Annotated in this window: 432 protein-coding genes, 8 tRNA genes, 1 other RNA gene, 4 pseudogenes, 3 riboswitches and 1 other annotated feature (2 of these 449 running past the window's edge); of the genes and pseudogenes, 162 read left to right on the top strand and 283 right to left on the bottom strand. The window is 65.7% G+C overall.

The genetic code is table 11. The features are described 5' to 3' along the window. The 30 genes from BKA03_RS07510 to aroC all read right to left on the bottom strand — a co-directional run. Positions 1–353, bottom strand: partial view of a helix-turn-helix transcriptional regulator gene (locus tag BKA03_RS07510; RefSeq protein WP_179397797.1) — the 5' end (the start) only. It extends 565 nt beyond the left edge of the window; 353 of the gene's 918 nt are visible here — the first part of the coding sequence; the start codon lies at positions 351–353; its stop codon lies off the left edge, out of view. Further along, a complete protein-coding gene (locus BKA03_RS07505; protein ID WP_179397796.1) occupies positions 346–1,374 on the bottom strand; it encodes a helix-turn-helix transcriptional regulator in 1,029 nt (342 codons plus the stop codon). Before BKA03_RS07505 ends, BKA03_RS07510 begins: the two co-directional genes overlap by 8 nt. Next, positions 1,375–2,217: an ATP phosphoribosyltransferase gene (gene hisG, locus BKA03_RS07500; protein ID WP_179397795.1), complete on the bottom strand. Its 843-nt coding sequence runs from the start codon at positions 2,215–2,217 to the stop codon at positions 1,375–1,377. A gap of 9 nt (positions 2,218–2,226) precedes the next feature. Continuing rightward, on the bottom strand, positions 2,227–2,490 hold the full coding sequence (locus BKA03_RS07495) for a phosphoribosyl-ATP diphosphatase (RefSeq protein ID WP_179397794.1): 264 nt from the start codon (positions 2,488–2,490) through the stop codon (positions 2,227–2,229). A 52-nt stretch (positions 2,491–2,542) separates the two neighbouring features. Then, positions 2,543–3,022, bottom strand: a complete 480-nt coding sequence (gene ribH, locus BKA03_RS07490) for a 6,7-dimethyl-8-ribityllumazine synthase (RefSeq protein ID WP_179397793.1) — start codon at positions 3,020–3,022, stop codon at positions 2,543–2,545. Continuing rightward, positions 3,019–4,260: a 3,4-dihydroxy-2-butanone-4-phosphate synthase gene (ribB, locus tag BKA03_RS07485; protein ID WP_179397792.1), complete on the bottom strand. Its 1,242-nt coding sequence runs from the start codon at positions 4,258–4,260 to the stop codon at positions 3,019–3,021. The genes ribH and ribB overlap by 4 nt, the downstream gene beginning before the upstream one ends. After that, positions 4,257–4,850, bottom strand: a complete 594-nt coding sequence (locus tag BKA03_RS07480; protein ID WP_179397791.1) for a riboflavin synthase — start codon at positions 4,848–4,850, stop codon at positions 4,257–4,259. The genes ribB and BKA03_RS07480 overlap by 4 nt, the downstream gene beginning before the upstream one ends. 2 nt (positions 4,851–4,852) lie before the next feature. After that, positions 4,853–5,869: a bifunctional diaminohydroxyphosphoribosylaminopyrimidine deaminase/5-amino-6-(5-phosphoribosylamino)uracil reductase RibD gene (gene ribD / locus BKA03_RS07475; protein ID WP_179397790.1), complete on the bottom strand. Its 1,017-nt coding sequence runs from the start codon at positions 5,867–5,869 to the stop codon at positions 4,853–4,855. Positions 5,870–5,872: 3 nt separating this feature from the next. After that, complete coding sequence (rpe, locus tag BKA03_RS07470; protein ID WP_179397789.1) at positions 5,873–6,523, bottom strand: ribulose-phosphate 3-epimerase; 651 nt, start codon at positions 6,521–6,523, stop codon at positions 5,873–5,875. 9 nt (positions 6,524–6,532) lie between these two features. Further along, entirely contained in the window at positions 6,533–7,888 is a 1,356-nt protein-coding gene (locus tag BKA03_RS07465; RefSeq protein WP_179397788.1) for an RsmB/NOP family class I SAM-dependent RNA methyltransferase, read from the bottom strand. After that, the gene (gene fmt, locus BKA03_RS07460) at positions 7,885–8,817 is read right to left on the bottom strand and encodes a methionyl-tRNA formyltransferase (protein WP_179397787.1); all 933 of its coding nucleotides are present in this window, start codon (positions 8,815–8,817) and stop codon (positions 7,885–7,887) included. The genes BKA03_RS07465 and fmt overlap by 4 nt, the downstream gene beginning before the upstream one ends. 84 nt (positions 8,818–8,901) lie before the next feature. Then, positions 8,902–10,800, bottom strand: coding sequence for a primosomal protein N' family DNA-binding protein (locus BKA03_RS07455; RefSeq protein ID WP_179397786.1), 1,899 nt, complete (start codon positions 10,798–10,800; stop codon positions 8,902–8,904). Further along, a complete protein-coding gene (gene metK, locus BKA03_RS07450; RefSeq protein ID WP_218855997.1) occupies positions 10,800–11,963 on the bottom strand; it encodes a methionine adenosyltransferase in 1,164 nt (387 codons plus the stop codon). The genes BKA03_RS07455 and metK overlap by 1 nt, the downstream gene beginning before the upstream one ends. Positions 11,964–12,019: 56 nt before the next feature. Continuing rightward, the gene (gene coaBC, locus BKA03_RS07445; protein WP_506256171.1) at positions 12,020–13,381 is read right to left on the bottom strand and encodes a bifunctional phosphopantothenoylcysteine decarboxylase/phosphopantothenate--cysteine ligase CoaBC; all 1,362 of its coding nucleotides are present in this window, start codon (positions 13,379–13,381) and stop codon (positions 12,020–12,022) included. Then, positions 13,275–13,541 (bottom strand): DNA-directed RNA polymerase subunit omega, encoded by a 267-nt coding sequence (gene rpoZ / locus BKA03_RS07440; RefSeq protein ID WP_179397784.1) that lies wholly within the window; start codon positions 13,539–13,541, stop codon positions 13,275–13,277. Before rpoZ ends, coaBC begins: the two co-directional genes overlap by 107 nt. A 49-nt stretch (positions 13,542–13,590) precedes the next feature. Further along, positions 13,591–14,145, bottom strand: coding sequence for a guanylate kinase (gene gmk / locus BKA03_RS07435; protein WP_179397783.1), 555 nt, complete (start codon positions 14,143–14,145; stop codon positions 13,591–13,593). Next, on the bottom strand, positions 14,142–14,456 hold the full coding sequence (mihF, locus tag BKA03_RS07430) for an integration host factor, actinobacterial type (protein ID WP_179397782.1): 315 nt from the start codon (positions 14,454–14,456) through the stop codon (positions 14,142–14,144). Before mihF ends, gmk begins: the two co-directional genes overlap by 4 nt. Positions 14,457–14,489: 33 nt before the next feature. After that, positions 14,490–15,344, bottom strand: coding sequence for an orotidine-5'-phosphate decarboxylase (pyrF, locus tag BKA03_RS07425; RefSeq protein WP_218855996.1), 855 nt, complete (start codon positions 15,342–15,344; stop codon positions 14,490–14,492). A 47-nt stretch (positions 15,345–15,391) separates the two neighbouring features. Next, positions 15,392–18,712: a carbamoyl-phosphate synthase large subunit gene (gene carB / locus BKA03_RS07420; RefSeq protein ID WP_179397780.1), complete on the bottom strand. Its 3,321-nt coding sequence runs from the start codon at positions 18,710–18,712 to the stop codon at positions 15,392–15,394. Beyond that, entirely contained in the window at positions 18,713–19,840 is a 1,128-nt protein-coding gene (carA, locus tag BKA03_RS07415) for a glutamine-hydrolyzing carbamoyl-phosphate synthase small subunit (RefSeq protein ID WP_179397779.1), read from the bottom strand. Next, positions 19,837–21,132, bottom strand: coding sequence for a dihydroorotase (locus tag BKA03_RS07410; protein ID WP_179397778.1), 1,296 nt, complete (start codon positions 21,130–21,132; stop codon positions 19,837–19,839). Before BKA03_RS07410 ends, carA begins: the two co-directional genes overlap by 4 nt. Next, positions 21,129–22,097 carry an aspartate carbamoyltransferase catalytic subunit gene (locus BKA03_RS07405; RefSeq protein ID WP_179397777.1) on the bottom strand — a complete coding sequence of 323 codons (969 nt, stop codon included), beginning with the start codon at positions 22,095–22,097 and terminating at the stop codon, positions 21,129–21,131. Before BKA03_RS07405 ends, BKA03_RS07410 begins: the two co-directional genes overlap by 4 nt. Then, entirely contained in the window at positions 22,094–22,663 is a 570-nt protein-coding gene (pyrR, locus tag BKA03_RS07400) for a bifunctional pyr operon transcriptional regulator/uracil phosphoribosyltransferase PyrR (RefSeq protein WP_373366730.1), read from the bottom strand. The genes BKA03_RS07405 and pyrR overlap by 4 nt, the downstream gene beginning before the upstream one ends. A 122-nt stretch (positions 22,664–22,785) precedes the next feature. Continuing rightward, positions 22,786–23,208, bottom strand: coding sequence for a transcription antitermination factor NusB (nusB, locus tag BKA03_RS07395; protein WP_179397776.1), 423 nt, complete (start codon positions 23,206–23,208; stop codon positions 22,786–22,788). 144 nt (positions 23,209–23,352) lie between these two features. Further along, positions 23,353–25,083, bottom strand: coding sequence for a hypothetical protein (locus BKA03_RS07390; protein ID WP_179397775.1), 1,731 nt, complete (start codon positions 25,081–25,083; stop codon positions 23,353–23,355). Between the two features lie 61 nt (positions 25,084–25,144). Further along, positions 25,145–25,708 (bottom strand): elongation factor P, encoded by a 564-nt coding sequence (gene efp / locus BKA03_RS07385; RefSeq protein ID WP_179397774.1) that lies wholly within the window; start codon positions 25,706–25,708, stop codon positions 25,145–25,147. A 39-nt stretch (positions 25,709–25,747) separates the two neighbouring features. After that, positions 25,748–26,191 carry a type II 3-dehydroquinate dehydratase gene (gene aroQ / locus BKA03_RS07380; protein WP_179397773.1) on the bottom strand — a complete coding sequence of 148 codons (444 nt, stop codon included), beginning with the start codon at positions 26,189–26,191 and terminating at the stop codon, positions 25,748–25,750. 48 nt (positions 26,192–26,239) lie between these two features. Beyond that, positions 26,240–27,370: a 3-dehydroquinate synthase gene (aroB, locus tag BKA03_RS07375; protein ID WP_179397772.1), complete on the bottom strand. Its 1,131-nt coding sequence runs from the start codon at positions 27,368–27,370 to the stop codon at positions 26,240–26,242. Beyond that, positions 27,367–27,909, bottom strand: a complete 543-nt coding sequence (locus BKA03_RS07370) for a shikimate kinase (protein WP_179397771.1) — start codon at positions 27,907–27,909, stop codon at positions 27,367–27,369. Before BKA03_RS07370 ends, aroB begins: the two co-directional genes overlap by 4 nt. Beyond that, positions 27,909–29,093 (bottom strand): chorismate synthase, encoded by a 1,185-nt coding sequence (gene aroC / locus BKA03_RS07365; protein WP_179397770.1) that lies wholly within the window; start codon positions 29,091–29,093, stop codon positions 27,909–27,911. The genes BKA03_RS07370 and aroC overlap by 1 nt, the downstream gene beginning before the upstream one ends. A 475-nt stretch (positions 29,094–29,568) precedes the next feature. On the opposite strand from aroC, the gene BKA03_RS07360 reads away from it, so the two are divergent. Next, the gene (locus tag BKA03_RS07360) at positions 29,569–29,880 is read left to right on the top strand and encodes a hypothetical protein (RefSeq protein WP_179397769.1); all 312 of its coding nucleotides are present in this window, start codon (positions 29,569–29,571) and stop codon (positions 29,878–29,880) included. Between the two features lie 183 nt (positions 29,881–30,063). Here BKA03_RS07360 and BKA03_RS07355 read toward each other — a convergent pair whose 3' ends face one another. The 16 genes from BKA03_RS07355 to BKA03_RS07280 all read right to left on the bottom strand — a co-directional run bounded on the left by BKA03_RS07355 (position 30,064) and on the right by BKA03_RS07280 (position 49,152). Continuing rightward, positions 30,064–30,744 (bottom strand): PilN domain-containing protein, encoded by a 681-nt coding sequence (locus tag BKA03_RS07355; protein ID WP_179397768.1) that lies wholly within the window; start codon positions 30,742–30,744, stop codon positions 30,064–30,066. After that, positions 30,741–31,787: a type IV pilus assembly protein PilM gene (gene pilM / locus BKA03_RS07350; RefSeq protein ID WP_179397767.1), complete on the bottom strand. Its 1,047-nt coding sequence runs from the start codon at positions 31,785–31,787 to the stop codon at positions 30,741–30,743. Before pilM ends, BKA03_RS07355 begins: the two co-directional genes overlap by 4 nt. A gap of 94 nt (positions 31,788–31,881) precedes the next feature. Then, on the bottom strand, positions 31,882–32,655 hold the full coding sequence (locus BKA03_RS07345; RefSeq protein ID WP_179398144.1) for a prepilin peptidase: 774 nt from the start codon (positions 32,653–32,655) through the stop codon (positions 31,882–31,884). A gap of 14 nt (positions 32,656–32,669) precedes the next feature. Next, positions 32,670–34,271 (bottom strand): hypothetical protein, encoded by a 1,602-nt coding sequence (locus BKA03_RS07340; protein ID WP_179397766.1) that lies wholly within the window; start codon positions 34,269–34,271, stop codon positions 32,670–32,672. Further along, positions 34,268–34,903 (bottom strand): PilW family protein, encoded by a 636-nt coding sequence (locus BKA03_RS07335; protein ID WP_179397765.1) that lies wholly within the window; start codon positions 34,901–34,903, stop codon positions 34,268–34,270. Before BKA03_RS07335 ends, BKA03_RS07340 begins: the two co-directional genes overlap by 4 nt. Positions 34,904–34,911: 8 nt before the next feature. Next, positions 34,912–36,810 (bottom strand): type IV pilus modification PilV family protein, encoded by a 1,899-nt coding sequence (locus tag BKA03_RS07330; protein WP_179397764.1) that lies wholly within the window; start codon positions 36,808–36,810, stop codon positions 34,912–34,914. Between the two features lie 107 nt (positions 36,811–36,917). Beyond that, positions 36,918–37,307: a type II secretion system protein gene (locus BKA03_RS15550; RefSeq protein ID WP_179397763.1), complete on the bottom strand. Its 390-nt coding sequence runs from the start codon at positions 37,305–37,307 to the stop codon at positions 36,918–36,920. Positions 37,308–37,400: 93 nt separating this feature from the next. Beyond that, entirely contained in the window at positions 37,401–38,627 is a 1,227-nt protein-coding gene (locus tag BKA03_RS07320; protein ID WP_179397762.1) for a type II secretion system F family protein, read from the bottom strand. A 2-nt stretch (positions 38,628–38,629) separates the two neighbouring features. Continuing rightward, positions 38,630–39,757, bottom strand: coding sequence for a type IV pilus twitching motility protein PilT (locus BKA03_RS07315; RefSeq protein ID WP_306457094.1), 1,128 nt, complete (start codon positions 39,755–39,757; stop codon positions 38,630–38,632). A gap of 277 nt (positions 39,758–40,034) precedes the next feature. After that, positions 40,035–41,699 (bottom strand): GspE/PulE family protein, encoded by a 1,665-nt coding sequence (locus BKA03_RS07310; protein ID WP_179397761.1) that lies wholly within the window; start codon positions 41,697–41,699, stop codon positions 40,035–40,037. A 78-nt stretch (positions 41,700–41,777) separates the two neighbouring features. Further along, positions 41,778–42,620: a shikimate dehydrogenase gene (locus BKA03_RS07305; RefSeq protein WP_179397760.1), complete on the bottom strand. Its 843-nt coding sequence runs from the start codon at positions 42,618–42,620 to the stop codon at positions 41,778–41,780. Beyond that, positions 42,620–43,750 carry an endolytic transglycosylase MltG gene (gene mltG, locus BKA03_RS07300; RefSeq protein ID WP_179397759.1) on the bottom strand — a complete coding sequence of 377 codons (1,131 nt, stop codon included), beginning with the start codon at positions 43,748–43,750 and terminating at the stop codon, positions 42,620–42,622. The genes BKA03_RS07305 and mltG overlap by 1 nt, the downstream gene beginning before the upstream one ends. Continuing rightward, complete coding sequence (ruvX, locus tag BKA03_RS07295) at positions 43,743–44,210, bottom strand: Holliday junction resolvase RuvX (protein WP_179397758.1); 468 nt, start codon at positions 44,208–44,210, stop codon at positions 43,743–43,745. Before ruvX ends, mltG begins: the two co-directional genes overlap by 8 nt. 43 nt (positions 44,211–44,253) lie before the next feature. Beyond that, complete coding sequence (gene alaS / locus BKA03_RS07290; protein WP_179397757.1) at positions 44,254–46,923, bottom strand: alanine--tRNA ligase; 2,670 nt, start codon at positions 46,921–46,923, stop codon at positions 44,254–44,256. A 120-nt stretch (positions 46,924–47,043) separates the two neighbouring features. Continuing rightward, the gene (rpsD, locus tag BKA03_RS07285; protein WP_179397756.1) at positions 47,044–47,670 is read right to left on the bottom strand and encodes a 30S ribosomal protein S4; all 627 of its coding nucleotides are present in this window, start codon (positions 47,668–47,670) and stop codon (positions 47,044–47,046) included. Positions 47,671–47,820: 150 nt separating this feature from the next. Continuing rightward, positions 47,821–49,152 carry a replication-associated recombination protein A gene (locus tag BKA03_RS07280; protein ID WP_179397755.1) on the bottom strand — a complete coding sequence of 444 codons (1,332 nt, stop codon included), beginning with the start codon at positions 49,150–49,152 and terminating at the stop codon, positions 47,821–47,823. A gap of 94 nt (positions 49,153–49,246) precedes the next feature. Here BKA03_RS07280 and BKA03_RS07275 point away from each other — a divergent pair, with 94 nt between their 5' ends. Then, positions 49,247–51,481, top strand: coding sequence for an MMPL family transporter (locus BKA03_RS07275; RefSeq protein ID WP_179397754.1), 2,235 nt, complete (start codon positions 49,247–49,249; stop codon positions 51,479–51,481). Between the two features lie 468 nt (positions 51,482–51,949). On the opposite strand, the gene BKA03_RS07270 is transcribed toward BKA03_RS07275, so the two are convergent. Next, positions 51,950–53,989 carry a putative bifunctional diguanylate cyclase/phosphodiesterase gene (locus BKA03_RS07270; RefSeq protein ID WP_179397753.1) on the bottom strand — a complete coding sequence of 680 codons (2,040 nt, stop codon included), beginning with the start codon at positions 53,987–53,989 and terminating at the stop codon, positions 51,950–51,952. A gap of 84 nt (positions 53,990–54,073) precedes the next feature. On the opposite strand from BKA03_RS07270, the gene BKA03_RS15260 reads away from it, so the two are divergent. The 4 genes and pseudogenes from BKA03_RS15260 to BKA03_RS07255 form a co-directional block, all read left to right on the top strand. After that, positions 54,074–54,202, top strand: coding sequence for a hypothetical protein (locus BKA03_RS15260; protein WP_257020112.1), 129 nt, complete (start codon positions 54,074–54,076; stop codon positions 54,200–54,202). A gap of 343 nt (positions 54,203–54,545) precedes the next feature. Next, a complete protein-coding gene (locus tag BKA03_RS07265) occupies positions 54,546–54,782 on the top strand; it encodes a hypothetical protein (RefSeq protein ID WP_179397752.1) in 237 nt (78 codons plus the stop codon). Positions 54,783–55,033: 251 nt separating this feature from the next. Next, positions 55,034–55,225 carry a hypothetical protein gene (locus BKA03_RS07260; protein WP_179397751.1) on the top strand — a complete coding sequence of 64 codons (192 nt, stop codon included), beginning with the start codon at positions 55,034–55,036 and terminating at the stop codon, positions 55,223–55,225. A gap of 27 nt (positions 55,226–55,252) precedes the next feature. Further along, positions 55,253–55,492, top strand: a pseudogene (locus BKA03_RS07255) (integrase core domain-containing protein); the annotation flags it as partial. Between the two features lie 309 nt (positions 55,493–55,801). On the opposite strand, the gene aspS reads toward BKA03_RS07255, so the two are convergent. Next, complete coding sequence (aspS, locus tag BKA03_RS07250) at positions 55,802–57,571, bottom strand: aspartate--tRNA ligase (protein WP_179397749.1); 1,770 nt, start codon at positions 57,569–57,571, stop codon at positions 55,802–55,804. Between the two features lie 90 nt (positions 57,572–57,661). Beyond that, positions 57,662–59,008 carry a histidine--tRNA ligase gene (gene hisS, locus BKA03_RS07245; RefSeq protein WP_179397748.1) on the bottom strand — a complete coding sequence of 449 codons (1,347 nt, stop codon included), beginning with the start codon at positions 59,006–59,008 and terminating at the stop codon, positions 57,662–57,664. Between the two features lie 199 nt (positions 59,009–59,207). Here hisS and BKA03_RS07240 point away from each other — a divergent pair, with 199 nt between their 5' ends. Then, entirely contained in the window at positions 59,208–60,560 is a 1,353-nt protein-coding gene (locus tag BKA03_RS07240; protein ID WP_179397747.1) for a DUF349 domain-containing protein, read from the top strand. 79 nt (positions 60,561–60,639) lie between these two features. Beyond that, on the top strand, positions 60,640–61,200 hold the full coding sequence (locus BKA03_RS07235; RefSeq protein ID WP_179397746.1) for a hypothetical protein: 561 nt from the start codon (positions 60,640–60,642) through the stop codon (positions 61,198–61,200). Here BKA03_RS07235 and BKA03_RS07230 read toward each other — a convergent pair. The 27 genes from BKA03_RS07230 to BKA03_RS07100 all read right to left on the bottom strand — a co-directional run bounded on the left by BKA03_RS07230 (position 61,197) and on the right by BKA03_RS07100 (position 86,864). Next, positions 61,197–63,452 carry a RelA/SpoT family protein gene (locus BKA03_RS07230; protein ID WP_308477952.1) on the bottom strand — a complete coding sequence of 752 codons (2,256 nt, stop codon included), beginning with the start codon at positions 63,450–63,452 and terminating at the stop codon, positions 61,197–61,199. The genes BKA03_RS07235 and BKA03_RS07230 overlap by 4 nt on opposite strands. 32 nt (positions 63,453–63,484) lie before the next feature. Continuing rightward, positions 63,485–64,564, bottom strand: a complete 1,080-nt coding sequence (secF, locus tag BKA03_RS07225) for a protein translocase subunit SecF (protein WP_179397745.1) — start codon at positions 64,562–64,564, stop codon at positions 63,485–63,487. 2 nt (positions 64,565–64,566) lie between these two features. Then, positions 64,567–66,462, bottom strand: coding sequence for a protein translocase subunit SecD (gene secD / locus BKA03_RS07220; RefSeq protein WP_308477951.1), 1,896 nt, complete (start codon positions 66,460–66,462; stop codon positions 64,567–64,569). A gap of 113 nt (positions 66,463–66,575) precedes the next feature. Continuing rightward, on the bottom strand, positions 66,576–67,637 hold the full coding sequence (gene ruvB, locus BKA03_RS07215) for a Holliday junction branch migration DNA helicase RuvB (RefSeq protein ID WP_218856117.1): 1,062 nt from the start codon (positions 67,635–67,637) through the stop codon (positions 66,576–66,578). Between the two features lie 16 nt (positions 67,638–67,653). Continuing rightward, positions 67,654–68,250, bottom strand: coding sequence for a Holliday junction branch migration protein RuvA (gene ruvA, locus BKA03_RS07210; protein ID WP_179397743.1), 597 nt, complete (start codon positions 68,248–68,250; stop codon positions 67,654–67,656). A 49-nt stretch (positions 68,251–68,299) separates the two neighbouring features. Continuing rightward, a complete protein-coding gene (gene ruvC, locus BKA03_RS07205) occupies positions 68,300–68,857 on the bottom strand; it encodes a crossover junction endodeoxyribonuclease RuvC (RefSeq protein WP_179397742.1) in 558 nt (185 codons plus the stop codon). 9 nt (positions 68,858–68,866) lie between these two features. Beyond that, positions 68,867–69,619 (bottom strand): YebC/PmpR family DNA-binding transcriptional regulator, encoded by a 753-nt coding sequence (locus BKA03_RS07200; protein WP_179397741.1) that lies wholly within the window; start codon positions 69,617–69,619, stop codon positions 68,867–68,869. A gap of 304 nt (positions 69,620–69,923) precedes the next feature. Beyond that, positions 69,924–70,505, bottom strand: coding sequence for a pyridoxal 5'-phosphate synthase glutaminase subunit PdxT (gene pdxT, locus BKA03_RS07195; RefSeq protein WP_179397740.1), 582 nt, complete (start codon positions 70,503–70,505; stop codon positions 69,924–69,926). Beyond that, on the bottom strand, positions 70,502–71,086 hold the full coding sequence (locus BKA03_RS07190; protein WP_179397739.1) for an NUDIX hydrolase: 585 nt from the start codon (positions 71,084–71,086) through the stop codon (positions 70,502–70,504). The genes pdxT and BKA03_RS07190 overlap by 4 nt, the downstream gene beginning before the upstream one ends. Continuing rightward, the gene (pdxS, locus tag BKA03_RS07185) at positions 71,076–71,984 is read right to left on the bottom strand and encodes a pyridoxal 5'-phosphate synthase lyase subunit PdxS (RefSeq protein WP_179397738.1); all 909 of its coding nucleotides are present in this window, start codon (positions 71,982–71,984) and stop codon (positions 71,076–71,078) included. The genes BKA03_RS07190 and pdxS overlap by 11 nt, the downstream gene beginning before the upstream one ends. Continuing rightward, on the bottom strand, positions 71,981–73,132 hold the full coding sequence (locus tag BKA03_RS07180; RefSeq protein WP_179397737.1) for a glycosyltransferase family 4 protein: 1,152 nt from the start codon (positions 73,130–73,132) through the stop codon (positions 71,981–71,983). Before BKA03_RS07180 ends, pdxS begins: the two co-directional genes overlap by 4 nt. Next, positions 73,132–74,022: a phosphatidylinositol mannoside acyltransferase gene (locus BKA03_RS07175; RefSeq protein ID WP_179397736.1), complete on the bottom strand. Its 891-nt coding sequence runs from the start codon at positions 74,020–74,022 to the stop codon at positions 73,132–73,134. The genes BKA03_RS07180 and BKA03_RS07175 overlap by 1 nt, the downstream gene beginning before the upstream one ends. A 7-nt stretch (positions 74,023–74,029) precedes the next feature. Beyond that, complete coding sequence (pgsA, locus tag BKA03_RS07170) at positions 74,030–74,674, bottom strand: phosphatidylinositol phosphate synthase (RefSeq protein ID WP_179397735.1); 645 nt, start codon at positions 74,672–74,674, stop codon at positions 74,030–74,032. Between the two features lie 23 nt (positions 74,675–74,697). After that, positions 74,698–75,243, bottom strand: a complete 546-nt coding sequence (locus BKA03_RS07165; RefSeq protein WP_179397734.1) for an HIT family protein — start codon at positions 75,241–75,243, stop codon at positions 74,698–74,700. Next, a complete protein-coding gene (gene thrS / locus BKA03_RS07160) occupies positions 75,243–77,240 on the bottom strand; it encodes a threonine--tRNA ligase (protein ID WP_179397733.1) in 1,998 nt (665 codons plus the stop codon). The genes BKA03_RS07165 and thrS overlap by 1 nt, the downstream gene beginning before the upstream one ends. Positions 77,241–77,357: 117 nt before the next feature. Continuing rightward, positions 77,358–77,837 (bottom strand): hypothetical protein, encoded by a 480-nt coding sequence (locus BKA03_RS07155; RefSeq protein WP_179397732.1) that lies wholly within the window; start codon positions 77,835–77,837, stop codon positions 77,358–77,360. Positions 77,838–77,945: 108 nt separating this feature from the next. Further along, positions 77,946–78,548: a DUF1684 domain-containing protein gene (locus BKA03_RS07150; protein ID WP_257020111.1), complete on the bottom strand. Its 603-nt coding sequence runs from the start codon at positions 78,546–78,548 to the stop codon at positions 77,946–77,948. Between the two features lie 71 nt (positions 78,549–78,619). Further along, positions 78,620–80,116 (bottom strand): permease, encoded by a 1,497-nt coding sequence (locus BKA03_RS07145; RefSeq protein ID WP_179397731.1) that lies wholly within the window; start codon positions 80,114–80,116, stop codon positions 78,620–78,622. A 339-nt stretch (positions 80,117–80,455) separates the two neighbouring features. Further along, a complete protein-coding gene (locus BKA03_RS07140; protein ID WP_179397730.1) occupies positions 80,456–80,629 on the bottom strand; it encodes a YHS domain-containing protein in 174 nt (57 codons plus the stop codon). Positions 80,630–81,054: 425 nt separating this feature from the next. Continuing rightward, positions 81,055–81,714: a thioredoxin-like domain-containing protein gene (locus BKA03_RS07135; protein WP_179397729.1), complete on the bottom strand. Its 660-nt coding sequence runs from the start codon at positions 81,712–81,714 to the stop codon at positions 81,055–81,057. Between the two features lie 79 nt (positions 81,715–81,793). Continuing rightward, entirely contained in the window at positions 81,794–82,381 is a 588-nt protein-coding gene (locus tag BKA03_RS07130) for a sulfocyanin-like copper-binding protein (protein WP_308477950.1), read from the bottom strand. Beyond that, a complete protein-coding gene (locus BKA03_RS07125) occupies positions 82,378–82,674 on the bottom strand; it encodes an SHOCT domain-containing protein (protein WP_179397728.1) in 297 nt (98 codons plus the stop codon). Before BKA03_RS07125 ends, BKA03_RS07130 begins: the two co-directional genes overlap by 4 nt. A gap of 110 nt (positions 82,675–82,784) precedes the next feature. Then, positions 82,785–83,918 carry a sensor histidine kinase gene (locus tag BKA03_RS07120; RefSeq protein ID WP_179397727.1) on the bottom strand — a complete coding sequence of 378 codons (1,134 nt, stop codon included), beginning with the start codon at positions 83,916–83,918 and terminating at the stop codon, positions 82,785–82,787. 8 nt (positions 83,919–83,926) lie between these two features. Next, positions 83,927–84,682: a response regulator transcription factor gene (locus BKA03_RS07115; protein ID WP_062076315.1), complete on the bottom strand. Its 756-nt coding sequence runs from the start codon at positions 84,680–84,682 to the stop codon at positions 83,927–83,929. A gap of 87 nt (positions 84,683–84,769) precedes the next feature. Beyond that, positions 84,770–84,844 (bottom strand) — tRNA-Val (locus BKA03_RS07110). Between the two features lie 41 nt (positions 84,845–84,885). Next, positions 84,886–85,767 (bottom strand): aminotransferase class IV, encoded by an 882-nt coding sequence (locus BKA03_RS07105; protein ID WP_062076314.1) that lies wholly within the window; start codon positions 85,765–85,767, stop codon positions 84,886–84,888. Next, on the bottom strand, positions 85,764–86,864 hold the full coding sequence (locus tag BKA03_RS07100) for a chorismate-binding protein (protein WP_062076316.1): 1,101 nt from the start codon (positions 86,862–86,864) through the stop codon (positions 85,764–85,766). The genes BKA03_RS07105 and BKA03_RS07100 overlap by 4 nt, the downstream gene beginning before the upstream one ends. 110 nt (positions 86,865–86,974) lie before the next feature. Here BKA03_RS07100 and BKA03_RS07095 point away from each other — a divergent pair. The 3 genes from BKA03_RS07095 (at position 86,975) to BKA03_RS07085 (ending at position 87,256) form a co-directional block, all read left to right on the top strand. After that, positions 86,975–87,047 (top strand) — tRNA-Gly (locus BKA03_RS07095). Positions 87,048–87,085: 38 nt separating this feature from the next. Beyond that, a tRNA-Cys gene (locus BKA03_RS07090) sits at positions 87,086–87,156 on the top strand. Positions 87,157–87,184: 28 nt separating this feature from the next. Further along, positions 87,185–87,256: transfer RNA gene (locus BKA03_RS07085), tRNA-Val, on the top strand. A gap of 138 nt (positions 87,257–87,394) precedes the next feature. Here the strand turns inward: BKA03_RS07085 and BKA03_RS07080 are convergent. After that, positions 87,395–87,859: a GNAT family N-acetyltransferase gene (locus BKA03_RS07080; protein WP_062076313.1), complete on the bottom strand. Its 465-nt coding sequence runs from the start codon at positions 87,857–87,859 to the stop codon at positions 87,395–87,397. A gap of 139 nt (positions 87,860–87,998) precedes the next feature. Between BKA03_RS07080 and BKA03_RS07075 the strand changes: the two are divergent. Continuing rightward, positions 87,999–88,988, top strand: a pseudogene (locus tag BKA03_RS07075) (IS30 family transposase). Here BKA03_RS07075 and BKA03_RS07070 read toward each other — a convergent pair. Continuing rightward, a protein-coding gene (locus tag BKA03_RS07070) for an IS3 family transposase (RefSeq protein WP_179397706.1) occupies positions 88,985–90,249 on the bottom strand; the annotation gives its coding sequence in 2 pieces (ribosomal slippage) (positions 88,985–89,964 and positions 89,964–90,249; 1,266 coding nt in all). The pseudogene BKA03_RS07075 and the gene BKA03_RS07070 overlap by 4 nt on opposite strands. After that, positions 89,837–89,968 (bottom strand) — a sequence feature (AL1L pseudoknot). It overlaps the preceding gene by 132 nt. Before the next feature lie 693 nt (positions 90,250–90,942). Here BKA03_RS07070 and BKA03_RS07065 point away from each other — a divergent pair. Both BKA03_RS07065 and BKA03_RS15835 read left to right on the top strand, forming a co-directional pair. Next, on the top strand, positions 90,943–91,464 hold the full coding sequence (locus tag BKA03_RS07065; RefSeq protein WP_062075100.1) for a hypothetical protein: 522 nt from the start codon (positions 90,943–90,945) through the stop codon (positions 91,462–91,464). A gap of 878 nt (positions 91,465–92,342) precedes the next feature. Beyond that, positions 92,343–92,582 (top strand): helix-turn-helix domain-containing protein, encoded by a 240-nt coding sequence (locus BKA03_RS15835; RefSeq protein WP_373366729.1) that lies wholly within the window; start codon positions 92,343–92,345, stop codon positions 92,580–92,582. A 61-nt stretch (positions 92,583–92,643) separates the two neighbouring features. Here BKA03_RS15835 and BKA03_RS07055 read toward each other — a convergent pair whose 3' ends face one another. The 5 genes from BKA03_RS07055 to BKA03_RS07035 form a co-directional block, all read right to left on the bottom strand. Next, positions 92,644–92,973 carry a hypothetical protein gene (locus BKA03_RS07055; RefSeq protein ID WP_062075098.1) on the bottom strand — a complete coding sequence of 110 codons (330 nt, stop codon included), beginning with the start codon at positions 92,971–92,973 and terminating at the stop codon, positions 92,644–92,646. 75 nt (positions 92,974–93,048) lie between these two features. Continuing rightward, entirely contained in the window at positions 93,049–93,699 is a 651-nt protein-coding gene (locus BKA03_RS07050; RefSeq protein ID WP_062075097.1) for a cysteine hydrolase family protein, read from the bottom strand. 19 nt (positions 93,700–93,718) lie between these two features. Then, on the bottom strand, positions 93,719–94,771 hold the full coding sequence (locus BKA03_RS07045) for an ABC transporter substrate-binding protein (RefSeq protein ID WP_062075096.1): 1,053 nt from the start codon (positions 94,769–94,771) through the stop codon (positions 93,719–93,721). A gap of 51 nt (positions 94,772–94,822) precedes the next feature. Continuing rightward, a complete protein-coding gene (locus tag BKA03_RS07040; RefSeq protein WP_062075095.1) occupies positions 94,823–95,707 on the bottom strand; it encodes an ABC transporter permease in 885 nt (294 codons plus the stop codon). Beyond that, positions 95,704–96,525, bottom strand: coding sequence for an ABC transporter ATP-binding protein (locus BKA03_RS07035; RefSeq protein WP_062075094.1), 822 nt, complete (start codon positions 96,523–96,525; stop codon positions 95,704–95,706). Before BKA03_RS07035 ends, BKA03_RS07040 begins: the two co-directional genes overlap by 4 nt. A 154-nt stretch (positions 96,526–96,679) precedes the next feature. On the opposite strand from BKA03_RS07035, the gene BKA03_RS07030 reads away from it, so the two are divergent. From BKA03_RS07030 to BKA03_RS07010, 5 genes are all read left to right on the top strand, one after another. After that, positions 96,680–97,315, top strand: coding sequence for a CGNR zinc finger domain-containing protein (locus BKA03_RS07030; RefSeq protein ID WP_062075093.1), 636 nt, complete (start codon positions 96,680–96,682; stop codon positions 97,313–97,315). Between the two features lie 118 nt (positions 97,316–97,433). After that, positions 97,434–99,137: an asparaginase domain-containing protein gene (locus BKA03_RS07025; RefSeq protein ID WP_062075115.1), complete on the top strand. Its 1,704-nt coding sequence runs from the start codon at positions 97,434–97,436 to the stop codon at positions 99,135–99,137. A 33-nt stretch (positions 99,138–99,170) separates the two neighbouring features. Beyond that, a complete protein-coding gene (locus BKA03_RS07020; RefSeq protein ID WP_083971548.1) occupies positions 99,171–100,637 on the top strand; it encodes a DHA2 family efflux MFS transporter permease subunit in 1,467 nt (488 codons plus the stop codon). A 21-nt stretch (positions 100,638–100,658) separates the two neighbouring features. Beyond that, positions 100,659–100,892 (top strand): transposase, encoded by a 234-nt coding sequence (locus BKA03_RS07015; RefSeq protein WP_179397726.1) that lies wholly within the window; start codon positions 100,659–100,661, stop codon positions 100,890–100,892. Continuing rightward, positions 100,889–101,296, top strand: coding sequence for a transposase (locus tag BKA03_RS07010; protein ID WP_193745843.1), 408 nt, complete (start codon positions 100,889–100,891; stop codon positions 101,294–101,296). The genes BKA03_RS07015 and BKA03_RS07010 overlap by 4 nt, the downstream gene beginning before the upstream one ends. A gap of 66 nt (positions 101,297–101,362) precedes the next feature. Here BKA03_RS07010 and BKA03_RS15710 read toward each other — a convergent pair whose 3' ends face one another. Together BKA03_RS15710 and BKA03_RS07000 are read right to left on the bottom strand one after the other, a co-directional pair. Beyond that, the gene (locus tag BKA03_RS15710; RefSeq protein WP_152649537.1) at positions 101,363–102,913 is read right to left on the bottom strand and encodes a GGDEF domain-containing protein; all 1,551 of its coding nucleotides are present in this window, start codon (positions 102,911–102,913) and stop codon (positions 101,363–101,365) included. Between the two features lie 116 nt (positions 102,914–103,029). Next, entirely contained in the window at positions 103,030–104,028 is a 999-nt protein-coding gene (locus BKA03_RS07000) for a tocopherol cyclase family protein (RefSeq protein ID WP_062075088.1), read from the bottom strand. An 89-nt stretch (positions 104,029–104,117) separates the two neighbouring features. On the opposite strand from BKA03_RS07000, the gene BKA03_RS06995 reads away from it, so the two are divergent. Continuing rightward, positions 104,118–104,582 carry a cupin domain-containing protein gene (locus BKA03_RS06995; RefSeq protein WP_062075087.1) on the top strand — a complete coding sequence of 155 codons (465 nt, stop codon included), beginning with the start codon at positions 104,118–104,120 and terminating at the stop codon, positions 104,580–104,582. Positions 104,583–104,685: 103 nt separating this feature from the next. On the opposite strand, the gene BKA03_RS06990 is transcribed toward BKA03_RS06995, so the two are convergent. The 7 genes from BKA03_RS06990 to BKA03_RS06960 form a co-directional block, all read right to left on the bottom strand. Continuing rightward, complete coding sequence (locus BKA03_RS06990) at positions 104,686–105,372, bottom strand: hypothetical protein (RefSeq protein ID WP_152649536.1); 687 nt, start codon at positions 105,370–105,372, stop codon at positions 104,686–104,688. Positions 105,373–105,508: 136 nt separating this feature from the next. Continuing rightward, a complete protein-coding gene (locus BKA03_RS06985; protein ID WP_062075085.1) occupies positions 105,509–106,207 on the bottom strand; it encodes a hypothetical protein in 699 nt (232 codons plus the stop codon). A 251-nt stretch (positions 106,208–106,458) separates the two neighbouring features. After that, on the bottom strand, positions 106,459–107,214 hold the full coding sequence (locus BKA03_RS06980) for a phosphatase PAP2 family protein (RefSeq protein WP_062075084.1): 756 nt from the start codon (positions 107,212–107,214) through the stop codon (positions 106,459–106,461). Between the two features lie 135 nt (positions 107,215–107,349). Beyond that, positions 107,350–108,294, bottom strand: coding sequence for an aldo/keto reductase (locus BKA03_RS06975; RefSeq protein WP_062075083.1), 945 nt, complete (start codon positions 108,292–108,294; stop codon positions 107,350–107,352). Between the two features lie 157 nt (positions 108,295–108,451). Next, positions 108,452–109,288, bottom strand: coding sequence for a ZIP family metal transporter (locus BKA03_RS06970; RefSeq protein ID WP_062075082.1), 837 nt, complete (start codon positions 109,286–109,288; stop codon positions 108,452–108,454). Between the two features lie 48 nt (positions 109,289–109,336). After that, positions 109,337–110,911 carry a Na+/H+ antiporter gene (locus BKA03_RS06965; protein ID WP_062075081.1) on the bottom strand — a complete coding sequence of 525 codons (1,575 nt, stop codon included), beginning with the start codon at positions 110,909–110,911 and terminating at the stop codon, positions 109,337–109,339. 60 nt (positions 110,912–110,971) lie between these two features. Next, complete coding sequence (locus BKA03_RS06960) at positions 110,972–112,324, bottom strand: PAS domain-containing protein (protein ID WP_062075080.1); 1,353 nt, start codon at positions 112,322–112,324, stop codon at positions 110,972–110,974. A gap of 232 nt (positions 112,325–112,556) precedes the next feature. On the opposite strand from BKA03_RS06960, the gene treY reads away from it, so the two are divergent. From treY to BKA03_RS06945, 3 genes are read left to right on the top strand one after another with little or no spacing between them, the layout of a single operon-like run. Further along, on the top strand, positions 112,557–115,073 hold the full coding sequence (gene treY / locus BKA03_RS06955) for a malto-oligosyltrehalose synthase (protein WP_062075079.1): 2,517 nt from the start codon (positions 112,557–112,559) through the stop codon (positions 115,071–115,073). Continuing rightward, on the top strand, positions 115,073–116,884 hold the full coding sequence (gene treZ / locus BKA03_RS06950) for a malto-oligosyltrehalose trehalohydrolase (protein ID WP_062075078.1): 1,812 nt from the start codon (positions 115,073–115,075) through the stop codon (positions 116,882–116,884). Before treY ends, treZ begins: the two co-directional genes overlap by 1 nt. Next, complete coding sequence (locus tag BKA03_RS06945) at positions 116,884–117,753, top strand: polyphosphate kinase 2 family protein (RefSeq protein WP_062075077.1); 870 nt, start codon at positions 116,884–116,886, stop codon at positions 117,751–117,753. The genes treZ and BKA03_RS06945 overlap by 1 nt, the downstream gene beginning before the upstream one ends. 24 nt (positions 117,754–117,777) lie before the next feature. Here the strand turns inward: BKA03_RS06945 and BKA03_RS06940 are convergent, their stop codons facing one another. From BKA03_RS06940 to gnd, 3 genes are all read right to left on the bottom strand, one after another. Continuing rightward, a complete protein-coding gene (locus tag BKA03_RS06940) occupies positions 117,778–118,281 on the bottom strand; it encodes a hypothetical protein (RefSeq protein WP_152649535.1) in 504 nt (167 codons plus the stop codon). Positions 118,282–118,453: 172 nt separating this feature from the next. Continuing rightward, positions 118,454–119,410, bottom strand: a complete 957-nt coding sequence (zapE, locus tag BKA03_RS06935; protein ID WP_062075113.1) for a cell division protein ZapE — start codon at positions 119,408–119,410, stop codon at positions 118,454–118,456. A 63-nt stretch (positions 119,411–119,473) separates the two neighbouring features. Next, positions 119,474–120,907 carry an NADP-dependent phosphogluconate dehydrogenase gene (gene gnd, locus BKA03_RS06930; RefSeq protein ID WP_062075075.1) on the bottom strand — a complete coding sequence of 478 codons (1,434 nt, stop codon included), beginning with the start codon at positions 120,905–120,907 and terminating at the stop codon, positions 119,474–119,476. 118 nt (positions 120,908–121,025) lie between these two features. Between gnd and BKA03_RS06925 the strand changes: the two genes are divergently transcribed. Together BKA03_RS06925 and BKA03_RS06920 are read left to right on the top strand one after the other, a co-directional pair. Continuing rightward, the gene (locus BKA03_RS06925) at positions 121,026–121,580 is read left to right on the top strand and encodes a DUF3000 domain-containing protein (RefSeq protein WP_062075074.1); all 555 of its coding nucleotides are present in this window, start codon (positions 121,026–121,028) and stop codon (positions 121,578–121,580) included. Then, entirely contained in the window at positions 121,577–122,980 is a 1,404-nt protein-coding gene (locus BKA03_RS06920) for an HRDC domain-containing protein (protein WP_238579414.1), read from the top strand. Before BKA03_RS06925 ends, BKA03_RS06920 begins: the two co-directional genes overlap by 4 nt. Positions 122,981–123,046: 66 nt before the next feature. Here BKA03_RS06920 and dxs read toward each other — a convergent pair whose 3' ends face one another. The 4 genes from dxs to BKA03_RS06900 form a co-directional block, all read right to left on the bottom strand. Further along, positions 123,047–124,903, bottom strand: a complete 1,857-nt coding sequence (dxs, locus tag BKA03_RS06915) for a 1-deoxy-D-xylulose-5-phosphate synthase (RefSeq protein WP_238579413.1) — start codon at positions 124,901–124,903, stop codon at positions 123,047–123,049. Between the two features lie 78 nt (positions 124,904–124,981). Then, positions 124,982–127,699, bottom strand: coding sequence for an aconitate hydratase AcnA (gene acnA / locus BKA03_RS06910; RefSeq protein WP_152649534.1), 2,718 nt, complete (start codon positions 127,697–127,699; stop codon positions 124,982–124,984). Between the two features lie 55 nt (positions 127,700–127,754). Further along, positions 127,755–128,942 carry a class I SAM-dependent RNA methyltransferase gene (locus BKA03_RS06905; protein ID WP_062075072.1) on the bottom strand — a complete coding sequence of 396 codons (1,188 nt, stop codon included), beginning with the start codon at positions 128,940–128,942 and terminating at the stop codon, positions 127,755–127,757. Next, positions 128,939–130,837, bottom strand: coding sequence for an APC family permease (locus BKA03_RS06900; protein ID WP_062075071.1), 1,899 nt, complete (start codon positions 130,835–130,837; stop codon positions 128,939–128,941). The genes BKA03_RS06905 and BKA03_RS06900 overlap by 4 nt, the downstream gene beginning before the upstream one ends. Before the next feature lie 40 nt (positions 130,838–130,877). Here BKA03_RS06900 and BKA03_RS06895 point away from each other — a divergent pair, with 40 nt between their 5' ends. Then, complete coding sequence (locus BKA03_RS06895; protein ID WP_062075070.1) at positions 130,878–131,543, top strand: potassium channel family protein; 666 nt, start codon at positions 130,878–130,880, stop codon at positions 131,541–131,543. Further along, a complete protein-coding gene (locus BKA03_RS06890) occupies positions 131,540–132,214 on the top strand; it encodes a potassium channel family protein (RefSeq protein WP_062075069.1) in 675 nt (224 codons plus the stop codon). Before BKA03_RS06895 ends, BKA03_RS06890 begins: the two co-directional genes overlap by 4 nt. Here the strand turns inward: BKA03_RS06890 and BKA03_RS06885 are convergent. The 5 genes from BKA03_RS06885 to BKA03_RS06865 form a co-directional block, all read right to left on the bottom strand. Beyond that, a complete protein-coding gene (locus BKA03_RS06885) occupies positions 132,144–132,821 on the bottom strand; it encodes a DUF3159 domain-containing protein (protein WP_062075068.1) in 678 nt (225 codons plus the stop codon). The genes BKA03_RS06890 and BKA03_RS06885 overlap by 71 nt on opposite strands. Beyond that, on the bottom strand, positions 132,818–133,120 hold the full coding sequence (locus BKA03_RS06880; protein WP_062075067.1) for a single stranded DNA-binding domain-containing protein: 303 nt from the start codon (positions 133,118–133,120) through the stop codon (positions 132,818–132,820). The genes BKA03_RS06885 and BKA03_RS06880 overlap by 4 nt, the downstream gene beginning before the upstream one ends. After that, positions 133,117–133,560: a dUTP diphosphatase gene (dut, locus tag BKA03_RS06875; RefSeq protein ID WP_062075066.1), complete on the bottom strand. Its 444-nt coding sequence runs from the start codon at positions 133,558–133,560 to the stop codon at positions 133,117–133,119. Before dut ends, BKA03_RS06880 begins: the two co-directional genes overlap by 4 nt. Positions 133,561–133,598: 38 nt before the next feature. Then, the gene (locus BKA03_RS06870) at positions 133,599–133,898 is read right to left on the bottom strand and encodes a DUF4193 domain-containing protein (protein ID WP_062075065.1); all 300 of its coding nucleotides are present in this window, start codon (positions 133,896–133,898) and stop codon (positions 133,599–133,601) included. 105 nt (positions 133,899–134,003) lie between these two features. Next, positions 134,004–134,828 carry an inositol monophosphatase family protein gene (locus BKA03_RS06865; RefSeq protein ID WP_152649533.1) on the bottom strand — a complete coding sequence of 275 codons (825 nt, stop codon included), beginning with the start codon at positions 134,826–134,828 and terminating at the stop codon, positions 134,004–134,006. Here BKA03_RS06865 and sepH point away from each other — a divergent pair. Continuing rightward, a complete protein-coding gene (gene sepH / locus BKA03_RS06860) occupies positions 134,827–135,969 on the top strand; it encodes a septation protein SepH (RefSeq protein ID WP_179397725.1) in 1,143 nt (380 codons plus the stop codon). The genes BKA03_RS06865 and sepH overlap by 2 nt on opposite strands. Positions 135,970–136,010: 41 nt before the next feature. Here sepH and BKA03_RS06855 read toward each other — a convergent pair whose 3' ends face one another. Continuing rightward, on the bottom strand, positions 136,011–137,177 hold the full coding sequence (locus BKA03_RS06855; RefSeq protein ID WP_238579412.1) for an alkaline phosphatase family protein: 1,167 nt from the start codon (positions 137,175–137,177) through the stop codon (positions 136,011–136,013). Between the two features lie 2 nt (positions 137,178–137,179). Beyond that, entirely contained in the window at positions 137,180–137,740 is a 561-nt protein-coding gene (locus BKA03_RS06850) for a DUF5998 family protein (RefSeq protein ID WP_062075061.1), read from the bottom strand. A gap of 100 nt (positions 137,741–137,840) precedes the next feature. On the opposite strand from BKA03_RS06850, the gene BKA03_RS06845 reads away from it, so the two are divergent. Next, the gene (locus BKA03_RS06845; protein ID WP_062075060.1) at positions 137,841–140,303 is read left to right on the top strand and encodes a DNA gyrase/topoisomerase IV subunit A; all 2,463 of its coding nucleotides are present in this window, start codon (positions 137,841–137,843) and stop codon (positions 140,301–140,303) included. A gap of 30 nt (positions 140,304–140,333) precedes the next feature. On the opposite strand, the gene BKA03_RS06840 is transcribed toward BKA03_RS06845, so the two are convergent. The 7 genes from BKA03_RS06840 to BKA03_RS06810 form a co-directional block, all read right to left on the bottom strand. Next, complete coding sequence (locus BKA03_RS06840) at positions 140,334–141,602, bottom strand: threonine/serine exporter family protein (RefSeq protein WP_062075059.1); 1,269 nt, start codon at positions 141,600–141,602, stop codon at positions 140,334–140,336. A 98-nt stretch (positions 141,603–141,700) separates the two neighbouring features. After that, positions 141,701–142,054, bottom strand: coding sequence for a hypothetical protein (locus BKA03_RS06835; RefSeq protein ID WP_062075058.1), 354 nt, complete (start codon positions 142,052–142,054; stop codon positions 141,701–141,703). 35 nt (positions 142,055–142,089) lie between these two features. Continuing rightward, the gene (locus BKA03_RS06830) at positions 142,090–142,521 is read right to left on the bottom strand and encodes a hypothetical protein (RefSeq protein ID WP_062075057.1); all 432 of its coding nucleotides are present in this window, start codon (positions 142,519–142,521) and stop codon (positions 142,090–142,092) included. Beyond that, positions 142,518–144,614: a DNA gyrase/topoisomerase IV subunit B gene (locus BKA03_RS06825; RefSeq protein ID WP_062075056.1), complete on the bottom strand. Its 2,097-nt coding sequence runs from the start codon at positions 144,612–144,614 to the stop codon at positions 142,518–142,520. Before BKA03_RS06825 ends, BKA03_RS06830 begins: the two co-directional genes overlap by 4 nt. A 9-nt stretch (positions 144,615–144,623) precedes the next feature. After that, entirely contained in the window at positions 144,624–145,166 is a 543-nt protein-coding gene (locus BKA03_RS06820) for a GNAT family N-acetyltransferase (RefSeq protein WP_062075055.1), read from the bottom strand. Between the two features lie 6 nt (positions 145,167–145,172). Beyond that, the gene (locus tag BKA03_RS06815; RefSeq protein ID WP_062075054.1) at positions 145,173–145,667 is read right to left on the bottom strand and encodes a GNAT family N-acetyltransferase; all 495 of its coding nucleotides are present in this window, start codon (positions 145,665–145,667) and stop codon (positions 145,173–145,175) included. Between the two features lie 3 nt (positions 145,668–145,670). Then, positions 145,671–146,018 (bottom strand): hypothetical protein, encoded by a 348-nt coding sequence (locus tag BKA03_RS06810; protein ID WP_062075053.1) that lies wholly within the window; start codon positions 146,016–146,018, stop codon positions 145,671–145,673. Between the two features lie 84 nt (positions 146,019–146,102). On the opposite strand from BKA03_RS06810, the gene BKA03_RS06805 reads away from it, so the two are divergent. Further along, entirely contained in the window at positions 146,103–147,083 is a 981-nt protein-coding gene (locus BKA03_RS06805) for a DMT family transporter (RefSeq protein ID WP_062075052.1), read from the top strand. Between the two features lie 29 nt (positions 147,084–147,112). On the opposite strand, the gene ilvD is transcribed toward BKA03_RS06805, so the two are convergent. Together ilvD and BKA03_RS06795 are read right to left on the bottom strand one after the other, a co-directional pair. Beyond that, positions 147,113–148,972 (bottom strand): dihydroxy-acid dehydratase, encoded by a 1,860-nt coding sequence (ilvD, locus tag BKA03_RS06800; protein ID WP_062075051.1) that lies wholly within the window; start codon positions 148,970–148,972, stop codon positions 147,113–147,115. A 95-nt stretch (positions 148,973–149,067) separates the two neighbouring features. Further along, complete coding sequence (locus BKA03_RS06795; protein ID WP_062075050.1) at positions 149,068–149,406, bottom strand: hypothetical protein; 339 nt, start codon at positions 149,404–149,406, stop codon at positions 149,068–149,070. Positions 149,407–149,633: 227 nt separating this feature from the next. On the opposite strand from BKA03_RS06795, the gene BKA03_RS06790 reads away from it, so the two are divergent. Beyond that, on the top strand, positions 149,634–149,906 hold the full coding sequence (locus tag BKA03_RS06790) for a helix-turn-helix domain-containing protein (protein WP_062075049.1): 273 nt from the start codon (positions 149,634–149,636) through the stop codon (positions 149,904–149,906). Positions 149,907–149,994: 88 nt separating this feature from the next. Here the strand turns inward: BKA03_RS06790 and BKA03_RS06785 are convergent, their stop codons facing one another. From BKA03_RS06785 to BKA03_RS06735, 11 genes are all read right to left on the bottom strand, one after another. Further along, entirely contained in the window at positions 149,995–150,270 is a 276-nt protein-coding gene (locus tag BKA03_RS06785; protein ID WP_062075048.1) for a hypothetical protein, read from the bottom strand. A 111-nt stretch (positions 150,271–150,381) separates the two neighbouring features. Next, positions 150,382–152,325, bottom strand: coding sequence for a phage tail tape measure protein (locus BKA03_RS06780; RefSeq protein WP_062075047.1), 1,944 nt, complete (start codon positions 152,323–152,325; stop codon positions 150,382–150,384). Positions 152,326–152,715: 390 nt separating this feature from the next. Continuing rightward, positions 152,716–154,065 (bottom strand): phage major capsid protein, encoded by a 1,350-nt coding sequence (locus BKA03_RS06775; RefSeq protein WP_062075046.1) that lies wholly within the window; start codon positions 154,063–154,065, stop codon positions 152,716–152,718. Between the two features lie 536 nt (positions 154,066–154,601). Next, the gene (locus tag BKA03_RS06770; RefSeq protein WP_062075045.1) at positions 154,602–154,838 is read right to left on the bottom strand and encodes a hypothetical protein; all 237 of its coding nucleotides are present in this window, start codon (positions 154,836–154,838) and stop codon (positions 154,602–154,604) included. Further along, entirely contained in the window at positions 154,835–155,146 is a 312-nt protein-coding gene (locus BKA03_RS15705) for a WhiB family transcriptional regulator (protein WP_062075044.1), read from the bottom strand. The genes BKA03_RS06770 and BKA03_RS15705 overlap by 4 nt, the downstream gene beginning before the upstream one ends. Then, positions 155,143–156,084: a helix-turn-helix domain-containing protein gene (locus BKA03_RS06760; RefSeq protein WP_152649530.1), complete on the bottom strand. Its 942-nt coding sequence runs from the start codon at positions 156,082–156,084 to the stop codon at positions 155,143–155,145. Before BKA03_RS06760 ends, BKA03_RS15705 begins: the two co-directional genes overlap by 4 nt. 351 nt (positions 156,085–156,435) lie before the next feature. Next, positions 156,436–156,726 carry a hypothetical protein gene (locus BKA03_RS06755; protein ID WP_062075042.1) on the bottom strand — a complete coding sequence of 97 codons (291 nt, stop codon included), beginning with the start codon at positions 156,724–156,726 and terminating at the stop codon, positions 156,436–156,438. A 191-nt stretch (positions 156,727–156,917) separates the two neighbouring features. Next, positions 156,918–157,304 (bottom strand): hypothetical protein, encoded by a 387-nt coding sequence (locus tag BKA03_RS06750; RefSeq protein WP_062075041.1) that lies wholly within the window; start codon positions 157,302–157,304, stop codon positions 156,918–156,920. Beyond that, on the bottom strand, positions 157,301–158,197 hold the full coding sequence (locus tag BKA03_RS06745) for a tyrosine-type recombinase/integrase (RefSeq protein WP_083971531.1): 897 nt from the start codon (positions 158,195–158,197) through the stop codon (positions 157,301–157,303). The genes BKA03_RS06750 and BKA03_RS06745 overlap by 4 nt, the downstream gene beginning before the upstream one ends. Before the next feature lie 115 nt (positions 158,198–158,312). Then, positions 158,313–159,581: an RNA polymerase sigma factor gene (locus BKA03_RS06740; RefSeq protein ID WP_238579411.1), complete on the bottom strand. Its 1,269-nt coding sequence runs from the start codon at positions 159,579–159,581 to the stop codon at positions 158,313–158,315. Positions 159,582–159,729: 148 nt separating this feature from the next. After that, complete coding sequence (locus BKA03_RS06735) at positions 159,730–160,851, bottom strand: DUF4192 domain-containing protein (RefSeq protein WP_062075040.1); 1,122 nt, start codon at positions 160,849–160,851, stop codon at positions 159,730–159,732. A gap of 108 nt (positions 160,852–160,959) precedes the next feature. Between BKA03_RS06735 and BKA03_RS06730 the strand changes: the two genes are divergently transcribed. Continuing rightward, positions 160,960–162,018 (top strand): polyprenyl synthetase family protein, encoded by a 1,059-nt coding sequence (locus BKA03_RS06730; protein ID WP_083971526.1) that lies wholly within the window; start codon positions 160,960–160,962, stop codon positions 162,016–162,018. Between the two features lie 45 nt (positions 162,019–162,063). On the opposite strand, the gene BKA03_RS06725 is transcribed toward BKA03_RS06730, so the two are convergent. After that, a complete protein-coding gene (locus BKA03_RS06725; protein ID WP_238579410.1) occupies positions 162,064–162,405 on the bottom strand; it encodes an Rv2175c family DNA-binding protein in 342 nt (113 codons plus the stop codon). Positions 162,406–162,535: 130 nt separating this feature from the next. Between BKA03_RS06725 and BKA03_RS06720 the strand changes: the two genes are divergently transcribed. Both BKA03_RS06720 and pknB read left to right on the top strand, forming a co-directional pair. Further along, positions 162,536–163,825 carry a lytic transglycosylase domain-containing protein gene (locus tag BKA03_RS06720; RefSeq protein WP_062075037.1) on the top strand — a complete coding sequence of 430 codons (1,290 nt, stop codon included), beginning with the start codon at positions 162,536–162,538 and terminating at the stop codon, positions 163,823–163,825. Positions 163,826–163,881: 56 nt separating this feature from the next. After that, entirely contained in the window at positions 163,882–165,864 is a 1,983-nt protein-coding gene (gene pknB, locus BKA03_RS06715) for a Stk1 family PASTA domain-containing Ser/Thr kinase (RefSeq protein WP_062075036.1), read from the top strand. 3 nt (positions 165,865–165,867) lie between these two features. Here the strand turns inward: pknB and BKA03_RS06710 are convergent, their stop codons facing one another. From BKA03_RS06710 to BKA03_RS06690, 5 genes are all read right to left on the bottom strand, one after another. Next, positions 165,868–167,904, bottom strand: coding sequence for a putative bifunctional diguanylate cyclase/phosphodiesterase (locus BKA03_RS06710; RefSeq protein WP_062075035.1), 2,037 nt, complete (start codon positions 167,902–167,904; stop codon positions 165,868–165,870). A 140-nt stretch (positions 167,905–168,044) separates the two neighbouring features. Next, positions 168,045–169,430 (bottom strand): class II 3-deoxy-7-phosphoheptulonate synthase, encoded by a 1,386-nt coding sequence (locus tag BKA03_RS06705; protein ID WP_062075034.1) that lies wholly within the window; start codon positions 169,428–169,430, stop codon positions 168,045–168,047. After that, complete coding sequence (locus BKA03_RS06700) at positions 169,427–170,626, bottom strand: pyrophosphate--fructose-6-phosphate 1-phosphotransferase (RefSeq protein ID WP_062075033.1); 1,200 nt, start codon at positions 170,624–170,626, stop codon at positions 169,427–169,429. The genes BKA03_RS06705 and BKA03_RS06700 overlap by 4 nt, the downstream gene beginning before the upstream one ends. Before the next feature lie 87 nt (positions 170,627–170,713). Beyond that, the gene (locus BKA03_RS06695; RefSeq protein WP_062075032.1) at positions 170,714–171,427 is read right to left on the bottom strand and encodes a lysophospholipid acyltransferase family protein; all 714 of its coding nucleotides are present in this window, start codon (positions 171,425–171,427) and stop codon (positions 170,714–170,716) included. Between the two features lie 32 nt (positions 171,428–171,459). Then, a complete protein-coding gene (locus tag BKA03_RS06690) occupies positions 171,460–172,425 on the bottom strand; it encodes an ROK family glucokinase (RefSeq protein ID WP_062075031.1) in 966 nt (321 codons plus the stop codon). A gap of 83 nt (positions 172,426–172,508) precedes the next feature. Here BKA03_RS06690 and BKA03_RS06685 point away from each other — a divergent pair, with 83 nt between their 5' ends. Next, entirely contained in the window at positions 172,509–174,311 is a 1,803-nt protein-coding gene (locus BKA03_RS06685; RefSeq protein ID WP_238579409.1) for an AMP-dependent synthetase/ligase, read from the top strand. A 40-nt stretch (positions 174,312–174,351) separates the two neighbouring features. On the opposite strand, the gene BKA03_RS06680 is transcribed toward BKA03_RS06685, so the two are convergent. Continuing rightward, positions 174,352–174,546: a hypothetical protein gene (locus tag BKA03_RS06680; RefSeq protein WP_062075029.1), complete on the bottom strand. Its 195-nt coding sequence runs from the start codon at positions 174,544–174,546 to the stop codon at positions 174,352–174,354. Positions 174,547–174,627: 81 nt separating this feature from the next. On the opposite strand from BKA03_RS06680, the gene BKA03_RS06675 reads away from it, so the two are divergent. Continuing rightward, positions 174,628–176,355 carry a DEDD exonuclease domain-containing protein gene (locus tag BKA03_RS06675; RefSeq protein ID WP_062075028.1) on the top strand — a complete coding sequence of 576 codons (1,728 nt, stop codon included), beginning with the start codon at positions 174,628–174,630 and terminating at the stop codon, positions 176,353–176,355. 56 nt (positions 176,356–176,411) lie between these two features. On the opposite strand, the gene trpD is transcribed toward BKA03_RS06675, so the two are convergent. Both trpD and BKA03_RS06665 read right to left on the bottom strand, forming a co-directional pair. Continuing rightward, positions 176,412–177,452, bottom strand: coding sequence for an anthranilate phosphoribosyltransferase (trpD, locus tag BKA03_RS06670; RefSeq protein ID WP_062075027.1), 1,041 nt, complete (start codon positions 177,450–177,452; stop codon positions 176,412–176,414). Between the two features lie 48 nt (positions 177,453–177,500). Further along, the gene (locus tag BKA03_RS06665) at positions 177,501–177,953 is read right to left on the bottom strand and encodes a hypothetical protein (RefSeq protein ID WP_218855992.1); all 453 of its coding nucleotides are present in this window, start codon (positions 177,951–177,953) and stop codon (positions 177,501–177,503) included. A 111-nt stretch (positions 177,954–178,064) separates the two neighbouring features. On the opposite strand from BKA03_RS06665, the gene ctaE reads away from it, so the two are divergent. From ctaE to BKA03_RS06625, 8 genes are all read left to right on the top strand, one after another. Beyond that, complete coding sequence (gene ctaE / locus BKA03_RS06660) at positions 178,065–178,697, top strand: aa3-type cytochrome oxidase subunit III (RefSeq protein ID WP_083971523.1); 633 nt, start codon at positions 178,065–178,067, stop codon at positions 178,695–178,697. Positions 178,698–178,705: 8 nt separating this feature from the next. Then, positions 178,706–179,491, top strand: a complete 786-nt coding sequence (qcrC, locus tag BKA03_RS06655; protein WP_062075026.1) for a cytochrome bc1 complex diheme cytochrome c subunit — start codon at positions 178,706–178,708, stop codon at positions 179,489–179,491. Further along, on the top strand, positions 179,488–180,528 hold the full coding sequence (gene qcrA, locus BKA03_RS06650) for a cytochrome bc1 complex Rieske iron-sulfur subunit (RefSeq protein ID WP_062075025.1): 1,041 nt from the start codon (positions 179,488–179,490) through the stop codon (positions 180,526–180,528). Before qcrC ends, qcrA begins: the two co-directional genes overlap by 4 nt. Before the next feature lie 44 nt (positions 180,529–180,572). Continuing rightward, positions 180,573–182,240 (top strand): cytochrome bc1 complex cytochrome b subunit, encoded by a 1,668-nt coding sequence (gene qcrB, locus BKA03_RS06645; RefSeq protein WP_062075107.1) that lies wholly within the window; start codon positions 180,573–180,575, stop codon positions 182,238–182,240. Between the two features lie 147 nt (positions 182,241–182,387). Continuing rightward, positions 182,388–183,005, top strand: coding sequence for a superoxide dismutase (locus BKA03_RS15830; protein ID WP_062075024.1), 618 nt, complete (start codon positions 182,388–182,390; stop codon positions 183,003–183,005). Positions 183,006–183,682: 677 nt separating this feature from the next. Beyond that, positions 183,683–184,087 (top strand): hypothetical protein, encoded by a 405-nt coding sequence (locus BKA03_RS06635; protein WP_062075023.1) that lies wholly within the window; start codon positions 183,683–183,685, stop codon positions 184,085–184,087. A 372-nt stretch (positions 184,088–184,459) separates the two neighbouring features. Further along, entirely contained in the window at positions 184,460–184,684 is a 225-nt protein-coding gene (locus BKA03_RS06630) for a hypothetical protein (protein WP_062075022.1), read from the top strand. A 512-nt stretch (positions 184,685–185,196) separates the two neighbouring features. Next, the gene (locus BKA03_RS06625; protein ID WP_152649528.1) at positions 185,197–185,538 is read left to right on the top strand and encodes a hypothetical protein; all 342 of its coding nucleotides are present in this window, start codon (positions 185,197–185,199) and stop codon (positions 185,536–185,538) included. 133 nt (positions 185,539–185,671) lie between these two features. Here the strand turns inward: BKA03_RS06625 and BKA03_RS06620 are convergent, their stop codons facing one another. Continuing rightward, on the bottom strand, positions 185,672–186,097 hold the full coding sequence (locus tag BKA03_RS06620; protein ID WP_062075020.1) for a pyridoxamine 5'-phosphate oxidase family protein: 426 nt from the start codon (positions 186,095–186,097) through the stop codon (positions 185,672–185,674). 128 nt (positions 186,098–186,225) lie between these two features. On the opposite strand from BKA03_RS06620, the gene BKA03_RS06615 reads away from it, so the two are divergent. Then, positions 186,226–188,595, top strand: coding sequence for an ATP-binding cassette domain-containing protein (locus BKA03_RS06615; RefSeq protein WP_062075019.1), 2,370 nt, complete (start codon positions 186,226–186,228; stop codon positions 188,593–188,595). Between the two features lie 11 nt (positions 188,596–188,606). Here the strand turns inward: BKA03_RS06615 and BKA03_RS06610 are convergent, their stop codons facing one another. The 4 genes from BKA03_RS06610 to BKA03_RS06595 form a co-directional block, all read right to left on the bottom strand. Then, entirely contained in the window at positions 188,607–189,029 is a 423-nt protein-coding gene (locus BKA03_RS06610) for a hypothetical protein (protein ID WP_062075018.1), read from the bottom strand. Between the two features lie 113 nt (positions 189,030–189,142). Further along, entirely contained in the window at positions 189,143–189,904 is a 762-nt protein-coding gene (locus tag BKA03_RS06605) for a hypothetical protein (RefSeq protein ID WP_062075017.1), read from the bottom strand. Beyond that, the gene (locus tag BKA03_RS06600; RefSeq protein ID WP_062075016.1) at positions 189,901–190,449 is read right to left on the bottom strand and encodes a sigma-70 family RNA polymerase sigma factor; all 549 of its coding nucleotides are present in this window, start codon (positions 190,447–190,449) and stop codon (positions 189,901–189,903) included. Before BKA03_RS06600 ends, BKA03_RS06605 begins: the two co-directional genes overlap by 4 nt. Before the next feature lie 55 nt (positions 190,450–190,504). Further along, positions 190,505–191,044, bottom strand: coding sequence for a GNAT family N-acetyltransferase (locus BKA03_RS06595; protein ID WP_152649527.1), 540 nt, complete (start codon positions 191,042–191,044; stop codon positions 190,505–190,507). A 187-nt stretch (positions 191,045–191,231) separates the two neighbouring features. Between BKA03_RS06595 and BKA03_RS06590 the strand changes: the two genes are divergently transcribed. Next, positions 191,232–191,690 (top strand): hypothetical protein, encoded by a 459-nt coding sequence (locus tag BKA03_RS06590; RefSeq protein ID WP_062075015.1) that lies wholly within the window; start codon positions 191,232–191,234, stop codon positions 191,688–191,690. Between the two features lie 51 nt (positions 191,691–191,741). Then, positions 191,742–192,725: a quinone oxidoreductase family protein gene (locus BKA03_RS06585; protein WP_062075014.1), complete on the top strand. Its 984-nt coding sequence runs from the start codon at positions 191,742–191,744 to the stop codon at positions 192,723–192,725. A gap of 93 nt (positions 192,726–192,818) precedes the next feature. Here BKA03_RS06585 and BKA03_RS06580 read toward each other — a convergent pair whose 3' ends face one another. From BKA03_RS06580 to ctaC, 3 genes are read right to left on the bottom strand one after another with little or no spacing between them, the layout of a single operon-like run. Further along, positions 192,819–193,220: a cytochrome c oxidase subunit 4 gene (locus BKA03_RS06580; protein WP_062075013.1), complete on the bottom strand. Its 402-nt coding sequence runs from the start codon at positions 193,218–193,220 to the stop codon at positions 192,819–192,821. A gap of 15 nt (positions 193,221–193,235) precedes the next feature. Further along, positions 193,236–194,921 (bottom strand): aa3-type cytochrome oxidase subunit I, encoded by a 1,686-nt coding sequence (gene ctaD, locus BKA03_RS06575; protein ID WP_062075012.1) that lies wholly within the window; start codon positions 194,919–194,921, stop codon positions 193,236–193,238. Between the two features lie 3 nt (positions 194,922–194,924). Then, on the bottom strand, positions 194,925–195,788 hold the full coding sequence (gene ctaC / locus BKA03_RS06570) for an aa3-type cytochrome oxidase subunit II (RefSeq protein ID WP_083971513.1): 864 nt from the start codon (positions 195,786–195,788) through the stop codon (positions 194,925–194,927). Positions 195,789–195,820: 32 nt separating this feature from the next. Here ctaC and BKA03_RS06565 point away from each other — a divergent pair, with 32 nt between their 5' ends. Together BKA03_RS06565 and BKA03_RS15000 are read left to right on the top strand one after the other, a co-directional pair. Further along, positions 195,821–196,954: a cysteine desulfurase family protein gene (locus BKA03_RS06565; RefSeq protein ID WP_062075011.1), complete on the top strand. Its 1,134-nt coding sequence runs from the start codon at positions 195,821–195,823 to the stop codon at positions 196,952–196,954. Continuing rightward, entirely contained in the window at positions 196,951–197,220 is a 270-nt protein-coding gene (locus BKA03_RS15000; RefSeq protein WP_062075010.1) for a sulfurtransferase TusA family protein, read from the top strand. The genes BKA03_RS06565 and BKA03_RS15000 overlap by 4 nt, the downstream gene beginning before the upstream one ends. Positions 197,221–197,238: 18 nt before the next feature. Here the strand turns inward: BKA03_RS15000 and erpA are convergent, their stop codons facing one another. After that, positions 197,239–197,592 carry an iron-sulfur cluster insertion protein ErpA gene (gene erpA, locus BKA03_RS06555; RefSeq protein ID WP_062075009.1) on the bottom strand — a complete coding sequence of 118 codons (354 nt, stop codon included), beginning with the start codon at positions 197,590–197,592 and terminating at the stop codon, positions 197,239–197,241. A 120-nt stretch (positions 197,593–197,712) separates the two neighbouring features. Beyond that, entirely contained in the window at positions 197,713–198,681 is a 969-nt protein-coding gene (locus BKA03_RS06550) for a glycerate kinase (protein ID WP_062075008.1), read from the bottom strand. 73 nt (positions 198,682–198,754) lie between these two features. On the opposite strand from BKA03_RS06550, the gene nadA reads away from it, so the two are divergent. From nadA to amrS, 6 genes are all read left to right on the top strand, one after another. Next, positions 198,755–199,960, top strand: a complete 1,206-nt coding sequence (gene nadA, locus BKA03_RS06545) for a quinolinate synthase NadA (RefSeq protein ID WP_062075007.1) — start codon at positions 198,755–198,757, stop codon at positions 199,958–199,960. A 33-nt stretch (positions 199,961–199,993) separates the two neighbouring features. Further along, the gene (locus BKA03_RS06540) at positions 199,994–200,560 is read left to right on the top strand and encodes a DUF3043 domain-containing protein (protein ID WP_062075006.1); all 567 of its coding nucleotides are present in this window, start codon (positions 199,994–199,996) and stop codon (positions 200,558–200,560) included. An 89-nt stretch (positions 200,561–200,649) separates the two neighbouring features. Then, entirely contained in the window at positions 200,650–201,666 is a 1,017-nt protein-coding gene (locus BKA03_RS06535; RefSeq protein ID WP_062075005.1) for an aldo/keto reductase family protein, read from the top strand. A 258-nt stretch (positions 201,667–201,924) separates the two neighbouring features. Then, positions 201,925–202,734: an AmmeMemoRadiSam system protein B gene (amrB, locus tag BKA03_RS06530; RefSeq protein ID WP_062075004.1), complete on the top strand. Its 810-nt coding sequence runs from the start codon at positions 201,925–201,927 to the stop codon at positions 202,732–202,734. Next, positions 202,727–203,341, top strand: a complete 615-nt coding sequence (amrA, locus tag BKA03_RS06525; protein WP_238579408.1) for an AmmeMemoRadiSam system protein A — start codon at positions 202,727–202,729, stop codon at positions 203,339–203,341. The genes amrB and amrA overlap by 8 nt, the downstream gene beginning before the upstream one ends. Before the next feature lie 5 nt (positions 203,342–203,346). After that, entirely contained in the window at positions 203,347–204,471 is a 1,125-nt protein-coding gene (amrS, locus tag BKA03_RS06520) for an AmmeMemoRadiSam system radical SAM enzyme (protein WP_083971510.1), read from the top strand. A 6-nt stretch (positions 204,472–204,477) separates the two neighbouring features. Here the strand turns inward: amrS and BKA03_RS06515 are convergent, their stop codons facing one another. Together BKA03_RS06515 and BKA03_RS06510 are read right to left on the bottom strand one after the other, a co-directional pair. After that, positions 204,478–205,380 carry a LysR family transcriptional regulator gene (locus tag BKA03_RS06515; protein WP_062075003.1) on the bottom strand — a complete coding sequence of 301 codons (903 nt, stop codon included), beginning with the start codon at positions 205,378–205,380 and terminating at the stop codon, positions 204,478–204,480. A gap of 83 nt (positions 205,381–205,463) precedes the next feature. After that, positions 205,464–206,480, bottom strand: a complete 1,017-nt coding sequence (locus tag BKA03_RS06510) for a quinone-dependent dihydroorotate dehydrogenase (protein ID WP_083971507.1) — start codon at positions 206,478–206,480, stop codon at positions 205,464–205,466. Between the two features lie 31 nt (positions 206,481–206,511). On the opposite strand from BKA03_RS06510, the gene BKA03_RS06505 reads away from it, so the two are divergent. Further along, positions 206,512–207,966 carry a leucyl aminopeptidase gene (locus tag BKA03_RS06505; RefSeq protein WP_062075002.1) on the top strand — a complete coding sequence of 485 codons (1,455 nt, stop codon included), beginning with the start codon at positions 206,512–206,514 and terminating at the stop codon, positions 207,964–207,966. Here the strand turns inward: BKA03_RS06505 and BKA03_RS06500 are convergent. Beyond that, a complete protein-coding gene (locus BKA03_RS06500; protein ID WP_062075001.1) occupies positions 207,963–208,298 on the bottom strand; it encodes a hypothetical protein in 336 nt (111 codons plus the stop codon). The genes BKA03_RS06505 and BKA03_RS06500 overlap by 4 nt on opposite strands. Positions 208,299–208,394: 96 nt before the next feature. Here BKA03_RS06500 and lpdA point away from each other — a divergent pair, with 96 nt between their 5' ends. From lpdA to BKA03_RS06485, 3 genes are read left to right on the top strand one after another with little or no spacing between them, the layout of a single operon-like run. Further along, the gene (gene lpdA, locus BKA03_RS06495; protein WP_062075000.1) at positions 208,395–209,780 is read left to right on the top strand and encodes a dihydrolipoyl dehydrogenase; all 1,386 of its coding nucleotides are present in this window, start codon (positions 208,395–208,397) and stop codon (positions 209,778–209,780) included. A gap of 20 nt (positions 209,781–209,800) precedes the next feature. Further along, on the top strand, positions 209,801–211,645 hold the full coding sequence (gene sucB / locus BKA03_RS06490; protein WP_062074999.1) for a 2-oxoglutarate dehydrogenase, E2 component, dihydrolipoamide succinyltransferase: 1,845 nt from the start codon (positions 209,801–209,803) through the stop codon (positions 211,643–211,645). A 9-nt stretch (positions 211,646–211,654) separates the two neighbouring features. Then, on the top strand, positions 211,655–212,536 hold the full coding sequence (locus BKA03_RS06485) for a TIGR01777 family oxidoreductase (RefSeq protein ID WP_179397723.1): 882 nt from the start codon (positions 211,655–211,657) through the stop codon (positions 212,534–212,536). Here the strand turns inward: BKA03_RS06485 and BKA03_RS06480 are convergent. After that, positions 212,533–213,960: a serine/threonine-protein kinase gene (locus tag BKA03_RS06480; RefSeq protein ID WP_152649526.1), complete on the bottom strand. Its 1,428-nt coding sequence runs from the start codon at positions 213,958–213,960 to the stop codon at positions 212,533–212,535. The two genes, BKA03_RS06485 and BKA03_RS06480, sit on opposite strands and share 4 nt — an antisense overlap. 116 nt (positions 213,961–214,076) lie before the next feature. Then, the gene (locus tag BKA03_RS06475) at positions 214,077–216,251 is read right to left on the bottom strand and encodes an MMPL family transporter (protein ID WP_062074996.1); all 2,175 of its coding nucleotides are present in this window, start codon (positions 216,249–216,251) and stop codon (positions 214,077–214,079) included. Between the two features lie 52 nt (positions 216,252–216,303). Here BKA03_RS06475 and lipB point away from each other — a divergent pair, with 52 nt between their 5' ends. From lipB to BKA03_RS06460, 3 genes are read left to right on the top strand one after another with little or no spacing between them, the layout of a single operon-like run. Beyond that, entirely contained in the window at positions 216,304–217,044 is a 741-nt protein-coding gene (gene lipB, locus BKA03_RS06470) for a lipoyl(octanoyl) transferase LipB (RefSeq protein ID WP_062074995.1), read from the top strand. Further along, positions 217,041–218,042: a lipoyl synthase gene (gene lipA / locus BKA03_RS06465; protein WP_062074994.1), complete on the top strand. Its 1,002-nt coding sequence runs from the start codon at positions 217,041–217,043 to the stop codon at positions 218,040–218,042. The genes lipB and lipA overlap by 4 nt, the downstream gene beginning before the upstream one ends. A gap of 60 nt (positions 218,043–218,102) precedes the next feature. After that, a complete protein-coding gene (locus BKA03_RS06460) occupies positions 218,103–218,828 on the top strand; it encodes a DUF4191 family protein (protein ID WP_062074993.1) in 726 nt (241 codons plus the stop codon). Here BKA03_RS06460 and BKA03_RS06455 read toward each other — a convergent pair whose 3' ends face one another. Further along, entirely contained in the window at positions 218,829–219,518 is a 690-nt protein-coding gene (locus tag BKA03_RS06455; protein WP_062074992.1) for an HAD-IA family hydrolase, read from the bottom strand. A gap of 168 nt (positions 219,519–219,686) precedes the next feature. On the opposite strand from BKA03_RS06455, the gene glnA reads away from it, so the two are divergent. From glnA to BKA03_RS06435, 4 genes are all read left to right on the top strand, one after another. Then, positions 219,687–221,120, top strand: coding sequence for a type I glutamate--ammonia ligase (gene glnA / locus BKA03_RS06450; protein ID WP_062074991.1), 1,434 nt, complete (start codon positions 219,687–219,689; stop codon positions 221,118–221,120). A gap of 242 nt (positions 221,121–221,362) precedes the next feature. Beyond that, complete coding sequence (locus BKA03_RS06445; RefSeq protein ID WP_062074990.1) at positions 221,363–222,400, top strand: LacI family DNA-binding transcriptional regulator; 1,038 nt, start codon at positions 221,363–221,365, stop codon at positions 222,398–222,400. 95 nt (positions 222,401–222,495) lie between these two features. Then, positions 222,496–223,155: a DUF998 domain-containing protein gene (locus tag BKA03_RS06440; protein ID WP_062074989.1), complete on the top strand. Its 660-nt coding sequence runs from the start codon at positions 222,496–222,498 to the stop codon at positions 223,153–223,155. Between the two features lie 172 nt (positions 223,156–223,327). Then, positions 223,328–224,971, top strand: a complete 1,644-nt coding sequence (locus BKA03_RS06435; RefSeq protein WP_062074988.1) for a glycoside hydrolase family 13 protein — start codon at positions 223,328–223,330, stop codon at positions 224,969–224,971. A gap of 53 nt (positions 224,972–225,024) precedes the next feature. Here BKA03_RS06435 and BKA03_RS06430 read toward each other — a convergent pair whose 3' ends face one another. Genes BKA03_RS06430 through BKA03_RS06420 form a run of 3 tightly spaced genes read right to left on the bottom strand, consistent with a single transcriptional unit; the run spans position 225,025 to position 230,275 of the window. Continuing rightward, positions 225,025–225,900, bottom strand: coding sequence for a hypothetical protein (locus BKA03_RS06430; protein ID WP_062074987.1), 876 nt, complete (start codon positions 225,898–225,900; stop codon positions 225,025–225,027). Next, the gene (locus tag BKA03_RS06425; RefSeq protein WP_274518620.1) at positions 225,897–228,899 is read right to left on the bottom strand and encodes a bifunctional [glutamine synthetase] adenylyltransferase/[glutamine synthetase]-adenylyl-L-tyrosine phosphorylase; all 3,003 of its coding nucleotides are present in this window, start codon (positions 228,897–228,899) and stop codon (positions 225,897–225,899) included. Before BKA03_RS06425 ends, BKA03_RS06430 begins: the two co-directional genes overlap by 4 nt. 41 nt (positions 228,900–228,940) lie before the next feature. Further along, positions 228,941–230,275: a glutamine synthetase family protein gene (locus BKA03_RS06420; RefSeq protein WP_062074985.1), complete on the bottom strand. Its 1,335-nt coding sequence runs from the start codon at positions 230,273–230,275 to the stop codon at positions 228,941–228,943. Between the two features lie 74 nt (positions 230,276–230,349). On the opposite strand from BKA03_RS06420, the gene BKA03_RS06415 reads away from it, so the two are divergent. The 3 genes from BKA03_RS06415 (at position 230,350) to BKA03_RS06405 (ending at position 233,894) form a co-directional block, all read left to right on the top strand. Continuing rightward, entirely contained in the window at positions 230,350–231,996 is a 1,647-nt protein-coding gene (locus tag BKA03_RS06415; RefSeq protein WP_062074984.1) for an NAD+ synthase, read from the top strand. Positions 231,997–232,223: 227 nt separating this feature from the next. Further along, positions 232,224–233,033, top strand: coding sequence for a 3-methyl-2-oxobutanoate hydroxymethyltransferase (panB, locus tag BKA03_RS06410; protein ID WP_062074983.1), 810 nt, complete (start codon positions 232,224–232,226; stop codon positions 233,031–233,033). Between the two features lie 15 nt (positions 233,034–233,048). Beyond that, positions 233,049–233,894: an NAD-dependent epimerase/dehydratase family protein gene (locus BKA03_RS06405; RefSeq protein ID WP_062075102.1), complete on the top strand. Its 846-nt coding sequence runs from the start codon at positions 233,049–233,051 to the stop codon at positions 233,892–233,894. An 11-nt stretch (positions 233,895–233,905) separates the two neighbouring features. Here BKA03_RS06405 and BKA03_RS06400 read toward each other — a convergent pair whose 3' ends face one another. Beyond that, complete coding sequence (locus tag BKA03_RS06400; protein ID WP_062074982.1) at positions 233,906–234,103, bottom strand: hypothetical protein; 198 nt, start codon at positions 234,101–234,103, stop codon at positions 233,906–233,908. Positions 234,104–234,135: 32 nt separating this feature from the next. Here BKA03_RS06400 and map point away from each other — a divergent pair, with 32 nt between their 5' ends. The 4 genes from map to BKA03_RS06380 all read left to right on the top strand — a co-directional run bounded on the left by map (position 234,136) and on the right by BKA03_RS06380 (position 238,800). Next, positions 234,136–235,017: a type I methionyl aminopeptidase gene (map, locus tag BKA03_RS06395; protein WP_062074981.1), complete on the top strand. Its 882-nt coding sequence runs from the start codon at positions 234,136–234,138 to the stop codon at positions 235,015–235,017. Further along, positions 235,014–235,832, top strand: coding sequence for a polyphosphate--glucose phosphotransferase (ppgK, locus tag BKA03_RS06390; protein ID WP_062074980.1), 819 nt, complete (start codon positions 235,014–235,016; stop codon positions 235,830–235,832). The genes map and ppgK overlap by 4 nt, the downstream gene beginning before the upstream one ends. 103 nt (positions 235,833–235,935) lie before the next feature. After that, on the top strand, positions 235,936–237,750 hold the full coding sequence (locus tag BKA03_RS06385) for an AMP-dependent synthetase/ligase (RefSeq protein ID WP_062074979.1): 1,815 nt from the start codon (positions 235,936–235,938) through the stop codon (positions 237,748–237,750). Between the two features lie 111 nt (positions 237,751–237,861). Beyond that, positions 237,862–238,800, top strand: a complete 939-nt coding sequence (locus BKA03_RS06380) for a ribose-phosphate diphosphokinase (RefSeq protein ID WP_062074978.1) — start codon at positions 237,862–237,864, stop codon at positions 238,798–238,800. Between the two features lie 26 nt (positions 238,801–238,826). Here BKA03_RS06380 and BKA03_RS06375 read toward each other — a convergent pair whose 3' ends face one another. The 6 genes from BKA03_RS06375 to BKA03_RS06350 all read right to left on the bottom strand — a co-directional run bounded on the left by BKA03_RS06375 (position 238,827) and on the right by BKA03_RS06350 (position 246,264). Continuing rightward, a complete protein-coding gene (locus BKA03_RS06375; RefSeq protein ID WP_083971501.1) occupies positions 238,827–239,447 on the bottom strand; it encodes a PadR family transcriptional regulator in 621 nt (206 codons plus the stop codon). A gap of 210 nt (positions 239,448–239,657) precedes the next feature. Continuing rightward, positions 239,658–241,727, bottom strand: coding sequence for a glycoside hydrolase family 31 protein (locus BKA03_RS06370; protein ID WP_062074976.1), 2,070 nt, complete (start codon positions 241,725–241,727; stop codon positions 239,658–239,660). Positions 241,728–241,765: 38 nt separating this feature from the next. After that, positions 241,766–242,575: a carbohydrate ABC transporter permease gene (locus BKA03_RS06365; protein ID WP_062074975.1), complete on the bottom strand. Its 810-nt coding sequence runs from the start codon at positions 242,573–242,575 to the stop codon at positions 241,766–241,768. Position 242,576: 1 nt separating this feature from the next. Then, complete coding sequence (locus BKA03_RS06360; RefSeq protein ID WP_062074974.1) at positions 242,577–243,542, bottom strand: carbohydrate ABC transporter permease; 966 nt, start codon at positions 243,540–243,542, stop codon at positions 242,577–242,579. 91 nt (positions 243,543–243,633) lie between these two features. Next, positions 243,634–244,902, bottom strand: coding sequence for a sugar ABC transporter substrate-binding protein (locus BKA03_RS06355; RefSeq protein ID WP_062074973.1), 1,269 nt, complete (start codon positions 244,900–244,902; stop codon positions 243,634–243,636). 357 nt (positions 244,903–245,259) lie between these two features. Next, complete coding sequence (locus BKA03_RS06350) at positions 245,260–246,264, bottom strand: LacI family DNA-binding transcriptional regulator (RefSeq protein WP_062074972.1); 1,005 nt, start codon at positions 246,262–246,264, stop codon at positions 245,260–245,262. A 197-nt stretch (positions 246,265–246,461) separates the two neighbouring features. Between BKA03_RS06350 and BKA03_RS06345 the strand changes: the two genes are divergently transcribed. The 5 genes from BKA03_RS06345 to BKA03_RS06325 all read left to right on the top strand — a co-directional run bounded on the left by BKA03_RS06345 (position 246,462) and on the right by BKA03_RS06325 (position 250,641). Then, positions 246,462–248,936 carry a glycogen/starch/alpha-glucan phosphorylase gene (locus BKA03_RS06345; protein ID WP_062074971.1) on the top strand — a complete coding sequence of 825 codons (2,475 nt, stop codon included), beginning with the start codon at positions 246,462–246,464 and terminating at the stop codon, positions 248,934–248,936. Between the two features lie 22 nt (positions 248,937–248,958). Continuing rightward, the gene (locus tag BKA03_RS06340; protein ID WP_062074970.1) at positions 248,959–249,834 is read left to right on the top strand and encodes an oxygenase MpaB family protein; all 876 of its coding nucleotides are present in this window, start codon (positions 248,959–248,961) and stop codon (positions 249,832–249,834) included. 92 nt (positions 249,835–249,926) lie between these two features. Then, complete coding sequence (locus tag BKA03_RS06335; RefSeq protein WP_179397721.1) at positions 249,927–250,133, top strand: hypothetical protein; 207 nt, start codon at positions 249,927–249,929, stop codon at positions 250,131–250,133. Beyond that, a complete protein-coding gene (locus BKA03_RS15825; protein ID WP_179397720.1) occupies positions 250,073–250,363 on the top strand; it encodes a GNAT family N-acetyltransferase in 291 nt (96 codons plus the stop codon). The genes BKA03_RS06335 and BKA03_RS15825 overlap by 61 nt, the downstream gene beginning before the upstream one ends. Before the next feature lie 110 nt (positions 250,364–250,473). After that, positions 250,474–250,641 carry a hypothetical protein gene (locus BKA03_RS06325; RefSeq protein ID WP_193745840.1) on the top strand — a complete coding sequence of 56 codons (168 nt, stop codon included), beginning with the start codon at positions 250,474–250,476 and terminating at the stop codon, positions 250,639–250,641. On the opposite strand, the gene BKA03_RS06320 is transcribed toward BKA03_RS06325, so the two are convergent. Next, on the bottom strand, positions 250,638–252,020 hold the full coding sequence (locus BKA03_RS06320; protein ID WP_179397718.1) for an O-antigen ligase family protein: 1,383 nt from the start codon (positions 252,018–252,020) through the stop codon (positions 250,638–250,640). The genes BKA03_RS06325 and BKA03_RS06320 overlap by 4 nt on opposite strands. 280 nt (positions 252,021–252,300) lie before the next feature. Continuing rightward, positions 252,301–253,254 carry an LCP family protein gene (locus BKA03_RS06315; protein WP_062074968.1) on the bottom strand — a complete coding sequence of 318 codons (954 nt, stop codon included), beginning with the start codon at positions 253,252–253,254 and terminating at the stop codon, positions 252,301–252,303. An 824-nt stretch (positions 253,255–254,078) separates the two neighbouring features. On the opposite strand from BKA03_RS06315, the gene BKA03_RS06310 reads away from it, so the two are divergent. Further along, positions 254,079–255,047 carry an aldo/keto reductase gene (locus BKA03_RS06310; protein ID WP_062074966.1) on the top strand — a complete coding sequence of 323 codons (969 nt, stop codon included), beginning with the start codon at positions 254,079–254,081 and terminating at the stop codon, positions 255,045–255,047. A 32-nt stretch (positions 255,048–255,079) separates the two neighbouring features. Continuing rightward, positions 255,080–255,934: a formate/nitrite transporter family protein gene (locus tag BKA03_RS06305; protein WP_062074965.1), complete on the top strand. Its 855-nt coding sequence runs from the start codon at positions 255,080–255,082 to the stop codon at positions 255,932–255,934. Positions 255,935–256,040: 106 nt separating this feature from the next. Here BKA03_RS06305 and BKA03_RS06300 read toward each other — a convergent pair whose 3' ends face one another. From BKA03_RS06300 to BKA03_RS06290, 3 genes are all read right to left on the bottom strand, one after another. Further along, positions 256,041–256,799, bottom strand: a complete 759-nt coding sequence (locus BKA03_RS06300) for an SDR family NAD(P)-dependent oxidoreductase (protein WP_062074964.1) — start codon at positions 256,797–256,799, stop codon at positions 256,041–256,043. Between the two features lie 131 nt (positions 256,800–256,930). Next, positions 256,931–258,373: a Re/Si-specific NAD(P)(+) transhydrogenase subunit beta gene (gene pntB, locus BKA03_RS06295; protein WP_083971553.1), complete on the bottom strand. Its 1,443-nt coding sequence runs from the start codon at positions 258,371–258,373 to the stop codon at positions 256,931–256,933. Between the two features lie 5 nt (positions 258,374–258,378). Beyond that, the gene (locus tag BKA03_RS06290) at positions 258,379–259,935 is read right to left on the bottom strand and encodes a Re/Si-specific NAD(P)(+) transhydrogenase subunit alpha (protein ID WP_062074963.1); all 1,557 of its coding nucleotides are present in this window, start codon (positions 259,933–259,935) and stop codon (positions 258,379–258,381) included. 242 nt (positions 259,936–260,177) lie between these two features. Here BKA03_RS06290 and BKA03_RS06285 point away from each other — a divergent pair, with 242 nt between their 5' ends. Then, positions 260,178–260,399, top strand: a complete 222-nt coding sequence (locus tag BKA03_RS06285; protein WP_062074962.1) for a hypothetical protein — start codon at positions 260,178–260,180, stop codon at positions 260,397–260,399. Positions 260,400–260,468: 69 nt separating this feature from the next. Here BKA03_RS06285 and BKA03_RS06280 read toward each other — a convergent pair whose 3' ends face one another. Beyond that, positions 260,469–262,070 carry a GGDEF domain-containing protein gene (locus BKA03_RS06280; RefSeq protein WP_062074961.1) on the bottom strand — a complete coding sequence of 534 codons (1,602 nt, stop codon included), beginning with the start codon at positions 262,068–262,070 and terminating at the stop codon, positions 260,469–260,471. A 448-nt stretch (positions 262,071–262,518) separates the two neighbouring features. Between BKA03_RS06280 and BKA03_RS06275 the strand changes: the two genes are divergently transcribed. From BKA03_RS06275 to BKA03_RS06265, 3 genes are all read left to right on the top strand, one after another. Next, positions 262,519–263,256, top strand: coding sequence for a tetratricopeptide repeat-containing protein (locus BKA03_RS06275; protein WP_062074960.1), 738 nt, complete (start codon positions 262,519–262,521; stop codon positions 263,254–263,256). 11 nt (positions 263,257–263,267) lie between these two features. Next, complete coding sequence (locus tag BKA03_RS06270; RefSeq protein WP_193745842.1) at positions 263,268–263,726, top strand: GGDEF domain-containing protein; 459 nt, start codon at positions 263,268–263,270, stop codon at positions 263,724–263,726. 626 nt (positions 263,727–264,352) lie between these two features. Next, complete coding sequence (locus BKA03_RS06265) at positions 264,353–266,497, top strand: DEAD/DEAH box helicase (protein ID WP_062074958.1); 2,145 nt, start codon at positions 264,353–264,355, stop codon at positions 266,495–266,497. A gap of 16 nt (positions 266,498–266,513) precedes the next feature. On the opposite strand, the gene BKA03_RS06260 is transcribed toward BKA03_RS06265, so the two are convergent. Continuing rightward, a complete protein-coding gene (locus BKA03_RS06260) occupies positions 266,514–267,821 on the bottom strand; it encodes a S1C family serine protease (protein WP_062074957.1) in 1,308 nt (435 codons plus the stop codon). Positions 267,822–269,222: 1,401 nt separating this feature from the next. Between BKA03_RS06260 and BKA03_RS06255 the strand changes: the two genes are divergently transcribed. From BKA03_RS06255 to BKA03_RS06220, 8 genes and pseudogenes are all read left to right on the top strand, one after another. Continuing rightward, a complete protein-coding gene (locus BKA03_RS06255) occupies positions 269,223–269,546 on the top strand; it encodes a BRCT domain-containing protein (protein WP_152649523.1) in 324 nt (107 codons plus the stop codon). A gap of 322 nt (positions 269,547–269,868) precedes the next feature. After that, entirely contained in the window at positions 269,869–272,274 is a 2,406-nt protein-coding gene (locus BKA03_RS06250; RefSeq protein WP_062074954.1) for a sensor domain-containing protein, read from the top strand. 186 nt (positions 272,275–272,460) lie between these two features. Beyond that, complete coding sequence (locus BKA03_RS06245; RefSeq protein ID WP_152649522.1) at positions 272,461–272,883, top strand: HTH domain-containing protein; 423 nt, start codon at positions 272,461–272,463, stop codon at positions 272,881–272,883. Positions 272,884–273,432: 549 nt separating this feature from the next. Next, positions 273,433–273,681: a hypothetical protein gene (locus BKA03_RS06240; RefSeq protein ID WP_062074952.1), complete on the top strand. Its 249-nt coding sequence runs from the start codon at positions 273,433–273,435 to the stop codon at positions 273,679–273,681. A 488-nt stretch (positions 273,682–274,169) separates the two neighbouring features. Next, the gene (locus BKA03_RS14995; RefSeq protein ID WP_218855990.1) at positions 274,170–274,478 is read left to right on the top strand and encodes a transposase; all 309 of its coding nucleotides are present in this window, start codon (positions 274,170–274,172) and stop codon (positions 274,476–274,478) included. A gap of 822 nt (positions 274,479–275,300) precedes the next feature. Next, positions 275,301–276,506, top strand: a complete 1,206-nt coding sequence (locus BKA03_RS06230; RefSeq protein WP_179398136.1) for an IS30 family transposase — start codon at positions 275,301–275,303, stop codon at positions 276,504–276,506. A 38-nt stretch (positions 276,507–276,544) separates the two neighbouring features. Further along, positions 276,545–277,003: pseudogene (locus tag BKA03_RS06225) on the top strand (transposase); the annotation flags it as partial. 197 nt (positions 277,004–277,200) lie between these two features. After that, entirely contained in the window at positions 277,201–279,123 is a 1,923-nt protein-coding gene (locus BKA03_RS06220; RefSeq protein WP_179397717.1) for a putative Ig domain-containing protein, read from the top strand. Positions 279,124–279,918: 795 nt separating this feature from the next. On the opposite strand, the gene BKA03_RS06215 is transcribed toward BKA03_RS06220, so the two are convergent. Then, the gene (locus BKA03_RS06215; protein ID WP_062075390.1) at positions 279,919–280,497 is read right to left on the bottom strand and encodes a recombinase family protein; all 579 of its coding nucleotides are present in this window, start codon (positions 280,495–280,497) and stop codon (positions 279,919–279,921) included. 298 nt (positions 280,498–280,795) lie between these two features. On the opposite strand from BKA03_RS06215, the gene BKA03_RS06210 reads away from it, so the two are divergent. Continuing rightward, on the top strand, positions 280,796–281,191 hold the full coding sequence (locus BKA03_RS06210) for a hypothetical protein (protein ID WP_062075375.1): 396 nt from the start codon (positions 280,796–280,798) through the stop codon (positions 281,189–281,191). An 89-nt stretch (positions 281,192–281,280) separates the two neighbouring features. Here BKA03_RS06210 and BKA03_RS06205 read toward each other — a convergent pair whose 3' ends face one another. Further along, on the bottom strand, positions 281,281–282,249 hold the full coding sequence (locus BKA03_RS06205; protein WP_062075374.1) for a nucleotidyl transferase AbiEii/AbiGii toxin family protein: 969 nt from the start codon (positions 282,247–282,249) through the stop codon (positions 281,281–281,283). Further along, complete coding sequence (locus BKA03_RS06200; RefSeq protein WP_152649564.1) at positions 282,246–282,941, bottom strand: hypothetical protein; 696 nt, start codon at positions 282,939–282,941, stop codon at positions 282,246–282,248. Before BKA03_RS06200 ends, BKA03_RS06205 begins: the two co-directional genes overlap by 4 nt. A 430-nt stretch (positions 282,942–283,371) precedes the next feature. Here BKA03_RS06200 and BKA03_RS06195 point away from each other — a divergent pair, with 430 nt between their 5' ends. Further along, positions 283,372–284,613, top strand: a complete 1,242-nt coding sequence (locus tag BKA03_RS06195; protein ID WP_238579432.1) for an IS481 family transposase — start codon at positions 283,372–283,374, stop codon at positions 284,611–284,613. A gap of 369 nt (positions 284,614–284,982) precedes the next feature. Here BKA03_RS06195 and BKA03_RS06190 read toward each other — a convergent pair whose 3' ends face one another. Continuing rightward, entirely contained in the window at positions 284,983–285,360 is a 378-nt protein-coding gene (locus BKA03_RS06190; protein WP_152649563.1) for a hypothetical protein, read from the bottom strand. Positions 285,361–285,877: 517 nt separating this feature from the next. Here BKA03_RS06190 and BKA03_RS15820 point away from each other — a divergent pair. Next, positions 285,878–286,618, top strand: a complete 741-nt coding sequence (locus BKA03_RS15820; protein WP_083971685.1) for a tyrosine-type recombinase/integrase — start codon at positions 285,878–285,880, stop codon at positions 286,616–286,618. Positions 286,619–286,694: 76 nt separating this feature from the next. Here the strand turns inward: BKA03_RS15820 and rnpB are convergent. Then, positions 286,695–287,060, bottom strand: an RNA gene (rnpB, locus tag BKA03_RS06180) — RNase P RNA component class A. A 56-nt stretch (positions 287,061–287,116) separates the two neighbouring features. Here rnpB and BKA03_RS06175 point away from each other — a divergent pair. After that, the gene (locus BKA03_RS06175) at positions 287,117–287,890 is read left to right on the top strand and encodes a YaaA family protein (RefSeq protein WP_062075369.1); all 774 of its coding nucleotides are present in this window, start codon (positions 287,117–287,119) and stop codon (positions 287,888–287,890) included. On the opposite strand, the gene BKA03_RS06170 is transcribed toward BKA03_RS06175, so the two are convergent. The 7 genes from BKA03_RS06170 to BKA03_RS15545 all read right to left on the bottom strand — a co-directional run bounded on the left by BKA03_RS06170 (position 287,887) and on the right by BKA03_RS15545 (position 291,830). Continuing rightward, entirely contained in the window at positions 287,887–288,417 is a 531-nt protein-coding gene (locus BKA03_RS06170; RefSeq protein ID WP_062075368.1) for a hypothetical protein, read from the bottom strand. The two genes, BKA03_RS06175 and BKA03_RS06170, sit on opposite strands and share 4 nt — an antisense overlap. A gap of 23 nt (positions 288,418–288,440) precedes the next feature. Next, a complete protein-coding gene (locus tag BKA03_RS06165; RefSeq protein WP_062075367.1) occupies positions 288,441–289,226 on the bottom strand; it encodes a histidine phosphatase family protein in 786 nt (261 codons plus the stop codon). Continuing rightward, complete coding sequence (locus BKA03_RS06160; protein ID WP_062075366.1) at positions 289,190–289,927, bottom strand: zinc ribbon domain-containing protein; 738 nt, start codon at positions 289,925–289,927, stop codon at positions 289,190–289,192. The genes BKA03_RS06165 and BKA03_RS06160 overlap by 37 nt, the downstream gene beginning before the upstream one ends. Before the next feature lie 9 nt (positions 289,928–289,936). Continuing rightward, the gene (locus BKA03_RS06155) at positions 289,937–290,758 is read right to left on the bottom strand and encodes a Nif3-like dinuclear metal center hexameric protein (protein ID WP_062075365.1); all 822 of its coding nucleotides are present in this window, start codon (positions 290,756–290,758) and stop codon (positions 289,937–289,939) included. 51 nt (positions 290,759–290,809) lie between these two features. Further along, a tRNA-Val gene (locus tag BKA03_RS06150) sits at positions 290,810–290,883 on the bottom strand. A 63-nt stretch (positions 290,884–290,946) separates the two neighbouring features. Next, positions 290,947–291,405 carry a redoxin domain-containing protein gene (locus BKA03_RS06145; protein WP_062075364.1) on the bottom strand — a complete coding sequence of 153 codons (459 nt, stop codon included), beginning with the start codon at positions 291,403–291,405 and terminating at the stop codon, positions 290,947–290,949. Continuing rightward, entirely contained in the window at positions 291,402–291,830 is a 429-nt protein-coding gene (locus tag BKA03_RS15545) for a DUF3052 domain-containing protein (protein ID WP_083971680.1), read from the bottom strand. The genes BKA03_RS06145 and BKA03_RS15545 overlap by 4 nt, the downstream gene beginning before the upstream one ends. A 212-nt stretch (positions 291,831–292,042) precedes the next feature. Here BKA03_RS15545 and aceE point away from each other — a divergent pair, with 212 nt between their 5' ends. Next, positions 292,043–294,799 (top strand): pyruvate dehydrogenase (acetyl-transferring), homodimeric type, encoded by a 2,757-nt coding sequence (gene aceE, locus BKA03_RS06135; RefSeq protein ID WP_083971678.1) that lies wholly within the window; start codon positions 292,043–292,045, stop codon positions 294,797–294,799. 34 nt (positions 294,800–294,833) lie between these two features. Here the strand turns inward: aceE and BKA03_RS06130 are convergent, their stop codons facing one another. After that, complete coding sequence (locus BKA03_RS06130; RefSeq protein ID WP_062075363.1) at positions 294,834–296,003, bottom strand: hypothetical protein; 1,170 nt, start codon at positions 296,001–296,003, stop codon at positions 294,834–294,836. Positions 296,004–296,220: 217 nt separating this feature from the next. Between BKA03_RS06130 and BKA03_RS06125 the strand changes: the two genes are divergently transcribed. The 5 genes from BKA03_RS06125 to BKA03_RS06105 all read left to right on the top strand — a co-directional run bounded on the left by BKA03_RS06125 (position 296,221) and on the right by BKA03_RS06105 (position 300,995). Further along, positions 296,221–297,393: a PucR family transcriptional regulator gene (locus BKA03_RS06125; protein WP_062075362.1), complete on the top strand. Its 1,173-nt coding sequence runs from the start codon at positions 296,221–296,223 to the stop codon at positions 297,391–297,393. 77 nt (positions 297,394–297,470) lie between these two features. Continuing rightward, complete coding sequence (locus BKA03_RS06120; protein WP_062075361.1) at positions 297,471–298,382, top strand: ACP S-malonyltransferase; 912 nt, start codon at positions 297,471–297,473, stop codon at positions 298,380–298,382. After that, positions 298,379–299,377, top strand: coding sequence for a beta-ketoacyl-ACP synthase III (locus BKA03_RS06115; RefSeq protein ID WP_062075360.1), 999 nt, complete (start codon positions 298,379–298,381; stop codon positions 299,375–299,377). The genes BKA03_RS06120 and BKA03_RS06115 overlap by 4 nt, the downstream gene beginning before the upstream one ends. 88 nt (positions 299,378–299,465) lie before the next feature. Next, entirely contained in the window at positions 299,466–299,714 is a 249-nt protein-coding gene (locus BKA03_RS06110) for an acyl carrier protein (protein WP_062075359.1), read from the top strand. A gap of 45 nt (positions 299,715–299,759) precedes the next feature. Next, on the top strand, positions 299,760–300,995 hold the full coding sequence (locus BKA03_RS06105; RefSeq protein ID WP_062075358.1) for a beta-ketoacyl-[acyl-carrier-protein] synthase family protein: 1,236 nt from the start codon (positions 299,760–299,762) through the stop codon (positions 300,993–300,995). A gap of 221 nt (positions 300,996–301,216) precedes the next feature. On the opposite strand, the gene BKA03_RS06100 is transcribed toward BKA03_RS06105, so the two are convergent. Then, positions 301,217–301,582, bottom strand: a complete 366-nt coding sequence (locus tag BKA03_RS06100) for a nuclear transport factor 2 family protein (protein ID WP_062075357.1) — start codon at positions 301,580–301,582, stop codon at positions 301,217–301,219. A 2-nt stretch (positions 301,583–301,584) separates the two neighbouring features. Then, positions 301,585–302,082 (bottom strand): DUF3145 domain-containing protein, encoded by a 498-nt coding sequence (locus BKA03_RS06095; protein ID WP_062075356.1) that lies wholly within the window; start codon positions 302,080–302,082, stop codon positions 301,585–301,587. Between the two features lie 207 nt (positions 302,083–302,289). On the opposite strand from BKA03_RS06095, the gene BKA03_RS06090 reads away from it, so the two are divergent. Beyond that, positions 302,290–302,976, top strand: coding sequence for an NAD(P)H-hydrate epimerase (locus tag BKA03_RS06090; RefSeq protein WP_062075355.1), 687 nt, complete (start codon positions 302,290–302,292; stop codon positions 302,974–302,976). Positions 302,977–303,002: 26 nt separating this feature from the next. Here the strand turns inward: BKA03_RS06090 and def are convergent, their stop codons facing one another. Next, the gene (def, locus tag BKA03_RS06085; RefSeq protein ID WP_062075354.1) at positions 303,003–303,497 is read right to left on the bottom strand and encodes a peptide deformylase; all 495 of its coding nucleotides are present in this window, start codon (positions 303,495–303,497) and stop codon (positions 303,003–303,005) included. A gap of 80 nt (positions 303,498–303,577) precedes the next feature. On the opposite strand from def, the gene BKA03_RS06080 reads away from it, so the two are divergent. Further along, on the top strand, positions 303,578–304,426 hold the full coding sequence (locus BKA03_RS06080; RefSeq protein WP_062075353.1) for an NAD(P)H-hydrate dehydratase: 849 nt from the start codon (positions 303,578–303,580) through the stop codon (positions 304,424–304,426). A 54-nt stretch (positions 304,427–304,480) separates the two neighbouring features. Here BKA03_RS06080 and BKA03_RS06075 read toward each other — a convergent pair whose 3' ends face one another. Beyond that, positions 304,481–304,774 (bottom strand): DUF1905 domain-containing protein, encoded by a 294-nt coding sequence (locus BKA03_RS06075; RefSeq protein ID WP_062075352.1) that lies wholly within the window; start codon positions 304,772–304,774, stop codon positions 304,481–304,483. A gap of 85 nt (positions 304,775–304,859) precedes the next feature. Then, positions 304,860–304,968, top strand: a riboswitch (TPP riboswitch). On the opposite strand from BKA03_RS06075, the gene BKA03_RS06070 reads away from it, so the two are divergent. Further along, positions 304,962–306,284, top strand: a complete 1,323-nt coding sequence (locus BKA03_RS06070; RefSeq protein WP_062075351.1) for an MFS transporter — start codon at positions 304,962–304,964, stop codon at positions 306,282–306,284. (Overlaps the previous riboswitch by 7 nt.) Here BKA03_RS06070 and BKA03_RS15815 read toward each other — a convergent pair. From BKA03_RS15815 to thiC, 4 genes are all read right to left on the bottom strand, one after another. Next, complete coding sequence (locus BKA03_RS15815) at positions 306,281–306,616, bottom strand: bifunctional hydroxymethylpyrimidine kinase/phosphomethylpyrimidine kinase (RefSeq protein ID WP_179397716.1); 336 nt, start codon at positions 306,614–306,616, stop codon at positions 306,281–306,283. The two genes, BKA03_RS06070 and BKA03_RS15815, sit on opposite strands and share 4 nt — an antisense overlap. Before the next feature lie 118 nt (positions 306,617–306,734). Beyond that, positions 306,735–307,391, bottom strand: a complete 657-nt coding sequence (gene thiE / locus BKA03_RS06060) for a thiamine phosphate synthase (RefSeq protein WP_062075349.1) — start codon at positions 307,389–307,391, stop codon at positions 306,735–306,737. After that, positions 307,388–308,191 carry a hydroxyethylthiazole kinase gene (thiM, locus tag BKA03_RS06055; protein WP_062075348.1) on the bottom strand — a complete coding sequence of 268 codons (804 nt, stop codon included), beginning with the start codon at positions 308,189–308,191 and terminating at the stop codon, positions 307,388–307,390. The genes thiE and thiM overlap by 4 nt, the downstream gene beginning before the upstream one ends. Positions 308,192–308,200: 9 nt before the next feature. Beyond that, positions 308,201–309,934, bottom strand: coding sequence for a phosphomethylpyrimidine synthase ThiC (thiC, locus tag BKA03_RS06050; protein ID WP_062075347.1), 1,734 nt, complete (start codon positions 309,932–309,934; stop codon positions 308,201–308,203). Continuing rightward, positions 309,932–310,039: riboswitch (TPP riboswitch) on the bottom strand. Its footprint overlaps the gene before it by 3 nt. Positions 310,040–310,081: 42 nt before the next feature. Here thiC and BKA03_RS06045 point away from each other — a divergent pair. From BKA03_RS06045 to BKA03_RS06030, 4 genes are all read left to right on the top strand, one after another. Further along, positions 310,082–310,348 carry a site-specific integrase gene (locus tag BKA03_RS06045; RefSeq protein ID WP_062075346.1) on the top strand — a complete coding sequence of 89 codons (267 nt, stop codon included), beginning with the start codon at positions 310,082–310,084 and terminating at the stop codon, positions 310,346–310,348. A gap of 62 nt (positions 310,349–310,410) precedes the next feature. Then, complete coding sequence (istA, locus tag BKA03_RS06040; protein ID WP_062075345.1) at positions 310,411–311,673, top strand: IS21 family transposase; 1,263 nt, start codon at positions 310,411–310,413, stop codon at positions 311,671–311,673. Next, positions 311,670–312,443 (top strand): IS21-like element helper ATPase IstB, encoded by a 774-nt coding sequence (istB, locus tag BKA03_RS06035; RefSeq protein WP_062075344.1) that lies wholly within the window; start codon positions 311,670–311,672, stop codon positions 312,441–312,443. The genes istA and istB overlap by 4 nt, the downstream gene beginning before the upstream one ends. A gap of 37 nt (positions 312,444–312,480) precedes the next feature. After that, entirely contained in the window at positions 312,481–313,077 is a 597-nt protein-coding gene (locus tag BKA03_RS06030; RefSeq protein WP_179397715.1) for a site-specific integrase, read from the top strand. A gap of 6 nt (positions 313,078–313,083) precedes the next feature. On the opposite strand, the gene BKA03_RS06025 is transcribed toward BKA03_RS06030, so the two are convergent. The 5 genes from BKA03_RS06025 to BKA03_RS06005 all read right to left on the bottom strand — a co-directional run bounded on the left by BKA03_RS06025 (position 313,084) and on the right by BKA03_RS06005 (position 316,775). Beyond that, the gene (locus BKA03_RS06025) at positions 313,084–313,875 is read right to left on the bottom strand and encodes a hypothetical protein (RefSeq protein ID WP_062075342.1); all 792 of its coding nucleotides are present in this window, start codon (positions 313,873–313,875) and stop codon (positions 313,084–313,086) included. Positions 313,876–314,138: 263 nt separating this feature from the next. Further along, entirely contained in the window at positions 314,139–314,714 is a 576-nt protein-coding gene (locus tag BKA03_RS06020) for a Swt1 family HEPN domain-containing protein (RefSeq protein ID WP_062075341.1), read from the bottom strand. 2 nt (positions 314,715–314,716) lie between these two features. Continuing rightward, entirely contained in the window at positions 314,717–315,352 is a 636-nt protein-coding gene (locus tag BKA03_RS06015; protein WP_062075340.1) for a DUF5343 domain-containing protein, read from the bottom strand. A gap of 90 nt (positions 315,353–315,442) precedes the next feature. Further along, positions 315,443–315,516 (bottom strand) — tRNA-Ile (locus BKA03_RS06010). A gap of 14 nt (positions 315,517–315,530) precedes the next feature. Beyond that, on the bottom strand, positions 315,531–316,775 hold the full coding sequence (locus tag BKA03_RS06005) for an ammonium transporter (protein WP_083971665.1): 1,245 nt from the start codon (positions 316,773–316,775) through the stop codon (positions 315,531–315,533). Positions 316,776–316,877: 102 nt separating this feature from the next. On the opposite strand from BKA03_RS06005, the gene BKA03_RS06000 reads away from it, so the two are divergent. After that, positions 316,878–316,950, top strand: a tRNA-Asn gene (locus BKA03_RS06000). Between the two features lie 57 nt (positions 316,951–317,007). Here BKA03_RS06000 and dnaG read toward each other — a convergent pair. Next, the gene (gene dnaG, locus BKA03_RS05995) at positions 317,008–318,906 is read right to left on the bottom strand and encodes a DNA primase (protein ID WP_062075339.1); all 1,899 of its coding nucleotides are present in this window, start codon (positions 318,904–318,906) and stop codon (positions 317,008–317,010) included. An 85-nt stretch (positions 318,907–318,991) separates the two neighbouring features. Between dnaG and BKA03_RS05990 the strand changes: the two genes are divergently transcribed. Genes BKA03_RS05990 through BKA03_RS05980 form a run of 3 tightly spaced genes read left to right on the top strand, consistent with a single transcriptional unit; the run spans position 318,992 to position 320,282 of the window. Further along, positions 318,992–319,438: a DUF6941 family protein gene (locus tag BKA03_RS05990; protein ID WP_062075338.1), complete on the top strand. Its 447-nt coding sequence runs from the start codon at positions 318,992–318,994 to the stop codon at positions 319,436–319,438. A gap of 2 nt (positions 319,439–319,440) precedes the next feature. Next, positions 319,441–319,869, top strand: coding sequence for a hypothetical protein (locus BKA03_RS05985; RefSeq protein WP_062075337.1), 429 nt, complete (start codon positions 319,441–319,443; stop codon positions 319,867–319,869). Continuing rightward, the gene (locus tag BKA03_RS05980; RefSeq protein ID WP_238579430.1) at positions 319,866–320,282 is read left to right on the top strand and encodes a hypothetical protein; all 417 of its coding nucleotides are present in this window, start codon (positions 319,866–319,868) and stop codon (positions 320,280–320,282) included. The genes BKA03_RS05985 and BKA03_RS05980 overlap by 4 nt, the downstream gene beginning before the upstream one ends. Positions 320,283–320,428: 146 nt before the next feature. Here the strand turns inward: BKA03_RS05980 and BKA03_RS05975 are convergent, their stop codons facing one another. From BKA03_RS05975 to BKA03_RS05960, 4 genes are read right to left on the bottom strand one after another with little or no spacing between them, the layout of a single operon-like run. Continuing rightward, complete coding sequence (locus BKA03_RS05975) at positions 320,429–321,715, bottom strand: deoxyguanosinetriphosphate triphosphohydrolase (RefSeq protein ID WP_062075336.1); 1,287 nt, start codon at positions 321,713–321,715, stop codon at positions 320,429–320,431. A gap of 56 nt (positions 321,716–321,771) precedes the next feature. Continuing rightward, positions 321,772–322,956, bottom strand: a complete 1,185-nt coding sequence (gene dusB, locus BKA03_RS05970) for a tRNA dihydrouridine synthase DusB (protein ID WP_062075335.1) — start codon at positions 322,954–322,956, stop codon at positions 321,772–321,774. Positions 322,957–322,967: 11 nt separating this feature from the next. Further along, positions 322,968–324,146 carry a YibE/F family protein gene (locus BKA03_RS05965; protein ID WP_062075334.1) on the bottom strand — a complete coding sequence of 393 codons (1,179 nt, stop codon included), beginning with the start codon at positions 324,144–324,146 and terminating at the stop codon, positions 322,968–322,970. A 10-nt stretch (positions 324,147–324,156) separates the two neighbouring features. Further along, complete coding sequence (locus BKA03_RS05960) at positions 324,157–325,536, bottom strand: glycine--tRNA ligase (RefSeq protein ID WP_062075333.1); 1,380 nt, start codon at positions 325,534–325,536, stop codon at positions 324,157–324,159. 132 nt (positions 325,537–325,668) lie between these two features. On the opposite strand from BKA03_RS05960, the gene BKA03_RS05955 reads away from it, so the two are divergent. The 5 genes from BKA03_RS05955 to BKA03_RS05935 are packed head-to-tail and all read left to right on the top strand — an operon-like array spanning position 325,669 to position 329,120. Further along, on the top strand, positions 325,669–326,568 hold the full coding sequence (locus tag BKA03_RS05955; protein WP_062075332.1) for a metal ABC transporter substrate-binding protein: 900 nt from the start codon (positions 325,669–325,671) through the stop codon (positions 326,566–326,568). Further along, positions 326,555–327,358: a metal ABC transporter ATP-binding protein gene (locus BKA03_RS05950; RefSeq protein WP_238579429.1), complete on the top strand. Its 804-nt coding sequence runs from the start codon at positions 326,555–326,557 to the stop codon at positions 327,356–327,358. Before BKA03_RS05955 ends, BKA03_RS05950 begins: the two co-directional genes overlap by 14 nt. Then, the gene (locus BKA03_RS05945) at positions 327,355–328,197 is read left to right on the top strand and encodes a metal ABC transporter permease (RefSeq protein ID WP_062075330.1); all 843 of its coding nucleotides are present in this window, start codon (positions 327,355–327,357) and stop codon (positions 328,195–328,197) included. Before BKA03_RS05950 ends, BKA03_RS05945 begins: the two co-directional genes overlap by 4 nt. 20 nt (positions 328,198–328,217) lie before the next feature. Then, positions 328,218–328,601, top strand: a complete 384-nt coding sequence (locus tag BKA03_RS05940) for a Fur family transcriptional regulator (protein ID WP_062075329.1) — start codon at positions 328,218–328,220, stop codon at positions 328,599–328,601. After that, positions 328,602–329,120: an SNARE-associated domain-containing protein gene (locus BKA03_RS05935; RefSeq protein WP_062075328.1), complete on the top strand. Its 519-nt coding sequence runs from the start codon at positions 328,602–328,604 to the stop codon at positions 329,118–329,120. On the opposite strand, the gene BKA03_RS05930 is transcribed toward BKA03_RS05935, so the two are convergent. The 18 genes from BKA03_RS05930 to hrcA all read right to left on the bottom strand — a co-directional run bounded on the left by BKA03_RS05930 (position 329,071) and on the right by hrcA (position 348,092). Further along, a complete protein-coding gene (locus tag BKA03_RS05930) occupies positions 329,071–329,793 on the bottom strand; it encodes an isoprenyl transferase (protein WP_062075327.1) in 723 nt (240 codons plus the stop codon). The two genes, BKA03_RS05935 and BKA03_RS05930, sit on opposite strands and share 50 nt — an antisense overlap. 63 nt (positions 329,794–329,856) lie before the next feature. Beyond that, a complete protein-coding gene (locus BKA03_RS05925; RefSeq protein ID WP_062075326.1) occupies positions 329,857–330,714 on the bottom strand; it encodes a MurR/RpiR family transcriptional regulator in 858 nt (285 codons plus the stop codon). Continuing rightward, the gene (phnE, locus tag BKA03_RS05920; protein ID WP_062075325.1) at positions 330,692–331,522 is read right to left on the bottom strand and encodes a phosphonate ABC transporter, permease protein PhnE; all 831 of its coding nucleotides are present in this window, start codon (positions 331,520–331,522) and stop codon (positions 330,692–330,694) included. The genes BKA03_RS05925 and phnE (BKA03_RS05920) overlap by 23 nt, the downstream gene beginning before the upstream one ends. Beyond that, positions 331,519–332,322, bottom strand: a complete 804-nt coding sequence (phnE, locus tag BKA03_RS05915; RefSeq protein ID WP_062075324.1) for a phosphonate ABC transporter, permease protein PhnE — start codon at positions 332,320–332,322, stop codon at positions 331,519–331,521. Before phnE (BKA03_RS05915) ends, phnE (BKA03_RS05920) begins: the two co-directional genes overlap by 4 nt. Further along, entirely contained in the window at positions 332,322–333,149 is an 828-nt protein-coding gene (gene phnC / locus BKA03_RS05910; RefSeq protein WP_062075323.1) for a phosphonate ABC transporter ATP-binding protein, read from the bottom strand. Before phnC ends, phnE (BKA03_RS05915) begins: the two co-directional genes overlap by 1 nt. A gap of 11 nt (positions 333,150–333,160) precedes the next feature. Then, a complete protein-coding gene (locus tag BKA03_RS05905; protein WP_062075322.1) occupies positions 333,161–334,195 on the bottom strand; it encodes a phosphate/phosphite/phosphonate ABC transporter substrate-binding protein in 1,035 nt (344 codons plus the stop codon). A gap of 1 nt (position 334,196) precedes the next feature. Beyond that, entirely contained in the window at positions 334,197–334,907 is a 711-nt protein-coding gene (locus BKA03_RS05900; protein ID WP_062075321.1) for an HAD family hydrolase, read from the bottom strand. 145 nt (positions 334,908–335,052) lie between these two features. Then, positions 335,053–335,799 (bottom strand): DNA repair protein RecO, encoded by a 747-nt coding sequence (recO, locus tag BKA03_RS05895; RefSeq protein WP_062075320.1) that lies wholly within the window; start codon positions 335,797–335,799, stop codon positions 335,053–335,055. A 50-nt stretch (positions 335,800–335,849) separates the two neighbouring features. Beyond that, a complete protein-coding gene (locus BKA03_RS05890) occupies positions 335,850–336,263 on the bottom strand; it encodes a GNAT family acetyltransferase (RefSeq protein ID WP_202965743.1) in 414 nt (137 codons plus the stop codon). A gap of 81 nt (positions 336,264–336,344) precedes the next feature. Beyond that, positions 336,345–338,087, bottom strand: a complete 1,743-nt coding sequence (gene leuA / locus BKA03_RS05885) for a 2-isopropylmalate synthase (protein WP_062075319.1) — start codon at positions 338,085–338,087, stop codon at positions 336,345–336,347. 152 nt (positions 338,088–338,239) lie between these two features. Continuing rightward, the gene (locus BKA03_RS05880; RefSeq protein ID WP_062075318.1) at positions 338,240–341,734 is read right to left on the bottom strand and encodes a 1,3-beta-D-glucan phosphorylase, GH149 family; all 3,495 of its coding nucleotides are present in this window, start codon (positions 341,732–341,734) and stop codon (positions 338,240–338,242) included. A gap of 103 nt (positions 341,735–341,837) precedes the next feature. Next, complete coding sequence (era, locus tag BKA03_RS05875) at positions 341,838–342,743, bottom strand: GTPase Era (protein ID WP_062075317.1); 906 nt, start codon at positions 342,741–342,743, stop codon at positions 341,838–341,840. Next, positions 342,736–344,064, bottom strand: a complete 1,329-nt coding sequence (locus BKA03_RS05870; RefSeq protein WP_062075316.1) for a hemolysin family protein — start codon at positions 344,062–344,064, stop codon at positions 342,736–342,738. Before BKA03_RS05870 ends, era begins: the two co-directional genes overlap by 8 nt. Beyond that, positions 344,061–344,513, bottom strand: coding sequence for an rRNA maturation RNase YbeY (gene ybeY / locus BKA03_RS05865; protein ID WP_062075315.1), 453 nt, complete (start codon positions 344,511–344,513; stop codon positions 344,061–344,063). Before ybeY ends, BKA03_RS05870 begins: the two co-directional genes overlap by 4 nt. Beyond that, entirely contained in the window at positions 344,510–345,559 is a 1,050-nt protein-coding gene (locus tag BKA03_RS05860; RefSeq protein WP_202965742.1) for a PhoH family protein, read from the bottom strand. Before BKA03_RS05860 ends, ybeY begins: the two co-directional genes overlap by 4 nt. Further along, positions 345,544–345,882: a histidine triad nucleotide-binding protein gene (locus tag BKA03_RS05855; RefSeq protein ID WP_062075314.1), complete on the bottom strand. Its 339-nt coding sequence runs from the start codon at positions 345,880–345,882 to the stop codon at positions 345,544–345,546. The genes BKA03_RS05860 and BKA03_RS05855 overlap by 16 nt, the downstream gene beginning before the upstream one ends. Before the next feature lie 81 nt (positions 345,883–345,963). Further along, entirely contained in the window at positions 345,964–347,088 is a 1,125-nt protein-coding gene (dnaJ, locus tag BKA03_RS05850; protein ID WP_062075313.1) for a molecular chaperone DnaJ, read from the bottom strand. Beyond that, on the bottom strand, positions 347,085–348,092 hold the full coding sequence (gene hrcA / locus BKA03_RS05845) for a heat-inducible transcriptional repressor HrcA (protein ID WP_062075312.1): 1,008 nt from the start codon (positions 348,090–348,092) through the stop codon (positions 347,085–347,087). The genes dnaJ and hrcA overlap by 4 nt, the downstream gene beginning before the upstream one ends. 105 nt (positions 348,093–348,197) lie before the next feature. Between hrcA and BKA03_RS05840 the strand changes: the two genes are divergently transcribed. The 3 genes from BKA03_RS05840 to BKA03_RS05830 all read left to right on the top strand — a co-directional run bounded on the left by BKA03_RS05840 (position 348,198) and on the right by BKA03_RS05830 (position 349,445). Beyond that, positions 348,198–348,554 (top strand): magnetosome magnetite crystal formation protein family, encoded by a 357-nt coding sequence (locus BKA03_RS05840; RefSeq protein WP_062075311.1) that lies wholly within the window; start codon positions 348,198–348,200, stop codon positions 348,552–348,554. Next, entirely contained in the window at positions 348,547–348,915 is a 369-nt protein-coding gene (locus BKA03_RS05835) for a DUF4870 domain-containing protein (RefSeq protein WP_062075310.1), read from the top strand. The genes BKA03_RS05840 and BKA03_RS05835 overlap by 8 nt, the downstream gene beginning before the upstream one ends. A gap of 89 nt (positions 348,916–349,004) precedes the next feature. After that, a complete protein-coding gene (locus tag BKA03_RS05830) occupies positions 349,005–349,445 on the top strand; it encodes a DUF4870 domain-containing protein (protein WP_062075309.1) in 441 nt (146 codons plus the stop codon). 35 nt (positions 349,446–349,480) lie between these two features. Here BKA03_RS05830 and hemW read toward each other — a convergent pair whose 3' ends face one another. Both hemW and lepA read right to left on the bottom strand, forming a co-directional pair. Then, positions 349,481–350,698 carry a radical SAM family heme chaperone HemW gene (hemW, locus tag BKA03_RS05825; protein ID WP_062075308.1) on the bottom strand — a complete coding sequence of 406 codons (1,218 nt, stop codon included), beginning with the start codon at positions 350,696–350,698 and terminating at the stop codon, positions 349,481–349,483. After that, the gene (gene lepA / locus BKA03_RS05820) at positions 350,698–352,548 is read right to left on the bottom strand and encodes a translation elongation factor 4 (RefSeq protein ID WP_062075307.1); all 1,851 of its coding nucleotides are present in this window, start codon (positions 352,546–352,548) and stop codon (positions 350,698–350,700) included. Before lepA ends, hemW begins: the two co-directional genes overlap by 1 nt. Before the next feature lie 133 nt (positions 352,549–352,681). Between lepA and BKA03_RS05815 the strand changes: the two genes are divergently transcribed. The 3 genes from BKA03_RS05815 (at position 352,682) to rpsT (ending at position 355,419) form a co-directional block, all read left to right on the top strand. Continuing rightward, on the top strand, positions 352,682–354,436 hold the full coding sequence (locus tag BKA03_RS05815) for a putative bifunctional diguanylate cyclase/phosphodiesterase (RefSeq protein WP_152649559.1): 1,755 nt from the start codon (positions 352,682–352,684) through the stop codon (positions 354,434–354,436). Between the two features lie 81 nt (positions 354,437–354,517). Next, positions 354,518–355,078 carry a type II toxin-antitoxin system PemK/MazF family toxin gene (locus tag BKA03_RS05810; protein ID WP_062075384.1) on the top strand — a complete coding sequence of 187 codons (561 nt, stop codon included), beginning with the start codon at positions 354,518–354,520 and terminating at the stop codon, positions 355,076–355,078. 80 nt (positions 355,079–355,158) lie between these two features. Beyond that, a complete protein-coding gene (rpsT, locus tag BKA03_RS05805) occupies positions 355,159–355,419 on the top strand; it encodes a 30S ribosomal protein S20 (protein WP_062075305.1) in 261 nt (86 codons plus the stop codon). A 108-nt stretch (positions 355,420–355,527) separates the two neighbouring features. On the opposite strand, the gene holA is transcribed toward rpsT, so the two are convergent. From holA to BKA03_RS05765, 8 genes are all read right to left on the bottom strand, one after another. Further along, positions 355,528–356,532, bottom strand: a complete 1,005-nt coding sequence (gene holA / locus BKA03_RS05800) for a DNA polymerase III subunit delta (RefSeq protein WP_062075304.1) — start codon at positions 356,530–356,532, stop codon at positions 355,528–355,530. 5 nt (positions 356,533–356,537) lie between these two features. Continuing rightward, positions 356,538–358,892 (bottom strand): ComEC/Rec2 family competence protein, encoded by a 2,355-nt coding sequence (locus BKA03_RS05795; protein ID WP_062075303.1) that lies wholly within the window; start codon positions 358,890–358,892, stop codon positions 356,538–356,540. Further along, the gene (locus tag BKA03_RS05790) at positions 358,889–359,647 is read right to left on the bottom strand and encodes a ComEA family DNA-binding protein (RefSeq protein ID WP_062075302.1); all 759 of its coding nucleotides are present in this window, start codon (positions 359,645–359,647) and stop codon (positions 358,889–358,891) included. The genes BKA03_RS05795 and BKA03_RS05790 overlap by 4 nt, the downstream gene beginning before the upstream one ends. An 87-nt stretch (positions 359,648–359,734) precedes the next feature. Further along, the gene (locus tag BKA03_RS05785) at positions 359,735–360,607 is read right to left on the bottom strand and encodes a DegV family protein (RefSeq protein WP_083971663.1); all 873 of its coding nucleotides are present in this window, start codon (positions 360,605–360,607) and stop codon (positions 359,735–359,737) included. Positions 360,608–360,615: 8 nt separating this feature from the next. Continuing rightward, complete coding sequence (gene leuS, locus BKA03_RS05780) at positions 360,616–363,126, bottom strand: leucine--tRNA ligase (RefSeq protein WP_062075300.1); 2,511 nt, start codon at positions 363,124–363,126, stop codon at positions 360,616–360,618. 32 nt (positions 363,127–363,158) lie between these two features. After that, positions 363,159–363,995: a transglutaminase family protein gene (locus BKA03_RS05775; protein ID WP_062075299.1), complete on the bottom strand. Its 837-nt coding sequence runs from the start codon at positions 363,993–363,995 to the stop codon at positions 363,159–363,161. Then, complete coding sequence (locus BKA03_RS05770; RefSeq protein ID WP_062075298.1) at positions 363,992–364,915, bottom strand: alpha-E domain-containing protein; 924 nt, start codon at positions 364,913–364,915, stop codon at positions 363,992–363,994. Before BKA03_RS05770 ends, BKA03_RS05775 begins: the two co-directional genes overlap by 4 nt. After that, positions 364,909–366,537 (bottom strand): circularly permuted type 2 ATP-grasp protein, encoded by a 1,629-nt coding sequence (locus tag BKA03_RS05765; RefSeq protein WP_083971661.1) that lies wholly within the window; start codon positions 366,535–366,537, stop codon positions 364,909–364,911. Before BKA03_RS05765 ends, BKA03_RS05770 begins: the two co-directional genes overlap by 7 nt. A gap of 104 nt (positions 366,538–366,641) precedes the next feature. On the opposite strand from BKA03_RS05765, the gene BKA03_RS05760 reads away from it, so the two are divergent. The 6 genes from BKA03_RS05760 to BKA03_RS05735 are packed head-to-tail and all read left to right on the top strand — an operon-like array spanning position 366,642 to position 371,813. Beyond that, the gene (locus BKA03_RS05760; RefSeq protein WP_062075296.1) at positions 366,642–367,142 is read left to right on the top strand and encodes a PH domain-containing protein; all 501 of its coding nucleotides are present in this window, start codon (positions 366,642–366,644) and stop codon (positions 367,140–367,142) included. Between the two features lie 46 nt (positions 367,143–367,188). Then, a complete protein-coding gene (locus BKA03_RS05755; RefSeq protein WP_062075295.1) occupies positions 367,189–368,775 on the top strand; it encodes a helicase HerA-like domain-containing protein in 1,587 nt (528 codons plus the stop codon). A 39-nt stretch (positions 368,776–368,814) separates the two neighbouring features. Beyond that, positions 368,815–369,219 carry a TOBE domain-containing protein gene (locus BKA03_RS05750; protein ID WP_062075294.1) on the top strand — a complete coding sequence of 135 codons (405 nt, stop codon included), beginning with the start codon at positions 368,815–368,817 and terminating at the stop codon, positions 369,217–369,219. After that, positions 369,216–369,992, top strand: coding sequence for a molybdate ABC transporter substrate-binding protein (gene modA, locus BKA03_RS05745; RefSeq protein ID WP_062075293.1), 777 nt, complete (start codon positions 369,216–369,218; stop codon positions 369,990–369,992). Before BKA03_RS05750 ends, modA begins: the two co-directional genes overlap by 4 nt. A 4-nt stretch (positions 369,993–369,996) precedes the next feature. After that, positions 369,997–370,776 (top strand): ABC transporter permease, encoded by a 780-nt coding sequence (locus BKA03_RS05740; RefSeq protein WP_062075292.1) that lies wholly within the window; start codon positions 369,997–369,999, stop codon positions 370,774–370,776. Next, positions 370,773–371,813 carry a sulfate/molybdate ABC transporter ATP-binding protein gene (locus BKA03_RS05735; protein ID WP_062075291.1) on the top strand — a complete coding sequence of 347 codons (1,041 nt, stop codon included), beginning with the start codon at positions 370,773–370,775 and terminating at the stop codon, positions 371,811–371,813. Before BKA03_RS05740 ends, BKA03_RS05735 begins: the two co-directional genes overlap by 4 nt. Before the next feature lie 86 nt (positions 371,814–371,899). Here the strand turns inward: BKA03_RS05735 and BKA03_RS05730 are convergent, their stop codons facing one another. The 5 genes from BKA03_RS05730 to BKA03_RS05710 form a co-directional block, all read right to left on the bottom strand. After that, positions 371,900–374,695, bottom strand: coding sequence for a vitamin B12-dependent ribonucleotide reductase (locus BKA03_RS05730; RefSeq protein ID WP_062075290.1), 2,796 nt, complete (start codon positions 374,693–374,695; stop codon positions 371,900–371,902). Between the two features lie 131 nt (positions 374,696–374,826). Continuing rightward, positions 374,827–375,633, bottom strand: a complete 807-nt coding sequence (locus BKA03_RS05725) for an ECF transporter S component (protein ID WP_062075289.1) — start codon at positions 375,631–375,633, stop codon at positions 374,827–374,829. Then, positions 375,630–377,318 (bottom strand): ABC transporter ATP-binding protein, encoded by a 1,689-nt coding sequence (locus tag BKA03_RS05720; protein WP_202965741.1) that lies wholly within the window; start codon positions 377,316–377,318, stop codon positions 375,630–375,632. Before BKA03_RS05720 ends, BKA03_RS05725 begins: the two co-directional genes overlap by 4 nt. Continuing rightward, positions 377,315–378,352 carry an energy-coupling factor transporter transmembrane component T gene (locus BKA03_RS05715; protein WP_062075288.1) on the bottom strand — a complete coding sequence of 346 codons (1,038 nt, stop codon included), beginning with the start codon at positions 378,350–378,352 and terminating at the stop codon, positions 377,315–377,317. Before BKA03_RS05715 ends, BKA03_RS05720 begins: the two co-directional genes overlap by 4 nt. 5 nt (positions 378,353–378,357) lie before the next feature. Beyond that, positions 378,358–379,068 (bottom strand): hypothetical protein, encoded by a 711-nt coding sequence (locus tag BKA03_RS05710; RefSeq protein WP_062075287.1) that lies wholly within the window; start codon positions 379,066–379,068, stop codon positions 378,358–378,360. A gap of 139 nt (positions 379,069–379,207) precedes the next feature. Beyond that, a riboswitch (cobalamin riboswitch) is annotated at positions 379,208–379,279 on the bottom strand. Between the two features lie 78 nt (positions 379,280–379,357). Here BKA03_RS05710 and BKA03_RS05705 point away from each other — a divergent pair. Then, on the top strand, positions 379,358–379,909 hold the full coding sequence (locus BKA03_RS05705; RefSeq protein ID WP_062075286.1) for a cob(I)yrinic acid a,c-diamide adenosyltransferase: 552 nt from the start codon (positions 379,358–379,360) through the stop codon (positions 379,907–379,909). A gap of 5 nt (positions 379,910–379,914) precedes the next feature. On the opposite strand, the gene BKA03_RS05700 is transcribed toward BKA03_RS05705, so the two are convergent. Next, the gene (locus BKA03_RS05700; protein ID WP_062075285.1) at positions 379,915–380,187 is read right to left on the bottom strand and encodes an MFS transporter; all 273 of its coding nucleotides are present in this window, start codon (positions 380,185–380,187) and stop codon (positions 379,915–379,917) included. 2 nt (positions 380,188–380,189) lie between these two features. Here BKA03_RS05700 and BKA03_RS15810 point away from each other — a divergent pair, with 2 nt between their 5' ends. Next, positions 380,190–380,423 (top strand): helicase HerA-like domain-containing protein, encoded by a 234-nt coding sequence (locus tag BKA03_RS15810; RefSeq protein ID WP_062075284.1) that lies wholly within the window; start codon positions 380,190–380,192, stop codon positions 380,421–380,423. Positions 380,424–380,667: 244 nt separating this feature from the next. Here BKA03_RS15810 and BKA03_RS05690 read toward each other — a convergent pair whose 3' ends face one another. Beyond that, positions 380,668–381,882: a hypothetical protein gene (locus BKA03_RS05690; protein ID WP_062075283.1), complete on the bottom strand. Its 1,215-nt coding sequence runs from the start codon at positions 381,880–381,882 to the stop codon at positions 380,668–380,670. A gap of 82 nt (positions 381,883–381,964) precedes the next feature. Continuing rightward, positions 381,965–382,297 carry a DUF2249 domain-containing protein gene (locus tag BKA03_RS05685; RefSeq protein ID WP_083971658.1) on the bottom strand — a complete coding sequence of 111 codons (333 nt, stop codon included), beginning with the start codon at positions 382,295–382,297 and terminating at the stop codon, positions 381,965–381,967. Positions 382,298–382,354: 57 nt separating this feature from the next. Between BKA03_RS05685 and BKA03_RS05680 the strand changes: the two genes are divergently transcribed. After that, on the top strand, positions 382,355–383,023 hold the full coding sequence (locus tag BKA03_RS05680; RefSeq protein WP_062075282.1) for a helix-turn-helix transcriptional regulator: 669 nt from the start codon (positions 382,355–382,357) through the stop codon (positions 383,021–383,023). A gap of 87 nt (positions 383,024–383,110) precedes the next feature. Here the strand turns inward: BKA03_RS05680 and BKA03_RS05675 are convergent, their stop codons facing one another. Genes BKA03_RS05675 through BKA03_RS05645 form a run of 7 tightly spaced genes read right to left on the bottom strand, consistent with a single transcriptional unit; the run spans position 383,111 to position 389,855 of the window. Further along, the gene (locus BKA03_RS05675; RefSeq protein ID WP_062075281.1) at positions 383,111–383,815 is read right to left on the bottom strand and encodes a sirohydrochlorin chelatase; all 705 of its coding nucleotides are present in this window, start codon (positions 383,813–383,815) and stop codon (positions 383,111–383,113) included. A 9-nt stretch (positions 383,816–383,824) separates the two neighbouring features. Continuing rightward, a complete protein-coding gene (gene cobA / locus BKA03_RS05670; protein ID WP_062075280.1) occupies positions 383,825–385,039 on the bottom strand; it encodes a uroporphyrinogen-III C-methyltransferase in 1,215 nt (404 codons plus the stop codon). A 49-nt stretch (positions 385,040–385,088) separates the two neighbouring features. Then, positions 385,089–386,417, bottom strand: coding sequence for a glutamate-1-semialdehyde 2,1-aminomutase (locus tag BKA03_RS05665; protein ID WP_062075381.1), 1,329 nt, complete (start codon positions 386,415–386,417; stop codon positions 385,089–385,091). Positions 386,418–386,461: 44 nt separating this feature from the next. After that, positions 386,462–387,445 carry a porphobilinogen synthase gene (hemB, locus tag BKA03_RS05660; RefSeq protein WP_062075279.1) on the bottom strand — a complete coding sequence of 328 codons (984 nt, stop codon included), beginning with the start codon at positions 387,443–387,445 and terminating at the stop codon, positions 386,462–386,464. Continuing rightward, positions 387,442–388,284, bottom strand: a complete 843-nt coding sequence (locus tag BKA03_RS05655; protein WP_062075278.1) for a uroporphyrinogen-III synthase — start codon at positions 388,282–388,284, stop codon at positions 387,442–387,444. Before BKA03_RS05655 ends, hemB begins: the two co-directional genes overlap by 4 nt. Continuing rightward, positions 388,281–389,198 carry a hydroxymethylbilane synthase gene (gene hemC / locus BKA03_RS05650; RefSeq protein WP_062075277.1) on the bottom strand — a complete coding sequence of 306 codons (918 nt, stop codon included), beginning with the start codon at positions 389,196–389,198 and terminating at the stop codon, positions 388,281–388,283. The genes BKA03_RS05655 and hemC overlap by 4 nt, the downstream gene beginning before the upstream one ends. A 42-nt stretch (positions 389,199–389,240) precedes the next feature. Continuing rightward, complete coding sequence (locus tag BKA03_RS05645) at positions 389,241–389,855, bottom strand: copper resistance CopC family protein (protein WP_062075276.1); 615 nt, start codon at positions 389,853–389,855, stop codon at positions 389,241–389,243. A 92-nt stretch (positions 389,856–389,947) separates the two neighbouring features. Between BKA03_RS05645 and BKA03_RS05640 the strand changes: the two genes are divergently transcribed. From BKA03_RS05640 to BKA03_RS05630, 3 genes are read left to right on the top strand one after another with little or no spacing between them, the layout of a single operon-like run. After that, the gene (locus BKA03_RS05640; protein WP_083971655.1) at positions 389,948–391,273 is read left to right on the top strand and encodes a glycosyltransferase family 4 protein; all 1,326 of its coding nucleotides are present in this window, start codon (positions 389,948–389,950) and stop codon (positions 391,271–391,273) included. Then, positions 391,273–392,409, top strand: a complete 1,137-nt coding sequence (locus BKA03_RS05635) for a glycosyltransferase (RefSeq protein ID WP_062075275.1) — start codon at positions 391,273–391,275, stop codon at positions 392,407–392,409. Before BKA03_RS05640 ends, BKA03_RS05635 begins: the two co-directional genes overlap by 1 nt. Positions 392,410–392,420: 11 nt before the next feature. After that, positions 392,421–393,224: an SGNH/GDSL hydrolase family protein gene (locus BKA03_RS05630; RefSeq protein WP_062075274.1), complete on the top strand. Its 804-nt coding sequence runs from the start codon at positions 392,421–392,423 to the stop codon at positions 393,222–393,224. 73 nt (positions 393,225–393,297) lie between these two features. Here BKA03_RS05630 and BKA03_RS05625 read toward each other — a convergent pair whose 3' ends face one another. Continuing rightward, on the bottom strand, positions 393,298–393,900 hold the full coding sequence (locus BKA03_RS05625) for a hypothetical protein (RefSeq protein WP_062075273.1): 603 nt from the start codon (positions 393,898–393,900) through the stop codon (positions 393,298–393,300). Positions 393,901–394,086: 186 nt separating this feature from the next. Then, complete coding sequence (locus BKA03_RS05620; protein WP_062075272.1) at positions 394,087–394,695, bottom strand: TetR/AcrR family transcriptional regulator; 609 nt, start codon at positions 394,693–394,695, stop codon at positions 394,087–394,089. An 82-nt stretch (positions 394,696–394,777) separates the two neighbouring features. On the opposite strand from BKA03_RS05620, the gene BKA03_RS05615 reads away from it, so the two are divergent. From BKA03_RS05615 to BKA03_RS05605, 3 genes are all read left to right on the top strand, one after another. Continuing rightward, the gene (locus BKA03_RS05615) at positions 394,778–397,021 is read left to right on the top strand and encodes a glycoside hydrolase family 3 N-terminal domain-containing protein (protein ID WP_062075271.1); all 2,244 of its coding nucleotides are present in this window, start codon (positions 394,778–394,780) and stop codon (positions 397,019–397,021) included. Beyond that, positions 397,018–398,259 (top strand): MFS transporter, encoded by a 1,242-nt coding sequence (locus BKA03_RS05610; RefSeq protein WP_062075270.1) that lies wholly within the window; start codon positions 397,018–397,020, stop codon positions 398,257–398,259. Before BKA03_RS05615 ends, BKA03_RS05610 begins: the two co-directional genes overlap by 4 nt. Before the next feature lie 108 nt (positions 398,260–398,367). Next, entirely contained in the window at positions 398,368–399,132 is a 765-nt protein-coding gene (locus tag BKA03_RS05605; RefSeq protein WP_062075269.1) for a fructosamine kinase family protein, read from the top strand. A 39-nt stretch (positions 399,133–399,171) separates the two neighbouring features. On the opposite strand, the gene BKA03_RS05600 is transcribed toward BKA03_RS05605, so the two are convergent. Then, on the bottom strand, positions 399,172–399,810 hold the full coding sequence (locus BKA03_RS05600; protein WP_062075268.1) for an MBL fold metallo-hydrolase: 639 nt from the start codon (positions 399,808–399,810) through the stop codon (positions 399,172–399,174). 155 nt (positions 399,811–399,965) lie between these two features. On the opposite strand from BKA03_RS05600, the gene BKA03_RS05595 reads away from it, so the two are divergent. From BKA03_RS05595 to BKA03_RS05575, 5 genes are read left to right on the top strand one after another with little or no spacing between them, the layout of a single operon-like run. Beyond that, a complete protein-coding gene (locus BKA03_RS05595; protein WP_062075267.1) occupies positions 399,966–401,156 on the top strand; it encodes an LLM class flavin-dependent oxidoreductase in 1,191 nt (396 codons plus the stop codon). Next, positions 401,153–401,707 (top strand): MarR family winged helix-turn-helix transcriptional regulator, encoded by a 555-nt coding sequence (locus BKA03_RS05590; protein WP_083971652.1) that lies wholly within the window; start codon positions 401,153–401,155, stop codon positions 401,705–401,707. Before BKA03_RS05595 ends, BKA03_RS05590 begins: the two co-directional genes overlap by 4 nt. Further along, positions 401,704–402,381, top strand: a complete 678-nt coding sequence (locus BKA03_RS05585) for a CE1759 family FMN reductase (protein WP_062075266.1) — start codon at positions 401,704–401,706, stop codon at positions 402,379–402,381. Before BKA03_RS05590 ends, BKA03_RS05585 begins: the two co-directional genes overlap by 4 nt. Positions 402,382–402,398: 17 nt before the next feature. Beyond that, positions 402,399–402,752, top strand: a complete 354-nt coding sequence (locus tag BKA03_RS05580) for a GNAT family N-acetyltransferase (RefSeq protein WP_062075265.1) — start codon at positions 402,399–402,401, stop codon at positions 402,750–402,752. Further along, complete coding sequence (locus BKA03_RS05575; RefSeq protein WP_062075264.1) at positions 402,716–403,750, top strand: pirin family protein; 1,035 nt, start codon at positions 402,716–402,718, stop codon at positions 403,748–403,750. Before BKA03_RS05580 ends, BKA03_RS05575 begins: the two co-directional genes overlap by 37 nt. A 99-nt stretch (positions 403,751–403,849) precedes the next feature. On the opposite strand, the gene BKA03_RS05570 is transcribed toward BKA03_RS05575, so the two are convergent. After that, positions 403,850–404,473, bottom strand: coding sequence for an NADPH-dependent F420 reductase (locus BKA03_RS05570; protein WP_062075263.1), 624 nt, complete (start codon positions 404,471–404,473; stop codon positions 403,850–403,852). An 80-nt stretch (positions 404,474–404,553) separates the two neighbouring features. Between BKA03_RS05570 and BKA03_RS05565 the strand changes: the two genes are divergently transcribed. The 4 genes from BKA03_RS05565 (at position 404,554) to BKA03_RS05550 (ending at position 406,933) form a co-directional block, all read left to right on the top strand. Beyond that, on the top strand, positions 404,554–405,075 hold the full coding sequence (locus tag BKA03_RS05565) for a MarR family winged helix-turn-helix transcriptional regulator (protein ID WP_238579428.1): 522 nt from the start codon (positions 404,554–404,556) through the stop codon (positions 405,073–405,075). 9 nt (positions 405,076–405,084) lie between these two features. Then, positions 405,085–406,008: an aldose 1-epimerase family protein gene (locus BKA03_RS05560; protein WP_062075262.1), complete on the top strand. Its 924-nt coding sequence runs from the start codon at positions 405,085–405,087 to the stop codon at positions 406,006–406,008. A 158-nt stretch (positions 406,009–406,166) separates the two neighbouring features. Then, a complete protein-coding gene (locus tag BKA03_RS05555; RefSeq protein WP_062075261.1) occupies positions 406,167–406,526 on the top strand; it encodes a PadR family transcriptional regulator in 360 nt (119 codons plus the stop codon). Continuing rightward, on the top strand, positions 406,523–406,933 hold the full coding sequence (locus BKA03_RS05550) for a hypothetical protein (RefSeq protein ID WP_062075260.1): 411 nt from the start codon (positions 406,523–406,525) through the stop codon (positions 406,931–406,933). The genes BKA03_RS05555 and BKA03_RS05550 overlap by 4 nt, the downstream gene beginning before the upstream one ends. A gap of 62 nt (positions 406,934–406,995) precedes the next feature. Here the strand turns inward: BKA03_RS05550 and BKA03_RS05545 are convergent, their stop codons facing one another. Beyond that, positions 406,996–407,670: a DUF6226 family protein gene (locus BKA03_RS05545; RefSeq protein WP_062075259.1), complete on the bottom strand. Its 675-nt coding sequence runs from the start codon at positions 407,668–407,670 to the stop codon at positions 406,996–406,998. 86 nt (positions 407,671–407,756) lie between these two features. Here BKA03_RS05545 and BKA03_RS05540 point away from each other — a divergent pair, with 86 nt between their 5' ends. After that, the gene (locus BKA03_RS05540; protein WP_152649558.1) at positions 407,757–409,034 is read left to right on the top strand and encodes an MFS transporter; all 1,278 of its coding nucleotides are present in this window, start codon (positions 407,757–407,759) and stop codon (positions 409,032–409,034) included. 692 nt (positions 409,035–409,726) lie between these two features. Here BKA03_RS05540 and BKA03_RS05535 read toward each other — a convergent pair. Both BKA03_RS05535 and BKA03_RS05530 read right to left on the bottom strand, forming a co-directional pair. Beyond that, entirely contained in the window at positions 409,727–411,448 is a 1,722-nt protein-coding gene (locus BKA03_RS05535) for an alpha-glucosidase (protein ID WP_062075257.1), read from the bottom strand. Between the two features lie 40 nt (positions 411,449–411,488). Next, positions 411,489–413,645, bottom strand: coding sequence for a glycoside hydrolase family 3 protein (locus BKA03_RS05530; RefSeq protein WP_083971649.1), 2,157 nt, complete (start codon positions 413,643–413,645; stop codon positions 411,489–411,491). Positions 413,646–413,744: 99 nt separating this feature from the next. Here BKA03_RS05530 and BKA03_RS05525 point away from each other — a divergent pair, with 99 nt between their 5' ends. Next, positions 413,745–414,443, top strand: a complete 699-nt coding sequence (locus tag BKA03_RS05525; protein ID WP_083971688.1) for a TetR/AcrR family transcriptional regulator — start codon at positions 413,745–413,747, stop codon at positions 414,441–414,443. A 45-nt stretch (positions 414,444–414,488) separates the two neighbouring features. After that, positions 414,489–415,247 (top strand): peroxiredoxin, encoded by a 759-nt coding sequence (locus BKA03_RS05520; protein WP_218855987.1) that lies wholly within the window; start codon positions 414,489–414,491, stop codon positions 415,245–415,247. 102 nt (positions 415,248–415,349) lie between these two features. Here BKA03_RS05520 and BKA03_RS05515 read toward each other — a convergent pair whose 3' ends face one another. Next, a complete protein-coding gene (locus BKA03_RS05515) occupies positions 415,350–416,933 on the bottom strand; it encodes an aldehyde dehydrogenase family protein (RefSeq protein ID WP_062075255.1) in 1,584 nt (527 codons plus the stop codon). A 397-nt stretch (positions 416,934–417,330) separates the two neighbouring features. Between BKA03_RS05515 and BKA03_RS05510 the strand changes: the two genes are divergently transcribed. From BKA03_RS05510 to BKA03_RS05500, 3 genes are all read left to right on the top strand, one after another. After that, complete coding sequence (locus BKA03_RS05510) at positions 417,331–418,017, top strand: TetR/AcrR family transcriptional regulator (RefSeq protein ID WP_062075254.1); 687 nt, start codon at positions 417,331–417,333, stop codon at positions 418,015–418,017. Between the two features lie 72 nt (positions 418,018–418,089). Next, positions 418,090–418,998: an ABC transporter ATP-binding protein gene (locus BKA03_RS05505; protein WP_062075377.1), complete on the top strand. Its 909-nt coding sequence runs from the start codon at positions 418,090–418,092 to the stop codon at positions 418,996–418,998. Beyond that, positions 418,995–420,647 (top strand): ABC transporter permease, encoded by a 1,653-nt coding sequence (locus BKA03_RS05500; protein ID WP_062075253.1) that lies wholly within the window; start codon positions 418,995–418,997, stop codon positions 420,645–420,647. The genes BKA03_RS05505 and BKA03_RS05500 overlap by 4 nt, the downstream gene beginning before the upstream one ends. A 47-nt stretch (positions 420,648–420,694) precedes the next feature. On the opposite strand, the gene BKA03_RS05495 is transcribed toward BKA03_RS05500, so the two are convergent. The 9 genes from BKA03_RS05495 to BKA03_RS05455 all read right to left on the bottom strand — a co-directional run bounded on the left by BKA03_RS05495 (position 420,695) and on the right by BKA03_RS05455 (position 429,917). Continuing rightward, positions 420,695–421,456 (bottom strand): SGNH/GDSL hydrolase family protein, encoded by a 762-nt coding sequence (locus BKA03_RS05495; RefSeq protein WP_238579426.1) that lies wholly within the window; start codon positions 421,454–421,456, stop codon positions 420,695–420,697. A 48-nt stretch (positions 421,457–421,504) separates the two neighbouring features. Continuing rightward, positions 421,505–423,031, bottom strand: a complete 1,527-nt coding sequence (locus BKA03_RS05490; protein WP_179397713.1) for an HNH endonuclease — start codon at positions 423,029–423,031, stop codon at positions 421,505–421,507. A 267-nt stretch (positions 423,032–423,298) separates the two neighbouring features. Further along, positions 423,299–423,892, bottom strand: a complete 594-nt coding sequence (locus BKA03_RS05485) for a GNAT family N-acetyltransferase (protein ID WP_083971995.1) — start codon at positions 423,890–423,892, stop codon at positions 423,299–423,301. Positions 423,893–424,001: 109 nt separating this feature from the next. Then, entirely contained in the window at positions 424,002–425,414 is a 1,413-nt protein-coding gene (locus BKA03_RS05480; protein ID WP_062075948.1) for a dihydrolipoyl dehydrogenase family protein, read from the bottom strand. Positions 425,415–425,537: 123 nt separating this feature from the next. Next, entirely contained in the window at positions 425,538–426,755 is a 1,218-nt protein-coding gene (locus BKA03_RS05475; RefSeq protein ID WP_062075947.1) for an SLAC1 family transporter, read from the bottom strand. 7 nt (positions 426,756–426,762) lie between these two features. Next, positions 426,763–427,116, bottom strand: coding sequence for an ArsR/SmtB family transcription factor (locus BKA03_RS05470; protein WP_062075946.1), 354 nt, complete (start codon positions 427,114–427,116; stop codon positions 426,763–426,765). 118 nt (positions 427,117–427,234) lie between these two features. Beyond that, entirely contained in the window at positions 427,235–428,026 is a 792-nt protein-coding gene (locus BKA03_RS05465; RefSeq protein ID WP_062075945.1) for an SDR family NAD(P)-dependent oxidoreductase, read from the bottom strand. Further along, positions 428,023–429,012, bottom strand: coding sequence for an NADP-dependent oxidoreductase (locus BKA03_RS05460; RefSeq protein WP_238579467.1), 990 nt, complete (start codon positions 429,010–429,012; stop codon positions 428,023–428,025). The genes BKA03_RS05465 and BKA03_RS05460 overlap by 4 nt, the downstream gene beginning before the upstream one ends. Next, entirely contained in the window at positions 429,012–429,917 is a 906-nt protein-coding gene (locus tag BKA03_RS05455) for an alpha/beta hydrolase (protein WP_062075963.1), read from the bottom strand. The genes BKA03_RS05460 and BKA03_RS05455 overlap by 1 nt, the downstream gene beginning before the upstream one ends. A gap of 147 nt (positions 429,918–430,064) precedes the next feature. On the opposite strand from BKA03_RS05455, the gene BKA03_RS05450 reads away from it, so the two are divergent. Together BKA03_RS05450 and BKA03_RS05445 are read left to right on the top strand one after the other, a co-directional pair. Next, complete coding sequence (locus tag BKA03_RS05450) at positions 430,065–430,523, top strand: MarR family winged helix-turn-helix transcriptional regulator (protein WP_062075962.1); 459 nt, start codon at positions 430,065–430,067, stop codon at positions 430,521–430,523. Continuing rightward, on the top strand, positions 430,523–431,815 hold the full coding sequence (locus tag BKA03_RS05445) for a BaiN/RdsA family NAD(P)/FAD-dependent oxidoreductase (RefSeq protein ID WP_062075944.1): 1,293 nt from the start codon (positions 430,523–430,525) through the stop codon (positions 431,813–431,815). The genes BKA03_RS05450 and BKA03_RS05445 overlap by 1 nt, the downstream gene beginning before the upstream one ends. 66 nt (positions 431,816–431,881) lie before the next feature. Here the strand turns inward: BKA03_RS05445 and BKA03_RS05440 are convergent, their stop codons facing one another. The 4 genes from BKA03_RS05440 to BKA03_RS05420 form a co-directional block, all read right to left on the bottom strand. Continuing rightward, complete coding sequence (locus BKA03_RS05440; protein WP_179397712.1) at positions 431,882–434,059, bottom strand: acyltransferase family protein; 2,178 nt, start codon at positions 434,057–434,059, stop codon at positions 431,882–431,884. A 376-nt stretch (positions 434,060–434,435) separates the two neighbouring features. Then, entirely contained in the window at positions 434,436–435,695 is a 1,260-nt protein-coding gene (locus tag BKA03_RS05430; RefSeq protein WP_062075942.1) for a type II toxin-antitoxin system HipA family toxin, read from the bottom strand. After that, positions 435,692–436,036, bottom strand: a complete 345-nt coding sequence (locus tag BKA03_RS05425) for a helix-turn-helix domain-containing protein (RefSeq protein WP_083971984.1) — start codon at positions 436,034–436,036, stop codon at positions 435,692–435,694. Before BKA03_RS05425 ends, BKA03_RS05430 begins: the two co-directional genes overlap by 4 nt. A 152-nt stretch (positions 436,037–436,188) precedes the next feature. After that, positions 436,189–437,106, bottom strand: coding sequence for a DMT family transporter (locus BKA03_RS05420; RefSeq protein WP_062075941.1), 918 nt, complete (start codon positions 437,104–437,106; stop codon positions 436,189–436,191). A gap of 233 nt (positions 437,107–437,339) precedes the next feature. Here BKA03_RS05420 and BKA03_RS05415 point away from each other — a divergent pair, with 233 nt between their 5' ends. Beyond that, positions 437,340–437,642, top strand: coding sequence for a hypothetical protein (locus tag BKA03_RS05415; protein WP_238579466.1), 303 nt, complete (start codon positions 437,340–437,342; stop codon positions 437,640–437,642). 141 nt (positions 437,643–437,783) lie between these two features. On the opposite strand, the gene BKA03_RS05410 is transcribed toward BKA03_RS05415, so the two are convergent. Then, the gene (locus tag BKA03_RS05410; RefSeq protein WP_062075940.1) at positions 437,784–441,527 is read right to left on the bottom strand and encodes a YobI family P-loop NTPase; all 3,744 of its coding nucleotides are present in this window, start codon (positions 441,525–441,527) and stop codon (positions 437,784–437,786) included. Between the two features lie 72 nt (positions 441,528–441,599). After that, positions 441,600–441,794 (bottom strand): hypothetical protein, encoded by a 195-nt coding sequence (locus BKA03_RS05405; RefSeq protein WP_062075939.1) that lies wholly within the window; start codon positions 441,792–441,794, stop codon positions 441,600–441,602. Between the two features lie 457 nt (positions 441,795–442,251). Here BKA03_RS05405 and BKA03_RS05400 point away from each other — a divergent pair, with 457 nt between their 5' ends. Beyond that, positions 442,252–442,536: a DUF3892 domain-containing protein gene (locus tag BKA03_RS05400; RefSeq protein ID WP_062075938.1), complete on the top strand. Its 285-nt coding sequence runs from the start codon at positions 442,252–442,254 to the stop codon at positions 442,534–442,536. A gap of 251 nt (positions 442,537–442,787) precedes the next feature. Here BKA03_RS05400 and BKA03_RS05395 read toward each other — a convergent pair. From BKA03_RS05395 to BKA03_RS05350, 10 genes are all read right to left on the bottom strand, one after another. Continuing rightward, positions 442,788–442,860: transfer RNA gene (locus tag BKA03_RS05395), tRNA-Ala, on the bottom strand. A gap of 94 nt (positions 442,861–442,954) precedes the next feature. Continuing rightward, positions 442,955–443,737 (bottom strand): SDR family oxidoreductase, encoded by a 783-nt coding sequence (locus BKA03_RS05390; protein ID WP_238579465.1) that lies wholly within the window; start codon positions 443,735–443,737, stop codon positions 442,955–442,957. Between the two features lie 46 nt (positions 443,738–443,783). Next, on the bottom strand, positions 443,784–445,337 hold the full coding sequence (locus tag BKA03_RS05385; RefSeq protein WP_062075936.1) for a succinic semialdehyde dehydrogenase: 1,554 nt from the start codon (positions 445,335–445,337) through the stop codon (positions 443,784–443,786). Positions 445,338–445,385: 48 nt separating this feature from the next. Next, a complete protein-coding gene (locus tag BKA03_RS05380; protein ID WP_062075935.1) occupies positions 445,386–445,997 on the bottom strand; it encodes a histidine phosphatase family protein in 612 nt (203 codons plus the stop codon). After that, positions 445,994–446,647, bottom strand: coding sequence for a histidine phosphatase family protein (locus BKA03_RS05375; RefSeq protein WP_083971979.1), 654 nt, complete (start codon positions 446,645–446,647; stop codon positions 445,994–445,996). The genes BKA03_RS05380 and BKA03_RS05375 overlap by 4 nt, the downstream gene beginning before the upstream one ends. Before the next feature lie 13 nt (positions 446,648–446,660). After that, complete coding sequence (gene rsfS / locus BKA03_RS05370) at positions 446,661–447,023, bottom strand: ribosome silencing factor (RefSeq protein ID WP_062075933.1); 363 nt, start codon at positions 447,021–447,023, stop codon at positions 446,661–446,663. Beyond that, the gene (locus tag BKA03_RS05365; protein ID WP_062075932.1) at positions 447,020–448,909 is read right to left on the bottom strand and encodes a hypothetical protein; all 1,890 of its coding nucleotides are present in this window, start codon (positions 448,907–448,909) and stop codon (positions 447,020–447,022) included. Before BKA03_RS05365 ends, rsfS begins: the two co-directional genes overlap by 4 nt. Beyond that, positions 448,902–449,492 carry a nicotinate-nucleotide adenylyltransferase gene (gene nadD / locus BKA03_RS05360; protein ID WP_083971977.1) on the bottom strand — a complete coding sequence of 197 codons (591 nt, stop codon included), beginning with the start codon at positions 449,490–449,492 and terminating at the stop codon, positions 448,902–448,904. Before nadD ends, BKA03_RS05365 begins: the two co-directional genes overlap by 8 nt. Further along, positions 449,485–449,640 carry a hypothetical protein gene (locus BKA03_RS05355; RefSeq protein ID WP_179397711.1) on the bottom strand — a complete coding sequence of 52 codons (156 nt, stop codon included), beginning with the start codon at positions 449,638–449,640 and terminating at the stop codon, positions 449,485–449,487. The genes nadD and BKA03_RS05355 overlap by 8 nt, the downstream gene beginning before the upstream one ends. Positions 449,641–449,706: 66 nt before the next feature. Continuing rightward, a complete protein-coding gene (locus BKA03_RS05350; protein ID WP_062075931.1) occupies positions 449,707–450,990 on the bottom strand; it encodes a glutamate-5-semialdehyde dehydrogenase in 1,284 nt (427 codons plus the stop codon). Between the two features lie 70 nt (positions 450,991–451,060). Between BKA03_RS05350 and BKA03_RS05345 the strand changes: the two genes are divergently transcribed. Further along, a complete protein-coding gene (locus BKA03_RS05345; protein WP_062075930.1) occupies positions 451,061–451,678 on the top strand; it encodes an alpha/beta hydrolase in 618 nt (205 codons plus the stop codon). Between the two features lie 14 nt (positions 451,679–451,692). Here BKA03_RS05345 and BKA03_RS05340 read toward each other — a convergent pair whose 3' ends face one another. From BKA03_RS05340 to BKA03_RS05330, 3 genes are read right to left on the bottom strand one after another with little or no spacing between them, the layout of a single operon-like run. Beyond that, entirely contained in the window at positions 451,693–452,376 is a 684-nt protein-coding gene (locus BKA03_RS05340) for an ABC transporter permease (protein WP_062075929.1), read from the bottom strand. Further along, the gene (locus BKA03_RS05335) at positions 452,373–453,197 is read right to left on the bottom strand and encodes an ATP-binding cassette domain-containing protein (RefSeq protein WP_062075928.1); all 825 of its coding nucleotides are present in this window, start codon (positions 453,195–453,197) and stop codon (positions 452,373–452,375) included. Before BKA03_RS05335 ends, BKA03_RS05340 begins: the two co-directional genes overlap by 4 nt. Then, positions 453,194–453,553, bottom strand: a complete 360-nt coding sequence (locus tag BKA03_RS05330) for a PadR family transcriptional regulator (protein WP_062075927.1) — start codon at positions 453,551–453,553, stop codon at positions 453,194–453,196. The genes BKA03_RS05335 and BKA03_RS05330 overlap by 4 nt, the downstream gene beginning before the upstream one ends. 124 nt (positions 453,554–453,677) lie before the next feature. On the opposite strand from BKA03_RS05330, the gene BKA03_RS05325 reads away from it, so the two are divergent. After that, on the top strand, positions 453,678–454,427 hold the full coding sequence (locus BKA03_RS05325; RefSeq protein ID WP_062075926.1) for a hypothetical protein: 750 nt from the start codon (positions 453,678–453,680) through the stop codon (positions 454,425–454,427). After that, positions 454,424–454,912 carry a hypothetical protein gene (locus tag BKA03_RS05320; RefSeq protein WP_152649620.1) on the top strand — a complete coding sequence of 163 codons (489 nt, stop codon included), beginning with the start codon at positions 454,424–454,426 and terminating at the stop codon, positions 454,910–454,912. The genes BKA03_RS05325 and BKA03_RS05320 overlap by 4 nt, the downstream gene beginning before the upstream one ends. On the opposite strand, the gene proB is transcribed toward BKA03_RS05320, so the two are convergent. The 5 genes and pseudogenes from proB to BKA03_RS05295 form a co-directional block, all read right to left on the bottom strand. Continuing rightward, a complete protein-coding gene (gene proB / locus BKA03_RS05315) occupies positions 454,856–455,971 on the bottom strand; it encodes a glutamate 5-kinase (protein WP_238579464.1) in 1,116 nt (371 codons plus the stop codon). The two genes, BKA03_RS05320 and proB, sit on opposite strands and share 57 nt — an antisense overlap. 30 nt (positions 455,972–456,001) lie before the next feature. Continuing rightward, positions 456,002–457,543 carry a GTPase ObgE gene (gene obgE, locus BKA03_RS05310; RefSeq protein ID WP_062075924.1) on the bottom strand — a complete coding sequence of 514 codons (1,542 nt, stop codon included), beginning with the start codon at positions 457,541–457,543 and terminating at the stop codon, positions 456,002–456,004. Positions 457,544–457,651: 108 nt separating this feature from the next. Continuing rightward, complete coding sequence (gene rpmA / locus BKA03_RS05305) at positions 457,652–457,903, bottom strand: 50S ribosomal protein L27 (RefSeq protein WP_062075923.1); 252 nt, start codon at positions 457,901–457,903, stop codon at positions 457,652–457,654. Between the two features lie 14 nt (positions 457,904–457,917). Further along, positions 457,918–458,226 (bottom strand): 50S ribosomal protein L21, encoded by a 309-nt coding sequence (gene rplU / locus BKA03_RS05300; RefSeq protein WP_062075922.1) that lies wholly within the window; start codon positions 458,224–458,226, stop codon positions 457,918–457,920. A gap of 138 nt (positions 458,227–458,364) precedes the next feature. Further along, positions 458,365–460,560 (bottom strand): annotated as a pseudogene (locus BKA03_RS05295) (Rne/Rng family ribonuclease); the annotation flags it as partial. A gap of 516 nt (positions 460,561–461,076) precedes the next feature. Here BKA03_RS05295 and BKA03_RS05290 point away from each other — a divergent pair. Then, positions 461,077–461,373, top strand: the 5' portion of a protein-coding gene (locus BKA03_RS05290; RefSeq protein ID WP_062075920.1) for a cytochrome ubiquinol oxidase subunit I. The gene runs 1,176 nt beyond the window's last position; 297 of the gene's 1,473 nt are visible here — the first part of the coding sequence; its start codon is at positions 461,077–461,079; its stop codon lies beyond the right edge, outside the window.

Here is a 461,373-nt window from a genome sequence, read left to right as displayed (position 1 = left end):
TTGGCCAGCGCGGAGTGGGCGGCCTCGGGAGCCGCGCCCCCAGATACTGCGGCGGATAGTGCCCCGATGAGCGCCACCGCCTCGCGCGGCGACAAGCGCACTTGGCCGACGCCTTGAGAGTTGGTCAGCCTGATGAGACCCTCATCGAACGCCCAGGGATCGAAATCGATCAGGTCCTGCGGGCCGTGTCCCGGCACGCCCGATACCCATAGGAGTTCGATGTCGCGCTTGATCTGGGCTTCGCTCACGTCGAATTGCGATGCAAGGGTCGCCAAGGTTGCCTCGCCTTGGCGCTCCAAATACGTCACCAGACCAAGGAGCCTGGTCACGTGCGGAGCGGTGCGCTCAGCCACGGTCGCTCTCCCCCGGTGGTGATTCCCGCGGCGTTGACTCCCGTGGTGTTGACTCCGCGATGGCGAGGGCGCTTGCGGCGTATCGTCGCACATCCTCGGCAATGTCCTCGGGGCCGATGATCTTCGCCATTCCTCCCAGGCCGAGGACCTCATCCCTGAGCGCGTCGGCGTAGCGGTAGGTGACCTCGACCAGGTCCCAGTCGCCGTCAACCCCAATGACCGTTCCCCGTTGACGCAAGGCGTGACCGGTTTCGGGTCTCAAACCCACCGTGGCGTTCCGAAGCGCTTGACTCGCGCCCCAGTCGAAGCCCGGTAGTGGGCGCGGGATCTCATACGCGCCATCGGGGCCCACCGCGCGCATCGTGCCGTGGATCCTGCTCAGGCGAAACGTGCGCGGCTCTGCCCTGTCCCTGTCAAGGCCGTAGAGGTACTCCGCGCTGCCCCTGAGGAGCACCTGCCACGGCTCCACGGTGCGCGTAACCGTCCCCGAACCCTCCGAGGTGTATTCAAACTGCACCACCATCCGGCGCGCACGTGCATCGACAACGATGGCGGTGGCATCGCTCGCGGCGCTCGTCCTGGCACCGAGTGTCAGGGGTGTGCGCGGAACCGATTGGGTCGCCGACGCGATCTTCGTGAGCCCTTGGTGGGCATCCGCACCGAGCATTGCGCCTTGCCAGTACTCGGCCGCGAGGGCAAGCGCGGCCGCCTCGGCTGGAGAAAAGTCGATGGCAGGCATCGCCGCGTCGGAGGCGTCGATCTTGTAGCCGATCTCGTCGCCATGAGTCGGATCGACCACCGTCTGCAGTGGCACACCCATGCGCCGCAATTCGTCCTTGTCGCGCTCAAACATGCGTTCAAAGGCGGCATCCTTGCGCCTCGCCTCTTCGGAACCCAGGGCCGACTCCGTCGGTTCGTAGCCGACCACGGAGCTCCGGATCTGAGCCCTCGTCATCCGCACACGAGCGTGCGTCAAGGCGATGATGAGGTTGAGGAGGCGCTCCGCGGGATCGGTGGCCATTTAGACCCTGACGGCGAGCAGTTCCGTGGTGAGGATGGCCCTCGCACCGGCGGCGTAGAGCGCATCCATGACGTGGTTCATTTCAATCCGCGGCACCATGACCCGCACCGCGTGCCAGTCCGAACCATGCAAGGGCGTCACCGTGGGAGCCTCGAAGCCTGGCGTAATGGCGATGGCATCCTCGAGGAACGCGCTTGGCACGTCGTAGTCCACGAGCACGTATTGGCGGGCCATGAGTACGCCCCGCAATCTGGCCGTGAGCACGGCGACCGTTGACTCCTCCACGGAGTCGGACCGAATGAGAATCGCTTCCGATACGAGCAACGGCTCGCCAAAGACCTCGAGGCCGGCGGCCTTCAAAGTGGTACCGGTCGACACGACGTCGGCGACCGCGTCGGCCACGCCAAGACGCACGGACGATTCGACTGCGCCATCAAGGCGCACCACGTCGGCCTCGATCCCGAAGGACCTCAAGTGAGTATCGACCAGGTGCGAGTAGGACGTCGCGACACGCTTTCCTGCGAGTTGCTCGATGCTCGAGATCTCGCCAGGTGCCGCCGCGTAGCGGAACGTCGAGGCGCCGAAGCCAAGCTCGAGTTGTTCGGTCGCGGCCGCGCCCGAGTCGAGCAGGAGGTCGCGCCCCGTGATTCCCGCGTGCACCGTGCCCGCACCCACGTAGACGGCGACGTCCCGAGGCCTCAGGAAGAAGAATTCGACCTCGTTGCGTGTGTCGACGAGCACGAGTTCGCGCGGGTCCCGGCGTTGCTTGTAGCCGGCCTCGCGGAGCAGTTCAACGGCGGGGTCTGACAATGAACCCTTGTTCGGGACGGCGATGCGTAGCACGGTAAACCCCTAGAGATACTTCTCGACGTCGGCCAGCGAGAGGCCCTTGGCAATCATCATGACCTGCGCGTGATAGAGCAGCTGAGAGATCTCCTCGGCCGCCTCCTCATCGGTCTCGTACTCGGCAGCCATCCACGCCTCGGCAGCCTCCTCAACAAGTTTCTTGCCGATGGCATGGACCCCCTTGTCGAGCAGGGTCACCGTTCCCGAACCTTCGGGGCGGGCGGCGGCGCGTTCAGACAGTTTCTGGAAAAGCTCGTTGAAGGAAGTCACGCGGCAAGCCTAGTAGCGCAGTGCGGTCGGAGGCGACGGCACGCGCCTGGTGTCAGCCCAGCTGGCTCGTGATGTCGCGCATGAGTGCGGATGTGGCGAGTGCGGCCTCAACCGCCTCGGCACCCTTGTCTTCTGAAGACCCCGGCAGTCCCGCCCTGTCGAGCGCCTGCTGTTCCGTGTCCGTGGTGAGAATTCCGAAGCCGACCGCGACGGCATGGCAGCGGGCCACATCGGTCAAGCCTCGAGTCACCGCATCACACACGTATTCGAAGTGCGGGGTGCCGCCCCTGACGACCACTCCGAGGCACACAATGGCCTCCGCACCACTGCGCGCGAGCCTCTCGGCCACCACGGGGAGTTCGAAGGCTCCGGGCACGCGCCAGACCCTTGCCGTGGCGCCTGCGCGTTCCACCGCGGCAAGGGCGCCCGCCACTAGGCCGTCCATGATGGTGGTGTGCCATTGCGACGCGACGACGTCCACAATGGCGCCCTTCGCGTCAATTGAAAGGCTTGGCGCGCCCTGACCACTCATGCAGAGTCCTCTTGTAGGTGTCCCATGCGCTCCACTTTAGTGCGCCGGTAGGCCTCGTTTTCGGGGTGGTGGCCCACGTGCAGGCCGATGCGCTCGACCACCGTGATTCCGGAAGCGCGCATGCCCTCGACTTTGGCAGGGTTGTTGGTTAGGAGGCGGATATTCGTCAGACCGAGGTCCTCCAGAATCGCGGCCGCGGCGCCATACTCCCTGCGATCCACGGGAAGTCCGAGTTCGACGTTTGCGTCGACGGTGTCCATCCCCTGGTCTTGAAGCGCATATGCCCGCACCTTGGCGGTGATGCCGATGCCACGGCCCTCGTGGCCGGTGAGGTACACGACCGCCCCGCCCTCGGCCTGGACGCGCTCGAGGGACGCATCAAGCTGCGGGCCACATTCGCATCGGATTGAGCCAAAGGCGTCGCCCGTGAGGCATTCCGAATGCACCCGGACGATTGGCACCACGCCCTCAGGAGCATCCTTGACCAGAGCGAGATGCTCCGCGCCGGTTCTTGCGTCGCGGTATGCCCTGATGGTGAACTCGCCGTGCACGGTGGGAAGGCGGGCCTCGCCCTGAAGAAGCACACGGTGCGGCTGCGGCTCCACGGCGACGGGAAGATCCTTCTTTGCGCGCCTGTAGGCGATGAGGTCGGCGATGGTCATGAGGGTGAGACCCTCCTTTGTGGCAAGGGCGGTAGCACTCCCCTGGCGCATCATGGTGCCGTCGTCGTTGACGAGTTCCGCGATGACTGCAACGGGCTCAAGCCCGGCGAGTCTGCAGAGATCGACGGCGGCCTCGGTGTGCCCGGGTCGGTGCAGGACACCCCCTGCAACAGCGCGCAATGGCAGAACATGCCCTGGCCGAATGAAATCTTCGGGCGAGGCATCGGCCCTCGCTAATCGCTGAATCGTCGCGTGCCTGTCGGCCGCAGAAATCCCCGTCGTCACGCCCGATGCGGCGTCGACCGACACCGTGTATGCCGTGCGGCGCGGGTCTTGGCTATTGGGGACCATGAGCGGCAGGTTGAGGGCGTCGGCCTTCAGACCCGTCATCGGCGCACAGAGGTAGCCGCTTGATTTCCTGATGCCCCACGCGACCCACTCCTGCGTGACGCGTTCCGCGGCCATGATGAAGTCGGCCTCGTCTTCGCGTTCGTGAGAATCGCACACGAGGACTGGTTTGCCAAGAGCGAGATCCGCGAGGGCCTGCTCGACCAGCGAGAAGGGGTCGCGGCTCACGAAGACAGTCCCATCATGCGCTCGACGTACTTGGCGATGATGTCGACCTCGACGTTTACCTCGTTGCCCACGACGAGTTCGCCCAGCGTTGTTTCCGTCAACGTGGTCGGAATCAGGGAGACCGTCACCGTGTCGTCGACGAGCCCGGCCACCGTGAGCGACACCCCGTTAAGCGAAATCGATCCCTTCAGAACCACGTACCGAAGCAACTCCCGCGGAACAGTGAAGGTGAGGTCGTCCCACTCCGGCTGGGAATCGCGAGCGACTAGCGTGGCTACCCCGTCGACGTGGCCCTGCATGATGTGACCGCCAAGCCGGCCGTCGGCGCGGGTGGCGCGCTCGAGATTCACCCGAATGCCAGGAGCCAACTCGCCCATCGTCGTGGTCTCTTCCGTGATGCGCATCACGTCGAAGGCCCACCCGCCTTGTTCGTGCGCTGCCACCGTCAGGCACACTCCGTTGACCGCGATCGACTCGCCGTGGACGATGTCCGTCCCCAGCTGGGGCGCCGTCAGCACGAAACGCGAGGAAGCTCCGTGATCTTCAACGGTCGCAACGGTACCAATGGCCTCAACGATGCCGGTAAACATGACTATCCCTTCGGAAGGTGAGCCGTGACCAGGCAATCTACACCGAGGGTCTGCAGCGAGGTGTCCTGCCCTCTCAACGCGTCGGCCATGGTGCGGATTCCCAGATCGGCGACGGCCTGAGTGCCCGTGCCAAGCAGAACGGGTGCGACATAGACGTTGAGTTCGTCGACGAGACCTGCGACGAGGAATGCCGTGTGAATCGCCGCGCCGCCCTCCACAATCACCGTACGCACCTCACGCTCCCAAAGGGTCGCGAGGGCGGCCTCGGGGTCATGAGTACCGAGCGCCACCGCGTTCTCATCTCGCCAGACGCGGGCTCCCGCCGTGGACCGCGTGCCCATGATGGCGCGCAACGGTTGATGGGGTTCGAGAACCGACTCGGGGCGCGCGGACAGTTCGGGGTCGTCGACTAGGACGGTGCCCGTGCCCACGAGTATGGCGTCGACCCGCACCCGCAGTTGGTGCACGTGCTCGCGAGCCTCCCGCCCCGTAATCCAGAAGCTGGTTCCGTCTGAGGCGGAGATCTTGCCGTCGAGCGTCTGCGCCCACTTTGCGATGACGTATGGCCTACCCTGCCGCATCGCGATCAGCCACTTGCGATTCACCGCCTCTGCCTGAGCGTGAGGCGCGTGAACGACGTCGACGCCCCGCGCCGCCATGTACTGCGCGCCACCGACGGCGCGCGGGTCGGGGTCCGCGACCGCGTAGACGACGCGAGCGATCCCTGCGTCGACGAGCGCTTGCGAGCACGGGCCCGTCCGGCCCGTGTGGTTGCATGGCTCGAGGCTCACGTACGCCGTCGCGCCGTCCACGTTCATGCCGGACGTCAACGCTCGGGCGAGAGCCGCCGCCTCCGCGTGCGGAGTGCCTGCGCCACGATGAAAGCCCTCTGCAAGCACGCGGCCCGAAGGATCGGTGATGACCGCTCCCACCCTGGGATTGGGCCCAAACTCCGGACCCAATGCGGCAAGGGCAACCGCCCTGTCGAGCGCTGCCTTCTGGTCGAGCGTCTCCTCCACGTTCTACCTGGCCGCTACGCGCAGGTTGGCGATCGCCGCAGCACGGTCCAGATGGCCGAAGACGGACGATCCGGCGACCAGAGTGTCCGCGCCTGCCGCGACTGCCTCTGGCGCGGTCTCCACGCTGATGCCCCCATCGACCTCGAGCCAGATGTCGGTGCCCGCGTCGGCCGCCGCCTTCCGTAACGCACCCAACTTCGGCAGCATCTCCCGCATGAACTCCTGGCCTCCGAAGCCTGGCTCGACAGTCATCACCAGCACCATGTCGACCTCGGTAAGGAGATCAAACACCGCCTCCGCTGGCGTTCCTGGCTTGATCGCCACGGCCGCGCGGGATCCGGTGGAGCGGATGTCCCTCGCCACCTGTAGCGGATTGTTCGCGGCCTCAAAGTGATACGTGCACGATGCCGCGCCGACTTCAGCGTACTTGGCCGCCCAGCGGTCGGGGTCGGCAATCATCAGGTGGACATCGAGGGGAACCGGCGAGATTTGGGCCAGGCGCTCAACGACGGGAAGTCCGATCGTGAGGTTCGGCACGAAGTGATTGTCCATGACGTCGACATGGATGAAGTCTGCGCTCGCGACCTCGAAAATCTCGCTCTCAAGCCTCCCGAAGTCGGCCGAAAGAATGGACGGCGCAATACGAATGCTCATGCTGCCAACCTAGCGCCCGTCTGGCGCCGTGAGGAGCGCCAAGTACATCGAATCGGTGCCGTGAGCGTGGGTCCACAATTGCACGTCGGGACCCTGCCCCCAAGCCTCGAGCCCCGTGCCAGTCACATCAGCCAGGGCGGCACGAGCGTCGAGCTGTTCAAGGCCGCTCGCCTCGACGATCTCCCTAGTCTCCGCGAGCACAGGCGAACACGTGACGTAAGCAATGACGCCACCGGGAGCGAGCCGCGTGGCGGAGTGGGCAAGGATGCGCGTTTGCAGGTCCGTGAGTTCACGGAGGTCTTCCGGCGAACGCCTCCACCGCGCCTCCGGGCGACGCCGCAGCGCCCCGAGACCGGTACAAGGAGCGTCCACCAGGATCCTGTCAAAGGGTCCCCCGTTCCACTCGGTCGCGTCGCCCACGTGGACGTCGACCACCCCTCGTGGCAGGGAACGCACGTTGTCACGCACGAGGGTCGCGCGGTGTGGGTGAAGTTCGAGGGCAGCGAGGGTGGCCCCCCTTTCGGCGGCGAGCGCTCCGAGTAGGGCCGTCTTACCACCGGGACCCGCACAGGCGTCGAGCCAGCGCTCCTGTGCGCTCGCTGGCCGCGCTGCCGCCGATGCGAGGGCCGCGGCGACCAGTTGTGAACCCTCGTCCTGGACGCCAGCAGCGCCGTCGCGCACCGCCGCCACCTTTCCGGGTGAACCTGCCTTGAGAACGACTCCGTAAGGCGAGTATTCGGTGGCCGTCCCCCCGGATTGCGAGGCGAGCGCGTCCCGATCGATCAGTCCGGGGCGCGACGCGAGCGTCACGGCCGCAGCGTCGTTGTGCGAGTCGAGCAGGGCCTCGAGTTCGCCCGACCGGCCCCGTGCGGCAAGCGATGCCTCAAGTTCGGCGACGATCCACTCGGGGTGCGAGGTGCGAATCGACAGATCGGTAATTCCGTTGCCAGGCGCGACGGCCGAGACCCACTCCTCGCGAGTGCGTTCCGTGATGCGCCGCATCACGGCGTTGACGAGGCCACTCGCGCGGGCCGCTCCCCCGTGCTTCGCAAGGTCAACGGATTCCGACACGGTCGCATGCGGAGGCGTGCTCATGTCGAGTGCCTGGTGGGCGCCGATCCACAGGACGGCCCTCACGGTCGCCTCGAGCGAGGAGGGTTCACGCCCCGACGCGACGGAAATGACCTCGTCGTAGAACCCGCTCATTCGCAAAGAACCGTACGCAAGCTCGGTGGCGAAGGCCGCGTCACGCTGTGACAGGCCCGCCTCACGGACGATCGTCGACATCGCGATGTTCGCGTAGGCATCGTCCTCCACCACCGCGAGCACGCACGCGAGTGCTGCCTTCCTTGCCGAGGTGCTCATGCCTCACCCAACAGCGCGCCGTCGGCCCAGCGCGCACCCCGCCACCAGTCGCGCGCATCCATGACCTTCTTGCCCGCCGGCTGTATCCAGCTGAGCGTCACGGGCTTGCCGCCGGTGCCTATCACGATGCCCTCTTCGGTCGCTCTCATCAGTCCAGGCGTCGTCGCCGGGCCGTCCACTGGCACGACTGGACCGATCTTGGCGGTGGAACCGTCCGGAAGCGTCGTCCAGGCTCCCGGCGCCGGAGTACAGGCGCGGATGGCCCTATCGATCACGTGAGCGGGCAGGTCCCAGCGCACCAGTGCGTCGTCGCGGGACAGCTTGGCCGCGTGGCTCACGCCGTCCTCCGATTGCGGCTGCGGCATGGCAAAGCCACCGCCGAGCGCCTCGATCGAATCCACAAGCAAGGACGCCCCCACCTTCGCGAGGCGTCCGAGGAGGTCCCCGGCCGTGTCTGCCGGCTTGATTCTCTCGGTCACTTGACCGATGACGGGGCCCGTGTCGAGCCCCTCCTCAATGAGAAACGTCGACGCGCCGGTGAGGTCATCTCCCGCTTGAAGCGCACGCTGGACCGGGGCGGCCCCGCGCCATGCCGGAAGCAGCGAGAAGTGGAGGTTGACCCACCCGTGCGCGGTCGCGGCGATGAGCGACGGCCGCAGGATCTGTCCGTACGCGACGACGCCAGCGGCATCGGCGTGAATCCCACGCACCCGCTCCACGAAGTCGGGCGCGGACGCCTTCGCGGGCGTCTCGACGGTCAGCCCGTGGTCGAGCGCGTATTGCTTCACGACGCTGGGGTGGAGCCCAGAACCCCTTCTGCCCTTCGCATCGGGCTGGGTCAACACGAGCGCTATCTCGTGACCCGCGTCGATCAGTGCGGCGAGCGCCGGGATGGCGACCTCGGGGGTGCCGGCGAAGATGAGGCGCATGTGCTCCATGGTAGGCGGCACGGGGGTGCCGAAAAGTCGCGGCGCCGGGGCGCCGCCGTGCTAGTCCCGACTTTGGCGCGGGCCCTAGGCGCTCGGCGTCGCGTCGACCTTCACATAGAGTGGGCTGGCGGAACGCAATGACCGCGCGATGACCACGGCTCGTACCGCACTCACGATTCCTTGCATCGCGCCCCGTGACGAAACGATCCACGCACCCTGCGAGTCACGCGAGATGCTCATTTCGGCGCTTTCGATCGCGCGGACGGCCTCATCGATCGCGTCGGACGATCCGTCGAGCCTCAGGGCCCTGCGGTGGGGCGGCAGCCCTAGGCTCTCGCGTTGCGCGAGGTCCCTGGAGGCCACGTCCCACCCATCCCACGCCACGAGCGCCTGTCGCACCTCGACGGGAAGCTCCCCCACGACCGCGACGGCGCCACCGTCGTCTCGCGCGGCAACGAGGGCCGCCGCATTGAGCCAGCGCCTGAGCGCTTGCGCCTCGGCACCAAGGCCCTCGTTGACCGACACCCGTGCGCCCACGATCGCCAAGTATCCATACCCGCCCTTGACAGCTGGAAGCGCTCCCGGCGTCGCGACCACGATTCCGGCGTCGACGGCGAGGTCCTCCACCACGCCCACGGTCGCGGACGACTGCGTCACAGGGATGCCTGCCGCCATGCGAACGAGTTGTTCCGCCAACCGGTCCGCGCCGAGCCCTACGGGACGCATGCGATGTTCCCTGCATTCGGGGCAGTGCCACGCGACGGCCTCGGTTCCACAGTCGTTGCACGATGCGACGGCGCTCGCGGTCGAGCGGGACAGGTCTCCCCCGCACTCGGCGCACTCCGCCCACGTGCCGCATCTCAGGCACGCGAGACCGGCGGCATAGCCGCCCTGGGGTACCACCACCGCGGCGACCCCTTTGCGTGCGGCGGCGAGCAGCGGCGCCCACACGTGACCCGGCATCCAGTGTCTGCCCGCACCCCCCTCGCGTTCCCTTCGTTCTCCACCGATGACCTCGACGGTGGGCAGGGTGGAGCGTTCCGGTCGCGCGTCGATGCGCCTGGCAAACCCGTGGACGACGAGTGCCACGGCCTCCGCAGAGAGGGCGTGCCCCGCGACGAGTAGCGCGGCACCCGAGCCCTGCGCGCGCATCGCGCACACCGTGCGGGCGTGGGGATACGGTGCACGCGGCTCCGCGAGAGTCGACGATGCCTCGTCCCACACGGTGATCGATGCGAGATCCGGGACCGGTTGCCACGCGGCGTGCCGCGTGCCAATGACGAGCGGAACGAGACCGCGCATCGCCGCAATGTACGACCCGTAGCGCACCGACGCGCCGTCCTCCGAGTCGATGACGGCAAGGTGACCGCCGCTTCGTGGTGTCCAACGCTTGAGGCCGGACTCCTCGGCCGTCCTCAGGAGTGCCGCGACCGCCCTGGAATCCGGCGCCACGATAATCGACGTCCCTCCCCGCTCGGCAGCCGCCAGTGCCGCTCCCAGCATGGCCTCGGTGGGTGCCACCTCGGGGCGCGAGGGCGTGGCGGCCCACACGGCTCGGTCTCGCCTCTCCACGGGCAATGCAAGGCGCTCCGCCGCCGCGGTGAGAGTGCCAAGCGCTCCCAAGTCCACGCCGGCGCGCACCCAGCCGTCCCAGCCGTACCTCTCCACCGCGGCTACTCGCGGCGGGCCCATGAGCCGCAGCACATCCCACAGCGAGCCCCCGTACCGCTGTGCGATCGCGCGCGCAAGGTCGAGCGCGGCCGGGCTGAACGAGGGAATCGCGCCGGCGGAGCGCACGGATTTGAGCACTTGAGCGCCCGGTTGACCGTCGACGGACGTCACCACGCCCGACACCAGCCTGCCAGCGAAGGGAACGCGCACCCTGGTGCCCAGGCTCACGCCCGTGACGGATGGAGGCACCTCATAGTCGAACGGCCTGTCGAGGTGCGGCAGCGGGCTGTCGACTGCGACCCCAACGATCACTAGACCGCGGCCGCCAATGCGTCGGCCCTGTCGGTGCGTTCCCAGGTGAAGTCGGGCAGTTCGCGGCCAAAGTGGCCGTAGCTCGCGGTCGCCCTGTAGATCGGCCGACGCAGGTCGAGCTGATCGATAAGCGCGGAGGGTCGCAGGTCAAAGACCTCGCGGATCGCCTTGACGATGCGATCGGGGTCGACGGTGTGCGTCCCGAAGGTCTCGACGTAGAGGCCAACGGGAACGGCCGTGCCGATCGCGTAGGCCACCTGCAACTCACACCTGTCAGCGAGGCCCGCCGCGACGACATTCTTGGCGACCCAGCGCATCGCGTATGCGGCCGAGCGGTCGACCTTGGATGGGTCCTTCCCCGAGAACGCTCCGCCGCCGTGGCGCGCCATTCCGCCATAGGTATCGACGATGATCTTGCGACCCGTCACTCCGGCGTCGCCCATGGGGCCGCCCACCTCGAACCTGCCGGTGGGGTTGATGAGGGATCGATGGCCCGATGAGTCCAACGCGAATCGGGAAAGCACGGGAGCAATCACCTCGGACTCGATCGCCTCCCGCAACTGCCCGATGTCGAGCCCCCCGCGGTGCTGGCTCGAGACGACGACGGTGTCGACGCTGATCGGAGTATCGCCGTCATAGCCGATCGTCACCTGGGCCTTACCGTCAGGGCGAAGCCCGTCGACAATCCCCTTCTTGCGCACCTCGGCCAGTCGCGCGGTGAGCGCGTGGGCCATCGCGATGGGCATCGGCATCAACTCAGCCGTGTCGCGGCACGCGAAGCCAAACATGAGTCCCTGGTCGCCCGCGCCGAGCTCTTGCGTTTCCGAGTCGGTGGCATGGCCGACGCCCAACCAGATGTCGGCGCTCTGCTCGCCGATCGAGACCAAGACGCCGCATGAGTCCGCATCAAAGCCGACCGTTGACGAGGTGTAGCCGATGTCGCGGACGACGTCGCGGATGGTGGAGGGAATGTCGACGTAGGCCTCGGTGGTCACCTCACCTGCGACGTGCACTTGACCGGTGGTTACCATCGTCTCGACCGCGACTCGCGACAGCGGATCCTGGCGCAGCATCTCGTCAAGGATGGCGTCGGAGACCTGATCGCAGATCTTGTCGGGGTGGCCCTCGGTCACGGACTCGGAGGAAAATTGGCGGAGGGACATGCGCTTCAGCATAGTAGTGAGATCGGACATCCCGGCCCCGAGGTAAGGCGAAGGGGCTACGCGCCCACGAGCGTGCGGGCCTTGTCCAGGATCGCGTGGGCCACCGCCAACTTGCTTCCCGATGCCGCGCCCACCTGCTCGCCGCGAGCGTCGAGCATCGCCACGGTGTTGGGTACATCGCCGAAGCCCATCCCCTCGCCCACCGGGTTCACGATGAGGAGGTCCGCGCCCTTGCGGCGCGCCTTCCGCCGCCCATGCTCAAGCACGTCCGCGGCACCGTCGCCGGTTTCCGCCGCGAACCCGACGATGACTTGGCCCTCACGCCGCGAGGCAACGAGGGCGGACAACACGTCTTCGGTCTGAACGAGCGTCAACACAAGTCCGCTGTCGCTCGACTTCTTGATCTTGTGGCCGGCGACGGTCTCGGGGCGAAAGTCGGCCACCGCGGCGGCCATGATGACCACGTCCGCCGTCTGCGCGGCGGCCTTCACTGCGGCACCGAGCTCCTGGCTTGTCTCTACGTCGATCCTCTCGATACCTTCGCCAAGGGGAAGAGCCACGTTCGCTGCGACCACCGTCACGGAGGCGCCGCGCTCGCGAGCCGCCTCTGCCAGGGCGAATCCTTGGCGACCGGAAGAGCGATTGCCGAGAAAGCGTACGAGATCAATCGGTTCCCTTGTGCCTCCGGCGGAAATCACTATCGAGATGCCATGGAGATCACCCCACGGCTTGTCTTGCTCCGTGCCGAGAGCCTCGAGCCCATGCCCCGCTGCGACCGCGTACAGAGCCTCCACGATGTCATCGGGTTCGGGAAGCCTGCCCGGGCCGGAATCCGGACCGGTGAGGCGCCCCACGGCGGGCTCGATGACGTGAACGCCTCGAGCTCGCAGGGTCTCGACATTGGCTCGAGTCGCTGGATGATTCCACATCTCGGTATGCATCGCTGGCGCCATCAGCACGGGTGCCGTGGTGGCGAGCAGGGCCGACCCGAGCAGGTCGCGGGCGGTCCCCGCAGCGACCTGGGCCAGGAAGTCCGCGGTGGCGGGAGCGATGAGCACGACGTCGGCCCGCCGGCCCAAACGGATGTGTTCCACGCCCGGCACGTTCTCGAACACGCCCGAAGGTGCGGGCTCACCCGTGAGGGCTTCCCACGTCGCACGGCCCACAAAGTGGAGGGACGCCTCTGTGGGGATCACCCTGACGGCATGGCCGTCCGCACGCAACCGTCTGACGACAACCGCGACCTTGTAGGCGGCAATGCCGCCGGTCACTCCCAGCAGCACGCGCATCGCGACCTCGACTCGGGTGTGGCTAGACCTCGGTGTGGCCCAGAATGAGCAGGTTGCCCTCGTTGATCTCGCGCAATGCGACCGACAGCGGCTTGTCCGTCGAGTCAGCGGGAACCAGAGGCCCAACATTCTCGAAGTGGCCCTCGCCGAGCGCCTCGTAGTAGGCGTTGATCTGACGGGCGCGCTTGGAGCCGTAGATCACCAGCGCGTACTTGGAGTCGACCTTTGCAAGCAGCTCGTCGATGGGCGGGTTGGTAATGCCCTCGGGGTGTGCAACGGTTCCAGCCACGTGATCCTCCTAGCGAGCGCCTACCTGGCGGTAGACAACGCCAACTATTCTAGCGTGCCGAGGCCACGATGGCCTCCAGCTCCGCCACAGCGTCGTCAAGGCGGTCGTTGACCACGGTGACGTCGAACTCATCCACGGCGGCAAGCTCCTCGCGTGCGGTGTGAAGTCGGCGCTGTCGTTCCTCGTCGCCTTCGGTGCCTCGGATGGCCAAGCGGTCGACCAAGTCCTCGAACGTCGGGGGCGCAATGAACACGAACAGCGCCTCTGGCATCGTCCGTTTTACCTGACGCGCACCTTGCAGGTCGATCTCAAGCACCACGGACATGTCCATGGCCAAGCGCTCCTCGACCGCCTTGCGCGGGGTTCCGTATCGATGCATGCCGTGGACAACTGCCCACTCGAGCAACTCCCCTGCGTCGATCATGCGGGAAAACTCGTCGTCAGTCACGAAGTAGTACTGCAATCCGTCTCGTTCACCCGGCCGAGGCTGCCGCGTCGTCGCCGACACGGAAACCCATACGTCGTCACGCTTCGCGCGAAGCGCGGCGACGAGGGTCCCCTTGCCAACTGCAGACGGACCCGCGACAACGACGAGTCTGCTCATCGACGCTCGCGGGCCAACAGTGCCTCGACTTGGTGCGCGCCGAGTCCACGCACGCGCCTTGCCGCGGAGATGCCGATGTCTTCCATCAGCGCCGTAGCCCTCTTGGGCCCGATGCCTGGCAAACACTGAATGAGATCGTGAACACGAATTCCCGCGAGGGCCTCATCGGCCTTTGCGCGAGATATCGCATCAGCGAGCGCGAACTCGCCTTTCGCAAGCGACTCCTTAAAGACTCGCCTGGCGCTACGCACCGCCGTCGCCTTGATCAGAGCTTGCGCCCTCTGCTCCGCGGTCAGTTCTGGTGTAGCCATGTCACCTCCATTGTCGGGACCCGTTTCCGGGTGTTACTCGTCAACATTCGTCCTCGCCAGGGAGTATTGGGCGGCGCCCGATGCTGCTCGAATCGCGCCTCTCAGCTCTTCAACGATGGGTCCTGCCTGCAAAACCCCGCGTGACTGGCTGACGAGTACTCGATGCCTGACATTGCCAAAGACCCTCGCAACGTCGGCAGGGGTACCGCCTTGCGCGCCGACCCCCGGCACCAGCAGGGGGCCGTTGACGGCCTCAAGATCAATGCCGAGCTCCGCGATCGCGGTGCCGACGGTCGCCCCGACCACGAGCCCGACGGAGCCCATGGGCTCCTTGCCCTCGTTCAGCGCTCCGGCGGCCCGTGCGATCACGTCTGCAACGTGCCCGTCGGGCCCTTTCGCGTGCTGCACCGACGCTCCCTCTGGGTTCGAGGTGAGCGCCAAAATGAAGACTCCCTTGCCGGTGTGCTCCGCAAGCTCGAAGGCGGGCCTCAGTGATCCGACGCCAAGAAAGGGCGACACCGTGATGGAGTCCGCCTCAAGGGGAGCGCCCTTGGCGAGGTACGCGTCCGCATACCCCTGCATCGTGGAGCCGATGTCTCCACGCTTCACGTCGAGGATGGTGAGGAGGCCCATTTCACGCGCCCTGCCCAGGGTGTATTCCAGGGCGGCGATGCCACGAGACCCGTGTCGCTCATAGAACGCGGAATTTGGCTTCACTGCGGCCGCCGAATCCACTGACGCGTCGAGAATTGCATCTGCGAAGGCGACGAGGGACGCCGGTGTATCCGGAAGGCCCCAACGCTCCAGTAACTCAGGGTGCGGATCGATGCCGACACACAAGGGACCACGGTCCCGCATTGCGGCCATCAATCGGGCGCCGAAAGCCATGGGGGTCCTTCCTGAAGGGGTGCCGTGCATCGTCGTCTCAGGCCATGCTACCTGGGCGTTCGCTTTCTAGAGATAGACGCGGCGACATCCTGCAGGCTCATTACCTCAAATCGGCCACCCTGAAGCGCCTCAATTGCCTGCACCGCGGCCGCAAGTTGCTGGGTCGTGGTGATAATTGCCACGTCGGCCGCCGTCGCCGCCGCGCGAATCTCGTAGCCGTCCGCGCGCGCTCCTTGGCCGGAGGGAGTGTTGACGACCATGTCAATCCTTCCCTCGTTGATGAGGTCTACGACCGTCGGCTCGCCGTCCTCTCCCCTACCTTGAGACTTCTTGCGCACCACGCTCGATGGGATGCCGTGCCTTCTCAGCACACGGGCGGTGCCCTCGGTCGCCAGAATCGTAAATCCGAGCTGGTGGAGTCGCGCGATGGGGAACGCGATGGCGCGCTTGTCACGATCGGCCATCGAGACGAAGACGGTGCCCGAGAGCGGAAGCCCCCCAATGGCTCCCGCTTGGGACTTGGCGAAAGCCAAGGGGAAGGTCGAGTCGAAGCCCATGACCTCGCCCGTCGACCGCATCTCGGGCCCGAGCACCGAGTCAACGGCGAGCCCTTCTCGCGTCCTGAACCGCTTGAACGGAAGCACCGCTTCCTTCACCGCGATGCGCGCATCGTCCCGATAGACCGTCGCGTCGTCGACCGGCAGCACACCCTCGGCGCGCAGTTCCGCGATCGAGACGCCAAGCATGACGCGCGCCGCAGCCCTTGCTAGCGGGATTCCCGTGGCCTTAGCCACGAACGGCACGGTGCGCGATGCGCGTGGGTTGGCCTCCAACACGTACAGCACATCGCTCGCAAGGGCGAATTGGACATTGATGAGGCCACGGACGCCGATGCCCTTGGCCAGCGCCTCGGTCGAGGTCCTAATGCGCCCCAGGTCGGCGGCGGACAGCGTCACCGGCGGAAGGACGCATGCGGAGTCACCCGAATGGATACCGGCCTCCTCGATGTGCTCCATGACGCCGGCGAGGAACAATTCCTCTCCGTCGTACAGGGCGTCAACGTCGATCTCGACGGCGTCGTCGAGGAAACGGTCGATGAGAAGAGGGGCGTCGGTGGCATGGTCGCCCACGTCCTCCATGCGGGTCCCGTAATCCTCGAGCTGCTCCCTGTCGTACACGATCTCCATGCCGCGGCCACCGAGCACGTACGACGGGCGCACGAGCACGGGGAACCCGATGCGCTCTGCGATCACGATCGCCTCTTCGATTCCGTCCGCAGTGCCGTAGGCCGGTGCCGGTAGTCCCGCAATTTCGAGGACCGCGCCAAACGCGCGCCTGTCCTCCGCGTTGTCGATCGCCTCTGGGCTCGTGCCTAGAATGGGCACTCCGGCATCTGCCAGGCGCTTTGCTAGGCTGAGAGGAGTCTGACCGCCCAACTGGACCAGCATTCCCTTGACGGGACCGGCCGCGAGTTCCGCGTGGTAAACCGCCATGACGTCCTCGAATGTCAACGGTTCAAAGTAGAGACGGTCGGAGGTGTCGTAGTCGGTCGAGACTGTCTCGGGGTTGCAGTTGACCATGACGGTCTCGTACGTGTCCCTGAGCGTCAGGGCAGCGTGAACGCACGAGTAGTCGAACTCGATTCCCTGACCGATGCGGTTGGGGCCCGAGCCCAGGATGATCACGGCCTCGCGTTCGCGTGGCTCGACCTCGGTCTCCTCGTCGTACGTGCTGTAGTGATACGGCGTGTGTGACTCGAACTCGGCCGCGCACGTGTCGACCGTCTTGAAGACTGGCAAGACGCCCGTGACGACGCGCGCCACCGACACGTCGGCCTCGTCGAGGCCTCGCAACGACGCGATCTGCACGTCCGAAAGCCCGTGGGACTTCGCTCGCCACAGGATGGCCCTGTCGAGCTCCTCCGCTTCTGCGACCTCGAGTGCGACCTCGTTGATGAGCAAAATCTGGTCGAGGAACCAGGGATCGATGGCCGTGGCGTCGAAGACGCGCTCGACCACCGTCGGGTCCACGAGCGCCGCCCGCAGCGCCTGCTGTACCTGCACCAGTCGCTTCTCCGTGGGAATTGCGCACTGCGCGATCAGCGCGTCGAGGCCGTCGCCGTACGGGGCCTCGCCCTCCCAGTGGAAGACCTGTCCCCGCTTGTCGATCGAGCGCATCGCCTTGCCGAGCGCCTCGGTGAAGTTGCGGCCAAGCGCCATGGCCTCACCCACCGACTTCATCGTCGTGGTGAGGACCGGGTCCGCCTTGGGGAACTTCTCGAACGCGAAGCGAGGAACCTTCACGACCACGTAGTCGAGGCTCGGCTCGAAGCTCGCGGGAGTGGAGCCGGTGATGTCGTTAGGGATCTCGTCGAGCGTATAACCGATCGCGAGGCGGGCGGCGATCTTGGCGATCGGGAAACCCGTTGCCTTCGAGGCGAGCGCAGACGAGCGCGAGACGCGCGGGTTCATCTCGATGACGATGATGCGCCCCGTGTCGGGTTGGACCGCGAACTGGATATTGCAACCACCGGTGTCGACACCCACCTCGCGAATCACGGCGATGCCGACGTCGCGGAGCTTCTGGTACTCGCGGTCGGTGAGCGTGAGCGCGGGTGCCACCGTGACCGAGTCTCCCGTGTGCACTCCCACCGGGTCGACGTTCTCGATCGAACACACGACGACGACGTTGTCGTGCTTGTCTCGCATGAGCTCGAGTTCGTATTCCTTCCAGCCAAGGATCGATTCCTCGAGCAGCACCTCGGTGGTCGGCGAGTAGTGCAGGCCTTGGCCGCCGATGCGACGCAGGTCCGCCTCGTCGTACGCAAGTCCGGAGCCCAGCCCACCCATCGTGAAGGAGGGTCGCACCACGACGGGGTACTTGAGGTCCTCGGCGGCGGCGATGAGTTCATCCATCGTGTGACAGATGTGGGAGCGGGCGCTCTCCGCGCCGCAGCGTTCCACGACGCCCTTGAACAGTTCCCTGTTCTCGCCCAGGTGGATCGCCTCAAGGTTGGCGCCGATCAGCTCGACGTTGTACTTGTCGAGGATGCCTGCCTCCGCCGCCGCGATCGCGGCGTTCAGCGCGGTCTGGCCGCCCAGCGTCGGCAGCAACGCGTCCGGGCGCTCCTTCTCGATGATGCGCTCAATGATCTCGGTCGTGATCGGCTCGACGTACGTGGCGTCGGCAAACTCCGGGTCCGTCATGATCGTGGCCGGGTTGGAGTTCAGCAGAACGACGCGCAGGCCCTCGGCCTTGAGCACTCGACAGGCCTGAGTCCCCGAATAGTCGAATTCGCAGGCCTGGCCGATGACGATCGGGCCGGAGCCGATCACCATGACCGTCTGGATGTCGTCGCGACGAGGCACTTAGCGTCCCTTCATGAGGTCAAGAAAGCGGTCAAAGAGGTACGAGGCATCGTGCGGTCCAGCCGCGGCCTCGGGGTGGTACTGAACCGAGAACGCGGGCACGTCCAGGCATTGCAGGCCCTCGACCACGTCGTCGTTGAGGCACACATGGCTGACCTTGACCCTGCCGTACCCGGTGGGAGACTCGCTGATTCCGTCCAGTGGCGCGTCGACCGCGAATCCGTGGTTGTGGCTCGTCACCTCGACCTTGCCCGTGGTGCGGTCCATGACGGGCTGGTTGATCCCGCGGTGGCCAAAGCGGAGCTTGTAGGTGCCGTAGCCGAGCGCACGCCCGAGCAGTTGGTTGCCGAAGCAGATGCCAAAGAGCGGCACCTTCGCATCCAGGATTCCGCGCACGACGGCGACCGAGCGATCGGCCACGCCCGGGTCGCCAGGTCCGTTGGAAAAGAACACACCATCGGGCTTGAGCGCGAGGATCTCGCCCGCGGTCCAGCTCGAAGGAACCACGGTCACCTTGATTCCCCGCGCCGCCATGAGCTCGGGGGTCATCGCCTTGATGCCGAGGTCGACCGCCACGACGTGCGCGATCGTCTCCGTGCCCTCGGGGGGCTCGATGACGTAGTCCCCGTCGATGGAGACCTGGTCAGCGAGGTGCGCCCCGAGCATCGGCTCGGCGGACCGCACGCGCCCGACCAGCGTCGCATCGTCGGCCAGCGCGTCACCCGAGAAGACTCCCGCGCGCATCGAACCGGCGGACCTCAAGGTGCGTGTGAGCTTCCTGGTATCGATGCCCGACAACCCGACGATGCCCTGATCGACGAGGTCGTCCTCGAGTCCCCTCTGCGACCGCCAGTTCGACGGCCTCCGAGCGGGGTCCCTGACGATGTAGCCGGCAACCCAGATCCGCCTGGATTCGGCGTCCTCGTCGTTCATGCCCGTGTTGCCGATGTGCGGAGCCGTCATGACCACGATCTGCTTGTAGTACGACGGGTCGGTGAGTGTCTCTTGGTAACCGGTCATGCCGGTGTTGAAGACGATTTCCCCGAAGGTCTCGCCGCGCGCACCATACGCGTTGCCCTTGTACACGTCGCCGTTCTCTAGAACGAGCACCGCTTGATCAGTTGTCACTCGAAGGCTCCTTCAAAACGGGCGTCCAGGTGCGTGGGCTTGCCGCGCAAGAATGTGGCGACGGCGCGCCCTGGAAGTTCCCTGCCAGCGTACGGCGTGTTGCGTGACCTGCTCGCGAGGGCCGCAGCGTCGACGGTCCATGGCGCCTGCGGATCGACGAGGGTGAGGTTTGCGGGCTCTCCCACGGCGATCGGTCGCCCGTGAGCCGCCTCCACGCGCCCGATGCGCGCTGGGGTGTGGGACATGACGCGCGCCACGTCCTTCCAGGTCATCAGCCCGCTGTCGACCATGACCTGCTGGACAATGCCTAGCGCGGTCTCGAGGCCGAGCATCCCGGAGGACGCCGACGCCCATTCGCAGTCCTTGTCCTCGCTCGCGTGGGGCGCGTGGTCCGTAGCGACGATGTCGATCGTCCCGTCGGCGAGTCCGGCGCGCACCGCCTCGACGTCCTCCGCGGTCCGCAACGGGGGGTTGACCTTGAAGAGCGGGTTGTAGGTGCGCGCCTCCTCGTGGGTCAGCAAGAGGTGGTGAGGCGTGGCCTCCGCCGTGACGTGGATGCCGCGCGACTTGGCCCAGCGCACGATATCGACCGAGCCCGCGGTCGACAAGTGCTGAATGTGGACGCGCGAGCCGACGTGGCCTGCGAGCAGCACGTCGCGAGCGACGATGGATTCCTCGGCGACCGCGGGCCAACCGGTCAGTCCCAGCTCGGCAGACACCTCGCCCTCGTGCATCTGCGAGCCTTCGGTGAGCCGCAGGTCTTGAGCGTGCTGCACGATCGCTCCGTCGAAGGACTTCACGTACTCGAGTGCCCTGCGCATGATGACGGGGTCGTAGACGCAGATGCCGTCATCGCTGAAGAGGCGCACGCGCGCCCTCGAGTGCGCCATCGCGCCCATCTCCGACAGGTGCTCACCCTTGAGTCCGACGGTGACGGCACCCACGGGGATGACGTCGACAAGCCCGATCTCGCGGCCCCTGCTCCACACCTGCTCAACCACGCCCGCCGTGTCGGCCACGGGATTGGTGTTGGCCATGGCGTGAACGGCAACCCACCCGCCGCGCGCCCCCGCACGGGAGCCGCTCTCGATAGTCTCCGCGTCTTCCCTGCCAGGCTCGCGCAGGTGCGTGTGGAGGTCGACAAGGCCCGGTAGGAGTACGAGGCCGTCGGCTTCGATGCGGGTGGCACCGGCGGGAAGATCCGCGGGGTCGACAATGACGCCGTCGCGCACCGCGACGTCGCCCTGGACCTCGCCGTTGACCTTGGCCCCCGTGATGATGAAGGCGCTCATGCCTGCTCCTCTCCTGCCAACAGGAGGTACAGCGCGGCCATACGTACGGCCACCCCATTCGCCACCTGTTCGACGATCACGGAGCGCGGGCTGTCCGCCGCCTCCGCCGAAATCTCGAGACCCCTGTTCATGGGCCCCGGGTGCATGACGATGCCGTGCTCGGCCAGCCTCGCCATGCGAGCACTATCCAGGCCAAACATCCGCGTGTATTCGGCCGGTGAGGGGAAGAACGCCGCTCCCCCGCCGGTCATGCGCTCCCGCTGGACCCTGAGCATCATGACCGCATCGACGGGCCGCGCGTCGAGCGCATCGTCCAGGCCGTGGAACACCTCGACCGGCCACGAATCCATTCCTACCGGCAGCAGCGTCGGCGGCGCGACGAGCGCGACGCTCGCCCCGAGCGTCGTGAGCAGGTGCATGTTCGAGCGGGCCACGCGCGAGTGGAGCACGTCGCCGACGATGGCGACCCTGAGCCCGTCGAGGCCCTTCCCGTCCGTCCTAGCCCCGTCGTCGCCCATGAGGTGCTTACGCATCGTGTAGGCGTCCAGGAGGGCCTGCGTGGGGTGCTCGTGCGTGCCGTCGCCCGCATTGAGCACGCTGCCGTGGAGCCAGCCTCCGTGCGCGAGCTGATACGCGGCACCAGAGGCCCAGTGCCGCACCACCACGGCGTCCGCGCCCATGGCCTGCAGCGTCAGGGCGGTGTCCTTGAGGCTCTCGCCCTTCGACACGCTCGATCCCTTGGCCGAGAAGTTGATGACGTCGGCGCTCAGACGCTTTGCCGCGGCCTCGAACGAGATGCGCGTCCGGGTCGAGTCCTCGAAGAACAGGTTGACGACCGTCTTGCCGCGCAGGGTGGGGAGCTTGCGTATTTCCCTGTCCTGAGTCGCGGCCATCTGCGCTGCCGTGTCGAGAATGCGGATCGCGTCCTCGCGCGTCATGCCCTTGGTGCCGAGCAGGTGCTTCACTTCGCTCCCCCCGTCAAGATCACGGCGTCTTCACCATCGGTCTCCACGAGGTGGACATCCACGCGCTCGGACCGGGAGGTAGGCAGATTCTTGCCCACGTAGTCCGCCCTGATGGGCAGTTCACGGTGGCCCCTATCCACGAGCACGGCCAGTTGGACGGCGCGCGGTCGGCCTAGATCCTTGACGGCGTCGAGCGCGGCGCGGATCGTGCGACCCGTGTGGAAGACGTCGTCGACGAGGATCACGACGGCGGCGTCAATACCAGCGGCCGGCAGCCTGGTCGCGCCGATGGCGCGCGTAGGTTGCCGATGCAGATCGTCCCGATACATGGTGATGTCGAGCGCGCCGCACCTCGCCACCGCATCGAAGCCTGGCTCGACCTCGGCGAGCTTCGCCGCAAGCCGTTCGGCAAGAGGGAGGCCCCGCGTCGGAATGCCGAGGAGGACGAGTTTGTCGGCTCCGCCATTGCGCTCGAGAATCTCGTGTGCAATGCGGGTCACCGCTCGCGCCATGTCGGGCGCGGTCAACACAATGCCAGTCACTGGCCAACTCCTTCTCCGCCTCACGGGACGGTTCTTAAAGGGTGTCTGCGTACGTCACTGTAGCCCACACTTGGGCACGCGAGGGCGCGCCGGGCGGGTTACTCGCTCGCTGGTTCCATCTGCGCTTCGTCGATGCTTCTGCGCCGTCAGGCTTGCGCGCCTGGCGCCGACGCGTCCCTCGCGATTGCTCCCAAGACGCCGTTGACGAAGGTCGGCGAATCGTTCGTGGACAAGTCCGCGGCGAGGTCAACGGCCTCGTTGATAGCGACGGCGGCTGGCACCTCGTCGTTGAAGACGATCTCCCACGTCGCGACCCTCAACACCGCTCGGTCAACGGCGGGCATGCGGTCCATCGTCCATTCCTTGGCGGCTTCCGAGATCAGCGCGTTGATGCTCAGCCACTGGTCAATCACACCACGGACGATGTCGATGCCGTATTGAGGCACTGGCGTCTCGCGCCCTGACATCGCGATGCGCTCCGCAAGGACGTCGGAGAGGTTCGCGCCGCGTTGATCGGCCTCGAAGAGGATGTCGATTGCCCTCTTGCGTGCCTTGGTGCGTGCTGCCATGGGTGATTCCTCGCATTCTGTACGGGAGAACGCTACGCCACGCTCACTCGGCGTCCGGACAATACTCCCATCGCGCGCCCGCGACACGCGGCTTCACGATCAGGACTCGTACTGCCGATGACGGGTGGCCCACAGCACTGACGACTACTCGGGATTGACCAAGAGGCCTTGGTCGTCCATTCGACTCTGCAAGGCACCGGGTTCAACCCACAAGACAAACGGCAGCCCCAAAGTGGGCGCAAAGATCTTCACACCGGGCGGCGCGTCATTTGCCCTGAGCCAGGACACGTATACGAAGTCCATACCGTTCGGCGGGTGGAGCGAATCGACCTTCTCGAAGGAGTGAGGATCTCCCCCGAAGACCACGAAATTTCCGAGTTCATCCATGTTCGTGTCGATTCCCGCGACCTCACCCTTGGGCAAGATTTGGATGCCCAGGGCGCTCGAAATCGGGTCTCGCGCTCCCAGCCCAATGTCGACGCCCTGAACGTCCTGGGCAATCGACAGCCATATCCACAGAATTGCAAGCGTGGGAACCACCCACACCCTGATGAACCCGAGCGCGAGCAGCAAGAAGGTGAGGGCAATGCCTGTCAGAACGATCACGTCCCACGACTGGTCTCTACCATTGGCGTAGGCGTCGAGCCTCAGCCAGGGCGTGATACCCAACACGTGCACGTCGACCCAACGCATGCCTTTCGGCATTGATGGCACGGTGATGAACAGCATGGTCAGCCCGGAAATGACCGACACGCCCAACGCGAGGGCCGACATGAGGGGCCACCTGATCCGGACCAAGATCGCCAGGCCGACTACCGCGAGAATCGGCCACCACTGGTCCATATAGCGGCCGTAGAACCACGGGTCCATGCGCGTAAGACCCGCATGAGGATCGAGCTGCACCGTCGAGACAATGAGCCCGATCGGCACCCCCAGCATGACGAGAGAGGTCATGCCGCCCCGACGTCGCCACCTGAACATTGCCATGGCACCCAAGACAGCGACGGCGGGCCAGGCGACGGTTCCGTACCAGATCTGTCCGACTGCACTCGCAAGCGATGCCCCCAGATCACGTCCAGCCAGATTGCCGAACGCACTTCCGACACGCAGGTCGCTGCCTACCACGGCGTGCGCCACGCCTAGATAAAGCAGATACGCGCCAAACGCCGCCACCAGAGCAGATGCGCCGGCAAGTATTGCCCGCTTGGGGTCGCGTCGCAGTAGCAGCAAAGCCCATAGGCCCGCGGCCACGGCCGTTCCCACTCCCCTGCCATGGGCAAGCACCACCGCGCCCACCGCCGCGCCAAACAAGAGCGCATCTACGGATCTTCTCCGCCTCCACAGCCGATCGGCCACCACCACCAGTGTCGCCGTGGCGAGTAAGAGGGCCGACTCCGACAAGAGGAAGTTCGCTAGCAACGACCGCGCCGGTGCCATGATCACCAGCGCGGACACGATCACTCCAGCGGGGCGGGACAGCCCCGCGCGTTCCGCGATCGCTGACAGTGGCCAGATCGAGAGGAGTGAGAGGGCGACCGTGATCCAAATGCCAACCTGGTAGACGACGATGGCGCTGTGAGTGAACCACCACGTCGGAGCCATCAGAATCGCCAGACCGGGCATGAAGCCTCCGCCTGACAGCGGCCAGCTACCTGAAAGGCCGGCGATGACCCGGGAGTTTCCCACCATCACGATTTCGTCGAGAGGAATCGCAGGGAACCGGGCGCTCCATGCGACGACCACATAGAGGGCCGCTGCAACGGCAACGGCAACGACCGCCAACCACCACGACGGCTGCCAGACGAAGTCCTTGCGCCGAGTCCAAATCGAGCGGTACCACGGCGCGCCCAAGGACACCTCTGGTGACGCGCTCACCGGCGCTCACACGCAAACAGCCGAAGCGTCGCGTCGGAATCCCAGAGGCGCATGGCGCGTTCTAGTCGTTCACTCGGCCGAGGTAGTCACCGGTGCTCGTGTTGACCTTGACCTTGGTGCCGACCTCGAGAAAGAGGGGAACCTGGATCTCTTTGCCCGTCTCGAGCGTCGCGGGCTTGGTGCCCCCGCTCGATCGGTCACCCTGGAGGCCCGGCTCGGTGTAGGTGACCTCAAGAACGACGGACGCGGGCATCTCCACAAAGAGCGGGTTGCCGTTGTGCGTGGCAATGAGGACCTTCTCGTTTTCGAGCAGGAAGTCCTTCGCGTCACCGAGAACGATCGGCGTGATGAGCACCTGATCGAAGGTGTCCGGGTCCATGAAGATGTAGTCGGTGCCGTCGTTGTACAGGTACTGCATGTCTCGGCGGTCGACGGTCTCAAATTCTAACTTGGTGCCGGCGTTGAACGTCTTGTCGACCACCTTGCCGGTCATCACGTTCTTCATCTTCGTGCGCACAAAGGCACCACCCTTGCCGGGCTTCACATGCTGGAAGTCGATGATCGTCCAGAGGTTGCCGTCGAGGTTGAGCACTGAGCCGTTCTTGATGTCGTTCGAGGTCGCCACGATGTTCCTTGCTTTTGTTTCAAAAGGCCGTCGGCAAGTCTAGCCGACGCGGTGGGCCACGGCCTGAAGCGCGAGCCGGTAGGAGTCGACACCCAGGCCCGCTATGGTTCCGGTTGCCACACCGGAGATCACCGAGGCGTGCCGAAACTCCTCACGAGCGTGCGGGTTGGTCAGGTGCACCTCGACGAGTGTGAGGCCCGCCGCCGTCACGAGGGCGCACGCATCACGTAACGCGTACGAGTAGTGCGTGAAGGCAGCGGGATTGAGAATCACGTGCCAACCGTTGTCGACCGCCTCATGCATCCAATGCACCAGGTCGGTCTCGTCGTCGGACTGGCGAAGCGTGGCCTCGAGGCCCACTTCAGCTCCCCACTCCATCACCAGCGCCGCCAGCTCATCGTGGGTCGTGGAGCCGTACTTCACGGGCTCACGCGTGCCGAGACGCCCCAGGTTGGGACCATTGACGACGAGGACGTTGTTCATGGCGTCAGCCTAGCGTCGGCCGCCGAGACGCCGCCCATAGGCGCGCGACTACCGCGAGACGGCGTCGTAAGCCGCGACCAGGAGAGATGGATCGGGCCCCTCGAGACGCTGGGGGTTCCCGATGCCGTGCAAGATGACGAAGCGCAGCAGGTCTCCCCTGGTCTTCTTGTCCCGCTTCATGGCGGCGTACAACGCGTCCCACCGGCCCGCCTGATACGTGGTGGGCAACCCAATAGAGCCCAGAATCGCCCGATGCCTGTCAACCTCGGCATCGGACAGCTTGCCCACGAGCCTGGCCAGTTCCGCCGCGTAGACCATCCCCACCGAGACCGCGGCGCCATGACGCCACTGGTAACGCTCGGTGTACTCGATCGCGTGGCCAAAGGTGTGGCCGTAATTCAGGATCTCCCTCAGGAATGACTCCTTGAGGTCCGCGGCGACCACGTTGGCCTTCACGGTCACCTTGCGTGCGATGAGCTCCTCGAGCACCGGCAACGCGCCCGGGTCCACAAAACGCATGTCCGCACCCGAGTGGCCGCGCGCGCCCGACTGCTCGGACGAGGCACCCAGAAGGCCCGCATTCGCCTCGACAATGTCCAGGATGCCCGTATCCGCGATGAACCCGCCCTTGATCACCTCGGCCATGCCCGCGACGAGGTCGTGTCGCGGCAGGGTCAATAGCCTCTCCGTGTCGCACCACACGCTGAGGGGTTCGTGAAAGGCCCCCACGAGGTTCTTGCCCTCGAGCGTATTGATGCCCGTCTTGCCTCCCACCGAGGCATCGACCATCGCGAGCAAGGTGGTCGGCACCTGAATGACGTCGATCCCCCGCAACCACGTGGCGGCAACGAAGCCCGCGAGGTCCGTGACGGCGCCGCCGCCAAGACCCATCACGAGGTCGGAACGCGTGAAGTCCGACCTTCCAAGCACCTGCCAGCAGAACGCCATCACCTCGGCCGTCTTGCCCTGCTCGGCGTCGGGGACCTCCGCACGCACGGGCGTGATCCCCCGTGCCTCAATCGCACGGCTCAGCGCATCCGCGCGAGTCGTCATCGCCGCCGAATACACGATCAAGGCCTTGGAGACTCGCTCGGGAATCGAGTCGACGATGGCGTCATCCAGCCCCCTACCCACCGTCACGTCGTAGGGGCGCGCGGTTGCGAACGTGATCGTGGTCATGACGACACTCCCGCCACGGCGGCGGCGATTTCTCGCGCGATGTCCCGCGGCTTGCGGTCGTCCGTCAGCACAGTCATCGTCGCAAACTCCTCGTAAATGGGGCGGCGGGCCGCCATCAGTGCCAGCCACTGTTGGCGCGGGTTCCCGAGCAGAAGTGGCCTGGTTGCGTTGAGGCCAACACGCGGGACGACGGCCGTGAGGCTCACGTCGAGAAACACGACGGTTCCCCCGCTCGCCTGATAGCTCCTGAGCGCGGACTGGGTCGCCGCCGCGAGTGGCGCCCCGCCGCCAAGGCTCAGCACGCCGGAGTGTTCCTCGAGCGCGCGCCCGACCGCAGCGACCTCAAGTTCCCTGAAGTGCGCCTCGCCACGATCCACGAAGATCTCGGCCACCGTAGTTCCCTGCGATGCCTCGATGTCGGCATCGGTGTCACGCAGTCGCTCCCCCAACAACTCGGCCAGCGCGGCGCCTACGGACGACTTGCCCGCACCGGGCGGGCCCATGAGGACGACGCGGGGCGCAATCAGCGTGGTTGGCATCAGCGCTGGGTCGCGGGAATCGCGGCCAGGTAGGACGCAATGTTTCGTCGCACCTCGCCCACGGAGTCTCCGCCAAACTTCTCGAGAATGGAATCGGCAAGCGTCAACGCGACCATTGCCTGCGCCACGACGGCGGCGGGGGCCACGGCACACACGTCGGATCGCTGATGTTGGGCCTTCGCGGCCTCGCCGGTCGATGTGTCGATCGTGTCAAGCGCCCGTGGCACCGTGCTGATGGGCTTCATCGCAGCACGGGCACGCAAGGGCTCGCCGTTCGTCATGCCACCCTCAACTCCGCCTGCACGGTTGGTGCGACGCACCACCTTGCCGTCACGATGCTCGATCTCGTCGTGGGCCACGGACCCCCGGCGAGCGGCCGTCGCGAATCCATCGCCAATCTCTACACCCTTGATCGCCTGGATTCCCATGAGTGCGGCAGCCAGCTTCGCGTCGAGACGGCGATCCCAGTGCACGTGACTACCGAGCCCCACCGGAAGACCGTATGCGACCACCTCGACCACGCCGCCGAGCGTGTCGCCGTCCTTTTGGCACTGGTCGATCTCAGCAATCATGGCGGCCGATGTCGCGGGATCGAAACAGCGAATCGGATCCGCGTCCAAGACGGCGCCCGCGTCGGGACCCGGCAGCGGGGCGTCGTCCGGTACCCGAATGGGGCCCACCTGAAGAGTGTGAGACACGAGCGTGATCCCCGCGGCCTGCTCAAGGAAAGCCTCGGCCACAGCACCGAGTGCGACCCGCGCCGCAGTTTCGCGAGCGGAGGCACGCTCAAGAATGGGCCGCGCATCATCGTGCGCGTACTTGGTCATTCCCACCAGGTCGGCGTGACCGGGGCGGGGCCTCGTCAGGGGCGCGGCACGGCCACCCTCGAGTTCGCTCGGGTCCACCGGATCCGCGGACATGACGCTCTGCCACTTCGGCCACTCGGTATTACCCACCATGATCGCGATCGGACCACCCTGCGAGATGCCGTGACGCACACCGCCGAGGATGGTGACCTGGTCCTGCTCGAACGCCATGCGGGCACCCCTGCCGTACCCGAGGCGCCGCCGCGCGAGCGCCGACTGCACTTCGGACGTGGTGATCTCTACTCCGGCGGGCAGCCCTTCGAGCGTGCCCACCAGTGCGGGACCATGCGATTCACCTGCGGTAAGCCATCTGAGCATGAGCGCCATTCTTCCATGCTCCAGGCACCCGGGGGCCCGGGCGCCACCAGCGCGGAGTGGGAATCAACCCGCAGGAGCAGCCGGCAACACGGGAGTAAATGGGTTGCGATCGGTGGTCGGCAACCCCGGCGCACCCGGTAATACGGTCGGACCTGTCGTAGGCGTCGGACCTGTCGTAGGCGTCGGCGTCGGACCTGTCGTAGGCGTCGGCGTCGGACCTGTCGTAGGCGTCGGTGCGGTAGACGTAGTTTCGGTAGACGTAGGCGCGGTCAATACCACCACGTATCCCTGGAGAAAGAGTTGAACGTCTCCGCTCACAGTCGCCGGGCGGCCACCGCTCGCAGGTGCGTCAGGCTGAGTCACAACATTGAAGGAATACACAAGGAACAACCGTCCGTCGGTCCCCTCCATCGAGGCGATGAAGGCCCGCGCTGCGTCATAGGTACCCACTACGGTCAAATCGAGCGGTATACCGATGAGAGACTGCCCAGATGCGGTTGCCAAGGTCGTCGCAGCCTTCGTAGAAGCCGCTGAATCGGCGCTAGGGCTAGGCGTAGCGGTAACGGAACCGCTCGTAGACGTGCTGCTCGTAGACGTGCTGCTGGAGGTAGCGGCTGGCGGGGTCACAATGGAAGGCGACCCTGATGCGATTGACATGATCGTCACACCGCTCGTTGTGGCACGATCCGCGACGACTCGCCGGAACGAAGCAGCATCTTCGGTAGTCGGCACCTGCACCGAGACGTCCTTCAGTTTGGCGCGCGTCGCGTCGAGATTGTCGAACTGAGTGCTGAGAGTCTTGAGTTCCTGCGTCAGGGTCGCCGTGCGGCTGTTTTCGGACTCAATGTTGGCGCGGATGTCGGAGGTCGACGCAACGGTGGGGCTGATGAACAAGAACCATCCCACGATCGCGATCAAAACGGCGACCACAACTGTTGCACCGATCCATGCCTTGAGACTTTGGCCCATGTCACTGCTCCGTCACGAATTGATTGGCGAACGCGTCCGGCGTTACTTTGAACGTCGCTGTCACGGCGTAATAGGTGGTTCCGTTATCTGCGTTGAGCTGAACGCTCGAGACGTTCACGTCAGCAATGCCCTTGAGTGCAGACAGGGCGTCTTGCCAGTCGGAGACCGCCCCAAGCGTTAGTGCCTTTCCGTTGAGGCTCACCAGACCCACCGTTCCCGGCGTGTCGAGCGGCCCAGCCGCGTAGGTTTGCGACCCAGTCCACACCGTGTCTTCTGACACGACAAGAGCATCAATCGAGGCTTCGAGCGGCGTCGCCGAGGAGATTGCGGCTAGGTAAGGAGACCACAGCACCTCTGTCGACATTGCGACCGTACGGGCTGATTCGCGTGCCTTCAGTTCCTGAAGGACCTTCGGGGCTTCAGCGTATTTTGCCTGCTCATGGAGCAGAGAATCGTTCCTGGCCTGGATGTCGGCCAACTCCGATTCCGCGGACTTCTTTTCCCACGACACCGAAACCGCGGAGACCATGGTCAAGAGCACCACTACGAGCACTGCCAACGCCAACCACGCCCTCGCGAAGGCGACCCTGCGCCTGGCGCGCACGTCTGGCGGCAGGAGGTTGACTTGGGGCAAACGCGGGGCGCCGGGTACCGGCGCCTGCTGCATCGTCGTGTCGGTCATGATGCCACCGCCAGGGCAAGTCCCACGGCCACGGCCATGGTCACGGGAGCCGAGATATGAACTTGAGCCTTGCTCTCGATGCTCATCCCCGCGAGCGGGTCACCAAAGGTCACGGCGATCCTTGCCGCGTTGGACAGTAACTGCGGTAGGCCACCCAATTGCGCACCCCCTCCGGTAAGAACAACCATGTCAATGGCCGCACCGGGATTGTTGGATTGGTGGTAGACAAATGTGTTGCGGATCGAGTCGACGAGATTGCGATTGACCTCGTTGATCGCTTCGTGAGCTAGTGCCCACTCCTGCGGAACCTGCGCAGAACTGGCGATCTGCCGTTTTAGACCTTCGGCATCGGCAATAGGAATGTTCATTTGGCGCGACACCGCATTTGTCACGTCGCGGCCGCCGTTGGGAATGACTCGGACCATCCGCGGTACTCCTCTGGCGGCAATCGCGACGGTCGTCATCGAACCACCAATGTCGACCACGGCCACCACGTTCTCTTGCCGCGAACTCACCTTCGCCGAACGCAAAAGCGCCAATGCGTTGAGGTCAACAACCTGCGGGTGTAACTTTCCGCGCTCCGCCGCGGCAACGTTCGCGCTCACGGACCTCTTGGTGGCCGCTACGAGTAAGCCACGAACCATTTCCCCCGCCGGCCCATCGAATCGAGAGCCCGGATAGAAATCCAAGATTGCCTCATCGACAGGCATCGGGAGCATCTCCTGCACCTGGAACGGCAACGACTGACGCAATTGGGCCATGGGCATAAACGGCACGTCAATCTCGCGTACCGCCGTGGTAATAGCCCCCATGCCCATGACCACGTTGCGCGACGAGAACTTCGATTCATGCCACAGGCGCTGAATTGCTGCGCTGACCACCTCAGTAGATACCACCGAGGCGTCTTCTACGGCGCCGGGTGCGAGCGAAACCTCGCCATAGGAAACGAGCGTTGCACGTCCCGAGCGTGCTTCCTGCTCGACTTCGGCCGCACGGACCATCGTCGTGCCGATGTCAAGTCCAATGACGCGAGACTTTGCCATTGCCCATCCCTTTCTACTTCAACTGTCAGCAGCACCGTGGGCGCTACTCACCACCGTTTCATCGGCACTTCGCGCCCGAACCTCAAGCATTCCGTCAAACAATCAACGACAGGTATGCCTGCCACAGCGATTCACCCCACACCACACCGACGGCTGAGCCGACGATCATCCAAGGTCCAAAAGGGACGCGGCTCTTGCGCGTTGCCCCACGCAACAACATCAGTCCCACTGACCACACTGCCCCAAGAAGGAAAGCTGCAAAGGCCCCGACGACAAGCGAACCCACACCCAACCACCCGAGATAACCCCCCAGCACGCCCGCAAGCCTCACGTCCCCCCAACCCATGCCACCAGGTTTCAAGGTCGCGAGGAGCGCATAAAGCGCCCAAAGCGACGCCATGCCGATGGTAGCCCGGGCGCCGTCGGCCAGGCTCGTCGGACCCAAGGCAATCGCGAGAGAGATCAAAACCCCACCGACCACGTAGGACGGAAGGATGATGACGCTCGGCAGTCGCTTCACGTCGAGGTCAATCATGGCAAGCGCGATACCTATGGCGGCGAAGTACCACCACGCGGGCCAGGCCCACGGATCATGAGGGAAAAGGAGGACCACGACTACAAAGGCGGCCGCCGTTCCCGCCTCGACGAGCGGGTAGCGGGCGGAGATCGGCGCTTTGCATGCGCGGCATGCTCCCCGCAGCAGCAACCACGACACGATCGGCACGTTGTCACGAGGCAACACGTTTGCCCCACATTTGGGACACGCACTGCCGGGCCTAACCAACGACTTGCCGCGTGGAACCCTCCAGATCACCACATTCAGGAAGGACCCGAAGATCACACCCAGTATTCCTGCGATGACGTACATCACGCTTCCGGCGCTCAGTTGGTCAACTCCCAGTAGCCGCCAAGTGCTGACGGACTAGTGATGGGGGGTGCATTCCACTTCTGACCCACCGCCGTGGGGCTACAGGGTTCCATCACGATCGTTGTATAAGGGTGAGTCGTCTTGCCGTTGTCAAAGCTGGGCCCAAGGTCCATGCATCTTCCGAAGGCGTCCTTAAACAGGTAGGAGGCGTCATATGTGCTCATCTTCGCAACCCGCGTCCACTTCTGGTCCTGCCGCGCGGGTGAGCAACTCTTGAAGGTTGGAAAACCATCTTTGGCATCGACCGACGTGAGGCAATACTTGTTAGCCGTGTTGTTGTCAACATAAACGTAAATTTGCGTTGCCTGGGTTCCAAGTCCACTCGCAGGCTCGTCATAGTGCCACTTCTGGTTCCATAGCACCCCTTTTTGGTTGGGGTTCGGGTCCTGTTTGCACTGAAAGACGATCATCTGCTCAATATTGATGACCACGTCGGTCACGTCCGCACAGCGACCAAACTCTTGGTAGCTCACGATCTCGTTGGTGGCTTTGCCCGCGGCTCCGGCACCGATTCGTGGATCGGGGTTGAACGCGCTCCATTCTTGGATGTTGTCCCCGCCCGTCGATAACTGCAGGTAGGACGACCCCGCATTCACGACACCGGTTCCCGAACTCATGTAATACGAAGACTGGGTGAAGTCGCTGTTCTCACCCCTCCAAGTGGATTGACCCTCCCAACTCCACAGTTGGTTGTATCCATTTGGATCCGTGGACTTTAGGCACGGTTGAAGCGTGATCTTGGTGGCGCCTGCCCCTGGGGCTCCGGTCATGCACAAGTTGGGCAATCCGGAGGTGGGCACGGTGCTGTACGCCAACTTGATCGTGTAGTCGTCGGCGTAGATCCACATTTGCTTTGCTTGATCTAGATTGCCGTCAAGACACTTTGCCGCATCGACGTACTGCACCTCGGCCCCCGCCTCGAGCTTTGTCGCCTGAAGGCAGAACCTGGCGGGATTCGTGGTGCCGTCGTAGGTCTTAATGAAGCCCCCAGGGATGTTGGTGTTGGTGATTTGAAACGCGTACACGGCCTCGACAGTACGCTGGATATTTCCCGACACGTTTTGGACTACAAGCCCAGTGCCCGTGGACGTGATAAGAGCGTATGTGGGTGCTTGCGACGGACCCACGCCCGGGCTGCAGGACAACTTATTCGTAGACGATTGCCGCCAGGCATCGTCCTGCGTGGTGGGGTTCTGGGTGTAATAGGAAATCGCCACCGAGTAGCCTAACGCGGAACTGCCGCTACCCACAGTGCCTTGTGATGAGCATGGGAGCTGCCTCGTATCGCCATAGACGTTGCCCGTACCGTCGGCGCTCCCAGCCGCCGCACGAATCTGACCCACCACGACGTTGATTCCCGTCTCAGCTGCGTACACCGTTCGCGTGGTTGCCTGTTCAAGTCGAGTGGGAGTGATCTGAGACATGATCACACCCAGCATGACGATGGAGAACATCGCGGTGACAAGAATTGCCAGCAGTGCCGTGATCATGGCAAAACCCGAATCGTCGGAGTCGCGCATGCGCCGCGTGCGGATCGACAAGAAACTCTTCATCATGGTCGACTCATTCCTGCCGTGCACACGAGGTCGCTCTTCGACGCGGACGAACTGTTGCGAGCAATAAAGGTGGTCTCCTGGTCCGCCAACTGCGCTCCGGCGGGGCCTTTCACCGTCAGGTGAACGGTCAAGGACTGGCGCAATACGGTGCCAACTGCAGGAGTGAGCGTAAAGGGCGACGCGCCGCCTCCTGCCTGCACGTTCCACGACACGCCGTGCCAGGCCGTGGGCGCACTTGTGCCGTCCTCAGTCCACGTGCGAGTCGAAAGCACATGGGTATTGGGGTCGAGGCGCCACTGATAGCACATAGGGAACGCCTTTTGGGGAAGGTCGGTTGCTTCGAACTCCGCGTACCACGCTCCCGACGCTCCCTGGCCGGGAGTGTTGATCGACGACGCGTAGCGTACCTCGTGATCCAGAACGTTGAAGGTCGCCCGCAATGCGTCCGACGCATCAACCGAACCCTGGGCTTGTACCGTGGTCTTGGACATGGAGATCAGTGCGGAGAAATAGATCGCGAGCACGATGGTGAAGATCGACATAGCTACCACGAGTTCGATGATGGTGAGGCCCGAGTCGTCGGACTCTTCGCGACGGAGTGCGGCGCGAAGGCGAGTTAGGAGTGATGACATGGGGAGACTCACCCACCCCACCCGTACGACTTGGCCACGTCGTAGGTGATCTGTGTCGTAGAGGTCGCCCCGTCGGACTTCCGCGTCACCGTGTAGCTGGCGGTGCAGTTCTTCGTACCACTCGTGGTGTCGGCCGAGTCGAGGTAGAGCAACGCATACCCTTTGGCGAGGTAGTTGCTCCAGTAGGGCTCGACCTGGTACCACCTGCCACAGTTGCTTTTGATGGAGCCAGCCGTCACTGTGTACCCGCTGACTTTGCTCCAGTCCGGCAGGTCGTTGGAGGAAATCTCGATGGTCTTCACATACCTATCGGAGATACTCAATCCATACGGCTGGTCGTCGGGATTGGCTTGGAAGACCGATGCTGGAGCCTCGACTCGAATCACGGCATTGGCGGTGTTGTCACTCGTGCGCGCGCCGAGCACGACCTTGAACGGGAACGTCCATTCCCCCGCCTTGCCTGCCGGGGGCTGGAACTTGATAATGGTGCCCGTCGCGGTGCCTCCCGTGTAGGGATTTCCATCGATGAGCAACGACCCGGTGCCCGGCGAGGGTAGTCCCGTCACTGTGATCTGCGTCTCGGCGGGGTTGGTGCCACGGAGTTGGCTCGAGATGTCGGTCCACGTGGCCGTGGTGCTGTACGGCAGGACCATCGTGAAGTCCTGCGCCGTCAAGGGGTCGACCTTGACCGTTGCAGTCACCGCTTGGCTTGACTGGCCAGCGGCATCGGTGAACTTGTACGTGAAGGTGTCGGTGCCGGGGTCGCCAGGCGTATACGTCACCGTGGTGCCTGACACCGAGATCTTCGCACCCGGCAGGTATGGTCCGCCAGTGATCTGAACTGCAGTGGGCGATCCGAGGTCGTTCGCCAACACCGGGAGCACCTTGGGTATGCCCTGGCTCGCGGACAGAGCAGGGTCCGCCACTGCCTTGGGATGCAAGGTGATGGTGACCGTCGCCGACGAAGATGCGCCGGTGCGATCAAACACTGCGTACTTAAACGTGAAGATGCCCGACACCCAACCGCCCAACGCCGAACCACCAGGCGTTGCGGGAGGGGGGGTGTACACAAGGACGCCGTCTGAGGGGTAGGTGACACTCCCGGCCGTCGAATCGAGTTCACTTCCAGGTACTTTTTGAACCGGAATGCTCCGCACCGATCCAAGGATGTCGTTGTCCATCACGTGAAGGCTATAGGTGGGGTTGCCCGCTACCGGGTCGTAGGCATAGTCGGGATCGTCGACGGCCACGGGCCTGCTCACGCGGCTCCACGCGAGGTCGTTCGATGGGTCGACGAGCGTGGAAACGTTGTACGAACAGATACCGCCTGTCGCATCACATTCGCCGCCGATGGGCTTCCACCTCACCACGACGATGATGCGTAGTTCCCTCGAGACACCAACCCCCCCTGCGGCGGGTTCGGTTGAGTAGCCACCGACCTTGGTGCACGGCTGGGCGGCGCCGGCGACCGCGGGGCTCCGGTAGCACGACCCGATGAGGGTATAGACGTCATAGGTCGTGTTGTTCGCAGCGCTCACGGTATCGAAGACCTTGACATCACCCGCGCCCGTGGCCCCATGGGGATCGGACAGAGGGTAAGTGTCCGCCACCCCGTCGACTCCGGCAAACTTTGAGAATGCGTCGTTGACCTCGGCCGCAGAACGCCCAATCACGAGTCCGGACACTCCGGCGATGGGGCTCAAGTGTGGATCAATCGTAAACGTATGCTCCATGGCCGACGTTGCGATCGCCACGGCCCGCTGTTGGCGGGAGAGGTTGGAAGTGGTCTGCATGCCGTTGATGAAGAAATAGAGCGCGCTGGTGGCGACGATGCCAAGAATGACGATCGCGACAATTACCTCGACGAGGCTGAAGCCATCATCGTGGTGGCGGCGCTGTGCTCTCATGGCATGGGCCTCCTTCTCTGGCCAGAAATACCTGTGGGCGGCGGGTGGATTGCACTCTACTGTGCAACCCGCCCACCGCCATCAGTCAGATGACCGCAGTCAAACTACTAGCAGGTCGTAACACTTCCGCCCTGCAGACCGCCATCGGCGGACTTGTAAACCCAGCTGTGGCTCGCGTCGGCGTTCGCACCCAGGATGCAGTAGTGGTCGGACGTGAGGGTGTAGGTCAGCGAGACGCCGGGAGACGTCTTGATCGGCAACGACTTGAATTTCGCATTGGTTGCGGGGTAGGCCTGGTTGTTCACATACCAGGACTCAACCTCGGTCGCCGCAGAGCGCAGGTCCGACTTGATAGCCGAGTCGTGTGCCGACTTGCGCTGGTTCAGGAAGATCGGGATGGCGATCGCGGCAAGAATGCCGATGATGATCATGACGACCAGCAACTCAATGAGCGTGAAGCCGTCCTGGTCCTTGCGTTCACGAATGCGTGCGAGCATGGTGTTTCTCCTTGTTGATATTCTAAGTAATGTTTTAGTACGCCGCGAACGGCGGTTCCCCACCTCCCGAAGAACTCTCCGCGAAGGTAAAGACTATTTGACGAGATTGAAGATAGAGAATATGGGCATGTACAGACCGATCACCATAAATCCAATGATCGCGCCCAATACGGCAATCATGAGAGGCTCGATGAGGCTAGTCAAGGCCTCTGTGGTCGATTCCACTTCCTGGTCGTAGAAGTCGGCGATCTTGTCGAGCATCTGGTCGAGTTGGCCGGTGTCTTCACCCACGGCCATCATCTGCACCGCCATGGGTGGAAAGATGGGGTGTGCGGAAAGCGGCTTGGCGAGAGAGTTCCCCGACCGCACCGACTCCCCTACGGCTCTCGTGGCGTTTTCGACCACAATATTGCCGCTGGCCTCGCCGACGATTTCGAGCGATTGCAGAATGGGAACACCCGCGCGGAGCATGGCTCCAAGGTTCCGCGTGAATCGGGCAAGCGCGACCTTCTGCACCAAACCCCCGAATATGGGTGCCTTGAGGTACAGCGGCTCCACGACCTGGCGGAAGCCCCTCTTCCGCTTGTTCGCCCTCCACAGGTAGACGCCCGCGAAGATGACTACGACGAGCGGGATGGCGCCAACCTTCAACCCATGGGACATCGCGACCAGTATCCGCGTCAGGAGCGGAAGCTGACCGCCGAGCGACGCGAACAGGTTTTGAAACGTGGGCACGATGAAAAGCAACATGCCCACGACCGCGAGAATGGCGATGGCGAACACCACCGTGGGGTACGCCATGGCGGACTTGATCTTGCCGTGCAACTTGACCTCGGCCTCAAAGTTCGTGGCCACGGAATCGAGCACGGAGTCCAAAAACCCACCCACCTCTCCGGCACGCACCATGTTGATCATGAGCGGAGGGAACACCTTGGGGTGACGACCGATAGCCGCGGAAAGGGAGCGTCCGCCCTCAACATCCGCGCGGACATCCAAAATCACCCGGGACAGCGCCGGATTCTCCGTCTGTTCCGCAAGAATGGTTAAGGAGCGCAAAAGGGACAATCCGGCCGAAATCATTGTCGCTAACTGGCGCGCCATTACCGAAATGTCCTTGAGAGAAACCCGATCACTGAACCCCGGGATCTTAATCTCGGTCTTGAGTCCGGTGGTCTTGATCTCGTTAATCGAGATCGGCGCAAGTTTCAAGTCCCTGAGACGGCTGGCGACCGCCGCCTCCGATGAGGCCTCAATTGACCCCTTCTGGACCCTGCCCTGAGCGTCGCGAACGGAATACTCGAACTTCTTGACAGCGGCCATCGTTACCTCGCCATCCCCACGTGTTTACCGGACAGGCGCCGGAACTCCTCGACCGAGTGACACAACTCAAGCGCGGCCTCATACGAGACCACATTGCGCTTGACGAGATCGGCAAGGTTCTGGTCCATGGTCTGCATACCCAGGCTCGCTCCCGCCTGTAGCGCGGTGTAGATCTGGTGGGTCTTACCCTCACGGATGAGGTTGCGGATCGCCGGAGTAGCCAACAGCACTTCTGTGGCGGCCACACGGCCAGGTCCATCCTGACGGCGCAACAGGGCCTGGCACACGATGCCCTGGATTGCGGTCGCCAATTGCGTACGAATCTGCCCCTGCTGGCCAGCCGGAAACACGTCGATGATGCGGTCAATCGTCTGTGAAGAATCCTGGGTGTGGAGCGTAGCGAATACGAGGTGGCCGGTCTCGGCGGCCGTCAGCGCCACCTGGATGGTCTCGAGGTCCCGCATCTCGCCGATGAGGATGATGTCGGGGTCTTGTCGCAACACGTGCCGCAATGCGCGCTCGAATGAAAGGGTGTCCGTACCCACTTCACGCTGGTTCACGATCGACCGCTTGTGACGGTGGAGGAACTCGATGGGGTCCTCGATGGTCACGATATGTGCGCTGCGCGACTTGTTCGCCGCGTCAACCAACGACGCAAGCGTGGTGGACTTTCCCGAACCCGTGGGACCGGTGACGAGCACGAGACCTCGCGGCAGTTGGGCCAGGCCCGCCACGATGGGGGGGATTCCGAGCGCCTCCAGCGACTTGATCTCATACGGAATGACACGGAAGACCGCACCCGTCGAGTCGCGCTGCCGGTACAGGTTGACGCGGAAGCGCGCCTCCCCGACCAGCGCGTGCGAGAAGTCGAGTTCCAGTTCCTCTTCAAACTTTTCCCGCTGCTTCTGCGTCAGCATCGAGTACAGCGACCTCCGCAAACTGTCGGGCTTCAACACGTTCATTCCAGGAAGCGCCGCAAGCTGCCCATCAAGCCTGACCATCGGCGGAGCGCCGGTGGTCAGGTGCAGGTCCGATGCTCCCACCCGGAGCATCATGCGCAGCGCGTCCGAAACGTCGAGATCCCCTGGCTGCATCTCCTGCGCGCTGCCGATGCGGGCAGGCTTGGACATCGTCGAAATCCCAGGCGCGGTTGCCGCCGCCGATTGCTTAGTCGATTGACTCGGCTGAGTCGGCGCGGGCGGTGGAGGCGGTGGAGGCGCCGCAATTGCGGGGCCAACAGGCGGTGCTCCCATGGGCGCACGGTCCTGAACCGGCGCCTGGGGCGCGTATCCGCTTCCCTGCCCGCCCGCCGAAGGAGCCGAACCCCACTGGGAAGGTGCCTGTCCGCGCCCGTCGTCTTGAATGCTCATAGCCAGTGCCCTTCGCAAACTCTCGAGACCGCGGTCATCACTTCACTACCCTCAGCAGCTCTTCGAGGGAAGTGAGGCCATCTTGGGTCTTGGCCCAGCCGTCCATCAAAAGGCTCTGCATCCCGCCGCTTGCGGCGGCCCTGGCGATCTCCGCCGACGACGCGCGCGTCACCGCAAGCCGCTCGATCTCCTCGTTGACCACCATCACTTCGTGGAGCGCCAGGCGACCCCGATACCCCGTTTGCGAGCAGTGAGAGCACCCCACGGGAAACCACAGGTTCAGCACGGGAGTGGAGATTGCACCACGCAACCGCTCCGGCACCGCCGCCGCATCGATCTCCCGCTCCTCGCGGCACTGGGGGCACAGTCGTCGCGCCAAGCGCTGAGCCACGACGCAGTCGATCGCCGAGCCAACCAAGAACGGCTCAATACCCATCTCGATCAGTCGAGTGATCGCGCTGGGCGCATCGTTCGTGTGAAGCGTGGACAAGACGAGGTGGCCGGTAAGGGCCGCCTCGATCGCGATTTGCGCGGTCTCACCGTCACGAATCTCACCGAGCAGCACGACGTCCGGGTCCGCACGCAGAATGGATCGCAGCGCGGCGGCGAACGTCATCCCCGCTTTGGGGTTGACCTGGACCTGGTTGATGCCGGGAATCCGGTACTCGACGGGGTCCTCGACCGTGATCACGTTGATCTCTGGCCGCGCGATCTGATTCAGGGTGGCGTACAGCGTGGTCGACTTACCCGAACCCGTAGGGCCCGTCACGAGGATCATGCCGTAGGGCTTCGAATACGACTCCGCAAAGAGCTTGCTGTTGTCATCGCTCAGGCCCAAGTCCTCGAGCGCCATCGTCGCGGTCGCGTTGTCCAGGATACGCATCACGACCTTCTCGCCCCACACCGTGGGCAAGGTGGCAACACGTAGGTCGACCTTTCGCCCCTGGTGGGTCACCGAAAGGCGGCCATCTTGAGGCTTCCTGCGCTCCGCAATGTCGATCTCTGAGATGATCTTGATGCGGGAAATCATGCCGTTCTGGGTAGCCTTCGGAGCCCGCTGCATCTCGTGCAACACGCCATCGATGCGATAGCGGATGCGAACGTGGTTTTCCGCGGGCTCGACGTGAATGTCTGATGCCCTGTCCTGGATCGCCTGCGAGATAATCAGATTCACGAACCGGACGATCGGCGCATCGTCCTCGATGACCGAGCCCATCGAGGCCAGGTCCATCTCTCCCGGCTCGTTGCCGATCTCGCCCTGCAAGTCCTCCAGCTCGGCATCCGAGCGGCAATAGCGATCGATCGCGGCCAATACATCATCGTGAGTAGCGACCACGGGAACAACGTGGAGCCGGGTGATCGCCTGAATGTCGTCAAGGGCCATCACGTTCGCGGGGTTCGACATCGCGACCTTGAGGGTGCCTTCCGAAACACTAATCGGGAGGGCCGTGTGCCTGCGGCACATCGCCTCGGGGACCATCGCCACCGCTACACGGTCGATCGGAAAGTTGCCGAGTTCGACGAATTCCATACCCACTTGCTGTGAAAGGGCGCGCACCAACTGAGGCTCTGAAATCATGCCGCGTTCCACGAGCGTGCGACCAAGGGTCTGCCCGCGTGCGCGCTGCTCGTTGACGGCTTCCATCAACTGGTATTCAGTGAGGACACCGTCAGCGATCAGAATCTCGCCCAGTAGTTGCACTCCGCCTCCAAGGGGATGGTGACGCTCCCGTACATCAGGAGCCGAACATAACATCGGCACAAACTGTAGGAAAAGTAACTATGAGTTAGTCAACACCTTGGCCAGCGCCAAATCCATTGCCTCGACAGGGGCACTCTGACCGGTCATCAGCCGCACTTGCTCCCCCGCCTGGTGCAGCAACATGCGCACGCCCGACACGGACACGCCACCTAGCTCACCCCACGCGAGGCTCAACGGGGTGCTGACGGGTACGTACACCGCGTCCAGGAGGACACCACGGACACGAGTGCCGCTCTCGTGGATCCGCGCCGCGAGGGCTGCGCCGGCCTCCGCGGGAACCGTCGACATGACGGCGTCCGCTCGGCTGAGCGCCGCGAGGCCCTCTTGAGAGGCAATGTTGAGGAAGCGCGGCTTCACACCCATCCGAGATGCCGCCCTCATCAGTGCGCCGGCGCGCGCCCTGTCTCGCAAGAGCACGTACGGAGCCGTCGCACCCATCGAGGCAAGCGCCGCCACGGCGGAGGTCGCAGTGGCCCCCCCGCCAACGATGACGGCCTCGCCCACTCTCACGGCGTCGGCTTCGGCGAAGGCGGCCACCATTCCGTGGATGTCCGAATTGGCGCCGACCCAGTGCCTGTATTCGCCCTTGCCCGCAGGCACGAGGGTGTTGACGGTGCCCAAGAGCTTCGCTTGCGGTTCAACGAAGTCGGCTAGCCGCGCCGCCTCCGCCTTGAGTGGCATTGTGAGAGAAAAGCCCACCCATTCGTCGCCGCGTGACGACAGGAACGTCGCCAAGTCCGGCGTGTCGACGTCAATCGCCTCGTACGACCAATCGAGGCCGAGCACAGCATAGGCAGCGAGATGAAGGACGGGCGAAAGCGAATGGGACACCGGGTGGCCCAGTACCGCCGCCCGAGGCATCAGCCGGTTGCCTTCGGTTGGGCCGCAATCCACGCGTTCATCTTCTGGACGTTCTTCAGGTGCTCAGGGAGCGTCGCCGCGTAGGCGGTCTCGCCCGTGTCCAGGTTGACCGTCACGAAGAACAGGTAGTCGTTCTGAGCGGGAGTGACCGCCGCCGCGATGGAAGCCGCGCCCGGTCCGGCGATGGGCCCTGGCGGTAATCCCGTGTACATGTAGGTGTTGTACGGGGAATCGGTGGCCCGGTCCGCATTGGTCGTGAAGGGGCCCGGGCTCGGTGCGACAAACTTGACGGTCGAGTCCAGCTCGAGCTTCATGTTCTTGGCGAGCCTGTTGTAGATCACACCCGCGATCAGCGGCCGATCGACGGGGAGCTTCGCCTCGCGTTCGACGAGGGAAGCAACAGTGAGGATCTTCTCCCGATCGGCGGCGGCCACATGCTGGGCGTCCAACTGCTTGATGGTCTCCGCGATCATGGTGGATAGCGCCTGAGCCGGAGTCACACCCGGGTTGAACTCATAGGTCGACGGGAACAGCCAGCCCTCAAGGTTTCCGTTCGCCTCAGGTGGAAGACCCAGAGCAGCAGTGTCCTTCGCCGCCGCCTTAACAGTGGCGAGGTCCTTTCCGGTGACATCGACGATCTTCTGATAGTAGTAGTCGACCGTATGGCCCTCGGGAATGGTGATCGTGCGCAATTCCTTGTTGGTGGGGTCGAGGAGCGCCGCAAGCGCGTAGTCGGCCTTCATTTCTCGCTGGAGCAAGTAGTACCCGGGCTTGATTCCTGCGGAGTCAGGGTTCTTTGCCGCGGCCTCAAGGAACGCCTCGCGTGAGGCTGTGACTCCCTGGTTGTACAGCGTTGTCGCGATCATGGCCCCCGTGTCACCCGGATTGATGATGACCTGAACGGTGCCCTGACCCGCGGTCGTGTAGTCCTGGGCGACGGTGGTGTTGCTGACGAACGTGGTGTCCCAATAGTTTTTCGCGATCGAACCCGCGATAGCCACGAGTACGAGGCCCACCGAAACGAAGACGAGCAGCCACTTGCGTCGGTTCGCACGGCGCTGCTGACGCTGCAAGCGTCGCAAGTCGAGTGAGGTGGTGGTCGTCACCTCAGCTTCAAATAGGTCAGTCATGGTTCTCCTCGCGGGCCACTTTCATGGCCACTGTACCCAGATTCCCCCGCCGAGCCGCATCCAAAGCCGTGTCAAGGATCACGACAGCCGCAGCTTGGTCGATGCTCGAGCGTTGGCTCTTGGCGCTTCGTCCCGCCTCACGCATGTTTCGGGAAGCCGACACGGTAGACATCCGTTCGTCCACCAAACGCACGGGGATGCCCGTGCGTTCCTCCAACTGCGCCGCAAATGCGCGTGCGTCGACGGCTGAAGGCCCCTCTTCGCCGGACAAATGCAAAGGCAGGCCAACAAAGATTTCGATCGCGGCGCGCTCGGCCGCGAGGGCCGCGATGCTGGCGATCGCCGCCACATCCCTTGCGACTGTCGCCACCGGAAAGGCCATGATGCCGTCGGGGTCGCATGCGGCAACTCCGACGCGCACGGTCCCGACGTCGACTCCTAGACGCACGCCCCTATCCACGGCGCATTCCCTTATGCATGCCGCCCCTTATGCATGCCGCGCCCTAACCACGTGCCACCACAAGGTCCCGCACGGCGGTGATCGCGGACGGAATCGCCGCGGCATCGGTGCCTCCACCCTGAGCGAGATCCGGCTTGCCGCCGCCGCCGCCGCCGAGCGCAGTCGATGCCGCCTTGACGAGGTCTCCCGCCTTGAGCCCGCCCGTGCGTGCCGGTTCGTTGGTGGCGACGACCACGGCGGGCCGCCCGTCGATCGCGGCGACGAGCGCCACGACGGCAGGAGTGGCCTCACCGAGTCGTGCGCGCACGTCGAGAGCGAGTACTCGCAGGTCGTCTGCCGACGAGGCATCCGCCACGGTAGCGGCCACCAGGCGCGTGCCGCCCACAAGCTCAGCGGAGTCCGCAATGCCCGCAGCCGCACCCAAAAGTGCCTGCTGGCGCAACGCGCTGAGTTCCTTTTCTACTTGCGACAGTCTCTCGACCAACGCGCCAATGCGGTGGGTCAGGTCCTGCGGCTGAGTCTTGAGGGACGACGTGAGCTCGCTCACGATCGCACGCTCGGCCGCGAGGTGGCTGAAGGCATCGGCGCCGACGAGCGCCTCAATGCGGCGGGCGCCCGAACCGACCGAACCCTCGGACGTCACCGTCAACAGGCCGATCTGCCCGGAGTTGCCGACGTGGGTACCCGCGCAGAGTTCGCGCGAGAAGGGCCCGCCGATCTCGACCACGCGCACGCGGTCGCCGTACTTCTCGCCGAAGAGGGCCATCGCGCCGAGGGACTTCGCCTCGTCGAGCGACATGACCGTCGTGTCTACGGGGAGCTCTTCGCGGATCGCGTGGTTGGCGATGTCCTCGATCTCGCCGCGGGCGGCTGTCGACACGCCTTGGGTCCACGAGAAGTCGAGTCGCATGTAGCCGGGCTTGTTGTAGGAGCCCGCCTGGTTCGCCTGCCGGCCCAGCACCTCGTGGAGCGCGGAGTGGATGAGGTGCGTGGCTGAGTGCGCCTTCGAAGCCAGGCGACGGTTGACGGGGTCGACCTCGGCCGACACCAGATCGCCCACGGCGACGGTCCCCTCGCCCACCCGCACGGAGTGCACGATGACGTTCTTGACGGGGCGTTGCACATCGAGAACCTCGAGGGTCGCGTTGGGTCCCCTGATTTCGCCCGTGTCGGCGTCTTGACCGCCCGATTCCGGGTAGAAAGGGGTCTCGGCCAGAATGACCTCGACCGACTCGCCCACGGAGGCGGCGGGCACCGACACCCCATCCTTGATGACGGCGACGACCTTGCTGAGGACCTGCAGTTCTTCGTAACCGCGGAACACCGAAGGCGTGACGCTTGCGACCTCTTGGTACGCGCCAAAGTCGCCGTGCGCGCCCTTCTTGGACTTCGCGTCGGCGCGTGCGCGGTCCCGCTGCTCCTGCATGAGGGACCTAAAGGCACCCTCGTCTACCGAGAGGCCCTGTTCGGCCGCCATCTCGAGCGTGAGGTCGATCGGGAAGCCATAGGTGTCGTGGAGCGCGAACGCCTCGGCGCCACTGAGCTGGCGTCGGCCCGTGGACTTTGCGGTCGCGACGGCCGTATCAAGGATCGACGTGCCCTGCGTGAGGGTGCGGCTGAACGCCTCTTCCTCCGCCTTGGCAACGGCCCTGATGTGCTCGAAGTTCTTGTCCAGCTCGGGATACGAGGCACGCATCGCCTCGTAACTGGCCTCGATGAGCGGCACGAGGGAGGGTTCGTGAACGCCGAGCAGGCGCATCGAGCGCACGGCCCGCCGCATGAGCCGGCGCAGGACGTAGCCACGACCCTCATTACCGGGCGTGACGCCGTCGCCGATGAGCATGAGCGCGGACCGGACGTGGTCGGCGATCACGCGCAAGCGGACGTCGTCCTCGCCGTCGGTGCCATAGACACGGCCGGAGATCTCTTGCGCCTTTTCAATGACGGGAAAGACCTCGTCGATCTCGAAGAAATTCTCGACGCCCTGCTTCAGGAACGCGATGCGTTCGAGCCCAGCGCCGGTGTCGATGGCCTTCTGCTCGAGCTCGCGGATAAGCGGGTAGTCCTTGCCAGAACCGGGGCCGCGAAGGAACTGGTCGAACACCAGGTTCCAGATCTCGAGGTAGCGGTCGCCGCCGGGGTCAACCGTGCCGCCCACAGCATCGGGCCCATAGGCTGGCCCGCGGTCGTAGTGCCACTCGGCACATGGGCCGGCGGGTCCGGGCTGGCCGGTGTCCCAGAAATTCTCTTCACGCTTGAGGCGCACGATCTGGGCGGGGTTGACGCCCACGCCCGTGAGGTAGCCGAAGGCGTCCTCGTCCTCTTCCCAGATGGTGACCCAGAACCGCTCGGGCTCGAAGCCAAGCTTGCCTTCGGACTCGGGTCCCGTCAGGAAGTCCCACGCGAACCGAATCGCGCCTTCCTTGAAGTAATCCCCGAACGAGAAGTTGCCCAGCATCTGGAAGAAGGTGCCGTGGCGGGTGGTCTTTCCAACCTCCTCGATGTCCTTGGTGCGGATGCACTTCTGGACCGAGGCAATGCGCGGGTGCGGCGACGTCTCCGAACCGATGATGTACGGGATGAAGGGCACCATGCCCGCGACAGTGAACAGCAGTGAAGGGTCGGGAGAAACCAACGATGCCGACGGCACGACGGCGTGTCCCTGGGACTCGAAGTACTCAAGCCAGCGCTTGCTGATCTCCGCGGTACGCATCACTACCTCCACACAAGACAACGCCGTCGGCCCCCGACATGTGCCAGGGGCCGACGACGGTTTGGTCAAGTCGATCTGTTCAAGTCGATCTCTTGAAGTCTCCGACGAGACTAGTACGCCTTAGCGCGCGTAGAACTCGACGACGAGCTGAACTTCACAGATCACGGGGACCTCGGCGCGCTTGGGGCGACGCACGAGCCTTGCCGTGAGGCGCTCGAGCTCAACCTCAAGGTAGTCGGGAACCTCGGGAAGCAGGTCGCGGTGTGCACCGGCGGCCGCTGCCATGTAGGGCTCCATCGTGACGGCCTTGGCCTTGACCTGGAGGGTCTGGCCGGGGCTCACGCGGAACGAGGGGCGGTCGACGATCTTGCCGTCGACGAGGATGTGGCGGTGCAGCACCGTCTGGCGTGCCTGCAGGATGGTGCGGGCAAACCCGGAGCGCAGGACCAACGCGTCGAGACGCATCTCGAGCAGTTCGACGAACGCCTCACCGGTCAAACCCGGCTCCTTGCGAGCCTCTTCGTAGGTGCGCGTCATCTGCTTCTCGCGCAGGCCGTACTGGGCGCGCAAACGCTGCTTCTCGCGCAAACGCACCGCGTAGTCGCTTTCCTTGCGACGCGCCGTGCGGCCGTGCTCGCCTGGCGGGTAGGGACGCTTCTCGAAGTGCTTTACGGCCTTGGGGGTCAGGGCGATGCCCAGGGCGCGCGACAGGCGAACCTGGCGGCGCGCACGCTGTACTGAAGTCACAGATGTTCCTTAGGGATTGTGGACGCGCGAACACGTGTCCGTATGCCATACATATGAGAGTTGTCGCGGCGACAGCAGCCAACCGTCCGCGAGGGCAGACGCTCATACTAGCAAACTCGGCACCCTGGCGGTATTCCGCGTGTCGAGCGCCTAGCGCTCCCTGCCAAGCATGCGCCTGATCGCGACGAGGCGTTCGCCGAGCGTGCGCTCAAGGCCGTGTTCGGTGGGCACGTAGTAGCGCTCTGACTTCAGGGAGTCCGGTAGGTATTGCTGGGTAGCCACGGCGTGCGGGGCATCGTGTGCGTACAGGTAGCCGGTCCCGTGGCCGAGGCCCTCGGCGCCCGCATAGTGGGCGTCCCGCAGGTGGGTGGGGACGACGCCCGCCTTGCCCGCCTTCACGTCGGCGATGGCCGTGTCGATCGCGACGTAGGCGCGGTTCGACTTGGGGGCGAGGGCCAGGTAGGCGGTCGCCTCCGCGAGCGGGATGCGGCCCTCCGGCATCCCGATGAAGCTCACCGCATCGGCCGCGGCTTGGGCGATGACGAGACCCTGGGGGTCGGCGAGGCCGACGTCCTCGGAGGCCAAGACGACGAGGCGACGCGCGATGAAGCGCGGGTCCTCCCCCGCGACCACCATGCGGGCCAAGTAGTGCAGCGCCGCGTCGACGTCGGAGCCGCGCACCGACTTGATGAACGCGCTGATGACGTCGTAGTGCTGGTCGCCCGACTTGTCGTAGGCGATGAGGGCAGCGTCCATCGCGGATTCGGCGATCGCAGTGGTGATCACTCCCCCGGCGTCTGCGGCGGCGTCGGCCACGCTTTCCAGGAGGGTGAGTGCCTTGCGCGCGTCTGCACCCGCGACGCGCACGATGTGGTCGCGTGCGCCGTCCTCGAGTGCCACCTCGCCGCCGAGGCCGCGCGGGTCCGAAACGGCCCTGTCAATAAGTGTGGCGATGTCTGCGGGCGTGAGCGGCTTGAGCGTGAGCATGAGCGAACGCGACAAGAGCGGCCCGACCACCGAGAACGACGGGTTTTCCGTGGTCGCGCCGATGAGCGTGACCCACCGGTTCTCGACGGCCGGGAGGAGAACATCCTGCTGGCTGCGGGTAAAACGGTGGATCTCGTCGATGAAGACGACGGTCTCGCGCTCGCTCGTTGCGAGGCGGCGCTTGGAGTCCTCAATGATGGCGCGCACGTCCTTGACGCCCGCGGTGACCGCGCTGAGCTCTACGAAGCGCCTGCCGCCCGCGACAAGGTATGCGAGCGTCGTCTTTCCCGTTCCGGGCGGGCCCCACAGGATCACGCTGGTGGCGGGGACCGTGTCCGAGATGAGCCTCTTGAGGGGCGCGCCGTCGGCGAGGAGGTGAGACTGGCCGACGACCTCGTCGAGCGTCGTGGGACGCATCCGCACCGCAAGGGGCGCGTTGGAGGAGGCCTGCGGAACGCCCGTCGCACTCATGCTGGTCGCGTCGAAGAGGTCCACGTGCCAACTGTACGGGCGCGGGACGACGCGGCAGGGCGCTGGCCACGCGGAGGGGCGCCCAGCGCCGCGCACGGCGCGCCCTTACGATGGCGTCGTGTTCGCCTCTCTTGCCGGTTTCATCGCCCGCCGCCCTCGCTTTGTCCTCATCGCGTGGATCCTCGCCGCGATCGGGCTGTATGTGCTTGCCACCGTCGGCGTGGGAGGGGGGAATCTCTTCGACCGCGCCTCGACGAGCCTGCCCAGAGCTCAAGGGACGGACTCCACGAAGGTCTATGACTTCCGGCTGGCCCACCCGTCCGAGACGACAGGACCACTCGTCTCCGCAGAGTTCACAGGAATGGCGCCGAGCGACCCCTCCCTGGCCGCGCCCGTCACGGCGCTCGCAAACGAACTCGCCGCGCGCCCCGGCGTGATCGCCGTCATGTGGCCGCGAGGCGTAGTGCCCGGTCCAGAGGCCTCTCAGGGCGCGGGAACAGGCGCCTCGGCCACACCTGACATGCTCGTGAGCACCGACGGCAAGGCCTTCCTGCTCACCGTCTCGTACGTGAAGTTCCCCAACACGGCCGCGGCCACCCAAGAGGACCAACAGGTGGAGTCCCTCATCAAGGCGGCCACCAGCAGTTGGCCCATGCCACATCCCACCGTGAGCGTCTACTCCAACCCTCTGCTTTACAACGACTTCACCACGCAAATCGAGAAGGACCTCGTCACTGGCGAGGCGGTCGCCCTTCCCATTGCGTTGCTGGTGATGGTGTTCGTCTTCGGCGGCTTCCTGGCGGCCTCGGCGCCGCTCATCGGAGCGGTCGCTTCGATCGCGGGAGGGCTAGCCGTCCTCTTCGGCTTCTCGTACCCGATCACCCTCGACCAATCGGCGATCAACGTCGTGACGGTGTTGGGCCTCGGCCTCTCGATCGACTACGGCCTCCTCATCGTGTCGAGGTACCGCGAAGAGATCGCACGGCTAGGCGATTCACCCGTCCACGACGTGAGGACGGAAGCGCTCACCAAGACGCTCACCACCGCGGGACGCACCGTGGCGTTCTCCGCGGTGACGGTAGGAATCTCGGTCGGCGGGATGCTCGTCTTTCCAGCGGCACTGATTCGCGGCATCGGCGCGGCCGCTATCGGCGCGGTCATCATGGCGCTGCTATCGGCATTGACGCTGGTCCCCGCCGTGCTCTATTTGTACGGGCACCGTCTCGCGCGGCGATCGGTGCTCGATCGGATTCCCGGTGTGAGGAGCGTGCTGCGGCGCACCGCCGATGTGTCGAACGAGGACGGTTTCTTCTCTCATCTCGCACGGAGGGTTCAACGCCGGCCATGGGTCATCGTCGGCACCGTCACGGGGATCCTGCTCGTGCTCGCGAGCCCCATTCTCGACCTCGCCGTGCGCAACTCGGACTACCAACTGCTTCCGGTGTCAAATGAGCGCAGGCAGATGCTCGACGGGTTCAATGCGCGCTATCCGACCCTCGCATCGGCGCAAATCGACGTGCTTGCCTCCGCCACGCCAGCCGAGTTCGACACGTGGCTTGAGAAGGTTGCGGCCGTCAGTGGGGTGACCCGCGTGACCAAGGCCACCGCCGTGGACGGCATGGCGACTGCGGGGATCTACACGGCGTACCCCGACCAGGCGGGCAAGAGCGCCGGGTCCCTCGTGAGCGAACTGCGCGCTGTGAACGCCCCGTTCGCCGTGTACGTGGGTGGCCAAGCCGCCATTCAGGCCGACTTTGTCGCCTCGCTGAAGGCGGGTGCTCCGTGGGCGCTCGGCCTCGTGGTCCTCGCGACGTTTGTGTTGCTATTCCTCATGACGGGATCGCTCTTGGTGCCCGTCAAGACGCTCGTCATCAACGGGCTCTCGCTCGGCGCGACCCTGGGAATCCTGTCCTGGATCTTCGCCGACGGACACCTCCAAGGCCCGCTGCAATTCACTACCACTGGCGGCATCGAAACCTCGGTGCTCGTGATGATCATCGCCTTTGGCTTTGGCCTAGCAATGGACTACGAGGTGTTCCTGTTGTCGCGCATCAAGGAGCACGTCGACGCAGGTGAATCCAACGATGAGGCCGTGCGCAAGGGACTGCAACGGTCCGGTCGCATCATTACCTCGGCCGCCGCGGTGATCGTCCTCGTCTTCGTCGGCTTCGCCACGGGCCAGTTGTTGATCATCAAGGAGGTGGGCATCGGCCTGGCCGTCGCCGTGTTCCTCGACGCCACCTTGGTGCGCATGCTGCTGGTGCCGGCGACGATGACGCTGCTGGGGAAGTGGAACTGGTGGGCGCCCGCTCCCCTGCGTCGGCTGTACGAGCGGCGCGGGCTACGGCACTGAGGGCCATCACGCAATCACTGGCGGTGCGGTATCTGCAAAGCCCTTCCAGCATCAACCCTGGGCACCTCCGGGGCCTGTCGCCAGGCGGTTCAGCGATACCCGCCGTCCTTCAATGCGATAAGACCCGTCACTAGAACCGAGCTCCCGGGCAGAGCACTCCGCAACACGGAGGCCAGGCGATTCACGAGTCACGATCGAGCAGGAGCGCCAACACCAACCCTGCGAGCCAGCCCCAGGCCAGCCAAGGAAAGACTTACAGGCGATTCCACTCCCTGACGCACCAAATCAAGCGCTCGGCGACGAAACTCCTTCGGCTTCGCAGCAGGCATACCGAACTCCTTTTCTGGGACAGCATCCCAAGATAAGTGTCCGAAAAGTGGGTTCGGCTCCCCCTCTCCGGGAGGATGTGTCCACCAAGCGGGGTCAAGGCCAGTCTGCGTTGTCGGTCCAGGCCTGCTGGATCCAGAATCAGTGGGTGACAGGTGTGGTGGTTGGTTTGCCGAAGTAGTAGCCCTGTCCGTGTTCCCATCCCTGGTCGCGCAGGATGTCGGCTTGCATCTGGGTTTCGATGCCTTCGGCGATCCCGGTCAGGTGCATGCCCTTGACCAGACCGTTCACGCCCTCAGCGAGGGCGTTGGCTTGGCTGTTACCGGCGGTGAGGTCGTGGACGAAGCGCAGGTCGAGTTTGACGCCGGTCACCGGCAGGTCCCGTAGCACCGAGATGGAGGAGTATCCGGTGCCGAAGTCGTCGATGTGGATGCCGATACCGAGCTCGCGCAAGGATGTCAGTGCGGTTCGGGCGGAGTCCACCAGGCTCAGGACGGCGGTCTCTGTGACCTCGATTACGATCCGGGCGGGGTCGACCCGGTGGGTCGCCAGAGTGTCCCGCACACTGGTGAGCCAGTAGGGCATTGCCAACTGGACGGCCGAAACGTTGACGCTGATCGGACCGGGCAGGTCCGGATGTTCGGCGAGGAGGGCGCAGACCTGGTCCAGGACTTGGGCGCCGATAGCGGTGATCAGCCCGGTGTCCTCGGCGACGTTAAGGAACTCACCGGGGCTGAGTAGCCCGCGGGTGGGGTGCGCCCAACGTACGAGTGCCTCGTGTCCGACCACGTGGGCGTCGGCCAGGGCCACGATGGGTTGGTAAAACACCACGAACTGACTGGCGGTGATCGCCTCACGTAGCTGGTCCTCGACGGTCAGACGGGCCAGAGCCTGGGCGTGCATCGTCTCGTCGAAGAAGTGCCAGCGCTCCCGCCCGTTGGTTTTGGCTTGGGACAGTGCGGAGTCGGCGTCGCGTAGCAGGCTCTCGGGCGTCGAGGTCGAGGTCGAGGTCGCGATACCGATGGACGCGGTCGGCACGATCCGGTGGCCTCGCACCTGCAGATCGACGCCGATCGAGGCAGACACCCGGTCGGCGCAGCGTTCCACCACCAGCACGTCGTGGGCGTCCTGGACCAGGATGACGAACTCGCTCCCCCCAAAACGTCCGAGACGGTCCCCCGGGTACAGAGCGGCCACGATCCGCTCCGCCACCGTGGCCAACACCTCGTCGCCGGCCACGTGACCCAGCGAATCGTTCACGACCTTGAAGTTGTCCAAGTCGATGAACAGTGCCGCCAACGAACGGCCCTCCCGTTTGGCGGCGCGCAGATCGACCGCCAGGGTGTCCAGGATCCAGGCCCGGTTGTGCAGTCCGGTCAGCGAGTCGTGGAAAGCCTGGTAAGTCAAAGCCTCCTGAGCCTCGTGCTCGGCGGTGATGTCTTCCACCTGCAACATGATCAGGTTCGGTTGGCCGTCTCCGTCCCTGATAAGCACACCCACCCGACGCACCCAGATCGTGACGCCGTCGGCCCGCACCAGACGCAGTTTCGTGGTGCTCTTGTCGATCGATTCGGCGATGATCTGGGCGCGGTCCAGGAGAACTTCTTCGACCTCATCGGGGTGGACTACGTCATGAAGCCGGTGTGCCAGGAACCACGCTCCGTCGTACCCAAGAAGGTCGCACAATGCGCGGTTGACAACCCGAAAGGAACCGTCCAGGCCGGCCAAGGCGATACCAATCGAAGCAGAACCCATCGCCGTACGGACCAGATCTTCGGCCGCAGCAAGGTTCCGCGCAGTCTCGGCCGCCTGCCTCTGCTCGGTCACGTCACGGACTGCGGCAACCACCACCATGTCGCCCCCGGAGCCGAAGGGGGACAAACTGACGTCGGCGGGAAACTCGGTGCCGTCCCGACGCCGTCCAGCCAACTGCAAACCGGTCCCCATGGCCCGAGCCTCCGGGTTGGCAAAGTATGCCGCCCGGTGCGCCAGGTGGCCCTTTCGGGACAACTCCGGCACCAGTATCTCCAGGGGCTGACCGATCAGATCGGTGCGGTCGTAGTCGAACAACAACTCCGTCTGGCGATTGACAAACCGGATCACACCCGCCTGGTCCGTCCCCAACATCGCATCAGGGGCCGCCTCTAACAGGCCCTGGAAGTCCAACGGGTTGCGCACCATGCGAACCCTTCCTCTCGCGCAATGACAAATAGTTCGAATCTCACAAGACTAGGACAACTCAGGAAACAACCCCGGGTCAAGTTTGTGTGGCGAATTGTCCTCGCCCGCCTCAACGCCGAAAACGTGCCATACGTCATCACCCTTGACGACGTCGACGAAACGCCCGCCCTCATCGTCGGCACATGGACCGAACCCGACTGCGGAGCCCCGTGAATTGGCCTGGGTTTGGTTCCGTCGTATCGGTAAGGATGGAACCCATGACCAGATAGACACCACAGATGCGTGAGCGGGCGTTCAGGATGACCGTCGAGGCGATGCCGGATCACCCGAATCGGATGGTTGCGGTTCGTCATGTCGCTGGGCATGAGCCCGGAGACCCTGCGCGTGTGGCAGCGCCGCTACGAGGTCGATGCTGACCGTCGCCCAGGTGCGGGTGGCGACATCGTCGAGGAGAATCGACGTCTGAAGCGTGAAAACGCGGAGCGCAAGCGCGCGAACGAGATCCTGCGATCGGCGAGCGTGTTTTCGCGAAGGAGCTCGACCGGCCACGGACGAGATGATCCGGTCTATCGACGACCACAAGGATCGTTTCGGGGTCGAGCCCATCTGCCGCGTCTTGCGCGCGGCGGTTTGTGGGTTCCTCACCTCACGCGGGTATCGCGCCGCGAAGACCCGCGCGCCCGCGGTGAGGCGGCTGCGCGATGACGTGCTCATCCCGGAGATGACCCGGTCGCATGCGGAGAACTACGGCGTCGACGGGCGCCGGAAGATGCATGCCCTGCTGCACCGTTAGGGCTGGGATGTTGAGCGAGACCAGGCCGAGCGGCTCATGCGCCTAGCGGGCGTCCGCGGGGTGAAACGGTCGGAGAAGGTGTTCACGACCAAGAGCGATCCGGCCTCGGCCAAGCATGCCGATTTGGTGCAGCGGCGCTTCACCGCACCGGGACCGCGCCAGCTGTGGGTCGCCGACATCACACATGTCGCGACAATAACTGGAATCCAAGCCTGGTCCGGCTTCGCCTACCTCGCTTATCAAACACCGACGTGTCCTCACGCAAGATCGTTGGCTGGAACGTCGCGGCCACGCTACGGGCGGACCTGCTGCCGCTCCAGGCGCTCGACATGGCCGCTTGGGACGCTGGAGGCAACCTCGACAGACTCGTCAACCGTGCCGATCACGGCCAGAACTACCTGTTGATCCTCTACACGGACCGCGTGGCCGAACTTGGAGCGTGACCCTCTACTGGAACCAACGGCGGCTCCTACGACAACGCCATGGCAGAGGCCGTCAACGGGCTGTTCAAGACTGAACTGATCCGCCGAGGCGGCCCCTGGCGAACCGTCGAGCAGTTCGATTTCGCCACTCTCGAGTACGTGTGGTGGTGGAACAACAAACGCCCCCACAGCGAACTCGGAATGCGCGCCCCGATCGAAGTCGAGATCGAGTACTACGCGGGCCTCGAATCAGCCCAGTTGGCGACCGCCAGACAGGGAGACACCTAGGAACCAAACCCAGGCCAATTCAGAACACCGCCCCGTGGATCCGCAACCGACAACACGTTGCCCGCGGCGTCATGCGTGTTGGAGGTAGTGAATCCCAGCCATCGGTCGAAGCCGTGACACGGCCCAATGCGTTGTACGTCGTGAGGCTGCGGCCACCATCGGGGGCCATGTCCGTTACCACCCAAACGCGCACAATGCGCTGCCGTCCGCCAAGCCTAAGCATGATCCGGGGTGTGACAAACACCACACGAATGGGAGCACATTAGCGAGCCACTATCGACTCGATATCGACTGGTCCTCGAGAGGCCTCTAGGACTCTTCGACCTCTTCGACCTCGGGAACGAAGTCGACGCCCGTCTCCTTGCGCTGCTCCGCCGTGACGGGGGCGGGCGCGCCCGTGAGCGCGTCGTAGCCGCCACCTGACTTGGGGAACGCGATCACGTCGCGAATCGACTCGTGTCCGCCGAGCAGCATCACTACGCGGTCCCAACCGAGCGCGATGCCTCCGTGAGGGGGCGCACCGAACTGGAAGGCGTCGAGCAGGAAGCCAAACTTCTCCTGAGCCTCGATGGCGCCGATGCCCATAATGCCGAACACTCGCTCCTGCACGTCGCGCCGGTGGATACGGATCGAGCCGCCACCGATTTCGTTGCCGTTGCAGACGATGTCGTAGGCGTAGGCGAGCGCATGGCCAGGGTCTTCCTCGAAGCGGTCGATCCACTCCGGCTTGGGGCTCGTGAACGCGTGGTGCACTGCCGTCCAGGCCGAAGAGCCGAGCGCCACGTCGTCGTCGTCGGACCGCACGGGCTTGAATAGCGGCGCGTCCACCACCCAGACGAACTCGAAGCGCGACTCGTCGATCAGACCCACGCGGCGGGCGATCTCGTTGCGAGCGGCACCCAGAAGGGCACGGGACTGGTCGGTCTCGCCGGCGGCGAAGAAGATGCAGTCGCCGTTCTCGGCGCCAACGGCCGCCGCGAGGCCCGCGAGCTCCGTATCGGACAGGTTCTTGGCGACGGGGCCGCCCAGCGTGCCGTCCTCGCCCACCAGCACGTACGCGAGGCCCTTGGCGCCGCGCTGCTTGGCCCAGTCTTGCCACGCGTCGAGAGTCTTGCGCGGCTGCGACGCGCCACCGGGCATGACGACGGCGCCGACGTACTCGGACTGGAAGACCCTAAACGGCGTCTGACTGAAGTATTCGGTGAGCTCGGTGAGCTCGAGGCCAAACCGCAGGTCGGGCTTGTCCGAGCCAAAGCGGGCCATCGCGTCGGCGAAGGTCAGGCGCGGGATGGGTAGCGGGACCTCGTAGCCGATGAGCGCCCAGAGCTCGCGCACGATCTCCTCGCCCAGCGCGATGACGTCGTCCTGGTCAACGAACGACATCTCAACGTCGAGTTGCGTGAACTCGGGCTGGCGGTCCGCGCGGAAGTCCTCATCGCGGTAGCAGCGCGCGATCTGGTAGTACTTCTCCATGCCGGCCACCATCAGCAACTGCTTGAACAGCTGCGGCGACTGGGGCAGGGCGTACCAGGAGCCGGGCGCGAGGCGAGCGGGCACCAGGAAGTCGCGGGCACCCTCGGGCGTCGAGTGCGTCAGCGTTGGCGTCTCGATCTCGAGGAAGTCGTGGCGGTCGAGCACGCGGCGCGCGGCCTGGTTGGCCTTGGAACGCAGCACCATGGCCTCGCGCTGACGCGGCCGACGCAGGTCGAGGTAGCGGTACTTGAGGCGGGCCTCCTCGCCGACGGTGACGTGCTCGTCGATCGGGAACGGCGTGGGCGCGGACTCGTTGAGGACGACGACCTCGGAGCCGACGACCTCGATCTCACCGGAGGGAAGGTTGGGGTTTGTCGAGCCGTCGGGACGCAGGCGCACCTCACCGGTGACCTGGATGACGTACTCGGTGCGCAGCGAGTGGGCGATGTCCTCGCGCAGCACCACCTGGGCAAAGCCCGAGGCATCGCGCAGGTCGATGAACGCGACGCCGCCGTGATCGCGGCGACGGCCAACCCAGCCTGACAGGGTGACGGTCGCGCCTGCGTCGGCGGCGCGGAGGTTTCCGGCGAGGTGGGTGCGAAGCACGGTGAAGCCTTTCGTGATGACTGGAGTGGCCCCACGAGGGGCACATGACCCCGTCAGGGGCGCATTGCCCCGTCAGGGGCTCGGTCAAGTCTAGCCGCGCACGACGCGTGGCTTGAGGTCCTCGGCGGGCGGGTTCCAGGCGTCGGCGTCTGCGGCAACCTGCTCGCCGGAGCGAATGTCCTTGACTTCCCCATCAGAAACCTCGCCGGTCGGGTCGGCGCCGGGAAACCACACGAACGGGATGCCCCTTCGGTCGGCATATTGAATCTGCTTCCCGAACTTGGCCGCGCTTGGCGAGACCTCACATGCGATTCCGCGCGCACGCAGGCGGTCTGCGATGGACTGGGAGGCGGCGCGCGTCTCCTCGTCCATCACGGCCACCAATACGGCGCTGGGGACACCCCGCGTGGCGACGAGCATCCGGCGCGACACGAGGCGCGACACGAGCCTGCTGACACCGATAGACATGCCGACGCCGGGGAACCCGCCCCCAGCCACCAGCGAGTCGTAACGCCCGCCAGAGCAGATCGAGCCCAAGTCCTCGTGACCCTCGAGCGTCGTCTCGTAGACGGCTCCCGTGTAGTAATCGAGGCCGCGGGCGATGCTGAGATCGGCCTCGGCCGTGCCTGGTACCGCGGCGTTAACTGCCTCCACGAGCGCGCCGAGCGCCGCAATGCCCTCGGCCATGAGCTTCTGTGGCTCACCGTCGGCGTGCGTCGGCGTCGTCTCCCACAAGTCCAGGACCGCCTCGTGGAAGGAGGAATCCGAGGAGCGAATGCGGGCGAGGTGCAGGATCGCCTCCGCGGCCGTCTCCGGCACTCCCTGAGCGGCAAGTTCCCTTGCCACGCCGTCGTGGCCGATCTTGCCAAGCTTGTCGACGGAGCGCAGGGCCCCCGCGACATCGGCGATACCCACCCCCCTGTAGAACCCCTCGACGAGCCTCCTGTCGTTCATCCGCATGCGCACCGGCGGCAGGTCGAGGCTCTGCAGGGCCCGAGCCATCACGACGGCAACCTCGGCCTCGACGTGGGCGGGCAGCGTCTCGCGAGCGACGACGTCGATATCGGCCTGATAGAACTCCCTGAAGCGGCCCTCTTGGGGGCGCTCGCCCCTCCACACCTTCTGAATCTGGTAGCGCCTGAATGGGAACGTGAGGTGGCCTTGGCGCTCCTCGACGTAGCGAGCGAACGGCACCGTCAGGTCGAAGTGGAGGCCGAACTCGGCGGTCTCTCCCCCACGCCGCGTGAGGACGTAGACCTCCTTGGAGGCCTCCGCCTCTCCGCCAAGGCGCTCGAGCGGCTCAACCGCGCGCGTCTCGATCTGTGCGAACCCGTGGAGTTCGAATACCTCCCGCAGTCGATCGATGACGTGCGCCTCAACCAGACGCTCGGAGGGGGTCCACTCGGGGAAGCCTGAAAGGGGCGCAAGTCGCGACATGCGCCCATTGTTCCATTGGGTGCCACTCGACAACGCCCAGGCGCGTCGTGGTCACGAACGGGCGACAGTCGTGATCGCGTGTCGTCAACCGGCCCCAAGCATCGATATCGTGAGTGGGATTGCCAGAGGCGGTACGATCACGGGTGCCACTTAAGGCAGTACACGCCCGTTTCGTCGTCCTCACAAAGGTCATCGCATCATGACGCCCGCCAAGCCCCGGCCCATGCCTCGCCCTCAGGCTCCCTCGCCCGCGATTCTCGCGGCGCACTCGACGCACCCCGTGCGCATCCCCCTCGCCGATGACATTTCCGCGGAGGCGATCGCCTCTGCCTCGGCATTTGGTGCGGTCGATGGCGACCAGGTGGTGGTTATCGAGGGCGAGACCCGCACTCCCGTCGGCCCCGCGGAAGGCGAGAAGCCCATCGCGGCGTACGCGAAGGCCTTCATCGAGTTTGCCGCATCGGTCGAGCGGTTCCACGCGCGCCTCGTCGGCGCGGAGCTGAGCCCCAAGGACATTGACGACGCCCTGGCGGGCCTGCGTAGTTCGCTCGAGACTCCCGTCATCGTCGGCAACTTGGCGGCCCTTCGCGCCCGCTTCGGCATCGTCGAGGCAGAGGCCAAGGAGGTCGCCGACAAGGTCCGTGCCGAGCGCGCCGCCGCCCGTGCAGTCGCCGCCGAGGCCCGCGAGGTCCTCGTCGCGGAGGCGGAGAAGCTTGCCGCCAAGCCGCTGGCCCAGGTGCATTGGAAAAACGACACCGCGCGCATGCGCGAACTTCTGGACGAGTGGAAGGAAGCCCAGCGCTCCGGCGCGCGCATGGCCAAGGAGGCCGAGCGCGAGATGTGGGCCCGCTTCACCAAGGCCAGGTCCTCCTTCGAGAAGGCGCGCAAGGTGCACTTTGCGCAGCTCGACAAGGAAAACGCCTCCGTCGCGGGCACCAAGGAAGACCTCGCGAACCGTGCGGAGGCCCTCGCGACCTCTACCGATTGGGACGGGACTGCTCGCCAGTTCAAGCAGCTCATGGACCAGTGGCGCCTGGCCGGTCGTGGCCGCAAGAGCACCGACGACGCGCTCTGGGCACGATTCCAGGGCGCCCAAGAGGCGTTCTTCTCCACCAAGCGCGCCGCGAGCGAGGCCGAAGAAGAGGTTCTCAACGCGAACGTTCCCGCCAAGGAGGCCGCAGTGAAGGCCGCCGAGGCGCTGCTGCCCATCTCGGATGTGCGTGCCGCCAAGAAGGAGATCCGCGCGATCCAGGACCGCTTCGAGTCTGCTGGCGAGGTGCCTCGTGGCGCCGCCGCATCGCTGAGCCGCCGCATCGCGGCCGTCGAAAAGGCCATTCGCGACGCCGACCAGGCCCACTGGACGTCCAAGAACCCCGAGATCGAGGCCCGTGCCACCGGTGCGGCCGCGCAGCTCCACTCGGCGATCGCCGACCTTGAGGCCAAGCTCGAAAAGGCGAAGGCCGCCAAGGACGCGCGCAAGGTCAAGGAATTCACCGAGTCGCTCGCCGCTCGCAAGGCCTGGCTCAAGCAGATCGAGGCAGTCGCCAAGTAGGCGGTACATCGCAGGGACTTCTGTCCACAGATCTCGCCCGCGGCACGTGTGGCGAGCCCCCAGTGGGCAGACTGCGGTGATGGCCCTGCTCTACGCGACGGATGTGGGCGAGTCCGCGTGGCAGCGCATGACTCGCGACGGGGTCGTCGTGTTGCTCCGCCCCGGCGTCGGCCATGCATCGACCGCCGAGCGTTCGGCCGCGCTCAGGGCGGCCTCGCTCGCCGCCGCAGTCCCGCGCAGGGCCACCCTCGCGGGGGCGGCCGCGCTGTGGGTCCACGGCTGGAGGGCCGATGGCGCGGCGCCCCGCCGCATCGACGTCGCGGTCCCCCGGGGTTGCCATCCCGACCCACCCCCCGGCTTCTTCACGCCGTGGTGGCAATTCGTGACGGACCGCGCCGCGTGCGCGGCCGCGAGCACGATCGGCGGAGTCTCCGTGACCGACGTGGGTAGCGCCCTGCGGCCTCTCCTGTCGCGGGGGGATCTCGGCGAAGCCCTCGACGCCGCATGGTGGGCACTATCGAAAGGCAGGATCGATGAGGCCTCGGGTACCCGCGCCATTGCCACGGGCACGCGCGGGCTGCCTCGCCAGAGGGCGCTCGCGGCCTGGAATGCCGTCTGTAAGGCCTCAGGAGCCGCTTAGCCGAGACGTTGGTTGCGTTTGACGCCGGTGATGCGGCGCGCGTCGTACACGCCGTCAATGCGGCGCACGGCGTTGATGACCTCGCCGAGGTGGGACGGGTCCGCCATCTCAAACGAGAACGTGTTGAGCGCGACCCGGTCGGAAGTGGTCGACACGTGCGCACCCAGGATGTTGAGGTGATTGTCGGAAAGCACCTGGACCACATCCGAAAGTAGCCGGCTCCTGTCGAGCGCCTCGACCTCAATCTGCACGAGGAATGTGGCGTCCGACGCCCCGGTCCATTGCACGGCGACGAGCCGCTCGGGCTGCTCTTCGAGTGCCCGCAGGTTGTCGCAGTCGGCCCTGTGCACGCTGACGCCCGTTCCGCGCGTCACAAACCCCCTGATGGGGTCGCCCGGAACGGGACTGCAGCACTTCGCAAGCTTGACCATGACGTCAGTCATGCCCTCGACAGACACTCCGGGGTCGCCGCGTCTGGCCCGGTGCCGCGTGCCCGGCCTGGTGATCTCGCTGAGGTCCTCTTCGGCGCCCTCTTGGCCGCCGACGGCAGCGACCATCTTCGACACGACGTCGGAGGGTTGTTCCTTATGCTCGCCGATCGCGGCATAGAGCCCGTCGACGTCCTCGTAGCGCATCTCCTTGGCGAGCGCGATCAGAGTGGTCTTGCTCATGAGGCGTTGCATTGGCAGGTGCTGGCGGCGGATCGCCCTGGCAAGCATGTCGCGACCGGTCTCGATCGACTCCTCGCGTCGCTCGCGCGTGAACCATTGCCTGATCTTGTTACGCGCCCTTGTCGACTGGACGAACTCCAGCCAGTCGCGCTTAGGATGCGCGTTCTCGTCGGACGTGGTGATGATCTCAACCGTGTCGCCGTTTTCGAGAGTCGAATCGAGCGGGACCAGGCGCCCGTTGACCTTGGCGCCCACCGTCTTGTGGCCGACGTCGGTGTGGACTGCGTAGGCGAAGTCGACGGGCGTCGCGCCCTGAGTCAGCGGCAGGAGCTTGCCGCGTGGGGTGAAGACGTAGACCTCGGCACGGGAAATTTCGCCACGCAGAGAGTCGAGGAACTCGGTCGGGTCGGCCGTCTCTTGCTGCCAGTCCGCGATCTGCCTCAACCAGCCGGCATCGTGCGCCTGCGCTGGGACCTTCTCGCCCTTGGCATTTTCCTTGTAGCGCCAGTGGGCCGCATAGCCGTACTCGGCCCGCCTGTGCATGTCCCACGTGCGAATCTGCAGCTCGATGGGCTTGCCCTCGGGGCCAATCACCGTCGTGTGGAGCGACTGGTAGAGGTTGAACTTTGGCATCGCGATGTAGTCCTTGAACCTGCCGGGAACCGGCTGGTACGTGGAGTGCATCTCGCCTAGCACCGCGTAGCAATCGCGCACCGACTCCACGAGTATGCGTACGCCTATCAGGTCGTAGATGTCGTTGAGGTCGCGGCCTCGCACGATCATCTTCTGATACACCGAGTAGTAGTGCTTGGGACGGCCGGTGATTTCGGCCTTGATCTTCTTGTCCTTCAGTTGCGCCGCGATTGCAGCGCGCACCTCGTCTAGCTGCTTTTCCCGCTCGGGCGAGCGTTCGGCCACCACCTCGACGATCTCTTGATAGATCTTCGGATACAGCGTCCTGAACGACAGGTCCTCGAGTTCCCACTTGATCGCATTGAGCCCCATGCGGTGCGCCAGGGGCGCGTAGATCTCGAGAGTCTCCTGGGCCTTGCGACGTGCGGTTGTGGGGCTCACGTGGTCCCATGTGCGCGCGTTGTGCAGGCGGTCTGCGAGCTTGAGGAGCACGACGCGCATGTCGTGGGCCATGGCCACGACGAGCTTGCGCACCGTCTCCGCCTCGGCCGCATCGCCGAAGGTCAGCCTGTCGAGCTTGGTGACCCCGTCGACGAACGATGCGACCTCATCGCCAAACTCGGCACGGATCTCCTCGAGCGGGAAGCCGGTGTCCTCGACGACGTCGTGCAGCAGCGCCGCAGCGATCACGGTGGCAGGGAGGCCGAGCCCCGCGATGATCTCCGCGACCGCGATCGGGTGCGAGATATATGCCTCGCCGCTCTTCCGCTGCTGGCCCTCGTGCGCCTGCTCGGCAACCGCGTGCGCCCGCTCGATCAGCGCCGGCTTGGCGCGCGGGTACATGCGGTGATAAATGTCCAGGAGCGGCCCGAGCGCGCTCGTGTCTTTCGCGTTCCTACGCAGGGAAAGGGACCTGCCCGGGTTGGAGGCTGGACGCGTGTCATTCACGGTTGCCTCCTGTCGGTTTGGTGCCGATCAGTCTACTTGCGCTGCTTGCGCTTCGGTTGCGCTGCGGTGCCCTGGTGATGCCCCGCGACCAGCGCGCCAACCCGCACCGTGCCATCGGGACGCACGACGTCGCTGCCGCCCGAGGCCCTCAGTGCCAGCACGTCTGCCGTGTGCTCCTTGATGCGCGTCTCCTGGTCACGCAGCGCCACCTCGAGAGGCGTCGCCACGAAGATCGACGAGTAGGTACCCACGGCCATGCCGACGAAGAGCGCGAGCGAGATGTCCGAAAGCGTGCCCGCGCCGAGTAGCAACGAGCCGATGAACAGGATCGCGCTCACGGGGAGCAGGGCCACAACGGACGTGTTGATCGAGCGCACCAGGGTCTGGTTGACGGCCAGGTTGGAGAGCTCGTCGTACGTGAACCGGTGCTGGGCGAATACGTCTTGGGTATTTTCCTTGACCTTGTCGAAAACGACCACCGTGTCGTACAACGAATACCCAAGGATCGTCAGGAAGCCGATGACGGAGGCTGGCGTCACCGTGAAGCCCGACAGCGCATAGATGCCCAATGTAAAGATCAGGTCGTGGAGCAGTGCCGCGAGTCCCGCGACGGCCATGCGCCACGCCCGGAAGTACATCGTCATCACGATCGTGACGAGGATGAGGAACACTACGAGGCCCTTGATGGCCTTGCTCGAGACATCCTTGCCCCAGCTGGGGCCGATGAAGCTGGAGCTCACGTCCTTCACGGGGATGTTGTAAGCATCGGCAATGGCCACGCCGAGCGGCTCGACCTGAGACGAGTCGATCGTGCCCAACTGGACGCGAACACTCGACGTACCCACGGGGACCACAGCCGGTTGCTCATTCGGGAACTGCTTGACCACCACGGCGGTGGCGATCGAGGTGTTCTGGCCGGGGACGTTCGAGAGTGTGTACTCCGTGCCGCCCTTGAAGTCGATGCCGAGGGTGAGTCCCTTGAACACGAGCACGAGGATGGCGAGAATCACGAGGGTGGAGCTGAACGCGAACCAGCGCTTGCGCTGAGCCACGATCGGGTACGTGGTCTCGCCCGAGTGGAGGCGGTTACCCCAGTTAGACAGGTTGGCCATGATTACTCCTTCTCGGCGGGGTCGGCGGCCGCGCGGGCCTTCTTCGCCTTGCGCTCGGCGAGCGTGAGCGTGGGTTCGCCCGTGACTTCTGGAACCGAAACTCGTCCGCGCCCCTTGTAGACCGCGTCACGACCCAGTTGCCTCGGGTCGAGGCCCGAGAAGCGGTGCCCATCGCCAAAGAACTTGGTGCGTGCCAGCAGGCCCAGGGTCGGGTGGGTGAACATGAAGACAACCAGTAGGTCGACGAGGGTGGTGAGGCCCAGCGTGAACGCGAAGCCACGCACGCTTCCCACGGCGAGCATGTACAGCACGAGCGCGGCGAGGAAGCTCACGGCGTCGGATGCCAGGATCGTGCGGCGAGCGCGCGACCAACCATGCTCGACTGCCGCGACGAGCGATCTTCCCTCGCGCAGCTCATCCTTGACCCTCTCGAAGTACACGATGAACGAGTCCGCGGTAATGCCGATGGCCACGATGAGGCCCGCAACGCCTGCCAATGAGAGCCGATACCCCATCCCCCACGACAGCAAGTCGATGATGACGAATGTCGTTCCACCCGCAACGACGAGCGAGCCGATGGTGACCGCAGCCAGGGCTCGGTACTGGAACAGCGTGTAGATCACCACGAGGATCAGGCCGATGAGACCTGCAAGCAGCCCGTTTTCAAGTTGGCTCTTTCCCAAGGTGGCCGAGATCGCCTGTTCCGACTGCACGTCGAGCGTCATCGGCAGCGCGCCGAACTTGAGCTGATTCGCCAAGGTCTGGGCGTCGAGCTGCGTGAAGGAACCTGAGATTTGCGCGACGCCTCCGTTGATCGCGCCGTCTCGCACGCCGGGTGCCGAGATCACCACACCATCAAGCACCATCGCGAACTGGTCGCGCGGTGAGGCACCTGCTTGGTTGAGCTTGTACAGCCTTGCGGTGGTGGCGGCAAACTTCTTCGCTCCAATACTCGTCAGTTTCAGGTCCACCTCGTACGTACCGTCCGTCGTCCCCGCTTGCGTCAGGTGTGGGCCGGATGTCGCGGTGGACACGTCTTTACCATCCATCTCGACCGGCCCCAAGATGTACTTCACGGGATTGACCGCGTCACACGTGGCGAACGCGGCGTTCGGGTCGCCCAGACTACCGCCGCCACTACGGCTCTCGGGAGTCGTGCAGTCGAGCGCGTCGTAGGCCGCCTGAACCTCGGGCGTGATCCACGAAAGGGATGACGGGTCGGTCGCCGCCGCCGTCGTCGTCGTGGGCGCAGGCGTGGGGCTTGGCGTGGGGCTTGCAGTCGCGGCGGGCTGGGCGCTGGCGGATGGCGTGGGAGTGGCGGCCGTCTTGACGTACGCCATTTCGTGCACGGGGCTACCGGTGTCGATGCCGGAGGCCGATGCGGACGGCGTAGGGGCCACCGCGGAGGCCGCCGATGGTGGAACCGCCGGCAGAACCGTGGGGCTCACCGTGTCGCCTGTCGGCGCGGGGCTCGTGGTGGGCGTCACCGTCGTGGGACCCGTCGAGGTTGCCTCCTGCAGCACCGGACGGAACTGCAGCTGAGCGCTCTTCTTCACGAGGTCGATCGTCGCCTGGTCGGGGTTGCCGGGGAGCGCCACGAGGATGTTGAGGTTGCCCTGGGTCGTGATCGATGCCTCGGATGTGCCCGAGGCGTCGACGCGCTTGCGGATGATCGCCACGGCCTGGTTCAGGTCCGACTGGGTGACCGTGGAACCGTCGGTCGTCTTCGCCTGGAGGGTGATCTCGTGGCCGCCCGCGAGGTCGAGCCCGAGGCCAGGGAGCCAATGCGCGTTCTTGGTGTGCGTCGTCACCCCCAGGGTGAGCACCGCAAAGAGGATGACGATGATCCAGACGAGTCCCTGCAGTATCCTGCGGGCGCCCTTGACTGCTGAAGACACGCTTTTCCTACGCTTTCCATGCGGATGAAGTTCCCAAGCCGTGCGAGGGCCCACGCGATTCTAGGCGAGTTCGAGGGCCCCCGTCGAACAGGTGCGAGCGAAGATAGCCCTGTTTAGGCGTCGAATAGGCGTGAATGGCCGTCATTCGCACCGGGTTGCCCCATGCCCGACGCGCCGTTCGCCGGTGGCGTAAGGCCCATGTGAACCCACGCCTCCGGCGTCGCCACGCGCCCGCGCGGGGTACGGGTCATGAGGCCCTCGCGCACCAAAAACGGCTCCGCGACCTCCTCGACCGTCTGCGGCTCCTCACCCACGGACACCGCAAGCGTCGACAGGCCGACGGGGCCTCCGCCAAAACGCGTGCACAGCGCCCCGAGCACCGCGCGGTCGAGCCTGTCGAGTCCGCGGTCGTCGACCTCGTACACGGTAAGCGCCGCGCGCGCCGCCGCCAGGTCCCCCTTGCCGCTTCCATGAATCTCGGCCCAGTCCCTGACGCGGCGCAGCAAGCGGTTAGCGATGCGGGGAGTGCCTCGCGAGCGTGACGCGATCTCGGAGGCGGCATCGGCATCGACGTCGAGCGCCAGCAGGCCCGCCGATCTCGCGATGATCCGCGCCAAATCCGCGGCCTCGTAGAAGTCGAGGTGTGCTGTGAATCCGAAGCGATCCCGCAGTGGGGCCGGGAGCAGGCCAGCCCGCGTGGTCGCGCCGACCACGGTGAACGCGGGAAGGGTCAGCGGAATGGACGTGGCGCCCGGCCCCTTGCCGACCACGACGTCCACCCTGAAGTCCTCCATCGCGAGGTAGAGCATCTCCTCGACGGGGCGCGCCAAACGGTGGATCTCATCCACAAAGAGGATGTCTCCCTCGTCGAGGGAGGAGAGGATCGCGGCCAGGTCGCCCGCGTGCTGAATCGCGGGGCCCGACGTCACCCGCAGGGACGCGCCGAGCTCCCCCGCGACGATCATCGCGAGCGTCGTCTTACCCAGCCCCGGGGGCCCGGACAACAGGATGTGGTCCGCGGATCCCCCACGTCGCACGGCGGCCCTGAGCACGAGCGCGAGTTGATCCCTCACCGTCTGCTGGCCCACGAACTCGTCGAGAGAACGCGGCCTTAGCGCCGCCTCGACCGAGCGCTCGATCGCGTCGGCATCCGCGCCCGTGACGCGCGGTGGCAGGTCCTGACCAAAGTCGTCAGCCACGCGTGCCGCCTAGGGACTGCAGCGCGGCGCGCAGCACGGTGGGCACATCCGCCGCGGCGATGGGCCCCGAAGACGCGCCGTCGACGGCGGCCGAGGCTGCCTTGACCTGCCAGCCGAGGGACACCAACGCGTCTACAACCTGCTCGCGGGAATCGGGGGCGCCGGCGGATGCGGGCGACGCGCCCTCGGGAAGCGACAGCTTTCCACCCAGCTCCAACAACAACCGTGCGGCGACCTTCGCGCCGACCCCTGGGACGCGCTCGAGCGCCTTGCGGTCCCCCGCGGCGACTGCCGTGGCGAGCGCGTGTGGGTCGAGAACGGACAACAGGGCAAGCGCCAGACGCGGGCCGACCCCCTGGACCGACTGCAGCGTCTCAAACATGTCGCGCTCGTGGGCGTCGTCGAAGCCAAAGAGCGTCAGCGAGTCCTCGCGGACGACGAGGTGGGTCGCAAGGCTCGCCTTCTGGCCTGAGTGAAGTCCCGCGAGCGTCGCAGGAGTGGCGAGCAGTCGGTAGCCAACACCCGCCACGTCGATCACGACGGCGGACGCCCCGACGCTCAAAACAGTGCCTGTCAGTTGCGAGATCACCGCGAGCCCTTCGAACGTGTGTACGAACAGACTAGGCGGCTCGCCACCGTCAGTTGCGGCGGCGCGCCGCGCGCTCCGCCTCGACCCAGCGCTGTTGGGCGGGTGTCGCCGACGCTCCGGAGGCCGCCGTTCGGCCGCCTCCCTTGAGCGCGTGGGTGATCGCGATCGCGAGGGCATCCGCGGCATCGGCGGGCTTGGGCGGCTCGTCGAGCCCCAGGAGCTTCGCGACCATGTAGGCCACCTGGGCCTTGTCGGCGCGACCGCTTCCGGTGACGGCCGCCTTGACCTCGGACGGCGTATAGAGCACCACGGGAAGGCCCGCGCGGCGGGCGGCGACCATCACCAAGCCCGAAACCTGGCCGGTCCCCATGACGGTGCGGACGTTGTGTTGAGCGAAGACGCGCTCCACCGCGACCGCATCGGGCCTGTGCTTCAGGATCGCGGCGTCGATCGCGTCGGCGATGGCCAAGAGGCGATCGGGGGCGTCGGCATCGGCCGAGGACGTGGCGACGGAGACGTCGATGAGCGTCAGCGTGCGCGCGGCGGGCGCGTCGATGACGCCCAACCCGCACCGCGTCAGGCCGGGGTCCACGCCAAGAACGCGCACCCCTGGGCCCTACTCGCTTGCTTCTTCGAGAACCTCGTCGGAGGCGTCGAAGTTCGCGTAAATCTCCTGGACGTCGTCCGAATCCTCGAGCGCGTCGATGAGACGCAGGACCTTGCGGGCGGTGTCGACGTCGATTTCGACCTTCATCGACGGCACGAAGGTCGCCTCGGCGCTCTCGTAGTCGATGCCGGCGGACTGCAAGGCCGTGCGGACGGCCACGAAGTCGGTGGCCTCGGAGATGACCTCCCATACCTCGCCAAGGTCGTTGATCTCTTCGATGCCGGACTCAAGCGCGGCCTCCATGATCGCGTCCTCATCGGCGGCATCCTTGGTCACGATGACCTGACCCTTGCGTCCGAAGAGGTAGCCCACCGAACCGGGGTCTGCCAGGGTGCCGTTATTGCGCGTGAGGGCCGTGCGGACCTCCATCGCGGCGCGGTTGCGGTTATCCGTGAGGCACTCGATCATGATGGCCACGCCGTTGGGCCCATACGCCTCGTACATGATCGTCTCGTACTCGGCGCCGCCAGCCTCAAGGCCGGAACCGCGCTTGAGCGCTCGGTCGATGTTGTCGTTGGGCACCGAGGACTTCTTGGCCTTATACACCGCGTCGAAAAGCGTGGGATTACCAGCCATATCGTTGCCGCCCACTCGCGCGGCCACCTCGATGTTCTTGATGAGCTTGGCAAACAACTTGCTGCGCTTGCCGTCGATGACGGCCTTCTTGTGCTTAGTGGTTGCCCACTTAGAGTGACCGGACACGATGCTCCTTACCGACTGCGAATCGCAGACCAGTCTAGGGCGTCGGGCGGCGCGGCTCCCCCACCACCCCTCCCGCGGCGCGCTCCGAACCAATCTCAGCCGCGACACGCCGGGATCTTGAATGAACAACGCCCCGACCTCGCGTGTCGCCGATGCCTGTGGTTCGTAGCGTCGATGGGGGTCGGGTTGCGACGGGTTGCGACGGGTTGCGACGGGTTGCGACGGGTTGCGACGGGTTGCGACGGGTTGCGACGGGTTGCGACGGGTTGCGACGCGGGCGCCGATGATCGATGGGACTCGACTACTAGCGGCAGGAATCCACCAACAGGGCGTGCACCCTGTCGTCGCCCGAAATCTCGGAGTGGAAGCTCGTGGCAATCGCGTTGCCCTCCCTCACCGCAACCACTTGGCCGCCATGGGCCGCGTCGACCGCGAGCACCTCGACCCCAGGTCCGCACGATTCGACCCACGGCGCCCTAATGAACGTCGCGTGCATCGTGGAGGCATCGGGAAGCCAGGTCAGTTCGACCTCGGAGGAATCCACCTGCCTGCCGAAGGCGTTGCGTCGCACGGTCATGTCGATCGCGCCGAGCGTGCGCTGGCCGTCGATTCCGCCGATGATGTCCGTCGCGAGCATGATCATCCCCGCGCACGTGCCCAGCACGGGAAGCCCATCGCGGATGCGGGCCTGCAGCGGATCGAAGAGGCCGAATGCCCGCAGGAGTTTGTCGATCGTCGTCGACTCGCCTCCGGGAATGATGATCCCGTCAATGGCTTCGAGTTCGGCCACACGTCGCACGCGTATCGACGCGACGCCCAGGCGCGCGAGTGCGGCCTCATGCTCGCTCACGTCGCCCTGCAGGGCCAACACGCCGATCGTGCTCACTCGTCCACCTCCCCAAAGTCTCTCGTCACACCATCCCACTCGAGGAACGCTTCCCACGACTCGAGCAACCTCGCGGGGAACACCTCCCTTGCGTCTGCCCGGAGTTCCTCAAGAGTGAGCCATGAGACCTCGTCAATCGACTCGAGTTCCTGCTCCGTCCAGACCGCGCTCTGACGCTGACGGGCCTCTGCGTCGGCGAGATCGGCGACGAAGATGTCCTCGGTTTGCGAGTAAGGGAGCGAGGCGAAGTCGAACACCGCCGTACGGGTCCACACGGGGCCGCGGAGTTCGTGCGTCTCGAGCGCGTAGCCCGTCTCCTCCGCCAGTTCGCGAACGGCCGCCTCGCGTGACGACTCGTTCGCCTCAATGCCGCCTCCCGGGGTGAACCAGAAGCTGCGCGTTGGCACATCGGGATCGTGCCCGAGCATCATCAGCAAGCGCGGAACAGCGTGACTGCGATCGACGAGCAGCACCCGCGCACCGCGACGGTGCAACCGCCCATCGGCTCCGAGTGCGTGCCCGCCGAGCGCGCGCTCCTCAGGCGCGCCCTCCTCAAGCGGGGCGTCCTCGCTACCAGCCACGCTCTGCGAGCCGGTGGGGTTCGGGAATGTCCGCCACGTTGATTCCCACCATCGCCTCGCCAAGCCCGCGCGAAACGGACGCGATCACGTCGGGGTCATCGAAGAAGGTCGTCGCCTTGACGATGGCGGCGGCGCGCTGCGCAGGATTGCCGGACTTGAAGATTCCAGAGCCGACGAACACTCCCTCGGCGCCCAACTGCATCATCATCGCCGCGTCGGCAGGAGTCGCGATGCCGCCTGCCGTAAACATCACGACGGGGAGCTTTCCGGTGGCCGCGATCTCTTGGACCAATTGCAGCGGGGCCTGGAGTTCCTTGGCGGCCACGAACAATTCGTCCTTTGGAAGCGTGGTCAGCCTCAGGATTTCGGCACGAATGGTGCGCATGTGCTTCGTCGCGTTGGAGACGTCTCCCGTTCCTGCCTCGCCCTTTGAGCGGATCATGGCGGCACCCTCGGAGATGCGGCGCAAGGCCTCTCCCAGGTTGGTCGCTCCGCACACGAACGGCACGGTGAACTTCCACTTGTCGATGTGGTGCGCGTAGTCGGCGGGCGTCAGCACCTCGGACTCGTCGACGTAGTCCACGCCGAGGCTCTGCAGCACCTGCGCCTCGACAAAGTGGCCGATGCGGGCCTTGGCCATGACGGGAATCGACACGGCGGCGATGATGCCGTCAATCATGTCGGGGTCGCTCATGCGAGACACGCCGCCCTGGGCGCGGATGTCTGCGGGGACGCGCTCGAGCGCCATGACGGCCACCGCTCCCGCATCTTCGGCGATCTTGGCCTGCTCGGCCGTGACCACGTCCATGATCACGCCGCCCTTAAGCATCTCGGCCATGCCCCGCTTGACGAGGTCAGTGCCGACCTGGGGGGTGGCAGATGCAGCGGTGTCGCTCATGCTGGGGTTTCCTTTGCTCGCTGGGGGGAAAAGCTCGCGTCAAGTCTAATGGCGTCGGCGTAGGTCTCTTCGATGCGGGGCGCCACCTGGTGCCAGTCGAAGGTGCCTGCGCGCACTCTTCCCTTCTCGGCCATTGATGCACGCCGCACCGGATCGTCGAGCAGCCCGCACACCGCCGACGCTAGGCCTGCGGGGTCTCCGACGGGGAAGAACGTCACGCACTCTTCGCCGCTGTCGGACGTGGCGACGTCCTTGAAGGCGGTCAGATCGCTCGCCACGACGGCGGCTCCTGCCGCCATCGCCTCGACGAGGACGATGCCAAAGCTCTCGCCGCCAAGGTTCGGCGCGCAATACACGTCGACCGAGGCCATGAACGACGCCTTCTCCGCCTCGTCGAGCTCGCCGACGACTTCCGCACCGGCACGGGCGGCCTTCGCGGCGGCGCGGTCAGAGAAGCGCCCGGCGATCAAGAAGCGCGCGCGCGGGTAGCGGGCACGAATCGGCGGGATGGAACGGAGGTAGTCGTCGAGACCCTTTCGCGGTTCATCAAGACGGCCAAGAATCCCGACGGTGGGCGCGATCGAGGTCCCCTGCCACTCCACGCGCGGCGCCGCATTGAGGTACGCGCCGGTGTCTACCCCGTTGGGAATGATGTGGGTCACGCCCACCCTCAGATGCTCCTGGACCGTGCGCGCCGCGGAGGGAGACACGGCGATGCGCGCATCGAGTTCCTCATATCCCGGCTTGATCCACGGCTTGCCGAGCTTCATGATCGTGGAGTCCTCCGTCGAGGTGTGGAACGTACCCACCGTCGGACCGAGCCTCGCCCACATCGCAATCACGCTGAGCGAGGGCACGCCTGGCTCATGAAGGTGGACCACGTCGAATTCGCCATCGGCGAGCCACTTTCGCACCTTCGACGCCGCCGCAAGCCCAAACGTGAGACGGGCGGTGGACCCGTTGTAGTGCACCGGAATCGACCGGCCCGCCGTACGGACATAAGAGGGAACCTTGGTGCCCTTGGCCGCGGGGGCAAGCACGGACACATAGTGGCCGCGACGGATGAGCGCCTCCGCCAGGTCGATCACGTGCAATTGCACGCCGCCTGGACGGTCAAGCGAATAGGGACACACGATGCCGATGCGCATTAGGCCTCTATCCAACCGAAACGCTGCAACATATGCCAATCCTCGGGATGGCGAGAAACCGCAGCGGCCAATTGGTTTGCCCAGGCTTGAGACATCGCACTCACCTTGTCTTCGCCCACAAAGTCGTCGGGGTACAAGGGCATGCCAAACGCAAGCACCGTCCCCCAGCGCGACTTCGCGGCCCGCCTGCGCGACCCGTGAAGGCGTTCGTAGTAGACGCCCACTGGGATCAAGGCTGCGTGCGCGGCGTGCGCCAATGCGGCAGGTCCAGGCGCCACCCGTACGCCGTGGCCCCACATCTGAACCTGGATGCCCTTGCCGGACAAGTCGCGGTCGCTGAGCAAACACACCAGGGTCCGTTCCGATCGCGTGAGACGAATGAGCTCCCTGAAGGTCGCCCCTCCCTCGTGGCCGAGAATGCGCATGCCCCATTGCTCGCGCAGCGCCACGAACTCGTTGAAGACCTCACGAGGCTTGAGCACCTCCGCGACCGCCGTGATTTTGATGATGTTCCTGCAGGCGTAGGCGCCGATCAGATCCCAGTTCCCGTTGTGACCGAGCACCGCGACCGTGCCCGTGTGTGCGGCGATGGCATCCTTGACACCCTCATAACCTTCAAGCCTCACGCGTGCGTCGACCGCCGCGGGCTTCATTCGCGCAAGCTCCAGTGTCTCGGCGTAGTAACGCGCGGTCGACGCCATGCCGCGCCTTGCGAGCGCGCGCAACGGCCTCCCCGTCAGTCCCGTCACGTTGGCGAGGTTCTGCTCAAGGTAAGTCGCCGCTTTGGCGTGTGTCGCCCAGCCATACATTGCGAGCGCCCACGCGGCGCCCCTGATGACACTCACCGGAAGAACCTTCGAGGCCCGCCAAGCAACGAGAAATGCGTCCATCGAGGCCCTAGCGGCCCGCGGTAGTGGCCGCGTCTTGGGTCAGGGTGTGGTCAACGCGATTGGCCTTGACGACCGCCCACGTGCGCTGTCCCACCGTGACCAAGGCCGCTACGGCCAGCAGAGTGAGCGTCCATGTCAACACCCACAGCGGAAGGCCCAGTCCCACGAGACCGGTGGCGGTCAGGCCAACCACGAGCCGATCCGATCGTTCGGCGATGCCCATCTTGGCTTCGATTCCCAGGCTTTCCGCCTTGGCACGGGCGTAAGGCACGAGCGAGCCGACGACGAGGCACATCAGTGCGGCGAGAGCGGTGTTCGGGTCTTCAACCCGGAAGGCCCACACCAGCGCGCCGAAGATCGCGGCGTCCGACGCACGATCGAGAGTCGAGTCCAGGAATGCGCCCAAGCGCGACTCCTTGCCGGACATCCGCGCCATCGTGCCGTCGAGCATGTCGGTCATGACAAAGAAGGTGATGACAAGCACACCCCAGAAGAGCATGGAGCCGCGCTGAGGCAGGAAGAACACGGCACCAAAGATCACGCCGACCGTGCCCGCAATGGTCATGGCGTTCGGGTGCACACCGGCGTTCACGAGTGCGCGCGCGGGGGCCTTCCAGATGGCGGCCATCACGGGCCGCAACTTGCCAAACATGTTTCTCCTTGTTGCGCGGCCTCTTAAGAGGGCCACGCCTCGCTTACGCGCTGCCAGGTGTCGTCGAGCAACTCGGGAAGGGCCTTCGTGTGCCCGATGACGGGAAGGAAGTTCGAGTCACCCACCCACCTTGGCACGACGTGCTGGTGCAGGTGTTCGTGAATTCCCGCTCCGCCGGTTCGGCCCTGGTTCATCCCGATGTTGAAGCCTTCGGTTCCCGTCAGGGCCTGCAGCACGCGCATGCCGGTCTGAGTGAGCGCCGCCATCTCGGCGCGTTCGGCATCCGTGACGTCGGTGTACCAGCCAATGTGGCGATACGGGCACACCATGAGGTGGCCGGGGTTGTACGGATACAGGTTGAGAACCACGTAGCAGGTGTCACCCCGATGCACGATGAGGTGGTCGCGGTCGTTGTCTTCCGGCGTCTTGCACAGGGGGCAGGAGGTCCCGCCTTCGTTGTCTGGGCGCACCGAGGCGTTCTTGACGTACGCCATGCGGTGAGGCGTCCACAGGCGCTCGAAGCCGTCGGGCTCGCCGCCCATCGTGTCCGCGTCCACCCATTCGACCATCAGACTTGCGCCCTCGTCTTGATCGTTTCGAGGATGCGCGCCACTGCATCGGCAACGGGCACCTGGTTCTCTTGACTGCCGTCGCGGAAACGGAACGAGACCGCGCCCGCTTCGGCGTCCTCGCCACCCGCGATGAGCACGAATGGCACCTTGTCCTTGGACGCGTTGCGGATCTTTTTGGGAAAGCGTTCGTCCGACGTGTCGACCTCAACGCGGACGCCGGCGGCCTTGAGCTGGGCGGCGACGTCGTTGAGGTACTCGTTGAACGCCTCGGCCACAGGTACGCACAGCACCTGGACGGGCGCGAGCCACGCCGGGAACTGGCCCGCGTAATGCTCGGTGAGGATCGCGAAGAAGCGTTCGATCGAACCGAAAAGCGCGCGGTGGATCATGACGGGGCGCTGGCGGGTGTTGTCCGCGGCGGTGTATTCGAGCTCGAAGCGCTCCGGCAGGTTGAAGTCCAGCTGAATCGTCGACATCTGCCACGAGCGTCCAATGGCATCGCGCGTCTGCACGGAGATCTTGGGGCCGTAGAAGGCGGCGCCGCCTGGGTCGTCCCTCAACTCGAGGCCCGACTCGATGCCCACCTGACGCAGCGTCTCCGTAGCCTCGTCCCAGGCATCGTCCTCACCCACGAACTTCTCTGGGTTCTTGGTCGACAACTCCAAGTAGAAGTCCGTCAGGCCATAGTCCTTGAGCAGGCCCAAGACGAAGTTCAACGTGGTGGTGAGTTCCGACTTCATCTGCTCGCGCGTGCAGTAGATGTGGGCGTCGTCCTGGGTGAAGCCGCGCGCACGAGTCAGGCCGTGAACAACGCCCGACTTCTCGTTGCGGTACACGGTGCCGAACTCGAACATCCTGAGGGGAAGCTCGCGGTACGAGCGCCCGCGCGAGCGGAAGATCAGGTTGTGCATCGGGCAATTCATGGGCTTGAGGTAGTAGTCCTGGCCCTGCTTGGTGATGTTGCCCGCCGCGTCGCGCTCCTCGTCCATGTGCATCGGGGGGTACATGCCATCGGCATACCAGTCCAGATGTCCGGAGGTCTGGAAGAGCTGCGCCTTGGTGATGTGGGGCGAGTAGACGAACTCGTAGCCCTCCTCGATGTGACGCTTGCGCGAATACTCCTCCATCTCCATGCGGATGATCCCGCCCTTGGGATGGAAGACGGCGAGTCCGGAGCCGATCTCGTCGGGGAACGAGAACAGGTCCATGTCGAGGCCGAGCTTGCGGTGGTCCCTGCGCTCGGCCTCTGCAAGGCGGTCCTTGTACGCCGTGAGCTCGTCCTTGGTGGGCCAGGCGGTGCCATAAATGCGCTGCAGCTGCGGGTTCTTCTCGCTGCCTAGCCAATAGGCGGCCGCGGAACGCATGAGGCTCCAGCCGTTCTGGAGCACCTTGGTGGTGGGCGCGTGAGGGCCGCGGCACAGGTCCTTCCACACCACCTCGCCCTGACGGTTCACGTTGTCGTAGATCGTGGTCTCGCCCGCGCCAACCTCGACCGTGACGCCCTCGGCGCCTTCAACACCGACGGCCCTGTTCAGCAGCTGACACTTATACGGCTCGTTCGCGAGTTCCTCGAGGGCCTCGGCCTCGGTCACCACGCGGCGGCGGAACGCCTGTCCGTCCTTCACGATGCGTTGCATCGTCTTCTCGATGGTCTTCAGGTCCTCTGGGGTGAACGGCTGCGCCATGTCAAAGTCGTAATAGAAGCCGTCGGTGATGAAGGGGCCAATGCCCAACTTGGCGTCCGGCCACAGCTGCTGGACGGCCTGGGCCATCACGTGGGTGGCCGAGTGGCGCAAGACGTTGAGGCCGTCGGGCTCTGAGATCAGCACCGCTTCGACGGCCGAACCGGCCGGAATGAGTGCGGCGAGGTCACGGAGGTCTCCGTCGACCCTGACGACGACCACGTCGCGCCTGTCTCCAAACAGGTCAGTACCCGTCGTGCCCTCGTCCAATTCGCGCTCGACGCCGTCGATATTCGCGGTGAAACTGGACACGTTGTGCTCCTGCCGTTCGGACGCGCCTCACCCCGAGGCACGCCACGATGCTACCCGGGTACGGCCCTAGAGACACCGACGCGGCGCCGTCCGCGAGGGACGCGGTGCGGTGACGAACTAGAAAGCGTCGCCGCGCTGTTCGTCCCGCTCGGGTTCTGGCTGCGCGTCGTCCACCACTTCTTCCTGCTCGGGTTCCGACTGCGTAACGTCCATGTCGTCAGACTGCTCGGGCTCGACTTCGGGCTGAACCTCCTCGACGTTCTCCGGCGGCATCGCTACCGCCTCGACGATGTCCTTCGTGTCCCGCGCACGGGATTTTGCGTCGGCACGCAACTTCTTTGCCTCGCGGGCGGCCCCCGCCTTGAGCTTGGACTCCGCCTTCTTCGCTGAGGACTTTGCCTTCTTGACGGCGGCCTTCGCCTTCTTGGCCGCGCGCTTTGCCTTGTCTGTCTCGCGCAACGCCTCCTTCGCGTCCTTGCCAAGGGTCGTGGCTTGATCACGGGCCGCCACCGCGGCCTGCTTCGCCTCCGAAAGCGCACCCGCCGTGCGCTCCACCTTCAAAGCCAATCCGTCCATCGTTTTTTTCGCAGTGGACATGACCTTCTCGCGCTCCTTCGATGAGTGGCACCTTCACCAGTGACTCTAGCCGTGTGGACACGTGCGCGTTCGGTGGCGAGGATTGCCGCCCATGGTCGCGCCGTCGCGCTACCGAAACAGTTCGCCCACAGGCACCTCGGCCTCGAGCCGGTTTCCCACACCGGGCAGGGGGCATGCCCAATCCTCGTCATAGGCACACGAAGGCTGATAGCCGAAGTTCAGGTCAATCACCAGGTTGCTCGCGTCCCCACCAAGGTCCGCACCCTTGGTCGTGTCCAAGAGGTAGCGGCCCGCCCCGTAGGTGGACACCCCGCTCGTGGCGTCACGGAACGGGAGGAACAAGCCACCTCCGTAGGAGTCAAGCCACCACACGTCGAGGGAGCCAAAGCCATCGAGGTGCACCCTGCCGATCCGCTCAAATGCCACCACGCCGTCCGTCCCGGTCTGAACCTCCCGCCGCTCAGGCTCAATGTGGGTGTCGACGGGCACCACGAATCGAAATGCCGCGTCGTACGGGGCGACGCGCCCGCCCGCGAATATGGCGCGCTCGGCGGCTGGGACGGGCGACGCCGCGTGAGTGGCCAAGAGATCCAAGCGCGCCTCGACCCAACTTTGGTGCGCTCGCGCTGCATCCGGCTCGGCGCGCACGTCCCGATAGATGCCGGCGACGCGTCGGCGCCAATCGAGCACGTCCATCGCATCAAGAGCCATGGTGACACGGTAACTCGACGCGGACCGGTGACGACTCCGCATGCCGATGTACCCGTGAGTCTTCGCCGGATTTACGCTGATCCGGCCTTCTTCGACGAAAGGTAGCGGGCAGGGTCGGCGACAAAGTCTTGGTGGCAGCCGTCCGAGCAGAACCAGTAGTCGACATCATCGTGGGTCGCATGCCCGGCGGCCGTGTGTGGGTCAATGTTCATCCCGCATACCGGGTCCCTCACCGTCGCACTCGCCTCAGGGCCCGTCTCCGCGTGTCCCGTCATCTCGCTCGTGTCATGGGCGGATTGGCCGCCCGTGTACTTTGCGGGTTCGGCCTCGAAGGCGTCGTGGCACTTGTCGGAGCAGAAGTAGAAGTCGTGACCCTGGTGGGTGCTGTGCGCCGGCGCGTCTGCGGTCCGCACCTGCATGCCGCAGACCGGGTCCTTGGCGTAACCGCCGCCGCCTCCGAATTTGGACGCGTTCTTGTACAGGTAGTACAGGCACCCGAACGCGATCACCGCGATGACGTCGAGGATGGTCGTGTAGTTCAGGCCGAAGTGAACCGTGGCGATGCCTCCGGTGAGGGTTCCAGGGACCAGCCCCAGGAGAGTGAAGATCCCTTCGGTGATCAGCCCGGCGAGGCTCATCGTTGCCCAGAACACGAGCGAGAGCCTGATCGCAAGCCGGGTGCCGTAGAACTTGCGGTAAATGAGCACGAGGGGAAGGGCGAGCAAGTCGGCGAATACGAAGGCGATGACGCCCCCGAAGCTAATGCCTCCCTTCCACAGTGCGGCGGCTAGGGGTACGTTGCCGACCGAGCAGACGAAGCTGATAAACGCCAGCACCGGGCCGACGATGACGTTCTCGAGTGCGGAGAAGATCCCGTGCCCGGTGAGGAATAGCGCTCTCCACACCGAGGTCGGCACGGCCACCGAGGCGAACCCCGCCACGACGAAGCCGATCACGAGCTCCTTGCGCAGCATGGTGACGTCACTGATCGTGTACCCCGACGCATCCGACCAGCCCGCACGGGACCGGATTCGCTGACGCCATGGCAAGGGGGCGGGGGCGTCCTGGACGTCGGCGTGCTCATCGTGTTCGCTTCGGCTCGCCGAACGGGTGCGCAGGCGGTCTCTTGCTGCATCGAGTTCGGCGACGTCGATGACGCGCGGCAGCACCACTGCGAGCATCGCGATCATGATGGATCCGCCGACGAACTCCGCGACGGCGAACTGCCAGCCGATCAGCAACCAGAGCACCGCGCCAAGCTCGATGACCAGGTTCGTGCTGGCGAACATGAACACCATCGACGACGTGAAGTCCGCGCCACGAACGAACAGGCTCTTGGCGAGCGCGCTCGCAGCGTAGGAGCAGGAGGAACTGACCATCCCGAAGAAGCTGGATCGCACGACTGTCTTCGGTCGGTGATCGCCCAGGACGCGCTGCATCTCCCTCTTCGACACGAATGCTTGCACGGCCCCCGATAGGGCAAACCCCAGAACCAGCGCCCAGACCGTGTCATAGAACATCCAGAAGCCCTCGGCCAAACTCGACACGATCGTTCCGAAAAATCCCATGTCACTTGCTCCCTTTACTCGCGCTCTTGGTCGCCTGACTCCGGCCCTTCGCTTTGCGGCGTCACATCTCCCGACTGGGGCTTACCGTGCGCCAGCAACTCCCGCCAGACATCCCGCAGTTCAGAAACAACGAATCGCATGCGTCCAGTCGGTCCGGTCTGGCACTCGGGCACATCAGAGTCGTCCGGACTGCACTCTTGCGCAGTTGGCATCCCACTGCACCTCCTCACCGATGATTGCCCTCGGGATTTCTCCGAAGGCACGACCGTCGCCATGGTTGCGTCCCACCGAGTCCCCGCACCGGCTTCGGCGCGAGCGAGGACAGAGCACTACGCCCACCTAGCTCGAGTGATGGTCTCCCGTGTACCCATTTGCGACGAACGTGTCGGCGCAGCCCTGGGAGCAGAAGTAGTCGGTCTTGCCATCGTGTTCGACCGTCGCGGCCGCCGTCGCAGGATCGATGCTCATTCCGCAAATGGGGTCCGTAACCTTCTCCGAATTGGTAACCGTCATGATTCTTCCTTTCATCACGCCCGCGATTGTCGCCCGGCGGGCGGCGAACTACAGGCTCCTGTGTTCTCATCAAGACGCCCCCTGCCGCGTGCCGCTCGATCCCGGCATCTCACATGTGCCGGATAGTGTCCAGACACGCAATCTCGCCGTTCTCGTCGAACACTTATGGCTTTCGAAGGCCTCTCTGCCACGTCATCAACGCCCGTCTCTCTACATCAATGCGTGTATGAAATTGACCATAGACCTTCCGGTCCACTGGAATGTCAAGGGACTACCGACGTTGGCTGCAGTGCGCGGGCCCTGGTCGGCTCTGGTGAGCGGCTCGATATGTCGACGACCCCCGGTGGCCGACGCGCCTTGTGACGTGAGTGATCCGGTCCGCAGCTGAGTGGTGCCTTGAGTCCAGGACGAACTCGATCCGCCCCTCACTCAGGTGCGCCGAAGCCGCCACTGCAAGGTGCCCCTGGCTCGGGCGTCTGCTCGCCCTGGACGTATTTGTTGAGAAATTGCTTGAGGCGGGGATCGGAGGCGTCCTTGAGCTCAAGCTGAACCCCCCACGCGGTCAGCACCACTGACGCATCCAGCGCGTCGATGGGGCTCAGCAGCGTGTAAGTGCGCTCGCGTGTTGCTGCCTTGAGGACATCCACCTGCTGCTGGTCGAGCCCTGACCGGTAAGCAATCCACACCGCGCCGTGCTCCAGTGAGTGCACGGCCTTTGCCGTCGCGACGGGTTCGCTGTACACGCCACAGTTTTGCAGTACGGGATCGTGCGGTCCGCCTGCGGGCGGAAGGATGGTGCCACCAGACGTTGATGGCGTCGGCTCCGGGAGCGCAGTGACGTGATCGCGGGAGAGGCCCTTCATCTCCTTCACGCCGACAATTGGCAAACCCGCCGCTTGTGCCTCGGAAGCGACGCGTCGGCTTTCGCCCGCGAGGAGGCCCCAAACCCCTCCGATGATGGCCAACGCTGTGATCACGCTCACCGCGATGACGAGCACGCGCCGACGCATATCGCGAGCGCGCTGCTCGGCGCGCAAGCGCGCAGTGATGCTTGCACTGTTTTGAACAGCGGGAGTCTGGGCCATGGCGGTTCCTCTGCTTTCGGGCGCGTTGAGGCGCCTGGTTGAGACGAGTGTTTCTCAGGGTCGGGTTCGGGCCGCCGCGTTAGTTGACGACGAGCAGCGTGTACATACCCGCCGCGTAGTGACCCTCGATGTTGCACACGATCTCGTAGCGGCCGGCAGGAAGATTCAGTGTCACCCAACCGGTTGTGCCGGGTTCGATGCCGTCGCCGGCGCCCTCGCCACCGGACTTTGATGCCTCGCCGAGGCTGCCCGACTCGCTCACCCTTCCGTCGGCCCCCACCGAGCGCTCCCCCACCTGTTGCCCGTCTGCAAGCGGCAGGACCACAAGCTCGTGTGTGATCGTGCCCTCGTTGTAGAGCCGGAGCGTGACGGTGCCCGCCGGAACGTCGACGCGGTCGGAGCGCAGCGCCATCGCGCCGCCCATCATGCCGCGCTGGCTCCCCATCATCCGACCGCCCGCCATGTCCATGGCAACGACATCGACGACGGTCCCTGCGTTCTGCGCCGACGGGCCACGTGGGGCCGTCACCGCGCGATCGTTTCCGAGCCAGCCGGGCGAGTCTTGCCCACGTCCCGCCAGGTTGAACGTGGCGACGGCCGACACCGCCAATACGGCCATGGCCGCTACCAGCGCGGCGATAGTCCATCCGCGCGTGAGGCCGCTCACCTTTCGCCCTCGCGTCCCTCGAGGAGTGCCGCACGGATAGTGCGATACGTCTCTACATCGATCTCGCCGCTCGCGAGACGCTCGTCGAGAATTGCGAGCGCTGGCGCGGCCGCGGGGGCCACGGGGGTCGCTACGCGCGGCACGGGCGAATTGGCTGCCGTTGTGGGTCCGTGCGACTTGCCAGGCAACAACCGGATCACGAGCCAGACGATGAATCCGAGCAGGGCCAACCAGAACAGGCCCATTCCTATCCACACGAATCCTGTCATTCCCCCGCCATACGAACCCATCATGATCTTGTCCTCTCGTCTCGTTGCTCTCCAGCATCGACGCAGGACTCGGGGATTCTCGTACGCGTTTGACGAAGATTTGATGAAGATCGCCGCGAATGTCCGACGCGCGCCTATTTCTCCGCGACACCTGTCCGGTCGAGCTCGGTCCGCAGCCGCGGCAAGCTCAGGCTGAACGTCGAGCCCATCGACAGGCCCTCGCTTTCAGCGACGAGGGTGCCGCCGTGAGCCGTGGCAATGGCCCGAGCGATCGACAGTCCGATGCCCGAACCACCGTGAGCCCGGTCACGCGCCACATCGACACGGAAGAAGCGGTCGAAGACTCGAGGGAGATCCTGGGGCGCGATGCCCTCGCCCGAGTCGTGCACCGTCACGCGGACCGCGTCGACTTCTGCGGTCGCCTCAACGTCGACGACACCGCCCGGAGGGGTGTGCTGTCGAGCATTCTCAAGCAGATTGGTGAGCACCTGGCCAATCCGGTCCGGGTCCGCGTCCACGAGCAGACCCGGCGCGCTTCGCACGTGGATCGTCAGGCCGCACTCGGCGAGGCGATCGGACTCCTGGGCGGCTGCCCCCTTCACCACCGTGTCGACGTCGATGGGGTGTCGGTCCAGGGACAGGCGCCCCTCCTGTGCCGAGGTCACGAGCGCCACGTCCGCGGAGAGCCTGCTGAGCCGTTCGACTTGCGCCTGCATTATGTGCATGGTCGACTCGTCGAGCCGCTCCACGCCGTCTCCGACCGCCTCGAGATACGCGGCAAGCACGGCGAGTGGTGTTCGCATCTCGTGAGCCAGGTCCGCGAGCATGTGAGTGCGCGTGTCCTCGACATGCGCCAGATCTGTTGCCATTGCGGTAAACGCTGCCGCGACTCGATCGAATTCTGGCCCGATTCCCGGCGGGCTGACGGTCACGTTGCGTTCGCCTATCGCGACGCGATGGGCGGCCTGAGCGAAAGGCGCGAGCGAGCGCCGAATCCGCCTGGCGATGAGGACGCTCACGCCTGCCGATGCCACCAAGGCCGTCAGCAGGGCTATCGATAGCGCGAGCGCCGATGCCGCGGCGTACGCCCGCTCGGCATGGCTCGTCGGGCTCTCGCCTGTGTCGACCGCGCGAAGCAAGTGCTCATGGAAGAGGCCGGGGCCGACGGTCGCGCCGACGGCCCAGGCAGCAGCCGCGCCCACCCCGACGACGAGCGCTATGGCGATCAGCAGGCGCGTTGCTAGGTCGGCCCGATCCGCCAACGCCATCCACCGCCTCATTTGCCTGGCCCCAACCGGTACCCGTACCCGCGCACGGTTTGCACGTACACGGGGGCGGAGGAGTCGTCGCCGAGCTTTCGACGCACGTGGCCGAGGTGCACGTCCACAAGGTGGGGGTCTCCGAACCAGCCAGGGCCCCACACCTGTTCGGTGAGCTGGTCGCGAGAGAAGGCCCGGCGCGGCTGCCGCACCAACACCGCGAGCAGGTCAAACTCCGTGCGTGTCAACTCCACGACCCGACCGGCCAGATGGACCTCTCTGGCCGTGAGATCCACGCTGAGTTCACCCACGGCGAGAACCTCGTGCACCTCCACCGCCTCGTGCACCTCGGGCGCGCCGGCCCCTCCCGCAAACCCCCGTGGTCGCCGCAGCATCACACCGACCCGTGCCACAAGTTCGCGAGGACTAAACGGTTTGGTCAGGTAGTCGTCGGCGCCGACGGACAACCCGATGAGGCGATCGACCTCTTCGACCCTCGCGGTGAGCATGATCACGTAGCAATCGCTGAACGTCCGCAACGTCCTACAGACCTCAATCCCGTCCGCACCCGGCAACCCAAGATCTAGGACCACGACGTCGGGCGGATTCGCGCGTGCGACCGCTATCGCCCCACGCCCGTCCGCGACGACCTCCGTGTCGTAGCCGTCGCGCAACAAGTACGACGCGATCAATCGACCAAGCGGCTCCTCGTCCTCCACCACCAGGACGCGAGCACGCGGCAAGGGGCCCTGCAAGTCGACTGGAGTGCTCATGGGCCCATCCTGACACCGAGTCGCTCGTCAGGTCGCCGGTGCCGGCACGGAACGTCCTGTTGACCAGGTCTAGAAGGCCTCAAGCCGTGGTGGGCGATACTGGGATCGAACCAGTGACCTCTTCCGTGTGAAGGAAGCGCGCTACCCCTGCGCCAATCGCCCCGAAGCGGACTCCATAGTAGCCGGTCCGCGACCACCTCGCGCTACACCGCGTCCCTAGTCCTCGTGGGCGGAGGGTCGGTTTCCACATCGGCGTGAAGTTCGTACAAGTCGGCCAACTTCTTCAGCAGCGGACCCTCGGCGACGTCGACGCCGTCGAGCCGCACGATCGGCTGAACACCGCGAGTCGACGATGTCACCGCGGCGAAGGCCTCTCCGCGCATGACCTCGTCGAGCACCGACATCTGCAACTCTCCGGGCGCCGCGACGCGAATAGGCATCCCGGTGCCCGCACCCCATTCGAGTACAAGGCCCCTAGTAATGCCGGCGAGACAGCCTGAGGACAGCGGCGGGGTCACCACTTCACCGCGCCTCTCGATGAAGATATTCGACCCCGTGCCCTCGCACAGGTAGCCGTAGGTGTTCGACATGAGCGCCTCGTCCGCACCCTTGGCCGCCGCGAATTGAGCCATGACCACGTTTTCGGCGTACGACGTGGACTTGACTCCCGCGATCGCCGAGCGCTCATTGCGCTTCCATGGCACCCTCGTGGCCCGGCAAGCGGTGGGAACGACGCCGGGGCCGCCCCAAATGACCACGTTCGGCGCGGCAGTACCCCGCATGGAGCCCATGGGTCCCGGTCCGGAAACGACCGTGATGCGCACCCGCACCACGTCGGCAGGGTTCGCGGCGATCACTTGCCGCACGCCTTCCCTGATCGCCGCCATGTCGACGCTGCGCATTCCCATGCGGTCGAGCGAGAACTGAAGGCGCACGAGGTGGCGCGTCAACGCGAAGGCTCTGCCCTTGCGGACCACCAAGGTCTCAAAGACTCCGTCGCCCACCGTGAAACCGTGATTACCTGCCAAGATGACGGGCTCATTGGCCGCGCAGAAACTTCCATCGACCCACAGGACGCCGCTCATGTGCCCATTGTGGCTGTCGAAGCCAGGCCAATCAACCGCCGGGCCTTGAGTTCCGTTTCTTCCCACTCCGCCGCAGGCTCAGATCCCCACGTGATGCCCGCTCCGGTGCCAAAACGCAACGTGCCCCCCGCGTCGTTTTCCCACCAGAAGGTGCGAATGCCGACGGCGAGTTCCGCAGTCCGCGTATCGGCATCGATCCAGCCGATCGCGCCGCAATACGGGCCCCTCGCCACGGGTTCTTCTCTCGCAATAATCCGCAACGCCGATGCCTTGGGAGCCCCGCTCACCGAGCCCGGGGGGAAGGTCCCGCCAAAAAGGGCTCCCCACATGGCTCCCGTCCACTCAAAGGTGGGCGAGAGTCGGGCGCTCACGGTCGATTGAAGGTGCGCAAGGCCCGGATGCTCATGCACGCCAAGCAACTCAGGAACCGCGACGCTGCCGGGCTCCGCCACGTGCGAGAGGTCGTTGCGAATCAGGTCCGTGATCATGACGTTTTCGGCCTCGTCCTTGTGGAGCATGGGCACTCCAAGGGCGGCCGTCCCCTTGATGGGCGACGACGAGACGGCTCCCCCGTCCACCCTGAGGTACAACTCGGGAGACGCCGACACGATCCAGGCGCCCGGCATCGAGGCCGACTCCGGGATCACGATGCGCGCCGCGTGCCTGGCGGGGTTGCCTCGCGACAGGACGTGGGACAGCGCCACCGCATCGGGCCCAGGCGCGGACGCGGGCAGCGATGCGCGGAGCACCCTGCACAGGTTGACCTGATACACATCGCCTTCGTGAATGTCCGCCCTGATCGCCTCGACTCCAGCCAAGTAGCGGCTCTCGTCGAGAGACGACTCCCACGCGGAGCGAGCGGGTCCGAGCCATGCTCGCGCGGCTTCCGGTGGTTCTCGCACGTCCGGGGCGCGTTCGACGTCGGCGAACCGCCATGCGTCGATCCGGCCCTCGAATGTGGCGACCACCACCCAGAAGCCGCCGGCTGCCAGGCGCTCGGGGTGCTCTACCGCGTCGACGTGCTCGACCGGCCTGGATGCGCGCACTCCCCTGAATGCGGCGCTGCCACGCCGACGGGGATCATCGCTCCAGTTCATGCGCACACGGTAGCCGTTCGCCCCGCGACGCGCCGGGCGCGGTGAATTGGTGTTGAAGCCTCCCATCGGCTAACGTTGTCACTCGGTCCGAACCCCAGGGTTTGGGCCATGCGGACGTGGCTCAGTTGGTAGAGCATCACCTTGCCAAGGTGAGGGTCGCGGGTTCGAATCCCGTCGTCCGCTCGGTGGGCCGGCACCTTCTCGGCGCCGGCGAGCACAGCGGTGGAGTGGCCGAGAGGCGAGGCAGCGGCCTGCAAAGCCGTCCACACGGGTTCGAATCCCGTCTCCACCTCGCAGCAAGTTTTACCCAAGCACGTCTTGGGCGATTGGCGCAGCGGTAGCGCGCTTCCCTGACACGGAAGAGGTCACTGGTTCGATCCCAGTATCGCCCACTAGCAGGACGGTAGGTCAAGGCGGTTTCCCGATTGAAGGGAAGCCGCCTTTTCTGTGTCCCGAGGCGGTGACCCCATCGCGTGTGTCGCGCACGCATTAGGAGCGCGCGTCGTCGATGGCGGTCCCTTGTGGCTCGGTCAGGTGCGCACGAGTCGTCGCTCCCAGACGCCGGTATCTGGATCCACCTTCCGGCTGCCGTCGAATGTGAAGCCCCATTTCGCATAGAAGGCATGGGCTCGCGGATTGGACTCGAAGACCCACAGGTGCGCGGGCGCTTCACCGAGTGCATGCGTGAGCAACGCCGCGGCCACGCCACTTCCGTAAAAAGCTGAGCCCACATACAGGCTCTTGAGCTCCAGCGGCGGGACTCCAGGCTCGGCGCAGATGCTCCAACTGACAACGCCTGCCAGCGTGGTGGCGACATGGCCGACGGCTACGTTGCGGGTATCAGTGCCAGCTCGTTGAAGCCAGCGAGCCTCACGAGCATCGGCATCGACGCGCTCAAGATACTCGTTCGGAACCAGGCCGACGTATGCCTCCCGCCAGCACGCGGTCTGAAACTCGGAGATCGCGCGAACATCCGCCGCGGTCGCCGCGCGCACCGCAACCCGGGGATCATCATGGCGGTTCTCCGCTATCGACGATCCCCGTCAATTCTACCCAAAACTCCTAAAGCGTCACGGCGGTGTCATAGCGTCGTAGCAACGGTGCGGGTTTCGACGGAGGTTGCTGGTGCGCAGGATGTTGACGGTGACGGGCAGGGTGGAGATCGCGCAGGGGTTGAAGGCGGGGTGGTCGATTCGGGTGATCGCGGCGCATATTGATCGTTCGCCGTCGGTGGTGTCGCGGGAGGTGCGTCGCAACTGGCTCAAAACTCGCGGGTATCGCCTGGTGCATGCGGATTGTGCTGCGTAGCGACGGCGTCGTCGCCCGCGGGTGGGCGAGGTCGCATCCGATGAGGTGTTGCGGGCACGGGTCTTGGCGGATTTGGGTCAGTCACGCACCCCGAGGCAGGTCGCGGGCCGGTTGCGTCGGGAGGTCGAGGACGACACTGTTGGTCTGATGACAGCCTCACCCCCCGCAAAGGGCAGGACCGTGTCGTACGAGGCGATCTACCGGTTCATCTACGCCCTACCCAAGAGCGAGCTTGCCAAGCACGCGGTGTTGCTACGCTCCAAACGAACCCGCAGGCGCCGGCCCCGCCCGCTGGGTGAGCGTGGTGCCCCGATCGTGGGAATGGCCAGCATTGATGCCCGCGAGGATCTCACCGACCCCAGGGTTCCCGGGCACTGGGAGGGCGACTTGATCGTCGGCGCCCAGGGCAAGACCGTTGCCGCAACCCTCGTTGAGCGCACCACCAGGTACACGTTGATCCTCGCGCTGCCGCAGGGCAAGGACTCCACCGCTTTGGCTGATGTTCTGATCGACCACGCGAACGAACTGCCAGGAATGATGCGCAATACCTTGACGTGGGATCAGGGCTCGGAAATGGCCAAGCACGCCGCGTTCACCCTGGCAACCTCGATGCCCGTGTTCTTCGCCCACCCCCACTCACCCTGGGACAGAGGCACCAACGAAAACACGAACGGTCTGATCCGCGAGTACCTACCCAAGGGCGACACCATCACCGACCACCAGCCCTACCTGACCGCCATCGCCGAAGAACTCAACCACAGACCCCGCAAAAGCCTAGGATTCCTCACCCCCCGAGATGAATCGCCCCGGGTTTAGTGGAGGGTGAGTTCTCCCAGGAGCGGCTGCTCCTGGGTCGTGTTCTCACGGTAGTACAGGTCTTCCATCTCGATCGGGGTGAGGTATCCGATCGAGGAGTGCAGCCGGTTTTCATTGAACCAGTGCACCCAGGACAGGGTTGCGTATTCAAGCTCGTCAGCGGTGCGGAACGGGCCGTCGATTTTCACGCACTCGGTTTTGTAGAGCCCGACGACGGTCTCTGCGAGGGCGTTGTCGTAGGAGTCCCCGACGGTCCCGATCGACGCGATCGCTCCCACGTCTGCGAGCCGTTCCGAATAGCGCAGCGCGGTGTATTGAGCTCCCGCGTCCGAATGCTGGATGACGCCGGCGACGTCCTGACCGGCTCGCTCTCGCACCCATAACGCCATCTCAAGCGCATCAAGGGGCAAGTCAGTGGGCATTCTCGACATCGTCCGCCACCCGACGATCCGGCGCGAGAACACGTCGGTGACGAACGCGGTGAACGCCATACCCGACCAGGTCGGCACGTAGGTGAAGTCCACGACCCACAACTCGTTGGGACGCTCGGCACGGAAGTTACGTTGAACGTGATCCGGCGGACGCGTCGCCGCAGCATCTGGTCTCGTGGTGATGAACTGCTTGCCACGACGCGTTCCCCGCAGTCCCTGAACACGCATCAGGCGTTCCACAGTGCACCGAGCGACCTCGACCCCGTCGCGGTGCAGCAAGCGCCACACCTTACGGGGGCCGCTGATGCCTCGGCCGCGGTTGCGGTCCCAGAACACCGCCTCGATCAAGGAGGCAACTTCCCGGTCACGCACTGAACGCGCCGAGTCGGGACGGTTCCTGGCGGCGTAGTAACCCGACGGGGCAATCCGGCACCCGTGCTCGGTGAGCACCCGGCAGATTGGCTCGACCCCGAACCGTGAGCGATGCTCATCGATAAAGGCCACTAGAACGGAAGTCGCGGGTCGAGCTCCCGCGCGAAGAAAGAAGACGCGGCAAGCAAGATCTCGTTCGCGCGTTTAAGTTCTCGCACTTCTCGCTCCAACGCCTTGATCGTGGCCGCGTCCGTCGTCGTGACACCGGCAACCTCTCCGGCATTGATCCGGGCCTGTTTCACCCAGCCACGCAGCGTGTCTGAGTTCACTCCGACCCGATGACCGACACGGACCACGGCCGCGTTCATCGACAGCGACGTCTCCTGCGACATCGCTTCTCTCACAAGCCGCACGGAACGCTCCCTGAGCTCCTGCGGATACTTCCTCGGTGCTGGCATGACTCCCATCCTTTCGGGGAATCAGACCCTCCACCAAACCCGGGGCGATTCAAGAAGCCTTCGAACGACTCCTCGTTACCTCCACGCCTTGACACCGCCGATCACCCGTCCCAACAAGTGACTGCCGTCCCGCAGCCGAGGAAGTGGTGGGGTAAAAGCCAAGATCGATCCGGCGAGAACCGCAGTGACCGCGACCCAAATCCGAAATGCCCACGGCGCCCAGGATGAAGATGTAAGGGAACCGACGCCGGTAGCGATGGCGAGCGCGGGCAGAACAACATATGGACCGCAAACGACGCGAATTATCCGACGCCAAGCCACTCGCCCAGCGGAAAGTGGTTGGCTCATGTAGGCCATTATCGAGGACATCGATGCGGTTCTTTCGCTACCGGCGTCGGTCGAGCCCTGTTGGCTATGTTTGAGTTCTCACGCGCGCTCAACCATCCAACGTTGCGCACGGCGCCACGCTGACCCGGGTCTCGCTCGCCGATCGGCTCGTCGCCACGCCACCCTGAGAGCACCCCCCTGACCGCCCTGCCACACGATCTCAATGGCATCGCCTGGGCGAACGGCAACGCCATCGAAGCGGCAGCGGCAGGGCGTCCGGAAGAGCATCCACTGACCGCGGCCCTCGCTACCGCAGGCCACAGTGCGTGGGGTTTCTCCGAAGGCGCGCTCGGCAGCCGCGCCTACTTGCAGTTCCTCGCAACGGCCGCCGACTCCGAGCCGTGGACACCACTCAACAACGCTGCGGCACGCAAAGCAGCCCGCGAGCTGACCCGCTGGGGCCTCGACAGCATCGCACCCTCCGCCCTTCGGGCCGCACTCGACGACATTGCCGAACGGACACTCGCCGTCTACGTGCAAGCGGACCGTGAACACGACATGCGGCTGCAGTCAGCAGCGCACCGTGCACGCCTCGACGTGTACCGCGCCGAGCGGAACGCCCAATACGTGGCCCGCTCCTCCGCCGGCAAGCTCCTCCGCCGCGCCATCGACTCAGCAGGTGCCGTGCCACCCGCCACCGACCGTCCCCGCGTCGAGACGTGGACGTCAGCGACAGCGGCCGGCGTCCGCGGCCACGGCCACGGCACCGACGAAGCAACCACAGACGCACTCCGCCACCTGCTGCGCGAGGCGCTCGAACGCGCAAGCTGGCCCGCCGAGCTCGTAGACAAGGTGACTGCTTTCGTCGCCGATGCCGCCGCAGCCTGAACAGAAACGCTTCGTCCTCTCCACGTCACCCGCTTCGTCATCGAAGCGTGACCACCGTTTCGCCATCGACGTGTTACGCGGCGGGTCCGAAGCGCACCCGCACCGCTTCGCTGGCGAAGCGTTTCGCGGCGGGACACGCCCACCACGCCCACCACGCCCACCACGCCCACCACGCCCACCACGTGATGACGCCACGGCCGTGACACGTCGAGTCGACACCGCGAACCCGGAACGCGGACGTGGCGGTGACACGGGCGGAACGCTGCCGGGGCGACATCGAAGCGAATGGACCGTGCACGCTGGCGCCACGATGCGCACGCCGACATGATGATGTCGGTGCGTGCGGTCTCCAGCTGTCGAATGTGTGTCTGACGGATCTCCCGTCCGAGTTCCTCTCGTGAACTCCCGCATGCCGGACCTTCCCGGCGACACCCCGAATCTCGATGACTCCGCGACATCCGCGCGGGACGATCCCGCGGATCTCGCCTCCGATCAAGGATTCGACACCATGTCCCTGGCCACTCTTTCTCCCGTTCGTTCCACTTCTCTGACCGTCGCGCCCTCGGCGCCCCCGCTGGCCCCGGCTCCCGAGGGGCCTCGGCGCCTGCGCGCCGTTCCCGAGGGCATGGAGCCCCGCGGATTCGCGCTCTACGTCGCCGTCGGCTGGCCCCGGCGGGCGCCGGCGGACGCGATGTCGACGTCGTGCGCCTCGCCCTGCTGGACCCGGCGGCCCTCGCGAAGCACCGCCAGAGCGCGCCAACCGCGACCGCGCCCGAGCCTCGGGGGGCGTCGTCATCGACATCTCGCGCAAGCGGGTCCTGCTCGACGGCGAGACCGCGCCGCTGACCTAAAAGGAGTTCGAGCTGCTGCAGTTCTTCGTGCTCCGCGAGGGGCGCACGATCGACCGCAGCGAGATCATCGCGACGCTCTGGGGCGACTCCGACGACGACGAGACGCCGAACGAACGCACCATCGACGTGCACGTGCGCCGGCTGCGCTCCAAGCTCGGCGTGTACGAGGACATCGTGCGGACCGTGCGCGGCACCGGATACCGGTTCAACCGCCACGCGGACGTCATCATCCGCTACGCGCCGACGCCGTCGCCCGACATGTTCTAGGCCGGCCCGCCGCCCTCAGTCGGTGACGCCGTCGAAGGTGACCTCGACCAGCGGACTCGTGTCACGACTCGGCAGTGACGAAAGCGTGCGCCTCGATGACGAGCGGTCCCCAGTCGACGTCGGCCGCAATGTGGGCCCCCTCCCGGATGGTGCGGATGCCGAGCGTCATCGGTGCGCCATCGCCCGATGCGACGAGCTCGACGATCCGCTGCCCGGGCAGCTTGAGAATGAGCTCGGCAGAGCGCCCCACGAACGCGAAGACCTTGCCTCGGGTGCGCCAGCCGGTCGTCGAGAACATCGGGCCCTGGTCGATGCGCGGGTCGTCGATCCGTTCGGCGACGATCGCGTCGAGACGTTCGCGCGCCAGAGTCAACTCCGATGCGTCATCCAATTCGGCCTCCCGACAGCGACGATATCGGTCGTCGCCGTCGGGAGGCTTCCGCCGTGCGCGGCGGGTGACGCGGCGCTAGGCGGTCGCCAGCGCCGACTCCTCAACCCACAGATCGGCGAGGAAGTCGCTCGTCACCACCGTGCCGAAGTTCTTCGCGATCCCTCGGACCGACGCGTCGTGTGCGTCCTGCGAGTACGTCGCCGCGCAGTCCTCGACGAGCGAGACGTAGTACTCCGCGAACAGCCCGTCCCGCAGGCTCGACTCCACGCAGACCTCGGTCGCGACTCCCGTGAAGAGCAGCGACCGGATCCCGAGCGTCGTCAGGACGATCTGGAGGTTGGTCCCGGCGAACGCCGAATAGCGGTACTTGTTCACGACGATCTCGCCGGGCAGCGGCGCCACCTCGTAGAACTCGGCGCCCCACGAACCGGTGCGGCAGGTGATGCCGGCCCGCGCCGAGCCGTCCGGCTCCCCGGTATGGCGGTTGAGCCATTGCGGGCTGTCGTTCGTCTCGTCGTGGATGGTCTGAATGAAGACGACCGGCAGCTTCGCCGCGCGGGCGTGCTCGATCAGACGGACGAGGCGGGGGGTCATCTCGACGGCCGCCGAGACGTCGGCGTCGGCGAGCGTTGCGAGCGATCCCTGCGGGCTGCAGAAATCGTTCTGCACGTCGACGATGATCAGCGCCGTGTGCGCCGGGTCGTAGCGGTACGGAAAGTCGGACATGGTTGTGCTCCTTCGCTGGCTACTTGGTGTTGGTGAAGAACTCGGTGTCGACGATCGAGTCGAAGGTCGCGGGATGCGCCGAGTCCTGCAGCAGGCCGGCATCACGAGCGACGGTCAGATCGATCTTCACCGCGCTCGCGTCGATCGCGATGCCGTCCCAGAGACCGTCGTTGTAGCTGCGGTCGAGGGTCGCCTTGATATCGGCATCGCTCATCGTCGGGAACTCCTTCTTGGCGATCCGCGTGGCGAGGCTCCGGTCGGTGAGCACGTCGTGCATACCCTTGTTCAGGGCGTCGACGAACGCTTGCACGGTGTGGGGCTCCTTGGCGACGGTGGCCTTCGACACTACGATGTCGGAGTACGCGAACTTGCCCAGCTCCTTCGGGAGGTTCATGATCGGCTCGCTCCACAGACCCCCGCTGATGCCCTTGCTGATGTTCGGCTCGCTCGTCACGGCGATGTCAGCCTGACCCGATTGGATCAGGGCGAGTTCGGTGCCGCTGTCGTTGTTGACGATGGTGACGTCCTTGGCGGGGTCCAGACCGAGCTTCTTCAGTTCGTAGAGGGTGTCGATCTCGGGCGAGCCGGCGTGCCGGCTCGCGGCGATGCGGAGTCCCTTCAGGGATCCGGCGAGGTCGTTCGGATCGATCTTCACGCCCTTGGCGGCCGTCCAGTACACGTTCGCCCGGTCGACGACGCCGGCGATGCCGATCAGGTCGGCGCCCTTCGCGTTGGCGATGGCCGCCGACTCGAGGCCTCCGATGAAGGCCCACACATCGCCGCTGAGCAGAGCGTTGACATGGGCGCCGCCCCCGAGGGTCGAGGTCTGCACGTCGAGCCCGGCATCCGTGAAATAGCCCTGATCGATCGCGGCGTACAGCGGCAGGTAGCCGAGGTTGTGCACCGGCTCGGCGATCACGATCGCCCCGTTGTGCTCGATGGCCTGTCCGCTGGCTGGGGGCGAGGACGCCGCCTTGGCTGGGGGCGAGGACGCCGCCTTGGCTGGTGCCGAGCAGCCGGCAAGGGCGAAGGCGGCGGCGAGAGCCGCGAGCGGGATCAGCTTGTTCTTCATGTGTTCTCCTAGGGGTGGGAAGGGTGGTGCTGTGGGTGGGACGTTGCGCACTCAGCCGTGGACGAGGCGCAGCAGCAGTCGCTCAACGAGCGAGAGCAGCGCATAGAGGACGAAGGCGAAGATCGCCAGCGTGAAGACGCCGACCCAGATCGACGCGATGTCGAAGGTCGAACCCGCGACCTGGATCATCTTGCCGAGACCGTGCTGGCTGCCGATGTACTCGCCGACGATCGCGCCGGTGAGCGAGAGGCCGATCGACACGCGCAGGCTGCTGATGATCGACGGCAGGGTCGACGGGACGACGACCTTGCTGAACACCTGGAAGCGGCTCGCGCCGAGCGAGTAGAGCAGGGTCTGCTCATCACGGTCCACCCGACGGACCGCCGCGTGGGTGTTGAGGATCTGGATCACGATGACGATCGACGCGGCCATCGCCATCTTCGATCCGATGCCGAGACCCAGGACGAGCACGATGATCGGTGCGAGCGCGAGCTTCGGCATCGCCTCGAGGGCGATGAAGATCGGCTCGGCCGTTCGGGCGTAGAAGCTCGACCACCAGAAAGAGAGCCCGATGAGCACGCCGCCGCCGACCCCGATGAGGAAGCCGTAGACGGTCGACAGCGCGGTGAAGGAGAGGTCCGCCAGCATGGTGCCGGCAGTCATCTGGGTGACGAAGGCGGCCCAGATGAGGCTCGGCTTCGACCAGAAGAAGGTCGAGATGATGCCGGCGTCGGCGAACACCTCCCAGAGCACGAAGACCGCGACCACGATGCCGATGACCGTCAGCGCGATCTTCCAGCTCGCCGGCTCCGCGGGGAACAAGGCGCCGCCGCGCCTCTGCGCCGACCTCCGTGGAATTCGGTTGAGCGCCTCGAGCCGTCCCGCCGTCGTCGATGCGTCCTCGGTGCGGCGGATGAGTGCGGGGAGGGCTGTCATTCTGCGGTCCTTTCGGCGGTCGGAACGAGGCTCGTGTGCAGAAGGGAGAAGATCCGGTTCTTGTACGCGATGAACTCATCGCTCGTGACGATCGCCGGCTTCCTGGGCCGGTCCAGGGCGATCGGGATGTCCGCGATCACCCGTCCCGGACGCGGGGCCATCACGACGACGCGATCCGAGAGGTAGACGGCCTCGTCGATGTCGTGGGTGACGAAGACGACCGTCTTCTTGAAGTCATCCCAGACGTCGAGCAGCCACTCCTGCATCGTCGCCCGGGTCTGCGCGTCCAGCTTGCCGAATGGCTCGTCGAGCAGGATGACGTCGCGGTTGAAGAGAATGGTCCGGAGCAGAGCAGCCCGCTGTCGCATGCCGCCGGAGAGCTGGTCCGGGCGGTGCTTCGCGAACTCCTTCAGCCCGTACGCCTCGAGGAACGGCATCGCCAGCTCGCGTGCCCGCTTCTTCGGCATCCCGCTGACTTCCATGCCGATGATGATGTTGTTGAGCACGCTCCGCCACGGCAGCAGCAGGTCCTTCTGGAGCATGTAGCCGACGTGGCCCTGCTCGCCGACGATGCTCTCGCCGTTGATCCGGATGTCGCCCGTAGTCGGCATGTCCAAGCCGGCGACGATGTTGAACAGCGTCGACTTGCCGCATCCCGACGGGCCGATGATCGACAGGAACTCACCGGGCTCGACGGTGATGGAGCTGTCGCTGAGCGCGAGCGTCTTTGAGGACTTCGTCACGAACTCGCGCGTGACGCCCTCGATCTTCAGTTCTGCGCGTCCGCTCTTCAGGGCGGTGGATGCTGAGATCGTCATGAACTGCTCCTGGGGTCGATGGACAAAGCGAGGATGAGGTCCACTGTCGACCCCCGCAGTTCCGCGACGATTTCGGCGGGGTTGCCGACCGGTAACTTGTCGCGGCGCTCTTGACGGTTACATGCCGGAAATGCGCGATCCGTACGCTGGGCCGATGGCCACCGCGCTCAAGGGCATGATGACGAGGCCGAGCGGATCGCATCGCGATCAGCTCGTGTTCGCCGCCATCGCGCTCACGAACCGGCTCGCCGACGGCTGGTCGTTCGGTGCCCGCTACACTGCGCCGGAAGATCCCGCCGAGTGCGCAAGCATCGCGAACGAGACCTGCGAGCGCTTCTACCGCAAGCAGACGGCGTTCCTGCCGGAACAGGCGGACGAGCTGAAGGTCATGGCGAATCGGCTCCACGACGTGCTGCTCGATCTCGCGCTCGACGACATCCCGACCGCGATCCCCAAGGTCAACACGATGCTCGCCGAGCACCCCTCGGCCCTGCACCTGTCCGAGAAGCCGCCGTACTCGCTCCACTACCAGGACCACTCGGTCCCGGCCGTGCAGGGATGGCAGGTCGCCTGCTGCGCGGCCCTCGCGTCCTGGGTGTCGTCGAACTCGACGCAGTACATCCGATGCTGCGCGGCACTGCGGTGCGATCGCCTGTTCGTCGACGACACGCGCAGCGGCACCAAGCGGTTCTGCAGCATCCAGTGCCACGGGCGGGAGAACGTGCGCGCCTATCGGCTTCGGCAAGCAGTGGCGGCCGCCGAGAAGGCACACCGGATGCCGAGGCTGTAACCGTCAAAGGCGTGGACACAAGTTACGGGACGGCAATCACGGCGTCACTGGGCGGAAATCGAGGCGGACGAACGTGGGCGGTGGTCGCATCCGGCCGATGAACTCGAAGGAGCTCCGCATGACCGAGTCGCACAAGGTCCGGATTGCCCACCTCAGCGGTCCGACCGCCACCATCCAGAACACGCCGCCGCTCGTCACGTCAAACAAGGCGCGCACGAAGCACGGCCTGCCGCTGCTCACCGATGCGGGCGGGAACGCGCTCCGGTTCGATGCGCTTCGTGCGCAGCGACTGGCCGCACCCGCGACCGTCTACGTCGAGCAGTTCTCGGCGCATCCGCTCGAACGCGACGCGGCGGAGCTTTATGGTGACCCCGACGGCTATCTGGGAGCGGACGGCGTCGTCCGGCCCACCCCCGCCTCGGAGGGCGACAAGCCCGTCTACGCCATCGAACTCCACCCGGAGGACGGCCTCTACCCGCTGCCCTACATGGCGACCCAGGCCGACGGCAGCGCCTGGGAGGAGGAGATGGCGGTCCCGTTCGGGCCGGAGACGGCGTCGCGGCAGGGATTCTTCCCCGACGGTTCCCGAAGCTTCGAGGAGATCGATCGACTCGGCATCGAGGACGGCGGCACCGCCAGTCCCATCTCCTCGCGCGCCACCGTCGACTTCTACCGCGTGTCCCCGCCCGGCGGCTACCGCAAGGGCCTCCCGGCCGCCGAGCGCACCGACGTGGGCGAGGGCGACATCCCGCCGGAGCGGAGCGGCGCGGACTTCAACGGGTACAAGCCGGTGCACCTCGGCACCGTCCCCGGCCGGCCCGCGCTCGCGAAGATCACGAACGATGCGCAGGCGATCGCGAGCAGCGGCCGGTACGACGGCCTCATCTGGACGCAGGGCAGCCCGCAGGTCGAGGAGACCGCCTACTGGTTCAGCCTCCTGATCGACACGGCGATCCCGATCTGCGGCAACGCCGCCCAGCGGCCGCAGGGCCTCATCAGCAACGACGGGCCGAAGAACATCGTCGACTCGATCGCCTTCATCCAGTCCGGGCGCTGGGCCGGCGACGACGGGAAGAACCGCTGCGGGGTCGTGGTGATCGAGGAGCAACAGTACTTCGCGGCCCGCGAGGTGTATAAGTCGGATGCCCGACCGGGCAACTACCGCGCGACGGGGGGTCACGGCGGCATCATCGGTCAGACCACCCATGCCGGCGCGATCCACCTCACCTACCTTCCGGCCTACAAGCACACCCACCTGTCGGAGGTGAACGTCACCCGGCTGCCGAAGATGGTCCAGGCGGCGACCATGACCGCAGAGGGGATCCGGCTGGTGGAGGTCGTGGTCAAGGATGCGGACGGCCGGATCACCGAGGACGCCATCCCGTCCGTCTCGATCGTCAAGGAGGGCGGGTACTTCGACGAGGCGATCGGCCTCGCTCCCGACGACCTGCCGATCCTTCAGGCGGTGCTCGACCAGAAGCTCGGCCTCGGCCGGCTCGGCGGAATCGTCGTCGAGGGCCTCGTCCCGTACGGCCGCCTGCCCTCGAAGGCCTCCGAAGCCCTGCTCGAGCGCGCGGTCTTCAGCGGGATCCCCGTCGCACGCGTGGGACGGGGTGCGCCCGAGGGCTTCGCGGACCCGACGCCGTTCACGATCGCGGGATCGAACCTCACCGCGGTGAAGGCGCGGCTGCTCCTCATGGCCAGCATGATGAAGCTCGGCGCCCTCCCGGTCGCGGCGGATCCCGCGCACCCGACGTCGGAGGAGCGTGCCGCGACGAGCGCCACAGTGGCCGCGTATCAGAAGATCTTCCTCACACACTGACGCCCGGCCATCGACGCCAAAGACATAGAACCCATGACGACACACGTCGGCGCGCTACCTGCTCGCTACCGGCACCGCTTCCTCATCCTCGCGATCTGCTGCATGAGCCTGCTCATCGTGACCATGGACACGATGGCGGTCAACGTCGCGCTGCCCTCGATCCGGGCCGAGTTCGGCTCCTCGGTCTCGGCGCTGCAGTGGACGGTCGACGCCTACACCTTGGTGCTCGCCTGTCTGCTCATCCTCTCCGGCTCGACGGCGGATCGCATCGGGAGGCGGACGACCTTCCAGCTCGGCCTCGTCGTCTTCACCGTCGGATCGCTGCTGTGCAGCTTCGCCACCACGACCGAGTGGCTCATCACCTTCCGCGCCGTCCAGGCAATCGGGGGATCGATGCTCAATCCGGTCGCGATGTCGATCATCACGCACACCTTCGACGACCCCGCACCGCGAGCCCGCGCTGTCGGCGCCTGGTCGGCGGTGAGCGGAATCTCGATGGCGATCGGACCGATCGTCGGCGGCCTACTCACCGACACGGTCGGCTGGCGCGGCATCTTCTGGATCAACGTGCCGATCGGCGTCGCGGCGATCCTCCTCACGGCGCTCTTCGTCCCCGAATCGCGCTCGAGGCATCGTCGGCGGGTGGACCTCGTCGGCCAGGGGCTCATCATGGCGATGCTCGGCTGCCTCATCGCCGGACTCATCGAGGGTCCACACCTCGGGTGGGGCAACCCGGTCACCATCGCGCTCTTCACCACATCGGCCACGGCGATCGCCGCGTTCATCCCCTACGAGCTGCGCCGCCCTGAGCCGCTCATCGACGTCCGCTTCTTCCGAAGCATCTCCTTCTCGGCCGCGCTCGCCACCGCCATCGCGGGATTCGCGGCCTACAGCGGCTTCATCTTTCTCATGACGCTCTACCTGCAGGAGGTGCGGCACTTCACGCCGTTCGAGGCTGGCCTAAAGCTGCTCCCGATGGCCATCGGCCAGCTCATCTGCTCCAACATCTCCGGCCACCTCGTCGGAGCCCGCGGCACTCGGACTCCCCTCCTCATCAGCGCGTCGGCCGTGCTCGTCGCGACCTTGGTGCTGGCACTGTGGCTTGCGCCGTCCTCATCGGACCTGCTGCTGCTCACAGTGTTCCTCCTCTACGGCATCGGCCAGGGGTTCCTGAACGCCCCAGTCACGACGATGTCGGTCAGCGGGATGCCGCGATCGCAGTCCGGTTCCGCCGCCGCGACCACGTCGACCGCACGCCAGGTCGGGACGTCGCTCGGCGTCGCACTCGCCGGGGCCCTCACCGGCCTTGGCGCGAGCACCGCGGTCGGCACGGCCTACGTCGGGGCGGCTCGTTCCTACTGGTGGCTCGTCGTCGGTCTCGCGCTCCTCATCGGCGCGCTCGCCTGGCTCTCGACATCCGGCCCCGCTCACCGGAGTCGAGCAGGCATCTCGCACCTGTTCCCCGACGACCCGCCGACGGCGCTGGCGCCAGCCGCGTAGCCCGGCCGGCGCGCTCGGGACGTGCCAGAGCGGTTCGGGAAGTGGAACACGATCTATAAGAACTTCGACCGGTGGGCAAAGGACGGCGTGTGGGCGCGGGTGCTCGAGCGGGTGCAGGCGCTGGCCGACGAGAGCGGGGAGCTCGACTGGGTTGTCTCGGTCGACTCGACCATTGCGCGCGTCCACCAGCACGGCGCCACGCTTCCGCGCCACACAGGGGGCGCTATCGAATTGGCCGGTCGCGCGGGGGTTTGATCACGAAGGTCCACCTCGTCGCGGATGGGCGGGGCCGAGCGCTGTCGGTGGTGATCGCCGGCGGCAATATCAACGACACCATCATGATGGCCACGGTGCTCGATGACATCTCGGTGCCGCGGCCCCAGGGTCGACCGCGAACTCGACCGGGTCGGGTGCTGGCCGACAAGGGCTACCCGTCGAAGGCGAACCGGGCCTGGCTGCGCCAGCACGGGATCGCGGCAACCATCCCCGAGCGCGACGACCAGATCGCACACCGCCGCCGTAAGCCGGGCCGGCCGATCGACTTCGGACCTCTCCAGCAGGAGCGCTACCGGGGTCGCAACGTCGTCGAACGGTGCTTCAACAGGCTCAAGCAGTGGCGCGGCATCGCGATGCGCTCAGAAGAGACCGCCCTGAACTAGACAAACAACCGACACCGGGACAGCCACCGAGCAAGTCGCCATCGGTGTGACCCGCGCGAGCCAGTCTCACCGCAGGCTTGGGATATCCGGCAGCACCTCGAACGGAAGTTGGGGCGCCAACATCGCGTTGGCGATCACCACGCGGTCGCGGCCTCCAACCTTGGCTTCGTACATAGCCTTGTCGGCGCGGCTCAATAGATCGTCCGGGTTGTCGCCGCGGCTCGCCTCGGCCACACCGATGCTCACCGTTACCCCTACCGGGCCCTGCTCACTGGCCACCCGCAGTTCGGCAAGCGTGCTGCGCCACCGCTCGGCACGCGCAGCGACGTCTGCCGCGTGCGCGCCCGGTAGAAGTGCGAGGAACTCCTCCCCACCGAAACGCACCAGAACGTCGCCCGCACGCACGCCCTCCCTCAGCGCCTTGGCCACCGCGACCAGCACCCGGTCGCCGACAGCGTGGCCGAACGTGTCGTTCACCTGCTTGAAGCGGTCCACGTCGATCATCACGGCCGTGAGCGGCACGAGCCCCACCGCCGCCCGGGCCACCAGGCTGGACAGCACGAGCTCGAGATGGTGCCTGTTGTACAGGCCGGTCAGCCCGTCCGTCTCGGCCTGCTCGGCGAGCCGGGCGCGCAACTCCTCCACCACGGTGACGTCGCGCCCAGTGGTGACCTGCGCCGCCCGACCGTCGGATAGGCGCAGCTCCCTGATCCGGATGTCGAGCAGACGACCGTCGGGGGTGCCGACGACACCCGTGGAACGCAGGGGCTCTGGGAGTGCGCTAGCCAGCAGTTCCGGAGACCCACGGTCGAGCGCAGCGACCCCCCAAGCGTCCAACAACTCGCGCGCGGCGGCGTTCGCCTGGACCAGGACTCCCCTGACGTCGAACACCAGCACCGCGTCCTCAAGGGCGCTCAGCACGTCGTCCGACCCGATTGGCGCACCGAACTCCATGGCCTCTACCGGGCGTGAAAGCGCAAAGAACGACACCAAGGTGAAGGCCGTCGCAGCCGCCACCTGGATGGAAAGGGGATCCGCACGAGTCACCACCGCCGCCACGACCGCGACCGTGGGCAGACCCACGAGCATTGCCGCGAACGCGAGCCGTCCACGGAACCCGGTGGCCGACCTTTCCCGGCTCCCGATGAGCAGCAGAGTGCCGATCACCGTCAAGCTCCCCGCGAGCACCGCATGCACGTTCAGGACCGGGCCCCCGACGAGAACGGGCCCGCCGGGGCCTTCGACCACCGCCGCCATCCCGGCCCGGCACGCCGGTACTGCGAGGGCGGCTGCCGCGAGGACGGGTTCGGCCGCGATCAGCGCCCACACCCATCTGCTCCGGAACAACCGGCGTTGAGAGACTGCAAGCCCGTACCACAGCACCGAGGCAGCGGCGGCACCGGACACCGGGAAGCTCGCGATGAAAGCAAGTCGCTCCACCTGGACGTCGGACGTTAGGGCCATGACCAGCCCACTCACCGCCCAGATGGTCATCGCCACGCACGCTGCCAGGATTGCCAGGACCAGTCGCAGCTCACGCGAGCGCATGGCGTAGCGGACACTCGTCGTGGTGCCGACCACGATCGCGAGTGCAAGGAGCGTCACCTGAAAGCTCACGGGTCTCCCATCGTCACCCGTCCCATCGGACATCTGTGGGCGCATATGAGCGATTGGGCCCGAGCCCTCAATCGTCAAGCGTCGTGCCTGACCCCATGCTAGTGACCCCTCAAGGTTCAGGTGTTTCGCCTGCGCTCCTCAGCGGCCGCCCGGTCCAGTCCCCCGTGCTCGAGGCCGGCGAGCGGGCTCGTCCCCTCCCACACCAGCCGTCCATGCTTGCGAACCTTGACGCTTATCGTGGCGCCCAGGTGCTCGAGCGCTCCCGGCGCGGCCCTGCGTTCCTCTACCAGCGGCACCGGTAAGACGAGCGCGTCAGCGGTTGGTGCATACCCCTCCACTTCTACCTCCCAGAAGCGACTGCGACCCCTGAGCACCCACCTCTCCTCGCCGATCGTCGCGTGCACCGGGGACGTTCCCGGGTTCCCGAGGCGCAGCAGGGTCCCGTCGGGCAGCCGAACCACCACGGCGGTGACCTTGGTGCGGAAGGGACCTGCCGTGACCTCGCCGCCTGCAAACGCCACGCAGGCGTCGCGCTCCGCAAAGCCTTGAGCCTGGCCCCACCACCAACTCTTGGGGAATCCGTCGGATCCCCAGTTCTTCTCTGCGTACACCTGGGCGTCGCTGAGTTGCCACGTTTCGCCGCCGATCGTGGCCGTGCCATTTGCCCGGCCTCCCAACAGCCACGGGTGCCAATACTGGTTCAGCTTGGGGATCATCTGGAACAGGCTCGACCCACCGAACGGGCGCGTCCGGGGCCACAGCTTGAGGTCGGAAAGCGTGACGTCCAGGCGGGCGTCGGGAGCCAAATCGACCATCACGTGGCGGTCGTCTCCCGTGAACAGCGACCCCGCCTTGGCACCTGGGCCCCGGCGCCGGGACTTCGCGTCCATCAACACCGCCTCCCGCCAGAAACGCCCTGGATGAGCGCCCAAGCCGACCAGTGCCCACGGACCCCTGCTGGATTGCTGCACTCCTATGAGCGCTGTCACGACGCGCCCTGCGTCGGCGTCGGTGAAGCGCCAGAAGTATCCCTCCATCGCCACCCCGTGGCGGGAGGTGAGAGATCCGAAGGGCAGATCGGCCCCGCTTGAGCGGTACGGCAATGTGACGCGCATGCTCCCGAGACTATGTGTCGCGCGCAGCGGCCGCCCTGAGCAAGGCGCTCCCCTGCGCGGCCCGACGCGAGCGGGGCTATGGTTGAAGAATGAACATCGAAGACATCGGCCCCCGTCCCCAGGCATTCGACCTCGAGGCGGAGACGCTCAAAAACCCGAACTACCGCACCGTTGCCTGGAGCGGCGCCTACCTGCAAGTCACCCTCATGTCGATCCCCGTTGGAGGCGACATCGGACTGGAAAAGCACCCCGAAACCGACCAGTTCATTCGTCTCGACGGCGGCAGGGGTCGAGCCCAAATGGGACCAAGCAAGGACGAGCTGACCTTCGACCAAGAGGTCTCCGACGGCTGGTGCGTCCTCGTTCCTGCAGGCAGCTGGCACAACGTCACCAACATCGGCGACAAGCCGATGCAGGTCTACACCGTCTACGCGCCGCAACACCACAAGCCGGGCAATGTTCAGACGACCAAGGCCATCGCCGATGCCGACACCGACGACGAGCCAGCCGACTGGTCAGTGCAACCCGACCCCGCCAAAGACCAGCACGCGTAGGCCGAAATCTCGCTCCACGAGCGGCCAGGACTCCGTGGGGACGATTCTCCGGCTCTCGGCCTCAGATCAGCCGAGTTAACGAACCGAGACGGTGGATCCCGGCTCAGTCGTCGATCGCGTTATCCCGTTGTTCGACCTTGTTGTTGAGTGCCAATCGCGCTTCAGACATGAGCCTGTCTGCCACGACGGAGTCGCTGCTTTCGAAGGACGTCCAGCGTTCGGCCCACCCGGCGAGGGACCCCAGCACGCCGGCGATCGCCTCTCGATTGGGTTCCATGCCTTCCACGGTCTTCGTCTTGTGGCCCGTGAGCACCGCCGCAGCCTTGTTCCTGTCGACGTCGTGGCTGACGGTCACGATCAGGCCCGAAGCGATGAGCGATTGCAGGACAGGCGTGTAGGCCATGACCGCCGGGTCCGGGACTTGCGGTCCGAACCACCGTTCGACCAGACGCGTCACGGTGGTTGGGCCCTTAGCAGCCGCCGAGGCGAGAGTCGCCTCGATCGACTCTGCAGGGAACGACGTTGTTCCCACACTCGTGATCATGACGTGCCGCGTGGTGAAGATCCCCAACTTCTTCGCCTCGACGTATTCCATTGAAATCGTGCCTTCCTCGCGCAGCCCCAGCAGCGCACCCGCAATGGTGCGCACGGCGAGCCTGAGCGACGTGCCGTCGCCCTTAAGGGACGTCGCTACCGCAACGATCCGAGGCTCCGTGATCTCGGCTTGCGGGAGAAACTTCGACCCGATGAGGAATGTCATCTGCGAAGGCGTGAGCGTAGGAGTTGTCATGTTCCACCATCCGTGGGGTGTCGAAGGTTGTTTCGGGCTTGGCGCGGTACTACTTGTCGGGAGCACAGTCGGCGGTCACTGAGCGGAATCGGCGAGGCTGGGCTGGTCGTCGAAATTCTTGGGACATCGCTGGCCTTCAGTTCTCGAAGCGGAACGAGTGGAGCAGGTCCTGCAACGCCGCTCGGTCGGCGGTGACGTCCGCAGGTGCGCATGTCAGCGTGACGTCGGTGTAGTCGTGATTCTTGTCCTTCCTCGCCGTGATCAGATCGACGTGCATTCCGTTGCTGTTGAGGCCGGAGCCGATGGCCGCTGGGACGCCGCCCAGACCCATTGACTGCGGAGCACTGTCCTGCGTGATCTGTCGCTCAGTAAGGTCGGCGTTGATCTCGTCCATCACCGTGTCGTACTGGGCCGGGATGGGGTAATCGAAGAGGATCACGGCTTGGTTCGGCCCATCGAACTCGGCCTGCCCCTTACTGTCGAGGCCCAAGGCCGTCGGGTCGATCGGGGGACGCACGGTCACGGTCCACTGCGCTCCACCTGTGAACCTTTTGGTGACGGTGAACCAGTAGGCGTCCGCTTGGGGGTCCTGCCCCTGGGTCGATGGACTCGGGACGGCCGACGGCGTCGAGGACGCGATGGGCGACGTCGTGGTCTGGGGCGTTGCGGTGGGCGTCGCTTGCGTGCTCGGCACATTGCCCTGTCCGGCCGCGCCGCTCGAACATCCGCCGAGGACGATAAGCAACCCGAGTGAGGCCGCGGCCGCGACGGTAGCGCCGCCGCGGCGAGCGTTCTTGCCGGATGTCCTGTGCTGCTGCATCTCGTTGGCTTGCATGCTGTAAAGCATGGGGGTTGGACGGCCGGCACACCCCAGGGTGACCCCCCAGGATTAGGCGGGACCCGTGTCGCCGCTCCTAGCCCTGCGGCGATCTGGGCACGGCCAGTAACGTCCGGCACTTGGCACACATCGTGTAGGTGGTAGTCGATCGACCGGCCCTATGCCACAGCCTCCGCACCTGCCAAGCGCCACCGCGGTGTCGAGTTCGATTCGCCGACGCTCGACCTCCGCGCGGTCGACCCCGGCACTCAGTCGGCGAGCGGTACAGCCTTGCGGCGAAGGCGAGCCACCGAGACCTTTACTCCACCGTCGAGCCAACGCTTTTGTCCCGTCCGTTGCTGAATCCAGATGTCCAGGAGCACGACAACGGCCATCACTCCCCAAGACAGCACGATCGACGCCACGACGTCTGTGAGCCAGTGGTCGCCCAGATACAGCCTGCTCGTCGCCACCAGGGAGGTCAGTACGACGGCCACACCCCACCCCGCCCATGCACGCTTCCGGCCCGGTCGAGCGCGCCACCATAGGTACGCCAGCGCGAGGGTGAACGTCGCCATCCCGATGGTGTGACCCGAGGGGAACGACAGCGTGTGTTCAACGGGGCCAACGACGTCGCCGGCCGGAGGGCGCACTCGCCCCACGAGGTGCTTCAGAACTAATGAGATTGTCTCTGCGCTACCGAGTGCGACGGCGAGGAGGAACGCCTCTACTCGGTGGCGGCGCACGGCGAGCAGCAACACCGTGAGCGCCGCAATGGCCGTCAGCACGACCTCACCGGCGATGGTAGTGACCGTTGTCATCGTCATCGTCGCCACGGAATCGCGATGCGCGACCAGCCAGCTGAGCGTCGGCCCATCCCACAGGGAAAGGTCGCCGCCCTCTCGAACACCGTCGAGGAGCCACCCGGTCGCGACCGCGCTCAGCGCGACCATCGCCAACAGCGCGACGACGCGCGCACGGCGCGGAGCCTGCACGCCCATGCTCTTGAGGGTGTGAACTGTCATGGGTGCCCCTTTCGGCACGGAAACGATCAGTATGTCTCCTGCACCTCAGAGATTCATCAGAGTCCCTCGTAGGGGGACGATTTCGGACGCGACCAGTCGTCCGAGTGGCCCGGGCGCCGCGGTCACCAGTCGGGCTCACCAGTCGAGGTGGCGAGCCGTGAGTCTGTCTTCAGAAAACCGGCGGATCGCCGCAATGGTCTCCGCGGGCAGCGACTCGGCCGCGGCCGCTACCGAGTCGTGCAGGAGTTCAACGGTCCTGGCCCCGGGAATCACGGTCGAGACGCCGCCGTGCGCGAGGAGGAAGCGCAGCGCGCCCTGCGGCACCGAGACACCCTCGGGGAGCAGCGAACGGAACTGGTCGACAAGGCTGGCCCGCAACGCGATGTCCTCACGGGACCAGCGCGAACGGACCCCTGTGAACACCGTGTCGGCCGTGTACCTGCCTGAGAGCCAGCCAGACTCGAGTGGGACCTTAACGATCGTGCCGACACCCCGCTCACCTGCGCGCTCGACGCCGGGCCACGTCTCCTGGAACAGGGCGGACATCCGCACCTCCAAGGCCTCGCTTCCACTGGTCTGCAGCACCGTATCGATGTCGGCGCTCCAGTCCACGGAGGCCCCGTAGGCCCGGATGACCCCGCGCTGCTTGAGCCCCTCGAGCACGGCGTAGTGCTCGCTGCGGCCATCGAGCACCTCGGGCGGCGGGGAGTGCAGCAGGACGATGTCCAGGTGGTCGGTGCCCATGCGCCGGGCGCTCGCCAGGACCGACGCCTCGATGGCGGTCGGATCCCAGTCGGAGGTGCCGTCGGCGCGGTGTCCGAACTTCGTGCACAGCACAACGCCGTCTCGACGTCCACCCCGCAGGGCTGCGCCAAGCGCCAACTCGCTGCGACCGTCGGCATAGCCCGGGGCGGTGTCGATGAACGTCACGCCAGCCGCGAGGGCCGCATGGACGAGGCGGACTGCAGCGTCCTCGTCTGGGCCGTCCGGCCATTGCGACGACCGGACGAGCTGCCAGGCCCCCAGTCCGATCTCGCTGACCTCGATACCGGTCGTGCCGAAGGCTCGGGTTCTCACCATGGCTCCTCTCGCGGGCACGCCCGCAGTGCGACGTTGGAAACGGAAAATTCACGGTAGCACCGCGCCCCATCACACCGCACCCCATCACACCGCGGCCGATCACACCGCACCCAGCGGCGTCGAGGCTGGTCCTTTCGCGTTGCCGTCGCCGAGCGGCTCAGATCCAGATCGCCAGCAGCGCCATGATTCCGAAACCGGCGGCCGCCGCAAGCCACTTCTGTGCGTGGTCCCTGTGGTGGTCGAACTCCGTCTTGATGATGTCGAGCGCGGCGATGTACATGAACGTTCCTGCACCTATCGAGTCGAAAACCGCCTCAAATAGCGTATCGGCGCGTCCGGTCAACATCCCTCCGATGGCCGCGCCGGCGATGATTCCGAGCGGGGTCATGACCGAGAAGAAGGTCAACCGCCCCAGGGCCTGGCGGTGGGTGAGGCCCGCACGCTGGAAGCCGACGCCGAGGGCAAGTCCGGCGGCGCCCTTGTGAGCCAGGATTGCCAGGAACACGATGAGTGCACCCGACAGCGCACTCTGGGCGCCAAGTGCCAGGCCAAGGATGACCGAGTGGACCGAGAGCACGATGAGCAGGATCACCGGGTAGATGGCCGATCCCTGACCAGCAGGGTGCCAATCCATCTCGTGCTGAACCGCAGCTGAGTTTTCTTGGGGAGGCGACGCATCATGGCCGGGGTGACCGGGGACGATCACGTCTTCGATGAGCAAGATGAACAGGAAGCCCACTCCGGCCAGGAGAAGGGCGAGCGGGTAGGCAAATGTCGGGAGCGCGGTGTGGAATGCGCCGATGCCCGCACCCAGGAGGTGGATGACGCCTGCACCGCCCAGTACACCGGCGGCAAACGTGTTGCTCAGGCCCAGCATGCGTTCGCTGGATGCTCGCCTCCCGAGCACCCACGGCACGTAGGTGCTTGCCAGGCCAACGACCGCCACCGCGCCCGCAAACGCGATCTTGATCCAGAACAGGTCGTCGCTCGTCATGTGGCGCTCCTCGTGTGGCGGGTTCCGTGTGGGGCAACAGCGGTCAAACTAGTCGGAGTCCCGCACTGCTCGCGACTCGATCTCGGACAAGACCTCGTCGGCGGCCTCTTGGCTCACGCGCCCCGTATGCCTGGCCTCGATCACCAGGTCGCGTTCGACCTCGGCCGCCCTGCGTAGCAGTTCGGCGACCGCGCGCGCGTCCCCCGCGTCGTCGTCGTCCTCGTCCCTGCCGTGGCGGGCCGCGTGGAGGGCGTCGTGCGACGCGAGATAGCCCTCGTATTGCAGGACGACGGCGCCCCGCACCCTCTCTGGGACTTCGGCGTCCCCGCCATGCACCTCGGCGATTGCGGCCTCGAGCGCCCGACGTCTCAGTTGTCTCGCCTCGACGGAGACGTTCGAGTCACCGCCCACCTTGAGCTTGCGGACCAGGGGCGCAAGCGTGAGCCCTTGAACCACGAGCGTCGCCAACACGGTCACGAGGCCCACGAACACAATGGTGTGGCGCGAGGGGAAGTCGCCACCTCCTGACACCGCGGCGGGCAAGGCGAGCGCCGTCGCGACCGTCACCACGCCTCGCATGCCAGCCCACGCGGTGACGACGGTCTCCCTGTTACCCACCGGTGTGGACTCCGAAGGGTGACGACGGTGGCGCGCGCGGCTGAGCCACACGAACGGAAATATCCATGCAAATCGAAGCACGACAAGCAACCCCACCACCGCCGCCGCAAGCCCGACGGCGCGGTCCTCCAACGGGGCGGATTCGAGCACATCGGTGAGTTCGAAGCCGATGAAGACAAACACGAGGCTGGTGATGATGTAGTCGGCGTACGCCCACACCGCGCGACCCAGGAGCCAACCGCCGGACGTGATCGCCTTGTGGCTGTGGCTGCGCAGGAACAACCCCAGCACCAGCACCGCAAGCACACCGGAGCCCTCCAGGTGGTCCGTCACCACGTACACGATGAACGGCACCGCGAGCGTCACGGTGGTCTCGGGCGCCGCTAGATGGAGCTTCGCGAGGGCGAAATTCGTCAGCCAGCCCGCCGCGAGACCAATGCCTACCCCCACCACCAACGCGAGGACCAGGCTGCGCCCCAGGCCTCCACCGGAGAACTCACCCGCCACGACGGCGACGACGGCCACCTTGTACATCACGAGCGCCGTGGCGTCGTTGAACATGCCCTCGCCCTCGAGGACGGTGACGAGGCGACCCGGAAGCCTCAACCGCCTGGCCACCGCGGTGGCTGCCACCGGGTCGGGCGGCGCCACAATCGCACCGAGCACGAACGCGGGTCCCCACCCCATGCCAAGCCAATGCGCGACGACCGCGACTGCCGCCGCGCTCGCTACCGTCAGACCCACCGCCAGGATCACGATGGGTCTGGCGTTCTCCTTGAACTCGCGCGCACTCGCCTTTTGGGTGGCGGCAAAGAGAAGCGGCGGAAGCACGAGCGGGAGGATCAGGTCGGGCGCGACCGTGAGTCCAGGGACGCCGGGCACCAACGGAACGGCCAGGCCAAAGATCGTGAGCAGGATCGGCAATGGCACCCGAAGTCGATCGGCGAGAGGCGTCAGGACGACGATGCCGGCGAGCAAAGCGCCGACGAGAAGGACAGTGGCCACGGGAACAGACTCTCACCCTCGCACGCATGCAGGCGAAACGGGCGCGTCAGCAATGGTTCGCTACAGCCTTTGTGCAGCCACAACGAGATCCTCTGCGGCTTTGAGCAGCGCATCCGAATTGAGCGTCTTACCCAAGGATGCGCAACGCCGCGCCAGGTCGTCGAGGTCGCGCATTTCCCGCAGACCGACGGATAGCCGACTGTCGATCGGATCGACGAGTGCTCCGAGACGGTGCGAAACCCCGGATCGCACCACAATGTGCCGCCAGTTGGTCAGCATCCGTTGGAACGCCTGCAGCGCCCCGTAGGCCTCACCGATCGCCGCCACCACCTGGTCGAGTTCCTCCCGCACACGCTGACTTTGCTTCTCGCCATCGCGCACCGAGTTCGCGACCGCCGCACCCAACAGCCAGACCGTGGAGTCCTGCTCGCCGACGGACTCACCGGACGCCACTTCGCACACGAAGACCATCGCCATGTCGTTGTGCAGGACCGAAAGCGCGAGGCTGGCACGCAGGTCGAGCACGCTGGCACGCACGTCCGCGAGGAGCCGGGAAAGAGGGCTCAGGTCGCCGCTCGCCGCCACTGCCAGCGAGAGCGCCGCTTGAGCGGTCGTCGCCGCCGCAGGCGCCGCCGTAGCAACGGTCGTGGACGCACTGGCCGCCGCGGCGGCGGTGGCCTCCAAACCGGCAAGAGTGACGGCGATTTCGGCTTGGGCGTCGTCGAGCGTCGCGGCCAGGGCCGTCGCATCGTCGTATCGCGCCCGCTGTTCAGCCAACTCGCGGTCGAGCGCGGTGATCGCCAGCACCACCTCGTGAAGGGTGCCGCCCGGCTCCGTGTGCGGTGGCCGAAGAGGCGCGAGCCTGTGCCGCTCGTCCACCTCTGCGGGAACCAGCGCACGGATCAGGTCCTCGTAGGTCGAGTACCCCAATGCGGCAAGCCTGGCCAAGAGGTCCGTCGCGCCCTTCGAGGCCGACTCGGTCTTCGATAGTCCCTGGTCGCGCCATCCGTTTTCCCTCGCGCGGGTCTCGGCGTAGGCCTGCGAAACCGGCCCCCACAGGTCGGGTCTCGTGATGGTGCTCCTCACCGAGATGAATCCGCCGTCGACGGGAGTCACCGTCGTGAAGGTGAGGTAGTGCGTGCCGTCCTTCGCCAGGTTCGTCACGTAGCCCATCATCGAAGCGCCCGCGAGCAGGCGCCCCCACATAATGTGGAACACCGCACCAGGCATGTCTGGATGGCGAATGAGGTTGTGCGGTGCCCCAACCAATTCACCCTGGCTGTATCGCGATAGCTCAACAAAAGTCGAGTTCACGGTACCGATGACACCACGCCGATCAGTCGTCGAGAAGAACAGCTGTTGCGGGGCGAAGTCGCGCCGCTTACCCGTCGGTTCAACGGCGGTCGATGCCATATGGGCGCCTGTCCTTTCCGGTCCCTGCTCCATGGCAGAGCCTCAGGTCCCGAATCGCACCTTAGCCCCAAATGGAGCTCAGTTCGCGTGCCTTCTCGGTGTCGCAACGGTGATCGAGGTGAGACCAGGAATGTTGCTTCCTCCCTTCACTGGCGCCGGGGCCGCGGACGCACGCCGGACACAAGCCTGTGACCTTCTTCTGACATGATGGAACAACCGGAAGAAAAGGCACATGGCAGACTCAACCCACGAACGGACCAAGAGACTCGGACACCGCGCGGATGCACCTGTGCCGGTCTCGACGTACCGACTCCAACTGACCGCGGACTTCACGTTTGCCGATGCCCAGGCGCGGCTCGACTACTTTGCCGCGCTCGGGGTTACTCACCTCTACCTCTCCCCCATCCTCACCGCGGCTCCCGGATCGACGCACTTTTACGATGTCGTCGACCATTCGCGGGTAGCGGCGGTCCTCGGCGGGGCGGCGGGGCTCCGTCAACTCGCCTGGGCCGCTGGCGAGCGTGGCATCGGCCTCATCGCGGACGTCGTTCCCAACCACATGGCGGTGCCAACGCCCGCCTATCACAACAAGATCCTGTGGTCGGTTCTCGCTCGCGGCGAGGATTCACCCTTCTCCCACTGGTTTGACGTGGACTGGTCCAGCAACGATGGCGTTCTCATGCCCGTGCTCGGCGACCGCATCGGCACCATCCTCGCCCGCGAGGAACTGACTCTCGAACACATGATCGTTCCCGGCTTCGAGGACCAGGGTGAGGTTCCCGTCCTGCGGTACTACGAGCACGTGTTTCCCGTGCGTGAGGGCACCGAAAACCTGCCGATGGCGGACCTCGTGGTCGACCAGCCCTACCGGCTCGCGTACTGGCGCGTCGCCAACGAGGAACTGAACTACCGCCGCTTCTTCGATGTGGGTTCGCTCGTTGCCGTCCAGGTGGAGAACGACGACGTGTTCGAGGCCACCCACCGGGTCATCGTCGACTTGGTCAGCGACGGCACTTTGCAGGGACTTCGTATCGACCACCCGGACGGGCTTGCAGACCCGGCGGGCTACATCGCGCAACTTGCCGACGCGACACACGGAGCGTGGCTGGTCGTCGAGAAGATCCTCGAAGACGACGAGCACCTCCCGACGTCGTGGAAGACCGCGGGCACAACGGGATACGACGCCTCGTGGCGCGTCGGCGCCCTCTTGCGGGACCCATCGGGAGCCGCCCCTCTCGCCGGAACGCTCTATCAACTCACGGGCGACGCCATGGGCTCCCTGCCGGGCCTCATCGATGCCGCGAAGCGCGAAATTGTGCACGGCTCCTTGTCCTCGGAGTCTCGCCGCCTCGCCACCATCGCTCACGACATCTGCCGTTCGGACGTGCGGCTTCGCGACCACACGTGGCAGTCGCTGTACGACTGCCTGAGATCCATGCTCGTGAACTTCGGCCGGTACCGCGCATACATCGTGCCAGGCACCACTCCGACGCCGACGTCGCTCGAAGCGATCGACGCCGCGGCGGCACGCGCAAAGACGAGGCTTGATCCCGAGCGCCACGAGACGCTCGACGTCGTGGTCGACCTGCTCAAGGGAGCCGAGGTTGGCTCGGCCGGCAAGACTTTCGAATCGGCCCGCGCGGAACTCGTGACCAGGTTTCAGCAAGCGTGCGGCGCGGTCATGGCCAAGGGCGTTGAAGACACGGCGTACTACCGCTGGACGCACCTCCTGCCGCTGTGCGAGGTCGGCTCGCCCGCCGGTCGGTTCGCGATGCCCCCTGCGGCGTTCCATGCCTGGGCAAGCGAGCAGCAACTCGCCTACCCGCACGGCATGACGACGCTGACCACCCATGACACCAAGCGATCGGAAGACATTCGTGCCCGCCTCGGCGTACTGAGCGAGGCGCCCGACGCCTGGGACGCTTGGCTCGTCCGGGCCCGAGCCGCTTCAGCCGAATTGCGGCCTAGCGAACTCGACGGACGTACCGAGAATCTCTGGTGGCAGACGATCGTGGGCACTGTCGAGCCAGACGGCAAACCCATGGAGTGGGACCGCCTCGAGGGCTATCTCATCAAGGCGATGCGAGAGGCAAAGTCGCTCACCACGTGGACCGACGTTAACGAAACGTACGAAACGGCGGTGCTGTGGTTCGCCCAGACCACGCACGCTGATCCCGCCATCCAGGCCCTTGTCGGCGAGTGGACGACCCTCACGGAAGAGGGCGTGAGAACCGCGATCCTGTCGCAAAAGCTCATTCAGCTCACCATGCCTGGCATCCCCGACGTCTACCAAGGCACCGAGGAGGTCCGAGCTCTGCTGGTGGACCCAGACAACAGGAGGCCGGTCGACTTCGATCACCTCGCCGAGCAGCTCGCCCGCGTCACGGGGAAGACGAAACTCCGCACCCTGTCTGAAGAGAAGCATCTCGTCGTGGCACGCTCGCTCGTCGCCCGTCGCGACCACCCTGGCGCCTTCATCGGCCCGGACGCGGGTTATGTGCCGCTGCCGTCATCAACCGGGCACGCGGTCGTATTTGCTCGCACCGACGCCGATACGGCCGAGGTCATCACCGTCGCCACACGCAACGGAATGGAACTCCAACGGCTGGGCGGTTGGGGGGAACACACCGTCACGCTTCCCGACGGCGAGTGGGTCGACCTGCTCACCGGCGCCACGACAGATGGCGGGCCCACATCCCTCGCCTTCCTGCTCAAGGCGCTCCCCGTGGCGCTGCTGGAACGCGCCTGATGGCCGCAGAGTCCCCGGTCACCGTATGGGCTCCGGACGCCTCGGCCGTCACCTGCCTGTCCCGCGACGCCGCGGCGAGCACGGGTCCCGCAGGTCGATCGACAATGCTGAAGGGCGCCGGCGGTTGGTGGAAGGGCCCCACACTCGCGCACGGAACCGACTACGCCTTCGAGGTCGACGGAAGCGGCCCCTTTCCCGATCCGCGCAGTCCGTGGCAACCGCACGGTGTCCATGGCTTCTCGCGCACCTTTGACGCGAAAGGCTTCGACTGGACCGATGGTCGCTGGCCGGGGAGCGACGCCCGTGGAGCAGTCACCTACGAGCTCCATATCGGAACATTCACCCCCGAGGGCACCCTTGACGCCATCACGAGGGACCGTTTGCACGACCTGGCGCGTCGCGGCATCGAGATGATCGAGCTGATGCCCGTCGCGGCCTTCCCGGGGAACAGGGGTTGGGGCTACGACGGGGTCGCGCTCTACGCGGTGCACGAGGCCTATGGGGGCCCCGCCGCCCTGCAACGCTTCGTCGACTCGGCACATGGCGAGGGCATCGGCGTGTGCCTCGACGTCGTGTACAACCACTTGGGGCCCGACGGGAATTACCTCGCGCAGTTCGGGCCGTACTTCACAAGCGCCCACGAGACGCCGTGGGGATGGGCCGTCAACCTCGACCAGCCAGGTTCCCGCGGAATGCGCGAGTTTCTGATCGACAACGCCTTGCGCTGGTTCGCGGACTTCCACGTCGATGCACTGCGCCTCGATGCGGTGCACGCTCTTGTCGACGACTCCCCCGTCCACCTCCTCGCGGAGGTTTCGGTGCGTACGGCGGCCCTCGCCGAGCGTCTTGGCCGGCCGCTATCCCTCGTGGCAGAGTCCGACCTCAACGAGCCGGCGACCATCACTCCCGTCGGCGAGCGCACTGCCAGCGGAGCAGCCGGGCTCGGCATGACCGCCCAATGGGCCGATGACGTGCACCACGCTCTCCACACGTACCTCACGGGTGAGCGGCACGGCTACTACGTCGATTTTGGTTCGATTGAAACGCTCGATAAGGCTTACCGCGAGGTCTTCGTGCACGACGGCGGTCTATCGACCTTTCGCGGCAGACTTTGGGGCGCACCCGTTCCCGCCTCGGTCGACAGGCGCCGGTTCGTCGTATGCGCCTCGAATCACGACCAAGTGGGGAACCGCGCATTGGGCGACCGGCCCTCAGCGACGCTCTCGCCCGGCGCGCAGGCGGCGTCGCTCGCTCTCATCCTGCTGAGCCCCTTCACGCCGATGCTCTTCATGGGTGAGGAGTACGGCGAGACTCGGCCGTTCCAGTTTTTCACCGACCACGCCGAGCCCCTCGGTTCGGCCGTGTCGGAAGGTCGGATGAGCGAGTTTGGCGGCCACGGCTGGGAAGACCTGTATGGCGGCGATGTCGTCGTTCCCGATCCTCAAGACCCAGAGACGTTGGCGAATTCACAACTGCGTGCCTTCGGCGACGATCTGCTTCCCGCCCGTGCCGCGATAGAAGCGTGGTGCGAGAGGGTGGTGTCCGCCCGCGCCCTCACGCTCGGCCCAGACGCGTGGCGACGCTACCCCGTTTCCGTTTCTGAGGCTTCGCCAAGGCAACTCACGATGACGGGGCCGGTCACGGTCCACGCGAACCTCTCCGACAAGCCGATGCCCATACGCGGGCCATTGCTGGGTACATTCGGAATCATCGAGGCCGAGGCCGACCACTTCGTGCTCCAGCCCGATGCGGTCGCACTCGTCGACGCCGCGCTCCGCGACGCGCCGCGTGCCGAAACGAAGGAGGACTGATGGGCAAGAAGAATCACGAGTGGCGGGACTCGCCAACGGACACGTTGCGCGTCAACGCGGGCTTCTCGATCGCAGACTTCGACTGCGCTTCCACTCCGGGGTTCACCGGCCACAAGCGCCATTCCTCACAACTGATGGAGGAACGCGGCCGCATACTCTCCGACCTCCAGGAGCGACTCTTCGCGGAGGGCCGCTCCGAGGGGAATCGCTCAGTCCTGCTCGTCATCCAAGGCATGGACACCGCAGGCAAGGGTGGCATCGTGCGCCACGTCGTCGGCCTGGTTGACCCTCAGGGGGTACAACACCACTCGTTTGGCGTCCCCACCGAGGAGGAGAAGTCGCACGACTACTTGTGGCGCATCGACAACGCCCTTCCCACGCCTGGTCACATCGGCGTTTTCGATCGATCACACTACGAGGACGTCCTGGTGGTGCGCGTCCACAACTACGTCGAGCCAGCCGTGTGGGGCAAGCGATACGACGAAATCAATGCGTGGGAGGCAAAGGTGGTCGCCTCGGGAACCCGCATCGTGAAGTGTGCGCTCATGGTTTCGAAGGAGGAGCAGCTCAACCGACTCGAGGAGCGGCTCGATCGGCCCGACAAGTACTGGAAGTACAACCCTCACGACCTCGACGAGCGCAGCTATTGGGACGCCTACATGGAGGCATACCAGGCGGCCTTCGACCGATGTTCGACGGACATCGCTCCGTGGCACGCCATTCCCGCCGACCGCAAGTGGTTCGCGCGGCTCGCGGTGACGGAACTTCTCACTCAAGCTCTCGAGGACATGAACGTCACCTGGCCCGCGGCCGAATTCGATATCCAGACGGAGAAGCAGCGAGTCGCGGCGCTACGCGCAGCGAAGTAGCGATACCGGGCGTCGCGACTGCTCCTACCCCGACTGCGGGGACTCCGACACCATCTCCTTAAGCCTGCGGCTCGCGGCCCGCTTCACGTCGGGTGACGGATGCTTGGCGAACCGCTCGATGTTGTCCGACGGAAGCTGGGGATTGTTGAGCAGCGCGGTGATCACCAGGTGGTGCACTTCCTCCTCGAGGCAAGCGACGAGCGCGAGCGTAGGTGTTGACGGGTTTTGGGCTGCCCACCATCGCACGTCCTCGTCGGCATCCATCACGAGTCGCGCAAGCTCCCCCGCATCGGTATCAACGTCCGACGCACGACGCATCCGATTGACGCCGTCCGTGGCATGGGCGCGGGAATCACCCTCCACCTGCACGATATCGGCGGGCGCCGGTGACACGACCTCGATTGTGCCTGAGCCGTGCGCGGCATGAAGGTCGCCGCCGGTGGGATCGAGCGCCGCGAGGTCGGCTTCGATTCTGCTCTCGGCCCTGCCGATGCCCATGGGACGTGCTCTGCCGTAGATGTTAATCACAAGCCCCGCCTTTCGTGAACGTTTCACGCGGCGCCGCGTCATAACGTAGCGAAGCCCGCACCTTGACTATCGGCTACGGTTCGGGTCCCTGTAGCGGGTTGGCGTACGCCACGCCGAAAATGGGGTGTCAGATATCCCACTCTGTTTCCGACGGGGACCCCACGCAAACGCGTCAGGAGCGCTCGCTCATCGCTGCAAGACGCGACAACGCGCGGAAGTACTTCTTGCGGTAGCCGCCCGCAAGCATGTCCTGCGGGAAGATCTCGCCGAGCGACGACCCCGCAGCTACGACCCTGACATCCGCGTCATAGAGTCGGTCAACCAGGCTCACGACACGCAGCGCCTGAGACTGGTCGGCGACTGCACCGACGTCGGTCAGTCCCAACCATCGGACTCCCTCGACGTAGGAACCCAGCCTGCTTGGATGGACGTTGGCCAAGTCGGCTACCAAGTCGGGCCAGGACTCGAGCACCCCACCCCATCGGGAGACCACATCCCGAGCCTCCCCCTCCGTCGACATCTCGAAAGAGAGCTCACCGCGATGTCGATAGTCGGGTCCGTCAATCGAGACAACCTCAAATACCTTCGAAACCGACTGAATCTCACGCGCAAAGTCGGCGGCCGCGAAGCGCCCCTGGCCAAGCGACTCGGGCAGGGTATTTGATGTCGCGACGAGCGCGACCCCCGCCTCGGCAAGTTCACGCATGAGCCGCGCCATCATGACCGTGTCGCCTGGATCATCGAGCTCGAATTCGTCGATGCACACCACGCGAAACTTGCTCAACGAGGCGCGCGCTTGCGCGAAGCCGAGAGCCCCGACCAGGTGCGTGTATTCGACGAAGGTTCCGAAGGCAGATTCGGGCCCTACGGACTCGGCGATCGCCGCGAGCAAGTGGGTCTTGCCCACCCCAAAGCCACCGTCCAGATACAGCCCTCGCCCGGCCGAACGGCGACGTCTACCGACGGCCCCCGCGGCAAATGCTCGCGCCTTGTCTCGCGCGAGCGCCTGCGAGGGAAACGCCGCATCGGGTCGATACGTGTCGAACGTTGCGTCGAAAAAGTGCGGGGGGATGGTCAATTGCCCGACCAAGTCCTTGGCCTCGACAACCGGTCGGCGTCCCACGAGCATCACGTTGTCCCACACTAGTGCGGACCGCCACGGCCCCTTCACAACAATCGCGCGAAAGCGCTCCTAGGCCTCCACCTCGGTGCGGTCCCCCGACCACAGCGTGTGGAACGTGCCTTCACGATCGACGCGCTTGTAGGTGTGCGCCCCGAAGAAGTCACGCTGCCCCTGGATCAGGGCGGCGGGCAGGCGCTCGGAACGCAACGAGTCGTAGTACGCAAGGGACGAGGAGAAGGCGGGTGCCGGAATCCCTGCGAGCGCTGCTTGAGACACGACGCGCCTCCAACCTGACAGCCCATCGGCAACGATATCGGTGAAGTACGGGTCGACGAGGAGGCTCGGCAACTCGGGGTTGCGCTCGTATGCCTCGGTGATCCGGTTGAGGAAGCGAGCCCTGATGATGCAACCGCCTCTCCAGATGCGCGCCATGGCACCCCGATCAATGTGCCAACCGTATTGCTCGGAAGCGGCCTGAATCTGGTCAAATCCTTGCGCGTACGCCACCACCTTGGACGCGTAGAGCGCGACCCGCACGTCTTCGATAAACCCCTCGCGGTTGCCGATATGGAAGTCGCCCGCCGCGCTAGCGAGCACGTCACGGCCCGCTTCACGCTGAGCGGTCTGCGAAGAAATGGCCCGCGCAAAGGTCGCCTCGGCAATACCCGTGACGGGAACACCAAGGTCGAGGGCACTCTGTACGGTCCAGCGGCCGGTGCCCTTTTGGCCTGCCTCATCGAGGATGACGTCGACGAGCGGTTTTCCCGTCTTGGCATCGGTCTGCTTGAGAACCTCGGCCGTGATCTCGATCAGGTAGCTCTCGAGGTCGCCCTTGTTCCACTCGGCGAGAATGTCGCCAATTTCCTTGGGCGACAGGTGCAGCCCGGCCCGGAGCAGCGCGTACGCCTCGCCGATGAGTTGCATGTCGGCATACTCGATGCCGTTGTGGACCATCTTCACGAAGTGTCCCGCGCCATCGGGGCCGACGTGGGTGCAGCACGGCACGCCGTCGACGTGAGCCGAAATCTTCTCGAGCATCGGACCGAGTGCCGCGTACGACTCGGCCGGACCGCCAGGCATGATCGAGGGACCGAGGAGTGCTCCCTCTTCGCCTCCCGAGACACCGGTGCCGACGAAGTGGATCCCCTTGTCGCGCAACGCGGCTTCGCGTCGCCTGGTGTCGGGGAAGTGCGCGTTTCCCGCGTCGACGATGATGTCGCCTTGGTCAACGAGCGGAACGAGCGCGTCGATCACCGCATCGGTCGCGTCGCCAGCCTGGACCATGATGATGATCTTGCGCGGCCTTTCGAGCGCCGCGACAAAGTCCTCGAGGCTCGCACAGCCGACGAACGTGCCTTCGGAGCCGTGCTCGTCAATGAGCGACTCCATCTTGGACGCGCTTCGGTTATGGACCGCGACCGAGAACCCATTCCTGGCGAAATTTCTGGCCAGGTTGCGTCCCATCACAGACAGTCCGGTTACACCTATCTGGGCAAGCGTCATGTCACTTCCTTGTCATGAGGGGTCTCCCAGTAGCCTAGAGGGTGCGCGCGCCGAACGTGTCAAGGGCGACGCGTGGCGAATCAACCCGGAAGGCTCGGGGGCCAATAGGGTCAAAGGTATGAATGCACCGGCCATCCCGGCCGCGTTCCGCGAGGCGCTCATTTCGCTGCAGCGGGCGCAGACGCGACGTGACGTGCGCTTGGTCGAGACCCCGGCGCCCTCGCGGATCGCTCCATACGCCGTGGCCGTCAACGGCACGGTGCTCCCTGAGCATCTGGAGACGACGGGCCGATTTGTCGTCCTGCACGATCCCGCTGGCCAGGACGCGTGGGAGGGGACGTTTCGCGTGATCGCGCTCGTTCAAGCCCCGGCCGAGGCCGAGGTCGGCAGGGACGACATGTGGGCCGATGCGGCATGGTCTTGGTTAGATGAGGCGCTCACGGGGGTTGAGTACGGGCAACTCGGCGGCACCGTCACCAAGGTGGTGTCGCGGTCGTTCGGGCAGTTGGCCGAGAAGCAAGACACCGTGACCGTGGAAATGCGCGTCTCCTGGACACCCACGGACGCGAATCTGGAACCCCACGTTGTCGCGTGGACCGAATTGCTTGCGATGTGCGCCGGTGTTCCCCCCGCACCCGAGGGCATCACCGTCTTGCCTGGAGGGCATGCATGAGTCAACCCGACCCCGAGCCCGCGAACCCATCGAACGCCCCGCTGTTCATGCCACCCCGGTTCTCCGCGCACGATGCCACTGCTGCACCTGCGGCACCTGCGGCGCCGATGCCCATAGTCGCGCGCGAGGCCAGTGAGGGACCCTCCCCCGTCGTCGCGGACGATGCCGGCGACGGAACCGCGCCGATCCTGCTGACGGAGCCCGCGGGCGGCGTGCCACCCGTGACCAGCACTCCCGCCGAATTGGCGGTCGTCGTGGCGTCTTTCGCAGGGGGAACGGGGCCCATCGCCGCGGACGCCGAGCGCGCCTCGGGCTTCCGCTACGGTCAAGCGACGTATCTCGTGCAGTTCAAGCGAGAAGGCGCCGGAATCGCTCTCATCGACGCGCACGCCCTTCCCGACCTGAGCTCCTTCAACGCAGCGACGGACGGCGCGGAGTACATCTTTCACGCCGCGAGCCAGGACCTCCCGGGGATGCATGACCTCCAGATTCGTCCGGCCGCCGTCTTTGACACGGAACTAGCGTCGCGTCTTCTCGGTTGGCCCAAGGTGGGCCTTGCCGCAGTCATCGAGAGGGAACTCAGCTTCACTCTCGCCAAGGAACACTCCGCCCAGGACTGGTCTGTGCGGCCCCTCCCAGACTCCTGGCTCGCATACGCCGCGCTCGACGTCGAAGTGCTGATCGAATTACGCGAGGGGATCGGCCGTCACCTCGCCGATGCCGGAAAGCTCGAGTGGGCTCGCCAGGAATTTGAGGCGGTCCGCCTCTCGCCCCCTCCCGAACCGCGGGTCGAACCGTGGCGCCGCACCGCGGGAACCCACACTGTGCGCGACACTCGTGGCCTCGCAATCGTCCGCTCGCTCTGGGAAGAGCGTGACGCTGAGGCTCAGCACCGCGACATCACGCCCGGCAGGGTGCTCAGGGACGCCGCCATCGTTGCGGCGGCACGCGTCAAGCCCTCATCCCTTGACGCCCTCCTCCAGATTCCCGAATGGCAGACGCGCGGAACGAAGCGGGCCGCCGCCCGGTGGTGGCCGGCCATCGAGGCCGCGCTGGCCCTCAAGGAGACCGAGCTGCCGGCAAAGCGTGCGGCGCATGGAGATGGCCCCCCACAGCCGCGCATGTGGGCCGACAAGCGACCCGAGGCTGCCGTCCGCCACACCGCCGCGCGGGAGGTCATTGCGAGCCTCTGCGACACACACGACCTTCCGGCAGAGAACCTCTTGCAGCCCGATGCGCTGAGGCGCCTGTGCTGGGAATACGAGGAAGGCGGCGAACAATTCGTCCGTTCCTTCCTAGCGTCACGGTCGGCGCGTCAGTGGCAAATCGACCTCGTGGCAGCACGTCTCGCCACCGCTTTCGGCACCTTGCCGCCTGTCGTTGAAGAGTCCACGGAGTAACACCTCAGTTCCCGGGCGCCACGAACGCTTCGGTGTCGTGGCCCTGCGAAACCCGCCGGTAGCAGATCAGCCGAGTCGCGCGATGACGGCATCGGCGACGGCGGTGGAGTCGAGGCCGATCTGCTCCAGAATCTGTACGCGGCTGGCGTGAGGGAGAAACTCGCGCGGCACACCATGATGCGACCACGACACTGTCCGGCCCGCGAGGCGCGCAAACTCGGCCCATTCCTCACCAACGCCGGCGTCGGTCAGCCCATCCTCGACCGTCACCACGAGTTCCGCCTCACCCACCACCTCAAGGAGGCCCTCGGGCACGGGATGCACCCACGTAGCGGTCGCGGCCAGAACCGACTCACCCTCGGCGGCAAGTTTGGCTGCGACCTCGATCGCGGTTGCCGCCATCGAGCCGATGCCGAATACGACCACGCGCGCCTTCTCGCCATACGTTGCCAGGACGTCAATGTCGTCCACGGAGCGCAGCGCCGGCAGAGGCTCGCCGAGGCTGCTCTTCGGATATCGCACCACGGTGGGCGCGTCGTCAACGTCAAGTGCCTGCCGGAACGCGGCTCGCAGGCTGGGTTCGTCGCGGGGCGCGGCAAGACGCAACCCAGGGACGTGACGCAACAGGGCCATGTCCCACATGCCGTTGTGGCTTGCACCGTCGTCGCCCGTGATTCCCGCGCGGTCCAACATGAACGTGACGCCCGCCTTGTGGAGCGCAACGTCCATGAGCAGCTGATCGAAGGCCCTGTTGAGGAACGTCGCGTAGACGGCCACCACGGGGTGCATTCCGGCAAACGCCAGGCCCGCCGCCGCCGTCACCGCGTGCTGCTCGGCTATTCCGACGTCGATGACGCGATCGGGGAAGGCATCGGCGAACGGTTGCAAGCCAACTGGCGCGAGCATCGCTGCCGTGATGCCGACGATGTCGTCGCGGCGCGAGCCTGCGGCGAGGATCTCGTCGGCGAACACGGACGTCCATCCAAAACGGGATGGCTCGATCGGCAATCCGGTCTCGGGGTGGATCTTTCCCACCGCGTGAAAACGGTCGGCCGGATCCTGTTCGGCGGGCTCGTAGCCTCGGCCCTTGTCCGTGAGCACGTGGACGATCACGGGCGCACCAAAGGCCTTCGCGTGAGTAAGGGCCGCCTCCACTTGCGCAAGGTCGTGACCGTCGACGGGCCCGAGGTACTTGAGGCCCAAGTCCTCGAACATGCCCTGAGGACCGATGAGACCCTTGAGTGCCCTCTTGCCGTGCATCACCGTCTGGTATGTGAAGTCGCGAAGGGGGCCCCGGCCGGAGAACGTGCGCTTTCCCCAACTAAGGAAGTTCTCGTAGGCGCTCGACGTCCGAATCCCGTCGAGCCTGCGCGCGAGGCCACCGATCGTCGGCGCGTAGGAGCGGCCGTTGTCGTTGACGATGATGACGACCCTGTCGGTACAGTCCGCCAACTGGTTGAGCGCTTCCCACGCCATTCCGCCGGTGAGTGCACCGTCGCCAATGATCGCCACGGTCGTGCGGTCGGTCTCCCCACGCAAGGTATGGCCCCTCGCGATCCCGGCGGCCCACGACAGGGCGGTGGACGCGTGAGAGTTTTCGACGATGTCGTGCTCGCTCTCCGCCCGCGACGGATAGCCAGACACTCCCCCGCGTTTGCGCAGGCTCGAGAAGTCGCGCCGTCCCGTCAGCAACTTGTGCACGTAGCTCTGATGCCCGGTGTCGAACACGATGCTGTCGTGGGGCGAATCGAAAACGCGGTGCAGCGCCAAGGTGAGTTCCACCACGCCAAGGTTCGGTCCCAAGTGCCCGCCGGTGCGCGATACGGAATCAACCAAATAGTCGCGAATCTCCTCGGCAAGTTCGCGCAGTTCGGTGTGCGAGAGCGCCCGCAGGTCTTGCGGTGACTCGATGCGCTCCAGCACGCTCGCTCCTGACGGTCGCTGTGATCCCACTGTACGTCCTGCAACGCTTGGGGCCTGCGAACCCCCTCCACGGTCGGCCTAGGAGGCTACCAGCGAGCGGAGCACGTACTGCAAGATGCCGCCGTTCCTGTAGTAGTCCGCCTCGCCTGGGGTGTCGATGCGGACCGCCGCCTCAAAGTCGATGGTCGAGCCGTCCGTCTTGGTCGCCCTCACCACGAGCGACTTGGGGTGCTCCCCCGCGCTGAACGCACTCACGCCCTCGATCCCGAAGGTCTCCGTGCCGTCCAGGCCCAGGCTCGCAGCCGTGTGGCCTACGGGGAACTGCAACGGGATGACGCCCATCCCAATGAGGTTGGAACGGTGAATACGCTCAAAGCTCTCCGCGATGACGGCGCGCACGCCGAGCAGGCTGGTACCCTTTGCGGCCCAGTCGCGCGAGGAGCCAGATCCGTACTCCTTGCCGGCCAGAATGACGAGCGGAACGCCGGCTGCTTGGTACGCGACCGACGCGTCGTAGATCGTCGTCTGCTCCCCGGTCAGGAAGTTGCGGGTAAGTCCGCCCTCGACCACGTTGCCGTCGGCATCGGCAAGCAACAGGTTCTTGAGACGAATGTTCGCGAACGTGCCACGAATCATCACCTCATGGTTGCCGCGCCTGCTGCCGTAGGAGTTGAAGTCCTTGCGATCGATCCCGTGCTCGGCAAGGTACGTGCCGGCAGGGCTGTCCGCCTTGATTGAGCCTGCTGGCGAGATGTGATCGGTCGTGACCGAGTCGCCGAGAAGTGCGAGCACGCGGGCACCAGCGATGTCCTCTACCGGCACCGGCGCCATCGTCATGCCCTCGAAGTACGGGGGCTTGCGCACGTACGTGGAGGTGTCATCCCACTCGAAGGTCTTGCCCGCAGGCGTGGGAAGCCCCTGCCAACGCGCATCTCCTGCGAAGACGTCGGCGTAGTCCTTCTCGAACATCTCCTGCGTAATCGAAGACGACACGACGGACTCGACCTCAACGGGGCTGGGCCAGATGTCGCGAAGGAACACCTCGTTGCCATCGTGGTCGAGCCCTAAGGACTCGTGCTCGAAGTCGAAGTCCATGGTTCCCGTGAGCGCGTACGCGATGACGAGGGGAGGCGAGGCCAAGTAGTTCATCTTGACGTCGGGGTTGATGCGACCCTCAAAGTTGCGGTTGCCGCTCAGGACGGAGACGACCGTCAGGTCGTGCTCGTTGACGGCGGCGCTCACCGGCTCGGGCAGTGGGCCCGAGTTGCCGATGCACGTGGTGCAGCCGTAGCCGACGAGGTGGAATCCGAGCGCCTCAAGATCGGGCCACAGTCCGGCCTTTTCGTAGTAGTCGGTAACCACCTGCGAGCCCGGCGCCATCGACGTCTTGACCCACGGCTTGACCTTCAGGCCCTTGGCGTTGGCGTTGCGTGCGAGAAGTGCGGCGGCGAGCATCACCGACGGGTTGGATGTGTTGGTGCAGGACGTGATGGACGCGATGACCACGTCGCCGTCCTTCAGGGGCACCTCTTTGCCCTCGCCGTCGACGTAGGTGGTTTCCTTCGCGTCGCCGTGGCGCACCTGGGAGACCGCCTTGTCGAAGGACGACTTCGACTCGGTGAGCGCGACGCGGTCCTGGGGACGCTTGGGTCCCGCGATGGATGGAACGACCGTCGACAGGTCGAGCGTGAGGTATTCGGAATACGCAGGCTCGACGTAGTCGGGCGATTCAGGGTCGTGCCAGAGCCCCTGTGCCTTGGCATAGGCCTCGACGAGCGCCACCTGCTCGGTGGAACGGCCCGTGAGACGCAGATAATCGATCGTGATGTCGTCGATCGGGAAGATCGCGGCGGTCGAGCCGAATTCGGGGCTCATGTTGCCGATGGTCGCGCGGTTGGCGAGCGGCACGCGGCCGACGCCCTCTCCGTAGAATTCGACGAACTTGCCGACCACCCCGTGCCCCCGGAGCATTTCGGTGATGGTGAGCACAACGTCGGTTGCGGTCGCTCCCGCGGGGATCGCTCCCGTGAGCTTGAAGCCGACAACCTTGGGGATGAGCATCGATACGGGCTGGCCAAGCATGGCCGCCTCGGCCTCGATGCCGCCGACGCCCCAGCCGAGAACGCCGAGGCCGTTGATCATCGTGGTGTGCGAGTCCGTGCCCACGCACGAGTCGGGGTACGCCTGCACGGTTTTCAATCCATCCGCGCCGTCCACCTCGTGAGTCATCACGGCACGGGCCAGGTATTCGAGGTTTACCTGGTGCACGATGCCGGTGCCGGGCGGCACCACCTTGAAGTTGTCGAACGCCGTCTGGCCCCAACGGAGGAACTGGTAACGCTCGCGGTTGCGCTGGTACTCAAGGTCTGTGTTGATCTCAAGAGCGTCCTTGCGCCCAAAGATGTCGATCACCACGGAGTGGTCGATCACCATCTCGGCTGGCGCCAGCGGGTTGATGACGGAGGGGTCTCCCCCGAGCTCGGCGACGGCCTCTCGCATCGTGGCGAGGTCGACGATGCACGGCACTCCCGTGAAGTCCTGCATCACCACACGTGCGGGAGTGAATTGGATCTCGGTGTCGGGCTCAGCCTTGGGGTCCCAGGCGGCGAGTGCCTTGACGTGGTCCGCGGTGATGTTCGCGCCATCTTCCGTGCGCAACAGCGCCTCGGCAAGAATCTTGAGCGAGTACGGAAGCTTATCGAGACCTGGCACTGCGTCCAGTCGGAAGATTTCGTAGGACGCGGCTCCCACCGTGAGGGTGGACTTGGAACCCAGGCTGTTGACGCTCAATTGCACTCCTTGAATCGGGACACCTCATTCTAGCGAGGCGATCATGTCCGGCAGATGACGCCTAGCGAATGAACGTGGCGATCGTTTCGATGTGGTGGGTCATGGGGAACAGGTCCCACGCGTCGGCGCTCTCGAGCTTGTAGCCGTGCTCCGCCAGGAGCGCCGCGTCGCGCGCTAGCGCCACGGGGTCGCACGCGACGTAGACGATGCGACCAGGCTCAAGCTTGGCGATCGCTGCGACCGTCGCGGCCTTGGCTCCCGAGCGGGGCGGATCGAGAACTATCGCGCCGTCGTGGAACAAGACGCCGTCCTTCGCCATGAGCTCAAGCGTCCGCCGTGCATCGCCCGAAATCTCCATGCTGGTCTCATACGGCGCGAGGTTGACGGAAAGCGACGACCGCCCCTTGCCCGAGTGCAGTTCCACCGCGGTGACCATGCGGCCCTGGGACGCCATCGCCACAGAAAGCAGCCCTGCGCCCGCATACAGGTCAAGGACCCTCTCCGCATCGCCGATGCGGTCGACGACGGCCTGGGCGAGCACGGAGGGCGCCTTGCGGTGCGCCTGCCAAAAGTCGGCCGACCTCACCCGAAACTCAAGTTCCGTTCCTGACACGGCGACGCGCTCAATGACAGCGGAGCGATCGCCTGCGTCGGCCCAGGCCACGTGCGCACGCCCGTCGGCGCTGACGGCGACCTCGATGCGCGTGCCTGGCGTTGCCCGTGCCGCGAGCAGTGCCTCCTCTGCGGCGGGAACGGCGAGCGGCATCGCCGAGATGCGCTTGCGATCCTTGGTACCGAACACGGTCATGGCGGCGCGACCCTCGGGGTCCGCGACCGCCGAGACTCGCGTCCGGTAACCGAGCCCACCGCGCTCGTCATCGCCTGGTGCCGCACTGACCTGTCCGTCGAATGACACCTTCGCAAAGCGATCGAAGGCCTCCTTGACGACGGCGAGCTTCCACTCGCGTTGGGCCGGGAGCGCGACGTGACCGAGCTCGCCACCTCCGACTCCCCCTGGGCCCGCCTCGGGCCACGGGCTCTCCACGCGGTCATCGGACGCCTCGAGCACCTTGACCGCGTCCGCAGTCCAGAATCGTGCGATGGGCTCCCCGGAGGTGACTCTTGCTTCGACTAGCTCCCCCGGAAGGGCGTGGCGCACGAAGACGGCCCGACCCTCGTGGCGCGCGATGCAATGCCCACCGTGGGCGGGCGCTCCCACCCGAACAGTAATCACGTCATCGCCGCTCATGAGATCTGGCTTTCGGCGTCGACAACCGCGTCGACGGGGCCCTCGCGGCGAGCGGATTCGAGCATCCACGGCACCGCGCTCACCACCACGTTGGGGACGTTGAGCAACTGGGCGCGCAAGCGCGCCGTGTTCCGATTGTGAAGCAACTGCTCCCACCATCTGCCGACGATGTACTCCGGCACGTAGACAAACACTGCCTCACGGGGCGACGCCCTGTGCAGGCTCTTGACGTAGTCGAGCACTGGACTCACCAAATCTCGGTATGGCGAGTCGAGCACCACCAGCGGCGCTCCCAGGTTCATTTGCGCCCAACGCTTCTGAAGCGCGAGCGACGCGCCACGATCGACCTTCACCGTTACGGCCTTGAGCGTCGTGTGCCGCGCAGCCTTCGCATACGCGAGGGCGTGCAACGCCGGACGGTGCATCTGGGCCACGAGAACAATACCGTGTGTGGCCGAGGGCAGAGTAGGCGCCTTCGCCTCCTTGTCCAGCGCGATGTCGATGCGTACCGCGGCGTAATGCCTGCGGATGGCGTGCATGAGCACCACCACGAGCACGATGAGCACGACGGCGATCCACGCGCCATTGGCAAAGTTGAACACCGCAGTGATGAGCAAGACCGCTCCCGCGGCAATCAGCGCGATGACGTGGAGGATTCTCCTGCCAAGGAGTTCTCGGCGCTCCCTTGGGGCCGTGGCGAGTTGGCGACGCGCGCCGGTCCACTCGATCATGGCGCGCTGGCTCAACACGATCGCGGTGAAGACTCCCACGATATACATGTGCACGAGTCTCTCGACGCTCGCCCCCGATGCGATCACGATGACTACCGCCAATACGGCAACTATCAGCACGGATCCGCGCTGCACGAGCCTGTCGTTCCTCATCGCCATTTGGCGAGGCAGCACCCCGTCCGACGCCAGGAAGCCCGTGAGGCGTGAGAATCGACGGAACACCGAGTTGGCGGCCGCGTACAGAATCGCGACTGCGAAGACGCCCACGATCCACGTCAGGACGCCATTACCAAACACACGAGCGGCGACCTGTAGGAACGTTGGCCCGTCCTCCCAGCCCGAGAGCCGGTACGCCCACGCAAGCCACGCCACGCCGTAGAAGGCGCCCGCACCGGCAAGCACCGCAATGAGCAGCGTTCGCGACGCCCTTCGGCCGCGGGGTTCCGCGTGGTAGGGCCCGGAGGAGGCGAGATGCTCGATGCCTGTCGCCATGACGGCGCCCGACGCCACGGCGCCCGCGAAGGCCACGAGGATCGACCATACGTGGGGAGAACCCGTGTCGAGAGGGGCGGTTGGCGATCCGTCGTGCCGAGCCCATCCGACAACAAACAGGATGACGAGGATCAGCACGAACCCATGCCACACGGCAAGGAGAACTCGGCCCCTGTCCCTGATTCCCCTCAGGTTCACCAAGGTCATGAGGCCGAGGGCGACGACGGCGATCGCCGGTGCCCAGGCTTCCCACGAGGGCAACAAGTAGATGACCGCCTCGGCGATCGCCGCGACGGAGATGGCAACGGTGAACAGCTGATCAATGAGAAGCGAGGCGCCGGTGATCATGCCGAATCGTTGGCCGAGCCGATCCCGCACCACGCCGTAATCGCCGCGTTCGTGCGGAAAAGCGCGCACTTGAGAGCTATAGGCGAGCCCCAGCAGCATCAGGATGATGACGGTGCCGCCCGCCATGAAGGGAATCCACGACTGCTGCATTCCCGACCGCAGCGCGTCGATCAGCGCATCTGGACCATACGCAACCGCCGAGAGAATGCCCGCTCCGAACACGGGCAGGGCCAGCCTGGTGCGCATCGTTTGCGGCTTTGCAACGTCGGTCGCGACGGGTGCCCCAAGGACAACCCGCTTGATCCGTTCCGTGAATCGCTGCACGTCGCACCATCCTAGGCTCCGCGCGGTATAGCGTGGGGGCGTGCACGTGGTGATCATGGGTTGTGGCCGTACGGGTGCCACGTTGGCTAGCGAGTTTGAGTCTCGCGGCCACTCGGTGTCCGTCATTGACGTGAGGGCGGATGCCTTCCGTCGGCTCCCTTCCGACTTCAAGGGTCAGAAGATCACGGGCCTCGGGTTTGATAGGGACACGCTGAAGTCCGCGGGGGTCGAGGACGCCTACGCGTTCGCCGCCGTTTCCGATGGAGACAACTCCAACATCCTTGCGGCGCGCGTCGTCAGAGAGACATACGGAGTCGAGAATGTGGTGGCGCGCATCGCGGACTCCGGTCGCGCGGAGGTGTACCGACGCTTGGGTATCCCCACGGTCGCTCCTGTGCCGTGGACGGCGGCACAAATCGTCACCAGGCTCTTGCCAGGCGGTTCGGATTCGGAGTTCGAGGACGCGGATGCGGGCATTGTGATGCGCCGCGTTCCGATCAACGACGGTTGGGTGGGCCGCCACTACCACGAGCTCGAGAAGGCCTCACAGGCGCGCGTCGCGTACGTCACGCGCTTTGGAGAGGCCATTCTTCCCGATGCTGCGACGGCTATTCAGTCAGGCGACGACGTCCACTTGCTACTGGCCTTGGCAACGGAACGCTCCGCCACCAAGGCCATCGCCCACCCCCCGAAGGCGGCATCGTGAAGGTTCTCATCGCGGGTGCCGGGTCGGTAGGGCGGTCGATTGCGAGCGACCTCCTTGCGCACGACCACGAAGTGCTGTTGATCGACATCAACCCCTCCGCCATGCGCGTATCTCAGGTGGCCGAGGCGGAGTGGATGCTCGCCGATGCCTGTGAACTCACCGCCCTGCGGGAGGCCGCAGTCGAGGAGATGGACGTCGTCGTGGCCGCCACTGGCGACGACAAGGCAAATCTCGTGATCTCGTTCCTCGCCAAGACGGAGTTTGGCGTGCCGCGCACCGTTGCACGCGTCAACAATCCCCGCAACGAGTGGATGTACGACTCCCAGTGGGGCGTCGACGTCGCGGTCTCGACGCCGCGCATCATGACGGCCATGGTCGAAGAGGCCGTTGCCGTCGGTGACCTCGTGAAGGTCTTCACGTTCCACCAGTCGGGCGCGGCGATCATTGAGGTGACGCTACCGACGCAGTCGCCGCTCGTAGGCACCGCACTCAGGGATATTGTGCTCCCTGCTGACACCGTGTTGTCCTGCATCGTCCGCGGCGATAGAACCATCGCACCGCGCGAAGAAGACACCCTTGAGGCCCTCGACGAACTGTTGTTTATTCTGTCGGCTGAGGCCGACCCTCAGGCTCTTCAGGAAGTTCTACGTTCCGCACCAGCCGCCACATGACGAAGAGCGCTACGGCAAACCACGGGACGCCAAGTGCGAGCTTGGCGGTGCCCAGAGCGGCCGTCGCTCCCGCAAAGTAGAGGGGTAATTGGATCGCGAGCTTGACCGCTTGGGTTCCGATGTAGAACGCCGTTGCTCCTTGGAAGCGGCGCATCGCTCGTGGCGACGTCCGCCACCTGCTCCCCCACCCCTTGAGAAACCCCACGGCGATCCCCACGGCGGGCCAGCGCACGGCCATCGATATGACCATGGCGGCCGCATAGATTCCCGTGTACCAGAAGCCGGGCACGAAGTACTCGTTGACGTTGCCCGCCCTCCAGGCCCACACCGCGCCAAGCAACACGCCGAAGAGCCCGCCAAGCGCCTGGGTCACGGGTGTGCGTTCGATGAGTCGCACCGCCACCATCACGACCACCGTCGCCACAGCCGCGATCACGGGGATTCGAAACCCGCCCCACATCAAGAAGGCGGCCACAAAGATCGCACCCGGCGCCACCGACTCGGCCAGGCCCCTCCAGCCACCGATCGCGTCCGCCCAATTGAAGTCTTCGCCCAGGAGGGAGGCTGCGGGTGAGTTCGCGGTTGAATTCGCCTGCGCGTCGCTCACGCGAGCCGCAACTCGTAGCGGGGATTGAACATCACTTGCACGTCGTCACCGGGCGCAACCCGTCCCTCGACACCCACCGTCGCGCCGGGCTCAAGCCCCGCGATGAGTCGCCTGCCAAGGAAGATGCAATCAATGGCCCCCGAGGGGTCCACGACCCTCATCGTGAGCCGTGCCGGTGCGTCGTGGGGGCTGACCTCGATGTACGAAATTCTGCCACCCGTCGTCTCGACGGCGCGTGTCTTGACCTGGCCGATGGGGGTCCACGCCTTTCGCGTCGTCACCGCGTCCGTCGCCGTCATGCGGTTCCCGTCGAGCCAAAGCCGGATTCGCCGCGGTGCGAACCAGGCAAACTTGACACGGGAACGAAGCGAGCGAACTCGACTCGCTGGATCACCAACTGGGCGATGCGATCACCCACGGCAAACGCGACGCTCTCGCGGGCATCCGTGTTGAGCAACGTCACCCTGATCTCGCCGCGATACCCAGCGTCGACCGTACCTGGCGCGTTGACGATGGTGACCCCATGCCTGGCCGCAAGCCCTGAGCGCGGGTGAACTAGGGCGACATAGCCGGCGGGCAGAGCGATACACACACCCGTGCGCACCGTTGCCCTCTCCCCTGGCGCGATCGTGACGGCCTCACGCGTGGTGAGGTCGGCACCCGCGTCGCCGGGGTGGGAGTAAGCCGGTGTGGGGACGGTCTCATCGGTGGTGCTGATGAGCACCTCGATGTCAGTCATTGCTTCAGCCTAGGTTCTCTATCGCCACACTGGGGACGTTAGCCCGCGCACTCCGAGCAGATGGGCTGGTCGCCCTTGAACTCGGCCAACTGGCTGCGGTGATGCACCAGGAAGCACGACATGCACGTGAACTCGTCCTGCTGAGGAGGCAAAACCCTGACGGAAAGCTCCTCGCCTGACAGGTCTGCACCCGGCAGCTCGAAGCTGTCGGCCGCATCCGCCTCGTCTTCGTCAACGACACCAGAACTCTTGTCCGAGCGGCGTGCCTTCAACTCTTCAATCGAGTCTGCGGCAATTTCGTCGTCGGTCTTGCGCGGCGCGTCGTAATCGGTCGCCATCCAGGAGTCTCCTTCACCTTGTGGGTGTCTACACAATGCCCAGGGACCCAGTTTTGTTCCCGTGGCGCGCACGCATTCTGCACCAGAAATGCGGTTTACGCGAACTCAAGCGCGCAAAGAGCCCCAAGGTTGGCGCGCGCCCGCCTTTTCGAGGGCGTCTCGCAGCTCGTCCCAGACCTCCGGAATTGCGGCGATCGTGAGGTGAGAATCGGGCTCACCACCGTCAATACCGGCCACCCGTAGGCCCGCCTCGGAAGCGATGAGGGCGCCGGCCGCGAAGTCCCACGGCTGCAAACCGTGCTCGTAGTAGGCGTCAAGGGTCCCCGCCGCAACAAGGCACAAGTCGACGGCGGCGGAGCCGAGCCTCCTGATGTCGCGAACCTGCCCGAGCATTTCGGCGACGATTTTGCCCTGAGCGACCCGGCGCTGCGCAATGTACTGGAATCCGGTGCCCAGCAGAGTCCCCGAAAGCCCTGGCCCGCCCGTGCGGATGAGCCGCACTCCGTTGCGGTACGCGCCGTGTCCTAGCGCCGCGGTCCACTCGACACCCTCGCCGTCGTAGACCGCGCCCGCGATCCTGGTCCACTCGCCATTCCTCACGTCCCCGGTGACCGCCGCAACCGATACCGCGTAGTGAGGAAGCCCGTAGAGGTAGTTCACGGTGCCATCGATGGGATCGAGGACCCACGTGATCCCAGAGGTCCCTGCGGTGTCGTCGCCCTCTTCTCCGAGAATCGCGTCGTCGGGGCGCCACTGCGCGATTCTGGCCCTGAGGAGGGTCTCGGATGCGACATCCATCTGGGTGACGATGTCGACGTGGGATGACTTGGTCGCGGCCACCTCGGCGCTTGCGCGACCGTCCCTGATGAGCACGCCTGCCTCTCGAGCAAGTCGCAGCGCCACTTCCATCAGTTCTTTGGGTTCGGGCATGGACACCATGCTGGCACAAGCCACGTGCGCGCCGTACCGCACGTCGGGGCCTCTCGCGTGGCACAGTGGAGCAATGATCGGAGCGAGCCTTAAGGGCCTATCGGAGGATGGCACCCACCTCCTTGTCGTGACCGACGCTGGCGAAGAAGTGAAGGTCGCCGTCACGGACGAGTTGCGTGCGCTGGTGCGGCACGCCAGAATCACCATCCGCGACGAGACGCCCGCAGCATCGGGGATGCCTCCCCGCGAAATTCAGCAACGCATTCGTGCCGGCCTGAGTGCCGCCGAACTCGCACACCTCACGGGCGAGCCCGTTGAGGCCCTTGCGAAGTTCGAGGGACCCGTTCTCGCCGAAAGGGCATACATCGTCGAGTTGGCCCGCTCAACTCGTATCGGTAGGGACTCGACCTCTCCGACGCTTGGCGACCTCGTCGGCGATCGCCTTGCCGGCCGCGCGATCGACCCTGCCTCAGTCGAATGGGACGCCTGGCGCGAGGTTGACGAGCCGTGGCGCGTGGCCGCTGACTTTGCCACCGCGGGACGCACCGTGCGCGCAATGTGGACTTTTGACCACGTGGCCAAGGCGCTCACGGCCGAGGACGACGAGTCCACGTGGCTCACCGAGACCGAACTGCTTGAGGCGCCCATCCCGCGCCGACACCTCACCGCAGTGCGGCCCGACCCCGCCTCGGCGGCAGTACCGCTCGTCGCGACGCGCCCCGTCGTCCCCGCTACGGTTCACGACACCCCCGCCGAAGACATCTCCCCGCGCGACGCGTTGCTCAAGGACTTGGCGGATCGCCGCGGAACACGCGAGCCCGTCGAATTTGGGGACGATGACGACGACGAGGAGTTTGAGGGTTTCGGTCCCCGCGGTGCGGGCCCCGCGTCGCCCAACCAGCCACTTTCACCCAGCCAGCCCGCGTCGCAGCCCACGTCGCAGCCCACGTCGATGCCGCACCCCGCAGGTACCGCGAGGGAAACCCCCGTGAGCCGCGGAACGGGCACATCGACCACGGGTGCGGCGTCGTCCGACACATCGACCACGGGCGCTACCGAGTCGCCCGACAAGCGGAGCCGCAAGGGTAGGGCTTCGATTCCCAGTTGGGACGAGATCGTCTTCGGCGCGAAGAACGACTAGGTTCGCCCGCTCACACGGTTGCTGGCCTGCGGAGCGCGTCCTCAGCTCCCCTGAGCGACGAGCAGAGGAACCATGAGTTCCTCGGGCGTCAGCGATCCATGAACGCCGATCAGGGCCATTGACTGGGAGCTCTGAGTCCGCGAGTCGACCACTGTCGACCGGCCTGCCATCGCCACCACCACGTCGCCGATGCGGGGCCGAGCACTATCCGAGATCGGGCCAAAGATGCCCGCCGCCTCAGCATCCGCCTGAGTGAACACCACGCCCTGGTCGCCAAGGATGGTTTGCCAGCGCTCCGCGACGGCGGGGCCACGACCTTCGCTCACGTGGAGGTGAAGCGCCCTCGGCTCACCCGCCACGAGTTCAACGTCACGGGCAAGCTCGGGCTCGGCACCAACGTTCCAGCGGGGCGCGCCGGTCACATCGATCATGCCGTGGTCCGCAGTCACCACCATCAGGGTGTCCTTGCCCAGACTCGCCGCAAGCCTCTTGAACTCCCTATCGGCGTCCTCGAGCGCGGCAACCCATTCCTCAGACTGCCAGCCAAATCTGTGCCCCGCCGCATCGATCTCACCCCAGTAGCAGTACGAAACCCCCGGCTTCTTCGTGGCGGCAAGCGCCACGTCGATGCGGTCGGCGAGCCGCTCCGCGCCCACAAAGAGTCCGCCCCTCAAGACCGCGTGGGTAAGCCCCGAGCCCGCGAATTTCCGCTTGCCGAGCGTCGTGACAATGACGCCCCCTCGATCGGCCTCCTCGAGGAGTGAGGGCATCATCTGCCACTCCTCGGGAGGATCGGCCCCCTCCCACGAGATGAGGTTGGCGAGCCCCCCCGTGCGCGGGTTGCGTGCGGAATAGCCCGTCATCCCCGTCTGTCCCGCCGGCTGACCGGTCCCAAATAGGGCGAGGGACGCCGCCGTCGTGGTGGGAAAGCCCGCCGTCACGACGTCGGAGACGATGGAGCGGAGAAAGGGTGCGTGACCGCGTCTGGACTCGAGCTGATGGTGCCCCAAGCCGTCAAGAATGACCACCACGACGTGGCGCGCCTCAGGCAAGCCCAACGCCACGCGGTCGCGTTCGGCATCGCGTCCCGGCACCACATCGGCCGCTCCGACGGCCGCGAGTGCAGCCGGAAGCACGGCGCCCAATTCCTTGCCTCCGTAGTCGGGGAGGACAAGACCCGCGGAGGCCAGGCGGTCAACGGGCTCCACCCTCAGCGGCCGACCGCGTGGTGTAGAGCTCTTGCAAAGTCCTCGAGCGCCCGCACCGAGGCTTCTCCGTCGGCAATGACGCTCACGCGCGACAAGGTGTCATCTCCTGTGATGTCCCCCGTGTAACCGTGGTCTGCGTCGCAATTCTCGTCGCCACATGTGGCGGGCTCGAGGTCGACGCGGGCGTGGATCCCCCAGCCGACGGCGAGCACCAGTTCCGTGGGCACATCGCCTTCGCGAAAGTTCTCCGGTTCGTGAACGACATGGGTCACGGCCACGGACGTGATGGAGCTGAGTTGGGCGCTTTCTACCGTCGCCGACGCGGCATGCGCGCCGCCGCTCTCGGGGCCTGCTCCATCGTCAATGTGCATGCGCAAGAGGCGCGACTCGGTCAGTACCAGCACCGACATGTGCCTGCGCACCTCTGTTGAATCAAAGGTCGTCTCCGCGTGGACGAAGTGCGCCGTGACCTTCTCGTCTCCGATTGCGGTGCGCAAAACGTGTTGCGCGAGCGCCGGGTAGTAGCCGGCACCCACAACGGCTTGAGCGAGAGTGGAGGACATAGGCGCTATTGTCGCACCTGCTCGCGTGGCGCGGCGACCTGTCGCGCGCCGTCGGGAGACAATGCCGTGAGTCCCCCGCCACCATGAAAACGGAGTGTGCATGCCCGAGCCTGAGGGTCACGTCGTCGACATCGACGTCAGCGCCGAGATGGAGGCGTCGTTCCTCGAATACGCCTATTCGGTGATCTACTCGCGCGCCTTGCCCGATGCGAGGGACGGGTTGAAGCCTGTCCAGAGGCGGATTATCTACACGATGGGCGACATGGGCCTGCGGCCGGATCGCGCCCACGTCAAGTCCTCTCGCGTCGTCGGCGAGGTCATGGGTAAGCTCCACCCTCACGGTGACCAGGCCATTTACGACGCGCTCGTGCGCATGGCCCAATCGTTCTCGTTGAGACTGCCCCTCGTCGACGGTCACGGAAACTTCGGTTCTCTCGACGACGGCCCGGCCGCCTCGCGCTACACGGAGGCCCGGCTCGCCACGGCGTCCATGGCGATGATCGGCGACCTCGACGAGGACGTCGTCGACTTCGTGCCCAACTACGACAACAAGCTGCAGCAGCCGTCTGTCTTGCCGAGCGCGATTCCCAATTTGCTCGTCAACGGCGCCTCAGGGATTGCCGTGGGCATGGCGACCAACATGGCGCCTCACAACCTGATCGAGGTCGTTTCGGCGGCCCGATACCTGCTTGCCAATCCCAAGGCGAGTCTCGACGAGCTGATGAGGTTCGTTCCAGGGCCCGACCTCCCGTCGGGCGGCAAGATCGTGGGTCTCGATGGAATCCGTCAGGCTTACGAAACCGGAAAGGGCGCGTTCCGCACGAGGGCGACCGCGCGCATCGAGAACGTGACCTCCAAGCGCAAGGGCATCGTCGTCACCGAGCTGCCATACACGGTGGGCCCCGAAAAGGTCATCGAGCGGATCAAGGACGGCGTCTCGAACAAGAAGATCCAGGGCATCCAGTCCGTCGTCGACCTCACGGATCGCCATCACGGACTGCGGTTGGTGATAGAGGTGCGCACGGGATTCTCCCCCGAAGCGGTGCTGGAGCAGCTCTACAAGCTCACCCCGCTCGAGGAAAACTTCTCGATTAACAACGTCGCGCTCGTCGGTGGGCAGCCGCGCACCCTGGGGCTCGTGGAACTGCTGCGGGTGTGGGTCGACCACCGCCTCGACGTCGTGCGCAGGAGGTCCCGCCACCGCTTGGGCGCTCGTCGCGACCGGTTGCACCTGGTAGATGGCCTCTTGGTCGCGATTCTCGACATTGACGATGTCATACAGATCATCAGGTCCTCCGACGACAGCGGAGCGGCCCGCGACCGCCTCCAGACGGCGTTCGACCTGTCGGAGATCCAGGCCGAGTACATCCTCGAACTGCGGCTGCGCCGGCTCACCAAGTTCTCCCGCATCGAGTTGGAAAACGAGAAGGCCCAACTCATGGCGGAGATCGCCGAGCTCGAGGAACTCCTTGCCTCCGACACGGTGCTGCGGTCGGTCGTCGGCCGGGAAATGGACGCCGCCGCCGCCGCGTACGGCACCCCGCGCAGGACGATTTTGCTCGCGGATTCCGGGGTCTCTCCCGTGCTCGCGCTGTCGCTCAGTGCGCCCGCAGGAGCGACAGGCAGCTCGGCTTCTGCCGCGACCATGCGATCCCCCGGCCTTGAGATTCCCGACACCCCATGCTCGGCGCTGTTATCGACCACAGGGCTCGTGGCGCGCACCGCGGACGACCACCCCGTCAATCGTGAGGGTAGGCGAGCGCCTCACGATGCCCTCACCTCGGTCGTTGCCACGACCGCCCGCGCCGACGTGGGGGTACTCACTTCAGCGGGCAGGGTCCTGCGGCTCCAGATGCTCGAGGTGCCCGCCTTGCCGTCGACGGACGACCCGCCCTCGCTTTCTGGCGGTGTGCCGATTCGCGAACTGGTCGCTCTTGACAAGGGCGAGGAGCCTGTCGCCTTGGTCCTCCTCGATGGCGAAACCCCCATCGCCATCGGCACCGCGCAGGGAGTCGTCAAGCGGGTGGCTGCCGAGGTCGCTCCCGCTCGCGATGCGTGGGAGGTCATTTCTCTCAAGGAGGGCGACCGTGTGGTCGGGGCCGCACCCGCGGACGATTCGGCCGAGCTGGTGTTTATCACCTCCGACGCGCAGCTTTTGCGCTTCTCCGCCTCCGCGGTGCGCCCCCAAGGACGCCCCGCCGGCGGCATGGCAGGAATCAACCTCGCCGCTGGCCAATCGGTCGCGTCCTTTACCGCACTGTCCGCTGCGGCCGACGCCGTGGTCGTGACCATCTCGGGGTCGTCGGACGGACTGCCCGGAACCCAACCTGGCGCCGCCAAGACGACGCCGCTCAGCGAATACCCGGCAAAGGGCCGCGCCACGGGCGGGGTGCGGGCTCACCGCTTCCTGAAGGGCGAAGACACCCTGCTGGCGGCCTGGGTGGGACCCGCCCCGGCGCGTGCATCCGCTGGTTCAGGCCAACCGCTCCAGCTTCCCGCAGAGCTTGGCAGGCGGGATGGCTCGGGTCACGCGATTTCCGCGCCGGTCGGCGGAATCGGCTGACGAGGCGCCTGCTGAAGAGGAGCAAGCCCCCTAGCTGGCGAAGGCCCAATGGCGGTCGGTGAGGAACTTCGCGACCACGAGCCCCACCAGCATGGCAAGCACGACGAGGAGCACCTGCAGGATTCCGGCGGTCGCCTGGACATAGTCCGACTTGTTGAGGCTCACGATCGCCTCGTGGGCAAGCACACCCGGGATCTGCACCAGGGAGGCGGGGACCTGCAACGTGATGACGGGCCAGCGACCACCCGCGGCGCCTGCCGCGGCGAGCAGGCCCAACATCGTGCACGCAAGGAAAGTCGCCGTTTGAGCGGGCATCCCGTGCTCGATCAAGAGAATGCGAGGAACGTTCACGAGCCCAATGAAACCCGCCATCAACGCCATCTTCATTGGCGAGTTGAACAGCAGTGCGAAGCCCAACACGCCGACGAAGCTTGCGACCGACTTGATCGAAATCTCGGTCCACACGCTCATAGCAACGGCGGCGCGAGGTGTCGTGTCGAGGGGACTCACGAGCGAAAGCGCCCATACCGCCACGGCGGCGGCAATGGTCAAGGTGGTCCCGTGAACCACGCGGATGATTCCCGCCGAGTAGTCGGACTTCGCCATATCGAGGGCGCCGGTGATGAGCGCGAATCCCGGCAGCAGGAACAGGACCGACGAGATGTAGCCGGAGGCATGGATCTCGAGCCCCGGCCCGATGCTTCCGATGAGGCCAAGCACCCCCACGTATGTCGACGTCGCGACCGTCGCGGCCGCCATGACGGTGCCGAAGGCGTTGAAGTGCCTCTCCGCAAGCTCCCTCCGCACCAGCTGCCCAAGGAACGCCGCGACAAAGACGACCAGCACCTCGATGACGAGCGCGCCGTTGAGCACTGCGAATCCCGCGCACGCCGCACCGGCAAAAACCGCGGTGGCCCAGCGGTTGTACATCCCGCCGTGACTGGCGATCTCATCAAGAGTGGCATGCACCTGTTCGGGGGTGATCGGCGAGGGCATGGACCTGCGGAACCGGTCGAGCCGCGCGATGCGGTCGGCGTTGATGGAGTGGTGACCCAGTTCCGCGACCTCGGTGCGGAACGCCTGACCCACTCGTGATGTCGCCGTGATTTCGGTCAGGGTCACCTGCTCGGCGTGTTGCTCGACCCCGAGGGCATCCGCCACGGTGCGCATGCCTTGCTTGACTCGGTAACTCGCGGTCCCAGAACCGAGCATCATCAATCCCAACCGCAGGATCGCGGTCGAACGCCTTCCGAGTTCTTCGGCGTCGATTTCAGAGCCGCGAGAGGGTTGTGCGTTCACGGGCCTATTGTGACGCACTCGCGGCCGCGCCGTCGTGACCTACGGCCGTAGAACCACGACCTGCGCAGCTGCCTCCGGCTCCTCCCCGAGTCACCTAGCTAACCGCGCGCCGTTCCGAGCACTGTCAGCCTTGCCTCGATGACCGCTTGCCACTGGCGCGCGCGCCTTCTGGCCTCCATCGTCGCGAGGGCCGCGGGCGCCACCAGCGCGAAGGCGACCGCTGCGGCAATGTCCCAACCAAGCGCAAGAAACGCCGCGCCGAAGGAGGTCCCGATCGCAATGCCGCCCGCCGCGGCCCAATACGACCTCGCCGCACCCGCCATCGCACCGAGCGCGCCGGAATCCGAGCACTCGTGGATAGCGCGAACGGCCTCGGCCGTCACGGCCAACGGTAGTGACCGGTTCCAGCCGAGATCGGGCAATTGGGGATCAAGTTCGCGATAGAGGACCATGGGTTCCACAGTAGCCCCGCCAACCGGCCCGGATTTTAGAATCCGACGCGCTTACGCCAATCGAGAATGCGGCGGAGCCTGACGGTCGCCACGCGGGCCGAGGCTGCCTCGATGAGCAAACCCAGCGCGGCCGCGACGACGAGGGCAATGGCCATCGTTCCTATGGACACTCCCGTGCTCGAATAGCCGCTCGCAGCGAAGCCCACGAAGACTCCGATGGCGACGCTCAACAGCGCGGTAAAGACCCTGGCTCCGCGGCCCTTGTGCTCGAGCACCCACAGATAGTCCATGAGATCGATCTCGCGATCGGCGTCCATGAGTTCGGTCTCGAGAACGGCGCACCTGCGCGGCAGACCAACGACGGATTCAAAGCGAAAGATGCGTCGCGACCCGGACGGAAGCACCTGAATGCGCTCGTGATACGTCGTGGGGTGCGTCGGGCATGGGGCAGGAATCGACTCGATCATGCGTCGATCCTCGCACGATCCATGCCTTCGCCTCCCGCGACGATAAAGTCCCTCCGTGGACCGACGTCGTTGCCCATGAGCAGTTCGAATACTCGCTCGGCGGCTTCCGCGTGTGCGGCGGTGATGCGCCTCAGCGTTCTCTTCCCTGGATCCATTGTCGTCACGGCCAACTGGTCCGCATCCATCTCGCCGAGGCCCTTGTACCGCTGGATATCGTCCTTCACCTTGCGGCCCGCTTTCTTGAGCTCGCGGAGGTTTTCCTGAAGTTCCGTCTCGGAATACGTGTAGATGTATTCACGATCACGCCTGGCAGATCCAGAGATTTCCAAGCGGTGCAGCGGCGGAACGGCCGCGTAGACGCGACCCGCGTCGACGAGTGGCCGCATGTACCGAAAGAACAGCGTCAGCAACAAGGTGCGAATGTGGGCGCCGTCAACGTCGGCGTCCGTCATGAGGATGATCTTCCCGTAGCGCGCCGATTCGAGGTCGAACGTGCGCCCCGAGCCGGCGCCGAGCACCTGGATAATGCTCGCGCATTCCGCGTTATGCAGCATGTCGGTGACCGACGCCTTCTGCACGTTGAGGATCTTGCCTCGAATGGGTAGAAGCGCCTGGAAATCTGACTGGCGGGCCAGCTTCGCGGTCCCGAGCGCGCTATCGCCCTCGACGATGAAGAGCTCAGATTTTTCGATGTCGTGGGTGCGACAGTCGGCGAGTTTGGCGGGCAGGGACGACGTTTCGAGCGCGTTCTTGCGGCGAGAGATCTCCTTTTGCTTGCGTGCGGCCACGCGCGCACGCATTTCGGCCACGACCTTCTCGAGCACCGTGTTCGCCTGGGCCTTGGTGTCGCGCTTGGGCGAGTTGAGGACCGCGGTGAGTTCTGTCTCGACGACCTTGGCGACGATGGCCCGCACCGCCGTGGTGCCGAGAACCTCCTTGGTCTGGCCCTCGAATTGCGGCTCCGACAGCCTGACGGTGATCACCGCGGTCAACCCCGCCATGATGTCGTCCTTCTCGATGCGTTCGATGCCGTCCTTGGCCATGATCTTGAGCCTGCGCGCATTCGCTTCGATGACCTTGCGGAGCGTCTTCATCAGGCCCTGTTCGAAGCCCGCTAGGTGCGTCCCGCCCTTGGGCGTGGAGATGATGTTGACGAACGTCCGCACCTCGGTGTCGTAGCCCGTCCCCCACCGCAAGGCCACATCGACGGCGCAGTCGCGTTGGACCTCTTCCGACACCAGCTGGCCACCGGGCTTCAGCACGGGAACCGTCTCGACGTAGTGTCCGCTTCCCGTGAGCTCCCACGTGTCCGTGACGCCCGTGTCGGGGGCGATGAACTCGACGAAGTCCTTGGCGCCGCCCTCATAGCGGAACGTCTCCTCGGTGGGGTTCAGCGGGTCGCGATTGTCCTTCACCGACAGCGTCAGTCCAGGAACGAGGAACGCCGTCTGGCGAGCCCTGGTCACGAGTTCCTCGTAGGAGATACCCGCTTGCTTGTTGAAGATCTGGCGGTCCGCCCAGTAGCGGGTGCGGGTACCCGTGACGTTCTTGCCCACCTTGCCGACCACGGTGAGTTCCGAGTTGGTGACGAAGGGAGTGAACTCCGCCGCGGGCGTGGGGCCGCTCGCGGGATCCGCCCAGCGGCCTGGCTCTCCGCGTCGGAACGCCATGTGGTGGGTCTGGCCGCCGCGGTCGACCCACACGTCAAGCCTTTCGCTCAACGCGTTCACCACGGAGGCGCCGACGCCGTGCAGGCCGCCCGATGCGGCGTACGAGCCGCCTCCGAACTTTCCTCCCGCATGCAGCTTGGTCATGACGACCTCGACGCCGGTCAGCCCCGTCTTCGGCTCAATATCGATCGGGATGCCGCGTGCCGTATCGCGCACCTCGATCGAGTCGTCCGGGTGGAGGATCACCTCGATGAGGTCGCCAAAGCCGCCGAGCGCCTCGTCAACGGAGTTGTCGATGACCTCCCACATGCAGTGCATGAGGCCACGAGAGTCGGTCGTACCGATGTACATGCCTGGGCGTTTGCGGACGGCGTCCAATCCCTCAAGGACGGACAGGTGTCGTGCGGAATAGTCAGAACTCACGCCGGAAGTCTAGGCGTCGCCGCCGACGTGCCCTGAGGGGCGCGCTGGCCCCACCCCAGTTGAGGTGACCCGCCACTGCATCGGCGCCCCCAGCGTCGTCGGCGGATAGTCGATGTTTGGTGAGAAGACGAACCCAAGCTCGAGATAGAGCGCCCGTGCCGACGGTGATGCGTTCAGGTCGAGCACCGCGACATTCTCGTCCTGGGCCCACCGCATGAGCCGTGCCATGATCGCGCGTGCGTGCCCCCTGCGCTGGTGAGCCGGGTCCGTCACCACCCACTGGACATAGCCCCGCAGCGCCGTCCTGGCGCCCGGCAACGGCAGCCGTGGCGTCCTGTTGACGAACCCGCATGCGGCAAGGCGTCCAGCCACGGACTCGTCATCGATCACCCAACCGAGCAGCTCGGAGCCCAACCGGGACTCGAGCTGCGAACGGCCAAGTGCTCGCCACTCGTCGTCGACTGTCCCGCCAACGCTCGCGTACATGTACTCGCCAAGGCGGAGGATTTCAGCAATGTCTGCGGCGACAGCGATGCGGGGCGCGAGTGTCATGGACACCTACCGCATATAGGGCGCATCGGGCGCCGCGTCGCCCCTGAGCGCCATCATCGCCACGTTGTCGGTCTTGATGAAGAAGCCAAGTTCCTCATAGAGGCGCCGACCCAATACGGTCGCGTGCAGTTCGATGACTTCTATTCCCCTGCGGTCGGTCTCCGCAAGTAGCGCCTGGGTGACGGCCCGCGCATAGCCCTTGCGATGGTGCTGTGGCGCCGTGGACACCCACTGGATGTACGCGGCCTCGTGAGAGTGCCTTCCGGGGCGTGGCAGGCGCGGGACGATGTTGATGAGGCCGCACGCCGCTAGCCCGCCCTCGTCGGCATCGATGACCGCCCCGTACAGGTCGCGGCCAAGGCGGTCGCGAACCCAACCGGTCGACTCGAGCGCCCACGTCGGCGTCGGACGCGCGCCGACGCTTGCATACATGAGTGCGCCGAGGTGGACGATTTCGGCGGCGTCGCCAGCCACGGCCTCCCGCACCAGACGGTGGACCATCGGCTAGTGCCAGGCGACGGCCACGATGACATTGACCGTGGTCAACGCCACGATGAGTCGTGCCGAGTGTGCAATCTTGGCCTTCTTCGCGTTCATCTCGGACACGGCGACTATTGCGAGCGCGACCAGCAACTTGACCGCAAGCCAGCCAGCGCTCGGGGCTCCATCGCTGCTGCTCGAGGAGACGATCCCTGCGAGAGCGAGTCCCGTCAGGAGCTGTGCCCGCGCACCCCAGAGGGTCACGGGGGACGTGAGCTTCGCCGACGTTCGCCATTGCTCGAGCGAACCGCCAAGAATCGCGGCCAGGCCCAGAAGGTGAAGGATCAGAAAGGTGGTTTCGAGCGCGTGCATGGGGTCTCCTTGTTTTCAGAGTCGATGCTATCCCGTCGAACGATCGAGCAGAGTCGGGCCCCGCCGCGGCCCTACGATGTGCCCATGTCGCCCGACTACATCCGCTCGCCGCTTCGAGGCGCTTCGTACGCCTTGCTCGCCGCCGCCCTGTTTGGCGTGAACGGCTCGGTCTCCAAAGTTGTGATCGCGGCGGGCCTGAATCCGGCGCAGGTGACGCTGATGCGCGTAGTCGCCACGGCGATCCTTTCTGGTCTGGGGCTCGCCCTCGCGGGCTGGCGGCATTTTGCCGTCACCCGGCGCGAACTTGCCGCCTTGGCGCTGCTGGGAGTCGGCGGCCTGGCGATGGTCCAGTGGCTCTACGCGGTGGCGATCTCCAAATTGCCCGTGGGTGTGGCACTCCTCTTTGAGTACACGGCGGTCATCCTCGTCGCCTTGACCGCGTGGCTCGTCTTCCACGAACGCATCGGCGCCCGGCTGTGGTGGGCCATCGGGGCGGTACTGGTGGGGCTCGCCGTGGTGGCGCAGGTGTGGGACTCCCGGTTGAACCCAGTCGGGGTGCTCGCCGGACTCGCGGCGGCGGTCGCGTTCGCGTTCTACTTCCTGGCCGGCGAACGCGGGGTCGCGAGGAAGCACCCCCTCGCGGTGGCGTTCTGGGCGGCGACCTTCGCCTCCGGCTTTTGGGCGCTCTTTTCCGGATGGTGGAACATCGACCCCGCGCTCCTCACGCGCCACGTTTCGCTCACCGGGGCCCTCGAGTCTGCGGTGGTGCCCCTGTGGCTGCCGCTGTCATACATCGTGACGCTCGGGAGTTTTGCGCCCTTCGTGTTGCTGTTCATGGCCCTGAGACACACGTCCGCCACGGCGGTGGGCATCGCGGCCTCGTCCGAGGTCTTGTTTGCGTTCATCGTCGCGTGGCTGTGGCTCGGCGAGAGCCTCTCCGCGTTGCAGATGGCCGGCTCGGTCCTGGTCTTCGTCGGCATCGTGGTGGCTCAGACGGCACGCCAATCAGTGACGGCCGCTCTCGAGCCGCCAGCACTAGGAGAGGTCCCGCAGCCGACCGAGTGAAGGAGGTGTTCGCCTCTTGAGCGCGCGCCCTACTTCTCCACCTGGGAAACATCCCTGACCGCCCCGCGGGCCGCGCTCGTGGTCATCGCGGCATAGGCCCTCAGCGCCTGCGAAACGGTGCGGTCCCTGACGGGCTTCCACGCGCCGGATCCGCGGGACTCCATGGCCGCCCTACGCCGCTCCAATTCGGCCTCCGTGATCACAAGCTCGAGGGACCGGGTGGCAATGTCGATGCGGATCTGGTCCCCCTCCTCGACGAGCCCTATCGTCCCGCCCTCCGCGGCCTCAGGGGAGACGTGGCCAATGCTCAGGCCCGAGGTTCCTCCCGAGAATCGCCCGTCGGTGATGAGCGCGCACACCTTGCCAAGGCCCTTGCCCTTCAGGAACGACGTCGGGTACAGCATCTCCTGCATCCCCGGTCCGCCGCGTGGTCCCTCGTAGGCGATGACGACGACGTCGCCCGCCTGGATCCGATTGTTCAGGATCGCGTCGCACGCGAGGTCCTGTGAGTGAAACACCCTGGCGGGACCCTCGAAGTGGAAGATCGACTCGTCCACACCAGCGGTCTTGACGATGCTTCCGTCGGCGGCGAGGTTTCCGTACAACACGGCGAGCCCGCCGTCCAAGCTGTACGCATGCTCGACGTCGCGGATGCAGCCCCTCGCCCTGTCGGAATCGGGCTCATCGAAGTAGGTGTCCTGAGAGAACGCCGTCTTGGTGCGCACCCCGCCAGGCGCCGCCAGCGCCCGCCTGCGCGCCTCGTCGGTCGCCGTGACGCGCCCGATGTCGTTGAGATCGATCGCCTCACCGATCGTGGGCACGTGCACCGTGTGGGGCCCGCGATGAATGAGACCCGCGCGGTCGAGCTCGCCCAGGATGGAGAGGATGCCGCCAGCGTGGTGAACGTCCTCCACGTGGTACTGGGACGAGGGTGCAACCTTGCAGATATTCGGAACCTTGCGGCTGAGCCGGTCGATGTCCTCCATCGTGAAGTTCACGCCGGCCTCGTGCGCGATAGCAAGCAGGTGGAGGACCGTGTTGGTCGAGCCGCCCATGGCGATGTCGAGCGTCATGGCGTTCTCGAAGGCCTCAAGCGTGGCAACCGAGCGAGGAAGGATCGATTCGTCTCCACTCTCGTAATACGACCTTGCCATCTCGACGATGCGCTTGCCCGCGGATTCGAAGAGCCCCCACCTGGTGGCGTGGGTCGCGACGAGCGTTCCGTTTCCCGGCAGGGAAAGGCCGAGCGCCTCGGTCAGACAGTTCATGCTGTTCGCCGTAAACATCCCCGAGCACGACCCGCACGTGGGGCACGCGGACCGCTCGAGCGCATCGATCTGCGCGTCGCTCACGGTGTCGTCGCTCGCGTCGACCATCACGTCGACGAGGTCGAGGGCCCTCGTCCCGCTCTTGCCCGCGATGGTCCCCAACACCTTGCCTGCCTCCATCGGGCCGCCCGAGACCACGATCGTCGGGATGTTGAGCCGCATCGCGGCCATGACCATTCCAGGCGTGATCTTGTCGCAATTGGAGATGCAGACGAGTGCGTCGGCGCAGTGGGCGTTGACCATGTACTCGACGCTGTCCGCGATCAGGTCGCGGCTAGGCAGGGAGTACAGCATCCCGCCGTGCCCCATCGCGATGCCGTCGTCGATCGCGATCGTGTTGAACTCGACGCCCCAGCCCCCTGCATCGTCGATCACCTTCTTGACCCGCTGGCCCATGTCGTGAAGGTGGACGTGGCCGGGGACGAACTGCGTGAAACTGTTCGCGATCGCGATGATCGGCTTGCCGAAGTCTCCCTCGACCATTCCCGTCGCCCTCCAGAGCGACCGAGCTCCGGCCATCGATCGTCCATGGGTGCTGGTCCGGCTGAGATATTCAGGCATATGCGAATGGTAGCGAGCCCGTTTTCCTCAGAGGAGGACCTGGGGCCCCATGACAAAGACGGCCCGAGCAGTGCGTCGTCACGGTGACCGAGGGGCTATGGCGCCGCCGTGGCCTGGGTCTTCCCGTGAGTCAGGCGTTCCAAGACTTCCACGATTTGCGCGACCGTGGGCAGCCCCGAAAGCCCCGCAGGGGTCGGATAGACGCGGCACGCGAGTTCCGCGGTGCGTGTCCCACTTGGGAAAGCGTCGATTCCATCGATGAGAATGGTGGGAGAGCCGGAAAACGACGCCCGTGCGGCGTCCGCGCTCGATGAAACCAGCGTGAACGCGACCTCAACGCCATCGAGAGCGGCATCGGATAGCGCCTCGTGCACGCGCTGCCCCGCCCCCGCCGTGTGCGGGCAACCGGCAATGTGCAGTATCTCGATCCTCATCGCCCTATCTTCACACGCCGGCCCCTGTGGCCGCGGCGCAAGAGGGCGACGGCTAGTCGAGGTAGTCGCGCAGTCTCATGGCCTTAGCGCTGTGCCATCTAGCAGGGCAAACGTAAAGGCAAGGAGCGCTGTGGCCTGTAATATCCTGGACTAATTGTCGGTGGTCGGGCATAGTTTCGACACGCGGAGCCGGGAAGCGCTCGGCCCGCACTTGGAAGGGTCAGAAAATGGACAGCACCACACTCACCCGCGAGATCGACCACAAGGTACCTCAGCGGGCGACAGCGACACACTCCAGCGCCAGCGAGATCAAGGTGAGGGCGAAGATCGAAGAAATCCTCACGGCTCGGGGGATCTCGCTGGCGGCCTTAGCGCGCGCGACAGGTATCCCACGCGAGAGTTTGCGCCGTAAGGTGCGCCCTGGTGGTCGCATCATGATGTCCGACCTCTCGCGCATCGCGACTGCGTTGGGTATTGCGCCGTCCGAGTTGGTGCGGTAGGCCCCTAGGCGCAAAGTCCGTCCAGGAGAGACAGAAAGAGAGAAACCCCCGGGACTGACCACCCCGGGGGTTTCTTTGCGTCCCGCGCCTAGAAGTCAAGCGTCGGGTCCATTTGTACGGTCCGAACCCACATTTGATAGGCGCCGTCGCTGCGCAATTGCCAACCGTCGATTTCCGCCGCCCGTTCCAGACCGTAGGTCTCGATGCGCTCAAGCATGCCCGCAAGCCAGACCTCAAACGAGGCGAGTCCGGAGTAGAGGGATGTCGGATTCATGACGATGTGGGTTTCCGGTCCGTCGGCGCCGTTCCACACGAGGACGCACGCTTGATGGTCGGGGTAGTTGCGAAAAGCACTCGCGTCCATCTCGTATTCCAAGGCGATCCTCCTCGAACGGTCAAAGCCCCGCCCGGCTCAGGGGTGAGCGGCCGGGCAGGACTAGTCCAGATTGGCGCAGGGTAGCGCGTGTTGCAACCGCTAGGCGGGCAGCGCCTGTCGACCCATCTGCTTGTATTCGCGTTCCCTGTTGCTGATTCGCCCGTCAGCGATGCGCTTGGCTCCGTCGAGGACGATTGCCGCGAGTCGGTCGAGGGTGGCGTCTCCGAGTTCCGTGGGGCCATTTGCGCCAGATTTGCCGCCTATCATCTGGTTCAGCCGCGACAGCGGCACGACAGCCTCAGGCTCGCGGCCCTCGCCGATCATTGCGATGGTGGGCTTGGAGACGATGCCACCCGTTGCAAGGTGCGGCAGGGTGGGGAAGTCAAAACCCTTGCCGCCAATCACCGGAACCCATGACGGAATGTGGATACTCAACTTGCCAATCGTGTGATTCCACATGTCCGAGACGAGGTTAAATGCCGACCTGAACGGGCGCGTGATGAAGTCGCCGACACTTGAGAAGAAACTGCCGATCTTGCCTGGGACCGCCTGGAAGAAATCGAGGACGGTGCCCCACTTGCTTGTCACCCAGTCCCCAACGGCGCCCGCGACGGCCTTAATGAGCCCCCACGATGCGTTCCATGCGGTCTGGAACCATGTGGTCTTCGTGGCGATCCACACAATGGCGGCCACAAGAAGTCCGATGGCAACGATGACAAGGCCAATAGGGTTCGCGGTCATTGCCGCATTCCACGCCCACTGTGCAGCGGTGGCGATACCCTGGGCGGCCGTGGCGATAACCTGCATGGCGGTCCACACCTTTTGAGCGACAGACACCGCAAGGATCGTCACGGTAAGCCCCGCGATGGCGCCAAGAGTCACGTCCACGGCGGTCTTGTTCTTTGCCATCCACCCCGAGAACTCGGCAAACGCCGCCGTTACCTTCGTGACAGCTGGCAAGAGCACATTACCCAGGTTGATCGCCGTTGATGCAAGCGACGCCTTCGCGGTGTCCATCTTTGACGAGAGGGTTTCTTCCTCAAGAGCGAAACCCTTGACGTGGCCGCCAGCCTCTGCGTGTGCGGCACCAATGGTCTTGACGTTGGCCGCAAACGTGGTCGCGTTATCGCCAGTCAATGCCAGCGTGGCGCCTAGGCCGCGTGTGCCACCAACCGTGGCGGCGAGGGCCTGATTGTATGCCGCCGTACCCTTGCCGAACTTTGTGGCAAAGGCGTCGGTGAGGTCCGCGAGCGTGCCAGACAGCCCCTTGCTACTCAGGTCGTCCGTCAGGTCTTGAGCGCTCATGCCTACCGACTTGAGCGCCGCGACACCCTGCGGGGTCACGTTTGCGAGGGACATAATGGTGAACTTGAGCATGGTGGCGGCCTGATCGGCCTGGATGCCCTGGCCCGTCATCGTGGCCATTGCGCCCATGGTGTCGTTGAAACTAATGCCCAGGTCCTTCGCAAAGGGCAACACCTGAGACAGCGACGCCGACAAGTCGCCCATGGTGGTCTTGCCCGCGCCAACCGTGGCAATCAACTTCGACGTCGTATCCGCCGCCTGCGCGATCGGGATGTTGTAGTCCTTCATTGCCGTGGTTAGGCCGTCGGCAACCGTCGCGAGATCCGCGCCACCAACCTTCGCACCCTCAGCGGCAGACTTGAGAACGTCTAGACCCTTGGCGCCCCTGTAGCCAGCGGACTCGACCAGGTACATGCCCGCCGACAGTTGGGACGGCATCGTGCCCACAGACCCCGCCATGTCCAGGATGCGCTGGCTAACACCGGCAATCGCGTTCTCTGACTCACCAGCACCTGTCACCAGCGTCGTGATGGACGTCTGAAAATCAGACGCCATCTTGACGCCCACGCCAGCAACCACAGCAAGACCAGCCGCCGTGTACTTCGCCACCGTCACCGATGCGGCCTGGAACGCCTGCATCTTCGTGGTCTGGCCTTCGATCTCCTTGCCAACCCTGGCAAAGACGGCAGACGCCTCATCCTTAGCGGTGAGGAGCCACGTGAGATTCTGTACGGCCATCAGCTGGACTCCTTGTTGATGCTCTCTATCGCGCTACAGGGCGCGACAAACTCGGGGTATGTGAGGCGGTCGCCCGCGTCACTGATTGGGGTAGCCGCCCCCACCTGCGGAGAAAGGCAGGCAGGGGCGGCTGTGCCGTGAGGTCTAATGCGCCCGTGAGGACGCCACACGGCCAAGGAGGCCGACGCTGGCAGGGTCAACAGGCCGAAAGGAAAGAAAGGCCCTCACCTACCATCGCTCCAGCAACACGCGCCATGTCATTGGTATAAAGCGTGCTGTCGGTGACGTTGACGCCGACACTAGAAGAACGTGGAGATCGACATCGGGTAGTCCGCGCGCAGGGACCACCACAGCCCATAAACGGCCTACCCGGTGTCGAAACTAGATAGGTCAGCCGAGACCCGGATCGACCAGGCCGGTTCCCTCGATGGTCACCACAGACTCGGTGTACCGGTCCGGGATGTACGCGGCGTAGGACAGGGCGCGCAGGAGCAGCGAATTTTGATCGGCATACGTCGCATCGAAACTCTTCAGTTCGAGCCCCGATTCCCAGAGGTGAATATCGGCAGAGCGCAAGATGTACACCTTGTCTTGGTTCGTCGCCGTGCCGAGGTTCGTAGCAATGCTAGGCGACGTGTACACCGGGATTCCGCTCGCAAGCGTGCCAACGCGACCCGATGCCGCGATTGCCTCGACTGTGCCGGGAGTGTTGAAACTCACGCCACCGTCAGAGATGAGCGGGCGGTTCTGCAAGTCGAGACCGGCAGAGACCCAGGCCCAGCGACGCGGGTGCATGAGGATCGCATCGGCGGGCAGGAAACGACCAGAACTCACCGTGTTGGCCGCCTTGATCACCTGGAAGTAGAACGACGCCGTGTTGACCGTCGACACCACCGAGGGCGCCGTGGTCGTGAACGTGACCGCCGTGCCACCTGCGCTGTCGAGACCGCGAAGCTGACCGTTGCTACCCGTACCGCTGAGAACTTGCAACTCAAGCATCTGAGCCGACGCTAGGGCCAGATCCTGCAAGATGATCTGATCCATTGCCGCGCCGCCCTGATTGAGCAACTGAAGCGAAAGGACCTGCTGGCCAGAGATAGAAACAATCCCCGAGGAGACCGAGGTCGACGTGATGTCGGTATTGCTCACGGCGGTGTTCTGCGTGACGGTGGTACCCACCGAAGTTCCGCTCGCCACCTTGGGCAGGTTGATCGACGACACGCCGTAGGGCAGTTCGTGCTTCTGTGCGAGGTCGGCCGCAACGCGACCAGGCCGGGCGAACTTCACGTAATCCTCGACAAGCCAAAGAGGCGGTGCGAAGTTGCCGCCAGCGCCCGCGACGGTCGTGAGTGCGCGGCCCTGTGCCTCTTGGTTCGCGATGAGGCGTTCGGACGCTGCCTTGTCCTGTCGGCTCGATGCGAGAACGTCAGCGAAGAACGAGAACTCACCGTTGCGGGTGTAGGTCTCGGCACGTGGCCTGTCTTGGATCTTGAGAGGCACGCCGCCCGTGGTTGTGCGGACACTGACACCGGGGCCGATGCGGACACCGTTCGCCCGCTGTTCCATGGCGTCCTGCTCGGACAAATCAGCGATGCGCTGATCGATGCCCCTGACTTCAGAGACAAGCGCTGTACATTTCGCCTCGACAGCGGGGGTAAACGTATTAGGGTCTGCGGTAAGGCTGTCAATCTTTGCCTTGATCCCCGCGCGACGGGACTTGAGTTCATCGATAATGGTCATTTTGGGTACACCTATCCTGTGATTCTGAGGGAGTGCACAGGCTTCTAGCGGCGTCTTTGGGTGGTGGCCTCGAAAGGCTCCGGCGCAAATCGCACAACTGCCTGTGTATCGCTCGTCAGGTGTTGCGTCAGGTGGTGGCCCTTAAATATGGGATCCGGCGTGGCGTACGGCGTGGCGTGCTAATTCAATTCTACCGAGGGGCGCAAGTACCTTTCCGTGTCTTCCCTTACCCGGCGGGTTTTGGTACAGAAGTCCGCCGTCGAACGCTTAGCGTCAAACCCTTTACCACACTGAGGGCATACCTTGCCAGGCATTACGCCCCCTCGGGTCTTCGGATAGCGTTAGGCCTGGTAAACAGGGAGAGAAAAGTTAGAACGGCTGGGGTCTTGCTGTCTCCTTTACCAAAACTTTACTTTCTTTACCGTTCTTTAGCGTGGGAGGTAAAGCCTTGGATCGGTCCTGCCCACGTCTGCCCTACGCTCCGTTGCTCGTGCCTTGTCGGAGAGTAGGGCGAACGTCGGCGCGCGTTGCTCTGTCTAGTTCCCTGGTGCGTGCTCGCGGAATGTGTGCGCGTGCTGGGCGTCGTGGATCGCGCCTAGTCGATCGATGTCGGCGTCGGGTTTGAGTTGCCTTACGACGACAAAGGCGAGGTTGTAGACGTGTTGGAACAGTTCGTCACGGTCGGCCGCCTCAAGTCGCAGTGCTTCTAGGGTGTCGGGTGCGAGGTTGAGCACGAGGTCGAGTGTTTCGACTATCGGGATTCTGCGGGTCATGCGGCGGTCCTCTCAGATATTTCGCGGGCGACTTTCACGCGCTGTCTTTCACTCATGCCGCCATAGACGCCAACCTCTTTGGGATTGTCGATTCCGTACTGGCTGCACTGTGTGAGCACTGGGCATATTGCGCACGCCGTGGCCGCTTCGGCTCTTTGCCGCTGATCGTCAGATGTCCACCACATGCGCGGTACGTCGGTGCCGTTGAAGCACGGCACGACTTGACGCTCGGCGGTCGCTTCGATGAGTGCGGATAGGTTGCGCCAGCTGTGCCTCAGCGCCTCGGGCATGAGAGGGAGGTCGCTCACGATGCCGCCTTGAGGGCCTTGACGGCGTCCATGTAGCCTGCGTGCGACTTGTCTGCGAGTTCGGGGTCGTGGTGGCAAAGTCCGCCGCTGCGGTAGCCCCGCTCGTCGCACAGGTCACACCCACGGATCGCTTGGGACTTGGTCGTGGCCTCGCGCCGTTGCTCCTCGACCTCACGGGCTCGCTTGTTCCGTGAGACCTGGCGTTGGATGTCGGGCCACTCGTCTCCCGCGCTCTTGCATGCGTTGCATGGGTCGAATGTGTCGCCGCCGTTGAGTCGCGCTTGATGGTCGGCGCACTGTTTGGGATAGCGGCGTGCGGCGATCTGTTCGGGTGTGGGGTTTACGGGCGGAGAAGCCTGCCCGCCTAGGTCGTTTTGGGCCTCGGATTCCATGGCGGGCGCTTCCCCTTCCAATTGAGATTCAGTTACTACTTCCTTTGGGGTCTCATGCAGTGAGACGTCGTGCGTCTCGTGTTGTGGTGCACCGTGCGTCTCGTGTTGTGAGAATGGCTGCGTCTCGTGTTGTGAGACGTCGTCATCGGTGGCGTAGTTGAGTCGCCAGATTCGCGGCTCGCCAGTTGTCTTCTGCGCGTATACCTTCGCCTTGGACTCAGGGAGTTCGGCTGCGGTGATCGCGGTGATATATCCGGCCCCTTCGAGCCGGTCGAGGTGGCGATAGATGGGCCCGCGCCATAGTCCGCGTTCCTCCGCGATCTTCTTGGCCGATACCCACGTGACGCCGTCCTGTTCGCGGTTCGCCAGATAGACGAGGGTTAGCAACGCCTCGGGCGGTACGGGTGGCAGGTGAACCGTCTGGACAGGGGCAGGATCCGGCTTGCGTTTGTTCGTACTGACACGCCCCCGCGGCTTATCTGCGACCTTTGGACGCGGATTCCAGACCGGGGCAGCGAGCGCCCAGGCAATGGCTTCTTTACTCATCGCCGCCCCCGTCCCCGCGCGGTTTCGGTCATCAGCATGTTCCACGTTGCCCGGTCGCCGGTGGGATCTCTGTAGTCGAGCGGTCGACCATATTGGCGGTCAGCCTCGGCCTCCTGTGCGACAGCCGCAAGCATCAGCTCGAAGTCGTCGCTTCGGTATCTGCCGGTGCTGTCGACGAACAGGCGAGCCCGCTTGGTCCTTGCGGTGCTCGGTAGAATTGAGGTGTTGGTGCTGCTCAGTGTTCCCCGGTTCTCGGTCAAGATTTCCGGATGCGTGGTGGTCGGTAGATTTGGCTTGTCGGTAACGCTCGGTCCCTGGCGACCCTCCAAAGCGTGAGGGGCCGAGCGTTCGCTAAGCGACACCGCCGTACACCGCGAGCGCTACTTCGGTGCGATTGGTAGCGCGGGCGCGTGCGGACTGTAGTGCGAGACGCTGGAAGTACGCCTTGCGGGCATGTTGAGCCCTGCGGGCGCGCTCGTCTGGCGCGAGAGTTTTGTGGGGGTCCACCTGGTTCTCGAAACGCTCCATGAATGCGTTCCTGGCCGCTGCGGTTGCTGCGGATCGGTCGGTGGTGTTTGCCCACTTGGAGTGTGCGCCAATACGGCCTAGAAGGCTTGCGGCTGCGGATGTCTGTTCAGACATGGGGGAATCTCCAAATTCAGAGATTGCGGACACCGAAGCCCGCTCTACCCCGCGTCTGATGAAGGGTCCGTCACGGTGGCCCCGCCCCTAAGGGCTATTCGCCTTGCACATGTCCGAAGTTTGTCTAAACACACTTCCACATGCTCAACACCAGAATTACACCCGTGTAGTTCGTTTGTCAAGCAGTGGCGCTATACCGCGCGCGCCGTGATCAGTCTACGGGTTGGGGTGACGCCCCCAGCGCCCTCTTGCCAGAGTTCGTCGATCACGTCGATGAGACGTTGCATGCTCACGGAGTACACGCCCACACCGCGATCACTACACGCCGGGCAAGTGAAGAGAAGCCCCGACTCGTCTTCCGTGGTGTACATGGAGACGCGCTCGCCGACAGTGCTCCTATCCCGCCAAATTCTTGTGCGGTCGAGTTCGTCGTAGAAGCGACCGACCCGCACCAGTCGGTGTCCGAGTTCGTCAACAATCTCTACTGCGGCGTGACGGTCTGCCGGGAATAGTCCCTTGCCAGTCTCGCCACGGCGCCGGAGCAATGGGGATGGTTCAGTCTTGCGCTTGCGGCTCATATGTCCCCCAGGTTGAGCCCTCGGGCCTCTATGGCGGCACGGTCGGCGGCACGGGCCTTGGTGTAGCGCTGGAGCATGTCGGGGCGCGTCCATCCCGCCACTGCCATAAGGCCACCTTCGGAGCCTCCTGCTGCAAGCCATCTGTGGGCGGCTGTGTGGCGCAAGAGGTGAGGATGGAAGCCGTCTATCCCGGCTGCCCGTGCGCGGCCCTGCAAGGCCTTGTGGAGGCCGTCGTAGGTGAATCCGCGCTTGCGGTCCCCTAGCCAAAGTTCGGGGCGCGTGGCGAGCGTGTGGCCGTTGCGACCGTTGCGGATATATCGGTCGATGGCGATGTTTGTCTGTGGCCCAAAGGGCACGACGCGGCCCTTGCCACCCTTGCCACGGCGCACGGTGATGGTGCCGCTTAGTTTGTCGTAGTCGGCCAGAAAGATCGACGCGCACTCCCCCGCCCGTATGCCAGTCTCGACCATGAGGCGCACGATGGCGGTGTCGCGTAGGTCGCGGAAGTCTTTGCCCGCGCACGCTTTAATGAGCGCTCTGATTTGGTCATCGGTGAGCGGGTGCACGACCTTGGAGTCAAGTTTCGGCGCCTTGATGCCCACGAGCGGATCTGCGGCCATCTCCCCCTCATCGGTCAGCCATGCGCTGAACCGACGCACTCCGAGTTGGCGGGCTCTGGCGGTCGCCGGTTCGCGTCCGGCTTCGAGCATGTGCGCGACGTAGCCATTCACGTTTGCCCGCGTGATCTCAGGCGTGGCACCTTGAGAGGCGCACCATTCCATGAGCCCGTAGACCCCCGTGGTGTAGGACTTGATGGTCTGGGCAGCTTTGCGCTCGGCGCGTAGGTGGAGAACCCACGAGTCGATCAGGTCAGACGTCACCGTGTTTGACATACGACAATCCTAGTCCGATATCTGGACTAACAGCGCTGTGCGGGTGTATGTTGGGCGTGTCGGAACTAGAAACACCCTGAATACTAGGGAGTTTCGTAGATCGTTCGATTGGCTCTTAGTCGAGGTAGTCGCGCAAAACCTGTGAACGGGACGGGTGACGCAGCTTGGACATCGTCTTGGATTCGATCTGGCGAATGCGCTCGCGGGTGACCCCGAACACGCGGCCGATCTCATCGAGAGTCTTGGGCTGTCCATCGGTGAGGCCAAAGCGCATTCCGACCACGCCGGCCTCGCGGTCGCTGAGCGTGTCCATGACCTTGCTGAGTTCCTCCTGGAGCAGCGTGAAGCCCACGGCGTCGGCGGGAACGACGGCCTCGGAGTCCTCGATCAGGTCGCCGAATTCGGAGTCGCCGTCCTCACCCAAGGGGGTGTGCAGCGAGATGGGTTCGCGGCCGTACTTCTGGACCTCGACGACCTTTTCGGGCGTCATGTCGAGTTCCTTGGCGAGCTCCTCCGGGGTGGGCTCGCGGCCCAGGTCCTGGAGCATCTGCCGCTGCACGCGCGCGAGCTTGTTGATGACCTCGACCATGTGCACCGGGATACGAATGGTGCGAGCCTGGTCGGCCATGGCGCGCGTGATGGCCTGACGAATCCACCAGGTCGCGTAGGTCGAGAACTTGTAGCCCTTGGTGTAGTCGAACTTCTCCACCGCGCGAATCAGGCCGAGGTTGCCCTCCTGGATCAGGTCCAGAAAGAGCATTCCGCGACCGGTATAGCGCTTGGCAAGAGACACAACGAGGCGAAGGTTGGCCTCGAGCAAGTGGTTCTTAGCATGGCGACCGTCGTTGGCGATCCACTCGAGTTCGCGGCGCGCCTTAGGCGCCATCTTGTCGCCAGATCCGATCTTTTCCTCGGCGAACAGGCCGGCCTCGATGCGCTTGGCGAGATCGACCTCTTGCTCGGCGTTGAGGAGGGCCACCTTGCCAATCTGCTTCAGGTAGTCCTTGACGGGGTCGGCCGTGGCGCCCGCGGTCATGACCTGCTGAACAGGAGCGTCGTCGTCCTCGCCAGAGATCACGAAGCCGGTGACGGCCTCATCGTCCTCCTCATCACCGTCGCCCTTGGCAACGATCACTACCTCGATATCCGGGTCAACGGCGTCATCTTGAACTTCGTCGACAGCCGCGTCGCCCTTGGCAGCGGCAGCCTTCGCGGCCGCTGCACCCTTGGGCGCTGCTTTGCGACCACGCGTTGCCTTGGTGGTTGCGGTATCAGGAGTTGCGGCAGTAGCGGACGTGGTGTGCTCCTTAGGCGGCCTTGCGGAGGTGGGACGATGGCGACTGGACCGTGAGGCACTCGTGAGGCCCGTTTGATCAGGCGACACAGGCGTCCTCTCGATACAACATTCAGGGGATTGCCGTGGCCTTGAGCCGCGCAGCAAATTCACTAAATTGTAGCGCCTTTGTCAACGTACGAAACGCAGGATTCGTGCCATCCGCACCCCTCAGGGTGGTTGCTGCCCCATATGCGAACTATGCGGCGGCAATCCATCCCGGCGGCATGTGCGCTTCGAGCGCGCAGGCTACGAGCTCCGCCAAACGATAGCCCGGCCCCGCCGCGAGCGCGCACGCGATGGCGTGTTCGGCCGTCGAGTCGTCCCCACTCCACCACAGTGCGAGACCCGCGAGAGTCAATGCGGGCGCAGCCCCCTCATCACACAGTGAAGCGACGTGTTCCGCGAGCGCCACGAGCGCCAAGACATCCGCCTCTCGCGGTCGCACCGCGGCCTCCGCCGCGATCATGACTGACAACGCCTCGCGAACCCCTGGCGTCGCAGGATCTTCGCAGAGGGCGTTCGCCACCGCACCTCTTCCGGGGACCATGGAGATCACGGCGGCATCCCTCACCACAATGTCGGACAGGCCTGCGGCGAGTTTGCCTGTCTCGGCGTCGCTTGGCAAGATTCCGGCGGCCGCGTGCGAAAGCGCTTCACGCCAGCCGTCGAGCTTCTCGAGTCGCCAGCGTGCTAACGCCGCGCGGCGTTCAGGCTCTCGCGGGTCAGGCGACCCGCCGGTCAAATTTTGCACCGCGCCTCTCGCCTGCTGCGCGGTTGCCCGCGCACGCCATGCGCGCTTGTAAGCCGCTCGCGCCCTCTTTCGCCGATCGCCTGGTGCACGGGACGCACGGATCTCGCGTGAGCCGTGGGAGGTGACGTGTGGGGAACCGTAAGCGGGCACCCCGACCGGTGCCGCAGGGACCGCCCTGCCTCCGTCGGGACAACAACCTCGATCGGGGCACTCGGGGGCACGAAAGCGCCCGCTTGCCACGACCCACGCGTCGGCCACTTCGATGTGCCCGCCGAGCAGCGATCTCAGCGTGTCGAGGGCTACGCACTGGAGCGGCTCACCTCCATGCCTGAAACTCACCAGGACGACGCTCGTGGCTCGTGCGCGCGCCAAGTGACCGACCACCGCACTTGCGACACTCTTCGCGAGTTCGGCGATCAGGCAATCGTCCCTGTCGAGGCGGACGATGGGAGCGACGCGCCCGGACGTACCGATGCCGACAACGACGATCGAGTCGAGCGGCACGAAGCCCAGAAGCACGGGAATGGACGCGATGAGTTCGCCAGGAGTACGCACGTGAACCGACATAGGACAAGACTGCATTGGCTGGCAGAACGCGAGGCCGCTCGGCAGAGTGGGGTGAGGGCAACGCGCAAACTCGGGTCCTGGGCACGACGCTCCCCTAGGCTGGCGGTCATGCAGCACACCACTCCAGAACGAGTCGGAAGCGCCGTGGGCGAGGCCTTGAAACGCCTCACACAATCCGTCGCACCCATGGCAGGCCTCAACCTCGATCTCCTTGAACCGCTATCCGTTCTCGCATCTAAGGGCAAGAGGCTGCGATCGACGCTCCTGATCATGAGCCATACGGCGGCTGGCGGCGTCAGGGAAGACGTCGCGCTGCGAATCGCGGCGGCGCTCGAGCTCTTCCAGGTCGCCGCACTGATTCACGACGACGTTCTCGACGACTCGGACATGCGCAGGGGGCTGCCCTCCACCCACCGCGTCATCGAGGGCCTTCACCTGGAATCCGGATGGCGCGGCGATTCCGCTCGTTTTGGCACGAGCGGCGCGATCCTTGCGGGAGACCTTGCGCTGATGGCGTGTATGGGTGAGCTCGTCGGCGCGCTCGCGGGCGTCGAAGCCAAGGTCGCGGCTGCCGTAGGAGACCGTTTCACCACCATGGCTACCGTCTGCACGGCCGGTCAGTATCTCGACCTACGCCTCGCGGCGCAGCCCGTCGAACTCTTAGCAGAAGAACGCGAGGCGATTCTCGCGGTCATGCGCGCCAAGACGGCTTCCTACACGACGGTCGGTCCGCTCGCCATAGGCGCAGCGCTCGCAGGATGCACTCCCGAACAGGTAGACGCGTGGGCGGCCGTTGGCGTCCCCCTAGGCGTCGCCTTTCAATTGAGGGACGACGTCCTGGGAGTTATTGGCTCGGAGGCGGAGACTGGGAAGCCTGCGGGAGACGACCTCAGAGAGGGCAAGCGGACACTCCTTCTCGGCCACGCATTCTCGGTGGCAGACGCCCAAGACCGCGAACGTCTCGTGAACGCACTGGGCGGAGACGCCAAGTCCGTTGCCCTTGCGGTCGACGTCATGGTGCGATCCGGCACGATCGACGCCGCAGAAGCCGAGATCTCGCGCCACACATCTGAGGCGACGTCCGGCCTCGAAGAGATCACCATGGATCCCGATGACCGCGCGCAACTGGTCGCGGTCTTCGAGGCGATGGCCGCGCGGGCTTCCTGACAGTCGTGGCGGCCGCCACGGCAGCCCGTCGGGGCCGCTCGGTTCCTACAGCGCCGTCTGGGCCAAACGCCTCACGTGGGCCCTCTGACCGGCCCTCAACGCATCGAGCGGGCTGCCCTCAAGCTCCTCGTGCTGACTCACCAGCCAGGTGACAATATCGTCGTCCGAATAGCCCAGGTCGGCGAGCACCATGACGGTGCCACGCACTGTAGCGAGGACATATCGGGCCTCTTCGCCGTCCATGATTTGCCCCGCCGGCAGATAGACGGCGTTGTTCTCTCCCCTCCTCGTCGCCACGAGGTTGCGGTCCTTCAGCAGCTCACGCACGCGGGACAGGGACACGCCGAGCGCCTCGGCACATTCGGGAACACTCATCCATTCGGTCACGCCCCCAGGGTAGCCACCCTGGGGCACGTCTTGTGCGCCCGGCGCAAATCCCCTACAGTCACTCTTGTCACATTAGACACATGCACCACTTGTGCATCACCAGTCACTGCACGGCCGGAGGCTACTCCACATGGACCTCAAGACTGCGGGCCTTCGCACCGTTTCCACATCCCTGACCGCGACCGCGGCGCTTGCGCTCGTCGCTGCGCCCGCATACGCGCAGGACTATGTGGTTCAGCCGGGCGACACGGTCACCGCGATCGCCCGTGGGCATGGCGTGAGCGTGTCCACGATCGTCGCGTCCAACAACCTCGACGCGCGGGCGACGATCTACGCCGGCCAGCACCTCACACTCCCCGACGGCTCGGCGACGCCGGTCGCCGCATCCGCACCGAAAACGTATGTCGTCGCCAAGGGCGACACCCTATGGGCCATCGCCACGAGGTTTCACACCTCCGTGGCTGCCCTTCAGCTGGCGAACGGCATGGCAAATTCCACGTTGATTCGGATCGGCGAGGCCCTCGCGATCCCAGGGGGCGCCGCCGCTTCCCTTGCACCCTCGAACACCATGGCGGCCACGTACGTGGTGCAGTTGGGCGACACTCTCTGGTCAATCGCCCAAAAGCTCGGCACGTCGGTGGCCGGGCTTGCACAGCTCAATGGTGTGGCAAACCCCTCGCTCATTCGGGTCAACCAGCCGCTCACCATCCCTGCGGGTGCGACGGCACCCCTCGTGTCGACGAATGGTTCGACCTCGGCTCTCGCCCCAACACCAGCGTCGACCTACATCGTGGTCAGGGGGGACACGCTGTCGGGAATCGCCGCGCGCTTTGGCACCTCGGTGTCGGCAATCGCCTCGGCAAATGCGATGACGAACCCCTCGATCATTCGCACCGGCCAGAGCCTCACGATTCCTGGCGGCGTACCCACAGGGCTCGTCGGTGACACGTTCCTCGGGTACACCTACCCGGCAGACGTGGTCGCCGCCGCCAACGTCAACAAGGCGACCCTCAACGCCATGGACGTACCCAGCAGGGTGCAGATGCAACAACTCGTCATCGACACCGCCAATGCAATGGGCGTCGACCCCGCGCTCGCGCAGGCAATCGCGTACCAGGAGTCCGGCTTCAACCAACGCGCCGTGTCCTCCGCCAACGCGCTCGGGTGCATGCAGGTCATCCCCACGTCGGGCGAGTGGGCATCGGGCCTTGTTGGCAGGCCCTTGAACCTGCTGATCGCGCAAGACAACGCTACGGCGGGCGTAGCCATCCTCAGGCAGTTGCTGCGCAATGGCACCCCCGTTGAAACTGCAATCGCGGGCTACTACCAGGGAGAACTGTCGGTTCGCCAGCGCGGACTCAACCCCGATACCAGGCAGTACGTCGCGTCGGTCGTCACGTTGATGGCGCGTTTCAAGTAGGCCACAAACCACACGGACCTCCCCGATGCCCCCATTCGAGAACCTATGATGAGACCGTGGCCGAAACTCTGACCGACCCCCTGTTGGGCCGTCTCATCGACGGCCGCTACGAGGTGCGCGAACGCATCGCCGCGGGCGGCATGGCGACGGTGTATCTGGCTCTCGACAAGCGTCTCGAGCGCCTCGTCGCGGTCAAGGTCATGCACGCCGCCTTTGGCCGGGACTCCGAGCAAGGTGAGTTTGCCTCTCGCTTCAGGCGAGAAGCGAAGGCTGCGGCAAGGCTCACGCACCCAGGCCTGGTGCGGGTCTACGACCAAGGAACCGACGGCGACCTTTCGTACCTCACGATGGAATACGTCGACGGCGAGAACCTTCGCACGCGACTACTCCACGAATCGACTCTCACCGTGGGCGAATCGCTCGCGATGATCGACGCGATTCTGGACGCCCTGTCCGCGGCGCATCGCCTCGGGCTCGTCCACAGGGACGTCAAGCCCGAAAACGTGCTGATCGACGAGGACGGCAGGCCCAAGCTCGCCGACTTCGGCCTGGCACGCGCGGTCACCGAGGTGACGTCAACGTCGACCGGAACCGTCATGGGAACCGTCGCCTACCTCGCGCCCGAGCTTGTTCAACGCGGCGAGGCCGACGCCCGCACTGACGTCTATGCGGTCGGGATCATGCTCTTCGAGGCGCTGACTGGCAGGCAGCCCTTCACGGCGCCGTCGGCGATCGAAGTTGCGACACGGCACGTGCACGAAGACGTGCCCGCGCCATCGACGTACGCTCCTTGGCTCCCCGCGGAGATTGATCTTCTGGTGCTCACTCTCGCCTCGCGCGACCCCGCCGGCCGCCCATCGAACGCCACCGCCGCTCTCGCGATGGTCAGGCAGACACGAGCGATGATCGACGAGCCGACTCTCGACCGCAAGGCGGACCCTCCGTCCGGCACCTATCGCCTCGTCGACGACGCCGACGACGACGCCGACGCCACCACCGTGTTCGACCTCACGCCTCCGGGCTCGACGATCGCGTTGCCGATCGGACTCAACGAGCCGCTGTTTGCGCCGGTCGAGGCAGAACTCATCGACGACGACCCCGACGCCGTTGCCCCAGCACGTAGCCGTCCGCGGTGGACCCTATGGGTCGTCGCCATTGTCGCCGCGCTCTTGCTCACTCTCGGGCTTGGCGCGTGGTGGTACAACACTCAAGGCCCCGGCGCGTACACGATCGTCCCTCCCGTCACGGAGAAGACGGCCGACGAGGCCCAAGCGATCCTGAGCGCCGCGGGTCTGAATGCGATCGTGATCACCGAATACTCGGACGCGGTTCCCGCAGGCATCGTCATCCGCACGTCACCCGCCGCGCAGGAACGCATTGCCAAGAACGACACCGTCAAAATTGTGCTCTCCGAAGGGCCCCGCATGCAGATCGTGCCAGGGGTGGTTGGCAAGACCGAGGGCGACGCGATCGACGCGTTGTCCAAGGCCGAATTCTCGGTGGGCACGACGGACAGGGTGTACTCCGACACGGTGCCAAGTGGCCAGGTCATGTCGACCGACCCCGTCGCCGACACCTCCGTCCGGCACGACCTGCCGATCAACATGGTCGTCTCTCAGGGCCCCCAGCCGATCACGATACCCGACCTCAAGGGGCTCACCGAGGAGCAGGCCAAGGCCCAGCTCGCCGCGTTCAACATGAACGTAATTACGCAGACAGGACGCACTCTCGACGTCAACAAGGGCGAAGTCTACAAGACCGACCCCGCGGCGGGCTCGGCGTCGACGCGAACGGCCACCATCACCCTCTACGTGTCCGAAGGCAAGCCCCAGGTCCAGGTGCCCGACTTCGTTGGATCCACCGTCGCGCAGGCACGGGCGCTGGCGGACAGTTCGGGCCTTAAGGTCGACATCTCACCGCAGTGGAACACTTTCATTAACGGCCCGGAGACGGATAACAAGATCATCGTCGCTCAAACTCCTGACCCCGGACCACCAAAGGTCGAGGTAGATACCACGATCTACCTCAAATACAAGTGATACCTAAGCCCGGTTCGCCGTCGTCTCGAGTTCGGTAGACGGTACAGCACCGAGGCGAATTCCCTCGACGTAGTCGGAGCGCCAGTCGTCGAAGGCATCGACGGGAACGGGCCTGCAGAGGTAATACCCCTGAGCGTTGTCACACCCGTAGGCGGCAAGTTGCTCCAAGGCGGCCGGGTTCTCCACGCCCTCGGCGACGATGGTCAGCCCAAGGTGGTGTCCCAGGTCGACCACACTGTGCACGATCAATGCGTCGCTGGCGTCTTGGTTCATGTTCATCACGAAGGACTTGTCGATCTTGAACTCGGTGACCGGCAAACTCTTGAGTTGGCCGAGGCTCGTATAGCCGGCACCGAAGTCGTCGATCGAAATTTCCACCCCGAGATCGGCCAGTTGACGTAGCACGCGGGCTGCGCCGACGGGGTCGAACATGATGGCGGACTCGGTGACCTCGAGTTTGAGGAGCGAGGCCGGCAGTTGGTGAGCCTTGAGAAGCGCCGCAACCTGGCGGGGCAAGTCCTCGTCCGAAAGGTTGCGAACGGACAGGTTGACCGCAACCGGCAGTGGTTGCCCCGCGTCGGACCACGCCTTGGCCTGGATGACCGCCGCGTTGAGCACAAAGCCGGTGAGCGGTCCTATCAGTCCCGTGCGCTCGGCGAGCGGCACGAAGTCGTCGGGGTAAACGAGGCCGCGGGTGGGGTGTTGCCAGCGGACAAGCGCCTCGGCGCCGGTCACCTCACCGGTGTCGATGCTGACCTGAGGCTGGAAGTGCAACAGGAGCTCGTCGTTCTCGATGGCGCGCCGCAACTCACCGAGGAGCGCGAGTTTGCCCGGCGAATGGCTGTCGGCGTCGGGGTCGTACACGAAAACACCCAGGTGCTCGGCCTTGGCCACGTACATCGCGATGTCGACGCGCTGCAGCAAGGTGGTGGTGTCGTCGCCGTGCTCCCCGGACAGGACGATGCCGATGCTGGCCTCCACGTCCAGATCGACGCCCGCGACCTGGAACGGCACCTCCAGGGCGTGCTGGAGGGCGTCGGCGATGACGACGGCTGTGGCGCGGTCGCCAACGCCGGGCAACAGGACCGCAAACTCGTCCCCCCCAAGCCGAGCGATCGTGTCACCCTGCCGCACGTGCGCCCGCAAACGTGGGCCGATCTTTGCAAGTAGCTCGTCTCCGTAGTGGTGCCCAAACGTGTCGTTGACCTCCTTGAAGCGGTCCAGATCGATCAGCAGCAGCCCCGTCGTCGAACCGGCATGCAAACCCTCTTCGAGCGCCCGGTACAAACGGTCGGTCAAGAGCGTCCGGTTCGGCAGACCAGTGAGCGCGTCGTGCAGCGAGTCGTACAAGGCGCCTGCCCGCTCGGAATCCAGCAGCGTCCGGTAACCCCGGGTGACCGATGCGAGCAGGGCGACCAACACGAGCCCGAGCAAGAAGACACCCGGAATCAGCTTCCGGTGCAGCCCCTCCAACCGTTGCAAATTGTCGAGACTTGCGACCGCCACCGCGTGCTCGGCTACCGCCTCATTTGCCACCAGCCGCTGGATCACCTCAAACGAGGGGTCCACCTCCTCGGCATCGATCCGCAGCACGTCCGCGGCGTCGCCGCGGTCGACCGCAGCGAACATCCGATCGATGGAATCGAGGTAACTCCGATGCAGCACGAGGACCTGGTCTACCAGTTCCGCTTCCGCCTTGCCACCATCGGCTCGGCCCTGCCTCAAGGCGACCAAGGCATCCGCCGCGGCCGATTCGTAGCGAGCACGCACGTCGGGGCCCGGCTCCAGGCGATACTTACGTCCCAGAGACTCCTCCGCCGCGACCGCCGCCGCCGCCTGGGCGAAGTCATCCGAGACCGCGCTCGAGTTGGCGGCCCTGGCTGCGGCCTCCGCGGTCGCTTGGGGAGACCACACGACAAAGAAACTCACCGAGATCAACACCGCCACGATGCCCGCGATGGCCCACTGATTCCGTCGAGCCTGAAGCCGCGAACCACGCCCCCTCTTCGAGGGTTGGCTCGCGCTTGTGACATCGCCCATATCGTCACCTAAGGCGGACGTGCGAGCGATGCCTGACCGTGCGGGAGTCATGCCTGCCTGATCGTCCTCGCGGCCCTACAAATGAGCGATATACCGCAAAACTCGCTCCGTGAGGTCGCTCAACGCAGGCCCGTCGTTTCTTAGGCCTCGTCGAGGTCGTGAAGGGAGGGATGCTCGCGCTGCGACAGGAGTTCCGAAACGAGGAACGCCAACTCGAGCGACTGTTCGTGATTGAGACGCGGGTCCACCTTGGTCTCGTATCGCTTCGCAAGGCCCTCATCGTCGATCTCGGCCGTGCCACCCATGACCTCAGTGACATCGTCGCCTGTGAGCTCGACGTGGATGCCTCCCGGCACGGTGCCCAGATCGTGGTGCACGTCAAAGAAACCCTTGACCTCGTCCAGGATCGTGTCGAAGTGGCGCGTTTTGTACCCGGACTCCGATGTGAAGGTGTTCCCGTGCATCGGGTCCGAAAGCCAGGTCACGAACACGCCCGCGTCGCGCACTCCCTCGACAAGTCCGGGAAGCACGTTGCGCACCTTGTCGGCACCCATGCGCGCCACGAACGTGAGGCGCCCAGGAATGTTGTTGGGGTTGAGCCGCTCGGCGAGAGCGACAGCGTCGGCTGCCGTCGAGGCCGGGCCCAACTTCACGCCGATCGGGTTGTGAATCTTCGACATAAATGCGACATGGGCGCCGTCCATCTGTCGCGTGCGCTCGCCAACCCACAGGAAGTGGCCGGAGCAGTCGTACGGCAAGCCGCTGCGTGAGTCGATGCGCGTGAGGGCACGCTCGTAATCGAGCAAGAGCGCCTCGTGGCTCGAGAAGAACTCCACGGTCTTGAGCGCCTCAAAGTCGCCGCCCGCCGCAGACATGAAGCGGACCGCCCGGTCGATCTCGCCTGCGACCTGGTCGTAGGCGGCGTACGCGGGGTTGGCCGCGAAGCCCCTGTTCCACTGGTGAACACGACGCAGGTCGGCAAAACCGCCGGTCGTAAACGCCCTGATGAGATTCAGGGTCGACGCGGAGACGTGATACGCGTCGACGAGTCGCTGCGGATTTGGGATCCTGGATTCCTCGGTGAACGCGGACGAGTTGACGATGTCCCCGCGGTAGGCGGGCAAGGTCACCCCGTCGCGCGTTTCCAGGTCAGATGACCTCGGCTTGGCGTACTGGCCCGCCATGCGGCCGATCTTGACGATCGGAGTCGAGGCACCGTAGGTAAGCACTACCGCCATCTGCAGGATCGTCTTGATCTTGTTCCTGATCCGGTCGGCGGTCGCCTCGGAGAAGATCTCCGCGCAATCGCCACCCTGCAGGACGAAGGCCTCTCCCCTGCCGGCGGCCGCAAGATGGCCGCGCAACACGTCGGCCTCTCCCGCAAACACGAGCGGCGGGACCTGCTTTAGCTTGGCGACCGCACTCGCGAGGGCCTCGCCATCCGGCCAGTTTGGCTGCTGCCTGGATTCACACGCGAGGTATGCGTCGACGCCTGCGGCGGCAAGTGCCTCGTCGCCGGTCGTCATGACTGCCCGATATCTTCCAGGAGCTCGGTGTACCACTCGGTGGTCGTGTCGAAGGGCTTGTGGCCAGCGATCCGCGGGAACGCGATCGCCTTGAGGCGGTCGCCGTCCTCCTCGTCGTGGCCAATGACGCCAGCCTCGCCGCGCAGGGCGCACTCGACCGCCAGATCGACCATCGACTGGATGAGGCGCAGATCCTGCTCGTTTGCCTTGGCGGAACGGGAGAAGTAGCCCGACTTCTGGACCATGACCTTCTCGGCTCCCAGCCGACGGGCGAACTGCTTGGCGAACCAGTTACCAGGGTTGATGGAGTCGAGGCGCACGTGACCGAAGGGGTCGCGTGCCACTTCGCCACCGGCCTCTTCGATCTCCTTGATGATCTCGGGCACGCCCGCACCCTCGGACAGGAAGATGTTGACGTTGCCTTGCGCGTCCATGATCGCCTTGAGGCGCTCGGCCTCGGCGTCAAGGTCGATGCTGGTCTCGGGGATGTACACGGCGTGAATGTCCCAGCGGCCCTTCGAGAGGCCGATCTCGGGCAGGAATTCCTGCGTGTTCAGCCACTCGCGGTACTTCATCGCCGCGGCCGCCGTCAGCCAACCGCACGAGCGGCCCATGACCTCGTGAACGATGAGCATGCGCGGTCCCGAGCGGTGCTCGCCAATCACGTTCTGGGCGAAGACCGAGGCCTGCTCGGCCGCCGACCAGGCGCCGAGCGACTGCTTGATCGGCACCACATCGTTGTCGATCGTCTTGGGAAGGCCAACGACGGTGAGGTCGTAGTTGTTTTCGTGCAGGTACGCGGCGAGGTCGGCCGCCGTGATGTTCGTGTCGTCGCCTCCGATCGTGTGGAGCACATCGACGCCGTCGGCCTTGAGCTGGTCCGCGGCGACCTGAAGGGGGTTCTGACCCTCCTTAACGAGGCCGCGCTTGACGCAGTCGGCCGCGTTCGTGAGCTTCACTCGCGAGTTGCCGATGGGCGAGCCGCCGAAGTCGTGCAGCACCGCCGCCTTCTCACGCACGACGTCGGAGATCACGATCTTCTTGCCCTGCAACAGTCCCCAGTAGCCGTGCTCATACGCGATGATCTCGATCTCGGGCGCGATCTCGGAGTAGCGGCTAATCAGGCCGCCAACGGCCGAAGAGAGGCAAGGGGCAAAGCCACCTGCGGTGAGGAGCGCAACACGACGAACGGACATGCGAGAAGCCTTTCGGATGAGGAGTTTCCCGCTCATTCTAGGGGTGAGCGGCAGTCAGACCGGCGCGACGCTGGTCCCGCAGTAGGGCTAAGCGTCGCCCTTCGCCCGCGCGTCGCGTTCGGCAACGGCGAGGGCACGCTTGTACTGCGCCGAGTCCCTGTCGACGTATTCCTGGCCAGAGAGCTTCTGGATAGCAGACATGACCTTGTCGGTGAGTTCGCGCAACGCCTCACGGTCATCTTGGCGACCCCGATAGGCGTCGATGTCGATGGGCTCGCCGATGCGCACCCCGATCTCGACCCGCGAGGGAACCTTCTGACCCACCGGTTGCGCCACATCGGTGCCCATCATCGCGACGGGCAACACGGGTACGCCCGCCTCGATCGCCAACCGTGCGACCCCCGTCTTTCCGCGATAGAGCCGACCATCCTGACTCCTCGTGCCCTCGGGGTAGATGCCAAGGAGTTCGCCCGCGTCGAGAACCTGCATTCCCGTGCGCAGCGCGGCCTCGGATGAGCGCCCTCCACCACGGTGCACGGGGATGGTGCCGACGCCCTCCATGAATGCGCGCGTTGCGGCACCCTTGACCCCCTTGCCGGTGAAGTACTCGGCCTTGCCAAGGAACACCACTTTGCGCTTTAGCACGAGCGGCAAGAAGATCGAGTCGGAGAACGAAAGGTGGTTCGACGCGAGAATGGCTGCGCCATCTTTGGGCACGTTTTCGAGGCCCTCTGACCATGGGTGGTAATACACCTTGAGCCCAGGGCCAAGCAACACGTGCTTAAAGAGCTGGTAGTACATCGGTCCTCACATCCTCAATCTAGGGAGGGAGTTCAAAATTCGAGCGGGACTGCCTCCCGTGCGAGCGCGGCCGCCCCCACGATCCCGGCATCGTTGGCCATATCAGCCGCGAGAATCGGAGACAGAGGCCTGTGACCACTCGCGGTCAGGTGCTTGGCAAACGCTTCCCTCGCCGGTCCCAGCATAAGATCACCAGCGGCGATCACGCCTCCCCCAATGACAAACACCTCAGGGTCCAAAACGGCAGCTATCGACGCGCAGCCCTCGCCGATGGCGGTTCCAAGGTCACGCAGAAGCTCGATCGCGAGCTCGTCGCCCTCCACCGCCGCCTGGGTGACGTGCGGGCCCTTGATTGCGGCGGGGTCGCCCCCAGCCTTCTCCAAGAGCCTCGCGGCCCGCACGGTACGGTCGGCTGCCGCTCGGCGGGCCTCGCGCGTGAGCGCGGATCCCGACGCGTATTGCTCCCAGCATCCGCGCTGTCCGCAACCACAAGGCAAGCCGCCGGGGACGAGGCATATGTGACCAAGCTCGGCCGCGAATCCGTATGCGCCGCGCACGAGCTCGCCGTTGACGACGATCGCGGCGCCGAGTCCCGTGCCGATCGTGAGCATGACCATCGTGTTGGTGCCCTTGCCTGCGCCGTGCGCGAACTCGGCCCAACCAGCGGCGTTGGCGTCGTTTTCGACAACCACAGTGACGTCGTCCTTGCCGATTAGCGCGCGGATGTTGTCGCCCAAGGGGTAATCGCGCCAAGCAATGTTGGGAGCAAACGTCATGTGGTTACGGTCGGAACTCGCGAAACCTGCAGCGGCGACCCCCACGGCCTTGATGTTGTAGGTGCGCGAAAGCTCGGCGATCGCATCGGCGATGGCAGCATCGATACTCGCCGGGTCCTTCGGCTGAGTGGGACGGCGAACCTTCGCGAGGATGCGCCCTGCAGGGTCGACCACTCCCACCGCGATTTTCGTGCCCCCTATGTCGACTCCAACGGCGTCCACTGCTACCCCTTCGAAAATGCTTGAAAACGTCTCCGTCGAGGGTATCGTGAGCGAAACCTCTCGCCTTGCCAATGGAGTCAGTCATGGTCGTAGATTCTGAGGCGCGCAACATCATGGCGCTCGTGACGGACTCTTGGCGCCTCCACGCGAACAAAGTGGTCATGCGCTACACCGACGGCGACGACGAATGGATCTCCGTCACGGGCGCCGAAGCTGCCGCTCACGTCGCCGCAGTCGCCAAGGGACTCATCGCGAGGGGAATCGCTCCCGGAGAGTCGGTAGGCATCATGTGCCGCACTCGCTACGAGTGGACTGTCCTCGATTTCGCCATCTGGTCCGCGGGCGCGATTCCGGTGCCGATCTACGACACCTCGTCGCCCTCCCAAATCGACTGGATTACGTCCGACGCGGCCGTGCGCACCCTATTTGTCGAGACCGACGCGCACGCGGCGATGGCCAGAAAGGTCGCCTCCGACTCCGAATCGCCCCTGCTGGCGATCGAGGTCATCGACAAGGGCGCGATTCCCGCACTCGTCGCCGATGGGGCGCGGGTCAGCGACACGGAGTTGGCCACGCGCACCGAACGACCGGGTCCCGGGGACCTGGCGACGATCATCTACACGTCGGGGACGACGGGCAGGCCCAAGGGCGTACGCCTGACGCACAAGAATTTCATCAGCCACATCGCGGGCCTTCAAGCGATCGTGCCTGGCGTCCTCTTTGAGGAGGGCGCGTCGACGGTGCTGTTTCTCACCCTCGCCCACTCCCTCGCGCGGCTCGTCGAGGTGCTCCTCGCCGCGTCGGGAACCGTCATCGGCTTCTGCCCCGATCCGAAGAAACTTGTGCCGTACATCGGCACCTTCAAGCCGACGCTCGTGCTGGCAGTGCCGCGAGTCTTCGAGAAGATATACAACGCCGCCGAGCAGCGCGCGGCCGCGGGGGGCAAGGTCAAGATCTTCCGGTGGGCCGCCAAGCAGGCCATCGAGTACTCCGAGGCCCTCGACACATCAGCGGGGCCCACCGCGGCGCTGCGCATCCGCCACGCAATAGCATATCGCCTGGTACTGGCCAAGATCGTGGCCGTCCTCGGCGGCAGGGCACGGTGGGCCGTGTCCGGCTCAGCACCGCTTGGGCCCAGGCTCGGTCACTTCTACCGCGGGCTCGGGCTGACGGTGCTCGAGGGCTACGGGCTCACGGAAACGAACGCCGCGTCACACCTCAATCCCCAGGATGCCCCGCGCATCGGCACCGTAGGTACGCGTATCCCAGGCATCGAGGTCAAGATCGCCGACGATGGCGAGATTCTGCTTCGCGGCGACCAGTTATTCGAGGGCTACCACCACAATCCCGAGGCGACCGCAGCTGCGATCGTCGACGGGTGGTTCCACAGCGGCGACATCGGGACACAAGACGCCGACGGATACCTCACCATCACGGGCCGCAAGAAGGAGATCATCGTGACCGCGGGCGGCAAGAACGTCGCTCCCGCGGTGCTCGAGGACCGCCTGCGCGGCTATCCCCTCGTTTCTCAGTGCGTGGTCGTGGGAGACGGCAAGCCGTTCATCGGCGCTCTCATCACGATCGACGCCGATGCACTCCCCGGCTGGTTGCACGGCAAGGGATTGCCCGAGATGACGATTGCGGAGGCGGTTCAGCACACCTTCGTCCGCGACCACCTCGACAAGGCGGTCGCGCGCGCCAACAAGGCCGTTTCCCGAGCGGAGTCCATTCGCAAGTACGACGTCCTGCCGAACGACTTCACGGTCGAAAATGGCTATCTGACGCCATCCCTCAAGGTCAAGCGCGCGACGGTGCTCAAGGACTACAGCGACGCGATCGAGGCCCTGTACGCGGAGGACACGCGCGACCAGGGCACGCGCGACTGAGTTTCGGGCCACTGAGTTTCGGGCGACTAAGTTCTGGAAGTCACGACGCCCGTTCGTCGGAGCGCACGAGTCGGAGTGGGGGCACCAGACCCCCACCCGCCATCGCGGCCATGGCCGCGGCTTGGTCCCTGTCCACCTCGAACGCGCCTGGCCTGCGCTCGATGGTGAGGAACGAGACGACGCAGTCCCCGCACGCGGGGCCACGCACTGTGCACGAATCACAATCGATCATCATGGCTCCAACGCTAGGACCCACCCCTGACACGCCCTCCCGGCGAGCCGCCGCATGTCGGATGGGTGACGTAACGTCGGCCGTATGACCGCCCCCTTCCCCGACCTCGCGGGCCAACTCCAAGGCCTCCAGATGGGGCTCGACGAGATCGGCGAGCCGTTGCGCGCCACCACCTTTGTGGTGGTGGACCTTGAGACGACGGGCGGCTCCCCCGCGTCGTCGGCCATCACGGAGATTGGCGCGGTGAAGACTCGCGGTGGGGAGGTCATCGGCGAATTTCAGACTCTCGTGGATCCCGGCGGCCCCATTCCGCCCTTCATCGTGGCGCTCACGGGAATCACCGACGCCATGCTCGTCGCCGCGCCGCGCATCGAACAGGTGTTGCCCGCCTTCCTCGAGTTCCTCGGCGATGCCGTCCTGGTGGCACACAACGCTCCCTTTGACGTCGGTTTCCTCAAGGCGGCGTGCAGGGCGAACGGCTACCCGTGGCCGGGAAATGAGGTGGTTGACACGGTCACTCTCGCGCGCAGGGCGACGACCAAGGAAGAGGCGCCGAACAAGAAGCTGGCCACTCTCGCTCGCGTCTTTGGCACGAGAGTCGCCCCCAATCACAGGGCGTTGGAGGACGCCCGGGCCACCTCGGAGGTGCTCCACGGCATGCTCGAGCGCCTCGCGCGGTTTGGCATCACCCACAGGGAAGACCTCGACGCGCTGCGCAACCCTGTGCCGGAGAAGTTGCGCATGAAGGCCCCCATGGCCGATCGGCTGCCCTCACAGCCAGGCGTATACGTGTTTAGGGGACCCCAGGGCGAGCACTTGTACGTGGGGACATCCAAAAACATCAGGTCGCGCGTCAAGACGTACTTCACCAGGGGCGAGCAGCGCAGGCAGATCAGGGAGATGCTCGAACTCGCCGTCGCGGTCGACGCCCATGTGTGCGCCACCGACATCGAGGCGCGCATCGTCGAGGTGCGCATGATCGATCAGTACCGGCCGCGGTACAACAGGCGGTCGGTTCGGCCGGAGCGCACGCCGTTCCTCGCCTTGACCGACGAGCGCTATCCGCGGCTGAGGGTCACCCGCACGAGCGACGGCACCGATGCCCTCGTCGGCCCGATGCGCGGCTCGTCGAATACGCGCTCGGCGATTGAGGTGATCGAGAGGACGCTCGGGGTGCGTACATGCACCACGCGACTCACGATCGTGCCGCGGGCGGCCGCCAGGGCGTGCCTCCTCAAGGACCTTGGCCAGTGCGCCGCGCCCTGTGTCGCCGGTGGTTCCGAAGGGTACGACGATGCCGTGGCAACCGCTCGCGACGCCCTCAGCAACGACCCTTCGCCCATCGTCGACGTGATGGAAGCCGCGATCACCCAGCACGCCGACAAGTTCGAATACGAGAGGGCCGCAGAGTTGCGCGATGGTGTCTCCGCCATCATCGATGGGATGTCGCGGTCACAGCGCCTGCGTTCGCTCGCCGGAGTGAGGCTGGTGGCCGCGAGGCGTTCCGGCCACGCCTTCGACGTGGTGTCGGTGGTGAACGGGGTCCTCACCGGCTCGGCGCGCGTCAGCGAGGGAGTGTGGGCGGTGTGTGCGCGCCTGCGCGAAGACTGGGCCGACGCTTCCGCCGAGGCCTCGACGACGACTCTCGTCGAGGAGCGCGAAATGATCGCGCAGTGGCTCGAGGCCGAGGGCACTCGCCTCGTGTTCGTCGACGGCGAGTGGTCCAGCCCCCTCAGGGGCGCTGGCAGGCATTCGCGCTGGGTGACCGCGCCCAAGAGCGATCGCGACACTATCGTCACGTTCTCCCACTAGGGCGCCCGGCACGGTCGCCTGCGGGGGCGTCCGTCGCGATTTCCCGCGACGGCGGGCTACGACTGAGTGGCCTTCGCCCACCGCTGCAAGGTCGCATCGGCGGCGCCAGAATCGATCGCGTGGGCGGCCGCCCGCATTCCGGACCGCAGTCGGTCAACCAGCGTTCCCTCCGACGTACCTGGGAGAGTTCCATCGGCCGCGAGGGCGATCGCTGCGTTCGCGATGACTGTCTCGCGCACGGGTCCGCTGTCGCCGGCGAGGACCGACCGCGCCACGGCGGCGTTCTCGTCGGACTCGCCTCCCGTCAACGCGGAAACGGGGATCGGGCGGAGTCCAAGATCGGCGACGGCGTCGATGGTGCTCCGCTCGACCACGCCTCCGCGTACCTCCCATACCGTGGTGGTCGAGGTCGCGGCGAGTTCGTCGAGCCCATCGTCGTTGCGGAACACGATCGCGTCGCGTCCACGCATTGCAAGCACCTCAGCCATAACGGGGGCTAGTTCCGCGGACGACGCGCCGATCGCGCTGACTGCTGGCTGCGCGGGGTTGGTGAGCGGTCCCAAGACGTTGAAGATGGTGGGAATCCCCAGCTCCTTGCGCACCGGGCCGGCGAAGCGCATCGCGGGGTGAAAGGTGGGGGCAAAGCAGAAGGTGATACCGACCTCGTCGAGAATTTCGGCAACGCGCTGAGGCCCCAGATCGAGGTTGATGCCGAGCGCGGCGAGCACGTCTGACGATCCGGTGGTCGACGTGGACGCCCTGCTGCCGTGCTTCACGACCCGAAGACCGGTGCCCGCGATGACGAGTGACGCCATCGTCGAGATGTTGACGGTGTTGGCCTTGTCGCCGCCCGTACCCACGATGTCGACTGTGCGGCCGGGAATCTCGATGCGCGCCGCGTGCTCCAGCATCGTCTCCACCATTCCGGCGACCTCAGGGGCTGTCGCGCCCTTGGTCTGCATTCCCATGAGAAACGCGCCCAGCTGGGCGTCCGTCGCTCGACCCTCAAACACCTCGTTGAGCATCCACGCAGTGTCGGACGCCGCGAGATCCTCGTCGAAGGAGAGTCGCATGAGGATGTCTGGCCACGTTGCCATGAGTTCGCCTTCGGTGTTCGTCAGTTGCGGGGGGACAGTCTGGGAAGGTCAGGCCTGAGCAGGAGCAGGGGTGAAGAACGCGTCCACTGCCGCCTTGACCTCAAAGGGATCGAGGGGATGCGCCACGGCCGCTTCCGCCTCGGACCAGGTTGCGAGCCAGGCGTCGCCCATGCGGCCCACGAGAACCACAATTGGCGGGCACGCGAAGAGTTCGTGCTTGAACTGCCGCGCCAGACCCATTCCGCCCGACTTCGCCGCCTCGCCATCGAGGACCATGAGGTCAAAGTCTTCGGTGTCGGCCTGCATCACGGTGCCCTCGTGCGTCGCAGTCTCCACCCATTCAATGGGGCGACCTGCGCTGCGGGGGCCCACCGCCATGCGCACCTTTTCGCGCGTGTTCACATCATCGCTGTAAAGAAGGATGCGAATCGGGTGCACGGCAACCTTGTCCGAATGCTCGGAGGCGGTGGACTCTATGTGTTGGCTCACGATGTCGTTCATGGCCCCATTCTGACACGACCTGAGCGGCGAGAGCCTAGCCTCCATGCGACCGCAGGCGAAAGATGCCTGTGGGTGCACGCGATACGGCAAATGACAGGCATAATAAGGGGCATGTCCCACGCACCAGCGGCGATGCCATCCCCAATCCACGCTACGCGCCCCAATCAAGTAGCGGTTGGGACCATAGTCTGGCTCAGCTCCGAACTCATGTTCTTCGCAGGTCTTTTCGCGATGTACTTCACCTTGCGCGGTGAAGCGTCTGCCGAATGGGCAACGTATACGCCCCTGCTCAAAGTTCCCCTGGCGCTTCTGAACACGTGCGTGCTTGTCGCCTCCTCGTTTACCGCACAGGCGGGCGTGCTTGCGGCGGAGCGCTACCAGCGCCGACGCACGGGCCCGCTGTGGAACCTGCGCGGCTGGGGCATGCATGAGTGGTTCATCCTCACGTACATCATGGGCTCCTTGTTCATCACCGGTCAGGTGTTCGAATACGCGGGACTGGTTCACGAGGGCCTGACGATCTCGTCATCGCCTTACGGATCCGTGTTCTACCTCACCACCGGCTTCCACGGACTCCACGTGATTGGCGGACTCATCGCGATGTTGTTCGTCCTTGGCCGCTCCTTCGCGGCCAAGAAGTTCGGCCCGGTCGAGGCCACCACGGCCATCGTCGTCTCCTACTACTGGCACTTCGTTGACGTGGTGTGGATTGCGCTCTTCCTCATCATCTACGGTCTGAAATAGGGGGAATTATGCGACGCCTGAGCCTCACCCGCTACCACCGCGCGGCACCCTTGGTGCTCCTCTTTGTGTTGCTCGCCGGAATCACCACGGCGGCATCGTTCATCCAGGCCCAACCCGCGAACGCGGCCGCTGCCGCGTCCACCAACGACGTTTCCGAAGGCAACAAGCTATTCGCGGCCAACTGCGCGACGTGCCACGGGTTGAGTGCCCAGGGTCAGGACGGCGTCGCGCCCTCGCTCGTCGGTGTGGGCGCCGCAGCGGTCGACTTCCAGGTGGGTACCGGCCGCATGCCGATGCAGGCCTCGGGGCCTCAGGCGATCGCCAAGAAGGTGCAGTTCAACGAGACTCAAATTCACCAGCTCGCGGCCTACGTCGCCTCGCTCGGCCCCGGCCCGTCGGTTCCCGACGCGCAGGCGGTTGACCCGGCCCTCGGCAATCCGGCCCACGGCATGCAACTGTTCAGGACCAACTGCGCCATGTGCCACGGCTCCGTCGGCGGCGGCGGCGCACTTAGCCAGGGAAAGTACGCACCGTCGCTCATGAAGACCACCCCGACCCACATCTACGAGGCCATGCTGGTTGGCCCGCAGTCGATGCCGGTGTTCAACAACGCGAACATGACCCCCACGGACAAGCGCGACATCATCTCTTACCTTGAGCAGCAGCGCAACGGTGCACCGGGCGGACTGAGTTTCGGGTCGATTGGGCCCGTGGCCGAGGGTCTGTGGGCCTGGCTGCTCGGAATGGGCCTCATCGTCGCGTTCACCGTGTGGATTGGAGTCCGTTCTTCATGAGCACCAACAACGGAAGCACTGCAGGGACCACCCACGACGAAGGCATTGTCGACGGAGAGTTTGTCGACCCAGGTATTCCCGCCGACCACCGTCTGCGTCGCGCCGATAAGGACCCCAAGGCCGCGCGTAAGGCGGAAATCCAAGCCGTCGTGATGTTTGGCATCTCGGTCGTCGGTACCGTCCTGGCCATCTGGGCCTATTCGACCGGCAGGGTGGGCGGCGACGATCCCGGTGCGGTGCAGCGCACCACCATGCTCATGGGCGTCGGCGTCGCGCTCGCAATGTTTGGCATCGGCACGGGGGCAATCCACTGGGCCAAGACCCTCATGCGCGACCACGACATGGTCGAGGAGCGCCACCCTCTAAGGTCCTCCGATGAGGCCCGCGCCACCGCAATCCAGATGCTCAAGGACGGCGCCAAGGATTCGGGCGTTGGCGTAGGCCGACGAGGCCTCCTCAAGGGCTCCCTCATTACGGCTCTGCTGATCGCACCGCTGTCGTTGCTCGTGCCCGCCGTCGGCAACCTGGGCGGCGACTGGAAGGTCTCGCAGTTCAAGTACACGATGTGGCGCAAGGGCATGAGGCTCACCAAGGATCCCGACGGCACGCCCATTAAGGCGGCCGACGTCACGATTGGTTCCGTCTTCCACGTCATCCCCGACGGCCTCAACGACCTCAAGCACGGCATGCTCGAGGAGAAGGCCAAGGCGATCGTCCTGCTCATCCGCATGGACCCCCGCGTGCTGAACGTCCAACCCGGCCGCGAGGATTGGTCGTTCGACGGCATCATCGCGTATTCCAAGGTCTGCACCCACGTCGGCTGCCCCGTGGCGCTGTACGAGCAGCAAACTCACCACCTGCTGTGCCCGTGCCACCAGTCCACCTTTGACGTAGCCAACGGCGCCAAGGTCATCTTTGGCCCTGCGAAGCGGCCGTTGCCACAGTTGCCCATCATGGTGGACGCCGAGGGCTACATCGTGGCCAAGGACGACTTCAACGAACCTATCGGACCGAGTTTCTGGGGGCGCCTCAAGTGACCACTCCGTCATCTGGCACCGCGTCAACTGGCACCGTTTCGACAGTGCCCTCGACAAGCCGGCTCACGCGCGCGGCGGGAGATACCGCCAATTTTGTGGACGAGCGTACGTCCATCGGTAGTTTCACCAAGTTCATGGCGCGCAAGATTTTTCCCGACCATTGGTCGTTCATGCTGGGCGAGATTGCTCTGTATTCGTTCATCGTCCTGTTGCTCTCCGGCGTGATCCTCACGGCGTTCTTTGTGCCGTCGATGGATCAGGTGAAGTACAGCGGCGGACTGGCACAGTTGCAAGGCACCGAGATGTCCAAGGCCTTCGAATCGACGATCCACATGTCGTTTGACGTGCCGGGCGGCCTGCTCATGAGGCAGATCCACCACTGGGCGGCCCTGATCTTCACCGCGGCGATCGTGACGCACATGGCGCGCATCTTCTTCACCGGAGCGTTCCGCAAGCCGCGTGAGATCAACTGGCTCGTGGGCTTCACGCTCATGATCATGTCGCTGGCTGCAGGCTTCACGGGCTACTCGCTCCCTGACGACGTGCTGTCAGGCAACGGCCTGCGCATCATCGACGGCGTCATCCTCTCGATCCCCATCATCGGTCGGTACATCTCGTATGGGCTCTTTGGTGGTCAGTTCCCTGGCGATGTGCTCATTCCCAGGATGTTCACCGCGCACATCCTGCTGATTCCGGGGATCATCCTGGCGCTCGTCGCCCTGCACCTGTTCTTGGTGTTCATGCAAAAGCACACGCAGTACCCGGGCGGTGGGCGCACCGACAAGAACGTCGTCGGGCTGCCCCTGTTCCCCGTCTATACGGCCAAGGCCGGGGGCTTCTTCTTCGTGGTGTTTGGCTCGATTGCCCTCCTCGGGGCCGCTTTCCAGATCAACCCCGTGTGGAACTACGGGCCGTACGACCCCTCCCCCGTCTCCGCGGGCACCCAGCCGGACTGGTACATGCTCTTCATCGACGGCGGCCTCAGAATCATGCCCGGCATGTTCGAGGTCGTGCTCGGCGGCTACACGCTTTCGCTCAACATCCTCATCCCTGCCGTCGTGATGCCCGGCCTCTTCTTCGGTTTCCTGGCGCTCTACCCGTGGATCGAGAAATGGGCTACCGGCGACCGCGGTGAGAGGCACGTGCTCGACCGCCCACGCAACGCCCCCGTACGCACGGGACTCGGCGTCGCCATCATCACGTTCTATGTGGTGCTGGTGCTGGAGGGCTCCAACGACATCGTCGCCAAATTGTTCAGTTTGTCGATCAATGACCTCACCATCATGTTCCGCTTCCTGGTGTTCGCGCTGCCCGTTGCCGCTTTCATGATCACCAAACGCATCGCCATGGGCCTGCAGCGCAAGGACCGCGAACTGGTACTCCATGGCGAAGAGACCGGGCGCATCGTCCGCTTCAAGTCCGGCGAGTACATCGAGGTTCACGAGCCGATTTCGGAGCAGGAACGCTGGGTGCTCGTGTCATACGCGAACCTCAAGCCCCACGAGATCGGCCCGGAAGCCAACGAACACGGCGTGCGCCGCAAGGGACTGCGCTGGCGACGGTTCACGGCCGCCTTGTCTCGCTTCTACTTCGAGGACCGCGTCGAGCCCGTCACTCCTGCGGAGCTCGCCGAGGCTCAAGAGCACCACGCCACGGAAATTGAGGCCAAGAAGAACGCCGAGCCTTACGACGCCGCCTCGTCCCACGTTTAGTTCTCATCCGCCCAGCGGCGCGCGTGGTTTGCGCGACAATGGAATGGTGACGGGCCTATACGCGTTGACCCTGTAGGACCGATGTGTACCTCCTGGTACGCGCCACAACGAGAGCCTCGGCAGACCCGGGGCCGTATTGGAGGAAGAATGGCCGACTACACACTGCCCGACCTCGCTTACGACTACTCAGCACTCGCACCGCACATCTCGGGCGAGATCATGGAGTTGCACCATTCCAAGCACCACGCCGCCTACGTGGCAGGTGCCAACACCGCGCTCGAGAAGATGGCCGACGCGCGAGACACCAACAATTTTGCCGCGATCGGCGGCCTTGAGAAGGCCCTCGCGTTCAACCTCGGTGGGCACACCAACCACTCGATCTTCTGGACCAACATGTCGCCGGACGGCGGCGACCGCCCCACCGGCACCCTCGCCACCGCGATCGACCAGAACTTCGGCTCCTTCGAGAAGTTCATGGCGCACTTCACGCACAACGCCATGACCGTCATGGGATCCGGCTGGTCCATCCTCGCGTGGGACACCATCGGCCAGAAGCTCATCATCGTGCAGCTGTACGACCAGCAGGGCAACGTCCCCGTTGGTCTGATCCCGTTGCTGATGCTCGACATGTGGGAGCACGCGTTCTACCTGCAGTACAAGAACGTGAAGGCCGACTACGTCAAGGCATGGTGGAACGTCGTGGACTGGGCCAACGTGTCCGCCCGCTTCGCCAAGGCCTCCTCAACCACGGGCCTGCTCATCTAGCTCTATCCGCTTCATAGAGACGCTGTCCCCCTTCCCGGGTTCGCCCGGTACGGCGTCTCCCCCACCAAGGGCGGGTCTACCGGAAACGGTGGGCCCGCCCTTGGTGTTTCCGCCGTGCCCTCCCCCGTCCCCCGCCCCCTCGCGAGATGGCTTGATTCGTACCGGTTTTCGGGCCGAACCGCCCACTGCTGGCTTGATTTGTATCGGCCGACGCTGCGGCGGGATTTGGCGACAGCGCTCGGCCTGGGTGCACGTAGGCCGGGTTGACGCCTGGGATTCGCCCTGTCAGTGGGCGTGACGGTCACGCAAGATGCAGTCCCGATCCGTGAGTGGGCATGAGCGCCGACTGGGATGCAAGGGGTCCCCGTGAGTGGTCACCAGCGCCGACCAAAGACATCGACAGGTCAAGTCCCCTCCCCTAGAACTTGGACTTCTGTTCGACGGGGTCGCGCACATTCCCTGAGATAAGTGTGGCGGACGTGAGCTCGGACTCACCGCGCCTGGCTTCGCAGACCTGCGCCGCGACAATGATTGCCGTTTCGTAGGTCCCTACGCCTTGTGGCATTGAACAGACCCACGACCCGGGTCACTTTGGTTGTGCGGTCAAAGCGGTGCGCGTAGGTTCGCTCTAGTTGCATGCTGCCAAACAGCATTGATTGACGGGGGGTCACGGGAACATGTCAAATTCGGTCTCGGCCGGGCACACCGGTTCGAGGGACTTGAAATACTCCCCATACGCCAATGGTGTGGGCGCGGCTGTACTGGCTGCGGTGGGAGCGATGTCGATCATTTGGTGTACGACGTCGACGACCTTTTCGCACAAATTCGCGACGCTCGCGATACTTGGCGCCGGTCAGGTGGTGGTGTACCAGCTCGCGAATGATTTACTGTCTCGATACCGGACGGTGTCGTCTGTGGCGCTTTTGAGTGCTCTCTTGAGCGCCGTCGTGCCGGGTCTTTTCCAGACGACTCCCGTCAGCACTGGCGCCGCACTGGCCTTGGCGGCAGCGGGATCGTTGCCCATGTGGGCCGTCGCCGTCTGGCGCTTGGCCCTTGCTCACCGAGCGGATCTCCCCACGTAACCAAGCCCAAACGTTGCGCCGCAGACTGCAACCGTGCGCGACCCGTGGAAGGTCCAATGGCGTACCGGCGTGAACCGCGGCACCTGGTGGATTAACGACAAGCCGGGTTGCTCGTTTGTGTCATACCCCGGGCAAAGGGGCTGCATCGCCACCAAACCGCGAACTCGTCACCACACCTGCGTGCGCTTCCCTGGTGGTCGTCATCGAGGACTCGACCGAGAGGTCCTGTTCTCTAGTCAGCAAATAATCACACGAGGCAGAGCAACGGACGAGTGCGGGACTCGGTGAGACCGCCTCTCATCCATCAGAGTGATGGGTGCGTGAGCGCGCGTATTCTTGTGGACAAAATCTGCCGCTTTGAAGGTGAGAGACATGGATCCCGTCGTGCTGATTGGGCTGGCGCCGTTGTTTCTGGTCGTCGCGGCAGACGTCTGGGTCTATCGAGACGCACGTGCACGCGCCAACACACGCCGTGAGGTTGAGGCCTCCATCGGCCCGTGGCACATCGCGACGCCGGAGACCTGGCTTGGGGGCTGCGCTGTACTGTTCCTGATCTTCTTTCCGATGTACCTCGTAGTTCGCAGCGCCTCCGAGTAGCCCAACTGCACCTACGCGGCGAGAGAACTGCGGCGAATGGCGTCCCACAGCGCACAGCCGCATGGGGTGGACTGGCGCCAAACCGGGTTGCCAGATTGGGTTCACCCCATGAGTGGGCGTGACGGTCACGCAGGATGCAGTCCCGATCCGTGAGTGGGCATGAGCGCCGACTGGGATGCAAGGGGTCCCCGTGAGTGGTCGCCAGCGCCGACTTTCGCACCGCAGCACCCTGCGGGGCGGGAAACCCTTTCGAGGGAATCAACCCTGACCGCCCCTCGGGAGGAATTGCCGCCCCGCCCCCACATGTGGCAGTTACCAAGCCCCACACAGTTCCGTGGAAATTCGAGCCCATCGGGAGCTGGCATCCGGTTCAGTGGTTGTGCCCTAGATCGGCCCCGCTGACTTCGACCAGTTCATGGTTCGGGACGAGCATGTTCGTGCATGACGCGTGGGGCGGGAGCGCGCGGCCCGCTCGATGGGCGGTGACCCCGCCGAGGTGCTAGAGATGATGCGTGAGAGCGGTGAACCTGTCCCGCGCGGGTGCGCGGCTACGAGTCGCGTTGGCGACAGCGTGCCTGGGAGCCGCCGCGTGGGGGCTGTACGTCTTCACCGTCTACCACGACACGGTGTACTGGAACCTGGGTGGGAACAGCCACGCATATTCCTACGTGCACCCTGCGATCTACGGACTGACGTTTCTCGCCGCGGTACGCGGTATGAGCGTGGGACTGCGGTCCTGGCGTTCCCCGGGAACGGCTTCCGGTGGGGTGACGAACGTCGGCCTGGCCGTGTTGCTCGCGCTCTCCCTGTGGGCGTGCGCGGCGACATTGCTCAGTCGCGCGTACGCCGTCTAGTCATTACGCCCCAGGCCTCCGCCCCACCCCACCCCACCCTGCCGCGATGGCTTGATCTGTACCGGTTTTGGGCGGAATCGGTCGTCAATGGCGCGATTCGTACCGCGGCGCCCCGAGGGGCCTGTCCTCGTCCCTACCAGGCGGCCTCAACCACCAGCGGCGGGCGGTGCGAGACGTCGTACACGCGCAGCCACTCGGGGCGCACCACCACCACCTCGTAGCCCTCGTATCGCGACTTGGATCCGGGCATGAGGCGCTCGAACTCGGCGGCGAAGTGCTCGGCCTCGTCACCCTCCGTGATAGTCGCGGCGCCCTCGAACTGGACTGAGACGCGAGCTGTCGTGCCCACGACCACCGCGGCCCGTCCGTTCGCCTCGATGTTGGCGAGCTTGCGCGCCCAGGGGACCACGTTGAAGATCAGAGTCCCGTCGTCGAGCGCCGTGATGCCCACGAGCGCCGCCTCCGGCTCGCCGTCGGGAGTGACCGTCGCGACGATGCCGCGGCCCTCCTCGCGGACGTGGGCGGCGATGGCGGCTCTGTCTTGGGGATCAAGTGTCATGCGGTCGACGCTAGCGGCCACTACGCGGCCCGTGCGCAGGGATTTGGGCCTATGCCGCGCGTGTCGGGCCATCCAAATACACTGGGCCAACGCTTCGTCCCGTGCCGCCCGGACCCATTGGAGTGCCTGTGACCGACCTCGACTCCCCGACCCACGCCGCCGATTCTCACATTGCAGACACCCACGACTTCATCGAGGTGCACGGCGCCAGGGAGAACAACCTTCAGGACGTGTCGCTGACCATCCCCAAACGCAGGCTCACGGTCTTCACCGGCGTCTCGGGGTCGGGAAAGTCATCCCTGGTATTCGGCACCATCGCGGCCGAGTCGCAGCGCCTCATCAACGAGACCTACAGCGCTTTCGTGCAGGGATTCATGCCGTCGCTCGCGCGGCCGGACGTGGACTCGCTCAGCGGGGTCAGCGCCGCCATCATCGTCGATCAGGAGCGCATGGGCGCCAACTCGCGCTCGACCGTGGGCACGGCGACCGACGCGAACGCCCTCCTGCGCATCCTGTTCAGCAAGGCGGGCGTGCCGCATATCGGGCCGCCGCAGGCGTTCTCGTTCAACGTGCCGTCGGCGAGCGGAGTTGGATCGGTCAAGGTCGCCAAGGGCGGCTCGACGAGCGCGCACAAGCGCGAGTTCAAGGTGCTCGGCGGCATGTGCCCGCGGTGCGAGGGCATGGGCACCATCAACGACATCGACCTCACACAGCTATTCGACGACTCGAAGTCGCTCGCCGAGGGCGCACTCACCATTCCCGGCTATACGGCCGACGGCTGGTACGTGCGTATCTTCACGGAATCCGGCTTCGTGGACCCCAACAAGCCCATCCGCAACTTCAGCCAGCGCGAGCGGGACAACTTCCTCTACAAGGAGCCCACCAAGGTCAAGATCGAGTCGATCAACATGACCTACGAGGGCCTCGTGCCCAAGATCCAGAGGTCCATGCTGTCCAAGGACCTGGACGCGATGCAGCCACACATTCGCGCCTTCGTCGAGCGCGCGGTCACGTTCACCACATGCGCAGACTGCAGGGGCACCCGGCTGGCGGAACACGCTCGCTCCTCGCGCATCGGCGGCGTCAACATCGCCGATGCCTGCGCGATGCAGATCTCCGACCTTGCCGAGTGGGTGCGCGGGCTGGACCAGCCGACGATCGCTCCCCTGCTGACCGGCCTCCAGGAGAACCTCGACGCGTTGGTCCGGATAGGCCTGGGTTACCTGAGCCTCGACCGCCCCGCCGGAACGCTTTCGGGTGGCGAGGCGCAGCGCGTCAAGATGGTGCGCCACCTGGGGTCCGCGCTGACGGACGTCACGTACGTGTTCGACGAGCCCACCGCCGGGCTGCACCCGCACGACATCGAGCGCATGAACTCCCTGCTACTGAACCTGCGCGACAAGGGAAACACGGTGCTCGTTGTCGAGCACAAGCCCGAGGTCATCGCGATCGCCGACCACGTTGTCGACCTGGGGCCCGGTGCCGGGAAGCACGGTGGCCGCATCGAGTTCACGGGCACCGTGGCGGCGCTGCGCGCGTCGGACACCCTCACAGGACGCCACCTCGATCACCGAGCGTCGCTCCGCACCTCGCCGCGCCAGGGCGTTGGCGCCCTGGAGATCCGCGGCGCCAGCCAGCACAACCTGCGCGGCGTGGACGTCGATGTCCCCACCGGGATCCTCACCGTCGTCACCGGTGTGGCGGGCTCGGGCAAGAGCTCGCTCATCCACGGCAACCTGGGCGGGCGCCACGGCGTCGTGGTGGTGGACCAGGGCGCGATCAAGGGCTCGCGCCGCTCCAATCCCGCCACCTACACGGGACTGCTCGACATCATCCGCAAGGACTTCGCCAAGGAAAACGGCGTCAAGCCCGCGCTGTTCAGCGCCAACTCCGAGGGCGCGTGTCCCGCGTGCAAGGGCGCGGGCCTCGTCTTCACCGACCTGGGCCCGATGGCGACCGTGAGCACCGTCTGCGAGGCGTGCGAGGGCAAGCGCTTTACCGACGAGGTGCTGGAGTACCGCCTGCGCGGCCGGAACATTCATGAGGTCCTGCAAATGTCCGTGGCGGAGGCTCTCGAGTTCTTTGCCGATGGCCCCGCGGCCCCCATCTTGCAGCGCCTGAACGACGTTGGCCTGCATTACATCGCGCTGGGCCAGGCGCTCAACACGCTGTCGGGAGGCGAACGTCAGCGCCTCAAGCTCGCCATCCAGATGGCCAAGAAGGGCACCACCTACGTCCTCGACGAGCCCACTACGGGCCTGCACCTTGCCGACGTCGACCACCTGCTCGCGCTCCTAGACCGCCTGGTAGACGAAGGCAACACCGTGATCGTGATCGAGCACCATCAGGCCGTGATGGCGCACGCCGACTGGATCATTGACCTCGGTCCCGGCGCGGGTCACGACGGCGGCACGGTGGTGTTCGAGGGCACCCCGGCAGACTTGGTGGCGGGCGGCGCGACGCTCACGGCCCAGCATCTCAAGGAGTACGTGGCGTAGGAGCCGCTCGCCTACTCGGGCGGCCGCTGTGCGGCGAGTACGGCCTTGATGCGCGCAATCTCGGGTGGGTGCAGGATGAAGGCATCGGCGTCCCCTTCGACGTAGAGGCCCAGGTTCGGCTGCAGCTGCGAGATGAAACTGTCCGCCCTAAGGGCGATGAAATACGGGGTCTGCTCTACGAACTTCGCACTCGCCGCCCGGGAGATGCAGACGACGACGCAGTCGCTCGTGCCCATCTTAAGGAAGAGCGGTTTAGCATCCGCAAGGCCCTTGACGCCGGCCGTGGAACTTCCCAGGTAGATCACCGAGTTGATGAGTTCGGTGGCCACGTCCCAGATGGTGACGTCACCCCTGACACCTGCCGAGATGAGCGCGTTCAGCCTCTCGTTTTCTGGCATGTCGCTGGGCCGTGGCGGTTCGGACGCTTCCGACATCGGTCTCCCTGTGGGCTCATGAGCGGTCGCGGGTAGGTGAGCACGCGCACTACCGGCTCTTCGGTGTCAAGGCTATCGGGCGCGGGACTCAACTCGCTCACGCGCCAACCCGACTAGCAGCCCTCCGACGCCGTGATGGGGCTTCCACACACGACCACCGAGCGCGGGCCGGTGCCCCCCGCGTTGAACGCCGCCACCCTGAAGTAGGCGTGCACGTTGTCGACGACTTCGACGTACTGGTAGGAATCCGACGTCGGCCGCCAAATCTGGATGAACTCGTACCCCCCGCCAAACTCAACGGCAGTCGCGCCCGTGGCCACCACTACCGACGCGGACGCCACGAACGGCCCGGCGGCCGACGACGACCGATAGACCCGGTAGCCGGTCGCGCCGGCCACCCCGTCCCAATTCAGGAGAGTCTCACCGGAACCGCCCCCCGGACCCGCGCTCACCGTGGTCACCTGCCCCGGCACGGCCGCCGGAGGCGTCGTCTCGCTCACTGCCGGAGGCGTCGTCTCGCTCGGCGCCGGTGCGGCCTGCGTGGGACTCACCGACGCCGTCGGGCTCGGCGAGGGCGTGGCAGTAGGTGTCGGCGAGGGTGTCGTAGAGGGCTCAACCGAAGCGGACGACGTGATTGACTGCGTAGGCGCGGCCGCGAGCGGCGCACCCTGCCAGTAGTGGTGGAATCCCAGGGCCCCCGCGCCGATGACGACCGCAACTGCCGCGGCGATCAATGCCCCGCGCGCCACCCGGCGCCGGCTAGCGGACGCCGCGTAACGGTGGACTGTGTCGGGGCCAAGCGGGTACTCCCGCTCGGCCGCAACCGCCTCGTCGTGCGCGGCGGCGCGGAATAAGCCCGCCAGTTCAGCGCTCATCGCCCGGCCCTCCCTTCGCGAACTCTCACGTCGACGAGAGGCACGTCGACCACATCCGGGTCGGCACTCGTGCCAAGCTTCGCGTTCAGATGATGAATGCCGTCGCTCAGATAGCGCTTGACGGCGCCGTCGCTCAGTCCAAGGGTTTGGGCAATGTCGGCCACGAGCATGTCGTCGTAGAACCGCAACACCACGCACGTGCGCTGGCGGGGTGGCAGCGTCCTCAACGCGGCGCGCACATCCATGCGGTCGGCGATCGCGTCCTCGGGCAACGCCTCGTCAACCAGCATGCGCGGAAGCACGCCCAGCATCGTCTTCCTGGAACGCGCCCCGTCGATGAACCCGTTGGCGATGGCCCGCCGCACGTACGCGTCGACCGCATTGAGGCTCGGGAATGACCTGGGCCTGCCAAAGGTCCGCACGATCGCGTCGTGCACCAAGTCCTCGGCAGCGGCGCGGTCGCCCGTCATCAGGGCCGCGTACCCGATCAGGGCGGGTCGGCGTTCTTCGAGCAGTTCCTCAAGGAGACTGCGCCACGTAGCCACGGCAAGCCTCTCTTCTGGCAACGACGCCCGCTATTCATCTCATTGTATGAACGGATCAGCCGCTGGGAACGTTGTGTGGTCGAGCCTGCCGAACACCGACGGCGTGACTGTTCTCCCCTTGCTCGAGGGTGAGCAACATGACGTCGGAATCCCCCACCCGACTGCATGGGACGAAGCCGCGGCGTTCATAGAGCAGGCGCGCCACCTCGTTCCCGTCCTCCACCGAGAGGGACAACGCGCGCAGAGGCTCCTCGCGGGCGCGAGCAATGAGCGCATCCAGCAGTGCGCCGGCGACTCCCTTGCGACGAAACGGCGCCAGGACGGCCATGCCCAGCTCGGGGACATCGTCGGCCACGTAGCCGTATCCTGGGTCTTCGCTCGCGAAGTGGCGCCACCACGCCGCGCCTGCCGGAAAGCCACGCTCCACCGCAATGACGCCCGCATCGCCAGGGAGCATCCAGCCGGTGACGTAGTGTGCGAGCTCGGGGGCCGCAACCACCGATGCGGCATCCCACTGGCCGTCGTCGCGCCAGTTCATCGCCGCGAGCAGAAACGGCATGAGGTCGTCGCTCGCTGTCATCTGGCGCAGATCCATGTGGACATGCTTTCACGCTCGGGGCCCCGGAACGCGGTCCATGGCTGCAGGGCGACCGGGAACACCAGTCACGGACGGCCCAAAGTCCCGGTGTTTCCCGACTATTCCTTGACATCCTGGGACCATCTACACCCGATATGGACGATGACCAGGGCATTCGCTCACTGACGAGCACCTAGGAGTTACGTTGCCGACGACAGCACGGTGGAGCACCCACCCGCGAAGGTACGTTTCGGCGACCACAGGGCCCATTCCTCCCGCTCACAGTGCCGATGCTCCACGCCCCACCGCGATCACCGCCGAGTGCGGGCTCGTCCACACGTCATCGACGTCAACCGACTGTCAGACCTTCTCCGTGCGCGAGTTCCTCATCCTCGAGGACGGCAAGCGTGTGATCCTGCGCGAGGGCCTGGAGTTCACCATCGGCTCGCCGCGCGCGGATATCCGCGAGGGCCTATGCGCCGACGCATTGATTACCGCCATCCGCAACGTCGTCCTTCCAGAAGTCTCCGCCGCCGACCCGGAGCGCCCGTGGGACTGCCTGGTCCAGTTGTCGCGCCGCCGCCGGGTGCAGACGTGCGCCGACGAGTTGGCTCAGCTTCCGTACGAGGTCAAGCTGACCGACGAGGTCCTTCGGTGGCTTTAGCCGTCTCTTAGGGGGAGGCCACGCACTCGCGACCGTGAAACGATGGGTCGCATGAAGGCGATCATCACCACAGGCCCAGGTACGCCCGACGTCATGACGTTGTCCGACGTCCCCGAACCGACCTGCGCCCCCGAGAAGGTGCGGGTGCGCGTCGAGGTCGCGGGCGTCAACTTCATCGACACCTATCAACGCTCGGGCGTGTACAAGGTCGACTACCCGTTCATCCCTGGACTCGAGGGCGCCGGGACCGTCGTCGAGACCGGCGCCGCCGTCGCGTGGGCCCGAGTAGGCGACCGCGTCGCGTGGGCCTCCACCCCCGCGTCGTACGCCGAACAGGTCATCCTTGGCGACGGCGGCTGCTTCGCAGTTCCCGAAGGCGTGCCGAGCGACATCGCCGCCGCGGCCATGATGCAGGCGCTCACAGCGCACTACTTGTGCACCTCTTCGTTCGCGCTGAAGCCGGGGCACACCGCACTGGTGCACGCGGGTGCGGGAGGCGTCGGACTCTTGCTCACCCAGATGGCTGTGGCGCGGGGCGCGCGGGTCATCACGACGGTGTCCAGTGAGGAAAAGGCCGCGCTCTCGCGCGCGGCGGGCGCCGACGTCGTCATCCGCTACGACCAGTTCGTCGACATTGCACGCGAACTTCCCGATGCAGTCAGGGCCGCAACGGGCGGTCGCGGCGTCGACGTCGTCTACGACGGCGTGGGCAAGAGCACGTTCGACGGCTCGCTTGCGTCGCTCGCTGTGCGCGGCGCCCTGGTGCTTTTCGGTGGCGCCTCCGGCCAGGTGCCCGCCTTCGACCTCCAGCGCCTCAATGCGGGCGGATCGCTGAGCATCAGCCGCCCCACCCTCAAGCACTTCATCGCCACGGCGAATGAACGAGCGTGGCGCAGCGGGGACATCTTTGGGGCGATCGCCGACGGAACGCTCGACGTGCGCATCGGCGCAAGGTTCCCGCTGGCCGACGCCGCCGAAGCTCATCGGGCCCTTGAGGGCCGCGCGACCACGGGCAAGGTGCTGCTCATCCCCTGACGCGCGGGAGCGCACTGCGTGGGCAGGGTCGCTACCAGGAAGCAAGAACCCCGGTCCACATCGTTGTGAGCCGGGATTCCAGCGGTCTAGGGGTCAGTGCGAGAAGCGTCCCGTGGAGAACTCGAACACCCAACCGACGAGGCCGATCACGGCGACGATCACTGCGGGCACCATGACCCACCACCCTACGGCCATTGCGACAAAGGCGAGCGCGCAACCAAAGGCGAGCACGAGCGGCCACCACGACCATGGAGCGTAGAGGCCCTGGTCGCCGGACTGCTCGGAAACCATGCCCTCGTCGCGGTCCTCGGGACGCTCGCCGTGGCGCTTCTCCAGCATCCTGAAGTAGAACGCGATCATCAACGCAAACGCTGCCGAGAGCAGGATGGCGGGGAATCCGACGAGTTCCTGGAAGTGCGTGAGGAAGCCGTAGACGATCGCCACGAGCAAGAAGAACGCTCCTGGGATAAAGAAGATTCTTGATTCGGTCTTCATCGGTGTCTGACTCCCCTACTTGGCGTGCGCATCGTCGTGGTTGTCAACGGCGGCGACCTCTGGATAGTGCAGATCAAACGCGGGACGCTCCGAGCGGATGCGTGGAATCGACACGAAGTTGTGGCGCGGTGGAGGGCAGCTCGTGGCCCACTCGAGGGAGGCACCGTAACCCCACGGGTCGTCGACGGTGACCTTGGGCGCGTGCTTTGCGGTCCTGTAGACGTTCCACACGAACGGCAACGTCGACAACGCCAGGAAGAACGCGCCAAAGGTCGAGATTTGGTTGAGCAACGTGAATCCGTCTTCGGGCAGATAGTCCGCGTAGCGTCGCGGCATGCCGGCGGCACCCAACAGGTGCTGGACAAAGAACGTGGTGTGGAAGCCGATGAAGAGCATCCAGAAGTGGACCTTGCCCAGACGCTCATTGAGCATCTTGCCTGTGAACTTGGGCCACCAGAAGTAGAAGCCGGCGAACATGGCGAACACCACGGTGCCGAACACCACGTAGTGGAAGTGCGCGACGACGAAGTAGGTGTCGGACACAGGGAAGTCGAGAACGGGCGAGCTCAGGATGATGCCCGTCAGGCCACCAAACAGGAACGTGACGAGGAAGCCGACGGACCACAGCATCGGCGTGGCCATGACGATCTTGCCCCGCCACATCGTGCCGATCCAGTTGAAGAATTTCACGCCGGTGGGCACCGCGATGAGCATCGTCATGAACGCGAAGAACGGCAGGAGCACCGCACCGGTCACGTACATGTGGTGGGCCCACACGGACACCGACAGGGCCGCGATGCCCACGGTCGCGTAGACCATGCCGTGGTAGCCGAACAGCGGCTTGCGGCTGAAGACGGGGAAGATCTCCGTCACGATCCCGAAGAACGGCAAGGCGATGATGTAGACCTCTGGATGCCCGAAGAACCAGAACAGGTGCTGCCACAGGATGGCGCCGCCGAAGTCGGGGTTGAAGACCTGCGCGCCAAGCACGCGGTCGGCGCCAAGCGCAAACAGCGCGGACGCGAGCGGGGGGAACGCCACGAGAATGAGGATCGACGTGACGAGGATGTCCCACGTAAACATGGGCATCCTGAACATCGTCATGCCCGGGGCGCGCATCGTGACGATGGTGGTGATGAAGTTGACCGCACCGAGAATGGTGCCGAAGCCAGCGAGTGCCAGGCCAAACACCCACAGGTTGCCGCCAACACCAGGAGAGTAGGCGGAGTTGGAAAGCGGCGCGTAACCGGTCCAACCAAACGCTGCCGCGCCTCCGGGGGTGAAGAACCCTGACAGCGCGATGATTCCGCCAAAGAAGTAGAACCAGTAGGCCAGCATGTTGAGACGCGGGAACGCCACGTCGGGCGCCCCGATCTGCAGCGGCATGATGACGTTCGCGAATCCCGCGAAGAGCGGCGTCGCGAAGAGCAACAGCATGATCGTGCCGTGCATCGTGAACAGCTGGTTGTACTGCTCGGGCGACTGGACCACCTGGAGTCCGGGCTCGAAGAGTTCGGCCCTAATCAACAGGGCGAGGATGCCGCCGACGATGAACCAGGTGAAAGACGTGATCAGGTACATGTACCCGATCACCTTGTGGTCGGTGGAGGTGATCCACCGCACCACAACGGACCCGGACCGCTTGCGGATCAGCGTGGGCGCGTGGTCGGCGGCGGTGCCTTCATAGGTCAAGGTCGTCATGGCCTAGCCCTTCCCGCCGGCCGGCTGGACCCCAGGGTCCTGCAGGCGGCTGTATTGGAGACCAAGTGCCCCGGTCTGGCCCTTGTCACGCAGGGACTGCATGTAGGCGTCGTACTCCGCGCGGGGAACGACCTTCACCCTGAAGAGCATCGCGGAGTGATACTCGCCGCACAACTCGGCGCATTTGCCCTGGTAGGTACCCACAGTCTCCGGAATGAACTGAACGTGACTCGTCCGCCCAGGAATCATGTCTTGCTTGAACAGGAACGCAGGGACCCAGAATGAGTGGATCACGTCGCGCGAGTTCAGCGTGATATCGACGGTCTCACCCACGGGAAGGTAGAGCGTGGTCAGGGTGTCCTCGACGCCGGGCTTGCCGGTGAGCTTCGCCTGAACGCCCGCGGTGTAGACGTGGTCGTCGAGGTAGTTGAAGTCCCACGCCCACTGCTTGCCAATCGCCTGGATATGCACATCGGCGGGACCGGACACGTCCTTGACGATCGCCACATCCGTTGCCGTCCACCGGAACAGCACGGCGAGCATGATGAGCGGGACGATCGTGTACATGAGCTCGAGCGGCACGTTCGCTCGCGTTTGCAGGGGCAACTTGTCGTCGCCTTTGCGCTTGCGATAGACGGCGACGGTCCACAAAATCAGGCCCCACGTGATGACGCCGACGATGAGAGCCGCTAACCACGAATAGTTCCAGAGGTCGATTACGCGACCCGTGTGATTCGTGATACCGGGTGAACTGGGAAGACCATTGGCTCCAGCTTGACCAGCACAGCCCGCTAGCAGGGAGGACGATCCTGCTACCAACGCGACTGTGCCGAGCCTTCGGAGCGCTACAGGGGACAAAGTAGCCACGCGTGCATACTAGCGCGCGATACCGTTAAGGCATGCAAAGGTCCCGGGTCTTTCTTGACGCGGGTGGCTCAGCGCCCCTTTCGTCCCGAGTTGTCGACGCCCTTCAGGCGGGCTTTGCCGATGGTTGGGCTGATCCTGCCCGGCTCGTCACCGAGTCGCGAAAGGCGAGGGGCCTCATCGACGGCTCCCGCGAGGCCATCGCGGAGGTGTTGGGCGCCAGCGCGGACCAGGTGCACTTCGTGCCCTCGATCCATTTCGCCTTCGAGCGTGTCATCGCGGGGATCGCCCAGATGCGCCGCGCCCAACCCCGCATTGTGGTGAGTGCGATCGAACGTGACGCCCTCATTCACGCCGCGATCCACACTCGACCTCACGGCGTCGAGTCGGTAGGGGTTGACGCGGCGGGCCACCTCGACTTCGACGCATTCACGGCCGCGGTGACCGCAGATGGCGTCGCACTTGCCGCCATCCAACATGCGAACCAAGAGATAGGCACCGTCCAGCGCCTCGACCCGGTGGCCCTCGTTTGCGCCGACGCCGGGGTCCCTTTGCTTGTCGACGCCTCGTCGAGCATTGGCCACAGGGATGCGCCCGAGCACTGGGACGCGCTGGTCGCCCACCCAGCCGACTGGGGAGGGCCCGCGGGGATCGCAGTCCTCGCGCTCACCCCTCAGACTCGTTGGCTGCCCACATGGCCGGAGGGCGACGATTGGGCGCCCGGCGGCGTTAGCGTGCCGCTCGCACTTGCCTCGGCGGTGGCGCTGCAGGAACGCGAACAGGGACGACTCGCCAATGCCGGCCGTCTCGGCGCGCTCGTCGAGAAGATCAGGGCAACGGTCCGTCGTCTCGAAGGCGTTGAGGTTCTCGGCGATCCCTACGAGCGACTCCCCCACGTCGTCACGTTCTCTTGCCTGTACGTCGACGGCGAATCCCTGCTGTCCGAGCTCGATCGGGAGGGCTTCGCCGTGGGTTCCGGCTCCGCTTGCGCGAGTGGGAGCCTCGAACCGTCGCGCGTCCTCGCGTCGATCGGCGCACTCACTCACGGAAACGTGCGTGTCGCGCTCCATCCCGCCGTCACCGGCGAAGACGTCGACCGCTTCCTGGCAGTGCTGCCCCAGGTGCTCGACCGCGTGCGATCCCGCCTGGGCGCGCCACGGACACCGTGACAACCGGCGCGGGCCCGGCTACGGGTGGAGACCCGGCGCCCCTCGAGGTCGACGCGCGGGGCAAGGCGTGCCCCATCCCGATCATCATGCTCGCCAAGGCCGCTCGAGACCTGGCGCCCGGAACGGAGCTCACCGTTCTTGCGACGGACGTGGCGGCACGCTACGACGTCCCCGCGTGGGCGCGGATGACGGGAAACGACTTCGTGGGGGAAAGCAAAACGGACGGCGGGGCAATTGCCCTCACCGTCCGTCTGCGTGTGGTCTAGCGGTTCCTCAGAACCGGCTTAGCTGAACGAGTCGCCGCAAGCGCAAGAGCTCTGCGCGTTGGGGTTGTCGACCGTGAAGCCCTGCTTCTCGATCGTGTCAGCGAAGTCGATGGTCGCACCCGAGAGGTACGGCACCGACATCTTGTCGACAATCACCTCGACGCCGTCGAAGCTCTTGATCGCATCGCCTTCGAGACTGCGCTCGTCGAAATAGAGCTGGTAAATCAGGCCGGAGCAGCCGCCTGGCTGAACGGCAAGGCGCAGGCGAAGGTCGTCGCGGCCCTCTTGGGCGAGCAGGCTCTTCACCTTTGCCGCTGCGGCGTCGGTAATGACCACACCGTGGGTGGTGGGCTCGGTGGCAATGTCTGTCATAGCGCCTCCTTACGAGAACGGGTCAATCAAGGGTACGACGGACCGGTGGCTTGGTACACCCATCAACGCCGTGAACTCTGTTTTTGTGCCCCATCGATGTCACAGCAACGTCACATTCCGTCAGCGGGCCCATGTCTGCGCGAGCCTGCGGACTCCGTCGGCAAGACCCTCGGGCCCCTCCCCCGCCTCGTGGGCGGAGGAAATCCCGGCGGCCATGAGATCGCGCTTGCCCACTCGCACGCCCGGAGCGAGCAGCGCTGCGGGCACACCGTGGGCGGCGGCGGCTGCGGCGACCGGCACGGCGACGCCGTAATCGAGCGCTCGCGGCGTGAGCTCGGCCGAGATGCCCCACACGAGATCAGCGCCTCGAGCCACCTCGGTGCTTAACCCTGCGGCGTCGGCGATGTACGTACTGGCTGGCACGAGTCGCGCACCCACGGCCGCCAACGCGTAGGCGAGGCCAGCGGCCGCACCCGTACCTGGTTCGTCGGACAGGCGCGTCGGCCCCATGAGAGCCGACCTGTTCCCCACCTCGTCTCCGTGGACCGCGAGGTCTTGCCAACGCTCCTCTTGGGCCTGAGCCGCGGCAGCGACCGCGGCATCCCCTTCCTTGCCGTCCAGCAAGGCCGCGCTCATGCCCTCAAAGCCGAGCAGGGGACGTCGCGAAGAGACCAGCACCACGATGTCTAGGCCGGCGAGAAACTTCTTGGTCGCGGGAAGCGAGCCCGACCACAACTCCACGGCGTCTCCGGCGATCGCGTCGTCGCCCACGGGGATGACGACGGTGCGTCCAGCATTCGCGAGCCCCAAGAGTGCTGCGGCGACATCGATGGGGTTCCAGCGGGATGAGCCGCCGGTCGGCGCAAGCCACGTCGCGCCCGCGTGATCAATGGTTTCGGCTCCGTCAACGAAGCCGCGCGCCCCGCGCCACACATCGGCCGATCGTGGGCCGCCGCTACCCATGGGGAGCGTCACCAACTCGACTCCCGGGACGGCCGCCGCCCATGCCTGCCTCGCGATCGTCACGGCCGCCGTGGCGTCGATTCGATACCTTCCTGGCCACCCTTGTACCGCCGCCACCACTCGCATGAGGTCAAGTGTGCCTGCTCGCGCGTGGCTGAACTGACGGGGGACCCCCCCGCGACCGTGGAACAATGGTCGAATGACGCAAACCTTCGACGAGCCAGCCGCCTCACCCGCGTTGCTACTGCTCGGCACGCGTACCGACCCGATGTCCGAGCGGGGAGTCGATTGCCCGGGCGACCTGCCCGCGGCGTCTGACCCCGGGCTAGTCGAGCGTGCTCGCGCCGCGAAGGAGGCCCTCGGAGACCGCGTCTTCATCTTGGGACACCACTATCAGCGCGACGAGGTCATTCAGTTTGCCGATGTCACCGGCGACTCGTTCAAGTTGGCGCGCGATGCGGCGAACCGGCCCGGAGCCGAATTCATCGTGTTTTGTGGTGTGCACTTCATGGCCGAAAGCGCGGACATCCTCACGTCGGACAACCAGGCCGTGATCCTTCCCGACATGGCGGCCGGCTGCTCCATGGCCGACATGGCAGGAATCAACCAGGTGGAAGACGCGTGGGCCCAACTGGAAGAGGCGGGCGTCGCCTCGCGCACGGTGCCGGTTACCTACATGAACTCGACCGCGGCAATCAAGGCGTTCTGCGGCCGCCACGAGGGCGCGGTGTGCACCTCCTCAAACGCGGAGGTCGCGCTGCGCTGGGCGTTCGACACGGTGGGCGGTGTCGCGGGCGACGGCAAGGTGCTGTTCATGCCCGACCAACACCTGGGTCGCAACACCGCGGTGCTGGGCTTGGGCTTGGGCCTCGACGACTGCATCGTGTGGGACCCGCGCAAGCCCCTCGGCGGCAACACCCCGGAGGCCATCGCCGCCGCACGCATGATTCTGTGGAAGGGCCACTGCTCGGTACACGGCCGCTTCCGCAAGGACAACGTGGACACGTTGCGCGAGCAGGTCCCTGGAATCAACATCATCGTTCACCCCGAATGCACCCACGAGGTGGTCACGAGCGCCGACTTCGTGGGATCGACGGAGTACATCATCGCCGCGATCGACGCGGCCGAGCCAGGCACCGCTTGGGGCATTGGCACGGAGCTCAATCTGGTGCGCCGCCTCGCCGATGCCCACCCGGACAAGCAGGTGCACTTCCTCGAAGACACGGTGTGCTTCTGCTCGACCATGAACAGGATCGACCTGCCCCACCTGGTGTGGGTTCTCGAGTCTCTCGTCGCGGGAACGGTGCCCAACCGCATCGTGGTCGACGCCGTGACTCAAGAGCAGGCGCGCATCGCACTTGACCGAATGCTCGCGCTTCCTGCGCAGCAGCCCGAGAAGGACTAGTCGAAGCGCAACACGCGCTTTCGAGAGGACGACATGGCACGCAAGGATATCAACGAGGAACTCGCAGACGAGGCCCGCGCCGAAGGCAAGGGCAAGGCAACGCCCAAGCGCCGCGACCAGGAGGCCGCTCATCAGCGCGCCCTCGTGCTCGACCCGAAGGCGAGTTCCAAGGAGAAGCGCGAAAAGGCCCGATCACAGCGCGCCAAGGAGCAGCAGGCGCTCCTGACAGGCGACGAACGGAACATGCCCGCCGAGCACCGCGGCCCGCAGAAGCGCTTCATCCGCGACTTCGTCGACGCACGCACGGGTCTCGGCGAATACCTCATGCCCGCGTCTATCGTGTTCGTGATCATCTCGCTGTTCTTCAACGGCAATGCCAACGTGAGCGGTTGGATCATCCTGGGGTTCTACGTACTGGTGTTCGTGACGCTCGGCGAGACGTTCTGGGCGATGCGTAGCCTTCGCAATTTGATGGCAACGAAGTTCTCGGGTACGCCGATGCCACGCGGCTGGCGCATCTACACGGCTGGGCGCATGCTCAACCTGCGCCGGCTCCGAGTTCCTCGCCCGATCGTGAAGCGCGGCGAGTTTCCCGTCTAGGCCACGCATCGCAGTACTGGGCGTCGCGAGCCCGAACGAGGCGACTCGAAACGATTCGACATCTCGCTCCGGAGCGCTAGGGTGAAGACATGATTCCTTCACGCTATCTCGGCAACTCCGGCCTCAAAATATCCGAACTCACCTACGGCAACTGGATCACTCACGGCTCCCAGGTGGAAAACGATGCGGCGGCCGCCTGCGTCAGGGCCGCGCTCGACGTAGGCATCACCTCGTTCGACACCGCGGACGCCTACGCCAATACCAAGGCGGAGCAGGTCCTCGGCGATGCCCTCAAGGGCGAACGCAGGGAAAGCCTGGAGATCTTCACCAAGGTCTACTGGACCACGGGTCCTGGCGGCCCGAACGACTCCGGACTGTCGCGCAAGCACATCATAGAGTCGATCAACGGCTCGCTGACGCGGCTACAGACGGACTACGTCGACCTTTATCAGGCTCACCGCTTCGACACCGAGACTCCTCTCGAGGAGACGATGCAGGCGTTCGCCGACGTCGTCCGCCAGGGCAAGGCGCTGTATATCGGCGTGAGCGAGTGGACGGCCGACCAGATCCGCACGGGCGCGGTCATGGCCAAGGACCTTGGTTTCCAGCTCATCTCCTCGCAGCCCCAGTATTCGATGCTGTGGCGCGTGATCGAGGCCGAGGTCGTTCCCGCATCCAAGGAAGTGGGGATCAGCCAGATCGTGTGGTCCCCCGTGGCCCAAGGCGTGCTCACCGGCAAATACAAGCCAGGCCAGGCTCCGCCCCCCGGCTCGCGTGCGACTGACGAAAACGGCGGCGCGAACTTCATCGCCAGCTTGCTTTCGAACGACGAGCTCCTGACGCGAGTGCAGAAGCTTGCGCCGATTGCCGCCGAACTTGACCTGACGATGGCCCAACTCGCCGTCGCCTGGGTGCTGCAGAACGACAATGTGGCCGCCGCGCTGATCGGTGCGTCACGTCCCGAGCAGGTTCGCGAGAACGCGAAGGCCGCGGGCGTCACCATCCCCGGGGAGCTCATGGCCAGGATCGACGATGTGCTCGGCGACGCGGTCGAAAGTGACCCGGGCATGACGGCGAAGCGCGCCCCCGTGAAGCGACCCACGTAGTCGCTGCGTCTTCTCTGGAGAGGTCCAGAAACCCGAAACCCCCGGAGGCTGAGGAGCCCCGGGGGTTTCGTGCTTCAAAGGAGAAAACAATGAACTTCGTACGCCTGGCAGGTGCGTACACATCTCTCAACGGCTCTTTGCCCCAACTAGTTCCCGTTTCTTGCGATGGGTTTTTCACCCGGCACGGGGGCCTGTTCGCGCCCCCTCACCCGGTGCTGACACGTCCGCGAAGGTAGCATGGTGCTGAGGTGATGCACCATGCGCTCGCCCACCGTCAGGGAGCCTGCCGTCTCCGGAAGTTTCTACCCAAGCGATGCGATCGTTCTGCGCGACGCGGTCGACGTTCTCCTCGCTAGCGCGGTTCCTCACCGCGCAAGCAGTCCCAAGGCGCTCGTCGTTCCCCATGCGGGCTACGTGTATTCCGGACCGGTTGCCGCGACGGCCTACTCCCTTGCGGCACGGATGCGAGAAACGATCACTAGGGTGATCGTCATTGGCCCCACGCACCGGGTGGCAGTGCGAGGGGTCGCGCTTGCTGGCGTTCAAGGCTTCGCCACGCCGCTCGGAGTGCTCTCCGTGCCCGAGGCCTGGGCCGTGGCACAGCTTTCCGCGCTACCCACGGTGTGCGTCAACCCGGAGGCTCACCGGTGGGAGCACTCGGTGGAGGTGCAGTTGCCCTTCATCCAGCGAGCGCTTGGCGACGTGGACGTGATCCCATTGCTCGCAGGGGATGCCACAGGTGATGAGGTCGCCGACGTGCTCGACGCCCTATGGGGCGGGCCCGAGACGCTCATCGTCATCAGCACAGACCTGTCCCACTACCTGCCTGACCATGCAGCAAGGCAGGCCGACGCCACCACGATCGCCCGGATCATCGCGCTCGACGGGCCGATCGACCACGAGCACGCGTGCGGCGCCACTCCCCTGAATGGCCTGCTGATAGCGGCTCGCCGTCACGACCTCCACCCCACACTGCTCGACGCCCGCAACTCGTCAGACACCGCAGGCGATCCTGACCGCGTCGTCGGCTACTGCGCGGTTGCCTTTGAGGAGGCCCCCCGTGCGTAACTTCGACATGCCCGCACCTGCGCCAGAGGCGGTCCTGCCACCAGACGCCGGCAAGGTACTCATCCCGCTTGCGTGGGCCGCGATCAAGGAGGCTCTTGGCGAAGAGTCCGCGTACCCCCGCGACAGACCGGAGTGGCTGCTGGCTCCCGGAGCGAGTTTCGTCACCCTGATGGAGGGGCGTGCGTTGCGCGGCTGCATCGGCTCGCTTGAGGCCAGGCAACCGCTCATTGACGACGTGCGCACCAACGCCGTCGCCGCAGCCGTACGCGACCCCCGCTTCCCGCCGCTTGACGCCATGGAGCTAGAGCATGTGGCCATCGAGGTGTCGGTCCTGTCGCCCCCCTCGCCGCTCGACATCGACGGATTCGCTGGGGCGTATGACGCGCTCCGACCGGGGGTTGACGGAGTGATCCTGGAGGTTGACACGCGGCACAAGGCGACGTTCTTGCCCCAGGTGTGGGGGGAGTTGCCGCACCCCGCTGACTTCCTGCGCCATCTGTGGCTCAAGGCCGGCGTCGAGCCGGGAGTCTGGCACGCAGGAACCCGCCTGCACACGTACACGGTGAAGGCCTGGCAGGAACGCCCTGCGGAACGAGCCTCCGGGTAGACGAGATGACCTCCGCACCCACTTCCAGTGCCGACAAGCACTCACCCGACGTCGGGGCGTGGCACGACGCCCCAACGGCACGCTGGTGGTCGCCCCTCGCCGACGGTCGCATCGAGTGCGACCTGTGCCCTCGCCGCTGCCGCTTGCACCCCGGACAGAGAGGATTCTGCTTCGTGCGCGCGCGCGAAGGCGACCGCATGGTGCTGACGACGTACGGGCGCAGCTCTGGATTTGCGATAGATCCCGTGGAGAAGAAGCCTCTGTCCCACTTCTATCCGGGGACCGCCGTGCTGTCCTTCGGCACCGCAGGCTGCAACCTCAATTGCCGCTTCTGTCAGAACTGGGATATCTCCAAGTCCCGAGAGTGGGATCGGCTCGCCGCGGCCGCCAGCCCAGAGGCCATCGCGGCGGCAGCCCGCTCATCCGGTTGCGACTCCGTCGCGTTCACCTACAACGACCCTGTGATCTTCGCTGAGTACGCGATCGATACCGCTCACGCATGTCACGAGCGGGGCCTGCAGGCGATCGCCGTGACCGCTGGATATATCACCGACGAGGCCAGGCCGGAGTTTTTTGCGCCCATGGACGCGGCCAACATCGACCTCAAGGGCTTCAGCGAGGACTTCTACTGGAAGGTGACGGGCGCCCACCTGCGCAGCGTGCTCGACACGATCGTGTGGGTGCACGAGCACACCGACACCTGGCTCGAGTTGACAACCCTTCTCATCCCCGGTTACAACGATTCCAGCGATGAGATCGCGCGGATGTCGCGCTGGATCCTCGACGAACTCGGCCCGGACGTGCCCCTGCATTTCTCGGCGTTTCACCCCGACTTCAAGATGCTCGACGTTGCGCCCACGCCGCCGGCCACGCTACGCGCCGCACGGGCGACCGCTCTAGACATCGGCCTTCACTTCGTCTACACGGGCAATGTGCATGACCCGGAGGGCGAGACGACCACGTGTCATGCGTGCGGCGCCGTGCTCATCGAAAGAGACTGGTACTCGATTTTGGCCTACCGGATCACGAAGGAGGGTCGTTGCCCTTCCTGCGGCACCTCGGTGCCCGGACGGTTCGCCGACGTTGTCGGTGATTGGGGTCGACATTCGATCCCCATCCATATCTCGTGACAGAAGTCAAAGCGCCGCCGTCGAAGCGAGCGCGAGCAAACGTGCGGCGCCCGCTTGCAGCGGCCTTCCTGGATGCCAGATCGCCGCGAGTGGCCGACTCACCACCAACCCATCGATCTTGACGCGCACCAGACTCCCCGCATCGAGATCGTCCCTGACCGCCCGCAGGCTCAGCGCCCCCACGCCTACTCCTGCCACGATGGTGGCGCGAATGCCCGCCGTGGTGGCGAGTTCGGCAGCGGGCTGGGCGATGGCATCGGCACCCACTGCTGCGGCGAGCGCCCGCTCAAGCGTGAGGCGCGTGCCGCTGCCAGGCTCTCTGCCCACCAGCGGAGTAGCGGCCAGTTCTCCGGCCGACACCGATGTGCGTTTCGCCCACGGATGGCGTGGCGATACGACGATCCCGATCTCATCGTGACCGATGACGCGAATAGCGAGCCCCTCGGGCGCATCGGGCGTCTCGATAAAGCCCAAGTCCTCGGCGCCCGCGCGCACCCTTTCCACCACGGTCGCGCTGTTGACCACGGTAAGTTCCACTCGTGCGGCGTGCGGCTCGGCCGCGTAGGCCACCAGCCACCCTGGTGCCAGGTGTTCCGCGATCGTGAGGCTCGCGCCGACGCGCACGTGCGCTGCACGATCCGATCTCAGGGCGAGCACCGCTTGATCGAAGGCGTCCACTTGGGTCAGCAGGGAGCCCGCCCACTCGGCTACCAGCGCGCCGTGGGCCGTCAGCGTCGTGCCACGGGCGGTGCGCTCGAAGAGCGGCAGCGCCCAGCGCCTCTCGACAGCGCGCATGCGCTGAGAGACGGCCTGCTGAGAGACGCCGAGGTCCTCGGCCGCCGCGGTCAGGCTGCCGCGTGCCTCGACGGCCGCGATCATGCGCAGTTCCTCGATCGATGTCGGCCGCATGGCTCTCCCTGTCTGACAAACGGACTCAGATACAAGCAGGGCTTGTGGATCCCGTTGAAGTCACTCTACCGACATCACCGTCGCTATTGTCTGCCGAGCGTCTTGTTGACTCGCGACGGCCAGAACGGACCCTCGTAAACGAGGGCGGTGTAGGCCTGAACCAGGGTGGCGCCCGCGTCGATCATCGCGCGGGCATCGTCGGCCGTCGTGACCCCGCCCACGCCAATGAGGCACATCGAGGCACCGACTCGCACCCTCAGACGCGCGATCACATCGAGCGCGCGGTCGAGTAGCGGCGGCCCGGACAGCCCCCCGGGTCCGCGCTCATGGCCGATCGTGGTGTTGGTCGCAACGATTCCATCGAGGCCCAGTTCGATCGCGAGGTCGGCGACCGCATCCACGTCCGCATCCGCCAGGTCCGGCGCAATCTTCACCAGTAGAGGCACGTGGCGACCGGGCGAGCCCTCATCCGCGCCCGCTCGCGCGTGCTCCAGGATGGGGCGCAAGGCATCGACGGACTGCAGGTCGCGAAGCCCGGGGGTATTCGGCGAGGACACGTTGACGACAAGGTAGTCCGCGTAGGGCGCGAGCACTCTCGCGCTGTATGCGTAGTCGAGCGCGGCGTCCTCCGCGGAGGTCAGCTTGTTCTTGCCGATGTTGACCCCCACCACGGCACTTTTGCCGACGCGCGAAGACCGCAAGCGCGACAGGTGCCTGGCGGCGGCATCGGCGCCGTCGTTGTTGAATCCCATGCGGTTGCGCAGGCCGCGCACGTCGAGTTCGCGCCACGCGCGCGGCTGCTCGTTGCCTGGCTGGGCCTTGGGCGTGATGGTGCCGATCTCCACGTGTGAGAAACCCGCGAGCCACAGCCCCTTGACGGCGACGGCGTCCTTATCGAGGCCTGCCGCGAGTCCCACTGGCGCCGGGAACGTGAGGCCCATTGCCTCGACGGCAGCCGAGGCTGGCGGGGCCGGCATGAGCCGCAACGCGCGTGCGATACCCACGAGCGGCCATCCGTAGCGGAACGCAGCAATGGCCACATGGTGCGCACGTTCGGTACTCATGCGGAGGATAACGTGGCGAAAGACGAGGCCGTACACACCGCCAAACTACAGGTCTAGGCTTGGACTTATGACCACCCTTGCAGTTACTTCCGATGCCATTTCCACCCTCTCTTGCGACGCCCTGATCCTCGGCGTCGACGCTGAAGGCTCCGTCACGGCGCACCCTCAGCTCGACGAGCAGACACGCGCGGCGCTTACCGAGACGGCCGTGGCGCTCGAGGCGAGCGGAAAGGTTGGCTCGGTCACCGTGCTCCCCGGCGGCCCCACGGCGGCCCGGCGCGTCGTTCTCGTGGGTCTCGGCGACGGCACCGATGGCGAGCTTCGCTGTGCCGCCGGCGCGGCCGCACGTTCGTGCGGAAAGAAGCCCGGCACCGTCGTCGTGGCACTCCCAGGTGAGAGTGACCGTGCCCTGTCGGCCATCGCCGAGGGCTCGCTGCTCGGCTCGTATGTGTTTACGGACTACAAGTCGGACGCCGACGACGAAGAAGAGCAGGTCTTCACCGACTGGCTGATCGCGGGCGCATCCGTCGCCGCCGTCGAGCGCGCGAAGGTCATCGCTGGCGCCGTCGCGGGCACCAGGGACCTCATCAACACTCCCCCGCTCGACCTCTTCCCCGGCGCCTTCGCCGACATCGCCCAGGGCTACGGCAAGCAGCAGGGTTGCGACGTTCAGGTGTGGGAGCCGCAGCAGCTCGCCGACCAGGGCTTCGGCGGAATTCTTGCGGTGGGCATGGGTTCGGCGCGCTTGCCGCGCCTGGTGCGCATCCAGTGGGCCCCGGAGGGCGCAAAGCAGACCGTCGCCCTCGTGGGCAAGGGGATCACGTTCGACACCGGCGGCATCTCGCTCAAGCCGCCGAAGTCGATGGAGACCATGAAGTCCGACATGTCGGGCGCGGCCGCAGTGATGCACACCGTGCTTGCCGCGGCCCGAGCCAACCTCCCCGTGGCAGTCACCGGTTGGCTCTGCCTCGCGGAGAACATGCCTTCTGGCACCGCTCAGCGCCCCTCGGATGTCATCCGCATCTATGGCGGCAAGACCGTTGAGGTCCTCAACACCGACGCGGAGGGCCGCTTGGTGCTGGCCGACGGACTCGTGCGCGCCATCGAGGAAAACCCGGACGTGGTTCTCGACATCGCGACCCTCACCGGCGCCCAGGGTGTCGCACTCGGCCCACGCACATCGGGAGTCATGGGCACCGATGAGGTTCGCACCGAGGTGGTTGCCGCCGCGGACGCGATCGACGAGGACATGTGGCCGATGCCCCTGCGCCCCTACATCAGGGAAATGGTGCTGTCCAAGGTGGGCGACCTCAAGAACGTCGGCGACCCGGGCGGCCAGGCGGGAATGCTCTCCGCTGGGATGTTCCTGAAGCAGTTCGTTGGCGACGCCAACTGGGCGCACCTCGACATCGCACGCCCCGCCTTCAACGAGGGAACGGCGTACGGCTACACGACCCACGGAGGAACGGGCGCCGCAGTGCGCACGCTCTTCGAATTCCTCGAGCGCCGCGCAAACGCCTAAATCTGGCGGTGCTTCTCGTTCCACTCGCGCATGCGGGAGGGGTAACCCGACAGGTTGACGTCAAAGACGGGAACGCCAAGGTCTTTGCCCACCTTGCGCGCCGCCAGAGCATCGGGAACTTTGCGACGCGTCCACTCGCCCGTACCTGCCACGACAACGAGCGTCGTCTGTGTGACGCGAGTCGCGGGCTCGATGAACGCCTCGCAGCCCTCCCTTCCCGCGACAAAGGCGCGGAAGTGCTGCATCGTCGCCGACTGAGCCTCTCGCGAAGAGGTGCCCGTTGGCGCGCTGGGCGTCGCGCCGCGACCGAATATACGTCCGAAGAAACTCATGTCTCTTAGGGTAACCATGCCCCGTGCGGTTCGCTCCCACCGCTACCAATGGCAAGATGGGAGTTCACTGCTTCCTGACAAGGAGAATCGACTGCCGTGACCGAGTCAACCCCTAGCTCGTTTGATGTCCTCATCCTCGGCGGAGGCTCCGGCGGCTATGCCGCCGCCCTGCGCGCCTCACAACTTGGCATGACCGTCGGACTCGTCGAAGAGTCCAAGGTGGGTGGCACGTGCCTCCACAACGGCTGCATTCCCACCAAGGCCCTCCTCCACGCCGCAGAAGTGGCGGACGAGGCCCGTCACGGCTCCTCGATCGGAGTGCTGACGGAGTTCAACGGCATCGACATGCCGGCCGTCAACGCCTTCAAGCAAGGCGTCGTTGACCGCTTGTACAAGGGCCTCCAGGGCCTCGTGAAGTCGCGCAAGGTCACCGTGATCGACGGTCACGGCACCCTCGTTGGCCCCGACGCCATCGAGGTGCGCGGCGTCAGGTACACCGGCAAGAACATCGTGCTCGGCACGGGCTCTTATGCCCGCAGCCTCCCCGGGCTCGACATCGGCGGCCGGGTCATCACCTCCGACCAGGCGCTCGAGATGGACTGGGTTCCCCAGACCGCAATCGTGCTTGGTGGCGGCGTAATCGGCGTCGAATTCGCCTCCGTATGGACGTCCTTCGGTGCCAAGGTCACCGTGGTCGAGGCACTCCCCCACCTCGCGCCCAACGAGGACGAGGCACTCAGCAAAGGGCTCGAGCGCGCGTTCCGCAAGCGTGGCATCGACTTCAAGCTGGGCGTGCGCTTCTCTGGCGTCACTCAGACCGACGCGGGAGTCACGGTGACGCTCGAGGACGGCACGACGCTGTCCGCCGACGTTTTGCTCGTGGCGGTCGGCCGTGGGCCGCGCACCTCGGGCCTCGGATACGAGGAGCAGGGCATCCGCATCGATCGGGGCTTTGTCCTCACCGACGAGCGCCTCCACACCGGTATCGCCAACATCTACGCCGTCGGCGACATCGTCCCTGGACTGCAGCTCGCACACCGCGGCTTCCAGCAAGGCATCTTCGTGGCCGAGCAGATCGCGGGCCTCAACCCCGCTCTGATCGTCGAGTCGAACATTCCGCGCGTGACCTACTGCGATCCCGAGCTCGCGTCGGTGGGCGTCACCGAGGCCAAGGCCAAGGAGATTTACGGGGACGACGCGGTCGTCGCCCTCGAGTACAACCTCGGTGGAAACGGCAAGAGCCAGATCTTGGGCACAACCGGCTTCGTTAAGCTCGTGCGCGTCAAGGACGGGCCCATCGTCGGTATCCACATGATCGGAGCCCGCATGGGCGAGCAGATCGGCGAGGCGCAGCTCATCGTGAGCTGGGAGGCGCACCCGGAAGACGTCGCCCCTCTCATCCACGCTCACCCCACCCAGAACGAATCGCTCGGCGAGGCCCACCTGGCTCTTGCGGGCAAGCCGCTTCACGCGCACGAATAGGCCTCGAGGAGACACAAAGCATGAGTACTGATGTCACGCTTCCCGCACTGGGCGAGTCCGTTACCGAGGGCACAGTCACCCGTTGGCTCAAGGCCGTCGGCGACACGATCACAATGGACGAGCCGCTGCTTGAGGTGTCGACCGACAAGGTCGACACCGAGATTCCCGCCCCCGCTGGCGGCGTTCTCCTTGAAATTCTGGTGGGCGAGGACGAGACCGTCGATGTCGGCACTGTCGTGTGCCGCATCGGCGAGGCTTCCGAGGCCGGTGCCGGCGCGCCCGCTCCCGTGGCCGACGCACCCGTCGTCAGCGCCCCAGTAGAGGCCGTTCCCACGGCATCGGTGCCCGAGCCCGCACCCGCCGTTGTTGCGGCACCCGAACCAGTGGCCACGCCCGAGCCGGCTGTGGCTCCGGTCGCGTCCCCAGCCCCTGCCGCCGCCCCATCGCTAGCCGTGCGCGCCAGCGATGCGACCGACGTGCTCCTTCCGGCACTTGGCGAATCAGTTACCGAAGGCACAGTCACCCGTTGGCTCAAGGCCGTCGGGGACACGATCGCCGCGGACGAGCCCCTCCTCGAAGTGTCGACCGACAAGGTCGACACCGAGATCCCCGCCCCTGCGGCGGGCACCTTGCTCGAGATTCTGGTCAATGAGGACGAGACCGTCGACGTCGGCACCGTCGTGGCACGCATCGGCTCGGTTCCGCCCGCAGCGTCCGCTCCCACGCCCACGCCTGCACCTGTCGAGGCACCTGCGGCTCCCGTTGCCGTGGCCCCCGCTCCCGTTGCCGCACCTGCACCTGTCGTGGCACCTGCACCTGCACCTGCGCCCGTCGAGGCGCCTGTGGCCCCCGTTGCCGTGGCCCCCGCACCTGCGGCTCCCGCCGCCGTGCCGATGCCAGCCCCCGCCGCGACCCCAGCGCCAAGTGCCGGCTCCACTTCCGGCTATGTCACACCCATCGTGCGCAAGCTCGCTTCGGACAATGGCGTCGACCTTGCGTCCGTCGCGGGAACCGGCGTTGGCGGCAGGATCCGCAAGGAGGACATCCTTGCCGCGACCGCCGTTGCCGTCACCCCCGCTCCCGTGGCAGCTCCCGCAGCTCCCGCGGCTCCAGCCGCACCTGCCACCGCGGCTGCCGCGGTATCTCCGCTACGAGGTACCACCGTCAAGATGAGTCGCATCCGCACCCTCACGGCGGACAAGATGATGGAGTCGTTGCACGGCATGGCGCAGCTGACGTCGATCGTCGAGGTCGACTGCTCACGCATCTGGAACCTGCGCGCCAAGGCGAAGGGCGCCTTCGAGGCCCGCGAGGGAGCCAAGCTCACTTTCCTGCCGTTCTTCACCAAGGCGGTGGCCGACGCGCTCGTCGAACACGCATTCCTCAACGCCTCCGTGGTTGATGGTTCGATCGTCTACCACCCAAGCGTGAACCTGTCACTCGCCGTGGACACCGAAAAGGGACTCATGCTCCCCACCCTTAGGGACGCGGACAGCAAGTCGCTCGCCGACCACGCCCGCGGAATCGCCGACCTCGCCTCACGTGCCCGCACGGGTGGCCTCAAGGCCGACGAGATCAGCGGAGGAACGTTCTCGATCACCAACACCGGGTCGGGCGGCACCCTGCTCGACACCCCCATCGTGCCCTCTCCCCAGGTGGGAATCCTTGCCACCACGATCATCGAGAAGCGCGTGGTCGTCAGCAAGGGCCCCCAAGGTGAGGACGTGCTGTCTATCAAGCCGATGTGCTACCTGCCCCTCAGCTATGACCACCGCATCGTTGATGGTGCCGACGCCGCCCGCTTCCTGCAGACCGTGAAGGCCCGCATTGAGGCAGGCGCGTTCGAGGCCGAGTTGGGCCTGTAACGCATGCGCGTGATCGTCTCTGGGTCACACGGGTTGATCGGGACCGCGCTCGGGGAGTCGTTGCGCGCCGACGGCCACACCGTGGTCGCTCTTGTTCGTCGTGACGCACGTGGTGAGCACGAGTCCTCGTGGGACCCGACGACCGGGCGGATCGATGACGCGGCGATAGCGGCCGCCGATGTGGTGGTGAACCTCGCGGGCGCCTCGATTGGCGACAAGAGGCTGACCGTCGGGTACCAAAAGGTCGTGCTCTCATCGCGGGTCGACTCGACCAGCACGATCGCCAATGCGATCGCACGCGCGAACCCCACGGCGGCCCTGCTTCAAGGGTCTTCGATGGGTTTCTACGGGGACCGTGGCACTGACCCGCTGACAGAACGACTCCCCGCTGGCGACGGCTTTCTGGCCGATGTTTCGCGCCAGTGGGAGGCCTCCGCCGCACCGGCGGTGAACGCAGGGGCACGCGTCGTCTACCTGCGCACCGGACTGGTGCTTGCCCCCCACGGCGGCTTCGCAAAGCGCCTGCTTCCGCTCGCGGGGCGCGGCCTCATCGGAGCGCTTGGCCATGCGGAGGCACTCCAATCGTGGATCTCTCTCGTTGACGAAGTGCGCGCCATGCGCTTCCTCATCGACAGTGCGCACCGTGGTCCCGTGAACCTCGTGGCGCCAGGTACCGTGTCGAGCGCCGAGTTCGTGAGCGCCATCTCGGAGGCCCACGGACACCACTCGGGGATCCCTGTGCCTTCGTGGGTGCTTCAGGCGGTGGTGGGACCGGCGGCCGACGACCTGCTGGCCTCGCAGAATGGCGTGCCGGGTGTCCTCAACCGCCTCGGCTTCCAATGGACCCACTCGACCATCGCCGAGGCCGCAAAGTACATTGCACAGCCCTAACCGCCGGACTCCGTGACGGTCATCGCGTCGCTCACGAGCCAGCCTGATCCGTCGACCCACTGCAGGATAAGGTCGACCGTCTGTTCGTAATTGTCGTAGCTCCTGGTCTGCCCTCTCTCCACCACATCGTGGGGCCCAAGACGATAGCGCACCCTGACCACGGCACGGCCGCCGTCGGCGGGCAGCGGGTCCGCGGCGCCGCCCAGCCTTACCGAATCCTCGACAGACCCTTGGAGTCCATCAAACCTCAGAAGGCCGTTCCGCAGGGCCATGGCGGTGTCTTCCGCGTCAGCACGCGCGAGAGAACCCTCGGCAGTCAACGCGACCAATGCCTCACCGTCGCCACGTGCCAGCGCCTCAAATCTCGCGACCGTGAGTCGTTCCGCGGCATCATTGGGCGCCTGAAAGAGCTGTGCCTCGGAGGGCGCGACCGCTACGCCGGTCACGGTCACGATTGCGCTCGAGCCGCCGCCCGGCGTTCCGGGTGGCGCCTCTGCGGCGGCGGCTTTCGCCCCGGCCCAGGGCCCCAAGTGTGTCGCCCATGCCGCCCCCAATCCGAGTCCGCCCACAAGCCCAAGTGCAGTGATCGCCACGCCGATCCGCAGGAGTGCTCTGGTGGCATTCAGTCGCAACCGCCACCAGCGCGATTCGCGCAGGGGAACGGCCGCACTATGCGTGACAGCTCCACGCTCCACATTTCCGTGCTCGACAGTCCCGTGCTCGACAGTCCCGTGCTCGACAGTCCCGTGCTCGACAGTCCCGTGCTCGACAGTCCCGTGCTCGACAGTCCCGTAGTCCGTGGACCTTTGATTCGCTAGCACGGCACGCCTCAACGCGCTCGCCACTCCCACCGCAGGCACGAGCACCTCTTCGGGATGCGCACACGACGCGAGTGCATGCACCACCATGGCAGCGGTCGGGCGACCCTCACGGTTCGGGTGGGTCATGGGTTCGGTCCAGGCATCGATCCTGTCGGAGTCGGACTCCCTCACCGCAGAAGCCAGCAGCCGCCCGAGAGCGGCGATATCGTCGGCCGCGTGAGCGTCATCGGCGCCGTCGACGAGTCTGGCGAGACGCACCCTGCCTCGGTCAATCACGACCGCTTCCCCGTCGAGCGCTCCGTGAACGAGTCCCCCCTTGTGCAGCACCGCGAGAGCCTCCGCGACCGCTGTGCCCAGCCACACGCACTCCCCCGCTCTCAGTGCGCCTCGCGCATCGAGAACCGCCCGAAGAGTGTCGTGGTCGTGCGGCGGTTCGGTCACCGCGACCTGATCGCCCGGTGTCATCGTGACGCGACTGGGGACTAAGAAATGAGGGGAGCCGAGTCGCACCAGGCCTTCGACGCGGGAGCGCACCCGGTCGAACTCGTCGGTTCCCGTTCCCACGACGCGCTCCACGTGGCGCCCGCTTTGCACAGAGGTCATGGACCCACAGTGCCGTGCGCTGCGCGCCCGCGGGCGTTATCCACAGGGCATATTCGCCCCCGGGCGGCCCGGTATGTGAACGCCCTAGTCCTGGAGCGCTCTAGTCCTGGAGCGCCCTAGTCCTTGAAGGCGCCAGCCCACGGCCACCACGAGGCGCGGTCGACATCGGCGATGAGTCCAGGAACCAAGAGAGATCGCACGATGAAGGTGTCGACGAGCACTCCAAAGCCCACGATGAATGCGATTTGGGCGAGGAAGATCAAGGGCAAGACACCGAGCGCAGCGAAGGTTGCGGCCAACACCAGGCCCGCCGACGTGATGACCCCTCCCGTGACGGCGAGGGACCTGCGAACGCCCGCGCGAGTGCCGTAACGCAACGATTCCTCGCGGGTGCGAGACATGAGGAAGATCGAGTAATCGACACCCAACGCGACGAGAAACACGAAGGCGAGCAGCGGTGTCGCGGGATCCATTCCTGGGAAGTGGAACACATGGTCAAATACCAGGGACGAAACCCCCAACGAGGCCGCGAATGACAGAATGTTCGCCCCGACAATGAGGGCAGGGGCAACCAGCGCGCGCAGCAAGAACGACAACACGATGAAGATCACCAAGAGAATGACAGGGATGATCACCTTGATGTCGCGATCGGTCGTCAAGCGGGTGTCGAGCGCCTCGGCGGCTTGTCCCCCCACCAGGGCCTCGGGGGCCTGGTTCTTGAGGGCTTCTCGAATCGTCGAGACAACCTGTTGAGCGTCGCGGGTGGAGGCCGCCTTGGCCGTCACCGCGTCGATTTCGACCTGACCGTTCACCACGATCGGGCTCTGAGAGCCCGTGCCTGCCGGAGCGCCTTGAACAACTGCGGGAGTGAGCAGGTATGCCGCATCAATCCCTGGCACCGCCTTAACCGCCGCGAGCGCCCCGTCGGCCTTGTTCTGGTCGACAATGATCTGCACCGGCGACGTCGCACCTGCGGCGAAGTGGTCCTGGAGGACCGTGAATCCCTCAATGGATTCGGTCTGCGTGAGGAACACGTCCTTCTCGCCCAGGCCGTCCGCCTTGAGACCAAGGAGCCCCGTGGCCATCACCGCCAGCAACGCGACCGAACCCACCCAAATGATGCGCGGACGGGCGTCAACCGTGCGGGAGATCTTGCCCCACACTCCAGCACGGCGCTCGACGGCGTCGGTCGACTGACCGTCGTCACCGTCGCCGAGGTAAAGGGGGCGCATCGGCCAGAAAACACCCCGCGCCCTCTTGCCGCCCATGAGGAGGAGCGCAGGCAAGAGCGTGAGCGCCGCGAGCAAAGCGGCCGCGATGCCGATGGCACCCGCAGGGCCGAGAGAAGCATTCGACTTGAGGTCCGACAGAAGCAGCACGAGCAGCCCCAGGATCACGGTTCCGGCCGACGCCGCAATGGGCTCGAGTGAGCGACGCCATGCGACCGCCATCGCGATGTAGGGGCTCTCGTGGTGAAGCAGTTCTTCGCGATATCGCGAGACCAACAGGAGCGCATAGTCGGTGGTCGCGCCCACCACGAGGATGAACATGATTCCTTGGGACTGTCCATTGAGCGTGATCACGCCATTCTTCGCGAGCGCGTACACCAAGATGATCGCCCCTGTGAGGGCGATCATCGCCGTGGCAAGCACCAGGAAGGGCAGCACGGGGCTGCGATAGACGATCAACAAGATGACCAGCACCACGACGAGCGCGACCAGGAGCAGGATGCCTTCGATCCCTGCGAACGCGTTGACGAGGTCGGCCACGATCCCCGCCGCTCCCGTGAGATAGCCGGGCTTGGCGAGTCCCTCCGAGGCCCAGGACGACCGAACCGTGTCGGCGAATATCTGGGCCACGGACGTGCCGCCGGAGGTGGCGCGAAAGAGATCGGCCTTGACGCTAAACACCACGAGCACCGCTTGCCCGTCCTGCGAAGGCACAGCGGTGGGGGTGTTCGTGAGGATGTCCCCGACGGTGCGAGCCGCGGTGTCGCCCGCGAGGGGTTCGTTCACCACCTTGTCGACCCAGCTCTGGATCGCGGGGAGGTCCGCGCCCGCGCTGGCGTCGGTGATGACGAAGAGCCCTGGGACGGAGTCGCTCGGCACGAACTTGGCGTGAATCGCGGCCGCTTCCGTCGACTGGGCGCTTGCCGGCAAGAACGCGGAGTTTTCGTTCTTCTGAACCGAGGAAAGGACCCCGAAGGTCTGGCCTCCCACTCCCCCAACGGCCAACCAGCCCACAATCATCACGACGACAAATACCGGGCGCAACCAGGGACGCTTGTTCATGTCCCTAAGAAACCCGAACTACACCGATCCATTCCACGGTTAGCCTGGTCCGATGGAGATTCTCGATCTACTGGGCGAGGGACCTCGCGACTATCGCGAACTCTGGGCCCTCCAGCGTGAGATTCATGCCGATGTCGTCGCGGGCAAACGCCCCGACACGGTCATCTTGGTCGAGCACGTGAGCGTGTACACGGCGGGCAAGCGCACGGCCGCTTGGGACCGACCCGTCGATGGCAGCGAGGTCATCGACGTCGACAGGGGCGGGCGCATCACGTGGCACGGACCAGGGCAATTGGTGGCGTATCCCATCGTGAGACTCCGCGAGCCGGTTGACGTCGTCGCGTACGTCCGGGCGCTCGAGCGGGCCATCATTAAGGTGTGCTCCGACCTCGGGATCGAGACGCTCCGCGTCGAGGGCCGCTCGGGCGTGTGGCTTCCGGCAACCGCCGAAAAGCGCGAACGCAAGGTGTGCGCGATCGGCGTCAGAGTTGCCAAGGGCGTCACGATGCATGGCCTTGCTCTCAACTGCAATCCCGACCTCGCCGAGTTCGATCGCATCGTCCCGTGCGGCATTTCCGATGCCGATGTCACGTCGCTTTCGCTCGAGCTGCCTTCCGAAGTCACGATCGCGGCTGCCGCTCCCCTGGTGGTCGCTGCGCTCAGCGACGCTCTCGCCGACATACGATGGATGTCATCGTCGGCAGGCTCCCCCACGCCCGCTGCCGCCACCACCGCCACCCCAGCCCCCGAGCCGACACCCCTGTTGGCCGCCGAACCGCAGGAGATCGCGTGACTCTCGTCCCAGAAGGCCGCAAGATGCTCCGTGTCGAGGCACGCAACGCCGAGACACCCATCGAGCGGAAGCCCTCCTGGATCCGCACGACAGCCACCATGGGGCCCGAATACAACGAACTTAAAGCGCTGGTGAAGAAGGGCGGCCTCCACACGGTGTGTGAAGAGGCCGGCTGCCCCAACATCTTCGAATGCTGGGAGGACCGTGAGGCCACGTTCCTCATCGGCGGCTCTCAGTGCACGCGGCGTTGCGACTTTTGCCAGATCGACACCGGAAAGCCAGAGGACCTCGACCGCGACGAACCACGACGCGTCGCCGAATCGGTGCGCGACATGGGCCTCAAATACTCGACCGTCACTGGCGTCGCCCGCGACGACCTCCCCGATGGCGGGGCCTGGCTCTACGCCGAGACCGTGCGCCAGATCCACGCGCTCAACCCCGGCACCGGCGTCGAGTTGCTCATCCCCGACTTCAACGCGAAGCCCGATCAGCTCGCGGAGGTCTTCGCCTCGCGTCCCGAGGTGCTGGCGCACAACGTCGAGACGGTGCCGAGTGTCTTCAAGCGCATCCGCCCCGCGTTCACGTACGAACGTTCGCTGTCCGTCCTCACGTCGGCGCAGGCGGATGGCTTCGTCACCAAGTCGAACCTCATTCTGGGGATGGGCGAGACCTTCGACGAGATTCTGCAGGCCCTGCAGGACTTGCACGATGCCGGTTGCGACCTGCTCACCATCACCCAATACCTGCGGCCCTCGCCTCGCCACCACCCCGTCGACAGGTGGGTCAAGCCCGAGGAGTTCGTGGAGCTCTCCGAGGCGGCCGAGGAGATTGGCTTCCTTGGCGTCATGTCCGGACCGCTCGTCCGCTCGTCATACAGGGCCGGTCGCCTATGGGCTCAAGCCATGACGCGCAAGGGTAGGAACGTCCCACAGAACCTCATGCACCTCGCCAAGCCCATGACCGCGAGGCAAGAGGCATCGGCACTGCTGGCACGCTAAGCGGCGAAAAGTACACGACGCCAGGCGATGCCCGCTCGCCCCGCTAGACTGGGCACCACTATGGCGACTCCACCCCCCGCACCCAAGCAACGCTGGTACAAGACCCTGTGGCAGGCCTATACGGTCACCGCGCGGACCGACAAGAAGCTTCCCTGGATTCTCGGCGCGCTCCTCTTGGTCCCGCTCGGGACGGGAATCGTTCTGGCGGTCATTTCGACCGGTCTGGGCACGAAGATTTACGCGCCCCTGACGGGCCTAATGACGGGCGTCGTTCTCGCGCTGTTTGTGCTGACGCGGCGCTTCGAGAAGCAGATGTATGCGCAGATGGACGGGACCCTCGGCGGGTCGCTCGCCGTCGCGCAGTCTCTGCGACGCGGCTGGCAGTTCGCGGACGAACCGGTAGCGGTCGACGCAAAGTCCAAGGCCGTGGTCTTCCAGGGCATCGGCGATGGCGGGATCGTGCTGCTCGCGGAGGGCGGCCGCGCCGCCAAGCGCACGGTCGACAACACGACGTCGAGGCTTCACAAGCTCGCGCCTGGAGTCCCAGTCACCCCCATATACGTTGGCAACGGCGAAAACGAGGTGCCGCTCAAGCGCCTCAACAAGGCCATCAAGGCCACCAAGACCAAGAGTTTTGGATGGGGACTGCGCAAGGGCCTATCTGCGGGAGATCAGCAGACCGTCAGGGCTCGACTTCGCGCCCTCGGAGGCCCGCAGATTCCCATCCCCAAGGGAATTGACCCCAACCGTGCCAGGGCCGATCGCAAGGGCCTCCGCGGGCGCTGATCAGTTCCGTACGGGATTGATGCCGTCGTCAAGCGACGGGATTCCCTCGACCACGATGCGACCCTCGGGGTTGCACGCAAAGGTGACCCCCTTCCAGTCGACAATCCTCCTCAAGCCGCGCGTGACCTCGGCGTCAAGCGTCCCCACCACCACGGCTGCGGCACCCACAGCCAACGCGGCTTCAAGGCCCGCAGGCGAGTCCTCGAAGACTACGCATCGTGCCGGATCGACGCCAAGAGCGTTCGCCGCGGCCCTAAAACCCTCCGGATCCGGCTTGCCGTTCGCTACGTCGTCCGCGCCAATCAAGACGTGCGGCGCCGGGAAACCGACGGTCTCGATGCGCTTCAGCGCCGCGTCTCTTAGGGCCGACGTGACGACGGCCCAGCGCTCACGTGGCAGCGCCCGCACCGCGGCGATCGCACCAGCAATCTCGCTTACCTGACCAAAGCTGCCCGCCTCCCAAGACGCGAGACGCTCGAACCATTCATCGAAACTCTCGTGGGCAGGCAAGAAGGTGCGCAGCGTCGCTGTACTTGGAGTTCCGTGCGCAAACGTGCGCACCGCGTGGGGGTCGAGTCCGAGAGTGACGGCGAACTCGGTCCACATGCGATCGACCACGGAGTTTGAGTCGACCAAGGTGCCATCCATGTCAAAGAGGACGGCGTCGACGACGAGCGCGGCTTGGGGCATCGCACAAGAGTACCCAGCGGGACCATGGACCCGATCCGCGCCCAGATGGCCGTCAGAGTCTCAACTCACGTAACGCGCCCGTAACACTCGGAATACGCGGGAGTAACGGCCTGGCACTAAGTTGGTGGAAGCCACTATTTGGCCGTGCCTACCTCAAGGAGCAATCCGATGTTCAAGACCGCCGAAGAGGCGCTCGCTTACGTCAAGGAAGAGGGCGTCGAGTATGTCGACATTCGCTTCTGCGACCTGCCTGGCGTAATGCAGCACTTCAACATTCCGGCCCACCAGTTCACTGCGGACGTCTTCACGGATGGCGCCATGTTCGACGGCTCGTCGATCCGTGGCTTCCAGGCCATCAACGAGTCCGACATGAAGCTGCTGCCCGACGTGGCAACGGCGTATCTCGACCCGTTCCGTGTCGCGAAGACGCTGATCATCAACTTCTCGATCGTCGACCCGTTCACGAACGAGCCTTACTCGCGCGACCCGCGCAACGTGGCCTCCAAGGCCGAGGCCTACCTCAAGACCACGGGCATCGGCGACACCGCCTTCTTCGCTCCCGAGGCCGAGTTCTTCATCTTCGACTCGGTGCGCTTCGCCACGAACCAGCACGAGGGCTACTACCACATCGACTCGTCCGAGGCCGCGTGGAACACCGGCGTCGAGTACGAGGAGGACGGCACCCCCAACCGCGGTTACAAGACGCGCATCAAGGGCGGCTACTTCCCCGTGAGCCCCTCCGACCAGTTCGCCGACCTTCGCGATGAGATGTGCACCGTGCTCGGCCAGGCAGGACTCGACCTCGAGCGCGCGCACCACGAGGTGGGCACGGCGGGTCAGCAGGAGATCAACTACCGCTTCAACACGCTGCTTCACGCTGCGGACGACCTGATGAAGTTCAAGTACATCGTCAAGAACGTCGCGTGGAACGCCGGCAAGACGGTGACCTTCATGCCCAAGCCGCTCTTTGGAGACAACGGATCCGGCATGCACGTGCACCAGTCGATCTGGAATGAGGGCACCCCCCTGTTCTTCGACGAGAAGGGCTACGGCGGCCTGTCCGACCTCGCTCGCTGGTACATCGGCGGCATCCTGAAGCACGCTCCTTCGCTGCTCGCGTTCACCAACCCGACGGTCAACTCGTACCACCGCCTCGTGCCCGGCTACGAGGCCCCCGTCAACCTGGTGTACTCGGCTCGCAACCGCTCGGCCGCGGTGCGCATCCCGATCACGGGTTCCAACCCCAAGGCCAAGCGCATCGAGTTCCGCGCGCCTGACTCGTCGGGCAACCCGTACCTCGCTTTCGCCGCGCTGCTGATGGCAGGGCTCGATGGCATCAAGAACCGCATCGAGCCGCCCGCACCCGTGGACAAGGATCTGTACGAGCTTCCCCCCGAGGAGCACGCATCGATCCAGCAGGTTCCCGCATCGCTCGGCGCCGTTCTCGACTCGCTCGAGGCCGACCACGCATTCCTCCTCGAGGGCGGCGTGTTCACGTCCGACCTCATCGAGACGTGGATTGACCTCAAGCGCACGCAGGAGATCGACCCGCTGCGCTTCCGTCCGCACCCCCATGAGTTCGAGCTGTACTACGACTGCTAGGTCGTCTGGCAGGTCAAGCGAAAGGGCCGTCCCGCGAGGGGCGGCCCTTTCGCTTTGCCCAGGTGCGCCGTGACGAACCAGACCGATCCCCCGCTACTTTTCCGATTCGAGCGGCGGCATCAGCTGGCTCGGCCTCGGCGTCCACGTCGTTGCGACCGACAACGGCTTGGATCCCGCGGCAAGTCGCGCCTGGCAGCCCCATCTCGCGTCTGTCTGTAGGGTACAAATGTGAGGACCCTAATGTGACGACGATTCAGAAGGTGGCCGACCTGGCCGGAGTGTCGACGGCGACCGTGTCGAGGGCCCTCGCTGGCAAGAAATCCGTGTCGGCCACCACCAAGGCCAGAGTCGAGGCTGCGGCCAAGCAACTTGGCTACGTCGCCTCGTCTGCGGCCTCAAGCCTCGCGTCGGGTCGCAACAGGAACATTGGCGTGGTCGTTCCCTTTCTCGACGGCTGGTTCTACATGCGCGTGCTCAAGGGCGCTCACGACGCCTTGTCGGACGCGGGCTACGACCTCACGCTGTACCACCTCGACCAGTCGGCCACCGAGTCAGCTTCGCGGACCAACCCGCGAAGGGAACGCCTCTTCGACGAGTTCCTCCGACGGCAAAGGGTGGACGGATTCATTGCCGTCTCTCTCGAATTGACCGACGCCGAACTTGAGCTCATTCGCACAATTGGGAAACCCGCCATTGGCATCGGCGGACCGCTGCCAGGCGCGTTGACGCTGAGCATCGACGACACCGCCATCGCGCGACTTGCCACGGAGCATCTGATAGCGCTCGGACATCGCGAGATCGCGCACATCGGCGGCGATGCTGTGCTCGACCTTGACTTTCACCTGCCAGCCAACCGCCGCGTCGGATACGAGGCCGCGCTCGCGGCACACGGACTCACAGCCAATCCCCTGCTCGTGAGGTTCGCCGACTTCACGATCGCGGGCGGGTATCGGGCAACCCTGCAGCTCCTGGGCGATCCTCGCATCGCTCCCACGGCGGTGTTTGCGGCCTCCGACGAAATGGCCATGGGCGCGATCATGGCGGCCAGGGACTTGGGAAAGAAGGTTCCCGACGACCTGTCGATCATCGGCATCGACGGACACGAACTCGGCGAGTTTTTTGGACTCACCACCATCTCCCAGTTTCCCGAGACGCAAGGCCGCCTGGCGGCAGAGGCAGTGTTGCGAATACTCGATGGCGAACCCGTCACCGCTCAGAACGTGCCGCTTCCCTTCGAACTCATCGTGAGGCGATCGACGAGCGCTCCAGCCGACCGATAGCGCAGGCCCCTCCCGTCGAAGTCCAGCGCTGTTTCCACCGTTGACACCACCCGCCCTCAACTGCGAAGATCCCGCTTCCCACCTCAACGAAATCTATGGGTCACATGTTTAACAGACGCAATGGTCTTAACCTCCGCATTTCGAAAGTCCTGGCGGTTGCGGCCGGCTTGGCGTATTGCTCATGGCCTCTTGGCTATGTCCTTAATCCGCTGGTAAGTCGCCGCGGCCTGGCAAGCGAGTTGGCGGCACTTCACCAACCGTACAATTGGGTATTCATCGCGCTCGACGTGGTGGCCGGCGCGCTGATAGTTGCGGTATCAAGACTGCTCTGGCATCGTGGTGATGGTCGGGCGAATAAGGTCGTTCTGGTGAATTTCGCGCTCTTTGGCCTGCTGACGGCGATCGACGCGCTGCTACCGATGAGTTGCGAGCCGTCACTGACCACGTGCCCGAGCCTGAGCCATCAGCCGATGCTGGTCCTGCACGGCATCGCCAGCATCACGGCATCTATTTGCCTGTTTATCAGCGCGGTGTTGGTGTGGTGGCAGCGGCGCAATCAAACAGGTGCCACCATCATGAGTGCGTTTATGGTTGGCTGGATCTTGTTCGGTATATTCTCGCTTTATTTCCTCTTCCGACCGGGCCCCGGCTATCTTGCTCAGCACTATTACATCACGCTGTGTAGCGTATGGACGGCGGCATTGCCATTCATGCTTGAGCCTAGAAATGCGCGCATTGTGAGCGCAGGACGGTAACGGCTCTTCGCATTTGCAAATGTAGGCCTGCGGCCCGATGCAAGTCTTGGTGCGAATTTTGGTTGAGGCCGCGAGGACCTGCGGTGGCTCTCTGTCGCATGGTTTCCCCCCCGCAGCACGCTTGCCAGCAGGATTACACGTCGGCCTCCGCCAACGGCCATAGGCTGGACACATGTCGATGACGCCCCCCCGTTCCACTTCTTGGTGGCGCACCGCCGTCATCTACCAGGTCTACCCTCGCTCTTTCGCCGACTCCACGGGAAACGGCATCGGTGATCTGCCAGGCATTACCTCGCGCCTTGACCACCTCGCCGCGCTCGGCGTCGACGCGGTGTGGCTCTCGCCCTTCTATCGCTCGCCGCAAAACGACGCGGGCTACGACGTGTCCGACTATTGCGATGTCGATCCCATCTTTGGCACTCTCGCGGACGCCGACACCCTGATCGCCCGTGCCCACGAACTCGGACTCAGAGTGATCTTCGACGTCGTCCCCAACCACTCATCGAGTGAGCACCGCTGGTTCAAGGAAGCCCTTGCGGCGGGACCCGGATCCCCCGAGCGCGCCCGGTACATCTTCAGGGAGGGGCGCGGCCCAGAGGGCGCAGAGCCCCCGAATAACTGGCTTTCGATGTTCGGCGGCCCCGCGTGGACTCGCATTAACGAGGCCGACGGCACGCCCGGCCCTTGGTATCTCCACCTCTTTGACTCAACGCAACCCGACTTTGACTGGACCAACCCATGGGTCGCGGGCCAGTTCGATGACGTGTTGCGATTCTGGTTTGATCGGGGCATTGACGGGTTCAGGATCGACGTTGCGCACGGACTGGCCAAGGCACCCGGGCTCCCCGACGTCGACATGGATCCGCTGCGTACTGGCGGCGAATGGGCGGGAGATGACCACCCGTATTGGTCGCGCGACACTGTTCACGACATTTGGCGCAGGTGGCGTCGCGTCGCCAACGAGTACGGCGGCGACAGGGCCCTCGTCGCGGAGGCGTGGGTCCTGCCGCTGAGCAAGATGGCGAAGTGGGTTCGCCCCGACGAGCTCCACCAGGCGTTCAACTTCGGCTATCTCATGACGGCGTGGGACGCCCAAGAACTTCGCTCCTCGATCGACGAGGCGCTCGCGGAATTCCCAGCAGTAGGCGCTCCCTCCACGTGGGTGCTGTCAAACCACGACTCCATACGCCACACCACCAGACTTGCCCTCAAGACGCCCCAGCCCCACGGCATGGGCATCGGTCCGCTGAGCGCAGACAGGCCAGAAGAAGGGGCCGCGCTGCGTCGAGGACGTGCCGCGACTCTCGTCATGCTTGCGTTGCCGGGATCGGCCTACGTGTACCAAGGCGAGGAACTCGGCCTCCCTGAGGCCATCGACATTCCCGACGCCGCACGCGAGGACCCCACCTGGTTCCGCACGCCCCCCGGGGTCTATGGCCGCGACGGTTGCCGCGTGCCGCTACCCTGGGAGGCCGATGCCCCCGCATACGGCTTCTCCCCCACCGGAGCGTCGTGGCTGCCGCAACCCGCCTCGTGGGCGCGCTACGCGGCCGATGCACAAGACGGGGTCGCGGGCTCGACGCTCGAGATGTACCGCACCGCGCTGCGCATTCGCCGTGACCGTTCCCTGGCCACCGGCACGCTTGTGTGGAGCGAGTCACGGCCCGAGGTGCTTGACTTCACAGTGGCCGGGGTGCGCGTGGTGGCCAACCTGTCCGACGAGCCGCTTCCCCTACCTCCGGGTGAGTTGCTCCACTCCTCCGGACCGGTGGACGGCACCATTGCACCCGACACGACGGTGTGGCTGACTGCTTGATGGGCTAGATCTCGCGTGAAAGCGGCGGGCGGACTCAAGACGGACTGCAGCGACTAGCGGCGCGCCGAACTGAACGACTTCAGAATCATCACCATGAGCGCTCCCGCAGCAATCGCAACGGCACCGATGATCGCAATCGTCCGGCGCATTGCCGGTAGTGCCGCATCGGAAAACGCCTGGATTGCGAGCTGTCCCCACGTGCCTTGGTCGCCGCCCGGCAACCCGCTCGCGAGGCGTTCTGGGGTGGCGACGGTCACGATTACCACGAGGCCGAGCGCCATCGCACCCACCGCAATGAGGAATTTGGCAATCACGTAGCGGCGCCGCGTCGAAACCAAGAGGCCGACAACGATGAGCGCGCCACCTATCCACAAGAAGTAACGTTTAGCGAATTCCAGCCGCGAGTAAGCGGTACGGGCCTTGTTGAAGCTGTCCGCTGACACCAATTCCACTTGGACCGGGGCGACCGCGACATTGGGAATCTGGGAGCCGACAACCGGAATCTCGCCCAATCGCTTGTTCACCGTCGCGCTGACGTTGATCGAGACGGTGAAGGGGCCTTGCGGGCGATCCCGACTCGCGAGTTCCTCGTGTAGCTTCTCCCGCGCGGCATCGACCTGATCCAGGACGGTCTGCTTGAAGTCATCGGATTGCGTCCACTTCACAAGCGCCGTGCGCACGGCGCCGTCGGCGCCAATGGCCGTCAAGTCAATGCCCAGTCCCGAAAGCGATTCGGTCGTGCGAGACATCAAATCGTCGCCGATGCGCGCGGTCACGGCGGGCGTCGCCAGGGCCGTCTGGACCATCGTGCGAGCGACGACTCCATCGTCGACGGCAGAAAGCAAGAGCCATGCGCCGCACCACGCGACAACGAGCGCCGCGCCTGCGAGAATTGCAATCGCTGAGACGAACGTTCGTAGCGCTTTCACGACGACTCCTCCCAGGCGAAGAACACTCGCTCTGTCACCGCTCGTGCACGGCGGGCCGTGCGCGCATAGCGCTCGTCCAGAGCCTGACCCGACTCCTGCGTGCCCATGATGGACGCGAGAACTCCAAGGTCACGGTAGTCGCCGGGAAGCGCGTCCGCGTCACCTGATTTGCCGCGAAGGGCGATCGCACCGCGCAGGTCCGTGGCGAGTCGCCACGCATCGGCCAATGCGCGCGAGTCGGACACTGAGAGCACTCCCGCCGACCGTGCCGCGCCAATCGCCCGCAGGGTCTCGGTGGTTTGCAGGGTGTGGTGTGCCTTTGCATGGCGCAATTGCAGAAGCTGGACAGTCCACTCGACGTCGGAGAGCCCCCCGGGCCCGAGTTTGAGGTGCCGACGAGGATCTATGCCCCTCGGGAGTCGCTCCGACTCCATGCGCGCCTTGAGTGTCCTCATCTGCTTCAGAGCGGCTGGGGTGACCTCCGACGGGTACCTCACGTCAGCGATCGCAGCGACGAACCTCTCGCGTAGCTCCGGGCTGCCCGCGACGGGACGCGCCCGGAGCAGCGCCTGGGCCTCCCACGGATCCGACCAACGCCGGTAGTACTCGGAGACCGACTCGAGAGAGCGCACGAGGGGCCCGTTCTTCCCTTCGGGCCGGAGGTCGGCGTCGACCGCGAGGGACGGTTGCGAGTTGGCCCGCTGGAGCAGGTCGCGCAGCTTGGCGGCAACGTCGAGCGCAAAGGAGGCCGGGTCATCCGCGCCCTCACTCGCCTCGTACACGAACTGCACGTCCGCGTCGGAGCCGTAACCCATCTCTCCGCCGCCGTATCTGCCCATGGCGACGACCGCCACATCGGCGGCAGGCTGGTCCAGACCGCGCTCGATCGTCACCACCGCGTGCGCCACTCGAAGGGCGCCCCTCATCAGGACGTCGGCGGCCTGGGTCACGGACGCCGCCGCTGTCACCGAGTCTTGCAGGGCGAGCACGTTCGCGGCCGCAGTGCGTACGACTTCGCGCCTCCGGAGCCCACGCAGCGCCGTGATGACCTTTTCCTCGTCGTCTGCACGGCTGACGATGGCCTCTGCCTCGCGATCGAGCCTCTCGACGGGCACGGGCGCGAGATCATCGTCGGAATCGAGCCACGTGATGTGTTGGGCGGACGTCAACAGCGCCTTCGTCACGAAACCAGACGTCGACAACAGGACCGCAAGGCGCTCGGCCGCGGTTCCCGAGTCGCGCAAGAGCTTGAGGAACCACTGGCTGCGCTCGAGCTGTTCGGCAAGCTGCCTGAAGGCGAGCAGCCCCGCATCCGGATCGGGGCCCGCCGCGAACCAGCCGATCATCGCGGGCAACAGTTGGCGCTGAATCGCCGCGCGACGCGAGAGGCCCTGGGTGAGGACCGCGATGTGGCGCTGGGCACCCGCCGGATCCCTGAATCCGATCGCGGCGAGTCGTGCCCGTGCGGGCTCCTCGGAGAGCGCCACCTCATCGGTGCTCAGCTGGGCCACCACTCCGAGGATGGGCCGATAGAACATCTCCAGGTGCATCGTGCGGACGTCGCGGCGTACGTCGGCCCACACCTCCTCCATGTAGCCGACGGTCGCAAAGCCCGACGCGCGAGCGAGTATCCGCTTGTCCTCGTCGGTGTCTGGCATGAGGTGGGTGCGGCTCAGCCTGCGCAGCTGCAGCCGGTGCTCCCACACTCGCAACTGCCGGTACCCGCGATCGAGAGACGCCGCTTGAGTGCGTCCCACGTAGCCGCCGTCCCTCAGCGCCCGCAGGCCCTCGAGAGTGCCGCGAACCCTGAGCGATGGGTCGGAACGCCCGTGGACGAGCTGAATGAGTTGGATCGTGAATTCGACATCGCGCAGGCCTCCAGGACCAAGCTTGATCTCGCGATCCTTCTCCTTGAGCGGGATATGCGACTCGACTCGCTTGCGCATTGCCTGAGCCGACTGCACGAAGCCGTCGCGCTCCACGGCGGTCCATACAAACGGCCACACCGCATCGAGATAGGCCTGGCCCACCTCGAGGTCACCGGCGACGGGCCTGGCCTTGAGCAGGGCCTGGAACTCCCACGATTCGGCCCAGCGCTCGTAGTAGGCCCGATGCGACTCGACGCGGCGCACGAGCACCCCGTCCTTGCCCTCCGGTCGGAGATTGGGGTCGACTTGCCACAACGGTGGCTCCGACGACGGGGCCGAACATACGGCGGCGGCACGTGACGCAAGTGCCGTAGCAGCGGCCATGGCGACGCCCTCTTCGAATCCATCTGCCGGCTCGGCAACGTAAATCACATCGACATCGGAAACGTAATTCAGTTCGTGCGCGCCGCACTTCCCCATCGCCATAATCGCAAGGCGCGCCGACTCGTGGCCTGGCGTCTCCGCCCTCGCGATCGCCAGTCCCGCCTCGAGCGCGGCGCCTGCGAGGTCGGCGAGCGCGGCGCTTACCGCGGGCTCGACTGCCAGGGGGTTGCCAGAGGAGACGTCGATCGCCGCGACCTCCGCGAGTTCACGGCGATAGGCGATCCTCATCGCATCGACACCCGCTGCACCCGTGACGGTGGCGACGGGTGCGGAGGATTCAGGGTCAGCTCCCACCGCTGTCAGGAATGCTGCTCGCGCGCCCGATGCGTCCGGCCGTATTTCTTGGCCCCACGACGACGCGTCAACCGCGACGTCGGGATGCCTCACCAAGAAGTCGCCGAGCGCGCTCGATGCGCCCAGGAGCATCCCCAACTTGTTTCCCGCCGTCGTGCCCCTCAAGGCCGCAAGGGCGTCAAGCAGTCCCCTGTCGCGAGCGGATTCGGCCAAGCGCAACAGGTTGAGTAGCCCGCCATCGGGATCGGCCAGGTACGACAGCGCCTTGGGGACGTCGTCGATCGTCACTCCCATCACGGCCTCGATGTCGGCGACGAGACGGAGTGCCCTTTCGGGATCGTGGACGCCCGCGCGCCGCATTTGCGCCGCGGCACTGAGTTCTCGACCTGTCACGCGTCTACCCTAAGCGCAAGGGCGCTCGTCGCCCCGAGCACTCACAGAACACCGAGATAGCGCTCCAACTCAAAGGGCGTCACCTGGGATCGGTACGCCGTCCACTCCTCGCGCTTGTTGCGCAGGAAGAAGTCAAAGACGCTCTCGCCCAGCGTCTCCGCCACGAGCTCCGACTTCTCCATCACCCCGACCGCCTCGGCAAGCGAAGAGGGCAACGGCTCGTATCCCATCGCCTTGCGCTCGGCCGCGCTCAACTCCCACACGTCATCCTCGGCACCGTCGGGAAGTTCATAACCCTCCTTGATGCCCTTGAGGCCCGCGGCGAGGATGACGGAGAACGCAAGATACGGGTTGGCCGCCGAGTCGATCGCGCGGTATTCGACCCTGGCCGATTGGCCCTTGGTGGGCTTGTGGATCGGGATGCGCACCAGCGCGGAACGGTTGTTCGAGCCCCAGCACACGTAGCTCGGCGCCTCGGCGCCGCCCCACAGCCGCTTGTACGAGTTCACGTGCTGGTTGGTGACGGCAGTGATTTCGGGGGCGTGAGCGAGCAGGCCCGCCATGAATTGGCGAGCCACGGTCGAGAGCCCGAATTCGGCGGCGGGATCGTGGAAGGCGTTGCGGTCACCCTCGAAGAGACTCAGGTGCGTGTGCATTCCGGAACCGGGCGCATTCGCGAGCGGCTTGGGCATGAATGACGCGTACAGACCCTGCTCCAGCGCAACCTCCTTGATGGCCGTGCGGAAGGTCATGATGTTGTCCGCCGTGGTAAGGGCATCGGCGTAGCGCAGGTCGATCTCGTTCTGGCCGGGCCCCGCCTCGTGGTGGCTGAACTCGACGGAGATGCCCATCTCTTCGAGCGTCGTGATCGCCGTCCGGCGGAACTCGTGGGCCGTACCGCGCGGCACGTTGTCGAAATATCCAGCCTGGTCGACGGGGCGAGGCAGCTTGCCCTCCTCGAGCGGCTTGAACAGGTAGAACTCAATCTCGGGGTGCGTGTAAAACGTGAAGCCCTGCTCGGAGGCCTTGTCGAGAGTGCGCTTGAGCACCTGACGCGGGTCCGACAGCGCGGCCTCGCCGTCGGGAAGGTGAATGTCGCAGAACATGCGCGCCGCACCCTGGCGGTCACCGCGCCACGGCAACACCTGGTAGGTGGTCGGGTCCGGGATCGCGAGCATGTCCGCCTCATACACGCGGGTCAGACCCTCGACCGCCGAGCCGTCGAAGCCAATCCCCTCGGCGAAGGCGTTCTCCAATTCCGCGGGCGCGATCGCCACCGATTTGAGGATCCCGAGCACATCGGTGAACCACAACCGAATGAAGCGGATGTCACGCTCCTCGACACTGCGAAGCACATACTCCTGCTGCTTATCCATGCCCCCCATCCTGCCCCATCCAGATGTCGTTTGTGTGACGTGACCGGGGTGCCTGTCCCGCGTAGGCTGGCGCCATGTCTGGCCTCACCATTGCCCTGGCCCAAGTCAACCCTTGCGTGGGAGACATCGCTGGCAACGCGGCACTTGTGCGCGCACGCTCTCGCGAAGCCGCTGAGGCGGGCGCCCGCGTCGTGGTGTTCCCCGAGATGGTCATCACGGGATACCCCATCGAGGACCTTGCGCTGAGGGAGAGCTTTCAGCGTGCGGCCGAGCAGGCGGTGCGGTCCTTGGCGGACGATCTCGTGGCCGATGGCCTCGGTGATCTCACGGTGGTGCTCGGCACACTTGGGGCCAATGCGGACGGGCACCCCACGAACGACGCCGTCATCATGCAGAACGGCGCGATCACGGCGCGCTACTCGAAGCACCACCTCCCCAACTACGGCGTCTTCGACGAGCGACGCATTTTCGCGCCGGGCACGGCGCCGTGTGTGATCACGGTCGACGGGCGACGCATTGGTGTCGTGATTTGTGAGGACATCTGGCAAGACGGTGGACCCGTGGCGGCGATGGCAGACGCGAACATCGACCTGCTGCTCGTGCTCAATGGCTCACCCTTCGAGGAGGGCAAGGGCCGCGTGCGCACCGACCTCGCGCGCCGACGCGCCGCCGAGGTGGACGCGCCCCTGGCTTACGTCAACATGTGGGGCGGCCAGGACGACCTCGTGTTTGATGGGCACTCGTTCATCGTCGCCGCCGACGGCGAGTGGATGGCGAACTCGCCAGGTTTCGCCGATGCGCTGCTCCTGTGGGAACTTCCTGCTGCGGGAGCCGCTCCCGCCCAGTCGAGTGTGATCGACTTCGCCTCGGATGACGAGCAGGTCTACTCCGCAGTGGTGACGGGCCTGAGGGATTACCTCGTGAAGAACGGCTTTGGGTCCGTCGTGCTCGGGGTCTCGGGGGGAATCGACTCGGCTCTCACCGCGGCGATCGCCGCGGATGCCGTGGGCGGCGCGAACGTCGTGGGCGTCGCGATGCCCTCGGAGTACTCGTCGCAGCACTCCCTTGACGACGCGGCGGACCTCGCCAAGCGCATCGGCGCGGACTATCGCGTGCAACCGATCGCTTCCCTCGTCGCGGCGTTCCAGAGCCAACTCGCGCTGACGGGCGTCGCCGAGGAAAACCTGCAGGCGCGGGTGCGGGGAGTGATCCTCATGGCGATCTCGAATCGGGAGGGCCACATGGTCATCGCACCCGGAAACAAGTCTGAACTTGCGACCGGCTACGCCACGATTTACGACGCGGGAAGCATCGGCGGCTTCGCCCCGCTCAAGGACCTCGACAAGACCCGCGTGTGGGACCTCGCCCGCTGGCGCAATGCGCGGGCACGGAACCTCGGTGAGGTCGAGCCGATCCCCGCCAACTCGATCGAAAAACCTCCGAGCGCCGAACTACGTCCCGGACAGATGGACCAGGACTCGCTACCGCCGTATGAGTTGCTGGACGAGGTGCTGGATGCGTACGTGGAACACGCCGAGGGTCGAGCGGAGCTGCTCGCTCGAGGCTTTGACGAGGCCGTGGTTGACAAGGTGTTGTCCTTGGTTGACCGCGCGGAGTGGAAGCGCCGGCAGTACCCGCCGGGCCCCAAGGTCACCGCTCTCGCTTTTGGGCGCGACCGCAGGCTGCCGATCACGAGTCGCTGGCGCGAAAAGGTCGAGTAGTCACGCTCCCATGCCCTTCAGTCGGCGCTGGTGACCACTTGGGGCGCTCCCGTGCGCCTCAGTCGGCGCTGGTGACCACTCGGCGAACGTGAGCCTACCCACCATGGCCAGGGGCCGACTGGTCACCAGCGCCGACTAGGAAGCACACCATGCCTCTAGGTGGTCACCAGCGCCGACTAGCAAGCGTCGGAGGCCACACCATCAGGCATTCGTGAGAAAGTGGAGCCATGACCGATCGCAAGAAGGTACGCATCCACCACTTCCGCGAAATGAAGGCTCGTGGCGAGAAGATCACGATGCTGACGGCCTATGACTTCCCCACCGCGAAGTTGTTCGATGAGGCGGGAGTCGATGTCCTGCTCGTGGGCGACTCCCTCGGCGACAACATCCTGGGCCACCACAACACCGGGGTGGTCACCCTCGACGAGATGATCCCGATGGCCCGGGCCGTATCGCGGGGCGCCCAGAAGGCCTTTGTGGTCGCGGACCTCCCGTTCGGCACATACGAGGTGTCGCCTCAGCAGGCCGTTGAATCCGCGATTCGCATGATGAAGGAGGCCCAGCCGCACGCCATCAAGTTCGAAGGCGGGCGCCGCGTTGCCGCACAGGTCAAGGCCGTCGTCGACGCGGGAATCCCGTTTGTCGGGCACCTGGGCTTCACTCCGCAAAGCGAAAACATGCTGGGGGGCCGCCGCATTCAGGGCCGCGGAGAAGGCGCGTACGAAGACATGCTCGCCGACGCGTTGGCGCTTCAGGAGGCGGGCGCATGCATGATCGTGCTCGAGATGGTCATCTCCCCCGTGGCAGAGAAGCTCACTGCCGCTCTCGACATCCCCACCATCGGCATCGGGGCCGGACCCCACACCGACGGACAGGTGCTCGTGTGGCTCGATGCGCTCGGCATGGGCGACTGGAGCCCCAGTTTCTCCAAGCACTTTGGCGAGGTGGGCAAGGCGATGCGCGAGGCGGCTGCCGCGTACGTCGGCGAGGTCAAGGGCAAGACGTTCCCCGCCGCGAACCACACGTTCGACGAATAGGAGCAACACCTGATGATCACCGTCATCGTCACAGGCAGCAAGGGCAAGCTCGGCAGGGTGGTCGTCCAGGAACTCGCGGCCGCAGGCTACGACGTCCACGGCCTTGATTCGGCGCCAGCCGCGCCAAGCCACGACTACACGCGCATCGACCTGACCGACTACGGCCAGACGGTTGACGCGATGTTCGGCGTGCAGGACAGGTACGGAAAGGTCGATGCCGTGGTTCACCTCGCGGCCGTCCCTGCTCCTGGCCAGGTCACCGATGTCGCGACGTTTCACAACAACATGCCTGCCACCTTCAACGTGTTCCAGGGTGCCAAGCGTGCGGGCATCAAGAAGATCGTCTACGCCTCCTCCGAAACAGTGTTGGGCCTGCCCTTCGCGATCGACCCGCCTTACATCCCCGTCGACGAGGATGTGAGCAGACCCGAGTCGAACTACTCACTCGTGAAGCACCTCGAAGAAACCATGGCGGCCCAGTTCTGCCGCTGGGACCCCGCGTTGAGCATCATTGCCTTGCGCTTCTCGAACGTGATGTACCCGGAGGAGTACGCGGGCTTCCCCGCGTTCGATGCCGATCCGTTGGCAAGGCGCTGGAACATGTGGGGCTATATCGACGCGAGGGACGGAGCCCAGGCCGTCATCAAGGGTCTCGAATACGCGCCACCCGGCTTCGACCGCTTCGTCATCGCCAATGCCGACACCGTGATGTCCCGCTCAAGCGCGGAGCTCGTGGCGGAGCAGTTCCCGAACGTACGTGTCACCAAGGCGTTGGGCGAGCACGAGACCTTGCTCTCAATCGACAAGGCCAGACGCGTCCTCGGCTACGAGCCGAAGCACTCGTGGCGTGACGGGGCCTAGTCGTACCCGCTCTAGTCCTCCCCGCGCCACGCCTTGTCTTCGTCATCCCAAGCCGCGGACCGCTTCGCTACGATTTCGAGCGCGTGCGAGGCGGCCTCAGGCGTGGCGAAAGGCCCGAGCAGGTGTTCCCAGGAGCTTTGACGACCCTCCTCGACCAAGCCCGTCGTGGTATTGAAGAAGTACTCGATCTTGTCGCGGTGCTGTTCCATGCGCAATGACCTCCACGTCTAGACTGCCCAGTATGGGACCGGTTCGCACGAGTATCGCCAAGGGCGTCGTTTCTTCCCGGCGGGAGGTCCCTCGTCACATCGTTCCGCCAGAGTATGTCGGCAAGAAGAGCGCCGCACGGTGGAAGGGCGGCGACGTCCCCGACGCGGAGACCGTGGAGCGCATCCGCGAGAGCGGCCGCATCGCGGCTCAAGCGCTTGCCGAGGTGGGCAGGCACGTGCAGCCGGGCGTAACCACGGACGAGCTCGACCGCATCGGGCACGAGTTCATGATCGACAACGGCGCGTACCCATCGACACTCGGCTATCCCTCTTCGGCGGGAAAGAGGCCCTACCCCAAGTCGCTGTGCACCTCGGTCAACGAGGTCATTTGCCACGGCATCCCCGATTCGACCGTCGTCGAAGAGGGCGACATCGTCAAGGTAGACATCACCGCCTTCAAGAACGGCGTACACGGGGACAACTGCGGCTCATTCATCGCGGGCGAGGGCTCGGAGCAGGCACGGCAACTCGTCGACGTGACCCGCGAGGCCATGATGCGCGGGATCAAGGCCGCGCGCCCCGGTCGCGAGGTCAACGTCATCGGCCGTGTCATCGAGAAGTATGCGGCGCGCCACGGCTTCGAGTCCGTGCGCGACTACACGGGACACGGCGTGGGTCCGGCTTTCCACACAGGGCTCGTGATCCCCCATTACGACGCGGCCCCTTATCACTCCGACATTATCGAGGTAGGCATGGTTTTCACGGTAGAGCCGATGCTGGTGGCAGGATCCCAAAGCAACCACGAGTGGGACGACGATTGGACTGTCGCCACGGACGACGGATCGTGGGTGGCCCAGTTCGAGAACACGGTGCTCATCACGGCCGACGGCTACGAGATTCTGACGGCGCCATGAGCCATCACATCGCGCTCGGCGTCGACATCGGCGGCACCGGCATCAAGGCGGCTCCCGTCAACCTGAAGACGGGCGAGTTCGCCGCCGACCGATACCGGGTGCTCACTCCCCAGCCCGCGACTCCCGATTCCGTCGGCAAGGCCGTTGCTCAGGTTGTCGCCAAGTTCGAGCCGACCAAGAAGACCCCGATCGGCATCACCTTTCCCGGCGTGATCCAGCACAGCGTGGTCCGCTTCGCCCCCAACATGGACCCATCGTGGGTGGGCGTCAACATCGACGATGTCATGAGGGACTACATCGGGCGCGAGGTTCACACGATCAACGACGCCGATGCGGCGGGCTTTGGCGAGTACCTCTACGGCGCCGCGCACGGTCGCGACGGCGTCGTCTTTCTCGCGACCCTGGGCACCGGAATCGGCACGGCTCTCATCGTCGACGGCGAGGTGATGCCAAACACCGAGTTGGGCCATCTCATCGTCGACGGCCTCGACGCCGAGGAATACTCGGCCGAGTCAGCTCGTGAGCGGCACGGACTCGACTGGGATCAGTGGGCCAAACACCTGCAGAAGTACTTCTCCGAGATTGAAAGGCTCTTGTGGCCCGACCTCATCATCGTCGGCGGCGGCGTCTCAAAGGCGCACGACATGTTCCTGCCCAAACTCACGCTGCGCACGCCCATCGTGCCCGCAGAACTGCTCAACGGCGCTGGAATCGTGGGAGCCGCCGCCGGTGCGGCTCACGCCAAGGAGCGGGCCGACGCAGCCAAGAAAAAGGCCTCCGCGAAGTCATCGAAGGGCGCAAGCAAGAAGTTCTAGGCTGCTCACTTCGCGCACACGCCGAACTGCCGGACGGCAAACGCGACCTGAGAACAGGGACCCCTGACCCAGAATCCCGCTGTATCGTCCCTAGACTCTGAGTGTGGACAAAGCCGCCCCTACGGAATTCGGACTTCCCGCGCTCGTCACGATCGCGGACGACTACACGGTGATCTCGCTACTGCGCGAAAGAGCTTCTGAGCACCCAGACCGGACATATTGCGAGCACAAGAACAAGAGCGGCGGATGGGTGCCAGTCACTCTCGCCGAGTTCCGGCAGCAGGTCGAGGCGGTCGCCAAGGGCATAGTGGCGTCGGGCGTCAAGCAGGGCGATTGCGTGGGGCTGCAGGCATCGACCCGCTACGAGTGGGCGCTCTTCGACTTCGCCATCATGGCGGCAGGCGCGATGACGGTGCCGATCTATCCGTCCTCGTCAGCGAAGCAGTTGGAGTGGATCGTCGAAGACGCGGCGCTCACGATGCTCATTGTTGAAACCTCCAAGAACCGCGCCGTGGCCCAGTCCGTCAAGAACGTGCCGCAGATCCTCGTGATCGACGGCGAGTCCGGCGCGGTCGAGACGCTGATGGCCGCTGGCGCCGCCATTTCCGATGCCGAACTCGCCGTCCGCACTGCTACACAGCGCCTCGATGACGTCGCATCGGTCGTCTATACCTCGGGCACGACGGGTAACCCCAAGGGTGTTGAGCTCACTCACCGGAATCTGGTGGAGCACGCGCTCAACGCGGCGGCGTACCCCGATCTTCACGAGGTCACCAAGCCCGGCAACCGGCTCCTGTTGTTCCTGCCCCTCGCGCACGTGCTCGCGCGCCACCTCGAGATACTGTCACTCGCATCGGGAATGACGATCGGCTTCGCTCCCTCGCCTGCGACGCTGCCATCGGACCTGAAGACGTTTAAGCCGCACTGGATGATCGCCGTGCCTCGCGTGCTCGAGGCGTTCTACAACACGGCCGAGGCGAGGACCGGCGGCGGCGTGAAGCAGAAGCTCTTCAATTGGGCCGCGCGGGTGTCACGAGGGGCCGCTGCTGCGCGCCAGGAGGGCCGCGTTGGGCCCATTCTCACGCTCGAACTGGCAATAGCTGACCGACTGGTTCTTCACAAGATTCGCGACGCGATGGGTGGCCAAATGCGCTTCATCGTGTGCGGTGGGGCCAAGTTGGCACCAAAATTCGGCTACTTCTATACCGGGCTCGGCGTCTCCGTCCTCGAGGGCTATGGCCTCACCGAGTCCTCCGCCCCCACGACCTGCAACCCACAGTTCGCGGCTCGAGTCGGCACCGTCGGCATGCCGCTCCCAGGCTGCACGGTACGCATCGCCGACGACGGCGAGGTCCTGCTCAAGGGCCCAAACATCTTCGCTGGCTATCGCCACGCTCCGGAACTCACCGCGGAGGTGTTCAACAACGGCTGGTTTGCGACGGGAGACCTCGGCTCGCTCGATGCGGGTGGCTATCTCACGCTGACGGGCCGCAAGAAGGAGATCATCGTCCTGGACGCAGGCAAGAACGTGCAGCCCGCCGGGCTTGAGGATGCGATCAGGACCGATGCGACCGTTCAGGAGGTCGTCGTCATTGGCGACGGTCAAGCATTCGTCGCGGCACTCATCGCTCTCGATGAGCCGATGTTGCGCCACTGGCTCACTCAGCGCGGCCTCCCTGCGATGACTATCGCCGAGGCAGGCGCGCATCCAGACGTCTTGGCTCACCTCAAGGAGCTCGTGGCGGGCGCGAATGCGACCGTTTCCAAGGCCGAGTCGATCCGCAAGTTCAGAGTGCTGCCCCGCCCACTCACGGAGGCCGAGGGCGAGTTTTCCGCGTCAATGAAGGTGCGCCGCAAGGTCGTCATGGAGCACTTTGCCGATGTGGTCGAAGACATCTACCCGCCTCGCGGCGAGTAGGCAGTAGGCAGTAGGCAGTAGGCAGTAGGCAGTAGGCATCAGCCTCGTTCAAGACCCGCTTCGAGACCCCCGTCGTGATATCGATGCCGTGGCGCCGATAGGATTCGAGGTGTGGAAGACATCCGGGTGTTTGCGGGCCAAGGCGGAACGCAATTCGCCAAGCGGATGTGCGATCACCTCGGAATCCCTCTACGTGAGTCCCTGACCGAGCGCTTCGCGAACGACTGTCTTCAGGTGCAGCTTCTCGACAACTGCCGCGAACGCGACGTCTACCTGGTGCAACCGATCGTGGCCCCCACTCAGGAGAACCTCGTCGAATTGCTTTTGATGATCGACGCGGCCCGTGGCGCCTCCGCCAAGCGCATCACCGTGGTCATGCCGCACTTCGCCTACGCCCGCTCGGACAAGAAGGACGCCCCCCGTATCTCTATTGGCGGGCGCCTCGTGGCGGACATGCTCACGGCGGCAGGCGCAAACCGCGTACTCACCATGGCTCTTCACGCGCCACAGGTGCACGCGTTCTTCAGGGTGCCAACGGACCAATTGCACGCGCTCCGCGAGCTCGCCGCCCACTTCTCCTCGCTGGACCTATCCCGCACCACGGTGGTCTCCCCCGACCTGGGGAACGCGAAGAACGCGACGCGGTTCGCCAAGCTGCTGGATCTGCCTGTGGCCGCCGCAGCTAAGGAACGCTTCCCCGATGACCGCGTGAGGATCACGTCGATCATCGGCGATGTCGAGGATCGCGACATCATCGTTCTCGACGACGAGATCGCCAATGGAAGCACGGTGAGTGCGATCGTCGGCCTGCTTGCAGAGCGCGGCGCGCGCTCTATCAGGATCGCGTGCACGCACGGCATCTTCGCGAATAATTCACTCAACCGCCTCGCCGAAGACCCCAGGGTCACGGAGATTGTCACCACCGACACGGTGCCGCACACCGCATCGTTCTCGCACGAGAAGCTCACGGTGATCTCGGTCGCCCCCGCCTTCGCGGAGGCAATGCGCCGAATTCACAGCGGCGAATCGGTAAGCGCCCTGTTCGAGTAGTGCGCTGTAGCGAGGGTCCGACTCCCCTAGCCCTCGTCGTCCGCGAGAAGGCGATACATGTCCTTGCGCGCCTTCACCAGGATCTCGAGGGCAGCGGCCGCGAGGTCGCCCCGGTCATGCCTGCGGGCCACGTGCATGGCGGCGTGCCGCAAGTCCATCAACTCGGCGCGCAACGAACCGGCGGCGTCGCCCGCACCATCAGTCTCAAAGAGGTCCTGGTGGTGCTCCGCATGTTCGTCGAGCCATGCACGCCCCTCCGCGGTCAGGGACGCGTTGCGGCGACCATCGACGGTGTCGATCGTGATCAAGCCCTCGTCTTCAAGCGCCTGCAAGGTCGGGTAGATCGAACCCGGGCTCGGGGTCCAAAGCCCCCCTGTTCGGTCCTCGATGGCCCGAATCAGGTCGTAGCCGTGGCGCGGTTGCTCGGCGAGGAGCACGAGTATTGCCGCACGGACGTCACCGCGGGCGCGCCCACCTCGTGGGCCCCTGCGTCCGCCTTCGCCGCGACCACCGCGAGGACCCCGGCCGCCGCGCGGCCCGAACCCTCCTTCGTGGTCGCCGAATGAGCCGTGGCGGCCCCACGCAAACTGTGGGCCGTCTCCGCCGTCCCCTGACCGGAGACCAAGGTGTCGTGATGAATGCCTCATGAGGCTCTCCTTTCCATCAAGCGATACACACACGATATATCGTGTTGCAACCCGCGTCAAGCCTCTGCCCCCCATCCGCGCGGTGGGGTCTTGCGGGGAGGGGGTACTTGGCGCACCAATAGGGGCTCGTCAGCCGAGCGCGCCCGTTAAGCCGCAGTCGTCGTGTGGCTTCCGCCCCCTGGCCCCTTCTCAACCAGTTTGGAACGAGCCTTACTCTTTCGGGGTTGCGGCCTCGTGTTCAAGTACCACGCCAACGCGGCCCCTCAGTTCCGCGCGTGAATCGTCCCGCGCGAACACCGGGATCACATCAAGTGGCGCCTGGACCGTCACGTCTTGACCTCCGTCGAGCACGGAACCATCATGCAAGTTTGTCCACTGGGCGCCCTCGGGCAGGTACACGACCCTTGCACGGGCCCCCGCCTTCACCACCGGCGCGACGAGCAGGTCGGGGCCGAACATGAACTCGTCGGCAATCTGCCAGCAACGGTCATCTTCAGGGAAATCATGGAACAGTCCGCGCAACACGGGCTGCCCATCCGTGTGGGCCGCCAACATGACGTCGCGCGTATACGGACGCAGCTCCTCGCGAAGGTGAACATAGGACTCGAGGATCAAGTAGACGGCGTCGCCGAAACTCCACAGCTCGTTCGGTGCGCCACTTTCGAGCCGCCGCGATCCGTCAGCTGCCGTCACACTTTCGACCGGCTTGCGGTCTCCGTGCATGCGCATCACGGGGCAGAAGGTGGCGAACTGGAACCACCTGATGAGCAGTTCATGGAACTCGGGATCGTGGATATCCCCGTTGTGGAAGCCACCGATGTCCGTGGTGAACCACGGGATGCCCGCCACGCCCATGTGGATGGCTGCCGTGATCTGACGACGCATGTCCGTCCACGTCGAGTGGATATCCCCCGACCACGCAAGCGCGCCGTAGCGCTGACTCCCCGCCCACGCGCAACGCACGAGGTTCACGATGTCGTCCTGGCCTGCAGCGCGTTGACCCTCGTAGAACGCCCGGGAGAAGGCCTGCGGGTAGAGATTTGCCACCTGGGCCGCGGGACCGGCGTGGAGACGGTAGTTATCAAAGTCGTACACGGCGTATTCGGGCTCCGCCTCATCAAGCCAGAAGACCTTGATTCCGAGGTCGTGATAGTTGCGACGGCAGATGTCCCACACGAGTTCGCGAGTCGCCGGATTGGTCACATCCAGGAAGGCGCTTGGACCCTCGAACGACATGTGCACATTGGGCCCGCGCTCGGCCCTGACCAGGCCATTTGTTCGGGCAAGCTCGTCGAAGTTCTCCGACTCCACCGCGATCTGGGGCCAGACAGACACCATGAGTTCAATTCCGAGAGAGTTGAGTTCGGCAACCATGGCGGCCGGGTCCGGCCAGAACTCCTCGTCAAAGCGGAAGTCGCCCATCTTGGGCCAATGGAAGAAATCGGCGACGATGACGTCCATCGGCAGGCCGCGGCGCTTGTGTTCGCGCGCCACCTCAAGGAGTTGCTCCTGGTTCCAGTAACGCAATTTGCACTGCCAATACCCCAGCCCGTACTCGGGCATCATCGGGGCGTGGCCCGTTGCCTCGGCGTACGAGGACGCGATCGCAGCCGGGTTGGGCCCCGCCGTGATCCAGTAGTCGAGTTGCAGCGCAGACTCGGCGACCCACTCGGTGCGGTTTGCCGCAAAAGTCGCACGGCCGATGGCCGGGTTGTGCCAAAGCATTCCGTAGCCGTGGCTCGACATCACGAATGGCACGCTGGCCTGTGAGTTCCTATGTGCGAGCTCGAGAGTGCTCCCCTTGAGGTCGAGCACCTCTTGCTGGTACTGGCCCATGCCGTACAGCCGCTCGCCGTCATTCGCCGCGAAAGTGGCCACGATTCGGTGCGCCCCACCGGGGATCCCTCGCAGGTGGCGCGCCTCGATCTTGAGCGACCCGCCGGGGTCGTGCTCCGTGAGCAGAACTCGCCCGGTGGGATCCGTGAACTCCACGGAACACTGATGCACCGTGTATCCGGACTGCACATCGAAGAACGCGCGCGCGCTGAGCGTTGCCACGATGCCGCCGTTTTCCACGGTGGCCACGTCGCCCGCCACGGTCACCACCGGCGACGTGAGCTCGGGCGGGAGTAGCGCGTAATCGGTGTCGAGGATCTCTCCCGCCCGAGTACTCCGCACGCGCAGACTGTCACGCCCCCATGCTTGGACGTACAGCACTTCGCCGTCGCCACGCCAGACGATGCCATCGGTACGCGTTTCAAAAGTGCTGGGGGTGTTCATGATGCCTTCCTGCTGGAGAGTTGGATTGGTCGAAGCGGCTAGTCCTTAACGGCCCCCGCCGTGACGCCGGCTGCGACGTACTTCTGGGCGAGGATCAGGAGCAACACCGTGGGAATCGACGCGACGACAGCGGTCGCCATCATCGGCCCCCACTCCTGGTTCTGGGCGCCGATATAGTCGTAGATGCCCATCGTGATGGGCCGAAGGTTGCCTCCCTCGCGATCGAGCGTCGATGCGAAGAGAAAGTCAGACCACGCCCACAGGAACGCGAAGAGCGAGACGGTGATCGAGACGTTGCGCGACATGGGAAGCACCACGGACACGAACGTGCGCCAAGACGACGCCCTGTCAAGCTTCGCGGCCTCCATCATTTCCCTGGGGATACCGCGCATGAACGCGGTGAAGAGCATGACCGCAAACGGCACGGCAATGGTCGAGTCCGCGATGATCAGTCCTGGAATCGAGTTGAGGAGCCCAATCCTGTTGTAGATCGCGTAGAAGCCGAGGGCCATGACAACGGCTGGAATCATCTGCGCCACGATCAGGACGAATCCTAGGAAGCGACCGCCCGGTACCGAGAGCTTGGCAAGGGCGAATCCCGCTGGAGCAGCGATGATCAGCGTCAACAGGACCGTACCCAGGCCGACGATAAGACTGGTGGCCAGGTACGGGAACTGGTCATGGAACACGGCCTGGTAGTGCGCCGTCGTGAAGTCGAACGGTAAGAGTTGCCCCTTGCGGATCGACTCGCGGCGCGTGAACGAGACGTTGATCATCCAGTAAATGGGAAACAGCATGATCGCCGTCAGGACGACTCCGATGGCGGTCTTCCACCATGAGCGGTGCATGCTAATCACTCTCCTTGCGTTGAGTGAAGACGTAGAGCAACCCGAATGCGAGAGCGACTACGAGCAGGATGCTGCCCACCGCCGATGCCTCGGAGTAACGCACCACCGCGGACGTGCCCTTACCGAAGGCCATTCCGTAGGACCACGTCGCGAGCGTTTGGGACGTTCCGGTGCCCATGGTCATAATCCAGATGATGTCGACCACCTTGAGCGTGTACACCAGGCCGAGCAGCAGGGTGATGAGAGTCACCGGGCGCAGGGACGGCAATGTGATGCTACGGAATCGGCGCCAGGCACCGGCGCCATCGAGCGCGGCGGCCTCGTAGAGCGACTCGGGAATGCTCTGGAGACCCGAGTAGAGAATCACCAGATTGAACGGGATTCCCAGCCAGATGTTGGCGATGAGTACCGACCACAACGCGTTGTCGGCGCTCAACCACCACACGGGGTCGACACCAAAGAACCCGAGAACGTTATTGAGGACGCCGTTGTCAGGATTCATCATCCACTGCCACGTTGTGCCGGACACGATAACGGGCAGGAGCCACGGCATCAGGAACAATGCCCTGAGCGTCGCCGACAGGCGGAAGTTTGACTTGAAGAAGACGGCGAGCGCCAATCCCACGGCGTACTGGACCGTGATCGAGGCAAGAGTGAACACCGCCGTGTGGCCGACGACGGGCCAGAACCTTGAGCTGCCAATCACCTCGCGGTAGATGCCGAGTCCCACGAACGGCGCACCGCCGTGGACGAAGGTGCCCCTGTCATAGCGCTCGAGGCTCATCACCACGTTCTGGACAAGCGGAAAGAGGTAAAAGACGAACAGGTAGATCGCGAGCGGCGCGATGAAGCCGAGGGAGGCCAGCATCGCGGCACGGTTTCGCTTCTTGCGGCTCAGCACGCGCTCCGCGTCCAACCGGCGTGGCTGTCGGAGCCCGGCAGGCGGATCCTGCGAGAGAAGTGTCATGTCGATTCGCACCTTGCATTGACTGCGTTGTAGGGCCGGGAACCATGCGGGTGGAGTGGCGGGGATTGCCCGCACTCCACCCGCATGGGCACTACAACCCGGAGGCGTTCTCGAACGAGGACTTCACCTGATCGGCGTTGCCTGCGGCATTGAGCGCGCCCTGGAGCGCCTGGGACAACTGCGCGGAGACACCGACATAGCCTGCACCGAGATCCGTGGTGCGACCTTGGGCTCCCTCGACGATGCTCACCCAGGGTGTCCACATCGGGTTCGCCGCAACCTGCGCTGCACGGACGTCGGCCTTAGCGGACAGGTATCCGAGGGTCTCGCTCGTGACGTTGGCGTTGGCACCGCTCGTGAGGCACGAGATCACTGCCGACGCGTTGGCGTAGTGATCGGATGCGTTGCTCGACTGCAACGGTGCGACCGCAAACTCGCCGCCCGTCGGGACGGGGGCCACGGCCGAGTCCTTCGCTGGAATCGGAATCATGCCGATCGAGAAGCCCTTATTCGCGGCCGCAGCGGAGGCAAACCAAGAACCGTTTTCGCCAAATCCGTACGCGCCGGTGAGAAACAGGTCCCACGACGCGGACTGGTTGTCTGTGGCCGCCGACTTGGGGGCCCATCCCTTGCCCACCCAGTCCGACAGAAGCTGACCCGCACTCACGGCGTCGGCCGACTTGATGTCGCTCAGCTTTGCGCCCGAACCCCAGAACCACGGCTCAAACTGAAAGACACCCTCCTCGCCCGCGATTCCCGAGAAGGTGATCCCCTTGGCTCCGCTGTCGACGACCTTGCCGATGGCCGCATTGAGCGTGTCCCAGTTGGTGATCGTGGACACGTCTACGCCTGCGGCCGTGAGGACGTCCTTGTTGTAATACAGGCCGAGTGCATTCGAACCCATGGGGACGCCGTACGCGACGCCATCGACCAAACCGGGGCCCTCCAGGTTCGCGTCAATGCCTGAGACGTCGATCCCCGCCTGCTTTGCCGTGGCCAGCAGCCCTGACGACGCAGCATCGGGCATCAGCGGGTTGTCAAGAAGGACGACGTCGGGGGCGTTGCCCTCCTTGACCGCACTCGTGAGCTGGTTGAGCAGGTCGGTCTGGGGGGCGCTTGTCCGCTCGATCGTGGAGCCCGCGGGGGCGCAGGACTTCACGAGCTTGTCCCAGTCCGAACCCGCTTCGCGCTGAGGGTACGGGTCCCAGAACTTGATAGTTGCCGTGACGGTTCCCTGCGAGGCGGCTCCGCTTGCCGCGGGAGCCGGACTCCCGTTCGACGAGCAGGCAGCGAGTACCAAGACTGCGCTTGTGGCCAGTGCGCCGAGTTGCACCGCGCGGCGCGTGTTCAGACGACTCATCTTCTGATTCCTCTCTTCGTTGAGTTGAACTAGCTCGCAAGCCCGTTCCAGGCTCCTACGCCCGGTCCGTGTCACCGCTAGCACCGGGCCATCCTGCGAGTGCGAGGCCCTCAGCTTCGGGGACCGTATTCGCCAGCAAACCGGTTCGCTGAGTCTGACACGACGCATCGCCGCGCGTCAAGCAAACCGGTTCCCTGGCTTGGTAACGATTTGATATAGGCGGGTTGCTGGCGTTGTCGCCGTCGCGCGCGCAGAGCCTCGACGATGCGTATTTCATCTGGTAATCACCGTCAACGGCGCCCGCGGACGTGCGCTGCACTCGCCTGGCCTGGCCGGGAAGTCCTCCGCTGGGGGACCCTAGAGCCCCGCGACACTTCCCCTGACGATCAACGGTGGCTCAACAAGAACCGTCGATGCCGCTTCAGGCGGCGAGCCCAGTCGGGCGACCAACTTCTCGACCGCCAGTTCTGACACGCGCTCCGGCTGAGACTCAACCGCCGTGTATGGAATCCCGAACTGACGCCCAAGCTCCGCAGAGTGCAGACTCACGACCGAGCAGTCTCGCGGCACGTCAAGCCCCAGGTCTCTGAGCACCAGCGGGAGCATCGCGATCGCCGCATCGTTGTGAACGATGAGTGCCGTCGGGCGTTTCTCCGTGTCGAGCAAGTGCCGCAGCGCGTCCTTCACCGCCTCAGGGCCCACAGGGGCGTGCAGAACCCGTAACTCCAGGCCCCTGCTGCGAGCCTCCTCGAGACACGCATCCCTGAAGTGCGCCGCGTACGTTCTTCCTGCCACAAAGACCTCTTCCGGCCAGGTCACAAAGGTCGCCGCGCGGTGGCCCGCGTCCGCCAGGTGATCCACGAGCATGCGTGCACCCGCTGAGAAGTCGAGGTCAACTGCGTCGATGCCGCTCGGCTCGGCGGGCATTCCCACAAGCACTGCGGGGAAGCCCGCGTCCACGATGGGAGCGATGCGCGCGTCGTCCTCGACCACATTGAGCAGCACGAGACCGTCGACCTGGCGGGTTCTAATGACAGTTCGCACGGCATCGGCGCCATCGAAGTCGGTCAAGAGCAGCGTGCGATACCCGTTGGCGCGAGCCACATCGGTCACCGCCACGATGTAGGTGGCAAGAGCGGGGCTGAATTCAGACTCGTGAAAGCGCACCACGAGGCCAAGCGTCATCGACCGCGACGTGGCAAGGGCACGAGCCCCCTGGTTCACCGTGTAGTCCAGCGCGGCGATCGCCGCCTCGACGCGCGCCTTGGTCTCTGGATTCACGAACTTTCGGCCCGTCAACACCGACGAGACCGTGCTCCGGGCAACGCCCGCCTCACGTGCGACATCGCCAATGGTCGCCATCACGGGCCCCTTTCCCTACCCAACATCTATTGGAGTATTCAGCGAGGATACCGGTTCGCTGGAACGACCCGTTGAAGCCCGCCGACGATGGTCGCCGTGTTGAGCCTCCTTGCGGTTCTCTTACGGGCGTATTGCCGTCGAATTTCGCCACGCCGATTGACTTCACGTTCTGCCTGCAAGCGATTACATTGGTGCCTGTGAATGAGAACACTCCGCCCGTTGCGGCACGCGAGCACACCGTCGAGAGCTTTACCAGGGAGTTCCTCCGCGAACTCAACTTCAGCCAGGGCGTCGATCTCGATCGGGCCTCTGATAATGACAAGTACCTGGCGCTCGCCAAGACCGTTCGTCACTACCTGATGACGAGATGGCTCGAGACGCTGCGCAACCAGTACACCGACCAGGCCAAGACCGTCGCGTACCTGTCAGCGGAGTTCCTGTTGGGCCCCCAACTCGAGAACAGCATGCTGGCCGCGAATCTCGACTCCATCGCCGCCGAGTCCCTCCGAGGCCTCGGGATCGACATCGAAGAATTGCGCGGCGTCGAGATTGAGCCTGGTCTCGGCAACGGCGGCCTCGGCCGCCTCGCCGCGTGCTTCATCGACTCGCTCGCGACACTCAACGTGCCCTCGATCGGCTATGGCATTCGCTACGAGTACGGCATCTTCCGTCAGACCTTCGTGGACGGCAAACAGGTTGAGAAGCCGGATGACTGGTTGCGCCTTGGTTCGCCTTGGGAGATCGCCCACCCTGAAAACGCGGTGGAGGTGCACTTTGGTGGTCACACCAAGAAGGCCCACGGCGGCGCCGAGGGAGCACGCGCTTGGCTCCCCGACTGGCACGTCATGGCCGTCCCGTATAACTACATGGTGCCCGGCTACCGCAACGGTCGCGTCAACACGCTCCGCCTCTGGAGCGCCAAGGCGACGCGAGCGTTCGACCTCCAGATCTTCAACGAGGGCGACTACGAGGAGGCCGTCCGCGCCCAGACCTTCGCGGAGAACATCTCCAAGGTGATCTACCCCGAAGACTCGACGCCTCAAGGAAAGGAACTGCGTCTGCAGCAGCAGTACTTCTTCGTCGCGGCGTCGCTCCGCGACTTCCTGACCAACGTCTTGCCGCCCGACTACCCGCTCGAGAACCTGCCCAACCGCGTCACGTGGCAACTCAACGACACTCACCCGGTCATTGCGGTGCCCGAGCTCATGCGCATCCTCATCGATGAGAGGGGCTGGGACTGGGACAAGGCCTGGGGCATCACGCAACAGGTCTTCGCCTATACGTGCCACACGCTGCTTCCTGAGGCGCTTGAGGTGTGGCCGACCGACCTCCTCGGCAAGTTGCTCCCGCGCCACCTCGAGATCATTTACCAGATCAACGATGAATTCGTCGACCAGGTACGTGCCGCGTACCCTGGCGATGAGCTCCGCGTCAGGCGCATGTCGATCGTCGCCGAGCATCCCGTCAGGGCGGTGCGAATGGCGCACCTGGCCACGGTCGCAGGCTTCAAGGTCAATGGGGTGGCCGCCCTGCACTCTAAATTGTTGGCCGAGAAGCTGCTCGTCGACTTCGCGCAGATGTGGCCGGAGAAGTTCACCAACGTGACCAACGGCATCACCCCGAGGCGCTTTGTTCGCCTCTCCAACCCGGGGCTGTCCGGACTCATCACCGAGGCGATCGGCGATGGCTGGATCACCGATCTCGACCAGTTGAGCCGCCTCGAGCCGCTCGCCGACGATGCCGAATTCAGGCGCCGCTTCCGGGAGATCAAGAGCTCGAACAAGGTCAGACTCGCGGGAGTCCTGGCCAAGCGAGGCGACATCGAGTTGGCGGGCGACGGCATGGTCGACGCCATGGTCAAGCGCCTCCACGAATACAAGCGCCAGAGCCTCAAGCTGCTGCACATTGTTTCGGTTTACGAGGGAATATGCTCAGGACGCATCCCCCTGGACTCGGTCACACCCCGCACCTTCGTGTTCGGAGCGAAGGCCGCACCCGGGTACGTGCGCGCCAAGGAGACCATCGAGCTCATCAATGCGGTAGGCCGCACCATCAACGCCGACGCGTCGCTCAAGGGCCGCCTCAAGGTCGCGTTCCCCGCGAACTACAACGTGACCCTCGCCGAGGTACTCATCCCCGCTGCCGATCTCTCCGAGCAGATCTCGCTCGCCGGCAAGGAAGCATCCGGCACCGGCAACATGAAGTTCGCGTTGAATGGCGCCTTGACCATCGGGACGGACGACGGCGCGAACGTCGAGATCCGCAAGCTCGTTGGCGACGAGAACTTCTTCCTGTTCGGCATGGATGAGCCGGCAGCCGCCGCGCTCCAGGCAAGCGGCTATCACCCGGACGAGTTCTACGAGTCCGATGCGGACCTCAAGGCGGCGCTCGACATGATCGCGTCTGGGGCATTCACGGGCGGGGACCAAGGCGGCGCCGTGACGTCCATCTTCGCCGACCTCACCGAGCACGATCGGTTCATGGCGCTCGCGGACTTCAGGTCCTACCTTGACGCGCAGGCCAAGGTCGAGGCGGCGTACGCCGATCAGGACGCGTGGAGCCGCTCCGCGGTCCTCAACGTCGCCCGCAGCGGCTTCTTCTCCTCGGATCGCTCCATTCGGGACTACCTCGACCGCATCTGGAAGGCCAAGCCAATCGACCAGAACGCCTGACGCGCGGGGTGATACTGGAAGTGTGACTACCTCAGCAAGCCCCGTCGCACGCGTCCGCTCGCGAGTCGGCGAGGCGTTGTTTGCGCGCGTCGCCGGACCCAATGGGCACGACGCGCGCAGGCTAGTTCACGAGACGCCGGGACCGCGCTGGTTCCCCAAGGGCTCCGCGATTCGTCGCGTCCACGGGGATGCCTCCATGTGGGTGGGTGGCCTGCGCGCCCTTCTGTTGCAGTCGCTCCACCCGCTGACCATGGCGGGTGTCGCGGGCCACTCCGGGTATCGAGGCGACCCGTGGGGTCGGCTCGAGCGCACGTCGACCTTCATCGCATATACGACGTTCGGGGCGGCGGACGATGCCCAGGCCATGATCGATCGCATTCGCGCCGTCCACGAACGCGTGCGCGGAAAGGCCCCCGACGGCCGCCCCTACAGCGCAAGCGACCCGCACTTGCTCACCTGGGTACACATCGCAGAGGCCGACTCGTTCCTCACCGCCCACCAGCGGTACGGTGCGCGCCCGTTGAGCCCTTCCCAGGCCGATGAGTATGTGAGCCAAGCGGCGCGGGTCGCGGTTGCCCTTGGGGCGACGGACGTGCCCACCACGACCGCAGAACTCGCCGCAGCGCTCGACCGGTACCGACCAGAACTCGCGGCGTCCGAGGCCGCGAAGGACACGGCGCACTTTCTGTTGCGCGAGCCGCCACTACCGTGGACCGCACGCGCGCCCTACGCGCTCATCGCCGCTGGTGGCGTGGCTTTGTTGCCTGCGTGGGCCCGCGACGAACTCGACATCCACAGCCGCTTGCCACATTGGGCGGGAGAGCGGGGCGGGGCGCTCGCTACCAAGGCCGTGCGCTGGGGTCTGAGCGCGGCACTGCCCGACTACCCCACGCTATGACCTCGATGGGAAGTGCCGGTGCGCGCGGGATCAGGCTGCGGCCGTGGCAAGCTGGTGACGTCGGCATTCTTCATCATTCGAACACCCTCGCCATGACCCAGTACGTCGGCGGGCCCGAGACCGACAAAGCCGTCGAGGCCCGCCAGCTGCGCTACGTGCGCATGTGGGGCACGGGTGAGGCGCGGATGTTCGCAATCATTGAATCTGGCAACGACGCCGACGAGGGGTTGTCGGAGGCGTGGGATGGTGGCTCACCACGTGGCGCGACCAGCCCGTCTACGAGGCGGGATGGGGCGTAGTGCCCGAGGCGCAAGGCCGAGGCATAGCGAAGTCCGCGGTCGCGCTGCTCATCACGGATGCCCGTTCACACGGAGAAAGGCGATTGCTCACCGCGTTTCCTTCGGTAGACAACGCCGCTTCGAACCATCTGTGCTCGAGCGCAGGATTCAAGAACCATGGAATCGAGTCGTTCCCTTTCAGGGGAACGACACTCACAGTCAACGCGTGGGCGCTCGAACTCAGCCCGTAGAGCGGAAGCCGTCGCACTCCTGCCGAGCGGCTATCGCCCTGGTGAGTTCTGTGAGTCAGACGCTGACCTCAAGGCGGCTCTCAACATGATCATGTCTGGCGAATTCATCGATGAGGATCGACGCGACGGACGTGCCTACCACGACCGCCGAACTGACCGCGGCACTCGACATCCACAGTCGCTTGCCACGGTGGGCGGGCGAAGTGGGCGGAGCGCTTGCCACGAAGGCCGTGCGCTGGGGTCTGACCACCACCCTTCCCGATGACCCCACGCGTTAGGGCACGGCGCGCGTGGCGCGCTTCGCCTTCTGAGCAGTCACGTTCGTGACCGCACCCCCAATACCGGTACGTGTCGCTGCTAGGCGGTCTACAGAGTGGACATACTCCGGATCCACGATTGTCAGCGCAAACACTTGCGGTGCGGAGCAATACAAGGCGACGAGCATGTACCAACCGCCCTCTACCAGCAATCGCGACTCGGTGAGCGCCTGCAACGCCAGCGCTGCAGTCAGCATGACCCACCCCAAGGGGATGAACGTGTCGCCACGGCCCGCTCGTTCGACGAGCCGCCAGGCGCTCCCGAACGTGAGCAAGAGCAGCCCGGCGAGAAGCGCGAGCCCGATGAGTCCGAGTTGAAGCCACGAGTCGAGGAAGGCGTTGTGCGCGTGAGTGACCACCAAGCCATACCGCTCGACGATCCCCCGGTAGGGCTGTTCCCAGACCGGCCAGTACCCCACGTATCCCCAGCCCTCTGGGCGCTGCTCGGCGACGGCGGACACCTGGCGCCAGATGTCGGTGCGGAAGGAGGCTTCCGGGCTTCGGTCGACCATCGCGAAGAGCTCGGCATGGAACTTGACGGTCAAAACCCCGGCGACCGCTGTGCATGCGAGAACAGCGAATGAGAGGATTTTCTTGGCGCGAAGTGTCACGCGACGAATGACGAGCGCGGCGATGACGAGGGCGGTGAGATATGCAATCGCGATCGTGACCGTGGCGGATTGAGTCAGCAAGTGAACCGCTCCGGCCGTTACCAACGTCGCGACCCCGTCGATGACTCGAATTCGCCGCTCCATGAGCAACACCACGGCTGTGATTGCCGCAAACAGCGCGATCGCTGCAAAGGGGTTGCGGTTCCCGACGAATCCTTCGAGCGGACCTCCAGAGAGCAACATGTCCCGCGACCACATAAGGCTCGGATTGCCAGAAACGTTGCTGGCCAGGCTCCCCAGATCACCGACGAGAGGGGCGATCGGGTGCCTCACGACAAAGGTCACGACGCCCTCGAAAGCGACACCCCCGAAGAGACTGACTTGGAACCCTCGGTACAGCAATTCCATGAATCGCGCCCCGCTCGTGCGGCGTACGGTTGCGACTGCCACGTAGGTGGTCGCCAGCAGCACCGCGACGGCCAGCGCCGTGACTGCCCGAGTCGCAGACCATAAGACGCTGGCAACTGCGAGCCCCAGGAAGGCCGAGAGCAGCACGGGAAGCCTCAGACCCGACATCGACGTGCGCATCGTCGCGGCGACGGCCGCCACTGTGATGACGCATAACACCGCGTAGGCAGGAAGGCCCATCAAGTACCGGAAGCCCTGTCCAGACATCAAGAGCACGACCGTCCACACGGTCACGTAGTCGCGAACACGTTCGGAAGTCATCCAACCGACCTTGGGCGCGTGTGTTTCCTGGTGCATCCCTCGACGTCCCTCCTCAGGCCTCGGCCTCATGTAACGCCGCGCCGCGGCTCTCGCCCAGTGGGACATCGGAACTGCCCTGCTCGAGAATAGGTCACCCCATTAACGCACGAAAAACCAGGCTGGTTTCCCATCGGCGCTCAGAGTTCTCGATGACGGAACGACAAGGATGTGGCGCACTCCCTGCCCGAGTGCCACTACAACGTGGGGGCGCTCATCACTTTGATCGCCTCTCGCTCCCGCCCTACCCGATCCCACCCGTGTGGGTGCCTGGCGCGTAGGTGCCCGCGGCGATTTGAGTCCAAAACTCGCCGACGGTCTTTGGATCGAGCAGGACACATGAGCCGACACCGGCCACTTGGTAGTCGATTGTGGCGATGGGCGGAGTGCCTGTCACGGCATCGGCGCCCCTGGCGGCGTTGAACACACTGGCCATTCGCGCGAGGTCGAGAGTGTGCGTGCCGTTGCTCACCCTGAAGCTCTGCAGGCCCGCCTCGGCCACTCTCTTCGCCTTGAACGGATTGAGGAAAGTCGAGGGGCTCAGGGCCTTTTTTGCCACCGCCGACAACACCTGTTGCTGACGCTGTGTGCGGCCGATGTCCCCCAGCGGATCCGCGTAGCGCATGCGTGAGAAAGCGAGGGCTGTCGCCCCGTCTGCCTGATGGCATCCCGCTTGCCAGACGAGTGTGCTGTAGGGGTCATTCACGTCGGCGTCGTAACACAGGTTGACCCCTCCGAGCCCATTGACCACGTCCTCGACGCCGAGAAATCCGACCTCAACATAGCGGTCGATCGTGAGGCCCGTCAGTTGCTCGACGGTCTGTACCAGCAGCTGGGGGCCACCGAACGCGAAGGCCGCATTGATCTTGTTCTGCCCGTGACCTGGGATGGCGACATACGAGTCGCGAGGGATCGAAATGAGCGCGGTGGGACCGTGGACGGGTTGGTGCATCACCATGATGGTGTCCGTGCGCGCACCCACTGTGCCGTCGTTCATCCACCCCGCCCTCGAGTCGGAGCCGACGATGAGATACGTCTGACCGGGCGTATTGGCGGCGCCACTGAGCGCGTCCACCGTCGTGATCCGATGCTCAACCCACGCATTGATCGCGACGGCCGACACCACCAGGACCGCGACGAGCGCGAGGAGTACGCCCCGTACGCGACGCCAGCGGGAGCGTCGGGCCTTGCGCGGCACCTCCAGCCTCGCGGAGGGCCTGCGCTCTTGCGGAGCTGGCCGCAGAGGTGGGCCGTCCGGGGGCCGCGTGTGGGGGGCGCGCGATGAGGAGGTGCGAGGAGAGGGTGTGCGAGGTGAGGGTGTGCGAGGTGAGGGTAGCGGCGTGTGCGATACCGATGCCCTGGGCGACTGCGCGGTCGGTGACGGAGCATGCGGTGACAGAGCATGCGGTGTTGGCGCCCTTGGCGGGCGTGACTCGCTGGGCGGCATTGCGGACGAGCGCGGGGTGGACGGTCTCGACGCGGACGGCCAGTCCGAACCTTGCCTGGTGATGTCCGCCCGAGCGGGACGCCCGCGAGAGTCCTGCACCGACCTACGCGGCGGCACCGCACGCGGGCGAGGCGCGTCTCTTGGTGGTTCGGGCACCGGAGCACCCGCGGACCCGCTCTTCCTTGGCTCAATCGACGGAGGCATCGGCCGACGTTGGCCCTGCGGCCGAGCGTCATCGTCGCGTCGATCTTCACCACCGGGATTGCTCACCACGCGAGGTTAACCCCAGCGCACGCGCGCGCCACGCACGCGCGCCGGGCCTTGTCCCTCGCGGTGAGCGCCGGATGGAAGCGCGGCGTGGGTCCCGGACGACAAAGTCCGAGCAGTCGGGGCGAGGATCGCCGGAGTATTCTCGAGGTTCCTGCGCTCCGCACGATCGCGGGCGCGGACGGCCAGCCGGTCGGTCGGTCAAGTAAGGCTTCGGTGGCACAGGCAACAAGGCCGTCTCGCGGTCCCCGAGGCCCGACCTCGGACGGGTTCGCACCCGCGCTGCACGCACGACGAAAGGAATCACCGTGGAGTACACCCGACTTGGTTCGACCGGACTGAAGATCAGCCGCCTCGCGCTCGGCACCATGAGTTATGGCGCCCCCGACAAGGCGTTTCCCGCCTGGGCGATGGACGAGGACGCGGCTCAGCCTTTCTTCCGCCAGGCCGTCGAACTCGGCATCACGTTCTGGGACACCGCAAACGTATATTCGGCGGGGTCCTCGGAAGAGATCGTCGGCCGCGCGATGCGCAAGTACAGCACTCGCGACAACGTCGTCTTGGCCACCAAGGTCCACTTCCCCATGCACGATGGCCCGGGCGGCTCCGGGCAGTCGCGCAAGGCGATCATGGAGAACATCGACGCCTCGCTGAAGCGCCTCGGCACCGACTACGTGGATCTCTACCAAATCCACCGCTTCGACCCCACCACCCCGATCGAGGAGACGATGGAGGCGCTGCACGATGTCGTCAAGGCCGGCAAGGCCAGGTACATCGGCGCCTCGGCCATGTGGACCTGGCAGTTCGCGTCGATGCAGCACGCCGCCGACCTAAACGGCTGGACCCGGTTTGTGTCGATGCAGGATCAGTACTCCCTGCTGTACCGCGAGGAGGAACGCGAGATGTTCGGCCTGCTCGCCCACCAGGGCGTCGGATCGATCCCCTACAGCCCGCTCGCCAAGGGCCGCGTGACGCACCCGTGGGGCACAACCACGGCCCGCAACAGCAACGACGCGGTCCAAGACCGGACCTTCGTGGACGCCGACGAACCGATCGTCAACGCCGTCGAGGCGGTCGCGGCCGAGCGAGGCGTGGCGATGGCCCAGATCGCGCTCGCATGGGTGCTGCGCAACCCCGTGGTGTCGGCACCCATTGTGGGCAGCACCAAGGTCCAGCACTTGGACGATGCGGTGGCCGCGCTCGACATCGAACTTACCGACGATGAGGTCACTGCGCTCGAGGAGCACTACACGCCTCGGCGACCTGCGGGGTTCTAGGCTCTCCGATACTCCGTGAGAGCCTTAGACCCATGACCGATCAGAACGGGCTCTTCCCCGGTAGGTACTTCATTTCGACCGTTCTCGACTCGCTCGAGACCAAGACCGCGATGAGCGCAGGCGTCGCTCGCATCTACCTCATGAGGGCCGCCATGGCCGGCGGGCTTGCGGGGATCATGTACATGGCCGACTTTGCGGTGGTGGCAACTTTCGGCGGCATCGGCAACGGCGATCTGGTGGGAATCGGCCGCATGGTGGGTGCCCTCGTGTTCGGCTTCGCCCTGGTCTTCATCTACTACAGCAAGTCCGAGCTCCTGACGTCGAACATGATGATCGTCGCGATCGGTGCGTACCACCGCCGGACCACACCCCTCAAGGCGCTGCGCATCCTGCTGTTGTGCTACGTGGGTAACTTCATCGGCGGACTCGTTGTCGCGCTCCTGGTTGCGGGCTCGAGCCTCGGCGACGGGGCGGTAGGCACCCAGATGGAAGCCGCCGTCGACCACAAGCTGGCATACCTGTCCGAGGGCCTTTCGGGGTACTCGGACCTGTTCGTGCGCGCCGTCCTCTGCAACTTCATGATCAACCTGGCAATGTTGATGGTCTACAACGGCCGCATCAAGGACGACTTCACCAAATCTCTCGCCATGATCATGAGCGTGTTCGTTTTCGCCTTCCTCGGCTTCGAGCACTCGGTCGCGAACACGGTGCTGTTCACCATCGTCGGACTCCAGCACGGCCTCAACGTCGGAATGGCGGCGGGCAACATCGCCATCGTGTTGGTGGGCAACTTCGTCGGTGGAGGCCTGCTCATCGGTTATTACTACGCCTACGCCAACGACGACAGGCGCTACCTTCGCAAGCAAGGCGTGAGCCCCGACGAATAGGCCGACCATCACGTCGAACAGCTTCCTGAATCGATGTGACCCACGAACACCTCGGGGGTTGCCCTGTCGATGCACGCGCACACGACGCGGACGGCGATACCACCGCTCAGACGATCGTCCAGCCTCCGTCGACCATGAGCGTCGACCCATTTGCCATGTCGCCCACATCGCTGGCCAGGTACTGCACGGCCGCCCCGATGTCTCCGATCGTCGCGAAGCGGCCGCGGGGGATCTTCGCCAGCACGGCGTCGCGGAAACTCGGGGTGTCGAGCCGCTCGGCTGTTCCGGCGGTGTAGGTGAAGGTCGGTGCGACACCCGTGACGACGACGCCTGCGCCACCCCACTCGAGGGCCAACGTCCGTGTCACCTGATTCAGGCCACCCTTGGAGGCGCAGTAGACGACCTCGTCTTGGTTCGCCACCACCGAGATCTGCGAACTCATGTTGATGATCCGGCCGTAGCCGCGGGGAAGCATGTGGCGAGCGGCGGCCTGCGCACAGAAGAACGCGGCCCGCAGATTGAGGTCCATCATCGAGTCCCAGTCCTCGACCGTGACGTCGATCGCAGGGATCGGGCGCCCCATCCCCGCGTTGTTGACCAGGATGTCGATCTGGCCGAGGTCGGCCGCAATACGGTCGAAGAGCGGCGCGATGTGCGTCACGTCCCGCAAGTCGGCAACGTAGGTCCGCGCCGATCGGCCGCTCGCCTCCAACTCATCCCGCAGCTGCTCAACCGTTGACTCGTGGCCGCCAACGGCTGCGACTACCACGCCGCGGTCGATGAAGTGGTCAACGAGGCCCCTGCCGATGCCACTCGTGGCGCCGGTGATGACCATCGTCTTGCCGCTGATATCGAAATCATTCATGGCACTACCTTGTCATGCGCAGGGATGCGTGCCGCGTCGGTGTCATCGCAGTCACCGGACATCCTCGACGCCCGCTCGGTCGCCGACACGCCCCCGCGCAAGGGACGAACCCTCACGCAGGAACGCGGCGACTAAGCCTTCTGCAGCGCGGGCAGTGCCGCGACGATCGCCTCGACCTGGGTCTTCGCGTCGCCGAACAGCATGTCCGTGTTCTCCTTGAAGAACAGCGGGTTCTGCACGCCTGCGTATCCGGTGGCCATGGAGCGCTTGAACACGATGACGTGCTGCGCTTTCCACACCTCAAGCACCGGCATGCCGGCAATCGGTGACGAGGGGTCGTCGTTTGCTGCGGGGTTGACGGTGTCGTTGGCGCCGATCACCAGCACCACGTCGGTATCGGCGAAATCGTCGTTAATCTCGTCCATTTCCAGGACGATGTCATACGGCACCTTCGCCTCGGCCAGCAGCACGTTCATGTGGCCGGGCAGGCGCCCCGCGACAGGGTGTACTCCGAAGCGCACCTTGATACCCCGCGCTCGCAAGCGGTGAGTGAGTTCGGCTACTGGGTACTGAGCCTTGGCTACCGCCATCCCGTATCCGGGGGTAATGACCACGGACTTGGCCGACATCAGCGCCTCGGCCGCGCCTTCGGCGGAAATCTCCGTGTATTCGCCCATCGGGCCGTCGGCGCCCGCAGTGGGGGCGGCGCCATCCGAACCGAAGCCGCCCAGAATGACGGAGATGAACGAGCGGTTCATCGCGCGGCACATGATGTAACTGAGGATTGCACCTGAAGAACCGACCAGTGCGCCCGTAATGATGAGCAGGTTGTTGCCGAGCATGAAGCCCGCAGCGGCCGCGGCCCATCCGGAGTAGCTGTTGAGCATCGACACGACGACGGGCATGTCGCCACCGCCAATGGCGGCCACCATGTGCCAGCCGAGCCCAAACCCGATCACTGCCATCACCACGACGAGCACGAGGCCCAGCGTGCGGCTGCCGTCACCGAGCGCAATGAGCCAGAACATCAGGGCGACGAAGGCGGCAAAGGCGGTCACGTTGATGAGGTTGCGACCAGGCAGCACGAGCGGCGCGGAGCTCATCTTGGCCGACAGCTTGAGGAACGCCACGATGGATCCGGTGAACGTGTAGGCACCGATCAGTACGCCGAGCGCCACCTCGACGGTGTGGACGGTGTCGCCACCGGACTCGGCAAGGTAGGAGTTGACGCCCACCAGCACGGCTGCCATACCCACGAACGAGTGGAATGCGGCGATCAGTTCAGGCATCTGGGTCATCTCGACCTTGCGGGCGATCGGAGCGCCGATCGACAAGCCGATCGCGAGCACGGCGAGGATGAGCAGCGCGGTGAGCCACACCGACTGGCGGTCGGGCATTTCGGCCGACTCGTACAGGGAGTTCCAGACCGTCGCGGCAAGCGCAAGGCTCATGCCCGCGATGCCGATGGTGTTGCCTGCGCGAGCGGTGGCCGGCTTTGACAGTCCAGCCAGCGACAGGATGAACATGACGCCGGCAACGATGTACAGGCCCTGAATCAGTCCGATGATCGTCACAGTGATCACGCCTCCTTTTGGAACATGCCGAGCATCCGGTAGGACACGAGGAACCCACCGAAGATGTTGATGGACGCGATGGACGCCGCGACAAACGACATCACCAGGACCGCGATATTCGTCGACCCCAGTTGCATCAGCGCTCCGACCAGGATGATTCCGGAGATCGCGTTTGTTTGAGCCATGAGCGGCGTATGCAGCGCGTGCGACACGCCGGAAATCACGTAATAGCCCACCACGACGGCGAGGAGGAAGACCGTGAAGTACGAAACGAATGACATGGGCGAGGACGCGATGGCGAGCACCACGAGCACGGCGGCCACCGCGGACCCGATCAGGCGCCTCTTGGCCTTCTTGGCCGCAGCCTCGGCGGCGAGGCGTGCCTTCTCCACGGGATCCACGACGGGCACCTCGGCGACGGGAGCGCCTGCTGCCGCAGAAACGTTCACCGGCGGCGGCGGCCACATCACCTCACCCGCGTGGGCGACGGTCATGCCGCGCACCACCTCGTCCTCATAGTTGAGGACCGCTTGGCCGTCCTTGCCGGGCGTCAGGAGCTTCATCACGTTGACGATGTTGGTACCGAACAACTGTGACGTGTGCTTGGGCATCCGGCTGGTGAGGTCCGTGTAACCAACGATGATCACGCCGTTGTCGGTCACGATGCGCTCGCCGGGAACGGTCAGTTCACAGTTGCCCCCGCCGATGGCGGCGAGGTCAATGATGACCGAACCGGGCTTCATGCCAGCGACCATCTCGGCCGAAATCGTGCGCACCGCCTTGCCGCGCACAAGCGCGGTAGTGATGACCACGTCGGCCTTAGCGCTCTCCTCGGCGTACATGATGGCCGTGAGCTTCTCCTGCTCCTCGGACAGCGCCTTCGCGTATCCGTCGGAGGAAACCTCTTGCTGGGCGGCCTCGGCCTGCACGAACGTGGCGCCCATCGACTCGATCTGCTCCCCCACCTCGGGGCGCACGTCGAACGCGCGGACCTCGGCACCCAGGCTCGCGGCGGTGCCGAGCGCTGACAATCCTGCGACGCCTGCGCCGATCACGAACACGTTCGCGGGGGGCGTCTTGCCTGCGGCCGTCATCTGGCCGGTGAACATGCCGCCGTAGTTCTCGGCGGCCTCAATGACGGCGCGGTAGCCGGACACGTTCGACATGGTCGACAGCACGTCCATCGACTGGGCGCGGGAGATGCGCGGGACCGCGTCGAGCGCCATTCCGGTGATGCCGCGCTTCGCGAGATCGGCGATGTAGTCGGGGCTGGAGGGCGCGCTCATCATCGAGATGAGGACCGAGCCCTTGCGCATCTTGTCCAACGCGGCGCTGCCGGGCGCGTTGACTGCGGTGACGATATCTGCACCCCACGCGGCCTTGGCATCGGCGACCTTGGCCCCGGCCTCGGCGTACTCGGCGTCGGAGTAGGTTGCCTTGTCGCCAGCACCCTTCTGCACGATGACCGAGTAGCCCAGCTTCACCAGCTGGCCGACGGTCTTGGGGCTGGCCGCGACAAGGCTCTCGCCCTTCTTGGTCTCGGCGGGAATGCCAAGTGTCATGGGTGGTGCAGTCTCAACCGACTCGGGTGACTGCACGCTCGATACAGACGTCATTGGTGCCTCTTTGCGTTGACTGGTTGTCTCCAGCGATACCCTACCGGGCATTTTTGGCGCAATACCCCGGACGTATATCCCAACCGTGTCCCGTGTCGCATGCACCAAAAGGGACGAGTGTCCCGAGACCGAGGATCCCCCCGATTTGCCGACAACGCCAGGCAAGGTCTCTGCTCTAGACAGACGGAATGACCCGCGGTCCGGACGGTGGTGGCGATCTCGAGTCGCGTCATGCAGCGGATCGCCTGGGCCGTGGCGAACCAGGTATGGTCGCGGACGGCCGCGCGCATCCCGTCACCCGCGGCCGCCTTCGAGGTCACGCGAAATACACGGGAGTCATCGGCGAGCATGAGAGCGGCAACTGGGGCGCCGTCGAACCCATCTTCGGCAGCGTCACGAAGGGCAACTGACCCGCGCGACGGCACCGGGTCCACCGCCTCACCATCGCGAGCTCCCGCCGCCCGATCGACCGCAACCGATCATGCGCAAATGCGGTACTCGCCCTTACCCTCGCGCTTCGCCTGGTACATCGAGGTGTCGGCCTCATGGAGGAGCTCTTCAGCGGTGCGTCCGACACCGTCGAAAACGACAACGCCGACGCTCGCGCTCACCGAGGCGGTCCCGGCGGAGACCATGAAGGGCTTCGCCATCGCGTCAACGATTCGTTGGGCAATCTCGTCAGTTCCGTCCTGTGGATTGTCGAGAAGGACGGCGAACTCATCCCCGCCAACCCGAGCAACGAGATCGGACCCGCGGACGCAGTCGCGCAACCTGCGGGCAGCCACGATCAGCAGCTCGTCACCAACGGCGTGGCCAAACACGTCATTGACCGCCTTGAAGTCGTCAAGATCGACGATCATCAACGCTCTGCGGTTGGCGACGATGCCGACCGCGTTCAGTGCGAGCTCCAGCCGGTTGCCAAGCATCGCGCGGTTGGACAGACCGGTCAGCGGGTCGTGAAAGGCTTGGTGGCGCAGTTCGGCGGTGAGGAGCTCCCGCTCGCCCAGTGACTGACGGAGTTGGTCCACCGTGGCGTCGAGTTCGTCAAGAAGGTGGGCGTTGTCGGCAAAGGCGGCCAACTGCCGCACGATGACCAGTCCGGTAGAGGCAATCGCGCCGCAAACGACGATCCACATGTGGACGTCGAGACCGACCTCTCTTAAGACCCACACCAGGAGGAGGTAGGTCGCAGCGATCGCGACGTACGGGAGCTTGCTGAATCGGCGTTGGGGCCGAGCGTGCATGAAGTTTGGGTCTGCGCGAACCTGGAGTTGCTGAATGCGGGCGGAAGCCAGCAGCAGCGTGGAGGCGATCGCCGCGAGGCCGAGATACCAGGACAACCGTCCACTCTGGATCATCAGCACGCTCGACGCCTGCACCGTCCCCTGCAATACCGCCGCGGCTACCAGCGTGCGTCCTGCCAGGGCGGAGAATGGCGATCGCTCGCTGAGCACCAACCTCACCACCGAGAACGCTCCGACCAGGAACGCGCCGGGTCCGGCCAACATGCTGAACAGTACGCCCGTGAAGGTCGAGGCATCCTCAGAAAGGTAGACGTAGCCGCCGAAGGTCGTGGCCGCTGCCATCACGACGCTCACGTCGAGCCAGAACCGTGTCCGGTCCCGTCGCGAGACGAGCCCGGTCGGTGTCGTGAGCATCACCACGACGACGATGGTGGTTCCGACCATGATCGACATCGACTGGCCCGGGGTCAACCAGGCCATTGTGGGCTCCGCTCCCCGAATCGGATTGATCGCGAGCGCCACCATTTGGATGCCGTCACCGACGGCGTACGCGGCTCCTGCGAGACTCAGCGCGCCCCACACCCGCCTGGTCGCCGTCGTCGCACCGTCGGCACGAGCGACACGGCCCGCTGTGAGCACCAGCATGATATGCATGAAGAGCACCAGCACCCACAGGGCCGCCACCTGGGACGCCCAAGAACCGAAGTCCAGGCCGTAGCCGATCAGGCAACCAACGATGAGCGCGCCAAGCCCCATGAGCAGGCCGTCGCGCCAGATCGAAGGACCACGTGTCGCCCCCGGGCTACTAGTCGGCTCGGACGCACGCACCTTCACCATGGCTGTCCTCCCGACACATCGGCATCGCGCGACCGGACGATCCTCTTGTCCATCAATCGGCGCGTTTGCTCTTGGTGTGAACAGATTGCCCTTCCCCCGGGTGAGGCTCCCAGGATTCGCCCCGCAGTTGCAAAGCGGAGTGAACGATCACCCGCTCGGGCCAAGGCAAGACGCCGGCCCGCCGAATCGCCAAGTTCCGCAGATGCCTGCGCGACAACGCCGAGCCCGCGGGAACCGTCGGCGCGCGCGGGCGACCTTCACTCCCGCAGACCCCGTCGTATTTCCCTGGCGACCATGCCGCCCGGTCCCCCGAAGAGCGTCTAGACACCCGTGAACTCGAAACCGAGTGCCACGTAGAACGCCGACGCGTCGTCGTTCTCGTTCGCCACGTGGAGGATGACCTGCTCGACGAGTCCGAGGTGCCGCTCATGCGCGCGGCAGCGCTCCTATGCCTTGCCGACGCGCTCGGCTCGGCTCGGCTCGGCTCGGCTCGGCAGGATCCTACGACGAGTCGCAACGCCGCTACAGCGAGGCACTGCAACTCGTCGGCGACGATGACGCGTCCAACTTGCGCAACACGATCCTCAACAACTCGGCCTTCACCTACTTCCTGTCGCATGAGATGAGTGAGGCGCTCGCCGCCGTGGATCACCTGCTCAGGGTGTCGGCCATCAACGACCGCCCCCTCGCGATGCACGTCCGCGACACCGTCGGGCGCGTCTACCTCACGGCGGGCCGAGTGGCCGAGGCGGAGCGGGTGCTTGCCCCGGCGATGGACGCGCAAGCCACCGAGTTCGTTCCCGAAACCGTCGCGACGTGCCTGGTCACCCTCGCCGAGGTCCACCGCACGCAGGGCGAGTTCGGTCGCGCGCAGGAGGTCATCGATCGCTGCCAGGAGTTGTGCCGAACCTACGAACTGTCCCGGTGCGCGGCGGACGCCGCACGCGAGCAAGCGGAAATCTTCGCGGCGACAGGGAACTTCCGCGGCGCGTACGAGGCTTATCAAGATTTCCACAGTCGGATCGAGGCGCACAGCGCGAGCTCCCGCGAGGCCCGTGGCAAGCTCCTCAAGGCCGCCTTTCAGACGACGGAGGCGCGGCGCGAGACGGCGCGCTACCACGACCTGGCCGAGCGGGACCCGCTGACACTGGCCTGTACAACCGCCGGTACATTGACGAGCAGCTGAGCGTGTCCCTCATGGCGGTGCGTGACGGCGGGCCAGCGCTCACCATCGCCATGATCGACATCGACTTGTTCAAACGTGTCAACGACCTGCGCTCGCACGAAGTAGGCGACGACGTCCTGCGCGCCATCGGTCAGATCCTCAGCCGGATGGCGGCCACGGTTCCTGGCGGCGTCGCGGCCCGCCTCAGCGGCGAGGAGTTCTTGCTGATCCTGCCCGGCACCGACGAGGAAGCGACCGACGGGTTTGCCGAGGCGGTGCGGCGCTCGATCGCGGAGCACGACTGGCGGCCGATCACAACGGGCATTCCGGTAACGGTGAGCATCGGCGTCGCCGGTGCGCCGATCGAAGGCCAGCGCAGTTCGAAACTGCTCGGCGTCGCCGACGCGCGCCTGTACAGCGCCAAACGAAGTGGCCGCAACCGCGTCGTCCGCTCCGATTCAATGGACGCCCCCAGCCACGCAGAAGGCTGAAGCCTCACATTTCTGCGAGCGAAGCCCAGTTCAGTGGGCGCCGACCATCGTTTGCCCCCGTCAGTGCCCCTGAAGGTGGAGGAGTTGGCCGATACGCCGGGTTCTGTCGTCGTGCATGGGGCACGACGGGCGACCATCCATCTACGACGCATGTTGCCGCACGCCTCTAGCAACCTACCCAGATGCTCGATCGGTATCGCATGGACCATAGTGGTGGCGAACCCGCTCCGGGCCGCCAAGCCGCCTGCTGCAGGTCCAGGGGCTTCACGTGAGATCATTGTCGGACCGGACTCGGACGACGTGTCTGGCGGGACGTTTCAGGTTCTCCATTGGGCAGCAAGACCACGGCACCAACCCGCCGTGGTTCGCAAAGATGCACAATGACGTGACACCATCGGTACGAGCACGGACCTGCGCTCGGCGCAGTCGGGGACGCAGCCGGAGAAGTTGCGCGGTGGCGGGGCGCCCCATGTGGTCGCCCTGGTCTGGGTTTTGCGTGACCTGGGTTTCCAGTGACACGGGTTTCCAGTGACACGGGCGCGGGCTCGACACCCGCCCAGTCTCCGGAGGCCGCGGCATGACGCGTCACACCGCAATGACGGCGCGAACGCTGAGAAGGAGGAGATGTGGCACGAGCAGGCCAACGCCGGTCCGGTGGCGCGCGCACTTCGCGTGCCGCTCAGCAGCGCCGCAAGCCGCCCGCCCAGCAGGGAATCATCGCGGTCCTCGCAGGCGTCGCCCAGGAGGTCGCAGGCGCCGTGCGGCAACCGCCGACGCGCCCGGTGGTGCGCACCAAGTTTCAGGTGGTCGCGCTGCTCGTGCGAGAGGAGAGGGCCCGGGTATTGGCGGACACCGGCACGACCGATGCGCAACGCACCAAGAAGCTCAAGGAACTCGACGGGGTGGCGACCCTTCTTGCCAGGACCGCCGCCCGCGACACCTCCCTGCTCACGCTTCTCGCCGACGACGCCAGGGTCTCCGACTCTGCTCGCTCCTTCAAGGCGACCCTCATGCGTGCCGGGGGGCTGGAGCCGCCCGAGGAACCAGCTCCCGTGGCGCCCGCCGCGCCGTTGCCGGGCGCCAAGAGTCAGGTGGTGCCCCAGTCGGTGATCTCTCGCCAACTCGCGAACCCATTCCTTGCGCCCGACTTCGAGGCCGCGGCCGCGCGGACCGCCTCGCGGGCCCGGCGCCTGGCCGGCTGGGAGCTGCTTGAGCCTCTCTTCAGGTCCTTCGAGCGTGGTACCGACGGCGTGCCCGCCTGCATGCCGCTACCTACCGCCCGTTCGACGTTCGCTCCCCTCGGTCGACAGCTCATGCCGCACCAGGCGCAGGTCGTCGCGGCTGCGGCCGCCGGCCATCGCACGTTCCTACTCGCGGACGAACCGGGGCTCGGCAAGACGGCCCAGGCGCTGCTCGCCGCCCAGGCGGCCAACGCCTACCCGCTGCTCGTAGTGGCACCCAACGTGGTGAAGACGAACTGGGCGCACGAGGTCGACCTGTGGACGCCCGAGCGTCGGTCCACGGTGGTCCACGGCGACGGCGATCGGGTCGACGCCTTCGCGGACATCGTGATCGTGAACTACGAGCTCCTGGATAGGCACGTCGGCTGGCTCGGAGACCTCGGCTTCCGCGGCATGGTCGTCGACGAGGCGCACTTCATCAAGAACAAGGGCTCCCAGCGCTCGCAACACATCCTTGCGCTTTCGGACCGGATCCGCGCCCGCGCGGCCCGGCCGCTACTGATGGCGCTCACCGGCACCCCTCTGATCAACGACATCGAGGACTTCCGAGCGATCTGGCAGTTCCTGGGCTGGATCGACGACACGATGCCGCTCGGCGCACTGATGGGCGTCCTCGAGGAGACCGGACTCACTCCTGTCGACCAGGGTTTCTACTCCGCCGCGCGGGCAAGCGTGATCGACATGGGCATCGTGCGCCGCCGCAAGATCGACGTCGCCGCCGACATCCCCGCCCGCCGCGTGGCGGACCTGCCGGTCGAGCTCGACGGCGCGGCCGGTCGCTCGATCCGCGCGGCCGAGGCCGCGCTTGCCGCTCGACTGGTCGGTCGCTACCGGTCCGCGCTGGAGGCGCGCAGGAGCGGCGTTGTCGTGGACGGGATAGACCACGAACTCATACGCAGGGTCGCGTCGTGGGAGCTCAAGGAGTCGAGCGGGCAAGGCGGCGCGGAAAACGTCTTCACGATGGTCCGCAGGATCGGGCAAGCCAAGGCCGGACTGGCCGCCGACTACGCCGCGCAACTCGCGCGCAACGTCGGCAAGGTCGTGTTCTTCGCCAAGCACATCGACGTGATGGATCAGGCCGAGCAGACCTTCGCCGATCGCGGCATCCGCTACTCCTCGATCCGCGGCGACCAGACACCCAAGGCGCGCGAGAAGAACATCGCCGCGTTCCAGAACGACCCCGATGTCGCGATCGCGGTGTGCTCCCTGATGGCGGCGGGCGTGGGGCTGAACCTTCAGGTCGCCTCCAACCTGGTGCTCGCCGAATTGTCCTGGACCGACGCCGAGCAGACACAGGCCATCGACCGGATCCACCGCATCGGCCAGGAGGAGCCCGTCACCGCGTGGCGGGTCATCGCCGCGCAGACCATCGACTCCAAGATCGCCGCGCTGATCGACGCCAAGTCGGGCCTGGCGGCCCGGGCCTTGGATGGGGCGCCGGACGAGGACGTCGAAGCATCTGTGGACGTACAACTCGAAGCCCTAGTCGGTCTGCTCACCGACGCGCTCGCCGCGGAGGGCGTCGGCTGAGGCCACCGAACGACAGCTACGCGGCAGGCCCTTGCATCAGCGTCACCGTGGCGGACTGAGTCGCTCCGCCCGTGTCCGTCCAGGTCAGGCTCACAGAGTCGCCTGGCTTGTGGCCCGAGATCGCGGTCGACAGGTCGTCTGCGCTCGTCACCAATTGACCGCCGATCGCGGTGATCGTGTCCCCCGCTACCAGGCCCACGGATGCCGCAGGGGTGTTGGCGTAGACGTAGGTGAGTTGTGCGCCTGCGACCGCATTCGCCCCACCAGCACCCTGACCGGGCACCAGCATGCCGGTCGTGCCGTCCCTCGCGATCGCGACGCCCAGGAAGGCCGGGTAGCCGAGCTTCACGCCAGCAGACAGGTTGCCAGCCCGCATCTGGTCGACGATCGCCAGCGCACTGTTGATCGGAATCGCGTAGGCCACCGTGGTGGCACGTCCGACCGAGGCCGCGGTCGTGATGCCGACCACCTCACCCTGTTTGTCAAGCAGCGCGCCGCCCGAATCGCCGCCCACGACGGCGGCGTCGAACTCGATCATCCCGCCGAGCGTCTCCCCCTGCACCGTGTATTCCGACGAGGTGGTGACGGAGGAATTCAGTTGGGTGACCACGCCGTCTGCGGCCAACAGCACGCCGCCGCCGGAGGCGTTACCCACCGCTGTCACACCCGCGCCGACGGCGGGTTCGGCGTTCTTATCCGGGGTCGCCGTGGCCAAACCGGTTGCACCTTGGAGCTGGAGGAGGGCCACATCGTCCGTCGCATCAGTGCCCACGACAGTCGCGGTGTACGTCTTGCCAGTCGCAGCGATGGTCACCGATATCGCGGTCGAGCCGTCGATGACGTGGTTGTTGGTGAGGACCAGTCCATCGCTCGTGAGCACCACGCCTGTGCCTGCAGCCGCGGCCCGGTCGTAGCCGAGCACGGTCTCGATGAGGACCAGGCCCGTGGACTCGGAGGCGGACGCGGTGGTCGCGGCCGCCTCCGTCGAGGTCGTGGTCCCCGGCGAAGTCGTACCGTTCCCGGGGTAGGTGTAGCCCTGGCGCGGCCCGACATATCGCTGACGCGGGCCCACATAGCCGCCACCCGCCTCGCCCGAGGGCGCGTTGCCCAGACTCGGTGCCGTGCCGATCTGCGCCGTCGTCGCTGCTGAGGTGGTGTTCGTGCTCGCGGCCCATACGCCGACCCCAGCGACGTACGCCAGGGCGAGCACCGAGGCGGCGATCACGCCCACCTTGGGGCGGAGTGCCCCGCGCCAGCGTGACCGCCGACGCTGAGGTGCGGCGTCAATCGTCGGGTCTGCGGGCTGTGGGCTCTCCATGGTCATGGTTCTCTCCCTGGCTGGGGTCTATTCCAAAGTCCACGCTCCCAATGAAACAAATGGCCCAGAGAATTCAGGGAGTTTGCTCAGAATACGAGAGGGTCGCGTCAGCACGAGCCGAGTGGGCCCGTCGGCGGGCGGATGAGTTGGCCGATACGCCGGGTAATGCTCCTGCGTGTACACCTAGAGCCATCTAGAGCCACCTATGTCGTAATTACCAGGGATGACACGGCGTTCACCGTCGTCTTGAGCCATCTGGAGCCATGCGTGCTGCGGACAGTTTGCGGACAATCTGCTGCGGGCGGACGTGCGGACGTGCGGACGTGCGGACGTGCGGACGTGCGGACGTGCGCAAGCCGAAGCCACCCGCTCTGGGCAGCCAAATTTCAAAGCCGTATTCGTGCGCAGCGACGTCAAGACCGCCGGAAGACTGTGTGCCCGACAAGCGTGTCCACGAATTTCAACCCACGTTGGCCATCCTCGCGACGCAGACAGGCCAGGCATCCGGCTTCGACGTAATGTCGCGCCTCGGCCACAAATCACCAAAGACGGCGGCACGCTACCAGCACGTCCAACGCGAGCGGCAGCGCCTCATGGCCAGGTCGCTTAGCGCCCTGGCCACGAGGCATTGACGTTCGAGATGGTGGCTTAACCGAACGATCCCAATGGGGCACCCGGGCCGATCATCGAGCAACTGCACTTCAGTTTCCACGTAGCATTCGCCAACGCCGACGCCATGCGAAGGTACGCGCGGATTCTGCGCGAGGTGGCAGACCACGCGGACAGCATTCTAAGCGGCTCGCACTAGCCCCAGCGATGGGCCCCATTGCGGGGAGACACACACCAGAGAGAGCCCCGGCGATCCGACACGCCGGGGGTTTCGTCATGTGTGAGCGACGTGTGCGGCGGCTTCGGCTCGGCGGGCATTGTCGTCGATATGATCTGGACATGAGTTTAACTTCGATGTTGTACAGGATGGCCCGGGCCTCGGCGACGGGGCGTGCGGCACGTAAGGGTCCGGTCGCGTTGGGTCAGCGTGAGGTTCGCAAGGCTGTATATCGCAAAACGAGCGGACAGACAGCAAAGGCGCTACGCAAGTTCCTGAAGTAATTTCCGCTTACGTTGCCGCGCGGGGTACGGCGCGGCGCAGCCTGCGACGGTGACTGGGCGCTGTAGGACGCGAAAAGCCCCGCCCGGGGTCTCAGAGGGGGGTCGAGACACATCCGGGCGGGGTGTATTTAGAGTGCTGTGTGCACGCGAAACGCGCAACTTGGTGTGAGTCGTCCCACATCGTGCCGCGCACGCTTCAGTATCGCGAAGGCGAGTGCTAGGAATATGGCGACGGGGAGATCAGGTGAGGGCGTGCGCCGTTAGGTAGTTCGCCACGATCGAGGAGGCCCCGCAACCATCAGTTACACCGAAACCAGTAGATCGGATCTGTTCGTCGGCGCACACGTCGTATTCACGGGCACCCTGGGCCTGTCACGAGCCGAAGTTGCCGCACGGGTCGCACTCCTTGGGGGCACACTACAACGGGGCGTGACGAGCAAGACGACAATCCTGGTCATCGGCGACGGATTTGAAGGTCACGAGCCTCAAGACTTCCCCACACTGGTAGCCGTCATGGTGGCCGACATGAGGGCACAGGGACACCCGATCGAAATTCTCACGGAAAACGAATTCGCAACTCGTATCCGTAACGCCAAGTCTTCCGCACTGGCCTTCGAATAACTACACGCCACCACCGCACTTTGGCTACACGTCTGCGGTTGCTCACGCCCGCTCGGCGGCGTCCCTGGGAGGGAGACCCACCGAGCGGGACTCCCCTAGCGTGGCGCGGTTTGTGGCCGTGCGCAAGACGAAGCCACCTACCCCGGACAGACGCGCCGTGCTCAGCACACCCCCCTTTTGTGAAGAGCCCGTTGTCGGCGTTGAGGCGGTCGACGCGGTCGAGGGCAATTCATCACACAAAGTTGACCCGGGGTTGTTTCTTGAGTTGTCCTGACTTTGTGAAATCCGAACTATTTGCTATTGCGCGAGAGGAAGGATTCGCATGTTGCAAAACCCGTTGGACTTCCAGGGCCTGCTAGAGGCAGCCCCTGATGCGATGGCGGGGATTGGTCCGGCGGGTGTGATCCGGTTTGTCAATCGCCAGACGGAGTTGTTGTTCGACTACGACCGCACCGATCTGGTGGGTCAGCCCATGGAGATACTGGTGCCGGAGTTGTCCCGAAAGGGCCACCTGGCGCACCGGGCGGGATACTTTGCCAACCCGGAGGCTCGGGCCATGGGGACCGGTTTGCAGTTGGCTGGACGGCGTCGGGATGGCACCGAGTTCCCCGTCGACGTCAGTTTGTCCTTCATCGAAACCGAGGACGGCCTCTTCGTCACAGCGGCCATCCGCGACATCACGGAGCGCATCAAGACAGCACAGGAACTCCAGCAGATGGCAGCAATCATCCGGAATTCTGAGGACGCCATCGTTGGTAAGACGCTCGACGGTATCGTCATGAACTGGAACCCGGCTGCCGAGAGGATGTTCGGGTACTCCAGCGAGGAAACTGTCGGCAAGCCTATCGACCTCTTCAACCTCGAGGATCGACCCGGCGACATAAACGCCACCCTGGCCAGGATTGGGGCAGGTCAGCCTGGCGGGCACTATGAGACCATCCGTGTCCGCAAGGACGGAACCACACTCCCGGTGTCGATCACCGTCTCGCCGATCCATGATGCGGGCGGTGCGATCGTCGGTGCGTCCACGATCACACGGGATGTGACCGAGCAGAGGAAGGCGGCCGAGACCGCGCGGAGTCTGGTTGCGGCGGAGGATCTGGTCCGTACGGTGATGGGTTCTGCTTCGATTGGTATCGTCTTGGCCGACCTGGACGGTTCTATCCAGGTCGTGAACCGTGCATTGTGCGACCTGCTTGGGTACGACGAGGCGTACGTCCTGGCACACCGACTGCAGGACGCCGTGCACCCCGACGACGTCGAAGAAGTTCTCCAGGCCCGCGCCCGGGTCATCGCCGGATCGACCGAGAAGGCCGTCACGACGTTGCGTCTGGTGCGGGCCGACGGCGCTACCGTCTGGGTGCGTCGGGTGGAGTTGCTGCTCCACGGTAAGGACGGCGAGGCGAACATGGTCATGGTCCAGGTGGAAGACATCACCGTCGAGCACAAGGCTCAGGAGGCTTTGACTTACCAGGCTTTCCACGACTCGCTGACCGGGCTACACAACCGGGCTTGGATCCTGGACATCCTGGAGGTCGATCTGCGCATCGCCAAACGGGAGGGACGTTCGGTGGGGGCACTGTTCGTGGACCTGGACAACTTTAAGGTCGTGAACGATTCGCTGGGTCACGCGGCCGGCGACGAGGTGTTGGCCACGGTGGCGGGCCGGATCGTGGCCGCTGTGCGCGCGGGGGACCGTGTTGGACGTTTTGGGGGCGACGAGTTCATCATCGTGGTGCAGGGCGTCCAAAACATCCAAGACATGGAACGCTACGCCGAGAGGGTGTCTGCCGCGATCGCCACCGATCTGCAGGTGCGAGGCCACCGGATCGTACCGACCGCGTCCATCGGTATCGCCACCTCGACCTCGACGTCGACGCCCGAGAGTCTGCTACGCGACGCCGACTCCGCGCTATCCCGGGCCAAAACCAACGGACGGGCGCGCTGGCACTTCTTCGACGACACGATGCACGCCCAGGCTCTGGCCCGTCTGAACATAGAGGACCAGTTACGTGAGGCGATCACCGCCAATCAGTTCGTGGTGTTTTACCAACCCATCGTGGCCCTGGCCGACACCCACGTGGTCGGACACGAAGCACTCATACGTTGGGCGCACCCCACCCGCGGCCTACTCAGCCCCGGTGAATTCCTCGAAATCGCCGAGACCACCGGGCTGATCACCGCCATCGGAGCCCAAGTCCTGGACCAGGTCTGCGCCCTCCTCGCAGAACATCCGGACCTGCCCGGTCCGGTCAGCGTCAACGTTTCGGCCGTCCAGTTGGCCAGGCCGGACTGGCTCACCACCGTGCGGGACACTCTGGCGGCCCACCGGGTCGACCCCGCCCGGATCGTGATCGAGGTCACCGAGACCGCCGTCCTGAGCCTGGTGGGCTGCGCCCGAACCGCACTGACATCCTTACGCGAACTCGGTATTGGCATCCACCTGGACGACTTCGGCACCGGATACTCCTCCATCTCGGTGCTACGGGAACTGCCCGTGACCGGAGTCAAACTCGACCTGCGCTTCGTCCACGACCTCACCGCCGGTAACAGCCAAGCCAACGCCCTGACCCAGGGCGTGAACGGTCTGGTCAAGGGCATGCACCTGACCGGCATCGCCGAAGGCATCGAAACCCAGATGCAAGCCGACATCCTGCGCGACCAGGGATGGGAATGCGGACAGGGTTACTACTTCGGCAAACCAGCCAGCACACCCCTCACCCACTGATTCTGGATCCAGCAGGCCTGGACCGGGTGGTCGCGTTCCCGAGCAAGACGGCACGGGGCGTGGCATATGCCCGATACGTTCAGTCGCCGCAAGCACCCCAACGCACTAACGATTCCGTGTCAGGGAAGCCGCGTAGCCCCCGTAGGGGACTGCGGCAAGAGCGTGGCTCGCTTCACATAGCGCGAGATGCATGGAAACGGAACAGGCGAGTTCTCACCGCAACGCCGCGCTGCTTACCTTGCCGAGCAGTCTGCACGAGGCAGGCGCTCCTGGGAGGTCCTCAGCCCGGAGCAGTCATCTGGGCGGCACCGCACCATCGCACTCAGCAAATACGGAGACCCCGACGGCGCGCGCCTAGCCCAGGCACAGACCATGGCCGCGAACGGCAAGGCCCCTCAGCAGGTCCGGGCCGTCGGCACGTACTCGGCCAGCCAATCGCGTCGAGTCGTCGCAGCACAGTTCCCGAAGCAGGCCAGAATTGCGGCCAGACGCGCAGAAGTTACTAGGCTCCGCGCCAACGGGCTCTCAGTGGCGGAAATCGCGGCTCGCCACGAAGTAACCGTGCAGACGATCCACAACGACATCAAGGCCATGTCCGACCGCGACTAAAAAAACGCGCATGCTGACCTAATCAGAGTGCAGCGCTAGGTGCCCGCCCCGCTCCGGGTCCTGGGGTGTCCGTTCCGGGCTTCCCCCTCGGACTCCATCACGGTCCATCGTGGTGGCATCCAGTCGTACCTCTTCCGGGCGGACTTCGAGTCGCTGCGGCAGTGGCGCATCAGCCTCGTTTACCCCGAACCGTAGTAGTTGCACCTGGGGGCGCACGGCCCCGACGCCAGAGCGCCAGAACCACACAATTCGGCGGCCGCTGGCGAGGATCCCGACCTCTAGCAGTGGGTTCGCGCAAGCACTCTTGCCTCCTCACCTGGGCGGCGGATCGAGCGCACGGTCACAGCACACGGCGGCGACCTCCATCACAAGGCGGTGGTCGTAGCGAGTTCGTTCGGCCGACCAGTTTTCACCCCGTCGGGTTGACAGGATTTGAAACTGTGGTCACTTGACCCCCTGGGCAGCGCAAAGACTCTTGCGACGTCACCTCGGTGCCGACTCGAGCGCACGGTCACACCACACGGCGGCGGTCCCTGGTTCGTTGCTCCAGTGGGGCGCGCCTACTACTTGCCGGGCTCTGGGTCCGAGCCGGGCACGATGCTCGACGACGACGAGGCGTTGATGTTCGAGTTAGCGGCTCAGCCGAACGACCCCCACGGGGCACCTGAGCCGATCATCGAGCAACTGCACTTCAGTTTCCACGCAGCATTCGCCAACGCCGACGCCATGCGAAGGTGCGCGCGGATTCTGCTTGACGTGGCAGGCGACATGGACAGCATTGTCAGCGGCTCGCACTAGCCCCAGCGCTGGTCCCGATTGAGGGGAGACACACACCAAAGAGACCCCGGCGACCATCGACGCCGGGGGTCTTGTCATGTGCGAGCGAGCGGTGCGGCGGCGCCTGCAACGCTGCGGGGTGTTGGCGCGCACAAAAAGCCCCGCCCGGGGTCTCAGGGGGGCGAGACGTATCCGGGCGGGGTGAGTACATATATTGGCGCGGATCGTGTCCAGGCGCAAGATGAAGCCGCCCACACCTCGGACAGACGAGGCAGGGGCGTCCAGGACTTCGCCCGTGGTGCGGTCTATGTATGCGATGGGCTCTACTGAGGTGTAACGCTCCGTTACACCTGCGCCACGGTCGCGGTGCACCGCCATGTGGGACGCCCCCACCGCCGGAGCGACGGCGCGCGTACTCATGCCCTGCGCTGACAGCAGGCGGGACTGCTGCACGGGTAGGTGACATCTGATCTGGCTTGCCCGAGGGGTGGGCCTGGAAGGATGTCAATATGCCCAAGCCCTATCCAAGTGAGTTCCGGGATGACGTGGTGCGCGTCGCGCGCAACCGTGAACCTGGTGTTTCGATCGATCGGATCGCGAAAGACTTCGGCGTTCACCCGATGACGTTGCAGAAGTGGTTGCAGCGCGCCGCGGTCGACGACGGAACCAAACCCGGCCAATCCCGCACCGAGTCCGCCGAGTTGCGAGAATCGCGGAAGCGGGTCCGGCTGCTCGAGCAGGAGAACGAGGTGCTGCGGCGGGCGGCGGCGTATCTGTCGCAGGCGAACCTGCCGAGAAAAGGTGGTACCCGCTCGTGACAGAGCTCGCCGCATCGGGGATCCCCGTGACGGTGACGTGCCGGGTCCTCAAGCTCTCACGCCAGCCCTACTACCGGTGGCTGGCTGACCCCATCACGCCCAGCGAGGTGGTGGAGGCGTATCGGGCGAACGCGTTGTTTGACGCACACAAGGATGATCCTGAGTTCGGGCACCGGCTCCTTGCCGACGAGGCCCGAGACGCCGGTGAGGCGATGTCGGACCGGACCGCCTGGCGGATCGCCTCGGACAACGGCTGGTGGTCCGCGTTCGGGAAGAAGCGGGGCAAGAACGGCAAGAAACCGGGTCCACCAGTCCAGAACGACCTCTGCACCGTCACGGACGAGGACGGACGGACCCGGCACGAGTTCACCGCCGACGGTCCGAACCAGCTCTGGCTCACCGACATCACCGAGCACAAGACCGCTTGGATTCCAGCAGTCGTAGCAACACTAGCGATGAGGAGTTGGGATGCCGGCGAGAAAATACACCGAGCAGCAGCGGTTGGCGTTCATGGCGTTGATCGACCGGGGCGGGTCGGTGAGGGCTGCTGCGATCGCGGTCGGGGTGCATCCGGACGCGGGCTACAAGTGGATGAAACAAGCGGGATTGTCGACGCCGCGGAGCACCCAGCGGAGGTACTCGGCCGAGGAGAAGGCGTTGTTCTTTCGTCGGCTCGCCGAGGGCGGAAACATCTCGTCCGTAGCCCGCGAACTCGGCTTCAACCGGGTAACCTGCTACGTCTGGGCGCATAAGGCGGGGATCTTCGCCGCCGAGTATGCCGACGCGAACCGGCAGGAGTTCCTTCGGTTACGGCGCGAAGGTCTGTCCCGGCGAGTTGCCACGGCGCGGCTCGGGATCGAGAGTCATCAGGCCTCGGACTGGGACAAGGGCATTCGGGTGTTCTCGAAGGGCCGCGTCTACCCCGATGGAAGGGTCGTGCTCTACCGTCCGGCCGAGATACTGGCGAATGTGAAGAACCGCAGAACAGCGTGGGTGCAGGGAGAACGCGTTTCCCTGGCCAAAGTCGAACAGGTCATCGATCCTCGCTACCTCAGCCTGATCGAGCGGGAGCGCCTCAAAGACTTGCTGATGACGAGCGCATCAATACGGAAGATCGCCGTGACGATGGGACGGTCGCCGTCGACGATCAGCCGTGAGCTGCGACGGAACACGGTCAGCAAGGGCGGCTACCTGCCGCACACCGCGCACCGGACCTCTGTTAAGCGTCGCGAACGGGTTCGCGTTGCGAAGCTCGCGTCTGCGGGGCCGTTGCGTGACTACGTGGCCGCGAAGTTGAAGAAGCGCTGGTCGCCGGAGCAGATCAGCCATCGGCTTCGTAGAGACTTTCCGCATGACCCTGGAATGCGCGTGAGCCCCGAGACGATCTACCAGGCCATCTACGTTCACGCTCACGGTGAGCTGAAACGGGAACTGGCGGCGTCGTTGCGCAGAGGCCGGAAGCGCCGGAAGCCCCACCGCGACCCGGAAGCGCGAACCAGCAGGTTCACCGACCCGATGACGCCACTGACTGACCGACCCGCCGAAGTCGAGGACCGTGCCTTACCCGGTCACTGGGAAGGTGACCTCATCCTTGGCGCCGGGAACGGTTCCGCCGTCGCGACAGTCGTCGAGCGTGCCACGCGCTACGTCGTTCTCGGCCACCTCCCCATCGAGCGGACCGCCGAAGCCGTCCGCGACAGCCTCGTCACTGCATTGGTCGGCCTGCCCGTTGGCCTGCGACGCACTCTTACCTGGGACCAGGGCGCGGAGATGAGCGAGCACAAAGCATTCGCCGTCGCGACCGACATGGCCGTCTACTTCTGCGACCCCGCATCGCCCTGGCAGCGCGGCACGAACGAGAACACCAATGGGCTCCTCCGCCAATATCTCCCGAAACGCACCGACCTCCGAGCTCACAGCGCTCACGACCTCGCCGCGATCGCCGAGGAACTCAACGCCCGCCCCCGCAAAATCCTCGACTGGGACACTCCCACCGAACGAATGACTGCTTTACTGAACACCACGTAGGTCACACCGTTGCGACGACTGCTGGAATCCAAGCCGCCGAGGGCAAACTCTATCTCTGCGCGATCAAGGACGTGTTCGCCAACAAGATCGTCGGATACTCCATCGACTCGAGGATGAAGTCGAGCTTGGCTGTCCTGGCGCTCGAGAACGCCATCGTGATGCGCGGCGACGTCGCCGGCTGCGTGGTCCACAGCGACCGAGGCAGTCAATTTCGAAGCCGGAAGTTCCTGCACGCTCTGAACCGTCACCGCCTGGTCGGGTCGATGGGTCGAGTGGCCTCGTGCGGCGACAATGCAGCCATGGAGAGCTTCTTCGCGCTGCTACAGAAGAATGTCCTCGACCGCCACTCCTGGACCACCCAAGAGCAACTCTGGATCGCGATCGTGACCTGGATCGAACGGACCTACCACCGGCGTCGTCGACAAGCAGCGCTAGGCCGTTTGACCCCGGTCGAATTCGAGATCATCATGAACACGCCAGCCGCACTGGCTGCGTGACTACAACCTGTCACCTACCCGTGCAGCAGTCCCGGGCGAGGGCGTGCGCCGTTAGGTAGTTGGTTGCGTCCAATGACCATAGCCCCCCGGGACAACCTCGCTTTCTCTGCTAGCGTGCAAGTGGTTTAGCACCTCCGTTGGGCGAGCGATCGGTCTGCAGTCACCTCCTCTGCCTACAACCACTACTCAGGAGCACGATGAGAACTCACACGCGGTCACATCTGGCACGGGTAGCGCTCGCACTCGCGAGTGGTTTGGTCCTGGCCACCCTCGCTCCGCTGACCGCGCAAGCGGCAACGTCGACCTATCAGGTGACCTCCACCATCACTGTGGGCTCAGGCCCGGACGGTGTGGCGGTGAATGCGACCACGAACACCATCTACGTCACCAACTACTGGGGCAATTCGGTGTCGGTGATCAACGGGGCGACGGGCGTGGTGACCTCCGCCATCATTGTGGGCTCAGGCCCGAGGGGTGTGGCGGTGAATGCGACCACGAACACCGTCTACGTCACCAACTCCGGCGGCACTAACATTATCGGCAATTCGGTGTCGGTGATCGATGGGGCGACCGGCACGGTGACCTCCACCATCACTGTGGGCTCCAACCCGTACGCGGTGGCGGTGAATGCGACCACGAACACCGTCTACGTCGCCAACGAGTACGGCAATTCGGTGTCGGTGATCGATGGGGCGACCGGCTTGGTGACCTCCACCATCACTGTGGGCCCCTGGCCGTACGGGGTGGCGGTGGATGCGACCACGAACACCGTCTACGTCACCAACTACTGGGGCAATTCGGTGTCGGTGATCGATGGGTTGAAGGGCGTGGTGACCTCCACCATCCCTGTGGGCTCCAACCCGTTCGGGGTGGCGGTGAATGCGACGACGAACACCGTCTACGTCACCAACGAGTCCGACAATTCGGTGTCGGTGATCGATGGGGCGACCGGCGCGGTGACCTCCACCATCCCTGTGGGCTCTCACCCGTTCGGGGTGGCGGTGGATGCGACCACGAACACCGTCTACGTCGCCAACTACCTGGGCAGTTCGGTGTCGGTGATCGATGGGTTGAAGGGCGTGGTGACCTCCACCATCCCTGTGGGCTCCTACCCGTCCGCGGTGGCGGTGAATGCGACCACGAACACCGTCTACGTCGCCAACGCGAACGACGGTACGGTGTCGGTCATTTCGGTGGCTGCTGTGGTGGCCCCGTCGATCACGACCAGCACGCTTCCTGCCGCGACAGTGGGCACACCGTATTCCGCAACCGTTGCTGCAGGCACCGGGCCGATCACGTTCACCGTGTCATCGGGAACCCTGCCCGCCGGACTCACCCTGAACTCCACCACCGGGGTGGTGTCAGGGACCCCAACCTCGACAGGCTCTGCGACGTTCACGCTCACCGCAACGAACAGTGCCGGAACAAACTCGAAGACCTACACGGTCACGGTTGCAGCCGCCGCTGTGGTCCCGTCGATCACGACCAGCACGCTTCCTGCCGCGACAGTGGGCACACCGTATTCCGCAACCGTTGCTGCAGGTACCGGGCCGATCACGTTCACCGTGTCATCGGGAACCCTGCCCGCCGGACTCACCCTGAACTCCACCACCGGGGTGGTGTCAGGGACCCCAACCTCGACAGGCTCTGCGACGTTCACGCTCACCGCAACGAACAGTGCCGGAACAAACTCGAAGACCTACACGGTTGCGGTTGCAGCCGCCGCTGTGGTCCCGTCGATCACGACCAGCACGCTTCCTGCCGCGACAGTGGGCACACCGTATTCCGCAACCGTTGCTGCAGGTACCGGGCCGATCACGTTCACCGTGTCATCGGGAACCCTGCCCGCCGGACTCACCCTGAACTCCACCACCGGGGTGGTGTCAGGGACCCCAACCTCGACAGGCTCTGCGACGTTCACGCTCACCGCAACGAACAGTGCCGGGACAAACTCGAAGACCTACACGGTCACGGTTGCAGCAGCCGCTGTGGTGGCGCCTGTTCTGGCAGCCACCGGATTCGACGTTCTGCCTTGGGGTGTTGGTGGAGTCCTAACATTGCTTGTCGGTGCCGTGCTACTCGTCCTAGCGGCAAAGTACCGTCGAAGCCACGCTGCTTAGGGAAACTGTCGCAGACCCAACGGCTGCGACCCGGGAGCGGCACGATTGAGGAACGCGCCCTGGATCACCGTGCGCAGGGCGGCTATCTTGGTCTCCAAGCGACAGTGCACCCGAGTGTGCACTGAGTGGAGTTCTTCACCTGCACCCAGCAAGGCATGACGGTGAAGAACTTTTGGACATAGGCCCGTCCCCCGTCAGGGGGCGGGCCATCGCTTTGTCTGCGGTTATGCGGGACGGGAGAGGCTTCGGGACGGACTGCGCCGCCTCAAAGGCCGTGGGCGACCGCTGCTCCGGCTGCGAGCCAGGCCCGCCTGGTGGCGGGGCGCGCCGTGGTGTAGCACGCCGTCGACCATCGCCGGGGCTCTCGGCGTTGCGGATGTTCAAGTTCACACCGACATCAACGCCAATCCGCGAGAACCCTCCGGCGCGTAGCGACGTCTTCACAGCACCCGGCGCCGACACTTGGCTACGGGACTTCCCCTGAACTTCAAGTTGAGCGGCCCGTTGCATTGCAAACCCGCAACTCTTGAGCAGGTCGACCGTCCGGGGTATGTCCCGTAAGGCGATTGGACCGTGTGCGGCTTTCACCTATCCGTTCATCCGGCCCACCTCGGAAGACCGATTGTTGCGGGGGCATCTCGCGACGACGCAACCACCAGCCGACCGAAAGCCGTCCGGCCAGCGGACACACTCAGAGTCCTGGACCCGCACGCTTACGGAGGGTGTCCGTAAGACCCGTCCGTTGAATTGCCCGGTAGGGGCCCGTCAAACGGTCAGATAATCACTGGGACACGGTCAGGTCGTCACGGGAACTCGTTCAATCTCGCGGTACACCGTGGCGCGCCCCACGCCAAACAACTCGGCGAGTTCCGCGATCGTGTGCTGACCCGCCTGATGAAGATCGAGAAGATGCGCCGCCTGACGACGCGACAACTTTGGCTTCTTGCCTTTCAGTCTCCCCTTCGCCTCGGCGACGGCCATTCCCTCCCGGGTGCGTGCGCGGATGAGGTCCGCCTCGAACTCAGCAACCATGGACAACACGTTGAGCAGCAATCGACTGACAGGATCATTTGGGTCATGGGTCGAACCACCGATGGACAGCGCAATACCGTGGCTCGCGAGTTCGTCGACGATGTTCCTGGCGTCCAGGACTGAGCGGGCAAGCCGGTCAAGTTTGGTCACGACGAGGGTGTCTCCGTCACGGCACGCGGCCATCGCCTCTCGGAGGCCCGGGCGGTCACGATTGGTGCCAGTCAGGCCCTCATCGGTATAGATACGAGCGGGCTCGATCCCGAGTTGAGCAAGTTGAGCGGACTGGGCCGCAATCCCGTACTCCTGCGCCTTCGTCGACACACGCGCATAGCCAATCTTCATGAGACCACCGTCCGACACGGGTATGACATCAGCGGCAACGACTTGTTGCAACCACCTTCACGACTGTGGGCAAGGGGTCGGCTCCCATGCAACCGAGGTGTTGGTGGCGCCCGCGTCAGTTCCGCCTAGCAGGGGTTGGCGGAGCCAGTTCAACCTGCCGCCAGACCCCTCATTCTGGGATTAGCGGGCGCACCTCAGACCGGGTGAGCATCGGTCTGGCTTGCCCACAAGTCAACCGTTTCAGGCCGCGTGGATACCGTGCAAACACGACGCCCCACCACCCACCTGAGGAGCCCACATGTATGGTCAGAAGCACACCACCATCACCATGACCGAGCAGCACCAACTCGCGCTGACCGCGCTGGTGAACAACGTCACCCATGGACGCTTCGCCGGCCCCGACAACGCCACACGTCGCCTGAACACCACTGAGGCAGCGGCATTGAGCGAGATCACCACAGCCCTTTCCCAGGTCGCGACCGGCACCGCCGTGACACTGAAGCCTCGCTCTGAGTTTGTGCCGCTCGCGGAGGCGCGTCGCACCCTCCACGTGAGCGGCACGGGCCTTCGCCGCTGGCTTGCGCAGCGCGGCATCACCGCCTACCGCAGTGGCAACTACTCATACCTGTCCCAGGCGGACTTCGAGTCGCTCCGACAGTGGCGCATCAGCCTCGACTACCCAGAACCGCAGTAGCCAAGCACGCCGCCGCGCCACCGCGTCGCAAGGGATTCGGCAACGGACTCCTGCGCCCGAATGGGGTCTGGCGATGGCTGCGTGTAGAACTAGAGAATTGCCCGACTTGCACGAACCGTGTCGACGACTTCAGCGAGTGACGGGGCCACGCCATGGACCAACTCCAGCGCCGCCGTATAGCCGCGTTGGACAATCGCGTGAGCCTCGTGCTGGTCGTCGAACGCGGGACTGTCGGCAAAGCCGCCATCCGGCCGCGGTACCCACTTCCAGCCCGCTGCTTGGCTACGGTCGTTGATGTCGTCAGTGAGCGACGCGACTCCATCGGGACCGAGTAGAGCGAGAGCACCTTGAACCTGCTCCGACTTGAGCAGTCGCCCAATGTCGTAGAAGTGCCGGCCAAACTGGAAGATCGCCTGTTGGTCGTTGTTGGTCACCGCAGCATGAACAGCCGCCAACTTTTCAAGCAGAGTGCGCTGGGGGGCAAGCACCGTGACCGGGAAGGAGGCAAACTCCTCCCAAACACTCTCGTCGTCGCCGTACGTCTCCTCGGCGTAGATCGCCACCATGGAACGGTATTGGTGCTCACTCGCGGGGATCTCGCCCCCGCGGCTGCCGAGTTCGAGAACAACGACCTCCTTGATCGCACTCGATCCATACGAGGCTGGATACACGTAGGTTGTCGTGCGATGGATCCCTGTGCTCGAGTCTGGCGACTTGCTCTCTGTACCGAGCCAGGAGCACACGTCGGCGTCGATCTTCCTAAATATCTTGTGACGGGCCTTGGCACTCGGGCCCTCGGGGAACACCACCAGCAGATCAATATCTTCGGAGAACCTCTCTATGAGTCCAAAGACCCTGCTGAGACTTGTTCCTCCTTTGAACACAACTCGGGTAGCCTCGCTCGCCCCGTCGATCGTGCGCTCAATCGCAGCAGCCCGGAGTACTTCGGTGACCCAGAAGTCCTTCTCGACGTAGGCCGGGTCCAGCCCACGAGCGCGTGCAGTTTGGGCGACAAGCGCGTTGAGGCTATCGGCGTCTTCGCGAAGGCGGGGGCTCATGCCGCGCGTGCGCCGGTGGGCGACAGGTCGCCAACGTCATCGAGAAGTCGGTCAATGTTCGAACCAGTCGCAAGGTCATACTCACAGTGCCCAGCGAACCGGAGGCGGTCGACCCGGACGGCACGGGTAACGATCGCATCGCGAACCGCCGCGACAAGGGCGTCCCACCCCGCCTCGACATACACGTCAGGTTCGCGCATCAACTCCAGCAGAGCAATCTCCTTGGCGTTGAGATCAGCGCGAGCCAAGTTGCTTCGAACCGTCTGCTTCACGCCCTCGAAACCCTCAACTTTCTTCAAGGTCGCGACGTGAACACTGACCGGCAACTGAGTCGTCACTCCCCATTCACGGGCTGCCGAGAATCCGGCTAGACCAACACCGACGCGACCCATCACGACGTTGACGACATCAGCGGTAGAGGGGTGCGTCATTCCGTATCGCGTCGCCTTGCCGCGGTAGTACAGACCGCGTCGCACCTTGAGGAGGTCACCGCTATCAACCGCGCGGGACACAGCCTTCCTGCGAGCCGTATCCGTGCCAGGAAGATCACTCAGACGCACGAAGGACTTCACCGGGAGTGCGCGAATCGCCGCGGCAGGCGTCGTCGAGCTCTTGATCGACGCGTTCGACTTCGAAGGACTAGTCATCGTCTTCGTCATGATCGTGATCTCGCTCCTCCTCTTCTTCATCATCCTGATCATCTTGTTCGTGTCACAAAAGTCTAGGGAGAATGTGACATTTTCGCAAGGGAGAGTGTAGTGATATTCCCCGCACCGTTGCGCTACGACGAGGACCAGGCCGGCACCGACGGTGCACCGCAGAGGATCTACACCCCAACGCGAGCGGCAGCGCGACGTGGCAAAGGCACTCAGCGAACTGGCCGCTGGAGAGGACCCCAGCCTCTAACCCCCTGAGCAGCGCAAAGACGCTTGCGCCGTCACGTGGGCGCCGGCTCGATCGCACGTCCACACCACACTGCGGCGACCTCCATCACAAGGCGGTGGTCGTTGCGATTTCGTTCGGCCGACCTGTTTTCACCCCGTCGGGCTGACAGTGTCTGATCTCAGGACATCGTTCACCTATGTCTCAAGACATCGTTCACCCCGTTGACGACGATGGAGCATGTCGCAACGAGTCAAGAACGAGGTCATGGTGCTGGCGATCGTGGAGGGCGGGCTGAGTGTTGCCGACGCCGCCGTCAGGTTCGGGGTATCGAAACGGTGGCTGCGGGTGCTGCTGGCCCGCTACCGCGAACAGGGCATCGAGGCGGTCGCGCCCCGCTCAAAAGCGCCCAGAACGTCCCCGACGAGGGTGGACGACACGCTCCGCCACGCGATCGTGGCGGAGCGCGACAGGCTGACCGCTGCGGGTCTCGACGCTGGTGCGGAGTCGATCCTGGACCGGATGAACGCCTCAGGGCTGACAGTGCCGTCCCGGGCCACGATCCACCGCATCCTTGCCGCCACCGACCGGGTGACACCTCAACCCCACAAACGGCCCCGCTCGTCGTGGACACGTTTCGAAGCGGCCCTACCCAACGAGACCTGGCAATCAGACATGACCCACTGGCGCTTGGACGACACCACCGGTGTCGAGATCATTACGTGGCTCGACGACCACTCCCGAATGATCATGCACATCTCGGCCCACCAGGTCGTAACCGCCAAAACAGTCGTCGATACCTTCACCGCCGCCGCGGAACGCCACGGGCTACCAGCATCGACACTGACCGACAACGGACGCATCTTCACCGCACGCTTCGCCACCGGAACACCAGGACTGGGCCAGTTCGAACAGCTCATCCACGACCTCGGGATCCGTCAGAAGAACGGCCACCCCGGCCACCCTCAAACCCAAGGCAAAATCGAACGCTTCCACCAAACCCTGAAACGCTGGCTCACCGCACGCCCCGCAGCCGACACCCTGACCGCCCTGCAAAACCAACTCGACCAATTCACCCACGTCTACAACCACGAACGCCCCCACCGCGCGATCGGCAGACGCACCCCAGCAACCGTCCACGCCGCCACACCCCCAGCCGCACCCTCAATCAACGTCGCAGGACACCACTACCGAATCCGCTTCGACCACATCGACGCCTCCGGCGTCATCACCCTGCGCCACGCAGGCCAACTACGCCACCTCGGCATCGGCCGCACCCACAAACACCGCCCCGTCATCGTCCTGACCAACGGACCCCACACCATCACCATCGACCGCACCACCAGCGAAATCCTCGCCGAACACACCATCAACCCCGACAAGGACTACCAACCCCGGAAACCACAAAAGGCCCCTCCCGAAGGAGAAGCCCCTGTGAACGATGCCTTGAGACATCACATTCGTCGGGGTGACAGGATTTGAACCTGCGACCCCTTGACCCCCGGTGAGTCAGCGAACCGGATGCGGCCCGAGTCCTGCTTGAACGGCGGCTGAGCGTGACTTCAAGACGGGCGAAATCCGCACGCCCTGGACACATCCCCAGCCACCCATTCGGCGCTCAGCGGCAATCCCGTTCGGGTCATCGCTCCTGGACCCTTGTGGGCGGCAGCATGGTCACCTGAAGGACCCGATGACTTCCGCGACGGCGTCAGACCAGTGACCTGACACCGATCCAGTAGCGAAACTTACGGCGACCAAGGTCGCCCAGACCTGCGGCGTTGAGAGCGCCTAGTCGACATGCGCGCCCATCCCGCGTGGTCGAGGGCGGGGAGGGGTCTCCTCCGGTCTCGTCTACGGTCCGCCAGAGAGGACGTAACCGCTGTACGCGTCGGTTCCGGTCTTCAGGTAGACCGCCATGGTGCACGGCAAGCCGAGCCGTCTCTGTTCGGCTTGCGGGGGGAGGGCCGCGACGAGGGGTTGGCCGACGACCGGCGGGACCGTGGCGACCGTCACGACCGGATGGGGCGCATCGCCGGGCAACGCGGCCCCGATCCCCACGATCTCGGCGAGGGTCAGATCGGGAGTTCCACGGACGAAGTCCCGCCCGCAGTAATGGAGGCGAGCAGGCGTTCCCCACCACGTGGCATAGGCGCTGTGGTAGGCGAAGGCTCCGCCGGCAACGAGGGCGACGCAAAGGACGATGACCATGCTCACTAGTCGTCGCCTCATGACGCCCCCTTCCACGCGACCGGCAAGTATCGTGACAAGGCTATCTCAGGGCGTCAATCGCAACAGGGCTATTTCGCGTTCAACTTCGCTTCTGTCCGCTCCCTGTCAGCACCAACGGTGACGCGTGCCAGACCATCCCTCACCCCACGGGTGAGGGATGGTCGAGTTTACGCGGCACGCCCTAGACCGTGTGCAGAGCCCGGATCGTTGATAGCACGGGGTTGAAGCCCCGGAGCGCGCGTCCCTGCGCGTCCCTTCGTCGCCTCCCAACGCAAACGGTGGGGCCCCTTGAAAGGGGCCCCACCGTCGTGAGCGGGCTTCGAACGAACCGTTGGCGGCCTGATTCCCCGTCTACTCAATGTTGACCGCCGCGGCTTGGCGGAGGGCTTCCGTAGCAACTGGACACACGGCGGGACACACGAGACGGCGTCCATAACGACCACAGCGGTCGGCACCCCGGAGTCACGGAGGACGCGAGCCGAGACGTTGGCGGCCCGGTCCAGCCGCGTGGGCCACGATCTGCGCCCCACGGCCCAAGCCGCTCAGAACGACGCCCCAGGCGGTTGCAGACCGCCTGATTGCGGAGTCTCCGGCACACGGCGTCAAAGCGCCAAAGGTAACCCCGCGACGGATCCGACCCAAGGACACGAACTCAATCGTTGCACTCGCAGATGCAATGCCGACCGGCCACCGCGCGCTGATAATTCTCTGTGCTGGCACCGGCCTCCGGCAGGCAGAAGCGTTCGGTTTGACGCGAAACCGGATTGACCTGGAGGCTCAGACAATCGAAATCGACCGCCAACTGATGCGGACGACCAACGGAAGGAAATCATTCGGACCACTGAGAACGGACGCAAGTTACCGAAGTGTCCCCCTACCTCAAGTCGTGTGTGATGCACTTGAGGAGCATCTCGCGACCCGGGGCCCCTGTTATGGGGACGACCTAGTCTTCGTCGACGAACAGGGCCGTCCATTGATGTGGCGGCGGTTCAACGACGCGCTTCATGAGGCATGCGCATCCGCAGGCGTGGATCGCATCACGTCTCACGACCTTCGCCACTACTACGCCAGCCTGCTGATTCGTCGAGGTGAAAATGTCAAAGTCGTCCAAGCACGCCTCGGACACGCTAGCGCTTCTGACACTCTAGACACTTATGCCCACCTCTGGCCCGACTCGGTGGACCGCACCCGCGACGCCGTTGATGACGTGCTGGGACCTGAGTTCACGGGGCCCAATCTCTCGGCGCACGGCGCGTGAAAGTTCTGGCGGTGCGGACACCGTGCGGACAACGCAGAAGTGCGTAGGGCAAACCACCTCGTAAAGAACCTTAAGGCGGATGAGTTGGCCGATACGCCGGGTTCTGTCGTCTTCCGAAGAAGACGGGCGGCCATCCATCTACGACGTACGTTGCCGCACGCCTCTAGCAACCTACCCAGATACTCGGGCGAGCAGCCCTCAAACGCATCCTGTCTGGTCTTGCTCCGGGTGGGGTTTACCGTGACCGTCGCTGTCACCAGCGACGCGGTGAGCTCTTACCTCACCTTTTCACCCTTACCGCCGGCCGAGGCCGGAGGCGGTTATTTTCTGTGGCACTTTCCCGCGGGTCACCCCGGGTGGCTATTAACCATCACCCTGCTCTACGGAGCCCGGACGTTCCTCGGCACGGGTCTCCCCGCAACGCGGCCGCCTGGCCAACTCATCCGAGACCACTTTACGCGGTGATGACCCTTCGCACATCGTCACTACCCTGGACTCATGCTTATCCTCTTGCCTCCGTCGGAAGGCAAGACAGCACCCACCACCGGCTCGCCGGTCGCGCTGAGTTCCCTGAGTCACCCTGAACTTTCCGACATCCGCCGCCGCGTGGGTGATGCCCTGGTGAGGGTCAGCAAGACCCGCGGCGCCTTGGCCGCGCTCGGCGTCGGTGCCTCGCTCGAGGCCGAGGTGCGACACAACACGACCCTGTGGGAGAACCTGTCCGCACCTGCGGCCACCGTGTACACGGGAGTGCTGTACGACGCGGCACAGGCGGCTTCCTGGGACGCGCGCATGCAAGCAAGGGCCCACGAGCGCATTCGCATCGTCTCGGCGCTCTGGGGGGCCATTTCGCCCATGGACAAGATCCCCGCGTATCGCCTGTCGATGACGACATCGATCCCCCGCATTGGGTCCCTGTCAGGCCTGTGGAGGCGAAACCTTGACACCGTGTTGCGCCCGCTTGCCGGGGACGGCGTCGTCGTGGATTGCCGGTCAAGCGCCTACGGGCCCGTCTGGTCGCCGATCGACGCACCCTGGGTGGCGGTGAAGGTATTGAGAGAGCGCGACGGGTCTCGCTCGGTGGTGAGCCACATGGCGAAGCACGCACGAGGGCTTCTCACGGCGCATCTGTTGACCTTGGATACCGTCCCTCAGACACCGTCGGACGTGGCTGATGCTGCGGCGACGATGATCGGGACGCACTTGGTGGACCTGTCGCTCGTTGCGTGCGCGAAGGGTCCTCACGAACTGACGCTCGTGATCGGCGGTTAGTCGGCTTCGCGTCCGCGGGGCTTGCGTACCGTTCCCTGCCACACAAGCGCGACGCCCCTCGGGGCGAGAATCGTGTTTACCTCATCCATGAATTCGACCATGGTGCGGCGGTACAACGGCAGGCGCGCGATCTCGTGACTGTCGCCCGAAAGCGTGACGTGCGGCGCGGCTGGTGCGCGCACGGGAATGGGGTCGATGGGGACAACCTCGATGGCGACTCCGTCCACCCAGTCTGCTGGCCTGCGCAGCCACTGCTCCTGCAGGGACCGCGGCCATTCGAGGGTGCCCGAGCCCATGAGTTGGAGAAGCACACCATGGTTTTTCATGCGGTTCGCGATCGCGAGCGCAGTGTGCGCGAGCGCGATCAAGGAGAAGACCGCGAAGATCAGCGCGGGCCCCTTCCAGGGCACAACCACGGCGGCCGTGGCCCAGAAGATCGCGAGGACCAGGCGAACGCCCGCGCGAAGGATCGACGCCCACCGGGGTTCTCTCCACACCGGCAACGGTGCCATCCATGCAACAGACATTGACTGCCTCCTTGGGCACGACGCTAGTGAGTGGGCGCTCCGAGGCACATGAGGTGCCTCTCGACGATGTCGCCTTCGCGGGAGACTCGCAGTTGCAGGATGGTGAGGGATGCGGGCTCGGGCCACATCGCTCCCCACGATCGCTTGTCGACCCCGAGGGAGACGCCGACGGCACACTTGATGGCGACCGCGTGCGCGACGGCGGACCAGGCCCGTTCGACGTCGTCTCCTGATTCGCTCAGCCGCGCGTGTTCTGCGGCAAAGCCGCGCAGCACCTCGTCGAGTCGGGCGCCAACGTCGTCAAAGGACTCGCCGCCGGGCGCGGCAATCTCACCAAAGCGCCACCGATGAACCGCGTCGCCATCCTGGAGAACGATTTGCTCGGCCGTGAGGCCCTCCCAACGCCCAAATTCCACCTCGCGCAGCAAGGGCTCGGTCTCCACGTGCAGGCCGAGCCGACGCGCGACCGCGGCACCCGTCTCTTGAGTCCGAGTCAATGGGGACGCGAAGACCCGCGAGACCCGCGGCAACTTCATCCACGACTTGCGGCCGATGGCGTAGACGGCATCGGCGGCCTTGGCGGCCTGGACGCGGCCCGCAGCATTCAGGCCTGGGCCCTCAACCTGTCCGCCAGAGAAGTTGCGGGTGACCGTCATATCGGTCACGCCATGCCTCACCAAGACGATCGTGAGCGGAGAAATGAGGTGCGCTTCGGAGGACTCTAGAGACACCAACGGCGCGGTGGCCTCGACCGATGCGCCTTGCTCACCACTCACGCGGTCGTCCCACGCACGAGGATCCTGCCGCATTCCTCGCACCTGACGACCTCGTCCGCCGGGGTCGCCTCGATGCCCGCGAGGTCCGCGGGATTGAGGCTCATGTGGCATCCCTGGCAGGTTCCGCGCGTGAGCGCGGCCGCACCGGAATCGCCGTTCTGGGCGCGCAACTTCTCGTAGAGCGCCAGCAGAGACTCGTCGAGGTTGAAGGTAGCGTTGATCCGTTCGCGCGCCACGTCGGCGAGTTCCGCTTCGATCGCGGCGGACTCGGTCTCGACGCGTGCACGGACATCTGCGAGCGCTGCCGCAATCACGGCGGCCTCGGCAACGACACCGTCCGCAACGGATTCGGCGTCCTCGAGTCGCTGCATCGCATCGAGCTCGATCTCCTCGAGGTCGGATTGCCTCTTCACCAAGACCTCAAGCTCGGACTGCAGCCCCTGCAGATCGCGGGGAGTCTGGCCGCCCACCAGGAGCCTGTCGTTGTCTCGCTTGGCGCGGGCACGCACCGACTGCACGTCGTCCTCCGCTTTGGTGACCTCGCGCTTGAGGTCCGAAATGGCGGTGTCGGCCTCGATGCGCCGGCCCGTCAGCTCACCCTCGCGCTCGAGCAGCTTCTGGAGCTCCGCCTTGGACTCAAGCGAGTCGAGGCGGTGGCGGGCCTGAGCCGCGCGCGTGTCGAGCTCCTGAACGGTCAGCAACCGCAGTTGGTCCGCTGCTGGGGCCTTGGGCACTGTGTCTCCTTAAATGGTGGACGGCGCGTGGCCTGTCCATGGATCGGTGTTTAGCGTACTCACCGAGGTGGTCACATCGAGCGCTTGAGCCAGCTCGCCGGCGGCCCCTTCAAGCCACAGCGACTCGGATGCCGAGTGGGACACGCTGACGAGGTACGGCTTGCCGTCGGTAAGCGCGGCGGCCTCGCGGGCGTCGGTCGCTGGGTGGTGGCGCAGGTCGGCGGTGACGAACGCATCAACACCTGAGGACACGGCATCGCCGATGAAGGAGCCTCCTGAACCGCCAACGACCGCGACGCTCGTGACCATTCCGTCGGGATTCCCGGCAAACAACACGCCTCCCGCGGTGGCGGGCAGTACGGCGGCGACCCTGGCGGCAAATTCCCGCAGGGACGTCGGCGCGATGGTCCCGATGCGACCGGTGCCATCGACGGACCCGGGCTCGACGGGCACAAGCGGCCCCTCGACATTCATCCCGATCGCGAGCGCGAGCGCCTCGGCGACTCCCCCGTCGACGGCATCGGCGTTGGTGTGCGCGGCGAAGAGCGCGCAGCCATTGCCGATGAGCGTGTGGACCACCGCGCCCTGGGCGGTATTGGCCGCGACGGTGGTGACGCCGCGCAGCATGAGTGGGTGGTGAGTGATGAGCATGTCGGCGCCGGCCGCGATCGCCTCGCGGGCCACGGCAATGGTGGGGTCAACCGCAAAGCGCACATGCCGTACGACCCGGCGCGGATCGCCAACCGACAGCCCCGGAGCATCCCAATCCTCGGCAAGCTTCGGCGGGTAGCGGCGATCGGCCCAAGCAACGACATCGGCGACAGTGGCCACGCGCACTTCCTGACCCGGTCGGCTCGAGGCGACCGCCTTGATTCTCTTTAGTGGGCCCTACCGGACTCGAACCGATGACACCTGCGGTGTAAGCGCAGTGCTCTAACCAACTGAGCTAAGGGCCCTGGACCATTCTTCACCATCGGGAGGCGTCCCAGGGAGCACGCCGCCCATCACGTGAGTCGCAACTATGCGGTAACGCCCAAGACCTTGCGGTATTCGGCCAGGTCGCGCGCATCGCCCGTGGGGTTCACCAAGACCCAATCGACGATGCCACTGGCGTCGATGTGGAAGGTGCCGCGCCCCGCGCGCCCAAGTTCCTCGTCGAAGACCCCAAAGCTCTCGCTCATTGCGCCGTGCGGCCAGAAGTCACTGAGCAGCGTGCCGTCGAACTTGTTTTGATACGCCCACTCTTGGTTGACGTAGGTCGAGTCGCAATTGACGATCAGGATGCGCGCGCCCGCTGCCGTGAGATCGCTCGCATCCCGCAACTGTTCGAGCTCATACGTGCACACGGGTGAGAACGCGAAGGGAACAAAGACAATGAGCGCCTCTGAGCCGCGAAGGTCCACGAGGGACACGGGCACGCCGTCCTGATCAGAAAGGTTGAAATCGGGAGCTGGATGACCCACAAGGGGGTGGGTCACTTCGAGCGACCCTTTTCCACAAGCACCGTTGCCGCCCAATCCGCGTCGACCACGAAGGTCGAGGTGGCGTGCATGCCGCCAAGTGACGACCCCTCTTGGACCGTGTGCGGTGGAACGTGGCCAGCACGGCCCGCCTTGGGCGTCAAGAGCAATACTTGGCCTCCCGAATCGAGAAGCGCCTGAACGTCCATCAACAAATCGGCGAGATCATCGTCGCCCTCACGGAACCAGACGATCGCGAAGTCGGTGACGTCTCCGAACTCCTCGTCAACAAGTTTTTCGCCTGTAACGGCCTCGATGCCCGCCCTCAGCGCCTCGCACACGTCGGCGTCGAAGCCGAATTCCTGCACGACCATGCCGGGGTTGAGCCCAAGTCGTGACACTACGGAGACGTCTAGCGTCTCCGAGCCCTCTGTGGTGGCCACGGCCTGCGTACCTCTTTCCGTCGGGAGCGCCGTATTCGTTGCTCGTTCGCTACACAGTACGGGGCGACCATGGCCCGTCGCAACGGCCCAGAGCAACCTAGGCGGGTAGTTTGGGGTACTTCCCAGGGCATCGGGCCCATGCTGGCGTGACAATGCGGCTGGATATGGCAAGAATGTTGGGGTACGCGGCATCCCCGCAACCACGAATCCTCATGACGTGGCGCGACACCCTGCGCCCCTACGAAAGGTCCCCTGTGGCACAACACGGCCCGCTTGACAAGGACCCGGCAGAGACCAACGAGTGGCTCGAGTCGCTCGACGGGATGATTGAAGAACGCGGCGCCACGCGTGCCGAGTTCGTCATCGACAGGATGGTTGAGCACGCCGCCTCCAAGCAACTTTCCGTTCCGCTCAGCCTGAACACGCCCTACGTCAACACCATCCACGTTGACGACGAGCCGGAGTTTCCCGGCGACGAGGAAATCGAGCGTCGCTACCGCGGATGGATTCGTTGGAACGCCGCGGTGATGGTGACTCGCGCCCAGGCAGCGGGCAAGGGTGTCGGTGGCCACATCTCGTCCTACGCGTCCGTCGCGACGCTGTACGAAGTCGGCCTCAATCACTTCTTCAAGGGCAAGGACCACCCGGGAGGCGGCGACCACGTCTACTTCCAGGGCCACGCCGCGCCGGGCGTATATGCGCGTGGACTGGTCGAGGGCCGTTTCAACGAGGATGACCTCGACTCGTTTAGGCAAGAGAAGTCGGGCCCCGGCCGCGGCTTGTCGTCCTACCCGCACCCGCGCCTCATGCCCGACTTGTGGGAGTTCCCCACCGTCTCGATGGGTCTTGGCCCCGCGTCGGCGATCTACCAGGCATGGACCAACCGCTACCTCCAACTGCGCGGCCTCAAGGACACGTCCGAGCAGCATGTGTGGGCGTTCCTTGGCGACGGCGAGATGGACGAGCCGGAGAGCCGCGGGATGTTGCAACACGCGGCCAACCAGAAGCTCGACAACCTCACGTTCGTCGTCAACTGCAACCTGCAGCGTCTCGACGGCCCCGTGCGAGGCAACGGCAAGATCATTCAGGAACTCGAGGCATTCTTCCGCGGTGCCGGTTGGAACGTCATCAAGGTCATTTGGGGCCGCAACTGGGACCCGCTACTCGCTCGCGACGACGAGGGTGCGCTCGTCAACCTCATGAACACCGTCCCCGACGGCGACTTCCAGACGTTCCGCGCCGAGTCGGGTGCCTTCATCCGCGATCAGTTCTTCGGCGGCGACCCTCGCGCCAAGGAACTTGTCGCCGACATGACCGACGACGAGATCTGGGCGCTCAAGCGTGGCGGCCACGACTACCAGAAGCTCTACGCCGCCTACGCCAAGGCCACGACGGAGAAGAACGGCAAGCCCACGGTCATCCTTGCCAAGACGATCAAGGGCTACGGGCTGGGCACCAACTTTGCTGCCCGCAACTCGACTCACCAGATGAAGAAGCTTGCGGCCGCGGACCTCAAGGTGCTGCGCGACACGTTTAGCATCCCGTTCACGGACGCGCAGATCGACGACGACCCGTACAACCCGCCGTACTTCCACCCAGGCATGGACGACCCCGCGATCCAGTACATGCTTGGCCGGCGCAAGGTGTTGGGGGGCTTCGTTCCCGAAAGGCGCGTGTCTCACGATCCCATCGAGATGCCCGATCCCGCCGTCTACGACCTCCTCGCGAAGGGCTCCGGCAAGCAAGAGGCCGCGACCACGATGGCGTTCGTTCGCTTGCTCAAGGACCTCATCAAAGACAAGAACTTCGGCCATCGCATCGTCCCGATCATCCCCGATGAGGCGCGCACGTTCGGCCTTGATGCGATCTTCCCCACCGCCAAGATCTTCAATACCCAGGGCCAGAACTACTTGCCGGTCGACCGCGAACTCATGCTCAGCTACAAGGAGTCCGAGCAGGGCAAGATCATGCACACTGGGATCAACGAGGCTGGCTCCGCGGCCGCATTCCAGGCCGTAGGCACGTCGTACGCGACGCACGGGTATCCCCTGGTTCCGGTCTACATCTTCTATTCAATGTTCGGATTCCAGCGCACGGGCGACCAGTTCTGGGCCGCGGGCGACCAAATGACCCGAGGCTTCATCATCGGCGCCACCGCAGGCCGCACCACGCTTACGGGAGAGGGCCTGCAGCACGCCGATGGCCACTCGCCGATCCTCGCTGGCACCAACACGGCAATGGTCATCTATGACCCTGCGTTCGGCTACGAGATCAGGCACATTGTGCGTGACGGCATCGAGCGCATGTACGGCCCAGGCGATGGCCGCGACCAGAACGTCATGTTCTACATCACCGTGTACAACGAGCCGATCCAGCAACCCGTCGAGCCCGAGGACGTGGACATCGAGGGCATCATCAAGGGCATCCACAAGGTCGCCGATGCCGCGCCTGGCGATGGACCGCAGGCACAGATTCTCGCTTCAGGCGTTGCGGTGCCGTGGGCGCTTGAGGCTCAGGAACTGCTCGAGGCCCACTGGAACGTGCACGCAACCGTGTGGTCCGTGACGTCGTGGTCGGAACTTCGCCGCGAGGCCCTCAGCTGTGAGCGCGACGAGTTCTTGTATCCCGAAAGGCCCGCACGCATTCCGTTCCTCACGCGCAGGCTTGCAGGCGCGCAGGGTCCATTCGTTGCCACGACCGACTTCGATCACCTTGTTCCCGATCAGGTGCGCGCCTGGATTCCCGGCGACTACGCGACGCTCGGGGCGGACGGCTTCGGCTTCTCCGATACACGTCAAGCCGCGCGTAGGTTCTTCCACATCGACGGACCTTCGACGGCCGCGCGAGTGCTTCAGCAACTTGAGCGCAAGGGCGAGGTGCCTGCTGGGACCACCGCCAAGGCGATCGAGCGCTACGAGTTGCATGACGTGAGGAAAGGCACCTCCGGCAACTCTGGTGGCGAGGCCTAGAGTTTTAGTGGCCTAGCCGACCTCGTCTCGCGGATCAGCCCGCTTCACCCGCGGGCCTGTCCGGGCTGTCGGTAATCGGCGGCGCCTCGGGGCCGTCACTTAGAGGCGTTGTAGCGCCGGGATTGTCGGTCTCTGGGAGGACGTCTCCGTCGGCTCCCGGCACCGCAGCCTCGCCATTACCTGGCATCGGCTCTACGCCCTGCGTCGGCTCCACGCCCCGCGCGCCCATCTGCTCAACCGGCGCGTTGTCCGTTGCGCGCACGTTGCTACCGGGTGTCTCCCTCGACGCGGGCGCGGCCTTGTTTGGCTCCTGGGGTGGGCGACTCCGGGTGTCGGTACTCGTCTGACGACCAGCCTCGGACGGTTGCGTTGGCTCCGCAGGAGGCTTGCTGGTCGCGGGCGGCTGGGCCGCTGCCATGGGTGCCAAACCGCTCGCGGCGGCGCGTGCTGCCCTCGTGATGGAGTGCCGAACCACGCCGGCCATGATGATGGTGATGAGGCTCAACGCACCAAGGGCGATCCACAAGCCCCTGTTGAGGGCGCCCGTGAACGCCCCTTCACCCTGCACCCGCACATAGGCGCTCATGTCGCACGTGCGTTGGTCAGCATCGAGGTGGCCGTACATGTGGTAAATCCCGGCAAGCGTGATCCCCGTGCTGCCCTCGATATCCTTCAGATGACTCGCGACAGCCGCAGACCCAGAATTTGACTGCTTCTGGTCATTGTTGGCGGAACTACCGCTCCAGGTCTTCACCTGGAAGCCTCCGACGTCCATGCCGAGCGCGCTCCGCCAGTTCGTCAAGACAGCCGTCGACCCAGCGGTCCACTGCACCGTATCGGTCCTGGTGACGGCAAAGGGGTCGGCGATCGATGTCTGGGCTGGCGTCTTGCTGCCGAGCGACGATGTTCCATCGGCTGAGCACCCGTCCGTTATCGATCCCCCTGCGATCGCGTCCGGGATGCCCGCGACGGCGACTCCGGCCAAGAGCCCGCTCAACACCATCAACATGACGAAGCGCTTGCGCACGAGCACGGTGCGCTGCGTCAGAATGATCGTCACGAGAGCTACCGTGACAGCGAGAACTCCAAACAGGACAAGCCGATCCGGCGGCACCACGCCCAGTTGCCACAGCAAGGCGACAACGACGATTCCGAGCAACAGCCCGAGTAGGGATCCAAGTAGAGGCCGGGGCTTGGCGTCCATGACATTCCCGCTTTCGCTATGCCGACAAGCCTAGCGAGGACGGCTGTCGGCCGCTCGGTGAGCGCTCATGAGGCGCCTTCAACTGTGAGACTGCCCAATCTCAAACCGATTTCGTGGCGTGGATGCCCCCTTTTGCCCCACTTTGTGCCTTTTCTTGCCCCCCATTATGGGGGCGCGTTTTTGTGCAACACTCACAATTTGGCCTTATGCTTGAGATATGGTCGCCACGGTTGATGTTCGCCACGAAACTCTGCGCAGGCTCAAGTCGGGCACGGGGAAGTTGGCGACGGCCGCCCTGCGAGAGCTGGACGCCGACTACCGCTGGTTCGGCGAGCTCCCCGCCCAGGAGCGCTCATGGGTCGGCACCGTGGCTCAGGCGGGCATTACCTCCTTCGTGTCTTGGTATGCGAACCCGACGGGAACGTACCGTGGAGCGCTGGAAATCTTCGCGGCCGCGCCGCCCGAGTTGACCCGGTCCGTTTCCCTGCAACACACGCTGAGCATCGTGCGTACCGTCGTCAAGGTCGTCGAGGACAACGCGGATGAGCTCGCCGCTGTCGGCGGAGAGGCTCACTTGCGCGAGGCGATCCTGCGCTACTCGCGCGAGGTGGCCTTCAGCGCGGCCGAGGTCTACGCGCGTGCCGCCGAGACCAGGGGCGCGTGGGACGCTCGGCTCGAGGCCCTCGTCATCGACGCGCTCGTGCGCGGTGAGGTCGACGACGACCTGCCCTCGCGTGCCGCCGCACTTGGCTGGAAGCCAGGACCCACTCTCGTGGTCGTCGGCCGTACGCACGGCCCACTCGGCGAGACGCAATCCGCCGAACTCAGGCGCTCCATGCGCAGGGCCGCGACTGGGGCGATGGTGGGCATCCACGGCGAAGATCTCATCGTCATCGCCCGTTCGGACCAAGACCTGCGCGAACTAGCCTCGAGCATCATGGAGAGTTTTGGCCCTGGTCCCGTCGTCATCGGTCCGCCGGCCGTCACTCTCCTTGAGGTCGCACGCTCCGCACGGGCGGCGTTCGCGGGTGTCGTTGCCGCGCCGGCGTGGTCGCTTTCGCCGCGGCCCGTCCTCGCCGACGACCTCCTTCCCGAACGGGTACTCGTTGGCGACACCGGCGCCAGGGATCGTCTCATTTCCATCGCGTACGACCCCATCGTTCGTGCTGGAGGGTCTCTACAAGAGACGGTCGCGACGTTCCTCGATTGCGGCCGCTCCCTTGAACTCTCGGCACGCACGATGTTCGTCCACGCAAACACGGTTCGCTACCGCCTCAAGAAGGTATCCGAACTGACGGGGTGGGATGTGTTGTCCACTCGGGACGCCCACGTGCTCGAGACCGCCTTCGCTCTCGGTCGCTTGAGGGACGCGGGCCGCGCCAGTTTGTAGGTTTCCTCCAATAGCGGCGCCGCAAGTCGGTACCCCAAAAGCGCGGCACACCGCCCCACATAAGGCAGTCTTGACACATGCTTGCCATCGTCTGTCCCGGCCAGGGCGCGCAAAGTCCAGGAATGTTGTCCCCGTGGCTCGAACTGGCCTCTGCACGCGACTCCCTTGAGCTCTCCACCGACGCCGCGGGACTGGACCTCATCGCTCTCGGAACCGCAGCGGACGCTGACACGATCAGGGACACCTCCATCGCGCAGCCGCTCCTCGTCGCCACTGCGCTTGCGGCGTACGCCTCCCTTGACGGAGTCGTGCCCGGCGTCGTCGCTGGGCACTCCGTCGGCGAATTCTCCGCGGCCGCCGTAGCGGGCGTGCTTTCTCCCACCGACGCCGTGCGCCTCGTGCGGGCTCGTGGAGTCGCGATGGCCGCCGCCGCAGCCGCCTCCGAGCCAACGTCGATGGCCGCGATTCTCGGTGGAGACGACGCGGAGATCGCACAGACCCTCCTCAGCCTCGACCTCACCCCCGCAAACATGAATGGTGGCGGCCAGGTCGTCGCCGCGGGCACCGCCAGCGCGATTGCCGAACTGGTCGCGAACCCGCCTGCCCGCGCGCGAGTGATCGAACTGCAGGTGGCAGGCGCGTTCCACACGCGTTTCATGGCGCCCGCCGTCCCTGCCCTTGCCGAGGCGGCCTCGACCGTGATCCGCCACAATCCCTCCATTGCGATTCTCACGAACGCCGACGGCAGCGAGGTCGCCACGGGCGACGATGTGGTGGCGGGCCTCATCGCCCAGATCGCGCGCCCCGTGCGCTGGGATCTGTGTATGGACACCCTGATCGCTCTGGGAGTGACAGGGATCATCGAACTTGCGCCAGGAGGCGTCCTCAGTGGGCTCGCCAAGCGGTCCATGAAGGGCGTGCCCTCGGTGGCGCTCAAGACCCCGGACGACCTTGAGGCCGCCCTCGAGCTCTCAAGGAGCGTGGCATGACAGGCAAGATCAGCATCACCAAGGGACCCGAGTTTTCGCGCGTCATGGGCCTCGGAGTCGCCAGGGGCGAGAACGTGGTGCCCAACGCCGACATCATCGGACCAATCGACTCCTCGGACGAGTGGATACGCAAGATGACGGGCATCGCCACTCGCGTCCGCGCTGCCGAGGGCACGGAGATGATTGATCTCGCCGAGCGCGCTTCCCGTGAGGCGATCGCCAACGCGGGAATCGAACCCTCCCAGATCGACACCGTGATCGTGTCGACCATTACCTTCCCGCACATCACTCCCGGCGCCGCCCCCGTGCTCGCCGACCGGCTCGGCGCCACCCCCGCGGCCGCCTTCGACATTTCGGCGGCTTGTGCCGGCTACTGCTACGGCGTCGGCCAGGCCGACGCGCTCGTGCGCGCCGGACAGAGCACGTATGTTCTCGTCGTCGGCGCCGAGAAGATGTCCGACTACATCGATCCCACCGACCGCTCGATTTCGTTCCTGCTGGGCGATGCAGCGGGCGCCGTCGTCATCGGTCCCTCCGAGACTGCGGGCATCGGACCCACCATCTGGGGCTCGGACGGCGCCGGAGCCGGCCTCGTTGGCCAGAATCACTCGTGGACCGAGGTTCGCAACGGCGCCTCATTCCCCACCCTGCGCCAAGAGGGGCCGAGCGTGTTCAAGTGGGCCGCGTTTGACATGGCGCCCATCGCGCTCAAGGCGATCGAGGCGGCGGGGCTGACGCCGAGCGACATCGACGCGTTCATCCCCCACCAGGCAAACATGCGCATCATCGACCAGATGGTTAAGCAGATCGGCCTCCCTGCAAGCGTGGCCATTGGCCGCGACATCGTCGATTCGGGCAACACCTCCGCAGCGTCGATTCCCCTGGCAGCGGAGCGCCTGTATCGTGACGGCGCGGTGAAGTCGGGAGACATCGCCCTTCAAATCGGATTTGGCGCGGGCCTCGTATACGCCGCGCAAGTGATCGTCCTGCCGTAGTGGTGGGTCATGCGGCGCTACCCTCGGTAGACGTTCGTCCATAGTGCAGATGCCGAAGAGGCATCTACCAAACCAAGGAGAAAATCAGATGGCTCTCTCGGAGCAGGAAGTCCTCGCCGGCCTCGCAGAAATCGTGGTCGAAGAAACCGGTGTCGACGCCGCCGACGTGCAACTCGACAAGTCCTTCACGGATGACCTGGACATCGACTCACTGTCGATGATGACCATCGTCACGCTCGCCGAAGAGAAGTTCGACGTTCGCATCCCCGACGAAGAGGTCAAGAACCTCGTCAGCGTCGGCGACGCCGTCTCGTACATCACGTCGGCACAGGCCTAAGCGCTTAGCCGTCCCCGTTCACCCCGTTTATCCCGGAGGATCACCATGGCAGTTGTCGTCACAGGTCTAGGCGCGACCACCCCGCTCGGCGGGGACGCGTCCAGCACGTGGGAGGCTGCGCTCGCTGGACGTTCAGGCGTGCGCACTCTCGACAACGACTGGGCGGAGTTGTACGGCATGCCCGTGAACTTCGCGGGCCAGCTTGCCGTGCGGCCCGACACCATCCTCACGCGGCCGGAGACCAAGCGGATGGACCCCTCGGCCCAATACGCGATCGTCGCGACGCGCGAGGCATGGGCCGATGCGGGGTCCCCCAAGGTCGACCCCGAGCGCCTTGGCGCGGTCGTCTCGTCGGGAATTGGTGGGGTGTGGACGCTCTTGACAGCGTGGGACACCGTCAAGGAGCGGGGCGCCGCGCGCGTCCTGCCCATGACGGTGCCCATGCTGATGCCCAACTCCCCTGCCGCATACGTCGAGCTGGAGGTTGGGGCCAAGGCGGGCGCCCATGCACCGGTGTCCGCATGCGCATCGGGAGCGGAGGCCATCGGCATGGCCTTCGAGATGATCGAGTCTGGTCGCGCCGATGTCGTTGTCGCCGGGGGCACGGAGGCGGCCATTCACCCATTGCCAATCTCTGCCTTCGCGGCGATGGCGGCCCTTTCGAAGCGCAATGACAACCCCGCCGCCGCTTCGCGTCCGTATGACACCGGGCGGGATGGCTTTGTGCTCGGCGAGGGCTCGGCGATCCTGGTCCTTGAGTCGGAGGAGCACGCCCGTGCCCGCGGCGCCAAGATTTACGCGCGGCTGCTCGGCGTAGGGATGACCTCCGATGCGTATCACATTGCCGCCCCCGAACCCTCAGGCGAGGGCCAGACGCGCGCCATGCGCTTCGCCGTCGAACGCGCGGGCCTGTCTCTCACCGACATCATCCACGTCAACGCCCACGCGACCTCGACGCAAGTTGGTGACCCGATCGAGGCGCGCGGAATCGCGAGCCTCTTCGGCGACCACACCGCCGATGTGCTCGTCTCGGCAACCAAGTCCATGACGGGCCACCTGCTTGGCGGCGCGGGTGCACTCGAGTCGATGTTCACCATCATGGCGCTCCACGACCGCAAGGCGCCGCCTACGATCAACGTGTCTCAGCCGGACCCAGACCTCGCGATCAATCTGGTGAGGGACAAGCCGGCCGACCTTGCCCCGTCGGGCGATCTGGCCGCTATCAACAACTCGTTCGGCTTCGGCGGCCACAACGTCGCGCTGGTGTTCGCTACGGCGTAGCCCACGCCGCGTCACGGCGTCGTTGCGTCACTGCTGCGCCCCACCGAGCGCCACGAACCAATCAGAGCGCCGACGCGCCGCGTCTGCCGCTCCAAACGCCCGCGTAGCGGCGAGTCGCGTCGCAATTTGGTTCGGAGCGTCGGGGAGGGCTCGCTCGGGCACGTCCGCCCGCCGGGAATCCGAGCGCCTACCGCCCGAAGGGTCGCTGGCCGTCGCGGGGATTAGAGGCTTGTCGGCGTACCCTGGTGGTAGCGCAGAAGCCAGCGCTCGCCCTCTCGCACCCACACCGACGCCCGCCTCGCCGCACCGTGCTCGGATCGTTCGGGCACCGTCGTGTAGGTCAGCAGTACCGCACCGTCGGCAACGTCCGAGAAAGTCAGGTCGCTCAAGGGAATCTCGATACTTATCTCGACTGGCGGCATCTCTAGAACATTCGCACGCGAAAATATGCGACCCGAGCGGCCGATCTCGGTGAAGTCCGGATGCAGCACCGCCTCCATGTGGCGACGGTCAAAACGCGTCTCGGTGCGCCACATCGCCTCTTCGAGCGCCTGCAGCGTGAGGATGGTGGTGGCGTCGATGTTCATCGCTAGCCCACGCGGTGGAGCCAGCGCACTGGAGCGCCTTGGCCCGCGTAACGGAACGGCTCGAGCTCGTCGTCCCATGCCGTGCCCAGGGCGAGGTCCATCGCCCGCTTCACCTCGGTAATCGATCCGCCGTCCTCAATCGCGGCACGGATGCGATCCTCGGGCACCAAAATGTTTCCGTGGACGTCCGTCACGGCGTGAAAGATGCCGAGCGAAGGCGTGTGCGACCACCGGGCGCCATCACAACCAAAAGACGGGTCCTCGGTGACCTCGTAGCGCAAATGCTCCCAACCGCGCAGCGCTGAGGCGAGCCGCGCCCCCGTGCCCTGATGGCCCTGCCAAGCGACCTCGGTACGGTACAGGCTGGTGCCAGCCGGCTGATCAATCCAGTCGAAAGTGGCGCGTGAGCCCAGCACTGACTGTGCCGCCCACTCCACGTGGGGGCACATCGCTCGAGATGCCGAATGCACAAAAAGAACACCGCGGGTGATGGCGGCCATGACCCCTCCTTGTTGATAGGTGCGTCTTCCCCTACGACCTATCGAGGCGTCCGGCTCTCCGGATGTACCTCTATGGTGCCTCAGCAACGCCCAAAGCGCCAGTTACCTGCCGGAGTGGCGTCGGCAAAGTCGCCTGCGTCGAATGCCGCCCCGCGCCCGTTGCCCGAGGAGTGAGCAGACAATCGCCGAACGTGGGACCCTGAAGGCGTGACCGACGATACCGAAGTCCCCATTCCCAGCGCCGCTCTCCCCGCACCCTTGACCATCGCGCAGATCAAGGAAGCCGAACTGGTGGCCCTGTCTCGCGCCCCCGAAGACGTCCTGATGGATCGCGCGGCGCGCGCCGTCGCCAGGGTAGTAAGGGAGGAACTCGTGGCAGCGGGCCAATTGGTCCCCAACGCTCACGTGGTCATTCTCGCGGGCTCTGGCCGCAACGGCGGTGACGCGCTGCTGGCCGGCGCGCTCCTCGCCCAGGACGGCGCCGATGTGACTGCGGTGGAGGTCTCGACGTCGGCCCACGCTCGCGGCAAGGAGTTGTTCGATGCGGCGGGTGGCGTGCTCCTCAACGCGATTGCCGAGTCGGGGCTCCGCGCGGCAGATGCCGAGGTCAAGACGGCGGATCTGGTGATCGATGGCATTGCTGGCCTGGGCGGCACGGCGGGCTTGAGGGCCCCTGCGGATCACCTGGTGAGCGTCATCCCGTCGAGCGCCGTGATCGTTTCCGTCGATCTTCCGAGCGGCCTCGATGCCGATAGCGGAGAGGTGACGGGCACGCATGTAACGGCCAACGTGACGGTTGCGTTCACCGCTCCGTCGTGGTGCCTCGTAACCGCCCCCGCTTCCGGGGCTGCGGGCCGCATCGTCGTGGCCGACGTGGGTGTCGACGTCGTTTAGAAGTCGCAGCTCTGGAGGTCGCCGCCCTAAGCGTCGATTTGCGCGCGCAGTTCCTTCATGGCCCTGCGGCGCTCTTCCTTGGCCAGCCTGTCGATGTAGAGCTTGCCGCCGAGGTGATCTACCTCGTGGTTGACGAGCCGGGCCCAAATGTCCTCGCCCTCGACTACCACCTGATTGCCGTTGAGGTCGGTGCCGATCGCCTTCGCGTAGAGCGGGCGCTCACACGCGAACCAGAGACCAGGAACCGATAGGCAACCCTCGTCACCGAGCTCCTGAAGCTCGGCGGAGTTCTCCACAATCTCGGGGTTCAGCACGTAGCCGATGTCTCCGTCGATATTCCAGGAGAAGGCCCGCAGGCTCACGCCGATCTGATTTGCCGCGAGTCCGGCCCTGCCGTCGTGATCGACGGTCTCGAGCAGGTCCTCGACCAAGGCGCGCACGCTCTCGGTGATTTCGGTGATCGGTTCGCAGGGGGTGCGCAGCACTGGGTCGCCCACCACTCGGATTTCTCGCGTGGCCATGGACGCATTCTTTCACGTCGCGAAGCGCCTCGGGGCCGCTCAAGGTCCGCCGCTAGCGGCGCGCGTGCCAGGCTATGGGTATGGATTCCGTAGATCGGTCCTGGGTCGCGGCGGTGTGGCCGCGCCCCCAGGCTCACGACGACAAGTATTCGCGAGGGGTTGTCGGCATTGTCGCCGGCTCCGAGGCCTATCCGGGGGCGGCCGTCTTGGTCGCGTGCGGCGCCGCGCGCGCTGGGGTCGGGATGGTGCGCTACGTCGGCCCTCGCCGCGCCCAGGACCTGGTTCTCGCGTATCGGCCCGAGGTCGTCGTTCACGATCCAGCCGATGCCTCCGACCGTCTCCCCCACGCCTCGGCGTGGATCGTGGGCAGTGGCGTGGCCGATCACCCAGGACAGGACGCCGTCATTGGCGCGGCTCTTGCCTCCGGGACGCCCCTGGTGGCCGATGCCGGCGCGCTCGAGGCTTGCGTGCGGTCACGTGCGGCGGGCGCTCGGCAAACCCCACCCGACCGAGTGCTCCTCACGCCCCATGCGCGCGAGCTCGTGAGGGCCCTCGCGGCAATTCGCCACGACGTGACTCTGGCCGATGTCGAGCGCGACAGGGCGGGCCACGCGCGGCTTCTCGCCGAGACGGCTCGCGCCACCGTGTTGCTGAAGGGTTCGCGGACGATCATCGCGTCCGCAGGCGGCGCCGTCGTCGAGCTCGAGGAGGCCCCCGCATGGCTCGCGACCGCCGGAGCCGGGGACGTGCTGGCGGGCATCGCGGGCGCGCTGCTCGCGTCGGGGCTATCGGCGGCCGATGCCGGGGCGGCGGCGTCCTGGGTGCACGCGCGGGCCGCGGAGGCGGCTTCTGGCGGCGGGCCCATCGTCGCGCTGGACGTGGCCGACGCACTCCCGGCCGTGATCGCGGAGCTGCTGCTGGGGTCGTAGTTGCCCAAATCGTCGTCACCCACGACCTAGCCCTATCGGCCGGGCGTGCGCCTGTCAGACGGTGCGCAGGATGAACGTGGCGGTCTCCCCCGCTCTGAGAGATTCGGCCTTGAGGATCGCCTTCTTGACCGGGAGCACGAACGTGGCGTCCTGCTTCGAGGGGAACACCGACGTGCGCCACGTGCTGGAGCCCACGGTGACCTCGACCTTGACGGCCCCAAAGCCCCTGCGGGGCTCGGGTGCGGCATCCTCGATCTCGTCGGCCACGTCCTCGGGGAGGTTCGCGAACACCCAGCAGTCGGTGCGTGCGGCCCACAAGTAGAGCTCGGCGGCGAAGGTGTAGGTCACGCGCCGAGGCTACAGCGAGTCAACGACGCTTGGGCAAATCCCCCCTGGCGGCGTCTTGCGCCTTCTCGGCTGACGCTATAGTCATGTCTATCCACACGGGAGCCCTGATGCAGGGGCTGAGAGGAAGCTGACGCAGCTTCGACCGTTGAACCTGTCCGGGTAATGCCGGCGAAGGAAGTGAGCTTCGGTGAATAACTCTGTCCAGCCCTCTAACCAGGCGGCCGCCCTCGTTCGCCCGGATGGGCGAAACTCCACGATGCCAACCGCTGTCCGCCGCGCACTCCGCGGTGGCATCTTCGGAAATTTCGTTGATCAGTTTGATATCTTCCTCCCAGTTATTGCCTTGACCCCCGCAGCCGCCGAGGTGTTCGGTCCGAACAATTTGGTTGGCAACGCCGGGCTAGTTTTTGTCGCGGCACTTCTGGGCCGCCCTCTGGGTGCCGCGATTTTTGGTCCGATTGCTGACCGGTTTGGGCGGACGTGGACGACGAAAGTTGCTCTCGCGGGGATCGCACTGACGACGCTCCTCATTGCGCTGGTCCCCGGCTATTCCGTGCTGGGTAACGGAACCCTATTCATCATCGTCGGACTGCGTTTTCTGGGCGGGGTCTTCCTGGGCGGGGAATATACATCTGCTGTGCCGTTGGCGATGGAGTGGTCCGCCCCGAGGAGGCGAGGTCTGGCCAGCGGGTTCATCATGTGGATGTCTCCGTGGGCGAACGCGACGATCGCCGGGATTGTGTTTGTGCTCCTCAGCACCTCTACTCCGGAAATGTATGGTGCATGGGGTTGGCGTATTCCGTTCCTGCTCGGGTCGGCGCTTGCCGTCGCGATGATGGTCTACTACCGCTTTGCGGTCGTGGATTCACCAGTCTGGACTGGTGCGCTAAAGGCGCGAAACCCGCTGAAGGAAATCTTCGTTGGCCCGCACCGCCGCGCGCTCGTGCAGGTCTTCGTGTTGATGACTGGGTTATGGCTCATGACAGATATGGCGATTCCCACTCTGACTGGCGAGCTCAAGGTTGCCTCCCACCTGAGTGCGCAAGCGATATCGTTCACGATGCTGTGCGCCACAGCAGTATCGGCCGTGACGATGCTCGCGGCAGGACACCTGTCGACGGTGCTGGGAAGGCGCACCTTTTTCATGGGCTTCGGACTGCTCGCCGCCGTGTTCGCGCCGATCACATTCCTCGCGATCTTCCGCACCAACGGAATTCCGGTCGCCCTGGTGTTGGTTGTAGCGCTGCAAGTAGTGACGGTTTCCGGCTACGGTCCGGTCGGCGCATATCTTGCCGAACGGTTCCCTGCGGCCGTTCGCTCCAGCGGGTACGGGGTCGGGTACAGCCTCTCGATCGTGCTCCCCGCGCTGTACCCCTACTACCTGCCAGCGTTGCAAGCGGCCCTTGGGCAGCAGACGGCAATCGCAGCGCTCCTCGTCCTCGGCGGTGTGCTGGTATTCATCGGCGGAATCACGGGTCCGGAAACGAACAAAGTCGGGATTCTCAACTAACGTTGCCCCTCCGAAGCGGCATCCCACAGGTGATGAAAATGGTGGATGGGACCATTGCCCGACCCGACCTCCAATTGGTCGGCGTGGCGGATGCTGTCCTGCAGCCACGCTTTCGCGACGGTCAGGGCGACAGTCCAGTGGCTGAGCTGCGCCTGAAGTGTGGTGACCGCGGAGGAGAGGGAGCAGCCTGTCCCGTGCGTGTTCGTGCTACTCACTCGTGCCGCAGTCAACTCGAACAACTGCAGGCCGTCACCGAGGTGGCCCACAGCATCGACGAGCGCGTCGGGGGATTCCGGGCCCTGCAGGTGACCGCCTTTCACCAGAACGATCACATCGTGAATCTCGGACAGGCGGCGATGCTCTTCAGGTCGGCTTGAATACCTGCACCTCCTGCGGGGTCTGTTCCGGCAATGCTGAGAACCCGAGGAACTGCCAGGGGCGGTGAGGCGGTCATTCGTCCCACGCGGCGATGAGCGCTTCGGTGTTGGCCCGTGGGTCTGGCGCGCCGCAGATCGCTGAGACCGCGGCGGCTCCTGCAGCCCCAGCACGGCGAAGAATCGGCATGTCCGCCAGCGTGATGCCGCCGATGGCCACGCACGGTAACGACGTCAGACTTGCAAGAGCTCTGAAGCCGACGACGCCAAGAGGTCGGGGATGGTCCGGTTTGGTTGCGGAGGGCCGAATGGCGCCGACCCCGAAGTAATCAACGGTGCTCTCAGGAAGGCGGTGCGCATCCATAATGTGCGCAGCCGTGTGGGCGGTGAGCCCGATCACAGCATCGGCCCCGACAATTCGTCTCACCTGAAGCGGGGACATGTCGCCCTGCCCGACATGTACGCCGTGTACTGCGGCGCCAGCAGAACGGGCGGCCAAGAACGCGTCGACTCGGTCATTGACCAGGAGCAGTGCCCGGTCGCCGACAGCATTTGCAGTGCGCATGACAAGATCGTAAAAGTCTGTGTCGCTGGCCGTTTTGTCCCGAATCTGGACCAGTCTGACACCCCCTGCGACCGCTGCCCGCACAGTATCCACGACGCCGAGCTCACCACACAGCACGGTGTCCGTGACAAGATACACACCGCCGGTGAAAGTCGGGCGACCCGTCATGCGATCTTGACTCGCGACTGGATCTCGGCCGCGTCGATCGCAGCCAACGCGTCAATGAAGGCAATGGCGAACGTGCCAGGACCATGCGCGTTCACCGCCGCCAATTCTGCCGCGATCGTATAGACAGCTGTGGCCGATGCGGTTGCGGCCAGCTGGTCTTCTCCGACCGCGAGGAAGGCCGCGGTCACGGCTCCCAAGGCACACCCCCCTCCGGTGACGAGAGTCAAATAGCGGTGCCCGTTGCTGATCCGCAACACATCCGTTCCGTCCGTGACAAGGTCGGTTGCGCCGGAGATTGCGACGGTGGAACCGTGGGTGTGGGCGAGATGGGTGGCGGCATCCAGCGCGCCTTCTGCGCTGTCGACCGTATCCACACCTCGGCCGCCAGCCCCGAAGCCGGCCAAAGCCTTGATCTCGGAGGCGTTTCCCCTAATCACAGTAGGCGAGTACTTCAGCAACTCCCGTGCCAACGCCGTGCGCACCGGAAGTGCACCCACAGCGACGGGATCAAGTACCCATGGACCGCCCTTATGGTGGGCTGCCTGAGCGGCCTCGATCATCGCGATTCGTTGCTCGGCATGCGGGGTTCCAACATTGACCAACGTCGCCGACGCGATTTCGGCAAGCAGTCCTGCCTCGGTCGGAATGTCTGTCATCGCTGGGGTCGCACCTATCGCGAGCAGAACGTTGGCGGTGAAGTTGGTCACCACCGTGTTCGTCAGGCACTGAACGAGAGGCGTGCTCTCGCGCAATTTCTCAAGGAGGGCGCAGACGTCAGCCGCGCTGAGACGGTTCGTCACCGAGCAACTCTACGGTCTGCCGATGACGGGTTCCGGGACATACACTTTTCCGCCAGATTCCCGGAACGCTGTTGACCTCTCCTCCATCCCAGCAATGATCTGCTGCTCAGACAAGCCCCCAAACTGATCGCGGATATCTTGCGAGATCCGCATGGAGCAGAACTTCGGTCCGCACATCGAACAGAAGTGGGCCGTCTTCGCCGGTTCGGCTGGGAGCGTCTCGTCGTGGAATGCCTCGGCCGTGACCGGGTCAAGGGAGAGTGCGAACTGGTCCCGCCAGCGGAACTCGAAACGTGCTTTGGACAGCGCGTCGTCGCGTTCGTGCGCGCCGGGGTGACCTTTTGCGAGGTCAGCCGCGTGAGCGGCGATCTTGTAGGTGATCACACCCGTTTTGACGTCGTCCTTGTTCGGCAGCCCCAGATGCTCTTTCGGGGTGACATAGCAGAGCATCGCCGTCCCATACCTGGCGATCTCGGTAGCTCCGATCACAGAGGTGATGTGGTCATAACCGGGAGCAATATCCGTGACCAAGGGGCCGAGCGTGTAGAACGGGGCACCGTCGCACAACTCCTGCTGACGTTCCACGTTCTCCCGAACCAGATGAAAGGGGATGTGGCCGGGCCCTTCCACCATCACCTGAACGTCGTACTTCCAGGCCCGCTTCGTCAATTCCGCGAGGGTGTCAAGTTCCGCGAACTGGGCCGCATCGTTGGCATCAGCTGTTGATCCCGGGCGCAGCCCGTCGCCGAGGGAGAACGCGACATCGTAACGAGCGAAGATCTCGCACAGCTCATCAAAGTGCGTGTAGAGGAAGTTTTCCTGATGATGCGCCAGACACCACCCAGCCATGATCGACCCGCCGCGAGAGACAATCCCCGTCACCCGCTCCGCAGTCAACGGCACATACCGGAGCAAGACTCCGGCATGGACGGTCATGTAGTCCACGCCCTGCTCACACTGCTCGATCACCGTGTCCCGGTAGATCTCCCACGTGAGCGCGTTTGCTTCACCATTGACCTTTTCGAGAGCCTGGTAGATCGGCACGGTGCCGATGGGCACCGGGGAGTTGCGGATGACCCACTCCCGGGTCGTGTGAATGTCATCACCAGTGGACAGGTCCATGACCGTGTCTGCGCCCCACTGAGCCGCCCACTGCAGTTTGTCCACCTCCTCGGCAACTGAACTAGTCACCGCGGAGTTGCCGATATTGGCGTTGATCTTCACCAGGAATGCTTTGCCGATGATCATCGGCTCAGACTCCGGATGGTTGATGCTGTTGGGGATGATCGCCCGACCAGTAGCCACCTCGGACCGCACCAACTCCACGTCACAGTTCTCGCGAAGAGCAACGAAACGCATCTCCGGAGTAATTACGCCCTTCTTCGCGTAATACATCTGCGTGACCGTCTTGCCCGGCAGAGACCGGCGAGTTATGGGTTTGTCGCCCTCCCACTCGGCGGATGCGGCACCTCTGCGCAGCGCCGTACGCCCGTCGTCATGCAGATTACGTTGCCGCCCGGAATACGCCTCCGTGTCACCACGTGCCTCGATCCACTCCGAGCGAAACGGGGGCAAGCCGCGCACCGGATCACTCCCCGGCCCCTCGGTGCGATACACCGTGAACGGTTCGTTCACCTGACCGTTCGGCGACGGTTCAAGCGCGATCTGCGTCACCGGGACACGTATGCCGTGCTCGACATCGTGCGTGTATCCGAGCGTGTGGGATGGGCTGACGGGTTCCATGCGCGGACTCCTACTTCCTTCGCCGGCATTACCCGGACAGGTTCAACGGTCGCAGGCCGCGTCAGCCTGATCTCAGCCCCTGCAAGGGCACCCGTGTGGATTAGGAGCACACTAACATTTCTCCGAGGTTGTCGGCGGGTCAACGCCGTGACTCGGGCCGACGTCCAGACGTGGGTGACGGCGCTCGACGGCGAGGGTCTCTCCCCCGCTACCGTCCACCATCACTACGTCGCCCTCAAGAAGGCGTTCCGCTTTGCCCAATGGGACCGACTCATCGCGTTCAACCCATGCGACGGGGTGAAGTTGCCAAAGGTGGCGACGGTGGACGACTTCGCGCCGAGATTCCTGACTGCGGCCGAGGTCGAGCGGGTCTCGGCTCGCCTTGACGCGACGGCGGCGCCCTACGGGTGTTAACGCCGACTGAAAACAGGGCCACTAGCGCCAACTGAAAACGGGGCCACCGACCATCATGGAAGGTGATCAAATTGGATGATTGGGCGAAGATTCGCCACCTGTTCTCGACGGGTGAGCATTCGAAGCGGGAGATAGCACGTTTGGCTGGTGTCTCGCGGGGGACGGTCGATCGGGCGTTGGCGGAGGACCGCGAGCCGGCCTATCGGCGTGCGCCGTCGGGGTCGAGCTTCGACACGTTCGCGGCCGACGTGCGGAGGTTGCTGGCGGTGACACCGACGATGCCAGCGGCGACGATCGCCGAGCGCGTCGGATGGGTGGGGTCGGAGTCGCTCTTCCGTGCGAAGGTTGCCGAGGTGCGACCGGACTATGCGGTCCCGGATCCGGCGGACCGGCTGGTGCACCTGCCCGGGTTCCAGGTCCAATGCGACCTGTGGTTTCCCCACGAGGACCTGCCCCTGGGCGATGATCAGCAGGCGGCTCCGCCGGTGCTGGTGATGACCTCGACCTGCTCGGGGTTCCTGCAAGCCAGGATGCTGCCGTCGCGGACGACATCGGATCTGCTCGGCGGAATGTGGTCCCTTATCGAGGAGGCTGGCGCGGTCCCTGCCCGGTTGACGTGGGACAACGAGACCGGCATCGGCCGCGGTCGCCTCACTGACCCGGCGGCCGCGTTCGCGGGGACGCTGGGCACGCAGATCAAGTTGCTGAAAGCACGCGATCCGGAGTCCAAAGGCGGGGTCGAGCGGATGAATCGGTTCTTCCGCTCGAGGTTCATGCCTGGCCGTGTGTTCGCCTCGCCGGACGACTTCAACACCCAGCTCGCAGCATGGCTGCCGGTTGCTAACGCCCGGATGTCCAGGTCGCGGCGCGGACGTCCGGGCGAGCTCGTGGCCGCCGATCGGGCGGCGATGCGCGCCCTGCCGCCGGTCGCCCCGGAGGTGGTGTTCCGCAACTCGGTCCGCTTGCCGCGTGACTACTACGTTCGTGCGTTCAGCAACGACTACTCCGTCGACCCGACCATGATCGGTCGCCTCGTCGACGTCACCGCGTCCCTGGACACCGTCGCCGTCCACCACGACGGCATCCTGATCGCCGAGCACCGCAGGAGGTGGGCCAGGCAACTGACGGTCACCGACCCGGCCCATGTGACAAGAGCGGCGGTGCTGCGGTCGCAGTTCCAGGCCCAGCACCGGCGTCGGGCGCCGGTGGCCGCGGTCGTGGAGCTGGCCTCGCTCGCGCACTACGACGAGTTGTTCGGAGTCGACCCCGCCCTCGATCGCAGCGTCGTCGCCGCAGCGCCCGCGGTGCTGGCGGTCGCATCATGACAGGACAGGCCACGGGCGAGGCGGGATCGCAGATTGAGTACTACGCCCGCGCCCTGCGCGCACCGCGGATCAGTGACGCGTTCCGCCGCCTCGGCGACCAGGCCCGCGACGCGGGCTGGTCCCACGAGGAATACCTCGCCGCGGTCTTATCGAAAGAAGTTTCCGAACGAGAAGCCTCCGGCGCGGCCCTGCGAATCAAGGCCGCACGGTTCCCCGGCCACAAGACCCTGGAGGACTTCAACTTCGACCACCAACCGTCCGCCGACCGGAACCTGATCGCACACCTCGGGACCAGCGTGTTCCTCACCGAGGGAAAGAACATCGTCCTCCTCGGCCCACCAGGGACCGGCAAAACGCATCTCGCTGTCGGCATCGGTATCAAGGCCGCGAAAGCCGGCCACCGGGTCCTGTTCGATACCGCAACCGGGTGGGTGGCCCGGCTGCAGGAAGCCCACTCCCGCGGGAAACTCCCCGCGGAACTCGCACGGCTGCGCCGCTACAGCCTGCTGATCGTTGACGAGGTCGGCTACATCCCCTTTGACCAGGACGCCGCAAACCTGTTCTTCCAACTCGTGTCGAGTCGCTATGAACACGCATCGCTAATCATGACCTCCAACCTGCCCTTCGCCCGCTGGGGAGACGTCTTCAGCGACCTCACCATCGCCTCCGCAATGATCGACCGCATCGTTCACCACGCCGACGTCATCAACCTCAAAGGCACCAGCTACCGGCTCAAGAGCCACGCACCTGTCTCGACTGAGGCACACTAGAACCACACAACAGTGGCCCTGTTTTCAGTCGGCGCTAGTGGCCCTGTTTTCAGTCGGCGTTAACAACGGGCTCTTGGTGCGCTTCGCGGCCTACACGGGGCTACGGGCGGGCGAGTTGACGGGGCTACGGGTGCGAGACCTCAACCTCGCCGCCGGGCACGTCGAGGTCCGCCAAACCCTCGCCCGCATCGGTGGCGTCTGGAAGATCAGCACACCCAAGTCCGCGCGCTCATCCCGCAACGTGCCGCTCGTCGACCGGGCGCTGGTCAAGGACCTTCGGGCGTACCTGGTGGCGCACCCGAACTCGGGCGACCCCGAGGCGCTGCTCTGGCCGGGGCGGGTGTCCGGCTCTCATCTCGTTGCCTTCGATCGGGTGCTCGACACGGGCTCGGTACTGCGGAACTACCTACGCCCGGCGGTCGAGGCCGAGGGGCTGCCGCAGATGCGGCTCCACGACCTGCGCCACACGTTCGCCTCGCTCATGCTGGCGGCAGGCTTCCCACCGTACGAGGTGTCACGCTGGCTCGGCCACGCCTACCTCGCCACGACGGATTCGATCTACGCGCACCTGTACCCGAGCGACTACTCGGCCCACGTCGACCGCTTCTCGGCGTTCGTGGCAGAGGCGCGGTAACCGGCGCTAGGCGGGTTCCTTCGTGAGTGCGACAAGTTCAGCGCGGAGCAAGTCGTACTTTGCTGCGTGCGCGCTGCTCTTGACGTTGACCGGCAAGGCGTGGAAACCATAGTCCCAGATGTTGTGGTAACCACCCCCATCTACGCCATAGATGAGCCGGGCAAGAGGCCCGAATATCGTTTTGGCCACTTCCGACTTGCCAGTCCCATTGACGCAGTGGTTGACGCAGTACCGGAAGCCGCCTAGCGACACATCCACTGCGGAACTCAGGTGTGAAGCGTTGTTGGAAGTCATCCCAAAGAACCGAATACGGTCTGACAAGTCAATGACCTTGGTCTGCATCTGTAGACCCGACTGGAACATCGTCGCGAGGTGTTTGTGTTGATTGTCCTCGCGGTCGATCATGAACGCCCCCGAGGACTTCTTGCGTCCCAGGAACCTGTAGTAGGCCAGCGAAAGTGTGTTCAGCGCGTAGTCCATCCTCACCTGGCCGGACTGGTTATCCGCAATATCCTGCAGGATCACATAGGTGAACATCTTGGCGCCACGGTCCACGAGGCACTCGATCAACTCAGCCTTAGCTTGAGTGGCCGTTTCGATGCTGACTTGATCGGGACGCGCTCGCGTGTGGAACTTGAAACTGTCCCCCGGCTCGTAGCCTGCCTTGAGCCGCATCGCCTCGATGTCGGCATGGATCGCGTCGATTGCGTCGAGTGGGAAGACAATGCCGCCGACGATGAAGAACTCGCCCAACTTGGCACTGTTGTTTGTCTCATCACCTAGGAACCAGTACTCCACGGCTCACCCCGACCTCTCGTTCGCCTGGCTCGGCGACCATCCCACCTTACTGGGAGGGACCCGCGTGGTCTCGACGAGCGACGTAGCCATGTCCCCACGCAGGCGCTTCGAACTGGGCCAACGTCTCCGACTTTCTGCGGACGGCGCTCCACGTCGTAGTCGCAATCAGCAGGCCCAAGGCGTGAGGGGTACTGGTTTGTCCTGCCGGGGAGGTTGACGTAACCAAGATCGAGCCTCCGGTAGGAGGAGCTCCGGGATGCGTGCTAGAGGCCGACTTGCTTGTTCCAGTCCCTCATGAGTATCCCGATCCGCTCGACGTCAGGTAGATCCAGAGTTCCGCTGTGCATGATGACGTTCCGGGAACGCTCGATCGTTGCAAAGATCGATGTCGCCCAGTCGAGCCGCCTCACGTAGGGTTCGAACAACTCCCAGTTCTGCTGGATGATGTTCGGTAAGTGGCCGAGTTCGGTATAGCTCAGCAAGTCATCGCCGCGAACTCCGTGCCACTTGCTCTTCTCCTCGTCCACACGCCGAGACTCCGAAAATGTCCGGATCTTCTGAGAGACGCCTCGGTCCCACCAGTCTTCCCCAAACTCGTCTATCAACACCCGGGACACGAATTTCCGAACCGAATGTTCGAACGCCGCGATGGCCGCGTAAACCACCGACATTAGTCTCGCAGAGTCAAGCATCTCGGAGTCAAACAACTCGAGACTCAGGGCTTGCTCAATGTCCGCCTCGGTGGCGGAGTACGCGGTACGCCCTGGACGTCCTGCCGCGTCGAGAGCCTCTTCTGTCAGCATTCCCCGGTAAACGAAGTCGTACATGCGGTTGTGCATCGCTATCCCAGGTGTTCCCTGAGCGACTTGAAGAGTGCGTTGTAGACGGCCGGATCGCGCGATTCGGGCAGGTGAATATTGATGTTGTAGACCAAATCGCCAATGCGGCTCTCCCTGGCTCCGGCGGGTGAGATCGGCTCCATGCGGTCAGGTCCTTGGTCGCGCTCCTGAGCGTCAGGTTGCGTGCGACGCTCTTGCGCTTGCGCCGCGTCGGGGGAGAAATCCGCAGACTTGACGAGAGTCGTGAACGTCCCTGCCATTTGTGTGAGCACTCGGTCGGTGAACTGGCCTTCGGAGAGCGTCTTCATCTTGTTCTTGACGTCGCTGGTCGACATCTGGTGCGCGTTCTTGTTTATACGGAAAAGGTCCTCATACGCGTCGCGTATGCCCGCCGCCAGGATTGCGGCGGACTGCGTCTGATCTAGGTACTCGTGATAGCGCCGCATCGGTACGCCATTTTCGTCGATGAACTGCAACGCCTTCAGAACATTCGCCATCGCCCGGTCATTGCTACTGCCGAACCCCAGGCCCTCAAGGAACTTCGTCGTGAATCGATCGGGCGCTTGGGCACCCTGCATCGCAGTGAGTATGTCGCCGGTGTTCTTGAAGCTAGTGAGATACGCGTTTGGAAGACTCATACCCGCATTATTGCCCTACCGGAGGGGTTTCGGAGGGGATTCACCCCAAACGACACGCATGTAGCACCCCCAAACAGGGCATCTACCAGGTGGGCCAGGTGGGACTTGAACCCACGACCGACGGATTATGAGTCCGATGCTCTAACCGGCTGAGCTACTGGCCCTAGAACGCCCCACACTAGTGGCGAATCTCGTAGGCCGTCTCACCGTGCTGGTGGAAGTCGATGCCTTGCTCCTCGCCTTCGGGCGTCACGCGCAGTCCCATGATGGCGCGCAGGGCCATCGCGATGATCCAACTCCCGACAAACGCGAACGCGCTCGCGGCCACCACTGCGACGGCCTGCTTCCCCAACAGGGCGGCATCTCCCGAGTACACCAGGCCGACCCCGTTCGTGCCATTGCCCACGATGAGTCGCGCAAAGAAGCCGAGGAACAGCATCCCGACCACTCCACCGACGTAGTGGACGGCGACGACGTCGAGCGAGTCGTCGTACTTGAAGCGGAACTTCAACTTGATCGCGAAGTACGCCGCACCACCGGCAATGAAGCCGACCAGGAGCGACGCGAAGGGGTCCAGGTAGGCCGCAGCCGGCGTGATCGCCACGAGCCCAGCCACGGCGCCCGATGCCGCTCCAAGAGCGGTGGGCTTGCCGGTGAGGCGCTTGTCGAGCAGAAGCCAGCCTGCAATTCCGCCGACCCCAGCAAGATGCGTGGCCAAGGCGGCCGACGCTGCCACGCCATTTGCGGCCAGCGCCGACCCGGCGTTGAAGCCGATCCAGCCGAACCACAGCAGGCCCGCACCCAGAATCGTCAACGGCAGGTTGTGAGGCAACATCGGCGTGTGGGGCCATTCGCGCCGTGGGCCAAGCACCAGCGCGAGTGCAAGCGCCGAGGCCCCCGCACAGATCTCGACGACGGTGCCGCCCGCAAAGTCGAGCACTCCCCACTTGTGCATCCAGCCGCCTTGACCCCAGGCCCAGTGCGCGATCACGGGATAGACGCAGATGGACCACAGCGTGAGGAAGGCCATCATCGCGCCAAACTTCATGCGATCGGCCGCCGCACCCGAGATGAGGGCACCCGTCACGATCGCGAACATCATTTGGAACATCGCAAACGCGATGGGCGGGAACGTAAGTTGCGAGAACACCGGGCTATCGGCAAGTCCCTCGAGGCCCGCATTGTGGAAGCTCCCGATGAGGCCGCTGCCCGTGTCGGGCCCGAAGGCGAGAGTGAATCCGACCAGAACCCACGTGACCGAGATCGCCACCATCGCCGACATCGTGTACATGATCATGCCGAGCGCATGTTTCGAGCGGACCATGCCCGCGTAGAAGATGGCGAGGCCCGGAATCATCAGCAGCACAAGAGCTGTGCTGACGATCATCCACGCGGTGTCGCCGGTGTCATATGTGGGCGTCATGGCCTCCCCTTCATCGCAGTGCGGAGCAAGGGTACCGTGCGCACGCCGGGACCGCAGATCGTGTAAAGTCTTCACGGTTCGCGACGACAGCGTTGTCGCTGATCCCCTGTAGCTCAATTGGCAGAGCAGCCGACTGTTAATCGGCAGGTTGGTGGTTCGAGTCCACCCGGGGGAGCCCGACGTTGAGGGCCCAGGTCCTCCGTCACTTCGCTCCCACCATTCGGCCCCGGAGTCAGTCGCTCCTGAGGCTTCGCCTCTTGGCTTCCAAGGCGATGATCTCGCCAAAGATGCGCGACGCGTCGTCCGTGCCCTCACCCGCGCGCTTCATGGCGCCTCGCAGCTCGCCGATGCGCTTGGTGAGGTGGCCATCGAAAACCTTGCCCATGACGGAGCCCGCGTAGGCACCCATGGTCTCGGGTCGATCGTGCGGCAAGGGCGTCACGGCAAGCTCGTTGACGGAACTGGCGAGATCCTCGCCCGCCTCTTCCGCGACCCGCGCCACCCAATCCGCCCCGGCCACCCGGACGCCGCCTGCGGCCTGAACCGCGGAGAAGATCGCCCGATAGAGGCCCACGCCAAAGGCATCGGCAGGGAGCTCGTCCACGACCGCGAGCGCGGCCGCGTCATTGCGAATCGCGTCGGGGGCCTGGAGGAGCACTCCCAGGGACAACGCCTCCGCGCGCACCACGGGGTCCCGCCTGTTGGGGCGCTCCACAGCGGGCCTGCCATCGGCGGGTTCGGTGCCTTGCGGACGCTGGGCCGACGCAGCCGCTCCCCCGGCGCGCCCACCTCCCGATTGGGTGACGGCGGCGATGACCACGTCGGTTTCCATGCCGAGCCACCCGGCCAAGCGGCGGGCGTATTCCGGGCGGAGAGCGGTGTCCCTGAGCCGCGCCACGACGGGTGCTGCCGCCCTCAGCGCGGCAACGCGGCCTTCGGGCGTCTCGAGGTCGTGCCCCGCCAGCGTGGTCTTGATGACGAACTCGTACAAGGGTACTCGCGACTCGAGTAGGGACGTCACTGCCGCGTCACCACCGTGCTGCCGGAGCTCGCACGGGTCCTGACCAGACGGATCCACGGCCACGAACGTCTGCGCGAGGAACTGTTGGTCGAGAGCGAACGACTTGAGGGCCGCGTTCTGGCCCGCCTCGTCGCCGTCGAAGGTGAAGATCACCTTGGCACCCGTCGACCCCACCTTGACTTGGGCGCTGCCCGTGTCGCCCATGAGGCGCCTGATGACCTTAACGTGGTCCTCGCCAAATGCCGTGCCGCATGTCGCCACCGCGTTGGTGACGCCCGCGAGGTGGCAGGCCATCACGTCGGTGTAGCCCTCGACAACGACAGCGGTGCGCTCGGTACGGATCGCGCCCTTTGCCAGGTCGATGCCGTACAGCACCGTGGCCTTCTTGTAGAGAGACGTGTCCGGGGTGTTGAGGTACTTGGGACCCTGGTCGTCTTCGTAGAGCTTGCGCGCACCGAAGCCGATCACGTCACCAGTCACGTCCCGAATGGGCCATACGAGACGGCCCCTGAACCGGTCGTAGAGACCCCTGTTGCCCTCGGAGAGCATTCCCGTTGCGCGCAACTCGGCCTCGGTGAAGTTGCGGGCGCGCAAATGGTCGAGCAGCGCCGACCACCCTTGGGGCGCATATCCGACCCCAAAGCGCTCGGCGGCCTCCTTGCCGAAGCCGCGCTCCTTGAGGAAGTCGCGACCCGTCTGCGCCTCGGGCGAATCGAGCTGGGCCACGAAGAATTCCGCGGCGAGCCTGTGCGCGTCCACCAGCCGTGAGCGCGGCGTGCCTGTCGCCTCGGTGCGGGGTCCACCAGACTCGTATCGCAGGGTCACGCCCGCCTTGGGCGCCAAGTATTCGACCGCCTCGACGAACGTGAGCCCATCGAGCTTCATCACAAAGGTGATGACGTCTCCGCCCTCTCCGCAACCGAAGCAGTGATACCGACCCACGGACGGACGCACGTGAAAGGAGGGCGATCGCTCGTCGTGAAAGGGGCACAGTCCCTTGAGCGAGCCCATCCCCGCGGGCTTGAGTGCGACGTGCTCGCCCACGATCGCCTCGATGGGAGCGCGCTCGCGAACGGACGCGATGTCGTCCCTATTGATCGTGCCTGCCACAGGTCACACTCTAGGCTCACGGTCTCGTCCCGTTCGCCCCGTCCATCATCTGTAGGCTAGGAGATAGTTACGAAAGGACACACGCGTGAGGGTAGATGCGTTTCTTGCCGATTCGGCCGAAGTGGTTGGCAACAAGATTTATGCCCTCGGGGCGGGGTGGAACACCATTTTTGTGCGGTCGTTCCCTGCGGTTCACCGTCGGCTCACCGTAGCGGCGGTCGTCCACGTCAGTTTTACGGACACCAACGCCTCCCACCGCTTCGAGTTGCGGCTCGAAACCGAGGACGGAATGCCATATCCGGTGGGCATGCGCGCGGGCGAGGACGGGCAACCGGAGGCAATCCAGGCGCTCGGCGGCGAATTCACGCTCGGCCGCCCACCGCTACTGGTCGACGGCGATGAGCAGGTTGCTTGCTTCGCTTTCGGTGTCGATGGGATGCGTTTCACGGACCCCACCAAGTTCGCTTGGGTCATCTCGATCGATGGCGCCGAGGCGACGCGCTTGCCGATGCGCGTCCAGCTCGCCAGCTAGCCGTGTCTGCCTATCTCGACGCCGTCTATCCGGCGGTACTCGTCGCGTGCGCGGTATTGCTTCTTGCCGGGGGCATCACGATGGCCGCCATTCGCGCACATCGCATCCTCAAATGGGTGGTCTCGGGCTTCTACATTGTCACGGCGATCGAGGTGATCTCGCTGATCGTCGCGCTCGTCCAGGGAGGAGCGCCCATCGTCATGACCGTGAGCTACCTCTTCGCCGCCATCGCGCTGCTGCCTATGCTTGGCATCGCCCGCCTCGGCGCCCCCGACTCCGACGACACGCCTTCCAAAGACAAGGATCCGAACAGGCCCATCCTGCAGCCCGACCAGATCGCGCGCGTCGACGGCGCCGCGGCCATGATCATCGCCATCGCGGCCGCCACGGTCGCATGGCGCCTCGCCACCATCCTTGGAGCAGTTTCATGAACAACGGCAGCCTCATGACCAGCACGGGCCACCTCAACCCGATCGCGCGCATCACGCTCATCGTCGCGTACGCCGTGCTAGCTCTGGCAGCACTCGGCCGGTCGTCCTTCGAGATCACCACCAAGTTCGGCGACGCCCCCTTGCCGTACACGGTCTCCGCCATCTCCGCGGTGCTGTACACGGTGATTACCTTCGCGCTGTGGCGCGGCAAGAATCGGCTAGCGCTCATCGGCTCCTCGATCGAGCTCGTTGGCGTTCTCACGGCCGGCTCTCTCGGATACATCGAATCGAACTGGTGGCCGGACAAGACCGTCTGGACGGGCTTCGGTTCCGGTTACGGCTGGATTCCGCTCATCCTGCCGATCCTTGCCTTGTGGGCGCTCATTCGCGCGCGACGCAACAGCGCGGCCTAGCGTCGACACAGCCCGCCTCCACGATCCCCACCTCGCATCGCGCCCTATCCGCACACTAGACACGGCGAGAACGAACAAACCTTGCGCCATGTGCGGATACGGCGCAACTTAGGTGCCGACCGGGCGCACGGGCCGAGTACGACCTGCTACTTGGCCGCGACCGTCCTGCGGGGTTTGACCACATACCGGTGATGCCAGTCGTAGGCCGACTTGTCCGTGAGCGACGCGACCTGGTCGACGGCGATGCGTAACCTCCCCGCGTCGTCCCGCGCATCCTCCCAGAAGCCCGCGAAGTGCGTCTCGAGCGCCTCCGGGCCCCTCTGCGCGAGGGCACGTACCAGTTCGACGAGCCTCTCCCTCTGAGCCTTGTACGCGGGCTTGAGTTCGCGTGGCGCCATGAGGAAGTGGACCGCGACCCCCTTGAGCAGCAGAATCTCTGACGCGGTGTCCTCGGGGATCACGAGGTGAGCCGCATGCCTCGTGAAGGGACCATCGCCATACTCGGCACGCGTCGCAACCGCGATCGACTGCACGAAGTGGCCGATCAGCTGACTCGCCATGTCCTTGAGGCTTGCGAGCGCGCGATGCGAGCCGTCGTACTCGTCGGTCCACGACGACATCGACCGCAGCCGGTCGAGGGCGTCGAGAATCGCGGCCTCGTCGCCGCGCCCGTACCACTCCTTCACGTGGGCGGCGACGGCTCTCGCTTGCCCCGCGTCCCGCAAGACGTTGAGGGCGATCGCGCTGTGGACGACCGAGTCCTCGACGTCGTGAACCGAGTAGGCGATGTCGTCGGCGATGTCCATGATCTGCGCCTCGAAGCTCGGGGCCCTGTCTGGTGCACCAATACGAAGCCACTCAAAGACCGCGAGGTCGTCCTCGTAGACGCCAAACTTGCGCGTGGGTCGGCCGTCGGCTCGCAAGGGCGTCGCGTTTTCGCGCCACGGATACTTGATGCTCGCATCCAAGGTGGCGCGAGAGAGATTGAGGCCGACGCTCTTGCCCGTGACTGGGTCCACCGACTTGGGCTCTAGGCGGGTGAGGAGCCGCAGCGTCTGGGCGTTCCCCTCGAAGCCGCCGATGTCCTTCGCGGCCAGGTCGAGCGCGCGCTCGCCGTTGTGCCCAAACGGCGGGTGCCCAAGGTCGTGGGCAAGGCAAGCCGCGTCGACAACATCGGGATCGCAACCGAGCTGCTTGCCGAGGCCCCTGCCCACCTGAGCGACCTCGAGCGTGTGGGTAAGGCGCGTCCGCACAAAGTCGCCCGATCCGGCCCCGAGCACCTGCGTCTTCGCCCCGAGCCGCCGGAGCGCGCTCGAGTGCACGATGCGCGCTCGGTCCCGCTCAAAAGGGGAACGATTCGCTTCCTTGGGTGGCTCGTCGACAAATCTCTCGATGTCGGCGGGGCCGTAGCCCTCGGGTAGCGAACTCACCATTCGATGCTATCCGGCCAGCGCCCCGACGCGGTTCGCCTCGCTCAACGCTGACCTGCCTAACCGCCTGAGACGGAAAGCTCCGCCTCCCGCAACTTGATCTCCATCGCGGGCGTGATGTCTTGGGAGTCGAGCCAGCCGTCGGGACACGAGGGAACCCGTGCGGTGCCCTGTCGACCTCGCGGGCCCTCGGCGTCCGGGCCAGGGAAGGGTGAGTCGAGGTCCATCTCGTCGAGCGTGCCCCGAAGCCCCGCGAGCGATTCCACAAGGCCCAGCCGGCGCCGGATGTCCCCACCAACGGGATATCCCTTGAGATACCAGGCAACATGTTTGCGAATTTCGCGCATGGCCCTGTTCTCATCGTCGTCAAAGTGCGCGACCATCAACTCACCGTGCCTGTAGAGGGTGTCGGCGACGTACCGCAGGCCGGGCTGGACTCGTTCGGGCCGGCCCTCGAACGCGGCCTGGAGGTCGGCAAACAGCCAAGGCCTGCCCATGCAGCCACGACCGACCACGACACCATCGCAACCGGTGCGCTCGATCATCGCCAAGGCGTCCTCCGCGGCCCAGATGTCGCCGTTGCCAAGCACCGGAATGGAGGTCACGGCCTCCTTCAGGCGCGCGATCGCATCCCAATCGGCGTGACCGCTGTAGTAGTCGGCCGCGGTACGGGCGTGGAGCGCCACGGCGGCCACGCCCTCGCGCTCGGCCATGCGGCCCGCGTCAAGGTACGTGAGATGGTCGTCGTCGACGCCCTTGCGCATCTTGACGGTGACGGGCACGTCGAACTTTGACGCCTCTCGCACGGCCGCGCGCACGATGTCGCGGAACAGGTCCCGCTTCCACGGCAACACCGCTCCCCCACCCTTCTTTGTCACCTTGGGCACGGGGCAACCGAAGTTCATATCGATGTGGTCGGCGCGGTCCTCCTCGACGATCATCTTGACGGCCGCACCGATGGTGGCGGGGTCCACGCCGTAGACCTGAACGGAACGCGGCGTTTCGTCGGGGTCATGAGCGATGATGCGCAGGCTTTCGGGAGTGCGCTCCACGAGCGCTCGGGACGTCACCATCTCGGCGACGTACAGCCCGCCCCCGTGTTCGCGGCACAGGCGCCTGAAGGCCGCATTCGTGATGCCCGCCATCGGGGCCAGGATCACCGGCGTATCGACGGTGAGCGGCCCGATGCGCAAGGGCGGCAACACGCGCTCAGCGGAGGGCGTGGGGGCGGGCATGGTGTCCATTGTCGCCGATGTCACGACGGGTGCGGCGCGGGCGCAACAACCTCCGGGCCACCGCGAGCGGTGGGCTCGTGCGCGATCGAACGCCCCGCCACGACGAGCGCTCCGATGAGCGTTGTCAACGGCACGGCCAGAACGAGGCCTATTGAACTGACGAGGGTTCTTACGACCTCCTCCGCGATGTCGGAAGACGTCAGCGTGATTCCAAGGCTCTGGCCATAGAGCATTACCAGCATGAGCGTGGGAAGGGCAGCGCCCACGTACACGAAGGCGATCGTGTACACGGTTGAGGCGATGTGATCCCTGCCGATTCGCATGGCGCGCACGAATAGCTGACGCCAACCGAGGTCCGGCCTGGCGGCACGCAGTTCCCACACTGCCGAGGCCTGGGTCACCGTCACGTCGTTGAGGACACCAAGCCCCGCGAGGATGATCCCGCACAGGACCATGCCTCGGAGCGAGACCCCACGGTCGGAGAACTCCATCTGCGTGTTCGCGTCGGTCCATACCCCTGTCAGTTTGCTCGCGCCCACCGCCCACCACGCGAGCACCGCAGTGACCGACAGACCCGCCAACGTCCCCAGGTATGCGGTCGTGGTCCGCGCGTTGGGACCGTGCGCAAGATAGAGCAACACGAAGAGCGCCCCCGAACCCGTCACCAGCCCCACGCCAAGTGCATCGCGCCCGTCAAAGAGCGCAGGGATCGTGAAGAAGACGACAACGCCAAACGCCGCAGCAAGCCCCAGTAGCGCGCCGACGCCCCGCCACCGCGCCACCGCGACGACCACCACCACATACAGGAGGAACAGCCACAACATCGGCGATCCGCGCTCGAAGTCGGAAAACCCGAGCGTGCCGTCGGTGAGTTCGAGCGCCCGCACTTTGTCGCCCACGTGCAGGACGATCGTCGGATCCCCCAGCGTGGCGATGTTGCGCGCCCCACGTGCCTCTTCGCCATGTACCACCGCGGTGGCGGTGCCGTCCGAATTGACGGTGGCGATGGTGGCGCCCACCCATGTGGCGCCGTCGGGAATGGAGGGAACCGAACCCCTGAAGCTGAAGTCGTTCGGCCAGACGGCGGCAGCCCCCATCGCCGTCGCGAACAGGATCAGCCCGACGAGCGTCGCCAGGATCGTTGTCGTGCGCTCAGAGGCGCGCGGAGGCGGACCGTCGTGGCTGTGTCCCGCGCCCACTCAATTACCCCTACGCGCCGATGAGCCGCTCGGCCAAGTAGCCCTTGACCTGCGACAAGGCGACACGTTCCTGCTTCATCGTGTCGCGGTGGCGGATAGTGACGGCCTGGTCGTCGATCGTCTCGAAGTCGACGGTGATGCAGAACGGCGTTCCCACCTCGTCCTGACGGCGGTAACGCTTGCCGATGCTTTGGGTCTCGTCATAGTCAACGGTCCAGACCTCGCGCAATTCTTTGGCGAGATTCTTGGCCGTGGGCAGGAGCGCGTCGGTCTTGGACAGCGGGAGCACCGCGGCCTTGACGGGCGCGAGGCGGTGATCGAGGCGAAGCACCATGCGCTTCTCGGTGCCGCCCTTGGCCGTCGCGACGTCTTCTTCCGCATACGCCTCGACCAGGAAGGCCATGAGCGAGCGCGTGAGGCCCGCGGCGGGTTCGATCACGTACGGCGTGTAGCGCTCCCCCGTGGCCTGGTCGAAGTAGCTCAGGTCCTTGCCCGAGTGCTCCGAGTGCGTCTTCAGGTCGAAGTCCGTGCGGTTGGCGATGCCCTCAAGTTCGCCGAACTCGCTGCCCTGGAAACCAAAGCGGTACTCGATGTCGACGGTGCGCTTGGAGTAGTGGGAGAGTTTCTCCTTGGGGTGTTCGAAGAGGCGCAGGTTGTCCGCGCTCAACCCAAGGCCCGTGTACCAGGCCATTCGCGTGTCGATCCAGTACTGGTGCCATTCCTCGTCGGTGCCAGGCACCACAAAGAACTCCATCTCCATCTGCTCGAACTCACGGGTGCGGAAGATGAAGTTTCCGGGCGTGATCTCGTTGCGGAAGCTCTTGCCAATTTGGCCGATGCCGAAGGGCGGCTTCTGGCGGCTCGCGGAGAGCACGTTGGCGAAGTTCACGAAGATGCCCTGGGCGGTCTCGGGGCGCAAGTAGTGAAGTCCAGAGTCGTCGGACGCGGCGCCGAGGTACGTGCGCAGCAGGCCGTTGAACATCTTGGGCTCGGTCCACTGGCCGCGAGTGCCGCAGTTTCCGCACGCGATGTCGGCCAGGCCGTTCTCGGGAGCGCGGCCCTTCCTTTCCTCGAACTCCTCCAGCAGGTGGTCCTCGCGGAAGCGCCTGTGACAGTTGAGGCACTCGACCAGCGGGTCGACGAACGCGTTGATGTGTCCGGATGCCTCCCACACCTGCGGGGGAAGGATCACCGAGGAGTCGAGCCCGACGATGTCGTCGCGGCTCGTCACCATCGCCCGCCACCACTGGCGCTTGATGTTTTCCTTGAGTTCAACGCCGAGTGGCCCGTAGTCCCACGCCGAGCGGGTGCCCCCGTAGATCTCGCCGCAAGGGAACACGAATCCGCGTCGCTTGGCGAGGGAAATGACTTCTTCGAGGCGCGTGGCCATGGGTAACTCTCCTGGGTTGAAGGTTGTCCTGTCGCGTCAGTCTAGTGCGCCGTCTGCGGCGATCCCGTCGCCACATACGCCACGAATCTCGCCTAATTGACAATGATTATCACTTCCCATAGTGTGGGCGCCATGAACAAGAGCGCCACTCGATTGCTCGCGGCCTCAGCCGCCCTCACCCTCCTCGCGACGGGATGCTCCTCGACCGCCTCGTCCTCAACTGCACCGTCGGCCGGCACCGGCGGCCTGACGATCGACGCGGCGTTCTACCCGCTGCAGTTTGTCGCCGAACGCGTCGCGGGCAAATACGGCACGGTGACGACGCTCACGGCGCCAGGCATCGAGCCCCATGATCTCGAGCTCTCCCCCGCGACGGTCAGGTCCATGCAGAGCACCGATGTGGTGCTTTACGTCGGCGGTTTGCAGCCAGCAGTAGAAGACGCGATCAAGGCGACGGGGGTGCCGTCCTTCGATGCCGCCGACGCCGTGCCCCTGGTGGCACGCCAGACCGGCGACCTGTCCTTCGATCCGCACTTCTGGCTCGACCCCGCCCTCGTCGCCGAGTACGCGCTGGCCGTGGGTGACCAGTTCGCGCAACTGGACCCCACCCATGCCGACGCCTACAAGAACAACGCGGCAGACCTCTCCAAACAGTTGGACGCGCTGGATGCCGACTTCAAGACGGGCCTTGCCACGTGCAAGAGGCACGACATCATCACGACGCACGAGGCCTTCGGGTACCTCGCCGACGCCTACGGCCTTCACCAAGAGGGTCTCGCGGGAATCGACCCGGAGGCGGAGCCCTCGCCCGCACGTCTGCGCGAAATCAAGGACCTCATCGCGCAGACTGGCGCGACTACCATCTTCACGGAGACCCTCGTCAGCAGCCGTGTCGCCGACGCCCTTGCGTCCGACGCGGGCGTCACCACGACGGTTCTGAATCCCATCGAATCGGTGGCCGAAGGCACGGATTACTTTAGTGTCATGGACCAGAACCTTGCCGCCCTGAGGACCGCCCTTGACTGCAGCTAATCCCGCCGATTTGGGACCCACCACCGGCCTCGCTCTCGAGGCAACCGACGTGCGTGTCTCACTACAGGGAACCGAAATTTTGCATGGGGTGTCTCTCACCGCCGCATCGGGCGAGGTCGTGGCGATCATGGGAGGCAACGGCTCGGGCAAGTCGACGTTCGTCCGTGCCATCGTCGGCGCCATTCCCCACGATGCCGGCACGATCTCGATGTTCGGCAAAGAAGCGACCCCAGACGCCAGGAAACTCATCGGCTACGTGCCGCAGCGCGTCAGCGCGGCCGGAGGCGTCACCGCGACGGCTCAAGAGGTCGTCGCATCGGGGCTGCTCGGCTATCGAACGCTCCGCCTGCCGAGGGACACGGCCGCGCGCGTCCGCGAGGCGCTGACCGCCCTGAGCGTGGCCGACCTCGCGCGACGGGACGTGAGCCGCCTTTCGGGCGGCCAACAGCAACGCATCTTGATCGCCCGCGCGTTGGTGAGAAAGCCCGAGCTACTTATCCTCGACGAGCCCATGGCGGGGGTCGACCTCCAGTCCCAGGTCGCGCTCGCCCATGCCCTTGGCCACCTCAAGGAACACGGCGTCTCGATCGTGATCGTGCTCCACGAGTTGGGCGCCCTGACAAGGCTCATCGACCGCGCCGTGGTGCTCGAGCACGGTTGCGTGACCCATGTGGGCGCGCCTCCCCACGACCTTGGCGTCCACGCGCTGCCCGGTCACGACCACGAGCACCCCCACGAAGACCCGGCACTAAGCGCTGGCGGCACGCTCGGTTTGGAGGGCCCGCGATGAGCATTCTGACCGAACCACTCGTGCAGCGCATGCTGCTGGTGGGCCTCTTGGTGGGCATGGCTGCGCCCATCGTCGGCACGTATTTGGTGCAGCGTCGCATGGCGCTGCTTGGCGACGGCGTCGGCCACGTGGCGCTCGCTGGAGTCGCCGCCGGTTGGCTCGCAGGCTCCGCCGCAGGCTTTGCGCAACGCGATGCGCTCGCGGTTCCCGGCGCCGTCATCTTCGCGATCGCGGGCGCCGTCGTCATCGAAAGGATGCGCTCCAAGGGAGAAGCCGCGGATGTGGTCATGGCGATTCTGTTCTACGGAGGCATCGCGACTGGAGTGCTGCTGATCGGCATGGCGGGCGGATCAAACGCCAACCTGCTCGGCTACCTCTTCGGATCGATCTCGACCGTGACGTGGACCGATGTCTGGATCACCACCGGCCTCGCCCTGGCGATCGTCGCGATTGGGCTCGGACTCAAGTCGGCGCTCTTCGCCGTCACCCACGACCAGGAATTCGCCCGCTCGACGGGGCTGCCGGTGGGCGCGCTCAACCTCGTGGTGGCCGTCCTCGCGGCGGTGACCATCACCGTGGCCATGCGGGTAGTCGGCGTCCTCCTCGTCAGTGCGCTCATGATTCTTCCGGTGGCGATCGCTCAACATCTCACGCGCTCCTTCTCGCGCACGATGTACCTCGCGATGGGCATCGGCGCGGTGCTGACGCTCGCGGGCGTCTCCATCACCCTCACCCAGAACCTGCAGCCGGGTGCACTCATCGTTGTCCTCGGCGTCGTCGCTTACGTCGCCACGACGGCCGTCACGGGCCTTTTGCGACGCTGGAGGCCCGCATCGTGACCGAGGAACCCCGAACCCGCATGACCAAGCAGAGAGCCGCGATAGTCGAGGTGCTTGCCGAGGGCGGTTTCAGATCGGCCCAAGACTGGCACGACCTGTTGCGCCACGACGGCTCGCCCATCGGTCTCGCCACCGTCTATCGCGCGCTCCAAGCACTCGCCGAGACGGGCGAGGTGGACTCCGTCCTCACCGACACCGGCGAGACGCTGTATCGCCGATGCGACTCGGCGACGAGCCACCACCACCACTTGCGATGCCGAGAGTGCGGCGCCGCCGAGGACGTTGATATCCCCACCTTCGAGGCCTGGGCGACAGAGGTTGCCGCAAAGCACGGGTACGCTCACATCGAGCACACCGTGGAATTCACAGGCGTGTGCAAAAACTGCGTACAAAGGGGCCGATGAGTGGCGGGAGTACCGGACTTCATCACGCAGCTTGGCTGGTGGGCCGTCTTCATCTTTCTCGTTGGCGTCCTTTTTTTCCGCGCGCAGGGTACCTACTGGTTGGGGCGATGGGCCCGCAGGGGTGCGGATGCGGCCGCCGTCTCGCCGCACCCACGGGCAGCCGCTCTCGCTCGGCGGCTATCGGGGCCGGGTGCCGACAGCGCCCGGCGCTACCTCGAGCGTTGGGGATTCCTCGGAATCCCCGCCTCATTCCTCACCGTGGGCTTTCAGACAATGGTCAATGCCTTCGCGGGCTTCATTCGCATGCGGTGGGACCTGTATACGGTCGCGATGATTCCCGGATGCATCGTGGGCGCCGCCGCCTACACGCTGATCTCGTTCTCGCTCGTCAAGGCCTGGGCTCACTCCCCCGTGCTGGTCGTGGTGGGGATCGTGGTGCTCGCGGGCCTCATCGTCGCGGCGTTCGCGGTTACTCGGCGGCGCCGAAGCGCCGGTTCCTCCGTGCGTATTCCTCAATAGCCGCCCACAGGTGGGTGCGGTTCACATCGGGCCACAACACGTCGCTGAAGACGTACTCCGCGTAGGCCGCTTGCCACGGCAGGAAGTTGCTCGACCGTTGCTCCCCGCTCGAGCGCCAGAACATGTCGACGTCGGGCATGTCTGGCTCGTCCAGGTGAGCCGCGAGCGTCTTCTCGGTGACCTTTGCTGGGTCTAGTTGTCCCGCCGCCACCTTGAGAGCAATGGCCTTGGCAGCGTCGGCGATCTCGGCGCGGCCTCCGTAGTTGACGCACATCGTGAGGGTCATGACGGTGTTGTGTTGAGTCATTTCCTCGGCACGCTCGAGCTCGTCGATGACCGACTTCCACAACTTAGGACGGCGTCCGGCCCAGCGCACGCGGACGCCCCACGCGTGCATCTCGTCGCGTCGGCGCCTGATGACATCGCGATTGAAGCCCATGAGAAAGCGGACCTCATCGGGGCTGCGCTTCCAGTTCTCGGTGCTGAATGCGTACGCGCTCACGTGGGTCACACCCACCTCGATCGCACCCGCGACCACGTCGAGGAGGGCAGCCTCTCCCCTCGTGTGGCCCTCGGTGCGCGGCAGGCCTCGCTCCTTGGCCCAGCGACCATTGCCATCCATCACGATCGCGACATGGGCTGGGATTGCCGATGCAGGAAGGCGGGGGGGCATCGCTCCCGAAGGGTGTGCGGGTGGTGGAGTCGTCACCGCTTGAGAATACCGGGGCGGTCGCCGCTACTCCCGGAGGCTGTCCGAAACGACCGACAGAGCCGTCGACCTCGCGTCTCGCGCGCGCGGCCCGCGATGCACGACCAAGGCCTCTACCAGCGCCTCGACGACCAGCGTCATCGCCGCCCGCGACGTGTGCACCAGTTCATCCTGGAAGGACTCGCTTACGGGTGGCACTATGACCGCGATCGTGGCGCGTGACACCAGCGCCGACCGGGCGAATCCCGTCACGGCCACCACGGTCGCGCCCGCCGCGGCCGCCGCGTCGACGGCGTCAAGAGTGGAGCGGTGGGCACCCGATCCCGAGATAGCCAAGAGCACACAGGACTCGTCGAGGTGGCTTGCCGCGATTCGCTGAGCAAGCGCGTCGGGCAGATATTCGATGGGCCTACCAGCCGCGGTGAGTCGCAAGGCCACGTCAAAGCCGAGCGGTGCCGAGAGACCATTGGCGGAGATCACCACTCGAGTGGCCCCGTCAAGGGCCTCCACACAAGCGTCCACCACGTCTGCGGTGAGCGTGGCTGCCATGTGCGGCACGGCCCTCGCAAAGTTGTCCATCATGGTGCGGACGACGCCGAGGCTTCCCTCGTCACTCACCACGGGGACCGTGTCTATCGCCCGCTGGCGTGCTAGGGCCACACGGAGTTGCGGGTAGCCGTCGTACCCGAGCGCTTGGGCGGTGCGCACCACCGTGGCACGACCCACGCTCGCGACCTCGGCCAGTTCCTGAGCCGTCAGGTCAACCGCGCGGGCGACGTCGGACGCGATGACTTCGGCGACCCTGCGCTCGCTCGGTTGGAGCGAAGGCGTCAGGGCCGCAATGCGCGCCGTCGGCGAGGCGTCAGACGCTCCTGTCCACGTCACGTACGGTCGCCCCCTCCATGATCCTGCGCCTGATCGCACCTGATATGGCATCGATGCTCATCGTGATCACGATCACCACGATAATCAGCACTCCCACGGTATCCCACTGGCGATATTGCGTGTAGCCCGTCAACATGTCGCCGATCCCACCAACGCCAATGAGCCCCAAGATGGCCGATGTGCGCACGTTGATCTCGAAGCGGTACAGCGCGAGCGACATCAACTCGGGCGATGCCACGGTCCACAGGCCCCACCGAGCCACCTCAAGCACGTTTCCTCCGCACGCCTTGACGGCCTCCGCGGTGCCATGCGACACCGACTCGATCGTCTCGTACGTCCACTTGCCGTGCGTCCCGATGCCGCCTATCGCGAGCGCGAGAGCTCCGGTGAAGGGGGTAAGCCCCGTCACCGTCAGGATGATGATCGCGATGATGATCTCGGGGATGGCACGGAGGACGGCGAAGAGACCACGGAGCGGAAGCCGGAGCCACCAGGGACCAACGCCCGCCGCGGCCGGAATTCCCAGCACCGTCGACACCACCACGCCGAGTAGTGCGCCCACCCACGCCATCGCGACCGAACGCCAGGTCTGGTAGAGCGCCTCGGGAAGCTTGGACCAGTTGGGGTCAGCGAACATGAGCGCGCCGTAGTGCCCCAGGCGTGACGGCAGGGTCGCGAGTTTCTCCCAAGCGATGCCGAGGTTCCAGAACGCCGCGACCAGCAGGATTCCCACTGCTATCGAGGCGATCTGCACCACCACGCGGCTCGGCCTGGGAGGTACCCGGAAAGAGATGGCGGGTGCAGTCATCTCAACCTCTTTCGCAGGGCGTTCGAAATCACTTCGATGACAATCACGACGACGAGGATCTCCAGGATGATGGTCCCCAGCGCGTCGTAGCGGTAGAAGCCACGCACCTCGTCGATCAGGCGCCCCAGCCCGCCCGCGCCCACGATGCCGAGGATGGCAGATACGCGAACGTTGAGTTCGAGCGAATACAACACCTGACTGCCAAACATCGGCCATATCTGCGGCAGGGTCGTGAGCCTGTTGATCTGGGCCTGCGTGCCGCCCGCCGCGCGGCCCGCCTCCATGTACGAGGCATCGGCGGAGTCCACCGCTTCAGACACCAACTTGACCACGATGCCGAGGTCGAACAGCACGAGCGTGATGATGCCGGGCAACGTGCCCACACCAATCATTGCGACGAGGATCGTCGCGTACACGAGGTCAGGCACGGCGCGCACCACGTTGAGCACCAGGCGCACCACACGGCGGCTCCCCACAAGGGGGTTCGAGGGGCGCGCGGCCCAAAGCGTGAGCGGGACGGCGAGCGCCGCAGCGATACCGGTGCCGATGAGAGCCATCTCGAGGGTCTCCAGCAGGGGCTTCCACGTGCGCGGGAGTATCGAAAAGTCGGGGTGAAAGAGCTTGGCGATGCGCTCCGCCCCATTGCCCCAATTGCGCGCGATCGCGTGCAGGTCGATGTCGACACCGCCCAGGGTCGGCAACGTCGTGAGCACGGTGATCACCGCCACCACACCCGCGATCACGGCAATGCGCGGCCACACCCGTGGCCGTGGCGGCAGCGACAGTTCGGCCGCCGACATCAGCGACCCGTACTGTCTCGGGGCTGAATGGACCGACCGTAGATAGCCTCAAAATCGGCATCCGTCGCATCCCCGGCGAGGCCGTCGTATACCAGCTCTCCTCCGCGCAAGCCGATCAGGCGTGTGGTGTATTGACGAGCGAGGTCGATGACGTGGAGGTTGACGAGCACGGTGAGGCCCCGCTCTTGGTTAATCCGCAGCAGGTCCGACATGACGGTGTGCGCCGTGGGCGGGTCCAGGCTGGCCACGGGCTCATCGGCGAGCATCACGGCGGGCTCCTGACTGAGAGCTCTCGCGATAGCGACTCGCTGCTTCTGGCCACCCGACAGTGCCCCCGCTCGACCCCACACTTTTTCAAGCATCCCCACCGAATCGAGCGCCCGCATCGCGATCTCGCGATCCGTGGCACTGGGGAGCCCCAGCATCGTCCGCCACGTGGGAGAGTGCGCAAAGCGCCCTACCAAGACGTTGTGATAGACGGAAGCCCGATCGGCGAGGTTGAAGCTTTGGAAGATCATGCCGATGTGGCCACGCAAGCTGCGCAACGACCTTCCGGACAGGTCGTTCACGACGTGAGTACCCACGGTGACCGTTCCCGATGTCACAGGCACAAGCCCGTTGATGGTCCGGATGAGCGTCGACTTTCCTGAGCCAGACAGGCCCACGACGGCCACCATCTCGCCGGGCGCGATGTGGAGGGAGACGTCCTTGAGAGCGACCACCCCGTTCGGGTAGCGCACCGTCACGTGGGACAGGTCGATAGGCCACGACACGGAGGCCGGAGACGTTGCCGCCCCGACCTCCGTGCGTCGTGCGTGATCAGTCATGAGGGACTTTCCTACTTGCTGAAGCGAGCGTTCACCTGTCGCGCCAGGTCGATCGCTGTCGGGTCGGCAGGCACCCACGCGGTCTGGCCAAAGATGTTCTTCAGCGTGTCCGGGTCGACCTTGGAGAAGCCTGCCATGAGGGTAGTGATTTTCTCACGAAGGTCGGCGGGCACGTCCTTGCCGACCACGACGCCGCCGTTCGGGTACATCTGCGACAGACCGAAGACCACAACCTTCGAACCGATGTCAGGCACCTCGGAGGTCTTGATCGCCGAGCGGGCGTCCCAGTAGGCGAATCCGACCTCGGCGTCGCCGTTGTAGACCGCCATGACCAGGTTGTCGTTGCCGGTCACGGGGACCTGTTCGAGGTCGTCGACCTTGATACCGAGCTTCTCGAGCGCAAGCACCGGAAGCTGGTACCCAGCCGGGGAGGTGGTGTTGCCGAAGGCGACCTTGGTTCCCGGCGTGATCTTCTTCAGTGCATCGACCGCGACAGGGCCGACGCCGTTGTTCTGGGTGGCGTCGGCGACGCCGTTGCAGTAGAGGTACTTCTCACCGTTGGCCGCGTACGTGGCCTCCACAGGGGCGTCGGTGCAGTACTTGCTGGCATTGGCGATGTTGGTGAAGAACTCCGAGGCATAAGATGACGCTCCGTAGCGCACGTCCTGTAGGACAGGGAAGGCACCGCACTGGTCCTGAGCCGCCGCGAGCGAGCCCGCGTCGGCGATAGCGATCTGTGCCTGGCCTGCGCAGACGGCCTCGACGGCGGCCTGGTAGTCCTTGGTGACAACGCCCTTGACCTTGATTCCGAGTTCCTTGGACAGGTAGTCGGTGAGTGGCGCCGCGGAGGTGACCAGGTCGTTGACCTGCTCGTTGGGGATGAGTGCAAGCGTGATTTCGGACGGCCAGTTGGAGCCGGCCGCGGATGTGGTGGGGGCCGCGGAGTCGCCCGCGGAGGTGTTGGTCGCGCCGGCGTTGGAACTGCAACCCGCCAAGGAGAGGAGGGCGGCGGCCACCACGCCGGTGGTGATCATGGTCTTGCGCATGCTAGTGGTGCCTTTCGTGGGTTGGTCCGGTGCCGGTCGGCACAGGCGGAGCGGGAGGGAGAATGCCCGCCCACGTCTTGATGGGGAGATACAGCTCGGGAAGAGTCCGTGCGGCCATCGTCACCTGGCCGGAGAAGGTCCGCCATGTAGGACCAACGAGCGCGGTGCTCGCCCCCCTGGCGGCCGCCGGCTCCAAGTCGTTGGCGTAGACATCGCCGACGCTCAACACCCGGCCGTGCTTCATCGCGTCGGCGACGATCGAGGACAGGCCATCGGGCTTGCCGACTGACGTGTGGTGGCTAGTCAGGACGCCACTCACCCCGAGCATCTCGAGCGCCTCGGGTAGGCGTGTCGCGGGCGCATTAGTGGCCAAGACAACGTCAGCAACGGTGAGCAGATCCTCGAGGAACTCGGCAAGCCCGTCTGGAGCCGTGATGGGAACGGATTCCGTCGCCAGGCGCTCGCGGCTGCGCTCATAGGCGCTCGTGAGCGTCGCGCCGCTGACCCCTCGCTCATGTGCGACGTGCCTGACTACGTCGTAGCCGTCGATGAATTCCGACTCGCCCGCCTCGAATGAGGCCAGGTGAGCGGCGACCGCGGCGACGATGTCTTGATCGCCGACGAGTGCGGCAACCTCCCCGGCGTACGCGTCGACGGGCCCGGAGCCCACCGTGAGCGTTCCGTCAAAGTCAAAGATCACCGTCGTGCTCACGCGCCTGTCTCCTCTAGTACATGGACAATGCGTCCAGACTAGAGGGCCAATTGGGACGGTATGGCCACGATCAGGTTAACTTTTGAATAATTCTTGGGGAAGAGTTCCACGCTTTGTCACCGGCACCTGCCCCCCGCCTGCGGTGTCACGGCCCTTCGGATCCACCCCGGTCGACGTGGCCCAACGACCTCACCTGGCGTTCCAGGTGAAACTGCACGTACGCGGCAACGAGACCGGCCGCCTCGCGCCGATGCCTGGCGTCGGAGGCGTCGGACGTGGCCCAGTCCCCCGTGAGGAGCGCGGCGAGGAGCGAAAAGGTCTCTGGTGCGGGCGCCGCAGACCCTGGTGCTCTGCAGTTCTCACACGTCGCGCCGCCGCCCGACACGGCGAAGGCCCGGTGCGGCCCTTTGGCCCCACACGTCGCGCACACATCGAAGCTGGGGGCGTAGCCCGCGATAGCGAGCGCGCGCAACAGGAACGAGTCGAGCACCAGACCCGCGTCGTGCTCCTTGCGGCTGAGGGTGCCGAGCGCACCGTGGAGCAACCGGTAGTTCTCCCTCGCGGGTTCCTTCTCTTGGGCGACGATCGTGTCGGTGGTCTCCACCATTGCGGTTGCCGCCGTGAACAGGGCGTAGTCCTCCGCGATACGCCTCGCGTAGGGCTCGCGCATCTCGACCTGGCTGACGATGTCGAGGTTGCGGCCCTCGTAGAGTTGGACGTCGACGAGCATGAAGGGCTCCATGCGCGAACCGATCCTGCTCGTGGTTCGCCGCACCCCCTTGGCAACCGCGCGTACCTTGCCGTGATCGCGCGTCAGCATCGTGACAATCCGGTCGGCTTCACCCAATTTGTGGGTGCGCAGCACGATCGCATGGTCGCGGTAGAGGGGCACGGTTCATTGTCCCCCGCGTCACCGTCGTTGCCTGATCCCCGCGCGGGCCGTCAGAACAGCAGGCCGAACGACCGTGCGTCATCCTCTTGCCACCCCAGGGCCTCGTAGAACGCGATCAAACCAGCGTTGCCGCCGCGCACCTGAAGGTTCACCTTGGGACAACCCAGTGCCCGCAGCTCGCCCATCGCGTGGAGTACCAGGGCCTTCGCGATCCCTTCACCGCGGCGCGCGGGCGTCACTGCGAGGTGATAAATCCAGCCCCTCACCCCGTCGTAGCCGGCCATCACCGCGCCGACGACCGCGCCATCGGCCGCCACCCAAAACAGTTCGGCGTCCCTTGCGATCTTGCGCGCGATCATCTGCGGTGGATCGTTGCGCGCAGGGTCGTTCGGGAAGGCGTCGGCCCATAGCGCCACCACAGCATCGGTGTCCTCGACGGCAAACCGCCGTATCTCCATCGTCATCTCGCACCCCCTGATGTCCTAGCTGCCGAGCGTGAGGGTGGCCTCGGAAGGCGTCCCGGGCGCGCGTGCGCGCAGTGAACTCTAGCGACCCGCGCGGTTCACGGCCGAAATGATGGCCTTCAGCGTCGCCGTGGTGATCGACGGATCGATTCCGACGCCCCACATGATGTCGTCGTCGATCTGGCACTCGACGTAGGCGGCTGCCTTGGAGTCCCCGCCCGATGTCAGGGCGTGCTCGGTGTAGTCGAGCACCTCCACCTTGACTCCCCTCGTGCCGAGCGCTGCCGCAAACGCGTCAACGGGTCCATTGCCTGACCCCTCGATTGTCACCGGCGTCCCGCCATCGACGAGGTCTGCCGCGAGAGTGTCCGGCCCGACATCGGACGATGTCGCCCTGGTGCCCTGAAGCGCGAAGCGGCCCCACGCATGCCCGGGGTCGGTCGCGGGCAGGTATTCGTCCTCGAAGATTTGCCAGATGTCGGCGGCGCTCATTTCGACGCCCGATGCGTCGGCCTCACGCTGGACCACGCGCGAGAACTCGATTTGCAGGCGCCTGGGGAGGTCCAGGTGATGCTCCGCCTTGAGCAGGTAGGCCACGCCACCCTTGCCGGACTGCGAGTTCACGCGGATCACGGCCTCGTAGGAGCGGCCCACATCGCGCGGGTCGATCGGGAGGTACGGCACTCCCCACAGGAGGTCGTCGACCGACACGCCCTGCTTGGCGGCATCTGCCTCCATGCGCTCGAGGCCCTTCTTGATGGCATCCTGATGAGAACCGCTGAAGGCCGTGAAGACGAGGTCTCCGCCCCACGGGTGGCGCGGGTGCACGTCGAGCTGGGTGCAGTATTCGACGGTGCGACGGACGTCGTCGATGTTGCTGAAGTCGATCTTGGGGTCGATGCCCTGGCTGAACAGGTTCATGCCCAGCGTGACCAGGTCCACGTTTCCGGTGCGCTCGCCGTTGCCGAACAGGCAACCCTCGATGCGATCGGCACCCGCCATGTATCCGAGCTCTGCGGCCGCCACCGCGGTGCCTCGGTCGTTGTGCGGGTGCAGGCTCACCACCACGGAGTCGCGGTAGGCGAGGTGCCTGCACATCCACTCGATCGAGTCGGCGTACACGTTGGGCGTCGCCATCTCGATCGTCGCGGGCAGGTTGATGATGACCTTGCGGTCGGGGGTGGGCTTCCACACGTCGAGCACCGCGTTGCACACGTCGACCGCGTACTCGAGCTCCGTACCCGTGTACGACTCCGGGCTGTACTCGTAGAAGACCTTGGTGTCGGGAATGAGCTCTTCGAACTTCTGGCACAGCATCGCGCCGTGCGTGGCGATGTCCCTGATCTCGTCCTTGTCGGCGCGGAACACGACATCGCGCTGCAGAATGGACGTCGAGTTGTACAGGTGCACGATGGCATTCGGGGCGCCGCGCAGGGACTCGTATGTGCGCTCGATGAGGTGCTCACGCGCCTGAGTCAGGACCTGGATCGTGACGTCGGCTGGAATCTTGTCCTGCTCGATCAGCGCGCGCACAAAGTCAAAGTCGGTCTGGCTCGCACTGGGGAAGCCGACCTCGATCTCCTTGTAACCCATCCTCACGAGCAACTCGAAGAGCCGCATCTTGCGTTCAAGGTTCATCGGCTCGATCAGGGCCTGGTTGCCGTCGCGCAGGTCCACGGCGCACCAACGCGGAGCCTTGTCAATGCGCTTGGTTGGCCACGTGCGGTCGGGCATGTCCACGGTGAATTGCTCGTGAAACGGGAGGTACCTGTGGATCGGCATCTTCGACGCCGTCTGCTCGCCGCCGGTGTAGTAGTCGCTCATGTCTGCTGCTGTCCTTCTCTTGCTGGTGCCTTCGTGTGGAGGAGCCGGCACAACAACCACCGCGACGAGGATTCGGCCTGTTTAGGCCTCGTCGCGGCGACCAAGAAGGAGCGAGAGTGCACGCATATCCACACCCTAGCCGATGCCGACCGTCAGTCGGCAAGTCCCAGCGACACGTCCAGGCGTGAAATCAGGCCCGTGCGATCGAAGATTGCCGCCGAGTCGGCCCGGTCAAGGCTCAGCCCGTCAACACTGTTCGTATCGTCGCCAAGCGTGACCAAGATCCCCGCCGCACCGCCACGGTGGAGCACCACGGGCACCTGGCACAGGGTGAAGCCCATCGTGCCAGCCTCCAGCGCGACAGTGCGATTCTCCCCATCCAGGCCTACGTAGGCCAGCGACGAGGGCGCGTCAAGAAACTCCTCGACACGCACGACGCGCGGCTCGAAACGGACCATGCCGTCGGCCACGACGATGCCCATCTCGCTTGCGCGCGTGATGAGGTCTTCCTTGACCTGGCCCGTCATCCCCGGCTGCTGCACGCCCGAGAAGCTCGGGGTGTGTGAGTAGGGATCGGTCGGCACTGCGCCGTATTCGGAAGGCGACTTGTGGACGCCGATGCCTTCGCGGATCTGGCCGTAGTGGACCTCGAGGCGCTCCATGGCGGCCGCGCCCGCCCCGGCCTGCAGCGCACCGAGGCGCGCCTCGTCCACGGCGAGGAGAAGCTTGGAGACCATGTGCCAGTAGATCGATCCGAGACCCTCGTACTTGTAGAAGGTCCCCGAGCGCCCCGTGAAGGAAGCGTGCTGGAACACGGCCTCATAGATGTCAAGGACCTGTGCCCTTTCCTCGGTCACGAGCGAGCCGTATTCGCCGTCGCCGTCGCCGTCGCAGTCGCCGTCGCTGCCAAGCGCAGCCAACGCCTCGCGCAGGAACTCCGCGTTGCGGAACGCCGCGTTGAAGTGGACGTCGCCATCGACATCGCGAGAGACGATGCGCGAGTCGCCCCGCTCAAGCATCGCGCTGAGAAGCGCCGAAGCCGCCAGCTCCTCCGCGCGCAGCGTGTTCTTCTCGAGAAAGTGCGGGAGCTCGTGATCTGGGTACAGGGTGTAGCTGTTTTGGTCCGCGCGGTACAGTTCGCTGGAGCGCAGAGCGTCGAGTAGCTCCGCGACCTCTCCGGCCTTGAGGAGTCCGCAACTGAGCACGGCCACCTGGCCCTCGAGCATCTCCTTGAGGTGCGTGATCGCAATACCGTCGTCCGACACCCGCATGATGTTGTACGAGTGGTAGAGGCCGTCTTCGCGGCGATTGGTGGCGATCGTGTGGTCGGCGTGACGCAGCGCAACCTCGATGAAGCCGCGAATCTCCACCACCGCGACCATGGCATCGACCCCGCGAGACGCCGGGTCGTAGGCACTCGCGCGATGCGCGGTTCCTGCCGCCCCGAGGCGATCCAGCAGAGCCTTGCGGCCGCCGTCCGAGATGGCGCCCGCTGCGTGAGATCCATTCGCGAGGTCGGCGTGATCCTCGAAGGCCGCGGCGACCGCGCGCAGGAACCGGGCGACCGGCGCCGAAATCTCGACCTCGTCGAGACCCGAGGCCGCAAACTGCTCATCCAGGAACGCGAGGTAGCGACGCAAATGGCACAGCGTCACCATCGACACGCCGTTGCCGACGAGGGCGTTGTTCGCGTCGTTCCACTCGGGGCGCTGCGTGTTCATCCAGATCCCGCCGCCGGGAACGAAGTTCGACAGCTTGGACAACGCCACAATCAGCAGCTTCTCGGTGAGGTTGGCGCGCAGCAGGTCACCGTCGGCACCCAGGACCGCCTTGCCGTCGGAACCGATGCGTTCCGCTCGCGCCATCGCCGCGTCGTTCACGGCTTGGTCGAAGTCGATCGTGTCCCTGGGGTCGCGCAGGAGGTCCTCATATGGCAGGATGCGGTAGGGCACGTCGGCGAACGTGAACACCTTGCGCGTCAGCAGCGGGGTGAGGCTGCCGGGGCGGTAACGGTCGGCGACCTCGAGCAGGCGCAACAGGTAAATCACCTGGTGGTCGCCCCAATAGCCGATGTTCGACCACTCGTCCGCGGGATTCATCACCTCCCACTCGTAACCCTCGCGCAGCACGCGGTAGGGGTTGTAGCCGTCGACGGTCGACGAGTCGGCGAACTTGAAGAGCATGGCCTCGACGAAGTCGGGGTACGAGAGCGCGAGCGCCTCCCAGTTCTGGAAGATGTCCCGCCAATTGCCTTGGTAGTTCAACATCGGCTGCCCCTGGGCGTCCTTGAGGCGAATCGAGAAGGAGTTCCACGGCCGGCTCGGGTCACCGTGACGGCGGCTGAAGGACAACGGCAGGTACTCCGCGGCAAGACGCTCCAGGTCGACGTCGCCCACGCCCGCCACCCGCTCCATCAGGTCGTCGCGGGTCAGCGATGCGGGGAGGGCGTCAAGGAAGCCCGTGTGGCGGACGCCAACGGGGGCGTTGGTCTTGGCAAGGTACGCGCGCAGATCATCGCGTGAGACCACGTAGCCGTGGGCGGGGATTCCGCCCCGCATCGCGTTGAACAGTGTGTTGGCGAAGTGGCGCCACACGCTCGGTTCGTCCGCCGTGGCCTGCAGCCCGTCCGTCTCTCCGACGATGCGCACAAGGTTGGCGGTGCCGCGCTTCACGTCGGCCAGGACCCGGTCTTTGACCCCCGGCGCGGCCACGTCACGCATGAGGGACCGCACGCGCGAGGCGTCGAGTTCGACCTCCGCCACGACAAGCCAATCCGCCGACTCCCCCGGTGCAAGTTCGAGCGACCCAGAGACCAGATAGGCACCGCGGCGTCCACGAATGTCCGTCTCGGCCGTGACCGACGCACCTTGGCGGAAGGCGTCAACTTGGATTTCGGAGAGCAGTACCTTCGCCGATGCGAGGCCCGTCGTCCAAGCCACGTTCACCCTCAGCGCCTCGCTGGGTTCCGCGGTGTCCACCGGAATCGAGCTGAGGCGGTACAGCGCGAGGTCCGTGCCGTCGGCCGTCTCGGTGCGCTTGTAGCCGTCGACGAGCGTGCTGAATTCCAGTTGAAAGCGTCGACTGATCCCGGAGGGAAGGATGTTGCGAATGCCGTCGAGAAGCTCGACGGAGGCATCCGTCTTAGCGGTGTTGAGAATCTCCGATTGGCGCACGAAGCCATACGCGTCGCTGTTTGACCAGGAGTAGCGGAACACCAGGCCGAGGTCGTGGTTCGTCTCCTCGAAGAGCACGCGGTTGCCATACACGCTCTTGTAGAGCGCACGTTCGGAGCGGTATAGGCCCTGTTGGCGCGTCGAGAACGGCTCCCACAACATCGTCCGTCCACCGCGAGTCACGCGCAGGACGCTGATCGAACCGGTGGTCTCGGACGCATCGTGAATGCGGTCGTCGGTGTAGTACGGAAACAGGGCATTGTCAGGGTCTCGCCGACCGGCCGTGAGTCCACCGTTGCTCGACAGGAACATCCAGTGGTCCGAATCGCTCACCACGCTCATGAAGAACGGGCTCATGCGGTCGTAGTGGCCGATGCGATAGAACCGCTCGCCCGCAAGGTCGACGAGTCGACCTTCCACGTCGTCGCCGCGCGCGCCCTCCTCATCAGAAGTGGTCACGAGTCCGTCCGTCATTGCACGCCTCCCCAGCGGGGTTTTTGGTCACGCCAGTGTAGGGATCATGACACCGTGAGAGCGCGATCACAAGTCCCGGCGGAACCGGTTCAACCTGTGCTACCTAGAACCCCATGCGCCCCAACTGCTTGGGATCGCGCTGCCACTCCTTAGCAATCTTGATGTGCAGGTCGAGATACACCTTGCGGCCGAGCAGCCGCTCGATTCCCGCTCGCGCCTCGGCACCGACGGCCTTCAGTCGCTCGCCTCCGTGGCCGATGATGATGCCCTTCTGGCTGTCGCGCTCCACATAGAGCTGCGCGCGGATGATGAGCAGCGGCCTGCGCGGATCGTCTTCCGCCTGCGGGCGCTCCTCCATCTCCTCGACGATGACCGCGATCGAGTGGGGAAGCTCGTCGTGGACGCCCTCGAGCGCGGCTTCCCGGATGAGCTCCGCGATCATGACGTCCTCGGGCTCGTCGGTGACCTCACCCGTCGGGTACAGCGCCGCCCCCTTGGGCAGGTGCTTGATGAGCACGTCCGTCAAAACGTCCACCTGGATGCCCTCGACGGAGCTCACGGGGACAAGGTCAATGAACTCGCCGAGTTCGCTGACCTTCATGAGGTGCTCCGCCACGCGGTCGCGAGACACCTTGTCCACCTTGGTCACGATCGCGACGACGGGGGCCTTGGCCTGCGCCAGTTCGCGCGCGATCCACGCGTCTCCTGGGCCGATCTTCTCGTCGGCGGGCAGGCAGAAGCCGATGACGTCCACCTCGGCAAACGTCTCTCGCACCACGTCGTTGAGCCTCTCGCCCAACAGCGTGCGCGGCCGGTGAAGCCCGGGGGTGTCAACGATGATGAGTTGGGCATCGTCCCTGGTAATAATCCCTCGGATCGCCCTGCGCGTGGTCTGGGGGCGCGACGACATGATCGCCACCTTCTCCCCCACCAGCGCGTTCATGAGGGTCGACTTCCCCACGTTTGGCCGGCCAACGAAGGCCGCAAATCCACTGCGGTGCTCAGTCATCTTCGCCCGCCTTCCTGCGGCCAGAGCCGCGAGTGCTGCGCGGGCGAGCGGTTGCCGCCTCGTCTTCGTCGCCGACGTTGTCGTCGGCTTCCTTTTCCACCGTGAGCCAGGTGAGCCTACGCCTTCTGCCCTCGGCCCGTTCGGCGAGCAACACCAAGCCGTGCGCCGTCGCCCTCGACCCTGGGATCGGAACCTTGCCGAGCGCCTTGGCGAGCAGGCCCGCCGCGGTGTCGACATCGTCCTCGTCGATCTCGATGTCGAAGAGCTCGCCAAGGTCGTCGAGGGAGAGCCTTGCGGGCACGCGGTAGCGCCCGCCCCCGAGGTAGGAGACCTGCGGTTCCGCCCTGTCGTGCTCGTCGGTGAGTTCACCCACGATCTCCTCGAGGGCGTCCTCGATCGTGACCAGGCCTGCGACTCCGCCAAACTCGTCGATCACGATCGCCATGTGGAACGCCTCGCCCTGCATCCGCCGCAACAGATCATCGGCGGGCACCGACTCGGGAATGAACTCGGGCTCGCGCATCAGGGTGTCGACGGGCTGTTCGATCGCGTCGGCGGTGTCCCACGTCGCGCGCACCACGTCCTTGAGATAGACCACGCCAAGCACGTCGTCGACGCCATCTCCAATCACGGGAATCCGCGAAAAGCCCGAGCGCATGAACAGCAGCATCGCCTTTCGCGCGGTCGCGCCGGTCGCGATCGTGATCATGTCGGTCCGGGGCACCATGACCTCGCGCGTCAGTGTGTCGCCCAGATTCACCACGCCGCGCAGGAGTTCGGCGTCTTCGTCCTCGAGGGCCCCCTGGGCCTGCTCCACGAGGTCCTCGGCCTCGGAGAGCGCGCGAATCTGCAGCGCGGGAACGATGCGCCGAATAGGCGTCGACAGGGCGATGAGCGCCACGCCAAGAGGAGCGAGCACCTTCAGGGAGTCTTCCGGGTGGCTCCTCCCCAGCTGGCGAGGACCCGCGCGCACGAGAAGCAGCGAATACGCGGCTGCCAAGGCCATCGTGATCAACGCGACGACCCAACCCGGCCACGACAACTCGACTCCCCATGTCCACGCGAGAACGCTCCACGCCACCAGTGCGACGGCCTCGAGGGACGCGTAGACGACCGACGCGGCGTTCGAGGTTTGGTGCGCATCGCGAGCGAGCCGCGCCGCGCTTGTCGGCCTGCCGTCCTGCCGCTTCGCCTCGGCCATGACGCGCTCGCGCGCGTAGGGAAGCTGCTCGAACGCCGCCACGATCGCATGCATCACGGCGGCCCCGATCAGGCTCGCCACCCCGAAGGATACGAGGAGCGCGACGGCGGTGCCGCTCATGACCTCTGCGCGAGGAAGGTCAGGAGAAGCCTGCGCTGCAGTTCGAACATCTCCTTCTCCTCATCAGGCTCGGCGTGGTCGTAGCCGAGCAGGTGCAGGATGCCGTGGGTCGTGAGGAGCAGCATTTCCTCCTCGGCGGAGTGGCCCGCGTTCTTGGCTTGACGCGCGGCCACTGCGGGGCACACGACGATGTCCCCGAGCAGTCCTGCAGGGGTGGGTAGGTCGGACGTTCCTGGCCGCAATTCGTCCATCGGGAAGCTCAACACGTCGGTGGAGCCTGGCTCGTCCATCCACTTGACGTGGAGCTCCTCCATCGCGGCCTCGTCGACGAACAGGATGGCCAACTCGGCGTCTGGCGCGACGTGCATCTCGCCGAGGACGTACGCGGCGAGAGCGGCGAACTCGGCCTCGTCGAGCTCCGCATCCGTCTCGTTGTTGACGTCGATCATCTGTCGCCTCCTTGGCGCGGCAAACGCCGCTTTTGGCCGTCTGTTCTAGAGCGTTGAGGTGCGGCCGCGTGCGCGGCATCGCTGCGTTCGTAGGCGGTGATGATGTCGCTCACGAGCCGGTGCCTCACGACGTCTTGGGCCGTGAGCTCACAGAACCCGATGTCGTCCACACCCATGAGAATGTCGCGAGCCGCGCGCAGACCAGACTGCGTTCCACCTGGTAAATCCACCTGGGTAATGTCGCCGGTCACGACCATCGTCGACCCGAATCCCAATCGAGTGAGGAACATCTTCATCTGCTCGCGCGTCGTGTTCTGGGCCTCGTCGAGCACGATGAAGGCATCGTTGAGAGTGCGGCCACGCATGTAGGCCAGGGGCGCCACCTCGATGATTCCCGCCTCAATGAGCTTGGGAATCGACTCGGGGTCGACCATGTCGTGGAGCGCGTCGTACAGCGGACGCAAGTACGGGTCAATCTTTTCGGACAAGGTGCCCGGCAGGAACCCCAAGCGCTCCCCCGCCTCGACGGCCGGGCGCGTCAGGATGATCCGACTCACCTGCTTGGACTGCATGGCGGCGACCGCTTGGGCCATCGCAAGATACGTCTTGCCCGTTCCCGCGGGGCCGATACCGAACGTGATGGTGTGGCGCTCGATCGCGGCAACATATGCGGCTTGACCCTCGGTCTTTGGCCTGATCGTGCGCCCTCGCGAGGACAGGATCGACCTCGCCAACACGGCCACGGGTCGCTCTTGCTGCGCGGCGGTTGCCTCGCCGATGATCCGCATGGACTCGCGCGCTACCTCGGGGGTGAGGGACACTCCTGAGGCGACCATCAATCTCAACTCGTCGAGGGCCGCCGAGCACGCGGCGACCGCGGCATCGGGGCCTGACAACGAGATCTGATTGCCGCGCACCAAGACGTTCACGCCGGGGAATGTCCTCTCGACCTCGGCGAGAACCGAGTCCCCCGCACCGAGGAGCCCAAGCATCACCGCGGCATCGTCGATCTCAAAGATGCGAGATGTGCTCACGCGTCCTCCCATGCAAGATGCTTGCCGCCCATGACGTGGGCGTGCGCGTGGAAGACGGACTGTCCCGCCGCCTCACCCGAGTTGAAGACGAGGCGAAACTCACCGCCGCACTCGGCATCGGCCACCTGTTGGGCGACGGCAACCATCTCCGCGAGAACATCGGGAATCTGTGCGGCGGCCTCGGTGACATTCGCGACGTGGGTCTTGGGGACGACGAGGACGTGCACGGGCGCCTTGGGTGTGATGTCACGAAAGGCAATCACGCGGTCGGTCTCCGCGACCAGGGTGGCGGGGATCTCACCAGCGACGATGCGGCAAAAGAGGCAGTCGGTCATGGCTCTAGCGTATGGCCAGTGCCCGACCACGGGCGCATGGACCACGAGACCATGCGTGCGCTCATGCGCAGCGCCTCGCCATCAGGCCCTGCCCAGGAAGGCGTCCTTCAGTCGTGCGAAAACACCACCGCCGATGGGCGCCAGCCGCGCCTCGGCGAACTCCTCGCCGCGAAGCACGGCGAGCTTGCGCAAGAGCTCAGACTGCTCATCCGTCAGTTCATCGGGCGTCAGGATGTCGAGGTGCACGTGAAGGTTGCCGCGGCCCGACCTCTGAAGCTTGCCCACGCCAAGACCCTTGAGCGTGACCGTCGCGCCCGCATGAGTGCCCGGCTTGATGTCGATTTCCTGGGGACCGTCGAAGGTCTCGACCGTGGCGACGGTACCCAGAGCGGCCGCGGTCATCGGCAACTCGATCGTGCAGTGCAAGTCGTCTCCCCGACGCTCGAACGTCTTGTGTGCGCCTTCGCGGATTTCGACATAGAGGTCACCGCGCGGCCCGCCCCCAGGCCCCGCGTCGCCCGAACCGGACATCCTGATGCGCGTGCCCGTCTCCACCCCGGAGGGAATGTCAATCGGGACGGTGCGACGTTCGCGCGACCGGCCCTGCCCCGAGCAATCGGTGCAGGGCGATTCGATGATCGAGCCGTAGCCACCGCAACGCGGGCATGGCGCGGTGGTCATGACCTGGCCGAGCAGTGACCTGGCGACGCGTTGGACCACGCCGTTGCCGTTGCACTGCGGGCAGGTCGCCGGCTTCGTCCCAGGAGTACAGCACGTGCCACCGCACGTGGTGCAGGTCTCGGCCAGGTCGACGGTCACGTCGTGGCGGACCCCGAAGACGGCCTCTTCGAGACTGATCTCGACCTCGACAAGCGTGTCCCCGCCGCGCTGCGTGCGGGATGCGGGTCCCCTGCGCGAAGAGCCACCCATCGCGGAACCGAAGAAGGTCTCGAAGATGTCCTCAAAGCCGAATCCGGCGCTCGCTCCGCCATTCGAAGAACGAGGGTCGACGCCGTGGTCGAACTGGGCCCGCTTGTCGGCATTGCCCAGCACCTCGTAGGCGGCCGCGACCTCCTTAAAGCGCTCCTCGCCCTCTGGCCCCGCGACGTCGGGGTGCAACTCCCGCGCGAGCTTGCGGTAGGCCTTCTTGATTTCAGACTCGGACGCGTTTCGCGCCACGCCTAGGACGGCGTAGTAGTCCTTCACGCTTCCACCACTTTCGACAAGTAACGGGCGACGGCCCTGACCGCAGCCATCGTGCCCGGATAATCCATGCGGGTCGGCCCGAGCGCCCCCAACAGGGAGGGAGACTCAAGATTCCCGTAGCCAGCGGCCACAATAGACGTACCCGCGAGCGCACCGTAACCGGTCTCCGAACCGATGCGGACGGCCACGGGTCCCTCGGCTGCCATCTCGTGCAACAACCGCAACAGCACTACCTGTTCCTCAAGTGCGTCAAGAACCGAGGTCACGGCGTCGGCACCCAAGTCGGAGCCTGCCCGTGTGAGGTTGCCTGTCCCCGCGAAGACGACCCTTTCGACGGTGCCGCCGCGCGCCGCGCTCGACACCACCGATGCCAACTCGGCAATCCACGGGGACGAAGGATGCCTGCCCGCCCATTCGGCGAGTTCGCGGTCAAGAGGCGCGGGCGTCAGCCCTGCGGCGATCTCATTGACCTCCCTGGCAACGCGCTCAAAGTCCTCATCCGCAAGGTCTCGCGGGACGACGAGCGACGCCTGCTCGACTCGGGCATCGGCGCTCACGACGACCGCGAGCGCGCGCTCTGGCGCCATCCGCACGAGCTCGACCCTGCGAACAGGGCTCTCCCTGAGCGACGGGTACTGCACGACCGCGACCTGGCGAGTGAGCTGACTCAGCAGCCTGACCGACCTCTCAACCACGTCATTCAGGTCAACCGCATCGGACAAGAACGTCGAAATGGCGCGCCTGTGGCTGTCCTGGAACGCCGCGGCCGCGAGCAGGTCGACAAAGTAGCGATACCCCTTGTCGGTGGGGATTCGCCCGGCCGACGTGTGGGGTTGTGCAATCAGGCCGTCCTCTTCCAGCGCGGCCATGTCATTACGAATAGTCGCGGGCGAGACTCCGAGCGAGGAGTTTTGGGCAAGGGCCTTCGAGCCGACCGGCTCGTGGGTCGCCACATAGCCTTCGACGATGGCGCGTAATATCGCCTGCCGTCTGTCTTCGCTCATGACGCCTCCCGCTGGCACTCGCGGTCTGTGAGTGCCAATCTTAGCCCGGTGGCTCGGCCTCGTCGTGATGCCGGCGCCCGGTAGGGTGACAAACGGAGGACGCCGATGACCTACACCGCCCACGAGGGACCCGACACCGCGAAGGCGGGCGCCGCTCATTTGGGTGCCGTCGTGGGGCCCTTCATCCCCCTCGCCGTCTATTTCGCGGAGCGCGACCGCGACGAGTTCGCCGCAGGCGAGGCGTCCAAGGCCGCACGCTTCTCCACGGTGTTGCTGGCCGCCTTCCTCGCCGCAACTGCCGTGAGATTGTTCGTGCCTTTGGTGGGCTTTCTCGGTACATTGGCACAGTGGGTAATTCCCGTCGTGGCGATTTACTTCTGTTTGGCAGGCTTCAAGCTGGCGCGACGGGGAGAACCTTCAAACTATCCGTTCCAATTCAAAGTGGAGAAAACTGATGACTGAGATGCCCCAGCCCCCCGCAGCGCAACCCGCAGCACCGCTGTCCGACAGCGACGCTCGCCTCTATGTGACGCTTGCACACGTAGGCAACATCCTCTTTCCCGGTCTTGCGCCGCTCATCATGTGGCTCATTGGCAAGGACAAGAGCTCGTTCGTCAACACCGAGGGCAAGGAGGCCCTGAACTTTGGCATCCTGCTGGTGATCGCCTACATCGCGGGAATCATCCTCACCGTGATCCTCATCGGAATTCTCGTGATCCTGGCGGCATGGATCATGTCGATCATCTTCGGCATCCAGGGAGCGATGAAGTCCAACAAGGGCGAGAGCTACCGCTACCCGTTCAGCCTTCGCCTCATCAAGTAATTCTCAGGGTTTTACCCTGACCTACCTCGGGGCTCCGCATCGGTCATACGGCCGATGCGGAGCCCCGAGTGTTTTGCGACACTAGTCACATGAACGACACCAACACGCCTCCCACGGGCCCGCCCCAACCTGGCGGCCCCTACGTCCCCGTCGCCCCCGCCCCGATGCTCGAATCCGAAGCGCGCACGTGGGCCATGCTGGCTCACATCATCGCGGCCGTTGCCTCGGTGATGAGCGCGGGCACGATCGCGTTCGTCGCGCCGCTGATCATCTGGCTCCTGTACAAGGACCGCAGCGCCCTCGTGGCCTTCCACGGCAAGCAGAACCTCAACCTGCAGATCACGACGCTCGTGTTTGGCGCGGGCGCCGTGGTGTTGGGCCTGGTGCTGTTCATCGTCGGCCTTGCCATCACACTGCCGCTGTGGGGGCTCTACGTGCTGTACGCCTTCATCATCTCGATCGTGGCCGGCGTGAAGGCCTACAACGGCGAGTACTTCCGGATCCCGCTGTCGATCAACTTCATCAAGTAGGTCCCAGCACAACGCTCGCGTCTAGGTTTACTCGGCTAGGGCGCCAGTTCCCTGATCACGGCATCGGCGAGCAGGCGCCCTTTGCGCGTCAGCACGACTCGTCGCCCGGGCCCCACCGCCGCGTGGCCGTCGACCAATCCAGCCGCCACCAGTCCCGCCACCGCGGCCCTGCGCTGCGAGGGCACGGCGTCGAGTTCCAGCCCCTCTGCAAGGCGCACGCCGAGCATGATGCGCTCCAGGACGACGGCGTCGTCGTCGAGCTCCTCGCGCTCCTGGGCCGGGTCGTCCCCGTCCGCTAGCCTCCGCGAGTAGGCGAGAGGGTGCTTCACGTTCCACCACCGTGTGGCGCGGATCGCCTCTCCGGTGGCGCCGACGCGCGGGCCCAGGTATGAGTGCGCGCCGGGGCCGATGCCCCACCAATCCTCGCTACGCCAATACGCAAGGTTGTGTTGGCACGCGTCGGCGGGAGTGCGCGCCCAGTTGGACACCTCGTACCAGGCATAGCCCGCGGCGGCGAGAGCGTCGTCGGCCGCCTCGTACATGTCGGCCTGGGTGTCGGGGTCGGTGGGGGCGATCTCGCCCCTGCGCAGCTGGCCGCCCATGCGGGTGGCGGGCTCGATCACGAGCGAATACGCGCTCACGTGGTCGGGTGCGAGGGCGATCGCGGTGTCGAGGCTGGTGCGCCAGTCGGCGAGCGACTCCCCCGGTGTGCCGTAGATCAGGTCGAGGCTCACCGCGAGCCCCGCCTCACGTGCCCACCCGACAGCGCGTTCGACGTTGGCGGGGTTGTGCGTGCGCTCCAGGGTCGCCAAGACGTGCGGAACGGCGGACTGCATGCCGAAGCTCACGCGCGTGAATCCCGCCGCCGCGAGGGCGGCGAGGGACTCTCGCGACACGGAATCGGGGTTCGCCTCGGTCGTGACCTCCGCGCCTGCGGCGATCCCCCAGGTCTCGCGCACGCCGTCAAGCAGCCTTGCGAGCGCCGCCGCATCGAGCATTGTGGGCGTTCCGCCGCCGAAGAAGACGGTCGAAGCGGGGCGCGGGTCCTCGCCCATCACGCCGCGGGCGAAGCCCATCTCAGCCAGTGCGGCGTCCACATATCCCTCGCGGGTCGCGCCCTCGACCTCGCCGGGCGCGTAGGTGTTGAAATCGCAATACCCGCAACGGACCGAGCAGAAGGGGACGTGAACATAGACGCCGAAGTCGCGCTCTGGTTCAGGCGCAGATGCGGGGGCGGCGGCCGCGTCGGCCACTACTTCTTCTTGCCCTTGTCCGAGGCATCGTCCGACGTACTGAGCGCGGCGATGAACGCCTCCGGCGGGACCTCAACAGAGCCGATGTTTTTCATGCGCTTCTTACCGGCCTTCTGCTTCTCGAGCAGCTTGCGCTTGCGCGAGATGTCGCCGCCGTAACACTTGGCGAGCACATCCTTGCGCATGGCCCTGATGGTCTCGCGCGCGATGATGCGCGAGCCGATCGCGGCCTGGATCGGCACCTCGAACTGCTGGCGGTCGATCAGGTCCTTGAGTTTGCCCACCATCGACAGCCCGTACTTGTACGCCGCGTCCTTGTGCACCACGGCGCTGAACGCGTCGACGGGCTCGCTCTGCAACAGGATGTCGACCTTGACCAGGTCTGCCGCCTGGTCGCCATCGGGCTCGTAATCGAGGGAACCGTAGCCACGCGTGCGCGACTTGAGCTGGTCGAAGAAGTCGAACACCACCTCGGCGAGCGGGAGCGTGTAGTGCATCTCCACGCGGGTCTCGCTTAGGTAGTTCATCGTGCCCATGGTGCCGCGGCGCTCCTGGCACAGTTCCATCACGGTGCCGATGAACTCGCTCGGCACCAGGATGGTCGCCTTCACGATGGGCTCGCGCACCTCATTGATCTTGCCGTCGGGAAACTCCGAGGGGTTGGTGACGGTGAAGATCTTTCCGTCCTCCATCTGGACCTCGTACACCACGTTCGGCGCGGTCGAGATGAGCTCGAGGTTGAACTCGCGCTCGAGCCTGTCGCGCACGATCTCGAGGTGCAGCAGTCCCAAGTAACCGCAACGGAAACCAAAGCCGAGCGCCACCGAACTCTCGGGCTCGTAGACCAGGGAGGCATCGTTCAGCTGCAGCTTGTCGAGCGCATCGCGTAGGAGAGGGAAGTCCGAGCCGTCGAGCGGGAAGAGCCCCGAATAGACCATCGGGCGCGGTTCCCGATAGCCAGGGAGCGACTGGGTGGCCCTGCGGGCCGCAAGGGTGACGGTGTCACCCACCTTGGACTGACGCACATCCTTCACACCCGTGATGAGGTAGCCCACCTCGCCCACGCCAAGGCCCTTGGTGGGGACCGGCTCGGGGCTGATGACGCCGATCTCGAGGAGGTCGTGCGTAGCGTGCGTCGACATCATCGCAATCTTCTCGCGCGGCTTGAGAGCCCCGTCTATCACGCGCACGTACGTCACCACGCCGCGGTAACTGTCGTAGACGGAATCGAAGATCATGGCGCGCGTCGGGGCATCGGCGTCGCCCACGGGAGCGGGGATGTCCCTCACGACCCTGTCGAGCAGCGCGCCGACACCCTCGCCGGTCTTGCCACTGGTGCGGAGGACATCGTCGGCGTCGCAGCCGATCAGTTGCGACAACTCGGCCGCGTAGCGATCCGGTTCGGCCGACGGGAGGTCGATCTTGTTGAGCACCGGGATGATCGTGAGGTCGTTCTCCATGGCCAGGTACAGGTTGGCCAGCGTCTGCGCCTCGATCCCCTGCGCCGCGTCCACGAGCAACACCGCGCCCTCGCATGCGGCGAGCGAACGCGACACCTCATACGTGAAGTCGACGTGGCCAGGCGTGTCGATCATGTTGAGGGCGAAGGCCTTGCCCTCGACGTGCCACGGCATGCGCACCGCTTGCGACTTGATAGTGATCCCACGCTCGCGCTCGATGTCCATGCGGTCGAGGTACTGTGCCCTCGCCGCGCGCGCGTCAACGACGCCGGTGATACCAAGCATTCTGTCCGCCAACGTCGACTTGCCATGGTCGATGTGGGCGATGATGCAGAAGTTGCGAATCAGGTCCGGCGAGGTGGATGACGGTTCAATGGAGGATGTGGGCACGAGTGGTGGAACTTCCTTCGACGATCTGCGGGGTCTCTATCGTCCCATGACGCGGGGTTCAGGTATTTCGCATTGTGCCGATAGTGAGAACGTTCCCCGATAGTGTCGGGCAAGGGTGAACCGAGGAGGAGACGTGGCAAAGGGTAGTGACATGTTTGCGCTCACCTTCAGGGACTCCCCCATTGGCATGGCGCTTCTTGATTCGTCAGGCCAGTATGTCGAGGTCAACGACGCCTTCGGCCGCATCCTTGGCAGGCCTGCCGACCACTTCAGGGGCCGTCACTTCGGCGAGTACACCCACACCGACGACCTGCCCAGGGACATCGAACTCATGGCGCAACTCTCCCGAGGTGAGTTGCCGTTCTACCAGGTACATAAGCGCCTGCTCCATCGGGAAGGCGACACGATCTGGGCCCGTGTAACGGTGTCAGACACGGTCGCAGAAGAAGACCCCCGCGGCCACCACTACGTGGCGCAGGTCGAAGATGTCACGGAGATCCGCCGCGCGCGCGACCTGCTCGAACGCCGTGCGCTCTACGACCACTTGAGCGGACTCGCGAATCGCACCCTGCTGATGGAACGCCTCGAGCGGGCCCTAGAGACCCACGAGCCTCGCGCCGCAACCGTCGCGTGCATCTTCTTGGATGTCGACCACTTCAAGATGGTCAACGACTCCTTGGGCCACGACGCAGGCGACTCGCTCCTCGTCGAGATCTCGCAACGCATTCAGGACGCGGTCCGCAGCGCCGACACCGTCGCGCGGCTTGGCGGGGACGAGTTCGTCGTCGTCCTTGAAGACGTCATGGACATCGAGTCGGCCACCGCCGTCATGCACTCCATCACCGACGCCATCCGCCAACCCTTCACCATCGGCGTGCACGAGCTAGCGCCCACCGTGTCCGCGGGCCTCGCGATGGCCACTCGTGGGATCACCGCTGAGTCCCTCATCCGCAACGCCGACATTGCGATGTACGCCGCCAAGCAAGGCGGTCGCGACCGCGCGGAACTGTTCGACGCCTCGATGCGCGAAGTGGCGATGACGAGGCTATCCATCGAGTCGGAGTTGCGTACCGCCATTCGCGACGGAGAGCTCGTCGTGTACTACCAGCCCGTCGTCGACCTGGAGACTCGCGAAATCGTCGCCTTCGAGGCGCTCGTGCGCTGGCAGCACCCGCAACGCGGACTGCTCCTTCCCGACGAGTTCATCCCCATTTCCGAGGACGCCAACCTGGTGATTCCGTTGGGCGCCATCGTGCTTCAGGAGGCGTGCAAGTTCCTGGTCGACCGCCCGCACTTCACGGGACGCGTGTTCGTCAACGTGTCGACGCGCCAAATCGGCACCGCAGATCTGAGCCGGGTCGTGCGAGACACTCTCGCCGCCACGGGGGCGAACGCGAGGCAACTCGGGATCGAAATCACCGAGTCCGGAATGCTCATGGCGACCGCCGCCGCACGCGCCGACCTGAAGGCCCTCGTCGACATGGGCATCGAGCTCATCCTGGACGACTTTGGGACCGGATATTCGTCACTGTCCTCCGTGCTGCAGAATCCCGTCGCGGGGCTCAAACTGGCACGCGAATTCACGTTGAGGCTCGGCGACAAGGGCACAGGAGACCGCATCTCGACCGCGGTCGCCGCGCTCTCCAGGTCACTCGACATGTTCGGAATCATCGAAGGCATCGAGACCGAGGCCCAGTTCGCGATGGCCCGTCGCCATGGCTGGCCGCTCGCCCAAGGTTTCCTCTTTGGCCACGCCGTGCCCCCCTCCGAAATTGCCTTGGGGCTTCCCGAGGCACCGACCCCCGCAATCGACCCGGTCGAGCCTTCCGACTTCGACTCAGACCTCGCGGTCCAGCCGTGGTGGGCTCGATCGGCGGCAAACTACTAGGACGAACTGGCCTCGCGGTGAACGTGGGCCGTGGGCGCGACTCGCCTGTGCTGGGCTCGTCACCTTGTACGCTCGGTCGTCATGGACCCGGTTTTGGCTGTCGCGCTGATCGTCGTTGTCGGCGCACTATCGGTGCTCAACCGGTCCAAAAAGCGCCGCGGCTCGACCAGGCCACCGCGCCGCACTCGACCACGCCCTGACAATCGACAAAAGCCCGGCTCCACCACCCGATCAGGGAACGCGAGGCGCCGCGCATATCCGGGAGACTTCACCGGAACCGTGCGACCCGAGTACTCCGCTGCGCTAGACGGCAAGGCCGACCCCGGCGAAATCGTGTGGACCTGGGTGCCGTTCGAGGATGACCCGAACCAGGGCAAGGACCGCCCGGTTCTGGTCATCGGCAGGGACGGAAAATGGTTGCTGTCCCTCATGCTGACCTCGAAAGACCATGACCGCGACGCCGCAGACGAGGCCCGCTGGGGCCGCAGGTGGCTGGACATTGGCGCAGGTACGTGGGACCGTCAAGAGCGTCCGAGCGAGGTGCGCCTCGATCGCGTCATCAGGGTTCACCCCGACGATGTGCGCAGAGAAGGGGCAATTATGGCCCGACCCCTGTTCGACCGAATCACGCGCTCGCTCTAGGCGGGCCATCCTGGTATGCTGTCAAACCGTGTGCGCGCATCCGCGACGCACGACCCTCGTCGTTAAACTCAAGGATTCTCGTGGCAAACATTAAGTCCCAGATCAAGCGCATCGCTACGAACGAAAAGTCGCGCCTGCGCAACGTTGCCGTTAAGTCGGAGCTGAAGACCCACGTCCGCAAGGTCCGTGAGGCCATCGCCACCGGTGACAAGGTAAACGCTGAGGTCGCGTTCAAGAAGGCGTCCGTCAAGTTGGATAAGGCCGCCTCGAAGGGCGTCATCCACGAGAACCAGGCCGCGAACCGCAAGTCGGCGCTCGCCAAGCAGGTCGGCGCGCTCTAGTCGTTATCCGATGCAGCTGACCCCGCCGCGGCGGGGTCTTTTGCATATCGCGGCGAAGCGGGTCTTGAGGCCCGGCGCCTTCAGGAATCCTCGTCCCCTACAAGGGTGTTAGGCGTCTGCAGCGAGGTCCGCGACGATCCGCACGACCCTCTCGATGGAAAAGGCCGGCGCCCGGTCGCCGCCCTTGATCGCATGATCGGCCGCAGCCACCGCCTCAATAGCAGCGGCCAGGCGATCCGCATTCCACGTGCGCAGCTCCCTGCGCGCCCTGTCGACCTGCCACGGCGCAATGCCAAGATCCCGAGTGGGGTCGAGTCCCCTACCCCTCGACGCGCCGACCTTGGCAAGCGTCCTGAGCTTCGACGCAAGCGCGGCGACGAGCGGTACCGGGTCGACACCCGTTTCCAGCGCGTGCCGAACCAGAGCGAGCGCCGCGGCCCTGTCCCCCGTCACGGCGGCATCGGCTACGGCAAAGCCCGTCGCGTTCACGCGCGTGCCGTGATACCTCGCCACCACAGCATCGTTGATCGTGCCGTCGACATCGTTCATGAGTTGGGCGCACGCGGCAGCGAGTTGCGAAACATCCGAGCCGACGGAGTCGACGAGCGCTCTCGCGGCCGCTGCGGACCCCTTTCGGCCCGCTCGCGAAAACTCCGAGGCGACAAAGTCGACCAGGTCGGAATCGCGCGTGACCGCCGCGCACCCGTATTCGGGCGTTGAGGCAGAGCGCATCGCGTCCAGGAGTCGTTTCCCTCGATTGCCGCCGCCGTGCCGAATCACGACCACGGCATCTGGGTCGGGCGTGGAGACGTAGGCAATCGCGTCGACGAGGAAGTCTTCCGACATCGATTCGGCGCCCTCGATCACCACCACGGCGGTGCCCCCAAAGAGCGAGGGACTCACCGCCTCGCGCAGTTGGCCCAGCCTGTAGGTCGCCGCCTCGATCCTGTGCACGTCGAGTTCCGGGTCGCGAGCGCGTACCGCGTCGATCATCAAAGAGACCGCGCGGGCACCGAAGAGAGCCTCCGGCCCAGACACCAAGACGAGGGGCGCCGGTGTGGCGCGGTGCCACGCCGGAGCGTCGGACCGTGCGGATGATCGGGGGCCTGCCACGACACCTAGCCTGCCATGCTCGCCGGACAACCGGACGCCACAGCACTGTCGCCCAGCGCGATGTCGCCGCATTCCTCCGTGGTCAACACCGCGAGCGCTCGAGAGGCGTAGAGCGCCCGTGTTTCGGGAGCGGGGTGACCATACGGGTTACCCGCACCCACGCTGATGGCCGCCACGCGAGCCGTGATGAGGCTCGCAAGCACCGGTGATTGAGAGGCGGACCCGTGATGCGCGACCTTGACGAGGTCGACGACGACCGGACCTCCCAGGATTCGAGCAAGGGCCCGCTGACCTCCCTCCTCGAGATCCCCGAGTGCGAGGACCGTGAGCGGGCCCGCGCGAATGGCGACGGTGATGCTCGCGTCGTTGATTTCGCTCGACGTGGAGGCGTTCGCGACCGAGGCCGGCGGGTAAAGAACCGCGAGCGACACGTCGCCCTGGGACCATGCGTCTGTCTGTCGCGGCACGCTCACGGGGATTCCGGACGATGCCGCGTCTCGCGCCCCGACATCGTGGCCAGGGCGAGTTGCCGCGGGCGACACCCACGCCCCATCGATCGACGCGACGGCTGCCAACTCGGTCACCGCGCCGTCGTGATCCGCGTGCGGATGTGTGAGAACAAGCAGGGGCACATGCGTGACGCCGTAACGGTGCAGGCATGAGGCGCCCGCACCACCGGCGGGGCCCGTGTCGATGACAACCGCCGAGCGGGAATCGACACGCACCATCATCATGTCTCCTTGGCCCACATCGCACACGACCACCCGCCAGTCGTCCATCGCGGGTCCGACGGTGACGGTCCACGCGGGGCTCGTTCCGGCGAGCACCACCGCGACGATGGCCGCGGCGAGCCTGAACCCCACCTTCAGGCGCGCGGTGGCCGTTGCGAGCACGACGCAGCCGGTGACGGCCGCGGCGAGCGCAATGCCTCCCGCTCCCAGGGGCCAAGCGATCCACGCGCCAGGTGCGGCAGCGAATGCTCTCGCCGACCACGCGACGGGCCATGCGCACACGCCCGCCGCCCACATGAGCGCCGCACCGCCTCCGGACCACAGCGTCGAGACGACGGTGGCTAAGAGGCCTATCACGGTCACGGGAAACGCGGCGAGCGCGGACACCAGGTTGGCAGGGACTGCGTAGGGGCCCACACCCGGCCTCAGCGCCACCAGGAGCGGCCAACAGCTGAGCCACGCCGACAGCGGCACCGCTACCGAGCGCGCGAGTGGCGCGAGCATCCACCTCCCCAGCACGACGGCCAGTCGCGGCGACCACACCACGATCGCGATGACGGCGACGACGGACAATTGCAGGCCGATCGCACCCGCGAGCCCCGGCTCGGCGACCAGCAGCACCAACAGCCCCGCACCAAGCGCAGGGAGTGCCCGCGCCGGGCGGCCCCACCACCAACCCAACGCCACGGTGAGAGACATCGTCAATGCGCGCAGCACGGAGGGCTCGGGCAGCACCAACGCCGCGAGCAGAGACATCGCCAGGGCGAGCACGACGGCGCGAACCGGCCGTGGGCGAATCGCGCGCTTGAGCAGCCACCCGAGCGCGAGGGTGACGATCGCGAAGTGCGAACCCGATACCGCGGTGAGGTGAGTCAGACCCGTCGTGCGCATCGCCGCGGCGAGGCCTGCAGGCATTTCGGCCGTGTCCCCGATGGTCATGCCCAACGCGAGTCCCCTGACCTCGTCTGGCAGGTCGGTCGCGGCGCCTCGAGCCGAATCCCGCACAGACGCGACGACCCCGAGCATCCGGTTCGACCCATTCAGAGGGGTAATCCGGGCGTTCCACACCGTCACGACGCGCCTCGTGTCTTGCGAGCCCGAGGCGCGGCCCTCTACGCGCACCCTCTCGCCCAACCGCGGAGCCTCTCCCGAGGCACCGACCACATCTACCGTCATCCGCACCGGTCGCACGTCCGCGCATGGCGAAATGCACGCCTCAACTGCCTCTACGGCGACGCTCCACCGCCGCTCGCCCGTCCACGCGTCCCTGCCCGCAGGCCTGGAATCCGAGACCACGGTGCCCTCGATCGTGACGCGTTCGCCGCTCGTGGGCGATCGAGCCCATTCGGGCACGTCGTGATGCCACCTCGCGGCCGCCGTTGCCATCACGACGGCCGTGAGCGCGCAAGCGAGCGCGCACACCGACGCGACATCCCTCCAGCGTCGCCACCGGACGCGACCCGCCCCCCGCGTGAGTCTCGCCGCGACAACCGCAAGGGCGATCGCGATGACCGCCGAGACACCCCAACCAAGGGCTACCGCGTCCCACTGTCGTTGAGCGCCCGCATAGGCACATGAGACAAGGCTGGCGAGCGCCGCGGGCATCAGCCGCGCATCGTGCTCCCTCACACCGTGGCTACCGCTCGAACCTTCTCGAGCACAGCGGGTCCCACACCGCTCACGTCGTCGAGCGCATCGACGGACGCGAAGGGCCCGTGGGCATCCCTGTACGCGGCAATGCGCGCCGCGAGTACGGGACCCACGCCTGGCAGTGCCTCCAACGCCGCCGCGTCGGCGCTGTTGATGTTGACTCGCCCGTCCGCGCTCGCCGCCCCACCGCCCGCGAACTTGCCGACCGCAGCCTCACCTTTCAGTGGCACGCGCACCTGTTCGCCATCAACAACAACCCGAGCAAGATTGAGAGCATCGAGGTCGGCACCGTCGGCGGCGCCGCCCGCGGCCGCGACGGCATCGGCAACGCGAGCTCCCCCGTCGAGCGTATAGAGGCCGGGCGCGGAGACCGCGCCCGCGACGTGCACGACAACGGACCCGGCGGGAAGACCCACCGTCACGGCCGACGAGATGGTCGACGAGGTGGCTGCCGGGCTCGAAAGTGCCAACTCGGCTGCCGCGCCTGGGGCGACGCGAGCGACGCTGGGAGGCAGGAAGACGATCATGGCGCCGAGTATCGCGACGGCGATCGTCGCCGTTACCGCCACGCGCGGAGACACCCTGAATCGCCACCGCGGCGCGGCGTCCGCATCGTCGCGCTCTTCGAGAGCGCCGTGGTTCTCGAGAGCGCCGTGGGCGGCCTCGTAGGCGGTCGAGGCGGCCCTGCGCAAGGCGTCCTCGACCCTCGTCCGCACATCCTCGCCATCGGTCATGAATCGACGCTAGAGATGCGACTGCGGGCCGCGGCCTCGGGAATAGGTCAACGTCTAAGAGCCGTCGCTCTTCGTGGTTGGGGACGACTACCCGAGCGCCGCCGCCACATCGGCGTGAACGTCAACAACGGCGACGGCGAGCGATCTCGGCCCGCCATGGGCCGCGAGAACCGCTGACAGTCCCGCCGTGACGATCGGCCAGTCGCCCCGCGAGGCGAGCACGTCGTGCGCCTTGCTCGCCATCTCATCGTCTCCAGGAAGCGTCATCAGGCCGACGACCGGATGAGCATGGGACGGCGCGCGTGCGGCGATCCTGTCGAGCACCGCTGCACGCGCCCTCGCCGAGGTACGCACTCGCTCCACCTGCTCCACACGCCCATCAACGACTCCGAGGACGGGCTTAACTCCGAGCGCATCGCCAAGCGCGGCCATCGTGTCGCTCACTCGCCCTCCCCTGCGGAGGTACTCAAGAGAGTCGACGGTGAAGAGGCACAGGGAACTCTCGGAGGCACGTCGCGCCTCCGCCGCCACCTCATCGGCCGAGCCTCCCGCGCATGCCACGGCCGCGGCGGACAGTACTGCGAGCCCTGCCGCGAGCGACACCGTGCCCGAGTCGACCACGGTCACGGGAAGGCAGGCGCGACAAGCGACCGCTTCCATCGCTTGAGCCGTTCCCGACATCGCGCCGGACAGCGCCACGAAGACCACGTGGTCGGCGCCGAGCGCCTTGGCATCGTCCGCGATGCGCAGGAGGGCGGCTGGCCCTGGCTGAGACGTTCCCACGGTGCGCCCGGAAACGAGCGCGTCGACGACCGCTTGCGGCGCGATGCCGGAGCCCTCGTCGAACGCCTCTTCGTCCACGATCACCTGCAGCGGGGCGATGAGTACCCCCCACTGCTCCGCGAGTTCCAGGGGAAGGCAAGCCGACGAATCGGTCGCCACGACCACCCTGGGCGCCATGCGGACCGCTACTTCGCCACGACGATGTTGACGAGGCCAGGCGGGCGCACGATCACCGTGCGCACGGCGGCGCCGTCCATCGCGCGTTGCACGTTCTCCGACGCAAGGGCGAGCTCGCGCAGTTCGTCCTCGGTGGCGTCAGGCGAGACCTCGAGCCGGTCGCGCACCTTGCCCATGACCTGCACGACACACGTCACGGTGTCCTGGACAAGCAGGGCGGGGTCGATCTCCGGCATCGGCGACAATGCGACGAGGTCGGTGTGACCGAGCATCGACCACATGTCCTCTGCACAATATGGCGCGTACAGGCTCAACAGGCGCGTCACGACCTCGGCCGCCTCTCGCACCGCGGGGTCGGCCGGACCCGCACCGGAGTCGATCGCCTTGCGTGTCGCGTTGACGAGTTCCATCATGCGCGCGACCGCCACGTTGAAGCGGAAGGACTCGATGAGGCCCCCGACATCGGCCAGGATGCGGTGGGTCACGACGCGCAGTTCGCGGTCCCCCGCGGCAGGGTCGATGCCCACGTCACTCGTGACGTCGCGAGCGACCCGCCACGCACGCGCCAGGAACTTGGCGCTCCCGGAGGGCGAGACGTCGGCCCAGTCGATGTTGTCCTCTGGGGGACCGGCGAAGGACATGGTGAGTCGGATCGCGTCCACACCAAACTCGTCGAGTTGCGCCGCGAGGCTCACCAGGTTGCCGCGACTCTTGGACATCGCGGAACCGTCCATCGTGACCATGCCCTGGTTGAGCAGTGCCGTGAAGGGCTCGCCGAACTCGATCATTCCCATGTCGCGCAGCGCCTTGGTGAAGAAGCGCGCATAGAGCAAGTGCAGGATGGCGTGGGTCACGCCGCCGACGTACTGGTCGATCGGGGCCCACTTCTTCGCCTCGTCGAGGTCGAAGGGGCCGTCGGTCTTGCCGGGGCTGAGGAAGCGCAAGAAGTACCAGGACGAGTCGACGAACGTGTCCATCGTGTCCGTGTCGCGCAAGGCCGCGCCGCCGCACTTGGGACACGTCGTGTTGACCCAGTCGGTGGCCGCAGCGAGGGGCGACTGGCCCTTGGGCTTGAGGTCGAGGCCCTCGGTCGGCGGCAGGGTCACCGGCAGTTGGTCGTCGGGGACGGGCACCTCTCCGCAAGCCTCGCAGTGAACGATCGGGATGGGCGTGCCCCAATAGCGTTGGCGCGAGATGAGCCAGTCGCGCAGGCGATAGTTGGTCGCGGGTTTGCCCCTTCCCTCCGCGGCAAGCCGAGCCGTGATCGCGTCGATCGCGTCGGCCTTGCCCAGGCCATCGAGAGAGCCCGAGTTGATGAGGAAACCGTCGCCCGTCGTGGCGATTCCAGACTCCGCCGGATCCGGCAGGGCGTTGCGGTCCTCGTCGCGGCAATCGAGAACCGTCCGTATGGGGAGGTTCATCGCCCGGGCAAAGTCGAGGTCGCGCTGGTCGTGTGCCGGAACGGCCATGATCGCGCCGTGGCCGTAGTCCGCGAGGACGTAGTCCGATGCCCAGATCTGCAGCCTCTCGCCGTTGACCGGGTTGACGGCATAACGGTTGAGGAATACTCCGGTCTTGGGCCGCTCGGTGCTCAGGCGCTCGATCTCCGTGTCGCCCTTGACCTTCTCGGCGTAGGCGGCAAACTCGGCCTGAGTTGCCTCGTCCGCGCCCGCCACCAGTTCCGCCGCCAGGTCGGAGTCGACGGCGACCACCATGAACGTCGCGCCAAAGAGCGTGTCGGGACGCGTCGTGTAGATCGGAATGGGCTGGTCGTGGCCCTCGATCACGAACTCGACGTCGGCACCGCGCGAGCGTCCAATCCAGTTGCGCTGCATCGCGATCACCTTGGACGGCCAGGTGTCGCGCAGCGTCTCCAGGTCGTCCAGCAGTTCGTCGGCGTAGTCGGTCACCTTGAAGTACCACTGCGTGAGCTTCTTCTTGGTGACTGGGGTGTCGCAGCGCTCGCAGAGCCCGGCTACCACTTGCTCGTTGGCCAGAACCGTCTGGTCGAAGGGACACCAGTTCACGAGGCTCGGCTTGCGGTACGCGAGGCCGCGGTCGTACAGGCGGGTGAAGATCCACTGGTTCCAGCGGTAGTACTCCGGGCGGTGCGTCATCAGCACGCGATCCCAATCGAACGAGCACGCGTAGCGCTCCATCGAGGTGCGCTGCTGGGCGATGTTCGCCTCGGTCCAGCCGGCCGGGTCCACGCCGCGCTTGATCGCGGCGTTCTCGGCGGGGAGCCCGAAGCTGTCCCAGCCGATGGGGTGCAGCACGTTGAAGCCGCGCATCGTCCAGTAGCGGGAGATCACGTCACCGAGTGCGTAGGCCTCCGCGTGACCCATGTGCAGGTCTCCCGAGGGGTAGGGAAACATGTCGAGCACGTACTTGGTCGGCCTGGTGTCGCCCGCATTGCCCGCGCGGAAGGGCTGCTTCTCCGTCCACACTGGAAGCCAGCGCGCCTCGATTTCTCGGAAGTCGTAGCGGGCATCATCGGAAACTGCTTCAGGCGTGGTCACCCCAGGATTCTACCGACGGACAGGGGCCGCGATCACGCGAGCAGGGTCACCAAGACCTGGACGTCGAGATTGCTGGTTGAGCCGCCAAAGACTCCGGACAGCGGCGGAACGTCCCGATACTCCCGCGCGCGGGCGACCACGACGTGGTGATCGGCCACTTCCTTGTCGTTCGTTGGATCGAAGCCAAACCAATCGCCCGTCCACCATTCGACCCACGCGTGAGACTCGCCGCGCACCGTCTCGCCGACCGCGGCGTCGGTGTTGGGATGGAGGTACCCGGACACGTAACGCGCGGGGATCCCGATGTGACGGAGCGCACCGATCGCGAGGTGGGCAAAGTCCTGACAGACACCCGATTTTGCCGCCCAAGCGTCCCGCGCAGGAGTGTGCACCGACGTGGAACCCGTGACGTAATTCATCTGCTGGTGCAGGTGGTCGCAAATGGCGCGAGCCGCCTCGTCAGGGGTGCCCTCGTCCCTGGCCTGGAGCGCAAATGCCGCCAGGTCCTCGGTGGGCTCGGTCGCGTCCGACTGGGCAAGATACTCCGAGAGCAGGTCCTGAAACATCGGCCCCTCAAGGCCATCCCACCCGACGCGCTCGGCCTTGTGAGTCGTGGGCAGGACCTCGACCTGAGAGGTAGCGACGACGGTGAGCGCCGTGTGCGGCTCCGTCACCTCAAACACCACGACATCCGTCTCCCAGTAGTCGCGATATTGCGACTGCCATGACTCGGGGTGGATCTCGAGCTTCGACTCGAGCACGCGCTGGCGCGACAGCCACGCGGGCGTCAGCCGTGCCTCGTTGTACGAGTTGGAGATCGGCTTGTCATACGTGAACGTGGTGGAGTGAACGATCTTGAGGACGGTCATACTGCCTCCTGGCTCCACAACACGGACGATGCCGGAAGGAAGAAGCGATCGCGAATGAGGTCCGATGCCGTCGCGCAGGCGCGCTGCACGTGCTGCATCTGCACGGGAAGGTCCCCAAGGATGTCCTCGATCGACTGATACTCGAGGTTGGTGCGCGCACGCCCCAGAGCGAGCCGCGCCTGGTCCGTGAGCGAATTGCGGGCAAGTCCCGGCTCGATCAGCGCGAGAGTGGTTTCAACCTTGTCGAGGTTGTAGGCGATCGAGCGGGGGAAGAGCCTGTCGATGAGCAGGAACTCCGCCGCCCTCTCCTCGGTGACGAGCGAGCGCACGGTACGCAAGTACGCCTCGTGCGCGCTGCAGGAGCGAAGCAGCGTGGTCCAGTTGGGGCCCGTGGTTCCCTCGAGAGATCGCATCATGAGCATGCGCGCGATCATGTCGGCCCGCTCAAGAGAACGGCCCACCTCCATGAAGTGCCAGGCATCATCCCTGGACGTCGTCGCACTATGGAGCCCCCACACGACGGCCGCACGCTCGCGCACCCACAGGAAGAAGTCGTGCGGACGCGGAGTGCGCGAGCGCGAGCCGAGCTGCATGTATGTCGTGTTGAGCGACTCCCAGACCTCTGTCGAGATGACCTCGCGAGCCCGCCGCGCATTGTCGCGAGCGGCGCCCATCGTCCCCGTGATCGAACTCGCCAGCTTGGGGTCGGTCCCGAGTGCGCTCAGCACCTCTTCGCGCGACACCCTTGACCCGGCCTTGACGTGCATGACAGCAAGGAGCGAAGCGTTGGCGGCCGGCTCGTCTACCCACGGATCCTCGAGCAAGACGTTGAGGTGGACGTCGAGCAGGCGCGCCGTATTGTCGGCCCGCTCCACATAGCGCCCGATCCAAAACAGCGACTCCGCGATCCGGCTCAGCACGGTGACTCCTCGTTGTGCGGCTCCTCTGTCGACGGTCCCTGTGTTTGCGACCGCAGTTGTTGCTGCTGCATCTGCTGCTGGCCGTGAATGTAGTCATCGGGGTGAGCGGACTGCGGAACGGGGGTCGCTCCCCCAAATTCGACACGCGACTCGGGGGTCGCGACCGGGCCGCGATGGCGCACTCCACCAAGGACCCACGTGTCCTTCGACCCGCCGCCTTGAGACGAATTAACGATGAGTTGACCGCGCTGCAGCGCGACGCGCGTCAGCCCGCCCGGCAAGACCCACACGTCGTCTCCGTCGTTGACGGCGAACGGCCTGAGGTCGACGTGCCGCGGCTCGAGCCCCTCGGGCGTCAGCGTCGGGACGGTAGAAAGCTGGATGACCGGCTGAGCGATCCAACCGCGCGGGTCGGCAAGAATGTGCTTGCGCGCGGCCTCCAACTCGCTCTTGGTTGCGGCGGGACCGATGAGCACTCCCTTGCCTCCCGCGCCGTCGACGGGCTTGACCACGAGCTCGGCAAGGCGGTCCATGACCTCCTCGCGCGCTTCGCGTTCCTCCAGACGCCACGTGTCGACGTTGGGAAGGATCGGCTCCTCACCCAAGTAGTACTCGGTGAGGGCGGGCATGTAGGTGTAGATGAGCTTGTCGTCGGCGACGCCGTTGCCGACCGCATTGCAGATCGTGACGTTGCCCAAGCGCGCGGCGTGAATGATGCCGGGAGCACCAAGAGCGGAATCGGGCCGGAAGACGACCGGGTCGAGGTACTCGTCGTCGACTCTCCTATAGACAACATCGACCCTGCGCCTGCCCGCCGTGGTGCGCATGTACACGCGGCCGCCGTGCGTCTCCAGGTCGCGTCCCTCGACCAGTTCGACGCCCATCGTCCTGGCGAGCAAGGAGTGCTCGTAGTACGCGGAGTTGAACACGCCGGGCGAGAGCACCACGATGGTCGGGTCTTCGACGCCCTCGGGCGCCGCCTTCGTGAGTGCGGCGCGCAGGCGGTGGCTGTATTCAAGTACGGGGCGCACCCCCATGGCCCCAAACAGGTCGGGAAACATCTGGCTCATCGCGCGGCGGTTGGACAGGACGTAGCTCACGCCGGAGGGCACTCGGACGTTGTCCTCGAGAACCCGCCAAATGCCGTGCTGGTCGCGCACCAGGTCGATGCCCGACACGTGCACGCGCACGCCGTTGGCGGGCTCAATGCCCGAGACGACCCGATGGAAGTACTGCGACGTGGTGATCAGCCTGCGCGGGATCACGCCGTCGGTGACACACCTTTGAGACCCATAGACGTCGGCAAGGAAGGCCTCGAGGGTGCGCACCCGCTGAGCCACTCCTGGAGAAATGATCTCCCATTCGTCGCCGCCAACGACCCTCGGGACGATGTCGAGCGGGAAGGGCCTTTCCTCGCCGGCATGGTCGAAAGTGACGCCCTGTGCGAGGTACGTATTGGCGAGAGAATCCGCTCGAGCGGTGAGATCCTCGCTCGACATCTTGTCGATCTCGGAATAGACCTTTGCGTAAGGCTCGCGCACACGACCGTCGACGTCCATTGCCTCGTCCCACGCCGCGGACGGCAAATAACCCGTCCAGGGTGTCGACGCATCCAGTGCCATGGGGTCAGCGTATCCGCGTCATGTATCGCGCGCGTTTCCGCTGCGGGGCGATGCGGGTCGCGGGACCCTTCCGTCTACGCCCTGGCACTGCTACGTTCGGGCTCATGGGACAACTCGAACGCGGGCTCGCGCCTGATGAGAAGCTGCTTGTCAACCGCCACACGCACTGGAAGACGCTCATCGGTCCGGTCGGAATTGCGATCCTCGCCACCGCGGCGGCGGCCGCACTGATCTACTTCGTCGACTTCGGCGGAAACATCTTCAAGATCGTCGTGGGCGCCCTGTGGGCCGTGGCCCTCATCTGGTTCCTCGTGGCGCCCCTCATCAAGTGGGGCACGACGATCTTCGCGGTCACCAACAGGCGCGTCATGTACCGCACAGGCGTCTTCAACAAGTCGGGAATCGACATCCCGATCGCGCGCATCAACTCGGTGCAGTTCCGCCACGACTTCATCGACAGGCTCTTCGGCGCCGGCACCCTCATCGTCGAATCCGCGTCAGACGAGCCTCTCGAGTTCAACGACATTCCGCAGGTTGAGAAGGTCCACAACCTGCTGTACGACGAGCTCAACGATGCCCTGACGGAAGACGACGACGCCAAATAGCGCGTAGCGCGGGCACCGCGGCGGGTCGCTTCACTAAAGTCGTTCCATGGCATCGACAGACGCGATCACCGACCCCAACTCCCCCCAATACGCCGCGGTCGTGGCAGCGGGCTACACCTTCCCCGGCGAGTCCATCACCATTGGCGCGCTCGTTCAGGGCGACGACGCCACCGAGTCAGCCCAGGTGCGCCTGCCGCTCAAGATGATGAACAGGCACGGCCTCATCGCTGGCGCCACGGGTACGGGCAAGACGCGCACGCTGCAGGGCCTCGCCGAGTCGCTTTCCGATGCGGGGGTTCCCGTGTTCGTGACCGACATCAAGGGCGACCTGTCGGGAATGGCCGTCCCTGGCGAGCAGAAGGACTTCATCGACAAGCGCGCGGCCGACATCGGCCAGGACTGGGCAGCCAAGGCGTACCCGGTCGAGTACTACGCGCTGGGAGGCATCGGCAAGGGCGTGCCGATCCGCACCACGGTGACCGACTTTGGGCCGCTCCTCATGTCCAAGGTTCTTGGCCTGAGCGACGTGCAGGAGTCGGCGCTCGGGCTCGTGTTTCACTGGGCTGACATGAACGGCCTCGCGCTGCTGGACCTCAAGGACCTCCGCGCGGTCATTCAATTCCTCGACTCCGACGAGGGCAAGCCCGAACTCAAGACGATAGGCGGGGTTTCCGCCGCCACCGCTGGCGTGCTGCTGCGCGAGATCGCCAACCTCCAGGCCCAAGGCGCCGACGAGTTCTTTGGCGAGCCCGCGTTCAACACGACGGACCTGCTGGCGACGGCGCCCGACGGACGCGGGGTCATCTCGTGCCTCGAGCTGCCCGATCTCCAGGACAGGCCGCGCCTGTTCTCGACCTTCATCATGTGGCTCCTCGCGGACCTCTTCGGCGACCTTCCCGAGGTGGGAGACCCCGACAAGCCAAAGCTGGTGTTCTTCTTTGACGAGGCGCACCTGCTCTTCACCGACGCGTCAAAGGAGTTCCTGACGCAGGTCACCCAGACCGTGCGCCTCATCCGCTCCAAGGGCGTCGGCGTGTTCTTCGTGACCCAGACCCCCAAGGACGTTCCGTCCGACGTGCTCGGCCAGTTCGGCTCGCGCGTCCAGCACGCCCTGCGCGCCTTCACGCCCGACGACGCGAAGGCGATGAAGGCCACTGCCAACACGTTCCCCATCTCCCCCTATGACCTCGAGCACGTGCTGACGTCGATGGGCATCGGCGAGGCGGCGGTGACGGTGCTGAGCGACAAGGGCGCGCCCACTCCCGTCGCGTGGACCCGGCTGTGCGCTCCGCGCGGCCTCATGGATCCGGCGCCCGAGGCGGCGGTCAAGGCCAGCCCTCGCGCGGCCCAATACGGCCAGGTGGTGGACCGTGAGAGCGCCTACGAACTACTCACCGCTCGGGTAGCGGCGACCGACAAGGCGCAGGCCGAACAGGAGGCCGCCGATGCCGCGGCCAAGGAGAAGTCCGCCACGGCCAAGAAGCCCGCTGGTAGCACGCGTTCCAAGCGCCAGGAGAAGTCGGTCGTCGAGAAGGTCATCTCCTCGCAGCCGGTGAAGTCCTTCGCGCGCCAGGCCGGTCGGGAGATCGGCAACCGGATCCTCAGGTCGCTCTTTGGTACACCGAGACGCTAGCCATAACAGTCCCGCATATGCGGTGATAATCTCCCATACATGACGCATCTGCGTATCTCGGAGGCCGCCTCCCTCGTGGGAGTGAGCGACGACACCTTGCGGCGCTGGATCAAGGCCGACAGTATCGACACCTCCATGGACGAGGGCGGCAGGACGGTCATCGCCGGCGCGGACCTCGCCTCGTACGCTGCGCGGGCAGTAGCACCGCCCGAGAGCGGCGGCGTATTGCGTTCCGCGCGCAACCACTTCGTCGGCCTGGTAACCGCGGTCAAGGCCGACGCTGTCATGGCCCAAGTCGATATGCAATGCGGACCGTTCAGGGTGGTGTCCCTCATGAGTTCCGAGGCGGTGCGCGAGCTGGGGCTCGAAGTGGGCTCGGTCGCGACCGCGGTGGTCAAGGCCACCACGGTCATCATCGAGACAACGCCGGGTGCCTCCCAGTGAGAGGCCACACCACCATTGCGACGGTTGCCGCGGTAGCGGTAGGCGCCCTGACGCTTGGCGCTTGCGGCGCCCACAATGACGGCGCCACCTCGACCACCATTGACGTGTACGCCGCCGCGTCGCTGTCCGAGGTGTTCACCTCGCTCGCGCGGCAATACGAGGCCGCGCACCCAGGCGTCGACGTACGCCTCACGTTCGCCGGCTCGTCCGAACTCGCCGCGCAGATCAATGAGGGCGCCCCCGCCGACGTCTTCGCCTCCGCAAACGAGGCACAAATGGACGCCGTGAGTTCGCACATCGACGGCGCGGCCGAACTCTTCGCGAGCAACACGCTGACGATTGCCGTCCCCACGGGCAATCCGGGCGGCGTGACCGACTTTGCCAGCCTCGCCAACCCCAATCTCGAAGTCGTCGTTTGCGCTCCCACAGTGCCGTGCGGAGCCGCGACCCTCGAGATAGAGCAGTCGTTGGGAGTGACCCTCTCCCCCGTGTCTGAGTTGACTAACGTGACCGACGTGTTGGGGAGCGTCGCCTCGGGAGAGGCCGACGCGGGGCTCGTCTACTTGACCGACATCGGCAGGGCACCAGGCGTCGAGGGCATCCCCTTTGTTGGCTCCGATGCGGCCATCACCCGCTACCCGATCGCCGTCATGACCACGGGAGACGCCCAAGACGCCGCGCGCGGATTCGTCGACTACGTTCTCGGCTCCGAGGGTCAGTCCGCCATGGCCGCAGCGGGATTCGCCGCTCCGGACGCGACCGCAGGGAAGTAACTCAATGGGCAGACTCCCCCGATGGCTCACGGTGATCGCGGTGGTTGCCGCCGCGTTCGCCGTCCTGCCGTTGCTTGGCCTGGCCTCACGCGCGAACTGGGCCCAGTTACCCAGTCAACTCGCGTCCCCGTCCTCGCTGACGGCCCTCGGGCTTTCGCTGCGGACGGCCGCGGCGGCCACCGCCCTGTGCGTCATCTTTGGGGTTCCCCTTGGCTTCGCTCTCGCGTCGCTCAAGGGCGTTTCGCGAGCAGTCTTGCGCGCGATTCTGCTGGCGCCGCTCGTGTTGCCGCCTGTGGTCAGCGGGCTGGGGCTGCTCTACGCCTTTGGCCGCAAGGGCCTATTGGGGGGCACACTCGACGCGGCGGGCATCCCCGTCGCCTTCACGACTGCAGCCGTGGTGCTTGCCCAAGCATTTGTCGCGATGCCCTTCATGGTGGTGTCTGTCGAGGCGGCGCTCGCCGCGAGGGACGGCAGGCTCGAGGCAATCGCCGCCACCCTGGGCGCTGGCCGCTCTCGGATCCTCAGAGTCATCACGCTTCCAGGAATCGGCGTGGCCGCCGCGATGGGCGCCGTGCTCGCGTTCGCGCGTTCGTTGGGTGAGTTCGGAGCGACGCTGACGTTCGCTGGCAGCCTCGAGGGCGTCACGCGCACCGCACCCCTCCAGATCTACTTGGCGCGCGAGTCCGATCCCCAAGCGGCGGTGGCCCTAGGCCTGGTGCTCGTCGCCCTCGCGATTCTGATCGTCGCCGCGGCCGCGCGACCCGGTCGGCGGGTGATTCCATGACGCTCGATGCCGTCGTCGGCGTCTCTTCACGCGCGGTCAAGGCCGTACTTCACGTCCCAGAAGGCACAACCCTCGCGCTCCTGGGCCCGAATGGCGCGGGCAAGACCACGGTGATCGAGGCCCTTGCGGGACTCACCGAGCCCGACTCTGGGCACGCGACCCTGGGCGACGCGGTGCTCTTTTCGGACCGAGGCGGCCGCATGCGGCTCACCGAGTCGCGGTCCCGAGGAATTGCACTTGTCACTCAAGACGCCGCGTTGTTTCCTCACGTAAGCGTGCTCGACAACGTGGCGTTTCCCTCCCGATCGAGGGGCAATTCGAGGGCCGACTCCCGCGCGGACGCGCACGAGTGGCTCGAGCGAGTCGGCGCCGGACATCTCGCGGCACGCAGACCGCGCACGCTATCAGGGGGCGAGGCTCGCAGGGTCGCGGTGGCGAGGGCGCTTGCGAGCGATCCCCGCCTCATGCTCCTGGACGAGCCTTTCGCTTCCCTCGATATCGAATCTGCCGTAGCGATGCGCTCGCTGCTGAGGGAGGTCTTGAAGGGACGCACCGCCGTGCTGTCAACTCACGACGGACTCGATGCCATCGACCTCGCCCACACGATCGCAGTTCTGGACCACGGCATCGTCGTGGAAGGGGGCGCGACGTCAGCCACGTTCGAGCACCCTCGTACCGCGTTCACCGCGGCACTAGCAGGGCTCGTCTGGCTCAGTGGGACGTGGGTGGAAGGCGCGCTCACCCTTGCCGACGGCCAACTGGTACCTGCCATCGGCGAGGGACTCACTCTGGGCGCCGCTGTCGCCGTGACAATCAACCCGAGAGCGGTCAAAATCGTGCCACCCACCACTCCAGGTGGTGTGCGCGACAACGTGCTAGCTCTCGAGCCACGTGGGGACGGCATCGTCAGGGTGCGTTGCAGCGCCCTGTGGGCCGACGTGTCCATCGCCGAGGCTTCGCACTTCCTGCCGCGCGTGGGCGAGCCTGCGCACTTTGACGTGGCCGCCCGCCCCCACGCGTTCTCCCTCGATAGTTAGGAATCCAGGCAGCATCGGCCGCAAGTACTCGTGGAACCCGGGCGACCTCGCGGCTCGCCACTGCGCACGTTGCCTTGTGGGTCGGCCTAGCTACAGCCGCTCGTGCTCCCGCAACTTTCACACACGTAGCAAGAGCCCGACGGTCGCATCTTGACACCGCACGACAGGCACAGCGGAGCGTCCGCAACAAGACCCTGCAGCGACTCGAGCAACTGCGCACTCGAATGAACCGCACCCGCCGGCTCCGCGACAGCTGGGATCCCTTGCGCGCCGTCGCTGGCCTTGACCGCCGCGAACTGTTCTTGAGCGAATTCTTCAGCGTCCAACCTCGCCGTGCGCTCGGCGGCCGTGGATATCCCGAGTGCAGAGCGAGTGTCATAGTCCAGATGGTCCAGTGCCAGGCGCCGGAAGATGTAGTCCATGATCGACTGCGCCATCCGGATGTCCCTGTCGTCCGTGAGTCCGGCTGGCTCGAATCGAAGGTTGGTGAACTTCTCCACGTAAGTCGACAGCGGCACTCCGTACTGCAGGCCGATGGACACCGCAATCGAGAACGCATCCATCACCCCTGCCAACGTGGACCCCTGCTTGCCCAAACGGAGGAAGATCTCGCCGGGGCCGTCGTCCGGGTAGGAGCCGACCGTCAGGTAGCCCTTTGCCCCAGCGACCTCGAACGACGTCGTGACCGACGGGCGCGACTTCGGTAGCCGCCTGCGCACGGGGGCGGTGCGCACCTCCGTCGGTTGCACGGCGGTGGCTGCTGGTTCCGTCTTGCCGCTTGACAGTGGTTGGCCCACCTTGCAGTTGTCCCTGTAGACCGCCACGGCCTTGAGCCCGAGCTTCCATCCCTGGAAGTAGACGTCCTCGACGTCCTCGACCGTGGCATCGGCGGGCAGGTTGACCGTCTTCGAGATCGCGCCCGACAGGAAGGGCTGGACGGCGGACATCATCCGCACGTGCCCCATCGGCGCGATGGGCCGCTTTCCCATTGCCGTGTCGAAGATCTCGTAGTGCTCCTCGCGCAGGCCAGGGGCATCCACCACGTGCCCCTGTGCGGCGACGTGCTCGACAATGGCCTCAATCGTCTCGCCAGAGTAGCCAAGCTGCTTCAGGGAACGCGGGATCGCCTGGTTGACGATCTGCATGGAGCCGCCCCCGACGAGCTTCTTGAACTTCACGAGCGAGAAGTCCGGCTCGATTCCGGTCGTGTCGCAATCCATCATGAAGCCAATGGTTCCGGTCGGTGCAAGAACACTCGCCTGGGCGTTACGCCATCCGTGTAGCGCACCCCTCTCGATCGCGCCGCCCCACTCGAGTCCTGCGCGTTCCCGCACGATGCTGTCCATCGACCCAACGGTCTGAATTTCCTCGTTTGCGCTGGCGTGCTTGCGCATGATCCGCTCGTGTGCGGCGGCATTGGGGGCGTAGCCCTCGTAAGCGCCAACGATCTCGGCCAGTTCGGCGGACCGCCTGTACGCGGTTCCCGTCATGAGCGAGGTGATGGTGGCCGCGAGCGCACGCCCACCGTCGGAGTCGTAGCCGTGGCCCGTCGCCATGAGGAGCGCGCCGAGGTTGGCATAGCCGATGCCGAGCTGGCGGAAGTCACGCGTGTTCTTCGCAATCGGCTCCGTGGGGAAGTCGGCGAAGCAAATCGAGATGTCCATCGCGGTGATGATCAGTTCGACGGCCGCCACGAAGGCGTCCACGTCGAACGTTTCGTCGTCCCTCAGGAAGGCGAGCAGGTTGAGCGAGGCGAGGTTGCACGACGAGTTGTCGAGCGACATGTACTCGGAGCACGGGTTGGAGGCGTTGATCCGGCCGGACTCGGGGGTCGTGTGCCAATCGTTGATCGTGTCGTCGTACTGGATACCAGGGTCGGCACAGGCCCACGCGGCCTCGGATATCTGGCGGAAGAGCTCCTTAGCCCTCACGGTCTCCATCGTGTGACCGTCCGCGCGAGCGGCCAGATCGAAGTCGCCGTCCTGCTCGACGGCTCGCAGGAACGTGTCGCTCAGGCGCACCGAGTTGTTGGCATTCTGGTACTGGACCGACGTCACGTCCTGTCCATCGAGATCCATGTCGAAGCCTGCATCGCGCAGCACGCGAATCTTCTGTTCTTCACGCACCTTCGTCTCGACGAACTCGCGGATGTCCGGGTGGTCGACATCGAGCACCACCATCTTTGCCGCGCGCCGGGTGGCGCCGCCGGACTTGATCGTGCCGGCGCTCGCATCGGCGCCCCGCATGAAGGACACGGGGCCGCTCGCGGTTCCCCCGGAGGAGAGGAGTTCCGTAGATGCTCGGATGCGGGACAGGTTCACTCCAGCGCCGGAGCCTCCCTTGAAGATCGTGCCCTCTTCCCGATACCAGTTCAGGATCGAGTCCATCGTGTCATCGACCGCGAGAATGAAGCAGGCGCTCACCTGCTGAGGGGATTCGGTGCCGACGTTGAACCACACCGGGGAGTTGAACGAGAACATCTGGTGGAGGAGCAGCCAGGTGAGTTCGACGCCAAAGACCTCCGCGTCGGCGGGCGACGCGAAGTAGTTGTTCTCGATTCCGGCTGCGACGTAGCGCCCGACGACCCTGTCGATCAGTTGCTTGAGGCTGGACTCACGGGCGGGCGAATCGAGTGCTCCGCGGAAGTATTTCGTGGCGACGATCGTGGAGGCGTTGGTCGACCAGGCCACCGGGAACTCGACGCCGGATTGCGCGAAGATCGTCTCGCCTGTTTTCCAGTTGGTCTGTTCGACGTTGCGCCGTTCCCAGGCGACTTCGTCGTAGGGGTGGATACCAGCGGTGGCAAACCTGCGCTCCACATGTAGCCCGGATCCACTCATCACCCTCGCGGACTGCTGCTCCTGTTGGTCTTGCGTACCCATCCGGGATCACCCTCTTCATCGGTCTGCGCCGTCGGCGCCCACTAGATATTGCGATGCTCACGCCATTTAACCACTACATGTAGTGAGATGCAGGACTTTCGTCCGTGTCGCAGCATCAGGAGGAAGTGGGGCTAACTACGCGCCGTATCGCCGGCTATCGGAGCGAACGCCGCAAGCCTCGCCGTACGGCGCAGGGCGTCAAGGGTGCGCCTGCCCAAAATCGTGATACCCACGGCGAGCACACAGGCGCGCGCGAGATCCCAGCCGAGCGAGGTGGTGATACTGAAGACCATAAAGCGGTGCAGGTTTTCGGCCAGTGAGGCGCCCGGCTGGAAACTCAGCGCGGTCCCTGGCCCCAGCGTGAAGGGCCAGAACGAGAGATTCATCGCCTGCCCATAGAGAAAGCCGCAGAGCGCGGCATAGCCGGCGAGCACGGCAATCTCACGCCTGCCCCGCATTCCCCGCGGGAGCAGACCCGCGCCCATGCCTATCCACGAGGCCGCAAGCATTTGAAAGGGCAGCCACGGACCCAGTCCCCCCGTCAGCAGCGCCGAGGCAAACAGCGTGATCGAACCGAGCGCGAACCCGAACCCGGCGCCGAACACCCTGCCCCCCAACACGATGAACAGGAACACGAGTTCGATACCTGCGCTGCCTGCCGAGAGCGGCCTCAGGACGGCCCCTACGGCGGCCAACAGTCCGAGCATGGCCACGGCCTTGGCATCGATGCCTCCCTCTCCAAGTGCGATGAGCACGACCGCAAGCACCCCCGCCAAGACGAGCCCCAGCACCACGGGGGCGCTCGCGTTGTACGCGAGCAGAGAGCCTCTTCCCGTCAGCAGTGGCCACGTGAACGCGAGCACCCCAGCCCCGGTCGCGAGCGCAAGCGCAACGACGGTGTGGGGGCCAACGGGAACCACGGGCGCGGGGCTGGTCACGGGCCCTCCTCGAGCACGGCGGCCACCTCTTCGACGGTGAGCAGCGGGAGCGGGCGCAAGATCCTTGCCACCTGAGGCGCAAAGCTGGGGCTTGCCGTGAGGACGTCGCGCACTGGCCCGTCAGTGAGCAGCTCTCCCCTGGCCAATACCAAGACCCGGCCAGCGACACGTGCCACAAACTCGACATCGTGACTCGAAAGCAGCACCGCGGTGCCCCCAGCGGCTCGTTCCCCGAGAACGTCGCCAAGCCTGCGTTTCGCGTCGTAGTCGAGACCTCTGGTCGGCTCGTCCAACAACAACACGGCCGGCCGGCCGGCAAGCTGTACCGCCAGGACCAGCGCGAGACGCTCGCCCTCTGACAGGTCGCGCGGGTGCCGCGACGCCGGCAAACCAGGCGCCAGCCGTTCAAGCAGCGCCGCTGCCGTGCCCGCGGCGGCCCCCACCGCGCGGTCTGCCGCCGAGCACTCGGCCCCCACCGAATCGAGATAGAGCAGATCCGAGGGACTCTGCGGGACAAGCGCGATGAGGCGGATCGCCTCGTCGGGGGGTAGCGACGCGGGGTCGATGCCCGCCTGCAGGCCCTCCCGCTGCGCCCCGCTTGGCGGTGCCGGACTCAGGGACGTGTTGAACATCAGCACTTTGCCGCCCGATCGGACCCCGCTCCCTTGAAGCGCCCACAGCAAGGACGACTTTCCGGAGCCATTTCGACCCATGACGGCCGTCACCTCGCCCGCGTGCAGCGCGATACTGATCCCCGCCAGTGCCTGCACCGTGCCATAACGTACGCGCAGGACCTCGGCGCTCAGGGCAACCGGCCCCCGGACGACCCCATTGTTCGCCGGCGGCCCCGACAGGCGTGATTCGAGCCGGTCGCGCATCGGGCCCGCGAGGCGGCGGGCATCCCTGATGGACAATGGCGGCGGGACCCACCCCGCAAGCCGGCCCAGGTCCACGACAGGGGGCGCGAGCGGACTGTCCTCGAGAATCTCGGCTGGCGAGCCCCAGCGCACGCTGCCATCCTTTGCTACCAGCACCATCGAGTCGGCGTACTGGATCACGCGTTCCAACCGCTGCTCGGCCATCACCACGGTGATCCCCACGTCGTGCACGAGGCGCAGTATGGCAGCCAGCACCTCCTCGGCCCCCGTGGGATCGAGGGCAGACGTCGGCTCATCAAGCACCAGAACGCGAGGGTGGCTCGTGAGCACCGATGCGATCGCCACGCGTTGCTGCTCGCCGGCCGAGAGCGCGGAGAGTGGGCGAAGGCGCACCCCCTCGAGGCCCATCAGGTCGATCACCTCCTCCACGCGCGTGCGCATCACGCCGTCGGGGACGCCAAGTTGCTCCATGCCGTACGCGAGCTCGTCATCCACGCGTCCCGTGACGAAGCCCGCCGCCGGGTCTTGGCCAACAAAGCCAACGAGGTCGGCAAGATCGCGCGGCGGATGGGTGCTGGTATCGCGTCCGCCGACCGTCACCGTTCCCGTGAGCTGCCCCCCAGTGAAGTGAGGGGCAAGGCCATTGACCAGTTGCAGGAGGGTCGACTTGCCCGCCCCCGTTGGGCCGATGACGAGGCACAACTCGCCCTCGGGGATCGCGAGCGTGACGTCGCGGAGCACGTGGCGTGGCGAGTCCTGATATGTGAATCCGACGCGGTCGAACAGGACGATGCCGTGATGCGTCATATCGCCATCACCACCGGGATGGGACCAACGGCCACAACCGCCCCAAGCAGGAATACCGCGGACCAGCCTGCGGTGGTCGGCGTTCCCGAGGCCGCGCCCACGACGGCTAGTGCCGCGACCGCCGCGCCACTCACGAGGATCAGCGACTCCCGCGTGCCCCAGGTGTCGGGCCGAAAACGCGTCGCCTTAATGCGGCGCGAGGCGATCGCGGACCCCAGGACGGCGGCGACGGCACCGCCCACAAGCAACGGAATGCTCAGCCACCGGGGCGTGGTGCCGTCCATGAGCGCGTAGGTACCAAGCGCCGCACCAAGAAGGGCCGTGACCATGAACGCGAGCACGCTCCTGCCCCCGCCGCTGCGTAGCCTGGCGTAGCCGCGGGAATCCATCGATGCCGCGATCTTGAGCGATCTCTCCAGCGCATCCTGCAAGACGGGAAAGGTAGTAGCGGAAACTGCATGTGCGCGACGCAGCCGCTGTCCCCGCAGCCCTTGCGCCTTGCGCACGCGATTCCAGGACGCCACGAGTTGTGGCGCGAGCGTCATCGCAATCACCGTTGCGGTTCCCAGCAGATGCAGGGACGCAGGAAGGCTGCGCAGCGTCCGTTGCGGGTCCGTCAGGGCGATGGCGGCGCCAAAGCACAACAGCAGTGCCCCGAGGGCGAGTCCCGTCGATACCGCCGACAGCAGGCCCGAACGCGTGACGGGGCCAAGCAACTCGATCCCTCCTGCCCACGTCGGCAGGGGGATGCTCGGCAGTCGCAACACCACCCCGGTTCCCCCCTTGATTCCCACAAGGACGTAGAAGACCACGCGAATCACCACGATGGTCGCGGCCAGGGCCAGATACGCGGGAAATGCGCGCGCAAAGGGTGAGCCGCCCCTGCATGCCACGACGACGAGCACGAGTGCGGCAATGAGAAGCCCCGTGGAGATGACCCCGGGCGACCGGGTGGTCGCGATCGCCATGCCCGAGGCCCAGCCCCACCACGCCAACGGATGCACCGTGGCGTGTGGCGACAGGAGGGCTGGCATGATCTCTAGTCCTCCTCGGACGCCCGGCGGTTTCGCGAACGCAAGAGGAACAAGACGACGAGCGCCGCGATCAGGGCCGCGACGCCGATGGTCGTCAGCAGCACGAGGCGATCTCCCGTGGCAGATGCTGTCGAGGCGGAATTGTCGCCGGCCGCCTTCGCCGTGGCCGTGGGAGTGTCGGCCGCAGAGGGCGTGGGCGTGGCCGTGGCTGACGGCACGCTTGCCTGCGTCGCCACCGGAGCTGCGACATCGGCGAGGGCGATCCCCGGTCCTGTGCTGCCGTCGTTGTAGCGCCAGCCCTCGATGTCGCCGGGCACGGGGTGGCTAGAGTCGGCTCCCACCTGGTAGCTGATCCAGTCGCCACCTGGCGAACCGTGCCAGTAGGACCAATACGACCCATCGAACGTCGTGGGGCACGGATCAGGCTGTGCGTCGATCGCGCAGATCATTCCCGGCTGCGAGTCGGTGGCGACGAAGCCTGCCGCCTCGAGCGCGCTACGACCGGTCGCTTGCTCTCCCGCGGCGCACTTGATGACGATGCTCCCGCCGATGTCCGTGGCGTCGACGACGACGGTCACGCCGCTACCGTCGCGGCACGCGCCCTCGCTCGCCGAGGCGGGCGCCGTGGGCAGTGCGATCACGAGCAACGCTGTAAGAAAGAGCACGCTCGACGCAAAGGCCGCTGGTCGGGCCTGAACGATTCGGGGGTGAAGCATCACGGGCCTTCTTTTCAGGGGTCCCCGTGGATCCCGGTCGGCCAACGCGATGGGCAAACGCACACCCCACCATCGGACCCAAGCCCGGATTCCCGCTCGCGAACCACGACGATTGAGAGTCTTCTTGCCCTCCCGTGAAGGTATTCCGGCTCGGCGGGTTCAGCGCCCGTCCTACGGTTGCGGGTCAGCACCGGAATTTGACCGGTTTCCCCCCCGCGGGAGTGAAGCCAACCGAGTAACTGGATGGCTTTGCCAGCCTAGCGCCAAGGCGTGGTGGCAGACTACGACCATGAGCCGCATTTATACGAAGTCGGGCGATGACGGCACAACCGGGTTGCTCTATGGGGGGCGAACCTCCAAGGGGGCGGACCTCATGGACGCCCTAGGAGACATCGACGAGGCGGTCTCCGCGCTTGGGGTTGCCCGGACCTGTTGTACGGACCAGCCACGAGCCGATCTGATTCTGAGCCTCCAGCGCGACCTCTTCGTGGTCGCCGCCGACCTCGCGACCAATCCCGCCCACCGAGATCGGCTGGTGAGCGGCATCTCGCTCGCGGAACCCTCCATGGCGGCCCGCATCGAGGAGCGAATCGACGCCCTCACGCTCGCACAGCCCTTGCGGCCCGTCTTCGTCGTCCCCGGAACCACACCCCAGGAAGCGGCGATCGACCTGGCACGTTCCGTGGTGCGCAGGGCCGAGCGCCACACCGTGCAAGCGAAGACCGCGGGGGCCCTCGTGACCGACGAAGTATTGCGTTACCTCAACAGGCTGTCAGACCTCTTGTACGTCGTCGCACGGCAGGCATTGGAAGGCGCCGAGGAGTTAGCCAGCCACGACTGAGCCCGTTACGACGGCTTCTCGGCGCCGCTTCGCGCGTGGTACCACCACGTGACTCCGACGCCCACGGCGGCGAGCAATGCCCGCGCAAAGAACAGCGGCACGGGCGGAAATGACGCGAGGGGGATACCGAAGTAGAACGGCCTAAACGCCGCGATGGCCGAAGTGAACCCGATGACTCCGCCCGCCTGCCTGCGCTCGAAGACGACCGGCCTCTGCTTGAACGTGCTCGCATTGCCCGCCCCCGCGAGCGCACGTTGGCGAAGGAACGGATCAGTCATGAATGGGGGAACTGTCCCTATCGATCACGATGGAGACGGGCCCGGTCGCGTGGACCAGGATGTGCGCGCCGCGCGGGCTCATGGATCCGGCGCCAGATGCGACGATCGACGAGGCGGTCAAGGCCAGCCCGCGGTCGGCGCAGTACGGCCAGGTCGTTGGCCATGAAAGCGCCTACGAGCTGCCCTCCTCCAGGAAAAGTGCGTCGTCGAGAAGGCCATCTCCTCGCAGCCGGTGAAGTCCTTGGCGCGCCATGCCGGGAGGGAGATCGGGAACCAGATCCTCAGGTCGCTCTTTGGCACGAGGAGGCGCTAGCTCTTTTCGAGCCGCGATTGCGGTGCTGTTCTTCTCGGGATCACGCGTTTGCGAGGGCCCGAGACGGCGATCCTGCAGCGCGATCATCGCGGGCGAGGAACTCGCCACCAATGCCTCGCGAGCAGTCGCAGCACAAGCGCACCGCTGTGCCCGGTCCGGCTCGTCGCCTACGCCGCGCTCGGCCTGCTCCGCAGCCATGCGCGCGTGGCGCGCACCAGGAGAACCAGGAACGCCGCGAAGGCTGCCAGTACGAATACGGATGCGATCACTCGCACAAGTGCAGACACAGGAAACGCGCACACCAGGAGTCCGGCGTTGATGACAACGACCCGGATCGCTGCCCCCTTGTTGAACTCGCGATGAGACACACGGGAACGCGCCGGACCACCGCCCAGCACTGTGGGCACCAGGAAGGAAAGCGCACCCAGCAGCACCTGCGCCGCGAAGCCCGCAGCGAGGAACGGGGCAACGTAGTCGAGAGTCGCGGCGAGACCTTCCCACGTGGGGGCCGTGACGCTGCCGATGGCGATGATCACGAGGCAGACGGCCCACCAGATAAGCCCCACGCCAATTGACATCGACGCGTATGTCGACGGTGGCCGGCTGCGTGCGTGCACCACGAGCCCCCGCGCTGCCATCGCTACGCCCGCCACGTAGACAGTGAGCCCTGCGGTGACCCACCAGCGCTGGTCCGCGGCCGCCCCAAGGGCGATGAGGCCGACACCCGCGACAAGAACGGGTAGCGCGCGCACGGCAAGCGTGGCGGACGCTTGATCGATGCGCGTTCCCAACACGGTTGGCCAGAAGGTGACGAGGGTGCCGAGCACCGTGAGGCCGATCCATCCGAGCACGTTGAGCGCAAGATGGGCCAGGTGTAGGCGCTCCTGCAGCGGTCCAGACACCCCCCTCGCGAGCGCCGCGCCCACTCCCGCTCCCACGGTGAGAAGGATCGCCGCGGCCACGTAGAACCTCACCGTCGCGGAGAATCGTGCAGGAAGGGAGCGGCGCAACTGGGCCACGAGTAGCACCGCATGGGCCGCTGCGGCGGTGATGACGGCGGCCGTGCCGATCACCGTCATCGCCCAGGTATGCGAGACCACTCCCACCACCACAAGCAGCGCTCCCACATTGAGCAGAAGGAGTCGCGGCCAGACCTGTTGGGCACGATGGCGCGGCGGCGCGGTACGCAGAAGGGCGTCGGAAAAGTGTTGGCTCCACACGACGACGGAGTGACTCACGGCCCCGAGCAACAGCAAGTGAATCATCAACCAGCGCGGAACTGGCACGGCGTCATGCGCGATCACCACCACCAGCGTCGCGGCAAGCCACACGACGGGTGGGCCATCGCGCAAGGCGTTGAAGCCCCTCCGACCCTTGCTCATCGCGACGCCGCCTCAACCGTTCTCGCCGGCGCCATCGAGACTGCCGACATCGAAGCCGTAGCCGTCAAAACCGTAGCCGTCGCTAGAGCGCGCGGGTGAGGCGTGTGCGCCATTCCTCGGGACCGGACTGGGCGATCGTTGACGTCCACTCACCGGGCTGTGACGCTTCGAGCTGCTCAAGAAGCGGCACGGGCGCGTGAGGCGCGATCAACACGATCGACTCGCCCGCACGAATTGCGCCGAGCGCACCGAAGATCGAGGCGTGACGGATGGCGGGCGGGATCTGCCTGACGTCGAGCTCTGGCGCCGTGTCGTCTTGAGCGCCGCAGGTGCAATGTCCCCCGCAGCCGCCCTCCTGAGTGATGGGCTGGGCCTCGTCGTCGGCGAGCAGGTTCTGGGAAGTCGCGTCAACCATTGCATTTCCTTCGTGGGGTTCTTGGGTCAAGCCGGTTTATTTACTACACTCTAGTACATGTTAAATCTAGGTCCTAGCCCGTCGCGTTTCGATCCGGAGCAGCCGCAACTGTCGCCGGAGCGCGCTCGCGTGCTGGAGGCGATGCAGCGACGCGACTCCGCAGCGTCGGTGGGAGACATCGCGCGCGAGCTCAATTTGCACGAGAACACCGCGCGCAAGCACCTCGACGGGCTCGTTGACCGCGGGCTCATTGCTCGCACGACGGGCGTCTCCGTCGGCCGGGGGCGTCCGGCGCGCTCATACAGCGCGCTCCCCCGCTCGACCGAGCCCGACGCGCGCGTCCGCGAGTACGTCGGCCTTGCCACTGCGCTCGCACGCCACATCTCCACTACCAGCGACGATCCGCGCAGGGACGCGATCGCCGCGGGAGAAACATGGGGAGCCGAACTCGTTCAGGATCCGCGCGGAAAGCACCGAGGCAAGGGAAAAACCCTGCTGGAACTGCTCGACCGGCTGGGCTTCTCGCCCGAGGCCGACGCCACGGGCGACTCCATCGCGTTGCGCCGCTGCCCACTCCTTGACGCGGTGCGGGCGGAGCCTGTTGTGGTGTGTGCGGTACACCTCGGCATCGCCCGCGGCGTGGTCGCAGCGCTCGGCGAGGATCCCGAACCCGTCAGGCTCGAACCATTTTCCGAAGTGGGAGCCTGCCGTCTGCACGTTGCCTAGCCGCGATGCGGTCCAATATGGCCCGCCGCAGGCTCCCTCTCTCTTGGTAAGACAAAGCCCCTCAGCACCGGCCTGCGATTGAACGGATCAGTCGTGGATGAACGAGCTGTACCTGTCGACCACGATGGACACCAGTTTCGGGTGTGGCGCCAACGCGGACGTCACCACGTCCGCCCCTGCCTCCTCGAGTCGCGCCTGGAAGACCCCCGGCGCGAGCAAGAACGATGCCACGGCCACCGTGCCGTCCTCACCGTAGTTGTGGGCGCTTCGCACCGCATCGGCCACCGAAGGCGAGCGGCCAGCGGCATAGGCGACACGCACAGGCCCGTCCCATGTTCCCCTCAGCATCTCCGCTGCGGCCTCGGTGTCTGCCATGGCCCGCTCGTCGGAAGACCCCGCCGCGGCGAGCACGAGCGTGGACTCGGGCGACACATGCGCCTCGCCCAACCGGTCGAGGACGATCGCGGTCAGTCGCACGTCGGGGCCCAGCGCAGGCGCGGCCACGACGTCGGGGCGACTCGCCACCGCCTCGGCGATGTCGTGATAGACGTGATATCCACCCGCGACGAGGAGCGGGACGACAACGGCCGCAAGGCCTTGCTCGACCATGGGGATATCGGCGATGACGTCTGCGAGTTTTGGCCCGTGGACGTCCACGTAGGCCTCGCGCACCTCGACACCTGGCATCGCGAGGCGCACTGCGTCGAGAAGGTCGCGAATTGCTTGCTGCCCCGCGGCCGACTTGGTTCCGTGACCGCAACCGATCAGCACGGGCGTTCCCTGAACGGCCATCTCGCCTCCTTACGGTCGCGGGGTTGCCGCCACCTTCGAGGCCAAAAGCCCGTCGAGCGCCACCCCTCCGATGACGATAACCGCCGGAGGTTTCACGCCCGTTTCGTCCGCAATAAGGCTTGCGTCGGAAATGGTGGCGCGCGTCACGCGCTCGCGCGGAGTCGAACCGCACTCGATGATGGCGACAGGCGTACGGGGATCGGCGCCCGCATCCAGTGCAGCCGCCATGAAATCACCCATCGTGCCCACGGCCATGAGCGCGACCACTGTGGCGCCCTCCGCCAAGGCCGCCCTCGTCGCCTCGTCTGGTCCGAGGTGCCCCGACGTGATGACGACCGTCGCCGCAACCCCACGCTGGGTCACGGGGATGCCCGCCAATCCCGGCACGGCAATCGCGGACGTGATTCCTGGGATTACCTCGACGGACACCCCCGCGCTCACGCACGCATGAACCTCCTCGCCTCCCCTGCCAAAGACGAAAGGGTCACCTCCCTTGAGGCGCACCACGGTCAGACCCTTCTTGGCGCGATCCACGAGCAGGTCATTGATCTCGTGTTGGGGCACCGGGTGATGATCGGGGGACTTGCCTACGTCAATGATCTCGACATCATGGGACAAGCGGTCGAGCAGCATCGTCGCACCCAAGCGATCGGCGACCACCACGTCGGCCTCGGCGAGCGCGCGCATCCCACGCACGGTAACGAGGTCTTCCGCTCCGGGACCCGAACCCACCAACATCACGCGTCCCTCGCGCGCCCGCACGTGGCGAACATCAATATCGCCCTCGTCGATGACGCGCCCCAGCGCATCGCGAATACGAACGGCCCTCCGGGGATCCGCAGCGCCGAGTGAAACGACGCCGATCGCCACGTCTCCATGCGTCGACTGGGCTGCGACGCGAGCAGGGGTACCCTCCGCGTCTGCGGCATTGACACACCAGGTGCGCTGCTCCTCACACCACAGCGTGATGCTCGCGTTCGCGGTGGGGTTGTCCGTGGCGGCGACGACAAGCCACGCCCCCTCGATGTCGGCGCGCGAAACCGCGCGTTGCCGCCACTCGAGCTCGCCCCTCGACGCCATCGCGGCGATGTCGGCCGACGCGAACGGAGCCACCACGAGCACGTCGGCGCCTTCGGCGACAAGGGCCCGTGATCTCCGAGTGCCCACGCCGCCGCCGCCCACCACGACGACCCTGCGGCGGGCCAGGCCGAGCGAGACGATCATCGCGACTCCGCCCGCGAGCGGAGAGCGATCACGCTTCTCACCTTGGTCGTCACGGGTTCGCCCGCTCGTTGGGGCGCCAGGACCCCGCCGCGTCCACGATTTGCCTCGTGATGGGTGACTCATGGGCGATCGAAACAAACCACGCCTCGAACGCGCTCGGAGGCAACGAGACGCCTTCGGCCCTCATGTGGCGGAAGAGGGACCTGAACAAGCCTGTGTCCTGGCGAGCGGCATCGGCGAACGTCACCGGGGGCTCATCGAGACCAAGGAAGAATGAGAACAGCGTTCCCGCGCGACCCACCGCGTGGGTCACTCCCGAGGCGAGCAGCGCCTCGTGGACGCCCTCTCGCACCTCGTCGGCCGCCCGCGCGAGGGTCGCATAGGCATCGGCGTCCATGATGTCGAGCGTCGCGAGGCCCGCCGCGACGGCCACGGGGTTTCCCGACAACGTGCCCGCTTGATACACGGGCCCAAGCGGCGCGAGCTGCTCCATGAGATCCGCGCGTCCCGCGACGGACGCGACCGGAAGCCCCCCGCCGATGACCTTGCCGAACGTGACCAGGTCGGGAACCCAAGGCTGTTCGCCCTTCGCGAGCGCGACGTCCCTCTCGATCCCCCACCATCCCGCAGGCCCCGCGCGGAATCCCGTGAGGACCTCGTCGAGGATGAATACGGCGCCCTCGTTGCGTGTCAGTTCACCGATGAGTCGGTTGAAGCCATCTGGCGGGCGCACGACGCCCATGTTGCACGGAGCGCCCTCGGCGATGACCGCGGCGATGCGCTCTCCGTGCTGAGCGAAGGCCCCCGTCAGCGCGTCGACATCTCCGTAGGGCAACACCATCGTGTCCGCGGCGGTCGAGGCGGTCACCCCAGCGCTATCTGGCGCTCCCGCGGTGGCGAGGCCCGAGCCTGCGGCCACCAGGAAGGGATCGGCGTGACCGTGGTAGTGACCCGCGAACTTGATCACCACGTCGCGCCCCGTGGCCCCGCGAGCAAGCCGCAGCGCCGTCATTGTTGCCTCGGTGCCCGTCGACACGAGCCGGACGCGCTCGGCGGGCGCATACCGGTCGCGAATGAGTTCTGCCAGCTCGACCTCCGCCTCCGTAGTGGCGCCAAAGCTCAGGCCACGCTTCGCGGCACGGGTGACGGCAGAGACGACCTTGGGGTTGGCATGCCCCGCGATCGCGGCACCCCACGAGCCGACGAGGTCGACGTAGGCGCCCCCCGCAGCGTCCGTCACGATCGCGCCGTTGGCAGAGGCGATCGGCAGCGACTGGCCTCCCACCGCGTTCCACGCGCGCACGGGGCTATTCACGCCGCCGGGCAGAATGGCGTTCGCACGCGCCTCCCAACCGCGCTGACCCTGCGGGGTGCGCATCACGAAGGCGTGCATGAGCTTCCTCAGCTTGTCCGGTTGCGGCCTCATGAGTCCTCCCCCAACCAGGCCGCGAGGTCCACAGCGGCATAGGTCACAACGATGTCGGCGCCAGCACGCACCATCGACGTGAGCGCCTCAAGGTGGGCGGCCCTCCTGTCGATCCACCCGTTGGCGGCAGCGGCCTCGATCTGGGCGTATTCGCCCGACACGTGATAGGCGGCCACGGGAACGAGGGACTGCGCGGCGACGTCGGCGAGCACGTCGAGGTACGGCAGCGCCGGCTTGACCATGACGATGTCGGCGCCCTCGGCCTCATCGAGGGCCGCCTCGAGCGTCCCCTCGCGCCTATTGGCGGGGTCCATCTGGTACGTCTTCCTGTCGCCGACGAGCTCGCTATCGACCGCGTCCCTGAACGGCCCGTAGAACGCCGAGGCGTACTTGGCCGCGTAGGCAAGCAGCGCGGTGTCGACGAAGCCCTCGGCCTCGAGCGCCGCGCGCACCGCGGCCACCTGGCCGTCCATCATTCCGCTGAGCCCAAGGACGTGGGCACCCGCGCGGGCCTGGGCCACGGCCATGCGCCCATAGACCTCGACCGTGGCGTCGTTGTCGACGCGGCCCGCGGCATCGAGCACGCCACAGTGACCGTGGGACGTAAACTCGTCGAGGCACAGATCGGCCATCACGACGATGCGGTCCCCCGCCGCAGCGACCGCCTCACGGATGGCCAGGTTGAGGATCCCGTTGTCATCGCACGCGGCAGATCCCGCCGCGTCGCGCACCGTGGGGATGGCGAACAACATGACGCCGCCAATGCCAGCGTCGGCCGCCGCGGACACCGCGTCGCGCACCTTGGCAAGCGGCAATTGGGCCACGCCAGCAAGCGATGTGATCGCGCGAGGCGCGTCGATGCCCTCCTTGACGAACAGCGGCAACACGAGCTGTCTTGCCTGCGGCCGCGTCTCGCGAACCAGGGCGCGCATCGGCGCCGAGGATCTGAGAGCGCGGGGCCTGCGTGGCTGCGGGGTCATGATGTGGTCCTTCCGGTCGAGCGAGACAATGCGTCGATCAGGGCGTCATAGGTGGGCCGGTCCGCGACCGCGGTCACGTTCAATCCAGCCGCCGTGGCCGCCGCGGCCGTCGAAGGTCCGATCGCCACCATTGTGGTCGACGAGTGGATGGTGAGGCACGTGGACGCCAGTTGCGTCGCCATCGACCCCGAGGTCAACATCACCGCATCCACCTCACCGGCCGCCAAGGACGCGACCTGTTCCGGCGTCGGCCCGGGGCCAGCGACCGTGCGGTAGGCCTCGACGGAGGTCACGGCCCAGCCCTTCCCCCCGATGCCCTTGGCAAGAACGGCCGACGCCTTGTCCCCCACGGGAACCAGGACGCGGCCTTCACCCGAGGGAAAGTCCTCCGCAAGCCCACGCCCCGTGGCGGTGGCTGGCACAAGCGCCACGGGCAGTCCCCTCGACTCGCACACGACCCTCGTCGCATCCCCCACGACCGCGACTCTCGCCAGCGGGATGGCATCCGCGAGCGACACGTTGAGCGCGGCAGCCACGGCCTCCATGGCAAGCACCGCGTTGCGACTCGTCACGGCCATCCACGCATACTCTCCGCCGCACCACTCACGCACGGCACGCTCCAAGGCGGCTGCGTCGGCGGCGGGCTCGATGGCGATGAATTCCACCTCGACCGGAGTGGCTCCCGCAAGCCTCAGCGAATCTGACAGGCTCCGCGTCTGTGACGAGCTCCGCGTCTGCGACGAGCTCCGCGCAGGTGAAGAGACCCCCGAGGCGGCAGCATCCCTGCGACCCTCCGTCACTGGCACCATGACCCGCAGTCCCGCGAGGGTTCCAGTCACGGGCGCCCCATCAGGTGAGCCGCTCCTCGCCCAAGAAGGGAGTGAGCCGTGACCATACCAATCCGCCGCGCGTCGCTAAGGGGGCCGCGATTCGTCTCGGTCAACCGCAGGGTGCCTGCCGCGTTGGTGACTCGCACCGTGAGCGTCAGGATGCCCTTGTCAATGGCGGCATGGGCGCCCACCGGCGCGGAACAGCCCGCCTCGAGCACACCCAGCGCCTCCCGCTCCGCCGTCGTGGCCGCGCGCGTGGTGGGGTCATCGAGCAAGGCGACGGCAGCCGCAAGGTCCGCTCCTGCGTCGGTCCGTATTTCGACCGCGAGGGCGCCTTGACCTGCGGCGGGAACCATCGCGTCGTACGCGAAGATCTCACTCACATCGCTGGCACGGCCCAGCCTCTTGAGTCCCGAGACCGCTAGAACGACGGCGTCGAGCGATGTTCCCACCATCGCCAGCCGCGTGTCGACGTTTCCGCGAACGGGCACCACCTCAAGGTCGGGCCTCAGCGTGAGCATCTGCGCGGCGCGGCGCGGCGACCCCGTGCCGATGCGGGCGCCTTGGGGAAGGTCTGCGAACGCGACCCCGCCCGAGCAAAGCGCGTCACGCGAGTCCTCACGAAGGGGCGTGGCGGCGAGCGTCACGCCCTCATAGGGGCCGACGGGTATGTCCTTGAGCGAGTGCACCACCACGTCACACTCCCCCGCGAGAAGCGCCTCTCGCACTGCGGTCACGAACACGCCGGTGGATGAGGAGCCGACGAGGGAATCCTTCGACGTGTCGCCACTTGTCGTCACGATGTGGAGTTCGAAGTCGATGTCGAGACCCTTGGTACGGGCAACGGCGCTCAGCGCCTCCGCAATTGCGGTCGATTGCCCCCGAGCGAGCGCGCTACCACGCGTGCCGAGCTTGAGAGTCATGGCACCATCGTCCCACGCCGCGGCGTGCGCACCGCGCGGCCTCTAGCGGCGTCGCTTGGCCGCGATGATCGCGATGATCGCCGCCAACAGTGCCCCACCGAACACGAGCATCAAGGCGGCCACATTGGCCCCGGAGGACCCGCCCGTCGATGCGGGCGGCGCGGCACTGGGAGTCGCCGAGCTGAGAGTCTCGGAACCAGGCGGCGCAGACGCGGCGGGCGAGGTCCCCCCTCCTGCCGACGCCGTCGGGTTGGGGCTGGACGAGACCGAAGAAGGCGGCGAGGTCTTCACTGGGGCATCGGCCACATACGCGAGGGTGCCCTCCACTGGATGCCCGTCGCCAGCGACGACGCGCCACGCGGCGGTCAGGTTCCCACCGGCCACTGCGGGAAGCACGACCTGCGCCGACGTGGTGGTGGGGAACGTCACCTCGAGCTTGGTCGCGACCCCGGCCGAATCTGTCACCGTCACCTCGGCTCCGATCGTGAGCAGCGCCTCCGAGAAGCTCAGGGTGATGGCATCTCCTGCGGCAACCGTCGATCCCTCAGCGGGATCGATGCCGACGAGCGACGTGTGTGCGCTAGCGGGGACGGCAAGGCCGATCGTGACCAGCAGGCCGGCGACGAGGACAACAGGCAGTGCAAAGAGGCGTCTCACCGCCCCATTGTCACCCGAGCGTCACCCAACCTTCACCGTGTAGTTCGATTCGTTGCTCCCCGCTCGCACGGTTCGTGGGTCACAATGAGGCCATGAAGGTCGCGCTGGTCGCAGAGTCGTTCCTGCCGCAGTCCAATGGCGTGACGAACTCCCTACTGCGCGTGATCGACCACTTGACCGCCCGCGGAGACGAGGCGATGGTCATCGCCCCCGAGTCAAGAGGCAGCCAGGGGCCGGTGCGTTACGGCATCGCGTCCATCACGCGGCTGCCCGCGATGGGGTGGCCCGGCTATCGGGATGTGAGGGTCGCGCTCAGCGGCGTCGGTAAGATTTCGCGAGTTCTCGAGGAGTACGACCCGGACATCGTTCACCTCGCGTCGCCCTTCACTTTGGGTTGGACCGCGGTGCGTGCCGCGAACGAGCTCAACTTGCCGTGCGTCGCGATCTACCAGACCGAGATTCCCAGCTATGCGCCGCGCTACGGCTTGGCGTGGGGCGAGGGAATCCTGTGGAATCGATTGCTCAATATTCATGAGCGCGCCGACCTCACCCTCGCGCCGTCGACGTACGCGATGAGCCAGCTCGAGCAGCTTGGAGTGCCACGGCTGCGGCTGTGGCCACGCGGCGTCGACGCCGACCGCTTTCACCCGTCAAAACGCTCGGAGGCACTGCGCTCACGGTGGGCACCGAACGGCGAGATCGTCGTCGGCTACGTGGGGCGCCTCGCCGCGGAGAAGCGCATCGAGGATCTGGCGCGACTCGCGGAGATCGACGGCATTCGCGTCGTGATCGTCGGCGAGGGACCGTCGCACGAAAAGCTAAAGGCCCTGCTACCCGACGCCCAATTCCTCGGTTTCCTCACGGGCGACGACCTCGCAGAAACCGTCGCGAGCTTCGACCTGTTCGTACATTGCGGGGAAGTCGAGACCTTCTGTCAGACGATCCAGGAGGCCCTCGCCTCCGGAGTGCCTATTGTCGCCCCCCGCCGTGGCGGACCGATCGACCTGGTCGACCATGGCGAGACGGGATTCCTATACACGCCGGGCGATCTCGATGCGATGGTCGCCTATGTGACCATGCTCGCCGAAGATGCTGAGCTACGCGAGCGATTCGCGGCCCACACGCGCATGTCGGTCGAGGGCCGGACATGGGAGAAGGTGTGCGACAGGCTCATGGACTACTACGCCGAGGCCACCCGCATCCACGAACATCGCCCTGTACTTCTCCCCGAGACGGACAAGATCCTCAAGGGGCTCATGTGGAGGCCCGGGGAGGTTGCGGCGGCCAAGGCGCGGCACCGAGAAGCGGCCGGCAGGGGCGCCAACCACAGGGACATTGCCGGCTGGGACATTGCCGGCAGGGACAATGCCGAAGAGGACGCTGCCGAAGAGGACGCTGCCGCAGGGGCGGAGCCCTGATGCGCATCGCGCACATCGCCAATTTTTACGGGCCAACGTCCGGCGGCCTGAGGACCGCGATGCACGCCCTCGGCAGCGGATACCGCGAGCGCGGGCACGAGGTGTTGCTCGTCGTTCCAGGCGAGCGGGACGTCGTCGAGGACACGCCGTACGGCACCCGCGTCACGGTGGGAGCGCCCGTCATCCCTGGTTCGGGCGGCTACCGCGTGATCGTGCGGACGCGCAAGGTGCGAAGAATTCTTGCCGACTTCGCTCCCGATGTCCTCGAGGTCTCCGACCGCACGACGCTGCGCTCGCTCGGTGCGTGGGCCGTGCAGCGAGGGGTTCCCTCGGCCTTCTTCGCCCACGAGCGCGCCGACGGCATCCTGGCAGCGAACCTTCCCGCGTGGTTGCGGCGCCTTGTGTCGATCGAGGCGCTCGCCGACTGGCACAACCGCGGCACCCACAGGCGATTTACCACTGTCGTGTGCACCACCGAGTATGCGCGGGCCGAGTTTTCCCGTGCGGGGCTTCACGCGGTCAAGGTGCCGCTCGGGGTAGACCTCGACCGCTTTCGTCCTCGCAATGCCTCCCTCGAGGCACGCGCCACCGTCGCGACCGACGACGAGACCCTGCTGCTCATGGCCGCGCGCCTATCGACGGAAAAGCGGCCCGAACTCGCGATCGACGCGGTCAGGGTGCTCCGCGAGCGCGGGGAACGCGTGCGGCTCGTCAGCGCCGGAACCGGAAATGTCGCTCAACACATGCGGGAGCGCGCCGAGGACCTCCCCGTCACGTTTCTTGGCTTCGTGACCGACCGCGACTACTTCGCGCAACTCCTCGCGAGCGCCGACGTGGTGGTGGCACCCGGGCCCATCGAGACCTTTGGCCTCGCCGCGCTGGAGGCCCTCGCGTCGGGCACCCCCGCCGTCGTCAATGCGGCCTCAGCCCTTCCCGAGGTCGTGGCGGACGCGGGAATCGCAGCCGAGGGCACGGCCGAGAGTTTCGCAGATGCGATCCAAGCGATCCTGGCAAGGGACCCGCTCAAGCGCCGCGTCGCCGCTCGCGCGCGCGCAGAGACGATGCCGTGGTCCGCCACCGTCGACCTCATGCTCGCACTCCACACCTCACAACTCGCGGCAACCCCCCACCCCTAGAGGAGACCGTCATGACCGCTCGATCGGAACGCACGGCGCGCGGTCCCCGGGTGGTGGCCTTGGGAGACTCCATCACTCTCGGCATCGGCGATGCCACGGTTCCAGGTGTCGGAGCGGGCTGGGCCGCTCACGTTGCTCACGCGATCGGCGCCTCAAGTTTCACAAATCTGGCGGAAAACGGCACTCGCGCGCGCAGCCTCGGCGTCAGCCAGTTGCCGACAGGCCTGATGGACCGTCCCGACGTCGTCCTGCTCACGGTGGGCGGAAACGACGTCTTGCGGGGCGACTTCAGCCCGCCCGAGATCACGGAGCACGTCGCCGATGCGGTCGCGAGGCTGCGCAGGCCCGGACGCGAACTGGTGATGATCGGTCTCGACAAGATCGCGGCGTTCGACCTGTTGGGCAGGCACGTGTCAACCGTGATGGCGCGCCGCGTGGGTGAGGTCAATGGCGCGCTCGCCATCGCGGTCGCCGGCACCGATGTTCACTTTGTCAACGGGGCCGAGGTCTTTGCGAAGCTCGGCGAGGCCGCATGGCACATCGACAGGATCCATCCGTCTCCCGCGGGGCATCGGGCGCTCGCGGAGGCGGCGCTACGGGTACTGGCCGCGAGGTATCCCCAGGTCCGCCCCATCGACGCTCCGGGTTTGCGGCCCTCGCTCGTGGCACGTGGCTGGTGGCTCACTCGCCAAGGCTTGCCCTGGATTGCGAAGCGTTCGCGCGATCTCATCCCGCAAATGGCGCAAGTAGTGACCCACGAGCTTCTCGAGGAGCGCCGGGCGAAGGTCCGGGCCAAGGCGACGGTCGCCGCCTGACAAGGCGCACCCAGGGCTCAAGACGCAGAAAAGGGCCGGCCGCTGTAGCGGCCGGCCCTCCCCCACGACTTCTCTAGACGAGCCAGTTGTTCTTCTGAACGATTGGCATCTTGCGCCACCATCCGCCCAAGCCAATGGCCTGGAACTTAAGTTCAGTAAAGACGATTCCTACGATCGCGAGCGCATAGGGGATGTGCTCGTCGTAGACCGGGTTGTTGCTGTTGTCAAAGTGGGCGATGTACATCAGGACGAGGAGGCCAACCGCGCCCCACGCGCCGAGCTTGGTGCCGATGCCGAGCATCAGCGCCGTGCCTACGGCGAACAGGCCGAGCATGAAGGCCCAGTCGAGCGGGCGGAAGCCGCCGAGGCTCCAGGTGCCCCAGCCCTTGAACATCTCACCGTACACACCGGTGGGATCGCCACCGAATCCGCCCGAAGCGGACTTGAGGTAGCCCTCGGTGGGGTGTCCGCCAGCGAGCCAGGCGCTGTCGCACATGACGTTGACGACGCCCGTCTTCGCGTCGCGGCACGTCGCAAAGCCGAGGCCGAACACCTTGTCGATGAATGCCCAGAGGAAAACCCATCCAAGGGCGATACGGGCGAGGCTGAGGGAGTATCTTCCCAGAGCTGCACCCTTGGTGGTTGCGACGTCGGTGTCGCCTGTCGTGGTTGCCATGGTCTTCTCCATTCAAACGGTCGTGGGGACCTGAGCTCTGTTTTGCGCTCACCTCAGACAGTAGGACGGTCCCGATCCCGGGTCCCGGGACCTGCGTCCCTACAAGGGGGACCTCACTCCGTTTGCGCCAAATTTGGCCTAGTGTCTGGGTCTCGGAGCCGGCGTGAGCCCACGACAAACCTGTCTTTACAACGGCTCGATGAGCATTCCATTGACCAGCCCTTCCAGAGCGGCCGCCATGTCAATGCCCTGCGGATCCAGCAACCATTGGACCTGCAATCCGTCCATCACCGCTATCACCTGGGCGGCAGCGATTCCGGGCACCACCCCTGGCCGTAGCGCCCCTTCGCGGCCGAGATCCGTGAGGCTCCTCGTCACCGTGGCCCTCAGTGTCGCGTAGCGCTCGACGAAGTAGTCGTGCGCCGGGTGGTCTGGGGCCGTCGCCTCGACGGATAGGTTCGCGAACAACTCGACCAGGCCTCGCTTGCCTGCGTTGTTCTTCGCGCTCGTGATCAGGTGGCGGAGCACCGCCCGCGCGTCGAGCCGATTGAAACCAAGCTCGCGAACCTCGCCGTCGACGCAGTCCACGTCGTCGCGCCGCTGCAGCGCGGCCATGAGCAGGGCCGCCTTCGACGGAAAGTGGTACAGCAGTCCCGGGTGCGTCATCCCGCATCGGGCCGCGATGTCGCGCACGGAGGTGGCCCGATACCCATGCTCCGCGAACATCTCGAGCGCGGTGTCGAGCACCAGGACCCGCGTAGCGTCGCCTCGAAGCGATCTTCCGTCACTAGTCACCTGGACCTCCTTGCCATCTTTTCTACCACATGGTAGAAAAGCGGGAGTGGCGCTAGCTTGCGTTGCCCTCGAAAGGACTCCCGTGAACACCCCGTTGTACCTCGACCCCTCCGCCGCAACAGCCACCCGAGTCGCCGACCTCGTGAGCCGCATGACCCTGCCCGAGAAGGTGGGGCAGATGATGCAGCTCCCAGGAAATGACGGAGTCGAGGCGCCCATCCGCGAATTCCACGTGGGCTCGATGTTGCACATGTCGCCCGAGAACCTCGTCGCGGCTGGGGCACTCGCGGACCAGACGAGACTTCGCATTCCGATCCTGATCGGAGAGGACTGCATTCACGGGCACTCGTTCTTCGAGGGCGCCACCATCTTCCCCACCCAATTGGGCATGGCAGCGAGCTTCGACCCCGACCTCCTTGAACGCGTCGGCCGCGCCACCGCAATCGAGGTCGCAACCACCGGAATCCATTGGACCTTCTCCCCCGTGCTGTGCATCACCCGCGACCTGCGCTGGGGCCGAGTGAGCGAGACCTTCGGCGAGGACCCCCACCTCATCGGCGAGCTCGCTGCCGCCATGATTCGCGGTTATCAAGGCGACGGACTGGGGGACCCGACGGCGATTCTGGCCACCGCCAAGCACTTCGCCGGGTACTCCGAGACGCAGGGCGGCCGCGACGCCTCCGAGGCCGACATCTCGCGTCGCAAACTGAAATCGTGGTTCCTGCCGCCGTTTGAGAGGGCCGCGCGCGAGGGCTGCGCCACGTTCATGCTTGGTTACCAGGCCATCGACGGCGTGCCGATCACCGTCAACAAGTGGCTGCTCGGCGACGTGCTCCGCGGCGAGTGGGGCTACCAGGGCATGCTCATCACGGACTGGGACAACGTGGGCAACCTGGTGCGCGAACAGCGCCTGTTCCCCGACTACGCCCACGCCGCGGCGGCTGCCGTCAAGGCCGGCAATGACATGATCATGATGACGCCCAAGTTCTTCGACGGTGCCCAGCAGGCCGTCGCTCAGGGTCTCCTGGACGAGCGGCTCATCGATCAGGCCGTGGGACGCATCCTCACCCTCAAGTTCGACCTGGGCCTGTTCGAGAATCCCCGCCTCCCCAACCCCGAGCACCAACGCGCCGTGATCGCGCAGCCCGCCGCAACGGCTCTCAACCTCGAGGCCGCGCGCCGCTCGCTCGTGCTGCTGCGCAACGACGGACTCCTCCCCCTCGACACCACGGTGCGGAAGATCGCGGTGGTAGGCCCCAACTCCGACGACCCCGACACCCAGCTTGGCGACTGGGCTGGCAACTCGGGCCAGGCGCATTGGGTGCAGACCGGTCACCCTCGCGACGCGATCGTCACGGTGCTCGACGGCCTGCGAGCGCTCGCCCCACAAGGATGCGAGGTCGCGTACGCGAAGGGTGCCGAGATCATCACCACCGGCCCGGACCCCAAGGGAGACTTCTTCCCCGACGGGCAACCGCGACCCGATATCGCGATGCCGGTCGCCCCCGATCCGGCCATGATTGCCGAGGCGGTCGAGGCCGCGCGCAATGCCGATGCCGTGGTCGCCGTCCTGGGAGACCGCATCGAGCTCGTGGGCGAGGGTCGTTCCACCGCAACACTCGAGCTTCTGGGTGGGCAGGTGGCGCTCCTCGACGCGCTCGTCGAGACGGGCACCCCCGTCGTCCTCGTGGTGCTCGCGTCCAAGCCGCACGTTTTGCCGCCGTCTGCGGGCCGCGCCGCGGCCGTCATCTGGGCCGCCAACCCCGGACTGCTGGGCGGCCAGGCCGTCGCGGAACTCCTCTTCGGCGAGATCGAGCCAAGTGGGCGACTGCCGATTTCGTGGCCGCTACACGTAGGCCAACAGCCCACGTATTACAACCAGATCGACGCCCAACACGGCCACCGCTATGCGGATCTCACGCAGGAGCCCGCATGGGTGTTCGGCGATGGCCTTGGCTACTCCACGGTGGAGTACCGCGACCTGGAGGTTCTGACCCCAACCCTGACCGCGAGCGAGATCGTCCGCGCGCGAGTAACCGTGGCCAACACGGGCGCCCGCGACGCGATCGAGACCGTCCAGGTCTATGTTCGAGACGTGAATACGTCGGCCACCTGGGCGGATCGTGAGCTGAAGTCCTTTGCACGCGTCACGGTTGGGCCCGGCGAGTCCGCCACGGTCGAGCTTGAGATTCCGACCGCCGGTTGCTCGATCGTGACCGCGGAGGGCGAACGAGTCGTCGAGCCAGGCGCCTTCGAGCTGCTTGTGGGCCCGTCTTCGCGGCTCACCGACCTCCTGGCGGCACCCTTCGAGGTGGCCCCCTCGTGACCGTGGCGGAACGCGTCATCGATACGCCTCGCCTACGCAGGGCGCGCATCGGTGTCAGCCTGCTGTTCCTCACCAACGGAGCCATGTGGGCCAACGTGGTTCCCCGCCTGCCCGGCATCAAGGACAGGCTCGATCTCAGCTACACGGGCTTCGGCGTCGCGGTGGCATTCGCGTCAATCGGCTCGATCGGACTGGGGCTCGTCGCGGGGAAGATGGTACGACGCTTCGGATCCGCTCGCGTCGCGGCCATCGCACTGGCGCTCCAGTCGCTCGCGGTGTGGGGAGCGGGCATCTCGCCTACCGTGTTTCTCTTCTCGGCCTTTCTGTTCCTCAATGGCGCCCTCGACGCGAACACCGACGTCGCGCAGAATGCCCAAGGCCTGGCGATCCAACGCCGCATGGGCAAGTCGATCATCAACAGCCTTCACGCGATGTGGTCGCTCGGCGCCGCCGCGGGTGGCCTCATCGGCGCAGGTGCCGTCGCGCTGCATCTCAGCATCGGGGTGCACCTGGGGGTCACGTCCGCGCTCTTCGTCGCGATCGCGGCAGTCGCCTATCGCCTGACGCTCGGTCCGGACAGCGGCATCGACCGCCAGGACGAGCCCGCGCACGCGGACGCACCCAAGCGGCGCATGCGCGTGCCCCGTGCCGCTCTTATCACGGTGGTCATGCTCGGCCTGGTGGCTATCGCTGGCGCGCTCGTCGAGGACGCCGGGTTCACGTGGTCAGCGAACTACATGAAGGATGACCTCCACGCGGCCGCAGACATCGCGGGCTTCGCGTTCGTTGGGCTCATGCTGCTTCACTTCCTGGGGCGCATCGTCGGGGACAAGTACGTCGACCGCTACGGTGAGCGCGCCGTCGCCCGTGTCGGAGGCACGATCACCGCGGTGGGCATGGGCGTCGCGCTCGCATGGCCCACCATTCCCGGAACGATCGTCGGTTTCTCGCTGGCAGGGCTGGGCGTCGCGACCACGGTCCCGGCTGCCTTTGCGGCCGCAGACGGAATTCCGGGACTTAGGGCTGGCACTGGACTCACGATGGTGAGTTGGATGCTGCGCATCTCGTTCTTGGCGAGCCCGCCCATAGTCGGCGCGGTCGCGGATGCGACGAGCCTGCGCACCGGACTGCTTGTGGTTCCCATCGCGGGCATCGCCGTGTTCCTGCTGGCGGGGGCGCTCACCGGCAGGCAGCCGCACGACGACGCTCCCGTGGCGGTCATTACACCCACGCACTAGCCGTTCGCTCGACCCGGGGGCCCGCAGGCTTCCTCACCCGCTGCCCCCGGTAGCCGTGCCCCCGACTTATGGCCCCCTGTCCCCCTCTCGTCGGGCAGGATGGGTGCAATGGAGACCGTCGTCAAGGAACGCGCAGATGCCCCGCCGGGGTTCTATGAGGCGGAGGCCGCGGGTATTGGCTGGCTCGCCGAGGCTGGCGGGGCTGCGGTTGCGCGGGTCGTCGCCGTCTCCCCCTGCCGCATCGAGATCGAGCGGGTTGCTCAAGGCCGGGCGACGACCGACGCCGCCCACGACTTCGGACGCGATCTCGCGCGCACTCACGCGGCGGGGGCCGCCACCTTCGGGGCATCCCCCGAGGGCTGGCACGGACCCCTCTTCATCGGCCGCCGCGAGATGCCGCGCAACGAATCGACGGCCTGGGGCGAGTTCTACGTCACGGGCAGGGTACTTCCCTTTGCCGAGTCGGCCGTCTCGGCGGGGAACCTCACCCGGGCGGAACTGGCCGTGGTGCGCGAGGCGTGCGACACGGTGGCATCGGGCCGCTTCGACGACGACGCCCCGCCGTCCCGCATCCATGGCGACCTGTGGGGCGGCAACATCCTGTTTGGCCCGCGGGGCGTTGTCATGATTGACCCCGCCGCTCATGGCGGACACGCGGAGACCGACCTCGCTATGCTCTCGCTGTTCGGCGCTCAGCACCTCACGCACATCATCGACGGTTACCAGTCAGTTGCCCCGCTACGTACCGGGTGGATGGATCGCGTCCCCGTCCACCAACTCCATCCGCTCGCGGTCCATGCCGCCGGACATGGGCGCTCTTACGGCGTCGCTCTGGTGCGCGCCGCGCGTGCGACCCTCTCCCTGGCGAGCTGAGCCTCAACCGCCGAGCGCGCCCCTAGACCACTCCCGCTTTTAGAGCTCCGTGCCCGGCTCGAGGAACTCGACGGGCACGGAGGGGCTTGACCCATTGCCGAGGACATGGGCGGCCAACGCGAGGCCGATCGGCGACAGGATGACTTCGTGAATCGCCACGGCGCGCAGGGGCTTCACTGCGCTCACGAACTGGGCGGCCTCAGCCAACTTAATCCATGGCCCGCTCACCGGCACCAGGAGCGTCTCGACCTCGACATCGGGAGGGTCAAGGCTGTCGCCTGGGTGAAACACCCTGCCGCCCAACAGGAAGCCGACGTTGACGGCGCGGGGTATGGACGGAAGCACCTCGGCGTGAAGCCCTCCGTACACGCTCACCGACAGCCCGGCAACCTCCAGCACGTCCCCTGGCTTCACCGCGCGCACGCGCTCCCCGAATTCCTCGCGCAGGGACGCCACCACGTCCTCGGGCCCATAGAGCACCAAGCCGATGCGGGCGCGCATTGCGTCGGCCACGGCATCGGGGTCCAGGTGGTCCATATGGGAGTGCGTGACCAGCACGGCATCCGCGTTCGCGAGAAGATCACGCGCGTTCGGCGTGAAGGCGCCGGGATCGATGACGATGCGCCGCCCCTCGTGCTCCACGTCGATGCAGGCGTGGGCGTGCTTGGTCAGTCTCATGGTGGCCTCCCGTGGCTTGTCCCCTTCAACAACGTCCAAGGCGCCGCGACGATGCCAGGAAACGGAATGGAATAGTTTGGACCCCGCCACGTTATTACATGCATACGCATATAATCAACGGGGTCAACGGACCTCACAGCACCAAGGAGTTCCCCATGCAGTTCGGCATCATGTCCGTCAGCGACATCACTCGCGACCCCATCAGCGGCGTCACCCCCACCGAGGCGGAGCGCATCTCCAACATCGTCAAGATCGCCGTGAAGGCGGAGGAGGTTGGCCTCGACGCCTTCGCGATCGGCGAGCACCACAACCCGCCGTTCTTCTCGTCCTCGCCCACCACGTTGCTGGCGCACATCGCCGCCCTCACCGAGCGGCTCATCGTCACCACGTCGACCACGCTCATCACCACCAACGACCCGGTGCGCATCGCCGAGGAATACGCGATGCTGCAGCACCTGTCCAAGGGCCGCATGGACCTCATGCTTGGTCGCGGCAACACCGCGCCCGTGTACCCGTGGTTCGGCCAGGACATCAGGCAGGGTCTGCCGCTCGCACTCGAGAACTACAACCTGCTGCACCGCTTGTGGCGCGAGGACGTCGTGGATTGGGAGGGTAGCTTCCGCAGCCCCCTGCAGGGATTCACCTCGGCACCCCGCCCGCTCGACGACGTGCCGCCGTTCGTGTGGCACGGCTCGATCCGCACGCCCGAGATCGCCGAGCAGGCCGCGTTCTACGGCAACGGCTACTTCGCGAACAACATCTTCTGGCCCAAGGACCACTACAAGCGGCTCATCGATTTCTACCGCCAACGCTTCGAGCACCACGGCCACGGCACCGCGAAGCAGGCGATCGTCGGGCTGGGAGGGCAGGCCTTCATCGGCAGGACCTCTCAGGAGGCGAAGTCCAAGTTCAGGCCCTACTTCAACGAGGCACCCGTCTACGGCCACGGCCCGACGCTCGAGGAGTTCTCCGACCAGACGCCGCTCAGCGTCGGCTCGGTGCAGGAGGTCATCGACAAGACGCTGACCTTCCAGGAGACGTTTGGCGACTACCAGCGCCAGCTCTTCCTCATGGACCACGCGGGCATGCCCGTCGAGATGGTCCTGGACCAGTTGGAGCTGCTCGGCGGCGAGGTGGTGCCCGTGCTGCGTAAGGAGCTCGAGTCGCGCCGCGACCCCGAGGCCGCAAAGGCCCCGACGCACGCGAGCCTGGTCAAGGCCAAGTACGGTGACGAGGAGCCGCGCCAGCCGCGACCAAACGCCAACCGCGGCGACAACGTGACGGGTTCCTCGCCCTACCAAGACTCCGAGGCGGTGGCCGCGGCGTCGGCCCCGACGCAGTCATGACAACCTCTACGCGCGCCGAAACGCACGACGGACGCACCGCGCCCACCGCGACCACCACGACCACCGCGACCACCACGCCCCACGCATCGGCCGCCCCCATCAAGGAGGCGAACGAGGCGTGGGAATCCCTGCTGGGCGCATACTCGACCCTCATGAAACGCTTCGAGGCGGAGTCCATGTGGTGCGAGGTGTCGCTCCACGAGTACGACGTGCTCTACACGCTGTCCAAGTGCCCCGCACCGCAGCGCCTGGGAGAGCTTGGCCGTCACGTGTTGCTCAGCCAGCCGGGGCTGTCCCGATTGGTCGAGCGGCTCGTCGAACGCGGCTTGGTCGCCAAGGGCCCCGACCCCGCCGATGCACGGGCGGCGCTGCTATCGCTCACCGGCGAGGGCCGCGAGGTCCAGCGTCGGGTCGGCAGGGCGCACGCCCGTTCAGTCACGGACGCCATGTCGTCCCGCCTCACCCCCACCCAAATGTCCACGCTTGCGGGGCTCGCCTCGCTACTGGCCTCCACGAAAATGCCAGCCCCCACGGAAGGGCAACCCTCATGACCGCCCCACTCAGCCTCGTCGTCGTCAACGCCGGGGTGTCCGACCCGTCCTCCACCAAGCTGCTCGCCGACCGCGCGGCCTCCCGCGTGCGCGCTCTCGGCCAGGCTCGCGGCCGCGAGATCACCACCACGGTGATCGACCTGCGCGAGCTGCTCCCGGAGCTGCCCGCAGCCCTCGCTTCCCAACACTTCGGCGAGGGCTTCAAGAGGGCCATCGCCGCGCTCGTTGACGCCGACGGCATTATTGCCGCGGCTCCCGTCTACAAGGCCGGGGCATCGGGCCTCTTCACGTCGTTCTTCCAGGTGCTCGACAACGACCTGCTGATCGGCAAACCCGTAGTGTTGGCCGCAACCGCGGGCACCGCACGTCACGCGCTCGTGGTTGACGAGGAGATGCGCTCCCTGTTCGCGTACTTGCGCACGCTCACCGTGCCCACGAGCCTCTTCGCGGCCACGGAGGACTGGCAGGACAAGGCACTTACCGGCAGGATCGACAGGGCGGCACTTGAACTGATGCTGCTCATGGAATCCGGCTTCGCCAAGGCCGTGCGCGACGAGTCCTGGCAGAGCTACCAGCACGAATACGGTTCTGCAGGCGGAACGGAACTGGGGATCGACCTCGAATCCGACCTGATGAGGCTCGCCACTGGGAGATCCTCGAAGCCGAAGCCCTGACAACCGAAGGGATCACCATGACAGACAGCCCGAACACCTCCGTGGTTCGCAACGAGGACGCCGAACGCTACGAACTGATCCTGGACGGCGCACAGACTGGCGAGGCGGAGACCGACCACGCGGTGGCCGGCTTCGCCGCGTTCCATGAGTCCGAGACGCACATCGCCTTCACGCACACCGAGATTGACGACGCCTACCAGGGCCAGGGCCTCGGGTTGCGGCTGGCCGAGGCGGCCCTCGCCGATGCGGTCGCCCGCGACCTCACGATCATCCCGTTGTGCCCGTACATGGCCCGCTACTTGGAGCGCCACGAGATCGAGGGCGCACGCATCGAGTGGCCCAACAGGGCACCGCGGGCACCACAGGCGTGACGGGCGTGGCCGGCATCGGGCCCCGCGCCGCGGTGTTGCCCGCGCGCGAGGTTCCGCTTGGCGGGCTGCGTTCGATGAACGTCCAGCGGGCCCTGCCGCAGCGCGCCCTGCCCACCGTGGGCGCGTGGTGCTTCCTGGACCGCTTTGGCCCGCAACACACCACCATGCGCGTGGAGCCGCACCCCCACATGGGCCTGCAGACCGTCACGTGGCCGCTCCTTGGCGAGGTACGTCATCGAGACTCGCTGGGTTCCGACGTGCTCTTGCGCGCGGGCCAGTTCAACCTCATGACGGCCGGCGCGGGGATCTCCCACTCCGAGTACTCGCTGGGGGACGGCGCCGTCGAACTCGACGTGCTCCAGCTGTGGATCGCCTTGCCGGAGCACTCCAGGTGGGATGCGCGCGGCTTCGAGCGGCATGAGACGCTGCCGACGGTGACCCTTCCCGCGTCGGTGGGGAACGATGCCGAGGCGACGGTCATCATGGGAAGCCTCGCCGGGGTCGCCTCGCCCGCGACCATTCACTCGCCGCTGGTGGGTGCCCAGATTCGCATTGCTGCCGGTTCGCGAGTGCGCATCCCGCTCGACCCCGCGTGGGAATTCGCGCTGGTCCTCCTCGAGGGCGATCTCGAGGCGCTCGACATGGGCGTCTCGGATGCCGTGATCGCCGAGGAAGCCACCAGTACCGTGAGCGCCGACGGTTCGACCGTGCGGCCCGGTCGCAATGACCTCCTCTACCTCGGCACCGACAGGGACCACATCGAGCTCGCCTCCCACAGCGGCGCGCTGATGTTCCTCCTGGGCGGAGAGCCCTTCGAGGACGAACTGGTCATGTGGTGGAACTTCGTGGGCCGCAGCCACGAGGAGATCGTCCAGGCGCGCGACGAGTGGGAAGCCCGCTCGGCACGCTTTGGGACCGTCGACGGTCATGGCGACAAGCGCGTCCCCGCTCCCCCGATGCCGACAGTGCGCCTCACTCCGCGCTCAAGACGCATCTGACGCACCTGACGCATCTGACGCATCTGACGCTCAAAGCCAACAGACGCGCGAAGGGCCCGGCCGCTCGTGACGGGCGGCCGAGCCCTTTACTCGTGGTGGCTAACGCGTGAGGGCGAAGCCGCCGGTCCACGGCGTCTTCTCGCCCACCGCGAGGGTGAGCTGAAGGAAGCCGAGTGCCTCGAGTTCACGCGCACGCTTGAGCGCACCGGTGTCGATGGCCGCGATTCCCCCGCCGATCACGAGGTCGATCACTGCCTGCTTGGCGTCGGCATCGTCTCCGGCAACGAGCACGGTGGTCTCCACCGACCCGACATTGCCGGTGGCGAGCGTCGCGGCGAACGTCGTGTTGAAGGCCTTCACGACCTTGGCGCCCGGAAGCGCCGCAGCGAGCACGGCAGCGGCCGACGAGTCGGCGGGCGTCACGAGCGAGTCGAAGGTGGAGAAGTCGAGGGGGTTCGTGATGTCGACGACAATCGCTCCGTCGAGGGCGTCCGCGTACGTGGCGATGATCGAGTCCACGGCCGGATACGGCACGGCGAGAATCACGATGTCACCCGTGAGGGTGTCGCCGTAGGCCGCCGACGTAGCGCCCGTTACCGCCGCGAGTTCCGCAACCTTGGCGGCGTCGCGCGCAACGATCTGCACGTCGGCACCCGACTTTCTCGCGATGCCCGCGATGGCGCCCGCCATGTTCCCTGCACCAATGATGGTCACGCTGCTCATGTTCAGTCCTCTTCGTCAGTTGTTGCGACAACTATTTGTCCAACTGGTTGTACCAACAACCATGTGCGACGATCATTCCCATGACGTATCAAGTTCCTCGCATGTCTCTCGCCGAATCCGACGCGTGGCTCGGCCTCATGCGCGTGTGCGAGCTCCTGCCCGCAGCGCTGGACGCGCAGTTGCAGGCGAACGCCCAGATCACGCACTTCGAGTTCCTGGTCCTCACGTCCCTGCAACTCGCACCCGAGAAGACCCTGCGAATGACGGAGGTGGCTCACACCACCAACGCGACCCTCCCGCGCCTCTCGCACGTCGCCACGCGCCTGTCTGCCAGGGGATACGTTGAACGCACGCCATGCCCAGCGGACAAGAGGGCTACCAACCTGCGGCTCACTTCGGCGGGCCGCTCCGCGCTGATGCGAGCGGTCCCGCGGCACATCGCCCAGGCACGCGAGCTCGTGATCGACGCGCTCAGCCCCGAACAACTCGAGCAACTTGCGGCGATCACCGCCGCGATCGATGCCCGGCTTACCACCGAACTTGGCCCGCGACTCGGCCTCATGGCGAACCCGGCCGACACCGCACCCGCGAATGACCGTTAACGTGGAGGCATGAGCCTCCTCTCCGGTACCCAGGTCCACCTCACACGCGGCGCCCAAAGCGCCACCCTCGCCACCGTCGGCGCTTCGCTGCGCGAGTACACGGTGGGCGGCAGCGACGTCGTCGTCCCGTACGGTGCCGATGAGGTTGCGCCCGCGTTCCACGGCAAGGTGCTCGCGCCGTGGCCCAATCGACTGGCCGACGGTCGTTACAGCTTCGACGGACTCGACTACCACCTGCCCCTCACCGAACCCGCGCGCTCCACGGCGTTGCACGGGCTTGCGGCAGACGACGACTGGGCCGTCGCCGAGCAGTCCGCAGACGCGGCGACGCTCGTGCTGGACCTGCCCGCGCGCCCCGGGTATCCGTTCTCGCTGCGCGTGAGCGTGACGTACGCGCTCAGCGACGAGGGCCTGACGATCTCCACCACCGCGCTCAACACCGGCACCACGGCCCTGCCCTACGGCGTCGGCTACCACCCGTGGATTTCGCCCGGCGCCGGCCCGGATGGGGCGGGCTCGCTCGACGACTGCACCCTGCAGTTGGGCGCCGAGAGCCTCGTGACGGTCGACGACCGCCTACTGCCCACCGGCACCACCCCGGTTTCCGGCGACATGGATTACCGCGAGCCGCGCTCGCTCGCAGGATCGGACCTTGACGACGCCTTCGTGAACCCGATCAGGGAGGCGGCGGGGCTCTCGTGGGCGCGACTCAAGAGAGGCGACGGCTCCACCGTGGCCATCTGGATGGACGGCGCCGCGAAGGCGTGGCAGGTCTGCACCGGGAACCACGTGGGCTCGGCCTCCGAGCAGCGTTCCGGTGTTGCCATCGAGCCGATGTCCTGCATCGCCGATGCCTTCCGCACCGGGGACGACCTGGTCACCCTGACGCCAGGCGAGTCGCACACTCTCGTTTGGGGAATCGCGCTCGTCTAGCCGACCCGCGGGGCACAGGCACGGGCACAGGCACAGGCACGGGAACGGGCACGGGCACGGGATGATTGCCGGCCCCGTCTCGGCCTTGCCTCCTTGGCGCACGCGTCACCCCACGTCCCGTCACTCGCGCCGCACAGTAGGTTGACAGTCTATCTAGAATGCCTCATCATCTAGTTGTGGACGAGGAATGGCCGAGCGATTGGCTCCGCACGACGCTGGAGACTATGGTGCTCGCCATCGTGTCGGAGCGCGAGACCTACGGCTACGCGGTCGCGTCTCGCCTCGCCGACGAAGGCATGGGCACCATCAAGGGCGGAACCCTGTACCCGATCCTCAACCGCCTGGAGCGCGAGGGCGCCCTGGGCTCGCAGTGGCGTCTGGGCGAGAGCGGGCCGGGCAGGAAGTACTACACCGCCACCGCCGTCGGCCGGAAACGGCTCGATCGACGTCGCGCGCAATGGCAAGCGTTCACACAACGAGCCTCATCCCTCTTGGGAACCGAACGGAGCACACCATGACTGCCGTCGAGACATACACGAAGGAACTGATCTACGAGCTCAGGCTCCGCGACATTCCTGGAGACGTGATCGGCGACGCGGTGGCTCAGGTGGAAAGCCACATTGCCGATACGGGCGAGGACCCCGCAGACGCCTTCGGCTCGCCACCCGACTACGCGGCGACGTTCGGCGAACCCAAGCCCCTCGCACACCTGTGGCCGCGCCTGGTGGCCGGCTGGCTCACCGGTTTCGCCCTGTCAGGCGTGATCATCGACGGAGTCTTCGCTCTGATTCGCGGCGACAGGACCGCATGGGGCATCGACCCCGTCGTTGCGATCGTCGCTGGTTCCCTAGGCCTGGTCACCTTCTTTGCTGCGATCACCTTCCTCTGGGGCGATCGCATCAAAGATCCAAGGAAGACGCTCTAGCTCGACGACGCGGCACGTGGCTCTTGGACGGAAGCCAGCCCCACAGTCGGCGCGACGTCGGCTCAGCCGCGGGGGCCCCACGCGGCCCACGGTTTCGCGCCCCTGGACTTGATGCGCCTCAGCGCCGCGCGCTGCCCCGCCCGATCGTTGCCACTCGGCAGTCCCCCGCCGGAACGCGACCCGCCATCCATCGTGAGTGAGAAGGCAAATCCACGCTTCCCCGGCACCGGAACGCCCGCCACGAGATTGGTCCAGCGCCGGACGGACTCGACCAACCCTCCCGCGACGATGCCGAACACGACCTCCTCGAGATCGCGCGCCTGCGCCTCAACCGACTCGTCGCACGCGTCGCACCCGCACGGAGGAAAGACGGCGCTGAAGTGCTCACCCGCCGCGACAAGCACACTGGGGTAGCCCGTGAAGACAAAGGAGACGGCTGCCGCATCGGCCAACCGCGGGGCCACACGAACGGCCGCCACGGCGTCTTCGCGCGGATAGTTCACGGCGGCCGCGATTGCGAGGTCTTCCGTGACCGTGACGTCGTATGCCCGCTCGAGGTACGCGATGAGCCCGCGGGCAACGTCGGCGATCGGCGCGAAGCGCTCTGGATGAGCGCTGACGGAGTAGGCGTCGCCGGGCGCGGGCTCCATGCCCCACCGCTCCCCGTACGGGATCACCCGGCCGTTCGCATCGCGATACTCGCGTGCGGGGACGGCGTGCGGCCGATAGGACTCCATGAGTCACCAGCCTAAGGAATGGGCGCCGCGAGGTCACGCCCACGCGGCGCTATCGCCTCGCCCGCGCCGCGTGGCAGACTTCGAACGTGAACACCGACGTTCCCACCTTTACCAGCGCCCTCGCTGAGCCCACCCGCAGCCCTGGCCGCCGGTGGATCGCCGCGATGTGCCTGCTCAACGCGGGCATCATGCTCGCGCTCTATGCGCCGATCCAGGTGCTCCTCGCCCAGCAGTCCGAGTCGATACTGCCAGGCAGCAAGGAGACGCTGCTCGCGTGGACCATGGCGCTCGGCGCCCTGAGCGCGACGATATTCAACCCGGTGTGGGGCACGCTTTCTGACCGCACCACCTCCCGGCGCGGGCGCAGGTGGCCGTGGGTGGCGGGCGGCGCCGTCGTCTCCGTCGCCGCGCTCCTGTATCTGTCGACCGCGTCCTCGGTGGCGGGGCTCATCGTCGGCTGGGTGCTCGCCCAGGCCGCCGTGAACGCGATGTTCTCGCCCATCGTCGCGGCCATCCCTGACCTCGTGCCCCGAGCCGAGCGCGGCGTGACCGGAGGGCTCATCGCGGTGTCGCAGACGGCGGGCATCGCTCTCGCGTCCGGGATCCCGTACCTCACCGGATCCATCAAGGGCGGCTACGCGCTCGCCGCGGTGCTGCTGGTGGTGCTCGCGATCCCCTACCTGCTGCATTCGCGCGACGTTCCGCTACGCCCCGGGGAGCTCGAGGCCGCACGGGCATCACGCGTGCCCAAGGGCGACCGCACCGCCGAACACACCGCCAAGGATGCCGCCGTGCGCCGCGACTTCTGGTGGGCGTTCGTCACGCGATTCCTCATGTGGTTCGGCAATTCGCTCATGCTGCTGTTCCTCTTCTACTACCTGCAGGATCAACTCGCGCTCGGTAGGGACAAGGCCGTGGCGGGCATGTTCATGCTCACCGCCACGTACGCCCTCATCGCCGCCGTCACGGCGGTCATCGGCGGCCGATGGTCGGACAGGGTGGGCAAGCGCAAGCCTTTTGTCATGGGATCGGGCCTGGTCACGTCGCTCGCCTTCGGCGTGCTGGTCGTCACCAATTCGTTCGCGATGACGCTGGTGGCGGCCATCGTGCTCGGCATCGGCTTCGGCACGTATCAGTCGGTCGACTTCGCCCTCATCACCCAGGTGCTGCCAGGGGCCGACGGCCGTGGCAGGGACATGGGCATCCTCAACGTGGCGGCGGGACTGCCGCAGTTTGTCGCGCCGATGGTGTCGATAGCCCTCATCGCCGGCTACGGCGTCAACTACCAGCTCATCTTTGGGCTGGGCGGGGTCGTGTCGATTGTCGGCTCGGTGCTCGTGCGCCAGATACGCGGGGTCGAGTAAGCCGCGGGGTCGAGTAAGACGCGTCGGCCAGCGGCGCACCCGAACTCGGGCCCGGCGTGCGCGTCACGGGATTTGCGGCGGACCCACGACCAATCCGTGCGCAATGCCTTCGCTAGGACCCTGGACGGTCATGAAAGTCACAGGCTCGTGGCCCGCGACCACCGCCCACCAGTGTGAGACATCTGAACTCTCTTTCGTGCCGCACCACGCTCCGCGAGTGTCTCCCGGCACGCCAGGGAACGCATCGGCGAGCGGGACCTTAGCCACCGGTCCGCCATATTGATACGCCCGGAACTCGTCGACGGTTGCCGGTGCCCAGTCAAGTGTGACTGCGGTGCCAAAACTACCTTCGCAGATTTGCCTCGCAGACTGGGACGCTGCCTCCAGCGCCGAGTTGGCGGTTGCTGTCGGGATGTTAGTTGAGGCCGAATCGGCTACTCGTGCCGAGGGGCTAGCTGACGGGCCACCCAAGGTCGTCCCGACTTGTGAAACCGTGCCAGCGCACCCCGCCAACACGGCGAGTGCGACCGCGGTGCCGGTTACGGTTGCGACCAAGGCGATCGCCATTCGTCTGCTACCCATGTCCCCTGCCGTGGATCGGAAACCCTTCACCAGCATTCCACGTGCACGGAATTCTCACGCGAAACCTGATTGTGGTCGAGTCACGGCCGCCACCAGTCGACGCCGGCCGATCAGGCCAGTTGCACGACCGCGGCCGCGTGCGCGGGCAGGGTCACGACGCCGTCGGCGAGAGTGACCCCCGCCGCGGTACCGACCAGCAACTCTCCCCCGCCGACCGATGCGGCCCCAAATGTCGCGTCGGCGTTGCCGAGGTTGAGCACGACCAGTACTGCGTCGCCCGACGCCCCCTCGCGCTGGTCGTCACGCCGCTCGTAGGCAATGAGTTCGCCGGGCGCGTCGAGCAGCGTGAGCGATCCGGCCCGAAGCGCCGGCCGCGCGCGGCGCAGGTGCAGCAGCGTGCGATACAGGGCGAGCATCGAATCCGCGTCTTGCGCTTGTGCGGCGACGTTGCGTTCGCCCGCATCGCCATTCAGCGGAAGCCAGGGCGTGGCATCGGGCGCACTGAAGCCGGCATTCACCGAACCGTCCCACTGCATGGGGGTGCGCACCTCGTCGCGGTTGATGCGCTCGCCCAGGCGCTTCGAAATCCACTCCGGCATCCAGGGCAGGAACGTGCGCCCCAGCGGGTCCAGCGCGCCCTTGAGCGGCAGGTACGTGTTCCTCATGCCGATCTCTTGTCCCTGGTAGATCGTGGGAACACCGCGCAGCGTGAGCAGCATCGTCGCCAAGAGGCGGGCCTTGCGTTCGTCGCCGCCGACCCTGTCGACTGTCCGGCTGCGGTCGTGATTCTCGAGCACGTAGGCGGCCAGCATCGGTGCGGCGAAGTGCTCTTCGTACGATGCGATGAGTTCGCGAAAGTACCGCGCCGAATACTTGTACTCCAGGAAGTCGAAGGCGAACGTGAGGGTGAGCCCGTCGTCGTCGCCCAGGTACGCGCGGACCTCGTCGGGAGAGCCGAACACCTCGCCCACCAGCACGCGCTCCGCACCAACGGCGCCGCCCTCACCAGCGGCTCCTTCCGCGCCGTTGCCCGCCCCCTCGAACTCCCGGCACACGGCCCGCAACTCCTTGGCAAGCGCGACGTTATCGGGAGTGTTCTCGGTGAAGTCGCGGCGCCACAGCCGCACGATGTCTCCCCCGCCAAAGCTGGGGCGGAACGGGTTGGACCGGAAAGAGGGGTCCTTCATGATCCAGCCGAACACGTCAAGCCGGAAGCCGTCGACGCCGGCGGCGAGCCAATAGCGCGCGGCGTCGAACATCGCGGCCTTGACGTCGGGGTTGCGCCAGTTGAGGTCGGGCTGAAAGGGCAGGAACGATGCGAGGTAGTACTGGCCGCGCTCCTCGCACCACTGCCACGCGGTGGTGAGGTCGAGAGTCGCGCGCCAATTGTTTGGCGGGCGGCGGCGGCCGGTGAGCCACGTCAGGGGACCGCGGCGGCCGTCGCGCCACAGGTACCAGTCGGCCTTGAGGTTGTCTCGGCTCGCGCGGGACTCGACGAACCACGGGTGCTCGTCCGACGTGTGATTGAGCACCAGGTCGAAGATCACCTTGAGCCCGCGCGCGTGGGCCTCGTCGATCAACTCACGCACCGTCGCGTCGTCGCCATACTCGGTCGCTAGACGCACGTAGTCCGTGATGTCATAGCCGAAGTCGCGCTGGGGGCTGGAGAAAATGGGGCTCAGCCACAGCGCGCCGACGCCCAGGTCCACCAAGTAATCGAGGCGGTCAATCACCCCGCGCAGATCGCCGATGCCGTCGCCGTCCGAGTCCTGGAAAGAGCGCGGATACACCTGGTAGATCGTGGTCTGCTGCCACCAGCGCTGGTCGGTCACCTCTCCATTATGGCTCCCAACACTCCGCCGTGACGGCCCCCTACACGGTCACTCGCACCGCATCGGGATCACCCCATTGCCGCGAGACGCTGAGCTCGACGGGACCGTCGGGCGCGATCACGGCGCGGCGGCGTGCGTCCCATCTGCCCACGTACTCGAGCCGAGCCACCACATCGGCCGTGGTGCGATGCCCTGCAGCCACGGGGATGGAGGCGAAGCCCACCAGGAACGTCAGCCCGTCATCGCGTCGGGCGTACAACTGGACCACGTGTCGCGTGTCAAGCGCCGAGTCGTTCGCCACCGTCACGGTGACGGTGGCGGTGTCTCCCTCTCGTGCCGCGCTGGCCGACAACACGCTCGTCCTCCCGTACGACAACCCGAAGCCGAAGGGGAACCGCGCTGTCACACCCATGTGGTCGAGGCGGCGCTGACCGAAGGAGCCGTCGTACGTCACCTCGGTGGCGTCGATGTCGAAGTCTGGAAGGTGAGACTCGTCGGTGGGGACGGCGAAGGGCAGGCGCCCGGTGGCGTCGCGGACGCCGGTGAGGACGTCGGCCAAGGCGTGCCCGCCCTCCATGCCCGGGTACCAGAGGAACAGCGCGGCGGGCACCGACTCGATCCATTCGTCGACAATCACGGTGCCACCAGCGACGATCGCCACGACGGTGCGCGGATTGGCCGCGGCCACCGCGCGAATGAGTTCCACGTCGTCCGGTCGCAAACGCACGGACACACGGTCTCCCCCGGCGTCCTGCCCGCCCACCAAGTTGTCGCCTTGCGTCTGGGCGCGCATTCCCTCGGCGACCGCCCGCTCGGCATCGTTCGCCGGCTCGGGGTACAGCGCCACCAGCGCGGGACGCAAGAAGATGTCGCCGCCGACGAACTCGCCCTCGTCCGCCGCCGTGTAGCCCACGACGACCACGGCCACATCGCACTCGGTCGCGAGCGCAACGGAGCTTGCCACGTCTCCGCTCGCGTCCACGCGGGCACCAGGGATCGCCGCGGTCAGCCCTTGAGCCGCCGTCACCACACTGGGTGCCCGCACGGCCGACGAGCCGTGGTCACCCGTGTTGGGAAGATCGGCCAGGCGACCAAGGACGGCCACGGTGGCGCCGGCCGCGAGCGGAAGCATGGGGGCTTCGTCGACGTCTTCGTTACGTACCAGCACGATGCCGCGGGTCGCGACCTCACGGGCCAGGGCGCGGTGGGCCTCGCTCGCGACCATATCCATGGAGGGCTCGGCGACGGATCGCCGCGCATACAGGTCGATCTGGCGCCCGAGAATTCGCAGTCCCGCGCGTTCAACGTCGGCGGCGTCGGCCACTCCCGCCGCGAGGTCGTCGCGAAGGTCCCTGGCGCGGATCTGGGCGAAGGGCGCCTCGACGTCGAGGCCAGCCCTGAGCGACAGGCCTGCCTTGCGTGATCCCCACAGGAAGTCGCTCAGCACAAAGCCGTCAAAGCCCCAGTCGTCGCGCAGCACCTGCGTGAGTAGCCCTGGGTTTTGGCCTGCCCACTCGCCGTTGACCGAGTTGTAGGAGGACATCACCGAATCGGCGCCCCCTTGGACCACGCGCTTGAAGTGCGGCAGGAAGTACTCGTGAAGGTCGGCGTCGGAGATGCTCACGTCGACGCTGAAGCGGGCGTTCTCCATCGAGTTGAGCGCAAAGTGCTTGACGCACGGCATGACGTGCGGCCTGGTGCCGCGCGCTAGCGCCGCCCCCATCTCGCCCAGCAAGGCGGGCTCTTCGCCGTAGCTCTCCTGACTTCGGCCCCACGCGGGGTGGCGTGGCAGGTTGATGCAGACCCCGCCAAAGTAGTTGGCTCCCTGGGCACGGGCCTCGATCCCGATCACGTCGCCGATGCCCTGCTCAAGTTCGGGGTCAAAGGTCGCGGCGCGGGCGGTGGGCACGGGGAATGCGGTGGCGTGACCTACTACGACGCCGCGAGGCCCGTCTGCGAATTGGACGCCGGGGATGCCGAGGCGGTCGATGCGACCCATGGAATACGGGGTGAGGTTGTAGCCGGCAACCGTCATCCCGGCCATGCCGCCCCAGAAAGGCGTGTCGCCGTCCAGCAAGGCCAGGCGCTCGTCGTCCGTCAACTGCGCGAACAGGACGCCGGCCTCATGCCGCACGTCCCCTCCCGCGCGCACACTTTCTACCGCTGCCTCAAAGGCGCCGCCCGTTTCGGTTGCCATTCGTGTCACCCGCTTCTCGCTCGCGCCAATGCGCTATCTACTACCTTGTAGATAAGGTGAGCGTACCTCCAACCGAAGGCGAGTGCCACGATGGTGACCATGGGCGCAGAAGGGACACGGCGCAGGCGACGCCTCACCCCCGAGCAGCGCCGCGCGGAGATCGTTGCGGAGGCCACCCGACTCGTCGCCGAGCGCGGATTTAACGGCATCTCGCTGCAGGACGTCGCCGATGCTTGCGGCATGTCCGTGCCCGGCCTCCTGCATTACGTGGGCACCAAGGATGGCCTGCTCGTGGCCGTGTTGGCGCATCGCGACGACGTGGACCTCGAGGTGACGGGGCTAGCGTCTCCCCCAGACCAGATCGTGTCTCCACGCGCCGTGCTGGACGCCCTGATGGAGCACAACGCGGGCCAGAGGGAGATCGTCCGGCTGTACACCGTGCTGAACGCGGAGTCGCTCAATCCCGACCATCCCGCACACGCGTACTTCACGCGCCGCTATGAGGAGTCTTTCGAGCGCCTGCGGGCGCTGCTGGGCCCGCACTACGCAGGCGCCGATGCCCTGGCGCACGATGTCATCGCGGCCATGGACGGGGCGCAGCTGCAGTGGCTGCGATTTCCCGAGCAGGTAGATCTGGTGGAGGCATGGACCCGGGCCGCCGATGCCCTCTTTGCCGCGGCCACGCCGAAGGGGCGTGACGTACTTCTCGCGGAGCGCTCCGGGCGACGCGCAGGACGCGCTGGAACGCCACCCACACCACTCCGCACCGCTGGAGTTCCGCGGCGATACGAGGTATGACAGATATATCCCCGGGGATACCTGGAGTTGGACACGAAAGAAGAGATGAGAGCCATGCAAGAGACCGCTGCTCAGAACGCCGCCGAGGTCATCGCCTACCCTCGACTGAACGAACCCGCACCGTCGTTCACGGCGAAGACGACGCAGGGAAATGTTTCCTTCCCCGAGGATTTCGCCGGCCATTGGGTCGTGTTCTTCAGCCACCCCGCGGACTTCACACCGGTCTGCACCAGCGAGTTCATGACGTTCGCGCACATGGAGGACGAGTTCGCCCAGTACAACACCCGGCTACTCGGCCTGTCGATCGACAGCCTCTACGGGCACATCGCGTGGCTGCGCCTCATCCAGGAGCGAATGGAGTTCCGCGGCTGGAACAACCTTGAGGTCAAGTTCCCGCTCATCGAGGACATCAAGATGGACATCGCCCGCAAGTACGGCATGATCCACCCCGGAGCAGGCGACACACAGGCCGTGCGCGCCGTGTTCCTCGTGGACCCCGAGGGGATCCTCCGCGCGATGCTCTACTACCCGATGAGCACCGGCCGCAACATGCAGGAGATCCTGCGCATGATCAAGGCGCTGCAGGTCAGCGACGCGTTCGATGTCGCGACACCCGCCGACTGGACGCCGGGCGAGCGCGTCATCGTGCCGACCGCAGGTTCCTGCGGTGTGGCAAAGGAGCGGATGGAGGGCAATGTCGAAGGCGTCGAGTGCGTCGACTGGTTCTATTGCACCCGCGAACTCACGGCCGACACCATCGAGGAGAAAATCCACACCGACCCGAGCGAGGTCCTCGCTCGATAGGCCCGCGGCAAACGGTCACGACAGGCGAGTTCGGGGGCCGTCGACATCAACATCGACGGCCCCCGAATCACGCCCCGTTCCGCGAGCCGAGCGGGCGCCCCCTTACGCGAAGAACCCGAGCGGCTCGTTCACGTGGTTCACCAGCACGTTCTTTACCTGTTGGTAGTTGTGCAGCGCCGACTGGTCCGTCTCCCGGCCGTAGCCAGACGCCTTGTAACCGCCGAACGCTGCGCCCGCGGGGTACGCGTGGTACGTGTTCACCCACACCCTTCCGGCGTGGATGTCCTGACTCGCCTCGAAGGTGAGGTGCTCGTCACGGCTCCATACCGCCGAGCCGAGCCCGTATTCCGTGTCGTTGGCGATCGAGATGGCCTGGTCGTAGGTGTCGAACGGCACCACGGTGAGGACGGGACCGAAGATCTCCTCCTGGCACACCCGCATATCGTTCTCGGCGACCATCACCGTCGGCTGAACGAAGTAGCCGCCGGCCAGATCGCCCGGCATCTCGGCGCGCTCGCCACCCGCCAGCACCGTGGCCCCCTCCTGAGGACCAAGGGCGAGGTAGCCCGAGATCTTCTTGATCTGTTCGGTACTGTTCTGCGGACCCATCTCCGTGGTGGTGTCCAGCGGGTCGCCGACCTTGATGCGCTTGACGCGGTCGATTGCGTCGTCCAGGAATCCGGACATCAGCGGCCGCTGCAGCAGAGCCCGCGACGGGCACGAGCACACCTCGCCCTTGTTGAAAGCGAAGAGCACGAAGCCCTCGACGGCCTTGCGGTAGTAGCCGTCCTTCTCCCTGGCCACGTCCTCAAAGAAGACGTTCGGTGACTTTCCTCCCAACTCCATCGTGGACGGGATGATGTTCTTGATCGCATACTGCATGATCTGGCGGCCGGTGGCCGTGGAGCCGGTGAACGCCACCTTGGAAATGCCCGAATGCTCCACGAGCGCCTTGCCCAGTTTCGCGCCAGCCCCATTGACCACATTCACGACACCCGCGGGAAGCAGGTCCTGGATCAGATCCATCACATACAGGATCGACACCGGAGTGGCCGATGCTGGCTTCAGCACCACCGTGTCACCCGCGGCGAGGGCTGGCGCCAACTTCCACGCCGCCATCAGGATCGGGAAGTTCCACGGGATGATCTGGGCAACGGCGCCGAGCGGCTCGTAGAAGTGATACGACACCAATTGGTCCGTCAATTTCTTGATGTTGCCTTCCTGAGTGCGGATGGCCGCGGCGAAATAGCGGAAGTGGTCCACGGCGAGCGGGATGTCGGCACCGAGGGTCTCGCGCACCGGCTTGCCGTTCTCCCAGGCCTCCAGAACCGCGATTTCCTCCAGGTGGATCTCGATCCGGTCGGCGATCCGGTTCAGGACGGCGGCTCGCTCGGTCGTTGAGGTACGGGCCCACGCTGGGAACGCCTTGTTGGCGGCTGCGACGGCCTTGTCGATGTCCGCCACGCCGGATCTGGCGTACTCCGCGAAGGGCTGGCCGGTGGCGGGGGCGAGGTCCTCGCCATAGTCACCGGTGCTTGGGGCAACCCACTCGCCGCCGATGAAGTTGTCGTACCGGGACTTGAGGGTGACGAGACTCCCAGGCTGGCCGGGGCGGGTGTAGACGGTTCCCGTCTTGGGTCCGGGGCCGCCGACTGTGGTGTTGGTCTCCGTAGTGGTGCTCAACATGCGCCTTCTTTCGTTGGCTATCCGATCGCGCGCGGGACACGCACGAACGGGCGCCGTGCGCCCGCACGGCATAGAAGTGAAGATCGAACCGTGATGGGTACATGCCTGCAAAAGAGGCTGAAACATCTAGGACCCGGTGGGACGGATTTTGCCCGTCTGCGCCACGTTCTTTGTGCCGGCCCCGTTGCCGCTCACCTCTCCATGACACGCCTACCCCGGAATGAATGCCCGGGACCTTGGTCACGGGGCATGGGTGTTCAGCACCGGGTTTTCAAGACACGCGCCCGCGTCCAGGGCGCATGCGCCAACACCGCGCGCCGCCCACAGGGTCGATGTGCAACTGGCCGCCGCGCCGCACGCTCGACAACCGACTAGTTGCACATATAGGCTATTGGTTGTGCATATAACCCCGGCTGTCGCCGCCCCGGATTCGGACCTCACCGCGCGCGCACGGATTCGTGAGGCCGCGATCGCCTGCTTTGCCTCCCAGGGCTTTGGCGCATCCTTCACGACCATCGCGAAGAGCGCGGGCGTCTCCCCCGGCCTCATCACGCACCACTTTGGTTCCAAGGCAGCCCTGCGCTCCGAGTGCGACGCCGAGGTACTTCGCCGCTACCAGGCGATCAAGACGGACGGCGTAGCGAACCCCAGCGGCTCTCTTCTGCACTACGTCGCGGACCCGAGCATTGCGGCGCCGCTCCTCGTCTACATTCTGCGTGCCGTCCACGCGGGCGGTCGCGCCGCGCGGGAGTTCCTTGAGCATCTGGTCGACGAGGCGAGGGAGGCAATGCGGGCCAGCGTCGAGGCGGGACTCGTGCGCCCCTCTCGCGACGACGAGGCGCGGTTGCGCTACCTCATTTTCCAGTCCATTGGCGCCCTGCTTGTCGAGTTGCTGACGATGCCAGACGCCACGCCCGATGAGTTCGTGGCCGCGGCGCTCGCGAGCCAGCGCGACCAGATGCTGCCGATGCTCGAAATCTTCACGGAAGGCATGCTCACCACACGCCAGATGCTGGACGACTACCTCGACTACGTGGGAGACCCGCCCCGGGAGGATGTACCCGCCGACGCCGTCACCGCGTGACGTCAAGGCCCCATCCACCCACTCTTAGCCACACGAAAGCACACCATGTCCAGCAATCCTTCACGCAGCACCATGGCCATCGAGGTCGAGGGCCTCGTCAAGAACTTTGGCTCAGTTCACGCCCTCCGCGGGCTCGATCTCCCGGTCCCGACGGGCCAAGTGACCGGTTTTCTCGGCCCCAACGGCTCGGGAAAGACCACCACCATCCGCGTGCTGCTCGGCCTGCTCAGGGCCGACGGCGGTCGCGCGTCGCTCTTGGGCGGCGACCCGTGGGCCGATGCCGTCGCGCTCCATCGGCGCATCGCCTACGTACCAGGGGACGTCACGCTTTGGCCCAACCTCACGGGCGGTGAGGCCATCGACATCCTGGTGCGGCTCTCCGGCTCGCTCGACCCCAAGCGCAAGAAGCTCATGCTCGACCGCTTTGAGCTGGACCCGACCAAGAAGGCAAGGACGTACTCCAAGGGCAACAGGCAGAAGGTGGCCCTTGTCGCCGCGCTCGCATCGGACGCCGAGCTGCTGCTGCTCGACGAGCCAACGAGTGGGCTCGACCCCCTCATGGAGGCCGCGTTCACCGAGTCGATCCGTGAGGTGAAGGCCGCCGGGAAGTCCGTACTGCTCTCGAGCCACATCTTCGCCGAGGTGGAGCGGCTCGCCGACAGGGTGACGATCATTCGCGACGGCGCGACCGTCGAATCGGGCACCATCGCCGAGCTGCGCCACCTTACGCGCACCCAGGTAACGACCGTGGTCGACAGCGGGGCCGCGAGCCTCGCGTCGCTGCCGGGCGTCCACGACTTCGTGGTGGTCGATGGGCGAGCAACCTTCGCCGTCGATGATGCGGCCATGCCAGCGGTACTCGCCGCCGTCGCGAAATTGGGCCCACGCTCGCTCGTGGCGAACCCGCCGTCGCTCGAGGCCCTGTTCCTGCGCCACTACGGCAATGAACTGGCCGCGCTGGCGGGCGGCGACCAGAAATGACCGCCACGCTTCCCGCCACGGTGGTCGCTGCGCCTTTAGGTAGCCGCCGTCCTTCCGATGCCCTCGCGGGCCTTCCCACGATGGTGCGCCTCGTCTTGCGCCGCAGCCGGGTGCGGCTGCTCGTCTGGTTCGTCGTCCTGGTGGGGATGTTCTCCTACATCGCCTCCTACTACCACACGCTGTTCCCCACCCAGCAGTCGTTGAACGACTTCGCAGTGGTCTCCAACACTCCTGATATTAAGGCCATGACGGGACTTTCTGCCGCCGCGAACACGCTCGGCGGCGCGGTCTGGACCAAGGGCTGGATGACAATTGCGGTGAGCCTGGCGCTCGGCGCCGCGTTCCTGGTGACTCGCAGCGGCAGGGCCGACGAGGAGGCGGGACGCACCGAATTGCTTCGGTCAAGGATGCTCGGCCTGCATGCGTACGCGACTGCCGCCTGGCTGGTGTACGGGCTGCTGTGCATCGCGGTGGGCGCCGGCATCGCGCTCGGCTCCGCGTCGAACGGGCTTGATCCCCAGGGCACGGGGATCGCGGGTTCGCTCATCTTCGGGGCCTCGATCGCGGGTGTGGGCCTGGTGGGCCTAGGCGTGGGAGCCGTCGCCGGGCAGCTTGCCTCGACCTCGCGCGGAGCCAACGCACTCGCGTCCACCGTCATCATCGGCTTCTACGTGCTGCGCATGGTGGGCGACCTGGGAAACGGCGTCCTGTCGTGGGCATCGCCGATCGGTTGGGGTCAGCAGATGCAGCCCTACGCGGGCAACCGGTGGTGGCCCCTCGCGCTACTCGTCGCCCTCGCGGCGGCACTGCTGGCGATCGCCGCCCTCATCGAGGCCCGGCGCGACCACGGCTCCGGCCTGCTGGCCGAACGTTCCGGCCCCGCCGACGCGCCGGCTCGCATGGCCTCACCGCTCGGACTCGGCCTGCGCCTCCAGCGCGGCCCGATCATCGGCTGGACGATCGGCGTCGTCCTCGCCGCGTTGCTCTTCGGCTCGATCATCGACGCCATGAACACCTTCATGGCCGACGCGGCGGGTGCCATGGCGAACCTGATGCGCGGCGTCGGCGCCGAGGCGCTTCTTGCCATGCTCGCGGGGATGATCGGACTCATCACCGCGGCCTTTGCCACGCAGTCGGCGGTGTCGCTGCGAACGGACGAGGCGACCGGAATCGTCGAAACCCAACTCGCGGGGGCGCTCTCGCGCACCAGGTGGGCGCTTGAGCGACTGCTCATTCCCGTCGTCGGGTCGGTGGTGCTACTTCTCATTGGAGGGGGCCTGCTCGGCGCGGTGTATGGCTCGATTTCCGGCGACTCCTCGCAGGCCATCACGATGGCCGGCGCGGCGCTGGCGTACTGGCCCGCCGTCATGATCCTGGTGGGTCTGGCGGTGGCGCTCTTCGGCTGGGCTCCCTCGGTGGCGATTCCGGTCACGTGGGGCGCGATGGCGGCTATGTGGTTCGCGACGATGCTCGGCGAGGTCCTCGGCCTTCCCAAGTGGCTGCTCGACGCGCTGCCCTTCTCGGCGGTGCCATATATGCCGCTCGAGCCGATGTCGTGGACACCCGTGATCATCATGACGGTGATAGCTGGCGGCCTGATGTGGACGGGGCTCGACCGATTCGCACGCCGCGACGTCAGGCCCGGCTAAACCGTCGCGGCCCGGCTAGGCCGTCGCTCGCTCCGCCACGGTGATCCCTAGGGCTTGATCAGAGTCCATGTCGCGAATTTCGGTGCGCGCCCGTCGCCCGACGAGCGGCCGGTGAGCCTTCGTCCCATCCACGGCAGCACGTACGCGCGCCAGTAGCGCAACTCCCCCACGAGACCGCCCGGGGGCGCGTCGGCATCGGTCACGACAGGGGCCTGCGTGGGCACGCCCATGGCGGTAAGGACGCGGCTCGCGATCCACTCGTGACCAAGGCTGCCGAGGTGAAGGCGGTCTTCCGACCAATACGCCCCCCTGCGCCCCTCTACGTCATGCAAGTTGTCCACGAACACGACGCCCTCGCGACCTGCGATGAGACCCTCGACAATCTGCGTGAGGCGAGTCCCCAACCGGCGCATGCGCTTCGCTGCGGGCAGCTTGTCCGAGGGATCGGCGCCGGTCACGATCACCAGGAAGACCCCCATGGCGGCGCAGTGATCGAGCACCCTGGAGGTAAGCTCGATCATGCGTTCGTCGGAGAATCCGGGGCGCAGCATGTCGTTGCCCCCGCCGTTGAAGGTGAGGTGCGTTGGCGGTGGTTCGAGCGCTAGCGCGGCGTCGAGTTGCTCGACGACGATGGACTCGATCCTGCGGCCGCGTATCGCGAGGTTGGCGTACCAGACCTCTTGGTCGGCGTGAGCGGCCGCCAGGCCCGCGGCGACCCTGTCCGCCCAGCCCACTTCGGTGCCGTCGGGAAGGTAGTCGTTCATACCCTCGGCGAAGCTGTCGCCTATAGACACGATGCGAATAGTCACGCGTGCCAGTTTACGTGCGGCGATGAAGCGGACCCGCGAACCGCCATGTCAGGCGGCGTAGTCCCCGGCGGGATCGTTCCAGGCGTGGTTGTCCAGTGCATGGTTGTCCAGTGCATGGTTGTCCAGTGCATGGTTGTCCAGTGCATGGTTGTCCAGAGCGTGGTTGTCCAGTGCGCGGTCGAACGGCGGGTCGCCGGGTTTAAGGTCCTCGATGTCGATGGTGATTGCGGCGAGTCCTCCTGGTCTGGGTCTGCATGTGGGGTCGATGTGGGGTGGTGGGATGAAGTTGACCCGCCCGTGTTCCACTTGAATGTTCCAGCCTTGGCGGTGGATGTCGTGGTGGCATCTGGTGCAAAGCATTACCCCGTTTGACAGGTCTGTGCGACCGCCTCTTTCCCACCAGTGGATGTGGTGGGCTTCGCAGTGTTCGGGTGGGGCATGACATTTGGCGCACCCGCCGTCGCGTTCGAGTAACGCGAGTCTTTGTGCCGGTGTGAAGAGCCTGACTCTGCGGCCCAGGTCGAGTACCTCACTCTCGCCGCCCAACACTTCGGCAATGATGCCCGCATCCCCCGCGAGACGGCGCAGCTGACCTACTGAGACGGGTTGGTTGGTGCCGTCAATACTGCCCAAACCGGTCCCCGTGTCGCGGTCGCGCAGGCTCATCCGCACGATGATGGTGGTGCGGATCCCCGACCGGTCCGTTTCCTTGCAGCCCAACGCGTGCCGACAGACCTCAAACAAGGCATCGGCCCGCATCTGACCCACAGTTCTCAAATCTGGCGTGCGCTGATCACGCTGCGACGGGTCTTGGTCACGCCTGGCACGGAACTGATGGGTGACGATTTGTTCGATCACGGTACGAATGGGTGCTGCTGTGACGGCGTCGAGTTTGCCGGTGAAGGTGACCATCCCGGTGTGGTCTTCCTTCCACGCCAGGAACCGCTCCTCATGCTGACGGCGTTCACGCTGTTCATGACCGGCAAGGTCAGCGTGTGCCACCGCGTGGGCGACCAGGCGCCGCACCTCATGCACCGCCAAATGCACCGCCCGGTCCACCAGGCGACGCTCCAACTCCTGCAACCGTTCACTCGGCACCCGTTCCGCAAGAGTTTCCAGCCCTGCGGTGATCAACCCCGCCGCATCAACGGCCAGATCACCCGCGTGGGCGGCCTGTGCCACCGCGGGATAGCGGGGCGCAGGTGGGGTGGTGGACTGGGTGGGTAAGGACCCATCGGGCGACGCAACCAACACCACCGCCGGCATGAGCGCGAGCCCTGCCTCAATGGAGCGCATCGCACCCGCGGTCGTCCCACCCGTCACCCGGGCAACCATCGCCCCCGCGTTGCCGAAACCCTGCCTTCGTGCCAAACCACCACCTGGCAGGTCGGGGGCGGACCTGCGCGCGACATCACCCGCGAAACGCGCCCCCCACGTCCCAACCAACCGCTCGAGCCGGCCCATCTCCTCGTGCGCCTCCAAGAAAGCAGCATCCGGAAGGTCCGACACGTCACGGCGCGCGAGCACACCCACCAGGGCACTCACCCTGGAAATTTCCGCCGCGTCGATGGCCACAAGAACAGTCAACCAGCAGGGTCAGACAACCACCTACCAGGCACAACACCCTGTGGAGACACCACCAACACACGTCCCGGGGACGACGCGAGTCCGGCTGGCGGGGTGCGGGTGCGGGTGCGGGTGCGGGTGCGGGTGCGGGTGCGGGTGCGGGCTGAGGAACACCACCCCGAACGGTACAGATCAAGCCACCACGCAACAGGACAAGCCCAAAACCGGTACAGATCAAGCCACCACGCGCGAGCGCAGGGGCGGGCGGTGGCCCCGTCAGCCGAGTTCGCGCAACCGCGAGTACAGCACCATGTCGTGCCACTCGCCCGCGCGCCACTGGGCCCGGCGCACGGTCCCCTCTTCCTGGAAACCCGCCTTGATCAGCGCGCGACGTTCAGCGAGGTTCTCGACGTCCGTGCTGGCCTGGACCCGCTCGGCGCGCGTGTGCTCGAAAAGGTACCGCGCGAGCAGGTCCTGCGCGGTGGAGCCGATGCCCTGACCCCGGTGCTCGGCGCCGATGCCAATCGCAATTTCCCAACACGACGAGGTTGCGGGCCTGCCCCAACTCCTGGCAGACCACTCGACCCTTCCGACGTGGCGCTCGTCCCACAGGATCGCCAGCATGCCGCCGCCGCCGCCGGGCGAGAGAAAGCCGTCCTCGGCCAGCCGCGCGCGCAGGTGGGCGGCGCTTGTAAACCCAAACCACTGAAACTCGCCGGTGCCCGCCGAAGAAAGGAGAGCCCGCTCGAAGAGCTCGATGCCCTGCTCGTCCATCGGCGCGAGAGTGACGTGAAGAGAATCGGCGGACGGGTCGGATGCGGACAGATCGGACAGATCGGACAGATCGGATGGCGATGCGGTCGGCTTCATGGGTCGAGCGTGCCACCTTCGCAGCCACCACGTCCAGAAACGCGAAAGACCACCCCGAAGGGCGGTCTCAAGCGGTGCTGGCCCAACTCGCGCCGCCCGGCCGCCAGCGTCACTCCCGCCTACGGCCGCCAACCGCGAGCGCGGCAAGCCCGAAGGCCTCGGTGAGGGTCGGGTGCGGGTGGATGGTGCTCGCCAGGTCCTCAACTGTCGAGCCGACCCTGACAGCGAGCGCCGCCTCGCCCATCAGGTCGGCGGCGCCCTCTACAAGCACATGAACACCGAGGACCCGGCGCGAGTCGGGCGCGTAGACGATGCGCAGCAGACCATCGGCGTCACCGCTGATCTGAGCGCGGGCGTCGCCCTTGTAGTCATATTCGGAGACGCCCACATCCAGGCCTCCCGCGCGGGCGGCCTCCTCCGTCAATCCCACCATGCCAATCTCGGGGTAGGAGAAGATCACCGCACTGTTGTGCTCCGGCCGCGGGAACTCGACGGGTGCGCCCAGCAGGTGGCGTGCCACCGCAAGAGCCTGGGCGGTGGCCCAGTGGGCGAACATCGGGTTGCCGAGCAGGTCGCCGGTGGCGTAGATGCCCGGCTCACCGGTCTGCAGTGTGTCATCGACGATGACTCCGTTCTTGTCGCTGAGAACCTGGGTGTTCTCCAGGCCAAGGCCCGCGACATTGGGGCGCCTACCGGCGACGATGGCTACCACCTCGGTCTCAGCCGTCATCTCCTTGCCGCCGACGGAGAAGGTCGTCACGTGAGAGCCCCGGTCCCCGGTGATGGAGGCGACGGTCGCCTTGGTGTGGACCTCAATCCCGTCCTGGACCAGGCGCTTCTCTAGCCGCCCGGCGAGAACGGCATCGACCGGTCCGAGGATGCGGTCCGCGACTTCCAGGATGGTCACGCGAGTGCCCAGCATCGCGAAGATCTGCGCCATCTCGACGCCGATGGGCCCCGCCCCAATCAGCACCATCGAGCGCGGGATTGCGTCGATCTCTATGAGTTGCGTGGAGTCGATTACGCCTGGGAGTTCCGCACCAGGGATCGGCAAGGAGGCTGGCACGGAACCAGTGGCAAGAATCGCGCGGTCGAACGTGACGGTGCGCTGCATGTCCGGCGTCTCGACGAGCGCGGTGCGGGCACCTGTCAGTCGTGCCCTGCCGAAGACGACATCGAGCGAGGGCATCGCCTCGGTGTGGGCCAATGCGCCTTGCGCCCGGCCGGACAGGATGCGGTCGCGACGGCTCTGGACCGCGGCCCAGTCGATGCCGGGCAGGTCGGAGCTCCCGAGTCGCAGGCCGAACTCCCCTGCGCGGACGATCTCGTGCCGCCTGGCCGCGGTCTCGCGGAAAATCTTCGAGGGGATGCACCCCTCAAAGAGGCACGTGCCGCCGAGACCACGTCCGGCCTCGACCAGCATGACGTGCTTGCCTGCACGGCCAAGCGCCATCGCCGCAGGGGTACCGCCAGGGCCGCCACCGATCACCAGTACGTCGACGTGATCATTCGTTGTCATCATGCACTTCCTTTCGATTCTCTTGTAAGTCGCGGTGGCCGTGCGCAGTGGGGCCCTGCCGTGGTCAGTGGGGCCCCTGTCGGGGTCAGCGGGCGGGCTCAGCGGGCGGGCTGCCCTCCGTCGAGGTCAGCGCAGCCAGATCTTGCCCGTGCGCGTCGCCGCAGCCGTCCGCACAGCGACGACGGCCCAGAACCCGACAAGGGCCAGGTACAACAGCGCCGCGATCGCTTCGAGCACGGGTGCATCCCAGGAGCGAGCGAGGGCCAACGTCGACACGGTGAAGGCCCCGAGCGGGAAGGTGAAGGCCCACCAGCCCAGGTGGAACGGCAGCCCGCCGGCACGCAGGTACCGCACGAGCAGGGCGACCGCGATCGCCAGCCACCACGCGCCGAAGCCCCACACGGCGGTCGCGAACAGCAGGCTGATGATGGAGATCGTCGCGCCAGAGGCGCCAAACATGGACTGCCCGGCGTGGGCGAGCCCCAAGGCCACGAGCGTCCCGACGCCGACCGGCCCCAACCCGATCCATACCGTCGGGGCGAGCGCTGCGGGCGGCAGGGGGTGGAGCACGAGGCGGTCGTGGAGCAGGCTCATCGTGAACACGAACAGCAGGAAGCCCATGCCGAAGGTCGCGTAACCCAGCGCGAGGAGCAGCCGCGCGGTGCCAGCCCCCACGTGGGGCATGAGCGGCGTCAGCGCCATCGGGATGATGATCGTGACGACAGGGGGAATGAACCACCCGCCGTTGACCGCGGCGATAGGGTGCTCACTCGTGAAGAGCGTGTAGGCGAAGGCCACGCTGACGATCAGGCCCAGGGTGACGCCGACGATGGCGAGGGTGGCGATGATCGCCGTCACCGCTGTCGCGGGGAACAGTTCCGGGCCGACGACGGAGGTCATGACGGCCAGGACGAGCAGACCCGCGGGCACCGTCGCGTGCATCGCACCCATGATCGGGTGGCGCAGGTCGGCGCGGGCGGCGTCGGTGTGGCGGACCCAACGGGCCAGGTAAGCGACGGTCAGCACGATGCCCAACGCGTAGGCCAGGACCGCTACCCCAGCGCCGATGCCGTGGGCGGCGCCGCGCAGTGCGGTGATGTTGCCGGGGTTGTCGTATGTGGCCACGGCGACGATGGCGGTGCCCATCACGGAGGCAAACCAGCCTGGGTGCAGAGTGCGCAGCCTAGTCTGGTTGGGCGTGAGGCCGACGGGCGCGGCGGGCTGGGTGGTCGAAATCAGCGGTGTGGCCGCGGCGGGCTGTCCGTTTGCGATCGGCTGTCCTTCCGGGCTGGCCGGACTCACGGAGGAGTCAGGGACGGGTTCTCGTGTCGCGTTGTCGGTCATGTGCGTCTCAGCTTTCGGTGAGGGTTCGGCGGGTATCGGATCGGCGGGTATCGGTCGACGCGGGGGCACCCGCACCTGGCAACGTGGCAAGCATCCGCTCTCGGGCATCGTCGGCGAGCGAGTAGTCGATCCATCGGCCGCGCCGCACTGACGTGATCAACCCGGCCTCGCGCAGCACCTTGAGGTGGTAGCTCAATAGGTTGCCCGCGATCGGGATCTGGTCCTGCAGCTTGCACACGCACCGCGGCGCCTCGGCAAGCAGGTCAAGGACCGTCCAGCGCACCGGGTCGGCTATCGCCTGCAGCACCTCGATGGGGCCACTGACGGCATTAGTCGCTTCAACAGTTTTTGAATCAATCACATTTGAACTATAGCCACAGGCGCGACCCGGTCTCGCGGGACAAAGGTCCCCCTCAGGCGAGCGTGGGGGCGTGGAGAGAGGCACCCGGCGCGGGTGAGACACACGCCCGGCCGGATGCCTAGTTCGTGGTCTCCCGGTAGCGATTCGCGGAGGCGCCGAACCTCACGAGCTCCCTGGTAAGCGCTGCCTGAAGATCGAGCGCGGCTGCCACCTTGCCTGCGTCCGGAAGAGCTGGCACGCATACCACCTCACCGCGTTCGAGGCCCGTCAGGGAGGCGGCCGCGAGGTCGGTGGGGTCCATGAGCCAACCCGCGGGGATGGCGCCAATCTCCGTTCCGGAGGTGTCGTGGAACTCCGTGCGAATCAGTCCGGGAATCAGCACCTGAACACGAATGCCCTGCTCGCGAACCTCCTCATCGATGGCGCGCGTGAAGTTCACCACGAAGGCCTTGGTGCCGCTGTACGTGGCACGCGTGGCAGTGGGGTCGAAGGCCAGCCCCGACGCGACGTTAATGACAGAGCCACTGCGTCGCTCAAGCATTCCGGGCAATGCCGCGCGGGTGAGGTGCATCACGGCGAGCACGTTGAGCTGAATCATGGCGTCGAGCACGGCAGGGTCGGTCTCCGCGACGGGCGCATAGACGCCGAACCCCGCGTTGTTCACCAGCAGGTCAATTGGCTGGGATTCGACGACGCCCGCGACGACATCCCTCCCGCCGGCAGTGCCGAGATCGGCCACCACCACGTCGACCGCGACGCCGTAGGCGTGCTCCAACTCGGCAGCCAGAGCCGTCAGGCGGTCGCCGCGTCGCGCGGTGAGGATGAGGTCGTGGCTGCACGCTGCGAGGAGCCGGGCGAAGGCCTCACCGATGCCCGAGGAGGCGCCGGTGACGAGGGCAATGCGGTTCATTGTGTTCCTTGCGAAGACGGGGCGGGCAGAGAAGGCAGGAGGACGATCTTTCCGCGAGTGTGGCGCTGCTCGAGTTCGGCGAAGGCGTCGGCCACGTCGTCGAGCGGATAGGTGGCAGCGATGTCGATGCGTAGTTGGCCCGCCGTGACGAGGGACGCCAACTCACCAAGGACCTCCCTCGTGGACGCCGACGCACCTCCTTCCGCCTTGGCCCCCAGTTCGCGTGCCTTTTCGAACGCGATGATGGTTTCGATCCGGGCGGGCGGGACGCCGATGGCCGCGGCGAGTTCGACGTATTCGGGGCCGAAGAGGTCGATGAACGCGTCGACGCCTTGGGGTGCCCGAGCCAGCAGCCGCTCGCCAAGCCGCTCGCCATAGTTGACCGCAATCGCGCCATGATCACTCAGCCACTTGTCATTCGAGGACGAGGCGATGCCGAGCACTCTGACACCCTTCGCGGCCAACAGTTGGACGACGATGCCTCCCACTCCTCCGGCCGCGGCCGATACCGCCACGGTTTCACCGGCTTGCGCCCCGACGGCTCGCACCGCGGCGTACGCCGCGCAACCCGCGACGGCCAGCGAACCCGCCGTCTCCCAGTCGAGCGAGTCCGGCTTGAGGATGAGTTGGCTCGCGGGCACCGCGGCATGCGTCGCGTGACTGGATCGCGTCCACGAGAATCCGAGCACTTCGTCTCCGACGGCGAAGTCGACGACATCGGCCCCCACTTCCGTGACGACCCCCGCGAGGTCGGTACCCTCTCCCGACGGAAACGTCGCGGGAAAGCGCTCATGGAGTGCCCCCGTGCGAATGCTCGTCTCGCCGGGGTTGATGGCCGCCGCACGGATGGAAACAAGCACCTCGCCGTCCGCCGGAATGGGCATCGGCACGTCCGCGACGTAGAGGACGGACCTGTCTCCGTAACGATCGAAGCGCACGGCTCGCGCGCGCTGCTGGGCTGTCTCCATCAGTCGAACCGTCGCCATCAGTCGCTCCTCACCATTCCAACGTACGCGCGCAAGAAGGCGCCCACCTGTTCCACTGCGGCCTTGCCTTCGTCCAGGATGGCGGCAAAGGCCTGGAAGACGTGCGGCACCTTGGGCGTCACCTGAAGGGTGACATTCACATCGTGCGCCGCGGCAACACCCGCGAGCCGCACGGCATCGTCAAGCAGGATCTCGTGAGAGCCCACCTGGATGAGCGTCGGCGGAAGCCCCGTCAGGTCGGCGAAAATCGGGCTGACCAGCGGCGTCGCAGGATCAACGTCGCCCACATAATCGGGAACACGCTCGCGCAAGCCCTCGGGGGTGAGCACCGACGGATCGATCGACGCCTTGCTGACCATGGTGTCGCCCGCCAGCGTGAGATCAACCCATGGTGACAGAAGCACCGATGCGGCGGGAAGGGGAAGATCCTCGGCCGCCAAGCGAACCATGAGCGCTGTCGCGAGGCCTCCCCCGGCGGACTCCCCCGAGACGGCAAGGTGCGAGGTGGGTGTTTGCTCGAGCGCCGCGCGGTAGGCGGCAACCGCGTCGTCTAGCGCCGCCGGATAGGGGTTCTCGGGGGCAAGCCTGTAGTCGACCGAGATCACCCTCATTCCCGCGCTCCTACCGAGGGCGGCGGCAAGCCCCGCGCCAGCGCGGGCTGAGCCCAAGACGTACACCCCGCCGTGAAAGTGAAGGAGCACCTTGGACGTGTCAACACCCTGGGAATCAATGATGAGGACGGGAATTCCCCCGAGCGACCCCGTGGCCACTGTGACGTCACCAGCAAGGGGAATCCTTGTCAACGCGGCCTCCATCTTGACCCGCTGTTCCACGGGGTCACCCGTGATGGAAAAGGGAAGGTGACTGAAGATCTCGGTGAGCGCCAGTCGTTGCTGCTGAGTCATGTTGCTCCACATCGGGGACAAGAGTGGGTTTCGTCCGGTCCCTTGGACCAGCGTAAGCACTACATTACGTCTAATCTACTTAGTGTCAAGTCACTTAACGACGATCTAGTTGGTGCTATGATTCCCGACACGACTCGAGGGGCGACCATGGTGGATCTGCGTAAGGTTTTCGACGACCTGGTGCGGTTCGAGACCATCCTGTGGAACACGGTCGATGCGCGCCTCATGAAGGACGCCGGAGTCAGCCTTGGCAGCGTCAACCTGATGATGGTGATTGACGCCACGCCCTCCTGCAGGGTGATCGATATCGCCAACGCGCTTGCCATCACCGTGGGTGGCACCAGCCAGGCGGTCGATCGACTCGAGGCGGCAGGCAACTGCGTTCGCCGCGCCAATCCGGCCGATCGTCGCTCGTCGATCGTTGAACTCACGGGCGCGGGCCGCGATCTGCTTGCCTCGGCGAGCGTCGTCTTTGACGAGGAGCTCGAGGCTTTCTTCAGGGCGCCCTTGCCCGCGGCGAACCTTGACACCCTCGGCACCTCGCTCGCGACCCTGCGTCTAGCCGCCGCGGCCCGCGGCGCGCACGATGCCAGCCACCAGCCCTGATGACCACCGCACGCGTCATCGGCGGCGGCCCCGCCGGCCTCATGGCCGCGGAGGTGCTGGCGCGGGCAGGGGTGTCGGTGACGGTTCATGAGCGCATGCCGTCCCCCGGCCGCAAGTTCCTGCTGGCGGGCCACGGCGGGTTGAACCTCACGCATTCGGAGGATCGCGACCGCTTCGTCACGCGGTACGGCAGGTCAGCAGACAGGATTGCGCCGATGCTCGTAGCGTTCGGCCCCGACGACCTGCGCGAGTGGTGCGCCGGCCTGGGCGAGCCGACGTTCGTCGGGTCGAGCGGGCGGGTGTTCCCCGAGGCGTTCCGGGCGACGCCGCTGTTCCGCGCGTGGCTCGCACGACTCGACGAACTCGGGGTGCGGATCGAGCGTCGGACGTTCTGGTCGGGCTGGGCAGGCGGGGCAGCCGACGCCGGCAACGGCTCCCCTGGCAGCGCCGACGCTCTCCTCGTCACCGACGCTGACGGCGTTACGACCGAAGTCACGAGCGACGTCACGATCTTCGCCCTGGGCGGGGCATCGTGGCCACACCTCGGTTCGGACGGCGGATGGGTGGGCCCGTTCGCCGAGCTAGGCGTGCAGGTGACGCCGCTGCGGGCCGCGAACGTTGGGGTCCGGGTCGAGTGGTCCCAGATCTTCGCCGAGAGGTTCGCCGGAACACCCCTGAAGAACGTGTCCCTGACCGTGCGCGGCCCGCGGGGCACCTCTCTCAACGCACCCGTGCGCGGCGACGCGATGCTCACCAAGACGGGGATCGAAGGCGGGCCCGTCTACGCGAGCGGCGGCGCCATCCGGGAGGCCCTCGACGCCGCCGCGCTCAACACCGCCGCCCGATGCGTCGTCGAGGTCGACCTCCGCCCCGACCTCACCGTCGACCAGCTCGCCGAGCGCCTGCAGCACCGCCGGCCGAAGGACTCGGCGTCGAACTGGTTGCGTCGTGCGATCGGCCTGGACCCCGCGGCCATCGGACTGCTACGGGAAGCGGGCGGCGGCCAGTTGCCGGGCGACGCCGCCGCGATGGCCGCACTGGTCAAGGCGGTGCCAGTGGTAGTCACGGGGACGATGCCGATCGACAGGGCGATCTCCACCGCGGGCGGCATCGCGTGGTCGGAGGTTGACGAGCACCTCATGTTGCGCCGACTCCCCGGCACGTTTGTCGCGGGCGAGATGCTCGACTGGGAGGCACCCACGGGCGGCTACCTGCTGCAGGCGTCGTTCAGCACGGGCGTGGTCGCGGCGCGGGGTGCGCTGGCGTGGCTCGAGGCCGCTGCGGCGGGGTAAGGGGCCCCGCCCTCGTCGACCACCCTTGCCGCGATCGGCGCGATCGGCGCGATCGAGCCGCTACACCTACGGTGTCGCCGTCGCAGTCGCCGTCGTACCCAGAATCTGGTTGAGCTGCCAGTCGAGCATCGGCGCGAGCGTACGGACGTAGGAGTCGGTCAGGTGGTAGCCGCCGCGGTAGACGACCACGTTGTCGATCACCGCTGGGCACACGGTCGCATCACAGAAGTAGTCGGTGAAGTCAATGACGCTCACGCCCGGCGTGCGGCCGGCCGCCTCGCGCATCGACGGTCCCCCACTGACCCCAACGGCCGAGCTTCGGTTCAGTGCGCACTGATCGAGGTCCGAGAGGTGGTGCAACACGCATTCGTCGATGTCGAGCGGCGGCTGCGGGTTGTCGAGCAGTGCGATCACGTGGATGCCTTCGGACTCGAGGTGTGTCCATCGCAGCGTGTATCCGTCGATGCCCGCGGCCTCGGACATGGGTACGTCGGCGGAGGATCCCAGCGGGGAGGCGATCCCGTAGATGCCCGACGTGATGACGACGTCGGGTGGATTCGCGTCGAGCCCCGCCAGCACGAGGCGGTTCCACTCATCACACTGGGTATATGGCGCCGACCTGACGATGAGGGTCGCTTCGGAGAAGGGACAGCTCGCCTTGGACGTGAATTCGACCCGCCAGCCGTTCTTCAAGCCGTACGCGTTGAGCGCGGAGTACCACTGGATCGCCTTCGAGTCCCCGACCACCACGATGCGCCGCGATGCCTGAGTGTCGCCCGCGATGCACCAGCGGGGCGTCACCTCGTTGAACTCGATGATCAGGTGACAGTTGGGGTCGTTGTAGATGGGCCGGTCATTGATGGCGACGCCAGGGTCGGGCACGGGCGTGACGGCCCCTGACTTCGGGATGTCTGCCCATCGCGCGACCGGGTCCGGCCACAGGACGGCCGCACCAAGGGGCGCGGTCGGATCAACGGTGGTGAGGTCGACGGTGGCAGGGGCGCCCGCCGCGGTCGGATCGACACCCACACCCGGCGTCGCCTGCAGTGACGGGCTCAGGTGCGTCACGACCAAGCCGAGCGCCACACCACACACGCTCAGTCCGAGACCCATCGCGAGCGAACGCCAGGCCGACGCCGTCAGCCTGGGTGAGAATCGCACCGGGTTCTCGATGAAGCGATGCGTGAGCCATGCAAGCACAAAGGCCACACCAATGGCCCCAAGCCCCCTGGCGACGGTGCCCGGACCCCAGATCTCTCTCGCCGCAATCAGGACGGGCCAGTGCCACAGATACAGCGAGTAGGACATTCCGCCGACCCACACGAGCGGGCGCCACAGCGCCCCCGTCATCACCGGAGCGTGGGTACCGGCGGACCCGGAGACGATGATGAGCGCGGTGCCGACCGTCGGCAAGAGCGCGAGCGTCCCCGGCCACGGCATCGCCTCGTGCACGGCCAAGGCCGAGACCGCGACGGCGCCCAACCCCACGACGGTGCCCACCATTCGCACGCGTCGCGGCAGTTTCGACCACAGGGGCGCCCCGATGGCCACCAACCCGCCGAGGGACAGTTCCCACATCCGCGCGCCCGTGTCGAAGAATGCGAAGGGCTGGTTCGACGCCGTTTCCATGACGTTCCACACGAAGGACGGCACGGCGACCGCGCCTAGGGCGATGGCCATCGCCGGCCGGATGCGCCACGACCACCGGCGCACGCCCACGGCGACAAGGGCCAGCAGCACCGGCCACACCACATAGAACTGCTCTTCGACCGAGAGCGACCAATAGTGCAGAACCGGGGACGGGGCCAACTGGGATCCCAGGTAGTTCACCGCTCGAGCCGCGAAGTGCCAGTTCGCCCAATAGCCCGCGGCCGACGAGATGTCGGAGCCGTACTCGTCCCGATAGCCGCCCGGTGAGAAGCGCAATGTCACCACGGCAACGAACGCCAGGACCGTCACCGCTGCGGGGATGAGCCGGCGGACGCGTCGGGCGTAGAAATTGGCGAGGCGAATGCGCCCCGATCCCTCGAGCTCGCGCACGAGCAGACCGGTGATGAGGAATCCCGAGATCACGAAGAACACGTCGACGCCGACGAACCCGCCCGGCACGAAGGTCACTCCCGCGTGGAACAACAGCACCAGGGTGATCGCGAGCGCCCGCAGCGCCTCAACGTCGGGTCGGAAGCGGCCCCGCGCCCTGGTGGTCACGCTGTCTCCAGGAGAGGTCTCGGTCGCCGCGTCCACGCTGTCACTATAGACATGAGCCATCTCGGGCCGACGCACGACCACCACCAACGCAAAAAACCGCCCCGAAGGACGGTCTCAAGCGGTGCTTGCCCGACGACGCGCATCCGCGGGAGGCAGGGACCGCTTCTGGCGGATCATCGTCGTCGGAGGTAGACGAGCACCTCATGCTACGGCGTCTGCCAGGCACGTTCGTCGCGGGCGAGATGCTCGACTGGGAGGCCCCCACGGGCGGCTACCTGCTGCAGGCGTGGTTCAGTACAGACGTGGTTCAGCATGGGCATGGTCGCGGCGCAGGGCGCACTGGCGTGGCTTGGGGCCGATGCGGCGAGCTAAGGTCACGAGGCCGGTTCTCCCCCTCAGCGGTGGCCGAGACTCAGGCTTGCCGGAGCAACTCCTGTCGATGGAGGATCACGCGGGCGAGTTTGTGCAGGATTCCCCCGTCGAACGGCAGCGCATCGAGCTCGCCGATCCATATGTCGGCGGAGTCGGCGACGCGACCGATGATGGTGCGCGCTGCTCGGGCCCTGACGCCCAGGTGTTCCGCAAGCGCCACGAAGTGCGCTCCCGAGATGTTGCCGTCGCGTCGGCCGCCGAGCGACAGCGCCAACGTGGAGTCGCCGTAGGGCTGTGAGCTGGGAAGGTCGTATGCGGGGGTGGGCTGCCAGCGCCCCGTCTGGTCTTGGATGATCGAGAAGTTCTTGGCGTGCGCGTCCCCGTTGCCTGTGAGGTATGCGAAGACGATCTGTGCGAGGTACTCTGCGGCGGCGGGCACGGGCGCTTCGCACAGCGAGGCAAGCTTGCCCAGCACCTCCTCGGTGGTGACGGCGTATTTCGCGGACGGATAACGCCCGAGAACCTGGCATCCGTCTTCCACCGCTCGTGCGCCGTTGGGCGTGCCGGGCGACGTGCCAGCCGTGCGGTCAAACCGGGTGACCACCAGGCCGGGCTCGCCCACAGCGTCGTGCACCACCCGCGCGTCCACCGTGCGAATTCCGGCCAGACGCGCCGCATTGAGGAAGAACGCCTCGTTGTCAACGAGGTGCTTGAGCTCCGGGGGGTTGAGTTTGAGCACCACGTTCGCGCCCGCCGCGGTGGCGGGGAGGTTGATCATCCTGGCACTCACCTTGTCCTGAACGCCGGGCAATCCCACGCGATCCACCTCGGTGGTGAGTTCCTGACGAATGTCGGCAAAGCGCACTGCCGAAAAATCGCCGACGCTCAGGTGGGGTTCGACGGGGGTGTCCTGCCAGCCATCGGCCACCACGCGCACGTCCCCGACCGTGTCTGCACCCACGGCGAGCAGGAGCGTCAGTTCATCGTCTGGGGAGGTCTTGGTCGCTCGCCTCAGTGTGCTCAGCCGCCTTCCCTCGGGCAACAGTCCGGAGAAGAAGGGCGGTAGTGCCCCGGCAGCGGTGACGACGGGCTCGACCGTGACGGGCAACGTGGTGGCGACGGGTGCCCGTCCCCAGTCGACCCATTCCTGCGTGTAGGCAAAGTCCACCCCGCCATGGGAGTTGCGGGTCAAGTGGCCAGCCAGGGCACCCTGCTTGAAGACCTCAGCGCTTTGGAGCGTCTTGAGGTCCTCGAGGGCTGGCGGGCGCGGTGACTCATCGCCAGCGGACACGGCGCTCATGGTGCTGCCTGGCTCGGCGGCCCAGCGGGTGGTGCGGTGACGGCCTCGAGGTTGAACTGCGTGGCGATGTCGCAACCTGCGCGCACCTCGGGAGCCGCGCCGCGTTCGATGGTCAAGTGGAGCCCAAGCGTCTCAAGGACGGCTACGACTCGCTTGAGCGACGTGTCCGAGCGGCCAGATTCGAGATGATGAACGATGCGGTAGGAAACCCCCGCGAGGTCACCGAGTTCAGTTTGACTCAGGCCCAGTTCCTGGCGCCGGGCAGCCACGATGGCGCCGAGTGCCCCGCGCTCCGCGGCGCGACGGGCCGCCGACTGACGGGACTGACGTTGCAGAACCATGGAAGATGCCCAATCTGACGTTTTCGTCAGTTTATCGAATGCTGAACCGTCTGTGCGGTGTTCCCGTTCCTATCCTGACGTTTTCCTCAGATTAACGTACTTGCGCGCTCTTGGCCAGCGGTCAAGCCCTCTATTCTGACACTAACATCAGACTAACGCCCCGTCGCCGCGAGGGCCTCGTCAACAGTTGGGTCGAGCGGCACGGCCGGGATGGGCCGGTGGCGCGTGGCGAGCGCCGAGCCGCCGAGCACGAGCGCGAGGCCAAGCACCTTCCAGATGGTGAGCCGCTCACTCAGGAAGAGCACACCCGCGAATATCGCCACCGCCGGATTCACATACGTGATGGCTGTGCTGCGCACCGGCCCGATCTCCCCGATGAGCGCGATCATCATCACAAAGGCCAGCGCCGAGCACACGACCGCGAGCACCACGATCGACGTCACCACCCCTCCGGAAGGCCACGCAATGGGCCACGATCCGCGCAGCGCCACCACAGGTGTGTAGATGACGGCCACCGCGGCGAGAGACACCGCGGCCACACCCACGCCCGGCAATTCCGGCACCCAGTGCGCCAGGACGGCGGGGCCCAACGCGTAACCGACGACCACCACCGCCACCTCGGCCACCGCGCTCAGGTTGGAGCCGTGCACATCGAAGCCGACGAGTGCCCCCACGCCAGCCATGCCCACGGCGATGCCTACCCAGTTCCATCCGCGAAATTGCGTCGGCTTCCCCAGCGCCCACGCAACCGCGATCCCTGCGAGAGGAACAGCGGCGATGAGCAAACCCGTCGTGGAACTGGGAAGCCTCGTCTCGGCGGAACTGAGCAGATACCAGGGGATCACCATCTCGACCACCGTGTAAACGAGCATCGGCCGCCAGCGCCTCAGCACCGGCGCGATCTCGTGGCGGAACGCCGCGATGGGAAGCAGGAGCACGGCCGCAAGTGCCGACCGGGCCAGCACCACGACCTCCGGAGCGAGTTCCCCCACGGCGATCTTGATGAAGAGGTACGGAATGCCCCAGGCCACGCCCAGGGAGCCGAACAGGATGAGTCCGCGTCGCGTCATAGATTGATTGTGGGGCCGACGTATGACTCGCGGCACCGCATCATGCCTGCCGCCTCATCGCGAACTGGCACCTCCCCGCGAGGATCACCTGCCCGGCCGGACCGTACGCCGTGCGCGCCCTGGCAACGGAGATCGCCGACGAGATGATCGAGGCCGACGCACTCGTATTCGCGGTGCCCTTGTAGAACTACGGGGTCTCGCAGCACTTCAAGACTTGGTTCGACATTGCCTACATGGATCCTCGTAGCACGGCGCTGCGAGGTAAGCCCGCGACGCTCGTCACCGTGCTCGGCTCACCAAAGGAGGGTTGGGACCACTCAAGCCCGTGGCTGCGACGCGCCCTCGAGGATGTCTGGGGGCTCGACCTGCGCGTCGTCCAGCGCCCCTTCACGCTCGTGGGCGTCGACCCTGCGCTCGACTCCTTCACCGAGGTGGCCGCCGAATTCAAGCAGGTGGCCGAGACCGACTCCGTCCGCTCGTGCCGTGAAATCGGGCAGGTCGTCGCTGGAGCTTCGGAGAGCATGCAGGGGGCGTAGCGGCGGCTCTTTGAGGGGACCGTCTCCTCTTCCGACGTTCCGGGATAGCGGTGCAGGGTCCCCCGCGACGTACCTGTGCCAAAGTGCGCTGTTGTAACGAAGGGAGCCCACCGCGGCGATTCGAACGAACTCTGGTCACGGCTACCGGCGTCGCATTCGGATCTTGACACGCCCATCCTTGGCTTCCCAGGAACTTGCGAGTTGAAGCAGTTCGAGTCGCTCCGCAAGTTCTCGGTGTGCGACGTTATTCGGGAAAGTCGGGTGCTTCCCGCTCTTGGTGGCGAGAAACGCGTAGTCCTGACCAAGGGACGTCAAAATACTCGACAACGCCGCAACATTGATCGATGGCAGATGGCTACGCAGCAGTGACACCACGACTGTGGCGGTGACGCCTTCGGCGGCGAGCCGCGCTGTTTCGTCGAGGGTGAGTGCACGCCGCTTATCAACAGCGTACTGAGCAATCTTCTGGAGTCCGATGCGCGGAGTGCCTACGGTGAAGTCGGCAAGTCGTTCGAGGATCGCGGACTTGATGGGTGTCGGCACAAGCGCACTCGCCACAATGCTGCCGACCTGATCAGGCGTCACCTCAGCCGGCGTCATGAAGTTCCTGAACTCCCGCGATTTGCTAATGGCCAAGGCACGTCCGCGAAGGTCTGCCGCCGCAATCACCGCGAACGACTCCGCATCGTCGCCAATGACGTTCTCGGCGATGAGCCAACCGATCAACTCACCAGAGTGATCAGGCAGCTCGGATGCCACGAGGTATCCAGCGAGGTCGAGGCTCCCCACGAGAGCTGCGCGCAACTGAGCCTCCGGCAAGACATCCGAGGCACCCAGAATCGCAAGAGCCAGGTCAACCTTCGCTTGCTCCTCAGGTCTCGCATCAACCGTGATGCTTCCCTGCGCTTCGAGCCGCAAACCCAGACGGTCGTCAACGTCGTATTCGTCAACGTAGGCAACGACGTTATCGAAGGTGATTGGGAAACGCGAGTAGTCCGCAAGAACTGGCCACGTCTCGGCCGCGACTTTCGAGAGGTCATACGCAATACAGCCTGCGTTCGCGTGCTCCAGCACAGACGGAAGTGCGTCTTCGTCGGCACTGAAAAGGTCCCCGAGGATGCTGCCAAACGCGGCAGCATCGAGGATTGTCTCCTCTCCTTCCTCGAGAACGGTCAGGTACGCCCTGAGGTCGGTGAGTACCCGCTTGTACACCAGTTCGTTCGCGCCCTTGATGGCGTCGAGGCTGAGCCCGTTGGCCTGATTTTCGAGCGCAAGGACCAAATTCTCCCGGGTGATCTCATAGCAACCAGCCTCTACGACTGCCCGAAGCACGGGGCGTCCCAACCCTGCGAGCGAGGCGAGCGCTACGTCCGAACCCGTCAGCAATGTCGCAATGACGTGGGCCGTGGACTCCGAGGTATCGTCTGCGACGCAGACGCCAAGATGGGGCGCACTCGAAACAAGGAGTGCACCGACCTGAGCGTTCGTCTCATATGCCACACGTTTGTCCGTGGATCGAAGGGCTGCGTCGATCAACTTGACCTGCACCTCGCTATCAACGCCCGCTTCGGACGCGAGGAAGGTGAAGACCGACTTCCATAGGGGAGCCATTGCCGCCACCAATTCAGCCGGACTGTCACCGGACTCCATGTAGGTGAGGACTAGATCGCGCTCGTCATCCCCAAACTTCACGAGTTCGCCGACTACGGCAGCAAGCCCGTCTGTGTCGGAAGTTAACAGGTAGTCGAGAACGTCGACGTTGTAGATAGCCTTCTCGGTAAGGATGCTGCGACCACGCTCGCGCAGCAGCGTCGCTACGTCCTCAGCCGTGAGTGCGAAATGCATATCGATCGTGTGGCGGTCGACGCTCTTGAGGATGAAGTTAGTGGCGTTGGTACTGACTCGGTCGTCGTAGAACGTCGACGTGTAGAGCGTGAAGTTGCGGTCGATGTACCCCGCCTTGACGAGCTGCACAGCAAACTCTGAGGTGAGCCGCTTCTTTGCGTGCCCGGCGAATGACAAATCCTCTCCGTCGATGTCGGCCGAAAACTCCTCCCGAGCGAACAGGTCGCTCATGTCTGCTCGCGCGAGGAACTCACGCCGAGTGAGGGCCCCCTGGATTGCGGCATCTGCCTCGGTGTGCTCACCCGCGACCCACTCGGCAGAGTCGAGCTTCTTGCCGATGACACGTTCAATGTCGTCGCTCGACAGCGTTGCAGTGCGGGCTCTTCCCAGTTGCGGATCGTTGTATGTCACAACGAGCGGGCCGTCGCCAGAGGCAACACGCTCCCAGAAATCAGGGGTCGTGAGTTCCTCCGGCATCGCAGCCGCTCCCGCAAACGTCATTGACCTCCGACTAACGCCGTCGAAGAAGTTGCCCAAGTCGTCGATACGACCCTGAAGCGTCTGGCCAAGCGAACGCGCCTGTCCAGCCGCGACTTGTGTGCGCTGCTTCCTCTGTCGCGCTTGGCGAATAGTTGCGTTCTCAGCCTGCACGTTTTCCCTCACGAGTTCGCGGCCATCGCGATAGAGGTCATCGAGGCGGCTCTTCCCCAGCTTGATCTCCTCGAAGTCGGCAAGGTGGGTGCTCTTGTAGAGCACCATGGCGAAGAGCTTGTCAGGCTTGAGGTCGATGTCGCCCGCGTCTAGGACAAGCCGTTTGAAGATGGCGTACTCGTTGCGGATGTTCTTGATCAAACGCATGTCGGCGACGTAGCGCGCTGCCAGATCGATGAGTTCGTCAGAGATGCCGTGGTCGAGATCCTTGTCCATGGTCTGCACCAGCAAATCTCGTGCGCTGCGGTGCGTGACGAAGGGCACGACGGGAACGACGAGGTTAAAGAATTTGGTGCGGTTTGCTCGCGCCACCTCAGCTTCGGCAGCATCGTCGCGTTGGCGGTTGACGGCTCGCGCTGTCGACGCATCCCCAGCGGACTCGCGTAACCTGAGCTCCTCCTTCGCCGCACGTGCTCCCAACTCGTCGAAGATACTGTCCTTGACGGCGTATATGAACCGGATTCGGCGACCCTTGAGCTGTTTGGCACCATTGAGTATCGAGTTTAGGGACCGGAGCGTCTCGAATATGTGCGCGTCATCGAACCGGTCGATATCCTCAAAGATGACGATGTCGCGCTTGGCCGTCTCGAAGAAGTAGACGATCTCGTCCAGGTACTCGTCGAAGTACGTTGCGGACTTCGGCGAGAGGACAATGGACGCGGCGCCCGTTCCCAAGCGCTCAATCTGAATGCGGTTGTGGAACGCCGCGAGTAGCGCGGTCAGAAGCGCGGTAGAGCCGCTGAACACCACCAGGTGCGGGAGCCACTTGTGCTCGCTGACGTTCGGAATCAGGGCGCCGATGGTCTGTGTCCATCCGGCGAGCAAGAAGACGATGGCTACCGGCACGGAGAGCAGGGCACAAAGCGAGACGGAACGCCACAATCGGAAGCCCGTCGTGCGGTGGTACCGGAAGCCCGGCATCTTGGAAGGATCCTGGCTGTACAGGAGTTGCTTAACAATCTCCTTCTGGATCCGGTTCGTCTTGGTCGCCGCTTGCGGCGCCTTCTTCTGCTCCGGCACCTGGTCGTCGTCCGGGAAGCCGAGCGTCGCGAGAGAAACAGAGACCACCTTGCGCCGGTGCCTACGCGCAACCTCCATGAGAATGCTGCTCTTGCCAACGCCATAGCTACCCGTAACCGCGATGTTCAGCACTGAACGCTCTGGATCATTCAGTGCAGCTTCGATGACGCCGAGGTAAACCTGGTGCTTGTCAGATTCATATGCGGGCGTGAGCGGGAGGAGGATCGGGGCTTTCTGTTCCTCATCGTTCTTCCAGCTACGGACCCCGTTGATAAGGCGCCTTGTTGCAATCAGAATTCGCTGCTTCATAGTGCTCCTGATTATGTCAGCGTGTTCTGACAGGTCAACCCGCAGCATAATGCTGCGCTCAAACAGCACCTGCTAGTCGCGCGACGAACCCGACGCCCCGTCGAACCACCGCTCACCATCGAACCCCGCATCCAAGCATCCACCGGCATCCATCTTGATCACAGTGGGCCCGTGGATTGCATCCGGAACACTCTTCACGCCGCCGAGCAGCAGGTCGAGGTATTTGCGTGGGCTCGCCGCCACGCGTTGGTGGACCAGGGTTTCCACTGGAGACCCGGCCTCTCCCCACTTGGACCATCTTCACCGGCCGACGGCCCATCGTGCCTTGAGCGCCCGGTCCGCGCGCAGCCTGCAGGGCAAGACATCGCGCGAGCGTTACACGGTCCACCCCGGGTCCAGGAAACTCGGGTCGCTCCGCGCCCGCAGGATCGCGAGCGCGTCCTCCTCGACGAGCCAAGCAAGCGCTCGAACCAATCTGCTCGCCACCTCCCGGCACCGTGTGGAGGTGGATCTGCGCGGCGACGCTCTTCACCGAGGTATTGAAGGTTGACCTGCGCCAGCCCCACGCGCGACGCTCGCCTCCGCGAACGCCAATCGCCATTCAGGGCATCGATCAGGAGTCAAGCAAACTTGGGCAGTAACTCTGCCGTGTTCTTCTATCGCCCGTTCGATGTCAGTGGCGACCGCTAGCATCAGAAAATACAATCAATGAGAGGAGCATCAAATGGCGAACTACACCGTTGTTAAAGTAAGGAAGGAAACGTCTTCTGACGGCACCCACCACCACATTGAGGGCGTTATTACCGCGGCCGGTATCCACTACACGCGCAAAGAGGTCGTCACGAGCCTCGATGCAGGAGACACTTGGCAGACCAGTGCCGGTGGATACACGGCATCGATACAGAAGTTGAGCTATTGCCCCAAAAGCGCCTGCTTGGCTTCTCCGTACCTCAAGACCAAGCCTGACAGCACCGGCCTCGACAACTTGGAAAACCTGCCAGCAGGATGAGTTTCGCGCCCAAGGGTTGCTTGGTGCGTCGACAAGGTCGGAGCGCACAGCGGACTCGACCACAAGAGAGTCATCCTCTGACCAAGCCCCCATCCAACGGCCATGGCTTCGCACTCTCGATGGATCCTGACCGATCGACGGAGTGGCGGCGGGCGCCTCCTCGACCGCACGTTCGCGAGAAGTGCCCTTCACCACCAACGCAAAAAACCGCCCCGAAGGACGGTCTCAAGCGGTGCTGTCTCCACACCACGTGGAGCTGAGGGGATTCGAACCCCTGACCCCCTGCATGCCATGCAGGTGCGCTACCAGCTGCGCCACAGCCCCGTAATCTCGCGATCACGCGCTCATAAAGAGCGACCGTCATCGTAGCCCAGATCGGCTCCCCAACGCTAATCGCGGCGCCCCTGTGAACGGCGTCTCAGCGTGACGGCCCGCGTCCCACGAAGTGGTCCATGGTGTGGTTGATGCCAAAGAAGTCCACCACCGCATCGAACGCGCGCACGGGCAAGGCCCGCAGCACCGGCACCATCCTCACCATGGGCGGCATCACGATCTGCTGGGTGCCGCGTTCGACACCCCGGATCACTCGGCGCGCCGCCTTGTGCGGGTCGAGGATCGGCAGCAACAGCGGGAAGCGGGTGCGCACACCTTCAAACATGCCCGTGTCGATGTAGTACGGCATGAACACCAGCGTGCGCACGGGCGACCGTGCGTCCCGAAGTTCGGCGCGCAGGGACTCCGTGAAACCGATCGCGGCGGCCTTGGACGCGGCGTAGTCGGTCTGCTTCGCGACGCCCAGCAAGCCAGCGGCCGACGCGATGGTCACCACGGTGCCCCGACCCCGGTCGAGCATGCCCGGCAAGAGCGCGCGCGTGACCCAGAACAGGGCAAGCGTATTGACCTGGAACGTGCGCTCGATTGCCTCGTCGGAGGCCTCCATGAGCGTCGCCCCCGTGACCACGCCCGCGTTGTTGATCACCACGTCTACCGGGCCCTCGCGCTCGGCGGCCGCCGCCACGGCGGCGCGGTCCGTGATGTCCACCACGGTGGCCGACGCGGCGCCGCCCGCCTCTACGACTTGCCGCACCGTTTCGTCGGCGCCCGCCTTGTCTCTATCCCACACGGCGATGGTGGCACCGCGCCGGGCGGCCTCGAGCGCCATCAGGCGGCCGATGCCGGATCCGGCTCCGGTGATCAGCACGCGGGCGCCCCTCAGCTGCGTTCCCTTCACTGTTGCATTCCCGTCATTAGGGCCTCACCCTCGTCAGGAGGGCCAGCGCCCTCGACATGAATCGTGCGTAGGTCTCGCCACTCACCCGGTCGGGCGGTGCCACCGAGGCGATGCGCTGGCGGAGCACCGACTGTGGTTCGGTGTACTTCAGGAGGCCCTCGTCGCCGTGTCGGCGCCCCAGACCTGAGTCCTTAACCCCGCCCATCGGCGCGTCGGTCGATCCCCACGCCGCCGCGTAACCCTCGTTGACGCTCACCGTGCCGGCGTGGACGCGGCGGGCCACATCCCCTCCCCTGCGCCGCGACCACACCGAGGCGTTGAGCCCGTACGGCGAGTCGTTTGCCAGCCGCACGGCCTCGTCGGCGCCGGCAACCCGGTACAGCGACACCACGGGACCGAACGTCTCCGTGCGCGCCACGTCCATGTCAGCGGTCACGCCCGCGAGCACCGTGGGTTCGTAGACGTAAGGGCCGATGTCAGGGCGCGCCTTGCCTCCGGCGAGCACCGTGGCGCCCTTGGCGACCGCGTCGTCCACGTGCGCACTGACGCCCGCGAGCTGGTCGGCGGAGGTGAGCGTGCCGATGTCGGCCTCCCAGTCGAGCCCCACACCCAACCGCATCGCGCTCACCCGGCGGGTAAAGGCGGCAGCGAACGCATCGTAGGCCGCGTCCTCGACGTAGATCCGCTCGATGGACACGCACAGTTGGCCGGAGTTGGAAAAGCACGCCTGCACCGCACCGTGGGCCGCACGGTCGATGTCCGCGTCGGCAAGCACGATCAGCGGGTTCTTCCCGCCCAGCTCCGCCGAGCAACCGATGAGCTGCCGGCCACAGTGTTCCGCGATGATGCGGCCGGTGGCGGTGGAGCCGGTGAACATGACGTAGTCGACGCCGTCGATGAGGCGCGGGCCCAGAGCGCTGCCCGCCCCCACGACCACGCCAACCAGATCCGCGGGCACACCCGCCTGGCGGAGGAGTTCGACGGCCGCGAGCGCGCACAGCGGCGTCGCGGAATCGGGCTTGAGCACCACGCCGTTGCCGGCGATGAGCGCCGGGATGGCGTCGGCCACGGCGAGCATGAGCGGGTAGTTCCATGGGCTGATGATGCCCACGACGCCCTTGGGCACACGAAACTCGCGCACCGACGTGAGCACGGGGATGACGCCGCGCCTGCGATGGGGGCGCAGCAGGCGTCGGCTGGTGCGCGCGTAGTACGCGGCGGTGAGCGCCACGTCCGAGACCTCCTCGAAGGCGCTCAGGCGGTTCTTGCCGTTCTCGAGTTGGATGAGGTCAAGGAGTTCGTCTTGGTGCGCCAGGAAGAGGCGGCCGGCGCGCCTCAGGATGGCGCGGCGCTCTCGTAGGGGCCGCCGTGCCCACGCGGCCTGTGCTTGACGAGCGGCCGCGAGCGCACGTTCCACGTCCGCCTCATTCGAGCGCGGGAGGGTCGCGAGCGCGCGGCCGTCGAGCGGCGAGACCACCTCGTGATGGCCCGCCGAGCCGGTCACGATGCTCGCGAGCGCGGCCAGGCGCGCGGGGTCAATATTCGGTCGTGCCAGGGGCGTCGTCGTCACACATACCTCCGGGGGTGTGACTCCCACTGTACTCAACGCGGCGACCGATCAGGCGCCCGCGCAATACCGCCTCAGGCGCCAGTCGTCGCCGCCGTGCCAGCGCACCTCGTTCCACGCCCCGTGCGGCAGGTATCCCAGGCGCGACGGGGTGAGCGGCAGCCCGAGCAGACGGGCGACTCCCAGCATGATCGCGCTGCCATGACTCACGATCACCACGGTGCCGGCGCCGGTGCGCGCCGCATCGGCTGCCGCGTCCCTCAGTCCAGCGGCCACGCGATCGGCCACATCGTCCGACCGGCCCCAGCCTGGAATCGCCGGGTCGAGCCCCTCGTGCCGCTGCACATACTCGAGCGGCCACGACTCGCGCACCTCGTGCCACGTGTGGCCCTCCCACACGCCATAGGGGCGCTGGGTGAACCTGGCGTCAACGCGGGTCGCCGTGCCTGCCAATGCGGCCAAGGCATCGGCCGTGCCCGTGGCGCGCTGCAGGGGTGACGATGCCACCGTAAGCGCCGTGCCGTACTCCCCCACGACGCGCGCGGCAACATCGGCCGCCTGCGCTATGCCGTCCTCGCCCAGGGGCACATCCAGAGAACCCTGCAGGCGCCCCTCGTCGTTGTAGTCGGTGCGCGCGTGGCGCAACAGGACCAGGCTGGTCATGCTTCGTCACTCGCCGATGACGAGTTGAGTGAACTCGGATCGAGCGCACGCGCATTGAGCGAACGCAGCACCCAGGGCCCCTCGCCCTCACGCGTGAGCTCCACCCACTGGGCGTTGCCAAGATTGCCGATACCGTGCGAACCGAGCTCGACGCCCAACAGGGCGCCAACGGCCACGCGGGTGGTCGAGCCGTGCGACACCACCACGTGCGTGCCCGCCACGGGCGCGAGCTCGTCGATCGCTGCGAGAGCCCTATCGCGCACCGTGTGGTTCATCTCGTAGCCCTCGACGTTCGGCTCGTGGCCCTCCACCCAGCGCTGATACTCGTCGGCGTGATCGGCCTCCCGCACGTCCTCGGGAAGGCCCTCCCACACGCCGTAGGAGCGCTCACGCCACCTGGGGTCGGTGACGACCTCGGCGCCCATGGCGTCGGCGAAAATGTGGGCGGTCTCGAGGGCGCGCGACAGGTCCGAAGACACGATGCGCTTCACCGGCGCGATGCGGGCAAGCTCGGGTGCGGCGGCCCGAGCCTGGGCGCGGCCGTTGTCGTTGAGCGGGATGTCCGACGCGCCCTGCAGCAGGTGCTGCAGGTTCCAGTCGGTCTCGCCGTGGCGGACCAGGATGAGGCGCGTCACAGGTTTGCCGGTCATTGGTTTGCCGATCTCACAGATCCGCGGGCAGTGCGACGACCGGGCAGTCCTTCCACAGGCGCTCGAGCGAGTAGTACGCGCGATCTTCTTGGTGCATCACGTGCACGATGACGTCGTTGAAGTCCATGAGCGCCCACCGGCCCTCGCGCAGCCCCTCGCGGCGCACGGCCTTCACGCCCGTGGCCAGCAGCGACTGCTCGATGCCCTCGGCGATAGCGGTGACCTGACGCTCATTGGACGCCGTGGCGATCACGAACACGTCCGCGATGGGCGTCTGGCCACTCACATCGAGCGCAACGATGTCCTCGGCCTTCTTGTCGGACGCCGCGCGGGCTGCGGATTGGGTGATGTCGAGCGCGCGCGCCGTTGCCGTCATTTGTTGAACGCCACGTTGTAAATGACAACTCCAAGAACGAACATGAGTGCTCCGATCACGGACAGGTGGAGCCACTTGAAGTGCTTGACGCCACCGACTTCCGGAAGGTCTGGGCGACGGATTCCAGCCGCTTGGCCCGAGGCGGACATGTCGCCGCCGTGGAATTCGGCCGCGTTGAGGGCCGCGGTGTTGATCGCGCCGGTGAGCGGCGGGAACGCGGATGGTGACCCCTGCTGGTAGAGCCCACTGAAGTCAGGCCTCGGCACGTTGGAAAGCGGCGTGAAGTCATTTGCCTCCGCGGCCCTTCCTGGCGCACCGCTCAGCGGTTGTGTGGCCCAAGGCGGCGCTTGCGGTCCCGCGAAGCGCTGAGGACCAGAAAACGGCCCCGACATCGGGAACTGACCCGACGCTGGCGCGACGCCGCGCGTGGCGCCGGAGTGGGACTGCGTCAACTGATCAAACTCCGCCTGCTCCGGCGTACCGCGGCCGAACGGCGTGGCGGGCGTGGGTACCGCCCTAGGCGCCAAGTCGCCGAGTGAATCAAACGTCGGGTCCGCATCCGCACGGTTCACAGACGGACCAATTCCGGCCCCCGGCCCCCAAGTTAAGTCGGCAGGCGACCACGCGATCGAGGGTGTCTGCTGTGTCGCGGGCGGCTGTGCTGCAGGCGGCTGTGCGGCAGTCGGACGCTCAAAATTGGGTGCAACGGTGTCGAAGGCAGCGTTCTCGAAGGCAACGTTGTCGGGGGCCTCGTCGTTGAGGGCAGTGGCGTCTGGGACCACGTGGTGAGGAGCCGACGACGCCGATTGTAGCGAGTCGAACTCGGCACCGATAGAGGGGTCAGGCATGGGCCGGGTCGCTGCGGCCCCCGCCGCGGCGTCCGTCCGTGACGCCCTCTCGATGCCGCTCATGGCTTCTGCAGCCAAGCGCCGAATCTCATCGACGGGACTGGTGTCTCGCGTGGGGACCTCTTGCGGCGGAAGAAGCGTCGGAACGTGCTCCGACGCTACGGGCGAGGGCTCTGCGGGTGAGCCAGCAGGGAATGGATCTTGCTGACGAAGCGCCCCCTGCCTAGAACCGGGCGGGAAGAACGCGCCGAAGACATTCGAGGCCGACGGGGTCGGCTCGTAGGCGCTTTCCGAGTCCGCCTCGACTGGGGCCTCGTTGCGCGGCGGGTGGACGACGGGAACGAGCGGCGCGTTGTCCAGGGCCATGACCGGTTGGTACGGCTCGAGGACGGGCCGTGTTTCGTGAGTGTCAGCCACGCGAGTGCCCGCATCGAGCGCGGTCTCCGGGGCCTCTCGCAGCGCCAAGTCGGGTGGCGTGTGCGCCGGCGAAGGCTGCGGTTCCGGCCACGACGGCTCGGACGCGCTTTCTACACTGTCGGGGAAGTCAATGGGAGGCTCTTCAGCCCACTGTGGCTGGGCAACAGGCCGTTGGAAAACGGGAGCCTGCGAAACCGGCGGCTGCGACGGCACCTGCACGGAGACCGGCTCATCAAAGTTGGGCTCCGGCGCCCGCCGGATATCCGACGCCGCGAGCCTGCGGAACTCTTGAGACGCCGCAGTGGCCTCTTGGGCGGCACTCTCCGCCTTCTCGCGAGAAATTCGCTCCTGCTCGGAGATGCGCTCGGGGGTCATCGCGGGAATTTGACCCGTTGCGAGCATCTCCTCCTCGGCCGTCCACGCCTCGAGCGGGTGATTGAGTCGTTCCATCCGCCTGCGGTCTCTGCGGCTGAGGGCCGCGCGCTCGTCTTCGACCGCGTCGACCTCGCCGGACGAAGGCGCCTGGGCGAACGCGGAAGTGGGGTCCTGGGAAGCCGCGCGATCCGCCGCCTCTTCTTCAAATGTGCGACGTGCACGGCGCGACAGGGGCGCGTCAGGCATCCGGTCCTCCGAGGTACAGCGCGTGTTGGGCAATATAGGCGGCAACTGGATCGGGGACCAGGTAGCGCACCGGCTCACCGGTCCGACGGCGGCGCCGAACTTCGGTCGAGGATACCCCCACTTCTGGTGTCTCGACCACCAAGTGTGGCGGAGTTAACGCAGGTATAGGGCTACCCTTCCTCCGCACGCCGACGAACGTGGCCAACTGCATGAGCCGTGCGGGCTCGCGCCATTCGGACAAACGGGACACGGCGTCGGCCCCCGCGATGAAGAACAATTCCGCGCCCGGATGTTCGGCTGCGAGGTCGGTAAGCGTGTCGACCGAGTAGGTCAGGCCTCCGCGCGCAATGTCGACGTCGCTGACCTCGAGCCTGTCATCACCCTCGACCGCGAGCCGGCACATTGCGATTCTCTGTGCGGGCGAGGCGTGGCCAGTGGAGTCCTTGAAGGGCTGCCGGTGGGCGGGGACCAGGATCACGCGATCGAGTGCGAGCGCGGCACACACCTCGCTCGCCACCACCATGTGGCCGAGGTGAATTGGGTCGAACGTGCCCCCCAGGACGCCGATGCGTTCGTTAGTCACCCTGATGACGCGTGCCCACACTCCGGAACGCAAAGGTGATGAAGAGCAACGCCATCAGACCGGAGAAGGCGAGCAGTGCCACCGCGACAGGTGGAATCGACGATGAGGCGTGCGCCCCCTCAGCGGTGGCCGCGAGAATGGTGGTCACAATGTCTCCTTGCCTGTTTGACTTCGCTCAGTATTTCACGGGTACCTCGAAGGGCCTAACGACTCGCTAGGCGCGCGTGTGCCCGTCCCCGTAGGCGACCCAGGTGGTGGTGGTGAGTTCGGCGAGTCCCATGGGTCCGCGCGCGTGCAACTTCTGCGTGGAGATGCCGATCTCGGCACCCAGGCCGAACTCCCCGCCATCGGTGAAACGCGTCGACGCATTCACCATGATCGCGGCCGAATCCAGGTGCTTCACAAAGTGATCGGCAGCACCGATGTCCTCCGTGACGATCGCCTCGGTGTGTCCCGTCGAGTAGCGGCGGATGTGCTCAATCGCCGCGTCGATGTTGTCGACGATCTTCACGGCGAGGTCCATGGATAGGTACTCCGTCGCCCAGTCCTCCTCTGTCGCGCGAACGGTGGGGACATTGTCCGGCGCCAGGTCGGCCGCAGCCTCGTCGCAGTGAAGCGTCACCCCGGCCAGGTGAAGCGCCTCAAGCACGGCGGGGAGCTTGTCCTCGGCGTCCTTGTGGACAAGGAGCGTCTCCGCCGCGTTGCACACACCCACTCGATGCGTCTTGGAGTTGAGCACGATGTCGATCGACCGCTGCAGCGGCGCCGAGGCATCGAGGTAGACGTGGCAGTTGCCCTCGCCCGTCTCGATCGCTGGCACCGTCGACTCGCGCACGACGGTCTGGATGAGGTCGCGCCCACCCCTGGGAACCAGGACGTCAACGAGCCCGCGCGCATGCATGAGCACCTTGGCGCCCTCACGCCCATAGGCGTCAATCGACTGCACGGCATCTCGAGGCAGACCGACCGACTCGAGGGCGTCCTGCAACACGGCGATGAGTACCTCGTTGCACTCGCGTGCGGCCGAGCCACCGCGAAGCACCGCGGCATTGCCCGACTTCAGCGCGAGCCCCGCGGCGTCGACGGTCACGTTGGGGCGGGCCTCGTAGATCATGCCGACCACGCCCATCGGCACGGCCTTCTGAATGAGTCGGATGCCGTTGGGAAGGGTCGAGCCGCGCTTGATCTCGCCCACCGGATCGGGAAGAGACGCCAGGAAGCGCAGGGCATCGGCGATCGTGGCGAGCCTGGCCTCGGTCAGCGTCAGGCGGTCAAGAAGGCCGGGGCTCATTCCGCCTTCGCGTTCGCGCGCGACGTCGATCGCGTTCGCCGCGATGATGCGGGCTGACTGCGCGACCAGGCCGTCCGCCATCGCATGGAGCGCGGCGTCCTTGGTGATCCTGGTCGCGGTCGCAAGCTCCCGCGAGGCGACCTTCGCACGCCTGCACACGTCAAGAACTGCGGCCTCAACATCGACGGCAACGGTGGTATCTGTCATGCGCACCAGTGTAAGCCGGGCATCCTGGGCCGGTAGGGGTCGGCGTGGCACCGGCCCGTATCCTGGAAACATGACCCTCGTAGCCCTGTACAGCCCCGACTGGGCGTCCCGCCCCCGCCCCGACACCGTCGTGCTCCTGCTGCACGGCTTCGGCTCCAACGAGCGCGACCTGCCCGGCATCGTCGCGCAATTGGGCGTCGACGCGCCGATGGCGTCGCTGCGTGCGCCCCTCGAATTGGGCGAGGGCGCGTACGCGTGGTTCCCTCTCGACCAGGAGCTCGACATCGCGCGCGAGCCCGTCGAGGACGCGACAAACATCGTGTGGCAGTGGGTCGACGAGAACGTCGATCCGGAGACCAAACTCATCGTCGTCGGCTTTTCGCAGGGAGGGTGCATGGCGACTCAGCTCTTGCGCACCAGGCCAGAGCGCATCGCGGACACGGTGATCCTCAGCGGCTTCGTGCTGGACGGACCCCAACCGGCCGACGCTCGCCTCGCCGAGGAACGCCCCGCAGTCTTCTGGGGCCGAGGCACGGCCGACACTGTGATCCCGCCCTCTCTGGTTGCCGCGGCATCGGCGCGGCTGGACGCCTTGACGGCGCTGACGGTGCGGATCTACGAGGGACTCCCCCACTCCGTCAACGACCAAGAGCTCGCCGACGTGAAGGCCCACCTCGCGCGTCACTAGCCCGCGAGTACGCATCAGGCCGGACGAGCGATCCTCACCGGGCGCAGCCGCATCATGCTCGCCGCCCAGGCCAACACAAAACATACGGTCACCGCTATCGCGAAGTGAGCCAATCCGGAGCCGAGCGCGTGTTGGCCATCGTCTTCGATCGCATAGGTGGATAGCTCGCGAGTCGACCACATCGGCAATAGCTTGGCTATGGGTCGCGCAGGGTCGATCAGCAGTTGCACGGCCATGACCGTCAAGAGCGCGAGCGCACCCTCCAGTTCACGCGTGATGATCAGGCTCACGAGGGCCCCGAGTGGCGCCCCTATGAGCGTGGTGGTCACGAGCAACAGCCCAACGCCGCCGATGCGCGCCACACCGTCCGGGTTGAGGGCCGCGACGGCAAAGTAGCTTCCCGCGAGCACCAGGCCTACTGCGATAAGCGCGAGTTGGCGGCCTAGAAACAGCGCCGTTGGCGACGCCCCAATCGCCGCGAGCCGCTGGTCCAAAGGTCTCGCCGACACATGGACAAAGAGCGAGAGCGTCGCGATCGCCCATCCCACACCGAGTGCGAGCATCCGGAGCGCTTGCCATGGCACGTCAAGTCGGGCGGTGTACAGGGCCAGAGGAAGAAGGAAGATGAAAAGGAGCGCGACGCGCCTGCGTGCAAGCTCCCGCAGACTTGCGGAAGCCACTGCGATCACCATGGTCATTCGTCCATTCCTCGCAATTCGAGAACGTGGTCAACTCGGTCGACATCCCTCAGTAAATGCGTGACGACGAGCACACCCGCGCCGCCGTCTCTCCAGCGAAAGACCTGCTCCCAAAAGTCCAGATACGAGTCCTCGTCGAACCCCTGGTAGGGCTCGTCCAGCAGGATCAACTCCGGCCGCCCAAGTTCGCCGAGAACGACGTTGAGCTTCTGCTGGGTCCCGCCCGACATGTGCGCTGCAACCACCCCCTGCCGCGGGCTCCAGCCCAAACGTGCGGCAAGGCCCCGACCAATCGCCACCGACTCGGATGGCCTCATCTTGTACGCCGCACCAAACAGTCTGAAGTGATCGTCTGCGGTGATGAAGCCCGAAACTCCCTCGTGCTGCGGCGAGTAACCCAACGATGCCGTGCGCTCCACCGAGCCAGAGGTCGCCCTGGTGAGCCCCGCGCAGATCCGCAGGAGCGTTGACTTCCCGCTGCCGTTCGCGCCCACTACGGCCGCGACCTCGCCTGCGCGCAGTGTCAAGTCGATGCCTCGGAGCACATCGCGACGCCGGTACCGCTTTGATACCTGGCGGAGCCGAAGCACGACGGGACCGACCTCCCTGTGCAGCTGCGGAGGTTGATCGGCGGACCTCGAGATCCGTGCCAGGGTTCCCGCGTATGACACCGCAGGCCCAAACATGTCTGCCGGTTCGGCGCCCTCCGAAAGCGCCTCCGCCATCGCATCCTCCGCGAGCGCGTCGGCTTGGCGGGCGTCGACGCCCACCTCGGTGAGCCGCGCGCGGAGCCGCTCGGCCCACTCTTCGGCGGCGGTCACCCTCGCCTGCCCGGCGAGCGACTTTGCGCGGGCGAATCCACCACGGAGTCCACTGCCGCACGGAAGGTCTTCCACGAGTCCTTGCGATCATTCATGACGGACCGGCCTAGCGGAGTGAGGTCGTAGTACTTTCGCGGCGGTCCCGACGCAGAAGTCACCCGGTCGGTCAGGACAAGCCCCTGCTTCTCGAGCCTTAAGAGAGCGGGATACATCGTGCCGCCGGGGACATCATCGAGTCCCCCGAGCGCCAGGCGCTCAGCGAGCCCCCTGCCGTAATCCCTTTGCTCGTCCAAGAGGGAGAGCAAGCACAGGTCGAGGAACCCGTGAAGCCACTGACGCCACATGTCTCGATCCATGGTAGTCAGCCTAACTTCCTACCGGTAGACAGTCTAACTGACAACGGGACTCTCGCTGAAGGGCTGCGATCGATTGGTCGAGACGAAGCCAAGAGCACGAAGAGCCCCGCGCTAGGTTTGAACCATGAGGGTGGGGTTCTCGATTGTCGCCGGCGCTGTCGCCAGCGTGCTCATGTGCTTTGGCTTCGTTGTCGCGCACTTCGAGCGCATCACGGCCGAAACCGCACAGTGGGAGCTTGCCGACACCGATCACATGGCGACGGTCTCCATTGGCAACCATTCGCCAGACCCGGGCACGGCGTGCAACCGCATGCCGAGCTTGGTATGTGCCGACGCCGCCGACCTTGTCACGATCACCGAGAACCTCGACAACGCCGGCGAGGATTGGTTTTTCACGGCAAACGTGATCGTGAAGGTGCTTTCCGCGCCGGACGCCGAGCACCCTTTGCCGGATGCGCCCTTGCGGATTGGGCTGAGCCTCAAGGCAATAAAGGTCTATGCGCGAAGCAGCGGCGAGGCTCCTATGGTCGCGGGCAGGGCGCCGCGTGCGGGGGACGAGATTGCCTTGAACGCGGACCTGGCAACGCAACTCGGCGTGGACGTGGGAGACACCGTGCTGCCCAAGGACCGCGACCCCGCGGACACGTTCGCGCCCCTCCACTTCACGGTGACTGGGTTGACCGCGATCGCCACGACGTACATCCCGTTTTCGACGGTCGCGGCGGGCTATCCGACTTTCGTCATCGGGAGCCCGTACGTTGTCGTCTCGCTGCCGCACTCCCTGCGATCATTGGTAAGCACGATATCGCCGCCATCGGCACAATCCATTGGAACGGCGCACCCGAACTTGTCACGTCCGTCCTCCCGGACGTGACAGTCGAGGAGGGCGATGCACCTCTACCGCATCCGTGGTACTACGGGAACTGGTGGATGGCTCTCGCCGTGTTGCTCGCCGCGGCAGGCGTGGCGTGGTGGGCGCTGCTCGCCCGACGTCGCGGGCTTGCCGCTTGGCGTGACGGCGCGCTTATCATCCTGCTTCCACCAGTCGCCGGCATCGTCACCGTCACCGTTGCAGCGCTGGCTCACGCCGCGTGGGTCCACCAGATCGCGCCGTACACGTTCCTGCCCAAGCCCTTGCCGCTACCGATGCCATGGACGATCACGGCACTCGCTGCAGGATTGGCCGTGGCCGCCGCGGGCGCAACGTGGAACGAAATGCGCCACCCGGGACTAATTGGGGCCGAAAACCGGTACAGATTGAGCCATTTGCGGGTGGGGGGTCGCCGCCTACGGCACGGCCGCCTACAGCACCACGAGGTCGTCGATGTGGATGAGCGCGTGAGCGAAGTGCTCCCCTAGTTTCTCTCGCAACGCGTCGGTCGACAGGCCCTTCATGCGGGCCGCGTCCTCGGCGGAGAAGCCGGCAAAGCCCCTCGCGACCGCCGCACCGGCACGCGTGAGCAGCTCGACGGGCTCCCCCGCCTCGAAGGCCCCTTGGACCTCGACGACACCGGCGGCGAGGAGCGACGCCTTGCGGCCCTTCACGGCCCTCACGGCGCCGTCATCGAGCACGAAGCCACCGCGAATCTTGGCCGCGTGAGCGAGCCACTGGAGGCGCGTCGTGTCTCGCTTGCCCGTGATGTGAAACAGGGTGCCCACGTGACGGCCCGCGATCGCGTCGGCCACATCGTCGGCCGAGGCAAGCACCACGGCGACCCCGGAGGCGGTAGCGAGCGACGCGGCCTCGAGTTTGGTGATCATCCCGCCCGTGCCCAGCGCGGAGCCGCGCCGCGAAATGTCGATCCCGGCAACGTCCTCGGGCGCCTTGACGTCGTCGATCCGCTCGGCCCCAGGAGTGTCGGGGGCCGCCGTGTAGAGGCCGTCGACGTCCGTGAGGAGCACGAGCGCGTCGGCGTGGGCCACCGTCGCCACCAGGGCCGCCAGGCGATCGTTGTCACCAAAGCGAATCTCATCAGTCGCGACGGTGTCGTTCTCGTTGACGATGGGCACGATTCCCAGTTCGAGCAGGCGGTTGAGCGCACGCTGGGCGTTGCCGTAGTGCGTGCGCCGCACCATGTCCTCGGTCGTGAGCAACACCTGACCGACGGTGAGTCCGTGGCGTGCGAACGCCGCCGAATACGCCGCGATCAGAATTCCTTGGCCCACCGATGCTGCGGCCTGCTGCAGTTCGAGGTCGCGGGGCCTGGCAGGAAGACCCATGGGGCCGATGCCTGCGGCGATGGCTCCCGACGTGACAAGAATGACCTGGCGCCCGCGCGAGCGCTCGGCGGCCAAGGCATCGGCCAGACGGCCCACGGCGTCCTCGGAGAGGCGACCGTCGTCACCCGTGAGCGAAGAGGAGCCAATCTTGACAACGATGCGCCGCGCCTGAGCGATGACGGCTCGCAGCTCGCTCACTTCGCCTCCCGACAAATCGTCTCGCGTGGGTTACTCGCCCGCGATCTCTTGGTCGTCTTCAGCGGGGTCGGTCCAGTGTCCCGCATCCCTCTCGGTCCACAGTTCCTCACGCGCCGCCGACTTCGCGTCCATGCGATCCTTGTGCTCGGCGCGCTTCTCATTGCGCGTGGCGCGAGCGGAGCGCTCCATCTCCTCGACCCTGAGGTCGGTGCCGCGCCTGCCGAGCAACTCCGCACCGGCGGCCATGGTGGGCTCCCAGTCGAACAACACGCCCGTCTCGCGCGTGCCGATGACCACTTGGGAGCCAGGAATGGCGCCCGCCCTAAACAACTCGTCCTCGACGCCGAGCCGCGCCAGGCGGTCCGCGAGGTAGCCCACCGCCTCGTCGTTCGTGAAGTCGGTCTGGCGCACCCAACGCTCGGGCTTGATTCCGCGAATCTGGTAAAAGTCCTCCGCGCCGTCGCGCACGTGCGTGACGGTGAAAGCGGCGTCGTCGACGGCCTTGGGACGCAAGACGATGGGCGCGCGCTCAAGTTCGGGCTTCTTGGCGCGCTCGTCCGCAATCATGGCGGCCAAGGCGTAGCCGAAGGCGTCGAGGCCCTCGTGGCTCACGGCGCTCACCTCGAAGATCGGCATGCCAAGCTTGTCGAGGTCTTCGCGCACGATCTTGGCGAGTTCCCGGCCATCGGGAATGTCGACCTTGTTGAGCACGATCACCTGGGGGCGCTCCGCCAAGGGCACCCCGGCAATGTGGGCATCGCCCGAATACGCGCGCAACTCCTCGGAGATGACCTCGAGGTCCTTGACCGGGTCGCGGTCGGCCTCCAGCGTCGCGGTGTCGAGCACGTGTGCGATCACGGAGCAGCGCTCGATGTGGCGCAAGAAGTCGTGGCCGAGGCCCTTGCCCTCGGAGGCACCGGGGATGAGACCAGGCACGTCCGCCATTGTGAAGCGGCTGGCGCCCGCGGCGACCACGCCGAGGTTGGGTACGAGCGTCGTGAAGGGGTACTCCGCGATCTTGGGGCGGACCGCGCTCATCGCGGCGATGATCGATGACTTGCCCGAACTGGGGTAACCGACAAGTGCGACGTCGGCGATCGACTTGAGCTCGAGCGTCACGCTGGCCTCTTCGCCAGGCTCTCCCAAGAGAGCGAAGCCAGGTGCCTTGCGCTTGAGCGACGCGAGGGCCGCGTTGCCTAGGCCTCCACGGCCGCCCGCAGCGACTACGAACTCGGCGCCCTCGCCGACGAGGTCGGCGAGCACCTCTCCGTCCATCGATACCACGATCGTGCCGTTGGGCACGGCGAGCCGCAGGTCGTCGGCGCTCGCTCCGTGGCGCCAGTTTCCGGCGCCCTGCCTGCCGTTGTCGGCCCTGCGGTGGGGCGCGTGGTGGTAGTCGAGAAGCGTCGTCATCTGGGCGTCTACGTAGACGATCACGGAGCCGCCACGCCCGCCGGTGCCGCCGTCGGGGCCGCCGAGGGGCTTGAACTTTTCGCGGTGCACCGACGCAATACCGCGGCCACCGGAGCCGGCGGAGACGTTGAGCACGACGCGATCGACGAACGTGGCCACGGTTCCTCCTGGCTAGCGGGCGAGCGGGCGAGCGGGTCGAGAAATGGACCTGTCGTTAAAAAGAACAGGGGCGCCACCAACGGTGACGCCCCTGCCGAAGATGTGTACCTAGTTGGAGACCACGTCCACGACCTTGCGGCCGCGGCGCTGACCGAAGGCCACCACGCCGGTAATGAGCGCAAACAGGGTGTCGTCCTTGCCGCGGCCAACGTTCAGGCCCGGGTGGTGGTGCGTGCCGCGCTGGCGAATCAGGATCTCGCCCGCGTTGACGGACTGGCCGCCGAAGCGCTTGACGCCCAGGTACTGGGCGTTGGAATCCCTACCGTTGCGCGAGGAGCTCGCGCCCTTTTTGTGTGCCATGAGTGAGCTCCCGCTTACTTAATTCCGGTGACCTTGAGACGGGTCAGGTCCTGGCGGTGACCGGCGCGCTTGCGGTAACCGGTCTTGTTCTTGAACTTGAGGATGATGATCTTGGGTCCGCGCTCTTCGCGCACAACCTCAGCCGTGACCTTCACCTTGGCCAGTTCGGCGGCGTCCGACGTGATCTTGTCGCCGTCAACCAGCAGGAGCGCCTGCAGTTCGACCGAAGCGCCAATGGTCGCCTTCAGGCGGTCCATGACGACGATGTCGCCAACGGACACCTTCTCCTGACGGCCGCCGGCCTTGACAATCGCGTACACCATGATGAATTCCTCTGAAGATCGTTCGTGTGGCCTTGTGGGCCCCGTTTTTCCCGCCGCAGCCGCTCCCCTGAGGGGGGCGCAGGCAGGGCAAGACGCTTCCGCGCCGAGGGACAACGATACCGTCCGCGGCGCCTTGGGTCAATCTGACGCGAGGGGCGCGTCCTCCGCTTCAATCAAAAGGACCTCTTGCGGCTCGACATGCTCGTCTTCGCCATGCACATGGGCCTTCTCAGCGGCCGCGGCAATCGACGCGAGGGTGGCCTTGACGGCCGCTCGCGCTTCTTCGCGGTCGTCGAGCGCGTGGGTCTCGGCGGCGGGCGTCTTGGGCTCGTCGGCCTTGGCCTTCGCACGCGATGCGCGACGACGCTGGGCGGGCTCCGGCTGCGGCTCGGACGACTCGCCCACCGGCTCGCCGTGGACCAAGAAGCCGCGACCCTTGCAGTGCTCGCACGTGGTCGAGAACGCCTCGACGAGGCCCTGGCCGACGCGCTTGCGCGTCATCTGCACCAGACCGAGCGAGGTGACCTCGGCCACCTGGTGCTTGGTGCGGTCCCTGCTGAGGCCCTCGATGAGACGGCGCAACACGCGGTCACGGTTCGCCTCGAGAAGCATGTCGACGAAGTCGATGACGATGATGCCGCCGATGTCGCGCAGCCTGAGCTGACGCACGATCTCTTCGGCCGCCTCAAGGTTGTTGAGTGTCATCGTCTCTTCGAGAGTGCCGCCCTTACCCACAAACTTGCCGGTATTGACGTCGATGACGGTCATCGCCTCGGTGCGGTCGATCACGAGCGAGCCGCCCGAGGGAAGCCAGACCTTGCGGTCCATGCCCTTGGAAAGCTGCTCGTCGATGCGGTGGTCGTAGAAGACATCGCCGTCGCCGTGGAACTTGTGCAGCCGCGTGGCGAGGTCGGGAGCGACCTGGCCCACGTAGGCGCTCAGCGAGTTCCAGGTGTCGTCACCCTGAATGGTGAGCGACTCGAAGTCCTCGTTGAAGATGTCGCGGACAACGCGAATTGCCATGTCGGGCTCGCCACGCAACAGCGCGGGCGCCTTCGTGTTTGCGGCCTCGGCTTCGATGCTTTCCCACTGGCGCTTGAGACGCTCGACGTCTGCGCGAAGCTCGTCCTCCGACGCGCCCTCGGCCGCCGTGCGGACGATCACGCCTGCATCGGCGGGAATCACCTCGCGCAGGAGCTTCTTGAGGCGATTGCGCTCGTTCTCGGGCAGCTTGCGGCTGATGCCGGTCACTCCGCCACCGGGCACGTAGACCAGGAAGCGGCCCGCGAGGGAGATTTGCGACGTGACGCGTGCACCCTTGTGCCCGATGGGGTCCTTGGTGACCTGGACCATGACGGTGTCGCCTGGCTTGAGCGCCAACTCGATGCGCTTGGGCCTGCCATCAAGGCCTGCCGCGTCCCAGTTGACCTCGCCCGCATAGAGCACGGCGTTGCGGCCACGACCCACATCGACGAACGCGGCCTCCATGCCGGAAAGCACGTTCTGCACGCGGGCCAAGTAGACGTTGCCCGCCATCGACTGTTGCGCCTGGTGAGACACGTAGTGCTCGACGAGCACGTCGTCTTCGAGAACGGCGATCTGGACTCGACCGTCCTTGTCGCGCACGATCATGTCGCGCTTGACCGACTCGCGCCTGGCGAGGAACTCGGCCTCAGAAATTACGGGGCGACGGCGTGAGCCATCACGGGTTTCGCGACGACGCTGGCGCTTCGCCTGGAGGCGCGTCGACCCTTGGAGATTGTCGTCGTTCGAGGCACTCGAACTCGCGCTCGCACTCGCTCGCGGGGTCCTGGTGCTGCGGCTGCGGCGGCGCCTGCGTGACGAGGGGCCTCCCTCACCATCATTTTCGGCGTCATCCGACGAGGAGTCGTCGGTGCCGTCGGCGTCGGCGTCGGCGTCGTCCTTCGACTCGTCTGTGTTGTTGTCCTGACCGTCGTCGTGAGCGGTACGCCGGCCACGGCCACGGCCGCCACGCCGGCGGCGGCGCCTCGCGCCTGCCGAGTCATCACCATCGTCATCGCCCTGAGCGGACTCGGACGGCGAGGACGAGCTGTCCGAGTCTTCGGACCGAGCCTGCTTTGGCTCGCGGTCCGCGGGAGCTTCCGCGGGCACGGCGGCCTTACGAGAGCGAGAACGGGTCGCCTTTGGCTTCGTTTCGCCCTGCTCCGCCGGCTCCTTGCTCGCGGCAGGCGCGACGACGGGGGGCCCGGCTGGTGCCGATGCGCGCCTCGAGACGCGGGCTGGCTTCTCGGGTGCCGGTGCGGGCGCCTGGAAGATCACGGCGTTGGGAGAAATTACGTTGTCCTCGCTCAAAGCGGGTACCTCATCGCTGAGGAATCGCCCACACGCGATTCCCTGCGTTCTCTTCGGTCGTCACTCGAGGTGACGGAAGTCTGGTGGTCGCGGCGGGCAACTCCGGGGGCGGCGCCTGGCGGTATGAACCGCCGGCTGCCAAGGCCGGTGCGTCTGTCGCGTGGTGGGCACTCCGTGTGGCGAAGCGCGGACCTGGGACCATTGTGACATACGTGAGGCGTTCGCCGCGGACCTTCGTGACGTTTCCACGAACCTTTGGCGACCGACACGGGACTCCTGGTCCCCCAAATCTTCCTGGGACCGTGCCCCCAGGGAGTCGAAGCCAGCAACTAGTTTTCGCGATTTCCCGCTCGCCGCATTTTACTGGCACACTCGCTCACACACACGCCCGGGACACTTCCGGGACACCGCATCCGGGACCCGGGCTTGAGGTCACGGACACCCGGGACCTGAGTCCCAGTTCGCCGGGATACCCCCCGAGGTAGTTTGTCGCCACGACCCAAAGGAGGATCTGCCATGGATGCGCTAGAACTCGCGCGCTGGCAATTCGGCATCACCACCGTCTACCACTTCGTTCTTGTCCCGCTCACCCTTGGCCTTTCCGTCCTCGTCGCGATCATGCAGACCGCATGGGTACGTACGGGCAAAGAGAAGTGGCTGCGTCTCACGAAGTTCTACGGCAAGTTGCTGCTCATCAACTTCGCGCTTGGCGTTGCCACCGGCATCGTGCAGGAGTTCCAGTTCGGCATGAACTGGGCCGAGTACTCGCGCTACGTTGGCGACATCTTCGGCGCCCCGCTGGCCATGGAGGCG

It is taken from the genome of Demequina lutea, assembly GCF_013409005.1.
GTDB classification, from domain to species: Bacteria; Actinomycetota; Actinomycetes; order Actinomycetales; family Demequinaceae; genus Demequina; species Demequina lutea.
Note: the sequence above shows the minus strand (reverse complement) of the source record. Positions and strands in the feature narration are given on the sequence as shown.

Bases quoted from the DNA above. Each gene is read 5' to 3' on its own strand.
- BKA03_RS07505 (WP_179397796.1), bottom strand. From the start codon at position 1,374: ATGGCCACCGATCCCGCGGAGCGCCTCCTCAACCTCATCATCGCCTTG.
- ribH (WP_179397793.1), bottom strand. From the start codon at position 3,022: ATGAGTGGTCAGGGCGCGCCAAGCCTTTCAATTGACGCGAAGGGCGCC.
- BKA03_RS07480 (WP_179397791.1), bottom strand. From the start codon at position 4,850: ATGTTTACCGGCATCGTTGAGGCCATTGGTACCGTTGCGACCGTTGAA.
- rpe (WP_179397789.1), bottom strand. From the start codon at position 6,523: ATGAGCATTCGTATTGCGCCGTCCATTCTTTCGGCCGACTTCGGGAGG.
- BKA03_RS07465 (WP_179397788.1), bottom strand. From the start codon at position 7,888: ATGAGCACCTCGGCAAGGAAGGCAGCACTCGCGTGCGTGCTCGCGGTG.
- fmt (WP_179397787.1), bottom strand. From the start codon at position 8,817: ATGCGCCTCATCTTCGCCGGCACCCCCGAGGTCGCCATCCCGGCGCTC.
- metK (WP_218855997.1), bottom strand. From the start codon at position 11,963: ATGTCCCTCCGCCAATTTTCCTCCGAGTCCGTGACCGAGGGCCACCCC.
- coaBC (WP_506256171.1), bottom strand. From the start codon at position 13,381: ATGTTGGGCCTCTGGTTCCCGCTGACTCGACGGACAAGCCGCTGTCGG.
- gmk (WP_179397783.1), bottom strand. From the start codon at position 14,145: ATGAGCAGACTCGTCGTTGTCGCGGGTCCGTCTGCAGTTGGCAAGGGG.
- mihF (WP_179397782.1), bottom strand. From the start codon at position 14,456: ATGGCTACACCAGAACTGACCGCGGAGCAGAGGGCGCAAGCTCTGATC.
- pyrF (WP_218855996.1), bottom strand. From the start codon at position 15,344: ATGGCTTTCGGCGCCCGATTGATGGCCGCAATGCGGGACCGTGGTCCC.
- BKA03_RS07410 (WP_179397778.1), bottom strand. From the start codon at position 21,132: ATGAGCGCCTTCATCATCACGGGGGCCAAGGTCAACGGCGAGGTCCAG.
- nusB (WP_179397776.1), bottom strand. From the start codon at position 23,208: ATGGCAGCACGCACCAAGGCACGCAAGAGGGCAATCGACATCCTCTTC.
- aroQ (WP_179397773.1), bottom strand. From the start codon at position 26,191: ATGAACAACGTCCTCGTCGTCAATGGTCCCAACCTGGGGCGTCTCGGC.
- aroB (WP_179397772.1), bottom strand. From the start codon at position 27,370: ATGACCACGATCACGTTCGCAACCGCGCGCCCCTACGACGTGACGGTG.
- BKA03_RS07370 (WP_179397771.1), bottom strand. From the start codon at position 27,909: ATGCCAACCACGCTGATTGCGCCCCGCGTCGTCCTCATGGGCCCGCCC.
- aroC (WP_179397770.1), bottom strand. From the start codon at position 29,093: ATGCTCAGATGGCTTACCGCAGGTGAATCGCATGGTCCCGCACTGGTG.
- BKA03_RS07360 (WP_179397769.1), top strand. From the start codon at position 29,569: ATGAGAGACTGCCCAGATGCGGTTGCCAAGGTCGTCGCAGCCTTCGTA.
- BKA03_RS07355 (WP_179397768.1), bottom strand. From the start codon at position 30,744: ATGACCGACACGACGATGCAGCAGGCGCCGGTACCCGGCGCCCCGCGT.
- pilM (WP_179397767.1), bottom strand. From the start codon at position 31,787: ATGGCAAAGTCTCGCGTCATTGGACTTGACATCGGCACGACGATGGTC.
- BKA03_RS07345 (WP_179398144.1), bottom strand. From the start codon at position 32,655: ATGTACGTCATCGCAGGAATACTGGGTGTGATCTTCGGGTCCTTCCTG.
- BKA03_RS07340 (WP_179397766.1), bottom strand. From the start codon at position 34,271: ATGATGAAGAGTTTCTTGTCGATCCGCACGCGGCGCATGCGCGACTCC.
- BKA03_RS07335 (WP_179397765.1), bottom strand. From the start codon at position 34,903: ATGTCATCACTCCTAACTCGCCTTCGCGCCGCACTCCGTCGCGAAGAG.
- BKA03_RS07330 (WP_179397764.1), bottom strand. From the start codon at position 36,810: ATGAGAGCACAGCGCCGCCACCACGATGATGGCTTCAGCCTCGTCGAG.
- BKA03_RS15550 (WP_179397763.1), bottom strand. From the start codon at position 37,307: ATGCTCGCACGCATTCGTGAACGCAAGGACCAGGACGGCTTCACGCTC.
- BKA03_RS07320 (WP_179397762.1), bottom strand. From the start codon at position 38,627: ATGGCCGCTGTCAAGAAGTTCGAGTATTCCGTTCGCGACGCTCAGGGC.
- BKA03_RS07315 (WP_306457094.1), bottom strand. From the start codon at position 39,757: ATGTCCAAGCCTGCCCGCATCGGCAGCGCGCAGGAGATGCAGCCAGGG.
- BKA03_RS07305 (WP_179397760.1), bottom strand. From the start codon at position 42,620: ATGCCTCGGGCGGCGGTACTGGGCCACCCGGTGTCCCATTCGCTTTCG.
- mltG (WP_179397759.1), bottom strand. From the start codon at position 43,750: ATGACTGACCTATTTGAAGCTGAGGTGACGACCACCACCTCACTCGAC.
- alaS (WP_179397757.1), bottom strand. From the start codon at position 46,923: ATGCGTACCGCGGAGATCAGCAAGCGCTGGCTTGAGTACTTCGAGTCC.
- BKA03_RS07270 (WP_179397753.1), bottom strand. From the start codon at position 53,989: ATGGTGCGCAACCCGTTGGACTTCCAGGGCCTGTTAGAGGCGGCCCCT.
- BKA03_RS07265 (WP_179397752.1), top strand. From the start codon at position 54,546: ATGATCCGGTCTATCGACGACCACAAGGATCGTTTCGGGGTCGAGCCC.
- hisS (WP_179397748.1), bottom strand. From the start codon at position 59,008: ATGTCGCGACTTGCGCCCCTTTCAGGCTTCCCCGAGTGGACCCCCTCC.
- BKA03_RS07240 (WP_179397747.1), top strand. From the start codon at position 59,208: ATGACGCCCGCCAAGCCCCGGCCCATGCCTCGCCCTCAGGCTCCCTCG.
- BKA03_RS07235 (WP_179397746.1), top strand. From the start codon at position 60,640: ATGGCCCTGCTCTACGCGACGGATGTGGGCGAGTCCGCGTGGCAGCGC.
- secF (WP_179397745.1), bottom strand. From the start codon at position 64,564: ATGGCCAACCTGTCTAACTGGGGTAACCGCCTCCACTCGGGCGAGACC.
- pdxS (WP_179397738.1), bottom strand. From the start codon at position 71,984: ATGAGCGACACCGCTGCATCTGCCACCCCCCAGGTCGGCACTGACCTC.
- BKA03_RS07180 (WP_179397737.1), bottom strand. From the start codon at position 73,132: ATGCGCATCGGCATCGTGTGTCCCTATTCGCTTGACCGTCCAGGCGGC.
- BKA03_RS07175 (WP_179397736.1), bottom strand. From the start codon at position 74,022: ATGGACGCATTTCTCGTTGCTTGGCGGGCCTCGAAGGTTCTTCCGGTG.
- pgsA (WP_179397735.1), bottom strand. From the start codon at position 74,674: ATGTTTGGCAAGTTGCGGCCCGTGATGGCCGCCATCTGGAAGGCCCCC.
- BKA03_RS07165 (WP_179397734.1), bottom strand. From the start codon at position 75,243: ATGGTCGAATGGGTGGACGCGGACACGATGGGCGGCGAGCCCGACGGC.
- BKA03_RS07155 (WP_179397732.1), bottom strand. From the start codon at position 77,837: ATGTCCACTGCGAAAAAAACGATGGACGGATTGGCTTTGAAGGTGGAG.
- BKA03_RS07150 (WP_257020111.1), bottom strand. From the start codon at position 78,548: ATGGCTCTTGATGCGATGGACGTGCTCGATTGGCGCCGACGCGTCGCC.
- BKA03_RS07145 (WP_179397731.1), bottom strand. From the start codon at position 80,116: ATGGGATTTTTCGGAACGATCGTGTCGAGTTTGGCCGAGGGCTTCTGG.
- BKA03_RS07140 (WP_179397730.1), bottom strand. From the start codon at position 80,629: ATGACGGTTACCAATTCGGAGAAGGTTACGGACCCCATTTGCGGAATG.
- BKA03_RS07135 (WP_179397729.1), bottom strand. From the start codon at position 81,714: ATGGCCCAGACTCCCGCTGTTCAAAACAGTGCAAGCATCACTGCGCGC.
- BKA03_RS07125 (WP_179397728.1), bottom strand. From the start codon at position 82,674: ATGATGGGTTCGTATGGCGGGGGAATGACAGGATTCGTGTGGATAGGA.
- BKA03_RS07120 (WP_179397727.1), bottom strand. From the start codon at position 83,918: ATGGCGTTGGCGGATCGGGCCGACCTAGCAACGCGCCTGCTGATCGCC.
- BKA03_RS07115 (WP_062076315.1), bottom strand. From the start codon at position 84,682: ATGAGCACTCCAGTCGACTTGCAGGGCCCCTTGCCGCGTGCTCGCGTC.
- BKA03_RS07105 (WP_062076314.1), bottom strand. From the start codon at position 85,767: ATGAGCGGCGTCCTGTGGGTCGATGGAAGTTTCTGCGCGGCCAATGAG.
- BKA03_RS07100 (WP_062076316.1), bottom strand. From the start codon at position 86,864: ATGAACTGGAGCGATGATCCCCGTCGGCGTGGCAGCGCCGCATTCAGG.
- BKA03_RS07050 (WP_062075097.1), bottom strand. From the start codon at position 93,699: ATGTCCGACTTTCCGTACCGCTACGACCCGGCGCACACGGCGCTGATC.
- BKA03_RS07045 (WP_062075096.1), bottom strand. From the start codon at position 94,771: ATGAAGAACAAGCTGATCCCGCTCGCGGCTCTCGCCGCCGCCTTCGCC.
- BKA03_RS07040 (WP_062075095.1), bottom strand. From the start codon at position 95,707: ATGACAGCCCTCCCCGCACTCATCCGCCGCACCGAGGACGCATCGACG.
- BKA03_RS07035 (WP_062075094.1), bottom strand. From the start codon at position 96,525: ATGACGATCTCAGCATCCACCGCCCTGAAGAGCGGACGCGCAGAACTG.
- BKA03_RS07030 (WP_062075093.1), top strand. From the start codon at position 96,680: ATGGCCACCGCGCTCAAGGGCATGATGACGAGGCCGAGCGGATCGCAT.
- BKA03_RS07025 (WP_062075115.1), top strand. From the start codon at position 97,434: ATGACCGAGTCGCACAAGGTCCGGATTGCCCACCTCAGCGGTCCGACC.
- BKA03_RS07020 (WP_083971548.1), top strand. From the start codon at position 99,171: ATGACGACACACGTCGGCGCGCTACCTGCTCGCTACCGGCACCGCTTC.
- BKA03_RS07000 (WP_062075088.1), bottom strand. From the start codon at position 104,028: ATGCGCGTCACATTGCCGTACCGCTCAAGCGGGGCCGATCTGCCCTTC.
- BKA03_RS06995 (WP_062075087.1), top strand. From the start codon at position 104,118: ATGAACATCGAAGACATCGGCCCCCGTCCCCAGGCATTCGACCTCGAG.
- BKA03_RS06990 (WP_152649536.1), bottom strand. From the start codon at position 105,372: ATGACAACTCCTACGCTCACGCCTTCGCAGATGACATTCCTCATCGGG.
- BKA03_RS06985 (WP_062075085.1), bottom strand. From the start codon at position 106,207: ATGCAAGCCAACGAGATGCAGCAGCACAGGACATCCGGCAAGAACGCT.
- BKA03_RS06980 (WP_062075084.1), bottom strand. From the start codon at position 107,214: ATGACAGTTCACACCCTCAAGAGCATGGGCGTGCAGGCTCCGCGCCGT.
- BKA03_RS06975 (WP_062075083.1), bottom strand. From the start codon at position 108,294: ATGGTGAGAACCCGAGCCTTCGGCACGACCGGTATCGAGGTCAGCGAG.
- BKA03_RS06970 (WP_062075082.1), bottom strand. From the start codon at position 109,288: ATGACGAGCGACGACCTGTTCTGGATCAAGATCGCGTTTGCGGGCGCG.
- BKA03_RS06960 (WP_062075080.1), bottom strand. From the start codon at position 112,324: ATGGCATCGACCGCCGTTGAACCGACGGGTAAGCGGCGCGACTTCGCC.
- treY (WP_062075079.1), top strand. From the start codon at position 112,557: ATGGCAGACTCAACCCACGAACGGACCAAGAGACTCGGACACCGCGCG.
- treZ (WP_062075078.1), top strand. From the start codon at position 115,073: ATGGCCGCAGAGTCCCCGGTCACCGTATGGGCTCCGGACGCCTCGGCC.
- BKA03_RS06945 (WP_062075077.1), top strand. From the start codon at position 116,884: ATGGGCAAGAAGAATCACGAGTGGCGGGACTCGCCAACGGACACGTTG.
- zapE (WP_062075113.1), bottom strand. From the start codon at position 119,410: ATGCTCGTGGGACGCCGACCGGTTGTCGAGGCCAAGGACTTGGTCGGG.
- gnd (WP_062075075.1), bottom strand. From the start codon at position 120,907: ATGACGCTTGCCCAGATAGGTGTAACCGGACTGTCTGTGATGGGACGC.
- BKA03_RS06925 (WP_062075074.1), top strand. From the start codon at position 121,026: ATGAATGCACCGGCCATCCCGGCCGCGTTCCGCGAGGCGCTCATTTCG.
- BKA03_RS06920 (WP_238579414.1), top strand. From the start codon at position 121,577: ATGAGTCAACCCGACCCCGAGCCCGCGAACCCATCGAACGCCCCGCTG.
- BKA03_RS06905 (WP_062075072.1), bottom strand. From the start codon at position 128,942: ATGAGCGGCGATGACGTGATTACTGTTCGGGTGGGAGCGCCCGCCCAC.
- BKA03_RS06880 (WP_062075067.1), bottom strand. From the start codon at position 133,120: ATGACGGCGACGGACGCGGTGACGACGCGAAAGGCGTGGACCCCCATC.
- dut (WP_062075066.1), bottom strand. From the start codon at position 133,560: ATGACTGACATCGAGGTGCTCATCAGCACCACCGATGAGACCGTCCCC.
- BKA03_RS06870 (WP_062075065.1), bottom strand. From the start codon at position 133,898: ATGGCGACCGATTACGACGCGCCGCGCAAGACCGACGACGAAATTGCC.
- sepH (WP_179397725.1), top strand. From the start codon at position 134,827: ATGGACACCATGCTGGCACAAGCCACGTGCGCGCCGTACCGCACGTCG.
- BKA03_RS06865 (WP_152649533.1), bottom strand. From the start codon at position 134,828: ATGCCCGAACCCAAAGAACTGATGGAAGTGGCGCTGCGACTTGCTCGA.
- BKA03_RS06850 (WP_062075061.1), bottom strand. From the start codon at position 137,740: ATGTCCTCCACTCTCGCTCAAGCCGTTGTGGGTGCCGGCTACTACCCG.
- BKA03_RS06845 (WP_062075060.1), top strand. From the start codon at position 137,841: ATGCCCGAGCCTGAGGGTCACGTCGTCGACATCGACGTCAGCGCCGAG.
- BKA03_RS06835 (WP_062075058.1), bottom strand. From the start codon at position 142,054: ATGGTCCTCTATCGCGAACTTGATCCCCAATTGCCCGATCTCGGCTGG.
- BKA03_RS06830 (WP_062075057.1), bottom strand. From the start codon at position 142,521: ATGATCGAGTCGATTCCTGCCCCATGCCCGACGCACCCCACGACGTAT.
- BKA03_RS06820 (WP_062075055.1), bottom strand. From the start codon at position 145,166: ATGACACTCGCGCCCCGCATCGCTGTCGCCGCAGACATTGCTGAAATC.
- BKA03_RS06815 (WP_062075054.1), bottom strand. From the start codon at position 145,667: ATGGTCCACCGTCTGGTGCGGGAGGCCGTGGCTGGCGACGCCGCCGAA.
- BKA03_RS06810 (WP_062075053.1), bottom strand. From the start codon at position 146,018: ATGCACGCGCTCGAAACCACCTTTCTGATCCTTCACCTTCTGGGCCTG.
- BKA03_RS06805 (WP_062075052.1), top strand. From the start codon at position 146,103: ATGTCGCCCGACTACATCCGCTCGCCGCTTCGAGGCGCTTCGTACGCC.
- ilvD (WP_062075051.1), bottom strand. From the start codon at position 148,972: ATGCCTGAATATCTCAGCCGGACCAGCACCCATGGACGATCGATGGCC.
- BKA03_RS06795 (WP_062075050.1), bottom strand. From the start codon at position 149,406: ATGAGGATCGAGATACTGCACATTGCCGGTTGCCCGCACACGGCGGGG.
- BKA03_RS06790 (WP_062075049.1), top strand. From the start codon at position 149,634: ATGGACAGCACCACACTCACCCGCGAGATCGACCACAAGGTACCTCAG.
- BKA03_RS06785 (WP_062075048.1), bottom strand. From the start codon at position 150,270: ATGGACGCGAGTGCTTTTCGCAACTACCCCGACCATCAAGCGTGCGTC.
- BKA03_RS06780 (WP_062075047.1), bottom strand. From the start codon at position 152,325: ATGGCCGTACAGAATCTCACGTGGCTCCTCACCGCTAAGGATGAGGCG.
- BKA03_RS06775 (WP_062075046.1), bottom strand. From the start codon at position 154,065: ATGACCATTATCGATGAACTCAAGTCCCGTCGCGCGGGGATCAAGGCA.
- BKA03_RS06770 (WP_062075045.1), bottom strand. From the start codon at position 154,838: ATGACCCGCAGAATCCCGATAGTCGAAACACTCGACCTCGTGCTCAAC.
- BKA03_RS06760 (WP_152649530.1), bottom strand. From the start codon at position 156,084: ATGAGTAAAGAAGCCATTGCCTGGGCGCTCGCTGCCCCGGTCTGGAAT.
- BKA03_RS06755 (WP_062075042.1), bottom strand. From the start codon at position 156,726: ATGTCTGAACAGACATCCGCAGCCGCAAGCCTTCTAGGCCGTATTGGC.
- BKA03_RS06750 (WP_062075041.1), bottom strand. From the start codon at position 157,304: ATGAGCCGCAAGCGCAAGACTGAACCATCCCCATTGCTCCGGCGCCGT.
- BKA03_RS06745 (WP_083971531.1), bottom strand. From the start codon at position 158,197: ATGTCAAACACGGTGACGTCTGACCTGATCGACTCGTGGGTTCTCCAC.
- BKA03_RS06735 (WP_062075040.1), bottom strand. From the start codon at position 160,851: ATGTCGGTTCACGTGCGTACTCCTGGCGAACTCATCGCGTCCATTCCC.
- BKA03_RS06730 (WP_083971526.1), top strand. From the start codon at position 160,960: ATGCAGCACACCACTCCAGAACGAGTCGGAAGCGCCGTGGGCGAGGCC.
- BKA03_RS06720 (WP_062075037.1), top strand. From the start codon at position 162,536: ATGGACCTCAAGACTGCGGGCCTTCGCACCGTTTCCACATCCCTGACC.
- BKA03_RS06710 (WP_062075035.1), bottom strand. From the start codon at position 167,904: ATGGGCGATGTCACAAGCGCGAGCCAACCCTCGAAGAGGGGGCGTGGT.
- BKA03_RS06705 (WP_062075034.1), bottom strand. From the start codon at position 169,430: ATGACGACCGGCGACGAGGCACTTGCCGCCGCAGGCGTCGACGCATAC.
- BKA03_RS06700 (WP_062075033.1), bottom strand. From the start codon at position 170,626: ATGTCCGTTCGTCGTGTTGCGCTCCTCACCGCAGGTGGCTTTGCCCCT.
- BKA03_RS06695 (WP_062075032.1), bottom strand. From the start codon at position 171,427: ATGTACTACCAGCTCTTTAAGCACGTGTTGCTTGGCCCTGGGCTCAAG.
- BKA03_RS06685 (WP_238579409.1), top strand. From the start codon at position 172,509: ATGGTCGTAGATTCTGAGGCGCGCAACATCATGGCGCTCGTGACGGAC.
- BKA03_RS06680 (WP_062075029.1), bottom strand. From the start codon at position 174,546: ATGATGATCGATTGTGATTCGTGCACAGTGCGTGGCCCCGCGTGCGGG.
- BKA03_RS06675 (WP_062075028.1), top strand. From the start codon at position 174,628: ATGACCGCCCCCTTCCCCGACCTCGCGGGCCAACTCCAAGGCCTCCAG.
- trpD (WP_062075027.1), bottom strand. From the start codon at position 177,452: ATGGCAACGTGGCCAGACATCCTCATGCGACTCTCCTTCGACGAGGAT.
- BKA03_RS06665 (WP_218855992.1), bottom strand. From the start codon at position 177,953: ATGAACGACATCGTGAGCCAACACATAGAGTCCACCGCCTCCGAGCAT.
- ctaE (WP_083971523.1), top strand. From the start codon at position 178,065: ATGTCCCACGCACCAGCGGCGATGCCATCCCCAATCCACGCTACGCGC.
- qcrC (WP_062075026.1), top strand. From the start codon at position 178,706: ATGCGACGCCTGAGCCTCACCCGCTACCACCGCGCGGCACCCTTGGTG.
- qcrA (WP_062075025.1), top strand. From the start codon at position 179,488: ATGAGCACCAACAACGGAAGCACTGCAGGGACCACCCACGACGAAGGC.
- BKA03_RS15830 (WP_062075024.1), top strand. From the start codon at position 182,388: ATGGCCGACTACACACTGCCCGACCTCGCTTACGACTACTCAGCACTC.
- BKA03_RS06635 (WP_062075023.1), top strand. From the start codon at position 183,683: ATGTCAAATTCGGTCTCGGCCGGGCACACCGGTTCGAGGGACTTGAAA.
- BKA03_RS06630 (WP_062075022.1), top strand. From the start codon at position 184,460: ATGGATCCCGTCGTGCTGATTGGGCTGGCGCCGTTGTTTCTGGTCGTC.
- BKA03_RS06620 (WP_062075020.1), bottom strand. From the start codon at position 186,097: ATGACACTTGATCCCCAAGACAGAGCCGCCATCGCCGCCCACGTCCGC.
- BKA03_RS06610 (WP_062075018.1), bottom strand. From the start codon at position 189,029: ATGTCGGAAGCGTCCGAACCGCCACGGCCCAGCGACATGCCAGAAAAC.
- BKA03_RS06605 (WP_062075017.1), bottom strand. From the start codon at position 189,904: ATGAGCGCTGAACTGGCGGGCTTATTCCGCGCCGCCGCGCACGACGAG.
- BKA03_RS06595 (WP_152649527.1), bottom strand. From the start codon at position 191,044: ATGGATCTGCGCCAGATGACAGCGAGCGACGACCTCATGCCGTTTCTG.
- BKA03_RS06585 (WP_062075014.1), top strand. From the start codon at position 191,742: ATGAAGGCGATCATCACCACAGGCCCAGGTACGCCCGACGTCATGACG.
- BKA03_RS06580 (WP_062075013.1), bottom strand. From the start codon at position 193,220: ATGAAGACCGAATCAAGAATCTTCTTTATCCCAGGAGCGTTCTTCTTG.
- ctaD (WP_062075012.1), bottom strand. From the start codon at position 194,921: ATGACGACCTTGACCTATGAAGGCACCGCCGCCGACCACGCGCCCACG.
- BKA03_RS06565 (WP_062075011.1), top strand. From the start codon at position 195,821: ATGCAAAGGTCCCGGGTCTTTCTTGACGCGGGTGGCTCAGCGCCCCTT.
- erpA (WP_062075009.1), bottom strand. From the start codon at position 197,592: ATGACAGACATTGCCACCGAGCCCACCACCCACGGTGTGGTCATTACC.
- BKA03_RS06550 (WP_062075008.1), bottom strand. From the start codon at position 198,681: ATGCGAGTGGTGGCGGCGGTACAAGGGTGGCCAGGAAGGTATCGAATC.
- nadA (WP_062075007.1), top strand. From the start codon at position 198,755: ATGACGCAAACCTTCGACGAGCCAGCCGCCTCACCCGCGTTGCTACTG.
- BKA03_RS06540 (WP_062075006.1), top strand. From the start codon at position 199,994: ATGGCACGCAAGGATATCAACGAGGAACTCGCAGACGAGGCCCGCGCC.
- BKA03_RS06535 (WP_062075005.1), top strand. From the start codon at position 200,650: ATGATTCCTTCACGCTATCTCGGCAACTCCGGCCTCAAAATATCCGAA.
- amrB (WP_062075004.1), top strand. From the start codon at position 201,925: ATGCGCTCGCCCACCGTCAGGGAGCCTGCCGTCTCCGGAAGTTTCTAC.
- amrS (WP_083971510.1), top strand. From the start codon at position 203,347: ATGACCTCCGCACCCACTTCCAGTGCCGACAAGCACTCACCCGACGTC.
- BKA03_RS06515 (WP_062075003.1), bottom strand. From the start codon at position 205,380: ATGCGGCCGACATCGATCGAGGAACTGCGCATGATCGCGGCCGTCGAG.
- BKA03_RS06505 (WP_062075002.1), top strand. From the start codon at position 206,512: ATGACCACCCTTGCAGTTACTTCCGATGCCATTTCCACCCTCTCTTGC.
- BKA03_RS06500 (WP_062075001.1), bottom strand. From the start codon at position 208,298: ATGAGTTTCTTCGGACGTATATTCGGTCGCGGCGCGACGCCCAGCGCG.
- sucB (WP_062074999.1), top strand. From the start codon at position 209,801: ATGAGTACTGATGTCACGCTTCCCGCACTGGGCGAGTCCGTTACCGAG.
- BKA03_RS06480 (WP_152649526.1), bottom strand. From the start codon at position 213,960: ATGACCTCTGTGCAAAGCGGGCGCCACGTGGAGCGCGTCGTGGGAACG.
- BKA03_RS06475 (WP_062074996.1), bottom strand. From the start codon at position 216,251: ATGAACAAGCGTCCCTGGTTGCGCCCGGTATTTGTCGTCGTGATGATT.
- lipB (WP_062074995.1), top strand. From the start codon at position 216,304: ATGGAGATTCTCGATCTACTGGGCGAGGGACCTCGCGACTATCGCGAA.
- BKA03_RS06460 (WP_062074993.1), top strand. From the start codon at position 218,103: ATGGCGACTCCACCCCCCGCACCCAAGCAACGCTGGTACAAGACCCTG.
- BKA03_RS06455 (WP_062074992.1), bottom strand. From the start codon at position 219,518: ATGCCCCAAGCCGCGCTCGTCGTCGACGCCGTCCTCTTTGACATGGAT.
- glnA (WP_062074991.1), top strand. From the start codon at position 219,687: ATGTTCAAGACCGCCGAAGAGGCGCTCGCTTACGTCAAGGAAGAGGGC.
- BKA03_RS06440 (WP_062074989.1), top strand. From the start codon at position 222,496: ATGGGTCACATGTTTAACAGACGCAATGGTCTTAACCTCCGCATTTCG.
- BKA03_RS06435 (WP_062074988.1), top strand. From the start codon at position 223,328: ATGTCGATGACGCCCCCCCGTTCCACTTCTTGGTGGCGCACCGCCGTC.
- BKA03_RS06420 (WP_062074985.1), bottom strand. From the start codon at position 230,275: ATGGATAAGCAGCAGGAGTATGTGCTTCGCAGTGTCGAGGAGCGTGAC.
- BKA03_RS06415 (WP_062074984.1), top strand. From the start codon at position 230,350: ATGTCTGGCCTCACCATTGCCCTGGCCCAAGTCAACCCTTGCGTGGGA.
- panB (WP_062074983.1), top strand. From the start codon at position 232,224: ATGACCGATCGCAAGAAGGTACGCATCCACCACTTCCGCGAAATGAAG.
- BKA03_RS06400 (WP_062074982.1), bottom strand. From the start codon at position 234,103: ATGGAACAGCACCGCGACAAGATCGAGTACTTCTTCAATACCACGACG.
- map (WP_062074981.1), top strand. From the start codon at position 234,136: ATGGGACCGGTTCGCACGAGTATCGCCAAGGGCGTCGTTTCTTCCCGG.
- ppgK (WP_062074980.1), top strand. From the start codon at position 235,014: ATGAGCCATCACATCGCGCTCGGCGTCGACATCGGCGGCACCGGCATC.
- BKA03_RS06375 (WP_083971501.1), bottom strand. From the start codon at position 239,447: ATGAGGCATTCATCACGACACCTTGGTCTCCGGTCAGGGGACGGCGGA.
- BKA03_RS06370 (WP_062074976.1), bottom strand. From the start codon at position 241,727: ATGAACACCCCCAGCACTTTTGAAACGCGTACCGATGGCATCGTCTGG.
- BKA03_RS06365 (WP_062074975.1), bottom strand. From the start codon at position 242,575: ATGCACCGCTCATGGTGGAAGACCGCCATCGGAGTCGTCCTGACGGCG.
- BKA03_RS06360 (WP_062074974.1), bottom strand. From the start codon at position 243,542: ATGACACTTCTCTCGCAGGATCCGCCTGCCGGGCTCCGACAGCCACGC.
- BKA03_RS06355 (WP_062074973.1), bottom strand. From the start codon at position 244,902: ATGAGTCGTCTGAACACGCGCCGCGCGGTGCAACTCGGCGCACTGGCC.
- BKA03_RS06350 (WP_062074972.1), bottom strand. From the start codon at position 246,264: ATGGCGACCATTGGCGATGTCGCACGTGAGGCGGGCGTTGCCCGGAGC.
- BKA03_RS06335 (WP_179397721.1), top strand. From the start codon at position 249,927: ATGACCCAGTACGTCGGCGGGCCCGAGACCGACAAAGCCGTCGAGGCC.
- BKA03_RS06325 (WP_193745840.1), top strand. From the start codon at position 250,474: ATGAGGATCGACGCGACGGACGTGCCTACCACGACCGCCGAACTGACC.
- BKA03_RS06320 (WP_179397718.1), bottom strand. From the start codon at position 252,020: ATGACTTCCGAACGTGTTCGCGACTACGTGACCGTGTGGACGGTCGTG.
- BKA03_RS06305 (WP_062074965.1), top strand. From the start codon at position 255,080: ATGACCGATCAGAACGGGCTCTTCCCCGGTAGGTACTTCATTTCGACC.
- BKA03_RS06300 (WP_062074964.1), bottom strand. From the start codon at position 256,799: ATGAATGATTTCGATATCAGCGGCAAGACGATGGTCATCACCGGCGCC.
- BKA03_RS06290 (WP_062074963.1), bottom strand. From the start codon at position 259,935: ATGACACTTGGCATTCCCGCCGAGACCAAGAAGGGCGAGAGCCTTGTC.
- BKA03_RS06285 (WP_062074962.1), top strand. From the start codon at position 260,178: ATGACCCGCGGTCCGGACGGTGGTGGCGATCTCGAGTCGCGTCATGCA.
- BKA03_RS06280 (WP_062074961.1), bottom strand. From the start codon at position 262,070: ATGGTGAAGGTGCGTGCGTCCGAGCCGACTAGTAGCCCGGGGGCGACA.
- BKA03_RS06275 (WP_062074960.1), top strand. From the start codon at position 262,519: ATGCCTTGCCGACGCGCTCGGCTCGGCTCGGCTCGGCTCGGCTCGGCA.
- BKA03_RS06270 (WP_193745842.1), top strand. From the start codon at position 263,268: ATGGCGGTGCGTGACGGCGGGCCAGCGCTCACCATCGCCATGATCGAC.
- BKA03_RS06260 (WP_062074957.1), bottom strand. From the start codon at position 267,821: ATGACCATGGAGAGCCCACAGCCCGCAGACCCGACGATTGACGCCGCA.
- BKA03_RS06250 (WP_062074954.1), top strand. From the start codon at position 269,869: ATGTTGCAAAACCCGTTGGACTTCCAGGGCCTGCTAGAGGCAGCCCCT.
- BKA03_RS06245 (WP_152649522.1), top strand. From the start codon at position 272,461: ATGCATGGAAACGGAACAGGCGAGTTCTCACCGCAACGCCGCGCTGCT.
- BKA03_RS14995 (WP_218855990.1), top strand. From the start codon at position 274,170: ATGCCCAAGCCCTATCCAAGTGAGTTCCGGGATGACGTGGTGCGCGTC.
- BKA03_RS06220 (WP_179397717.1), top strand. From the start codon at position 277,201: ATGAGAACTCACACGCGGTCACATCTGGCACGGGTAGCGCTCGCACTC.
- BKA03_RS06215 (WP_062075390.1), bottom strand. From the start codon at position 280,497: ATGAAGATTGGCTATGCGCGTGTGTCGACGAAGGCGCAGGAGTACGGG.
- BKA03_RS06210 (WP_062075375.1), top strand. From the start codon at position 280,796: ATGTATGGTCAGAAGCACACCACCATCACCATGACCGAGCAGCACCAA.
- BKA03_RS06205 (WP_062075374.1), bottom strand. From the start codon at position 282,249: ATGAGCCCCCGCCTTCGCGAAGACGCCGATAGCCTCAACGCGCTTGTC.
- BKA03_RS06200 (WP_152649564.1), bottom strand. From the start codon at position 282,941: ATGATGAAGAAGAGGAGGAGCGAGATCACGATCATGACGAAGACGATG.
- BKA03_RS06195 (WP_238579432.1), top strand. From the start codon at position 283,372: ATGTCGCAACGAGTCAAGAACGAGGTCATGGTGCTGGCGATCGTGGAG.
- BKA03_RS06190 (WP_152649563.1), bottom strand. From the start codon at position 285,360: ATGAGGCGACGACTAGTGAGCATGGTCATCGTCCTTTGCGTCGCCCTC.
- BKA03_RS06175 (WP_062075369.1), top strand. From the start codon at position 287,117: ATGCTTATCCTCTTGCCTCCGTCGGAAGGCAAGACAGCACCCACCACC.
- BKA03_RS06170 (WP_062075368.1), bottom strand. From the start codon at position 288,417: ATGTCTGTTGCATGGATGGCACCGTTGCCGGTGTGGAGAGAACCCCGG.
- BKA03_RS06165 (WP_062075367.1), bottom strand. From the start codon at position 289,226: ATGCGGCAGGATCCTCGTGCGTGGGACGACCGCGTGAGTGGTGAGCAA.
- aceE (WP_083971678.1), top strand. From the start codon at position 292,043: ATGACGTGGCGCGACACCCTGCGCCCCTACGAAAGGTCCCCTGTGGCA.
- BKA03_RS06130 (WP_062075363.1), bottom strand. From the start codon at position 296,003: ATGGACGCCAAGCCCCGGCCTCTACTTGGATCCCTACTCGGGCTGTTG.
- BKA03_RS06125 (WP_062075362.1), top strand. From the start codon at position 296,221: ATGGTCGCCACGGTTGATGTTCGCCACGAAACTCTGCGCAGGCTCAAG.
- BKA03_RS06120 (WP_062075361.1), top strand. From the start codon at position 297,471: ATGCTTGCCATCGTCTGTCCCGGCCAGGGCGCGCAAAGTCCAGGAATG.
- BKA03_RS06115 (WP_062075360.1), top strand. From the start codon at position 298,379: ATGACAGGCAAGATCAGCATCACCAAGGGACCCGAGTTTTCGCGCGTC.
- BKA03_RS06110 (WP_062075359.1), top strand. From the start codon at position 299,466: ATGGCTCTCTCGGAGCAGGAAGTCCTCGCCGGCCTCGCAGAAATCGTG.
- BKA03_RS06105 (WP_062075358.1), top strand. From the start codon at position 299,760: ATGGCAGTTGTCGTCACAGGTCTAGGCGCGACCACCCCGCTCGGCGGG.
- BKA03_RS06100 (WP_062075357.1), bottom strand. From the start codon at position 301,582: ATGAACATCGACGCCACCACCATCCTCACGCTGCAGGCGCTCGAAGAG.
- BKA03_RS06095 (WP_062075356.1), bottom strand. From the start codon at position 302,082: ATGGCCGCCATCACCCGCGGTGTTCTTTTTGTGCATTCGGCATCTCGA.
- def (WP_062075354.1), bottom strand. From the start codon at position 303,497: ATGGCCACGCGAGAAATCCGAGTGGTGGGCGACCCAGTGCTGCGCACC.
- BKA03_RS06080 (WP_062075353.1), top strand. From the start codon at position 303,578: ATGGATTCCGTAGATCGGTCCTGGGTCGCGGCGGTGTGGCCGCGCCCC.
- thiE (WP_062075349.1), bottom strand. From the start codon at position 307,391: ATGACGGGTCGCCCGACTTTCACCGGCGGTGTGTATCTTGTCACGGAC.
- thiC (WP_062075347.1), bottom strand. From the start codon at position 309,934: ATGGAACCCGTCAGCCCATCCCACACGCTCGGATACACGCACGATGTC.
- istB (WP_062075344.1), top strand. From the start codon at position 311,670: ATGACAGGACAGGCCACGGGCGAGGCGGGATCGCAGATTGAGTACTAC.
- BKA03_RS06020 (WP_062075341.1), bottom strand. From the start codon at position 314,714: ATGCACAACCGCATGTACGACTTCGTTTACCGGGGAATGCTGACAGAA.
- BKA03_RS06015 (WP_062075340.1), bottom strand. From the start codon at position 315,352: ATGAGTCTTCCAAACGCGTATCTCACTAGCTTCAAGAACACCGGCGAC.
- BKA03_RS06005 (WP_083971665.1), bottom strand. From the start codon at position 316,775: ATGACGCCCACATATGACACCGGCGACACCGCGTGGATGATCGTCAGC.
- BKA03_RS05980 (WP_238579430.1), top strand. From the start codon at position 319,866: ATGAACAACGGCAGCCTCATGACCAGCACGGGCCACCTCAACCCGATC.
- BKA03_RS05975 (WP_062075336.1), bottom strand. From the start codon at position 321,715: ATGGTGAGTTCGCTACCCGAGGGCTACGGCCCCGCCGACATCGAGAGA.
- dusB (WP_062075335.1), bottom strand. From the start codon at position 322,956: ATGGACACCATGCCCGCCCCCACGCCCTCCGCTGAGCGCGTGTTGCCG.
- BKA03_RS05960 (WP_062075333.1), bottom strand. From the start codon at position 325,536: ATGGCCACGCGCCTCGAAGAAGTCATTTCCCTCGCCAAGCGACGCGGA.
- BKA03_RS05955 (WP_062075332.1), top strand. From the start codon at position 325,669: ATGAACAAGAGCGCCACTCGATTGCTCGCGGCCTCAGCCGCCCTCACC.
- BKA03_RS05945 (WP_062075330.1), top strand. From the start codon at position 327,355: ATGAGCATTCTGACCGAACCACTCGTGCAGCGCATGCTGCTGGTGGGC.
- BKA03_RS05940 (WP_062075329.1), top strand. From the start codon at position 328,218: ATGACCAAGCAGAGAGCCGCGATAGTCGAGGTGCTTGCCGAGGGCGGT.
- BKA03_RS05930 (WP_062075327.1), bottom strand. From the start codon at position 329,793: ATGCCCCCCCGCCTTCCTGCATCGGCAATCCCAGCCCATGTCGCGATC.
- phnE (WP_062075325.1), bottom strand. From the start codon at position 331,522: ATGACTGCACCCGCCATCTCTTTCCGGGTACCTCCCAGGCCGAGCCGC.
- phnE (WP_062075324.1), bottom strand. From the start codon at position 332,322: ATGTCGGCGGCCGAACTGTCGCTGCCGCCACGGCCACGGGTGTGGCCG.
- phnC (WP_062075323.1), bottom strand. From the start codon at position 333,149: ATGACTGATCACGCACGACGCACGGAGGTCGGGGCGGCAACGTCTCCG.
- BKA03_RS05905 (WP_062075322.1), bottom strand. From the start codon at position 334,195: ATGCGCAAGACCATGATCACCACCGGCGTGGTGGCCGCCGCCCTCCTC.
- BKA03_RS05890 (WP_202965743.1), bottom strand. From the start codon at position 336,263: ATGACGATGGAGATACGGCGGTTTGCCGTCGAGGACACCGATGCTGTG.
- leuA (WP_062075319.1), bottom strand. From the start codon at position 338,087: ATGAGCGACTACTACACCGGCGGCGAGCAGACGGCGTCGAAGATGCCG.
- BKA03_RS05880 (WP_062075318.1), bottom strand. From the start codon at position 341,734: ATGACGGACGGACTCGTGACCACTTCTGATGAGGAGGGCGCGCGCGGC.
- era (WP_062075317.1), bottom strand. From the start codon at position 342,743: ATGACTGAGCACCGCAGTGGATTTGCGGCCTTCGTTGGCCGGCCAAAC.
- BKA03_RS05870 (WP_062075316.1), bottom strand. From the start codon at position 344,064: ATGAGCGGCACCGCCGTCGCGCTCCTCGTATCCTTCGGGGTGGCGAGC.
- ybeY (WP_062075315.1), bottom strand. From the start codon at position 344,513: ATGATCGACGTCAACAACGAGACGGATGCGGAGCTCGACGAGGCCGAG.
- BKA03_RS05860 (WP_202965742.1), bottom strand. From the start codon at position 345,559: ATGGGAGGACGCGTGAGCACATCTCGCATCTTTGAGATCGACGATGCC.
- BKA03_RS05855 (WP_062075314.1), bottom strand. From the start codon at position 345,882: ATGACCGACTGCCTCTTTTGCCGCATCGTCGCTGGTGAGATCCCCGCC.
- hrcA (WP_062075312.1), bottom strand. From the start codon at position 348,092: ATGAGCGAAGACAGACGGCAGGCGATATTACGCGCCATCGTCGAAGGC.
- BKA03_RS05840 (WP_062075311.1), top strand. From the start codon at position 348,198: ATGACCTACACCGCCCACGAGGGACCCGACACCGCGAAGGCGGGCGCC.
- BKA03_RS05835 (WP_062075310.1), top strand. From the start codon at position 348,547: ATGACTGAGATGCCCCAGCCCCCCGCAGCGCAACCCGCAGCACCGCTG.
- BKA03_RS05830 (WP_062075309.1), top strand. From the start codon at position 349,005: ATGAACGACACCAACACGCCTCCCACGGGCCCGCCCCAACCTGGCGGC.
- BKA03_RS05810 (WP_062075384.1), top strand. From the start codon at position 354,518: ATGGACCCGGTTTTGGCTGTCGCGCTGATCGTCGTTGTCGGCGCACTA.
- BKA03_RS05790 (WP_062075302.1), bottom strand. From the start codon at position 359,647: ATGACCGATGGCGAGGATGTGCGGACGAGGGTCGAGGACGCCTTGCGC.
- BKA03_RS05785 (WP_083971663.1), bottom strand. From the start codon at position 360,607: ATGGCGCCCAGGGTGGTCGTGGCGACCGATTCGTCGGCTTGCCTTCCC.
- BKA03_RS05775 (WP_062075299.1), bottom strand. From the start codon at position 363,995: ATGACCGTCCTCAAGATCGTTCACTCCACCACGTTCACGTATGACAAG.
- BKA03_RS05765 (WP_083971661.1), bottom strand. From the start codon at position 366,537: ATGGCACTGGATGCGTCGACACCCTGGACGGGTTATTTGCCGTCCGCG.
- BKA03_RS05760 (WP_062075296.1), top strand. From the start codon at position 366,642: ATGGGACAACTCGAACGCGGGCTCGCGCCTGATGAGAAGCTGCTTGTC.
- BKA03_RS05755 (WP_062075295.1), top strand. From the start codon at position 367,189: ATGGCATCGACAGACGCGATCACCGACCCCAACTCCCCCCAATACGCC.
- BKA03_RS05750 (WP_062075294.1), top strand. From the start codon at position 368,815: ATGACGCATCTGCGTATCTCGGAGGCCGCCTCCCTCGTGGGAGTGAGC.
- BKA03_RS05740 (WP_062075292.1), top strand. From the start codon at position 369,997: ATGGGCAGACTCCCCCGATGGCTCACGGTGATCGCGGTGGTTGCCGCC.
- BKA03_RS05735 (WP_062075291.1), top strand. From the start codon at position 370,773: ATGACGCTCGATGCCGTCGTCGGCGTCTCTTCACGCGCGGTCAAGGCC.
- BKA03_RS05730 (WP_062075290.1), bottom strand. From the start codon at position 374,695: ATGGGTACGCAAGACCAACAGGAGCAGCAGTCCGCGAGGGTGATGAGT.
- BKA03_RS05720 (WP_202965741.1), bottom strand. From the start codon at position 377,318: ATGACGCATCACGGCATCGTCCTGTTCGACCGCGTCGGATTCACATAT.
- BKA03_RS05715 (WP_062075288.1), bottom strand. From the start codon at position 378,352: ATGCCAGCCCTCCTGTCGCCACACGCCACGGTGCATCCGTTGGCGTGG.
- BKA03_RS05710 (WP_062075287.1), bottom strand. From the start codon at position 379,068: ATGCTTCACCCCCGAATCGTTCAGGCCCGACCAGCGGCCTTTGCGTCG.
- BKA03_RS05705 (WP_062075286.1), top strand. From the start codon at position 379,358: ATGAGCCGCATTTATACGAAGTCGGGCGATGACGGCACAACCGGGTTG.
- BKA03_RS05700 (WP_062075285.1), bottom strand. From the start codon at position 380,187: ATGACTGATCCGTTCCTTCGCCAACGTGCGCTCGCGGGGGCGGGCAAT.
- BKA03_RS15810 (WP_062075284.1), top strand. From the start codon at position 380,190: ATGGGGGAACTGTCCCTATCGATCACGATGGAGACGGGCCCGGTCGCG.
- BKA03_RS05690 (WP_062075283.1), bottom strand. From the start codon at position 381,882: ATGAGCAAGGGTCGGAGGGGCTTCAACGCCTTGCGCGATGGCCCACCC.
- BKA03_RS05685 (WP_083971658.1), bottom strand. From the start codon at position 382,297: ATGGTTGACGCGACTTCCCAGAACCTGCTCGCCGACGACGAGGCCCAG.
- BKA03_RS05680 (WP_062075282.1), top strand. From the start codon at position 382,355: ATGTTAAATCTAGGTCCTAGCCCGTCGCGTTTCGATCCGGAGCAGCCG.
- BKA03_RS05675 (WP_062075281.1), bottom strand. From the start codon at position 383,815: ATGGCCGTTCAGGGAACGCCCGTGCTGATCGGTTGCGGTCACGGAACC.
- cobA (WP_062075280.1), bottom strand. From the start codon at position 385,039: ATGATCGTCTCGCTCGGCCTGGCCCGCCGCAGGGTCGTCGTGGTGGGC.
- BKA03_RS05665 (WP_062075381.1), bottom strand. From the start codon at position 386,417: ATGCGCACCCCGCAGGGTCAGCGCGGTTGGGAGGCGCGTGCGAACGCC.
- hemB (WP_062075279.1), bottom strand. From the start codon at position 387,445: ATGACCCCGCAGCCACGCAGGCCCCGCGCTCTCAGATCCTCGGCGCCG.
- hemC (WP_062075277.1), bottom strand. From the start codon at position 389,198: ATGACTCTCAAGCTCGGCACGCGTGGTAGCGCGCTCGCTCGGGGGCAA.
- BKA03_RS05640 (WP_083971655.1), top strand. From the start codon at position 389,948: ATGAAGGTCGCGCTGGTCGCAGAGTCGTTCCTGCCGCAGTCCAATGGC.
- BKA03_RS05635 (WP_062075275.1), top strand. From the start codon at position 391,273: ATGCGCATCGCGCACATCGCCAATTTTTACGGGCCAACGTCCGGCGGC.
- BKA03_RS05630 (WP_062075274.1), top strand. From the start codon at position 392,421: ATGACCGCTCGATCGGAACGCACGGCGCGCGGTCCCCGGGTGGTGGCC.
- BKA03_RS05625 (WP_062075273.1), bottom strand. From the start codon at position 393,900: ATGGCAACCACGACAGGCGACACCGACGTCGCAACCACCAAGGGTGCA.
- BKA03_RS05605 (WP_062075269.1), top strand. From the start codon at position 398,368: ATGGAGACCGTCGTCAAGGAACGCGCAGATGCCCCGCCGGGGTTCTAT.
- BKA03_RS05600 (WP_062075268.1), bottom strand. From the start codon at position 399,810: ATGAGACTGACCAAGCACGCCCACGCCTGCATCGACGTGGAGCACGAG.
- BKA03_RS05595 (WP_062075267.1), top strand. From the start codon at position 399,966: ATGCAGTTCGGCATCATGTCCGTCAGCGACATCACTCGCGACCCCATC.
- BKA03_RS05590 (WP_083971652.1), top strand. From the start codon at position 401,153: ATGACAACCTCTACGCGCGCCGAAACGCACGACGGACGCACCGCGCCC.
- BKA03_RS05585 (WP_062075266.1), top strand. From the start codon at position 401,704: ATGACCGCCCCACTCAGCCTCGTCGTCGTCAACGCCGGGGTGTCCGAC.
- BKA03_RS05580 (WP_062075265.1), top strand. From the start codon at position 402,399: ATGACAGACAGCCCGAACACCTCCGTGGTTCGCAACGAGGACGCCGAA.
- BKA03_RS05570 (WP_062075263.1), bottom strand. From the start codon at position 404,473: ATGAGCAGCGTGACCATCATTGGTGCAGGGAACATGGCGGGCGCCATC.
- BKA03_RS05565 (WP_238579428.1), top strand. From the start codon at position 404,554: ATGACGTATCAAGTTCCTCGCATGTCTCTCGCCGAATCCGACGCGTGG.
- BKA03_RS05560 (WP_062075262.1), top strand. From the start codon at position 405,085: ATGAGCCTCCTCTCCGGTACCCAGGTCCACCTCACACGCGGCGCCCAA.
- BKA03_RS05555 (WP_062075261.1), top strand. From the start codon at position 406,167: ATGCCTCATCATCTAGTTGTGGACGAGGAATGGCCGAGCGATTGGCTC.
- BKA03_RS05550 (WP_062075260.1), top strand. From the start codon at position 406,523: ATGACTGCCGTCGAGACATACACGAAGGAACTGATCTACGAGCTCAGG.
- BKA03_RS05545 (WP_062075259.1), bottom strand. From the start codon at position 407,670: ATGGAGTCCTATCGGCCGCACGCCGTCCCCGCACGCGAGTATCGCGAT.
- BKA03_RS05530 (WP_083971649.1), bottom strand. From the start codon at position 413,645: ATGGCAACCGAAACGGGCGGCGCCTTTGAGGCAGCGGTAGAAAGTGTG.
- BKA03_RS05525 (WP_083971688.1), top strand. From the start codon at position 413,745: ATGGGCGCAGAAGGGACACGGCGCAGGCGACGCCTCACCCCCGAGCAG.
- BKA03_RS05520 (WP_218855987.1), top strand. From the start codon at position 414,489: ATGAGAGCCATGCAAGAGACCGCTGCTCAGAACGCCGCCGAGGTCATC.
- BKA03_RS05515 (WP_062075255.1), bottom strand. From the start codon at position 416,933: ATGTTGAGCACCACTACGGAGACCAACACCACAGTCGGCGGCCCCGGA.
- BKA03_RS05505 (WP_062075377.1), top strand. From the start codon at position 418,090: ATGGCCATCGAGGTCGAGGGCCTCGTCAAGAACTTTGGCTCAGTTCAC.
- BKA03_RS05500 (WP_062075253.1), top strand. From the start codon at position 418,995: ATGACCGCCACGCTTCCCGCCACGGTGGTCGCTGCGCCTTTAGGTAGC.
- BKA03_RS05485 (WP_083971995.1), bottom strand. From the start codon at position 423,892: ATGAAGCCGACCGCATCGCCATCCGATCTGTCCGATCTGTCCGATCTG.
- BKA03_RS05480 (WP_062075948.1), bottom strand. From the start codon at position 425,414: ATGATGACAACGAATGATCACGTCGACGTACTGGTGATCGGTGGCGGC.
- BKA03_RS05475 (WP_062075947.1), bottom strand. From the start codon at position 426,755: ATGACCGACAACGCGACACGAGAACCCGTCCCTGACTCCTCCGTGAGT.
- BKA03_RS05465 (WP_062075945.1), bottom strand. From the start codon at position 428,026: ATGAACCGCATTGCCCTCGTCACCGGCGCCTCCTCGGGCATCGGTGAG.
- BKA03_RS05460 (WP_238579467.1), bottom strand. From the start codon at position 429,012: ATGGCGACGGTTCGACTGATGGAGACAGCCCAGCAGCGCGCGCGAGCC.
- BKA03_RS05455 (WP_062075963.1), bottom strand. From the start codon at position 429,917: ATGACTCAGCAGCAACGACTGGCGCTCACCGAGATCTTCAGTCACCTT.
- BKA03_RS05450 (WP_062075962.1), top strand. From the start codon at position 430,065: ATGGTGGATCTGCGTAAGGTTTTCGACGACCTGGTGCGGTTCGAGACC.
- BKA03_RS05445 (WP_062075944.1), top strand. From the start codon at position 430,523: ATGACCACCGCACGCGTCATCGGCGGCGGCCCCGCCGGCCTCATGGCC.
- BKA03_RS05430 (WP_062075942.1), bottom strand. From the start codon at position 435,695: ATGAGCGCCGTGTCCGCTGGCGATGAGTCACCGCGCCCGCCAGCCCTC.
- BKA03_RS05425 (WP_083971984.1), bottom strand. From the start codon at position 436,036: ATGGTTCTGCAACGTCAGTCCCGTCAGTCGGCGGCCCGTCGCGCCGCG.
- BKA03_RS05420 (WP_062075941.1), bottom strand. From the start codon at position 437,106: ATGACGCGACGCGGACTCATCCTGTTCGGCTCCCTGGGCGTGGCCTGG.
- BKA03_RS05415 (WP_238579466.1), top strand. From the start codon at position 437,340: ATGGATCCTCGTAGCACGGCGCTGCGAGGTAAGCCCGCGACGCTCGTC.
- BKA03_RS05410 (WP_062075940.1), bottom strand. From the start codon at position 441,527: ATGAAGCAGCGAATTCTGATTGCAACAAGGCGCCTTATCAACGGGGTC.
- BKA03_RS05400 (WP_062075938.1), top strand. From the start codon at position 442,252: ATGGCGAACTACACCGTTGTTAAAGTAAGGAAGGAAACGTCTTCTGAC.
- BKA03_RS05380 (WP_062075935.1), bottom strand. From the start codon at position 445,997: ATGACCAGCCTGGTCCTGTTGCGCCACGCGCGCACCGACTACAACGAC.
- BKA03_RS05375 (WP_083971979.1), bottom strand. From the start codon at position 446,647: ATGACCGGCAAACCTGTGACGCGCCTCATCCTGGTCCGCCACGGCGAG.
- rsfS (WP_062075933.1), bottom strand. From the start codon at position 447,023: ATGACGGCAACGGCGCGCGCGCTCGACATCACCCAATCCGCAGCCCGC.
- BKA03_RS05365 (WP_062075932.1), bottom strand. From the start codon at position 448,909: ATGCCTGACGCGCCCCTGTCGCGCCGTGCACGTCGCACATTTGAAGAA.
- BKA03_RS05350 (WP_062075931.1), bottom strand. From the start codon at position 450,990: ATGACAGATACCACCGTTGCCGTCGATGTTGAGGCCGCAGTTCTTGAC.
- BKA03_RS05345 (WP_062075930.1), top strand. From the start codon at position 451,061: ATGACCCTCGTAGCCCTGTACAGCCCCGACTGGGCGTCCCGCCCCCGC.
- BKA03_RS05340 (WP_062075929.1), bottom strand. From the start codon at position 452,376: ATGACCATGGTGATCGCAGTGGCTTCCGCAAGTCTGCGGGAGCTTGCA.
- BKA03_RS05330 (WP_062075927.1), bottom strand. From the start codon at position 453,553: ATGGATCGAGACATGTGGCGTCAGTGGCTTCACGGGTTCCTCGACCTG.
- BKA03_RS05325 (WP_062075926.1), top strand. From the start codon at position 453,678: ATGAGGGTGGGGTTCTCGATTGTCGCCGGCGCTGTCGCCAGCGTGCTC.
- rpmA (WP_062075923.1), bottom strand. From the start codon at position 457,903: ATGGCACACAAAAAGGGCGCGAGCTCCTCGCGCAACGGTAGGGATTCC.
- rplU (WP_062075922.1), bottom strand. From the start codon at position 458,226: ATGGTGTACGCGATTGTCAAGGCCGGCGGCCGTCAGGAGAAGGTGTCC.